Below are 461,373 nucleotides of genomic sequence, written 5' to 3'. Positions count from 1 at the left end.
CTGATTTCTGCGCAAGCGCAGCTCGTTCAAGAACAAGCCCAAGCCGATGTTGCCGAGCGCGAAGCCGCGAGTATGTCGGGTAGCCGAATTACTGATCTCTATTTAAGAAAGCCACAGTTATTAAGTGCGCAGGCAGCGGTGAAATCAGCGGAAGCCATGCTTCGCATTGCCAAACGCGATTTAGACAATTGCGAAGTGCGTGCGCCTTATGATGCGTTGGTCGTCTCTCGGGAAATTGGTACCGGCGATTTTGTTAGTACCGGCACGGTAACAGCAACGCTAAATAATGTAGAAACGGCCGAACTAAACTTTCCGGTTGCCGGTTTCGACCAGTCTTTTCTGCCAGTAACGGTTTCCGGTACTGATGCCATTATCACTATCGACAATCGTGAAATTACAGCCAGCATCGACCGAGATACCGGCGTTGTTGATCAAGCAACCCGAATGAGTCATCTCGTCGCCCGTATTGACGACCCATACGGCGTACGCTCAGGCAAGCCACTGGTGAAGTTTGGTAGCTTTGCCAATATTAGTTTTACCGGCAAAACCCTTGAAGCCGTTTACCGGGTACCTCAGGAACTGGTGAACAACAAACAGATCTGGCTGGTAAACGAGAACGGCGAACTGGTCGGTGAACGTGTTAATGTGCTGCGTGAAGAAGGGGAATATTTCTTCGTTAGTGGCGACATCGACGGCGGCATGCTGGTTGTTACCCCACCTGAATACCCAATCAACGGAATGGCCGTGAAAGTGATTGAAAGCGGCAAGAAACTCGTCGCCTCTCAACGTATCACGCAGTAAGGACACGCCATGCATAATGAACATGATACGAACCATGGCATTATCGCCTGGTTCGCCCGCAACAGCGTTGCTGCTAATCTTTTAATGATCTTCATCGTTGTTATGGGTTTGGCGGCATACACTGGTCTTCAGCGCCAGATGTTTCCCATGGCGGAATTCAATTACATCAGAATTAGTGCGTCTTATCCCGGTGCTTCGCCTCAGGAGATTGAAGAAGGGATCATCGTTAAAATTGAAGAAGCATTAAAAGATGTGCCTGAAGTGGAGCGGGTTGTTTCCCGGGCCTTTCGTGGCTCTGGCTCATTAAGGCTCACTATTGACGAAAAAGCCTCTCTGGCTAATGTACTCGACAAGGTTAACCTCCGTGTCGACGGTATTGCGTCCTTCCCTGCCGACATGGAACCCGTTACCATCGTACAGGAAGAATTTACTCAGCAGGTTATCGAGCTTCCACTGGTAGGTGACCTTCCCCTTACCGAACTAAAAGACATCGCGAAAGAAGTGGAAGACGAATTACTTCAACTGGACAACATCAGCATCGTGCAAGCCGGTTACCCGCCTGATGAAATTGCCATAGAAGTGAAACCAGACGTACTGCGTAAGTACAACCTTTCGATCAGCGACATCACCACGGCTATTCGTGCCTACTCAAGTAACATTTCCGCCGGTCAGCTTAGAACCCAATCCGGCATTATTGCGGTTAGGGTTGAAAACCAGTATTACCAGGGAGAAGAGTTTGCCAAGATCCCTGTTAAAATCGGCACAGGCGGCTCTCAGGTGTTACTCGGCGATGTAGCTGAAATCAAAGATGCTTTCACCGAAGGTGATATGTACTTCAAATATTCGGGTAAAAACGCCATTTACATGACTGTAAGGGCAACGAAAACCCAGAGTATTATTCCTGTAGCGCAAAGCATCAAAGACTACGTCGAGTTAAAAAATAAACAATTACCCGATGGTGTATCGCTAGAAGTGATGGTGGACTTCACCTATTACCTCGATGCCCGCTTGGACATGATGCTGAAAAACCTGCTTCAGGGCGCGATTCTGGTCGCTATCATGCTGTCGTTGTTCCTGCGGTTCAGACTCGCCTTTTGGGTAATGGTTGGCTTACCTATCTGCTTCCTCGGCGCAGTTATGTTAATGCCTCTGTTCGGCGTAAGTATTAACCTTATGTCTCTGTTTGCTTTCATCATGGTGCTCGGCATCGTGGTAGACGATGCCATCGTTATAGGAGAAAGCGCTTATACCGAAATAGAGAATAAAGGCGCCAGTGTAGACAGCGTAATACGCGGTGCTAAGCGGGTTGCTACGCCGGCAACATTCGGTGTACTCACCACCATTGCGGTTTTTGCACCGTTTACCGGCAGCTCCGGTATGGACGGCGCTATGTTTTATAATGTTGCCGTGGTGGCTATCTTGTGTTTGTTTTTCAGCCTGGTGGAATCAAAACTCATTCTTCCGGCACACATTGCACATATTAATTTCACTCCCATCAAACCTGATGGCTGGCGTGCTAAATTCAACGCTGGATTTAATCGCATTGTAAATGGCCCCTACCGCCGTACGGTTGTACGCGCAATCAAATGGCGCTGGGCAACATTGATGATTTTCGTTGCTTTACTGCTGCTTGCAAAAGGCCTGATGGACGGTAATCATCTGCGCTTTGTCCCTCAAGGCAAGGTTCCCCATGACTTCCCCTCTATCTCTATTGAGATGAATGAAAATGTGGCTGATGACGCGATAATTAATGCCTTACAAACCATCGAAACCATCATCAGAAAAGAAGACGAAAAGGTCATAGAGGAATTTGGTGGCGCAGGCATGGTTCGGGATATCCTGGCCTTTAACGATGACCGCACCAACGGGCAACTTTTCATGCCATTAGTTCATGAAGACGAGCGGGTAATGGACACCTTTGAGATTGCACGGCGCTGGCGCGAAGCCATGCCCGAAATAGCCGGCATGAAGGCATTCTACATTAACGACAGCCTGATGGGCGGTGGAGATGGAGACGGCGAATTCGGCTACCTGCTCTACGGCAGCGACCTAGCAACCCTGAATGCCGCTGGTAGAGAATTCATTTCAATGCTGCAAGAGCAAGATGGCCTGTTTGATGTTAGCTCGACCATCGACCCGACAAGTAAAGAGTTTCAGATGACGTTGAAGCCAGTGGCTTACGATCTCGGACTTACCTTGCAGAATGTCGCTGCTCAGGTGGGTAGCAGTTTCTACGGCGGCGAAGCGCAACGGGTAATTCGTGATGGCGAAGAAGTTCGGGTAATGGTTCGCTACCCTGCCATGTCACGCGAACGTATTGCCGACCTAAAATATTCGGTTATTACTACCCCACAAGGTCGTGAGGTCATGCTGGGAGATGTGGTATCCCTCGAAGAGAAACCAGGGATCAGCTACATCCGTCGTGAAGGTGGCTACCGCAGTGTTTATATCTGGGGCAGCATCGATGAGCAGAAAGTCGCGCCCTTTACGGTTATGGGTGAAGTGGACGAAAACATTCTTCCTGAATTGCTGAAAAAGTATCCCTCAGTGAAAACGCAGATTGGCGGCAATATTGAGGAACAGATGGCTCAGCAAGACGAACAGATGCTGTTCTTCATTGCTGGTATGCTTATGGTGTACATTCTGCTTGCTGTACCGCTAAAAAGTTATGCTCAGCCACTCATCATCATGTCAGTCATTCCCTTTAGTTTTACCGGCGCCGCGTTTGGGCATTATTTCCTTGGCTACGACCTCACCGCTATTTCTATGTTTGGTCTGATTGCCGCAGCAGGGGTGGTAATAAACGACTCGTTGGTAATGACGGACTTTGTGAATCAGCGCCGTGCTCAGGGCTATTCTATTCGTGATGCCGTGGAAGAAGCCGGGTCTGCCCGCTTTAGGGCCATCACGCTCACATCCATCACAACGTTTGCGGGTGTAACTCCAATAATGTTTGAAACCAGTATGCAAGCAGCACTGGTTATCCCCATGGCCATCGCGCTGGGCTTTGCGGTACTTTATGCCACACTGGTTACACTTATTCTGGTACCCTGCCTATATATGATTCTTGTCGATATGGGTATGGCTGGTAATGCGGTAAAAACCGTTATTAGCAAACGCCTGCCAGGCAAGCGCTCGACAGACATATCGGAAGCAAAACCCTGAAGCCGCTTTAATAAAACGCCTCACTGAGGCGTTTTTTATTTTTAATGATAAAGAGAACGTTATGAGTAAATTAGCCATTCGCCCCGCAACCATTAATGACTGCCAGCAAATTCTTGCGTTTATCACTGAACTGGCAATTTATGAAAAAGCAGAACATGAAGTTGAGTCTACTGTCAGTGACTTAGAAAAGACCTTATTTGGCGAAAGTGCCACTGCCCATTGCGTAATTTGCGAAAACGAGAACGAAGCGATTGGTTTTGCCGTGTATTTCTTTAACTATTCAACCTGGCAAGGACGCAATGGCTTGTACCTTGAAGATCTCTATGTGTCTCAGTCTGCTCGCGGCACCGGCGCGGGTAAAGCCCTGTTAAAGCATCTGGCGAAATTAGCGGTAGACAACAACTGCGGTCGTTTCGAATGGAGCGTACTAGACTGGAACACACCGGCTATTGAGTTTTACGATTCTCTTGGCGCAAAACCCAAGTCGGAATGGTTAGGTTATCGCCTGGATGGCGCAGCGCTGGCAAAGTTGGCTGCTAGCTAACACTCTGGCACATTTAACAACGCTAACCTACTGAGCCGGCATGATTGTTACCGACCCCCGACTACAGTGGAAAAATGCGATGAAATTTTTGCTTAGGTGGTTGAATTTAAATCTTATACCATCACTATAAGTAGGAACATTCACAACAACCAAGGAACTCCCCATGGCTACGGTTACACTGCAAGGCAATCCACTGGAAACAATTGGCGAACTGCCTGCTGTTGGTTCAGCCGCTCCGGCTTTTGAACTGGTAAAAACCGATCTGTCTACGGTCACGCTGGCTGATCTGGCAGGCAAGAAAATTGTACTGAATATTTTTCCATCGGTAGACACTGGCACATGCGCTATGTCGGTACGTACTTTTAACGAAAAAGCGGCGTCTTTAGATAACACGGTTGTGGTTTGCGTATCTGCTGACCTTCCTTTCGCAGCAGCTCGCTTTTGCGGTGCAGAAGGTGTAGAAAACGTAGAAACCGGTTCAACTTTCCGCTCTGATTTCGGTAAAGCCTACGGCGTTGAATTTACCACAGGCCCACTCACTGGTTTGTTGTCACGCAGCGTTGTGGTAATTGATGAAGAAGGCAAAGTGGCCTACACCCAGCAAGTCGCTGAAACGGCTGATGAGCCAGATTACGAAGCAGCCATTGCGGCGCTGTAAATCGAAAAAACACCTATGAACAAAGCAGCCAATCGGCTGCTTTTTTATGCTTGTTGGATATTTCATTGATCTCTTTGCACAAGGGCATGAGTAGAAATGGTTAACTGACGTTGCATGAAAGGCAGCTCCTCTGTGACGGCAAATAATTCAAATCGGATCACGGAGTATCACAATGAAGAAAGCTGCTATTGCCTTATCGATTGCACTTACTACTACAGCCGCATTGGCTGATGACGAGTTGACGGTTTATATGATGGACCCCTCTTCCGGCGAGGCAGCCGGTGAAGTAATGATCAGTGATAGCGAATATGGATTGGTGTTCACCCCCTCCCTGGAAGGTTTAGCGCCGGGCGGACATGGTTTCCATGTACACGAGAACGCCTCTTGTGAAAGTGCTGAAAAAGACGGTAAAACCGTACCAGCGGGTGCTGCAGGCAGTCACCTCGATCCGGAGAAGACGGGACAGCATGGCTACCCCTGGGCAGACAACAGCCATCTCGGCGACCTCCCTATCCTGCTAGTAGACAGTGACGGCATGGCAACGCATCCCGTACTCGCTCCCCGCTTAACCATGGACGACCTGAAAGACCGTGCATTGATGATTCACCAAGGCGGTGATAACTATTCTGATGCCCCTGAAAAACTTGGTGGTGGCGGTGCCAGGGCGCTGTGCGGTGTGATTAAGTCATAATCTGAGGCCTTTCACTTCTAACCATAAACAACAAAACCGCCTGTATGGCGGTTTTGTTTTATGATGCTTTAAGCATCTGGCTGAGTTCCTGAACCTGACTTTCACTCAGGTCACTCAATACAGAGGCCGATTTCTGCTCCAGTGTCGCTGACGCGTACTGATAAAGCTTCTCTCCTGCTTCCGTGAGCCTGACCAGACTTACCCTCGAATCACGCTCGTTGGTATCGCGACCAATGAATCCAATTTTTTCCATCGGCATCAGCATGCACGTAACGCCAGAGCCAGTTCTGCCCAGTGCGTCTGCGATGTCTATCCGACGCAGCGATTTATTAGGTACAGAAACCAGACAATCCAGCACCATATATTCTGCCAGTGTAGAGTTGAGCCCGAGGATAGTTTTCCAAATTAAACCGCTAAAGCGGTAATGCTCTCTCGTACTTTTTTCTCCAGAGCATAAACGAGGACGGTGTAAGCAAAATGGCTGACATAAACGCCAGAAAACCTTTTGTACCAAGGCCCCCCTTTTCAACGTCATTGAGTAAAACTTTAAAACAAACCGTACCGCCATCATTTTCTAATGGCCGATAAAAATAAATCAGTGTCTTATCAGTATTGCTCGGCATTACCCCAGAAAACTGAGGCCCGGTTGCAGCAGGATTCATGCATCCAACCAGTCCAACTAACAGTACGAGAATAAATAGTGGTTTCATAGATTTCCTGTGATCATTTCAAAGATCCCTGCCCTAATCAGCCTGTTAATGTAAAATATTGGCTGAAGCCATACTGGTCTCAATTTTTACTATCACACCAGACATATAATCCTGATTGAACCAGAGTAATTTTTCTACTGGAAAGCGGCTAAACGTTAATTCTGTATCTGACGTCCAAGTCACATGTAGATTGTCGGGCTTACCATCTAATCCAAAGAATCCGGCATACTCTTTACCTGATTCTACATCTACAATGATTATTCCCGTCTGCCAGTTGGTTGTTGCTCCACATTCTGAATAGCCAAGCTTCGCAATTTTTTTACCATTCGGTGAAATAAATTCAGCAACGTTGGTATGAGAGCACAATGACGGGCCTTCAATTCTTAAAAGATCCATTCCATAGCCCAGGCACTTGAATCCAAACCATATAAAGAAAAAAGTTGCACCGAGATTCCAAACTGATTTTCTTACTTTTCTGATAATGCTCATTGAGTTCCTTTTGCTTGTCTGGCAGAACATTAAAGAGGACTAGAAATGTCACGCTTTTTTGCTGACACTGTAAAGACTAGTTTTTGCAGGCATCAGCTAGTCTGACTCAGCTTCCTACTTTGATCAATTGTGCCTCAGTCGCAAAGTATCAATCATAAATGTTGCTTGGAAACCAGGCACAGATGGCGCTGATCTCAGGATTTCTTGCACACGTAGAGGGTAGAAGTGATTTTCCAAGTCCTAAAAACAACAAAGCCCCGCGAACCGCGAGGCCTTGAGGTAATCTGGCGGAGAGAGAGGGATTCGAACCCTCGATACGCTATTAACGTATACACACTTTCCAGGCGTGCGCCTTCAGCCACTCAGCCATCTCTCCAAATTGTGTGTCGACGGTTTATCGTCGAGCGCGCGTATAGTAGGGAAACTCCGTCGCTGAATCAAGCAAAAGTCAGTAAAAATTCGCCGACTGCTTTATAATTAAGCACTTACGGCTTGTTTACGTTTTAATTCTGCAGAGAAGTTCAACATGCGATCCAGTGGAATGAGCGCTTTTTCACGTAGTGCCGGGTCCACATGAATTTCGTGATCGTTTACGCCTTCCGTCAGGCTGTTGTAGATGGCCTGTAAGCCGTTCATTGCCATCCACGGGCAGTGAGCACAACTTTTACAGGTTGCGCCGTTACCGGCCGTCGGGGCTTCTATAAACGTCTTTTGTGGCATCAGTTGTTGCATCTTATAAAAAATGCCTTTGTCTGTGGCCACAATGAAGGTTTGATTCGGCATATCTTCAGCAGCTTTGATAAGCTGGCTGGTTGAGCCAACAGCATCTGCCAGGTCTACCACACTTGCCGGAGACTCAGGATGCACCAGAATTGCCGCATCAGGATACAAAGCTTTCATATCATTGAGCTTCTGTGCCGAAAACTCATCGTGCACGATACATTCGCCCTGCCACATCAACATCTCAGCGCCAGTCTTGTTAGCAATGTATGAACCTAAGTGACGGTCTGGCCCCCAGATAATGGGTTTGCCCTGCTCGTCCAGGTGCTCAACAATTTCAAGCGCAATACTGGAAGTCACAACCCAGTCTGCGCGCGCTTTTACTGCCGCCGAGGTATTTGCATACACCACCACGGTGTGATCAGGATGGGCATCACAAAATGCGCTGAATTCTTCAATTGGACAACCTAAATCCAAAGAGCAAGTAGCTTCCAGATTGGGCATTAGCACGGTTTTCTCAGGGCTGAGAATTTTTGAGGTTTCGCCCATAAAGCGCACGCCGGCAACAATGAGGGTGTCGGCTTCGGCATCTCGACCAAAGCGCGCCATTTCCAGCGAGTCAGCCACACAACCACCGGTTTCTTCTGCCAGTGCCTGAATTTCGGGATCAGTATAGTAATGTGCCACCAGAACAGCGTTGCGATCTTTGAGCAGTTGTTTGATCTGTTCTTTAAGTTCAGCTTTGCGTTCTGCGCTTAACGGCGCAGGCTTTGCTGGGAACGGATAATCAACTTGATCGACTCTGAAAGCAATAGACATAACAAGTAGCCTGAATTATGGACAATAGGGCGACGGATTATACCCGACTGTCATAAAAATTACATACTGTTAAGCTACGAATATAAGGTTATCGCGGATTATCAGACGAAAGAATAACGTGGCTTGAAAGTAAAGTAATGACTATTCAGCTTGGAATGATAGATAGCGTGTGATTACTAGGATATTTCTGAGTGAGTGTGCAATCAAGAAGAGATGGTGGGTCGTGCTGGATTCGAACCAGCGACCAATTGATTAAAAGTCAACTGCTCTACCAACTGAGCTAACGACCCATCATTTGATTGCAATTTAAAAGATGTCTTTCCGACTGGAAAAGATGGTGGGTCGTGCTGGATTCGAACCAGCGACCAATTGATTAAAAGTCAACTGCTCTACCAACTGAGCTAACGACCCATCTTTTGATTGCGCGAAAGGCGAATTATTCATTTTAGAGAATGGTGGGTCGTGCTGGATTCGAACCAGCGACCAATTGATTAAAAGTCAACTGCTCTACCAACTGAGCTAACGACCCATTCGCTTTTCTTCGTCACCACTCTGTGGCAACGGCGGCATATAATACTCATATTCTGAGGCAGCGCAACCCAAAATACGCATTTATTTGTGTTTTTCTGTCCTTATCCGTTCAAACGCTCAAAATGAAATCAAATCGTTCAGTAAACCTGCTAATTCCGGCAAGTTATTATGAATAGAGGATATTTCCACTGGTTACAATTGGTACGAAGGAAGTGTGAAAAAGACAACCTTTATCGGTAAAAAACGATAAGGTACAAATTAATCATGGGAATTGCAGAGACACGAAATTAAAAAAACCTCCCGAAGGAGGTTTTTAAAAACGTTAAACGCCTGACATACGTGATTGAGCAAGTTTCGTTGCGGCTGAATCAGGATACTCCTTGATCACCTGTTCGAATAACGAACGGGCTTTATTCGCATTCCCCTGCCTTTCCGCAATCATACCCAGCTTAAAAATCGCATCTGGACGCTTGGCTGAGTCGCTGTACTGATTAACGACAGTATCAAACTGCTCATAAGCGGCATCCCATTGCTGTTCACGGAACAAAATCTGCCCGAGCCAGTAATGGGCATTAGGGACGTATGAGCTATCAGGATAATCGCTCAGGAACGACTGTAACGAGGCGATTGCCCTGTCATACTCACCCGATTTGAGAATAAGATTCACAGCGGCCTCGTAAGCGTCACTGTCGCTTTGATCGTTCCTCGCAGCAGAACTTGTGCTTGCCGCGGGCTGACTCTGCGTAGGACGTGAAGCGGCTGGTGTCGCTGGCGGCGTGTAAGCAGCCTGAGGATCTGCTGACGACGCTGCGCCAATTCCCGCTTGCTTCAATGCTTCAACTCGCTTATCAATCTCTAGATATAACTCACGCTGGCGCTCGAGTACTTTTTCTAGCTGATTAGTGTGTACTTCAACCGTACCACGGAGCTCATCAATTTCACCTTGCATGGTATCGATTTGCTGCTGTAAGCGATGTTGCATTTGCGTACGGCTGTCGACCATCCGCTCAAGAACAGAAATACGCTGTTCCAGTGTGCTAGACGGCGCGCCAGAAGACGCTGAGGATGCCTGAGGCGAATTGCCAAGGTCGTAGACCGGAGCTTGCGCCTGTGCCACTGCTGAAATACAAAGGGCGGCACACAAGGTGACGCCCTGAATCATTGGTTTAACCAAAGCTTAAGCCCTTATTGGTAAACAACGATACCACGACGATTTTGTGCCATCGCGTATTCGGTAGAACCCATAACTGCTGGCTTCTCTTCACCGTAAGAAACGGTTGAGATCTGGCTGCTGCTTACACCAGCATTCATCAGATAGGTTTCAACTGCCTGTGCACGACGCTCGCCCAGTGCAATGTTGTATTCTGGTGTACCACGTTGGTCAGTGTGACCTTCGATAACCACGTTTTGATCTGGATTTTGTACCAGGAACTCAGCGTGCTTATCTAACAGAGTTTGGAATTCCGCTTTAATCGTTGAACGGTCGAAATCGAAGTAAACCGTTTGCTCTTGTTTCAGTGCAGCCTTCTGCTCTTCAACAATTTCTTTCATACGTTGAACGCGCTGAGCAGCTTCAGCCTGTACGCGTGCAGCTTCTGCTTCACGAGCCTGGCGCTCTGCTTCTGCTTGTTCTTGCGCAACACGGTTACGCTCTGCGGCTAACTCTTCCTCAGAAGGGCCTGAAGAACAAGCCATCATAGTCACCACCGGTAAGGCAATAATGAAGCTTTTCATTACTTTGTTCATTTGCATCCTCTTAATCCTTATATTTTATTTATGTTTATCTGTTTTATAACAAAAATGGTGACCAACTCGGCGACTTCACTTGTCCATTTGTGGCTGGTAACCTGGCTTTAAAGCGCCCATCCAGTGACACTAAAGATAGTACCTGAGTGCCCTCATGAAGGGTACTGTAAATAATCATGCTTCCATTCGGGGCAATACTCGGAGACTCATCCAAAAAGGTTTTCGTCAGTACCTGTATGCCGCCATTTTCCAATCCAAGTTTAGCGATATGGTAATCACCACGGGTGCGATTCACCAAAACCATCTGCCTGCCATCAGGTGTGATGGTACCGCCAAGATTCTGCTCGCCTTCAAATGTAAGGCGTCTTACCTTCCGGGAAGATAAATTTACGCTATAAATCTGAGGTTTACCACCCCGTTCCGAGCTAAAAATTAACCCACTACCGTCTGGTAACCAACCTGGCTCAGTATCAATAGCGCGGTTACGGGTGATTCTGCGCAGATTTTTTGTTGCAATATCCATAACATAGATTTCAGGATTTCCGTCTTTCGACAACACCATGGCCAGACTCTTTCCATCAGGTGAAAATACCGGACTACCGTTGATGCCGGGGAAATCCGTCATCGTCTGCCGTTTCATGGTGTAAATATCCTGAATGATAATCTGCGGACGTTTGTTCTCGAAGCTCACATATGCCAGCTTTTCTCCATCTGGAGACCATGCCGGTGACATCAATGGCTCTGGTGACGACAACAAGCGGGTTTCGTTCTCACCATCGTAGTCTGAAATAACCAACTGGTAGGGTAATTTATTGGTTTTGCGATCACGCACAACAACATAAGCCAAGCGAGTCAGGAAGGCACCACGTTCACCGGTGAGTTTCTCATACACCACATCGCTGATGCGGTGAGCGTATTGGCGAAAATCTGCAGAACTGATTACAGCCTGACGACTATCGATAACATGGTCGGCACTGTTTGCTAGTTTACCATTGCTCATGCCCTGGGATTTACCACCTGTTACCTGGCCTCGTAACACGTCGATCAGTTCGTAAGACACACGATACTTGTCTGTGCCTTCCGGGGTAATGGTACCCACTAAAATAGTATCGACGCCCGCTTTGGCCCAGGCATTGTAATTAACCTGTTTGTCGGTCGTAGGCTGCTGAGGCATTTTTGCCCGAGCAATAGGATTAAATTTACCACTGCGGGTTAAATCCGCGGTAACCACATCCGAAATGTTCTCCGGCATCTGACCGGGACCACCCCACTTGAACGGCACTACGCCAATAGGACGCGCACTGTCTACCCCTTCGGTGATCACAATTTCTAATGAAGCGTTGGCCAGGCCACTGATGCTCAGTAGAACCAGACCTAATAACATCCTGATATTTCTCATCGTCACTACAGTCTCACCGTTATGTTTATATCTCTTATTTGTTCGTATACAGCCGGATCATCAGATACAGGCAATTTATCCGGCCGACGAACGGCTGTTTCTGCTGCACGGCAAAGTGCGTCATTACCGCCCCGACGAGTGACCTGGGTAACATAACCCGAAGTTGCGAGGCGAATATTTAATTTACACTCTTTTCCTTTAAAGCTGTCATCCGCAATCAGGAATCGTTGTACGGTTGCAGTAATTAGCGCGCGATAACGATCGACCTCACTCATCACCTGCTTCCTACGACGCTGAGCCTGCGCAGCTTGTTCCGCTTTAAGCTGCTCTTGCAAGATCCTGTCCTGTTCTGCTTTTTCAGCCGCTTCTTTTGCTTTTCGCTCGGCTTCAGCCTTTTCACGGGCTTCCCTGGCCTTACGATCTTTCTCTTTTTGTGCGGCTAGCTGTTTCAGTTCTTGCTGCTTTTTACGTTCAGCTTCTTCCCGGCGTTTTTTGTCGGCCGCCTTTTTCTCTGCTGCCTGTCGAGCGGCCGCGTCAGCCTTACGCTTCTTCTCCGCCGCAGCGGCTTCACGTGCCTTGCGCTGACGCTCGTTTGCTTCAGCCTGGGCTTTCGCTGCAGCAGCTTCCTCGGCTTTCTTCTTGTCGGCGATTGCTTGAGCATCAATGAAAGTCGCCTGTATAACAGGCGCATCACTGTTGCTCACCGGCTCGAAAGGCTCAGGAGAAAAACTGACGCTAATTAGCAACACTACAGCAATCGCCACATGAACGCCAATGGCTTTAGCTAATGCTTGCTGATTAGAATTTAATTTACGCATACTTTATGACTATTCGTCTACAGGATCGGTCATCAGGCCAACTGACGGCACGCCCGCCTGCTGTAGCAACACCATCAACTGAATGACTTCGTTATACGCTACCTGACCGTCGCCTTTCACCACAACGGGCGTTTGCGGCTCGGCTTTTAACTTCTCAGCGACAAGGGCGGTAAGCTCTTGCGTACCTAAAGCAGTTTCCTGATCGTTACCAATATTTAGATAGTAATTGCCTTGCACATCTACTGACGCAATGAGCGGCGGCGTATCTTCCTGTTCAATTGGCTGGGCACTGGCTTTTGGCAGTTCGACTTTCACGCCCTGTGAGATAAGTGGCGCGGTGACCATAAAGATGATTAACAGCACCAACATAACGTCGATGTAAGGCACCACATTGATTTCGGATACCGGACGACGTCGTTTACGGGTATACATACTCGTTCTCCAGTGCGAAAGTTATTGTGGTTGCGCTGCTGAGGCCTGGCGCTGCAGAATCGCAGAAAATTCTTCCATAAAATTGCCATAGCTATTTTCAAGCTTTTCAACTTTGTGGCTGAAGCGGTTGTAGGCAATAACAGCTGGAATAGCAGCAAACAAACCGATTGCAGTAGCAATCAGCGCTTCTGCAATGCCCGGCGCAACCATCGCCAGAGTGGCTTGTTGCACTTCGCCTAAGGCAATGAAGGCATTCATGATACCCCACACCGTGCCAAACAGGCCGATGTAAGGGCTAATGGAACCCGCGGTGGCGAGGAACGGTAAACGGCTTTCCAATTCTTCTACTTGGCGTGACATGGATACACGCATGGCACGATATGTACCGTCGACAATGCCGTTTACAGGCGTGCTTCCTTTGCGTAAACGCACAAACTCTTTAAATCCTGCACAGAAAATATTGGCCATGCCTTTTACATCTGAGCGGGCAGACAATTCCTGATAAAGGCGGTTAAGGTCGGCACCGGACCAGAATTTGTCTTCAAACTGGCGCATCTCTTTGTCTGCGGCATTTAGCGCTTTAGTGCGCTGGAAGATAAATGTCCAGGAAGCAATGGAAACACCCAACAGCAATAACATGATGAGCTGTACTACAAAGCTGGCCTGTAAAAAAAGTCCGATAAACGTTAAATCAGATTCCACTGGATAAATCCCCTAATAAAGTGGCTGGTACTTTCCGTGGCTTCATTGCCACAGGGTCGACACATGCAATTTTTATGTCCGCCGAAACAATCAATTTGTCATGCGGATCTTTTATTAGTTGCCTGAACGTCAGGCTTGCGCCCTTCAATTCTACAATTTGCGATTCAATACTCAACAATTGATTAAATCTTGCTGGCGCATGGTTATGCATTTCAACCCGTTTGACGACAAAGGCTATGGATTGTTCCATTAACTTGTCTTGTTCATAGCCAAGCTCCCGCAACCACTCTGTGCGCGCACGCTCCATGAACTTTAAATAATTGGCATAATAGACGATGCCTCCGGCATCGGTGTCTTCATAGTAAACCCTGACTTTCAGGGTATGGGTAGCCATGCAATACTCCACTATAAAAATGTAATGAAACTGTCACAGTATAATTCAACGTTCAGCACCCACCAAATGGTCTGTTTTTGGCGATAGATCGCCGATAAATCAAGGTTAACAGCGAATAGCAACCATATTGATAACACTGAATTAACACATTAGTTTTTCTAATTAAAAAATATAATTTTACTCAATTGCCAGGGTAAAAATACGCTTTATAATGCGCGTCATCTGTCGAACAGAGTGAAACAGTTGAAAGACGTTTCACACGAGTTTTCTCCTGATTGACATGAGTTCCCTGGATTTATTTCCTTCAACACTTGTTGTTTTAGCCCGTTCATTTTGAGCGGGCTTTTTTTATGCCTGTTGAAAACTGCCTGAAAGATACATGAATAGAAAGAAAAAGGAAAAAACGGCTGTTCTTTCCTGTATATATAGGGGAGATATCAGGATTCAGGTTCAAATCCGAAATGTAAATAGGCCCGTTGAGAAACAATGCGTCCCCGCGGCGTGCGCTGTAAGAACCCTTGCTGAATAAGGAAAGGCTCAATCACATCCTCGATGGTTTCTTTCTCTTCACCAATAGCAGCAGCCAGGTTATCCAGACCTACCGGACCACCATCAAACTTGTCAATAATGGCAGTGAGCAGCTTTCTATCCATATAGTCGAAGCCTTCTTTGTCTACATCGAGCATATCCAGGGCTTTCGCCGCGACATCGGCGTGTACCTGTCCATCGGCTTTTATTTCGGCATAGTCTCGTACACGACGTAACAAGCGGTTAGCAATACGTGGCGTGCCGCGGGAGCGACGGGCCACTTCTTGAGCCCCCTCTTCGTCCATGTCTAAATTCAAGTAGCTAGCGCTACGCTGAATAATGGTGGTGAGATCTTTAACGTTGTAAAACTCAAGACGCTGAACAATACCAAAGCGGTCTCGCAGTGGTGATGTCAACGAACCGGCCCGGGTAGTCGCTCCCACCAGCGTAAACGGCGGTAAATCGAGCTTGATAGAACGGGCCGCAGGCCCCTCGCCAATCATGATATCTAACTGATAGTCTTCCATGGCTGGATAAAGGATTTCTTCTACCACCGGACTCAAGCGATGTATTTCATCGATAAACAACACATCGTTCTTTTCGAGGTTAGTCAGCAGTGCCGCTAAATCGCCCGCTTTTTCTAGTACCGGGCCGGAGGTAGTTTTGATGTTCACACCCATCTCATTAGCCACGATGTTTGCCAGGGTGGTTTTACCCAGCCCTGGCGGACCAAAAATCAACAGATGATCCAGCGCATCTTCGCGGTTGCGGGCAGCCTGAATAAAAATTTCCATCTGCTCACACACGTGAGGCTGACCGGTGTAGTCAGACAGCATTTTTGGCCGAATGGCGCGGTCAATGACTTCGTCTTCCGTAGTAGCAGAAGGGGCAATCAGTCTATCAGCTTCAATCATCAAAAATTTCCGTTAAAGTGCCGCTTTTAAAGCTTCGCGAATGAGACTTTCGCTACCCATACCGTCCTGATAAACAGATTCAACCAGCTTACTGGCCTGAGCAGGTTTATACCCTAAGGCAATCAGTGCACTTTGCGCTTCTTCTCTGGCATCGTTTACCGGCACGATAGTATTCATGAATTTGGCGTCGACGTCTACAGGCATTGGAACAGCTTGTTGCTTACCGAACTTCGCCAGTCGGTCTTTCAGTTCAACCACCAGCCTTTCGGCAGTTTTCTTGCCAATACCCGGTAGACTTACCAGCGCACTCACATCTTCGTTCTGTACGCTAATTAGGAATTGTCCTGCAGACATGCCAGACAGAATGGTAAGGCCCAACTTCGGCCCCACACCATTGGCTTTAATCAGTTCGCGGAACAGCTCCCGTTCCATTTTATCGGCAAAACCAAACAGTAACTGGGCGTCTTCGCGCACCACAAAGTGTGTATAAACTGCCACACTCTCACCCACTGCTGGTAATTGATAAAAACTGGTCATCGGCATTTGAATTTCATAGCCAATGCCATTCACATCGATTAATACTTCCGGGGGCTGTTTTTCTAATAATCGCCCTTCAATTCTTCCAATCATTTATTTGATAACCAAATTAGGTGCCGGACTAGATGCCCGCTTAAATTTTGCAGGCAATTCGTGCGCAACTGCAAAAATAGCCATGCTTACCTTTTCAGGTGCGAAAGGCTTGCAGAGACACTTGTCGGGGACGTTTAAAACCTTCTGCAGCATGGATGCTGCAGCAGAGCCCCCAGGGATGGGTTCACGGCGTGTTTTAAACGGCACCGACACGTGGCTCCCAAAGAGCCTACTAGCACCGATTCAGCGCAAGCGGCGACGGACGGTTTTGCTGGCCTGTCCCGCCATGTTAATTAGACTTTGTTCCGTGTGGGCGTGACACAGTGCCACAGCCAGGGCATCGGCCGCATCAGCTTGAGGTGTGCCTGGCAGATTCAGCAAATGTTTCACCATGTGCTGCACCTGGGTTTTCTCGGCGCTGCCTTTTCCTACCACCGCTTGCTTAATTTGCCTAGCGGAATATTCAGCCACCGGCAGTTCAGCCTGCGTTGCGGCAACAATTGCGGCCCCTCTGGCCTGCCCCAACTTTAATGCCGAGTCAGGATTTTTAGCCATAAACACTTGTTCGATGGCGAACTGTTGCGGGCTAAATTGGCGAATCACTTCACCTACACCAGCAAAAATTTGCGCCAGTCGATCGGCCATCACATCACTTTTCACACGGATACAACCACTTCCCAGGTACACTAATTTTCCCTGCTTTCTGGCGATGACACCATAGCCGGTAATTCGCGACCCTGGATCTATACCCAGTATAATCATGTTAGTGGTCCAGGTACAAATGCTTCTGCTGCATCGCGGTTAGATGGCGACCATAAACGCATTAACGCAAGGGGTTTGCTTAGCCACTCGTGGGCTAAATGTTCGGTAAGAATGATGTTCGCTGTAGAGGGAACCTGGGCAGTAAACACATGTTCGGTATTGTATTGGGTGCCTGGGGGATAACGATGGAGCCATCGTTTACGAATGAGATAGCGGTTAATTTGAAAGCAGTTCTTCAGCTGTGCGGAAACCAGCACAATACCCGTTTCCTCTGCTACCTCGCGCAGGGCTGTTTCGACAGGCTTTTCACCCTGCTCGACGGTACCCGTTACCGATTGCCAGAACTCCGGGTCGTCATCGCGCTGAAGCACTAAAATTCGGTGGTGCTCGTCATAGAGCACCACCAGCACCGATTCCGGTCGCTTAAACGCCATTAGGGTTTATTCAGTGTCTTTTTTTACTGTGGCTATCGCCAGTTCTGCCAACGCAGCCGGGTTAGCCGGGCTTGGTGCGTCAGTCAGCGGGCACGCCGCAGTGGTGGTTTTCGGGAACGCCATGACGTCACGAATAGACGTTGCACCGGTCATCAACATGACCAGACGATCCAGACCAAATGCCAAACCTGCATGCGGTGGCGCACCAAACTGCAGCGCTTCTAACAGGAAGCCAAACTTGTTTTGTGCTTCTTCTTCATCGATACCCAGAATACTGAATACCGCTGACTGCATGTCTTGATTGTGAATACGCACAGAACCACCGCCCAGCTCTACACCGTTCAGTACCATGTCGTAGGCATCAGAAATGGCTTCTGCCGGGTTGGCTTTCAGCTCATCTGCCGTTAGGCCGCGAGGTGCTGTAAACGGGTGGTGACACGCAAACAATGCACCGTCGGCTTCTTCAAACATCGGGAAGTCTACTACCCACAGCGGTTTCCAGTCGCCTTCCAGCAACTCGAAATCTTCACCTAACTTCAGGCGTAATGCGCCCATGGCTTCGGTAACAACGTTTTTGTTATCTGCGCCAAACAGCAGAATGTCGCCAGCTTGCGCACCAGTGCGCTGCAGCAGCGCATCGGTAATATCTTCTGACAGGAACTTCAAAATAGGCGACTGCAGACCTTCCTGACCAGGCTTGTCTTCGTTAACCTTCATCCATGCCAAGCCCTTGGCGCCGTAAATACCAACAAACTTGGTGTACTCGTCAATCTGTTTACGTGACAGACTTGCACCGCCCGGAACACGGATAACCGCAACACGCCCTTTCGGGTCGGTAGCAGGGCCAGAGAATACTTTAAACTCTACGTTTTCAAGCAAGTCAGCCACGTCCACCAGCTCAAGCGGGTTACGTAGGTCTGGTTTGTCGCTACCGAAACGCTTCATCGCTTCTGCGTAGGTCATGCGCGGGAATTCGCCCAGATCGACATTCAGCATTTTCTGGAACAGGTCGCGGATCATGCCTTCAGTGATAGACATCACGCCATCGGCATCAAGGAAGGTGGTTTCTAAATCGATTTGGGTAAATTCCGGCTGACGGTCAGCACGTAAGTCTTCGTCACGGAAACATTTTACGATTTGGTAGTAGCGGTCCATGCCCGACATCATCAGCAGTTGTTTAAACAGCTGCGGAGACTGCGGCAGCGCAAAGAATTCGCCCTTATGAGTACGGCTTGGCACCAAATAGTCGCGGGCACCTTCTGGCGTTGCTTTGGTCAGGATTGGCGTTTCGATATCGAGGAAACCTTCCTCTTCCAGATAACGGCGTACTGCGCCGGTTACCTTGGCACGGAACTTCAGGCGGTCGCTCATTACCGGGCGACGCAGGTCGAGGTAACGGTAACGCAGGCGCTGCTCTTCTGAGTTTTCCTGATTCCAGTCCAGAGGTAGTACTGCCGACTTATTGATGATTTCCAGGCCCGTGCCGAGAATTTCAATTTCACCAGTGCGCATAGCTTTGTTGATTTGTCCTTCAGGACGAGGACGTACTTTACCGGTGAGTTTTACGCAGAATTCGTTACGCAGCTTGTTCGCCACTTCCAACACTTCCGGTAAATCCGGATCGAAGACCACCTGCACAATACCTTCGCGGTCACGAAGATCAATGAAGATAACGCCACCTAAGTCACGACGCTTGTTAACCCAACCACAAAGTGTGACTTCCTGGCCGACATATGATGAATCAATATTCCCACAGTAATCTGTGCGCATGGTCCCTGAACCTCTGGTAATGTGTTGTCTGCCTGGCGATGCTGACTTGCATGGCGATGCTGTCAGTGCTTCAATGCTGCCGAATATTCGCGTTCTTCTAAATGAACAATCCGGATAAGCCTCAGACTTTAGATAAAAATAAGGTCGCATAGTATAAACAAATGCATCGTAAAGCCCAATGACAAAAAACGAAATCCCTGGCCAACTGAACAATTCTCTGCCACCTGTGTACATTGGCGTACCGCAGTGGCAACACCAACGCTGGCCCACAGATTGGTTTAACGACACCAGTGCCAGAAAAAACATGCTTGAGTACTATGCAAAACAAATGAATTCGGTAGAAGGGAATACCACTTTTTATTCTCTGCCGTCACAGGAAACCGTGCAGCGCTGGATTGAACTGACACCGGCTAATTTTCGCTTTAATTTTAAGGTACATCAGACCGTCACTCACGGCGGTGCGCTTGATCCTTTTCATCCGGATATCAAAAAACAGCTTGCCCTGCTCGCCCCGCTGAAAGAGAAACTGGGCATGCTGATGCTGCAGTTTCCTGCCAGGGTCGGCCCGCAATCTCTGCCTGCCATTGCAGAAATGCTGTCGCAGTTTCCTCAGGACTTAGCGATGGGTGTAGAAGTGCGCCATCCGGCGTTTTTCGAAAAGGGACAGGCAGAGCAGCAGTTTAACCGCCTGCTTATGGAAAGAAACGCAAACCGAGTAATCATGGATACCCGGGGATTATTTGCTAATCCGCCTCTTGATGAACTCACCGCAGAAGTGCAAAGAAAAAAACCGAAGTTACCGGTTAACGTGATTGCCACCGGCATGCAGCCTGTGGTCCGGTACGTTGGCGGAACGGATGATGAGGCGAACACATGTTGCATGCAGCCATGGATTGGCAAATGTCATCAGTGGAGACAGGAAGGCCGGACGCCCTATATGTTCTTTCACAGACCGGAAAACGGCGATGCGCCGTGGCTGGCGGCGGAATTTATTGATGCCTACAACGCCCGCTACCCTGAAAATGCCTTACCGACGCTGACGTTTCCGCCACCCGCTGCCGAGCAAACCTCGCTGTTCTGACGCGGCGCTTCTTGAGTTCAGAAAGGTAATTTAAACAGAAATAAGACACTCTGACGGGTTTCAGAGTGTCTTAGCAAGGGAGTATTTAGCGGAAATCTCCGGCGTCAAGTTCATGTTTTTTCATCAACTTGTGCATATCGGTGCGGTTGCGACCAGCCAGCTCAGCCGCGCGAGTCACATTACCGTCGGTCATTTTAAGCAGTTTGTGCAGATACTTCTGCTCAAATGCATCCCGCGCTTCGGTAAGGGTTGGCCAGCTCTGACGGGTCGCCGACAGTGCTTGCTGAACAAGGTGTAACGGAATAACCGGCGTCTGGGTTAACGCCACACACTGTTCAACCACGTTAACCAGTTGACGCACGTTACCCGGCCATTCAGATTTCACCATTAACTGCATGGCGTCGTCGGAAAACTGCGTCACGTTAACGCCATGACGCTGCCCACTTTGTTGCAACAAGGTGCGCGCCAACAGCGGAATATCTTCGCTACGTTCTTTCAACGATGGCAGCTTCAGATTCACAACATTCAGGCGATAGTACAAATCTTCCCGGAAGGTGCCCTCTTCCATCTCTTTGTGCAAATCTTTATGGGTGGCCGAGATAATACGTACATCAATATCCACATGCTTAGCGCTACCCACTGGGCGAATTTGACGTTCCTGCAGAGCACGCAATAATTTAACTTGCAGTGTCATCGGCATGTCACCAATTTCATCGAGGAACAGTGTGCCGCCATCCGCTTCGCGGAACAGACCCGGATTCGCATGTACGGCGCCGGTGAAAGCCCCTTTCGCATGGCCAAACAATTCCGACTCCAGCAGGTTTTCCGGCAGTGCGCCACAGTTAATCGCAATAAACGGTTTGTCGCGACGATTGCTGGCGCGGTGAATCGCATTTGCTAACAATTCTTTACCGGTACCGCTAGCACCACTGATCAGCACGCTCACTTCACGCTGTGCGATGCGGAATGCCTGATCCATCACGCTGGTCATTTCCGGCGCGCGGGTAATGATGGCTTTACACCAATCTTCAGGTTGTACTGAAAGCGATTGGCTCAGCGCCTTTTGCAGTAGTTTTCTTAATTCATCATGGTCAACAGGCTTTGGTAAGAAACCAAACACACCCCGTTGCGTGGCCGCAACCGCATCTGAGATGGTGCCGTGGGCCGTCATTAAAATCACTGGAATATCTTTTCGTACGCCCATTATTTCCTCGAACAGACTTAATCCATCGAGTCCGGGCATGCGCAGATCGGATAACACCACATCAAAATCTTCGCTGCGGATTTTACGCAAAGCGGCTTGGCCGTCTTCGACCGCAGTGACTTGATAGCCTTCACCTTCAAGTCGGATGGTTAGCAGGCGTAACAGACTCTTATCGTCATCAACGAGTAGCAATCGGGCATTGCGTTCTCCGGATTTATTCATCGTTGGGTACTCCTGTTTTTATCCATCAGCGTTGCTTCTACTTTGAGCAACTCATCCATCTTCTTTGTTTGCACTTCTAAATCTTCTTCAAGCATCTTTATTTGTTTTTCTTTGTCGGTATTCACTCTGTTTAGAATGACCAGTGCCGATTCCAACTCCAGCATTTCGCTGTTTGGCGCGTCGACAATGGTTTTCACCACAGCTTGCATTTCTGGCGTAAGTTGACTGACGACTTCCTCTAACCAGTGTTGAGCCCGCAGTCGAGACTGATACGGCGTGTCCGTGGGTAACGATAAAATGACTTTTTTAATTTTATCGTCAATGCCCTCGCCCAAATCAGCGATAGCTTGTTTACGTACAGGCCAGCGGGTGTTGTCAGCCTGAACCCATAAATTGACCCAATATAATAAGTCGCACTGATGTTCAAAATTGGCTGCGTCTTCGTCAACAAGACACAAGGAGTCGCTTTCCACGAGTTGTGGCGTTTGACTGTTGTCTTCAACCGGGATAACCGGCGCTGACTGATTCCCTTCTATTGCTGCGCACCCGCCTAACAAGACGACGATGGGCAACAATAATTTAATTCTCATTTACGTTTTTCCTTCTGCGGGATACTGACTCTGAAACACACATCAGCATAATCAACTTCAACAACAGCGACATCACCGTACATCAAGCGCGCGCAATCTGAGACGATAGACAGGCCGAGACCTGTTCCAATAACATTGTCATTTCTCGGATCGTCACCGCGGGTAAAGGGTTCAAATAATTTACCCACTTTTTCCTGCGGTATTTTTTTACCGCGGTTCGCCACGTCGAGCACGGCTACACAGTCCTGTTCATAAATATTGACTGAAATCGGCCTGCCAATAGCACCGTGGGCAACGGCGTTTGACACGAGGTTGTCGAGGATACGGCGGTAGAGTTCCTCGTCGACACTGACCGATTCAACACGTACATCCACCGTCACTTCTCTGTCTTGAAGCGCCAGTGCATAATCTTCTACACAATCACGTACGAGTTCGGCAGGATCGATACTGGTGAATTTAGGCTCGGCCTGTTGTAGCAAGAGGTTATAGTCAAGTAACTTTTCCACCAACGTATTCAAGCGCTGGGTACTGGAACTCAAAAGCGATAAAACTTCTGCCTGTTGGGGATTCAACTCCCCGACTACATTCTCAGATAGCAAGCTACAGCCTTCTTTAATACTTGCCAACGGGGTTTTTAACTCATGGGCCGCATGACGTAACAGCGCAGTGCGGATATGCTCAAGTTGTTGTAAACGTTCAGAAAGCCAGTGTAGATCTTTTTCCACACCAATAAGTTCAAACGGGGCTTTGGTTGAAAGAGGCGGCAACTCCCCCCGTTGGTGAGCGAGAATTTGAATGATCTGTTTCAGTTTGTTGACCGGCTTAACAATCAATTGGCTTCCTAACAGAATTAACAGTAATGACACCGATACCAACATGGCTGTAGACCAAGCTTGTTTGGCCTGCATGTTGGTCATGTCTTCACGTTGAATAGCCAGTCGAGCCTGAATGGATGCATCGACGTCTTTGCGCATAGCAATAACGCCATTACTTAACGATGCAAGATAGGCATTAAGTAATAGTTGATCGTTAATCGTGCGGAAATTTCGAAGTTGTTCGATTTGCTTAACTAATTGCTGACAGTTTTCGGAATTGTCGATGATGTCACACAAATCCTGCTGCGCTGAGGCAAACTGCGCAATGGCATTATCTGTCAAATCAGCCACGGTGGTGTTTTGTATGATGGCATATTGTCGAAGTGTACGCTCCAGGTCTGTCGCCGCACCTTCTAATTGCTGCATGAATCCCACTGCGGTAACCACGAACCGGGTTTCCGCCGTTGTCATACGGCTTACTTTTGCAAGGTCGCTTTGACTTTGCCACAACAGTGCAATGAGGGGAACCAAAGCCAGTATGAAACTGCCTAGGGTTAGTTGTCTGAGGGAACCAACTCGCAAAATTCGATCACTAAGTAAAATCCGGTTTTTCAGGATCGCACACCCCTATGATTGCCGCAATAGATGGCAACGCCAAAAACAGCGTAGCCATCGTAATTAAAACTTAGTTTGGCGTTTGCAAACTCACCAAAATCACTTCTTTACTACTTTCCAGTTCTTCCATGCTCAACAAACCATCACCGTTCTTGTCGATGCGACTGAACAAGCGCAATAATCGGGTGTCCGCTACGGCCTCTTTCAAGGAAATAGCGCCATCTTGGTCGTCATCTAAATCTGACAACATTGTTTCAACAGCATGGGCATCTGCCACGGCGACTGCCTGGATAGTGACGATGGTAAGTAGCAGCAAAAATAGTTTTTCAATACGTTTCATATCAGACCTCCTGTGCTCAAATATGCGTGAGCGGATGTATGGAAACGTAATCACTGCGTCAATACAGAAGCTCACCTAGCCATAAGTAAGCAGGAGTAATGCCAAACATTAAAATCAATTAAACATCAGAGACTTACAATAAGACCAATAAATAACAACATGTAGAGTGTTGCTAAATATCTACACACTGAAGATGGGATTTACTCAACGGAAGTTGTGTCATCCAAAAAATGGGAAAAGTTTTTCGGCAGTTCTATTAGTTTAGAAAGTGGAACAGGTTTGCTGAACAAAAAGCCCTGCACATGATCACAACCATGTTCATTGAGATAGCGCCACTGGCTTGGTTGCTCAATGCCCTCAGCACAGACGGTAAGCGCAAGGCGTTTTGCTAAATCAATGATCGACCCGGTTACCATTCGCGACCGATCTGAAGATTCTAATTCACAGATAAATTGTCTATCAATCTTTAATGTATCGATAGTGATTTGCGTGAGATAACTTAACGATGAATACCCGGTTCCGAAGTCGTCTAATGCAATGGCGCAGCCCATGTTACTCAAGCGTTTAAAAAACTTGTCAGCAGTATCAAAGTTTTCCAGGTAAGAGGATTCTGTCACCTCAAACTCGAAATATTCAGGGTGCACCTTATAGCGCTCGAACAATTCATAAATATCGTTGAATAGGTCGGTATGACGCAAATCGTGACCAGAAAGATTAATGGCAACTCTAAACTTATTGTCAACCAGCATCTGCAAATCAGGCAACTCCATGCAGACCCGCTCTATCATCCATTGCGTAATGGAAGAAATTCGTCCGCCCTGCTCTGCAATAGGAATAAATTCGCCAGGCATCACCATACCGTACTCTGGGTGCTCCCAGCGGATTAACGCTTCAAGACCTATGACCGCGCCATGCTTAGAGATTTTCGGCTGATAGTAAACGCGGAATTCATCATGACGAATCGCACTGTCGATACTGTTTGCCAGAGACATCTTGCGCTTATACGATTCCACCATATCAACGGTAAAGAGGGTATGGGTTCCCCGGCCTTTCGCTTTTGAGCGATACATGGCGAGATCGGCATTACTCATCAGTTGGCTAAGCTCGTAGCCTGCATCCGTGGCTCTGGCAATACCGACACTCACCCCCACAGACAACGCCAGTCCCCGCAGCATAAAGGGCTCTTCAAAGGCACTTACTAATTTTGTCGCCAGATTATTCAGACTTACATCGGACACATCGCGGTCGGGAACGATGATAAATTCATCGCCGCCGAGACGGGCCACTAAATCCCCTTCCCGCAATAAATTTTGCACCCTGTCGGCCACTTCAATCAGGATTAAATCCCCGGTTTCATGACCCAGTGAATCATTAATACTTTTAAAACCGTCAAGGTCAAAAAAGATGAGTGCTAAATCTTCTCGTAGACGTCTCACTCTCGCCAGTTCTAACCTGAGGTTATCCATGACAAACTGGCGGTTAGGAAGCGCTGTCAGGCTGTCGTAATTCGCAAGTCGCATCATGGTTTGCTGCTGCTCTACGAGTGTCGCGTTTTGCTCTTTATTGATGGTGAGTTCAACTTCTATCGTGTCTAGAAAGCTATTAATATTGCCAACGAGACTGCTGATTTCGCGACTTTTTCCAGGCAGGAAACGGGCTGTGTAATCTTTGCTAAGCGATATTTTTCGGGTGAAGTCGATGAGGTCTTTGAGTGGCTTCAAGAGCACTTGAATAATCGAAAAAGCGACAACAACAGCAATAATAATAACCGCAATGAGTTCAGGCAAAGTCTGAAACGCCAGGACCTGCTGACCTTGCTTTTTAACATCAGATAAATCACTGATAACGACCACTGTGCCCTCTACGGCATAATCACTTCCAATTTCCGACACGCTAAGAATGAGATCGTCGTCAGCAAGGACACCGTAGGGATGCTTTAAGGCCAGTTGTTTCATTTCCTCTGAACGACCGCTCCCGGAAGCACCAAGCAAACGTTTTTGTTCGTCGAAAATGTATGCAGCAATGATGGCCTGACTGTTTTCGAGCAGTGCCAACTCTCTATCGATGATGACGTTTTGTCGGCTAGCATCACTCTCGCTAGCTATTCGCATGGCGATATTGTCAGATAGGTTCGATACTTTTTGCTTTTCCAGCATCTCTATCCGTTCGTCCTGACTGCGCGCAGACAAATAGAACGTCGCCACTACGGAGACAGAGACTACCGCTGTTACCAACAGTGTAAGAGGCAATTTTATCGACCGGAACAAGGCGTCTTTCCTTAACTATCCTGCACACGCAAAAAGGCGCAGGCTACTCAGCATGATTTTCAGTTACCGAGAGCTTAGATTTTATAAACTGGCTGTGAGGTATATGCAGTAAATCGGCGATTCGCCGTATAATATGCTCCTCAATTGGCGCTATATTTTCGTCAGCATAGGCAACTTTCCACAGGTCGGTAAGAATATCCTGCTTTTCACCATTATTACACTTTTGATTAATAACTTGCGTGAATTGCACCAAATCCACCGCCTCTTCTGCCGATGATTGTCCCTCTTGCATTAATGTACTTAGCTCATCATCTGACAAGGAGAATTGCTCATTGAGCAGCGTTTTATAAGCTTCTAACTCGCGTGGATCGGCCTGCCTATCTGCACGAATGATCTCGCTTAGCAGTGCTGCGGTAGCCAATTTGACCGTGTGTTGTTGTGGTTTATCGTCGTGATTGTTGCGAAAAAGCTCAAGTACCGCTTTTAACATAGCTTTATGTCCGTTTGAGAAAAATTACCTTTATATACGCGCAAATTAACAAAATGTATTTTCTACTGAGGCAGGCTTCAAATTTAAGCCGATTAATCACGTGCCGTTTATTTCGCCATGGACAACCGCACACTTAACGTTGAACCATTATCACTGAATCTGACACTCTCGCAGAGTTCCCGTAAAAAACAGATCCCGCGGCCATAGCAGGCCGTTAGGCAATCTTCATCGAGCGCACTGACATCGAACCCGTCTCCCGAATCGGAGATGGTAATATCAAGGGCCGATTCTGAGGGTTTGAATAGAATTTTGAAGGCAATCTCACCTTCGGTCAGGTTTGCCAGAAGCGTGTCTCGACGCTGGTAATATTGATGAAAACCGTCAGGTGTCGATTTCAAATCAGAACTGAGTTTTAACACGCCATGTTCCAACGCATTATTAAACATCTCAGATAGAATGGTATACAAATCAGAGCGCACGAGCGTCATGCCGGGCTGGGAATTAATCATCTCCATCAAAGAAGTAATAATATGCGGGTTATTTAACTCTCTGCCTTGCAATGTCAGGTGTATTGAGTATGGCAGCTCATTTGTTGCGAAATCCTCTTTAAGTACTTCTAACGACTGACAGCTAAATATAACAATGGTGGTGTCATCGGCCTGAATGGTATCGGCACGGTATTCAGCCGCGCGTTCAAATAAGAACGCCGCAGTAATGGTTTCTGGACTGGAAAACCACGACATCACCCCCTCTTCGTCGGCCATTTTTCCGTGCTCATCCATGACTTCCATCAAACCATCGGTATACACCAGTAATTGGTCTCCCGGCTCTCCCTCAATAATTTCACATTCTGTGTCGAACTCGTCGGACTCCAGAATGCCTAATGCCATGTGTCTCGACACCACTTTATACATCGATAGATTGGTCGATGATTTAAGTAACAGAGACGGCAGTCCGCCATTCCATATGTTAAATCGGCACCCGCTTGCATCGACTTCGATAACCGCGGCGGCACAGAACATATCAGGCGGTAACAGTGACCCGAGGGTCGTATTCAGTTGCGCAGCAATTTCGCCAGCAGAGTAGCCTTTTCGCGCCAGAAACCGAAACGTACGACTTACCGGTAGCACACCAATGGCAGAAGCCAAACCATGACCGGTAAAATCTCCCACCAGAAAATATAGCCCGCCTGCAGGACTCGATTCACAAAGGAATACGTCACCATTGAACACCGCCGCAGGTGAAAGACTGAAATCAAAGAAGTCAGTAACCAGCTCTTTATTCACAATGGCGTTATTGAATATGTGTTCGACGATAGCGTGCTCACGATCGACACTTTGTTGAAAATAGCGTAGCGACTGGTTTTGTTGTTCAATTTTGCTGGTTAGTTGGCGAATTCGGTCATGGGCGCGAATTTTTGCCGCGAGAATAAGCTTGTCGAAAGGCTTGGCAACAAAGTCATCGCCCCCAACTTCTAAACATCGCGCCAGACTTTCTTTGTCATCAAGAGAAGTAATGAAGATAACAGGCAGGTAATTGTCCCCAGCCATTTCTTTAAGTACAGGCGCAACTGCGAAGCCATCCATGCCCGGCATCATTACATCGAGTAACACCAGATCAGGTTGCACCTCTTGGGCTAATTGAATGCCCTGCTGCCCGTCTTTTGCTTCGTAGCAATCGGTGTACCCCTGTTCTTCGAGCATATGCAAAAGAAGAAAGCGATTCAGCGACTCGTCATCGATAATCAGAATTTTCAAACGCCATCCCCATCAAACATAGCAGGAAGATAATCACTGACCATTAACTTATGTCGAATTTCTTATCAAAACGCGAAATTGTTAATATGCGCGCCACTTGCGGGCGACAATGCGTTATTTTATAAGCGAGGGATCTTTCACCTAGCGATTTCTGCATGTTTAACAGCATGCCTAACGCTGAGCTATCCATATATTCGGTTTGCCCCAAATCAACCTCTACGATTGTAATGTCTTCAGGTAAAGACTGATAGGCATCTCTGAACTCCTGTACTTTGCCAAAATCGAATTTATCATCCAACTTGATCACCCAAGTTGCATTATCATCAGCCAAATTTGCTGTAATCGTCATCCATTCTTCCTTTAAAGTAACCTTGATTAAGCGTAGTCCCATATTATTACTTTATGAAAGTAAAAATGGCGATAAAGTATAATTCTATTGGGTTTTACTCTGTATTTTCCTTATTATAACAACCATGTGAGCGATTCGCGCTCGACGGATGCACGATAAAACGTTGGAGTAGCAAAGCGTTACCTCAGCGGGATATACGATAGTAAACAGAGATATACATATGCACGACTCAAAATTGGTTTACAGTACAGACGGTGGCAAAATTCAGGAGAAGCGACCTGAAATGAGCCGCTCTGTTTCCAAAGACGGTATTGTTAGAATTCACCGTGAAACGAAGGGGCGCAAAGGAAAAGGCGTTTCTATCATTCAGGGGCTGGACTTAGATGAGAAAAGCCTGAAGAGCCTGTGTACAGAATTAAAAAAGAAGTGTGGTTGTGGCGGCGCAGTCAAAGACGGTGCCATTGAAGTGCAAACCGACGACCGGGAAAAATTACGCAGTTTGCTTGAGCAAAAGCAATTTACTGTAAAACTGGCCGGTGGATAGAGCAAATCCCAACTACAATTAGATATACACGTGTTTAGACGTTTAGCTGAGTATTAGAAGAATGGAAAAACTATCAATCTCTGACCTGCACATTGTGTTGGTTGAGCCTTCAGACACACAAAGAAAAATCATTACCAGCCTGCTGATGCAGGAGAATGTTCGCGAGATTGACGCGGTAAGTTCCATAGAAGAAGCGCGTAAAGCGATTGAAAGTCACAGTGCTGATCTTGTAGTGAGTGCCATGTATTTTGAAGATGGTACGGCGATTGAGTTACTTAAATTTATTAAGGACAGCACCGAGTACGCGTCTATTCCTTTCATGCTGGTTTCCAGTGAAAGTCGTACTGTAAAGTTAGAAGAGTTTAAGCAAGCCGGTGTTGCGGCTATTTTGCCAAAACCGTTTGAGCCATTACACCTGTCGCGAGCGCTGAATGCCAGCCTCGATTTGATCAACCACGATGAGCTGGATCTTGACCTGTTTGATGTACAAGAAGTGCGGGTACTGCTGGTTGACGATAGCCGTCTGGCCCGCAATCATATTCGTCGTGTACTGCAAGGTATGGGGCTGAAAAAAATTACTGAAGCAGAGAATGGCGCGATGGCGCTAACGCATATTAAGGATGCGGAGTTTGATTTAGTGGTGACAGACTACAACATGCCTGAAATGGACGGTCGCGAGTTGTCCGAGTTTATTCGCTACAACCCGGAAACAGCGCACATTCCAATCATCATGGTCACCTCAGAATCACAAGACAGCGTGCACATGGCGAACATTCAGCAAACTGGGGTTAACGCTTTGTGCGATAAGCCTTTCGAGCCAACGGAAGTGCGCGCAATGCTAGCGGCATTGCTCGGAGAATAACGTAAAAGTCTACGCGTAAAGCAAAGTGGCATAGCACAGCGTATACGAAAGGAGAAGCCCCTCCCCACTGATGATATGCTGCAGGCGTATAAAACTATTGACACTTAGGCAACATCGCCTTAAAGTCGAGCTATGAAAACGAATATCAAACACACTAACGCATTCTTTTTTGGTTTTATCACCTTCAAATGAGGGAGGATGCGCCGTGTGTATGAACCTCCCACCGGGAGGTTTTTTTTTGCCAAGAAAACGGGTTTTAAAAAATGTCAGATACGGCTTTGGACGCAGTAAGAAAACGCATTACAGAATTAGACAGTCAATTGCTGACTATGTTGGCTGAACGCCGCCAGCTTACCAATGAAGTAGCAGAAACAAAAATTCGCCACGATATCCCCGTGCGCGATGTAAAGCGAGAAGAACAATTGCTTTTTCGCCTAATTAAAGAAGGCAAGAATGTGGGACTCGACCCCCATTATGTTACTCAGGTTTTCCACGTTATTATTGAAGATAGCGTGCTGAATCAGCAAGCCATGTTGGCAGAACACGCCAACCCGGGCAGCACCCTGCCGCTTAATCGTGTGGCGTTTTTGGGCGATAAAGGCTCTTACAGCTACCTGGCCACGCAGAAGTACTTTTCCCGTCGTCCCGGTGAACTGGTTGAAATGGGATGTCAGAGCTTTGCCGAGATTGTTCAGAAAGTTGAAAAGAACGAAGCTGACTATGCGGTACTGCCGATTGAGAATACGACTTCAGGCAGTATCAATGAAGTGTACGACCAATTACAACACACTCAACTCAGCATTATTGGTGAACTGACTCACCCTATTCGTCACAGCCTTTTGGTGTCTCAAGACACTGCCATCGCAAACATTAAAACGCTCTATGCGCATCCGCAGGTATTTGCACAATGCAGTCACTTCCTCGCCGAACTGGGCAATGTCGAAGTGAAAACCATGGAAAGTACAGCGCACGCAATGATGGCAGTCAGTGAACTTCAACGTGATGACGTTGCCGCCATTGGTAGCGAAGCGGGTGGTAACTTGTATGGTTTAATGGCAATTAAATCGAACCTGGCTAACCAGAAAGAAAACCACAGCCGCTTCTTTGTTGTTTCTCGCGACCCCGTGAATGTGCCGTTGCAAGTGCCAGCCAAAACTACGGTAATTATGTCTACAGTGCAAAAACCAGGTGCACTGGTGGAGGCCCTCACGGTACTGAAAGATAACAACCTGAATATGACAAAACTAGAGTCACGCCCAATCACTGGAAACCCGTGGGAAGAGATGTTCTACATTGATTTTGAGGGCAACCTGGAAGATGGTCCTGTCCAAACCGCAGTGGAAAGTTTGAAAAAGCTCACTCGCTACCTGAAGGTACTGGGTTGTTACCCAAGTGAAGAAGTCAGTCCGACAAAAGTGGCAGCCGCAAAAGCGCTGACCCAGGTTTAAACGAATTCATCAGATAAAAAAGCACCAACCGGTGCTTTTTTTATGACTTTCTTAACATCTCGTCGTCATCAGCTTTGAGTAACAATTGCTTGCTGTCGACAAGGCACTTGCGGGCGTAGTCGCCGAACCATTCACCAATACGATTAAACTCGTTGATGAATTCTTGCTTATCGCCTTTGTCCAATAACGCCAGTGCATTGCCAAAACGCTCGTGGAAACGTCGCAATAACGCAAAGTTATTTGGATTGTTATAGATAATGTCAGCATACAACTGCGGTGACTGCGCGAAAAGACGGCCCACCATGGCAAGTTCAAGACGGTAAATGGGAGAACTAAATACGGTCAAGGTCTCTAAATCCGGACCTTCGCCTTGCAAATGCGCACCATAAACAAAGGTGTTGAAGTGACGCATCACCTGAATGAACGCCATTGCCTGATCGTGTTCCTGTGCGGTGCTTCGATGAATGGTTGCACCCCAGGTTTTCATTTGTTCAACTAACCATTGGTATTTGCCTTCACCACGGCCGTCACAAACCACCACCACTTGTTTAATCATGCCGGGGGCATCAGGGCCAAACATGGGATGCAAACCGACCACAGGCCCGTTATGGGCAGCCAACATGGCGTTAAGCGGCTTTTCTTTAACACTGGTGATATCGGCTAGCACACAATGCGCAGGTAGATTATTCAGCCGGGCAATAACCCCTTCAGTAATGGTGATAGGCACTGCAACTAAGACCAAATCGGCACGAGCAAATGCTGCTTTAGCAAGTTCAGAATCCCAGTCGTCTTTTTCAACAACCGCTACCTGATAGCCTGACTTCTCAAACAGACTGACAAAGACTTTACCCAACGCACCAGCGCCCCCTACCACAACAATCTGTTCTACCGCAGGATTAATACAGCGATAGCGATTGTTCTGGGTGTGATAAGACTCGCGCATAATGCGACGCAGTAAATCTTCAGTGAGATCCGGTGAAACCCCCGCTTGTTCCGCTTCTGCGCGTCGTGAAGCAATTAGCTCCTTTTCACGCTCGGGAACGTACACTGGCATTCCGGTTTCAGCCTTTATCTGACCAACTCGTGTCGTCAGTTCAGCCCGGCGGGCGAGTAATGAAACGAGCTCGGAATCGAGCTCGTCAATGCCTGACCGCAGGGCGGCCAGTTGTTTGGAATGATCCGTCATATTGCGACTCAAAAAGCGCTGCAACCTTAGGCTACAGCAGAACGTTTATTCTGACGCAATGGTAACACAGTTATCAGTTTATCTCTGGTTTGTGTGATCAGATTGTCCGTGGTTTCCCAGTCAATACAGCCATCGGTTATAGATACGCCGTAGTCCAGTTCATCAACGGGTACGCCGTCACCTTTCTGGTTACCTGCATTGATATGGCTTTCCAACATAATGCCAATGATCGACTGGTTACCTTCTAGGATTTGATTTACAACATTTTGCGCCACCAGTGGCTGACGACGATAATCTTTGCTTGAGTTAGCATGACTACAATCCACCATCAGACCTGCTGTTAAACCGGCTTTTTCTAAATCAACTTCACAGTCAGAAACACAAACCGAATCGTAGTTTGGTTGCTTACCACCGCGCAGGATGATGTGACCGTCAGGGTTACCGCTCGTTGAAATAACGGCGACTTGCCCTTGTTTATTGATACCCATGAAGTTGTGGCCAGAGGCTGCAGATTTCAGCGCATTCACCGCGATATCGAGGCTTCCGTCGGTACCGTTTTTGAAGCCAACAGGCATAGACAGGCCAGACGCCATTTCGCGGTGCGTCTGAGACTCTGAAGTCCGTGCTCCAATGGCACTCCAACTGAATAACTCGGCCAAGTATTGCGGGCTAATTGGATCTAGCGCTTCTGTTGCCACAGGGATTTCCAATTCAGCTAACCAGATCAATAATTCGCGGGCTTTACGCAGGCCGGTTTCAATATCGAAGGTGCCATCGAGGTGCGGATCGTTGATTAGCCCTTTCCAGCCTGTTGTCGTACGCGGCTTTTCGAAATACACACGCATAACAATAAACAGTGTATCTTTACAGGATTCATGAAGCTCTTTAAGACGCAGAGCATAATCTTTCGCGGCATCGATATCATGAATAGAGCAAGGGCCACAAATCACCAGTAAACGGTGGTCGCGACCATGAATGATGTCAGAAATTATTTTTCTGGATTCAGAGATAGCCGACAGGGCGGTTTCTGAAACCGGCAGTTCTTTGGCTAAATCATCAGGCGTAATTAGCACTTGTTCTGCGCTAACGTGAACGTTATTTACGTTGTCCTTTATCATGAGACTCTCTTTACTTGGATAGGTTACTGACCAAATTGCTAATTGGCCCTTTGTGGTTGCACACGTGCAACTCATATTTTTATTATGTTAGCTCAGGTGTAAACTTAAGATTACAACAAGACTTGGTATTTATTGCCTAGGCTCGTTGACTTTTTATCAATTTTTGATAAAGGCCGCAACCATGATGATAGACTTTTTTGACTAAAGTCTGAGGGATTGGTTCATCATGGTCTGTTAATGCCTACCAACTATTTCACCGTCTGCGATGACGGCATCGTCCGCAATAACGGCTCCTGGTAAAATAGTCACTCCATTCCCTATAGTTACGCGCTTACCAATGATAACCGGCCTTGCCTTTTGCCAACCCTGCAAGCGCGCTTGCGGCGATTTATGATGTTCGACACTCGTAATGACAACCCCATCGCCTATTATAGTCTCTGCGCCAATTTTTACTGATGCACCATCCAGAATGGTTAAAAACTCACCAGCGGTAAAGATGCCATCACTGTTAATTTGAAAACCGTAGTCACAGGCAAAGTGGTTTCCAATTACCGCCTCAACATTGGGAAGCAATGCGCGCTGCAACAGCTTACGCCGTTCGCCTTGAGCCTGATTAAATTGTTGGCACTGTCGTTTTATCTCCCTCCGAAAGTTCGCCAAGGCTTTACTGTTGGTTTGATACCATTGCCCGGTTGTCATCAGCTGCCAATTTTCGTCGTCAAAAAGTGCGTTGCCTGACATAACTATCCTCCTGCACCAGATAAACATAATTGTATCACTCCCCTTAACGAGAACCTGACAAATGTCACCTTCAGGATGTGATGGTTGTGACTAAACAAGGCTAGACCTCATCCGCGCAAAAAAAATGCCCGCTGTAAAAGCGGGCATTTATAAGAGGTTCAGAACAAATTAATAGTCCCAGCTTACCGTCAAGCTGTAGTTAGTCGGTGAACCGTAGAACGCCTGTTCTGTGCGCACTGAGCTTAAGTATTTTTCATCCGTAATGTTATCCATATTCAGACTGAACGATAAGTTATCATTGAAGCTGTAGGTAACATAACCGCCGAGAACAGCATAAGCATCCTGCGTAATTCGGCCATAGCTTGATGTGAAGTAAGTTTCACTCTGATAACGGGCAGAAAGGCCCATGTTCAGTTTCTCGTTCCACGCTGGCGCATAGTCGGCCAGCAGTTTAAACGTGCGGCGAGGAATGAAGGTGCGGGCTTCATCGCCGTTTTCTTCATCCATACTCAGTACGGTCAAACCACCCTGAACAGATAATTCATCGGTGATGGCACCGGACAATTCAATTTCAAAACCGTTAGAATCGACAGACACACCACGATAGAGGGCATAATTAAAGTCATCAGAATAATCGTCATCATCAACGCCGTCGCCATCGTCGTATCCGAGGAACTCATACAGGTTTTCTTGTTCCGTTCTGAACAACGCAACAGTCAGCAGGAAGTTGTTGGCAAACTCTTTCTTAACGCCCATTTCATAACTGCGACCCTCTGCAGAACCCAGTGGTTGCAAGTCTTCGTTCAGGTAATACTGTGGCTGATAGATATCGCTGTAACTACCGTAAACATTCAAGCCTTCCAATACTTCCCAGGTAAAGCCAATGTATGGGCTGCTGCCGTCCTCGGTTGTCGAGGTTGATGCACCCCAGGACTCACCTTCGTTTTCATAGTCAACAAAACTCACGCCAAGTACCAAATCAAGCGCATCGGTAACCGCGAGCTGTACTGAACCGTAAAAACGGTTTAATGAAATGTCGGTATAACCCGCTTGGTAAGGCGCCGCCCATTCAGGTAAAGCGACTTCACTGCCAGTCCAACCAGGTAACGCTGGCATAACATCAAAACCGCTCAGTGCACCGTAATCCATATCACTGGTTTCTGCGTCGGCCACGCTAATACCCACATTGAAGGTATGTTCCCGGCCCCAGGCTTCAAACGCACCTTGCAGGTTGTTGTCCCAGATTAACGTTTTGTCTTCAGCATCATATTTACCCGGATAACCCAGCATGCCTAAACCTGTTTCAGCGTCTAAGCCGGTGTTGGAATAGGTGTAAAATAACGCAGAGTGATCTTCATAGCGGATGTGATTCAGCTTAGACGTGTATTGCAGATTGTCGTTGATAAACCAGTTTAGCTCGGCAAACGCGGTTTTATTCAATGTATCCCAATAGGTCCAGTCCATCGCCGTTGTGGTAGAACGGTCGAAATCAACCTGGGTGCCATCGGAATAGATTAAAGGCACTGCACCCCATGTTACACCGTCACTGTTGTTATCCTGGTGCGAGTAGCCGAACATAATCGTAACGTCATCACTTAGCTGCCCGTCAACGATACCGTAAAATACGCTGCGTTCATTTTCGTACAGGTTCAGCCAGCTTTCTTTATCTTGATGCGCAACAACGACACGGGCCGCCCAGCTACCAGAATCTGTCAATGGTGTGGAAATATCGGCGACAGTTCGCATGTTTGCCCAACGTCCCAGTGTAAAATCAACACTGGCTTCGGTTTCGTTACCAGGGCGTTTGCGCACATAATTAACAGTACCGGATGGATTTCCCAGACCGGTGATGAGGCCATTTGAACCGCGGATAAATTCCACTTTTTCATAAATCGCAGTGTCTAAATCGCCGACAAAAATATCACCAAAGGGAATACCTGAACCGTCGATATGCATACTGGTGATGTCAAAACCGCGAGCATTGAAGTAAGTACGGTCGGTTTCTGACTGGTCTACGTTAATACCGGTCACCTGCTTGAACAGACTATTGATATCACTTAAACGGTAATCTTCAATCAGCTCGGATTCTAGGATCGACAATGACTGAGGAGTATCAAAACTATCCAGGCCCAGCCCTGTTGCACCTGAACTGATACGCTGGACGCGACTTTCAACGATTCGGATAACTTCAATATTATCTTCATCCGCTGCTACTTCGCTGTTATCTACCGCTGCATTTTTCGCCTGTACTGCCATCGCCAACATAATAGGTGAAAGCGCAAATACTTGCTTTTTAGTCATTGTGAAACCTGCTCTTAACCAATTTTAAAATTCGAACGGCATTATAGAGAGGTTAGAAGGAATTTCAAATGATAATTATTATCATTAGTATTAGATAATCATTATTTATTAGAAAATACAAAAAAGCCCGCTTAAAGCGGGCTTTTTCATAGTTAACAGTAACGCAAGGATTAGTAATCTTAGTTAAGCTTCTCTTTGATACGTGCAGATTTACCTGAACGCTCACGCAGATAGTAAAGCTTAGCACGACGAACTGCACCACGACGTTTAACTTCAATAGAAGAAACCGCCGGGCTGTGTGTTTGGAACACACGCTCTACGCCTTCGCCGCTTGAAATTTTACGTACGGTAAAAGACGAGTGAAGACCACGGTTACGCTTAGCGATAACAACACCTTCGTACGCCTGAAGACGCTCTTTGTCACCTTCAGTAACGCGAACTTTTACAATTACTGTGTCACCTGGACCAAACGCAGGAACATCAGTTTTGAGCTGTGCTTGCTCAATTTTCTTGATGATATCTTGACTGACTTTGCTCATCATATCCTCTCGTCCTAGTTAACTGTCATCTTGCTGCAACTGCGACTTGAATACTTCAAGAAGACGCTGCTGCTCCTCAGTCAGAGCTAGGTTGTTTAATAACTCAGGGCGACGCTGCCAGGTTCTACCTAACGATTGCATTTGTCGCCACTGTCTGATTTTTTCGTGATCACCACTTAACAACACAGGAGGAACCGCTTTCCCGTCGAGCACTTCAGGCCGCGTATAATGCGGACAATCCAATAACCCGTCGGTGAAGGAATCTTCAATGGCAGACGCCTGATGACCGAGTACACCCGGCACCATTCTGGCTACCGCATCCATGAGCACAAGCGCTGGCAGTTCGCCGCCGCTTAACACGTAATCCCCTACTGACCATTCTTCGTCAACATGGGCCTCAATGACGCGCTCATCGATTCCTTCATAACGCCCGCAGATAAAAATCATGCGGTCGTTGGTGGCAAGGCGTTTAACCCCTGCCTGATCCAGCTTTTTACCCTGTGGTGATAAGTAAATCACCTTTGCATGTTCACCGCCGGCCTGTTTAGCCGCGGCTATGGCGTCAGTTAAAGGCTTCACCATCATCAACATACCAGGACCACCGCCATAAGGGCGATCATCTACCGTACGATGACGATCGTGGGTGAAATCACGTGGGTTAAACATCTCGACATCCAGAATGCCTGATTTAACAGCTCGCCCTACCACGCCTTGTTGCATGAAGGGAGCGAACATATCAGGAAACAAACTGATAACGCCGAACCATTTCTCCGCAGTCACTAGAACCCCGGATCCCAGTCTACCGTAATCACACTCTCAGCCTTATTGACCGATTTGATGACGGAATCCATCACAAACGGCAATAATCTTTCTTTTTGACCAAATGCGTCGTTCACCTTAGCGCGGACCTGCAAAACGTCATTTGCGCCGGTGTTAAACACATCTTTCACCACACCCAGATTGTAACCTTGCGTAGTTACCACCTGCATGCCGGTGAGCTCCCGCCAGTAAAATTCACCTTCATCTAATTCAGGTAACTGGTTTTCGTTAATCGCGATGTCGAGATTCTTGATACGCTCAGCGTCGTCACGACTCTCTACACCCACAATTTTCGCCACCAGACTTTTACCGTGAGGTCGCCACTGGTCAATTTGATATTCTTTACCATCACTGAGTTGCCACGGTGAGTAGTCAAAAATACCCTCTGGCACATCAGTAAAGCTGTTGATCTTGACCCAACCTTTCACACCGTACGGCGCACCGATTTTGCCAACAATCACTTTGTCAGACGCTTGACTCATCTCTACCTACCAGAATTAAGCGCAGCTTACGCTGCTGCTTTTTTAGCTTCTTTTACCAAGCTGTTAACGCGCTCAGATAAGCTAGCGCCAACACCAACCCAGTACTCTACACGTTCCAGATCTAAACGCAGACGTTCTGCTTGACCTTGTGCAGTTGGGTTAAAGAAACCGATGTTTTCGATGAAACGACCGTTTCTTGCGCGGCTGCTGTCAGCCACAACTACTTGATAAAATGGACGCTTTTTCGCGCCACCACGCTGTAAACGAATAGTAACCATAGTTGCCTCAAACTCGTTGTAGCGTTACCGTTAACTTACCCCTTGAAAAACACAGAAAAATCCAGTGCCAGCAAGAAGGCCGCGGAATTATACGGATATGGAAGGGAAATGCAAGTTTAGTGAAGAAAAAAGCGCCGTTATCTGACCCTTTAAATACGGGTTATCCTGCGGTTCAAAGTGTTTTATGAATAACCGAGTACGGCAGACTCCAAACGTGCAGCATATAAAGCAGCATTGTATCCACAGAGATATGTTCAGTGGCGGTAAGTTTATCACGTAATAACGGCTTCAAAAGGTTTATCAGCAGTGCCATGCCGTCGGTATTGTCGCGTTCGGCAAACTGCTCACCATGCAGTGTAACCTGTGTTTTCAGTTCTTCATTTTGGATGAGCTCAGGCGCCCGCAGATACATTTCAGTGAGCAGCAGCAGGGGAAAACGGGTTTGAGTGAGATGAGCAAGTGATGCCTCATCTTTTATTTTATCAGTATCGATATCGTTAAATAGGGATTCAGCCACGTGGAACAGCGCCTGTTTCTGGTCATCGGTGAATTTACTGATGTCAGCATTACCGAGTGCGCAAACCTGTCCATTTACACACTGCATGTGTTGCTTCAACAGTGAGAGCGGTGCAAATAAAGGAGAAGCTGTGGCCTGTGCGGCCACATCCGGCGCTTCCACGGGCAACATGGCGGCAATGGATGATATTATTTCTAATTGTTCATTCAATAAGGTGTGAGAGCACGGTTTCGTATACCAGCCATGGACAACTTGACTGCCTTGTAACACCAAGTTTTCATCAGCTTGACCAGACAATATAAACCGCGCAATACAGGGCGATATTTCACTAATCTGCTGTAAAAACTGAACGCCATTCATCCCTGGCATAATAGCGTCTGAGAAAATCACATCCGGTTGAATGTCCTGCAGTGAATCGAGGGCTTTTTGTGGTCCGTCTGCAATGCTTATTTTCCAACCTGAACGGTAGAGGGCGCGCCGAATACCATTTAGGATCATGGGTTCATCATCAACAAATAAGATCTTCACGGCTTTCCTCATTTTCGCTGTGGAAATTCCCCTGCTCTACCGGCAGTACAATATTAAATGTCGTGCCCTGCCCCGGCTCACTGTTTACCGTGATACTACCATGATGCTTTTCGATAATAATGGCATACGCTAAAGACAATCCTTGCCCAGTGCCTTTGCCTGGCGGCTTAGTGGTAAAGAATGGTTCAAAAATGCGATTGCTGATTTCCCGACTCATTCCTACGCCATTGTCGGCAATGGTGATAGTGACTTCGTTTTCGCGGCAGAACACGTTGACAGTAATGTGCCCTTTTGCAGCGGAATCGCGGCCATACCTTTCTTCCACCGCGTGTGCTGCGTTAACAATAAAATTCAGTACAACCTGATTCACTTCATCACGACTACACGTAATCAAAGGTAGATCTTCGTCAAACTCCGCGCTCAGGTCTGCCACATACCGCCATTCACTGCGTGCCACAGTGATAGTGGCATTGATGGCTTCCTTGAGGTCGACTTTGGTCATAGAGTCGTCGCCACTGTGGGAAAAGGACTTCATTGCACTAACGATTTTCGCAATGCGTTTTAGGCCCTCGGAAGATTGCTCAACTGCAACTGGAATTTCTTCGATAAAGAAGTCGATGTCTTCATCTTCGACAAGTATGGCAAGTTCGCTTTTCAACAGCGCCTCTTGTTCACTGTTGGCGGCCTGTAAAAACTCGCGGGTTTTACTCACAACAGCAAGGCAAGATGCTGTCGCGCCTTGTAAAAATGACATGTTGTCAGAGACATACTGGGTTGGCGTGTTAATTTCGTGGGCAATGCCTGCAGCGAGTTGGCCAATGGATTCCATTTTTTGCGCCTGGCGAAGCTGATCTTCCAACGCGAGACGCTGACTCACATCCCGAATTACTACATTATAGAGTTGAGCATTTTCCGTCACCGCTGTCATCGGGGAATAATTCACCTCACAAGACAACACGCTGTCGTCCGCACACCGCCCTTCTAGCTGGGTGACTTTGTCTTCGCTTTCAACATCCTCAATTAGCCACGCTAATTTAAAGCCAGGTAAAATTTTATTAATGTCTGCATGCCTAAGCTCATTCTGTTTTGTGTATCCAAACATTGTCAGGCCAGCATGATTGACCATACTAATACGGCCATTTTTGTTAATTATCATTAACCCATCAGCGAGATGTTCAACAATGTCTTTTTCCCGAGCAGCGCTGACCCTTGCAACAAGTTCAGCCGCCTGCAAACGTTTATCAACAATAGAACCTAGCAAGGTAGTAGCAAAAATCACGAACACTAAGCCCGTGATGGTAAGTGCGAGTATTGCCGAACCGCTGTGTTCTTCGTGATGCAACACGTCAACACCGGTAGCAACATAAAAATGAACCGCAGACATGGCGACATAATGCATACCGGCTATTGCCATACCCATCACCACAGCACAGGCAATCAATCCAGGTTGGCCGATGACATTATTTTTTTGCACGTATACCAACATAAAAATAGCGATTAAGGCTAACAGGTACGCACAACCAATCGAGGTGATAAACAGCCAGGGGTTATACACCATATATGCCTGGGTTTTCATCGCTTCCATGCCAATATAATGCATCGCGCCAATACCTAGTGCTAGGGCAAGAGCACTAACATGAATATCCAACGAAGAAAAACGCTGCGACGCCAAAATTCTTGCGGCGATATAAGCTCCGCACATTGGCGGAACTATCGACAAAACAGTAAGTACCACATTAAAAGACATACTAATCGGCAGCATGAACGCCAGCATGCCGGTAAAATGCATGGCCCATACACCTAACCCAAAGGCAACGCTTCCAAACCATTTCCACAACCTGTTGGCTTCAGCCTGACGAGTCTGCCATACACGTTTAAACACTACGATTAATGAGTAAGCGGCTAAGGTAGATACAAGTAAAGAAAGGAATAATATGAAAGGATTGTAGCTCGCCGTTACTTCAGTAAAGTAAGCAGAATCAGGTACGGTAAAACGCCATAAATCCATTAACTCGCTTCCTTATCGAATGTCTGATCATCGTCATCAAAATAGACTTTTATATGCGTACTCGCGTTCAACAGTCCGTTGGCAACGCACCGTGATAACAATTGACGAAACGACGCTGTGATAACTTGGCCCGATGGCGCAAGCCGCCTACCAGAAGCTGTCATGAGGGGTTCTGCGACCACCATGCCAACATCAATTTCTTCCAGCGATACCTGGAGTACATCGTGCTGCTGAAAAAGTAGCGCATTAAAGGCTTCAAGAATTCTCTTATCGTATTTTGACTGCACACCATGCATGTGTTTTATTGCATCGGAAAACGACATTTCTGCATCGCGAAGATCTAGAAAATCATTCACCACTTTCAGCATGCGGGCTCCCAAAGGAATGTCTTCTCCTTTTACGACGTCTTTGGGAAAGCCCTGCCCATCGAAACATTTATCCTGATAAAGAATACTTCGCGAAATGGACTCAAACCGGGGAATTTGCGCGAGCAGGTCGTGGGCTAATCCTGCGTGCTGCTCCATTAACTCCGCTTCGGCATGAGACATTGCCGACGTGCTATCCCGATCAGCTTCGATGCTGGGAGTGAGAATGGCGCCCAGCCTGGAGAGTTCTATCATGGGTTCAAATGTCCAACTGGGTTTAAGCCCCATCTGTCGAACGAGTTGCATCATGTAATTTTTTACCTGCACATTCCTCGTCACAGTACCGGGATTAACCAGCCCAATCACCTCTGACAGAACGTTTACAACGCCGCTGACGGTATCGTTTAGCAGTACTTTCTCGCTCATCAATAATTGATGCTGACGAAAACCGGCAGTAATGACGGAACGAAGAGCGTCGACAGAGCAAGGCTTGGTCACGAAACGAAACACGTCTCCTTCGTTGACAGCATCAACGGCTGTTTGCAAATCGCCGTTTCCGGTAAGCATGATTCTAACCACATTCGGAAAGCGCTTTTTCACCACTTTAAGCAGTGCTAAACCGTCCATTTCAGGCATTTGCATGTCGGTAACCAATACCGCGTATTCTGTTTCAGACAACATTTTCAGCGCCGCCATACCACTATCTGCGACGTCAAATGCAAATTGCCCTCTAAGGTTACGCTTAAACGAAGCTAGCACGTTGGCTACATCATCAACTAACAGCGCTCTTTCTGACATTAAAATTCCTGACTCATTTTGCAGTTCGCTTGCGACAACGTTGAGAGATTCACGGACAAGGGTTATGCATTAACTATGGTCAAAGACGCCAGAATTTCAAATCTACAGGCATAAAATTTGTTAGGTATTTAGTCGTGCTGAATACCGTAATGGTCGGATCTCGCAGACCGAACTCTCACCACTAACGTAAACTCGGTTATTAAGATGCTAAGCTATTCAGGAAAGGTATGTCCGACTCGCCAACTCACTCCACTGTCACCACCACACAGGTACTCGCCTGGATTTCCTCGTTGCTGGCACATTACCGGCTGAAAGTGGCGGGAGCGATAGTCGCGCTTCTTGTTGCCGCGGGCGCGTGGCTACTTTTGGGGCAAGGCATTAAGTTAGCTGTCGACCAGGGCTTTCTAAACGATAATGCCGATATGCTGAACAAAGCAGTTTTGGGCGTGCTGGTAATAACAGCCGTGGCTAGTCTCGCCACCTATGTGCGATTTTACCTCATGACCTGGCTAGGCGAGCGCATCAGTGCAGACATCCGCATGTCGGTATTTTCGCATTTACTCACACTTCCCCCTTCTTTCTTTGCACAACTTCGTACTGGAGAGGTGATTTCACGCTTCACCAGCGATACCACTATTGTGCAAACGGTGGTGGGTATGAGTTTGTCTATGGCTATTCGCTCTACCATCACCTTTATCGGTTCGCTGGTGTTAATGACTATCACCAGCCCTATCCTTACGCTTTGTGTGCTGTTAGCCGTGCCTGCGGTGTTGGTCCCTATTCGCCTACTTGCGCCACAGGTAAGAAAATACGCAAGATTGAGTCAAGACCGTGTTGCCGATTTAGGGGCACATATCGACCAAAGCCTGCACGAAATTATGACCGTTCAGGCTTTCAACGCTGAGCGCCTCGAAGCCCGCCAGTTTAACGCCAGTGTGGATGCCGTTATGACAACGGCCCAACGCCGTATTCATTACCGTTCACTGCTCATTGGTCTTATTATGCTGCTGAGCTTAAGCGCCATTGTGTTGATTGCCTGGTTCGGTGCCCGACAAGTTTTTTCTGGCGACATGTCTGCCGGCGAACTGTCTGCATTTTTATTTTATGCGGTCATGGCAGGAGGCAGTGTAGCCACAGTGAGTGAGGTGATTGGTGAAGTGCAGCGCGGTGTTGGTGCAAGCGAACGCTTGCTGGAACTATTGGCCACAGAGCCCGCCATTCATTCCGGTGAAACGGATTTTAACAACGGCAACACCACGCCTCCGGCCATTAGCTTCAACAATGTCACATTCCAATATCCCGGCAGCTCGTGCCTGTTCAACAAACTGAACCTGGATGTAAACCCTGGTGAAAAAGTGGCCTTGGTCGGGGCAAGCGGTGCAGGTAAAACAACGCTGTTTCAATTGCTACTGCGTTTTTACGATGTTAAAGCCGGCTGCATTTGTCTTGACGCTGAGCCGGTAACCTCTTTGTCATTATCTTCACTGCGTAGTCAAATTGCCATGGTAAGCCAGGAACCGGTGGTGTTTGCTACTTCTGTCATTGAAAATATTCGCTATGGCAACCCGCTTGCCAGCGATGAACAAGTGAAAAAAGCGGCAAAAGCAGCATTTGCTCATGAGTTTATCGAAGAACTTGAAAATGGCTACCAAACCCAATTAGGCGAACGAGGCGTGCGCTTATCCGGTGGGCAGAAACAACGCATAGCTATCGCCCGCGCCTTACTAGCAGATCGTCCGGTGTTGCTGCTGGACGAGGCCACCAGCGCATTAGATGCCCGCAGTGAAAAAATGGTGCAAGAAGCTTTAAATAAGCTCATGGAAGGTCGTACCACTATCATCATCGCCCACCGTCTTGCCACCGTAAAACATGTGGATCGCATCATTGTGATGGACAAGGGACACGTTGTAAGCACGGGAAAACACGATGAACTGTTAGAAAACGATACGCTGTATCGAGAGTACGCTGAACTGCAATTGCTTAGCTAATGAGGGTGTGGTGCTATACGCCACTTAAAACCACAAAAAATTAACAATAGAAAGGTTTTGCCGTTGGGCCTGCCCGTTCGCCAGTGCTTTTCGGCTAAGCAAAGATTTTAATCACGGAACTATTAATGATCTCTCATTTACGAACAATGCTGTTTTTCGGCTTATCTCTTACACTGCTCGCCTTAAGCACCAGTGCAAAAGCGCAGTTCTTTGGCGACAGCCAGGCAAAACTGGTGGTGCTCGAAGAAATTAAATTTCAATATGCAAAACGCGATGTAGAAGCGGTGGGTACCGCAGAAGCTGTCCGTTCAGTTGTGTTATACCCTGCTGTAGCCGATGAAGTGACAGAAGTGAATTTTGTCCCTGGCCAATACGTAGAGGCAGGCCGGGTACTTGTTCGTTTAGATGACCGTCGTCAACGGGTGGCCGTGCGCCGCGCAGAATTGCAACTCCTAGATGCAGAACGTTCATTTCAACGCTTAAAGGAAAGCCGCGCGAAAGGCGCCATTCCGCAAAGTGAACTGGATCTGGCTGAAACCACTCGCGATCTTGCCAAAGTCACCCTTGATGAGGCCAAAGCGGATTTAGAAGACCGCGCCGTTGCTGCACCGTTCAGCGGTATTGTTGGTTTAACCGATGTTGAAGTTGGTGACCGTATTACCGCCACCACCGCTATCACCACTCTCGATGACAGAAGCAAATTATTTATCGATTTTCGTGCCCCTGAAGCGGCATTAACAGTGCTACTGAACGACCCGCAAGTTACTCTGCAACCGTGGTCAAGCCGTGATAAACAGTTGCCCGCTGAGATTGCCGAAGTGGATTCACGCATCAGCGAAACCGACCGCACACTGCGTGCAAAAGCCATGTTAGACAATAATGCAGATAACTTTCGCCCGGGAATGAGCTTCCGGGTAAATCTTGAAATTAATGGCAATGAATACGCAGCCGTACCCGAAGCGTCTCTACTGTGGGGCGCAACCGGAGCTTACGTATGGATTGCAGAAAATGGTAAAGCTAAGCGCATTGATGTCACTGTGCATCAACGCTTACGTGGCACCATTTTAGTGTCCGGCAACCTGTCTCCCGGTGACAAGCTGATTTCAGAAGGCATACAACGTCTTCGCGAAGGTCAGGAAATCACCACTGAACTGGCGCGCCGGAGCACCGACAATGGTTAAGCATTCCCTGCAAACCGGAGATTTACCCTCCGTATCCATTCGACGCCCGGTACTTATTGTTGTACTTAACTTACTCATCGTTATTGCGGGTTTCGCCGCGATAAATGGTCTTGAAGTTCGTGAACTTCCCGACGTTGATACCCCTCAGGTTACGGTTACCGCCGAATTTCCCGGAGCATCACCGGAAACGGTTGATGCCGAAGTAACAAGCCGACTGGAAGGCGCTGTTGCCCGGGTGAGTGGGGTAAAAAATATTTCCGCACAAAGTGAAGAAGGATCGGCTCGGGTAAGGGTTGAGTTTCGTCCTGGTGTTAATCTCGAAGATGCCGCCAACGAAACCCGGGAATCGGTTAGCCGCGTGCAGCGTCAACTTCCTGAAGACGTTGAACAAGTTTCAATTATTCGCGCCGACAGTGATGCCCAGGCGGTAGTTAGCTTGGCCATATCCAGCGAAACATTGGATATGGAAACGCTAACCGAGCGTGTAGACACAGACCTCGCGCCACTATTTCTAAGCATTCCTGGCGTAGCCGATGTGCAAATGAGCGGCGATCGTGAACGGGTGTTACGCGTGTCGGTGGACCCGCTACGTTTAACCAGTTTTAACTTGTCCATGACTGACGTAGCGAACGTACTGGCCCAAGCCCCATTTGACGTTCCCGCGGGCAGTATCCAATCGCAGGACCAATCATTAATCGTGCGCGCCGATGCCACCTCAATCAGTGCTGAAGATGTGTCTGATATCGTGATAAGCGGCGACATTCGCGTAGGTGATGTTGCAAACGTCTTTTTTGGCCCCGCTGACAGTACATCTATGGTACGACTAGACGGACGCCCGGTGATTGGCCTCGGTGTTATTCGTCAGGCGAGTTCTAATACCATCGAGATTTCCGATGAAGTCATGGCAATGGTTGAAGGCCTGAACAAGCGCTTCCCTGACATGGACATTGTAGTGACCAGTGATGACGCTGAGTTTATTCGTGATTCAGTAGGCGAAGTTATCGGCTCTTTAAGCGCCACTATCGTACTGGTTGTGGTGACCCTTCTTGTATTTATTGGCTCATGGCGAGCGACGATTGTTCCCGCTCTTTCCATTCCTGTATCGCTAGCAGGTGCACTGGGTGTGATTTGGATGTTGGGATTCTCTATCAACATTCTTACCCTGTTAGCGCTGGTATTAGCCACAGGGATGATTGTTGATGATGCGATCGTGGTATCGGAAAACATCCAACGACGTCGTGGCATGGGTCTGGGTGCTCGCGCGGCTGCGGTGATTGGTACCCGCGAGGTATTCTTTGCCGTTGTGGCGACAACCGCCGTACTTGCTTCCGTATTTATTCCTATTGCCTTTTTGCCCTCCACCGCCGGGCGCTTGTTCCGTGAGTTTGGTGGTGTATTGGCAGGTGCGGTGATCATTTCTTCGTTCGTTGCCCTGTCACTGGTTCCCGCATTAACTGCCCGTCTGCCAGTGAAAGCAGCAAAAGAGAAAAGCTTGTTCTCTTCAACCTTGGGCCGTTTTGGTAATGTCTGTTTACGTGGCTATCAGCGGTCCCTGGTGTGGTCGCTGAAATATGCCTGGCTGATTGTGGTACTCAGTATCGTTGCCGCTGCTGGGGCTTGGTTTACGGCCAAGAATATCAACAATGAGTTATTACCCAGTGAAGACCGCGGTACTATTCGTATTTTCGCCCGTGGACCTGACGGCGCTGGCATGAACTTCATGGATCGCCAGGCGTATAAAATGGAAGAAATGCTGATGCCCTACGTGGAAAACGGCACCGTTGATTCTGTTTATACCGTTGTCGGTTCCTGGGACCCAAACATCGTATTTATTACCGTGCCGCTAAAACACTGGGACGAGCGTGATAAATCGCTGCAAGACATCGTCGAAGAAATTCGTCCGGGCCTGCAAGCTATTCCGGGTGCACCAGGTAATGCGTTTGGTGGTAACAGCTTGAATCTTCGCGGCCAGAGTGGCGGCATGGAACTGGCGCTAACCGGCAATAGCTACGAAGGCATCTACGATGCAGCGGTAGACTTTGCCGCAGCTATCGAAGAAAACATTCCACAGCTTGGTTCGCCTCGCGTCAGCTATGAACCTACACAGCCACAATTACGTGTGAATATCGACCGTCGCCGTGCCGAGGAATTGGGTGTGCCGCTAAGCGATATTGCTGCCACCTTACGTGCGGCAGTAAATGGTGATGACATTGCCGATTTGAACGTGGGCGATCAGGCCATTCCCATTATGCTCGAATCCAGTAAGCGCAATACTACCAACCCGTCTGATTTGACCAACCTGTACGTGAAATCCACAACCGGTTCGTTGATCCCGCTGTCTAGCGTGGCTTACATTACAGAAGAAGGTGTAGCCGCTGAGTTGGAACGCCAGGCCCAGCGCAGAGCCATCAACTTATCGATGGATTTACCGGATGATTTCACCATTAACGAAGCTGTAGAACGTTTACGTGCATTGGGTAACGACACCTTGCCCGATGGTATCGGCCTGGTATTCTTAGGTGAGGCACAAACATTTGAAGAAACCTCACAGCAGGTCGCGCTTACCTACATTCTCGCCTTTATCATTGTATTGCTGGTCCTTGCGGCTCAGTTTGAAAGTGTTAACAGCGCCATCGTGGTGATGCTTACAGTACCGTTTGGTATTGCGGCTGCAATTTATGCCCTGTACCTCACCAATACGTCCATTAATGTGTACTCGCAAATCGGGCTGGTGATGCTAATCGGTCTGTTAGCGAAGAACGCTATTTTGCTGATCGAATTTGCCGACCAGCTTCGCGATCAAGGACACTCTGTTTATGATGCCATTGTAGAAGCCGGTAAAGTGCGTCTGCGCCCTATCATGATGACGCTGGTATCTACCATCCTCGGTGGTCTGCCGCTCATCCTGTCGTCGGGTGCTGGTGCGGAATCCCGCAACGCCATTGGCTGGGTTGTGTTTGGTGGCTTGGGTATTGCGGTTGTGTTTACCCTGTATCTCACGCCGGTGCTGTATCTTGCCCTCGCCCGCTTCACCAAGCCTCGGGCTGATGAAACACAGCGACTTGAGAAAGAGTTGACCGATGCCGATGAGCAGCAAATTGCTTAAGCGTCAGCAAAGTTAAAAACACAAACGGGACCTGCATGGTCCCGTTTTCATATGCAGTGTATTCATCCTTTTCGATAAGAAGTGGGCACAAAAAAACCGTCGGCAGACGGTTTTTCTAAGCCTGATTTACAGCATGCTAATTCAGTGGCGTTGCCGTGTTTGGCTGACTGCCATTCACCAATGCTTTAGCAAGCACTTTATGGGTAAGCAAAGAAAGTAACTCGGTTTCTTCTTCACTACGCTCACCGTCGATACCAGTGATGGCCATGGCTACTTCCAGCGCCTTGTCAGCATCGAAAATCAAATCATTCTGCAACGTTCGTAGATACCGTAGTTGCTCTCCGGCATCGATAACCTGACGTGTTTGATAGATTGCATCGGTGAAAAAAGCTTCCCGACAGATAGGACTCTGCCAATCGAGTTTGTCGATAACATCTTCCAGATAATCCTGTTCCGAAAGCGTTACTTTACCGTCAACCTGATACAACAGAACTGATAAACGGATTAAAGCCTGGTTAAAGGCCTGTTCATGGGACAACTGCATATTACTCTCCGTTGTGTGCCATATATTCTAATTCGATGGAACTGCCATCGGTCGGCGGATCACTTTGCTTCCTCAAAGTGACAAGCATATTACGCACTGACATAGAACAAAGTTCATAATGTTACACAATTGTTAATTATATTTACTTTGCAGCAAATTGCACCCTTTGTTTAGATCAGTTTTGATCTGAATCATGGGGGTTTGTGCCAATATGGAATATCAGCGCAAACCCAGTGTGACGTCGTTAATATAGAAATTGCCGGTAAAAGTTTTATCAGGCTGCCCAGCGGCATCTAAGGCGAAAAATTGTTTGTCATTTTCGTCAAGGGACTGGTAACCACCAATCACTTGATAAATCCACACCTCTTGATCGAAGTCCAGTGCATGTTCGGCAAAGTATTCCAGCGCCGACTTAGGTTGCCCTGAATCGATGACATCACAAAAATAGTCATCAACAGCCTGGTGAATGGGATCTTTCTCTAACGATACACTGCCCTGTTCCGCTACCTCAATTTCTTGCGCGGCTTTGTGGCTTTCCTCATCAGGCTTGCGACGATGAATATCAGTCAAATTACTGACAATCATCTGATAATCAGCCTCATGTTCAACCTGATTCACGTCGGCTGCCGCCGGTGCCAGCAGACTGGCAGACTGATTAAACAATACCGGCACCTGACTCAGCGCCGGGTAATTTCCCGGTGTAAAATCAGGTTGTTGTTCCATATGCAGCAGGAAGCCTTTAAGAAGGCGGGTACGCCCCTGAAATTCACGAAAGCGTCCGAGTAAATCAAGCAAACGCGCCTGTACTACCGACAGCTCCTGCGCTGCCTTAGAGAAGCTTTGCTGTAGCGCTACCACCAACAAATGGCGCAATTCACGGTTGCTGCCTGCCAGCTCGCTGAGCTCGTCAAAATGGAAGCTTTCAAGCTGTTGCAGCAAGTCACTTACCTGGCCCTGGGCCAATTCGTTTTCACGGATCTTGGCTTCCACCGAACTCACATAACCGAATTCGTTATTAATGCGACCAAACAGCACGCGCACGCTGTTCGTAAGCGATTCCGTCAGCTGGTAAACATGCTCAGTAAGATCGCCCATGTGCGCATGGGCTTCATTAAAGCGATTATGGTGAAGTGACTCTTTGTAATGCTCGGCCAGCGTGCGCAGGCTCGCCAATGACGCCGTGATATTGGTGTTTATGGTACGGCTGCGATCATCCTGCAAACTGCCTTCTAACAGTGCGCGCACCGCATTTTTCAAACGCAATGGGCTTTGCGGATCGGGGCGCCAAAGCACGCCGAGTTGCACCAATTGCTCCAACACCTTACGGCTGTGGTCAGCCTCTTTTACCGAGCCATTTACATAAGCTTGCATTATAAGCTCGCTATGACGGCCAAGCGCATTTAACAGGCGGTTACCCGCCTGAATTAACACCTGACTCATAACAGACTACCCTGCTGTACCGCCGCTTCGGCCTGTGCCGATAACGACAAGCTTTCTGTCTCGTCGATGAATTTAATCATCTCGTATAAGTGTTCTACCTTTCCGGTCACCAGATAAATCTGTTTCTCAGAGTTTGGTTTGACGAGATAGCCCATGTCGGTAAGACGTTTGAAAACCTGCTTCAACTGACCATCTAAATTCATGCTGGTAGAGTTGAAAATACGATAGCGGGAAATTTTCTCCAGCTGCTCAGCGTAGGCTGGCGTATCTTCAATCACGCTTTGCAACTCGTTTAAGCGCAAGGCGTTACCCATGGTTACCGGCATATCCGATTCACTCGCCTGTTGCACCAATAACAGCCACTCTACCAGAGGCACCAAGCTAGATGCTGTTTCCTGAAACTGTTGCGTTAGGACTTTGCGCTCGTCGTCCCCCAGTGTAAGGTATGCGGCAAAAAACACATCCCCTTCAGCGGTAGACGCCAGCGTACGATTGAGCACGTTCAGGTGCGGCTCCAGCTTTGCGGCATTGTCTCGGCTTTTCAGAAACCGCCAACCTTCTTCGTCACTAACCTGACAAACAAACTGACCACTTAACAGCAGACTTAAAATACGACCTTGTTCTGACATCATGCTGAAGCCTCCTGTTCACGACGGGCTTTGATTCGTTCGGCAATGGCGCTGGCTTTAGGCTCTACCACCTGCAATTGACGGCTCACCTTATCGATAAGATAACGGTTGTCGAACAGCGTCAGCACGTCTGATTCCGGGTTAGGGAAAGCCCCTACCACACAGATATTATTGTTCTGACAGGCATCAAAAATTTTCTTCACGTTACTCTGGTGAAGCGTACCTAATTCATCAATAGGCCAATGGATGGTGGCATCAGCTTCACCACGAAGCAGTCGGGTGAATGCCAGCAAGAATTTACACAGAATAAGGTATGCCATACCGTGACTCGACGACTCGTTAAGCTGTCTGTCAGTGCGTATTACCAGGTCGCTGTTGCCTTCCCGCAAATGCAATTCAATATCCAGCAATTTGCTGATACCGCCAGTGAGTGCGGCGCGCCCAAGAATATCCAACACCCGGCGCATGCTTTGGCCGTATTCTTCATCCGGCAGCTGATTAGCGCCCTCCGCCATCCACGCATCGTAAAGACTGCGGAACTGTTCCAACTCAGGCCAAAATTCCAGCTCGCTGATCCGCGAACGGATTTTCACTGCGGAATCTGACACGCCATCAAGGAAGAGTTCACCGTCTACCTCTTTAGTAATGCGGCGGCTCTGACTGACAATACGTTTGTCGATATCGGCCAATACGAAGTAGTACTGGCTCAGGTCGGCCCCAAAGATCCTGCCTTGCTCTTTCAGGCCCTGCAGTTTCTGCGGCACAATCACATTTAAGAGCTGGGCAAGGTGGGTAACCATACGACGATGATCAATACTCTTCACACCTTGCGCGTTCATCACCGCGCATTCTTCACGAGCACGTTCCCAGGTATCAGACAGACCCGTACCGGCCTGGGCAGCAATCAGCTGATCGAACCGTTCAACATACGCCTTTACATCAGACAGTAAGGTTTCACGCTCCTGCAACGCGCTTTGTACCAGCGACAGGCGTTGGTTAATGGAGAGCTCGTCCTGACGCTGTTCATCGTCGCTTTGAACACTAGGTAGGGCGATTTTTGCCAGCGAACGAGAGAAGTTCACCACTTGCTCATGCTGCTCTGATACTGTTTTAACAGAAGTTTCCAACTGAGCATGTTGGTCTTTCAGCTGCTCGCGAGTTTCACGATACACGGTTTGCTTCTGCGCCAGTTCACGTTCAGATTCCGCCAGCGATTTACGGGCTTTCGCCAGGCTGTTCTGCCACGCCACTTTATGACCGTTGAATACGGTCTGATACCAGCGCTCGTAATCTGCCACCTTATGGCGGTGGGTTTCCGTTCTATAAATGTCTTCTTTGAGTTTCTTCGTGCGCTTCTTCAGTTCGCCGATTTCATCCACATCAACGCCGCGATTATTCAATTCGTTCTCAAGCCACTGCTCGGTGTCACGCTTATCTTTTGCGGCGTTATCCCGGGCCTTGCGCATGTCGCTGTCGAGTTGACTAATTCGGGCGTCGGTATCAGCAATCAGTTGTTGCCAGTGGAAGCTATGCTCGGTTTCCGTTTCCCGCTGTTGATCTTTAATTTCATCGCGGTCGAGCTCGAACTGTGCCACTAGATGCTTTCTGGCTTGTACATTCTCTTCCAGCTTGCTGCGGGCTTTTTGTTTACGTACCGACAATGCCTGCTGGTATTCACTCAGCACCGAATCACGATCTTGCTGTGCCCGTTTACGGGTTGCTTCTGCACTGCGAACCGCATTATCACGTTGGGTCATGGCAAGCTCGGCGTTTCGCACTGCTTCATTGGCTTGTGCTAATGCCGACTCGCATTCATTTTGTGATGCCAGCGCCAGTTCAAGGGCTTCTTCTGCCGCGTTCAAACGGGCTTTGAGTTCTTGTTCGGTATTGGCGTATTCGGGTGTATCTAAGGTTTCCAGTGCCAACTTGATGCCGAAAAGGCTATCGCCTTCGGCTAATTGCGGTGCCAGATCTTTGCGCTCTAGCAATTCCGGGCGAATGATTTTGCCCAGGGAATGTTCCCAGTCATCCAGGTTGCCTCGAAGGAATTCCAGTAGCGAACCTTCGCCGGGGTAAAGCAAATGATTGATGCTTTCAACCAGCTTTTCTTGCTTCTGATGATGCTGACGAGCTTTATCCAGTGCCGCAGACGCCGTTTGACGGTGCTGAATCGCCTTACTGTGTGTTTGCTGAGCCTGACGATATTCACTGCGGGCAGCATCTTCGTTCACACTGGCTTCTTTAATTGCCGCATCGAGCAGATCTAACTGTGACTGTTCGAACTCGTTATAACCGGCGTTATTTAGCCCCGCTTTTAATTCCGCTTCGCTGACTTTTAAATCGCTCAACGCATTTTGATGTGCATGGTCCAGCGTTTGTAATTGCTGAGCAAAATCGTCACGGATAACCTGTAACGCATCCCGTTCTTTTTGCTGCAACTCACTGCGCTTATCAGCCGATTCCTGACGACTGGCAGACAGCTGTTCCAGGTTCATACTGAGCTTTTCACCCAGCTCAGCTATCCGGCGGTTAAACGTGGATTCAATATCCTGGTGCTTTTCGGTCAGCAGTGTGTAGCGGCTACTGGCCAGTTCAAGTTCGTTCTGCCACTGGCCAAGGTTGGCTACATCTTCCTTGAGCTGTTCGATATTTTGTTCTTGCCAGCTTTGGAATTCATCTTCCACCGCGTCGAGTTCTGCGGTGTACTTCTCCACGTCAGCACGGGCCGACGATACTGTCTGATTCAAAGAATCGCGGGTTTCTGCCCACTGATTATCATTCTGCTTACGCTGAAACTGATTCTCTTCCAGCTGACTTTTCGAGGTTTCCAGCGCCGCCGCCAGGTGACTCTTGTCGTTTTCGAAAACTTTTTTCAATCCGGCTAATTGTTTTTCGGTGGAGCCCAGCGCCATATCGGCCTGCTCCAATTTGGCAAACTCTGGACGAATGCGATCGAATTGCTTTATTAACTGACACTCACGCAACCAGTCATCCACACGATTGCGACTGAGGTTGGATGTGGGCGGTTGTACGCCGTCTTCTTCCAGAATGGCGGCAATCATGGCTTTGATGGTTTCCATCTTGCCTTCTTTGGAATGAACCGCTTTGGCCAGCTTTTCAATATGGCGAACATGAAGATTCGGCTGACACAAACTGAATATGCGGGCGTAACCGAGTAGTTCACGGGCGTTACTGCTCTGGTTAAGCACACCGTGATCGTTTTGCAGAATGGCACGGAAATCTTTGGTGGTAAGCAGGCTGGTTACCAGCACATTGTTTCGCTTTAAAGCACGGGCCAACTCGGCACTGCTGACGCTTGCCCGTTTGCCGTTTTTCTGTTCAATCAAATAATCATTGATATCGAAAGGCTTGCCGATGAACCGATAATTCACACCAGTGCCATTTGAACTCAACACAGCCTGACACAGATCGCCTTCTGCGCGGGTGTATTCGTAAATGATAAAACTGGAAGTGCGCGGTAAATACCAGCGCTCGAAACTGTCGCGGGTAGCAGGTACCACCCGGCTTGGATATTCACCGTAAAATACGGGGATCAGACGTTGTAAGGTGGTTTTACCCGAGGCATTGGTACCACAAATATTTGTGTGTCCGTCCGTTTTCAGTTCAACCACACCGGGTAAGTGTGTGTCGATGAGAATGATGCGTTTTAAACCGGCCATAAATTTCCTGTCTTGAACTCGGCATGAGAATTATTGTGCGTTGTAATGCCGAAAAAAGCTGCCTGAACAATTACATCCAAGGCAGCTTCTTCTGGTGTTGCGTAGCTAAAAAGGGTTACCGTGGCGGGAACATACCGCCACCACCGCCCATTCCACCTGGCGGCATCATACCTTTCATCTGGCGCATCATTTTCTTCATGCCGCCACCAGACATTTTCTTCATCATTTTCTGCATTTGCGTAAATTGCTTCAGCAGACGGTTCACATCCTGGATTTGGGTACCGGAACCGGCAGCAATACGGCGCTTACGCGAACCTTTAATCACATCAGGGCGGGCACGTTCAGCAGGTGTCATCGAATTAATGATGGCTTCCATTTGATTAAACTGCTTTTCATTTGCCTGATCTTTGATTTTGTCAGCCATGCCGCCCATGCCAGGCAGCTTGTCCATTAATCCCATCATGCCGCCCATGTTACGCATTTGCTCGAGCTGCTCTTTGAAGTCTTGCAAGTCGAAGCCCTTGCCTTTCTGAACTTTCTTCGCCAGTTTAGCGGCTTTGTCTTTATCGACTTTGCGCTCGACTTCTTCAATAAGGCTGAGTACGTCACCCATGCCCAGAATACGAGACGCAATACGCTCAGGGTGGAATGGCTCAAGGGCATCCACTTTTTCGCCCATACCAATAAACTTAATGGGTTTACCGGTAATTTGACGCACGGACAGTGCAGCACCACCACGGGCGTCACCATCCGCTTTGGTCAGAATGACACCCGTTAATGGCAGTGCATCATTGAATGCCTTTGCCGTGTTCGCCGCATCCTGACCCGTCATGGCATCAACCACGAACAGGGTTTCAACCGGCTTCACAGCCGCATGCAGCGCTTTAATTTCGTCCATCATGTCGGCATCGACGTGCAAACGACCGGCGGTATCCACTAACAGAACATCATAGAACTGCTTCTTGGCGGCGTCGATAGCTCCATTAACGATGTCGATAGGTTTTTGATCGGCCGTTGAAGGATGAAAACCCACACCCACATCGTCGGCCAGGGTTTCAAGCTGCTTAATCGCGGCGGGGCGATATACGTCGGCACTCACCACCAGCACTTTTTTCTTTTCGCGTTCAGTGAGGTATTTGGCTAACTTACCCACGCTGGTTGTTTTACCCGCACCTTGAAGGCCGGCCATCAGTACCACAGCAGGAGGTTGAGCAGAAAGGTTTAGCTTTTCATTTGCTTCACCCATTACCGCTTCAAGTTCAGACTGAACAATTTTAATAAATACCTGACCAGGCTTCAGCGCCTTGGTCACTTCCGTGCCAACCGCACGGGCTTTCACCTGAGCAACAAAGTCTTTAACGACAGGCAGCGCAACGTCTGCTTCCAGAAGTGCCATACGCACTTCCCTTAGCGTCTCTTTAATGTTGTCTTCGGTGAGTCTGCCGCGACCAGAAACGTTGCGTAACGTCTGGCCAAGGCGTTCAGATAAATTCTCAAACATAAGGCAGCTTCTTTAAATCGGATTATTCATTTTCACGGCATTATAGCGAAAAAGGCGTTCACAACGAACCATGAATACACTTTCTCTCTTTATATTGCCCTAAACTGTGTAAAAACAATGGTTCTGGTTGAATTCTCTGTGCAGTTGCAGTATCAATACAGGCAAAGATTCATGGACCGGTTATTTTTTATTTTCCGGAGAATAACGCCCTTCCTCCCAACACCGGTCATGCTAAAATAAAAAACGTTTCGCACAGTAGCGAACCGACAGCCAAAGGATATCGCGTCAGATTATTGCACGGCGAATCTTGCACAGGAATTGGGATGATCACCGTATTTGCCGTTACAGGCATTATTTTTTATCTTGCCGCAGCGTATCTGCTGATGGGAAAAATTGTTAATCAACAGTCGCCAAACAAAAAACTGGCGATTATTTTGTCGCTTGTCGGGGCTGCCGCACATATCGGTTATTTGTCTCAGGCCATCGTGATTGCGCCAGGGCAAAACATGAGTATTACCAACGTCCTCTCGTTGGTGTCCTGGTTAATTACCGCCTCCATGCTCATCAGCGCATCGGTGATGCCGAATATTATCCTGTTACCGGTTGTCTTCGGATTTTCAGCTCTTACTATTGCCGCAGCGGTTTTTGTGCCTGTTACACACATCATGCATATTCAGATGCAACCCGGCCTGGTTATTCATATTACGCTGTCGCTTTTCGCTTATGGCACGCTGGTTATCGCTTTTCTTTATGCGCTGCAAATGTCGTTTATTACCCACAAGCTAAAACAAAAAGGCGCGTCACTGCTTAACTCTCCATTACCGCCGTTAATGCTTGTCGAAGGCATGTTATTTAAACTGTTGCTCGTCGGCACGTTTTTGTTGGTACTGTCGCTCATTAGCGGATTCGTATTTCTCGATAACATGTTCAGTACGATGTACGCCCATAAAACCTTGCTGTCGCTCGTTGCCCTGGTGGTATATGCCTTTTTGCTCACCGGGCAGCGCATTTGGGGATGGCGAGGCAAACAGGTAATTGTACTTACCGTCGTTGGTTTGCTGTTGCTTACCCTCGCCTATTTCGGTAGTCGCTTCGTTCGGGAAGTACTACTTTAGACTAAAAATATCACTAATCAGTGGGCTGCTTCCGCCAAAATAGGTGAAAAGCGGCTACTGTATGCGTAGTTTCACAAACTTACACTTGAAACCCGTTGGCTGAATAACTAAATTGGACAGTCCACACAGGTAAAGGAACCCTTTTTTTTGGACGACATATCAACAAGCACGCTATTTATTGCACTTGGCGTACTGATACTTTTATCCGCCTATTTCTCTAGTTCTGAAACAGGCATGATGTCGATTAACCGCTATCGACTTAAACACCTACAAAATGAAGGTAACCGCGCCGCATTGCGTGTGCAGAAGTTACTCGAACGTCCTGATCGCCTAATAGGTCTTATCCTTATAGGCAACAACATGGTAAACATTGCTGCATCTGCCATTGCTACCATTTTATGTACGAGGTTGTTCGGCGATTATTGGGGCTTCATCGCTACCACATTTGGTCTTACCTTGGTGCTGCTTATATTTGCAGAAGTCACACCGAAAACACTGGCCGCGCTGTATCCGGAAAAAGTGGCGTTTCCTAGCTCGCTCATCTTATTACCACTGCTGTTTGTACTCTATCCGTTCGTGGCGATGATTAACTCCATCACCAACGGCATTTTGTTTTTATTACGCATCGACTCTAAGAACGGTAATGATGACTCGCTCAGCCGGGAAGAGTTGAGAACCGTAGTCTATGAAGCCGGGACGATGATCCCGAAAAAACACCAAGATATGCTGGTCGGCATTCTTGATCTGGAAAACGTGACCGCTGAAGACATCATGGTGCCGCGGGCTGAAATCGTCGCCATTGATATCAATGAAGACTGGAAGAAAATTCAGAAGCAACTTACCCACGCCCAGCACACGCGCGTTTTACTTTACCGTGACAGTATTGATGATGCGGTGGGCTTTGTTCACGCCCGTGACGCATTGCGTCTGTTATCGAAAGACCAGTTCACCAAATCCAGTCTGCTTCGTGCAGTACGGGAAATTTACTACACGCCTGAATCTACTCCACTGCATACTCTGATGTATAAGTTCCAGGCTGAAAAAGAGCGCATCGCTCTGGTGGTGGATGAATACGGTGACATCATGGGCCTGGTAACACTGGAAGATATTCTGGAAGAAATTGTCGGTGACTTCACCACTTCAATGGTGCCGGACCACAGCAAAGAAGCCAACGTTCAGCAAGATGGCAGTGTACTGGTTGATGGCAGTGCCAACGTCAGAGATCTAAACAAAGAAATGGACTGGAACTTACCGCTAGATGGGCCTAAAACCTTGAACGGTTTGATTCTGGAATATCTTGAGGAAATTCCTGAGCATCAAGTAAGTGTTCGCCTTGCGGGCTATCCAATGGAAATTGTCGATATAAAAGACAACATGATTAAAACAGTACGGGTATTACCGGAATACTTTGAAACACCCCGGGAAACGTCTTCAGAGAACTAAGACTCTTCACTGGCCCGCGCACGTCGGGCCAATACTTGCGCCTTAGCCGCAGCCACCTTTTCCGACAATGAACTCAACTTACCGAGAATATCCTTCAGTTCTTCATCGTTTTTAAGATCGGCCTCAGCCATATGACTCTCTAACGAACGCCTGAGCAAATCAGGGATGGATTTAGTTGTCATTCGAATTACTGCCCTGCGCAGTTGGTTACACTCTCACTACATAGTTTATCGGTTGAGAAATTAACTTCTTAAGAGGTTTTTCAATTTTTGCGGATAAAGATGGAGCAGGACAGACTACTAGCCTTGAAAATGCGCGACGAGTTCGCCTTTCTGTTTATGAATATTGTAGCGAACCACCGCGACAGATGCCGTTGCAAACAGGCTATGCGTTGGGATAGTACACACTTCATCCAGAAAATAACTCACAAACGGCATGTGGCTAACCAGTAACATACGGTTAATTTGATGACCACGGCCGGAATGCGCGTTGAGCAGCGTATCAACATAATCGTGGGCCATTGCTGGATTACCTTCAGGCACAATATCGTCGCAACTTTCCGACTTGCCGGCACTTAAATCAAGACTGAGCATGTCAAAAGTCTGACGGGCTCGACGATAAGGGCTAACCAATGCAAGATCTACCTGCCTGTCTTCACAGTATTTATCTATAAGCCAGTTAGCCGTTACAGAGACTTGTGCACGACCAAACTCGGTTAGCTGACGACTTTTGTCATCAACCCGCAATGATTCTGCCTCACCGTGGCGCATAATAAACAATAATGTGTCAGCGTTGGAATTTTGACGTGGCATAGTTTAATGAATATGATGAAGGACTACACTGTTACCATAGCAGACCCATATAGAGTAGCCTAGTATTAATAGTTACGACTTTAGGTGATATAAATATTTAAATCGTTCTGGAACCCAATTCCGACCTAAAGTTTCTTCAAAAAAATGCAGTAATAACAAACAATATTGAGAGCATTTTGACAACTACTTTAAATCTGGAAAACGCCTGTTTCCATACGCTTCCCAACGGGTTGCGCGTCATGATTTACCAACATGACCTTTCTCCTGCAACCTCTGTGTCGATGAGTGTACGAGCTGGACATTTTTATGACCCTCAAGAATGCGAAGGTTTATCACATCTACTAGAACATATGATGTTTCTGGGTAGTCGGCATTTACCAAAGGCAAACAGCATTAACGATATGGTTGAAAGTGCAGGCGGTGCCATTAATGCCTGGACGGGTACTGAGTTTGCTAACTATCACTTCCACTGTCGCAGTACAGAAATAAAGCGTATTCTTCCCGCATTCGGCGATATGATGCGCTTGCCCCTGCTCGATCCGGATACATTGAATAAAGAAATCAATGCCATTGAAGCCGAATTTCAATTTAAGATTAAAGACGACTTACGACGCCTTTATCAAATCCATAAAGAAACCGCGAATCCGTTACACCCGTTTAGTAAGTTCTCGGTTGGTAATGCAGACATTTTTCGCTCGCTACCTGAGTGCGAGCTGCACGCCGCTTTGCAGCAATATCACGCGAAGTATTATGTAGGCGCAAACATGTGCCTTGCTATTTTTACCAGTGAAAATGTTGACGACGTACTAGAGTTGGTTTCACAAAGCTTTGGCGCATTGAAGGCAGGCGAAGAAGCCAATACGGAATGGCCCGCCTTGTACACGCCTGAACAACTGGCGGTAGAAATCAATATTGTCCCGTTGCAAACGGCTCGCCGAATGATAGTCACCTTTGCTCTGCCCGGCCTGCATCAGGACTTTCGTACCAAACCATTAAATTACCTGAGCCACCTTATTGGAGATGAAGGCGAAGGCAGTTTGCTGGCTTACCTGAAAAATAAAAACTGGGTGACCAACCTTATTGCCGGCAGCGGTATTGAAGGTGAAGACTTTAAAGACTTCAATGTCAGCTTTCAGCTTACAGAGCAAGGTTTAGCCAACCGCGATCACATCCTTCAGGCGCTCTTCTCTTTTATTGCACTCATCAGCAACGCAATGGATGAAAAATGGCGCTACCAGGAAAAAGCACACTTGGGTGCGTTAGCTTATCAGTATGAAGACAATCCTAAACTACAGAATATCGTGTGTGATTATTCGCAACATTTATTCTCGTTTACCAGCGACGACATCAAACTTTTCAGAATTGTTATCGATAGCTTCGATAAAGACGTGCTTGAAAACGCATTAAGCTATTTCAGGCCCGATAACATTCGCGTAAAAATGATTGCACCAGAACTGGCCACAGATACTGTGTGCCGTTTTTATAACGCAAAGTATCAAATGCGCCCGCTTTCGCAAAGCTTGCTGTCTCAACTCTGCCAGCCTGAAATTATCCCTGAGCTTCAGCTTCCTCCTCCCAATCCGTATTTAGGTGACGATTACCACCTCACGATTCCTCAGGCTGAAAATCTCACGCCTCGGCTTATACTGGATAACGATTACACCAAACTTTGGTTTGCTCAGGACGACACCTTCCATAGCCCAAAAGGCGACTTGTATGTCTCCTTCGATACCCCGGCGTTTTCGGACGATTTACTGGCCGTTGCGGCAAAACGCATTTGGTTGGCCGCGCTCAACGACTTTTTACAAGCCAAGTATTATCGCGCTGAAATTGCGGGCCTTCATTATCGTATTTATGGGCATCAGGCTGGGTTCAGCTTACATACACGGGGTTTTTCTAATCATCAGCCCAAACTCGCGGGTCAGTTGCTGGAAACCATTTACGCATTTATCCCTGACCAACAGCATTTCGATCGTTTAAAAGCGATGCAAATACAGTCCCTCGAAAATGCGTTGATGAATAAGCCTACAAACAGGTTGTTTTCCCGCTTAAGTGTCATTGTGCAGAAAAACACACAAGCACCGGTAGACCTGCTCAAAGCGGTAAAAGAATGTACTTATCAACACATGCGTGAATGTTTAGATAACGCCCTTAAAGGCTATTACGTTGAATGTTTCATGCATGGCAATTGGTCTGAAGATGAAGCACAGAACTTTGCCGAGAAGTTACAACAACAATGTACAGATGCCAATGCCGGCCCCATGTCTAGAGCAGTAACCGCATTACCTGTAGGCGATGCGCTTTATCATGAAGTGACTTGTGAACATGAAGATGCGGCAGTTGTGTTGTATTTGCAGGCGCCTAGCAATAGCCTGATAGATACCGCCATGTGCATGGTGCTTGAACAGATGTTGGCCGCCCCCTTCTTTAATGTGCTTCGCACTGAAAAACAACTCGGTTATGTTGTGGGTACCGGCTATGTACCCCACAATCAGCATCCTGGAATGGCTTTTTACATTCAAAGCCCTTCCCATGCCCCCGAAGCGCTTTTAAAAGAAATGACTTCATTTCTGTTTGAACAGCTTAATGAAATCGATTTTTATCGTTTCTACTGGTCCACGATTCAAAAAAACCTGCTGAAGCAACTTGAGGAACGAGACCTGTCGTTGTCGATGAAGTCCCAGCGACTTTGGGTTTGTTTAGGCACGCAGGATTTAGCCTTCGACCGAAATGCAAAATTAGCCGACCTGATAAGCCGAACGTCTTTTCAGGACATTCAGGCTTATGCGAACAAAATAGCTGAGCGAAATGTATTCGGCGAACTGGTCTTGTTTGCTTCAGGTAAGTTTCCATCGATGGACGTATCTGACGACAAAAAATTGAAAGACCTGGCATCGTTCAAAAAAACAACACAGTATTTTCAATAAGTAAGGTAGAAAAACGCAATAAAGTATAATGTGAGCATTATTTAACCTCTACACCCGCCTAATCTGAAAAAAACTTGTAGATAATGGCGTATTTCGGCATATTGAACCTTCGGTTTGTAGGGAAGCTGCCGATATAAAACTTAATTAGAACGATAGTATAATATCGCCAAAGGTGTATTGGTGCGCTCAACCTTAAACTGGATTTTTGTTAGCTTTTTTCTGCTACTGGGGACACTTCTCTCTCCGGACAGCCAAGCTGTATCCATAACAGACATCTACTTCCAGTCCATCACTCAGAAGGATGGCATTTCCGATCACACCGTACTGGATATCGTTGAAGACAAAAACGGTATTTTGTGGATTGGAACAGTTACAGGCCTTCATCGTTACACAGGCTATGACTCCGGTTCTAAGCAGTATCATCCTCAGCCTCAAAATCCTAACTCATTGCCGTCAGCATGGGTGAATGTATTATACATCGATGAAAAAGATACGTTGTGGGCTGGTACAGACCAAGGCTTAGCTAAATATAATGCCAGTTCAGACGATTTTAGTGTCATTCCTTTCGAAATAGTTAATAGCAATAGTTCAACTTACATTGTCAACATTACATCGGACGAAAACGGTAGGCTAATTGTCACGACAAAGAATCAAATATATCGCCTTTCCCCAGATATGAAGTCTCTCGAACCCGCATTTCGAGGCACTAATTTCCCAGATGATATGAGAACAATTTATAATGAACAGCATCGTCTTTGGATTGGAACAAGAGATCACGGAGTTTTCATTTTCAATAAAAACTCTGATCAAATATTTCCGCTATCAAAAGTAAATCCCTACGGCTATTCAACAAAAGATTCTCGCATCAGTGATATTGAGGTTATTAATGGCGAGTACTGGTTGGCAACCGAGAATGGTATTTTGATAATCGATAACGATGGGAACTCTAAATATCTCCAAGGAAGTTCTGGAGTTGGAGAAATGCAACTCTCTGCAATATCAGTTATCAAGCAAGTTAATGATTTAATTTTTATAGGATCTTACAAAGGCCTCAGTATATATGATATTAAAAAACAAAGATTTATTGTAAACGGCTCGAAAGACAATAAATTAATTGGAGTTACTCAAAATATTATCTTCTCAATTGCTTCCGATAGTACCGGTAGCACTTGGGTCGGAACATATTCAGGCTTGTTTAGATATCAGCCAGAATTGAGTTCTGTTCGTACATTCAGAAATAAAAAAGAGTTTCAAGAGGCCTCAATTTCATCAACGATATGGGCTATCGATGAAGATACAACTGGTAACCTCTGGTTTGTTACTCAAAATGAAGGACTAGGTAAATTCAATCCTGAGTTAGGCACTATAGACTATTACTTGGAAAATAGTGAAGACTTGTTCTGGGATTTTGCAATTGACCAAAATGGAAGATTTTGGATTGCCTCTTCGTCTGGACTAAAGATCTATCATTATGACGACACAACTCTTAGCCTCGAGCGAACAATGCTTGACGGTGAAATTGTTGAACGACTACATTTCGATGGTCAAAAAATATGGGTAAATAGTAGTAATGGGAACTTATTATCGATACCAACCTCAGCGCCAGAAGAGGAAATTGAATTAACTATTTCTCGATATCCCGTAACAGGAATAGATACATCGTTTTATCCAATGTTTACGGACTTCGAGGACCGTGTCTGGCTATCCACTGAGTATGGCATTGCTATTTACGACACTTACTCCAAAGAAATTGTAAAAGAAATTGGCGGCAAATCATCGAATGCATTTTATCCTGTAAACGTATATTCCTGGAGAAATTTTTATTGGATATCTACTCGTTATAACGGGATTATTAAGGTAAATGCAGCAACTCTAGATATTGAAGAAAAGCAAAATAAAACATCAAATGATGGCATTACCTTTTCATCGATAGGAATTGATAGCTCAATTTGGTATACAAATCGACAGGGAATTAGCAGAGTTGATCTTTTCACTCTCGAAGATAAAGAAAGTATCTCCAGCGAAGCTTTAGGCAATAACGAATTTAGTGAAGGCGCATCAATTCTCACAGCCCAAAACGCATTAGTCTTTGCAGGCGTGAAAGGTCTGAATATTATAAAAAAATCATACATTGATAGTAATATTGAAAATATAAAAGCTACCCGTATTCCCCTTCTCTTTGATATTAAGATTTTTGGATCTGCGCACGTTTCTGGATTCGACACAGAAGCTTCAAACGCAAAAAGTGCTAGCTTATTAGAACATGATTCATACTTCCTGGGATACGAACAATCAAGATTTAGCATAAATTTCGGTCTTGTTAATCCAATCTCGTCTAGCGATGTGCTCTACCGCTATCGAATGACTGGAAATGTTGATGAGTGGTTCCCGGCAGGAAATAGTCAAAATGCGCAATTCAACAACGTTCCGTTTGGTAATTACACCTTTGAAGTGCAGGCAAAAGAAGGTGATAAAGATTGGTCGGACAGTCGTACTCTCGACGTCACTATCGGTCGTCCTTTCTGGCTACACACTGCAGCGCTTGTGTTCTATGCCTTCGTTGCGCTGACTATTTTATTTTATATTCTACGTCAATATCAACTACGTAAACAAAGCCAGCGCGCAATACAGGAATCTGAAGAGCGGCTAAAACTCACCCTTTGGAGTTCTGGCGACGAACTGTGGGACTGGGACGTATACCGAGGACAAGTTTACCGCGCTAACACCTGGGGCACGCTGGACTTTCCGCAGGATAACATTCGTACAACCAGTGCGTACGATGCCAATATTCACCCTAACGACATTCTGCGTGTGCAGGAAGCGCTTAAGTCGCACTTGGAAGGTAAAACCGAGTTTTACGAATTAGCCTACCGAGCCAAAACCTTTTCTAATGCGTGGATATGGGTGCTTGATCGCGGCAAAGTTGTTCAGCGAGACCACAATCAGCAACCTATGCGGATGACAGGTACACTTAAAAATATTCACCATCTGAAAGAGGCGGAAGAGCAACTTAATTTATTTAAACGCTCAATCGAAAACATTTCGGAAGGGGTATTCATTACCGACACAAACTTCCGTTATATTTCGATTAACAATGCGTATTGTGGCTATACCGGCGAAAGTCGCGACCAGGCACTGGCCTCTTATATGTACTTTAATCAATATCCTGACGCGTTTACCGAAGAGATCAAAAAGACACTGCGCACAAAAGGTAACTGGTTCGGTGAAGTCGAGTCTGTGCGGGTGAATGGTGAGCGCTATGAAATGGAGCTCAATATCGATGCCGTTCACGATGATGATGGCCGCATTAGCCACTTCGTAGGCGTATTCTCTGACATTACCTCGCGTAAGAATACTGAAAAAGAACTGCTAAAACTGGCAAATACAGATCCCCTGACAGAATTGCCGAATCGATCATTCTTCCAAGCCAGCCACCAGAACCTGGTGCGTAAGGCAGCGTCTCATTCCCTACTCTGCCTGGACATGGACAACTTTAAGAAAATTAACGACTCGCTGGGTCATCAAACCGGTGATGTGCTGATAAAACAAATTGCACGACGTTTGCAACGCATTACTGGTAGCGCCGCCACCTGTTATCGCCTGGGCGGTGATGAGTTTAGTATTCTGATGGAAGATCAGGCTGACATTCATACCATTACCCATTATGCGCAGAACATCCTGGATAACTTGTCCCGGCCTTTCATTATTAACAAGCAGGAATTCGTGCTCGGCGCCAGTATTGGTATTGCCTTCTATCCTGATGACGGTAAAACGCCTCAAGAGATGTTAAAAAATGCAGATACGGCCATGTATTTCGCCAAGAATAATGGCGGTAATACGTACAAGTTCTTTAGTGGCGAAATGAACCAGAATGCTGTTCGTCAACTGCAAATTGAAAACCTGATCCGTCAGGGTATCAAAGAAGATTTGTTTACTGTTTACTACCAGCCGAAAGTAGATATTGCCTCGGGTAAATTAGTCAGCATGGAAGCCTTGGTACGTTTTGAACACCCACAAAAAGGGATTGTTAGCCCAGGCCAGTTTATTCCCCTTGCAGAGCAAACAGGCCAAATTGTTGAGATTGGTGAGCAGGTGTTGAGAAAAGCTTGTGCTGATACTAAACGTTGGGTGAGTGCCGGCTTGTTCTCTGGGCGGGTTGCTGTGAACATTTCAGCGAAACAATTCGAACTTCTCGATCTTGACGACCGCATAGAAAGAATTTTAAAAGAAGTGGGCCTGTCCCCTCTTCACCTCGAGTGCGAGATCACCGAAGGCACACTGATGGAAAACCCAGAGCAAGGTTTAGAACTGATGAAGCGGCTACGTGACCGTGGCATTCATTTGGCACTGGATGATTTCGGAACCGGTTACTCCTCTCTTGCCTACTTGAAACGCTTCCCGCTGAATACCCTAAAGATTGATAAAGCCTTCATTGATGACATTGCCGTGAGCAACACAGACCGGCATATGGCTGCCGCTATCATCAATATTGCCCATAACCTGGGGCTAAAAGTGGTCGCTGAAGGTGTGGAGCAAGAAGACCAACTTGCTATTTTACGCCGCTACGAATGTGAGATGCTGCAAGGCTACCTGTATTCGAAACCATTAAACGCAGAGCGGTTTGAAAAATTACTTCAAGAAAATCAAAAACTTTATAATCTTATTGGTAATAATTCGTTTAATTAAGCAACGTCAAAAAAAAGTCGTAGCCTATTTAAACGAGTAGTCAAAAAATTTTCTTTATTTCTTATTCCAAATTCTCAATAAAAATAATCCATTGAATTTATTGAAAAAAAATAAAAAATCATACTAAAGGTTTAGTCTGGCACGCATCTAGCAATATCTCTGATGCACCGAACATAACGGTGTTGTTTGTTCAAATAAAAAATCAGAGGATATATAACATGTTAAAAGCAGCCGCTGTAGCACTCGCACTTTCAACAACTGCACCTGTAACTACTGTAGAAGAAGGCGCGAAGCCGGTTCAGAAGCAACAGGAAGCGACCACTCAGTTTAAAAAGGTTTTACCTTGCAAAAACTTTGGCGCATGTGACCTGAAATAAGTGTCAGATTACATAAAAAAGCCAGAATCTTCTGGCTTTTTTTGTATCTGAAATGAGTAGATAGTTCGCTTAGAATGCCCACGAAGTATGGGTTCTCAGCCATATAGATGGCCTCAAGCGCGAAATAACAATTACGCTGGCATGACTGGATTCCGGAAGCCAACAATCTGACGCCACAATAAGTAACGTTTCATATTAAACAGTGGAAACAGTGCGGGACCAAGTATTAAACCGGCTACCGCCCATTGCTTCGCATTCATACCCGCTTCAAACGCTGCCACATAAAAAGCCACTGCACTTAGCATTAATACACCCACAGCCAGAATTAATAATCCCATGACAGTAACCTCTTGATTCGTAGTGTCAATTAATTGACTACAAAATAAACAAAGCGAGCGAATTTTACTCAAATCAGTGAGAAAAGCCAGTTAAATAACCTTTTAGCATAAAAAAACCGGGCTAAGCCCGGTTTTTTACATTATTTAAACATTAGTAAAACGTTTTTTGATCACTTGCCATGTTAACCAAGATCTCTGCTGGTGCAAATTTCTGATCGACAGTTTCACTGAGTTGTGTCAGCTTATTGACGACATTCTGTACACCCAGGCTATCCATGTATCTGAAAGGGCCACCCAGGAATGGCGGGAAGCCAATACCAAATATGGCACCAATATCGCCATCTCTGGCGCTGCGGATTACGCCCTCATCCAGGCAGCGAGCCGCCTCGTTCAGCATCATAAGTACACAGCGCTCTGCAATCGCTTTTTCACTGAGCCTTTTCGACGGTGACACACCCAGTACAGAGTAAATGCTCTCGTCTACTTCTTTACCTGGCTTTTTACCGCTGTATGCATAGAAGCCTTTGCCGTTCTTCTTACCTTTGCGATCGTCTGCCAAAACTTTATCAAATGCGCTCGGCGCTTCGAATCGCGAGCCAAACTGCTCAACCAGGAAAGGAATGATCTTAGTGCCTACATCGATGCCCACTTCATCCAGCAACTTCACCGGCCCTACCGGAAAACCAAACTTCACTAGAGACTTGTCGATATGGTCCACAGGCTCGCCTGCCAGCAGCAAACATGCCGCTTCGTTCATGTAAGGGGCCAGAATACGGTTTACATAAAAGCCGGCGCCGTCTTTCACCACAACAGGCGTTTTCCCCTGTTTACGGGCAAATTCCACCGTAGTCGATATGGTTTCATCCGATGTCTGCTCGTGCGCAATAACTTCAGCTAAGGGCATTTTGTCCACAGGCGAGAAATAGTGAAGGCCAATCACATTTTCTGGGCGAGCGGCCTTAGCGGCGATATCGGTGATCGGAATCGATGAAGTGTTCGATGCAAAGATGGTTTCAGGTTTACAGTGACTCTCAACGTCTGACACCATCTGCTGCTTAAGTGATAAATCTTCGAACACGGCCTCAATCACCATATCTGCATCCTGAAACCCGTTATAGTTCAAGCTACCGGTGAGTAGAGACAATTGTTTTTGCATTTCACTGTTTAGCATGAAGCGTTTTTTCACTTTCTTATTTAGAATGTCATAACTGTACTTCATGGCATTGGCGATACCGTCTTCGCGAACATCTTTGATGCGCACAGGCACATTGGCTTTTGTCGCAGTGACGTAAGCAATACCGCCGCCCATTAAACCGCCACCAAGAACACCAATTTTTCCGACTTTAGCTGGCTTAACGCCCTCTACACCATGTTCCTTTTTCATGTCGGTGGTAGCAAAGAAAATTTGACGCAGTTGAAACGACTCTGGCGTCATCACCAGTTTGCCAAACGCATCAGCCTCGGCCTGAAGCCCTGCTCGCATGCCCTCATTTAATCCTGTTTCGATAACGTCGATAATCATGCCTGGTGCAGGGTAATTACCTTTGGTTTTCGAAAATGTTTGCTCACGGGCTTTTTTAAATAAGATGTTACGACCAAAGCTGTTCTGCTCCAGCGCTTTGTTAACCAGGCCTTTTTGCGGCGCTTCACGCTTAGGCTTGCCTTTTAAGGCAAACTTCTGGGCCACTTCTAACAGTACGCTTTGTGGCACCATGTCATCCACAATGCCATACTTCTTGGCCTGCTTAGCCCGGGCTGCTGAGCCCGTCAGCATCATTTTCATGGCTTGCTGTACGCCAATAAGACGAGGTAAACGCTGTGTCCCGCCACTGCCCGGTAACAAACCTAGTTGAACTTCAGGCAAACCAAGCTGGGTTTTCGGCGAATCAGAACAAATGCGGTAATGGCAAGCCAGTGCCAATTCCAAACCGCCACCTAATGCTGGGCCATGAATGGCGGCAACAAAGGTCGCGCGCATCTTTTCGATTCTATCGAATACCGCCTGACCTCCCGCAGCCAATGCACGAGCATCTTCCTCGGTTTCGCAGGCCGCCAACATTGTGATATCTGCGCCTGCAACAAACGATGAAGGCTTGCCGCTGGTTAATACCACGCCTTTTATACTGCTATCGGCATCAATTTCATCCAGCATGGCGGAGATTTCATCGCCAAACGCCGCCTTTAATGTGTTCATGGATTCGCCCGGTACATCCATGGTTAGTAAGGCAACGCCGTTATCCTGCTTTGTCAACGTGAAGGCGTTTGTCTGCTCAGCAACGGTGTTTTTTTGCATGTCCTGTTCACTCATTATTCTGTCTCCACAATCATTGCTGCACCTAAGCCGCCCGCCGCACAAGCCGTTAACAGACCGCTACCGCCGCCACGACGTTGTAATTCATTCAGCATTTGCGTGATCATTCGGGTACCTGTAGCTGCAAACGGGTGCCCGTAAGCGATAGAGCTCCCCATGACATTAAATTTGTCCATATCGATTTCGCCGGTAGCTTTATCTCGGCCCAGCTTTTCCCGTGCAAACTTATCGCTTGCAAACATCTTAACGTTGGCCAACGTCTGAGCCGCAAAAGCCTCATGCATTTCAATCAAAGTAAGGTCGTTTAGGGTCATACCAGCACGGTCTAAAGCCATGGGCGTGGCGTAAGATGGCCCCATGAGCATGTCTTCCCACACGTCAATTGCCGCAAACGCATAACTACGAATGTAGCCTAAAGGCGTGTACCCCAGTGCTTTTGCTTTACTCTCTGTCATCATTAATACGGCAGAAGCACCATCGGTAAGTGGCGTGGCGTTTGCCGCAGTAACAGAACCGTACTTTTTATCAAATACCGGACGCAGTTTGGCATAGCCTTCCAGCTTAGAATCAAAGCGTACGTTGTTATCTTTTCCAAGGAAGCCTTTAAAGGGTTCTGCGTAAGCCGTCATCACTTCGCTATCCAGCTTACCTTCGTTCCAACTCTCGGCTGCCAGAGAGTGAGAGCGATGTGCTAATTCATCCTGCGCCTGACGGCTAATACCGTGTGATTTTGCCATTTGTTCGGCAGTCTGCCCCATGGATAACCCCGTGGAGTACTCGGCTACGGCAGGCGGTACGGGTAATAAGTCTTTTAACCCAAGGCGTTTAACAATGGCCCATTTTTGGCCCATGGTTTTAGCTTTCTGTAAATCCACCAGCGCCCGCGCTAATTTCTTGGACACGCCAATAGGAGACACTGACGTTGAGTCGGCACCGCCCGCTACACCCACTTCAATATTTCCGGCCATCATACTTTCTGCAATATTCACCGTGCTTTGAAAACTGGTAGCACACGCGCGGGAGACACTGTAAGCATCGGTATGCACATTCATGCCGGTACCCAACACAATTTCGCGGGCGATGTTCGGCGCTTCCGGCATCTGCACAACCTGACCATAAACCACCTGCTCTACCAATGAAGCTTCAACGTTGTTTCTAATAAGCAGTTCATTCACGACCATCTTGCCGAGGTCGACGGCAGGCACGCCGTGGAAGTAGGTTGCCATTTTGGCAAAAGGGGTCCGTAATCCCGCGACAATCGCGATCCTGTCACCGTTTCGTGTCGTGACTGATTGTTTAACTGTCATAAAGCACCTGATATGTGTGACCTAAGTGGTCTGACCTGTAAAGATATTGATTTTTACAAACTATGAACAAAATAGCAAATATCCCGTGCCTGCTGTTTGTCCTGAAAAATAGTTACCTTATCCAACAGATTGAAACCAATACGGTTTCACAACATCACAACACGCAATTAAGGTTTAGGATATTTTTCTGATAACGACTTGAAGCAAAGGAATGGAACCTTATTATGTATAAGTACTATTTCGTCGGTGTAAAAGGTTAGCCTAACCCGTTAAATATTTAATCGTTCGTTTGCACGGTCGCACAGAGCGCCACGGCGGTAACTTGTATTTCACCGTTGTGAATAAATTCGAAAAATAAAAAGTGGATTGGATCACTATGTCTGCAGAGCAGTTTCAACAGCTACATCGCTATCTGGATACTCAGATCATCGGTCAGTCAGAGCTTACAAAAAGCTTGCTTATCGCCTTACTGGCAGATGGTCATATGCTGGTTGAGGGCCCTCCCGGCTTGGCAAAAACCCGTGCGATTAATGCCCTTGCCAATGGTATCGATGGCAATTTCCACCGTGTGCAGTTTACCCCTGATCTACTACCCGCAGACTTGACCGGTACAGATATTTACCGTCCTGAAACCGGCGAATTCGTGTTTCAGCAAGGCCCCCTTTTTCACAACCTGGTTCTGGCTGATGAAATTAACCGGGCGCCAGCAAAAGTGCAGTCTGCGTTGCTTGAGGCCATGGCAGAGCGACAAATTACCGTAGGCAATAAAACTTATAAACTGTCGCCGTTATTTTTGGTGATGGCTACGCAAAACCCGCTTGAGCAAGAAGGTACGTATCCGCTGCCAGAGGCCCAACTTGACCGCTTCCTGATGCACGTGACGATTGACTATCCCGGCGCAGAAACAGAATTATCGATACTCCGCCTTACTCGCAACGAAGATTTAAAAAAGGCACCGGTACAGGCCCCTTCACTCAGTCAGGATGATATTTTCAAAGCACGTAATGATGCCTTGTCACTGCACATGGCGCCTGAGCTCGAAGCGTATTTGGTTCAAATCATTATGGCCACCCGAACGCCCGCGGCCTTCGACCCGAAAATGGCGGATTGGATTGAAATGGGCGTGAGTCCCCGCGCAACCATCGCACTTGATCGCTGTGCGCGAGCCCATGCTTGGTTGGCAGGTCGTGACTTTGTAGGTCCGGACGATATCCAAGCCGTTGCTCACAATGTGTTGCGTCATCGTATGATTTTATCCTACGAAGCGGAAGCCGAGGGCGTTACGGTTGATCAGGTACTCGATAACATTCTGCGTTTGGTAGCAGTGCCTTAAGATCATGACAGCAGCACAACAGGCACTGGCATCGTTAAAAACCGATGGGGTACATCTGTCTCTTCCGGAATTGATACGATATCAACAACTTACCCGTCTTCTGAATCAGAAGCCTATGTCCCCGCCCAGGGCAATGATGTCTGGCGGCTATCTCAGTCGTCAAAAAGGCCGCGGCATGGAGTTTGACGAAGCGCGTCATTACCTGCCTGGCGACGACATTCGTGCCATTGACTGGCGGGTGACAGCACGTACCGGTAAAACGCATACCAAAATTTATCGTGAAGAACGAGAGCGCCCTGTATTCATATTGTGTGACCTAACCGCCAGTATGCAATTTGGTAGTCAGTTGTTGCTGAAATCCGTACAGGCAGCGCATATTGCAGCCCTACTGAGCTGGGCCGCCGCAGCCCGTGGCGATAAAGTTGGCGCGCTCATCTTCAACGATGGCATGCACCGGGAGTGCAAACCGCTATCTCGTCAACGTGCCGTATTATCCATGTGCCACGAGCTTATCCGCGTACAAAGTACCCCTGCAGCAAACCACAATTCCGGCGCATTTACCGATGCCTGCATGCGACTGCGTCGTTTGGCGAAGCCTGGCAGCCTGGTGTATTTGATTTCCGACTTCGAAAGTTTACAGCAAAGTGCCGAGCAACCGCTTAGCCACATAGCTCGACACTGCGATGTGCAAGCAATTCGGGTTGACGACCCCATGGATTTCTCACTGCCAGATGTGGCAATAGCACAACAGGTCAGTGTGACCGATGGGTTTACCGATCAAAGTTGGTTGCTGGGTGATAAATCACTGAACAAGCGATACAGTCAATGGCGTGACAGCGTTAGCGTGAACATAGAAAAAACCTTCAAGTCCAAACTGGTAAAGTACAGCCGAATTTCTGCCGGACTCCCCCTCGATCAGCAAATGGAAGCATTAGGAGGGCGCAGGTAATGCCACAAACCGCAGCACCGAACCCGCTTGATCAGTTAAAAGCCATCCACACGCCGACGGATGTCAGCGCCTGGCCTCTGGCCTGGGGTTGGTGGGTTATTATCATTGCGGTCATACTGTTGATTGTAAGCAGCATTTTGCTTTGGAAACGTTACCGTCAATTTAACCTGGCAAAGCGTCAGGCGTTAAGGTTGGTTGAACAAATAAATCCCGAATCGCCAGACGCCATTGCCACGTTGAATCAAATATTAAAACGCGTCAGTCGCCACTACGATAGTGCCTCCAATGTGGCATCAATGTATGGTGACCAGTGGACAATCTATCTCATGAAGCGGTTGCCGGAAAAACATCAAGCCGCTACACAGCAACCTTTCACCGACATGAATACGTTGCTCTATCAGAAATCAGCGGCCACCTCGCAGCAAACATCGAAAATTAAAATCGCGGTATCTCACTGGATTCGCCACGCCAATATTTACTCATTCTCCTTACGTCGTTCAGTCAGGGAGCCTGCTACTCATGTTTGAATTTGCCTGGTGGTGGGTGTGGTTTGCCCTGCCTTTACCACTCCTGTTTTTATTACTTCCTGCGGTTCCGCGCTCGGAAGGCGCATCGTTGCGAGTACCCGCATTACTTCCAGGTGAAACTGCCAGCGGCCGTAAACCGGCTCGTTCCAAATGGATGTTAATCATCGCCCTGCTAGCGTGGTTGTGCCTGGTTTTCGCAGCAGCACGTCCACAGTGGTTAGGAGAGCCGGTAAGCATTCCCGATGAAGGCCGCGAGCTTATGCTGGCCGTAGATTTGTCCGGCAGTATGAAAATAGACGACATGGAAGTAAATGGTCGACAGGTTAACCGGTTGACCATGATTAAATCTGTGTTGCACGACTTTATCAAACGCCGGGTTGGCGATCGCCTCGGTTTAATTCTTTTTGCCGACACGGCTTATTTGCAAGCTCCACTAACGTACGACCGTCAAACTGTCGCTGACTTGCTCGACGAATCGGTCATCGGGTTGGTGGGTGAACAAACGGCTATTGGTGATGCCATCGGCCTAGCTGTAAAACGTTTTAAGCAACGTGACGAATCTAATAATGTGGTGATTCTGCTCACAGACGGACAAAACACCGCGGGTAACATTACCCCGGCACAGGCAAAAGAACTCGCAGTGGAAAGTGGTGCTACGTTATACACCATCGGTGTAGGCGCCGACGAAATGCTTATACGCAGCTTTTTCGGCAGCCGTCAGGTAAATCCTTCTCAGGAACTTGATGAAGCCATGCTGACTGATATAGCCGAGTCTACCGGTGGGAAGTATTTCAGAGCGCGCAATGCCGAAGAGCTGGAAAATATTTATCAGACGTTGGACCAACTTGAACCCATAAAAGGCGAAGCGAGGAAATTGCGGCCTCGCACAGCATTATTCTTCTATCCCCTTGCGTTGGGGCTGTGGTTATCTGCCCTGCCCGCACTGATTTATTGCTTGAGAAATGTGGGCTACCGTTTACGTGGTCAGGCTAGCTCAGGAGGTGGGGCATGAATTTTCCACTACAAGATTTCCATTTCTTGAGGCCCGAATGGTTTATTGCACTTATCCCCCTGCTGGTGATGCTACTGCTGATTAGGCGCTACCGCAAAAGTCAGTCTGGTTGGCAAAGTGTCATTCCGCCACATCTCTACGACCATCTGATTTCAGGAAAGGCTATTGCGAAAAAACAAGCTTCATTAAGCCTGCTCGGCTGGGGCTGGTTGCTGGCAGTACTTGCCCTTGCAGGACCCACTTGGGAACGTTTGCCGCAACCGGTTTTTCAGGTGCAGCAAGGTAATGTGGTGTTAATTGACATGTCATTGTCTATGCGTGCTACCGATGTTACTCCCGACCGATTAACCCGGGCAAAATATAAAGCAATTGACCTTATCAACACCATTGATGAAGGCGAAATGGGCCTGGTTGCATACGCGGGCGATGCATTCACCATTAGCCCGTTAACCTCTGACGCGACCAATATTACTGCGCTGTTGCCAAGCTTGAGCCCGGAAATCATGCCGGTACCAGGAAGCGATCCGTACTCTGGTATTCAGGCGGCAGCAGAATTGCTATCCAATGCGGGCTATCAAAGTGGCAACATTTACTGGGTCACCGATGGTGTTACTCTGTCTCAGACCCAGGACTTACAAGACCTCATCAGTGATCTTCCGTTTACGGTGAACGTCTTAGGAATCGGTACCGAAGAAGGCGCGCCGATTCGTCAGTTAGATGGGCAACTGGTGAAAGACCAGCGTGGCCAGATTGTTATTCCGAAATTACGTGGCCAACAGTTAAAGGCTATCGCCAATACAAGTGGCGGTACTTATCGTAAATTCACCGCTGATGAATCTGACATTCGTGCGCTTACCCAACAGCAGGTATTGCGTGCAGATGCAGAGGAAACCGATGAACAAACCAGTCAAGATGGCGACCAATGGGCGGAACTTGGCCCCTGGTTACTGATTGTATTGCTGCCCTTTGCTGCTTACGCTTTCCGTCGCGGGGTTTTGATTGCACTGCTTTTGACGCCAATGTTCTTGTTTGCCCCCCAACCTGCATCTGCACAGTCGATGCCGGCGGTAGTAAAGCAAGACCAGCAAGCCGCTTCAGAACCGGAAGTTCCCGCCACCTTATGGTATGAGAAGCCGTTTCTTAATCGCGACCAGCAGGGCTTAAAGGAATATTCCGCCGAGAATTATCAAACGGCTGAGGACACATTCCAATCCGCGCTATGGAAAGGCTCCGCTGCATACAATGCCGGCAATTTTGAGGAAGCGCTGAAGCAATTCTCGCATTCTGACAGTACAGAGGCACTTTACAATCAAGGCAATGCGCTGGCTCAACTTGGTGAGCTTGATGATGCTATTCAGCGATACGATAAAGTACTGGCCCGTGATCCAGATCATGCCGATGCGAAAGCCAATAAGGCGTTGCTGGAAGAAATGAAAAAACAGCAAGAGCAACAGGAACAGCAAGAGCGTCAAGATCAGCAACAGCAGGATGATCAGGAAAAGAATCAAAATCAGCAAAATCAAGACGGTGAGGACCAACAGCAAAACCAAGATCAGCAGCAAAGCGACAATCAGCAGCAAGACCAACAGCAACAACAAAATAGTCAACAGGATTCGTCGCAACAAGAGCAACAGAACGGTCAGAAGGATGAATCTGAACAAGATAATCACCAGCAGCAAGATCAGCAATCCAACGAGTCTGAACAGGGTGAACCGGAGCAAGAGCAACAACAAGGTGAAAAACCTGGTGACGAGCAGGAACAGGAAGGTGAGCAGCAGGCTCAACAAGCTCAGGCACAACCCGCTGAACTGACTGATGAAGAGAAAGAAAAAATGCAAAGACTGGATAATTTGATGAAGCGAATTCCCGATGACCCGGCATTTTTGCTGAAACGTAAAATGCAATTGGAAGCGCAGCAGCGCCGTCGTCAGGGACCGCCGTCAAACCGGAGTGAGTGGTAGCAAATGAAAAAACTGATTGGATTAGGTTTAACGCTTTTTCTGGTGATGCAGTCGGCAGTTGCAGACGTCACCCGCGTTGAAGCAACAATAGACAAGAACCCGGTGATGGTGGATGAAGCTATTCAACTGACGGTAGTGGCAGAAGGCGATCCGGCACGGGAAGCATTCGATAGCTCAGCACTGCTGGGAGACTTCGTGGTCGGCCGTACATCGGTAAGTTCCAATACACGGATTATCAATTTTGATAAACAGGAAACCGTAACCTGGACCACCACCCTATTTCCTCGTGGCGAAGGAAATTTCACGATTCCCGCCATCGACATTGAAGGCAAAAAAACCAAACCGATTACCGTTCGAGTCATTCCCGTGCGGTCTGGTAGCGATGAACCTGCCCGCGACTATTATCTCACCACTAATGTAAAATCCAGTGATGTGTATTTGCAGCAACAAATTCTGTACACCACGAAACTTTACCTGGCTTCAAACATTGAGCGCGGTAGCCTGCAAGCACCAGAACTTGAAAATGCACAAATCCAGCAATTAGGTGAAGACAAACAATATACTGATATTGTGAATGGCAAACGCTATCAAGTCATTGAACGAAACTTTGCTGTGGTGCCTCAATCATCAGGGACTTTTACCATCCGTGGGCCTGTTTTTAGTGGTGAAGTGTTGGCAGAAGACCCCAACGCCCGCTTTGGTTTTTTTAATCGTACGAAACGCATTAATCGCCGGGGTCCGGATATCTCAATTAACGTAAAACCTATCCCATCCGATATCGATTATTATTGGTTACCCAGTGAATATGTGGCGATTAACGAAGAATGGCCGGAACAGGAAGCGTTTACTGTTGGCGAGCCGGTTACCCGCACAATTACGCTAACGGCGGATGGTGTGGTAGAAGAACAACTGCCTGAACTGCCGCAAATGTATCCGCCTGACTTTAAGTTGTATCCTGATCAGGCCAACACAGCGACAATTAACCGTGGCAATCACCTGATTGCGAACCGCGTAGAAACCCTGGCGATGATTCCCACAAAGGCCGGAAAATTCGTGTTGCCTGAAGTGAAAGTGCCTTGGTTTAACGTGAAAACGGGCAGTACCGAATACGCAACTTTACCTGCTCGTTCCATAGAAGTTGCCCCTGCTGCAGCCAGCGCAACACCTGCCGTTCCAGCGATACAGCAGCCCGCGGCTACGCCCCAACCGGCCTCCAAAGAGCCTACAGCACAAACGCCCCCTTCAATGGTGAGCGGTGAATCGCAAAGCGGCGTTTCTATGCTCTGGATTTATGTCTTTGCATCCTTGTGGCTACTTACCATTGTTGGATGGGTAATGACTGTTCTGTACTTCAAACGTAATCAGGCAGAACGCCCTCAAATTACGAGCCCGTCCGCAAGCACCTTTAATAGTAGTGAAAAGGAAGCGTTCAACACACTTTCTAAAACTATCGAAACGGGAACACCCGGGCAAATTCAGCAGGCGTTACACCGTTGGGTTATTTGTCACCTGAAAACTCTCAACTCGTCACAGTCGGTAGACAGTTGGCTAGCTCAATCTGGACTTCAGCCGCAGATTAACGCCATGCTGTCGTGTCAATATGGCGAAAACAGGCAGCAATGGGATAGAAAGGCACTGTTAAAGCGTATTAGTAGCGTTCGCGGGCAACCAAAAAGCGCGTCAACAGCTTCTCTTTCGCCGCTTTATCCGGAAGGCCGTTCATCGTAAATGCAGTGTCTTCCGTAATCATAATAATACGACTATGGGAGACACCTTTTTGAGCACAAATCGAAACCTAAAACTTACCCCGCTGGCGCTGCTGGTTGCAGCGCTTTCAGCTTGTTCACCTGCACCGGAAAACCCCGCTGACAACAGAGTTGAAGCCCCTACCGAAACCATCGCAAATCAGAGCGAATCTGAACGCCTGGAAGCCTTTTTTGCCCGTACATTTGAAGAAGATCTTAAACGTTCCCCACAATTTCAAAGTTACCTGGGCAAAAAATGGAATTATGGTGAGTGGGATGACATCAGCGATGAATATAAAGACCAAACCGCAGCACTGAAGCGAAACCGTCTTGAAGAGCTCGACAGTTTCAATACAGAAGCCCTGAGCGAACAGGAAAAGCTCAGTGTTGAACTCTATCGTTATGGTCTTAGCCGCGAACTGGCAAACGATGCGTTCCGACATCACACCTACATTGTTCAACAGTTCCGGGCGGCGCACACCCAGGTTCCGAGCTTTTTGGCGAATATTCACCAGGTTAAAGATGTATCCGATGCGAAAGCCTATATCTCCCGCCTCGACAAAGTGGATGAATACTTTGCGCAAGTTATCGAACAAATGAAAGTGCGGGAAGAAGCTGGCGTGTTTCCGCCTAAATGGTCTTATGACCAAATGGTGAAAGCGGCGCAAAACGTGATTAGCGGCGCACCTTTCGATGCATCGGAAGCACCGTCTGTGATCTGGGGCGATTTCCAGAACAAAGTGAACAAACTGGATATAGATGACGTTGAGAAACAAACCTTGTTAGGTGAGGCAAAAGCCGCCCTCGTTACGTCGGTTAAACCTGCCTATGAAGACCTCATTGCAGCATATATCCAGCAGCGCCAGTTATCACCTGAAGGCGATGGCGTTTGGCGCTTACCCAATGCAGATCAGTGGTACGCCAATCGTCTTGCTTGGTACACCACCACCGACCTAAGCGCCGACGAGATCCATCAAATAGGCTTGGAGAATGTTGAGCGCATTCACAACGCCATGGAAACCATTAAACAACAAGTTGGTTTTGACGGCACGCTGACTGAATTTTTCGAGTTCATGCGTACCGATCCCCAATTCTATTATGAAAACACCGATAAAGGGCGAGAGCAGTATCTCGCAGATGCAAAATCTGCGGTTGATAAGATGCGCGATGCGCTGCCAGACTATTTCGGTTTGCTGCCAAAAGCAGAAATGGTGGTAAAACGGGTAGAACCTTTCCGTGAACAATCGGCTGGGAAAGCTTTCTATCAAAGCCCGTCTCAGGATGGCAGCCGCCCGGGCACCTATTACGCCAACCTGTTCACCATGGAAGCCATGCCCAGTTATCAATTAGAAGCATTGGCCTTTCACGAAGGCATTCCTGGCCATCACATGCAAAGGGCTATTGCTCAGGAGTTGGAGGGAATTCCTCAGTTTCAGAAGTTTCTGAGTGCAACCGCCTACACCGAGGGCTGGGGGTTGTATTCTGAAGAGCTGGCAAAGGATATGGGTTTCTATGAAGATCCCTATTCCGATTTTGGCCGTCTTGCCATGGAGCTCTGGCGCGCTTGTCGTCTGGTGGTCGACACCGGCATCCACGACAGACAATGGTCGCGAGAAGAAGCGATTCAGTATTTGCTAGATAACACGCCAAACCCGAAGCACGATGTGGTAAAAGCCATTGAACGTTATATTGCTCTGCCAGGCCAGGCAACCGCATACATGATTGGTAAGCTGAAAATCATGGAATTGCGTGAAAAAGCCAAAAACGCATTAGGAGATAAATTCTCCCTCTCAGGCTTCCACGATGAAGTGCTAAAAGATGGTCCGGTTCCCCTGTCTGTATTGGAACAAAAAATAGATAAATGGGTTAAACAACAGCAGTCAATGTAAGCTTCTTCCTTCAAAGGCAATCAGATTTCTGATTGCCTTCTTACCTTCACCCCTCTAGGCTAGAAATAATTTAAAAAACACGAAAGTTTTTGCGGGTACTGCAGGTCTACTCTTGCATGAAAGAAAAACAGCAAAGATACGAAACACTGGTGCATGCCTTTCATGGCGATATTTATCGCTATGCCTATTGGCTCACCCGTGACCCAACCATCGCCGAAGACGTGGTCCAGGAAACGTTCCTGCGGGCGTGGCGTTCTCTCGACGCGTTAAAAGATGAGAAGTCAGCAAAATCCTGGCTTATCACTATTGTGCGACGGGAAAATGCACGGCGGTTTGAACGCAAACAATTAGATTTAGTCGATATAGATGATGTGAGTGTGTCTGATGATGCCTTCCATGCTGTGCCGCAAGATGAATCTGATGAGCTGCGCGTGCTAATTGCCCGCCTCCCCATGGACTATCGAGAGCCACTTCTTTTACAACTTTTATTTGGCTATTCCGGGGAAGAAATTGCTGAACAACTATCACTGAACAAGAACACGGTGATGACGCGGTTATTTCGTGCCCGGAATCAACTCAAAGACATGTTAGCGCAGGAATCTTCACAACAAAGAGGTCGTCAAAATGGATGATTTAGAATTTCGGCGTCGTGTTTTCGCCAATCCAAACACGACTGACAAAGAGGTAGCGGATATTGCTGCCAAAAATCCTGACAAAGCACAGTTAAAAAACAGCCTGCAACAATTAGACGATGATCTGATGAAGGCTTTAAAAGTGCAGGTCCCAGACAATTTAGCCCACAAACTTATTTGGGAGCAAAAGTCTGAAGAACTAAAGCGACACAAACGTCGGACACCCTGGTACATCGGTCTAGCTGCATCGGTTGCTCTGACAATAGGTGTAACAGGCACTGTGGTTATGCAAGGCGCTAATGTAAACATAGGCGATGAAGCCCTTGCTCACATGCGCTATGCAGAAACCGAGCAATCTCATTCAGCGGTTGCGGTAAACATGGATCTTATCAACGCTAAGCTTGCCGGTTTTGGCGGCACATTGGTGTCATCCATTGGTAACGTGCGGGTAGCGAATTATTGTCATTTGAATACAACGCAGAGCCTACATTTAATCCTCGACACAGATCAGGGCCCCATGTCGGTGTTTATTATGCCGCAGAAACGCGACCAGAATGTCCCCGACGCGTTTGCTGATAACCAGTACCACGGTGAAAGCTGGGCGCTACAAAAAGCCAGTATTATGGTTGTGGGTGAAAAAGGCGCTGACTTAGCCCCGCTCATGCAAAAAGTAAAACGCAGTATCACCTTCTCAGCCTAAGCCCCTCTTCGTGTTGCCGTAAAAGACTCTTTGCGGCGGCATTCACCTTGACTCACCTTTAAACGCGTCTATAACTTAAAGAAGTTCAATTCTTTCTGATCCATCGTTTGCGTGAGAAGTTAATGCGTTTATCAATTAAGTCGTTAGCCATTTTCCTAATTTTACTGGCCCTGCCGTTTACACAGGCTCAGGCATTGACCGTAAAGCTTAAAAAGATTGAAGAAGAGAAAGAGCAACTGCTTCTCGATATCCTTACATTGGCACTGTCTAAAAGCGACGAAGATATCAATTTTACATTTGATACCGTTACAAAAAATGAAGCACAAATGATGGCGGATATCGAAACCGGTGAAATGGATATCATGTGGGCTGGCGCGTCCCAGGATAAAGACGAAAACATGCTGGCTGTGCGAATTCCGGCGTTAAAAGGGCTGCTCGGGCACAGAATATTCATCATTCGGGAACAAGATAAAGACACGTTCAAAAACATCAAAACACTGAACGATTTAAAACAACTAAGGGCTGGACAGGGTCGCTTTTGGGGCGATAGCGAGGTACTGAAAAGTGCGCAAATCCCCCTTGTTACTACAACCAAATTTAACAACTTATTTTCTATGCTGGAAGGCGGCAGGTTCGACTATTTTCCGCGGGCTGTCCACGAGCCTTGGGTGGAAGTAAATCGGTTTCCTGAGCTAAACCTTGTAGTCGACGAAAACGTCATGCTCATTTATCCCTTCGCGATGTACTTCTATGTGAAGAAAGATAACCAATTGCTACACGACCTGATTTACAACGGTTTTAATGCCGCAATCGATGATGGCAGCTTTGATGACTTATTTTTTAGCAACCCTATGATTCAGGATGTGCTGACAAAGGCCAATTTGAAGCAACGCACCATTTTGAGAATTGATAATCCCGCCCTTCATGCCGACACACCGCTCGACAAAAAAGCATATTGGTTGGATGTATCTGCACATTAATTTTGGAACAGGCAACAAATGACGTCGATTAAACAACGAAGTATGATTTTACTGGCAGGCGTATCTGCCGCCGTAATGGTGATTGCTTTTGTGGTGGCCTACATGTTCACCTCGATGTATTTCAATCATCAGCGGGATGAACAGATTGAAGATACCACCACCATGTTGGCAGTGGTGCTTCAGGAACCGGTGTTTTCATATGATCAGGAATTAACAAGCAATATCCTGACGTCTTTCGTTAAATTGCCCTATGTGCAAACGGTAAAAGCTTACGACCACCGCGGCAGAGCCATTGGTGAGGCCAACGCAAACGAGACCGCCCCGTCACCCGATCAAGTATTGAACAAAAAAATCGATGTGATCTGGAATGGTCAACAAAAGGTGGGCGTGCTTGACATCACATTCAGGCTGGACAGCAATGAGGGCTTGCTCAACGCGACTAAAGTGATGTTTATCATTCTCGCGATCATTATTCTTCTTACTTTGCAGATAGTGAACTGGTTTGTCCTTGGACGCTATGTAATTAAGCCGGTTAATCAGGTTGTAGAAGCGTTACGTGGCATCGCCAAAGGTGACGGCGATTTAACCATGCGATTAAAAATTAAAACGGAAGATGAAATTGGTCAGTTGGCCCAGGCGTTCAACCAGTTTATTGGTAATTTGCAAACGCTCATTGCGGAAATCATTCAGCACACGAATGATTTAAAACAATGCGCCACTGGCATCCACAACAGCGCCGGCAGTAACCACTCATCAACCACCACACAAAAAACTGAGACGGCGCAGGTTGCAGCGGCGCTTACCGAACTGACTAAAGCAGTAGAAGAAGTGGCGTCTAATGCCAGCATCACCTCTGAAAAAACCAATCTATGTAACGAGTTGGCCATTAACGGCAATAGTATTGTTCAGAAAACCATTGGAGAAATTAAACACCTTGGGAAAGAAATTGGTGAAACATCGCTAGAAATCAATGAATTAAAAAATAGAAGCGACCAAATCAACACCATCTTGGTGGTGATTAAGGGAATTGCCGAACAAACTAACCTGCTGGCCTTAAACGCGGCCATCGAAGCTGCCCGGGCGGGAGAAATGGGCCGGGGTTTTGCGGTAGTGGCCGACGAAGTTCGCGCACTGGCTCAACGAACGCAGGCATCGACGGCTGAAATTGAAGAAGTCATTAAGGAGCTTCAATCTTCTTCGGATAACTCCAGTCGCATGATGGAAACCACCAGAGCAACCCTTTCCGATACCATTGATGAATCATCAGCAGCCATAGATGCGCTGGATAAGATCATTACCAATGTTAAAACCATCAACGACATGAATGCCCAGGTGGCAAATTCCGCCGTAGAGCAAAATCAAGTCGCAACACGGTTAAATGCGAAGGTGGAAGCCATTAATTCCCTGGCAGGATCTGTGTCTGAAAATGCAGACAAGGTCGGGTTACTTAGTGAGCAATTGAACGATATTAGCGGTAATATTGAAAGTAAAGTCCGTCGATTCAGAGTTTAATAGAATTCAGTAACCCTTTGTTTTTAAAATCATTGCAAAGAAAAGCGAACCGAATTTTCCGATAGATAAACCAGACTGCCATAGAGACTGTATCTACTTCCTGTTAGCATGAAAGAAAAAAACAGGAAGGAATACGATGGAAATAAGTACGATAATCTCCCTGGGCATCTATTTTGCGGTCATGCTCGGTATAGGGTTATTCTCATACCGACAAACAGATACCAGCGTTGAAGGTTACATGCTCGGGGGTCGCCAATTAGGCCCTGCAGTTACCGCGTTATCTGCCGGTGCGTCAGACATGAGTGGCTGGATGCTCATGGGTCTGCCCGGTGCGATGTATGTATCTGGGATATCCTCTGGCTGGATAGCCGTTGGCTTAGTGGCTGGCGCATTCGCCAACTATATTTTGGTGGCTCCTCGCCTGCGTATCTACACAGAAGTTGCTAACAACGCAGTCACACTTCCCGATTATTTTGAGAACCGCTTTGCCGATAACAGTCGCTTATTGCGGGTTATTGCCTCTGTGGTCATTGTTATCTTTTTTACCCTGTACACCTCCTCGGGCGTTGTAGCTGGCGGTAAATTGTTTGAAAGCTCATTTGGCCTCAGTTATGAAACCGGTTTGTATGTTACGACCGGCGTGGTGGTTGCCTACACCCTCTTCGGTGGCTTTATGGCGGTAAGTATTACCGATTTCGTGCAAGGCTGTATCATGTTCGTGTCACTGGTTATGGTACCCGTTGTGGTGATCATGGAGCTAGGCGGATTTGGCCAAGCCGTTGACGCTGTTTCGACCATCAACCCACAACTGTTTGACCCCTTCACCGATGCTGATACCGGAGAAGCACTGTCGCTTATTGGTATCGTGTCTTTACTCGCTTGGGGTCTAGGTTACTTTGGTCAACCGCACATTATTGTGCGTTTTATGGCCATTCGTTCGGTGGGCGATGTGCCAACCGCGCGTCGTATCGGTATGAGCTGGATGATTGTGTCTATCATTGGTGCGCTGATGACAGGCCTGTTCGGACTGGCCTACGTTACCGCAAATAGCAATACCATTGATCCCGAAACCATTTTTATCCACCTGTCTCAATTGCTGTTCCACCCGTTTATCGGCGGATTCCTACTGGCAGCGATTCTGGCCGCCATCATGAGTACCATTTCCTCGCAACTGTTGGTGACCTCAAGTTCATTAACCAGTGACTTCTATCAAGCATTCCTGCGTCGTGATGCGTCAGACAAAGAGTTAGTTTTGGCTGGACGAGGTTCGGTTATCCTTGTTGCTCTGGTTTCAATTTATCTGGCTTACGACAGAGACAGTACAATTCTGTCACTGGTAAGTAATGCCTGGGCTGGGTTTGGTGCAGCGTTTGGCCCACTCGTCCTGTTTAGCTTGTTTAAACGTGATATGACCCGCAGAGCAGCGCTAGGCGGTATGATTGTGGGTGCGGTTACGGTGCTGCTTTGGATTTATCTGCCATTCACTATTGGCGGTGAAAGCTTGAGTAGCTGGATGTACGAAATTGTCCCAGGATTTATTCTATCGAGTTTGACCATCATCATTCTGAGTAAGAGTGGAACGCCTAGAGAGGGTGTAGTCGATGTGTTTGATGCATTTAGTGCAAAGCTGACTGAATTTAAGAAGTAGATGAACTTATAGGATGGGCCGGCGTATTCATTGAAAGATTGCATCGCTTTAGAACCTGACATAACGCTGCGAAACATGGCAGCTAAATCAGACATGATGTGCATTGACAGATTACTGCCCTCTCTTTGAGAAACAGCCATCCTTAAAGCATATCCTGACCAAAGCCGCTCTCCTGAGCGGCTTTTTAGTATGACGATTTCGTTTCAATGTAATAAAACGGCTATTTTGTATAGCAAATTGGCATTACTACTTTCTGATCTAAATATGTTAGGGTTCTATACATATAATTGTTTAGCATATAACCCCAACAATCGGACTCGAAAATGACACTTGATATACCGTCTATTACCCATCTGAAACAACTCGAAGCCGAGAGCATCCACATTTTCCGTGAAGTTGCTGCCGAATTTGATAATCCGGTCATGTTATATTCCGTCGGAAAGGATTCCTCTGTTCTTTTACACTTGGCTCGTAAGGCCTTTGCCCCAGGCAAAATTCCCTTCCCACTGCTGCACGTTGACACCACGTGGAAATTCCACGAAATGATAGAGTTCCGTGATCAACAAGCTGAGAAACATGGTTTCGATCTGCTGGTACACATCAACCAAGAAGGTGTTGATGCCGGTGTTGGTCCATTCAGCCACGGTAGTGCAAAGCACACAGACATCATGAAAACTGCTTCTTTGAAGCAGGCACTGAACAAGTATAAGTTCGATGCCGCATTCGGTGGTGCCCGCCGAGACGAAGAAAAATCACGTGCGAAAGAGCGTGTTTACTCATTCCGTGACAGTAACCACCGCTGGGACCCGAAAAACCAGCGCCCTGAGCTTTGGAACATCTACAACTCATCAGTAAACAAAGGCGAAAGCATCCGTGTATTCCCTATGTCTAACTGGACTGAGCTGGATATCTGGCAATACATCTACCTGGAAAACATCGATATTCCTTCTCTTTACCTGGCAAAACCACGTCCGGTTGTAGAGCGCGATGGCGTATTGATTATGGTTGATGACGACCGTATGCCATTGGAAGAAGGTGAAGCCCCTGAAATGCGTTCAGTACGCTTCCGTACCTTAGGTTGTTACCCGCTGACCGGTGCGGTTGAGTCTGAAGCTGCGACGCTGCCTGAGGTTATTCAAGAAATGCTGCTGACCAAGACTTCTGAGCGTCAGGGCCGTGTTATCGACCACGATAGCTCCGGTTCTATGGAGAAGAAGAAAATGGAAGGGTACTTCTAATGTCGACGGATATCGTATGGCACAAGTACGAGGTCAATAAAAAGACCCGTGCCGAAAGCCTTGGCCAAACGCCACGCGTACTGTGGCTGACAGGCTTCAGCGGTTCCGGTAAATCCACCATTTCGAACCTGCTGGAACAGAAATTCCAGGAACAGGGTAAACACACTTATCTGCTCGACGGCGATAACGTTCGTCACGGTTTATGTGGCGACCTGGGCTTCAGCGATGAAGACCGCGTTGAAAATATTCGTCGCGTGAGTGAAGTGGCCAAACTGTTTGTCGATTCTGGTGTAATTGTACTGACTGCATTTATCTCTCCGTTTCAGGCTGACCGCGACTACTGCCGCAATCTGCTTGAAGAAGGTGAGTTTGTGGAAGTGTTCATTGATACCCCGCTGGACGTGTGTGAATCCCGCGATCCCAAAGGGCTTTATAAGAAAGCCCGAGCAGGTGAAATCAAGCATTTCACCGGTATCTCCTCCACTTATGAAGCACCGGTTAACCCGGAGATCCATCTGGAGTACAAAGACGAGCCTGCAGAACAAACTGCAGAACGTCTGTACGCCATGCTTGAAGAAAAAGGACTTGTGTAATGGCATTACCTGATCCATTAGCAGAAAAGATTCTTGCCATCAGCAAAGAAGCTGGTGACAAAATTATGGGAATCTACGAGAAAGATTTCGCCATTTACGAAAAAGAAGATACCAGCCCACTGACGGAAGCTGACCTTGCCGCACACAACGTTATTGTTGCCGGTTTGGAAGCGGTATCTCACCTGCCTATCCTGTCAGAAGAATCTGCCGATATCCCCTGGGACGAACGTCGTGGCTGGGATAAATACTGGCTGGTTGATCCGCTGGATGGCACCAAGGAATTCATCAAGAAGAACGGTGAATTTACCGTCAATATCGCCCTTATCGAAAACGGTAAGCCTGTGATGGGTGTGGTTTACGCCCCGGCCCTGAAACGTTCGTACATCGGTATCGACGGGCAAGGCGCGTGGATTGAAGACGAAGGCGGTTTTGCTCCGATTTCTGCGAAGAAACACACAGACGGTGAAGTATGGAAAGTGGTAGGCAGTCGCTCTCATCAGAGTCCTGAAATCCAGAAGTTACTGGAAGATTTGGGCGGTGAAGCGGAACTGGTTGCTATGGGCAGTTCGTTAAAACTGTGTCTGGTAGCCTCTGGTGAAGCCCACTTGTATCCGCGTTTAGGCCCAACTTCTGAATGGGATACCGGCGCAGCCCATGCGGTTGCCACAGCAGCAGGCGCGAAAGTGACCGTGCTGGATGGCTCAAACCCGCTGGCAGAAGACGCCCCTGACCTGACTTATAACCAGAAAGAATCTGTGTTGAACCCTTATTTCTTAGTGAGCGCATAAGCAATGAATGTAGATAACGAATTATTGAAAGAAGACGTCCTGGGCTACCTTGAACAGCACGAACAGAAAGACCTGCTGCGCTTTCTTACCTGCGGTAGCGTAGACGACGGTAAAAGTACCCTGATCGGCCGCCTGCTGCATGACTCAAAAATGATTTATGAAGATCAGCTGGCAGCAATTACTAAAGACAGTAAGAAAAGCGGTACCACCGGTGACAAGGTTGACCTGGCACTGCTGGTAGACGGTCTGCAGTCTGAGCGTGAGCAAGGTATCACCATCGACGTAGCCTACCGCTACTTCTCCACCGACAAGCGTAAGTTCATCATCGCGGATACGCCGGGACACGAACAGTACACCCGTAACATGGTAACGGGTGCGTCTACCTGTGATCTGGCCATCCTGATGGTTGACGCCCGCGCCGGGGTAAAAACCCAGACCCGTCGTCACTCGTTCCTGGCCAGCCTGTTAGGTATCAAGCACGTTATCGTTGCTGTGAACAAAATGGACCTGATGGACTTTAGTGAAAAAGTATTTGAAGACATCAAAGCTGACTTCCTGAAGTTCTCTGAAAATCTGAATATCCCTGATATCCAGTTTATTCCGCTGTCAGCCCTTGAGGGTGACAATGTGGTAAACCGCAGCGAACAGTCGCCCTGGTATACTGGCAAACCTCTCATGGAAATGCTGGAAACCATTGAAATCGGTAACGATGACAACAAAGACGACTTCCGCTTCCCGGTTCAGTATGTAAACCGTCCTAACCTGGACTTTCGTGGCTTCGCGGGTACCGTGGTATCTGGTCAGGTTGCGCCTGGCGATGAAATCACTGCACTGCCTTCAATGAAAACGTCTAAGGTTAAGTCAGTAGTGACTTTCGAGGGCGATCAGGAACGTGCTTACGTACCGCAGGCGGTTACCCTGACACTGGAAGATGAGATCGATATTTCACGCGGCGATATGATTGTTAAGTCTGACAACCTGCCACTGCTGTCGAGCCAGTTTAAATCTCACCTGGTATGGATGGCTGAAGAGCCGATGATGCCGCATAAGCAGTATCTGTTTAAGTTTGCGACCAAGTCGACTTCAGGTTCTGTGTCAGAAGTAGAATACCAGATTGATGTAAACACCATGGAACACAAGCCTGGTGCCCATCTCAATCTGAACGAAATTGGCGTTGTTGATCTGAAATTCACTCAGCCAGTGGCCTGTGACAATTACGATCGCAACCGTGCAACCGGTGCATTCATCGTTATTGACCGGCTGACCAATGGCACCGTGGGTGCAGGTATGATCATCGACCAGTTGGCCGAAGACAAGCAACACAAAGCGCCTGAGTTCTCAGCATTCGAGCTGGAATTCAACGAATTGGTTCGCAAGCACTTCCCACACTGGAACGCGATCGACATCAGCAAACTGTAACAAACCGGAATGGTTTAAATGGATGTCAACCAAATCATGGTGCTGGGGGTTTTCTTCAGCACCATTTTTGCGCTAGTCGCCACCAACAAGCGGCCTTCGACTATTTTCGCGGTCGCCATGTTGCTTTTGCTGGTTACTCAGCAAATTACCTTTGATGAAATACTGCAGAACCTGACTAACAAAGGGCTTATCACCCTTATTCTCCTATTGCTGGTAAGCAGTGCCATCGACAAAACGGCATTGATAAAGCAAATTGGTCGCAAACTTATTGCTCCAAGTTTTGCCCTTTCCTACTGGCGTTTATTCGGCTTAACCTTCTTCTCTTCTGCCCTACTTAACAACACGGCAGTGGTAGCAAGCTTGATAGGCCCGGTAAAACAGAATCAGTATCACCCGTCATCCCGCTTACTTATTCCACTTTCCTATGCCGCTATTCTCGGTGGAACGGTCACGTTAATTGGTACTTCTACCAATCTGATTGTAGATTCGTTTCTGCAGGAACACGGTCATCCGGGTTTTGCCTTCTGGGATTTCACCCTTTATGGCCTTACTGCGGGTTTAAGTTGTGGTTTGTTAATGTTCGTACTGGCAAGCCTGCTCCCGGATATCGCCAACAAGAAAACCGATTACCGGTCGTACATTGTTGAAGCCGAAGTAGAAGCCGGTTCTGAACTGATTGGTAAATCGGTGGAAGAGAACCACCTACGAAATCTGCCTGAGTTGTTCCTGGTGGAAATCGTTCGTGACCGTCAGCTGATCACGCCGGTGTCTCCTGATTTCATTATTGAACAGGGCGACAAGTTGATATTCTCTGGTAACGTGCAAAAGCTGGACAATTTAAGCCACATTAAAGGCTTAACCATGTTCGCTGAAGCCGACGGCATTCTTCGCGAAAACCTTACCGAAGTGATTATATCTAACCGCGCGCAAATCATCGGCCAAACCATCAAAGCCCTCGGTTTCCGCGCATTATTTGATGCTGCGGTGGTAGCGATTCGCCGGGATGGTGAGCAGCTATCAGGCAAACTTGGTGAAATAAAATTGCAGGCGGGTGACTTTTTGCTGTTAGCCACCGGTCCGGATTTCCAGACTCGCCAGAATTTGTCGAAAAACTTCTTTATCCTCTCGGAGCAGAAGATCACCCGACCACTGACGAACTGGCAGGAATGGATCACCATGGGTGGTTTCTTACTGGTAGTTGCCCTATCAGCAACAGATATACTTAGCCTCGGCATCGGGCTGCTGTTCTTCGCTGCAGTGCTTATCGCGGCCAAGGTAACCAGCAATGGTGAAATCAAACGCAACCTGCCACTGAACCTCATAGTGGTGATTGTAGGCGCGCTAAGCCTAGCCAGTGCGCTGGAAAATGTAGGTGTGATAAGCATGAGCACCGAAATGCTGATGCCGTACTTGTCTGACACCAACTGGTTTGTTGCTCTTATCGTGGTGTATGTCGCTACCTTGCTGCTTACCGAGTTTGTCACCAATAACGCAGCGGCGGCATTAATGTTCCCGTTTGCGTATGGCGTGGCGGGCCTGATTGGTGCGCCTCTGATGCCATTCGCACTGGCTGTCGCATTTGCCGCCAGCGCCAGTTTTATTTCGCCCTACGGCTATCAGACCAACTTGCTGGTATATAACGCGGCGAATTATCGGTTTTCCCATTTTATTAAAATTGGATTACCCATATCGCTAACCTATAGCAGCATTGTACTCATATTATTGAATATGACGTATTTCTAAGATGGCTAAGCGCAAATAAAACAAACCACTGACAAAACAAAGCCCCGCACTGCGGGGCTTTTTTTGGATTTTAAAACGCTACCCTAATATTTATGGTAACAAAGTCTTCAGCTCTGCTGCGATTTTATCTATCGAAACCGGTTTCGATAAAAAGCCATCAAACCCTAATGCTTTACACTTTTCTACATTTTCAGGCATGGCATGAGCGGTGAGTGCAATGACGGTTTTGTTGTATCCCATCTCTCGCAGTTTGGCATGAACCTCATAACCGTCCATTTCTGGCATCTGGATATCCAGTAAAATGAAATCATATTGGTTTTCAGCGACTAACCTTAACCCTTCCGGGCCAGATTCGGCCGTGTGAAGGTCGATACCAATGTGTGAAAGCAACGCCTCAGTAACAAAACGATTTTCTTCTAAATCGTCTACGTACAGTGCTCGTAGTGCGGCTCCTCTGATATCAGCCAGTAGATCGCTTTTACTCTGCTTACTTTTTTCCGGAACCACCTGCTCTGCTACCGGTGCATGAAAACTTGCAGCAAAGAGGCTACCCTCTGACGGTGAGGATTTTTCCAGCACCAATGAGCCACCCAATTCTTCACAAATGTCTTTTGACAGCGCGAGTCCTAATCCGGTGCCTCCAAAGCGCCCCATAATTGCCTTATTCGCCTGTTTGAAGGGCTGGAAAAGGGCTTTTTGTTGAAACTCATTGATGCCAATACCGGTATCCTGAGTTTTACAGGTGAGGATCTCGTCTTCATAGTAAACCGATAAGGTAACGACACCAGACTCGGTGAACTTAACCGCGTTACTTATCATGTTGTTCAGTACTTGCTTCATTCGCAAGGGGTCGCAAACAACTTTAACGGGAAGCGGATCTTGTATAGCCAAAATAAATCGCAGACCTTTGGCCTGTGCCGCTTGCAATGCTTGCTCGTCTATCTCTCTCAATAGTTCCCGTGGAGAGAACGTTGTTCTATCGATGGAAATACGGCCCGCCTCCATCCGGGAAAGGTCAAGTACATCATCAATAATGTTTTTCAGTTCGCGACTGTTTTTGAGTACTTTTTCCGCTAAATAGCGATGCTCATCGCTTAAGGATTCTGACATAGTGAGCAATTCACCAAACCCGGTAATATTACCCAGTGGCGTCCGCAGTTCATGAGAAACATTCGCAAGCATCAACGCGATGGATTTATTCGCAGCTTCCACTTTTTGGCGCAATGCTTCTTCTTTTTCCAGTTTTGCCACCAGATCTTGCTTGCGCTGATGCATCTGTAAAAAAGCTTTCACCTTGCTTTGAATAACCGGTCGAGACACAGGCTTAAAAAGAATATCCACGCCACCGGCTTCGTAGCTATCTAACTCAAACTGTTCTGACTGACTGTGCGCAGTAAGAAACACAATAGGCAGCTCGCGAAATTTTTTTACACCGCGGATTAAACGCGCTAATTCAAAGCCTGAAACGGGCGTCATTTCTATGTCGATAATGGCAAGACAAAAGTTCGTCTCAGTGAGTAGAGCAAGCGCTTCATCTGCACTTTGGGCAGTAATAATCTCTGCCTGCTCGAGAGTTTCCAGTTGGGCCTCAATGGCCATTAGATTTCTGTTATTGTCGTCTACGACTAGAATTTTATTAGACATACTACACGTGCTCTGTATTTCGCTGATATATACGCTTTGGGCTATTGAAGGCTCGAAGCCCGAATTCACTCTCTCGTTTGAACAGCGATTCGGATTGGCCTAAAACAAGAAAACCGGATTGGTGAAGAGACGATACCAGCAACGACAACGCCTTGTTTTGCGCGTCTTCGTTCAGGTAAATCAATACATTACGACACAGTATGAGATCCATGTCATCAAGAGGTTCATCTTTAATAAGATCGTGCTGAATAAAAGTAACCTGGTCTAATAACGCTTGATCAAAGAAGCCAAGATTGTAGCGAAAAAAGTAATAATCGCTGGCATGTTTCTGCGCCGACACCTGGGTGTAGTGACGGATGAATTGCCTGATCTCATCTTGGGAAAATGCACCGCGCTGGGCTTTTTCTAGCGCCGCAGTACTCACATCTGTGGCATAAACGCTGGTGCGGGATAACAAGCCCTGTTCCGATAGCAGCACTAACAAACTGTAGAGCTCTTTACCGCTGCTGCAACCTGCAGACCAAATCTTAATATGTGCACGGGTTTCAAAGTAGGGAAATAACTGCTCGTTGATTAACTGGAACGTATCCGGATCACGAAAAAACTCGGTGGTCCCCACCGTTAGAATATCAATTATCCACGCGAGAGACTCTTTTCCTTTGAGCAATTCATCCAGAAGCGCAAGTAACGAGCGACCGCCACTTTGTCCGCGCAGGCTATCTAGTCTGCGGGCAATATAATCGTCAGCATAGTGCTGAAAATCATAATTGAAACAAATTTTTAGCCCATGCAGAAAAAGCGCATTTTCCTGCTGTAGAAACTGACTCACACCATGAGCCCTTGTTCTGGCAGCCATACTCGTAATACAGACATTAATGCGGTCAGGTTTAACGGCTTTGCAAGATAATCATTGGCGCCACATTCAATTATTTGCTCGTGATCTTCTTTTCCAGCTTTTGCCGTTAACGCTATTATTGGCACCCGGGCGTATTTTTTTACTTTACCGTCCCGGATGGCTTTTATGAGTTCGTAGCCATTCATGTTAGGCATCATGATATCGGTTAACACCAAATCCAAATGACTTTCAGAAGCAAGCAGATTCATCGCTTCCACACCATCTTTGGCAATAACGACATCTGCACCCCGTTGCTCAAGCGCGCTGGTTAAGGCAAATATATTGCGCATATCGTCGTCCACCAGCATGATTTTGTACCCTGACAGCTCTGAATCAGCGAGCGTATTTTTTTCTAACACTTTACGTTGCTCTATGGATAATTCTGCTTCATCGCGATGTAAGAACAGATTGATTTGTTCAAGCAATTTTTCTGGCGAGCGAGCACCTTTCAGAATAATACTTTCCGCCAGGCCGGATAGCGTGTTTTCTTCTTCTAGGTCCAACTCTTTTGCAGTGTAAATAACCACAGGGGGAAGCGAAATATCCATATATTTTATGGTTTCAAGGAAAGCTAAACCCGTTGTATCTGGTAAACTTAAATCCAGCACAATAGCATCGTAATTAGACGATTTGAGCGCCGCAATAGCATCCTCACCGTAACCACACACCACAACTTCTGTGGTTTTAGAACCCAGCAACGCTGAAATTGCCTGCTGCTGTCCTGCATTGTCTTCAATCAAGAGCAGACGACGATGAGGCGTAGTAATAATTCGTTTAACCCGTTCCAATGCGGCTGAAACTTTATCAATCGTCATGGGTTTAGTCAGATACCCCATTGCCCCAAGACGCAGGGCATTATTTTGATAGTCCATACCCGATATCATATGAACGGGAATATGCCGCGTTTTAACGTTGGATTTTAAAGATTCAAGAATGGCCATACCGCTAAGATTAGGCAGTTTGATATCCAACAGCACGGCATCAGGCGTAAAACTATCTAACAATGCCATGGCCAGCTCACCACTGGCCACACACACGGCCTGCATATCCAGTCTTTTAGCCGCAGCTCCAACCGCCATTGCAAACGCTTTATCGTCTTCAACAATCAACAAACAGAGCTTAGTTCCGTCCAATTCTTCGACTTGCCTTTTCAGCTCAATAAGCTCATCCGCGTTAGCGTCTTTTTCAATGAATTCGCTGCTTAAGGTTTGGGCCTTTTGCTGACTCCCTTTCTCAAGCATTGTAAACGTCGCAGGTAACTTAGTGGCTTCAGGAGCATCGAGTTTGGTTGTAATAGTTAGCTCAAACTTACTGCCTTTACCCTTCTCAGATTCAAGTGTGATGCACCCTTTCAGCAAACTCGCCAGCTCTTTTGAAATTGAGAGGCCCAGGCCGGTGCCGCCATAGGCGCGATCGACAGAAGAATCTTCCTGTTCAAAGGCTTCAAATATCCGCTGCTGTTTAGAGGCATCTATACCCACCCCCGTATCTGAAACGGAAAGAGAAATCGTGTCAGCGCTGCGCTGATGAAGATATAACTCGACTTTCCCTTCGCTGGTAAATTTAAGCGCGTTTGAAATCAGGTTACGCAGTATTTGCTTTAATCGGCTGCGATCAGTTGTCAGTGTGCTAGTTTGAACAGAATCTTCAATGCGAATATTCCAGTTGACCTTCGTTTGTTTAAAAAGAGGGTTGAAAGACACATCGAGCTCATCAATAAAGTCGCGCAGAGAAAAGGTTTCGATATTGAGGGTGATTTTCCTGGCTTCAATTTTGGTTAAATCGAGAATGTCTTCAATCAGCATAAGAAGATCATTACCCGATTGATGAATGGACTTCAGATATTCCAGATTTTTACCTGTGAGTGACGTTTCCTTTTCTAGCAGTAACGAAGAGAGCACCATCAAACTATTGAGCGGTGTTCTGAATTCATGAGACATGTTTGCAAGAAATTCAGATTTGTAGCTGTTTATTTTAATCAGTTCTGCCGCTTTCGCTTCGAGATCCGTTTTAGCCTGGCTTAATTCGCTGTTAGAGCTATCCAAAGAGACGGTTTTTATCTCCAATTCCCTGGACTGTTTTTGGAGCTCTTCATTTGAAACCCGTAATTCTTCTTGTTGCAACTCCAGCTCAGCCGTTTGCCTCTGACTCGCTTGTAACAAGTCTTGATTTTCTTCACGTATATGTAGGCTGTGTAGACCCTGACTAATTACTTTACAGTATTTGTCAGCTGCAGCTCTGTTGGTAAACTCACTATTGTCTGATAAAGCAATCTCAATAATACCTAATTGCTCAGATTCAAAGACGAGTGGCAAATAAAGCAATTTATTTGGCACCATGCTGCCCATCATGGATTTCAAACGCCAGAATTTATCGGGTACTTGCTCAATAGTAGTTACCTCACCGGCATCCAGCATTTGTTTTAAAAAATCTTTGTGGGGGATTGGTTTATCAGCGTCCAGAGAGGTTAGCCCCCACTGGGCTACAAGGGAAAGAAATTTACCATCAGCGACATATAAGCAAATACTGGCTGCGCTCATGTAATCGGCAAGTTTATTGATAATGGCGTTATAAACGTCTTGCTTACTACTCTGCCCGGTAAATGCCATCGACATGTGCTGGAGCAGATTATCCAGAGCAGATTTTTGCTGAATTTCATCTAGCAAATCTCGGTGCTTTTTGCCCATCTCGCACAGATCGCCGGCGAGCTTGTTCATCTCGCTGTTGCCATAGTCAGTGTTGTCAACGAGAGAAAAGTCCATTTTACCGTCTGATATGTTGCGGGACAGCCTGGTTACGCTTTTCACCGACAGCAGCATTTTAGTAACGTGACGCTGCGCAACAACCCATGATAACAGCGCAGTAAGTAGCAGTACGACAAAGATAAAACTGATTGTTCTGAAGGTTGAAGATTCCAACGTTTCACCAACCAGTCTGTTCTCCGCATCGAGCAGGTTGTCGAGCCTGGCGATAGCAGAAATGGCTGGCTCATCATTCACCTTTACTTGTGCATCAAGTTCTTCGACGGACAAGCTAGCCAATTGCTCAGAGCGCAATAATCTTATCTTTTCAAGGTACTGATTAATAACAAGCTCTATGTCAGTGATCTGCGCCAACTCTACATTACTTACTTTAGGCAAGGCTTTGTAATTACCAGAAGCACGCAGCGCTTCATTAAGCTTTTCTTCAGCTGTTACTTTGTACTGAAGATCACGTCGAATAATATAATTCTTGAACGAATGTATGCCACCGCCATAACCAAGGTTGGTGTAAAGCTGTTCTAGATACTGTTTCTTCTGCATAAATATATCAGTCGATTTTTGCATCTGATTCTGACTGTTATAAATCAGCAAGGCGCAAATCACCGCACCAACAGCAGTAAGAACGAGAGGGGTAAATAGAACTTTGTAGATTTGCTTACTCAGCGACATGGCCATTCCGGAAAAGAGTCTAAACAGACTGTGCCAACAGGAAGAAAAAGGGGGGGTGGCACCATCAATACTGCAAAGAAATGATTACATGAAATGGCTTAAAGGTTACTTATACTTTTGGCTAAAGTTAGCGTGTAGATGGCAATATAAGACAATAAACTAGCTCATCATATTGAGAGTGGGAAATTTTTAAGCAGTTTATGATATTACTCAGGAGAGCCGGAGCTTGCGGGGATGCATTTTGAAGACAGACAGCCTACGATAAGGCTGCCCGGATTAGATGACTAATATTATGAGTGTTTCTTGCGACGCGAAATCCCAAAGCCCAGCAAGCCAAGTGAAATTATTCCAAATGTCGAAGGCTCAGCAACATTTACAGCGTTACCTATTGTGACATCGAGAGCAATCTGCGACCCCGCAAAAGTGGAAAAGTCGGTGATAGAAAAACCGCTAACCAAAAAATCAGAAATTGAGATGGAATCAACTGTAATCGTTCCCATCCAGCTGATCATATCGCCATCACTAAAAGCAAATTCACCACCTGATACATCAATGCCAAACTCGTCACCAACCACACCATCATCGTCAATGTAAACATACTCTATATCACGAGTTTCACCAGCGATAGTCAGCCAAGCAGCTCCTGAAGATACAGTAGCATTGAGATCGCTCATCACTGTAAGGTCAAACTGCAGGTTACTCCAAGCTTCTCCCGCATCCACAAAATCGTCATGACTAAATGTGTCAGAACCAATTGCCAAAGTAGACCCGCTGAATTCCCAGATAGTGCCACCGCCGATATTATCTTCGGTTATATTCAACATGAGACTAGCGTTTGCAACGGTTGGCGCTGTTAAAAGTAGGCTCGCTACACATAACTTTTTAAACATTACAAAAATCCTTTGATGAAATGAAAATTAGCGTTGAAGGTTATGCAGATTACGAACCACTAATTTTTGGTTGTTTTTTCAACAGCTTAACCAGAGACATTTTGAAGATTGTAAAAATAGCTGACAAGTACAAATTTCTATACCGTCAGCTACAATTAAATTGATCAGCACTTAACGGAAAAGCACATTTTCCTGATTAAACCAGTACACACTAAAGGCAATAAGGGCGCCAGCAATCAAAGCGGTCGAGCCAAATATGGCAATTAACTGTACGTAGTCCATGGTACCTTTGATCAGCTCTTTCATGGCGAGCGCTACGTTAGTCAGTGGCACCCAGGCCCAGCCACCTTTCAACTCAACGCCAGGTAGCATTGCCATAATTACCGGTACGATAGTGAACATCACCAGCGGGGTCATATAACCCTGTGCTTCTTTGAAGCTTCGAGCGTAGATAGACAGACTCAGTAATACCGACGCGAAAATAGCCACAACCGGAATCAGCATGAAGAAAATAAGCAGGAAATCCATGCCGCTAATTGAGCCCATAAAGTCGGCAACTAACTCAATGGCCATGCCCTGACTCAGTACGATGCCCCAGATTGCCATACTGCCTACGGTCACCATTGCAGAAGTCACTCCAGCCAGCGCAATGGCCAGAAACTTCCCTAACACCAGTTTATGACGAGCAATAGGAGAAATAAGCAAAGTTTCCAACGTGCCACGTTCCTTTTCACCTGCGCCCAAATCGGTGGCGGGGATCATCGCGCCTTGCAAGCAAAGCATGAACACCAGGTAGGGAATAAATCCACCGATTTTCTCCCCCCAGTTTTCCCGCTGATCGGCCACATTCACTTTCTCAACCACTACAGGGTCAATAAGCGCTAATTGCTGGGTTTCATTCAGACCCAACGTAGCGAACGCGCCTTGCTGGTTTTCTTCTTCAATGGCGTCGACAATTTCATTGAGTCGGCGCTGTACCAAATTTAACCCTGAGTCATTGAGATATAACGTGAGCGAAATCTGACCATTGGCTAATACGTCATTACTGAAGTTTTCTGGGATTACCAGCACAAAATCCGCATTTTCTTCTTTTACCCACTGTTTGATGTCGGTATTTTGCGGTGCGGCAACGAGATTAAATTCTTCCGACTCAGCTATTCGCGCGACCAGGTCGGGCGCGTATTCAGCACCAACAATGGCGTAATCGAGAATTTCACTTTCCGCTTTCTGAATCGCTTTTGATGACACGTAAGTGACTACGCCGAAAATGGCGGGAAACACTAAGATTGGCAATGCAATCATGAAAAACAGGGTTTTTCTATCTCTTAGCAGTTCTTTAATTTCCTTTAGAAATACCAGCCACATATCAAACTCCTTGTTCCAGTGCTGCCAGAAATGCGCTGTTCAAAGAGCCAGGTACTAGCGCTCTGAATGCGGCAATCTCGTCGTTAAATTGGGTGCGTCCGTGGTTGATTACGGTGACCCGGTCACACAACTCGGCCACTTCATCAAGATGATGGGTTGAAAAAATAACCGGCACGCCCTGGGTTTTGAGGCCCCGAATAAAGTTAAGTACCGTTTGCGACGCCATGATATCAAGGCCGGTAGTCGGCTCATCGAGAATAACAACTTCGGGTTTGTGAACCACTGCTCGGGCAATGGCGGTTTTCTGTTTCATTCCCGTGGAGAAATTTTCACAGCGGCGATCCAGAAAACTGTGCAAATCGAGTAAGTCGGCAAGTTCAGCGATCCTGTCATCGATTTGTGTTTTTGTCATTTGATGAAGCTGTCCGAAGTAGGCGATATTTTCTCTACCGGTTAACCGACCGTATAATCCGGTAGCACCTGAGAGAAAACCAATTTTTTGACGGGCCACCACGGGGTTCTTCAGCACGTCGACACCATTGATGGTTATACTGCCCGCCTCCGGCTTCAGAGCGGTTGAGAGCATACGCAGTGTTGTGGTTTTCCCTGCCCCATTTGGGCCGAGTAACCCTAAAACCTCTCCAGCAGCACAAGACAACGAAACATCTTCCACTGATTTAAAAAACTTTCCGGATAAGCGAGGGTCTTGCTTTTCTTGCTCACTCAGCTTTTTCGGATTTTCAACTTTAAACTTCTTAGCTAATCGATTGATTTCTATCATTTATATAGCTTCCTGACGTAAATAGCGTCCATATTGTTGTTTGCAAAAGCAGCTAATGTAGAACCACTTTCTAAACTGCTCACGTTGCTACCAGTCAAGATTAGGAAAAAAATATTACGAAGCACAGGAAAAAAATGCGACAGAATATTTCCTTACAAATACGCCGTGTACAGTTGCCCACATTTTTCATACCGTATAGCACTAAGATCAGCGTTATTACGCATTATGGAAAACACAAAATAAGACAGGAAAAGAACATGTCAGAGGTTAGCAATCCGTTTCAGGCAGTAAACGAAACCTTTATCCGGCCTAACAAAGTATTTGCCAAATTAGCAAACACAGACAACTGGTCATGGGTGCCGTTTTTTATCGTGATGACATTGGCCTTATTGCCGCTTTATCTTTTTTTTCAAACTATCGACTTTGCCTGGTACAGCAATTACCTTGCAGATGTTCAACTGGGTGATGTGAGTCCGGCTGAAAAACAAGCTTACAAAGATCAACTCACGTTAGGAATGATAAAGTGGAGCACGCTGATTGGATCCTTCCTGGGCTTTTTAATCATTAATGCCCTGGTAGCCGGTTACCTGACATTCATGACCCGCAACGATGAAAAAAGTATTCAGGGCTTCACCGACTGGTATGGCATGACCTGGTGGACGGCTTTGCCTTCCATTATTCCAAGCCTGCTCGCGCTAGTGTTACTGGTAATGGCAGATTCACATCAGATTGACCCAATTTCCCTGTCGCCGCTGTCGCTCGCCTACATTTTTGGTCTTGAGCCCACCTCCGCCTTTTTTAACCTGGGCCAGTCAATTCGTCTCGATATGTTCTGGAGTTATTACCTTACCGCTGTCGCACTAGGTCAGTGGACGTCGTTCTCTACCAAAAAATCGTGGATTGTTGCTCTGGCACCGGGGGCGGTGATATACGGCATTTGGCTGATTTTCGCCATTGTGTAAACGCTAATTACAAGTAAGCGCGAACTCGACGAGTACCAACCAATCAACCCAGCGGTCAGGGAAGTAATTCCCCGACCGTTTTTTGTTTATTAAGAGGCCTAAAATAATCGGTATTTTGATAAAACGTTAGGTTCTGCGGCGAGTACCAGCCCGGCACACCTAATAACGGTAATGGGTGTAAGTGCCCTTTCGCAGAAAAAATATCTGCGTGAGTGAATCGTTGAAACAGCGCCGTGTCCACGGCGTGACATTGCTGTTGAAAAGACATCTGATTGAAATCATCAGGTACAGTCACCGCCAGCCATTTCCCCGTAAGTCCGATAAAGGGTTCAAGTAACATTTCTAAATTCGCGTGGCCGAAAATAAATGGGTAAAACACGTCGCCCCAGCTTGCCTGTTTCTCCAGCATAACTTCAATCCAGTTATGATGAGCAAGCGCATACACCAGTTCACGCCCTTGTGCTTGCAAACGTTCTGGTACCGCAAGCACTACTCCACATTCATCAAAATGGGTAATACGATTGCGCGATGGTGTGCGAGGATGAACCCCATGCGCAGCAATGTCTTCCACATGCATTCGATTCAACAATCCTTTAGTACGCGGAAATTGTATCCAAATTAATGCATTAAAAAAGTCATGCCAGTTAGACTCCCGGGTTGGCACCACGTTATCCTGAAAGATAATTTCCTCGTAGTAACGACCATCATCATCACTAAACGTCGATTGGCCCTTAAACTCCGGCCCCGACCAATTGCCGTTATGCCAGTGGTTTGTTACTGCCATCAGTGTATCTGGCTGAGGGAAAACGGCAATTTCTGTTAGACCTGTTTCACAAAGCAATTGCTTAATAGGGCTGACAAGCTCGGGATGATTTATGGCAGATGACCATGAGACTGCGGTGGAATTCATAAATGATGTATTGGTTAGCCTGGCGGGTTTCTCTATACTGGATGGTTATTGTAGAGCAAACAGAGACTAACAATGAAAAAAATTCTTTTGCCGTTCATGGTTCCAACGATGGTGGGCTTGTCAACAGTGGGCCTCACGGCTTGTAGCAGTGATCAACCGCCGGTTACAGAAGCGAAAGCAGAAGCCACATCAACCTTCGAGCAGGTTTACGCCGGCATTACTGCCGATGAAATTGTCGGCCCGCTGAAAACCCTTTCTTCCGACGAGTTTGAAGGTCGCTTACCTACGACCCCAGGAGAAAAGAAAACCCTGGATTACTTAGTTGGCCAATTTAAAGAAGCTGGCTTCCAGCCTGGTAACGGTAACAGCTATCTACAGCCCGTTGACCTGATGGAAATTACTGCTGATGCAGACATGACTATGACCATCGGCGACAATGCCTTTGCGTATAAACAAGACATGGTGGCTGGCTCTAAACGCGAACAATCGCTGGTAGAGCTGAAAGATTCTGAACTGGTTTTCGTGGGTTACGGTGTAAATGCACCAGAATACGACTGGAACGACTACGAAGGCCTTGATGTAAAAGGCAAAACCGTGGTGATTCTGGTAAATGATCCGGGTTTTGAAAATCCTGATTCCGGCAAATTCCAGGGCACCACCATGACCTATTACGGTCGTTGGAGCTACAAATTCGAAGAAGCCAGTCGCCAGGGTGCGGCGGGTGCCATTATTGTTCACGAGACTGCCCCCGCCTCTTATGGCTGGTCTGTGGTAGCAAACAGTTGGAGCGGCCCGCAGTATGGCCTGGTTACCAAAGACGGTGGCGCAAGCCGTGTGGCTGTTGAAGGCTGGCTGACATTGGACGCAGCAAAGAAAGTCTTTGCTGATGCGGGACTCGATTTTGACGAACAGAAAAAAGCCGCACTGAGCGGGCCTTATCATCAAGACCTTGGCTTAACGGCGTCAGTAACGGTGAAAAATACCTTCCAGAAATCGGTAAGTAATAATGTGATTGCTACCCTGCCCGGCACTGAAAAGCCCGACGAGCACGTGATTTATACGGCACATTGGGATCACCTGGGTAAAGATGAAAGCCTGAAAGGCGACCAAATTTACAACGGTGCTCATGACAATGCCACCGGTTCAGCCGCTGCTGTTGCCATGGCACATGCGTTCAGCAAGCTGTCTCCGCGTCCAGCGCGTTCCGTGACGTTCCTCATTGTCACTGCGGAAGAGCAAGGACTTCTGGGCTCAAAATATTATGCTGACCACCCAATTATTCCCCTCGATAAAACCGTTGCGAATATCAACATGGATGCCATGAACGTATTGGGTAAAACCAAAAACGTGAGCGTGGTGGGTATGGGCAAATCTGAAATGGAAAGCTATCTGGAAAAAGCAGCAGTGCGCCAGGGCCGATACCTTACCCAGGAAGAACACCCTGCTGGCGGTTACTACTACCGCTCAGATCACTTTAGCTTCGCGAAGAAAGGCGTACCGGCACTTTACGCTAAAGGCGGTAGCGAACCCTGGGATGCGGCCACTGCCGATTACAAAAAGCGCATGAATGTCATTGTTAAAGGTTGCTACCATCAGGTTTGTGACGAGTTTCGTAAAGAATGGGATTTATCCGGCATTGCCCAGGACACCCAGTTGCTGTTTGAAGTGGGCTATGACGTTGCCAACGCTGACAGTTGGCCGCAGTGGAATGCCACTAGCGAATTTCAACGTCCTTAAACCGCATTAAGGTTTAACGAAAACGGGTCATCGTGAAGGTGGCCCGTTTTTGCATTCTGCCTCATGATTCCCCTGTTTCCCCCGCCCTATATGGCAAAATCGTCACTTTATTTGCGATTCCGTTAAGTTAATCCTTGCTTTTTTTTCTCATACTGGCACATTCAACAAACGCGGAGTTTGCACCCTTCAAAAACAATAAAGTCTCACCCGCGGCCGCGATTAAGCGACCCGACAGAAAAAACAATCCTATTTTCAACAAGTGACAAGAGAGAACCCGTTTTATGTGTGGTATTTTCGGTATCCTTGATATCAAGACCGACGTGTCTGAACTCAGAACCCAAGCGCTAGATTATACAAAGTTGCTGCGTCATCGCGGCCCTGACTGGTCGGGTATCTGGAATAATGACAATACCATCCTGTGCCATGAACGGTTGGCCATCGTCGATGTAGACACTGGTGCTCAGCCGCTCATCAGCCAGGATAATAATAAGATCCTGGCCGTTAACGGTGAGATCTATAACCACAAACAGCTTGCCCAGAATTTGGCAACACCTTACGACTTCAAGACCCGTTCGGACTGTGAAGTTATTCTTCCTCTTTATGAGCAAAAAGGTGTTGAGTTCATTGATGAACTGGAAGGTATGTTTGCTTTTATCCTCTACGATGAAGCACAGGATGCTTACCTGATTGCCCGTGACCACATCGGTATTATTCCGCTGTACACCGGTTACGATGAACATGGCAACTTCTATGTTGCCTCAGAAATGAAGGCACTGGCGCCAATTTGTAAAACTATCAGTGAATTCCCTCCGGGCCACTACCTGTGGAGCAAAACCGGCGAGCTGACTAAGTACTACAAGCGCGACTGGATGAGCTACGACGCCGTTAAAGACAACGAGACTAACCTGGACGACCTGAAAGTGGCTTTCGAGAAAGCCGTTAAGTCGCACATGATGTCTGACGTACCTTACGCAGTACTGCTGTCTGGTGGTCTGGATTCCTCTCTGGTTTCTGCCGTTGCCGCCCAATACGTTGCTAAGCGTGTTGAAGACGAAGACAAGTCTGATGCCTGGTGGCCTCGTCTGCACAGCTTTGCCGTTGGCCTTGAAGGTGCACCAGACTTAAAAGCAGCGAAACAAGTAGCTGACATGATTGGTACTGTTCACCACGAAATCCACTTCACTATTCAGGAAGGTTTGGATGCCATTCGTGACGTTATTTATCATCTGGAAACTTACGATACCACGACTATTCGTGCCGCGACGCCAATGTACCTGATGACCCGTAAGATCAAGGCCATGGGTATCAAAATGGTTCTGTCTGGTGAAGGTTCTGACGAAATATTCGGTGGCTACCTGTATTTCCACAAAGCGCCAAACGCCAAAGAACTGCACGAAGAAACAGTGCGTAAACTGGATCGCCTGCACATGTTCGACTGTGCCCGTGCGAACAAAGCCACCAGCGCCTGGGGTGTGGAAGCCCGCGTACCGTTCCTCGACAAGAACTTCATGGACGTAGCAATGCGCCTGAACCCACAAGATAAAATGTGTGTGGATGGCCGCATGGAAAAATGGATCCTGCGTAAAGCCTTCGACGATGGCAAAACGCTGCCAGCTGAAGTGCTGTGGCGTCAAAAAGAGCAGTTCGGTGACGGTGTAGGTTATTCCTGGATCGACTCTATCCGTGACTTCGTAGAAACCGAAGTGTCTGATCAGCAACTGGCTACGTCAGAATTCCGCTTCCCGGTGAACACGCCTGATACGAAAGAAGGGTATTACTACCGCACTATCTTTGAAGGCTACTTCCCGCAAGAAAGTGCTGCGCGTTGTGTACCTGGCGGTAAATCCATTGCCTGCTCAACGGCTGAAGCCCTTGAGTGGGATGAAAGCTTCAAGAACAACGCTGACCCATCAGGTCGCTCTATGAAAGACGTGCACTCTGGCAAAAGTCACTAAGTTGCACAACTAGAAATACAAAGCCCGGTCATTGACCGGGCTTTTTCGTATTAGCAATATACCAATTAAAAGAATAAGTGACCGAGCTCTCAGGGATTCTCCTGGTTTTCGAGAGACGCCTTGTACCAAAGCGAAGCGTCCTGCAGCGGGGTTTGTTCAGGTAACAAGGTGTTGTCGAGCACGATGGTGTTGCGATTCGACAAATCCAGTTGCTTTAACGCATCTTCATACGTCGACATAAACAAGGCATCAAAGGAACCATCTTCAATGGCCATTTTAAGGCCTGTCTCAATTAGCCTCGCCAGTGTTGTATTACCTTTATTAACGAAAAAATACAGCGCCGTGGGGTAATACATCGCGACGTTTTTCTCTAACATGATATCCGAGGGCATGGTATCGGCATTCAGCTCATTAAGCACTTCCATTACCGATCGAGGAAAAAAATCAGCCTTGTGGGTTTCGAGCACTTCAGCCGCATTACCATAAGACGGAACGGTAAAAACATTAAAGCCGTTTGCCTGCAAAATTTTGGTATCTGGCCATTCTTCACCTGAAATAGGTACCAGTTTGAGCAAATCATTTTTGCTCATCTCTTTGGTAAATCGTGCCTCGCTCATGTCGTTGATGAGGAATACACGCCAGCCAATTAACCCTTTGGCCAATGGAATACGAATTGGGAGAAGATCTTTTTCTCGCTGACTGTCAGTCATGCTCCAAACCACATTCACTTCGCGATTTTCACGCAACTGGCGAAGCGCCTTCCCCTGCAGCATGATACGGTCGGAGGGCAACAAACTGTACTTCACACCGGTCTTTTCCAGCGCCAGGGTTAACAACGCCAGTGGATATTCGGTACGTAAATCTTTGTCGTCTATAGGTCGAGGATAGGTAATAGACCATAACGCGGCCTGCGCATTAATGCTTAATAACAGCAGTGAGACTGCGAACCACTTGCGCATAAGCGACATCCTTCCCTTTACTCGATACCGATGTATTTGTGTGTTTGTAACGATAAACGCCAGTTTCTAGCAATACAAGTCGCAATCGCCAAATCGGTTGCACGTTGCTGCTGACTAATGGGTTGCAAACAAACGTGCGCCGGTTGCGCGTCACCTAAACGCGCCAACAGTGCATCTAACTCATCCACATGCTTTTGCATGGCCACCGGATGTTTAATTTCGTTAGCCCGTTGCAATGCGCTAGTCAGAATCTTCATGCCGCCTTTCATATCGACTTTGGGCGACACCGTTACCCAGGTATCCTCATGGCAAAGCACCTCGAAGGTACCGCTTGTTTCAATTTGCGTGGTGAAGCCGCGCGCATGCAGCAGTGATGTCACCGAGGTTAAGTCGTACATACAGGGCTCACCGCCAGTGATCACAACATGGCGTGCGTTATAGCCGCGCTGCGCAAATATTTCCAATAGCGCGTCGTCAGTGCAGGCGAAGAACGCTTCACTTTCCTGTGTTTTGTCTAACACCGCATCGGCAGAAGTTAGAAATGCGTCGTCCAGGGTCCAGGTGTGTTTAGTGTCACACCATGGGCATCCCACAGGGCATCCCTGAAGGCGGACAAAGATAGACGGCACACCGGTTTGCACCCCTTCGCCTTGGATGGTTTCAAACATTTCATTAATTTTTAGCTGAGTTTGCGGCAATGTGGTGGTCCTGTGGTGTATTCAGGTTGGGATTTTACCAAGAATCAAATAGAATTCAGGCATCTTTTCGCGAAAAAAACGAAACTTATGTCTGAAAAAGTCATTGTTATCTATTCCGGCGGCATGGATTCATTTACCGTGCTGCATAAAGCCCTTGCCGATGGGAAAAAACCGTATGCGCTGTCATTCAATTACGGACAACGTCATAAAAAGGAGCTTGATTATGCAGCCCGTGTTTGTGACGAATTAAACGTGCCACACAAAATCGTTGATATTTCAGCGATTAACGCTTTGGTCGGTGGCTCTGCATTAACCGACGACATTGATGTACCAGAAGGTCATTATGAAGAGCCATCAATGAAGACCACCGTAGTGCCCAATCGTAATATGATCCTGCTTTCACTGGCTGTAGGCTACGCAGTAAGTGAAGAAGCTACCAAGGTATATTACGGTGCCCACTCAGGCGATCATGCCATTTATCCGGACTGTCGTCCCGAATTCGTTGAAAAAATGAATGATGTATGCGCTATTGCTAACTACGAGGCCGTTGAAATTGTGACGCCTTACCTCAAGGTAAGCAAAACCGCTATTCTTACGGCGGGTTTGCAGATGGGACTGGATTACGGAAAAACCTGGACTTGCTATAACGGCAGGGAAAAAGCCTGCGGAAAATGTGGTGCTTGTCAGGAGCGTCTTGAAGCATTCCGTGAAAATCAGGCTACTGACCCGCTGGCATACGAAGCCTAATCATTAACAGGAGTAATGTATGAAAGCATTATCAATCGCCGCTATTACCGTATCACTGGTGATGTCATCGCACGCCTATGCGGGTGTGAATCAACAAACATTGTCCGGTTTACTGAATAGTAAGAAACCCGCCGAATCCACTGCGACCACGTCTGCGCTAATGGATTTACAAGGTACAGATATTATGGGGCTGGTTAGCAGCGTTTCAGAAAACCTGGGCGTTACGGAAGCACAGTCGCAAGGTGGTATTGCGTCTGTGTTTAACTATGTTAAGGGAAATTTATCTTCCGGTGATTTCTCGTCATTGTCTGACAGCTTACCGGGCCTGGACAGCTTAATGAGCATGGTACCTGAGACAACCACTGAAGGCTCAACGTCTGGTAAATCTTCTTCTTTGTCCGGATTGTTAAATAAAGCTTCCGAATACAGTGGTTCGATGAAGTCGATTAACGATCTTAAAAATCAATTTGAAGCACTGGGGCTGACGCCAGAAATGATCAGCAGTTTTGTCAGTCAAATAAGCACATATTTACAATCAGAAGAAGGCCAACAGACCCAAACTTTATTCCGCAGTGGTCTGGATAAATTAGTTAGCAATCTTTAACGCATTCTGCGGGGCTGCCTATGAGTCCCGCAATCTCCTTAACCTGGCAATCTCGTTATCATGGCTCTGAAAAATCTGACTACCGCATTTTCCCGCTTTCCTCGTTGGCTTCGGTTTAGCACTTATCTGATACTCGCCTACCTGCTTTATGCACTGTTGGTGGGGGCTATCACACCACTCGTCTTACAATCTCAACTGCCGTCGTCGTTATCTGAAACATTGGGAAGGCAGGTCAGTATCGATAAAATTGGCATTAATCCCTTTTTATTACGGGCCCGAGTGTCGGGCTTTGTTATTGCCGAAGACAGGAGCGATGATACCTTTGTTAAGTTCGACCTATTAGAAGCAGATATTGGGTTTTGGCGTACCCTCACGTCGTTTACGCCAACCGTTGAACATGTTTTCCTGATAGCGCCCTATTCAAAAGTTGAACGCTTGGATGAGGGAGAAGATACTCGCTTTAATTTCTCTGACATCCTCGACCACCTGGCAAAAAACCGCGAGCCAGAGCAGCAAGCATCCCAGCAAACCGCTGTTCCACATATTCGATTGGACGCGTTTCATCTTCAAAAGGGACATATTGAATTAGCCGATAAGGTTACCGGTGCAACCTTGTCGTATCCTGATTTAAATCTGGACCTCGCTAACCTCGATACGCACTCCACCATTTCGTTGCAACCTGAGAAAGTTGAACAAAACGCACTGAAAAATCGTTACCGGTTAGATATTGAATCCGACGATGGGGGTAAGTTTCATTTCGATGGTTTGTTCCAGTTGGCACCACTCGAAGTTGCCGGACAAATCAGGCTAAACAATATCAACCTGCCGCCTTTGTGGCCGCTATCTGAAGACATTATTGAGGCCAGACTCAGCAGTGGACGATTAAATTTCAATGTACAGTACCGTCTTGCCGAAACAGCCGATGGCATCAATTTGAAAGCAGGAAATGGTAACCTGACCTTATCTCAACTGGCACTATCAGACAGTGAAAAAGAAAGAGTCACCGTCGATGAAATTGCTTTGAAAGGGCTGGCCATGGACACGGCCAGTACTCGGGTCGATATTGAATCATTAACAGTCGCGCGCCCTACAGTAAACGGGGTTTATAACGAAGGTAATGTAGATTTAGTTGCTATATTTACGCCTCGCTTAAAAAACGCCACATCGCCTAGCGCAACATCACAAAGTTCCTCTACCTCAGCGCCTGATACTTCCGCCAATGATTGGCTCGTTACACTGAACGCTTTTTCTCTCCGCGACGGTAATATTCAACTTGCAGAAAAACACATTGCGGAGTCAGTAAATTGGCGAGTCAGTCAGCTCGATGTGATGACGGGGGCAATACAGTCTGATTTCAGTCAACCCATAAAGTACGAAATTGGGTTTGGTATTGCCGGTGATCCAGATGGCGTGCCGCAAGACCATGCCGGTACCCTTTCAACATCGGGCGAGGCAGATATCAATACCCTCAGCTTCAACGGTGATTTTTCACTTGAAAACCTTAACCTGAGTCAATTTCAGCCTTACATCGCACCATACGCCAATGTGTCTTTAACGGAAGGTGCTGCAACGGCTCAGGGGCATTTTAAAGCGAGTAAGGAAGGCAGTATTCTGTTTGACGGTAGTGCGGGCATTACGTCACTGGACATTCTGGACGGCCTGCATTTTGAACCCTTACTTAAATGGCAGGACATGCAAGTATCTGGCATTCGTTATAGCAGCGACGATAACGAACTGCTTGTGGATAATATCGCGCTCACAGCGCCCTACGGTAAACTGCTAATTGATGAACAGCGCCGCACTAATATAGGGGCAATTATCAAAAGTGACAGTACCGACACGAACGCAGCAGAGTCCGCGACCAGTGAGCAAGTAGAACAAGCGCAAAGTGAAGCCGTCGTAGATAAAACCACGCCGCTGCTAGTAAAAATAAACAGTATCGACATCCAAAATGGCAGTGCCTATTTTGCAGATAACTCTCTCACTCCCCGCTTTGCTTCTGGTATTGAATCTTTAAATGGATCGATTTCCGACTTATATTCCCGCTCTGGCACCGCGGCCAAAGTCGATATTGAAGGCAAGATCGATAATTACGCCCCGGTATCGTTGAAAGGCGCACTGAACCCGCTGTTGGAAGATATCTTCCTTGATCTTAATTTCTCTGTAAGTGGTGCTGAACTGACCTCAGTAAACCCTTACGCCGGTACCTACATGGGTTACTACATTGATGCCGGTCTGTTGTCGCTGGATGTTGAATACAAGCTTCTAAATAACCAGCTAGAGGGCGATAACCATCTGGTTATTGATCAGCTCACGTTAGGTCGAAAAAGTGATTCCGAGCAGGCGTTGAGTCTTCCCCTTGGCCTTGCCGTCGCGCTACTTCAAGATAGCGATGGTGTGATTGATTTGGGCCTGGAAGTCTCTGGTGATTTGGATAACCCCGCGTTTAGCTTCGGTTCGATCATTTTCAATGCACTGGGGAACATCATCAAAAAAGCGGTAACCGCCCCCTTTTCATTCCTGGCTAACCTTGTCGGAAGTGATGAAGATGAACTCAACGAAGTCGACTTCTCTGCCGGTAGCGTCACCGTAAATACCGCCGCAACTGAGAAACTAAAAACCCTGGCAGATGCTCTGAGACAGCGACCCGGACTTCGCTTAAGCATTGAAGGCACGGTGAACGAAGTGAATGATACCAGGCAGATGAAAATCGATCGTCTGAACAGTGATTTGATGAAAACAGCAGGCCTAGAAAGCTTGCCTGACAACTTTTCTGCCAGCGAAATACCTCTTGAAGGACCACTGGCGCAAGCGGTAGCGCAATTGTTTAGTGAACGCACTGGGCATACAGTGGAAACCGAGCGTGAAACCCTTCGCGCACAACTCCAGCAAGAGAAAGACACCCCGCCCGAAGAAAATGAAGTGACCCGCGCTTTGCACATCGCCATGTACAATCAACTGAGAAACCAGGTAGTAATAACTGACGGAGATTTATTTGCGTTGGCGGCAGAACGGGCGAAAGCCGTGAAGGTGTTTCTTGCAAATGAAGCTGATATCAAAGCCAGCAGGCTTTTCCTGCTAAACAGCAGTCAGCACCTAAAAGCAAAAACCAGCAGCGCATTGTTAACCTTGAAAGCAGACTAGGCGCTGCGCGGGCTTTAGCGCATCCCATCGGATAAGCTAGCTTGTCCTAACAACAAAAAAAAGCGGGAAGTGATAACACTTCCCGCTTTTTTATTAATTTGCGATTTTTACTTCTGACTTTCAGAAATAAAATAACCGAGCTCTTTAATACAATGACGCAGAACCGGATTGAGACGAGTGTTTTTGCCGTTCATTACGAACAGTTCGTGTTCGAAATTGAACAAGCTACCCTTCGCAATTGGCACAAGACCTAAACTAGCGCCCTGCTCTTTGGCAATATAATCTGGCAGCAAACCAATGTACTCGCCGGTCATAATGGCTGACAACGCCGCTTCAAATGAATCAGAAAAAGTCTGAATCGCCAAACGTTGATCATCTTCGATATAGTTCGCCGAAGACAAACCAGAAATACCTATCGCAGGATAATCGCTAATCTTGATATCTTCCGGTAACGAAACATCGCGGTATTTTGCCAGCGAATGCGTTGGTGAGCAGTACAAACGTCCAGTACAGTTAACGCCCACAGGATGGAAGGTAACAGACTCAGGTTTCACCATATCGTAAGTAGAAATAACCAGGTGGCATTCACCAGACAGCGCAACATGCTCTACCTCGTTGTAAAGACGGGTCTGAATGTTTACGTGAATGTCGTCGAACTTCTTCATCGTACTTTTCACTGCTTTACTGACAGCCAGGTGCATAGAGAGTGGCAGACCCGCCATCATAACCAGTGTGACATGACCAGAATAGTCGTCGTGAAGGGATTTAAGGTTAAAGACGAAGTTATCGAAAGCATTAAAGATGCGCTTTGTTTCCTGGAAAACCACCTCACCTTCTTTGGTCATCTGAAAACCACCACGGCCGCGATGACACAGTACCAAATCTAAACGTTCTTCGAGCTTTTTGATTGCAGCACTAATATTCGGACGCTGCATTCTTAATACAGGTTCTGCAGCAGTAAATCCGTTACAACTGGCTACCGCATAAAAAACCCTTAGCAATTTAATGTCTGATTCTTGTAAACGATTCAACATGGCGCAATCCCTGAACTTATAGGTATAGTTATGAATACTTTAGAATCATAATATGTAACTGTCACGGGGATTACAACGCTATTTTGCAAGTTTCTTAGCGATAAACCGCTTTTTAATCAAACTGAAACATAAAAAGCGGTTTATAAGGGCGTGTAGGAAGGATAAAACCCTTAAGAAATGGCGACGACTTGTTTACGCAAGGTCTCAATTTCATCCCGGGTCGACGCGGCTTTTTCGAACTCAAGCTCTCGCGCATATTCGAACATTTTCTTCTCCAAATCTGCAATTTGAGACATCAAGTCGGTGGCACTGGCAGCCTGCAGCTCTTTCTTCTTCTCTGCAACTTTGCGCAGTTTAACTTTACCAGAAGCAGGATGGGCACCGTCACCACCGAGATCCATAATATCAGTGATGGGTTTGTTCAGCCGCTGAGGCGTTAACCCATGAGCTTTGTTGTGTGCTTGTTGCTTTGCACGGCGACGATCGGTTTCGTCGATGGCTTTTTTCATCGACTTGGTGATCACGTCCGCGTACATGATAGCCTTACCATTAACGTGTCGAGCTGCGCGACCGATAGTCTGGATCAGCGAGCGCTCTGCACGCAGGAAACCTTCTTTGTCGGCATCTAAAATAGCCACCAGAGAAACCTCTGGCATATCCAAACCTTCCCGTAACAGGTTGATACCAACCAGTACGTCGAATTTCCCTAAACGCAAATCGCGGATGATCTCGATACGTTCAACGGTGTCGATATCTGAATGCAGATATCGTACTTTAACGCCGTGTTCATTCAGGTATTCACTCAAATCTTCCGCCATCCGTTTCGTCAACGTGGTGATCAACACGCGTTCGTCTAGCGCCACACGTTTATGGATTTCAGATAAAACGTCGTCTACCTGTGTCGCTACAGGGCGCACCTCAATGATTGGGTCTAGCAAACCGGTAGGACGTACTACCTGCTCGACAATCTCGCCGTCGGATTTTTTCAGTTCATAATCACCCGGGGTGGCAGACACGTAAATCGTTTGCGGGGAGATCTGTTCAAATTCTTCGAACTTCAGTGGCCGGTTATCCAGGGCCGAAGGCAAACGAAAGCCGAATTCAACCAGCGTTTCTTTTCGCGAGCGGTCGCCTTTATACATAGCGCCAATCTGCGATACGGTTACGTGTGACTCGTCGATAAACATCAAACCATCGGCAGGAAAATAATCCAACAAGGTAGGAGGCGGCTCGCCCGGCGCACGACCCGAGAGGTAACGTGAGTAGTTTTCAATACCCGAGCAATAACCCAATTCCATCATCATTTCTACATCGAACTGAGTACGTTGAGAAATCCGTTGTTCCTCTAGTAACTTATTACTCTCCAGTAACTGCGCTTTGCGCCCTTTCAGTTCTTCTTTGATATCTTCAATGGCATTGAGGATTTTTTCTCTGGGTGTCACATAATGGGTTTTCGGAAATACCGTTGCCCGTACCACGGATTTATCCACCGCGCCGGTGAGCGGATCAAACAAGCTGATTTTCTCGATTTCGCTATCAAACAACTCAACCCGCACCGCCTGCTTCTCAGAATCTGCCGGGAAGATATCAATCACATCACCGCGCACGCGGAATGTACCTCGTTCAAACGCCAAATCATTGCGCTTATATTGCAACTCTGCCAAACGACGCAGAATGTCACGCTGATCCATGGTGTCACCCTGGCGCAGGTGCAACAACATTTTCATATAGGATTCGGGGTCGCCCAAGCCATAAATGGCCGACACACTGGCCACAATAACTACGTCTCGACGCTCCATTAGCGCCTTAGTAGCAGATAGCCGCATTTGCTCAATGTGATCATTTATCGAAGCATCTTTCTCAATGAAAGTATCGGTACTCGGCACATAAGCTTCTGGCTGATAATAATCGTAATACGAAACAAAATATTCCACCGCGTTATTGGGGAAAAACTCTTTCATTTCGCCATATAACTGTGCTGCCAGCGTTTTGTTGTGAGCAAGAATGAGCGTAGGACGCTGCACATCCTGAATGACGTTGGCCATGGTGAAGGTTTTACCGGAGCCAGTCACCCCCAATAATGTCTGACTCGCCAGGCCGCTTTCAAGCCCATCAACCAGCGCTTCTATCGCTTTTGGCTGGTCGCCCGCTGGCTGATATTTGGATTGCAGTTCAAAGCCTCTACTCATTATGCTGTTTGCTCTCCTGGTTCCTGACGATGTTCAGACAACGCCCGGTTGAAATAAATATAGGACACCGTTGCCATACACAGATTGGCAACCACTACGCCCCAGAATAGGCCATTGAGTCCGAAGAACAGGCTGGCCGCATAGGATACTGGTACGTAGAAGATAAATAATCGGATGAAACTGAGCACCAACGCCGCCATCGGGCGGTGCATCGCGTTTAATGATGAATTCGTTAATATAATGATGCCTTGAAAGCCATATCCCAACGGTACAATCATTAAAAATAAGTGAATTAAAGATGCCACTTCTGCTTCTTCGGCAAACGAGGTAGCGATCCAGTCCGATAAAAGCCACAGAATAGCGAACACCAGCAATTGCCAGAAAACGACAAATTTCAGTGTCAGGCGATAAGACGCTTCCACCCTGTCATATAAACTGGCTCCCACGTTTTGGCTGATAATGGGCGGCAGCGTCATTGATAATGCCAAAATGACAATAGAGGCTATCGATTCGAGCCGATTACCTACTCCCCATGCAGCCACTGCCTCAGCACCATAATTTGCCACCACCGCCGTCATTACACCACCGGCAATGGGGGTTAACATGTTAGCCCCGGCAGCAGGCAAACCTATACGTAAAACCGGCAGCGCGCTTTTCTTTAATTCACTGAACGTAAGCAAGCGCGGCACCATTAACTGTTTTCTTACCGCCAAATACCAAATAATCCATACTGCTCCCACAATCCAGGCGAGTAAGGTTGCCAAAGCAGCTCCCTCTATTCCCATGGCCGGAATGGGGCCAACCCCAAAGATAAAGATAGGATCAAGTGCAGCGTTAAGTCCGCCTCCTACAGCCATTAGAATACTCGGCGTACGGGTATCGCCACTGGCGCGTAATACACTGTTACCCACCATCGGCAAAGCCAGAAACACGCTGGAGAGATACCATAATGTCATATAGTCGTGAATGAGTGGCATTAACGACGCATCGGCATTAAGTAAGGCAAAGATAGGATCGATGGTAAGATAACCGATAAGGGCTAACCCGCCGACCAATGAAAATGACAACATCAGTGAGCTAGTCGCATATTCCCTAGATTCTTCCAGGTTGCCGCTGCCCTGAAGCTTACCGATTATGGCGGAGGTTCCAATGCCTAAGCCAATATTCAAACTAATCACGGTAAACGTTACCGGAAAAGTAAAACTAATTGCTGCCAGGGGCTCCGTTCCCAGCAAACTGACAAAGAAGGTATCCACCAAGCCGAAGCTCATCATCATGATCATTCCCAGAATCATCGGAATGGTCATGCGCTTCAAAATGGTGCCAACATCACCTTCTGTTAAACTTGTAGCACGCACATTTTTTTTCGAATCTGTCACATCAGTCTCAATAAAAATCAATCCAGAAGGATTAATGGTGTTAGAGCAGTTAGCCATTCAGTTTACTTGACTGCCTCCCCGCTTGCACGACTATATGGGATTTAATCAGTCACTGTTTATATACGCCATCGTGATGTCTCTAAATGCCAGGTTTCGTATGGGTGATACAATCGGCATAGAGGTTTAATCTTCTCAGAGCATCGTATCTTCCCAGCGGCGGGGTTAAGCGGCAAAAGTTACCTTTATTACTACAACAATCGTATGAGATCTCGGTTTGTAATTCTGTGACACTCAGATGACAGCATTTTGACAGTGCTAGTCAGGCTTTTGACCCGATTATCCCGATAAACCGTAAACGGTTGAATCGTACAAAATGTTAAATTAGCGTTAAGTTTATGCTCAGGTGTCAAAATACTGATGGCTTATTAAGCGCGACTAGCGAATTAACACACAAGTTTGTCAATGTCTGTACAAATCAGATCAAATAGTCTACGCACTTAGATCTTTTAAAGTAAGCCATTGATAATAAATAAAATACCAAGATATCCGCGTAAGACACCAGGCTTAATTAAGCACAACAATCGCTGAATAATTAAACTAAAAGCACACCTATCAACATAGTTATCCACAGATTTAGTGGATAACTGGCTAAAGGCCAGTATTCTCGGGTATTTGTGCCGATCCCGCATCATTTTATGTAAGTGAAGACTAACCTTAGAATTGCCTGAACAACGTTACACTTCTATTAATAACTGTACTTTAATACAGTAGTCAAAGTCTTTTTCATATTCATTTCATACTTATGACTAAAAAATAGTTATAAGCATTTAATCCAATATTTTTAGACTTTGCCTTGTCAAAATTCTGACTTTATTTTCAACAACCTACCTTAACTGGGTTTCTTCAAGTGCGTTTTTTAATCGCTTTGATGCTTTTTTGACTGAAAAGCATTAAAAAAGTTATTTTTTGAGCGAACAGTAAAAAATCTTCAAAACGTTTGTTGACAGTAACCGATTACGTCATTAATATTCCGCCCCGTTGAAAGGCAGGTCCCCCTTAGCTCAGTTGGTTAGAGCGACGGACTGTTAATCCGCAGGTCCCCCGTTCGAGTCGGGGAGGGGGAGCCAACTTTTCAATGTCAATTTCGGTTCCCCCTTAGCTCAGTTGGTTAGAGCGACGGACTGTTAATCCGCAGGTCCCCCGTTCGAGTCGGGGAGGGGGAGCCAAATTTCTCTTAATTCGATTTATAATTCCCTCCCCTCTTTAAATTCTCTCAAATTATTCATTTTAAGATTACCATTATTCTTTTGTATTAAGTTGTTAATCACGCGACAAAAAGCGATAATACGCCACCTGACAGGCAGTAGCCTGAGTGTTTTATTTCAAACCATAGATTCGCGTCCGCAACTTTACTATGACAGATTTCTTGTTGCTCTTAGTGGGCACAGTACTTGTAAACAATTTCGTTCTGGTTAAATTCCTGGGTCTCTGCCCGTTCATGGGTGTGTCTGGCAAGCTAGAAACCGCTATTGGTATGGCGATGGCCACCTCCTTTGTTCTTACGCTTGCCTCCGTAACCAGTTACCTCGTAGAAACTTACCTGCTAGCACCATTAGGAATTGGCTATCTTCGCACCCTTGCCTTTATTTTGGTAATTGCTGTAGTGGTGCAGTTCACAGAAATGGTGGTGCACAAAACCAGCCCCACCTTGTATCGCCTGCTCGGTATTTTTCTCCCGCTTATCACTACCAATTGTGCAGTATTAGGTGTCGCTTTGTTAAACCTCACCGAACAACATAACTTTGTAGAAAGCTTAATATATGGCTTCGGCGCATCCGTTGGCTTTTCGCTGGTACTTATTTTATTCGCAGCCATGCGTGAACGCCTCGCCGCTGCAGATGTACCGGTAGCGTTCAAAGGTGCGTCAATAGCGATGGTTACCGCTGGGTTAATGTCGTTAGCATTCATGGGCTTTACCGGTCTGGTGAAACTATAATGACAGTATCTATTGCCCTTATCGCCATAGGCGTCTTAGCCGCTGCATTTGGCTTGTTACTTGGCTATGCAAGCATTCGATTCAAAGTAGAAGCCGATCCGCTAGTAGAACAAATCGATGAAGTACTCCCGCAGACGCAATGCGGCCAATGTGGTTATCCCGGCTGCCGCCCGTATGCCGAAGCGATTGCCAATGGTGATGACATCAATAAATGTCCACCAGGTGGTGAATCAACCATCAAAAAACTTGCCGATTTAACGGGTAAAGAAGCGAAGCCACTGGATGCTGCTCATGGCGAGGAAGACGTTAAAAAAGTCGCCTTTATTCGCGAAGACGAATGCATTGGCTGCACGAAATGTATTCAAGCCTGCCCCGTTGATGCCATCCTGGGTGCTGCGAAGCAAATGCATACCGTATTAACCCAAGAATGTACAGGCTGTGACTTATGCGTTGATCCCTGTCCGGTAGACTGTATTGATATGTTACCTGTGGAGGTAACACCAGCGTCCTGGAAATGGGATTTTGATAAAACGCCTAAGGGCGATATTCCGATAAAGATGGTGTCTTAAGCGTGATGTTCCCGGAATTTGAAGACGTCGTTTCACGACTGGATAAAGGCCAACTTGCCACTTTTCCAGGGGGTGTTCATCCTCAGGACCACAAAGCGCTGTCGAATCAGACACAGATTGCCGATCTGCCGCTAGCAAACGAATTTGTTATTCCCGTACGACAGCATATTGGGACAGACGGTACCCTGCTTGTGCGTGCGGGCGATAAGGTCATGAAAGGCCAACCCCTTACGCAAAGTAATCAGCCTTTTTCCGTACCGGTACACGCACCGACTTCCGGTGTTGTTACCGACATTACGCAGCATGTTACCGCGCACCCCAGTGGTCTAAACGAACTTTGCATGGTGCTGAAAGCCGATGGCCAGGACATCTGGGCACCACTTTCCCCATGCGACGATTACACCGCGCTTGATAAAACAGCCCTGATTGAAAAGCTTTGCGACGCAGGAATTTCAGGTATGGGCGGTGCAGGTTTCCCCACTCATATCAAAGCATCAGCGAATAACGAGGTTGAATTCCTCATTATCAACGGTGCGGAGTGTGAGCCCTACATCACCTCTGATGATCGCCTAATGCGAGAGCATGCAGAAAGTATTCTCTCTGGCATCGATATCCTCAGCTATTTGCTAAAACCTAAATGTGTGGTTTTTGCTATTGAAGATAACAAGCCAGAAGCACTGGACGCCATTCGAAAACAGGTGGTTTCACGCCCTCATGTCCGAGTAGTGAGCATCGAGACAAAGTATCCGGCTGGCGGCGAGAAGCAACTTATTCAAGTGGTGACAGGCCGTGAAGTACCACGAAAAGGCCTGCCGCTGGATATTGGCGTTACCATGTTCAACGTAGGTACTTGTCATGCAATCAATGATGCCATTTCATTTGGCAAGCCACTCATTGAACGGATTGTCACGGTAACGGGTAAAGCAGTAAAACGCCCTGGCAACTACCGTACCCGCCTTGGTACGCCAGTGAATCATTTATTGTCTCTGGCGGGGTATTTAGCGGATAAACAAAAAACACCGCAAGTGATTATGGGCGGGCCAATGATGGGCTTTACCCTAAATGACGCAGCAGTGCCAGTGGTTAAAATCACCAATTGCCTACTGGTTCCTGAAACCCATGAACTGACGCAAGGCGAAGACGAACGGGCATGTATTCGCTGTAGCGCTTGTGCCGATGCCTGCCCTGCAACCTTATTGCCCCAGCAATTATATTGGCACAGTAAGGCCCGCGAATACGACAAAACTCAGGAATACAATCTTTTCGACTGTATTGAATGTGGTGCCTGCGCCTATGTGTGTCCCAGTGAAATTCCACTGGTGCATTATTACCGTAAAGCAAAGGCCGATATTCGCCTCGAACTCGACGAAAAAGCAAAATCGGAAAAAGCCAAAGAGCGTTTTGAAGCCCGTAAAGCCCGGCTTGAACAAGAAAAAGCAGAGCGAGAAGAGAAGCATCGCAAAGCTAAAGAAGCCAGATTAGCCGCGGCTGAAAAGCCAGCGAGAAAAGCGGCCGATGCAACAGCCGATCCGGCGAAAGATAAAGTCGCCGCTGCACTGGCTCGGGCAAAAGCGAGAAAGGCCGCACAGGCTGCTCAAGCGACAGGCGAAAAAGCTTCCGTAGAAAAAGCGGAAGCAACAACAGCGGACGCGACCCAGGCCAGTGAGAAGCCCGCTGGTGATAAGAAAGCAGCCGTTGCCGCCGCTATTGCAAGGGCAAAAGCGAAAAAGGCTGCGCAGAATGCTGAAACAGCAGAGACCCCTTCTGACCAAGTTGTGACTCCCGCAGATTCACCAGCGCCAGCACCAGCGAACGATCGTAAAGCGGCCGTGGCTGCCGCCGTCGCACGCGCCAAAGCCAAAAAGGCCGCGCGGGAGGCTGGCTCGCCCGCAGCTGAAGCTGTTCAACAGCAGAAAGATTCCACGCCGCAGCCAGAAGCCAGCCCTGCGCCTAATAATGAAGTTAGCGATAAAAAGGCCGCGGTGGCCGCCGCTGTTGCCCGTGCCAAGGCGAAGAAAGCGGCGAGAGAGGCCGAACAGCAATCCGCACCTCAGTCAGACACTTCAGCACCAGCAACGAAACCGGTAGAAGAAAGTGAGCAGGCTCCTGTGCCACATAATCCTGATGTAAGTGCTGAAGACAGCGCCGCAGAGGCAAAGAAAAAGCGTATCGCCGCCGCAGTCGCCAAGGCAAAGGCCAAGAAGGCACAGAAAGAAAACGAGAATAAAGCCTAATGAAATTAACCTTATCTAGCTCCCCTCACCTACGCGCCAAACGGGATACCGGACAGGTGATGCGTCTGGTGCTCTATGCCATGCTGCCAGGCTTTGCCTGTCAACTGTACTTTTTTGGCTGGGGTGTAATGATTCAGGCTGCTATTGCCCTTATTACCGCGATTGTAACCGAGGCCGCTATTCTCGCGTTGCGGAATAAATCCGTTATACGCAACCTCAGCGATTACAGCGCTGTACTCACAGCCTGTTTACTGGCAGTGAGTATTCCTCCCACCTTACCTTGGTGGATGACAGTGATTGGCACCTTCTTTGCCATTGCCATCGTGAAGCAACTTTATGGTGGACTGGGTTACAACCTCTTTAACCCGGCAATGATTGCATACGTTGTGTTGCTGGTGTCTTTCCCGGCGGCAATGACGCAGTGGCTTCCCCCGGTCTCGTTACAGGCAACACAACTGAATTTTGCTGACACGTTAAGTTTGATTTTTACCGGCTTCTCCGTGGATGGAATGGATATTACGCAGGTAAAAACAACGATAGACGGCATCACGTCGGCCACCCCTCTCGATTACGTTAAAACGGGTTTAACGCAGTCACAAACCTATTCTGAATTACTAAATTCGGGGTTGTTCAATAGCGGTGTTGCAGACAGTGCCGCCGCGGGTTGGTCATGGGTTGGCCTCGCGTACGCGCTAGGCGGCTTGCTGTTATTGCGGCTGAAAGTGATCAGTTGGCATATTCCCGGTAGCATGATGCTAAGCGTCATCATTTGTGCACTGCTCATGCACCTCATTAATCCAGACATTTACGCATCGCCGTTGTTTCATTTACTCAACGGTAGCTTGTTATTCGGTGCATTTTTTATCGCCACCGACCCGGTATCAGCGTCTACAACACAAAAAGGTCGTCTGGTTTTCGGCGCTATGATTGGTTTCTGGATAGTAATAATCCGTACTTTCGGAGGTTACCCGGATGCCGTGGCTTTTGCCGTGATCATCATGAACATGGCAGTACCGCTCATCGATTACTATACCCGTCCGCGCACTTATGGCTATTCGCGGGGTAAGCAATAATGAACACCATACTTAAAAATGGGGTAATGCTTGGCGCGTTTGCGCTGGTAACAACAGGTCTCATCGGTGTCACGTTTTACGGCACTGAAACGCGCATTGAACAGCAAAGACAACAGCGTTTGCTGTCTATCCTTAATGAAGTTGTGCCTCCGGCCACCCATGACAATGAACTGTATGCCGACTGTACAATTGTGTCAGATCCCATGCTGGGTAACGCTGATAGTCAGCACCGCGTGTATCGTGGCCGACTAAATGGCGTTCCCTCAGCTCTTGTTATTGAAGCCACCGCACCAGACGGATATAGCGGTGACATCGATTTGGTAATTGGTGTGAATACTGAACTCACTGTACTCGGTGTGCGTGCGGTGGAACATCAGGAAACACCCGGGTTAGGCGACAAAATTGAACTGGCGGTAAGCAATTGGATCACCAGCTTCAATGGTGAACATTTTGAGGCTGATAATCTTGGAAAATGGCGAGTGAAAAAAGACGGTGGCGAATTCGATCAATTCACCGGTGCTACCATTACGCCCCGGGCCGTTGTTGGCGCCGTGAAAGCCTCATTATTGTACGTGAAAGCCAATCAAGAAATGCTATTTTCGGCCCCATCTAATTGTGCCGTACCGACAGGAGACGCAAAATGAGCGAATTAAAAGAGCTCACCGTTGAAGGTCTGTGGAAAAATAATCCAGCGCTAGTGCAGCTACTGGGCTTATGCCCTTTATTGGCGGTGACCGCTACCGTTATTAATGGCCTGGGGCTTGGTCTTGCCACCATGCTGGTGCTCATTGGTTCAAATGTTACCGTGAGCCTGGTACGCAACATCGTGCGTAACGAAATCCGTATCCCGGTATTTGTCATGGTCATTGCCGCATTTGTGACCATTGTTCAGTTATTAATGAATGCGTTTACCTACGAGCTTTATCTCACACTGGGTATCTTTATTCCGCTCATCGTAACCAACTGCGCCATCATCGGCCGTGCCGAAGCCTATGCGTCGAAAAATGCGGTTCTGCCTGCAGCGGTAGATGGGCTGATGATGGGCGCCGGTTTTACTGCCGTGCTAATGGTTTTAGGCGGCATGCGAGAGGCGTTGGGCTCAGGCACGCTGCTTGCCGGTGCAGATCGGCTTTTTGGCAGTATTGCGACTAACTGGACCATCACGTTGTTTGATACAGAGCAGCCATTTTTATTGGCTATACTGCCGCCAGGTGCCTTTCTTGGCATGGGATTACTGATTGCCGTGAAGAATGTTATCGATGCTCGCCTGGCCGCGAGACAACAGCCTGAAACGAAAACCGTTACCCGTATCAGGGTAACCGCTGAAAGTTAATGTTGCGCTATGAATAATACAAAAAGACGGGAAATACTCACCCGCCTGCGGGATGCGAATCCCCACCCGACCACCGAACTCAATTTTACTACGCCATTTGAATTGCTGGTTGCGGTAACCCTGTCTGCACAGGCTACAGACGTGGGCGTGAATAAGGCCACAGCTAAGCTATTCCCCGTCGCCAATACGCCACAAGCCATTGCTGATTTAGGTGTAGATGGCTTAAAGGAATACATTAAAACCATCGGCCTGTACAATGCGAAAGCCGAGAACGTACACAAGCTCAGTAAAATTATCGTTGAGAAACACAACGGTGAAGTGCCAGAAAGCCGCGAAGCGCTAGAGGCATTACCTGGCGTTGGTAGAAAAACCGCTAATGTGGTGCTCAATACCGCCTTCGGCTGGCCCACGATTGCTGTCGACACCCACATTTTCCGGGTATCCAATCGCACCAAATTCGCCATGGGCAAGAATGTAGACCGAGTGGAAGAAAAGCTGCTTAAAGTGGTCCCAAAAGAATTTAAGGTCGACGTTCACCACTGGCTGATCCTGCACGGCCGTTATACCTGTATCGCCCGCAAACCCCGCTGCGGTTCCTGTATTATTGAAGACTTGTGTGAGTTTAAGGATAAAACCGGGTAGTTTTATCCAAATTGGGTGTAGAAGCTTTCCAAAATTGTCATTAACGCTTTATTCTTCTCTGAATTTGCAGCATCAACGTGAGGCACTGAAAACGTTTTAGAATCGTTATCGAAATACCGGCCGGAGCTTTCTGCAAACTTATCAGAGAGCGATGCTTTAACTAATATTTCAGCACCGATCCCGATATCGTTTCCTGCCAAACCAAAACCTTCTTTAACCATTTTACTAGCCAATAATGAACCGGGGTTAACCGCTAATACAACCTGGTCTGACTTTAGTTCATGGGCTAACTCTTGTGACCATATAGTAATGGCCAATTTACTTTGAGCATAAGCCTGAAAGTCATCTGTAATCGTCAAACTCCCTCGCATAGCTTCGAGGTTGACCGGCGCTTGTGCAGCAGATGACAAATTAATAATTCTCCCATTATCTTTTAGCACTGGCAGTAACCCTTTGGTGATGATGAAAGGGCTAATCGTATTAACGACAAACCTTACATCCACCCCGACACCGCTAACAGGCTTATCCGTCTTGAATACGCCTGCATTGTTGATAATAATATCTAGCGATTGATGACATTTTTTTATATTGTCCACTAACTGCGCCACTTGATAAAAGTCTGAGAGGTCAGCCTTATAAGTGTCTATTTCAATATTTGGAGCAATCTCTAATAGCAATTTGTGAGTCTTTTTCAGCTTGTCTGCATTTCGTCCGTGAATAACCAGGTTGTGTCCTAAACCAGCCAATATCTGCGCGGTTTCTAGACCAATGCCATCTGTCGCACCTGTGATTAATATGGTTTTCATTTCATCCCTCTTCACACGCTGATCACAACTTTGCCCATGGCTTTTCCACTAGATAATCGTTCATGTGCTTTTCCCGCTTCATTTAGTGAAAATGATTGACTGTCCAGAACAACTTCAAGCTCTCCCGCTTCAACAATTCGGGCTAGCTCCTTAAGTATGTCAGAGTGATCTTCCCGATTTACATTGTGGAGCATAGGTATCAGCATAAATACCACATGCAAAGACAAACCTTTGAAATGAGCTAACGATAAATCTAAGTCAAGCATTGCAACAGTTGTGGCAATGTGTCCGTTTAAAGCAGTCGCCTCAAACGAGTTCAGCATGTTTTCACCACCAACCGAGTCGAATACAACATCATAGCCAATTCCTTTAGTATATTTTTCTACATATTCGGCTACGTCTTCTGTTTTATAATTTATAGCGGTGGCTCCTAACTTACTGATAAGAGCTAGCTGCGCATCTCCCCCTCCTGTTGAATAAACCTCAGCGCCAAAATATTTTGCAAGTTGAAGCGCTACGTGACCAACACCTCCTGAGCCACCATGCACCAGCACTTTTTGGCCTTGTTTAACACCCGCACGGGTTAGCCCTTCATAAGCAGTAATACCCACTAATGGCAGTGCGGCAGCTTGTTCCATGGATAAATTCCCTGGCTTTTTAGCTATAAGTCGAAAATCCGCAGCGATATATTCTGCTAATGTCCCGGGCAGATCAGCAAGCCCACCAGCACACCCATACACTTCATCTCCTATTTTGAAATCTGTCACGCCATCGCCCACTTCTTCTACTATTCCGGCGAAATCCATTCCCAAAATAGCAGGCGCTGAAGGGGACAAAGGTAACTCGCTGCCCATTTGACGGATCATTGTGTCCACGGTATTCACACTTGTGGCTTTTATATTCACCAACACATGCATCGGTTTCACTTCTGGTTTGCCGACATGTTTAAGTTCAAATACCTCTGGTCCACCAAATTTGTTAACTACCATTGCTCTCATTTTGACTCTCCGGTTACGCTCTGTTCATGTTTAAGCTAAAACGAGTATAATCTTCAAAGGGGATGTTGATAATTGCCCAAAATAAATAATCACTTTCAACAAAAAGTTTATAATGAATATTGAGTATCTAAAGCTATTTGTTAGAGTAGCCACTACAAACAACATAAGCTCTGCAGGCGCTGAACTTGGCTTATCTGCCGCTGTGGCGAGTAGCCATATTAGAAAGCTGGAAGAAAGTTTGGGCGTAAGGCTTTTTCATAGAACAACAAGAAAGATATCTTTAACTGAAGATGGCGTCGCATTTCTTCATCATGCTGAAGACGTAATTGCTAGCGTGGAAGCGGCTGAAGCATCGGTGGGAGTTGGGAACTTAAAGCCAAGTGGAACGTTGCGTGTTGCTGCTCCAGCCTCATTTGGTCGCATGCATATATTGCCTGCGATGAAAGGCTTTATGAATGAATACCCTAATCTAAAAATAGATTTAAAACTGTCCGATACCATAGTTGATTTAGTAGAAGGCGGTTTTGATATTGCCATCCGAAATTCGCAATTAAAAGACTCAACACTAATAGCCAAAAAACTAGTAAACGATAGACGGATTTTATGTGCGTCCCCTGAGTACATATCTAAATATGGTTCTCCTGCCTCACCCATGGAACTGAGAGATCATAACTGTATAACCCTCTTAAATTTAGATCATTGGGCATTTAAGGGTGGCAATGAAACGCTAAATATTAAAGTCACCGGCAACTTTAGTACCGACAACGGGGAAGCAATACGTGACGCTTGCTCATATGGCATAGGTATAACTGTCAATTCAACCTGGAGTGCCTATCAACAATTAATTAATGGTGAGTTAGTAGAAGTATTATCCGAATACCCATTGATTTCTGAAACCGCTATTTGGGCGGTTTACCCAAGCTCCAGACAATTAGCACCTAAAGTCAGAGCGTTTATTGATTACTTTTCGAGTTACTTTAATAGTGAACCGTATTGGGATGAAAAGCTTAAACAGCACCTCCAGCCACACTCTGTTTAATCAATAGCTACTTTAATTATCCTTTAGCTGGCCCACGATTGCTGTCGACACCCACATTTTCCGGGTATCAAATCGCACCAAATTCGCCATGGGCAAGAATGTAGACCGAGTGGAAGAAAAGCTGCTTAAAGTGGTCCCCAAAGAATTTAAAGTCGATGTACACCACTGGCTTATTCTTCATGGCCGGTACACCTGTATCGCTCGCAAACCCCGTTGCGGCTCCTGCATTATTGAAGATTTGTGTGAGTTTAAAGAAAAAACTGAGATTTAGTGGCGCGTCAGCACGGGGAATCGCCACATTCACCAAACCATTTCAATCACCTGATTGACGGTATCAAAACGTGCTGGTAGCAATCTGTTTCTTTTTGTAATTCGATAGAGCTCTTCGATTACAGGCCGTACCGGCGGCACGATCTGCAACTGCGCGTTTAATGGAAATGCTGAGACCGCACTTTTCGGAAGCACCGTAAACCCGATGCCCTGTGCAATGGGATGCAAGATCTGGCCAATTTGGTTAACCGCACCGACTACCGGTATATTGCTGATATTGATTTTCGACAGCGATGGTTCCTGGCATTGACTAAAATAAAGCGACAAATAATGTATTGCATCGGGGTGTGATATCAGGCCGGCTTGCATCAGTAAGTCAGCTTTATTCACGTTTAAATCGGTTTCTTTGTGGACCACCAAACAAAGCTCTTCCTCACCCAGTTTATGAGAATCGAATAATTGTGAATTTTTAATATCTGTTACAATTCCCATATCCACGCGACTATCCTGCACATCTTGCAGTATTTGATGATTTGGCGCGGCAACAAACCGAATAGACAATTGTCGGTACCGGCTTTGCAAATCAACCAACTGAGGATAAAGCAATAGCGCCACTGAGCCAGAGCTAGCAATGGTGATGTCTCCCACGTGAGGATCATCATAAGCAAGTTGCTCGAACAGACTATGTTCCCGCGCGGCCAACCCCTTTGCATAGCGATAAACCAGTTTGCCCTGCTCAGTCACATCAAAAGATTTATTCTCGCGCTTGATCAACACATGGCCGCATGCCTGCTCAAGCTTGTTAATATGCTGACTCACACCCGGCTGCGTCATAAACAGCTTTTCTGCCGTGTGGGTAAAATGCCCTGTATCCACCAGCGTGATAAAGGTGTGTAACCAAATCGGATTCAACATAGAAAGACCATAACATATAATTATCAATTTAATTATTAATGATAATTTCACGTAATCAAGTAATTTCCTTACGCTTGCTCATGTTGTTTTAGTTGAGGAGAACATTATGAAAATGAATCACGTGGGCATTATGGTTGGCGACATGGATAAGGCCGTTGAGTTCTACACCAACGCGTTAAGCTTTAGAATTGTGATGAACAACACCAAGGTTGTCGAAGAGCGAGAATCAGCCATTGGCCGGATGTGCACCGCGGTATTCGGCGAAGGTTTTAAGGGTTTCAATATTGCTCACCTAGTTACATCCGACGGGATCGGAGTCGAGTTGTTCGAAATGGTAGACCGTGAAGAACGCCACCAGGTAGACTTCTCACGCCTTGGTATCTTCCACTTCTGCGTACAGTTACCCAAGGAACAGTTCAATACGGCGATTCAGCGTGTTGAAGCGTATGGCGGCAAAGTGCGTATGGATATCCACCGCTATCATCCTGATGATGAGCTTAAACAAGCACAAATGGTGTATCTTGAAGACCCATTCGGCAACTTGTTCGAGTTTTACTCCCATTCCTATGAAGATACTTACGCATCGGACTACGAGTGAAATGATTAAGGGGAGGAAGGTAATCTCCCCTTCTGCTATTGCAATTTTACCAGCTCACTGGTTCTAACGGGTTTACTCAAATACAGAAACTGCTGCTCATCATTCGACGTATTGATCAGCATGTCGCCGGTTTCCATTCCCTGATGAATAATTTCGCTCGCACCGCTTTGCACGTCGACAGAGAGAAGGATAAATCCGTCTTCGCTATCCAGTTTCATTGAAAGCGCATCGTTAGCAATGTGAATACCACTGATCGTTCGTTCTTTTGCTATCCAAACGCTCTCAGTTTGACCCTGAGGGCTGATACGAAACACTTGTTTACTATTGGCAAAATACACTTGACCCTGCGGCCCCAGCGCGGCTGAATAACATACCAGCCGCTCACCTTCGGTTTCGTATGTTGTAAGTGTTAAACTGTCCAGATCCAACTTTGCTACGTAGAATGTTAATCCATCATCCGCTCTGTACGTTACCAATACCGCGTTTTCATTTCTAAAATGCTCGCGTAATCCGAATGGTGCGTGGCCGTGGGCTATTTCAGTGTAATTACCAGTTGCTACATCAACATAAAACAGCTTTTCACTACTGGCTGCAACAACCCGTTCACCATCGGGCGTCCACACTACTCCGAAGAGTTCTTCGTTGTCAGGATTGGAGAAAATCATTCGCTGCATTCCCTGTTCATAAACAAATAACTGTTTAAGCCCTGCGCGGTGAGATTCAAACACGAAGCGGCTGTCATCCGGTGAGAATACCGGTAGGAAATCCAGTGAAGATGTATCAACCAGGGTTTCAAAAGTATCCGGAGAGAGTTTTGTTTTTCGCAAGATATCGACATCTACGTTACGCAACTCCATGACAATTTCCTGTCCTGTCGGATCGAACTGCGCATTCTGAATAAATTTGTAATTGTTAAACGCGACTTCCGACAATTCACCCTCCATATCAACGATCTGAAGCTTTGTGCGGTTGCTGATAAGTGCTGACTTTCCGGAGGGATGCCAGCTAAGCCCATAAAGGCTGTCTTCTATTTCAATAAGTACATCAGCTTGAAATTTTTCGGTATCGAGTACATCGATGCGGTAACGATTTTGCCCCATTTCATAACCCAGCAAGATACTTTGTTCATCAGGGGAGAGGGCCAGCGTTTTTAGCCAATCCTGCCCTGTCGCTTTCAGCAACTGTTGTTTATTTTCGCTAGATACATCAATGTACGATAGCCATGTGTCGTTATTGCGCATATCCATTTCGACGAAATAAACGCGGTTTTCGCTATGCCACTCAAGTTTATCGCTGCTTACGTAAAATACCGGAAAGCTTGCAATCTCGTTTTTGCTAATTACCTTGTGTGTTGACGTGTCGAAGGCAAAATAGGACATGGTTGATAAGCCCCCAGTTTTTTCCATAAAGGCCAGCGCTGAACCATCGGGCTTCCAGCCCAAGCTAGAATAGTGGGAATCATAGTTTGTTAGCTTTTGCTCTTTACCCGTATTTAATTCTTTAAGCCAAATATTTCCTTGTGTCTCATTTTTCCTTTCAACTTCACCTTCGCGAACAAAGGCTAGAAATTGCCCATCAGGAGAGAGAGCATGGAATGACTCGCTGGCACCGCTAGAACTCAATGGCAATAATCTGGCGTAATCCATTTTTACTTGTGCAGGTGCAATTGCGAGCCACAAACCGACACCGAGAGCCAACAGACCGATGAATGCCAACGAATAGGCGTAATGATAATTTCTGCGTTTTTTGGGTAATTGTTGGGGAAGCTCGAGCGAATATCCTCGCTTAGGATGGGTCACAACAATCGCGGCATTTCTGGAATCTTCATTGAGCGCTTTGCGTAGTAACGCAATGCAACGCTGCACTGAACTGGTGTTGAATATCGACCCGGGCCAAACCGCATTAAACAGCTGTTCATGACTCACTACCTCGCCAGCATTGCGATACAGATATTGAAGCACTTCCATCACTTTGGGTTCAACGACAGCAACATGATCTGCCGATGAAATCCGACAACGCTTCACATCAACATCAAACTTCCCTATTTGAAACTTGTCCATCTACATCTCATAAATACATTAAAAACAGATACTAAGCTTTTCTTAAGGAAAAAATAAGCCTGACTACATTGCTGCTAAATGACATACCAGAGAGGCTTCACGCAACATAATTTCAATAACGTTGCTAACCGTGAAACGACTTCTTTTTATACTACCTATTTTGTGCAGTGCGTTCCTGCTGTTTCAGATCCAACCCATTATTTCGAAGGGCCTATTGCCTGAATTCGGCGGCAGTTCTTCAGTATGGTCTGCGAGTATGCTGTTCTACCAATGCGTGTTACTTCTTGGATATCTTTACGCACACGGCCTGAGTAAACTTAAACTCCACTCACAGTTTATCATCCATGCTTTATTGCTTCTTCTTTCCACCTTTATCACGCTTAGTGGTGAATCTGTCCAGAACAGTAACAATGACTATCCGGCATTAGCCGTAATAGGGAAACTCACTTCAGAAATTGGCCTCGCATTTTTTCTGCTGGCAGCCACCAGTGTGCTACTGCAACAATGGCATTTTCGTACCGGCCATTCTGAGGTGCCTTACCACTGGTATTCGTTCTCCAATCTAGCCTCTCTGATTGCGTTAGTAAGCTACCCTTTCTTCTTTGAGGCTTATTTGCCAACGTCTGAACAGAAGCATTATTGGTTCGGATTATATGTGATTACAGTGATACTAAAACTGGTTCTTATGGCAAGCCTGTATGCCGTTGAACCAACAAAGCCAGTAAAGAATAAAACTCAACAGCCAGATGGCGTTCGCCGCAAGCAGGTTCTGTTATGGATTACGCTGTCTGCCACCAGCTCCATCATGCTTATTGCTACTACACAGTTAATGAGTATCAATATTCCACCAATGCCACTGGTGTGGTTGCTACCTTTGTTAATCTATCTAGCCAGTTACACGTTCTGCTTCTCTTCCAGAAAAACGTACAAACGCAAAAAGATGTTGCCGCTGTTGTTCGCTGCCATTTTCTTTGGTTTGATTATGTACTTTTTGGGCAGCCAGTTTAATACCCTTTCTCAGCTTATCATTTACAATTTGATATTATTGGTTTGCTGCATTATTTGCCATGGAGAACTTCGTTCCCGTGCACCAACCAGTGATAGCATGACAACATTTTACGTGGCTATTGCAATGGGCGGCGCGTTAGGCAGCTTGTTCTCGTCAATCATTGCCACATTGATCTTTGAGCGAATCACCGAATACGTTTTGGGGTTATTTTTGGTGGTAATTGTCTATATCTGTAACGCCCCGAGAGCGGCTAGTCAGAAAACCAGAATGATTACGAACTTTGGTGGCATATGTGTTCTGACAACGCTCCTTGTTTGCTACCTGTATATTGAAAACCGTTTTGACCAGTATGATGTTGCCACTGTACGTAATTTTTATGGATACGTGACGGTTAAAGATGTAACGGCAGGCAATATATCAGAGCGGAGACTCGTAGATGGCACCACAGTTCACGGCTCCGAACCTCTAAAATTAAGAAGCGCGAGTGAAAGCTCCTATTACCAGCAAACCAGCGGCGTTGCTGTCGCTGTAAATTATTTACAGCAAAGGGAATCAATTAATCTTGGCGTTATCGGCTTGGGCGCTGGCGTACTGGCGAGTTACATTCGCCCGAACGACAGCATTACCTTCTTCGAATTAAATCCAGCCGTTTACGAAATGGCAAACAAATATTTTTCCTACCTCAAGAATGCTCGAGGCTCTGTAACGGTGAATGTTGACGATGGGAGAATTGCGATTGCCAGACAACTGAATGCCTCAAAACAGAAGTTTAACGCAATCATCGTTGACGCGTTTTCCAGTGACGCCATTCCTGCTCATCTCCTTACCAGAGAGGCTTTTGATATTTATTGGCAACGACTAGAGGAAGATGGACTATTAATTATTCATATATCCAACAATCACATTGATCTTATGCCCGTGCTGCTAAGCCATTCGGCTTACTTTGATAAGGCTATTTTTCAATGGAGAAGCACTTTGCAATTACAAAATAATTTTAGTTCAGACTGGGTTGTACTCACGAATGATCATGACTTTACTGCTGAGCATTTTCCTTTCCAAGCCAATAGTACCCGTTCAAACTCGGATCTCGCTGTTGAATGGACCGACGAGAAATATAGTCTCTTGCCGTTAATAAGGCTCTAACCGCAATCTTTCTTAAATGTACTCCAAAACTGCTACCAGTGTTTACTCTTGTAAGCATCCTGACAGTGTTATTTGTTCCGCTGTCAGGGTTAGCGGTGCCGCTTTCAGTAGTGCGTTCACACCAAGAATATTACTGCCTCTTGGCAGTACAGAGACATCCACCGGCCCAACTTCGCAATGCCCACCAATACGTACTGAATCGAGACGATATTGAGACACCGTGACAATTTTACCGTTGGCCATTCGCGCGGCGGCTTTACTGGTTGCAGTCAGCTTTTTGCTTCGATTTAACGCTTTGAAGGTTTGCTCATTGAGTGTCAATAAACTGGAACCCGTATCGAGCAGGAATGATGCTTTAACCGCCGAGTCGAGCGTGGCATCCAGATACAATGTACCGCCCGCATGTTGTTGTAGACTGATGGTTTGCTCACTGGCTAGCGCATGCATCGACAGCAATGTTAGCGCGAATATCAGTACGCTTTTTAATGGGCTCTTTAATAGATTAAACGACTGTGCACGGTTACTCAGGGGTTTCATGATCATTGTCCTGTTTATTAACCCTAATTACACAGCAACTATATGGCCAGTATGTAAGTGCCTGATCTCACAGACATCAAAGTCTTCAGCAAATTGGCTATCGCCCCACTAACGAGCACCGCACAACGAGATTGCACCACCAAAAAGCAAATTTCATGAAAATGCGCCTATAATGGCCTAATCAGATAGCAATCATTACCAGAATAAATAATCATTGATAGAATAAAGCTATCACCAGATAGGATTGTTTGTTAATTATTTGTTTATCACAATAACTAAGCACCATATTGATGCAAAAACAGATAAGGACACCATGATGAAATTTGCGCTAAGATTAGCCACATTCGCTTTTGCCTCTTCAATGAGCAGCTTAGTAATGGCAAGTAACGATCAAGACACCATCGACATTCAAGTTGTAGATTACTCTGGCAAGCCGCCGTTCAAGCGTGTAGTTAAAACGGTACCGGTTTCCGACGTTGCTCAACTCGAAGCACTCGGAGAAGCCGCCACAGAGTACGTGGAAGTAAAAGAAGTCATTAAACGCGGCAAGCCTCCCTATCGACGGGTTACCACTCGCATGCCAGTTTACGATGTAGCGCAGTTAGAATTACTTGAAGATGAGGACAAACCCAAATTAAAAGGTAATCGTCCTCCTTTTAAGCGTCATAAGTAACGAATTGAACGGGTTTGTTTGCCTGCAAACCCATTCTTTGCCTCTCGTCGTTATTGATAGCATTTCAACCTAGCGCTTAAAATAGCGAATACTCCCCCTCTTAAGCTTTTCACTCAGTCACTTTTGCCGAACCCATTCAGCGCTCTATCTAACCGTTTCTTCTTGAGATAGTGCCACTGCCACATTACTGTCTATAACGCGTGTTAACATTTAAAGCATCGTCATGATCATTCGGCGAGCATCACAAAAAAGGATTACTCGTGTTTACCAGCAAACTAAAAGCCATTGCGTTATCCACAGCGCTGATCACCAGCCAAGCCAGCGCCTTCGATATCATTGCCCACCGCGGCGCATCTGGCTATTTGCCTGAACATACCCTGGAAGCTGCTTCTCTGGCGTTTGCTCAGCAACCCGATTTCATCGAACAAGATGTGGTGGCGACGAAAGACGGCGAATTGGTTGTGCTTCACGATATTCATCTGGAAACCGTAACCGATGTGGCTTCGAAGTTTCCCGAACGCTCTCGTGACGATGGCCGTTGGTACGCACTGGATTTTACGCTAGCGGAATTACGTACATTGCAAGTAAAAGAACGGTCGGATACCGATGGAAAACAAGTGTTTGCCAATCGCTATCATGGCAGCAAAGCCCTGTTTACCGTTGCTACATTGGATGAACACATTGAACTTATCAGTGAACTTAACCGCGAGTTCAAAAGCAATATTGGCTTTTATACTGAAATCAAATCCCCTGCCTGGCATAAAAAAGAAGGCGTAGATATCAGTCAACAACTACTGGACACATTGGCGCGCTACAATCTCAATGGCAAAAATGCGAACATTTATGTGCAGTGTTTTGATTTTGCTGAAGTGAAGCGCTTACGCAACGAGCTTGGTTTTAAAGGCAAGATTGTCTTACTGCTGGCCGACAACAGTTGGGGCGAGTCTGCGACCGATTATCAGGCGCTGCTAACCCGACAAGGCATGCAGGATATAGCAAAATACGCCGACGGCATTGGCCCCTGGTTCCCACAGCTATTAGACATGAAAGCGCTGCAGCAAGGTAAGGTTGTTCCGAGTCCCTGGCTGGCAACGGCAAAAAAAGAAGGCCTGGTTATCCACCCTTATACATTTCGGATTGATGCACTCCCCACGGGAATGACTGCAGAGCAGATCCTTGGATTATTAACGGGACCACTGGCAGTAGATGGCGTATTTACCGATCAAATTCCCCCCGTGAAGAATTTTCTGCGACAAAGTGGTAAATAGCAAAACGCCGGCAGTCTTGCCGGCGTTTTAGTTTCTCACTGTGGCGTGTCTATCCTTTGGACAAGCGCACTACAACCCTACGGTTCATTGCCCGTGAATCGGCATTGGTGTTTGGTGAAATGTGGCGTTTCTCACCATGCCCGGTAACTTCAATTCTCTCAGCATCCACCCCCATAGAGGTGAAGAACGACTTTACCTGCTCCGCACGACGAATAGAAAGCTGCTCGTTGCTATAGCGACTTCCATAGCTATCGGTGTAGCCATCGAGAAGTACTAACTCCAATTCTTTATCTTCTTTTAAGTACTCGCCAATCATACTCAATCGCTTTTGCGAGTATTTTGTGAGGTCAACACTGCTTTTCTCGTAGGACAACACGGTATATGCAATATCGTCGAAATTGTAAGGCAGGAGCTGCGAAACGCATTTCACAAAATTTCGATATACAGGTGTAAAGTTACTGGCATTCAGTGCCACGGCAACTTTATCGTACTCGTTATACCAATCTTTGTAATAAATCGTGGGCCAGTAACCCTTTTCAAGCTCGCTTAGCATGGTCCATGCAGCTTGCTCAGGTAAGTCGCCGTTGTATTGGGTTCGCAGCGTCATGTCGGCAATATTCTTGGGCATTGCTCCTGGCATCCAGGTAGGCGGCACGGAATACACCGCAGCGACATCGAATTTTTTTGGCAACAAATCCATGTCCAGTTCAAATTCCATGTTTAACTGTTTGGAAGCCACACTTGAAAATAGCGCATCGCCATAGCCCGGCACGGTGTGAGCAAGAGTGCACTGAAGGCGCGTTTGCTCTTTCAGCATCCAGTCAGATGCTTCTACGGGAGCGGCATACTGCCGCATTGCGCCCATTGCTGGCGCACTGATCAATAAGATGCCGATTAATACCTGTCGAAACATATTCCGCCCTGCTACAAAAGATGATCTGCACTTTCTTTATCGCCACGATGAGAAAAAAGTTTAGCACAGCACAACAACAATTCGCGTATTCGCAGCATTGCTTAGTTTTCAAAGGTAGATACCCAAAGCAGTTCTTGCGATAATCACGCCTTTCGCCATGATATTCCTGAACGCCCAGGCTGGTTTTTCAGCGACTATCTGTAAAATGCACGCCTTTATTATCAAGGATTTCTGCTGTTTATGTCTGAAAATGCCAATGTACTGAAGCATCGCTTTCGCGGTTATTTCCCCGTCATTATTGATGTGGAGACTGCCGGTTTCAATGCCGCCACCGACGCCCTGCTTGAAATTGCTGCGGTGACACTTCAGATGGATGAAAACGGCGATCTACACCCTCATAAAACCGTACACTTTCATGTTAACCCGTTTGAAGGGGCGAACCTCGAACAGGCTGCGCTGGATTTCAACGGTATTGATCCTCATTGTCCATTACGCGGCGCCCTTGATGAAACCGAAGTCATGAAGGAAGTGTGCAAGCAAATCAGAAAACTGCAAAAAGATGCTGACTGTCAACGCTCGGTCATTGTTGCCCACAATGCGACCTTTGATCAGAGTTTTGTGAATGCTGCTATTGCGCGAAGCAATATCAAACGCACGCCATTCCACCCTTTCGTCTCGTTTGATACCACTACCTTAGCAGGCCTTGCTGTAGGGCAAACCGTACTGGTAAAAGCCTGCCGTGAAGCCGGCATCCCGTTTGATCAGAGTGAAGCACATAGCGCGCTCTATGATGCCGAAAGAACCGCTGAGTTGTTCTGCTACATCGTTAATCGTTACAAATCACTAGGTGGATGGCCTGTAGCCGAGAACGCTTAAGCCGTTGACCAACTGACAAACACTGGAACATTTGGGTAATAGTTTGTCTTCCGAGAAGCGCTAGAAACAAAAACGCCGCGATGATTTTCATCAGCGCGGCGTAGAGGTATCACACCGTCGATTAAAGCTTGTCAGCTTCTTCTGACAGGTATTTAGCAACACCTGCTGGGGATGCGTCCATGCCAGACTTACCTTCAGTCCAACCTGCTGGACATACTTCACCATGCTCTTCATGGAAGCTCAGTGCGTCAACCATACGCAGCATCTCGTCGATGTTCCGACCCAGAGGCAGATCGTTAACCACCTGGTGACGTACATTGCCTTCACCGTCGATCAGGAAAGAACCACGGAACGCTACACCTGCTTCTGGGTGCTCAACGTCATATGCCTGGCAGATTTCATGCTTAACGTCAGCAACCAGTGTGTACTTAACCGGACCAATACCGCCTTCATTTACTGGCGTGTTTCTCCACGCATTGTGAGAGAACTGAGAATCGATAGATACACCAATCACTTCTACACCGCGCTTCTGGAACTCTTCGTAACGCTTGTCAAAAGCAATCAGTTCAGAAGGACATACAAAAGTGAAGTCCAGCGGGTAAAAGAAGATAACCGCTTTTTTACCTTTAATCGCTTCGCTTAAAGTGAAAGTATCAACGATTTCACCACTGCCTAAAACAGCTGCTGCAGTAAAGTCAGGGGCCGGACGGCCTACCAGTACGCTCATTGTTTGCTCCAAATTTTTTCAGATTGTTATAGTTTTGCCATTGCGGCACTTTCAATATAGGTGCGGATAAATGAAAGCCAAGTATTCTGTTGTCAAAATCTATCGATGTTATTAATCGCCACTGTATTTAGTCTAAAGTTTAATCATAAAAATGATCTTTCCACCTTGCCAAACATACAAATAGCAATTATTATCATTAACGATTTAATTTAACGGGTTGGTAGTATGTTTGTTTGCATGTGTTATGGCGTAACAGATAAAGACATCAAAAATGCAGTAGAACAAGATGGCGTAGGTAACATCCGTGAACTTCGTCAGCAACTCGATCTGGGTAATCAATGCGGAAAGTGCATTCAGATGGCTCAGCAAATTATCGATTCAACAATTATCGATGAAACGTTATTCAAAGAGGTTTGCTAACTAACCTTCCCCTTTATTTCAGTTTTATTTTACGCCTTCCAGGGTTCAGCGCCCTAGCACGTTTAACGCCCTCAAGCTTCTTTCGAACACGAACCTGCACACGTTCTTAAAAATCATATCGCGACTGCAAGTACCAGAATCCGCCGTTCATGCCTGAAGGTGATGTAGGTGGATACAGCGCCCCGACTACATCTGCATAGGGATTAATTTGCGGCGTTGTATTAAATACATTCGAAGCCCCTAACGCCACCGTCAAGTTTTCAGAGTAATGCCAGCTTAATTCCGCATCCAGGGTAATCATGCTGCTACCGTCGATATCCATTCCCGCAGCCGCATCAACATGGTCTTCATAAAACGCGCCATAGTACTTAAGCCGCCAAAGCATAGACCAGGCCTGCCAGTGTTGCTTTAAGGTAGTGGTTATCCGCACGGCGGGAAGGTTGTCTTCCAGCATGCGCACCCGCTGCGGTGTCAGACTAGGCACCAGTAACACTTTACCATCAGGCTGAGTTTGCGGAAAAGCCGAAAGCCGCTTAACCCGCGTATCTGTCCAGTTAAATGATGTCGTTAGCGCATTGGTCACATCCGCCAAATCAAACCGGTAATTCAATACAATATCGACACCCTGTGTCGCAGTATCAAAATCATTGGCAAAATATTTAATCGCGCGATAGTTGTCGGCTTCGGGATTACCTTGTGCGATAAGTTGTTCCACGTCGTCTGCAGTAAGAGGAATGGCGGATGTGGTACTGATACGGTCATACAGACGAATATTGAAATAATCGACGGTGAGATAAAAATCCTCGTCCCAAAAGGCGACCAGTCCAATGCTGCTGTTAATCGATTCTTCTGGGGTTAGCGGTTCGGCACCCAGCATTTGCGAGATAGGATGCGTAGGAGGCAGCGTTGCTTGATCTTCCAGACCCGTTGACGCATAGGCTGTAGTAATGTTGATGACATTGCTCTGCCCCACCGTGGGCGCCTTAAAGCCCGAGCTGAGAGAGCTTCGAAAAGAAACGATATCGTTTAACTGGTATCGCAGATTGACCTTACCATCTAGGGTAGAGCCAAAATCAGAGAAGTGCTCTGAGCGCAATGCGGTGGCAAGTTGCAGATCTTCGCTCAGGAACATTTCCACATCGGCATATAAGGCCCAGTTGTGGCGGCTCCAGTCCCCTGCAGTTACTGGCTGATAACCCGGAAAGCCATTAGAACCAATACCAAAGCCAGGAGAAGTCGCAACTTCTGCATTGTTCGCAAACGGCCCTTCAATCCACGACGCGTCATCCCCTGCCTGCTGGCTATAGCGCTCACGTCGCCACTCCATACCCGTGGCGAAACTGATAGGTTTAGATGTCCAACTGTCTAAGAAGCGAGAAAAATCCAGGTTGATGGTACGCTCTAACTGACTAACTGCACCGGGCGTAAAACTGGTTGGGGTTGCTTCGCCTAGTGAGGGGTTAATGGTGTTATGCAAGCGGTAGCTCACATTCGAATAACCGACACTGGCACTAAGATCAAAAAGCCAATCATCATTGAGCTCACCACGAATGCCCGCAAATGCAGAACCGTCTTTTATCACTCCGCCAAAACGTGGCGTGAAACCACCGGGAAACCACTCATTAAATGCAAAACAGTTCTGGCCCAGCGGAGTAGAATTATCCGCGATTTGCAAATAGGCGGGGTCGTCCAACACGTTGTTGTCGGTGATAAAAATATCGGGACACGTTATCCCCTGCCCTAAGCCATCTTTGTCTGCGACGAGAAGTTTGGCTGTATCACTGTTTGGATCAGCAAAAATCCCCAGTCTGGTATGAGGGTGACGATAGTAAAATCCGCCCTCAATTTCACGACGTGCAGCGGTACCAAACCAATAGACATCGACTTTCTCGGTTAGCGGAACTGCCGCATTAAAAGCCAGTTTGGCGTCGCTATTTACATCCAGCGCTCCCCATACCTGGGAGGGGGATGAAACAAACGTATTACCGGCGTCGATAAGCGCTTGTGCGTCGGCACGCTGCACAGAACGACTCGTGCCATTTCGTTGTTGGTACTCTGCCGTGATATTAAAAAAGCCACTTCCCAATGACGTGCCAAGGTTCCCTTGTAGATGAACCAGTTCACCATCACCTTCATAATACTCACCGGTTTTCGCGCTGAGGTATCCCCCCTCTCGACGATCGTCGAGCACAAAGTTGATAACCCCAGCAATCGCGTCCGAACCGTACTGTGCTGCGGCGCCGTCGCGAAGCACTTCCACCTGTCTCATGGCACCGGCGGGCAAGACTGAAATATCAGGCCCCTGTGCACCATCTGATAAACCGCCGCCCAGGAACGTAATCACAGAAGAGCGATGACGTCGCTTGCCATTAAGTAACACCAGCGTGTGGTCGGCAGCCATCCCTCGCAGATTGGCCGGGCGTACTAAGCTAGCGGCATCGTTAATGGGCTGATCGTTTACATTCAGTGACGGTACAACACCGGCCAACATGCTTAACACATCAGAACTGCCCTGGGCTTGGAGTGTATCACCGGCAATAATGTCTAGTGGCACCGGCGACTCAACCACTGAACGTGGTGCACTGCGGGTGCCTACGATAGCGATGCGTTCAATAGAAAAACCGATGTCATCATTAATGCGGGATTTAGGTGGACGCGGTGGTGGCTGGCGTAACTCAACAATAGGCTTTACGGTTAGCATGCCGGTAGCATCAATCTGCACGGCGAGCTCGGTTCCCTTCAAAAGATGAAGTAACCCCTCCTGCAGGGTAAAAGTACCCGACAAGCCATTAGCTTGCACTTTCTCGGCGAGTTCATAAGGAAACAGTAAAGTGGTATTCGCTTGTTTAGCGAATTCTGTTAACGCAACATCCGCCCGCTGCGCAGGAATGTCGAATTCAATTTTCTGTTGAGCCATTGCAACAGATGCAGCGAAGTAGCTGGCTGCAACTAATCCGGTGATGCGAAGCTGTCGTCTAAGGCGTTGGCTTACTAATGGAAAGCGCATGAACAGGCTAGGTGTCAAAAGTATTAAAAATTAACATTGTCGAATTTTCACTATTACGTGGTTTCGTTATTATTATTCAGCGCTGATTCGCTTACAGGCTATACATATAGTGAGTTACAAAGTATTGATGTTGCTGTTAATGCAGTATAACGACTTTTCTGACTTCCACAACGCTACCTACATACTACGACCGGCACAGTATACCAATGGTCGGAATAATAAAAATTAATACTAAGATAATTTGAGAATTGCCACATCCACTGTGAACGAGGCTAATAAAAATTGATATAAGGCAAAAAAATAGCCGCCCGCTATGAAGCGGGCTACTCTTGAATTAGCTTTCTTGCTCTGACAATTGAATCGTCATAGCATCCACTCGCTTGTGCTCGATATGGAAGCTGTTTTTAAGTGCAGATAGCAGGCCACTGATATCACCTACCTTGAAATATCCAGCCACGCGCTTTTTACGCAGTTCTACGCCATCTATTTCGAAGCTGACAGCGGTGTAACGTTCAATTTCACGTAAAGCATCTTCTAACGCTTCACCTTTGAATACAATCATGCCCTGTTGCCAAGCGAGATCTTGCTCCATGGCATCATCGTCGAGATTTTTCAGATCGCTGAGGATACCGTCGACATTGGCTTTTTCACCAGCGGCCAGTAACTTAAGGTCAGCGCGAGTTGTTCCAGACTTTATTACATCTGCAATTTCCTCCCGGGAAATCGAAGACACTTTATCTTGCACCAGAACTCGCCCTTCAGTGACGACCAATTCAAATGCCTCGTCGTTGGTATACTGCATGTTAAACGCCGTACCGATGGCGGTGACGGTGTTAATACCAGCAGTCACGGTGAAAGGTCTGCTTGCATCGTGGGCAACGGTGAAGTGGGCTTCACCCTTGATTAAATCAATGATCCGCTCGTCTTCATCAAACTTAATGTGAATCGCGGAGTTAGTATTCATGTGCACCACTGAACCGTCGTTCAGGGTCAGGGTTTTCTGCTCACCAATGGCCGTTCCTACTCGCTGGACCAACTGATAGCCGGAATCGCTCTGATTAAGCCAATAGGAATCCACCATCATGGCAGCAGCGGCAACCATCAAAATAAAACCCGCGGCAACGCTCCAGCGTGCCTGGCGCAAAATGCTCTTAGCTTTGCGGGCTTCGCCGTTATATTGATTACGATCTGGGAACAGCCCTTTTAATTCATTAAGTACGCTCAAGTCGTCCCACAATTGAGCCACTTCGAAAAGGATCCTGCGATGACTGGAACTTGCGCCCAACCATGCATGCAGTGATTCGGTCTCTTCACTACTCAAACCGCGATCAATCCGGCTTATCCACAAACACGCTTCTTCGTGGATATCGTCCTTGCTGGTAAATTTACTGACATTACTCATGGCTTAACTACTATGATTGTCCTGATGATGTTTAGGCTTAACGGGTTTGTCTCTGGATGTGTCACCGGATGACGCCAGAAATTTAGAGCACTGTAACAGGCCTTTCGCCACATGTTTCTCTACAGTACTTTCACTTAGCCCCACAAGCTCAGCAATGTCGCGCTGGCTCATGCCATAAACTTTCTTTAATAAAAATACTCGCTTCACTTCTGGCGACAAAGATTCAGTCGCACGACAGAAATGAATAAATCGCTCTTTACTTTCGACATGCTTTTCAAGGTTATATCCAATGAGATCATTAGATAGCATGTCCATATCGTCTACCGCCTGATTTAACTGGCTGGCAGCACTGTTCACATGATTAAGCGCAAGGTTTCTTGCTGTTTTGAGCATGTAAGTGCGTTCGTAGCGGATCTCTTGTGTAAGTTCTGCTTCGTAACTTTTTATGAACGCTTCCTGCACGATGTCTTCGATATCATCCGAACTGACAATAGCGCCCACAGCCCGCATCATTTTTGTGCGGTATTTTATAAATGTGGCAGCAATAGTCGACTTTCTGGTCATATTCTCTTCGCAGTATATGTAGCAAAACCGTTACAACACAGGCTATATTGCCAGTTTATTACTACATAAGTCATGCATTTTTTGTACTTTTTACAGCCAATAAAGGGGGCAAAGCCCCCTTTTAATTGACAGTTCTAGTTATTAGAAGGTGTAAATACCACGAACGTAGTAGAAACCACCATTGATACCCAGTGGTGAAGTTACCGGATACATCGCACCAGCAATCTCATTATCGTACTGCGTATTGCGGTCTGGGTACTCATCCAGCGCATTCTTCGCACCTACAACAACCTGCAGGTCGTCGGTAAAGTGATAACCCACTTCAACGTCTAGGCTCAGCTCGGAACCAATATTGTCGATAGGCAGACCTGAATCCAGGTGATCTTCAAAGATGCTACCGAAATAGTTCAGACGACCCAGTACGCGCCAGTCACCATTGGTGTGGTTGGCAGTAAAGCTCCAACGGGTTGCTGGCAGGTTGTCTTCCAGCATACGTACACGCTCTGGTGTGATGTTGTCTGAAGCTTGGTCAACCGTTGTTGAGGTCCAGTTGTATGCCAGTGAGTACTTGGTTTCACCGCCAAACATGTCCTGGCTGTAGTTAGCAACAACATCAAGACCTTCAGTTGTGGTATCGAAATCGTTAGTGAAGAACTTAACCGCAGAGAAGCTAGACGCATCGCTCACACCTTGTGCCAGCAGTGCTGCAATGTCTTCTTCAGTTAACGCGATTGCTGAAGTTGTACTGATACGGTCAGTCACTTCAATGTGGTAGTAGTCGGCAGTCAAGAACAGACCGTTGTCGAACTCAGCAACAACACCGAAGCTCATAGACTCAGATTCTTCTGGTGTTAATGGCGTACCGCCTTTCTGTACAGAGATAGGATCTGTTGGTGGCAATGTTGCCTGATCTTCCAGCTGACCACTCGCACCAAATGCAGTAGTTACGTTACGCACGGTGCTCTGACCGATTGTAGGCGCTTTAAAGCCAGTAGAGTACGCACCACGCAGTGCAATGTTATCGGTTAACTGGTAACGCGCAGACACTTTACCTTTCGTGGTGTTACCGAAGTCAGAGTAGTCTTCGTAACGTACCGCAGCGGCAACCAGGAAATCATCCGTCAGGTACAATTCAGCATCTAAATAGAATGCAATGTTGTGACGTGATGCTTCGCCTTGGCTCTTGTTAGACAGACCCGGGAAACCGTTTGAACCGATACCGAAGCCTTGTGAAGCCAATGGACCAATTTCATAAGAGGCAATATCACCCGCTTTCGCTTCGTAGCTCTCGTGGCGATACTGGAAACCACCAGCCAGATACAGAGGCTCATTCAGACCCACTTCAATTGGCTTGGTCAGGTCAAGGTCGAAAGTCTGTTCAGACTGAACGTAAGTACCAGGCTTAAACGACGTTGGCGTGTCTGGACCTAAAGAGGGGTTGATGGTGTTTGAAATCGCGAAATCGATTTCGTTCTGACCCAGGTTTAAGCTGATGTCGTAACCAATTTCGTTTGGCAGCTCACCACGGGTACCGAATACCAATGACATATCTTGAACCGTACCACCGAAGCGAGGCGTGAAACCACCTGGGAACATTTCGTTAAATGCGAAACAGTTCGGGTTGTTAGCAACTTCGTTGATGTAACGTGGATTTTCAAGCACGTTGTCGCCTACTTGAATGTCAGTTGGGCAGTTACCAGACATATCGCCTGTCAGGTCGCCAACCAGCAGTAACTGGTTACCGTCGGCATCAGTACCACCGTCATTCACACCGCCACGGTTGTGCGGGTTACGGTAGTAGAAACCACCTTCCACTTCACGCTCTGCGTAGTTACCGAACATGTAGGCTTCGGCGTTATCATTCAGTTCCAGACCTAAGTTCGCGAAGAACTTGATGTCGTCTTTAATTTCAGGCGAACCCCATACTTGGGCAGGATCGGCAACAGCAGTGTTGCCCGCAGCAATCAGGGCCGCTGCGTCGTCACGCTGTACGCTGCGCGATGTTGGATCAGCAGTGCGGTATTCAGCAGACAGGTTAATAAAACCGTTCTCGCTTAACGGAAGGCCGATGTTACCTGAGATTTGCATCAGGTCGCCGTCGCCTTCGTAGTAAGAACCATAACGGGCTTCAACCATACCGCCTTCATCGGCGTCGTTGAGTACGAAGTTAACCACACCCGCGATAGCGTCAGAACCGTACTGAGCAGCTGCACCGTCACGCAGTACTTCCACCTGCTTCAGTGCAGATGAAGGAATAACAGAAATATCTGGTCCTTGTGCACCGTCAGAAAGACCGCCCCCCAGGAAAGTGATTACCGCAGAGCGGTGACGACGCTTACCATTTACCAGCACCAAGGTGTGGTCTGATGCCATACCACGCAGGTTAGCCGGACGTACCAGTGTTGATGCATCGTTGATTGGCTGGTCGTTCACGTTAAACGAAGGAACAACGGTCTGCATCATGGAGACCATGTCAGTTGCGCCCTGGTTTTGGAATTCGTCGCTGGAAATGATATCTACCGGTACTGGAGACTCGCCAACAGAACGAGGCGCAGCGCGAGTACCTACAACGGCGATTTGTTCAAAATCTTTCGCTTCGGCTTCGTCAGCTTCCTGCGCATAGGTATTTGCAGATGCGAGCATGCCCACAGCAGCAGATGCTGCCAGTGCAATTCGCACATTTCTGGTCACTTGTGACAGTGAAGTTTTCATAGTGGTTTCCTGGATTTTCGTCATCTGTCCACTGGGTGTTTCTTCGATGTAAAAAAACGTCCCTCAGTGGGTGATAATTTCTGTTTTTAATGTTTAATAATTTTGCAAACTGGCCGTTTGCTGAGGGAACTTATAAATCGCAAATCACTCAAAAACAAACGATTTTAAAGAAATTAAAAATATTTTTTAAAGTGATAGAGGATTTGGTTTTGTGGTTTGTCTATTACTATATTGGCGGCGTTTATACGTCTTAAAAAATGCTATTTTCAGGCTATTTTTTGTACTTTTTTTGGTTATCTCCCTTCGACCAGTTTGTGTCAGATTGACACAAAAAAACCCGGCGATGCCGGGTTTATTTTTTTGTGCTTTTTGCCGCCAAACTGCATTGGCCAGAAAGTCGATTACTCTTCTTCTGTTTTGTACTTTTCTGCAGTTTCTTTGATCAGCGGTTGCAACTCTTGTTGCTGGAACATTTCGATGATGATGTCACAGCCACCTACCAGCTCGCCGTCAACCCACAGTTGCGGAAATGTTGGCCAGTTTGCATATTTTGGCAATTCCGCACGGATATCCGGGTTTTGCAGAATATCAACATAGGCAAAAGGTTCGCCACATGACATCAGCGCCTGTACCGCCTGTGCAGAAAAACCACAGCTTGGCAGTTTTGGGGAGCCTTTCATATATAACAGGATCGGGTTTTCAGCAATTTGCTCTTTGATTCTGTCTACAGTTGATTCGGTCGTATTTTCCATCCAATCCTCTTTAGGTGGTCGGTTTAACTAGTCATTGCATTATGGGTATCCTGACAACGGATTCAAGGGTCAGCCAGAATAAATCCCGTAAAAAGGAAATTTCGTCGCTAGATGAGTGATCTTTATTGCCAGATTGCTATAACACTATTACACAGGCTTTTCTGATATAGGCTAAAGACAATTTTTTGCATTCTCAGAATAAAAATGCATAAATCTGTCATTGAGTTATCAAATTCAACCCTTATATCTGATCCACAGTAATTGACCGTTGTCGTTTTCGCTTTCAGCTTTCTGTTCTGGCCGCGAAATCCGACTTTACTTCCTAGAGAAAAATGGAGAATTCAAATGGCGTTTGAACTACCACCACTGCCGTACGAAAAAAATGCACTTGAGCCGCACATTTCTGCTGAAACGCTGGAATATCACTACGGTAAGCACCACGCTACTTACGTAACTAAGTTAAATGGTCTGGTAGAAGGTACTGATCTGGAGAGCAAATCTCTGGAAGAGATTATCAAAACTTCTGAAGGCGGCGTATTTAATAACGCGGCGCAAATCTGGAACCACACGTTCTACTGGCACTGCCTGAGCCCGAATGGCGGCGGTGAAGCAACTGGCGCAGTGGCCGATGCCATCAAAGCAAAATGGGGTTCTTTCGAAGACTTCCAGGCTGCATTCGACGATAAAGCAGTAAACAACTTTGGCTCTAGCTGGACTTGGTTAGTGAAAACTGCTGACGGTTCTCTGGACATCGTTAACACCAGCAACGCAGGCACGCCTATCACTGAAGAAGGTGTTACACCTCTGCTGACTGTTGACCTGTGGGAACATGCTTACTACATCGACTACCGCAATGCACGTCCTAAGTATCTGGAAAACTTCTGGAAACTGGTTAACTGGGAATTTGCGAACGAAAACTTTGCATAATTAAATGCACCGTTTTTAGTTAAGAATTCTAAAAGCCCGCTGACCAGCGGGCTTTTTGTTACATAAATTTAACCTTTAACTCACTGGCTTTAAAGACAATTCCTTTTTGAAAAGGTTCATTCTTTTATTAGATGAATATTCCGGTTTTTATTACCAAATATCCTGAGAAAACACTTCCAACTTGCTCAAACAGGTCTAAGCTGTAAATACGGGAATCCGTTTTTTGGGGAAATCTATGGGTATTTTCGAGCATTACCAGCAACGTTACGAAGAGCGCCAACAAGAAGAATTCACCATCCAGGAATTTCTGGATATCTGTAAAGACGACCCAACCGCTTATGCAAACTCAGCAGAACGGTTGCTTCAGGCCATTGGTGAGCCTGAAATGGTCGACACTTCCACTGACCCGGCGCTTAGTCGAATATTTTCAAATAGGGTCATTGCAAGGTATCCGGCATTCCATGAGTTTTACGGCATGGAAGAAGCCATTGAGCAGATAGTGTCTTATTTAAGGCATGCCGCTCAGGGCCTCGAAGAGAAAAAACAAATTCTCTACCTGCTTGGTCCGGTAGGCGGCGGTAAATCCTCCCTTGCCGAACGACTGAAAGAACTCATGCAACGGGTTCCCATATACATGTTGAAAGGGTCACCCACCAACGACCATCCATTCTCACTTTTTGATTTACACGAAGATGGCAATATTCTCGAGAAAGAATATGGCATCCCAAAACGCTATCTAAAAACCATTATGTCACCCTGGGCCCGTAAACGTCTGCACGAGTTTGGTGGCGATATCACTAAATTTAAGGTGGTTCGGGTTTATCCTTCTATTCTCGATCAAACCGGTATCGCTAAAACCGAGCCAGGTGACGAAAACAACCAGGATATTTCATCGTTAGTCGGTAAAGTAGACATACGCCGTCTGGAGCAGTTTGCTCAGAACGACCCGGATGCTTACAGCTATTCCGGCTCCCTGTGTAAAGCCAACCAGGGCCTGATGGAATTCGTAGAGATGTTCAAAGCACCGATTAAAGTGCTACATCCGCTGCTTACGGCTACGCAGGAAGGCAACTATAACCCTACAGAGGGTTTCTCTGCCCTGCCCTTCGACGGCTTGATTCTGGCTCACTCTAATGAGTCTGAATGGCAATCTTTCCGTAACAACAAGAACAATGAGGCCTTCCTCGACCGTGTTTACATCGTAAAAGTGCCTTATTGTCTGCGGGTATCGGAAGAGCTGCATATTTACCGCAAGTTGCTTGATAACAGTGAACTCAACGGCGCACCTTGTGCACCAGATACCCTGGAATGCCTGGCCCAGTTTACTGTGTTATCGCGCTTAAAAGAGCCGGAAAACTCCAGCATCTATTCAAAAATGCGGGTCTACGATGGCGAAAGCCTGAAAGACACCGACCCGAAAGCCAAATCCTATCAGGAATACCGCGATTACGCCGGTGTCGATGAAGGCATGGAAGGGTTATCTACCCGATTCGCGTTCAAAATTTTGTCGCGGGTGTTCAACTTCGATCATCAGGAAGTGGCCGCGAACCCGGTTCACCTGTTCTACGTTCTGGAGCGCCAGATTGAGCGTGAACAGTTCCCGCAGGATACCGCTGACCGCTATCGCGAGTTCCTTAAAGGTTACCTCATTCCCCGTTACGTGGAATTTATCGGTAAGGAAATCCAAACCGCGTATCTCGAATCCTATTCAGAGTACGGTCAGAACCTATTCGACCGTTACGTCACCTATGCTGACTTCTGGATTCAGGACCAGGAATACCGCGATCCAGAAACCGGTCAGCTGTTCGACCGCGAATCGTTGAATGCGGAACTGGAAAAAACCGAGAAGCCTGCCGGAATCAGTAATCCGAAAGACTTCCGAAATGAAATCGTTAATTTCGTGCTGCGCGCCCGGGCTAACAACGGTGGTAAAAACCCGGCCTGGACCAGTTACGAAAAACTGCGCACTGTGATCGAGAAGAAAATGTTCTCCAACACAGAAGACTTATTACCTGTCATTTCTTTCAATACTAAAGGTTCGACAGAAGATAAGAAAAAACACGACGACTTTGTTAATCGCATGGTGGAGAAAGGCTATACCTCCAAGCAAGTCAGACTGTTATGTGAATGGTATCTGCGGGTACGCAAAGCGTCCTAGTCTGCTTACGTGGTAGCGGAACAAGACGCATTGTTGTTGAAACCAAATAGTAGGTATCTATGGCGCATTTTATTGACCGAAGATTAAACAGTAAGGGAAAAAGCACGGTAAACCGTCAACGCTTTCTGCGTCGCTACAAGCAGCAGATCAAGCGTGCGGTTTCCGACGCTGTTGGCCAACGTTCAGTGACGGATCTGGAAACCGGCGAACAAATCAGTATTCCGTCAAGAGACATTAAAGAGCCGGTATTCCATACCGGCAAAGGTGGACAGCGTACCGTTGTCCATCCCGGCAACGATCAGTTCACGGCTGGCGACAAAATTGAGCGTCCGCCTTCCGGTGGTGGTCAGGGCCAGGGTGAAGGTGAAGCCAGTGACAGTGGCGAAGGTCAGGACGAGTTTTCATTCTCTATTTCCAAAGATGAATACCTCGACCTGCTGTTCGACGATCTGGCGTTACCCAACCTGAAAAAAAACCAGTTCGACAAGGTCGTGCAGTACGAAACGTATCGCGCGGGTTATCAGACCGACGGTGTGCCCAGTAACCTCGACATTGTTCGCTCACTAAAAGGCTCGGTTGCTCGTCGTATCGCATTAAGCGGCAGCGACAAACGGGCATTGCGGGAGAAAGAGGAGCAGCTTGAAGCACTTAAAGCCGACAAACACGATAACAGCCTTGCCATTCTCGAACTGGAGAAAGAGATAGCTGAGTTAAAAGCGAAAATCGCCCGGGTGCCGTTTATCGACACCTTCGATTTACGCTTCAAAAATTACGACAAGAAAGCCATTCCCACCAGTAAAGCGGTGATGTTTTGTCTTATGGACGTGTCCGGTTCGATGGATCAGGCGACCAAAGACATGGCCAAGCGCTTTTACATCCTGCTTTATCTGTTCCTTACCCGCACTTATGAGAATGTGGAGGTGGTCTACATTCGCCATCATACGCAGGCCAAGGAAGTGGACGAACAGGAGTTTTTCTATTCGCAAGAAACGGGTGGCACCATTGTATCCAGCGCACTCAAATTGATGGATGAAATCATCAAAGAGCGCTATGTGGATACTGACTGGAACATCTATGCCGCTCAGGCATCGGACGGTGACAACTGGGCGGATGATTCGCCCCAGTGTAAACAGATCCTAATGAAAGAGCTGTTACCGGTTACCCGATATTTCGCCTACATCGAAATTACCGAGCGTCAGCACCAAAGTCTCTGGCGCGAGTATCAGCAGGTGGAAAACAGCTGCGAGAATTTCGTTTGTAAGCACATTCAGAGCGTCAGCGACATCTTCCCTGTATTCAGGGAACTGTTTAAGAAATCTGAACAGAGCGCTGCCGCAGGAGGATGATATGTCAAAAACGCAGAAACGTGCGGAAACGCCTTTAAGCGATGGTCCAGACTGGACTTTCGACATGCTGGAAGAGTATGAAACCCATATCGACCGCATTGCGAAAAATTTCAAACTCGACACCTATCCGAATCAGATAGAAGTCATCACCGCTGAACAGATGATGGATGCCTATGCCAGTATTGGTATGCCCATCAACTACACCCACTGGTCCTTTGGCAAAAAATTTATTCAGACTGAACAAAACTACCGCCGCGGCCAGATGGGCCTGGCCTACGAGATCGTCATTAACTCCGATCCCTGTATCGCCTACCTGATGGAAGAGAATACCATTACCATGCAGGCGCTGGTGATGGCTCACGCCTGCTATGGTCACAACTCATTCTTTAAAGGTAACTACCTGTTCCAGACCTGGACAGACGCCAGTTCCATTATCGATTATCTGGTATTTGCCAAAAACTACATCGCCAAATGCGAGGAGCGCTACGGTACCGATGAAGTGGAGAGCATTCTTGATTCCTGCCATGCGTTAATGAACTATGGTGTTGACCGTTACAAGCGGCCGCAGAAAATCTCTCTGCAGGAAGAACAGGCTCGTCAGGAACAACGGGAGAAATACCTGCAATCTCAGGTGAATGAACTTTGGCGCACCGTGCCCGACTCACATGCCGATACCAAACCCAGACAAGCCCGCTTCCCATCGGAGCCACAAGAAAACTTACTGTATTTTATCGAGAAAAATGCGCCTCTGTTGGAGCCCTGGCAGCGTGAACTGGTGCGCATTGTTCGCAAAGTCTCACAGTACTTCTATCCACAGAAGCAAACTCAGGTGATGAACGAAGGCTGGGCCTGTTTCTGGCACTACCATATTCTCAATCAAATGTACGATGAAGGTTTGGTAACCGACCGCTTTATGATGGAGTTTTTGCACAGCCATAGCGGTGTAGTGATGCAGCCTGAGTACAACAGCCCGTATTATTCTGGTATTAACCCCTACGCCTTGGGCTTTAATATGTTCATGGATATCAAGCGCATGTGCCAAAATCCTACGGAGGAAGATAGATATTATCTGCCAGATGTAGCAGGTAAAGACTGGCTTGAAACCGTGCACTTCGCTATGCATAATTTTAAAGATGAAAGCTTCATTAGTCAGTTCCTATCACCCAAGCTGATCCGTGATTTCAAACTGTTCTCCATTGAGGATAACGAAGACGATCCGTACATTAGCGTGAGTGCCATTCATGATGAACAAGGCTATCTGAAAATTCGCGAAAAACTGTCTGCTCAATACAATCTCAGTAATCTGGAGCCGAATATTCAGGTTTATAATGTGAATGTTCGCGGTGACCGCTCACTCACCCTTCGTTATGTGCCACAGCGGGGAATTCCGTTGGCAGACTCGAAAGACGAAGTCATGCGACACCTGTTCCGATTATGGAAGTTTGATGTATATCTTGAGCAAGATACTGGCAACGGCGCAGAGGTAATAGCCAGCTGTATGCGCACGGCCAACGCCGCCTGATAAGCGCAAATAATAAGGAAATTGTTTTATCATGCAGTACGACACTATCGTGCTTGGTGCGGGAGTTGTTGGTGTGTGCACAGCGCTACACCTTCAATCCCGGGGTCATCAGGTTGTTTTACTCGACCGTGACCAGCCCGGTGAAGGTACCAGTTTTGGCAATGCTGGTCTAATAGAACGCTCAAGCGTTATTCCCTACGCATTCCCTCGGGAGTTTGCTGCTCTGCTCCGCTATAGTTTAAATCGGGAAACCGCTGTGCGGTTTAATCCCGGTTACCTGCCGGAAATCGCCCCTTGGTTGTTCCAGTACTGGAAGCAATCCGCGCCCTCACCGCTTAATGCATCAACATTGGCCATGCTTCCGCTTATTGAACGGTGCATTGACGAGCATGACACCCTTGTGCAAAAAGCCGGGCTGTCAGAATTGATTCGCTGTGAAGGTTGGATTGAAATATTTAAGCACGAGCAAGCTTTTAGCCGCGCTCGTTCAGAGGCCCAGGGTCTCGTCTCCTATGGCATAAACTATGATGTGCTCGACCAATCGGCATTACAACAGCGTGACCCACACCTCTCTGACAAGGTCATTGGGGGCATTCACTGGCTTGATCCGAAAACAGTGACCAATCCCGGAGCGCTGGTAAAAGGCTATGCAGCACTCTTTCGCCAACAGGGAGGGATTATTTTGCAGGGTGATGCACGCTCTTTGGCCCAGGGTGAAAATGGATGGCAAGTTGATACCTTAGAAGGGCCGGTTACCAGCCAAAATGTAGTAGTGGCACTCGGGCCACAGTCTGCAGACATTTTTAAGTTATTTGGCTATGCTATTCCGCTTGCCGTGAAGCGGGGCTACCATCGTCATTATTGTATGCAAGAAGGCAAACAATTACATCATTCGGTATGCGACAGTGAAAGTGGCTTTGTGCTCGCGCCTATGGAACAAGGCATTAGGCTAAGCACGGGAATTGAGTTTGACCGCCCCGCCGCGCCAAAAAATGACAGCCAGCTGCGCCGCTGTGAAGCCATTGCCAGAACCTTACTGCCCCTTGGTGAACCAATAGAAGATGAGCCGTGGATGGGTCTTCGCCCTTGCCTGCCGGATATGCGACCGGTAATCGGCGCAGCGCCGCGACATAAGGGCTTATGGTTTAATTTCGGCCATGCCCACCATGGCCTGACGTTAGGACCAGTGACGGGTCGATTGCTGGCAGAAATCATGACCGGTGAAACGCCCTTTACCGACCCTGAGCCCTACAGCGCGACCCGTTTTAGTAAGTCCAAAGCAGCTTCCAGTCAAACAGAAACCACTTTATTGAGTTAACCCTTCGGGTTAACGCCTTTAGGCAGGGCGCGTGGTATTGATTGTTGCCCGGTCGCAGAAAATAAGACAAAACGCCCCAATAAACGCAGCGCCAGCAGCAAAGGCAAACGTCTCGTAGGCATGAACGCCCTGATCCCACAGCTGCCCTGCTACATAATTACCCAACGCGCCGCCGATACCAAAAGCGATACTCACATACAGTGCTTGTCCGCGGCTCTGAAACCGGGCCGGGAAAAAGTGAGTGATAAAATGCATAGCAGTTACGTGCGCAAGGCCAAAACTCAGTGCATGAATGAGCTGACTGATCACTACAACCACACCAAACTGGGCCCAGGCTGCCAGCGCGTACCAACGCATTGCGGTAAGGACCAAACAAGCCAACAACAATTGCCATACGCCAAAACGTGAGATGAGCCGACGGGCAATAAGGAATATACCGATTTCAGCCACAACGCCGATAGCGATGAGTAATCCCGTTTGCTGACCCGAGTAATCCAAATCCCGCATGTACAATGCAAAGAAACCGTAATACGCGCCAAAGCTCACTTGCAATAAAGCGGCCGCGGCCAGAAATAGCAAAAATGTGCGATTTTTGGCTATCTGCCATAAGGTACCGGTTTCCTCTTCTTTTGACGGCACTTTCTCTGGCTGACGAATAAACAGCGAAGCGATGAACAAACCCGTGAGCACAAATAAACTGGCGTATACCGGGGCTTCAGAAGAGAAAATATCCAGCGCTTTACCCACGGAAACGGTAAGTACGATAAAACCGATACTGCCCCACAAACGGATCTGACCGTAGCTGATTTTTGTCGGTTTCACTGACTGAATGGTGATAACTTCCAGTTGCGGCAGCACTGCCGTCCAGAACATCATCATTAACCCGAACACCAATGTTAATCCCCAAAAACTGTGAACCCAAAACACCGAACTGAAACACAGTACCGACAATAAGCAGCCTAACCGGACAACGTTAACCGCTTTGCCGGTTTTATCGGCCACACTGGCCCACAGAGATGGTCCGACGATGCGAGATAAGGTAATAACGGCCCAGAGTTCACCAATGTCGGCGGAAGAGAAGCCACGTCCATCGAGAAAAATGCCCAGATAAGGAGTAAGAACGCCTAGCTGCCCGAAATAGAGCCAGTAGGTGATAGCGAGAAGAATAAGATTGGTGCGTGAATGAGCTACCATTTCACGCACACTTTAAGAGAGATATTCAAGAATTATTTGTCAGCGTTGCCAGGGATAACCGGCGTAGACGTGGAAACACCCGCATTTTGAGCACGGTGCCGCAGACAATGATCCATCAATACAATGGCCAGCATCGCTTCGGCAATAGGCACGGCACGAATTCCCACACAAGGGTCGTGACGACCTTTGGTGACGATATCAATCTCATTACCGTCAACATCAATGGTTTTACCTGGCACAGAAATGCTCGATGTAGGCTTGAGCGCCATGTGTACAACGAGATCCTGGCCTGAGGAAATGCCACCCAGCACACCACCAGCGTGATTACTGGTGAAACCATCTGGTGTTAACGTATCGCGGTGTTCACTGCCTTTTTGCTCAATGACGTCGAAACCATCACCAATTTCCACGCCCTTCACGGCGTTGATGCCCATCATGGCACTGGCGATGTCGGCATCGAGGCGGTCAAACACCGGTTCGCCTAAACCCACAGGAACCCCCGTGGCAACCACGGACACTTTCGCGCCAATTGAATCGCCGGATTTTTTCAGGTCGCGCATATATTCATCCAGCGCTTCCAGTTTACTTTCATCGGGGCAGAAAAACGGATTGGTGTTAGTAATGCTGTGGTCAACCGTGTCCACTTTAATCGGACCCAGTTGAGACAGGTATCCGTGAATTTCAATACCGTAAACCGCTTTTAAGAATTTCTTGGCGATTCCCCCCGCTGCAACACGAATAGCCGTTTCCCGCGCAGAAGAACGACCACCACCACGATAATCCCGAGTGCCATACTTCTGATGATAGGTGTAGTCTGCATGACCAGGGCGGAAACGATCTTTAATATTGGAATAGTCACCACTACGTTGGTCGGTATTCTGGATCAGAAGACCAATGCTGGTACCGGTCGTTTTGCCTTCAAACACACCAGACAGAATTTGAACCTCATCGCCTTCCCGACGTGCTGTGGTATAACGTGACGTGCCAGGCTTTCTACGATCTAAATCAATCTGCAGATCCGCCTCAGTGATTTCCAGTCCAGGAGGACAACCATCAACCACACCACCGATAGCAATACCGTGACTTTCACCAAAGGTGGTCACAGTAAACATTTTTCCGAAGCTATTGCCAGACATCTGTATTAATTTTCCTTACCGTTTAAATAAGTCACCAGTGACGATTTAGACACCGCAAAAATCCCGTGACCGCCCTGCTGCAATTCAACCCAATCTACATGCAACCCCGGGAAACGTGTTGCCATATGCACTTCACTGTTGCCCACTTCCACCAGCATCCAACCACCGTCTTTCAGGTAGTGTGGTGCTTGTTTTAGCATTTGTTCCACCAGATCTAAGCCGTCTTCACCGGCAGCTAGAGCCAACTCAGGCTCATGCTGATATTCATCAGGCAGATCGTTCATGTCTTCTTCATCAACATAAGGCGGGTTAGACACGATTAAATCGTACTGCTGGCCTTCCAGACTGGTGAACAAATCAGAGTGGATGGGGAAAACCCGATCGCCCAGATTATGTTCCTGAATATTAAAGTCAGCCACTTCAAGGGCGTCGAATGAAATATCCACGGCATCAACCTGCGCCAGTGGGAAGGTGTGCGCCAGAGCGATAGCGATACAACCGCCGCCCGTACACATATCCAGAATACTGGTTGGCTCAACCGCTTCTTCAAGGTACGGGGCAAAGCGGGTTTTAATCAGTTCAGCAAATGGCGAACGAGGAATGAGCACGCGCTCGTCCACGTAAAACGGCATATCGCAGAACCAGGCTTCATGAGTGATATATGGCAGCGGCATGCGGGTTTGCACGCGCTTAAGTACCAAATCGGTTACTTTCTCTTTTTCTGACTGGGTTAGTCGCGCAGAAAATAAACCATCGCCGGTACGGGCAGTAATATCTTGTGGCAGATGTAGCGCGTGCATAACCAGGCAAACCGCTTCATCCCAACTGTTATCGGTACCGTGACCGTAGTAAAGTTGAGCGTAGTTGAAACGGCTGACAGTCCATCGCACCATATCTAGTACAGTGTGCAAATCGCGGATGGCTTCGTCTAAATAAATCTTATCGGTCATGGAGTGAGGTACATCGCCAGAAATAAAGCTGGTATCATACCGAAACTCAGGGCGACTCCCAACACAAAATGCGTGCACCACGCCGCATTTGCCCTATTCAATGCGTGTATAAGTGATAACCGGAGAAGATTGTTGGCGGATAAAAGCGGGCCTGAAAATAAGGATGACGATTTCGCGGCCTTTATGGATGAAATGAACGGCATTAAGCCGTTAACGCAGGATAAAGTGGTGCATAAGCGCCGCCATGTGCCAACCAAGCGTTTACATTCAGCCACACAGCCTGACAGCCGTCAGCAGCGTTTGCTCGATGCCAGCTTTGCTTTTTCTGATGTGTATCAAGCAAGTCTTCCCGCCCAAGGCCCCATGCGTTATTGCCGTGAAGACGAACCAACCCATAGCCTTAAACGTCTTCGTCGGGGTGATTTTTACCCGGAGCTGGTATTGGATCTCCACGGCCTAAATCGTGAGAATGTAAAGCTGGAACTCTCCGCATTAATTTATACCGCCCGCAAAGAACTGATTGACTGCGTTGGCATTGTGCATGGTATCGGCGCTGGAATTTTAAAAAACGCCTTGCCCCATTACCTGGTTCAACACCCCCATGTCAAAGCGTTTCACCAGGCTCCCCTGGAGTACGGTGGGCAAGGCGCGTTACTCGTTTTAATTGATACCCCAGACAGAAATGCAAAAAAGGGCTAAGCCTGCTTTGTTATTTATCCTGCTCGGCACTGTTGTGCATAAACAGCCAGGTGTAATACCCCATCATCACAATCACGACGAAAATTAATAGCAGCGAACCCCACACTACCGGATCTTTAATCATGGACATGAACATCGTTCTGCTCCTTAACATTGGTTGACGAGTTAAGTGTGCAACGGTGTCGGAGAAATTTCTGTGATCTGCATCAAGGGGTTTTTTCTGACGCTCGCGGGGGCATGACCTAGATCAACAGGCCATAAAACAATCTGAAAAGTTTTTACTTATTGCTATTGCAAATCATTATCATTTGCAATATATTGAAACTGCCTGTTCGACGTTGGGTGATTAACGGTCTTGGCTTAGCGTCGATTGTAGGCAGGTGTGTGGTGCGCCTGCCTACCTCTTTTTCTCCGCATTCCATCAATCAGGAAAATAATTTCCAGAACCAACTCTTACTTAAGTCTTCTTCGCAGGTTTTAAGTTGCGTTGCATAACGTAATGATCGCGCTTTAACGGTGCTAGCCACTTTTTTCAACCAGGGCTTGCTATTATAACTACGGCGTTTGTAGCCGCCCCAACCTTCATGATAATTCAGGTACTGGGCATAACCGTCCCATTTCGAGACCCCGTTTATTTTATACGACTTAGAAATAAACCAGCCCATGAAGTCCATGGCATCTTCGAAGTCGTCCCGGTCGGCCCAACTGTTACCCGTTTCCCGCACGTAGTCTGACCAGGTGATGGTTTTAGCCTGAGAATATCCATAAGCAGAACTCACCCTGCCCCATGGAATAAGACCGAAGAAAACATAATCTTTGGGTGGCAGTGCATCATGACGGAAAGAACTTTCCTGATACATGATTGCCATTGGAATATGAATAGGCACGCCCCACTTATCCCGGGCATCAGCCGCAGCGTCATACCAATCTTCTTTCTCATAGAAGATTTCACAGATATTACTGGTGTCCTGAGGTGGGGAGGTAGCGCAACCGCTCAGCAGGCTTGCCGAAAAAAAAGTGGCGCCAGCTAGAAAAAACTTGAAACGAATGTTGAACTTTCTCACTGGACGTTGTCTGAATAAGTGTTCTAGCAAAATGTGTGTGTTTCCCTGGAACATTATTTATGCCTGGCCCTCTTGCCAGGCATTTTTTTGTCTGTCGTTCAGGTATAGCCCTGCATTGATGCAGCATAAACGACGGTTCTGACTTCAGTTTACTTAACTTTACGTCAACTTGCTCGCGTTGCCATAGGTTCGGCAAAATAATCGTGAATGAAATCAGCAAATGATTTGTCATCTGCCGCCTCTACCGCTTTCTGAGCAGCGATGGATTCAGATGCCATTCTCTCAAAATCTTCGCGGCTATATTGTTTGTAATCGTAACCGTTTATTTCAGACGCATATTTCTGCGCCAGTTCCAGACCAAACACCACGTTATCTTTATTTTCTGCAAGCAACGCATCGAGAATGCGTCCTGATGGCGTTAGCGCCGGATCGCACACCTTTTCCCATTCGGTGTTTACCGCGATGGAATAATCAGAACGCTGGTTAGCTTTATCAAGCAATTCGGCAGTTTTTCTGAACTGAGCAAACAGCTTTTCAGTCCACGCACTAAAAGCGATGTCGCTGCCATTGGTGTGTAACTTAAGTTCAGGATTACGGCCTTCCAGCACGACTTTGTCCATGTTCTCGCGACACACCACTAACTCTTCTGGCGTCATGTCTGGTGATTCCATCATCAGACAACTCACCATAAACACATCAAGGAAATCCATTTGCGACTTGGTAATGCCCACCGGCGAGAAGGGGTTTACATCCAATACGCGCACTTCCACATAACTCACCCCACGACGTACCAAAGCATCGGTGGGCTTTTCCATCGATGCCGTTGGTTGCTTAGGACGTATGGGTGAATAGAGCTCATTTTCAATCTGCAGAATATTTTTCGATAACTGCTGATAATGACCGCCTTCGCCAGCAGCATACTGGCCAAAACGTTCAGATGGCGTGTACATGGCGCTGCGGAGTTTTTCCGTGTAGGTGGCTATTTGGTTGTAGCAAATTTGCAGCGCCGACTGCTCTGAGTTGGTATAGCCCAAGTCACTCATTCGCAGTGAAGTGGCGTAAGGCATATATAAAGTGCCCTTGCCCACTTTCTTGAACGGTAGAGTAGTCGGTTTTCCTTTCATGAAGGAATGACACAATGCCGGCGAAGCGCCATACAGGTAAGGCAACAACCAGCAAAGGCGACGATAGTTACGCACCATCGCCAGGTAGTCGGCAGACACCTGATCTTGTGAATAGGTCTGCCCTGTGTAGTCTGCCCACACTTTCCAGAAACTGTCTGGCAAAGAAAAGTTAAAGTGCACGCCGGAAATCGCCTGCATCATGCTGCCGTATCGATTTTTAAGGCCCATACGATACACACGCTTCATTTGCGCCACGTTTGATTCACCATAATAGGCCAGTGGAATACGGGATTCGTCATCGATGAAACACGGCATACTTAATGGCCAAAGCAATTCACCGCCCATATTCTCAAGGGCAAATTTGTGAATGTCTTTCAGTTGCGTTTCTGTGATTTCGCTACTGGCTACCGGCGGGGTAATGAATTCGAGCAGCGACTCAGAGAAATCAGTGGTAATACAATCGTGCGTCAGAGCGGCACCCAGTGCTTCAGGATGTTGCGTTACGGCCAGTGCACCAGCGGGCTCAATTCTCAAGCCTTCACGCTCTACACCGTGTTTGATATCTTTTAGCGCATCTAGAAACGCAGGCGATTCCATCGCTTCAACGCGACGGGTAAAAATTTGCTCTGATGAGGTCAATGTGTTCATCCATCAAGGAGTGTTGGCCCACAAATGTGGGGCGCAACACCAGAATTTCAATAAAAACCTTTCACTAATTCAGTGATAACGTCTCGACCGGCAAGCCCAGGGCTTTTAACGGTTCCTTAAGGCTCGCGGCATCACCGACTACAATAATTTGCATGTCGTCGATATTCAATTGTGATTTCGCTAACTCACTCAGTTCCTTCGTGCTTACATTTTTGATCATCATGGTTTGTTGATCGCGGTAATCATCAGGTAAATCATAAGCGAGTAACTGACGCAGGAATGCCACCTTGCTGGCCGGTGTTTCGTACTCCAGCGCATCACTTAGCGTAAACGCATTTTGCATGAACTGTAATTCGGCGTCTGTTATACCGTTTTCACGGTAATTCTTAATCTCTTTCATCATTTCTTTTATGGCATCCACCGTATTTACCGCGGTTACGTTGGCATGGGCCTCGAACCAGCCCAGAGTTTTGCCACCAATGAACGAAGTAGACGCCCCGTAGGTGTAACCTTTGTCTTCGCGAAGATTCAGATTAATCCGGCTGTTAAAGGCACCACCAAGCGGGAAATTCATCAGTCTCGATAAGAAGTACTCGCCTGTGGCATCAAAGGTCATTGCGCGTTTTACCATGTAAACCACAGACTGCACGGCATTCGGGTTATCTACCAGGAATACATGTGGCTGTTCGTACTGAGGGAATTCAGAAAAAGTCGGAATTTCGTAGTCTCTGACCTGCCATTCAGACAAAAAAGACAACGCAGAGGCCACTTCAACCTGCGTGAGATCGCTTACCACCACAATACTGGCGTGAGACGGCGTGTAGAAGGTATCGTAAAATGCTCTCACGTCGTCCAGCGTAATATTGGCAATGGTTTCCAGACTACCGGAAGATGGCAGGCTCACGCGAGTTTCATCGCCATATAATACAAGCTCTTTTGCCCGGTTAGCCATATAGTCTGGATTCCGCATGCTTTGCTGAAGGCTCTGCACCATACGCGCTTTAAGGCGATCAAAGTCGCTTTGCAAAAACGCCGGGCTAAACAGTTTTTCATTCAACAACGCCAGGGTTTTATCCAGGTTTTTGGTAAGGGTAGAAACAGAAACCTGCGTGTAACGGCCTGAGGCACTAAAACGAATTGAACTTCCCAGCTTAGCCAGTTCATTAGAAAGGGCCTCGTTAGAATAATTCTGTGTCGATTCATTCATCATTGCCGCGGTAACGTAAGCTAAGCCTGCTTTATCCATGGGGTCGAGTAACATTCCCCCTTCCAGGTTCAGCGTGAGTGTTACCGTAGGTGTTTCCTCACTGGTCACACCCAGCATATCGATAGCTGGAGCTAGTTTGGTTTTCCAGAATTCAGGCACTTCCACCGTGGGAGCTGGCCCTGCCGCAGGCTCTACATTACGGTCAAAATCATCTTCGATACTGACGGTTTCCACGGTTTCGGCAGGTTGTGCCTGCTGCGGAATTTGACGTGGCGGCATTTCAAAATTCTGTGGGGCGGCGGCCATGTCGGCCTGGCCCTGAGGAACCACAGAAACAGTGACGCTGTGTTTACCCTTCACATATTGCTTGAACACACGCATAACGTCTGCAGCGGTCACATTGCGGTAGCGTTCAAGATCTTCTTGCACTAAATCAGGTTTGCCGTAGAACGTTTCCCCGGCGGCTAATGCACTCACCTTACCTGATACGCTCTGCAAGCCGAAAATGGTGGATGCTTCAATGCCCCCTTTCGTGCGCTGCAAATCGTCGGCATTCACACCTCGGGTTTCAAACTCTGCCAGTGTGCTATCGATGACTGATTCCAACGCACCTAAATCCATACCGTTTTGTGGATTCGCTAACGCGATCAACTGAAATTCGCATGCCAGTTCGCGGCAAGGGTGAGAAGCGCCCGCCTGTACGGCTATCCCTTCTTTCACTAGATTTTTGTACATTAACGAGGTTTTACCCCCACCCAGAATATCGGCTAACACATCCAGAGGCGCTTCATCAGGGTGACGGGCATAAACCGTGGGATAGGTGATTTGCAGCAGTGGCAAATGAACTTTATCTTCGAGTGTTACATAGCGGTCTTCAGCTAATGTTACTGGCTGAGGTTCTGGCTCCGCCACTTCCGGGCCCCGGGGAATTGAGCCAAAATATTGTTCAACCCATTCTTTGGTTTCATCAGCATTAATATCGCCACCGATGGTCAGTACCGCGTTATTCGGCCCGTACCAACGTTTAAAGAACGCTTTTAGATCGTTTACATTCACCCGGTCGAGATCTTCCACATAGCCAATTGTCAGCCACGAATAAGGATGACCCGCAGGATAAAGCGCTTCCCCGTTTTTTTCTGACCGCAAACCATAAGGTTGATTATCAACACGCTGTCCACGCTCGTTTTTTACGGTTTCGCGCTGGTTCTCAAACTTTGTTTGGTTAACCGCAGGCAATAAGAACCCCATGCGATCGGCTTCCAGCCAAAGTACTTTTTCAAGTTGGTTTGCCGGCACAGTTTCAAAATAATTCGTACGATCGTTGCTAGTGGTGCCATTCAGCGTGCCACCCGCTTCAGTGATAATCTTGAAATGTTCCTCGTCGGCAACATGTTCAGAGCCCTGAAACATCATGTGCTCAAAGAAGTGGGCGAAACCACTCTTGCCAACTTCTTCCCTGGCGCTGCCCACGTGATAGGTAACATCTACATGTACCAGCGGATCAGAGTGGTCTTCGTGAAGAATGACGGTCAGGCCGTTATCCAGCGTGTATTTCTCAAAGGGTATATGAACTTGCTGTTCTTGCAGTGTGTCGTTTGTCGGCTCAACAGGCTTTTGAGACTGACATCCTAATAATGACACTGCAACACTGCCACAGAGTAAGGCTTTCGCGGCGAGAGATAACGTCATCAGGCTTCCTTTTCTTTGTATTTCATGTCGGATTGCGTCAGCAACCACTACTGCTAACCTATGATAAAGCGCACTAGCGAGAATAAGTTGTTACTGCGTTTGATAAAGATTGTTACTGAGACTACCAGAAATTAGCTCAGAAAACCCTGTTCTCCGTAGCCCATGTATCAATTTATTCAACAATGAAATACACTGGCCGAAATTGATGAGGAGATGCTATGAGTTCTGCCGAACAGACAATTAATCTTGAATTTGGCCTGTCTCAATTAAGTGGGAATAAAACCCTCTTTCTGCGTTTATTGCAAAAATTCGCCGACGAGTACCAGCAAGCATCAGATAAGCTTCAGACTATGGTGGATGATCAGCAATGGCAGGAGGCCAGACTCTATACGCATACCATTAAAGGGGTTGCCAGCAACCTGGGATTTACCCGCCTACATCTTGCCAGCAAAGAAACTGAAGCTGAACTCAAAACCGATGCTGCTGTACCAGCCTCTTTGCCGGAACTGAAAACCGCGATGGATGAAACCTTGTTGCTGTTAGCGAAGCTACAGGCCAACCCAGCGTTGTTAGATAATCCACAATCGGCCTTGCTGCCATCATCCGATATTTCTGTTGATCAAGACATGACGCCATCGGCGACTACCGCTGAAGGCGCAGGCAACACCGCCGCCCCGGATGCTTTTATCCGAGCGCTAGAACAAAGTGAATTTATTGCCCAGGACCAATTGGATAGCTGGCTTGAGCAAACCACATCCGATGCAGGGCTGCAGCAAACGCTACGCGATGCTATCGATGAGTTAGATTATGATAGCGCCTTGGCACTTTTGCGAGCGTCTTAACGGTTTGACCATACAAATTATTGCTGAACACGCCGACTTTATCGTTATCAACAAGCCTGTGGGCGTAGCGATGCACGATAGTGAGCAAGGCGTTATTGCGCAAACAAAAAAAATCACCGGTGATAGCGCGCTCTATCTTTGTCATCGACTAGACACAGTTACCTCGGGCTGTTTATTGCTGGCACGGCATAAAAACGCCGCGGCGGTACTTAGCGAACTTTTTGCTACCCGCAATATTCAAAAATACTATCTTGCCGCCTTGTCCGCAAAACCGTCGAAAAAACAAGGCACGATTGCCGGTGACATGAAGAACCGGCGACGAGGTCAACATGTTCTCACCAAAACCCGCGAGAACCCTGCGGTTACCCAGTTATTCAGTCATCATATCGACCATTTGGGGCGAATTGCACAGGTTAAACCGCTGACTGGTAAAACCCACCAAATCAGGGTTGCAATGAAAAGCCTAGGCGCTCCCATTCTCGGTGACACCCATTACGGCGCCCCGCAAGCCGATAGAGTTAGCTTGCATGCCTGGCAATTGCATTTCGACTATGAAGGGCAAAAATTTACCATTCATTGTCTGCCGCAAGACGGTGAATTCTTTACTTCCCCGCTTTTCACCACATGGCTTGAAAAACAGCCCTGCGTGACTTCACTCCCCTGGCCCGCTTTTACTTTGCCAACCAGACGGGACGATGAATGACGCAAAATAACGTGTGTATTATTGGTGATGGTGCCATCGGTTCGCTGTTTGCCGCTTTTGCGTCAGCAAATGATGTCATGGTGCACCGGGGAATGCGTGAACATAAAACCGGTGTGAAAAGCGTTGCCTTATTCGATGGCAAACAAATATCGAGTTACGCGGAAGATATTTCGCCCACCGGTACACCCCTTACCTATGATCTTGTTGTATTGCCATTGAAGGTTTATCAACTTGAAGCAGCATTGCTTCAGTGGCAAGCAGTGATAAGCGACAGCCCCATTCTGCTATTGCAAAACGGCATGGGGGGCGAAGAAATAGCGCGCAAGATTTTGCCTTTGCAACGTATCTATCAAGCCACCACCAGTCACGGTGCTTTGAAAACCAATCACGAATCAGTGCGGCATACAGGAATGGGGACTACATTGGCAGGCCGCTCGTTGTCCACACCGGCCGACCCAGCCACCGATGACAAGATGAGAACGATTGTTGAAACTGCCTTTCCGCCCGTTACATGGTGTGAAGATATTTATCTGTCACTCTGGCAAAAGTTGTCGGTAAACCTGGCGATTAATCCGCTCACCGCCATCCACAATATTCGAAATGGTCAGATATTGGCACCTCGCTTTGTCGCAGTTCTTGACGCACTAAGTCGTGAGATTGCTGAAGTTATGCAGGTTTGTGGGCTGAATGAAAACGCTGAAACCATACTGGCTCGCATAAAAACGGTGGCCCAGGCCACCGCAGATAACTTTTCCAGTATGCATCAGGATATCGCTCATCAGCGACAAACAGAGATAGACGCTATCACTGGCTATCTGTTGTCGAAAGCCGCGGGTGAGCGCATTGCCGTTCCCACCAACGCGCGGCTTTACCAACAGATAAACCAACTTTCCGTTTAATCAGGCTCAATCTCCTGCGCCACCTGACCGTGGGCCAGCAAAGCAAACAGGCAGGTTCCACCGGCGATATTCCCTAATAACGTGCCGCAAATTAATGTAACGGTTTGCAACGCAGACACTTCCCCCTGCAAAGCCAGTAAAAACAGTTCAGTTGAGCCCGCAATCACGTGGGTGAAATTACCGATTGCGATAAGGTAAGTAAACATCACAATAACGAAAAACGCAGCAGACTGCACCGACGGCTTCATCCACACAATAGCAGCAATGATAAATCCGGAAATCACGCCATAAGAAAACACTTCCGAGAAATCCAGTTCAACATAGTGTTTTGAAATTGCGTTCATCCCTTCAATGTATTCTGTCGGCACGGTATGTAGGCCATACATTAAGTAGGCCGCGAGAAATGTGCCCACCATATTGGCTATGAAGACAATCCCCCACAAACGACCGAGACATCCCAGCATTTTCCAAGAGCGGTCGGTGAGCAAAGGCAGGATTACAGTCAGCGTATTTTCAGTGAATAACTGCAAGCGCCCCATAATGACTAACACAAAACCCACGGTATAACCGAAGTTCTCCAGCGCAAACTGATTATCTGAGCCTTCGAACATGGTATGTAGGATCCCCTCTGCCAGCACAGAGGTTGAAATGCCGATCCCCGCGGCGACACCGGACCACCACAACGACATAAAAGGGCGTTTTAATTCTTCCAGCCCTTCCCGGTGAATAACCGCATACAGTGAGACCGAATTGAGGCTCCCATGCTCTTTGACATCCTGCTCTTCTTCTTCGGTAAGCGGAGACTGATGATCTTCATGATCCTGGTGCTTGTGATGTTTGTCGCCTGTCATTGGCAGCCCTTCTGAAATGATTTAAACAACAGATTTACAATACTGCTGATACGACAAGGGCATGAAATTCGATTGATTTTATATAGAACGCGCATAAAAAAACGGCAGCGTTTTAACGCTGCCGTTTGGTATTTCGTAAGTAACGCTAGCGTTACTCCTGAACTTCCGGTTTCATGTGCGGGAACAGAATAACGTCTTTAATGGTCGGGCTGTCGGTGAACAGCATCGCCAGTCGGTCGATACCGATACCCTGACCCGCTGTTGGCGGTAAACCGTACTCCAGCGCGCGGATGTAGTCTTCGTCGAAGTGCATTGCTTCGTCGTCACCGGCATCTTTTTCTTCAACTTGCTTACGGAAACGGGCTTCTTGATCTTCCGGATCGTTAAGCTCGCTGAAGCCGTTCGCCAATTCACGGCCGCCTACGAAGAATTCGAAACGGTCGGTGATGAACGGGTTGTTGTCGTTACGACGAGCCAGCGGCGATACTTCCCACGGATACTCAGTGATGAAGGTAGGCTGAATGAGTTTCTCTTCTGCCGTCGCTTCAAAGATTTCACACAGGTATTTACCCGCACCCCAAATGCCATCAACTTCAGGCTCTTTGATATGCAACTGTTTCGCCATGACTTTTAGTTCATCAAGGTGTGCTTCCGGATCACGGATTGCTGCCTCGTTGGCTTGTGGCCAATATTTCAGAATAGCTTCACCCATGCTTAAACGGTCGAACGGCTTACCGAAATCGTAATGCGTTTCAGACGTGACTTCGCCTTCGCTGTCACGAGTGGTGTTCACCAGTTCCGTGGTACCCAGAATGTCCTGAGCCAGCTTGCGCAGCATGTCTTCAGTGAGGTTCATCAGGTCGTTGTAATCAGAGTACGCCATGTAGAATTCCAGCATGGTGAACTCAGGATTGTGACGGGTAGACAAACCTTCGTTACGGAAGTTACGGTTGATTTCGAACACGCGCTCGAAGCCACCTACAACTAAACGCTTCAGGTACAGCTCAGGCGCGATACGCAGGTACATGTCAATGTCCAGCGCATTGTGATGCGTTACAAAAGGCTTGGCCGTCGCACCGCCCGGAATCACCTGCAACATTGGTGTTTCCACTTCCATAAAATCACGCTCAGTCAGGTACTGACGAATACCGTTGATCAAGGCGCTGCGGATTTTGAAGTTTTTGCGCGTGTGTTCACTGGTGATCAGATCCACATAACGCTGACGATACTTGGTTTCCTGATCGCTCAGACCATGAAATTTTTCTGGTAACGGACGCAGTGACTTGGTCAGCAACTGCCAGTTTTCCATGTTCACGTACAGGTCGCCTTTTCCTGACTTGTGCAGATCGCCGGCTACACCAATGATGTCGCCGATATCCAGGCTACCAAACTTCGCTTTGATTTCTTTTTGGGTTTCTTTGTCGGCATAGGCTTGAATACGACCCGTCATATCCTGCAGCAACAGGAAAGGGCCACGTTTGGCCATAATACGTCCGGCCACAGAAACCTTATTGCCCTGCTCTGCCAGCGCCTCTTTTTCCACTTCGCCAAACTGCGCCTGCAGTTCTTCAGCGTAGTTTTCGCGACGGAATTCGTTGGGGAAACCGTTCGCGCGGCAGTTTTCACGGATAGACGTGAGCTTAGCGCGGCGCTCGGCAATTAATTTGTTTTCATCGTGTTGCTGGTCGGTCATAACCTTTCCACTTTTTACGTATTACAGGCCGGATTTAAGGCTGGCCTGGAGAAATTTGTCTAAATCGCCGTCGAGAACGGCCTGGGTGTTCCGGGTTTCGACACCGGTACGCAAATCCTTGATACGGGAATCGTCCAGAACGTAAGAACGGATCTGGCTGCCCCAGCCAATATTGGATTTGTTGTCTTCCATCGCTTGCTTTTCGGCATTCTGCTTCTGCAACTCAAACTCATAAAGTTTGGCTTTCAGCTGCTTCATCGCCTGATCTTTATTCTTGTGCTGCGAACGGTCGTTCTGACACTGCACCACAATACCTGTGGGTTCGTGCGTAATACGTACCGCCGAGTCAGTTCTGTTAACGTGCTGACCACCGGCACCGGATGCACGGTAGGTATCAATACGTAAATCAGACGGGTCAATATCGATCTCGATATTGTCATCAATTTCAGGATAGACGAAGGCCGATGAGAATGACGTATGACGACGGTTGCCCGAGTCAAACGGCGACTTACGCACCAGGCGGTGAACACCAGTTTCCGTTCTCAGCCAGCCAAAGGCGTACTCGCCCTCAAAGCGAATCGTTGCACTCTTGATACCCGCGACTTCACCTTCAGATAATTCGATGATCTCGGTCTTGAAGCCCTGTGCCTCGCCCCAGCGCAGATACATACGCAGCAGCATGTTCGCCCAGTCCTGGGCTTCCGTGCCACCGGAACCGGCCTGCAGGTCGATATACGCATCACAGGCATCATTGGGGCCTGCAAACATACGGCGGAATTCCAGCACTTCCAGATCTTTAACCAAAGATTCCAGTTCGGATTTGGCTTCTTCGAAGGTTTCCTCATCCTCAGCTTCAATAGCGAGTTCCAGTAAACCTTCCACATCTTCCGTTCCCTGATCGAGACGCTGAATGGTTTCTACCACCTGCTCCAGCGCAACTTTCTCTTTACCCAGCGCCTGAGCACGTTCCGGCTCATTCCACACATCCGGGTTTTCCAGTTCACGGTTAACTTCTTCTAAACGTTCTGACTTCGTATCGAAGTCAAAGATACCCCCGGAGCGCCGCAGCACGCTCACGAATATCTTCGATAGCATTTCTTACAGGATTAACTTCAAACATAGTTTGTCATTTCACTCATAAATCAAGACCGCGCAGTCTACCGAATTCAGGGGAATTTTGATAGTGGAACGGGCTGAGATTTTGCCCGCTCTCCCAGCTTTCCGCAGAATGGCTGGAACTATCCGGCAGTTTTATCACTAAATAAGGCTTCGATTTCGGCTTTGCATTGCAACAGCGCCCCTTTCAGGCTATCCCTGTCGCGTTCAAACCGCGCTGTGGGAGCCGCCAGCGCCATGCCGTAGCGCTCGTTGACCGGAAGCGAAAGCGCAACACCGATGCCGCATACCCCTTCGCCATGCTCCTGATAATCTATCGCATACTGCTGCTGTCTGATTTCAGCCATTGCCCGGAGAATCCTGGGCAACGACGTCAGTGTGTTTACGGTGCGCAGCTCCGGCGTCTCGCCAAGGATATCAGCAATGCTCTCATCGCTAAGCGTAGCCAGTACGGCTTTTCCGTGGGCACACGTATGCGCCGGAAACGCCGTGCCCAGCGGAGAAGCCACCCTGAGTTCGTGCTGTGACAACTGCTGCTTTACAGACACCATATGTGCTGAGCGCAGTACACAAAAGTCCACGGTTTCGCCGGTGCGTTTTGCCAGTTTTTCAAGCAGCGGCTCAACACGGCTTGTTACATCGTGATGCGCGGTGGCAGCTAACCGCGTGATTGCAGGCCCCGGCTTAAAGCGCTTGTCCTGCGCACTAAGCAATTCATGCTGAACCATAGATTGCACCAGGCGGTTTACCGTGGTTCGCGGCAGCCCGCTAGCCTGGACAAGCTCGTTCAGCGTCAGACCGACAGCAGCATGCTCTAGCGCACTAAGCAAACTTGCTGCTCTGGCAATCACCTGAGAACCGGATGATTCTTTTTTTGACATAGGTTTCACTTACTTCTGCTTATGACTTTGTTCGCGGAATAGACCACCGAAAGCGGTCCATCATAGTCAACTTCTTGTTCATGTTGAATCAGTAATCTCCGGATTAACACGGCCTGGATATTGATTCCGTCCAGAATTGGTCTCTCAGTGGCGTGGTTATATCGCATACTCTATTCCCTTTAAAAACCACATATCGGACAATGCAAACCATATAACGGTTATTGGAGCATTACTTTTGACACAACTCTCTCCTATCGGCACATTTACCCTCATGGCAATCGCCAGTTTAACCATCATGGTTGGCTGTGTGCTGGTTCCGGGTCTCTCTCTGATTGCCCCGGCCCTCGGAATGGAAAGCTACGCCAGCTGGCTAATCACGGTCCCCGCCCTGGGCGTTGTACTATTTGGGGTGATTGCAGGTAAATTCATTCACAAAAGTGGCGCCTATAAAGCGCTGGCCGTTGGTCTTTTTTTATACGGGGCGACAGGCTTTGCAGGCATGTTTTTGCATGGCCTGATTCCTGAGCTGCTCGATCGCTTATTGCTTGGTGGTGCCACTGCTGTGGTCATGGCATCCGGTACCTCTCTGCTATCCCATTTCTTTAGCGGCGAAAAACGTCTGAAAATGATGGCAGTACAAGGAATGTCCATTGAATTAGGCGGTGTCATATTTCTTTTTATCGGCGGTCTGCTGGCTTCGGTCGGCTGGCAATATCCCTTTGTGCTTTATCTCGTTGCATGGGTTTTGTTGGTGATGCAACTATGCTTCATTCCTGTTCCTGAGAAAACGACAAAACACCATACCACTTCTGACGAGAACCTCGCCGCTTCCCGAAGTCTGCAACCGATATTATTTGCCGCGCTGATTTCGATGATATGTTTTTTCACTGCCATTATTAATCTCCCCATCCAGCTCAGTGCTGCGGGTTTTACACCTGCACAGACCGGCTACTACCTTTCTTTCGTATCACTGATTGCGATGCTGGCAGCATTGATGATGCCCCGCGTAGTTCAGGGCATCAGTCAAACCGCCACGCTTAGCTTGTCATTTGTTCTTTATGCCTTTGCACACCTGATGTTTTTCGCCGATGCGGGCATGCCGGGATACCTTGTCGGGGCCGTTATGATGGGTGCTGGATTCGGTTTTTCGGTGCCATTGGTTAACCATATGACGGTGGAATTCAGTGCTCCTGCCATGCGGGGCAAAAACCTTGCAATATTATCAGTGGCGCTTTTCTCCGGGCAGTTTTTGTCGTCATTCATGTCCTGGCTGCCCGGCGGTATGGCGGTTACCTTTGCCGGCGCCGTCGCATTATCTCTTCTCGCAGCTGCTGCCCTGTACCTGGCGTTGAGGATGCCCCGGCCCGACAACCAGCATGAGTAAAATTACAGAAACATGCATTAGGATGCTTGAAAGCAAACTTCCTGCTGCTGCAGGAAGTTTATTCAATTGGCATAAATCTTTTCGCATCAGCCATCTTTGTAATGATAGCTATAGCCGTTAAGCGCAGGCGCGCCGCCAAGGTGGGCGTACAGAACTTTTGAACCTTCCGGGAAAAAGCCTTTCTTAGTCAGGTCGATAAGGCCCTGCATGGATTTTCCTTCGTACACTGGGTCGGTGATCATGGCCTCGGTTTTGGCCGCCAGACGAATCGCCTCGTTGGTCTCTTCCGAGGGCACGCCATAAGCCGGGTAAGCGTAATCCGGATTGATGACAATTTCTTCTTCGCGAATTTCGCGCCCCAGACCTACAAGCTCTGCGGTCTTGTTAACGATTTCGGTAACCTGTTCACGGGTTTGCTCTACGGTACCAGATGCATCGATTCCGATTACCGTATCGGCACGATCATGATTAGCAAAGCCGACAATCATACCGCCCTGGGTTGAGCCGGTGACGACGCACACAACAATGTAGTCAAATTTAAAGCCGAGCTCTTTCTCCTGAGCTATCACTTCTTCGGCAAAGCCAATATAACCGAGCGCGCCGTACTTATGTACTGAAGCGCCTGCTGGGATAGCATAAGGTTTACCACCAGCGTCTTTTACCGACTCTATGGCTTTCTGCCAGCTATCGCGAATACCGATGTCAAAGCCGTCATCCACTAAGCGGCTGTCTGCACCCATCAGACGCGTTAACTGAATATTACCCACACGATCGTAAACCGCGTCATAGTGTGGCACCCACTTTTCCTGTACCACAACGCACTTCATACCAATTTTCGCAGCCGTCGCTGCTACCATGCGGGTATGGTTTGATTGCACACCGCCGATAGAAACCAACGTATCTGCGCCACTGGCAATTGCGTCAGGGACGATGTATTCCAGCTTTCTTAACTTATTGCCGCCAAGGGCCAGACCAGAGTTACAATCTTCACGCTTAGCATAAATTTCCACTTTGCCACCCAGCGCTTCGGTCAATCGTGGCAGGTATTCAATCGGCGTAACCCCAAAGGTTAACGGATAACGTTCAAAATTTTCTATGAGTGATGTCATACATTTGCTTCCCAAAATCTCACTGCTGTTTTATTACTACCCTGGCTTTTGAAGAGCTAAATCCAGGACAGACTTCTGGTTAGCTGTGCGTTATACTGCACAAACAATTCAACCATAGCATCGTGCGCTATAACGCACAACACTCTTTTACGATGGCAGAACAAGAATTTAAACAACACATCGCACAACATTTAAAACAACTGCGTAAAACTCAGGGCTTAAGCCTCGATGCCGTAGCGAAACTCACGGGCGTTTCTAAAGCCATGCTTGGTCAGATTGAGCGGCAGGAATCCAGCCCGACGATTTCCACCTTGTGGAAAATTGCCAGTGGTCTGGATGCATCATTCTCAGCGTTTTTTGCTACCACGGCCCAGGAAAAAAACGATTTTGATAACTTTCCTCAAGATCCCAACATGAAAGTTAAAGCGATTTTTCCCTATGAAAGCGATACCCGTATCGAAGTGATGGAAGTGTTATTGACGAATCATCATGAGCAACATTCTGAACCTCACGCCACCCGCGTCATAGAGCATGTGCAGGTGCTCAGTGGTGAATTGTCGGTATTTTTTGACAAATCATGGCACGACCTAAAAACTGGCCAAAGCCTGCGTTTTCATGCTGATCAACCTCACGGCTATAAAGCACTTACCGAATCCACCTCGTTTCAGAACATCATTTGTTATTGAATGGATAAGTGAGTTTCAGAGGCTTGAGAAGAGCATAGGCTATGCCGGACGCAAACCCACTCAGGTGTGCAACATGACTTGTGTTAACTGATAACAGCAAAAGTGAAATTTCACTTATCGTCATGACCGCAAGAAGCGTCACTGCAGTACTTTTGGATCTCAGTTGCAGATGCACAGCAATAGAGTAGCCTAAAAGAAAAAATGTGCCGCCAGATATACCCAGTAGACAGTCAAACGCAGAAGCACTATATGCATTTACGATAAATGTCGTGCAATGAGAAATTGCTGCGCCAGTAATTAGAAAGATTATTGTTTTAGTTGGCTTAATATTTGGAATTGTTGAGGCAAACAGTATTGTCAATATGGAATTTAATAACCAGTGTTGAAAATCGCCATGAATCAGAGAACCTGTTACAAAGCGCCAGTAAGAAGAAATCTGGATGACGGGATAGTAATTCCCTGCTAATTTAACTAAAGGTTCTAAGCCTCCTAGATTCAACTCCATTATCCACTGCGTTAAAAAAATACCGCACATAAACATAGCTAATGGAAAAACCGTTAGTTCAAAAGCGCCTTTAAAATTATATAAAAACTCAACTTTCTGACGACAGCTATTGATGCTCCTGACGCATAGAATGTTATCGACTATGGCAAAAGCTAAAATAAGAGTTAATATAACAAGGTGATTCTGATAGTTATCCACTGGCTTTAAAATTAATACCGCTATTAAGAAAAATCCGCATAGTAATATTGCCAACAGGTTCGATTTTACTTTTTTGCAATAAGCGTAGTAAAAAGCATTCCCGAATTCAGAATGATGTGTCGGAAGCACATAAAGTTTTTTGTCAGCAATCAACCACCCATCAACGGGACGCCAACGATTTATAAATTCTTCTGGATTGTTGACTTTTTTGGGGGTTGATCCCGTTTTCATGACTATCATAGCTGACCACTTTCCTTGGTGAGTATAAATACTACGGAAAAACTCCCGTAGTATTTATTTGAACGATTAGTCATCCATTAAATATACGCAAGCAAGAACCGCACCAGTCGCAATTAATCCAACTCCGGTCATACCAACAGCGAATGCTGATCCAGCGATAGCTGCTTCAGCAATCGCACCGCGTTCAGCGCTCAATGCACCACTTACTTGCTCTAATTCATTACTATTCAATTCATACATTGCTAGTTCCTTTAGATTATTGATTGATATAAAATTTTTTTTCAGTTATTTCTGAAAAGCTGAATTATTTGAAACCCATCATCAAAGTAAAACATATTTCGATATGACTAGAGTTTTCTTAGTCAATAAGCAAACTCCGAATTTCATGCTATAGATTGAGACTGATTCCGGAAACAGGACAAAAAGCCTGATGTGGCGTGACAGATGTGCTTAGGTTCAGTTATGCGGCGTAATCGATAAGCGTACGAAGTGATTTCAATCTGAAACCGTCTGCCGCAGGGAAGCTAATGCGAATAGAGCACAGTTGCTATCGCTGAGCCCGCAGGGGGTAAGGTGTTGGGGAGCGAGGACCGTCAGCCGCAAGGATGCGGCTGCCGAGCCCTCAGGGATGAGTTCACGGCGTGTCATCGCTCATCAACACCGTCCCTCCGATAGGCCGAAGCGCAGCGCGCTACATTTTCTCGAGGGTTTCGATGCCTAGCAGCGATAGGCCCTGTTCCAGGGTTTTCGCAACCAATGCAGCCAACTCGAGTCTGCTATTACGAACGTCTTCTTCAATGCCGTCTTTGAGAATTGGGCAGGCTTCGTAGAAGCTCATAAACGCACTTGCTACGTCGTACAGGTAAGTACACAGCACGTGCGGAGTTGCTTCACGAGAAACTACGCCAATCACTTCTTCAAATTGCAGCAGCAAGACCGCCAAGGCGTGCTCCTGTTTCTCGGTGAAGCGCATCGCGCCGGTTAAATCCTGTGGAGAAATACCTGACTTACGGAAGATACTCTGCACACGGGTGTAAGCGTATTGCAGATACGGCGCCGTGTTACCTTCAAAGCTCAGCATGGTGTCCCAGTTGAACACGTAGTCGGTCGTCCGGTTTTTGCTCAGATCAGCGTATTTAACTGCGCCAATACCGACTTTGTCCGCCACTTCTTTCAGTTCCGCTTCAGACAAATCAGTATCGCGCTCAGAAATCAGCTTACCGGCACGCTCAACCGCTTCATCCAGCAATTCCACCAGCTTCACTGTGCCGCCGGTCCGGGTCTTGAACGGCTTGCCGTCGCTGCCCAGCATCATACCGAATGGGCAATGCTCGTAGGTTTGCTCGTCACTGATGAAGCCTGCTTTGCGGGCCACAATTTCAGTTTGTTTAAAGTGCAGTGCCTGACGGGCATCAGTCAGAATAAGCGTGCGGTCTGCCTGTAGCTTGCCACAACGATAGCGGATAGCTGCCAGGTCAGTTGTGGAATAAAGATAACCACCACCGGATTTTTGCACAATGTATACCGCTGGCTTACCTTCTTTATCGGCCAGTTCAGACAGGAACGCTACCTGCGCGCCCTGATCTTCTACCACGATACCTTTTTCTTTAAGGTCAGCAACCACGTTTGCCAGATCGTCGTTATAAGCCGACTCACCCATGATGTCTTCACGGGTCAGGCTCACATTCAACTTGTCGTACACTTCTTCGCTGTGCTTAATCGAAATATCGATAAACTGATCCCACAGCTTGAGACATTGCTCATCACCGCCCTGCAAGCGCACCACGTATTCACGGGCACGGTCAGCAAAACCTTCTTCTTCGTCAAAGCGCACTTTTGCTTCACGGTAAAAGTCTTCCAAATCAGACAGCGCGGTTTCCGCCATCTGGTTTTCCAGTTTGTCAGACAGGTGCGCCAGCAACATACCGAACTGCGTGCCCCAGTCGCCCATGTGGTTCTGACGAATCACTTTGTGGCCCAGGAATTCCAGTACTTTCACCACGGCATCGCCAATGATGGTGGTGCGCAGGTGACCCACGTGCATTTCTTTGGCGAGGTTTGGCGAAGAGTAATCCACTACGATGGTCTGTTCAGCATCTTTCGCTACGCCGATGCGCGGATCGTGAAGCGCCAGTTCGCACTGATTAGCCAGCCAGGTGTCGCTCAGGTGAACGTTGATGAAACCCGGACCAGCCACTTCCAGCTTGCTGGCAACATCATCAAGATTCACAAGCTCAACAATTTTCTCTGCGATATCGCGGGGCTTCTGACGTAACTGTTTAGCCAGCGCCATGGCACCGTTGAACTGATACTCACCGAACTCAGGACGTGAACTGCGTGCCACTGGCACGGGTGCGTTTTCTGCACCTAATTTATCTAACGCTTCGGAGAAACGGCTGACAAGTAAAGCATGTATATTCATAGTTCTCGATCTTTTGTCCGGTCTTAATGTTCGCGGGTTTCTTTAAATTCAATATCAGGATAACGCTCTTTCGCGAGCTGCAGATTCACCATAGTCGGCGCGATATAAGTGAGGTTGTCACCACCATCCAGCGCCAGATTCTGCTCAGCTTTACGGCGGAACTCGTCAAGTTTTTTGTCACTGTCGCTGTAAACCCAGCGCGCAGTATTCACACTGATATGCTCGTAAATAGCATCAACGTTGTACTCAGCTTTAAGACGGGCTACAACCACGTCAAACTGTAGCACACCTACCGCGCCCACAATCAGGTCGTTGTTGATCAGCGGACGGAACACCTGCACAGCCCCTTCTTCGGAAAGCTGGATCAGGCCTTTTAGCAGTTGCTTCTGTTTCAGCGGATCTTTCAGGCGAATACGCTTGAACAGTTCCGGCGCAAAATTAGGAATACCGGTGAAGCGGAACTTCTCACCTGAAGTGAACGTGTCACCGATCCGGATTGTGCCATGGTTGTGTAAACCAATAATGTCACCGGCGTAAGCTTCTTCCAGCAATTCGCGGTCACCGGCAAGGAATGTCAGCGCGTCTGAAATACGGATATCTTTGTTAATACGGGAATGATGCATTTTCATGCCTTTCTCATATTTACCCGATACGATTCGACAAAACGCCACACGGTCACGGTGCTTCGGATCCATATTGGCCTGAATTTTAAACACAAAGCCGGTGAAAGCCTGGTTATCTGCTTCAATCTTGCCTTCCTCGGTTTCCCGGCCCTGCGGGGTTGGCGCCCACTCAACCAATCCGTCGAGCATGTGATCTACGCCGAAGTTACCTAAAGCAGTACCGAAGAAAACCGGCGTCAGTTCGCCTTCAAGAAACAGTTCCTGATCGAACTCGTTAGACGCGCCCTGAACCAGTTCCAGCTCGTCTTTCAGGGTCTCTAGCAGGCCACCGCCGATAGCCGCTTCCAGTTCCGGATTATCCAGTCCTTTAATGATGCGAACATCCTGAATCATGTGGCCAAGACCGGATTTATACAAAATGACTTCATCACGGTGCAGGTGATAAACACCTTTGAATTCCTTACCACAGCCAATAGGCCAGGTTACTGGCGCGCACAGAATTTTAAGCTCAGTTTCAACTTCATCCAACAATTCAAGCGGGTCGCGAATATCACGGTCGAGCTTGTTCATGAAGGTGATAATGGGCGTGTCACGCAGACGGGTAACTTCCATCAGCTTGCGGGTACGATCCTCAACACCTTTCGCCGCGTCGATGACCATCAGGCAGGAATCCACGGCAGTGAGCGTTCGATAAGTGTCTTCAGAGAAATCTTCGTGTCCCGGGGTATCCAGCAGGTTTACCAGGTTTTCGCGATACGGAAACTGCATTACCGAGGTGGTAACCGAGATCCCCCGCTCCTTCTCCATTTCCATCCAGTCTGACTTGGCGTGCTGACCGGATTTTTTACCTTTTACGGTACCGGCTTTCTGTAGTGCCTGTCCGAACAGAAGCACTTTTTCGGTGATGGTGGTTTTACCCGCATCCGGGTGACTGATAATCGCAAACGTACGGCGTTTGCTGATTTCGCTGGTTAGATTACTCATGAATATTCTGATCTGTCACTGTGTGAGGGTGGACGCGGGCTCAGAGCTTAGAAAAAGCGTCACCTGTAATTTCAAAAATTGGCGCGCATGATACCAGAAATGAGAGAAATTGCCGCCCTTTTTCCCACTTAACACAGTCGTAGCGCACCTGTCGCGATGGGGCAGACAAGCGAATTTTCTGGCAACAGAGGAATAATCCGAAACCAAGACCGCGTTCGGGCTGATTTATTTTACTCTGACTTACGTTGCGACCCGGGCAACTTGTCATTTTCCACCAGCGCTTCAAGCCCCGCGCCAGGGTCTTCTTCACCGGCTACGGAATCAAACTCTTTGTCATCGTGCCGGAAATCATCATCCTGAAGGGCTATGTCTCTTTCGTGCTTCTCAGTTTTATTCGTTTCAGACATCACGTTCACCTGTTCACATTTCAAAACGGGAATATGTTAATTATACGTGAAAAAATGAGATTGGGTTTTAAGGCATCCGGTCCGGATATGAAAATGGCATAACGAGGGATGATTAAAAGACTAAACCGGCATCCTGCGCATAATCCGCGCGTCTTCCTTGCCGTCGTCAGAGGGGTAATAATTTTTGCGGACTTCGATATCTTCAAATCCGGGGGTTTCGTAAAGCGAAATGGCAGTGGTGTTTCCGGCTCTTATCTCAAGCCAGAGAGACTCAGCGTTCTGCTACTGACACCATACAACAAAGTCGTGAAGTAACTGCTTGCCAAGCCTTTTTCCGCGGACTGATTGCACCAGGGCGATATCTATAGGCGTGGCGGCACCAGCTATCAACAGAATTATGCCCCAATGAATGACGGGATTATTCTTCTCAACAAGCCCGATATCGGATGAAGTCAGATGAGCGCCACCATAAGGGTGCGACTCCCCCTATCAGAAACTTTACCACTTTTTTAATGTGTCTCTAGAGCCTTCCCTTAGCATTTTTTAAGCCTCAAATTCGTGCAAACATCGAATTACAAATACAAATAAAAATCGTTTGCATTTACATAATCAAAAAGTTAACTTGTTCCCGCTTTTCAGCACACTCTTTTAAAAAAAACTTAAGAAATGTTTTTAGATTCTCAAACTACCTGGAAATATTGATATGACTCAAGGAACAACTGCGAAAAAATTTAAAAAGGACGCACTGACTCTGACAATTCTGGCTGCACTCCCCATGAGCAGTTTAGCTGCTGTATCACCGCAGGAAGCGCAGAATGCTGAGAGCAAGGGTGAGCTCGAACTGACCAAGGCAGAGACAGATAAAGACGAAACTTTCAAAGTTGATGAGACCGGCTCGGTAAAACTCACTCAACCCGTGGCAGACACGCCCCGAAGTATCAACGTCATTTCTTCGGGCATGCTGGAGCAACAGGGTGTTACTAGTTTAAATGATGCCTTACGAAACGTTGCGGGTGTATCCACATTCGGTGGTGGTGAAGGGGGCGGTGGCGTGATCTCTGCCAGTGACAAAGTCACCATTCGTGGTTTCGATGCCCGCTCCAGTATTTACGTGGACGGAATCCGTGATATCGCCGGCTATAGCCGTGATATGTTCAACTATGAACAGGTGGATGTGATTAAAGGTGCCAGCAGCACCATCGACGGACGTTCTAATGGTGGTGGTAGCCTTAACTTAAATACGAAACGTGCCCGACTGGGCGATTTCAGTAACGTCACAGCCCGTTACGATACCTTTGAAACGGCCCGGGTGACCGCTGACGTGAATAAAGAGCTGTCTGATAACACCGCAGGCCGGATTAACCTGCTCTATTCCGATGGCGGTGACACCTTCGATAACGGTGAAGAAAACTACGAGACAACCGGTATTGCCGCTTCCCTGCTTCACAACTTTTCTGATAAAACGAACGCCAACCTCGACGTATTTATCATGGAACAGGACAACACGCCGGTGCTGGGGTTACCGTTTATTACCGAAAGCGCCGCCGCAGCAACAGGCCGAGCGGAAGGTCCTCTGGATGCAGACCTGTGGGATGGTTATTACGGCATTAAAGGGCGAGATTATGAGGATGTCAGCACCCGCATGTACACGCTGACGGTAAATCACGAACTGAATAACGACTTTACTCTGCGCAGCCAGACCCGTTATGGCACCAATGAAAAGGAATCGGTACTTGGGCGTCCCTGGTGGGGACGTGACGATCAGGCCAGTCTGCTCATCGGCTCAAGAACTCAGGGGCTGGATAATGAAAACGAATTATTCGTGACTCAACTGGACGTTATAGGGGAGCTCGATGCAGCAGGAATGATCCATAACCTTGTTGTGGGCGCTGAGTATGCAAAAGAAGAACAAACCAATTTCGGCGTGTCGTCTGATTTTATTTATTACGATGGCAGCGGCACTATCGTTGAAGAAGCCTATATCGATCCCTTTGCCGGAGCCAATAACTTTACTGCCACTGGCGGGCTGGTGCGCAATGGCTCAGACACCAAAGGTGAATCTGATACGTTGGCGATTTACGCCTTCGACACCATTAAACTAAATGAGCAGTTCACTCTGGATGTTAATGCCCGATTCGACGATTTCGACATTGAAGGCTCAGCCTGCGGTCGTCGTTCGGGATGCGCAACAGGCCTTGATGCAGAAGACACCTTCTTATCTTACGGTGCTGCACTGAGCTATAGCCCGACCAAAAATGGTAATATTTACGTAAGTTACGGTAATTCAGAACAACCTCCGGGCACGAATCTGGCGCTGTCTACCAACGATGAACAAAACAGTCTCGACCCACAAAGCTCCAAATCATTTGAGCTTGGTACTAAATGGGAATTGTTTGAAGATCAGCTGATGGTGACTGCAGCGGTATTTAAAACCACTAAAGACGTGGTAGATTCAGAACGTCTTACCGATGCTGAGGGCAACAGTGTAACCAACTATTATCTTACCGGTGAGCAGGAAGCCAAAGGTTTTGAAATTGGTGTGGTGGGTAAACTTACAGACTCACTGTCAGTGTCAGCGAATTATTCTAAACTCGACACTGAAATCACGCAGGATTTAAACGCCGATACCGTAGGCAACGGGTTACAAGGTTCGCCTGATGATACTGCCAGCGTATGGCTTTCCTGGATGGGTATGAACAACAAGCTGAATATTGGTGGTGGCCTTTATTACAACTCCGGCGAGACATTCTGGCGCAGGAATATGGCCTACTTTACTGTTGATGCCTATACCACCGCGTATATGATGGCAAGCTATCAGGTAACGGAAGATCTGAAAGTGCAGTTGAATATTGATAACCTGTTCGACGAAGAATACGTTACCGATTACAGCGCTAAAGGGCATTTCCGTCCGGGTAACCCAAGAAGCGCGGCGCTGTTTGTCAGCTATCAGTTTTAACCCGCACAATGTGAACGCTGTGCCGGGCTGCTAAACCGGGAATCAGCAATACATTTAAGTATGCCGCAACCTCATCATCGGGGCTGCGGCTTTTCAGCAGATGACGCTATGTTACTTAGAATTGAAAACTTTTTTACACCCTCTCAGGTGCAGGAAGCCAGACAAATGCTTGAGGCGGCAGACTGGGTTGATGGCGCGGTTACCGCAGGTCACCTCGCTAAGCAGGCAAAAAGAAACTTGCAGCTACCGGAAGACTCACCGGTTGCTCATCAGTTAGGCGACTTCATTCTTGCCAGAATGGCAGAGTCACAGGAGGTGATGGCAGCTGGGCTTCCAAACAAAATTTACCCGCCAATGTTTAACTGCTATCAGGGCTGCGGAGAATTTGGCGATCATATTGATAATACGATCCGCAGAGTAGCGGGCACGCCAGTTAAAATTCGCACCGATATATCAATGACGTTATTCTTTTCAGAGCCTGACGAATACGACGGCGGCGAGTTGGTTATTCAGGACACTTACGGCGAACAGAGAGTAAAGTTTAATGCCGGCGATATGGTACTATACCCTTCCACCAGCCTGCATCGGGTTACTCCGGTTACCCGTGGCCGTCGTCTGGCTTCCTTTTTCTGGATGCAGAGCCTTATCCGAAGCGGCGAGCAACGCAGAATTCTTTATGATTTAGATAAAAGCATTCAGGCACTCACTCAGGAAAACCCTGAACACCCAGAGTTAGTCAGACTTGCCGGGGTGTATCATAATCTGCTTCGTCAGTGGTCAGAAACCTGATGGGGCATTAGCTATGCCCTACCCTTTCCAAAGACAAGTGCGGTCAATCTGATCTACCGAGCTAAAACCGGTAAGTGCCATGGCCAGTTCAAGCTCGTCGCGCAGAAGCCGGATAGTGTGTGCAACCCCCATTGCACCGGCACTGGCAAGCCCATACATGATAGGGCGACCAATCATCACAGCGTTAGCACCCAGTGCAATGGCTTTTACGATGTCCGTGCCACGACGCACACCACTATCGAGGATAATGGGAAACATCTCGCCCACCGCTTCCCGGATTAACGGCAATACTTCGGCGGTGGCAGGTAAAGTATCCAGGGTTCTGCCGCCATGATTTGATACCACAATACCATTTGCTCCACACTCCAATGCCCGTCTGGCATCTGCCGGATGCATAATACCTTTAATAACCACCGGCAGTGACGTTTGCTGCCTGAGCCACTTCATATCCTGCCAGGTTGGTGCAACAGACATCAGCCCCTGAAAAACGCCACTCTCACCTGACGCCACCTGCATATTCTGCTGCTGACAATTAACCGCACGGATGTTTGCAGGCAAAGCGAAACCAGCACGCTGTTCGCGATTGCGCAATCCGTTTACGGGTGCATCTACCGTTACCATAATTGCGGTAAAGCCATGCTCTTCAGCCTTTCTTACCAACGCCAAGGTTTGCTCCCGGGAGTGCTGAAAATATAACTGAAACCAGCGTTTACCATCACTGTTTGCGGCAATATCTTCAATAGAGGTGCTGGCTAGCGTGCTAAGAACAAACAGGCCATCCTGCGCCGCAGCCGCCATGGCCGTACCAAGTTCTCCATCTTCATGGGCAAGCTTCTGATACGCCACCGGAGCGGTAATAATGGGGTGAGCCAGCGCTTCTCCAAGCAGGTTGATTGCAGTACTTCCATGACTTACCTCAGCAAGCACGCGGTTAAGCAGCTTAATTTCAGAAAAAACCTGAGTATTCCTTGATGCCGTTATTTCATCGGCTGATGCACCATACACATACGCCCATGTTTTTTCGTCCATCTCAGAATGGGCGTAGCGTTCGTAATCACTCAGGCAGGCAACACCGGGGGGCAGCGAGAATTGAGACATAGCGGCGACTTAGATAGGAATAATTCTCAGTATCATATAATAACGGAAATAGCAGGAAAAGGACTTCAGGCAGGTAAACAGATTTCTGCTGACTAAACCGGCATCCTGCGCATAATCCGCGCGTCTTCCTTGCCATCGTCAGAAGGGTAATAATTCTTGCGGATTTCGATGTCTTCAAATCCGGCTTTTTCGTAAAGCGAAATGGCAGTGGTGTTTCCGGCTCTCACCTCAAGCCAGAGAGATTCAGCATTGTGCTGCTGACACCAGGCAACCACACCACTCAGTAACTGCATGCCAAGCCCCTGTCCGCGGACTGATTGGGCTACCGCGATATCCATCAGCGTGGCTTCACCGGCTACCAACAGGATCACAGCATAGCCACCAACGAGATTGTTTTCATCAACAGCCACCAGCCCGGCATAGGGCGGCGTCAGACAATCAGCAAAGGTGGACTGCGACCAGGGATTGTACGTCGCCTGTTGATGTATGGCATGGGCATCAGCAACAAAGTGTTTGGTGAGCGGTTTTAAAACAAAGGTCTTCATAATTTTTTAAAAAGCGCAGGTTGCAGCGCTTGTGTTGATAAATGAACTCTCGGGAAAGTATTGTAAAAAGGCACTTTCCGAGAGCTTATCTGCCAGAAATCACTTCCCACAAATGGCGTTTGTCATCAGCACGGGTCGGCGCGGTTTTGTAAGGCAGCGAGAGCACATTGTCCTTCAGTGACAGTTCATCCGCATATTGCCAGCGAATGGCTTTCACATCATGAAATAACGACAGCGCCAGCATTATATCCCGTCCCATCTGACCAAAGCTACGCGGATCAATAGGTTCTGAAGCGGGCTTTTGATGTTCTGAAGACTTCGCCACTGTCTGGCTTTTCTGCTGCCGGAGGTCTGCTACCGGTGTGTCAGGTTCTGCCTGCGGTGCACTGTCCGCCGTTTTCTCATCCTTGGTGCCCAGCATCGAACGCAGTTGCGCAATTCTGTCACGGCTGTTTGCCGCCGTGGGCGCGACACCGACAGACTCACTCACCGCTTCCCGGGACTGATTAGCAGGCGATGCTTCAGCGTCTTCAGGCTTTACCACCTGATTAAGTACAGACTGAGATTGCCAGACACAAATGCCCATTTCCTGGAGGATTGCCGTCTGATAAGGATTTAAATATGAAGACATAATATTTTGAGTGGAGGAAAGTGAGGACACTATAACTTACTCAGAGGAAAAGTGGCAGGGGTGGAGGGACTCGAACCCCCAACCATCGGTTTTGGAGACCGCTGTTCTACCAATTCGAACTACACCCCTAGCGCGCTGTGCATTATACGTATGCATCTTCAAAGGTAAAGCCTTTTTATCAGCAAAATCGTGCGTTTGACTACCATTCAACCAATGCGCACAAAAACCATCCGCTGATGCCTATGATTTAACTGATTCAGCAGGCAAAGCGGCAGTCCACAGAGAGGCTGTCAGGGCGACAACCGCTTCCTGCTGCAAACATTTTTCAATCACCTGCTGCTGGTCCAACCCACAATACAGCGCATAAGCCTGATAAAGCGCCAGCTTATGTGCAGCGCCAAGCTGATTAATCTGCGCACAGGACGCCACATCAAAATAGCGGTTGCCCATTGCCGCATATTCCCAGTCGACGATAACCGGCGTGATCGTTTCAACGATATGCGGCAATGACAAATCGTTGTGGCAAAGCACTGGCTGGTCATCAACACCGACACGGGCCAGCCCCTTCGCGGTAAGCTCTGCGGCCAGCGTAACCAGTTCATTGTCACCGGATAAAGACGCCAGTTCGATGTAATGCTGCCAGCGGGCAGTTAAATCCAGCTCCGGCGCAATAGCCGTAAGCTGGTGAACAGAAGCAAGACTCGATGCCAGCAACAGGATTTGTTTGGTCGAAATACCAGGCTCCGCGTCTACCGGCACATTTTCAGGCTGCCAGACTTCCACCCATAAGCGGCGATCAGTACTCAGCCAGCAAGGTTCCGGGGCCATGCCGGCTTGCGCGACCTGCTTTTGCAGTGCAAACACCGCGGTTTTGTCGATACCACTGAAGTCATCGTCGCCAGTCCATTTAACGGCAAACTGCCGGTCGCCATCGGTAAGCCGGAACACCTGATTCACATCTCCCCCCCCCCACGCTTCGCAAGTTACGTTGCTTGAAAGGCCGAGAGGTGCAGACACCAACTCAACGATACGCGTGGGCGTCATGCTGTTGCAGCTTCCATTGTTGGGACCATTGTAAATAGCCAAAAATAGAGAAACCTACATAGCCAAAAAACAGACAGGCAGATAAAGCTAGGCCGCTTTGTGCGTACAAATAGGCAGATGCCAGATTAATCACGAACCAGTATAACCAGTTCTGCAATACTTTATGCGCAACCATCACGGTGGTCACCACACTCACCACCTGAATGCTGGCATCGAGCAGCAAATGGTCGCTATTGAACTGGCCTTGTGCCCATAACGACAATCCCCAGGCAATAAACAGTAACCCCGGAATCATCATAGCATGCCAGTACCAGGGCCATGAACGCACGATATCTTCCCCGCCAGATTGGCGGTTCCATTGATAATAACCGTAGCCCGCCATTATCATGTAATACAAATTCAGTACTGCCTGAAACGGCAACGTTACCTGCCAAAACAACCAGGTATAGATAGCAGTGCTAATGAACGCACATAACCAACACCAGCGGTTCTGATTTGCCGCCAGCCACACATACGCAAGTGCCAGCACTACAGCCACCCACTCCGCAGGAGAGGTGGCTGTAAGCTGACCGATAAATGCCGAAAAAAAATCAGTCATTATTTTTCTTGCGTGCTTGCATGGCATCAAAGTTAAGGAACTTGGCCACAAAAATAGCCTGCCCGACTTCTTCATGGGTACGCTGCATTTCCTTACCCAGAACATCCATTACCAGACCGTACTCCCCGCTCACCTGGGTACTGGTGGAACAGGTAGTAACCACCAACCCCTGATGGCTATTGAGACGATCGATAAAATTCTGAATCGGCGGAATGTACTCGTTGACTAACGGATACAGAGATAACTCAACCATTACTTGCATAACTATTCCTTAAAACTGAACGCGTAGGGTAACACCGAATTGTCTGCCATCACCCAACTGATAATACGGTTCGGCAAAGGCATACTCGTCTCGCGGATCATTACTGAAACCACCAAACCCACGAGTGTAGTAGGTTTTATCGGTTAGATTTCTCACCCACAAGGTAGTGCGCCAATCGCCACGAACCCAGGTGATATCGGTATTAAATAATGTGGCAGCGGGAGCGGTTTCGTCATGACTGTCTGAGAAACGGTATTCGTCTTTAAAGTCCATGTCTGCCCGCCATACCCACTCATCGGTTAGCCAGAACTCACTGAACAGGTTAGCAGTAAATTTAGGCGACTGCGCCTGACGCTGTTCGTCAACATAGGCACCGTCAGCCGTTTCATAACCTTCAAAGGTTGCACTTAAATAGCCCACAGAACCCTGCAGAGTCCACGCGTCAGTTACCTGCCAGCTCAGTTCAGCCTCAGCACCTTTATTGGTGCCTACATCGGCATTGGCGGTCAGGTCGATAAAGGCTGCCGAGCCATCTTCACGGGTTTGAACGTCGTAATCATTCACCTGAGTATCTTGTCTGTCCATATAGAACACAGCGAAACGTGCGGTGATCGCGGGGTCAAACAGTTGCCCTTTATAACCCACTTCGTAATTCCAGTTATATTCAGTATCATAGAATCGACGCGCTTCACTCACCTGCTCGTCGAAGTTGACACCTGCTGCTTTGTAACCACGAGAGACACTGGCATAAACAAAATCACCGTCCCAGTCATAGGTTAGAGCCACTTTTCCGCCCACCATGCTGGAGTCGTCTTCTGAGTCCAAACCGGCATTATCATTATACTTTTGAGAATACTCTTCAACACGCAGCGCCGTGGTTAACAACCACGAGTCATTCAACTGTGTATCAAGCTGACCATAAACTGCCGTGGTGGTTGGTTCAAATTGGCTAATGAAGTCACCGTCGGCGTAGGTGTATTCACGTAACAAGTTTTGTTCGCTGTGATTGATGCGCGCGCCAACAACCCATGTCGTGGTATCACTGAACAGTTTCTTGTCATTTGCCGAGGTAAAGCGCACTTCTGCTGAGCGTTGTTGAACGTCACGGAAGTAGGCATCGAACGACGTGTATCCCCATGGATGGAAACCATCGTAAGTCCAATCTTCGTCGTAGCCATAGGCGATATCATGGTTCGCAGCGGTTGCAATCACTTCCAGTAAACCGGCATCCAGCTGATGATTCAAATGCAGGCTGACCCCCTTAGTGAGTTGATCATCAAATCCAGGTTCATCAGAAAGTGTGTGGCGGTTATTGTCCAGCGAAAAGGCATCATAACCATTGTTTACGTCGTACCAACGCAGGTCGGCATTCAGGCTAGTCTTACTGCTAATATTCCATTGTGCAGCGAGTCTTACCGCACTTTCATCAATATTATTGGTATCGTCACGCTCAAGAAAGTCGTTCTCAACAAAGCCGTCACTACTGTTATGCACCCCGGCCAGACGAATAGCGAAGTCTTCTGACACTTGTACACTGTGTGCACCTTCAATACGCATTAACGACGTGTTGCCCAAACCGAATTCAAAGTGACTGTCGTCTGCATCTGCGGCATGACTCACAATTTTCACTGCACCAGCAAGGGACCCAGCACCGAATACGGTAGCCTGCGGGCCGCGATACACTTCCAACTGACGGGTATCGAATAATACGCCAGCGGCAGCAAGACCTGAAAAATCAAAGTCATCAACCATAAAGCTGACAGAAGGATTAATGGGCTCAGCAAACTGACTACGCTCGCCGATACCACGAATTTGAATAAAACGGCCACGGGAAGCACCACTGGCAAAATTCACATTGGGCGCTACATTCAGCATATTTTCAACGTGAGAGGCCTGACGGCTATCTAAGCGATCTTCGCCGAAAACCGATGCGCTGGCGCTGAGTTGTTCTAAGGTAGATGCTCTGAAATCGCCGGTAACCGTGATTTTTTCTATGTCGGTGTCGTTATCAGCAAATGCCGGTGTTGCCAGAATGGCGAGGAGTAATGTGCTTTTTTTCATTAAGGATCTCTTCAGTCATCAAAAAGATCCGGTTTTACAGGCAGGTATTGAGGTAGCTAAATCAAATTTTTCACCATCCCTACGCCGGTATTATCCGGATCAGGTTTAAGGGTTCCCACACAATGGATCTCAGCCGCTAACCGGCACCCCTTGGCCTAATGCATTTTTATCGTTGTAGCAAAAATGCGCCTGCAGTCTAACAACTTCATAACCTGAGTCAAGCTGCAGAACACTGATCCGCAAACACAAAAAAGCCCGCCATGTGACGTTGGCGGGCTGAGGAAGTCTGACGACTTGTTATTTCTGGCGTCTTGCGCGCCATCCCATCAATCCCATACCTAAAAGGATGAGTGACATGGCGCCAGGTTCACTGACTTCAGTGATAGAGGCGTTACGGAAACGAGTTTTCATGTCGCCACAACCAGCATTTAAATCACAGTCGTTTATGAATACGATATCCGTGATAACACCCGAGAAGTAATCGTCTAGATTAATGCTAAACGTTTCCCAGCGAGGCGCATTGGTGTACACCAAGTCCTGAATACCGAAGTTCTGTGTACCTGCTAGATTGAACGTGCGACTTGCATCGTGGTTCTGCTCACCGCTAGTAAAATCGGCAAACCACACCCCAGCGATTTCAGTAAAAGGGTTAGGATTCGGATTTCTCGCACCAGGCAGCACTCTGATGTCGAAAGTGAAATTATATGATGTCGCACCATTATCGAGATCCAGTTCTGAAATACCAAAGGTATCGAACAGGTTCAGCGTTACCCACGCATTTTCTCGTAAATTAAGTACGCCATTCGTGTAAACATCGTAAGTACTACTACTATTCTGCTGATGCGCTTCTAAATCAGCGGTGGCGAAATCAATATCGTAAGTTGAAATTACGTCAGCGTTTGAAGAAAAGGCTGCGAAAAACGTGGTTACCAGTGCTGCAGCTTTGATGCTAAATTTCATTTTTTGAGTCCTTGAGCAGTGTGTGCCTGAAAGTAATTAATCAACTTCACTGCAGCCCGGCTGTCTTACTGGCGGTTGGTCAGTAAGACCCGTGGCTTTCCGTCCCTGCCTCACGGCAGGTTTGGCATGTTGTTGGGGGAAGTGACGTTTCCCTTATTCAATCAACGGTTGTAATAATACGAGGGCGGCGTAAAGCAAAACAGGACAGATCCGTTCGATCTTTGGGACACATTTGTACCAGGGAATAAATAGTGCCCTCCTCTGTCATGCAACCTGCATTTGCTATATTCTAACATGCAGCTTAAAACATGGGAGCACACGTGCATTACCAAGGACTTTTCTGGTCAGCAATTATTCGGGCTTTACTCAGTTTCAGACGGGATTCTGGTCTTAACAATGAGCGAGATAATCTTGCACTGGAATGTATTGCCAGCGTTGAAAGCGGCAGACTTGATGATGAGACCTTAGCAAACCTCTTCCACGATCTTTGTCCTCCGAGTCAGTTTCAACAGACCGGCCGTTCACTTATTGGTTATCTCGATTTCAATAAAATGAGTAACCTGGTGGTGTATTTGACTGCCAGCAAACATATCGACGACGCCATGCATGTATTGGGCAAGCATTACCGTCATTTAATGGGTGAGCAAGCCAATCTCACGGTGAAATCAGACGGTACCATTACCACGGTAGAATTTGCTTCATCGCCACACATAATACTAACGGAACTTCGGTGCTATTTTCTGCTGGCGCTTTTTCGTCATCTTGCCGGTCGTAAGTTTGACTTTTCCCGGGTCACCATGCCGCCTATGAACGCTCAGCCTGAAGCGCTTTTGGCGCCACTGAGCCGCAGTGATATCAATTATGAGTCTGGCAAAGTACGCCTTTGTTTTGCCAACGCCTGGTGTGAAGTCGCGTCTTTTTACTATTCGCAATCGATTAAAAAGATGCTTTCTGCTGGACTGGAAGAAACCCATGACATTCCACTTAAGCAACAGGTGCGTGACGTTTTTCAAAAAGCAGCGAGTCCTGCACGTATCCGCTCAGAGTGGGTAGCAACTCAACTAGGGCAAACTGAATCCGCTTTTCGTCGTCAGCTTAGACAAGATTCCATTTCATTCAGTGCTTTGCTGAAAGAGTTCATCCATGATCAATCCTGTCATCGATTATTGAGTGGCCAGAAAACAGAAGATGCTGCTGAAGCCTTAGGTTTTTCTGACCGGCGTTCATTCGAGCGGAGCTTTAAAGAGCATAGCGGTATAAGTGCCGGTCAGCTTCGTCAGTTGGGCAACCGACTTCGATTTCAGACGGGCAACAGTAATTTGCTGGAGGTGGTAGAAAATCTGCCTCCACTGCCCCACTCAATTCGTTCGTTGCTGAAAATGGATGCAGAAGCCATGACATTGCCTGGCGTTGTGTCTCTCATTGAAAAAGATCCGATATTTCAAGCTCACGTGATGAGTAAAGCAAGCCGCGCGGTGTACGGAACAACGCCCAAAAGTCTGGAACAAGCCATTGGCCGCAATCTCGGGTTGGGCAATATCCGAGATCTCGCTGTCATTTTTGCAGCGCAACAATTACTGACCGCACAGTGTCGATTTTCCAATATTGAAATTCTCACCGATGCGATGCTGCTCAGTTATACCGTGTTCCTACGGCTTTTTGGTTTTTCACAATACGATGAAGCGCAGACAGAAAAAATTAAACAGTTGTTATTGTTCGGTACGCTATCGGTATTTTTAATTTTCCACGATGAATGTTTGTTTGCGGACGGTGCGTTATCCGGGTGGGAGGAAAGCGAAAGCTTTAGCGATTTTGTCGATAAAGTGAATCAGGATTATGGCATTTGTCTGTATGGCGCAACGTCGTTAATGTTACTCCGCTGGGGGTTTGCCAGCGACCTGAACCAGCAACTCTGGAAACTTTGTAATATAGAAGAACGTGGAAGTGCCAGCTCAGTAGCAGGGCAAATTTTGCTGTGTCATGACATTGCATTCACCTCACTGGCAAAATTAGGTGAACCGCAAACCTATACGGCGGGAGACGGTCTAACAGAGGCGCAAATCAACACTCTCACCGACGTACTCGCAAATTGGAAATCTTCGGCAGCCTGACACAGGCTGCCTCACATGTGTGGGGGCTAATCAACCTGCAAGTTGAGGTTTCTAATTTCCTGCTCCGTTTGCGCTTCCAGCGCAGCCATGGTTTTTCCATGGGGTGTTGGCATTCGGGTTTCTGGATCGAGTGTTACAAACACAATATCGTCTGCCAGACAGATGGTTTTTTTAGTGGCTTTATTTCGTACCAAACAACTGACGGTAATCGATGTTCTACCCACCTTTTTCGTTTCCAAACCAAATTCAACAATATCACCCTGAAGCGCTGGCGACTCAAAAGTAATTTCGCCAATATGTTTGGTCACCAGACAATTAGTTTCTAACTGACAAGTTGCAAAAATGGCTGCTTCCTCGTCAATCCACTCCATCGCTCTGCCTCCGAATAATGCATTGGCATAATTTAAATCATTCGGCATTACCAGTCGGCGGGACAAAAAGCGCATTCGAATTCCTCTTAAACAATCGATAAACTAAGCGCAGGATTATACGTGAAAAAATGGCACATGGCCCAGACAGACCCAACTGAGTGGATTTCTCACCCATTATTATCGACGAATGGTTGCTATCAGCGACAACTGCTGCTGATCGCGGGTGAAACCACCTGGTGTATAGACAAGGCTAGTTCTATCGTCTCGGGCTTGGCTGGCCAGTTAGATTGCTGCTGGATAGGCGATTTTGCTCCTGCAATGACTTTGAAGCACCGCTCCTACGCGCACTTTAAAGATTTACTGGGCAAAGAATTCGATGTTGCGGTTGTAGATGCCGGAGAAACGTTTCGCCCGTCTGTGTTAGCTGCCATAGCTGGAACTGTTCGACAAGGCGGTACAACCATTCTACTTTGTCCGCCACTTGAAACCTGGGCACAGCATAAAAGTGTGCTAAACCCGCACTTTCTGAGTCACGGGTCCGAAATACACAAGAGCCAATACATTAGCTATTTGGCCGACTTGTTAGTACACGCAGATTTCGCAGGCAGGATTACGTCAACAACCGAAATACTGCCGTTACCGCAAGAGGTAAAAAATAAAGGATTAACCGACGGTTTATCGTTAACGCCCGACCAGCAAAAAATATTTACCGCCATCACCGCAGAAAACGTAAACAAACAAAGTTGTAGATGCATTATTGCAGCAAGAGGAAGAGGTAAATCCACACTGGCGGGCCACATCGGCGCTCATTTCATCAATACCGGGCGAAGTGTCATGCTGTCGGCTCCATCCCTCTTATCGGTTAAAACATTGGAGCGCGTGGCTGAAAGCCTGATAGAAGACCCCGCTCTATCCCTTGAATGGATGGCACTCGATAATCCGAAGTTACGCGAAGCTATCTATGATGTGTTGATCATTGATGAAGCTGCATCAGTGCCGCTACCGGTGCTAAATGAATTGACTGATAGGCCTGGATTAACACTTCTTAGTACCACTACAGATGGATACGAGGGCAGCGGACAGGGCTTTCGTACCAAGTTTTTAAAACACAGGAATATACCTGTTTTTACACTTCGCCCCCCATTAAGGTGGTCTGAAAATGACCCTCTGGAAAAACTCGTTAATGCATTAATATTTGCCAGTCCTGAGCAGAGAACCATACCAGCCGCAGTCGGCACTGCTCACTTCACTACAGACAAGTCAGAAGAATTCGCCAATGGCAATGGTTCAACCGCATACAAAATCTACAAAGTATCGGAAATGGATCTCTGCTTGGTAAAAGAAGTTATGCAGCTTCTTTCTACCGCGCACTATCAAAGTAGCCCTGACGATTTAGCGAGAATGATGGACTCACCTAACCTTCAGTTTCATTTACTCTTCACAAAAGGCAACCTGATGGCTGCCTGTGCCGTTGAAGCAGAAGGTGACGAACACTTAGCAGATGTGGCCAGTGGCATTGCCAGCGGCACCCGACGGGTTAAAGGACACCTTACCGCGCAGAGTCTCGCGCTACAGTCTGCGCAAGCCAATGTAGCGACTTTGCGCTACAGAAGAATAAATCGAATCGCCGTGCAGCCACAATGGCAGGGCAACGGGTTGGGAAGCGAACTGCTGGCAAACTTAAAACACTACTACCAACACGTCGAGAAAATAGATTTACTCACAACATCTTTCGGGGCAGATGAGCCTCTGCTGAAATTTTGGACTTCAGCAGATTTTCTACTTATTAAGCGAGGACGGAAACCAGATAAAGCTTCAGGATTTACTAGCGCCTTAATGGCACTGCCAATCAGTGATACCGCTGATAACGTCATTTCCCAACTGATAGATTGTGAACGTACTCCTGAGAATCCTATCGCAAGGCCACTACATCAGCGTAGGCTGGAACAATTTGCTAGCGGCAGTCGCAGCGTTGATCATTTGTACTCCTCATCGAGTTGGCTATTGTCACGCTGTGATGATGCAATACTTTGTCTTTGTCTATCGCTGCTGGAACAGAAAATAAACCCTGCAAAAGTGGCGCAAGACACGGGTTACAATGGCAAGAAAACCATGATTGCAGATTGCCGAAGGCGCGTATCTGAATGGCTTGAATCTATTGAATCGCACTAAAACAAAAAACCCTGCCGAAGCAGGGTTTTTTAATGAATGCAGAATTAAATCTTAATGCCGCGGTTTTTAGCCTTATCTTTAATATAAGGTTCCCACGCTAACGCGTTACGACGCAGAGATTTGTCTTCTTTCGCTTTCTGATTATGTTCGTAAGCAGCTTTGAAGTTGCCAGCGTAGAAGTTCGCTTCCATCAAAGAGAAGTGAATCTTCGCAGGATCTTCAGCACCACGCTCCAGTGCGTTTGTCAGTGCCTTAATCGCACCTTTGTAATCTTCAGCTACGAGTAACAATGTACCCTGCTTACGATAATACTCAGGATCTGAATCGGCAGCAGCAGCTTTACCATAGAACGAAGCCGCATCTTTATAATCTTTTGCTTGGTGGAAAGAGTTGGCAATGTTCGCAAACATTTCCGCGTCTTTCTTAAGCAGACCAGAATCTACATATTTTGCCAGCAATGAAGCGGCAGCATGTGGATTACCAGCGTTAGAATAAAGAGATGCTAACTGTTTGATTTGCGAGTCTTTCTCTAGGAAGCCTGCAGTGTATGCAACATCCAGAGTTTGAACCGCTTTATCAAAACGCTCAACCATCATGTAGAAACTGCTTAACTGAATCCAGTAGGTACCGTTATCTGGGAACTTGTTCACCAGTGTTTCGGCAACGCTTACTGTTTCAGGATATTTCTTCGATTCGAAGAACGCAGATAATTTTAACAAGTACGGGTTTTTATCCAACTTGTCAGCTTCTTCGTTTAAACGAATCGCATTATCTGCAGCAGAGGCTACTTGGTCGAATTTCTTCTGTTCGTACAAAGCTTGCGCTTTACGGGTATAAACTTGAGCGTCTTCTTTACAGGTAAAGTCCATCCACTGATCGTAGTAACTTACAGCGTCAGAATACTTTTGTTCCTGCATGCTCAGGTCGCCCAGAAGCTTCAGTGTTCCAGCATGCTCAAGATCGTTTAGAACCTTGGGTTCAACAGAACTTTTCAGGTAACCGAATGCTTCCATTCCCTTACCTTCTTGAGAAGCAATCAGGTTACCCAGGAAGCGATTCACATATGCACGGTCAAAATCGTCGCTAGGATCAACTTCCTTCAGGATGTCGATAGCTTCTTGCACACGATCTTCGTTATATGCTTCAAATGCTGCCTGAACCTTTTTACCGGTACGTTCACCAACCAGTGTGGTTTTGCCCTTAACATAACCAGGACAAACCACAGGGCCCGATGGCTTCTTAGGCGCAGCGGCTGCAGGCGCAGATTCTTGCGCTGCGGCCATTGGCGCTGCAATAGCAGCCCCAACGCCTAATACTAAAGCAACGGCGGACATTTTAAATGTACGTAGTTTCATGATCATTGCTCCAGTTTAAAGTCCAGCTGAACGAACATGCCTTCTTGTCTAACCGCTTTACCGTCAACAATTTTAGGCTTGTATTTCCACTTGCTCAGTGCACGACGCGCTTCACGGTCGAAAATACGTTTAGGATCTGCGTCGATAACTGAAATGTCATCTACGCCACCTTGTTCATTAATAGTGAACTGCAGTTTTACCCAACCTTCACGGCCATCACGGGCAGCATCAGGTGGATATTTAGGGTCGATACGTACGATAGGTGTTGCGTCACCGTCACGTTGCATCGCACCTACACCACCGATATCTACACCAACACCACCGGTATCAACTGACGGAATTGCCAGACTGAAACCGTCTGTGTTTGGCTCAGCAGCTTCTGGTTCAACAGGTTGAACCTTAGGCGGTTGCTGAGGTGGCGGCGGAGGCGGAGGCGGCTTACGAGAACGCGTCTGCGTGTCGTCTTCCGGCGGTCGCATCACAATATCAATTATCGGAGCAGGTGCTACTTCATCTGCTGGTCTGCCTGAATTCTCAATGAGCTTTGCCATGATAATAAACAGACCAAACGCAACTACTGCACCTAACAAAATAGAAACAATTATCCTTACCATCTTAACCCCTCGCCGCTACCGATACGCGATCGATGCCTGCAGCTTTAACTTGGTCCATAACTTTCACTACGACACCATGTTTGGCTTTGACGTCAGCCTGGATAAATACATAATCCGTTGGCTGTTCAGTAAGCAATCGTTCTAAAGTAGCTCTGACCGAGTCCACAGCGACTTCACTTTTATTCATCCAAACAGTTCCATCTTCTGTTACAGCGATGAAAATGTTGGCATTTTTGTGAAGAAACGCTTGGCTCGCCTCAGGCTTATTTACTTCTATGCCTGCTTCTTTAACGAAAACAGTAGTAACAATGAAGAAGATAAGCATGATGAATACGATATCCAGCATGGGCGTCATATCGATCGCTGCTTCTTCCTCTTCTGTTCTAACTTTTCGAGCCATAATCGTTCTCTCTAGTGATGTGGAAGGCTATCTACTAAGCCTTCTTTAGCCATCTTCGCTTTAGCTTCGAGACGAGAACTAATGAATAGTCCGGACAGTGCCGCAACCATACCCGCCATTGTCGGGATTGTTGCCATTGAGATACCAGATGCCATCAGACGGGCGTTACTGGTGCCTTGCGTTGCCATTGTTTCGAAAACCGAGATCATACCGGTAACAGTACCGAGCAGACCAATTAGCGGACAAATTGCCACTAACGTGCGAATGATTAGCATCCTGGCGTTCAGATCATCTGACGCCTGAGAAATCCATGCGTCACGGATTCTATGCGCATACCAAGAGGTAGTATCACTTCGAGCGTCCCATTTGGCGATGATATCTTTCTTCACCTTTGGGAACACTGAAGTCATGTACCAGTAGCGCTCAATCATAAGTACCCACATGAGAAAGAGCGCGAGGGCGACGAAATAAAGGACGTCACCACCGGTAGCGATAAAATCCCTGACAGATTCCCATAATCCGATCAGGTATAACATATTACGCTTTCTCCGACTCTGAGTGAGCTGCGATGATACCCGCAGTCTGCTCGTCAAGAACGTGTACGATAGACTTGCTGCGCGATGCAACGATGCTGTGAGTAAGGATCAGAGGCAGAGCCGCGATGATACCTTGAGCAGTAGTTACAAGTGCCATTGAGATACTACCAGCCATCATTTTCGGGTCGCCCGTACCAAACAGAGTAATTGTTTGGAAGGTTTCGATCATACCGATAACCGTACCTAATAGACCCAGCAGAGGGGCAATAGCAGCGAAGATTTTGATTACGTTGATACCGCTCTCGATAGAAGGCAATTCTTTCAGAATGGCTTCATCAAGTTTCAGTTCAAGGCTTTCAGCGTCAGCACCTTTGTTGTCTTTGTAAACCATCAGGATGCGACCCAGTGGGTTGCTGGTAGACGGGTTACCTGGGTTTTTCTGTTGCGATTTGATTTTCGCACCAACTGCACCCAGTTGAATCATCTTGAATACGCCGATCAGCAGACCGATGATAAGCATACCAGTAATAACGTAACCTACTACGCCACCTGCATGGTAACGCTCAGCCATAGTGGCTTTTTGCTTCAACAGGCCAAGGATAGCGCCTTGTGAAGGGTCAGCGTAGAAACCTACCAGACCAGAGTTAGCAGCAACCAGGTCCTTAGCAGAAGATACCAGGTAACCGTCTGGTTGACGGCCCAGAGGCTGAACTACATCGTTCATGTCGTCGTAAGTCAGGTAACCTTCTTCACCGATAAGGTTGAAAGAACCAACACGTACAACTTCCTGCTCAGAAGAACCACCGTCCAGATTAACTACTTCAGTAGTGAATCGAACAACTTCACCGCCCTGAGTCATTTCAGTCTGCAGTGCGAACCACAGGTCTTCCAGCTCAGAGATGTTAGGCAGACCTTTAGACTCTTCAGACATTTCTGCCAGGAAGTCGTCACGGCCAGGATACTGTGCACTTACGATAGAAGTAGAGATACGACCGAATGCTTCAGAAGAAGCTTGACGTACCACACCGAACATTTCACCCAGAGTACCCGTTGCCTGGTCCAGCTCTGCAGCTTTTTCGTTCAGTGTTGTTTCGTTGTTAGAAAATTGCTGTTGCAGACGATCGCCACGGTTTTCTTCCGCTTGAAGGTCTGATTGTGCTTTTTTCAACAGAGCTTGCTTGTCAGCACGTGCAGATTGGAATTCTGCTTCACGCTGCTGGTTAATTTTCGCTTCTGAAACGCGGTTTTGTTTAACCTGTTCCAGCAGGTCCTGCAGGCTCACTGCTTCTTGTGCTTGAGCACCAGAAGCCACCACTGCCATTGTTGCAGCGGCTACAAGAGATTTGAATACTGGTTTCATTAACACTTACTCCGCTGCTGCTTCAATTGGTAACTTAAGAAGATCTGGTGGAATAGTACCCTGAGCCATTTTCACTGCAATAACAGTAGAGGCCAGGTATTCGTCACCCAGTTTTTCCCATGTACGAGCTTCGTTGTTCCATACCCACGCGTGAGTTTGGTCAAGAGACAAAGCCAGCAGAGCAGTACGGCCCAGGTTAAAGAAGTCAACAGTCTGTTCAGCACCGTCAACGTCAATTGTACCCTGGTAAGAAGACATCTTCGTGCCATACTCAACTTCAACCAGATACGCTTCGATTACCTGACGGAATTGCTCAGAAACCGTAACGTTAGAATTAGCCATCAAGTCACGCAGACGCTGTACGCGCTCGCGACGTTCTTCAAGGTGGATTGGAGAATCCAGCTCGATGAATTTTTCTAGGCTATCGATCATGCGGAACATAAGCGGAACGATGCCCTGCTTAGTTGCTTCGATGCTATCGATTTGACGTTGCAGTGAATCGATACCACGTTGCTGGTCAGCAACCAGGCTAGCGATATAATCGTTATAAATCTTCAGATTTTCTGTCTGATCCACAACTGAACGGTATTCAACAAGCAGTTCTTGAGACTGTTCGAACAGCGTGTTGATTTTTTCTTGAGATTTCGCTGCAGCAGCATGAATCTTCGCGTCTTCTTTTTGAAGATCGGATAGCTCCACTGCAGAGACAGCTGCACTACCAGTAAGTGCGAATGCACCGATCACAGTAGAAGCAATAAGAGTTCTCTTGCTCATCTTGGACATAGTTCCCAACCAAATTTCTTATTTGAATCCTCGCGCGATACATTAAGTAAATGTTCGAGCCAGGGGCGTAAAAACTTTATCAATGTTTTTAAGGAAGGTAGTGTTTAGCGCCAAAACGCCAACACTACGAACTCCAATACTCACACGGATCAATGGAATGAGTCAAGTAACACTGTCTTAACACGGCTGTTAATCTTGTCTGAACGATTAGACTTTAACCAATCTGGATATGGTCGTACCAGAAAAGTGTGCTGAAAAGGCTGTAAGTTAGCCTTTCTTAGCGGAATTTCACCGCGTAATCAGTGCATTCTCTTCATACTTTGGGTTAATAACTGTTTTTCGGAAATCTCATTCTTCCCTGACTAGTTCTACGTTAAGACGCCTATTAGTTAACAGAACGTTAGAGAGTTTTTGTATGTTTGATTCTTTAATTACTTTTTTTGCCCAAACATTCTATTTCGCCAAGATTTCGATGTGAATATTCGTCTTTTCCTACGTCAAATGACGTAGTTATAAAACAACGCTTTTTGTTTTTAGTGTTTGTTTTGCGACCAATCTATTGCCTTCCGCGATTGTTAGCAGAGCCGCGTTAGAAAGCAGCGAAAGTGTCAGCTTTATAAATGTTGTTTTTGTCTGGGTTTTATTTTCACAATCTGCCGTTCAGGCTATGATGGATATTTTTGCGGAGTATCTCAGTGCAGCCTAATGATGTGGCATTGCTAAAGGAAGCGTTTGGATTAGTGAATCGCGGGCAAGTTGCAGAAGCCCTCAACAAGGCAGATGCTATAAAGAATCCTGCAGCGAACGCGGTGGCTCAAGGCTATGCCCTGTTTCGTTCTGGCGACATCATCAAGGGTACATTCATGCTCCGTTCAGCGGTGCAAGCAGGGCCTGAAGGTGAGTTAGTCGATATATTGATGAAGTTACTCATTCAATTTGAACTGCACTACCCGCTCTTCAAATTACTTTGCGCTGTCTCACATCAGCACCCCCACTTAACCAATGAACAACTGTATCATTTGGTATTAAGTGGCCAGGCTACGGGTAATATGGCTGACTCCGCACATTGGCTAAAGAGACTTCGACATCAGGCCACACAAGCGAAGGGCTTGGACCTGCTTGAAGGTCACTATGCCAAGTCTTTTGCTCAAATTGATTCTGCAGCTAATGCCTATCGACGATTCATTAATGAGTGTCCCCACGCTTCAGGTACCGGGCTATGGTCCCTTTGCGATTTAAAAGGCTTTCGATTTTCTGACACCGACGCTTCACTCGCCGAGTCGGCATTAGCGCAACTCACAGATCCTTTGCAGTCTGGCTTGGTCAATTTAGCGTTATCAAAAGTTCAGGCTGATAAAGGGGAAACTGCAGCGGCTACTACATTATTACAAACAGGAAATAGTTTACTGTGTCGTGTCCGCCCTTTTCAGCGAGAAGCGTTTGTCTCTTTGATTCAGGCACTACTTTCCCAACCGTACAATGCTGATAAAAAGCATCCCCAAGGAGGTAATTTACTGTTCGTTTGTGGCCTTCCCCGTTCAGGCACAACACTCATTGAACAAATTCTTGCAAGTGCTGAGCAAGTGGAAACAACCAATGAATTGCCATTCATGGAAAGAATAGCGTTGCATCTACAGATGACTGGCAGAAATCCAGCTTCTCCGGTATCTGAAAACGACAAAGCCGCGCTGAGAGAATTCTATTTGCAGCAAGCCCGCGACTTCGTCACTTTACCCGATGGTATGTTGATTGATAAAAACCCGAATAATTTTATCCATCACCAATTGATCACGCAGCTTTTCCCCACCGCCAAGGTGATTAATATTCTGCGTCCTGTCACGGATAACATTATCGCGCTGTATCGCCAGTATTTCATGAGTGGGAATGAATATGCCTACAACATTGAACATATTCTGACTTACATAGAAGGGTATTACGCTCTATTACAGCATGCACAACAGCAACAGTGTTCACCATATATTATCGACTATGAAGCACTGGTACACGAGCCACAGCAAGAAGTGAAGAAACTATTCACTTATTGTGGTTTGCCCTACTCAGATTCAAACCTGAACTTCTATCAGCAGTCCACGCCTGTCCTTACACCGAGTGCAAGTCAGGTAAGACAACCCATATCGGCATCATCCTTAGGCTCAGGCGACAAATTCAGCGAATTACTCGCACCTTATCAAGCGCGAGTAAATAAGCTAGTTGAACAACGAGCAGAAATATTAGCCAATGCTAAAGTGTGATATTTCCGCTGTCGTCGGTATTCATAGCTGCGAGATAGTCGTTTTTAACTTCAACATTAAGGGCGGGATCTATCATGCAAAATAAGAACATCCGCGGCGCCTGAGTTCCGTTCGCAAGCTTTAATCGAGTATCAAATTTACGGACTGATTCGAAAGCGCGGTTACGACAATTATGGTAGTGAGGCCACCCAGCCTCCGTTAAGCCAAACTGCGTCCAAAGCACGCGCCAATCTTGGCAGAAGCCTCTGACTATTTTTCGAAACTCGGCTGCATCCTCGGCTGAATTATTAGGGCTGCGGTCTAATTCATCGAACAATTCATACGCTAAGCCTTCCATTTCTCCCGGTGACATCACCAAGGGCGCATTATACTTCTCGGTATAAATTGGCGGTTGAGTTGACGTTTCAAAAGGAATATTTGTAAACGCAGAGCGTGGTGTTTTCTCTGCTTCGCCGGGGCAATTGCCCTTTTCAGATAACGCCCAAAAGCGACTAGAACCACAAATGTCGATAACCAGGTGAACGCGAAACACGTCTGACGCATTGCACACTCTATGGTATTTCCAAGAGTCAAAAATCCAAGCTTCCCCTGCTTTCATGTTTATTTCTTTATCGGCGCAGTAAAATGTCACCGACGGTTCTGTGACAATAGGTACATGAATGCGAACACGTCGAAACCAGTGGTAATTAATATCAGAATGCAGCGGTACTTCAGCGCCCGGAGATAGTCCCATTAATCTTGAGCGACCTATGACTTCACCAAAGCTACTAATAACCTGGCGTAGATATGGCGACGATTGAAGATACGACGTTTCTTTCATCTCTCCTTTGAAGTCGTTATTGTTTTTGCCACCCACTGAAATAAGCGGAATAGAAAAGTTGCCATTGAAGCCTTCGTGGTGGGGTTTCCAGTCAGCTTGAGTAAATTTAGCCACTTCTTTTTTGAGTTGCTCTACATCAAACAATAAGGGCAATTGAATAAATTCGTTTGTAAGCTTCATTGTGTTTTCTTTTACTTTTGCAGCTTAAGCTGAAATGACCATTAAGATACTTGTGTTACATGCAACGAAGGCAGTGCTTGTTCAGCTAACGCTAGATTAATTTTCTCAACCGTTGGTGATAGCGTCGATTGAACTGCACTTAACGCTTGCTGATGACGCAACCACTTATCTGCGCTTGGTGGCGTCAAAGTGAACTGTGAATAAGGCAGTGCTTCGTCACTAGTAACGAACTGGTGAGGTGCGAGTTTGTGAAAATCACAGATCCGTGCCAATACCTTTTGTGGTTCAGCAACCAAGTCTTCGTAGCGAACCAATACCGTATCGCCATTTTCCGAATAGTCCAGGTTGGTTAGAATTGATTGGTTGGCCACTTTCCACTGGTATGCAGCAACTTCAGCAAGGGATTGTCCTTTTAAAGTACGCCAGCCCGGCGGCAGAAATAATGACCAATGCGCGTCCCAACCGGGTAAAAACGGGTAAGTGACAAAGCGACCAGACTGCCAGGCATCCATGATACTGGCGATATTTTTAATTGGGTCCCTTACCAAGTGAACAAACCGCGCATCAGGAAATAGCTTCTTGAGAAACGGGATCCGCACTGCGTTTTTTGGTGTCTTTTCGAGTAGCCTTACGGATGCGTCTGAAGATGGACGCTCTTTGCTATAACTTACTATAGAAGATGCGAATGCGTTTCTTATCCGCTCAGTAATCTCTGGTGTCGCATGACCCTCTGTCAGTGCATTGCTGTCGAAATTATTAAATGGCGGCGAAAGTGATGGATTACTTTCGATTAACCCATGACTTTCTGTGCCTAATGAATAAAGCTCAGGGTGACGACTCAACGTTTCAAAAAGCAGCGTACTCCCACTGCGCGGCGCCGACAAGATAATAATAGGACGAACTATTGATACACTAGCTGGCATTAGCGTCTACCTTTATACCCAGTACATCTCCGTTGTCATCAACAAATGGGTCGATTTTAATGTCGTTAAATCCACTGTGAGTAAGTATGTTGACTAAGGCATTTTGCGCGTTTTCATCGAGAGCGGCTTGCGTTAAGTCAGATAAGCGTTCAATTTGCCCAGTGAGTTCATCCTCAAACATTTTAAGAATGATCTGTCTGTTATTGTAGTCGCGTTGAGGGTCGAAAAGCACCTGGCAGAATTGGGGAAAGTTTGTTGCATCCAGGGCATTGCGGTTGTCTGCTGACGCCTGACTAAACGCGTTTTGAAAACGCATTCTGTGCACCTCTACATCGGTATTATCGCGCAAGGCCAACACATAACGATTAAGTAATGCGAACAGTCCACACTCGGGTTTAGCAAGTCGCTCGGCCATTGCGAGGATACTGGCATTCGGCGCGACAATAGAAGATGTATCGCAGTGCATGATGCACAAAAGCTTACCATCTGTCTTCAATACTCTGGCTAACTCTTCAATTGATTGAGAGAAATTGGAATATTCGAGACCGAATTGAGAAATCACCATGTCGATAGTATTAGCTTCCAAAGGGAGTGCTTCAGCACAGGTTTGTTGAAGAAAGCTAACGTTAGGTTTCAAGAACTTTTTTGGAATAGTCAGTGAGGCAGCGTCAACGCCAATCATATTTACTTGCTCAGCAACCGGTGTACTCAGCAAAATGTCAAACATTGCGCCATTACCGCAACCGATATCGACTAGGGTTTGGCCAGCACGCAAACGCTTTGTGAAAGTATTTTCCCAGTGCGCGGCTAGCGCCCCCTGATACCCTGCGCCTTGACTATCACCAAAAGAAGTCAGATGTCCTTGTCGCCAATAATCCGTCCAGAAATCACTCATTATTATTATAAACCCTCAGACACAAACGGATGTGTATCTTTTAACTATTGAGGAGTCAGTTTATCGGGAAAAGGCAGGTATATAAAGATTGGAAAGAGGAATTACCCAACGAAAAAAGCCGCTTTGAAAAGCGGCTTTTGATAATTACACTACATTTAGCAAGCTAAACTTAGAAGCTGATGCGGTATCCAGCTTGAACGTTACGACCGATGTGGCCCTGTTGATACAGAGTATCGTCTACCCACAGGCCTGCGTCGTCATATACAACACCTTTGTCAAACAGGTTACGAGCGCCCAGAGAGAAGGTACCGTAATCAGTGAAGTACTTAACGTTAATATTGTGAACAACGTAAGTTGGGTTGTGGTTTTCAGATACATAACGGAAGTTTTGCGGGTTACCGTCAGCAACATCCAGGTAATCATCTTCTGCAGTATCGCTGATCACGTCAGTTGTCCACGCAACAGTCAGGTCAGCAACTGAGTAGTTAACACCGAATTGGCTTCTGTACTCAGGTTGGCCGGCGAAACCAGCGTAATCCTGAGAAGGACCACCGAAGTATACGTCGCTCTCAGAGCTCAGCATGTAAGTGGTGTTGTTAGTCAGACGGAAATCACCGAATTCAGTTTCCAGTGAGTACTCGATGCTGAAATCAAGACCAGTACGCTTCATTACCGCACCGTTTTCTGAACGAGTTACAACGTCTTCAAGAACAGAACCGTCTTCAGCACGTACCAGAGAAACGCCTGGATATGCAGCCATAAAGTCGTCCAGGAAACCACCGTATTCAGCATTGATCAGCGTCTGTACTGTGATGCTGTCAATCACGTTTTCAACGTCCAGGTTAAAGTAATCAAGAGACACAGACAGGTTTTCAACACCAGAGTACACGAAACCTACGTTGATATACGTTGATTCTTCTGGACCCAGGTTTTCATTAGATTCAATCAGGTTATCAAACTGACGGCTACGGCAATCAGTTACAGGGATACCTGCGTCACGACATGCTACGTAGTCAGTTGCAGAGGTCGCACTGAATGAAGTTGCTGCAAGCAGTTCGCTCAGAGACGGTGCACGGAAACCTTTAGAGTATGAACCACGTAGCAACAGGTCTTCCATTGGACGGTATTCAACTTTTACACTTGGTGTACCTTTCGTACCGAAGTCGCTGTAATCGTCGTGACGGTATGCAGCAGAAACTAAAATTTCGTCAGTAACTGGAGCAGAAATCTCATAGAAGAAAGCAGTAGTATCACGCTGACCTTCAGCAGTGTTACCCGCAGAACCACCGATCAGACCCGCTTCAGATTGTGCATCGTACTTAGAAGCAAAGTTTTGGTCGAAGTATTCACCACCAACATAGTGAATGATTTCACCACCAGGCAGTTCACCCAGAGAGAACTGAATACCACCGAAGATGTGGTCCATTTCGTTCTGGTCTTCTTGATAGATGGTAGAACGCATGTTGTTCACACCAGTTTCTGAACCCAGATCGATATCGTTCGCTTGGTTGTATGCAAGACCCGCATAGCTCAGGTAGTAGCGACCAACTTGACGGTAGTCCAGTTTAGCTTTGTGGTAAGCAATTTCCCACTCAACGCTGTCGCCGAAGAAACCAGAGAAACCAGCCATGTAATCTTGCTGATAGTCAGTTACCAGACCGTCGCGGTTACCGATCTGGTACCAACGCCAGTAACCTTGAACTGGTTCATCGTATGGGTTGTTTGTGCTGTTTGCAGGAACGCCGTTCCAAGGAGCAGCAGGAGGCGCATAACGACCGAAAGAATCGTTACGAGACAGCATTGCACGACCGAAGAACTCGATGTTGTCAGTCAGCGAGTAGTTTACGCTAGACATGATAGAGTCACGGTTAGTTGATGCCATGTTCGCAGATACGTTAGCATATGCGTAACCACACACTGAACCGTTACCGATACCAGAACCAACTAATTGAGTACCTTGGTCCAGTACGCCTACGAAACCAGGAACGTTAGCAGCCAGGTTGTCACAATCTGGAGAAGCTTCCAGACCATTTGGACCATAAAGCGTTGCACCGTAGTAGCTCACACCAACGGTTTCGTCGTAAATAGAGATCAGGCCGTCACCGTTTAAGTCTTCCCAAGAAGCCGCAGTGTACTCACGGTCAGAATCGAAGATCGCACCTTGTTCTTGGTGGTCATAAACGAACGTGATGTTACCTTTGTCGTTAGATACACCCGTTGCAATAGAGAATTGACGAGTATCCGCACCTTCGTTAGAAGGACGACCAACTTGAACATCGAAAGTTACACCTTCGTAGTTCTTTTTCAGGATTACGTTGATTACACCCGCGATAGCGTCAGAACCGTAGATAGCAGAAGCACCATCTTTCAGGATTTCGATACGCTCTACAGCAGCCATTGGAATGGAGCTTAAGTTAACTGATGAACCACCTAAAGAAGGTGAACCCGCCATACGACGGCCGTCGATCAATACCAGAGTACGGTCAGAACCGGCACCCAGCAAGCTAACAGTAGCTTGTGACTGAGCAGATGAACCTGAAGAAGGTACGAAAGAACCGAAGCTGTTAGCCGTTACGTTTTGCAGCGCGTCAGCAACAGATACACGACCCTGCTCAACGAATTGCTCAGTTGAGATGATTTGAACAGGACTTGCAGTTTCCATATCAGTTCTCTTGATACGAGAACCAGTGATAGCAATTTTTTCAACGTTGTCGTCAGCTGCTTCTTCTTGTGCAAATACACTTGAAGAACCAAATGTAGCAGCAGAAAGCGCACCGAAAGCGCAAGCCAGTTTCACAGACTTGGCCAGCTTAGAATTATTAAACATGTATTGTCTCCCTGGACCACTAAAATCGTTTAGTGTGTGTTATTAAATCGTTTATCTACGACTTATTATTAAAAGGTATAACACCTCACCGACGATAATAACCACAGAGTCAACAGAGGGTCAACTTACTTTGCGGAGCGAAGTTGCAAAAGTTCAAATTTTTTTTAAATTTTTACGTTATTAGGAAAACGATCATCTTCTAGTATGATTTTAAACACACTTTTAAGATAAGATTTATCATTTTTTTCTATTATTAGAATTTTCATCTCGATAAACCACAAAATTGCGGATAAAAGAGCTTCTTGCCATATCACATTGCAACATTACAAGAACAAATATATAACAACGATTATCATTAATCATAGGGTTGTAAATATAAATATACAAAAAACGTTATTTAACGCGGGAGCATCCCCAGATTAATTTTTCCACAATCATTAAAATTTAATCTTTAACCGCTATCGCCATTTGAATAGGTTAAGACGACGAAACAAGGAATATCGCATATTTTCTTTATTGTTATGCTTTTAGCCATCTCTTCTCGACATTTGCGTTAAAACGACTATACAAGTAAAAGCAATAATGCCGATTATCAGGTCGCGTTAGACAAAACATGATTTTGAGTAACCAACCTGTTAGGGCATGGAAGGGCCATTCTAAGCAAAGGATACAAACATGAAATTAGATGATGACATCCATAACTATTATGAACATCTGGTGTTGCAGCGTTTGAGTGAATTGGAATTGGACAAAACCAAATCAGCTGACTATCTAGCTGACGTCTGTTGCCTGGCACTTAACCAGGTACCACCGCGTTACATCCGCTTTGAAGTCGACATGGCTTTTTATTTGCCACAGAGCGAGCGTCAGCAAATGGAAATGAATGTAGAAAGTGCCGTTGAAAAGGCGATGCGCTATTTAGATCAAGCTAAAACGAAACGGACAACTGAAGAATAAACTTTGGGGAATTGGGTGGCGGGCCCCAGCCACATCCCGGCACATGAGTCGTCTGCTGCGGCTGCTCCCTTCCGGGCCTGACCGGGTTCACAGAGTATCATTGCGAGAGGACCAAGGCCCACCATTGAAACTTGCGGCTCCTGAAGATGCAAATTATGTTTGGCTGTCTTCAGGAGCGGCTCGCATTATGACGACTTGAGACCGAAGTTTCAAGCTTTGTGATTAAATCGTTCTTCTGCAATGACATTTGCCACGATATTGGTGGCTTTTTCATCACTTTCCGCGCGCTGATAAATTTCTTTCAGCGTATCGCCAATCTGTTCAATATGGGTGCGTAATGCTTCACTCGAAGATGTCATACGTTGATGATAGATATCAATAACGCCACCTGCGTTAATCACATAATCCGGCGCGTACAAGATACCGCGCTGGCGTAAGGCTTCCCCCATTGTCTCTTTTGCCAGCTGATTGTTCGCCGCACCCGCAATCACTTTGGCTTTGATTTCAGGCAGCGTTTCATCATTAATAGACGCGCCTAAGGCACATGGTGCAATTACATCCACGTCTAACGAATACAGTTTCTCAGGGGCAACGGCCTGGGCACCAAATTCCTGTACCGCGCGTTCAACGCCCTCCGGAAAAATGTCAGTAACGAAAAGTTCAGCGCCATGCTCATGCAGATGTTTAGCCAGACGATAACCCACATGTCCTACGCCTTGAATTGCCACACGTACACCCTTCAGATCAGTTTTAAGTGCATATTCTACTGACGCTTTAAGGCCGGTGAACACGCCGTAGGCAGTAGACGGCGCTGGATTACCATCAGGCGTTTCATTGTTGTAGTGATATTGTGCACTCACACCGGTGATGTAGTCAGACTGGGTGGCCATGGTTTTCAAATCACCTACTGCAATACCCGAATCTTCGGCAGTAAAATACTTACCGCCCAGTGAATCCACGAATCGGCCCATGGCCAGCATCATGTCTTCAGACTTTTGTTTGCGAGGATCACCGATAATGACCGACTTCCCGCCACCCAACTTCAGGTTCGCCATCGCCGATTTGTAGGTCATGCCTTTCGACAGTCTCAACACGTCTGTTAGTGCTTCCTGGCTATCGATGTAAGGCCACATTCTACATCCACCCAGTGCTGGCCCAAGATTGGTATTGTGCACAGCTATAATCGCTTTCAAGCCTGACGGCTTGTCATGATAAAAGGCAACGTGTTCGTGACTATCGAACTCAGGATGTTCAAAAACTGACATGAAAATGGTTCTTCTCTAAGCGGGTTAAATTGCGGCTATATTAGCCGAACATGACGAGGACAGATTTTGCATTGTTGGTCACGGAAGTTTACAAGCGGAAATATGGTTATTCAGAAGAACTATAGACTAGGATATATATCCTAGTATTATGGAAGTGTTATAATAATTATCATAGACCTAACGAGAAGCCTGATTCATGAAATTAGATAAATTTGACCGCGAAATTCTTCGCGTGCTTCAACAGGACGCAACCGTATCGATGGCCGACCTGAGCCAGAAGGTCGGATTGTCACATACGCCTTGCTGGCGTCGCGTCAAACGCATGGAATCCGAGGGGATCATCCTGCGTAAAGTTACCCTTTTAAATAGCAAAAAACTCAATCTGGGTGTTTCCGTTTTTATCTTTGTCACCCTCAAAAACCATGACGGCGACTCCCTCAACGATTTTGAAAATGCGGTGCAATCGATTGACGAAGTGGTTGAATGTCATACAACCAGTGGGGAGAAGGATTATCTTCTTAAAGTGGTCGTAGAGAGCATAGAAGAGTATGAATATCTTCTTAAGACAAAGCTAACCCATTTACCTCTGGTTGATCACCTCAGTTCTACGTTTGCACTGAAGCAAGTGAAGAACACCACAGAGTTACCCATTAAGAGTCAGTAACAGAAAAAAGCCCGTGAAAACGGGCTTTTTTGTACCTTTAGTCGTGGTGTCTGCCAAATGGCATCGCCGAATTATTCCGGACAGTCCGGCTGATTTTCAGGCCGGGCTTTCTCAAAGGCTTCCAGCGCCTGACAATTCGCAACAATTTTTTCGATCAGTGGATAAGGCGTCATATCCAGGTTAAATCGTTTGGCAATATAAACCTGCGGTACCAGGCAAACATCAGCCATGGTTACATCGAAATCAAAACAGAACTTCCCAGCCTGTGTCTGCAAGCGACTTTCAATGGCTTCAAAACCCAGTTTCGACCACTTGCGTACCCAGGCGCCAACTACTTCGTCGTCGGCATCGAAATCATCACGAAGCGCATTCAGCACACGCAGGTTTCCTAACGGCTGCATTTCCATTGCGATGTCGTGAGAGAGACCACGAACCCGTGCCCTTTCCAGCGCGTGTTGTGGTAACAACCGCGGCGTTTCCGGGTAACGCTCATCAAGATATTCAATAATGCTCAGAGACTGATTCAGTACAAAATCTTCATCGTCATCCACCAGCGCTGGCACTAACTGGGCCGGATTTAAGCGGGTGAAAAGTTCGTGGGTTTGTTCACCGCCCTCTTTCACCAGATGAACCGGCACATATTCGTAATCCAGTCCTTTCAGATTCAGCGCAATGCGCACCCGGTAAGTTGCAGAAGAACGCCAGTAACCGTAAAGTTTCAGACTCATGTTTCACCCTTCTTTCATTCACCGCACTCTCATTATGTTAGCGTTATTTTAGTTGTGCGGTTTTATTTGCTGATCAATAGCGCCAAAAATGCTGTGCCCCTGTCCATCCAGCATCTCAATGCGAATACGATCGCCGAACTGCATAAACGGCGTGGACGGTTTGCCATCGCGTATGGTTTCAATCATCCGAATTTCGGCAATACAGGAGTAACCAACACCACCATCTTTTACAGCACTACCATGTTCAGTACCTTGTTTATTGGATACTGTTCCAGAGCCGATAATAGCCCCTGCTCTCAGATTACGCGATTTAGCCGCGTGCGCAATAAGTTGTGCAAAGTTAAATGTCATATCGATGCCAGCATGGGGCACGCCAAATAATTCGCCGTTGTAAGTCGAACGTAACGGAAGGTGCACTTTTGTCAGATTCCAGGTATCTCCCAACTCGTCCGGCGTTACCGCCACCGGTGAAAAGCTGCTGGCTGGTTTAGACTGAAAAAAACCAAACCCTTTGGCGAGTTCACCGGGGATTAACCCACGCAAAGACACATCGTTTACTAGCATCAGCAATCGTATTCGTTCAACCGCCACCGTTTCACAACATCCCATAGGCACATCATCGGTTATTACCGCCACTTCACCTTCAAAATCAATGCCCCAGTCGTCACTGGGTAAAATCACATCATCCCGAGGACCGATGAAATCATCGGAGCCGCCTTGATACATTAACGGGTCTTGCCAGAAACTTTCGGGCATTTCAGCACCCCGTGCTTTTCTAACCAACTCGACATGATTTACATAGGCACTGCCGTCAGCCCACTGATAGGCCCGTGGAAGCGGAGATTCACAACGCTCTTCTCTGAACGGATCGCTTTTTAGCATGCCATCGTTAAGCTGTTGATAACGTGATTGCAGCTGAGCAGCGAGCTCGGACCAATTATCCAGCGCGTACTGCAGTGTGTTAGCAATATCTGGCACGGCTATGGTTTGTGTCAAATCTCTGGAGACCAGCATCAATACGCCGTCTCGCTGGCCATTTTTATAGGTTGCAAATTTCATTCTTCGCCCTCCTTTGTTGAGGTCTTCCAGCTGTACACATATTCCGGATTTTCCACCCGCAAGGCAGCATCACTGGCGATTAAGGCATCTCTGGTATCCACCATTACCGCTACCTCATCGGTGAAGGTTTTCTTATGCGCCCTGCCTGCGGCGAATGCTTTGGGATGAGGCCCATGGGTAAATCCTGCCGGATGAAATGTCACCATGCCTTTTTCAATATTATCGCGACTGAAGAAATCCCCTTCGTGATAAAACAGCACTTCGTCATAGTCGTCGTTGTTGTGGTAAAAAGGCACTTTCAGTGCACCGGGGTCGCTTTCGATTGGCCGCGGAACAAATGTACACACCACAAAGCGCGGCGCCACAAATGTGGTATGAGCTGAAGGCGGCAGATGATAGCGGTGACTCATCAACGGGCGGATATCCCGCCAGTTCAATTTCACCACACACACCTCACCGTGCCATCCAATCGCATCTAGCGGATTAAACGGATAGGTGATTACCGACGTTTTACCGCCACGCTTCACCTCAACTTTCCAGCTTTTTTCATCTTGCTGAGCCAAGAAGCGCGGATTGATCTGCGGTACTTCCAATACCGCAGGGTCAAATACCGCTTGGCCCCCTAACATGCCTTTGTCTGGCAGCTGATAGGCTTCGTTTGTGGCTTCAATCATCAGTAACGTGAAGGGCTCGCGGGGCTCAAGCCGCCACATGGTTGAACGAGGAAGTAATACATAGTCACCGGCGGTAATTTCCAGGTGACCAAAATCACAGAACAAATCCCCCTCACCTTCATGCACAAACAACAAGTCATCACCATCGGCGTTGCGGGCTAAATGCTTCATCGGCTGAGCGCATTTCCACAACCTATATTTACAATGGGCATTCGACAGGATATCCGGGGCAGAAAACGGGCTGTTTTCGCCGCTCAGTTTAAGCGTATTTAAGTCAAACGCACGAGGACGCAAATCGCCTTCCCACTCCGTCCAACCGGTGGGCGCATGCTTGTGATGCAAATGCGTAGCGGGTCCGAAAAAGCCACTGCGACCAATTTCCCGTTCATAAATGCCTTGTTCAGGAAAGTCCGCGTGAGCTTGTTTCGAATGCACGCCCTGAGTGACGGGAAACCGGATCCAGTTACGCATTTTCTTTCTCGTTGCTATTTTCCAACACGCCCCGGCGAATCTGATCAAGCTCGATAGACTCGAATAAGGCTTTAAAGTTACCTTCACCGAATCCTTCATTGCCCTTACGCTGAATAATTTCGAAGAACACTGGGCCAATAACGGTATCAGTGAAAATCTGCAATAGAATGCCGTCTTTCATCGGTGCGCCATCAATCAGCACTTTCAGTTCTTTCAATTCTGCCAGCGATTCGCCATGACCGGGAACCCGCTTCTCCACACCTTCGTAGTAGGTGTCCGGCGTGTCCATAAAGCGCATTCCGCGGGCTTTTAAATCGCGTACGGTTTGATAAATATCGTCGGTAGACATAGCAATATGCTGAATACCTTCGCCGTTGTATTCGCGAATAAATTCCTCGATTTGAGATTTATCATCGGAAGATTCATTAATAGGAATGCGGATTTTTCCGCAGGGTGAGGTCATCGCTTTACTCACTAAACCGGTAAGCTTCCCTTCAATATCGAAATAGCGGATCTCGCGGAAGTTACCAATGCTTTCGTAGAAATTCGCCCATACCGCCATGTTGCCGCGTCGGACGTTGTGAGTGAGATGGTCGACAAAAGTCAGGCCTGCATTGGCATCGCTCATGCGCGCCTGCCAGTCATCGTAAAAGCGGAAATCGACTTCGTAGATACTGTCATCGCCGTAGCGGTCGACAAAATAGAGTGTGCTTTCTCCTATTCCGTAAACCGCTGGAATGTTTAGCTCCATCGGCCCAAGATTACCGTGAAAGGCTTTCGCCCCGTTTGTCACCGCATGTTCAAAAGCAACGCCGGCATCGTTAACTCTGAATGCCATGCCGCAAACGCTCGGCCCTCGCATACGCGCAAACTCTTCAGCTTGAGAAGCGGGTTCAGCGTTAACGATAAAGTTGATGTCACCCTGACGATACAACCAAACCCGTTTGGAGCGATGACGAGCAACTTCAGCAAACCCCAACGACGAGAACAACGCTTTGAGATCGCCGATGCCCTTATCATCAGCAGCTGTATATTCAACAAATTCGAAGCCATCTGAGCCCAACGGGTTATAAGAGTAATCGATATCTGACATGGTGCATTCCTCACACTTGTTAATGTTATGTGAACAATAAACACCAAATTTATAGGGAAGGACAGTGGGGGGCTAACAGTGTATTTTGATGGTATCGAAGTGCAAAAGCGTACAGATTTGTGGACAATCGGCGGGAAACCACGTTCTTCCCCGCCGAATAACGTCAAATCGTGCTTAATTCGTAAAGCCAACGCAACAAGCTGTCATCAAAGCTTTACAGTGCTTTTATTGATGCCATATTCACGTAACTTGTTCGCGATGGCGGTATGACTCAGCCCCAACTTTTTCGCAAGCTGTCGAGTGCTCGGGTATGAAGGATAAAGACGTTTTAGCAAGTCACGCTCGAACTTCTTCACTTCCTCATCGAGGGTTCCGTCAAAGTTCTCATCGATATACGTGACACTTGGGGCACAACTAGGCAGTTGAATATCTTCTTTGGTAATTTCATTACCATCTAGTAACGACAACGCGCGGAACAAAGCGTTTTGTAGTTGCCGAACATTCCCCGGCCACGGATACTGCTGCAGAAAGTCGACGCAGGATTTACTGAGTTTGGCCGGTCGACGCCCGAGTTTTCCGCTGTGTTGTAGAATGAAAGATTCGGCCAGTGGCAGAATATCCTGGCGACGTTCTTTTAAAGACGGCATGACTAAACTCAGTACGTTCAGGCGATAATACAAATCTTTTCTGAACACGCCTTCTTCTACCAGTTGGCCAAGGTCACGACTGGTCGTACAGATAAAGCGCACATTCACTTCAACAGGTTTATCACCGCCCACCCGGCGAAATTCGTTATTCTCCAAAACTCGCAGCAGCTTTGCCTGTAACTGCGGCGACATATCGGCAATTTCGTCGAGCAATAGTGTACCGCCTTCTGCCAGCTCTAATAGTCCAACTTTGCCATCAGGCTGATTGTACGCGCCGGCAGCATAGCCAAATAACTCCGATTCAGCGACGCTGTCTGGCAAAGAAGCACAATTCAGAACCAGAAACTCGCTTTTATGTCTGCGGCTGGCTTGATGGCACGCTTTGGCAATCATTTCCTTGCCGGTACCGGTTTCACCGAATATCAACACAGGCGCATCCAGATCAGCAATCTGTTTGGCCTCATTGACCACTTTCGCCATAGCCGCGGAACGTGTAATGAAATGGTCGAAAGAATCCGTCTCAACCTGATGAAAAGCACTAAACTGCTGCCCGAGGCGAATTTCAGATTTCAAGATGACGACGGCGCCGGCAAGAATAGGCTGATTGTGACCATCTGGAACGGTTACCGGCAATACATCGGCAAGGTAGTCCTGCTGGATGAATTTAACTTTAACCGACGTCGCGGCCCCTTCTTCATTTTCCATCCAACGGGTGAAATTGAAATTTTTAACCAACTCCCCCACGTCCATTGATTTGATTTCCGAGAACGGCATTTCCATCCCACTCATCACTGCTTCGTTACACATTAAAATGCGGCAACGGTTATCGATGGAGAAAACCGGGTCTGGTAATGTACGAAGGATGGCTGAAAGCTGGTGACGCTCCCTTTCCCCCGGCATAAACGGGGTGGTTTTCACATCGTCGATGCCATTAATCCGCCGGATCTTTGGCATCAAGTGCTGAAAATCTTCAAATTCAATGTTAGGAAAATTCAGAAATATTTTTCCCGCGACGTCAATTTCGATGCCACGTAAGTCGATTTCATGTTCAACGAGGATATCCAATATATCCTGCGTAATACCAAGGCGATCCTGGCAACTGATTTCTAAGCGCATAGGGTTTCTGTCATTGTTTTTGTGGCTACATTAGTATGAATATAGCATTGTAAATATATATTTACAGGATATCACAAAATCATAACATTACTATGCTTAAATAATTTTCAGCTCGCTTGTTTAGGCGCTATCTCGAAAAGCGGTGCATGCAACCCCAGCTTCATTGCCTGCCGGACGAGTTTCATAATGTCGCTTTCTGCCAGCGTAAATAAATCGTCGAATGAGGCTAATTCGTAATAAAGCGGCTGCATAATATCGATGCGGTATGGCGTTCGTAGTACATCCAGAGGATTCATTGGTACCTTCAACGGTGCATTACTTTCCAGCGCGTAACAGGTTTCGCCTGGAGAAGATAAAATGCCGCCGCCATAAATACGCTGCCCCTCGGCGCAACTAACCAAACCAAACTCCACGGTAAACCAATAAAGCCGCGCAAGATAAATTCGCTCTTCTTTAGACGCTGCCAAGCCGAGTTTGCCGTAGGTATGCGTAAAGTGTGCAAATGCAGGATTGGTTAGCAATGGGCAATGCCCGAATACCTCGTGAAAAATATCCGGCTCTTGCAAATAATCAAATTCTTCCCGGCTACGGATGAAAGTGGCCACAGGAAACTGTCTATCCGCCAGCAAGGCAAAAAATGAGGAAAAGTTTATCAATGCGGGGACCGGCGCGGTTCGCCAGCCTGTTGTCGATTCCAATACACTATCAATTTCGCTCAGCTGAGGAATACGATTTTCTGGCAGGTCTAGCAACGTTAAGCCATCCAGGTATTGTTGGCAGGCTCTGCCCGGCAACAGTGAAATCTGACGATGATACAGTTCTGACCAAATAGCATTTTCCTGTTGAGACCAGTGGATGTTGCCATTTTCATCGGGCTGTTTTGACTGATATGCGGACGACTTTGCCATGGGTACCTTCGTGAATTGAGAAACTCATTTCAGTCTAAGGACTTTACCGGCGGAAGGAAGAGAGAGGCACATTGAGGTTGCCCCGAACACCGTAACATAAATTTTACAAACGGAGTTAAACATTTGATTTGCAGGCTTTAAAAACAAAAAAGTCGATGGCATCACTGCCATCGACAAGAGGATCGAATTAAAGTCTGCTAATTTCGCGGTCTAGTTGAAATTCGCGGGAGGTAACGTACTTTTCCATTTTACGCAGGCGTAATTCTGCGTCTTTAAAACGCGCGGCGATATCATGAACAGCCTGTTTAGGCGGTTCGCCAGCCTGCCAGACTTTGGTTTTCACCGCCACTTTGGCAGATTGCTCTGGCTGCACAGCGTGGGTGTTCGTCCAACCTTTGCCTTCGCCAGACTTAAATTGGCTCACCGGGTCGTCTTTAAAAATTTGCGCATTAGCTTGCTTCGGCTCAAGAATAAACCAGCATGCTACGTATGCAATAAAGATAAACGGACCACCAAGTAGAAAGAAAGCTGATACCACCAGAATGCGGACTAGCCAGCGTTCAAGACCAAAATATTCCGCTATTCCACTACAAACACCTGCTATACGCTTGTGCTGGGTGTCGCGACATAACTGACCTTTCATGCTCTGTCCCTCCACTGTGGCGCTTCATGATCTAGAATCGACTCAAGGGTTTTAATCCGGTCTGACATTTTTTCCGCTTTTTCAGCCAGGGTTTTTAATTCTGCATATTCTTCTGCACTCAAGCCCTGGCTCACCTGCTTTTTGCTGCGGTAGTGTAAAATTAACCAGATAGGTGCAACAAAAATTAAAAACAGAACTAAAGGGGCTGTTATTAATGCCATTATTCCCGCGTCCATATTCTCTCTCCTCCAGCAAATACTCTGATTTTTTCCATAATATCAGGAGTAAAATTAATCGTGTTTCTTTTTCCGGCAACCGTTTGGTTGCCGGTTTGACGCGCTTTTTATTCTGCGCTCTTATTCTGATTCATTTTGGCTTTTAATGCGGCTAACTCTTCATCGATTTTGTCACCGGCTTCCAGCTCAGCAAACTCATCGTTAAGGGTTTTCTTACCCAAATCATAAGCTTCAACCTGAGATTCCAAATCGTCAATCTTACGCTCATATTGCTCAAAGCGCCCCATTGCCGCATCCACTTTACTGCTATCCAGCGTACGCTTCACTTCTAAGCGAGAGCTGGCTGTTTTCTGACGCATAATAATCGCTTTCTGACGGGCTTTTGCGTCTGCCAGTTTATCCTGCAACTGACCCACTTCGTCCTGAAGTTTAGAAATCTGCTCTTCAACAATAGCCAGTTCCTGACCCAGTGCAACAGCAGCTTCCGATGCTTTTTTGCGTTCTTGCAGGGCAGCACGCGCTAAATCTTCGCGGTCTTTGCTCAGCGCCAGTTCCGCTTTCGCTCCCCAATCTTCAGCATCACGCTCGTATTTACTGATTTGCGCTACAATTTCCTTTTTACTGGCAATGGTCTTCGCTGACGCAGAACGCACCTCTACCAGTGTGTCTTCCATCTCCTGGATGATAAGACGAACCATTTTTTCCGGATCTTCAGCTTTATCCAGTAAAGCGTTGATGTTTGAATTCACTATATCGGTGAAACGCGAGAAGATACCCATATTCATTACCTCTATCTCGTGAAATAATCATGCAAAAGTGCATGGTTTCGAAAATTCGCAATCTGCGACTGGGTTATATCTATACAATATACTTGCCAACTTCATCGTATTTGCATACCACTGAATTGAAAGCTTTTTTTCGTGAAAAAGAATAGTTCGATTCTCACCACTTTTTCATCTACACTAAGAATTGGTCTAATTGACTAACACTTGAGGGAATAAATGAGTAGATTTCGCCAACAAGATAACTTGCTTGGGCAGGCCAATAGCTTTCTGGAAACACTGGAACAGATTTCACAGATCGCGCCATTGAACAAACCGGTGCTGGTAATCGGTGAACGGGGAACCGGTAAAGAACTTATCGCTGCTCGTTTGCACTTTCTGTCACAGCGCTGGGATCAAAACTACGTCAAACTCAATTGTGCCGCACTGAATGAAAACCTGCTTGAAAGTGAGCTGTTCGGTTATGAAGCTGGTGCATTTACCGGTGCAGCTAAACGACGGGAAGGTCGTTTTGAGGTCGCTAACAACGGCACCCTGTTCCTCGACGAGCTGGCAAACACCTCAGGACTTATTCAGGAAAAGCTGCTCAGAGTGATTGAATATGGTGAATTCGAACGTGTGGGCGGCAGTAAAACACTGAAAACTGATGTGCGTATTATTGCGGCGACAAACGAAGACCTACCGGCTTTAGCAGAGAGCGGAGAATTCCGCGCTGACTTGCTGGATCGCTTAGCATTCGATGTTATTACTATTCCGCCATTACGGGAACGAAAAGAAGACATATTGCTTCTGGCAGAAAACTTCGCCATTAATATGGCCCGTGAACTGGAAATGGAACTCTTTAGCGGTTTTACCGAAAAGGCACGCCGAACGCTGTTGGAATACTCCTGGCCGGGCAACATCCGTGAGCTGAAAAACGTGGTTGAACGGGCGGTTTATCGCACCAACAACCCTCACCTACCTGTGCATGAAATTATTCTCGATCCGTTTGAGTCTCCGTTCAGACCCAAGGGCAGAATTAAAACCCAGGACAGAATGGCAAGCTCTGGTACAGTGTCAGACGTTGTGGAAGTACCGCCTGAATTACCCGATGTCGCGGCAAACGCGCCTGCTGCACCGGCGACGGCGTCGTTTAACTTCCCCATTGATCTAAAAGAACGCTCTCAGCAATATGAAATCGATATGATTCGCCAGGCCCTTGAAGACAGTCAGTTTAATCAGAAAAAGACTGCAGAAAAGTTGAGTCTGACTTATCATCAGCTTCGTGGATATCTGAAAAAATATAACTTACTGGATTCTTCGGCAGAATCTGTGGAGGCGTGACGGTGCGAGGCGGTTTTCGGTGGGCGGCATTTCTGGTTGCTTTAACGGGTTTGCAGGCCTGCGACAAATCAGAACAGATTGCCTTTTACCAATCAGGGATCATCTACTGCTCCGAAAGTAATCCGGTGAACTTTAATCCGCAAACTGACACGTCCAGCACCACTGCAGATGCTACGGCACATCAACTTTACGATCGCCTTCTCAATTTCGATGCCGAAAGCGGGCAAATTGTGCCTAACGTTGCTGAAAGTTGGATGGTGTCTGATGACGGACTAACTTACACCTTCCAGCTTCATAAAAACGTTACTTTTCACACCACGACTTATTTTACGCCAACCCGCTCGTTGAATGCTGACGATGTGATCTTCAGTATTAACCGCTGGCGTTTGCCTTCTAATCCTTTTCATGCCGTTTCCGGCGGCCGCTACCCCTATTTCGAAAGTCTTGGATTAGCAGACAACATCGTAAATGTTGAGCGTATAAATGGCTACCGGGTGCAAATTACCCTCAAAGAGCCTGATAGCTCATTTTTGGCAAACCTGGCTACGGATTTTTCAGTCATACTCTCAGCGGAGTATGCCGACCATTTGCTGAGTCGCGGTACGCCAGAACGCATTGATTACTTCCCTATAGGAACCGGCCCGTTTAAGTTTGAAAGCTATCGTAAAGATCATTACATCCGCTTCCTTCGAAATGAGAATTACTGGGGTGTTGATGAATTACCTGATGGACAATCTAATACCGAGCATCTTATTTACGATATCACCACCAAGAGTTCGATAAGACTGGCGAAACTTATCACTGGTGAATGCGATGCTATTGCCTTCCCTGCGCAAACTGAGCTTGAGATCATTCGTAACCGGGAAGAACTCGAGCTTTCTGAAAAGCCAGGGCTGAATATTGGTTTTTGGGCCTTCAACACGGAACGCCCACCCTTTGATGATCCTAAAGTCAGAAAAGCGCTGGCACTGGCCATCGACAAAAACACCCTGCTGGAAGCCGTTTATTTTGAAAGCGCCACGCGGGCGAAAACCTTGCTTCCTACAGCCAGTTGGGCGTTTCAAAGTGATGCGGAAGACACCGCGTATAACCCGGTTTTGGCGAAAAAATTACTTAAAGAAGCGGGCATTGAGCCAGGCTTCACCATGACCATTTGGGCAATGCCTGTTGAACGCGCGTATAATCCAAACGCAAGTAAAATGGCTGAGCTGATTCAACGTTATTTGTCCGCCGTTGATATTCAGGTGAATATTGTGACTTATGACTGGACCACCTTCCGGCGACATTTACGGGAAGGTTTGCATGACAGTGTGTTGATTGGTTGGTCTGCTGATAATGGTGATCCGGATAATTTCTACCGCCCTCTTCTCAGCTGTGGCGCTATTCCATCGGGTACTAATCGCGCCATGTGGTGCAATGAAAAGTATGATGCTCTGATCAACGAGGCGCTGGAAACACAGGATCTCGAGCGTCGAAAAGCTATATATGAAGAAGTAAACCGTCTGTTGTATGATGAACTTCCCTTGGTACCTATTGCACATGCTTATCGCTACCAGGCCTATCGAAAAAATTTAAAAGGTATGAGTATAAACCCGTACGGCGGCGTGCGATTTGCCGGAGTGACTAAGTCCCTGTGATACAAATTCTAATTCGTTATGCCACCCTGTTTATCACCACCATGCTGGTGCTGGCGGCGCTGTCTTTTTCACTGGCATACCTGTTTCCCGGTGACGTACTGGTGAACCTCACCGGCATTACCCCGCAAAATGAAACCGAACGCGCCGCTTTGCTACGTCAATTCCAGTTGGATAAACCCTACCTGTTTCAATTCATTCATTACGTACAGCAGCTACTGCAAGGGAACTGGGGATATAGTTTTGTATCCGGATTGCCCTTACGGGAAGAAATTGGCATCGCCATGCCCGCCACCATTGAACTCAGTGCATATGCGCTTTTCGTGGCGATTTTCGTGGGTGTACCGCTGGGGTGTTATGCAGGCATGCGCAGCTACACGAAACGGGACTATCTGATTAATTCTGCCAGTATGGTGAGCTACTCGTTTCCGGTTTTCTGGCTGGCGTTGGTGTTTATTATGGTGTTCAGTCTGAACCTTGGGATTGTACCACTGTCTGGTCGTGTCAGCTTGTTGTTTGATGTTCCGCCCACCACGGGCTTTATTCTGATTGATATTATTATTGCTGAGAACACCGATACGTCACTGGCATTGAATGACGCACTTTATCATTTGTTACTGCCAACAATTTCCATTGCGCTGGTGTCTACAGCTTCAGTGGTAAGACTCACACGACGATCTGTTATTGATGTGTTGAAAAGCCCTTATATTGCGGCGGCAGAGTCACGGGGGCTATCCCGCGTACAAATATTCCGTCGGCATATCCTGCGTAACGCCTTACTTCCCATTCTGCCTTTGATGGCTATTCAGATAACCACGCTGATCACCAACGCGATGATTGTGGAAACGCTCTTTTCATGGCCGGGCATTGGCAATTGGTTAATTCAGGCTATTTACCAGCGTGACTATCCGGCATTACGGGTAGGCATGCTTGCAGTGGCAACTTTAGTGGTTAGTTTTACTATTTTGATTGATTTGTTTAATCGGATCATCGATCCAAGCCGGGAAAAATACGAACGTGGCACGGTTTAGTCTTTATCAGGAAGAATCACAGCCTTCCCCGTGGCAACGCACCTGGGAAGAATTTCGCAGTAGCCATGTCGCCTTTGCGGGCTTCATTGTACTTGGTCTGTTTCTTTTTGTTTCTTTGTTTGCGCCGCTCGTTGCCCCTTACGACCCGCTACAACAAAACATCGATGCGTTACTCGTACCTCCAAGCTGGGAACCTAACGGCACAATCAGCCACCTGTTTGGCACTGATGCGCTTGGACGAGATGTGTTTTCTCGTATCATGTATGGATGCCGGGTAACCTTCGGCTCCAGCGTACTTCTGGTGTTAATCGCCATGCTGGTAGGTGTCACTATCGGCACCATCGCCGGGATGACGAGTGGGGTACGTTCAAGCGTCATTAATCATACCCTGGATGCACTCATGGCCATTCCTACTCTGTTAATCGCCATCATTATCGTCGCGATTTTGGGCACAGGCCTGGTGAACAGTATGTGGGCCATAACACTGGCATTGATCCCACAGTTCATACATCACACCCGCTCGTTTGTGCGCAGCGAAATGAAAAAAGAATACATCCTAGCGTCTCGTCTGGACGGCGCCAAGCCTTTGCAGCTTTTCTTTCACTCGGTACTGCCCAACATGATTGAGATGCTGGTTGTACAAGGCTCTCTGGCGCTTTCCGTAGCTGTTATCGACATTTCGGCACTGGGTTTTCTGAATTTGGGTGCACAGCCGCCACTGCCGGAACTGGGCGTTATTCTTGCTGACGGCCTCGATGTTGCCTATGTGGCACCATGGAATGTGGGACTACCGGGTCTGACCATCTTTCTTATGGTTCTGGCAATTAACATTGTCGGCGACGGTTTACGCTCTGCACTAAGACGGAGGCTGACACACTAATGCCAATGCTGGACATCAAAAACCTGACCCTGGAAATTGATAACGGTAGTACGCGGGTAAAAGCCCTCGATAAAGTGAACCTCACCGTTAACAGTGGCGAAATTCGCGCACTGGTGGGTGAATCTGGCTCGGGTAAAAGTTTAATGGTACAGGCCATTTCCGGTGCGTTACCGCCCCAATGGAAAGTTACAGCAGACCGGATGAGCTGGCATGGCAAGAACATGTTATCGATGACGGCGAAAGAACGCCGGGAACTGATGCGCCGTGATATTGGTGTTGTGTTTCAGGATTCTATTACGTCCATGGACCCATCGATGACATTAGGACAACAGCTCGAAGAAGCGATCCCCGACGAGTTAGTCAACGGTAAATGGTTCTGGCAACGAAATCTGGATCGCCGAAAAACGGCTATCAATACCGTACATAAGGTGGGCATTAAGAATCACAAACATTACCTGAACGCGTATCCGCATCAGGTACCCACTGACATTGGTCAGAAGTTTATGATTGCCATGGCGTTAATCTCACAACCCAAATTACTCATCGCCGACGACCCGACCCGAGGGATGGAAACCACCACCAAAACCAAAGTATTGAAACTCTTCACGCGGCTGAATCAAACAAAATCACTCTCGATTTTGTTTGTCAGTCACGATTTGCTGGCCATTGCCAGCATGTCCCATACCATGACCGTGCTGTACTGCGGTCAGACGGTGGAATCGGGCAAGATGAAACATATTCGTAAGCGCCCACTGCATCCGTACACCAAAGCACTTATCGACAGTGCACCAAGTTTCCGGGCGGACTTGCCGCCGAAATCGGTACTGCCCTCTCTCGACGGCACTATCCCCTCGTTACAGCATGTGCCAATTGGATGCCGTTTAGGACCTCGCTGTCCTCGCGCGCAGCGGGCCTGCGTGAGCACACCGGGCGTAAGACGTATTCATGATCACACTTACAGCTGCCACTTTCCGCTGCATATGGAGAAACTATGAGTGAGCTTATGCATGTCAGTGGCCTGACATTTCGTCACAGCGATCAGAAGCGCTGGTTGAAAAAGCCAGAAGTGTTTGCCTTGGGACCCATCGAGCTGACGGTGAAACGAGGTGAAACCATTGCGATAATTGGTGAGAACCGAGCGGGTAAATCGTTGTTGGCGAAGCTGCTGGTTGGTGCAATACCCGCCGACGAAGGGGAGATATTCTTGAGCAACGTGATGTACAACGCGGCTAAAAAGAAGTCTACTAAAAGCTACAACAGCAGTAACGATATCCGAATGATCTTCCAGCACAGCAGTGAGGCGATGAATCCGGGCATTCCTGTAGGCCGCATTCTCGATGAACCATTAAAGCTTAATACCGAACTGTCTGAATCAGAACGCAAAACCCTGATTGAAGATATATTGGTTAAAGTAGGTTTGCTGCGTGATCACTACTACTTTTATCGCCATATGTTGTCAGATGGTCAGCAACAGCGTGTGGCAATTGCGCGGGCCATGGTGTTGCAACCGAAAATCCTGGTTGCCGACGAACCTTTCGCAGCACTCGATCCCTCAGTGCGTTCACAAACGGTAAACCTGATCCTGAAACTGCAAAAGGAACTGGGCCTGTCATTCATATTTATCTCTCACAACTTAGGGATTGTGCGTCATATCGCCGACAGGATCATTGTCATGGACGGTGGCCAGATTGTCGAAACAGGTAAAACCGAAACCATTTTTCGTTGGCCTCAGCACGAGATGACTAAAAAGCTCATTCTCGCTTATCAGTCACTCGTACCTCAGCAAACGCTGGCCACATCAGAGTAGAACTCGCTTAACCCACCAGCGCCAACAGGATACCCGCTGCTACGGCAGAGCCCAGTACGCCTGCCACATTTGGCCCCATGGCGTGCATGAGCAAAAAGTTATGCGGATTGCTTTGCAAACCGACTTTATTAACCACACGGGCCGCCATAGGCACAGCACTCACACCCGCAGCACCAATCAATGGGTTAATTCCGCCGCCGCTCACTTTATTCATAACCTTTGCCATAAGTACGCCCGCAGCAGTGCCTATTGCGAAGGCGATCGCGCCCAGGCCCAGGATCCCTAAGGTTTCTATGGTAAGGAATTTGTCAGCAGAAAGCTTGGAACCCACTGCCAGCCCGAGGAAGATAGTGACTATGTTGATGAGCTCATTTTGGGCAGTCTTGGACAGGCGATCCACTACGCCACATTCACGCATCAGGTTACCGAAGCAGAACATGCCCACCAGCGGCGTCGCCGAGGGCAAAAACAAAATGGTTAAGATCAGAACGGCCAGAGGGAAAATGATTTTCTCTTTACGGCTCACTTCCCGAAGCTGTGCCATTTCAATTTTGCGCTCATCTTCAGTCGTCAGCGCCTTCATAATGGGTGGCTGAATTATTGGCACTAACGCCATGTAAGAATAAGCGGCGACAGCGATAGCGCCAAGCAAGTCTGGCGACAAACGTGAAGCGAGGAAAATGGCAGTTGGTCCATCGGCACCACCAATAATGGCTATGGCACTCGCGTCTTTCAGGCTAAAATCAAAGCCGGGAATAAAATTCAGCGCTATCGCACCAAACAATGTGGCAAAGATACCAAATTGGGCAGCAGCGCCGAGTAGAAGCATGCGAGGATTCGCAATCAAGGCACCAAAGTCTGTCATGGCTCCCACCCCCATGAATATGAGTAACGGGAAAACGCCAGAGTGAATACCCACTTCGTAGATATAATAGAGCAAGCCACCGGGGTCAGAAAAACCTGCCAGCGGAATGTTGGTCAGCAAAGCTCCGAAGCCGATAGGAAACAGCAGCAAGGGCTCGAATTTTTTTACGATGGCGAGCCACAGTAATAACAGCCCAACGGCCATCATTATTAGCTCACCACTCTGAAAATGAGCCAGCGCAGTGCTGTCCCAGAGTATGTATAGTTTTTCCATGGCTTATAACTCTATCAGTGCCTGACCGCTAGCGACGCTGTCACCTTCTTTAGCGAGAATAGTGTTTACCGTTCCGTCGAAGGCAGAGCGTATTTCCGTTTCCATTTTCATCGCTTCCAGAATAATCACCACATCACCATTGGCAACAACGTCACCCGGACTTACCAGAACTTTAAATACGTTACCGGAAAGCGGCGCGTTGATGGTCTGACCGCTGGCTGATGGTGCTGGCTCCGCAGACGAGGCAGGCGCAGACGCTGCAGCCGGTGTCACGCTGGTTAGCGTGCCGGAATCAGCCACTTCCACGTGATACACCTTGCCATCCACTTTAACATCGTAACTGGAAGGCTGACCCGCAGTTTTTGGAGCAGCAGCAGGCGCTGTAGCCACTTCCGGTTCTTTGCCTGGCGATGGTTCAAAGGCATCTGGGTTGCCGCGGTTTTGCAGGAACTTCAGACCGATTTGCGGGAACAAGGCGTAAGTGAGTACATCGTCGACCTGTTCATCCGCCAACAGTAAGCCTTTGTCTTTAGCCAATGATGTCAGGTCGTCTGTCAGGCTTTCCATTTCTGGTTTGATCAAATCAGCTGGGCGACAGGTAACCGGCTCACCGCCGTCAAGTACCCGGGCCTGCAGTTCAGCATTCACCGGCGCAGCAGTTGCGCCGTATTCGCCTTTTAGTACACCCGCGGTTTCTTTGGAAATGCTTTTATAACGTTCGCCGGTCAGTACGTTCAAAACAGCCTGAGTCCCGACGATTTGTGAGGTAGGTGTTACCAATGGAATAAAGCCGAGATCTTCACGCACCCGCGGAATTTCTTTTAATACTTCATCAAACTTGTCTTCAGCGCCCTGCTCTTTCAGCTGGCTTTCCATATTGGTGAGCATGCCGCCTGGCACCTGCGCCAACAATATACGGGCATCGACACCTTTGAGGCTGCCTTCAAACTTGGCGTATTTCTTTCGAACGTCGCGGAAATAAGCGGCAATGTCTTCCAGCCCCTCTAGCGACAAGCCCGTATCTCTTTCGGTGCCCTCAAGGGCCGACACAATTGTCTCAGTGGCGCTGTGACCATAGGTCATACTCATTGAAGAAATCGCGGTGTCCAGCATGTCGATGCCGGCATCAATGGCTTTCTGATAGGTTGCCGTACTCAGGCCCGTGGTCGCATGACACTGCATGGCGATAGGCACCTGAACGGTTTCTTTCAGGCGGGTGACCAGTGTTTCACATTCATAAGGTTTCAGCAGACCCGCCATATCTTTAATACAGATGGAATGCACGCCCATATCTTCAAGCTGCTTAGCCATATCAACCCAGCCATCGATGGTGTGCATGGGGCTGATGGTATACGACATGGTGCCTTGCGCGTGGGCGCCACAGTCAATGGCGGCTTTCACGGCGGTTTGCAGATTACGGACATCGTTCATGGCATCAAAAATACGGAACACGTCCACGCCATTATCATGGGCTCGTTCAACAAAGCGCGTTACGACATCATCTGCATAGTGACGGTAGCCTAGCAAATTCTGACCACGCAACAGCATCTGCTGCTTCGTTTTCGGCATCGCCTTTTTCAATGCGCGAATACGTTCCCAGGGATCTTCCCCAAGATAACGGATACAGGCGTCGAAGGTTGCACCGCCCCAGGATTCAACAGACCAGAAACCGGCATCATCAAGTTTACTGGCAATAGGCAGCATATCTTCCAGGCGCATGCGGGTTGCGAGTAAAGACTGGTGTGCGTCGCGGAGAACTAATTCGGTCAGTGCCAATGGCTTAGACATAGTGATTCCTCTTAAAAACCTATTTCTGATTATTTCGGTGCTGATGAACGGCAGCCGTTATCGCTGCAATCGTTCCGGCGCTAACTGTTGCGTCTTTTGCTGTCGGCATAGCCCGGGTACGCACCGGCGCGGCGGCGGGTTCCTCGCCTGGAAACTTTTCGCAATACCAGGCAATGCAGCGCACGCCAGCAATCAGCAAAGCAAGAAAGGCGAACACGAATGCCATGCCTGTAAACATTAGCGTAGCGGCCTCGCCCAGTAGGCTGCTCATGGATTCAGGGGCCATATAAATTACCTCTAATTTGGGTGAAGCGAATAATTATCATGTTAAAAATGCAAAAACAATGGGACTTCAGACCTATAAAACCAATAAATATGCAAAAATAAAGCATAAACTCACACTTAGTTCGCTTTTTTGGTCCATTTATTAAGAATGTAAAGACCTATGGTCAGCATTTATTCCTTAGTACAAATTATCACCATTGTGGGCCATTTCTCATTATTAGCAAGGGGCAAACGATGACAGTGCAATGCTATGTACTGCACGAGGCCCTTGAACGAAAGCAGCGAAACTGGCGACATGAAGGAATGAGTGAAACGTCGATGTTTGAGAAAAGAAGTAGCAGCAGAAAGCAGAAATGAAAAAGCCCACCAGATGGTGGGCTTTTCAATGTGGCGCGTGTGGAAGGATTCGAACCTCCGACCGCCTGGTTCGTAGCCAGGTACTCTATCCAGCTGAGCTACACACGCTTTAAGTATACTTTTACGTTTTACCGTAAAAGGTGGTGCTTTTGTAAGTTGGCGCGTGTGGAAGGATTCGAACCTCCGACCGCCTGGTTCGTAGCCAGGTACTCTATCCAGCTGAGCTACACACGCGCATTAAAACTTATTGTTGGCCACCACTTCCAACCTTAATAGTGGCGGAGAGGGAGGGATTCGAACCCTCGATACCAGTAATAGGTATGGTTCCTTAGCAGGGAACTGGTTTCAGCCACTCACCCACCTCTCCGTAACAGTGGTGCGCATTTTACTGATACTCGTGAGGGAGTCAAACCCTTTTTTCAATAAAATGAATCGTATGCTGCCATTTTAAACAAATCGGATAAAAAGCCAACTTTTTCAGTCCGTAGACACAAAAAAGGCCGGTTAAACCGACCTTTCTATAAGTGATTATTCAGCAGTGTTGCCGGGCTGACCACCTTTTTCAGCCTGAATGCGCATGTAAATTTCTTCACGATGCACTGATACTTCTTTTGGTGCATTTACACCAATACGTACCTGATTACCCTTAACCCCTAAAACAGTCACGGTAACATCATCACCTACCATCAGGGTTTCACCTACACGACGAGTCAATATAAGCATTCGCTTGCTCCTGTCCTTTAAAAATGAACTTTCCCTTAACTTTCGTCACTCGTCGGCACGACCCGACGGTAACAGCAGTGATTCCCTGTTTCCATGTCACTTAAGAAACTCACTGTATACCTTACACACTGGATTATAGCTTATCTGACAGATATGCGTTAACTGACGCCAATGCACCTTTCAGATTCTCTGGCTGACTACCACCGGCTTGCGCCATGTCTGGTCTGCCACCGCCCTTTCCACCAACCTGTGAGGCAATAAAGTTAACCAGTTCTCCTGCTTTAACTTTGCCGGTTAGCTGTTTGGTGACGCCTACAATTAAACTGACTTTAGCACCATCAGCCATACCTAGTACTACGATGCCTTCGCCGATTCGGTTTTTAAGATCGTCCATCATTCCACGTAATGCTTTCGACTCTACGCCTTCAAGCTCGGAAATCAGCACTTTCACACCATTGATATCCTGAGCCTCGCCTAAGAGATCAGCGCCCTGTTGCGCAGCCAATTTTTGCTTCGCTGCGGTCAGTGCTTTTTCCAGATCTTTAGTTTGCGCCTGCAATGCACCGATACGGTCAATCAAGCCCGCGCTATCTGTTTTTAATAATCCAGCAGCGGTTTGTAACTGAATCTGTTGTTGTTGCACATATTCAACTGCCGCTGCGCCAGTTATCGCTTCTATGCGACGAACGCCCGAGGCAATGCCACTTTCTGAGGTGATTTTGAATAAACCAATATCACCGGTGCGCTGAACGTGAGTACCGCCACAAAGCTCTACCGAGAATGGACCCATGGTTACTACGCGCACTTTCTCGTCATACTTCTCGCCGAACAACGCCATGGCACCGGAAGCCTTCGCTTCATCCAGTTCCATCAGTTCTGTCTTCAACGAATGGTTCGCGCGAATTTCCTCGTTCACGCGGTTTTCAACCTGCAGAAGCTGTTCTGGCGTGACCGCTTCAAAATGAGAGAAGTCAAAACGCATACGAGCCGCTTCAACCAGTGAGCCTTTCTGGGTTACGTGCTCACCGAGGATTTCACGTAATGCGGCGTGCAGTAAGTGAGTAGCACTGTGGTTTTTCTTCACTGCTTCGCGTTTGGCGTTGTCAATTGCTGCCGTGACTTTTTCACCTTTCTTAATTTCACCAACCACTTTACCTTTGTGGGCAAAAGCGTTACCCATTTTCTGGGTATCAGAAACAATAAACTCGCCGCCCGCGACTTTAAGCACGCCGCTGTCGCCGGCCTGACCACCCGATTCTGCGTAAAACGGGGTTTGATCCAGTACCACAACCCCTTCCTGTCCATCGGTCAACGTGTCGGTAAACTGGTTGTCGAAGATTAGCTCAACGATGTTCGCTTCACCGTCAACATCGTTATAGCCGGTGAACGATGTTGTATGATCGATTTTCAACAAGTCGTTATAGTTCGCGCCAAAATTGCTGGCTTCTTTAGCACGGTTGCGCTGGGCTTCCATGGCTTTTTCGAAACCGGCTTCATCAATTTTAACGTCGTGTTCACGAGCCACATCGTTAGTCAGGTCTACCGGGAAACCGTAAGTATCATAAAGCTTGAATACCACTTCACCCGGAATCGTGTCACCTTCTAGTGCAGACAGCGCGTCATTCAGCATATTCATACCGCGCTCAAGGGTTTTACTGAACTGCTCTTCTTCTACCCGCAGTACTTTCTCAATAACCGGTTGTTGATCAGCCAGTTCAGGATAAAACTCGCCCATTTCCTTCACCAGTGCCGCTACCAGCTTATAGAAGAAAATGTCTTTGGCGCCCAACTGATAGCCATGACGAACCGCACGACGAATAATACGACGCAGTACATAACCACGACCTTCGTTGCTTGGCATAACGCCATCACACACTAAGAAGCCGCATGAACGAATGTGGTCCGCTACCACGCGCAAAGATTTGTTTTCCAGATCAGTTGCGCCAGTGATGTCAGCTGTCGCTTTAATGAGGTTCTGGAACAAGTCGATTTCATAGTTGCTGTGCACATTTTGAAGAATGGCAGAAATACGCTCAAGGCCCATACCGGTATCAATAGAAGGCTTCGGCAGCGGCTCCATGGTGCCATCTGCTTGCTTATTGAACTGCATGAAAACCAGGTTCCAGATTTCAATGAAGCGGTCGCCGTCTTCTTCAGGCGTGCCCGGAGGACCACCCCAAATGTGCTCGCCGTGATCGTAGAAAATCTCGGAACACGGACCACACGGGCCGGTATCACCCATGGACCAGAAGTTATCGGAGGTATTGATGCGGATAATTTTTTCTGCAGGCACACCGATCTCGTTTTCCCAGATAGCGAACGCTTCGTCATCTTCGGAATACACGGTTACCAATAGCTTTTCTTTTGGCAGACCCAGTTCAACGGTAAGAAAATTCCACGCAAAGCTGATTGCTTCTTTTTTAAAGTAATCACCAAAGCTGAAGTTACCTAACATCTCAAAGAAGGTGTGGTGGCGAGCGGTGTAGCCCACGTTTTCTAAATCGTTATGTTTACCACCTGCACGAACGCAGCGCTGAGAAGAAACTGCGCGGCTATAGCTGCGCTTTTCTGCCCCTAAGAACACGTCTTTGAACTGGTTCATACCCGCATTGGTGAACAGGAGTGTAGGATCATCTGCCGGCACCAGAGAAGAACTTGCCACTGCCTGGTGGCCGTGACTCTTAAAGTAATCGATAAACTTTTGGCGTATGTCAGCAGTTGATAATGTCATTGAAATCCAAACTTCCTACTTTTATTAACAGTGCACATCCCATCGGTGCTAGGGAAAATATCCGCGATGTACCGAAGATGCATGAAAATGGTGGGGAAAATGGCACCCGAACAGGTGCGCCGCCCGCAGGGCGCAAACATATCATGGAAAGCGCGTGGTTGTTAAGGATTCGCTGCTAATTTAGTCGGGTTTTAGTCGCCATTGACGGCATATTGGATTTGATCACGGGTAAAGCCGCGATAATTCATAAACTGCATTTGTTTTTGACGGGCTTTAAAGTCAGTTTCCCGGCCCTCTCCAAATTTCTTTATTTTTACGTTTAGCGCCAACTCAAACCAATCTACATCGGCTTCTTTCATGGCTTCCTGCACCACATAATGATCAATCTGATGTTGCGACAATTCTCGTTGTATTCTTTCAGGCCCAATCCCTTTTGACGCGCAGGCGCGAACACGCATTTCAGCATAACGACTATCGCTTTGAATATCAGCCTCGGTGAACTCCTGCAGAACCGGCAAATATGCCTCTGGGTCAAACCCCTTTTGGCTTAGCTTTGTGCGGGCTTCTACCCTACTGTGCTCTCGTCGTGCCAGCATGCGGGTAATCGCGTCAATAATGATTTTGCGGTTGGGGTCTGTCATGGTGTCGGATTATCAGATTTCTAACTAACATTGGCTTTATATTGACAGCGTGTTCTGGTGAACAGCTAACTTCGTGTCTGAGATGAAATATACCACATCCTTTGTCACATCTATTAATGCGATACCAGCACCCGCCTGGCAAGCCCTTGCATCGTCTGCCGGGCCGTTTTTGCAATATCCGTTTCTGTCAGCCATGGAAAATACGGATTGTGTGGGTGAAGGGACAGGCTGGCATCCGTATTTTTTGCTGGTACATAACGAGTCAAAACTGATTGCCGCCATGCCTGGCTATCTGAAAGCCGACAGCTACGGCGAATACGTGTTCGACCACGGTTGGGCGCATGCCTACGAGCAACATGGTTTGGATTATTATCCAAAATGGATTAGCGCTATCCCGTTTACTCCCGTTACCGGCCCAAGGTTATTGGTTGCAGACGGATACAACGCTGATGACGTGCTTCCCACTATCCACGCTTCGCTCAATACCTTGCTAAACGATGGCGTGTCATCGCTGCATATTCTGTTCAGCCCTCAGGCTGATTCTCTATCCTGGCAACAGAATGGTTTTGCCCGTCGCTATTCCGTACAGTTTCAGTGGTACAACTATGGGTACGAAACTGAAGATGATTTCACTGCTGCACTAACATCAAGAAAACGCCGTTCACTGCGAAAATCACGTCAAAAACTGGATGCAGCTGGGGTTACCATCCAGCGTATTAAAGGTGCCGAACTGACTGACGACGATATTCAGTTTTTTATTCTCTGTTACCAGCAAACTTATCTAAAGCGGTCGGGGCACAGCGGGTATCTCACCCCTGAGTTCTTCGAAGCTATTTTCCGTACTATGGCTGACCACATTCTGTTAGTGAAGGCCTCCAGGAACGGGGAGCCGGTTGCCAGCGCACTGTTTTTTTACGATGAACAGGGCCTTTATGGTCGCTATTGGGGGAGCCTGCAGGACAACGATGGGCTGCATTTCGAATCTTGTTACAATCAAGGCATTGCATTCGCCATTGAGCATGGATTACCTTTATTTAACCCGGGGACACAAGGTGAACATAAAATTTTACGCGGCTTCGAGCCAACCTTTTGTGTATCTCTTCACCATTTATTTGATAACCGTTTCCATAGTGCTGTAGAAGAATTTTTACATCAGGAAACGCCCCAAATTTCCCATTACTTCCAACAGGCGGCAACTGTGTTACCGTTTAACGAAGCAATGACAAATAAACTGAAAACAACAAGTACAGCAGCTGTCACACCCGACACTGCCATAACGACAAAGAGAAACGACAATGAAGTATAAGTTACTTGCTGCCACTATTGCTGCAGCACTCAGCCTTTCTGGTTGTAGTAAACCAGAACAGTCGACGTCTTCCGCGCCGGCAAAAGAAGCACAAACTACAGCAGAAGCCGGCAAGCCTGAATTGGGCAGTTTTGGTGTGGATTTAACCGCCATGGATACGTCAGTTAAACCCGGAGATGACTTCTTTGGATATGCCAGCGGCACTTGGTATAAAAATTACGAATTGCCGGCTGACAAAACTCGCTTTGGTGCGTTTAACGCATTACGAGACCGCAGTGAAGAACAGGTAAAAGCTATCGTTGACGACCTGATGACGAAGCAGGATCTCAATACCGAAGAGAAAATGGTTCACGACTTCTATTCTGCTTACATGGATACCGACACCATCAATGCCAAAGGGATCGAACCCATCTCTGACATTCTTGGCATGATCAGCAAAATTGGTAACCGCGATGACCTTACTCGTGTCTTTGGTCAGTCATGGTTATACGGCAGTGCCACGCCAATCTATTCTTACCTGGGTTATAACCGCCTCGATCCTAATGAGTATCAGGTGACAGTAGGTGTAGGTGGTTTGGGTCTGCCTGATCGCGATTACTACCTCAGTGATGAAGAGCGTTTCGTAAAAATTCGCGAAGCCTATGTTGCTCACGTAGAGAAGATGCTGGCCTTTGCAGGTGCTGAGAGCCCAGCAGAAGGTGCGCAGCAAATTCTTGAATTGGAAACCCGCATTGCCGATGCGCAGTGGCCCCGTGCGAAACGCCGTAACCGCGACCTCACGTTGAACCAAATTGAGCGCGCCTCACTCAGCGATGCCTATCCGGGCTTCAACTGGAATACTTTCCTGGCCCAGTCTGATCTGAAAGCACCAGAACTGAACATCAGTACCCCAGAACCGCTGAAAGATGTGATCAACATCATCAACGAAACCGACCTGGGTATTTGGAAAACCTATCTAACCTTCCATACCATTAGCAACAACTCGTCATTGCTAAGCGAAGAAATCAATAACGAATCTTTTGATTTTTACAGCCGTACGTTGAATGGTCAGCAAGAGCCTCGCCCACGTTGGAAGCGCGCTGTTGGACAACTCTCAGGAACCGAATCACTCGGCTTTGTACTGGGTAAAATATACGTTGACCGCTATTTCCCACAAAGCTCAAAAGCACAAATGTCGGAGCTAGTTGAAAACCTGCGTACCGCACTGGGCAAGCGTATCGATGGCCTGGAGTGGATGGGCGACGAAACCAAGAAAGAAGCACGCGCTAAACTGGCGGCATTCCGTCCTAAAATCGGTTACCCAGATGAGTGGGTTGACCTGAGTGGTCTTGAAATCAGTAGCGACACACTGGTACAGAATATTCGTAACTTACGTAAATTCTTCCACGAAAAAGACGTTGAGAACGAACTGAAGCCAACCGATCGTGAGCGCTGGGGCATGACGCCACAAACCGTGAATGCGTATTACAATCCTTCGTTTAACGAAATTGTATTCCCTGCAGCGATTCTGCAGCCACCGTTTTTCGACCCGAACGCTGACCCAGCGGTAAACTATGGCGCAATCGGCGGCGTTATTGGTCATGAAATGGGCCACGGTTTCGATGATCAAGGCTCAAAATCTGATGCCAACGGTATTCAGCGTAACTGGTGGACTGATGAAGATTTAACAGCGTTCACGGCAAAAGTTGAACAGCTGGGTGCCCAGTATGATGCATACGAGCCGGTAGAAGGCCAGCACGTAAATGGTCAGTTGACCATGGGTGAAAACATCGGTGACGTGGGTGGTCTGGCAATGGCTTATGAAGCTTATAAGTTAAGCCTTGATGGTAAAGAAGCCCCTGTGATCGACGGTCTGACTGGCGATCAGCGCTTCTTCCTGGCGTGGGCGCAAGTTTGGCGTGAGAAGCGGACAGAGCAAAGCTTGATTAATCAGCTGCGCACTGACCCGCATTCACCAGCTCGTTACCGTACACTGACACCACGTAACATGGATGCATGGTACGAAGCCTTCGACGTGAAACCTGGCGATGCACTGTATCTTGCACCGGAAGATCGGGTACAAATCTGGTAAAAAGAACAAATAAAAAGGGCTTCCGTTTGGAAGCCCTTTTTTTATGATTATTCGTTATTTAGCTGGGATGAAATTTGCGGCAGCACCCGGACTGCCGTTATCCTTTCCCGGCTCATTCACCAATGCCATCGCCTTAGCTAGCGCCGCTTTGCGGTCTGGCGTTACAACCACACCACTCTGGTGCGCGTTGATGTTTTCAAGCACGGTCTGTACCGCCGCTGCTGCGCCACACATAATCACGTGACGGCCTGCAGCCTTCGCATCAGATGTGATAGTTTCCACCGCCATTGCAGCAGAGACATCCATGGAAGGCACACGGCTGAAGTCCAGAATAAGCGCCCGTGAACCATTTTTTACTTTCTCACGAACGTGATGGCCTAAGTCAGCGGCAGCACCAAAGCTCAACGGACCACCAAAGCTGAAAATACGTACCTTGTTACCTGCCTGTTTAAGCAGCGCGTCTTCTTCAGGATCGGTTGATGTTTCTGGCAGATTATTCACCTCATCAAGCTGAAGTTGCGCAATTTGCTTAACATAGGCTAATGCAGCTAATACTACACCTACGCCCACAGCAGTAATCAGGTCTACAAATACCGTCAGCCCCAGTACCAGCAACATAAGTACGAAGTCCCAACGCGGCCCAGTGTGCGCGCGCTTCAGGTAACTCCAGTCAATGATATCCAGGCCAACTTTCACCAGAATACCGGCCAATACGGCATGAGGAATTTGCGCGGCTAATGGGCCAAGGCCCAATACTATCGCTAACAGTACCAGTGCATGAACCATACCCGACAAGCGCTCTTTACCGCCGCTTCGGATATTCACCACCGTACGCATTGTCGCGCCAGCACCCGCAATTCCACCAATCAGACCAGCAATCGTGTTACCAACACCCTGGCCGATAAGTTCTTTGTTGCTGTCGTGACGAGTACGGGTCATGTTATCCGCCACAAGAGACGTTAATAGCGAATCAATTGCGCCCAGAATAGCGAGAATGAAGGCAGCTTCCAGCACCAGAAGTAATTTTGACTGGTCGAATACCGGCATGTGCAGCTCTGGTAGACCTGTTGGAATATCGCCAAGAATTGGCGTTTCAAGACCTAAGCTCACCAGTGTACCAATGATCAGTGCTGCGAGCGCACCCGGTACCACTTTGCCCAATTTGGGCGGCCACTTATAGGCAATAATCAATGTTCCTAACCCAAGACCAAGGGTGACGAAATCGATGTCAGAAAGCGCCGTAGGAAGGTATTTAAGCGCACCAATAGTGCCTCCCGGCGGCTCATGCCCCATCAATCTGCCAAGTTGCAGAATAATGATGATGGCACCAATACCAGACATAAAACCGGAGATTACTGGATAAGGCACCAGTCGGATATACTGACCGACACCGGTAAAGCCCATAATAATCTGTAGCAGACCGGCGAGCATCACCACCGTAAAAATCAAGCCTAGGTCACCCGAAAGCGTGGCAAACAAGCCTGCAAGAACGACCACCATAGGACCTGTTGGTCCTGAAATCTGCGACGGCGTACCACCTAATAATGCAGCAAAAAAACCAACCGCAATAGCGCCGTAAAGTCCTGCCATTGGGCCGACACCTGATGCCACACCAAGTGCGAGAGCTAGCGGCAGCGCAACAATACCGGCTGTGAGACCGCCGGTTAAATCGCCTTTTACATTAGAAAGTAAGTTTTTCATCTGACTCGCCTCCTACTTTTTCTCGCCAAAGGGTTTTCCACCATATACATCCTGAAGCAGTTTGAATGCTTCCGCTTTCTCGTCGTAGCAAAGCACGTCACCAGACTCGATGTCGTAAACCCAACCATGCAATTGAACTTGCTTAGTGGCAAGTTTCGCTGCAACGGCAGGATGGGTGCGAATATGCTGCATTTGCTGCAATACATTCTCTTTGGTGACTTCATCGAGATAATCAGTTGATAAATTGCCGTGCTTTTCCTTCACCACTTCGGTGGCGCAACGGCAGTGACCAAGCCATTCTTTGACGTGAGGTAATGCATCGAGTGAATCAGGGGCAAGTGCACCTTTCATCGCGCCGCAGTCAGAGTGACCACAAATGATGATGTGGCTTACACCTAAAGCCGCAACGGCAAATTCAATAGAAGCGGTCATACCGCCGGTATGGGTGGTATGCGGAGGAACAATATTGCCAGCATTACGGCAGATGAAGAGATCACCCGGGCCGGTCTGAGTCACGAGGTTGGGATCGATTCTCGAATCAGCGCAGGTGATAAAAAGGACTTCGGGATTTTGGCCATTAGCCAATTTTTCGAAGGTTGCTTTATTTTTGGGGAATACCTCTTTCTGAAACTTTGCGACACCAGAGATCACGTGGTCCATAAAATTTACCTCAAATTAACATGGTATTATCATTATTCTATTAAAAGAATTTTTAACTGATAGCTTTATAGAAAAACACTACTACTCGCGATAGTTTTTTTCTATCAAAGGTACTCATTTAAACGAGGTGATGAGTGACTACACTGTCAGTAAAACAATAAACCAATTTTTTGAGATAAACAAAAAGGGCCTAAATCGGCCCTTTAACTGTAGGACTAAATAACAGAAAGCGTCTTACAACATTCCATTATTGCTGAAACTGTATAGTTTCAACTTTAATGTTTTTACTACCGGCTTGGTCGAGGTAATCTTTAACCAATTCCTTTACATCGAAAGCCACTGACTTACTCTTTGAGAAATCCAGAACGACTTTGGAATCTTTGGGAATAGAGTTTAGTTTCTTCAAAATGCTAGGTTTGTTAAAGAAAGAAACTTCCTCAGCCATAACAATGTGATGCGTTCTCGCACCGCCTTCTTCGTTCACGGTTTCAGTGAACTGGTATGAATTGCGGTAGCTGTGTTTCAGTGTGAAGAAAACGCTCATTGCAAGGCCTGTTACCACACCTGTTAGAAGGTCAGTAAATACCATTACCAGGATAGTGGTAACGAAGGGTAAGAACTGTTCCCAACCCGTTTTGTACATCACTTTAAACATGGCAGGCTTAGCCAGCTTGTAACCAACAGTAATAAGAATGGCAGCTAACGATGCCAACGGGATCTGGTTCAGCATAGTGGCTGCTGCAAATACCGCGATTAACAGAAAAACACCGTGCAGAATGGCTGACATTTTGGTTTTACCACCAAAGGCAATATTCGCAGAACTACGAACAATTACCTGAGTAATAGGTAATCCGCCTACCAGACCAGAAACGATGTTACCAATACCTTGCGCTTTCAGCTCACGGTTGGTTGGTGTTGTATTCTTCTGCGGATCAAGTTTATCGGTAGCTTCAACACAAAGCAGTGTTTCAATACTGGCAACCGCTGCCATCACGAGTGCGATGGTAAACACATCAATGTTCAGCATTTCCGAAAATGCAGGGAATGCCATCTCATTTTTAAATGCCTCGAAGCTGTCGATAACCGGCAGACTTACCAGCTGATCGGCCTGTAACGGCATACCGGCTTGCGCAAGCACGATTGACGCAACAATACCCAGCAGAACCACCACAATGGGGCCCTGAATGAGCTGGAAAATTTTGTGCGCTTTGGTGAGGTACTTGTCCCAAATAACCAGCAAGGCTAGAGAAACCACCGAAATCGCAACCGCAGCTGGTGACATAAGAGACACCGCGTGCTCGATTGCAGAGAAGGTATTTTCTCCATTTACCTGGTTAAAAGCTTCTTCTCCCAGAAAATCGGAATGCCATCCAAATAGGTAAGGTAACTGTTTCAGAATGATCAGAATACCGATACCTGCCAGCATGCCGGTTATGACCGACGTGGGGAAGAAGTAGGCAACAAAACCAGCGCGCATAAATCCAAGAATTAACTGGAATACACCGGCAAGTACCACGGCAACCAGAAATAATTCCCAGCTCCCAAGTGTACCAATGGCATCAAAAACGATTACCGCTAATCCTGCTGCTGGTCCGCTTACACCAAGGCGAGAACCACTCATCAGGCCAACAATAACACCACCGATGATGCCGGCGATAACGCCGGAAAACAACGGTGCGCCAGAAGCCAGAGCGATACCCAAACAAAGTGGTAACGCGACAAAAAATACAACGATACTGGCAGGTAAATCGTTCTTTATTTCACTAAACGATAAATCAAGTTTCATAGGCTATTTCCTTACGCGCCTACCACTAAAGTGCGCTCAGCATAGGCCTGTTCCATTTCTTTGAAACTCTCTGTTTCAGGGTCGTAGCAATGGACCATGCCGGTTTCAATGTCATATACCCAACCGTGTAGCTGAACGGCTTTGGTCGCCAGTTTAGCGGCTACTGCTGGGTGGGTTTTTAGGTGTTGCATTTGCTGCAATACGTTCTCTTTAGTCACTTCAGCTAAGCTATCAGCATTAAGTTCACCACCATGCTTTTCCTTAACGACTTCAGTGGCGCAACGGCAGTGACCTAACCACTCTTTAACATGTGGCAAGCTATCCAATTTTTCAGGATTTAGTGCACCTTTCATTGCACCACAATCGGTATGGCCACATACTACGATGTGGGTAACGCCTAGTGCTGCAACGGCAAACTCGATTGACGCAGTCATACCACCGGTTTGGTTACTGTGAGGAGGTACAATGTTGCCAGCGTTGCGACAGATGAAAAGCTCGCCTGGATCTGTTTGCGTTACCAGATTCGGGTCGATGCGGGAGTCTGCACAAGTAATGAACAATACTTCAGGATTCTGGCCGGTTGCCAGCTTTTTGAAGGTTTCTTTCTTTTCAGGATAAACGTCGCGCTGAAACTTAGCTACGCCAGAAATTACGTGATCCATTTATTACTCCTAGGTACACGGATAAACTTTAGTTTAAATCTATACTGACAAGATTGACTGATAGCTTTATAGATGTATAGAGTATATCGCGATAGCAAAAAGCTATCACACAACAAAATAATACGTTTAACAGACAGATGGTCCCTATGTTTTTTAACGGTAAAGCGCCTTCGCTTAATCAAATTCGCTACTTTGTTACCGTAGCTAAACACCTTAACTTTCGCCGTGCTGCGCAAATTTTAGGTATCAGTCAACCTACCCTTACCAGCCAGATAAGCACACTGGAAACGAACTTGGGTTTGGTGCTGTTCGAACGTTCTCGCTCAGGCACTTTGCTTTCCGCTCAGGGCAAGGCCTTACTTGAATATGCCGATGCGGTTTTACAATCGACTATGCAGTTTGGTGAAATGGCACAGTCGCTATCGCAAGGTGACTCAACCACATACCGTTTAGGCATTCCGCCCACGCTGGGGCCGTATCTGCTACCACACATATTGCCAGATATTCACCGCTTACGACCGGGACTTAAGTTCTATGTACGCGAAGCTGCGCCGAAACAACTGTTACAAGGCCTACTGGCGGGTGAATTCGACATCACGCTTTCGCCGATGTCGAACCGCGATTCACAAATTCAAACACAACCGCTGTTCATTGAGCCTCTGAAATTCGTTCTACCCGCCGACCATCCTATGTCGGGACGGGACTTCATCGAGCCGGAAGAGATACGAGGACAGAAAATCCTGGCGCTGGAAGACCGCCATCACTTTCACTATCAGGTACAGGAAATTTGTGCTCAGTTGGGAGCTAACGTTGATCGCGATTACGAAGGTACGAGTCTGGATACGTTGCGGCAAATGGTAGTAATGGGCATGGGCATGGCGTTTTTGCCTGGTCTTTATGTTCATTCAGAGCTGCACAACCCAGAAGCGTTGCATGTATGCGAACTGGCTGACATGCCGATTGTACGGCAACACATGTTAGCTTGGCGAAACACCTCACCAGCACGTGCTACCTTTCGCGACCTGGCAAGTTTAATGCGCAATGTGATCAGTGACCGCTTGCAAACTGCGGTTTCGGTGTCGGAATTGACACCTTAACGCATCTAGCCGTTTCTTCAACTGAATCGATACTGTGTAGACAGATAAACCATGAGTAGAAATGCTATATTTCGAGTAAATCATGAACTCTGCTCACGGAACAACCATGCTTGATCGCCAGCATTTGAAAATTATTGCCGCCATTAATGAATTTGGCACTCTCACTGAAGCGGCAGACAACATGCATTTGACCCAGTCCGCACTGAGTCACAGCATGAAGAAGCTAGAGCAGCAAGCTGGCATCGCGTTTTGGGAAAAAGATGGCCGACGTTTACGGCTTACCGATGCAGGCAATGCCGTGCTGAATCTTGCGCAGCGATTACTCCCTCAATTTGCTCATACCGAAGAACAACTCGCCCAGATAGCTCAGGGTAAACAGGGCATTTTGCGTATTGGTATGGAGTGTCACCCTTGTTATCAATGGTTGTTAAAAGTGGTGAAGCCGTTTTTATCAGACTACCCAGACGTAGATGTAGACGTGCGTCAAAAATTTACCTTCGGCGGGCTACAGGCACTGCATGGTTACGATATCGATCTGTTGTTGACGCCAGATCCGCTGCACCTCCCCTCTATTCAATACGAAGCGGTTTTTGATTACGAGCAGGTACTCGTTGTATCTCGCGAACACCCGCTGGCAGAGGAATCGATGGTTGAAGCACAAGCATTGGCCGACGAGACGCTACTGACTTACCCGGTTGAACCTTCCAGACTGGATGTGTTCTCTCACTTCCTCACGCCAGCTAGCTGTACAGTTAAAAAACATAAAACTATCGAAACCACTGAAATCATGCTGCAAATGATCAGTGCTGGCCGTGGTGTGGGCGCATTACCCAAATGGCTTGCTGAGGAGCAAGCGGAAGCGCTGCAACTGACCACAGTGCGTTTAGGTAAAAACGGCATACAAAAATCGTTGAACCTGGGCTATCGAAAGTCGGATGCCAACGCACCATTCATCAAAGCGTTTATCGCGTTGGCCAGATCCATCGGCCAGCCCTAACCTCAATAGCGATACGCTTTCAGCACAAGTACCACGCACAAGACAAATTTTGTTTAACGCTAAAGACGCTAGCTTAAAGCAGGTAACCGGCTGTTCTTGCAAAGAATAAGCTGGCAATTTCGCTGTTTCAGTGATTCAGCGAATCTTTGTTGGTAAACAGCAAAGTCTGCGCCACAGGCACAAAACACCGCTTTCACCTGATGTTTCTCTACCAGTGAAAGCAATTCGCTGGAATAACGCAATTCGGTTTCTAGAATAAAGGTGCGGTGATGCCAGGGTTCTTCGTTCATAAAGAATGACAGGTGTAACGAGGATTCAGCCTGAATACAGCTGCCGAGCTGATACGATGGGTAATCGGTACCTACAACGATAACGTTTGCAGGTGCGGGGCGGAACTTTTGAAAAAAGCGTTTTATCAACCTGCTCACCACTTCATTGTGATAACTGTCAGTCTACCGTTTTTTCCATTGCAACAGTAAGTTGTTAGCGGGCATGGTGTAAACTTCTACCAATGTGAGCGCCGGCGCCCAGGCTTCGAGTTCTTGAATGTCCCGGTAGCCTCCGCAGCCTCTTTCTATCAGGCTTAGGTGGAACTCACGGTTGCTGTGGCTGCTAAACTCGCCGTCATCGGTAAACGGGCCATACTGGCAAAATACACCACCCTGAGGCAATTTTTCCGACAGCGTCTGCATCATTTCAGCAATTTCCGCCTTCTGCATGATATGCGCAGTATTGGCAGAATAAACCGCATCATACTCAGCAAATGGTAGCTCGCCCTGTCCTACCGTGAGAGACAACGGCGATAGCAGATTTTCTGACGGATAAGCAGACAACCATAATTTAATGCCTTCGTGATAAGCCGGCCGATCGCTGGTTTGCCATATCAGATGTGGAAGATTCGGTGCAAAGTGCACCGCATGCTGTCCAGTGCCGCTGCCAATTTCCAGCACGCGTTTACGGTCTGCAAACGCGTCTTTTAGTATTGCTAAAATTGGCCCTTTGTTGTTTTCACAGGCCTGGGAAAATGGCAGTTGGCCGGTCATCTGTTTAGCATCCGTTTATCATCAAGCGATCAGTCATCAAGGTTAGGAGCCAGCCATTTCTCGGCTTCTTCCATTGTCCAGCCTTTGCGGGCGGCATAATCTTCCAGCTGGTCGCGTTGGATTTTTGCCACTGCAAAATAGCGGGATTCAGGATGAGAGAAATACCACCCTGATACTGCCGCCCCCGGCCACATGGCGTAGCTTTCAGTGAGGCGCATGGTGGTATGTTTCTCGGCGTCCAGCAGATCCCAGATTAGTTGCTTTTCAGTGTGTTCAGGACACGCCGCATAACCCGGTGCAGGGCGAATACCTTGGTATTTCTCGCGAATAAGGGCGTCGTTATCCAAGTTTTCATCTGGCACAAAGCCCCAGTATTCTTTTCGAACCTGTTCATGCAGATATTCAGCGAAGGCTTCTGCCAGACGATCGGCAACGGCTTTCACCATAATTGCGTTATAGTCGTCACCGGCTTGGTTATACGATTCGGCCAGTTCGTCTTCACCGATACCACCGGTCACCGCAAAGGCGCCCATGTAATCGGCAATACCGCTGTCTTTTGCTGCAACGAAATCTGACAAACAATAGTTCGCAAATTTGTCTTTCAGGGTTTGCTGGCGCAGATGGTGGGACACACCCAGCACGCTTTCACGGCTTTCATCGGTATAAATTTCAACGTCGTCACCTACCCGGTTTGCCGGGAACAGACCCAGCACACCTTTGGCCTGCAAACTGCCATCAGCAATGATCTTATCTAGCATCTTGTTGGCGTCGGCATACAGTTCTTTTGCCTGTTCGCCCACCACTTCATCATCAAGAATGCGGGGAAACTTGCCGGCCAGTGACCACGTCAGGAAAAACGGTGTCCAGTCGATATAGTCACGCAAGGTTTCAAGCTTAACAGTAACCGGCGTAACACCGAGCTTGTTGGGCTTCACAGGCTGCGCAGAGAAATCTGGCTGATATGCATTTGCACGCGCTTCTTCTAACGTTACCGGACGGCTGCGGGGCTGTTTACGGGCATGCTGTGCACGTACCTTGTCGTATTCGTCAGTCAATTCCTGCTCGAACTTTTTACGAGACTCTGGATTAATCAGTTTCTGACACACACCCACTGCCCGACTGGCGTTCGGTACATAAGCAACCGGGCCATGATAGTTTTGTTCAATCTTCACCGCGGTATGTGCTTTAGAGGTGGTAGCACCACCAATTAGTAGCGGTAAATCCAGGCCCAGGCGCTCCATTTCCTTCGCCACATAGACCATTTCATCCAGTGACGGCGTGATAAGACCCGACAGACCAATCATGTCTACCTTTTCGTCTTTCGCCACCTGCAAAATGGTAGCGCAAGGCACCATCACGCCCAAGTCTACGACTTCAAAGTTATTACACTGCAGCACCACGCCAACGATATTTTTACCAATATCGTGCACGTCGCCCTTCACGGTAGCCATGAGGATCTTACCGTTACTCTTCGATTCGCCGTCTTTCTCGGCTTCGATGTATGGCTGCAAATGTGCGACGGCTTTTTTCATTACCCGGGCAGATTTCACCACCTGAGGCAGGAACATTTTACCTTCACCGAACAAGTCACCTACCACGTTCATGCCGTCCATCAACGGCCCTTCAATAACGTGCAGCGGACGTTCAGCGGCCAGGCGGGCTTCTTCGGTATCTTCAATAATGTAATCGGTGATGCCTTTTACCAGCGCGTGTTCAAGACGCTTATTCACCGACTGCTCACGCCAGGTGAGATCTTCCACCGCCGCCGCTCTACCATCGCCCTGATATTTCGGCGCAATGTCCAGCAGACGCTCGGTGCCGTCTTCACGACGGTTCAGAATCACATCTTCTACAGCTTCGCGAAGCTCGTCAGGTATCTGGTCGTACACTTCCAGCTGACCGGCATTGACAATGCCCATGTCCATACCCGCGCGAATCGCGTGATACAGAAATACCGAGTGCATGGCTTCACGCACCGGATTGTTACCCCGGAAAGAGAACGAGATATTCGACAGGCCACCGCTGATGTGGGCATGCGGACAGGTCTCGCGGATGATGCGGGTTGCTTCGATGAAGTCCACCGCGTAGTTATTGTGTTCTTCAATACCGGTAGCAACTGCAAAAATATTCGGATCGAAAATGATATCTTCCGGCGGGAAGCCCACCTCTTCCGTAAGGATTTTGTAGCTGCGCTGACAGATTTCCACTTTACGCTGCTTGGTATCCGCCTGACCGGTTTCGTCAAAGGCCATAACCACGGTAGCGGCACCGTATCTTTTAATCAGTTTCGCATGATGCAGAAACTGCTCCTTTCCTTCTTTCAGGCTGATGGAGTTAACGATGGCTTTACCCTGTACACATTTCAGGCCTGTTTCGATGACTTCCCACTTGGAAGAGTCGATCATGATAGGCACTTTGCAGATATCCGGCTCAGACGCAATCAGATTCAGGAAGGTACGCATGGCCTCCACCGAATCCAACATGGCTTCGTCCATGTTGATATCGATGATTTGTGCGCCGTTCTCCACCTGCTGGCGGGCAACATCCAGCGCTTTTTCATACTCTGCATTCAGAATAAGGCGCTTGAAAATAGCGGAACCGGTGACGTTGGTCCGTTCACCAACGTTGATAAATGTTGAAAACTCTGCTGTCACAATAACACCTTAGTGAACAAAAGGTTCGAGGCCGGAAAGGCGCATTTTAGGTTCGAAGTGCGGCACTTTTCGTGGTGCAACGCCTTCAACGGCTTCCGCCATGGCGCGAATATGCTCCGGGGTGCTGCCACAGCAGCCACCGACAATATTCACCAGGCCAGACTGCGCCCATTCTTCAATGTGCTTCGCCATTTCCTCAGCGCCGAGATCGTATTCACCAAACTCGTTAGGCAGACCGGCGTTCGGGTGCGCTGATACTAAACACTCTGCAATATTGCTGATTTCATCCACATACTGACGTAGCAAATCAGGGCCAAGGGCACAATTGAGCCCCATGGACAGCGGCGTTACATGACGCATGGAATAATAAAACGCTTCAGCCGTCTGGCCAGACAGGGTACGACCCGAGGCATCGGTAATAGTACCAGACACCATTACCGGTACGCGGCTGCCGCGCTTATCGAAAACAGATTCAACGGCAAATACGGCGGCCTTGGCATTCAAGGTATCGAAGATGGTTTCAATCAAGATGATATCCGCACCGCCATCCAGCAACGCTTCTGTCGATTCAATGTAGGCTTCCACCAGCTCATCAAAGGTTACGTTGCGTTTGCCCGGATCGTTTACGTCAGGCGAAATCGAGGCTGTGCGGTTTGTGGGCCCTAACACACCGGCCACATAACGCGGCTTGTCTGGGGTTTTCGCGGTAAATTCATCGCAGGCTTTGCGGGCCAGTTTCGCCGCGGCAATATTGATGTCTTTTGACTGCGCTTCCATGTCGTAATCGGCCATGGCGATGGTGGTGGCGTTAAAGGTATTGGTTTCAATGATATCCGCCCCTGCCTCAAGATAAGCACAGTGAATATCGTAAATGATCTTGGGCTGTGTAATGGCCAGCAAGTCATTATTGCCCTTCACATCGCAGTGCCAGTCGGCGAATTCCTTGCCGCGATAATCTTCTTCTTCCAGCTTGTGTTCCTGGATCATGGTGCCCATGGCGCCATCCAGGATAAGAATGCGTTTTGCTGCCGCGTCCAGCAGAGCGTGTTGTTTGTCTGAACTCACGGGTTACCTCTTCGGCTGGGCTTTTTCTGCCAGCTGGTTCAAATCGTACGGGGTAGTCTGGTAAACATAATAGTTCAGCCAGTTATTAAACATGAGACTACCATGAGACCGCCAACGGACTAAAGGCGCTTTTGTCGGATCGTCGTCGGTAAAATAATTTGCCGGAATGGCAGGATGCAAATCTGCCTGTAAGTCGCGATAGTATTCATCGTGCAGCGTTTCCGGATCGTATTCCGGGTGGCCTGTTACGAACACCATCCGCTTATCATCAGACACCACGGTGTAGGCACCTGCTTCAGGGGATTCGGTGATTACGTGCAAACCTTTCACGCTATTGTAGACATCTGAATCGATATAGCCAAACCGGGAATGTGGCGCATAAAAGTACGGGTCGAAACCGCGCAGCAATTCATTGTACGGGTCTAGTACCTTATGCTCGAATACACCAGATAACTTATTATCACGAAGCGCTCGCTGTACACCATAAAAGTGGTACATAGCCGCATGTGCTGCCCAGCAAAGATACATGGTGGACTGCACGTTGCGTTGTGCCCACTCCAGAATATCTTTCATGTTGTCCCAGTATTTCACATCTTCGTAGGGCAAATGCGCCAACGGTGCGCCAGTCACGATCAGACCATCGTACTTCTTACTTTCGATTTCTGAGAAGTCGTGATAAAAGGCGTCCATGTGCGCCTGGGGTGTATGTTTGGGTGCCAGATTATCGACACGAATAAGGTTAACGTTCACCTGCAGTGGCGTGTTAGAAAGCAACCTGAGGATTTGAACTTCTGTCTCAATTTTATTCGGCATCAGGTTCAGGATCCCTACTTCCATAGGGCGAATATCCTGAGTGGCGGCTCGGTTGCTGTCCATAGTGAAAATATTTTCACCGGATAACACGTCCTGCGCGGGAAGTTGACCTGGGATACAGATAGGCATGGATGCTCCAATGATTGACAGAATATGCCGCTATTGTGGCTGAATCACTTGCGATGTCAACATCTTTACGGCTGGACGTCTAAACGGCTTAAGTTTTACCTTAGGAGTTGAAGCACATATCGCTTGGTAAAGCATAGCACCCTTGATAATTGCCTGCGTGGCTGTTAGCGAAAGTATCGGGGAAAGGTATTGCAGATTAATTAGAGATGCACACCAGCATGATTAACTTCGCTGGCTGTGCATACTCATCAGCAGTTCAGCTTCTGCTCTGGGCAAGTCACAAGCTTGCATCACCTCTTCCACTGAAGCGCCCGACTTTACCAGTTCGGCGGCACGGGTGTATAAGCGCATTGAAGGGTCCTGTTGCTTCACTTCCCGCAACTGGTTTTCAAACTGGTCACATTGGTCGGCCAATTCACGCATGTGCTTTCCCTGCACCATGGAGCGGGTTTGCATTTCGGCAATTTGGTTTTCAAGATTTTTCACATCGTCACTGAGCATGTCGGCGCGGGATTCGCTCTCAAGATGCGTTTGTATAAGGTGAGTCAAACGCTTATTAAAATGAAAATACAGCCAGATAACGGCAACAACAGCCAGAAGCCCTGTAGCAATGGCAAGTAAGGACAAGGCCGATACATCCATATAAACGTTAATTCTCCAAAAATTGGGAAAGGAAAGAAGCTCAGGCACTGCCCGCCGGGTAACGGGCAGTGATATTGCTTAGAAGCCGCTCAGTTCGTCCCATTCGTCATCACTGAGTAACTTGTTCAGGTCGACAAGAATCAACAATTCGCCATCGCGGTTGCTCACGCCCTGAATAAACTTGGCACTCTCTTCTGTGCCTACGTTTGGCGCGCTGTCAATTTCTGAAGACTTCAAATAAACCACTTCAGCAACGCTATCAACCAGAATACCCACTACCTGTTCATCCGACTCGATAATTACGATACGGGTATTGTCTGTGGTATCAGCAGGCATCAAGCCAAAGCGGGCACGGGTATCGATAACGGTAACAACATTACCACGCAAATTAATGATACCTAGTACATAGTCTGGCGCGCCAGGTACTGGGGCAATTTCTGTATAGCGCAGTACTTCCTGTACTTGCATAACGTTGATGCCGTATGTTTCTTCACCTAAACGGTAGGTGACCCATTGAAGCACCTGATCTTTCTCAGGTGAATTATTACTTGTGGTCTTGTCATTCATTAACCTGGCTCCCCGCTAAGGCGTTTGGTCATTACTGCCTAAGCCGTTATTTAGCATTGCAATTAACTGATATACGTCGATTAACGCACACATTCTTTCTTTTACCATGCCCGCTAACCATGGACGTTTGCCACCGGCCTCACGCCATTTCACTTCGTCCTTGGTAAGAGTAACGGTATTGACCAGTTTGTCGCTGGCTAGGCCCCACAAACTGTCCCCTAACATAATAAGATACTGATAGTTTAGCGTTTCTGCGAGATTTTGATCGTATTTTTCTGGCATAACCCACATTGCAGTATCAACAACGTTTATTTTTTGTTCACGATGCAGCATCACCCCTTTAAACCACTTAGGCTTACCGATGAGCCCACCGACTTTTTCCATGCGGTGGATACCGCCTAGTGTCACTAAAGGCACCGCCAGTGTGAGACCAGCTACCTCAAAAAACAGTGCCTGGAAACGATTCTCAAGCAAATCCTGAATGGGCCGGTGAGTCACCGGCTCTTGAGGTACCACAATGGCTTCTGCAGAAGCAATGCTTTCCTCAATTTCTTCCACCACAGGCGCAGCCACGTCAACCTCTTCAACGGGCGTTGCTACCGGTTCCCGGGCCACGATGTCAGCAGTCGCCTGCTCAAGTAACCGAGCGGTGTTTGCCGTGACATCTGCCGGGTCTTCCGGACTCTGTAGTAAGCTGTCCAGATACGCCTGCATCACATCTTCACGGGCGAACGGCGTACTCTTGCTCATAGTCGACTCATAGTTCCAATTCATCTAACAGTTTAGTATAGGCGAAGACCCCTCGCGATCTCGGATAAACCACAGAGGCAGGTGTCTGTGCCTGACTCGCATCTCTGAACCGAGTATCGACGGGAATGACATCACTCCACACTTTACTGCCGTAATCGTCTTGCAATTTTTGATGTGCCTGGATGGCCGCATTTGTCCTGCGATCAAACATAGTTGGCACAATCAATGTGTCAAATTCCTTACGTAACGAACGCCCCATAATCTCTAGGGTGTGCACCATTCTGTCGAGACCTTTAAGTGCCAAAAATTCGGTTTGCACCGGCACCACCACTTTATGGCAGGCTGCCAGCGCATTCACCATCAATACACCCAATACAGGTGGGCAGTCGATCAGTACGTAATCGAACTCCTTTTCCACAGTCTGCAAGGCTTTTTTAAGAATAAGTCCCATACCATTTTGCATACCCATTTGTCGGTCCAGCGTGGCTAATGCCATAGATGCCGGAAGAATAAACAAGCTGTCTAATTTGGTGGGGCACAAACTGTCCAGTACCCTATCGGCAGATATCTCCTGATGATTAATAAAAATATCGTAAACAGAGGCACTTAGTTCTTCTGCATCGGTACCAAAGTAATAACTGAGCGACGCGTGAGGATCGGTGTCGATTAATAACACCCGTTTACCCTGTTGCGCTAGAATGCCTCCCAGCGTAACGGTGGTCGTGGTTTTTCCCACTCCTCCCTTCTGGTTGGCAATCGTCCATATTTTCAACCTTCAACTCCTGCTGATTGAATTCGCTCTACATCATCTCAGAGCGGATACACGATGCAATATGTTCAATATTGATGCTCTTTTCCGCAATACCGGCTTTTGCCACAGCCTGCGGCATGCCATAAACCACGCAAGAATCTTCATCCTGAGCCCACACCTTTGCGCCTTTTTTATGCAACGCGTCACAGCCTTCGCGCCCGTCTGCTCCCATACCGGTAAGGATCACACACAGTACGTCGCCGCCGTAAATATCAACCAAACTGTTAAAGGTAATATCCACGCTGGGCTTGTAGGTATCTTTCTCGTGAGCATGCGCATCACGCAATGCAATATTTGGCAAAGAGCGGGAATCTACCACCATCTGCTTGCCCCCTGGCGCCAAATACGCACAACCAGGCCGCAGGATGTCACCTTGCTCCGCTTCTTTCACAGAGATATCACAGTTGTTGTGTAAACGCTGAGCAAACGCATTGGTAAACGTTCCGGGCATATGCTGAACCAGAACAATAGGATGAGGAAAGTTAGCAGGTAAACCTGAAAGCACTTTTTGTAATGCCACAGGCCCGCCGGTTGATGCACCAATGGCAAGGCACTTATAACGCTTGCCTGAGGCTTTAACTTGAGACACCACTGGTGCGGCACTGGCACTTTCTGCCCGCCCTGTAAGCACAGACGAGCTTTTAAAAAACGTGGCTTTGGGTGCATTGGCAGGCATCGGAGGCGCAGGCTTAGGTGCTGGAGCTGCACGGGCCATTGGCGGTCGGCGTATACCCACACCGCGTCGCGCAAGTAACCTGACTTTGGTTCTCAGCAGGCTCGCAGCGTCTTTGCGATTTTTAGAGATCTCTTCAAATTTCTTCGGAAGAAAATCCAACGCACCAGCTTCCAGTGCGTCCAGGGTAGCCTGAGCACCTTCGTGAGTCAGCGATGAAAACATCAAAATTGGAATTGGACGTTTAGCCATAATCTTTTTGACCGCCGTGATGCCGTCCATTACCGGCATCTCGACGTCCATGGTCACTACATCCGGCGATAGCTTGACAAGCATATCCAGCGCTTCTTCGCCGTTACAGGCTTCACCTACAACCTGAAGTTCTCTGTCTTCATCCAGAATTTCACGGACACGGCGACGATAAAACGTTGAGTCGTCCACAACAAGGACTTTAAACGCCATAACAAGAAGTTCCTTTACTAGCAGCTATGACCGACGGGCATAGCGCTTAAGAAGACTTGGGATATCCAGAATGAGTGCAATACCACCATCAGATGTAATGGTTGCACCGGCCATGCCTGGAGTTCCTTGCAACAACGCATCCAGCGGTTTAATCACCACTTCTTCCTGACCAATTAGCGCGTCGACAACAAAACCGACCTGTTGGGTACCAATTTGTACCACAACCACATGTCCTTTTTCTTTGCTAATGTCTTTTGGTCCGCGAATTAACCATTCGCCGAGGAAGAACAATGGAATCGCTTTTGAACGAACTATCATGGTCAGTTGACCATCTACCGTATTAGTCTTTTTGATATCCATGTTGATGATTTCATTCACAGCACCCAACGGCAATGCGAAGGTTTGTTTGCCAACAACAATCATCAGGGTAGGCAGAATTGCCAACGTCAGTGGGACTTTGATTTCAAGACGGGTTCCTTTACCCATCTGAGAATCAATATTTACGGTACCATTGAGTTGGTTAATCTTGGTTTTCACCACGTCCATGCCCACACCACGACCCGAAATATCACTGATTTCGGTTTTGGTGGAGAAGCCCGGGGCAAAAATCAGGTTGAATGCTTCAACATCGGACATTCTGGCTGCCGCATCGGCATCGAGAACACCGCGACTGATTGCAATTTCTTTCAGTTTTTCAGGGTCCATGCCCTTACCATCATCATCGATAGTAAGCAGAATGTGATCACCCTCTTGCGACGCTGATAGCTTAACCGTACCCATGCGCGGTTTTCCGGCATTTGCCCTGTCATCTGGCATTTCAATACCGTGGTCCACGGAATTTCTAACTAAGTGAACCAACGGATCGGCCAGTGCCTCAACCAGGTTTTTATCCAGGTCGGTATCTTCACCCTCAAGCTCAAGGGTAATTTCCTTTTTCAAGCTGCGGGCGAGGTCACGTACAACCCGAGGGAAACGACCGAAAACCTTCTTGATGGGCTGCATGCGGGTTTTCATTACCGCGCCTTGTAAGTCACCCGTTACAACGTCGAGGTTGGCAATGGCCTTCGACATGTCTTCATCGTTTGTGGTGATGCCAAGGCTAAGTAAGCGGTTTCGCACCAACACCAACTCGCCCACCATATTCATTATCTGATCGAGGCGTTTGGTATCAACCCGTACAGTGGTTTCAGCTTGCGGTGCCTTCTCTTCTTTCTTGGCTGGCGCGGCTTTAGCAGCAGGCGCAGGTTTACTGGCCGCTGCCGGTTTAGCAGGTGTCGCAGGCTTCGCCGGTTCCGCCGGTTTGGCGGCCGGAGGCGGTGTAGCTGCCTTAGGCGGCTCTGCTGCCTTAGGCGGCTCTGCTGCCTTACTCTGTTCTGCTTTCGCGGCCTGAACTGCTTTGGTCGCAGTATTGTCTACTTCGACGCCACCTGCAGGCCCTTGACCTTTACCATGCAATTGATCAAGTAAGGCTTCAAATTCGTCATCAGTGATTTCGTCGTCACCGCTATCTGCGGCCGGCTCAACGGGTGCGACTGCCGGTGCTGGCGCAGCATCTGATGGCCCTTTAAACTGCCCTTTGCCGTGAAGCTCATCAAGTAGAGCTTCAAATTCATCATCGGTGATATCTTCACCATCGCCACCCGCTGCAGGTGCCGCTGGCGCTGCCGGGGCCGGTGATGCTGCAGATTCAGCAGGACGACCAGGCGCACCTGAACCATGTAATTGGTCCAGCAAGGCTTCAAACTCATCTTCTGAGATATCTTCAATACCACTGTCGCCAGATGCCACAGCAGTAGCTTCGGGTGCAACAGGCGTTTCTTCAACAATGAGTTCTGGTTCTTCTTCGACAGGCGCCTCAACTACCGGCGCTGCGGCTGAAACATCGCCGAAAATATTTTCGTCTGCGGATTCAGGCTTACTGAGTTTATGGAGGGTATCGACCAGTGCTGTGTCTGCGGCCTCTAATGGTTCGCGGGCTTTAACACGTTCAAACATCTCAACAACCACATCCGTGGCTTGGAGAATAACATCCATAAGTTCAGGTGTTAGCGTGCGCTGACCGTTGCGCATCACGTCAAAGACGTTTTCTGCACCGTGACAAATCTCTACCAGTTCGGTTAGAGAAAGAAAACCAGCACCACCTTTTACAGTGTGATACCCACGGAAGATAGCGTTGAGGAGGTCAGCATCTTCCGGGTTGTTTTCCAGGTCGACCAGCTGTTCCTGTAATTGTTCAAGGATCTCACCAGCCTCAACCAGAAAGTCCTGTAGTATATCCTCATCAACTTCAAACGACATTCATTCGCTCCCCTAAAAACCAAGGCTTGATAGAAGGTCATCCACATCGTCTTGACCCTGTACTACATCGTCACGTTTTTCAGCATCAAGAATTGGGCCTTCTGCCTCAATCGCATCTGGCTTCTTGGTGGGTGTTTTATCTTTAGGCTGACCAGCTTCACCAAACACAGTCAACATATTCACCAAGCTATCTTCTACTTCTTTCACAAGATCGATTACACGTCGAATAACCTGCCCCGTGAGATCCTGATAACCTTGTGCCATCAACACTTCGGTTAACAGACTATTAAGTTTAGTCGAATCCTGAGATGCGTCTTTAAACAGGGAGTCAATTTCCAAACACAACGACTTAAACTCACCTAGCTCGATTTGACGGGTCATGAGTTTCTGCCATTCAGGCTCAATTGCGCCGATACGCTCTGCCAGAGATTCCGCAATAGGCATGCATGACTCGACAGCATCCATTGTGGTGTTGGCGGCTTTCTCTGTTTCTTCGATGACGTAATTCAGACGAGTCTGCGCATCGGGAATATCATCGTTGGCTAAGCCTGCGATGCGCTCGTCTAATTGAAATGTGTTTAATGCATCATGGAGCTGACGGGTAAGCTTGCCAACCTCGGCAAAGAGCTCCACAGATTCCTTGGCTGATACTGCCTCCAACAGAGCATTGGCGGATTCATCATCCCCTTGCTCTAGATAACTAACCAGTTGCTTCGCCTCTTCTAGCGAAATAGGGACTTTTTTAATGGGTGACATCCAGTAATCCTCTTCTCTGGCAGGTGCTGCTAAGTTAGCCTAAACGCTGAAAGATTTTGTCTAATTTCTCTTTTAGTGTAGCTGCTGTAAATGGTTTCACCACGTATCCATTTACGCCAGCTTGTGCAGCAGCAACAATTTGCTCTTTCTTCGCTTCTGCAGTCACCATGAGCACTGGTAAGTGTTTAAGTTTGTCGTCAGCACGGATAGCTCTAAGCAGATCGATCCCTTGCATTCCCGGCATGTTCCAGTCAGTCACGACAAAGTCGAAGTCGCCTTGCTGGAGCATAGGCAAAGCTGTACTACCATCGTCAGCTTCCTGAATATTGGAAAATCCAAGATCTTTAAGCAGGTTTTTTATGATTCGTCTCATCGTAGAAAAATCGTCTACCACGAGAATTTTCATGCTCTTGTCCAAAATAGCCTCCGGTGAAGGATAGTAAATCGTTATTAATATTGGTGTGCGCTATTCTTCAGCCTGCCAGGATTGCATTCGTGCTTTTAGTTTTAACATGGCTTGGCTGTGAATTTGACTGACTCTGGACTCACTCACGTCGAGCACTTCACCTATTTCACGTAGGTTCAGTTCCTCGTCATAGTACAGAGACAATACAATCGCTTCCCGCTCGGGTAATGTTGTTATAGCGTATGCCAGCGCTTTCTGAAAGGCGCCTTGCATAAGATCTTCTAACGGTGAGTCATTACCCTTACTTTGTTCTGTTGTGATCACATCTTCAGATACACCGAGATCTTCGATACCGATTAATTTTCCGGCATTGACCTCGTTAAGCATTTGATGATAATCATTAATGCTGACATTTAGCTTAGCAGCTATTTCAACATCGCGCGCATCTCTTCCTGTTTCTCTTTCAACTAAAGAGATAGCTTCTGTGATTGCGCGGCTATTCTTGTGCACTGAACGGGGAGTCCAGTCACCTTTTCGAATTTCATCCAGCATGGCACCGCGAATACGAATACCCGCAAACGTCTCAAAACTGGCGCCCTTCGAACCGTCAAAATTTTTCGCAGCTTCCAGCAATCCGATCATGCCAGACTGTATCAGGTCGTCCACAAGCACACTGGCAGGTAAACGGGCCATCAAATGATGGGCTATGCGTTTAACCAATGGTGCATGTCGCTCTACCAACTGTGCAGTGTCATTCTGTTGTCGGTAAGCTGCTGCTTTACTGTTCAACGTTGGTTTCCTACCGCTTGTTTAGCTACCAGTTGTTCGATGAAAAATTCGAGATGTCCGCCTGGCTGGGCAGGAACCGGCCAATTAGCCGCTTTGGTCGCCAATTGACTAATGGCTACGGCGGCAGGCGAGCCTGGGAAAGCATCAACGATGGCGGTCTGCTTTCTTACCGCTCGACGAATATTCTCGTCGAAGGGGACGGTAGCCACCAGTTCAAGCGCCACATCAAGGAAACGCCCAGTGACTTTTGATAATTTACTGAAAAGCTCCTGTCCTTCACGTATGTCCCGCACCATGTTGGCAACAATTTTAAACCGAAAAACACCGTGTTCCCGATTTAGAATTTTAATTAACGCATAGGCATCAGTGAGCGAGGTGGGTTCGTCGCACACCACGACCATAATATCCTGAGACGCCCGGGAGAAACTCAGCACCATATCGGAAATACCCGCTGCAGTATCGACAATGAGCACGTCGATTTGCGAGCGCAATTCACTGAACGCACGAATTAGACCTGCATGCTCGGTAGGCGACAATTCTGTCATTGCCTGCGTACCCGACGTTGCCGGTGCGATTTTGATGCCATGGGGGCCGGTTACCAGCACATCGTCGAGGGTGCATTCGCCAGACAGCACATGAGAAAGGTTCTTCTCTACTCGCAGTCCGAGCATAACATCGACGTTAGCCAGGCCAAGGTCGGCGTCGAGCACCATCACCCGTTTGCCTTGCTTTGCCATGGCGATGGCCGTATTCAGTGTGATGTTGGTTTTACCCACACCACCCTTACCGCCGGTGACGGCTATAACCTTAATGAGGCGTGATTGATTCATCTTTCGTAAGCTACTCGCTTGATCTTCGATCATACTGCCTTAACTGAATTAACTTCATGATTATGCTTAGTATGATTCAAACCGTACTTTTTATAAAGCTTTGCCGCTGCAGATACGAGAGATTTCGCATCAGCAACTTTAATATCTTCAGGCACCTGCTGGCCATCGGTCACATAACTCACCGGTAGCTGCTGCTCAACAGCAACGCTTAATACCTCACCCAAACTGTAGCACTCATCAATTTTAGTGAAGATACAGCCGTCGAGTTTAACCGAATTATACGCTGCAATAATGCGCTGCAGAGCAGGATATTGGGTATTAGCTTGCGCAACCAGGTATTTACGTACAGGTTGCATTTGACCGTTGCTAAACTGACCAAGTTGTTGAATTAATCGGCTATCTCGCTGACTAAAACCTGCTGTATCTATTAATATTAGACGTTTATGACGTAACTGAAAGAGTTGTTCAGCTAATTCTTCGCTACTTTGTGCTTTTCGGGTAGTACAGCCAATAATTTTGCCGTAAGTCGCCAGCTGTTCATAAGCTGCAATCCGATAGGTATCGATGGTGATCATCGCTACCTGCTCTGCCCCGTACTTTTGTGCATAACGTGCAGCAAGCTTTGCAACGGTAGTGGTTTTGCCCGTGCCAGTTGGACCGACCAGTGCAACAACACCGGTTTGCGTAAGAATATCGTTACCCGAAACGTTCAGACGGTTAGCCAACAGGTTCAACAAATAAATCCACGCTTCACGCTCGGTGTACTGTGAAGGCGTGTAATGTACTAACTGTTCAGCCAGCGCAACGCTTAATCCCATGCCAGTGAGGCATTGCATCAGGTAGCTGTGAACGGGTCGCTGACGCTTTTTCTTCGCTTCCATCAGGTCGGCCACCTGATATTGCAGCACATTACGTAAAGACGCCAATTCCTCTTTGATGGCATCCAGTTCACTATTGCCCTGCGCGTTACTCGAAGGTGCCTGCTGAGAAGGCGCAGCTTCGAAGTCAGGGCTCATTTGTGAAGCTGGTGCAGTGTTGTTGCGCCCGTGATTAAATACATCAGCAAAAGAAAATACATCATTGTCTTGCTGTGCAGTTTGCTGCTGTGGGCGCTGGGAATGTGGCTGAGCTTGTGCCTTAGGCTGTGATTGATATTGAGGCTGAGCAAGGTCGCGCTGGGAATGAGGCTGAACCTGGCGCGGTGCGTTTTGCTGCGTAGCAGCGTCAGCCGCTGCGTTTCGCTCGGCAGCCTGCTTTTCTAATAATGCACGGAGGTTGTCAGGACCATCATCACCAATAATTTCGCTCAGGCTCGGCGTGGCCTTTTGCTGGCCCGCGGATGCTTTGTTGTCATGGCGCGTGTTCAGGTTAAGTTTTGCCTCAGGTTCTTTATCGTAAGCAGCCACCAGCTCAATACCATCGGCCACTTTACGGTTCGACATAATGACGGCATCACTGCCCAATTCGGCTTTTACCTGGCTTAACGCTTCCCGCATATCTTTGCCAAAAAAACGTCTGATTTTCATCTCAACCTCTTCACTCACCCAGTGTCAGATTATTGACCGACAGAGCTGACAATTTTAATTTGCTTGTCGTCAGGTATTTCCTGGTACGACAACACATGCAAGCCAGCTACCGAATATTTAAGGAAGCGTGACAGCACAGGTCGCAACATACCTGACGTCAGGAGTACTGCAGGCTCGCCTTCTAGCTCTTGTTGTTGTGCGGCCTGTTGCAAGGATTGTTGGAGACGATCTGCGAGTCCTGGTTCGATACCGGCGCCATCTTCTCCCCCTGCCTGAAGAGACTGGTGCAACATCTGTTCCAACTCTGGTGCCAGAGTTATGACGGGCACTTCTTTGGCGCCTTGGCTGATTTCCTGAACGATGAGACGTTTTAGCGCAATACGCACCGCAGACACCAGTACATCTGGGTCCTGACTACGCGGGCCGTACTCAGTCAACGTCTGAACAATGGTACGCATATCTCGAATAGGCACACCTTCAAATAACAGTGTCTGCAGCACTTTCACCACGGTACTGAGTTGTAGAATGTCAGGCACCAGCCCTTCGACCAGTTTCGGACTAGACTTAGCCAGCATATCCAGTAGTTGCTGAGTTTCTTCATGGCCGAGAAGTTGATAAGCATTGTTACTCAGCAGCTGGCTTAGATGCGTTGCCACTACGGTAGCAGCGTCAACAACGGTATAACCGAGTGTTTGTGCATGTTCACGCTGATTTGGTCTAATCCACACTGCGTCTAAACCGAAGGCAGGATCTTTGGTTGCGCGCCCTTCGAGTTTACCGAATACCTGGCCAGGATTAATGGCGAGTTCTTCATCGTGACTGATTTGCGCATCGCCAATGGTGACACCCAACATCGCAATGGTATAAGCATTGGGGTCGAGATCCAGGTTATCGCGAATGTGTACCGGCGGTACCAGAAAGCCAAGTTCCTGAGAGAGCTTTTTACGTACGCCCTTGATTCGGGTGAGCAGTTCGCCGCCCTGGGATTTATCGACTAACGGAATAAGCCGGTAGCCCACTTCCAGTCCGATAGTATCGACCTGCTGTACGTCGTCCCAACCGAGTTCTTTAGCCTCTGGAACCGGATGATCGACACCCGCCTCTGTCTTCGCTGGAACTTTTGGTTTTTCGGCTTCTTTCTTCGCCTGCACACCTTGCCAGTAGGCATAGCCACCCGCTATGGCAGAAAAGCCCAGAAATGCGATATGCGGCATACCTGGCACAATGCCCATGACAAACAGCACCGCAGAGGCAATATACAGCGCCTGGGGGTTGCCCAATTGGGTACGGATTTCTTTACCCATCTCCTGGGTTTCGTTTTCACGAGTCACAATAATGGCGGTGGCCACTGAAAGCAGCAGAGAAGGTATTTGTGCTACCAGGCCATCACCGATAGTCAAAATGGTATACACCTCCATGGCATCGCCAAACGCGAGGTCGTGCTGAATCATGCCGATAAATAATCCACCTACGATGTTAATCAGCATGATGAATAAGCCAGCAACCGCATCACCTTTTACAAATTTAGACGCACCGTCCATAGAACCATAAAAGTCGGCCTCGGCGGTGATTTCCTCACGACGTTTACGGGCCTGATCCTGGTCGATATAGCCAGCATTCAAATCGGCGTCAATGGCCATTTGTTTACCGGGCATGGCATCAAGGGTAAAGCGGGCGCTCACTTCTGAGATTCGACCTGCACCCGCGGTAACCACTTTGAAGTTAATGATCAGAAGAATAGCGAATACGACAACCCCCACTGCATAGTTACCGCCAATAACCACCGCACCAAACGCTTCGATCACTTTTCCCGCAGCATCGCCACCTTCATGGCCGTACAGCAGAACAACCCGTGTAGATGCCACATTAAGCGCAAGCCTTAATACCGTAGCAATAAGCAAAACCAGCGGAAAAATACCAAAATCCACCGGCTTTTGGGTGAACACGGCAACGAGGATGATCACCAGACTCAACGCAATATTAAAGCTGAACAGCACATCGAGTAGAAATGGCGGCATGGGAAGAATAACCATGCCCATAATCGCCAGTAATACGACAGGCGCACCCAGACCACTGGTGATATTTTGAAACTGGTTCTTGTCGAACCGCTGCAGGTAGGCGGATAACTGCATAATAATTGCTCTCGCTAACAGAAAATTGACACTTCAATTGCGTCTGTAGTGAGTATTTCAACTACTGTGCCAGTTTGAAAATGTTTACTAATGCGCGCCTGTTTCGAGTTTTTGAACTATAGTTAATGTGGATAAGATTTGTTCAGGACATTGTGTGCCGGAATACCAGTTAAAACAGCGACGTATTGCATCTATTGGCACTTTTCTTCATGTTGTCACGGCAATCAGTCTGATATTGATGTCTTATTCTACTCATGCTGCATCGGCACAAGTTTCTGCTCCCAATGATGAGGTTATCCGCGTCATAAAATCTTTTCATCAGAATCCGAAGGAGACCGTTTTAGGCCTCGAAGAGATGCTTGATGATGTGCAACCTGAATATACGCCAGCCACCATTCAATATCTGCTGTCATACTTTTATATGAAGCTGGGGGATTTTGAGCGCTCAGAGTCGCTGTTGGAGCTGGGACTTACCAATGTAAATCAAATCAATGAGCCACTGCTCTATCACCGTTTGTTGCTGCAAAAATCGTTACTTTATGAAAAAACAGCACGTCAGGTACTGGCATTGCAGTATGTTGCTATCGTTAACGAGTGGGCGCAAGAGAATAACATCATCCAGTTACATATTGGTGCATTGATGACGGAGGGATTGATTCAGCAATCATTGCAAAATCGCGAGTCGGCACTGACCAAGCTCATTGTTGCGCACAGGATTGCCTCGGAAAATGTCACGCAAATTCCGCCTGCTCACATAGCAGGCCTTATCGCAACGGTGTTTCAGGAAGCTGAGCAGTACGACAATGCTGTCCCCTATTTGAAGGAGGCGCTTGATTTTGCCATCACGAAAAACAACCGGATCAATCAGCTAAACCTTTTACATAAACTGGCTTTATCTCACTTCGCAACGAACAACGAGACCGCTGGACGGCAATACTTTGATAAAGCAATGACAATTGCTCAGGAATTGCCAGATAAAAATGCGCAAGTGAAATTACAACTGCTCGATGCTGATAGATTAATGAAAAAGAAAGCCTTTGCAGAAGCCTTGGACGTATACCAAAATTTGGTGTTGATCCAGGGCACTCTGCCCCATGAACAGTATCGCGGTGACATTTTAAGGGGCTTATCAAAAGCCCATTATCACACCGGTAACTTCGAGGCTGCGCTTGACACTCTTACCGGTGCAGAGCCTCTTTTCGCCTCAACCACACCGAAAGAAATGATTGAATTTCGATTGCTGGAATCGAGAATTCAGGCGGCATTAGGCAATTACAGCCAGGCTTATCAATTACTTGATGACGCACGCAGAAAACAGATAAAACGCTTGAACGAAATCAGTGCAGACAAGCTGTTTAAACTGCAAACTCTCTTCGACGTCAATAAGAAAAATCAGGAAAATGCTGCTCTCAGATCAGTAACGAAAGCGCAGGAGTTGCGGATAAAAACAGAGCGTCAGCGAGGATTTTTTATGATTTCAGCGCTGATTTTACTCTCAATCCTTTGCGTAGTACTTGTTATTTTGCAGAAAAAGCGCGCCAGGTATCAGTATAAGTTGGAACAAATTGCGATGACTGACAGCCTCACTTCTCTGCTTAACCGTCAGCATACCTTAAAACTATTGGAGGAACAGGCAGGTATTGCAGAGGTTACCGGAAAAAAACTTACTGTCGCTTTACTCGATATTGATTTATTTAAACAGGTGAACGACAACTTTGGTCACGCCGCAGGTGATGAGGTTTTACGCAAGTTTGGTGCTCTGGTTAGAGACAATTTCAGAAAAAGTGATATTGCGGGCAGGATCGGCGGTGAGGAATTTTTGCTGATTTTCCCTGATACCAATGTGACGGAGGCTCGCATTGCTACAGATAAGTTTAGAGCGGCCTTGAAAGCCGCTGGTGAAAAACTTCCCTACGCATTAGACCCTCTCACCGTTTCCGGTGGGATTGGGTACATTACAGGGCCAGGAACGATGGCAGAAGAATTAGAGGCTATCGATAGAGCTCTATATCAGGCTAAGGATAAAAGCCGCGACGCTATTAATCTCGTCGATAACAACATTGCCGGATAAAAACTTTGTCTGATAATTTTCCTCGCTATTCGCTACCATACTCCAGCTTTAGCGCCGGAGTTCCGGTGGTATAGGCAGGTCTTTCTTCAGCGGTTTCGGGCGCTTACCTTTACCCGCTTTGAATGCCCGCAGTTGATAAACGTACGCCAGTACCTGAGCAACCGCCATAAACAGTTTGTGAGGGATTTCGTGATCGACTTCGGTTGAGTAGTAAATCGCCCGGGTTAGCATGGGCGAAGGCACAATGGGAACGTCGTGAGCGTCACCAATTTTTCGAATATGCATGGCTAATTCTTCGATACCTTTGGCCACTACCACTGGCGCACGGCCGCCGTTGTCATCGTATTTCAGCGCAACAGAATAGTGGGTCGGGTTGGTTACGATGACATCGGCTTCCGGTACCTGCTGCATCATTCTTCGGGCTGCGGCCTGGTATTGCAGGCGACGAATACGCCCTTTCACCATGGGATCGCCTTCAGCGTTTTTACGCTCATCCTTCACTTCCTGCTTCGACATTTTCATTTCTTTGTTGTGCTTGTACATTTGATAAGGCACATCAAGGGCGGCGATAGGGATCATGCCCAGAGTAAGAAACAAAAACGCCCATTCCAGCATATCCAGAGCGTGGAACAAGTTGTTGGGGTAAAGCTCAACGTCGAGATGAAGCGCCTCATCTTCATAATACATCAGCGTTAATAAGGCGATGGTAGCGATGACAAAAAACTTGGCGATGGCCTTGAGCAATTCAACCAAGCCGTTCATACCAAACATGCGCTTGAAACCATTCAAGGGGTTAAGTTTATTTAGCTTTGGTGCCGCCGACTGCCAGGTAAAGTTATAACCACCTAGTGCGATTGAACCGTATATTCCCGCAGCCATGGCTACAATCATGTACAGCAACACCGGCCCAGCCACTGCAGAAAACCCCTGTGCCCAGGCATTAAACATGTGAGTCATGTCGTAGGTTTCATCGCGGGACAGCGTAAACATATCTTCCATCATGCCGAAGATTGCTTTCGCAATGGTGCCGCCAAGCAATAAAAACATGATCCCACTGGCCACCAGCACCAATGCCGTAGAGAGTTCCCGCGATCGGGCGAGCTGACCTTTTTTTCGCGCGTCTTCGAGGCGTTTGCTCGTGGGGTCTTCTGTTTTATCCTGTTGATCAGCCATGACTTACCTCATCAAGTGGGACAAATCAGCAGCAACTCACACATAAACTGCTGTGCTCGCTGCCATTGTGTGGCGAAATGGGAAACAAAGTTTTCTAACGTAACCCAGATAATAATTAACCCGGTTATCTGAGCAATAGAGAAACCAATACTAAAAATATTCAGCTGTGGCGCAGCTTTGGTCATAACCCCAAAGGCCAAGTTCACAATCAGTAGCGACACGATGGGAGCTAAGGAAAGGGTTACCGCGGAAACAAACATCCAACTCGCCCACTCGGCGATGTCCCGGAACTGGGCAGCGGTCCACCAGGCTTCATCGATGGGAAAAGCATCGAAGCTGGTTGTAATCATTTGAATCATTGCCAGGTGACCATCTAAGGTCCAGAACAGCAAGGTTGCAAGAATAAGATAAAACTGACCCACGGCCGGAACATTAATACCGTTCACCGGGTCGACTATCGATGCAAAACCAAGCCCGGTCTGCATTGCCACTATCTGACCTGCCAGTACGAAGGTATTTAATACCATCATGGAAATGAAGCCGATGGCGACACCAATAATAATTTGCTGGATAACTTCAACAATAGCGCCCACCCCAACTAAGTTGTCGAATGGAACAGGTTTTATAACTGGCATAATCACTAAGGTAAGAAACAGCGCGAGCAATGTTCTCACCGTTACCGGGATCGACTGAGCACTTAGACCAATCATCGCAGCAAACAGACCACTGATGCGCATAAAAGGCAGCATCAGATCGGCCAAAAACTGATTGATGGTATTGAGATCGACGTTCACTAACGGAGCCTGCTTATCCCACAACCTGCGGGATTTGCTCAACCATATGGAAAGTAAAATCCATCAGTTGCTCCACTAACCAATTCCCACCCCAGGCCAGCGCCAACAAAGTAACGATAAGACGAGGCAAGAAACTCATGGTTTGTTCGTTGATAGAGGTTGCTGCCTGGAAAACGGCAACAATCAAACCCACAATCATGCTGGGTACGATAACCGCGGAAACCAGCAGAATTACCATAAACATCGATTCCCGCAATATTTGTACAAACACCTCTGGTGACATATTGCTCTCCTAGACGCCCATACCAAAACTGGTGGCTAGCGTACCGAAAATCAGGTTCCAGCCGTCTACCAATACAAACAACATCAACTTGAAGGGCAATGAAACGATCATCGGCGATAGCATCATCATACCCATTGCCATCAATATTGAGGCGACAACCAAATCGATGATCAAAAACGGAATGAACAACATGAAACCAATCTGAAAGGCGGTTTTTAACTCACTGGTGATAAAAGAAGGGATGAGGATAGTAAGCGGCACATCTGCAGGCTCATCATACTTCCCTTCGTCACCAGCAATGCGAACAAACGTTTCTAAGTCTTTAACTCGGGTCTGCGATAACATAAACGCCCGCATAGGCTCGGCGGCTTCTTCCAGCGCCTGACGGGAAGTCATTGCTTCGTTTAAATAGGGTTGAAGTGCGCGTTCGTTCACTTCTTCGAATACCGGCGTCATGATGAACATAGATAAAAACAAGCTCACGCCAATCAGGATTTGGTTGGAAGGCGCCTGTTGTAAGCCGATAGCCTGACGCAAGATAGACAACACCACAATGATGCGGGTAAATGAGGTCATCATCATGATGAACGCAGGGATCAGGCTTAGCGCAGACATGATAAACAATGCCTGCAGCGTCATTGAATAATCTTGCGAACCATCCGGGTTACTGGTAACGGTAACGGCGGAAATGCCCTGTTGCGCCATTACCGGTAGGCTAAACAACAGAATAGCGGGAAGCATCAGCATCAATAAGCGGCGTTTATTGTTTTTCATTGTCCGCTCCTTTTACGGCGGGGTTAATGGTGCCCGCCATGGCTTTGATCAGTTTTTGCTTAAAATCGGCACCACCGGTTTCACTGGTGTTATTGGTTTCCAGAGGCGTTTCAAGTTTGCTCAAATGGTTAATGTTGGTGGCTGTCACCCCAATGAGATGCTGCTCTTCCCCAACCTGAATTACAATAATACGCTCTCGCGTACCTGCTACCATGCTGGCAACCACTTTCATCTGACCACTACTGGCATGAGTGACATTAAACCGGCGCATCAGCCAGGCTAAAGAAAAAATAATGCCGACCACCACGAGAAGTGATCCGAAAATTGACAGTACAGAAACAGGATTGGAAAAAGATTGGGTGCCTTCGGCACGGGTTGTGAAGCTAAATAACAGGGGCAGCAGAAAGCAACCCCCTGTTTTAGAAAGCGTTTTAGCGAAGCTTTTTGATTCTCTCGATCTGACTGATAACATCCGTTAACCGAATACCAAATTTGTCGTTGACTACTACTACTTCACCATGAGCAATCAACGTGCCATTTACCAGAACATCCAGTGGTTCCCCGGCAACCCGGTCTAATTCCACCACTGACCCCTGGTTCAATTGTAGCAGGTTCCGGATACTGATTTGGCTGCGCCCCACTTCCATGGAAATGGTCACAGGAATATCCAGAATGGTATCTAGTTTCTTTTTCTCTTCCTGCGTGATGGGGGCGTCGTCGGTTAGTTCATCTAATTCGGCAACCTGAACGTCCTCGCCACCTTCACCTTCGGCCGCTTCCGCATCGGCCTGCTCGGCCATAGCCGCAGCCCAGTCGTCCATTCCGTCATTATCACTCATGACAATACCCCTTTAACTAAGATCATGACTACAGATCTTCTTCAAGTACTTGTAGCTCAGCGTCGTTATCGATAACGCGCCCACCACGGGTTAATAATTGCAGTTCCGATTTCACCGACGTAGGCCGGGCGATTTTATCGGAAATTTTCAGTGCCAACGCATCACGGGAGCGACCTAGCTTCGCGCGAAACGTCGGTAAATCTTCAATCAGCACAGTAATGTGCTCCGGCATTTCTACCGGAATAATATCACCGGGCTTAAATTCCATTATCTGTCGAAGCGGTACATCCACGTCTAGCATGTGCGTGGTAAGCGCGACCTTCACATCCAGAATTTCATCCCTAAGTGCCTTACTCCAACGTAAATCGGTATCTTCCTTATCGCTTTGAACACCGGCGTCTAACAATTCCCGAATCGGCTCTAACATAGAATACGGGAGTGAAACGTGGAAATCGCCACCGCCACCATCGAGCTCAATGTGGAAAGAACTGATCACCACCACTTCGGTTGGACTTACAATGTTAGCCATGGCCGGGTTCACTTCTGAATCGAGGTATTCAAAAGAAACATCCATAACGGGCGCCCAGGCTTCTTTGTAATCTTCGAAGATGATTTTCAGTAGCATCTGAATAATACGACGCTCTGTCGGCGTAAACTCACGGCCCTCAATTTTGGCGTGATAACGACCATCACCACCGAAAAAGTTATCTACCAGAATAAAAACCAGACGTGCTTCCATGGTGATGAGTCCGGTTCCCTTAAGTGGGCGGAATCGCACCATATTCAAACTGGTGGGTACAAACAGCGTGTGAATGTACTCACCAAATTTAATCATTTGAATACCGTTGATGGAAACTTCAGCAGACCGGCGCATCATGTTAAACAAGCTCACCCGCAAGTGCCTTGCAAAGCGCTCGTTCACAATTTCCAGCGTCGGCATCCGTCCCCGTACAATGCGATCCTGCGAGGAAAAGTCATATTCCAGCGCAGATCTGTCGGAGGGAGCGTCCGAAACTTCTTCTTCTTCGACATCATCGACGCCATGTAACAGCGCGTCGATTTCGTCTTGTGATAATAAATCGCTCACTGAGATTACCCGTTATTGCATCACGAAACCTGTGAACAATACCTGTTCGACCACTTCTGTTCCGGTATATTCCTTCATCGCGGACTGTACTTCTTCCAACGCTTTCTCGCGAAGTTCAATTTTCCCTGCTTCGGTGACCAGATCATCGGCATTGCTGCTACTGAATACCTGCAACAGACGGCCCTGAATGAGCGGCATATTCACTTTTGCCGTTTCTTCGTTGTCAGACCCACGTACCAAAAGCTGAATCTTTATCTGCACGGTGCGCTCGCGTCCACTGCCGGGAATATGAAACAGCAGAGGTTGTGGCATGGCAACATAAAGCGCAGTGCCGATTTCGGCGCCAGCACTGCCTGCACCCGCATCGGCGGCTTCAGCTTCAGCCTCTTCGCCACCTTCCGCGGCCGCTTCGCCTTCAACGCCTTCTTCCGCCACGGGTTCATCACCTGCAAACAAAAAGAAATACGCGCCTGCGCCGCCACCAAGCAACACCACTACGATGATGATAATGAGCATTAACTTACTCTTTTTACCACCACCCTCTTCTTCAATTTGTAACTCTTCATCAGCCATTGAAACAACCTCATCAATCAGAATGGCAAGTATTATGGGACTTTAACTGTAATTGGCAAGACGCTTCACGTATGCGCAATCACGGTTAAGCATAGTCGTCTATTCCACCTTGCGCCTGTCGGGTCAAAGATTGTTCAACCACTTGAGTTTCTTCTTCGCCACCGCCAGCAAACTGACCATTGCCACCATTGCCTGAGCCTTCACTGCCCTGTTTGTTGGCTTCACCCTGTTGCTGTTGGTTAACGAATGACTCTCCCAGACTGATGCCCTGCTCGGCCAGCATTTCGCGTAAGCGCGGTTCCGCTTGTGCCAATGCGTCTCGGGCCTGTGGAGATTGCACAACAAAATTGACTGATGCCGTATCACCGCTCACATTAACCCTCACCTGCATACTGCCGAGTTCAGGCGGATCTAAGCGAATTTCTGCCATTGAATTTCTGGCATTCACCATCCAACGTACTTTTTCAGCCAGTTGTTGCTGACCTTCAGGTTGATGAATGTTCACCGCTTTGTCGGCATCTGCGGGCTGTTGAAGCACACGCTCTGCTTTCACTTGCTGGATATCGGCAAGGGTATTTTCAGCCCGGGACTGCACGCCCGCCATGATAGTGGGGTTCCCCGCACCTGCCACTTGCGTGGCCGCATTCACCAACAATGATAATTGCTGCATTTCGCCGGCTATGCGTTGTTCCATGTTGTCATCGGGTAGAATATCCGCCCCATCAATCACCTCAGCAATCATGGCCTCTAGCGTTTGTGCGGGCTCCACACCAGCATCAAGTTTGGTTTGATACTGCTTAACAGCATCCATCACGCCCTGTTTTACCTCAGCCTTTTGCGTTTCATTGCTACTGTCAGGCAAAAGCGCGACGACTTTATCTGCCAACGATTCCGCTACCAGTGTTTTAGTGGTGTCTTCGGTTACCGCCAGATTTTTCATCAAATCGTTTGCCGGCACCAGGGGTAATGCCGCGCTGCCGCCATCAGTTGCGTTTTTATCTGCTTCTTTGCCGCTCGGCTGCTCTTCTGTGTTTTCGCCAAGTTCACTTTTTATCAGTGATACCAGTAACTCTGCGTCGGTGACGATGATGTCTGCTTCAGCAGAAGTCTCGCCGTCAGCAAGACTTTCAGCAATCCGGTTTAGATCTTTGCTGCCATTTTTTGACAGGCTTGCAAGCAGTGAGGCCGCCATTTTCATTACGTCGTCAGTCACAACGTCGTCGGCCTTGCCCGGCTGCTCGCCGTTTTCTTCACTGGCCATGAGCTTTTTCACGGCTTCATTCAACGCTTCGACCAAGGCGGCTAATTCGGCGTTTTTATCTGTACTTGCAGTATTTTCGACGTCAGTTTGAACTGTGCCTTTTAAACTCGCGATGAGTGCTTCAAGGTCGGTATCCGGCGAGACAACATCGGTGGACAAGGCTGGGTCATCAACAATAACGTCGCCCCCGCCAGAAGCATCTATTACAATGTCTTGCTCAGCCGCGGTTTCGTCACCACTGTTAAGCTTGCGGATGGCATCGACAAAAGCCAACCAGTCAGGCTGTATGTCGATATCAGGTTGGATGTCTTCCGTGCTCTCCTCAATTGCCTCTTCACCCTGAGCCAACAAGGCGTCATCGTGTTCGGTGTCGACATCCGCTGCATTTTCGCCATTATTTCCATTGCCACTACTTTGGGTTTTCCTGGTAGTGACCTCATTGGCTGACTGTTCAGACTGCGACTGCGCTTCATTGCTATCACCACGGCGAGATTGCTCTTCCACCTTTTTCTCAACCGGTGTGTCACGTTTAACCGAACGATTAACCGTAATGTCATCTGCGTTCTTTTCCCGTGGCTTGTTCTCACGCACAGGCGGGGATTGAGTCGCTTGCGTAAATACCTCTTCAAAAGCCTGATTTTGGCTTGAAGAATCCGCACTTACTGTCGATGATTCTATATCGACTGGCAGAGCGGCAATATCTGAACGTTGCGTGGCAACTTGTTGCATCATAATCTCAATCCTCTTCCCGCAGACTGTGTGTTTTCGTCAAAAAACAGTAAATTGGGTGGGTTATTTTTCGTCACGGAAAAGACTATTCAAATCCTGTTCCAATTGTTTAATTACTATGAAATTTACTTGAAAAATTGTTAGTAACCTGACTTGGACAACTGATTTCTATAGAATTTTTGTGAAGCGAACTCATCACTCATGATTTGTTCCAGGCGAGATTCTTTTTGACGGGCTTCAAGGGCTTTTTTATCGATTAACATATCCACGGCTTTCCGACGCTTTTGCTGTTCCAGCCAGGCACGTTTACGCTGATCGGCCACCACGGTAGCCTGAGAGATAAGGTTCATTTGCTGTTGGCAGGCTTTATCCAGTTTACCCACAAACGAAAGATGTTGATGATACGCTTTCGCGCCCACACCACTCTTGCCAGTGGCCTGAATTTGACGCAAATAATCCAACCGATATTGCTGCAGGCTACTTAACTTTTGACGTTGCTGGGTAACATGCTGCTGCGCGAGCTGAAATTGCTGCGCCGCCTTCTGTTCCTTTTCCAGTTCAAACTTAGCGACTAAATCAAGTTGACTCATGGCTGTTACCCTTTACCTAACCCACCCGCCAAGGCAGTCATGCCTTGAAGGCACTCACTGTAAGGCAGAATATTCTTCATACCTTGCTGCAGGAAAGCGTTAATTGCAGGTTCGGCACGAATGGCCAAATCGATACGCGGGTCTGAACCTTTGGCATACGCACCAATGGAAATGAGATCACGGTTTTGTTTGTACATTGAGTAGACCTGACGAATACGTCTGGCTTGTTCTAAATGTTCGTCGCTGGTTACCATCGGCATTACCCGGCTGATAGAGGCTTCAATATCGATTGCAGGATAGTGACCACTATCGGCTAACGAACGGGACAACACAACATGACCGTCCAGTATTGCCCTCGCCGCATCGGCAATGGGATCTTGAAGATCGTCGCCTTCCGTCAGTACCGTATAAAATGCGGTGATCGAGCCTTGATTTTCGCTGCCATTACCCGCCCGTTCTACCAAAGCAGGCAGCCTTGCGAACACCGAGGGTGGATACCCCTTCGTTGCCGGTGGCTCACCCACCGCCAACGCAATCTCGCGCTGTGCCATGGCATAACGTGTAAGAGAATCGATTAATAGCAGCACATTCATGCCCTGATCGCGAAAATACTCCGCAATGGTCACGGCTGTTTCGCACCCTTTTAACCGCATAAGTGGTGAGGTATCAGCTGGCGCTGCTACAACGACCGCACGTTGACGCTCTTCTTCGGTGAGAATGTCGTGAATAAATTCTTTTACTTCTCGTCCCCGCTCGCCGACCAGTCCCACTACTACAACATCGGCCTGACAGCCCCGTGTCATCATACCTAGCAGCACGGACTTTCCGACACCGGAGCCAGCGAATAGCCCCATACGCTGACCGACACCCACCGTATTCAGGGCATTAATAGCACGAACACCCACATCCATGGGTTCAGATATTGGTCGACGACTTAACGGATTTATCGGGGGCTTGTTCGTGGATACGCGGGTATCGGCTTTTACTGGTCCCAAACCGTCTAGCGGCTGGCCATTACCGTCGACCACGCGACCCAGTAATCCCATGCCCACTGCCAAACCACTTTGGCGGTTTAACGGAAGTACCCGAGATCCCGGCACAATGCCACGTACCGCCTCAGTTGGCATGAGATAAGTAATGTTTTCACCAAAACCCACTACTTCCGCTTCTATCTCTCCTTCAACAGTCTGGACCATGCACTGACTGCCCACAGGAAGTTGGCACCCCACAGCTTCAAGCGTAAGACCGATACCCCGGACCAGTTTTCCCGCTGCCACAATAGGAGGCTGAGGAATATCGCCACACAGTTTTTCGAAATAATTACCCCAGGGGCTAGTCATCGGACAATCCCTGGTCGAGCAGAAAGCGATTCAATACATCACGGCAGCGACGTTCAACAGACACATCGACAGCATTTTGTTGGGTGGTGATATCGCAACCACCACGAGACATTGCCGGGGCTTCAATGAAATGCCAGCCCTTCGCGGCAATCGTTTCATCGCCATAGTGATTTTTAACAATTTGAATGTCGTCGGGATGCATGGATATATGGAACTGTGATTCAGCCACTGGCAGCGCTTTTAAACCTTCAGCCAACGCCTGCATGACCACATCTTCACTGGTCTGCACTTCTGTTCTGATAACTGCACGGGCGAGAGACACCGCTAATTTCACGAGTTGCTTACGGGTGTCTTCGTTAACCTGAGATAACGGTGCCACTAGATTATCTGCCAGTGAAGACCAATGCCCGGCCAAAGCGGCCATCTCTTCGGCAGCGGCATTTAAGCCTTCTTCTTTACCGGCCTGCAGTCCGGCTTCATAACCTTCCGGTTTGCCTTCTTCAAAGCCAGCAGCTTTGCCTTCGTCAAATCCGGTTTGCTTACCTTCATTATACCCTTCGTCATAAGCAGACTGACGAATGGCTTCGATTTCTTCCGCCGTTGGCGGCAAAATTTCTTCCTCCTCAGCTTCGGGAGGCTCGTATTTCCAGTCGCTACGACGATTCAGCGCATTGGTGCGGGTGAGCTCTTCTGTGGTCTGCGCTTCATCAAGAAATGGCAAATCCCAGGACTTCGCATCTGAAAATTCATCATTCTTCGGCAATTTATCATTCATGGCAGATTAGTCCGTTACAGGAACTCTTCGCCGCCACCGCCGCCCAGCATAATTTCACCGGAATCAGCAAGACGTCTGGCCACCGACAGAATTTCTTTCTGTGCAGTTTCCACTTCAGATAAACGTACCGGACCGAGCGCTTCAAGATCATCCAGTAACATTTCTGCCGCCCGGGCCGACATGTTGCCAGTGATTTTATTTTTAAGCTCTTCATCAGCGCCTTTAATGGCTTTCAGCAGTGAGTCCTGATTCACTTCGCGCAGGATTGCCTGTATGCCGCGATCATCCACGTCTATCAGGTTATCGAATACGAACATCAGATCCTGAATTTGCTGGCTCATTTCTTCATCTTGTTCACGGATAGCATCCATCAACTGACCTTCAATGGAGGTATCGAGGTAGTTCATGATGTCGGCAGCAGACTTCAGGCCGCCCATTTTGGCCGCTTGTGCACCTGCCTGACCGGCAAACTGCTTCTCCATGATTTCGTTCAGCTCCTGCAAGGCTGCGGGCTGAACTTCTTCTAAATTGGCGATACGCATTAGCAAGTCCAGACGCACTTTTTCAGCGAACTGCGACAAAATCTCCGCACTTTGCTCAGGCTCAAGATAAGACAATACGATGGTTTGAATTTGCGGGTGTTCGTTTCGAATAATACCGGCCACCTGCTTGGAATCCATCCACTTGAGAGAATCAAGCCCTTTGGCGCCGCTGCCCATCAAGATTTGATCGATCAGATTCGCCGCTTTATCTTCACCCAGTGCGGCAGTAAGTGCGCGCTTCACGAAATCCTGACTCTGGAAGCCGATGGTGCTGTAATTTTGAATCTCTTCAATGAAATGCTTATGCACGGCAGTAATCTTCGGTTGAGTCATATCGTCAACCTTCGCCATTTCACCGCCCAATTTTTGCACCTGCTTCGGTTCCAAGTGCTTGAGGATCTGGGCTGCATCTTCTTCTGACAAACTCAGCAACAAGATAGCGGCCTTTTCTACCCCTTCCAGTTTACTAATGTCATAAGTTTGTTGGTTATTATCTTCAGGCATTTTGTTGAACCTTAGTCATCCAGCGTCAACCAGCCCTTAACAACCTGTGCGGACAACTCAGGTTCATTCGCAACCAGCGCACGCACAGCTTTAAGAACATCTTCATCTTTGTGTAAATCTGGCAACATGAGCGAGCCATCAGGTGCAAAGCCAACCTGACCTTCATCAAAATCCTGACTCAGCATGCTAATGGTATCGTCACCCAGATCTAAGCCCTCATCCGCATCGAAGTCGTCAGAGTCTTTGGTCTCATCAGGATTGATCAGACGACGCAACATTGGGCGAATCACGAAAATGATCAGCACAATAATGATGAGTCCGCCCACAACCAGTTTAAGTATAGGTAAGATTTCCGGACGTTCCCAGAAAGGTAAATCTTCGACGCCTTCCTCATCCATACGGGTGAAAGGCACACTGACTACTTCCAGAGAATCTCCGCGAGCCACATCAAAACCAATTCCACCTTGCAGTAATCGACGGATATTCAGAAGTTGCTCCTGGGACTTCGGCGCGGTGGTGACACTGCCATCTTCAGCGGTTGTACGGTCATGATCAACAGCCACCGACACGCTCAGACGACGAATAACACCAGTCTGTTTTTTGGTGTGACTGATAGTGGTATCCAGCTCGTAATTTTTTGTCGATTCGCGGTTGCTACGACCAGGCACAGGCGCTGATTGCCCGTCTGCGCCAATGGCGTTTTCTGGAATGTTAGAATCAAGCGGAGGCTGATTGGTGAGTGCGCCCGGAATACCGCCGTTAAGCCCACCCACACTGTTCGACTCGATAGTCATTTCGCTGCGCACAGCGGGTAAGTCTGGGTTGTAAGTACGCTGAGTTTGTTCCATGGCAGTAAAGTCCATAGACACATCAGCTTGTGCTGTGTAGTTTCCTAAACCAAGTACCGGGATCAGAATAGCATCAATTTTTTCCAAATATTCCTGTTCGCGCTGACGCTCAATTTCATATTCTTTACGTGCCCGGGCACTCATAGAATCCTGAGAACCGGAATTCAGTAATCGACCATTGCTGTCTGTCACCGTTACCCGCGCAGGTTCCATGCCTTGTACCGCAGAGGCCACGATATCTACCACGGCATCCACTTCTTCACCCGCAATCACCTTTCCGCGTTTCGCGGTTAGCACCACAGTCGCACTGGCTTTTTTCTCACGGCGGGCAAACACATTTTCTTTCGGCATCGCCAACAGGACTCTGGCTTTCTGAATGCTTGCCATGTCTTCAATGGTCGCCGCGATCTGCTGCTCACGGGCATGTTTCAATCGCTCCATTTCCACGCGTTGCGATACACCAAAGCCCATGTCTTGCATGATAATTTCAGTGCCATCATCACCAGCACGGGTCAACCCCTGGCGGGTCATGCCAAGGCGAATGGTTTGGAATTCATCGGTAGGCACTAGAACTGTGTTACCTTCCAATTTATATTCAATTTGATTGGCATCAAGGTAGTCTAAGGTCTCGATGAGCTCTTCAGTTTCCAGCTTTGCCAACGGGCGATAATCAGGCTCTTGCGCCCACAACAAAATAAAGATGGCAATGGCAACACAAATTACCAGCACCACAGCAAGCGCCATTTGACGAACCATGTCGGCACTACCAAGGGTGTCCATGAACCCGGATTTATTTTCTGCACCGGAATTGACGCTATCGTCGACTCCGTCGCTTACGGTTAAGTTAGTACCTGTTGCTTCAGCCAAGACGTACTACCCCACTACACCGACATGTTCATAATTGTTTTATAGGCTTCCAGCACTTTGTTTCTCACCTGTACTGTTGCTTCAAAGGCAATACCTGCTTTTTCTTTCGCAACCATAACCTGGGCCAGGCTGAGAGAGGGATCGCCCATTTCAAACCGCTGTTGTAAATCTTTTGATTCCAACTGCATATTGTTTACCCCTTCCACTGCCTGCTTAAGCATGGCTGAAAACTCACTGCCAGATGCATTTTTTACTTCTAATGCCTGTTCCGGCATTTCTGTGGCCTGCAGACGGGTCTGGCCGATCATAGATTGCATTTCCTGATACAAACTGTTGGCTTTAATGTCCATCGCTGACTCCTGAAAATTTACGGTTCGTCAGAATACTGTCTGACTTAGTTTCTTAAATAGACAACAGCAAAAGCAATACCAACTTTTTTAAGTTATATAATTCAGAAGCTTAGAGGCGATGCCAAATAACTGACACAGAATTGACAAAAAAAAGCCACGGTTGAATACCGTGGCAAGAGGCTTGTGTGTGAAACACGCACACATTGCAATGAATCGATTTTTTTTACGCAGGTACGTCGATGCCTTCATCACGCATGCGTGCCAATTTATAGCGTAACGTTCGTGGACTTATACCCAGCTTCTCTGCGACATCTTTTCGTTTCCCTTTGCATAGCTGAAGGGTATCAAGAATGATCTGGTGCTCTTGATGTCGTAATTCAGAGCCGAGTTTACTGTCGTCAATTACGGGGTCGTCGATACTTGCGGTATGGCTGACCAGTGTGGCGGTCATGTCGATCATCAGATCTGAAGATTCGATAACCTCACCGTCGCAAAGTATTAACGCCCGTTGCATTACATTCTCAAGCTCTCGCACATTGCCCGGCCAGTCATACTGCACAAGCTTATTGCGGGCAGCAGCAGAAAGCCGTATATCGCGATGTTGCTTGCTGTCTGCATGGCGGGACATTAGATGTTCCGCTAATGGCACGATATCACCAGGGCGCTGTGCCAACGGCAACCAGATAATGGGGAACACATTCAGACGATAATATAAATCTTCGCGGAATTCGCCCGCCTCTACGGCTTGCTTGAGATCGCGGTTACTGGTTGCAATAACACGCACATCCAGCTCGATGGTTTTTCGGCCACCAAGCCGTTCGACTTCTTTCTCCTGCAAAACGCGAAGCAATTTAGCCTGCAATGCCAAATCCATTTCCGTAATTTCGTCGAGGAGGATGGTGCCACTCTGCGCTTGTTCAAACTTACCCGGACACGCCTGAACGGCGCCCGTAAACGCGCCTTTCTCATAACCGAACAACGTCGCTTCGAGCATATTTTCAGGAATGGCGGCACAGTTGATAGCAATAAAGGCTTCGCCTGCCCGGGCTGACTGGTCGTGAATGTATCGAGACAGCACTTCCTTCCCTGAACCGCTGGGGCCGAGTACCATGACGGTTGCTTCAGAGCCCGCCACTTTGCGAGATAACTCCAATAACTTTAAACTTGAGGGATCGGCAGCAATGGGCGTTCGAGATTCAATTTTATGCGATGGCGCATAGCGGCTAACCAGATTCAACAACACTTCTGGAGCAAAAGGCTTGGAAAGGTAATCAGTGGCGCCATCACGCATTGCTTGTACCGCATCGTCGATAGTTGCGTAAGCCGTCATCAGCAATACCGGTAATTGTGGATAGCGCAGTCTGATATTTTTAAGTAGTGTCAGCCCGTTCATTTCGCCCATTTGTATATCGCTGACCACCAAATCGATATTCTCTGACGCCAACTTGACCAGCGCGTCTTCAGCGGATGCTGCTGCCACAACACGATAATCTGCAAGCAGTAGCGTGTCATTCAGTGCTTCGCGCAAACCGGCGTCGTCTTCGACAATTAAAATAGTAGAATGACTCATGACTTGGCTCCTGTGATCGCAGCGGAAAATGAAGATGATGGTTTTACGGTTACCGGTAAGGTCATTGTGAAACAGGCGCCCCGCCCGTCCAGGTTGGTGACACCCAACTGGCCCTTATGGGCATTCACAACAGATTTCACCACGGCTAAGCCCAATCCGGTTCCATGGGTTTTAGTGGTAAAAAACGGTTCGAAAATTTTCTGACGCATGGAAAGCGGTACGCCAGGCCCCTGATCAATCACTGAAATAGCAATATGCTCACCACTGCGGACCACCGACAGATTAATCACGGCACCTTGTGGACTGATCTGGGAACCGTTATGAATAAGATTTAAAATAGCACCTTGCAACGCTGTGAGATTTCCCGTTAGTGTGGATTCTCCATCGAAACCTTGAATGCTAAGGGTTTGCTCGGCTTGCTGAACAATGGTGCGGGCATTAGGTTCAATAGCGTCAAGGAGATGGGTCAAAGAAATCTCGGACACAACCTGATCTTCACCGGACTTAGCAAACAACAGCATGTCGTTTACCTGACTTTCTAATTCTTTGAGGCGATCAGTGAGTTTACCCGCGAAATCCCGGGTTGCATGCTCACCTAAACCTTTGCGTTTTAAATTAGCGGCATACAGCATTGCTGCAGACAATGGTGTACGGATTTGATGTGCCAACGAGGCCACCATTTTACCGAGCGCAGATAAACGCTGCATATGACTCACCCGGGCTTGTAACTCACGGGTTTCAGTTAAATCGGTGAGTACAATTAGCTGGCCTGGTTCGTTTTCGAGGGGCGTAATGGATAATTTAACCCGACGGCCATCGATAAGCGATACTTCATGGCCATCGTCTGCCCGAGGTTTAAAGGAGCGAGCAATAATGGTTCGCCATAACTCGCCTTCTAGGGGCTCGCCCAGTAACTCACTGGCCTGACTGTTAACCTGCCGAACAACACCCTGACCGTCCAGAACGATAACGCCAGCAGGCATCACTTGCAGAAGATGCGACAGGCGACTTGCTTGCTTTTTGAGGCTATCAATATCGTCACCGACACCGGCATCATCAGATGCAGTGTTGTAACGGTATTCAGAAATTTGTACTGATGTGTCGCTATACAGTGAAGAATAGCTTTGTCCATCGTATGCCATAAACCCTCGTCAAAAAGCAGACATTGTGCCTTATGAAGATTAATGCATTTGATGTGCCAAAAATAAAAATCAATAAATACAAAAGCTTATTAGCATTTACTGGGCGACTTTACAGTCAATTATCTGACGGGACGGACTCTTCTCGCTGAATTTCGTACTTGCGCATTTTTTCAACCAAGGTGGTTCTACGCATGCCCAGTTTATCGGCAGCACGGGCAACTACCCACTCTTGCTGATCCAGCGCCTGAATGATGAGATTAATTTCCAGTTCTGAAAGGTATTCTTTGAGGTTCACACCGCCTTCTGGTAACTGAGAGTTATCAGACGAGGCTTCCGGTGCTGCAGGTTGAGGCGTACTTTCTGCGTCGCGATCTGCTTCGCTGGCCGCAGCCTCAGCAAACAACTCGTTAAAGGCATCACGCTCTAACAGTTCCTCTGGATAATCAGGCTCATAAATCTGAATTTCGCCATATTGATACTTCACTGGCAAATCCTGAATATCCACAATCTGATTCGGATAGAGAATGCTTAAGCGTTCTACCAAGTTGGAGAGTTCACGAACGTTACCCGCCCAATCATGTTCCATCAGCGACGATATCGCCATTTCTGTGAATTTAACTACTGAAACGCCATCGCCCTGAATACGACTAATCAGTTCTTGTAACAGCAGCGGAATGTCTTCGCGACGTTCACGCAGCGCAGGGCTGTCGATGGGGAAAACATTCAGACGATAGTACAAATCCTCACGGAATTTATCGTCTTTAATCATGGTTTCCAAATTACGGTGCGTTGCCGCGATGATACGCACGTTTGCGCGGATCGGCGTGTGTCCACCCACCCGCTCGAAGGTTCTTTCTTGTAGAACGCGCAGCAGTTTTACCTGCATCTGCAATGGCATGTCGCCAATTTCATCAAGGAATAATGTACCGCCTTCAGCCAATTCAAAACGCCCTTTACGTGCACTGATTGCGCCGGTAAAGGCCCCTTTTTCATGACCAAACAACTCACTTTCCAGCAGTTCACCAGGAATAGCACCGCAGTTTACTGGAATAAACGGGCCATCTTTACGCTCTGAAAGGAAGTGCACGTTACGTGCAATCACTTCTTTACCGGTACCCGATTCACCAAGGATAAGCACGGTTGCATCAGTAGGTGCCACCTGCTCTACCAGCTTACGAACGATTTGAATTTGCTGACTTCGACCAACAAGACTACGGAACAAGCGGGTTTTGAGCCCGGCGGTTTTTACAGGGCCTGGACGATGTCGGGAATATTCCTGACAGCGATGAATAGCCTGAGTGAGTACCGGATAAGTAATAGGAAGTGTTGCAGTGCTGACCAGATTACAATTAGGCGTTACCTGGCCGTCTGCAGACTGTATCGCGACAAAAGGGATGTGAGGAAACTGCGCGACCAGATTTTGAACCTGGTCGGGTCTGGCGTAATCAACCATCACTGCTTCCACTGAATGGATATTTAAATAGCCAAGGCTATCTGCGAAAGATTGCCCAAAGCAAGCTTCCCCCATGAAAGTAATGACTGTCTCCAACTTTTGAATAAGTTCGCCGTTATCACTAACGAGCAAAATTTCCTTCATCGATTCCTCGAGAACGCGTTTTTATTATTTACAGTCTAGCGCATCTGTCTGATTGTAGCGGTAAAAAATCAGTTCGGAAACACTGATTCTCGTTTTGTAATAAAAAAAAGCAGTCCACACTGCTTCTTTTTGTTTAAAACATAACCATTTAGGATTTATTAACTGAGTAGCGCGAGCACCTGACCCTGTTGCTGGTTGGCTTGTGCCTGGACCGTCGTTGCCGCTTGCCCACGTACATCATTCGCAACACTTTCAGAAACGGCCTGAGCATAATCCAGATCTTGAATACGGCCTCTTGCCTCGGTGGTGTTTACATCAGCCTGGGTCAAATTACGGGCAGTACTCGCCAGCGCGTTCTGTGTTGCGCCCAGGTCGGCACGGAAGCCACCGACGGTTTCCAACGCCGCATCGGCAGCATCTAACGCATCGGTTAAATTATCGGAAGTGACGTCAATATTGAGTAAGCCCGATAAATTGCCTGCCACATCGCTGGTGTTCACTCCCACCTTCTGGTCTGGATTTGCACCCACTTGAAAACTGATTTCGCCATCGGCATTCAGTAACGGCTTACCGGCAAAGGTGGTTTGCTCTATGGTTTGCGTGATGTTTTCCTGAAGCTGCGTGATTTCAGATTGAATGGCCTGACGGTCGGCGTCGGACAAAATACCGCTACCCGACTGCAACGTGAGTTCACGAATACGATTGGCGTCGTTATTAATGCCTTCAAGGCCACCCTCGGCGACCTGCGCCAATGAGATGCCATCGTAGACATTGTTCACAGCCTGGCGATTACCTTCGACCTGAGAAGTCAGGCGATCGATAATTTGCTGAGCAGCAGCCCCATCGGCAGCGCTGTTAACTTTTTTACCAGAGGCGAGCTTCTCCATCAGGCTGGTTTGTTTTTCCTGAACCTGTTGAAGTAGTGAAGTATTAGATGATGCATCACTATTAAAGTTGATCATTTGAGAAGTCTCCTCAGCACAACGCTAACTAGAACCACGGTAAGTGAATCGTAACGATTTTACTCAGGTTCAAATTCTGACTCAGGTTTAAATATAGCACAAACCCGTCATATTGTTTGATAGTATCAAAGCCAGTACAACGAATCACTTTTTGTTCAGTTCAAAAGGTCTCAGAATTGACACGTGAGTGTTAAAAACTATAACTGAAATTTCAGGTACAGGTAGCCGGGCTTTGGCCGATATAACAAGGACTGAACGAGAAAAGCATGATGAAAATGACCACTATTGTCACCTATGGCACTTTCGACCTTTTTCACATAGGACACGTTAAATTGCTAAAGCGCTTACGAGCCCTTGGCGATCGTCTGATTGTCGGTTTGTCTTCTGATGAGTTTAATCAGCAAAAAGGGAAAACCACGGTCATCCCCTATCATGATCGTCGCGAAATTCTGCTGGCGTGTCGCTATGTCGATGACGTATTTCAGGAAAACTGCTGGGAGCAGAAGCGGGAGGATCTCATTCGTTTGGATGCAGACATATTCGCCATGGGCGATGATTGGGTAGGTCAGTTCGATGATTTACAAGATATTGTGAAAGTGATTTATCTGCCACGAACGAAAGATGTGTCGACCACTGAATTGAAAACGGTGATCCACGAAATACAAGATGAAAAAATCAGAGAAATTCAGAAAGTGACAAGGCACCTTCATGGGCTTATTGAAAATATCTGATGATTTTAACCTCTGAAATGCACCGTCGAGGTATAAGAATCAAACAGACAAAACACTGATAGTGTTAAGGTTTGTGGCAAAGCTACCGACACATGATATATTTAACTTAACAATCAAAAAAATAGCGGGCGTGATATGTTCGATGGAAAGTCTATATTAATCACCGGTGGCACCGGGTCTTTTGGTCATAAATATACCGAAACGCTCCTTTCTCGCTATAAACCTAAGCGCCTGATTATCTACTCACGCGATGAACTCAAACAGTTTGAGATGCAGCAGCGGTTTAATGCCCCCTGCATGCGTTACTTTATCGGTGATGTACGTGACAAAGACAGACTGACCCGCGCGATGCAGGGCGTAGATTTTGTTATTCACGCTGCGGCGATGAAACAAGTGCCCGCAGCAGAATATAACCCCACTGAATGTATTCGCACCAATATCGACGGAGCCGAAAGCGTCATAAACGCCGCTATCGATAACGGTGTAAGTAAAGTTATTGCCCTTTCGACAGATAAAGCCGCCAACCCTGTAAATCTTTACGGTGCCACCAAGTTAGCTTCGGATAAATTATTCGTTGCAGCTAATAATATGGTGGGTGGACGAAAGCCGCGTTTTTCAGTGGTTCGCTACGGCAATGTGGTAGGTTCAAGAGGCTCGGTTGTGCCTTTCTTTGAAAAGTTAATTGATGAGGGCACAGACCATATTCCGGTTACCCATCAGAATATGACCCGCTTCTGGATTACTCTGCAGCAAGGCGTAGACTTCGTGCTCAAGAATTTTGAGCGGATGTTAGGGGGAGAAATCTTCGTACCGAAAATCCCTTCTATCCGAATCACTGATCTTGCCCAGGCGATGGCCCCTGAACTGCCAATCAAAATTGTAGGCATTCGCCCCGGGGAAAAACTTCACGAAATGATGTGCCCTGGCGACATGGCTTTCCATACATTCGAGTTTGACGATCACTTCGTTATCGCCCCTGCTATTAAATTTTTCCATCGGAGTAATAACTTCACCAGTAATGCGCTTGATGAAAAAGGAAAACCTGTCGACGAAGGGTTTGAATACGTGTCAGACACTAACCCGCACTTTTTATCAGTACAGGAAATCTGTGCTTTTAACGAGGAAGCGAAAAAGTGATTCCGTACGGTCGACAACATATTGATGAAGACGATATCAAGGCCGTTGTCGAAACACTAAAATCAGATTGGTTAACGCAAGGCCCTGCCGTACCTCAGTTCGAACAAGCCTTAGCAGACTACTGCCAGGTTCAATTTGGTGTCGCGGTAAATAGCGCCACCTCAGCGCTTCATGTCGCTTGTCTGTCGCTAGGCGTGGGAGAAGGCGACCGTGTTTGGACCTCGCCGAACTCTTTCGTAGCCTCAGCCAACTGCGCATTATATTGTGGTGCTGAGGTCGACTTTGTCGACATAGACATTACCTCTGGTAACCTGTGTGCAGTGGCTTTGGCCGACAAACTGGAACAAGCAGCACGCACCGATACATTACCCAAAGTGGTGATTCCTGTTCACTTCGCCGGACAATCCTGTGACATGGAAGCCATCGCGAAGCTGGCAAAAAAGTACGGTTTTAAGGTTATCGAAGACGCATCGCATGCAGTGGGTGCGAGTTATCAGAATAGCCGTGTGGGCTGCTGCCAATTCTCTGATATCTGTATTTTTAGTTTTCATCCGGTCAAGATTATTACCACCCTGGAAGGGGGAATGGCGATGACCAACAATGCTGAACTGGCAACTACCATGCGATTGCTTCGAAGCCATGGCGTTACCAACCATCCGGATAGCATGAAAAAATCATCCGACGGCCCTTGGTACTATGAACAAATAGCACTTGGCTATAATTATCGCATGAACGACGTTGAGGCCGCCCTGGGTGCCAGTCAGGTAAACAAGCTCAGCGAATTTGTCACGCAACGAAATCGTGTCGCAGCCCTCTACTACCAACGATTCAGCGACGAAGAAACCATAATTCCGCTTGTTGTTTCACCATCATGCGTGAGTAGTTTTCACTTGTATGTCGTGAGGATTAACGCCATCACGCCAGAACAGCAGTCTTGGTTAGTGTCTTCGCTGCGAGAAGCCGGCATTTTTGCTCATTTGCACTACATTCCTATTCATACGCAACCCTTCTATCAAGAGAAAGGATTCAACTGGGGAGACTTTCCCGCAGCGGAAAACTACTACCGTCAGGCAGTCACTTTACCCGTGTTTCCAGATTTAACACCTTCACAAGTTGATTTTATTGCCGATACATTACTATCGCTCGTTAATTCTTTAACCAGGTAGCGGTGCGTTTACTTTGGTAAACGCGGTTTAGCTTAACGGTAAAACATCGAACATTATGAATATTGCTATTATTCCAGCCAGAGGCGGCAGTAAACGGATACCCGGAAAAAACATTAAACACTTTTGCGGTAAGCCCATAATTGCTTATTCCATTGAAGCGACCCTGGGTTGTGCGAATATCGACAAAGTCATCGTGTCTACTGACGATCAATCTATTGCTGAAATCGCTGAATTTTATGGCGCGGAAGTGCCTTTTCTCAGAGACAAGACATTAGCAGACGACCACACCGGCACCACTCCGGTGATACGGCACACGTTGTCAACGCTGATGGCCCAAGGCATGGCTGTGGAAGTTTGTGCTTGCATCTATGCCACTGCCCCCTTCCTTGCTAGCACTACCATTGACAATGCGATCAGCAAATTAGTCACTCTCAATGCAGACTTTGTGTTTACCGCCAATCAGTTTTCCTTTCCCATTCAACGGGCCTTAATAGAAGACTCAGACGGCGGCGTGCTCCCCTTCTCTGCACAAGATATTGGCAAGCGTTCTCAAGATTTAGCGGACACTTTTCACGATGCTGGACAATTGTACGTGGCTAAATCAGAAACGTGGCTGAACAAGAACAAACGGGTATTTTCACCAGGTTCCAGAATGCTCACACTCCCGAGCCACAAGGTGCAGGACATCGATACACCCGAGGATTGGAAGCGTGCTGAAATTCTTTATAAGGTGCTGCATGAGATGGGGGAAATATAGTTGCTGATCGCTTTTCGCGTTGATGCCAGTCATCATATCGGCGCCGGTCACGGCATGCGCTGCCTTACCTTAGCGAAGTCGCTAAAAACCATGTTGCAGAACTGGGTACCCGATATTCAAATTACTTTTGTAGCAACAAAAGGGGCAGATATGTTGCTCGGACTCATTCGCGAACAGGGTTTTGGCTATATTGAAGTTGACGCCATAGCGAGTTCGGTGGCACATATCCCTGCTGACTTATGGATAATCGATCATTATCAGTTAGATCAACGCTTTGAAAGTGATTTGGTCAATGCTGGCAAAAAAGTGATGGTTATCGATGATTTGGCAAACCGCGACCATCATTGCGACTTATTATTGGATTGCAATCTTACGGATAACTTTACGCAACGGTATCAGCACCTTATTCCAGAAAAATGCGAAGTGCTTTTAGGTCCACAATATGCACTTTTAAGAGAAGAGTTTTATCTCGACGGTTCGAGCCACCAGCAAACTCACAGTGCAGTACCAAGGGTGCTGATATGCTTTGGCGGTAGCGACCCGGTTAATATGACGACAACAGCGTTAGATGCCCTGGAATTATGTAAAGAAAGCCGCCTTTCTGCCGATGTGGTAATAGGTTCGTCGCATCGAAATAAACAAGATATCCTCGAGCGCGTTAGCCATTGTCAGCATATTGACGTTCACATCGACTGTACCTATATGGCCGCGCTAATGCGTAAAGCCGATGTGATGATAGGTGCGGGCGGTAGTATGCACTGGGAACGATGTATATCTCAACTTCCCGGGTTAGTGGTGACCATTGCCGAGAATCAAATAGAAAGTACGGTTTGTGTGTCTAAACAGGAAGCATGCGTGTACGCCGGCCATTACAACGAGGTGAGTGCAAAATGCATTGCCAGTTTACTCACTGCCATGCTATCAGATACTAATAAACTGACCGCAATGGCACAGCAGGCCGGTGCTATCTTGCCTGCTAAAGCGGGAACACCAGAGGTGTGTCGTCAAATTATTCGTCATCTTCTGCCGGAAGTAAATCTGGTGATACAGCAACGACAGCAACATCAACAACAGCAGCAATAACAAGCGAGAAGCAAAACGTGAAAACCATAGACATTGGCCCTTTTTCGATTGGCAGCAACCAGCCCCCGTTTATTATTGCGGAATTGTCCGGCAATCATAATCAGGATCTGGACTTGGCTTTGCGTATGGTTGATGCTGCCGCAGATGCTGGCGTTCATGCATTGAAGTTACAAACTTACACCGCAGATACCATGACCATTGACGTCAAGCATGGCGAGTTTTTCATCGATGATAAAAACAGTTTGTGGCAAGGGTCATCGCTATACGACCTCTATCAGAAAGCGCATACGCCCTGGGAATGGCACAGTGCGATATTTGAAAGAGCAAAGTCCAGAGGCATGGTGGCATTCAGTACCCCCTTTGATGCCAGTGCCGTTGATTTCTTAGAATCACTCGGCGTGCCTTGCTATAAAATCGCCTCTTTTGAAAACACCGATCACGCGCTTTTGGCCAAGGTTGCCCAAACCGGTAAACCCGTCATTGTGTCTACCGGTATGGCAAGCCTGACTGAAATAGCAGAAATTGTAGAAGTGCTTCAGAGCAACGGCTGTGACCAATACGTGTTGCTGAAATGCACAAGTCAGTACCCAGCAGATCCCATTAATGCAAACCTTGCCACCATTCCTCATTTGAAACAGATGTTCCAATGCCACGTGGGCTTATCAGACCACACGTCAGGCTTAGGTGTGGCAATTGCTGCAACAGCAATGGGCGCCAGCGTGATTGAAAAACATTTTGTTATTGATCGCAGTGCCGGTGGCGTCGATGCCGCTTTCTCACTGGAACCGGATGAATTTGCAATGCTGGTGAAAGAAACTGAGCGCGCAGCCATTGCCATTGGTACGGTGAGTTACGGCTGTACCTCAGCGGAAGTGAATTCGCGTATACACCGTCGTTCTTTGTACATCTGTGAAGATTTATCCGCAGGAGAAGTGCTCACTGAAAAGAACCTAAGAGCAATTCGTCCCGGTCTTGGTTTACCGGTTAAGTATTTAGCCCGACTGCTTGGCAAACAAGTAAAACACGATGTGGCAAAAGGCACCCCCATGTCTTGGGACCTAGTGTAAATGGAAAGAAAATACCCATCTAGCCACTTTTCGCTGCTTAACCATGGGCAGTTGGAGCGTGTATTAGCATGGCGAAACAAGCCGCATATACGCCAAAATATGCATCAGCAAGATACTATCTCGCTGCAGCAGCACCTTGCCTGGTTTGAGAACTTAGCAAACGATCCAACCCGGGTTTTCTTTGTGATGGAACAAAACGAGCGCCCTATCGGTGTACTCAACTTTACATTAAAAAGTGAAAACCCGCTGACGCTGGAATGGGGCTGTTACCTGGGTGAAGATGATGTGTGGCCGGGTTCAGGATTGCTCCTTGAAATTGCCGCGCTGGAGTTTGCCTTTACACAAACCAGCGCTGAGCGACTGTATGCCGAAGTATTATCGTTTAACACTTCAGTATTGAAGCTCCATAAATTGTTTAATTACACACCATTGAAAGACGGAGACACCATTTCCCGCAGCGGGATAAACCATACCGTCAAACGCTTTGAGTATACGAGAATGCAATGGCTCACATCGAAAGACGAATTATTGGCCCGTATTCCAAAACAAATAGCCCTGGCAGCACACAATATCTCATTTGAAAATGAGATAGAATTCTTCAAGCGCCATGCCCCTTCGCCTACAGCAAAAAGAGATAATGAGCAGGATGACTGACTTACGAGACACCATATTAGACAGCATGCGTCAGGTAGCACTAATTTCTGACTGCACCCTTGTTGACAATATCGACGATGACACCGTACTACTTCAGAGCGGCCTGGACTCCCTTGGCTTTGCAATGCTCGTGGCTCAACTCGAAGAAGAATTTAATGTCGATCCCTTCAGTGAAATGGAACTCGCTGTTTACCCAAGAACGCTGGGAGATTTCGTTAGCGTTTATCAGAGCGTACTTCAACCCAGTGAATAGTCTGCTAGCGCGCATTCAAACTTATTCAGGCCCGGCCGTTATCACACATGATGGTCGGACAATTAGCTATGAAACGCTCAAAGCTAATGCCACCTCTTTGCGTGAAACTTACTGCAACGCCGCTATGGATTCAGGTGACGGCCTTTCTGGTAGCGAAGCGATTACCGATCTCGCCCACTTCGTCACAACATTGTTGGCGCTAGAAAGCGTTGCAGAGCATATCACCTTTACGCCGGAAGCACTCCGTTACAAACTGGCGACAAGCGTCTCTCATTTGACAATAGCAACAACCTGGTTCATTCAAACATCGGGGACTACCGGCAATCCTAAAAGAATCGCACATACCACATCGAGCATTTGCTCAGCGATACAGATAAAACCACACTTATCCGAATTGCGCTGGGCACTCACGTATCAGCCTTACCGATTTGCCGGTTTGCAGGTTGTTTTACAGGGCATACTGAGTGGTGCGTGTACCATCGACTGCCTTCGCGGAGACATTGCAGATAAATCCAGGCAGATGCTCAACGGGCAAGTAAATGCGCTTTCTGCAACGCCTTCCTTTTGGCGACAATTCTTACTCACCGAACCCAGCCACCAATTGGCGTTTTCACGGGTTTCGCTGGGTGGTGAAATTGCTGATCAGCCGCTTCTCGATGCCCTTGTATCAAGATATCCGAAAGCGAAAATATTCCATATCTATGCATCCACCGAGGCCGGAGTGGGATTTGCCGTTAGCGATGGAAAAGCAGGTTTTCCCGAACAATGGCTAGAAACTGGTGTTAACGGTATTAGACTACGGGTAAAAGAGAATATTCTTTGGCTAAAACCAGCGATCATCGCCAACACAGTGAATCGGAAAAATAGCAATGAAGCGGTGGTTCACACTGATGAAAATGGCTATATCAATACGCAGGACGCCGTGAGCATATCGCATCACCGCGTGTTCTTTAAAGGCAGGGATAATGGTGTCATTAATGTTGGCGGACACAAAGTATTCCCAGAACAGGTTGAATCCGTACTGCTTTCTGCCGAACAAGTTGCACTGGCCCGCGTGTACAGCAAGCCACATAAAATTTTAGGTCAGATTGTGATTGCAGACGTGGTGTTGCAGGCACCAGAACTCGATGAACCCGTTGGTGGAGCGACGAGCACGACATTAAGCGCGAAGCAGTTACAAATGGCGTTGATGCTCCATTGCAAAACACATTTGAATAGAGCCGACATGCCGACGAAAATCAATATTGTTCCTACGCTCCCTTTGTCTGACAGCGGCAAAGTGTCGCGTCAGTGAACACTATTGTGACAACAAAACAGATAAACCAGACTTAAAAATCAAAAAACACGGAAACAACATGGATAAATCAGAACAAGCAAAACCCCTGGTGGTTGTTACCGGAGCAGGACGAGGTTTAGGACTGGCCATTTGCAAACAATGTCTTGAGCAGGGTTATCGCGTGGTGGCCATTTCCAGAACCCTGTCAGCAGAATTAAAGGGGTTGCAAGGAAGTAATTTAGACGACCTGCATTTTGAACCCTTTGATCTGATTGAGCTGGATGACATTCATCACCTTTGCAAAACGATTATTGCTAAATACGGTAGACCCTACGGGCTGATAAATAATGCTGCCGTGGGTTTTGATGGCGTGCTTGCCACCATGCACAACAGTGAAATTAGCAGTTTACTGAATATCAATGTGCAAGCCCCTATCCTGCTGGCGAAATACCTATCAAGAAGCATGATGCTCAATCGTGGTGGTCGCATCATTAATGTTTCGTCCATTATTGCCAGCACAGGATTCAATGGACTAAGTGTTTATGCAGCGAGCAAAGCCGCGCTTGAAGGCTTTACCCGGTCGCTTGCCAGAGAAGTGGGCAAAGCGAATATTACCGTAAATTGTGTGGCACCAGGCTACATGCAAACAGACATGACTGAGTCATTACAAGGAGAGAAACTGGAGAGCGTGAAACGTCGAAGTCCGCTAGGAAAACTGGCTACGCCCGAGGATGCAGCAGCGGCAGTATTATACTTGTTAAGTCAGCACGCTAAATCAGTAACCGGCACCGTGTTGACAGTAGACGCGGGCTCTACGGCATAACGCATCATGGTATCGATTTCTAAACAAACGCCCCTACTTGTTGCGCCAGCAAATCCTGCAGGACGCGAACTCGCCAAGCAACTCTCTGCTCAGGGTTATCAGGTAGTCGGCTTTGTGGATAATCTGAAGCAGGCGGAGGATATCGTAAACGCGGAAAACGATCTTCCGACGGGCTCTCAAATCGTTTTGCATCAGGCGTCGTATACCTCAGCGGTTGCCGCGGGGCTACTGGATAAAGGTTTTGCAAAGTCTTCTTTAGTGATCATTGAAAACCAGAACGGCAATGAAGATGTTGTGTTTTCGCGCTATCAGGTTCCCCTCACCCACTACGTTAAGCGATTTAAATTTACGTTACTGCTCACCCTCTTTACGTTTGTAAGATGCTTCACACCCAAAAAACACTATCTGTATTACGCTGAAGGTTTTTTCGACACCAACATGCTACTTGCCTACCGAGAGCATAAAAGAAGCCACTCAGGTGAAGCATTTTTAGTGGGCAGAAACCTTAAGCAACAGATTGATGCCTTAGATTATGACACTGATCTGTACAAGCGGTTGAGCATAGCGGCCTTACTTCGATTGTGCTGTACCCGGCGCATTGTCGTTGATCATGAGTTTACCGGCCAGACATTCTCTTTGTTACGCAAAGCCATCCCCGTCATTCAGTTGTGGCATGGACTGCCATACAAAGCGTTGAGTGGAAACATACATTACCCGCATATCTGTGATGAGGCATTTATCTCCAGTTCCCGCTGGTTCAATTTGCATATCTTCCCAACTATATTCCGCGCAAAACAATATCTGGATCTGGGTTACCCGAGAAATGACGTGTTCTGTCAAACCCCGGAACAACGAGACTGGATAAATGCAGAGCCGCTGAACACACTCAACCAAGTGCGAGCCAACCATGGCGATATTGTGGTTTATGCGCCAACATACAGAGACTGGGGGGACAATGAATATCCTCTCGATCTGGATAAAATCAATCACTGGTGCGAGCAAAACAAAGCTGCTTTTATCCTCAAGTTCCACCCGTTTATTTCACGTCTATTTGGCGAAGCCATGGGACTATCAGAGCAGAATTGTCTGCAAGCTCTCCCGGACCATCCGAATATCTATATCTATCCGAGCGGAAAAAATGTGTACCCCTGGCTGGCAGATGCTGCCGCACTGGTTACCGACTACTCCTCCATTGCCTACGACTTTCTGCTGGCGGACAAACCCATTGTTTATTTCCAGTACGATAAGCAGCAATACCTACAACTTCGAGGCAACACGCTGGTGAGTGATGATGATTTTGTGGCCGGTGAGACCGTGACAACCGTAGATTTACTTTTGGCGGCGTTACGCAGCGAAAAAGAACTGTATGCTGCTCTGCGCGAAAAGCTACGCACTAAATTTGAAACCTTGCCACAACTCGCCTCTCCGCAAATTGTCTCGCTGGTCAGAGAATAACCTGAACTTCACGGGCAAGAGAGACTGGTGAGAAGCCGCGCTTCTCCAACCACTTACTTTAAATAGTAACGACCAAAGATAGACATGATGGTTTCAACGGCTTCGGGGGTGATGTGTCTATTGTCTTCCTTCCACGGCTTTTCAACGTAGTGATTAATTAGCTCGTAAGACGGAAAATAAAACAAGTTGTCATCGTCTTTTTGCGTCATGAATTCGTGCAGTACGGCTCGCAACGTTGCTTTAGAAGACGTATTGGCACAAATAACAGATTTCTTCTGATATGAACCTAGTAACGGTATAGGAGACAAGGTAAACAGAATTTTTGCATCCGGTTTGTGACGCTTAATCAACGAATAGATTTTATTCAGGTTGTCGAGATTCTCAGCAAAGGAAACAAACCTGTTTTCGAATCTTTGCGCATCCAGCTTCTTATTCGGCACGAATTTCCAAAGATACTGCTGATTTTCTTTGTCGAACCATGCCTCTGTTAAACCTAAGGTGATGATGAAAAAGTCTGTCTGCCTGATGATGTCTTTACAGATTTCAAGGCTGTGGTAAGTTTGCGCTTTCTCTTCGTTGGTGCCAATGAAAATCGTATCCAGTGACTTGTCTTCAAACGCCCACTCAAATTGTGCCAATAAAGCGGGTGTGTGAACCATAATTTCATCGATACGAATGAGGTCGGAAAGATTATGGTCCCAGCTATGGGCATTCACTTTGTAGCCATGTTTCAACAGAAAGCGAGACACATTTCCCGCAAAACACGAACCGAACGCCGTAATGTTTGTCTCTTTGTCGATTATCGATTGAGTCGGCAGATAACCGTGCATAAAGTAATCGAGAACAGCATCTTCTTGCACGAGTTGCTCGTTGCCAGGCCAACGGTTTAAGCCAGCAAAGCCGTGTTTTTCAAGTACACTCATTTTTCTCATGCGCTATCTCTCCGGTTACCATTCGGCAACCACTGTATCGGCAATCTGTTGAAACACATTAGTAGAACGTCGGGTTAGCTTGCATCAACGCTCATCTGGCTCAACTGAACTTCTGCGCACTGAAAATCATCTATAGTATCAATATCAAGGGATGACGCTTCCGTCATAACATACGGACAAGTATTGGGTTGATATTGTGCTGAAAGTGCCTGAGTCTGATAAATGAAAATCGCCCCGTTTGGCATATATACAGGAGAATTAGACTTACGATTAAATCCCCCTCCCTGGTTAAGTTTGTCATCAACAAACCGCAGTTGTGATTCGTCATTGATGCTTAACAGCCATCGGTATTTTGCATTGACTTCATAAACTGAAGCGAGAGACTTAGGTGACTGCGGCTTAGCACGAAAAAGAGTCAGGGCTTCGCGAATGTGATTTGCCGTTCTTAATGGCGAGGTAGGTTGTAGCACTACAACCACATCATATGCTTTGCCTTCTTTTGCTAGCCTGTCTAGCGTATGCTGTATTGACGACATGAGAGAGGCATCGTCTGTAGCGAACTTTGCTTCTCTCAGAAAGGGCACCCAAGCGCCATACTCCCTGCCAATTTGCGCATAGTGTTCGCTGTCTGTAGACAACACCACATCTTGTATATCATCGACTGTTAATGCCGCTTCAATGGTCCACGCCAGTAACGGTTTACCATGCAGCATCCTAATATTTTTATCGACAACGCCTTTTGAATCTGCTCTAGCGGGCACAATGGCCAGTACTTTTTGCTGCTTATCCATCTGCCAATCCAGGTTGAAGTAACGCCAACGTGGCATTCAAACTCGTTTGGATTGAACCGTCATAAACCTCAAGGGTTATAGTTTTATTCGCTAGATCTACTGCGCGCAATAAATTGAATAACGCTGTTCCCTCACGCACGCCATGATTTGTGTCTGCAGTCCCATCGTTGTCGCTAAAATGGAGGTAGTCAGACAGGTGGGCTAATTGCGCTAACTCTTTTTCAAACGAAAGCCCCAAGCTGTTGCAGCTCACTTTCAAGTGTGCGACATCTAACAACAACGAAGCCTGACAGGCATCCTGAAAACGGGTTATCGATGCAAAATCTGTGGCTAAAAAAGGATTATCACTGCCAAAGGTTGTCCGGTTTGCTTTCGAAAGCACATTATTTTCTACGTATAAGCTCACGCCATGATCCTTGGCCTGTTTATTAAGCGCTTCCCAGGCTAACGCGAAAAGTGCGATAGCCTCTTCTTCACTTTGAAGCTGAGCGCAATCAAAAGCCTGCCCAAGCTTTTTGTGGTCAGGCATAAATCGAAAGCCCGCATGCACACCATACTCCTTTGCCCCTAACTCAGCAGACAACGTAATGGCTTGCTGAACATGGGCAATGGAACGCGCCCGAACATCATTATCACTGGCTGACAGGTTAAGTACAAAGTGTTCCTCTGGCGGCGGAAAATAGTTGTGGCAACGATATTGAATACCAAACTCTGATTGTAAATTCAGAAGATCCTGTTTCCAATTTGGATAAAGGTTGGTTCCGCCAGATAATTCGATATTGGTATAGCCTTGCTCGGCGAGTTGCCGCACGCTGTCGGCGATTTTACGGTTGTTGACACAACTGCTGGAAATGTAAATCTGCCCATTCATCGGTTGAGTTTCCTTGCGGGACTGCCGACGTAAACACCCGGTTCAACAATAAACTTATTAACGAAACTATTAGCGCCCACCGTCACCCCATCACAAATTGATATTCCGTCTTTTATTACTGCGCCGGCACCAATAAAACAAGACTCACCAATTCGCGTTCTACCAAGCAACTTGGCACCCACAGCCACGTGAGAAAAAGCCCCTACACTGGCTTCGTGTTCTATCACGGCATGGGTATTTATTATGGCAAATTGCCCCACTTCAGCAAGCGGGCCAACATAGGCGCCCGCAAAAATTTGACTGGCACAGCCTAATACCGCAGATTCATCGATAAAAGAAGAAGGATGGGTTAGCGGCAACGTGTAACACTGAGCTTTTAAATCATTAGCTTTCGTTTTACGCAAGGCATTATCGCCAATGGCCAAGATGGTGGTTATCTCACCGTCCAGATTGAGATGGTCGATACTCGTTACTACCGCAATGCCCATGATCACCTCACCTGGCGCGGCATGCACGTCTATAATGGCTTGGGGCTCAAGCTTATTGGCGCGCAACAAAGACACCAGGGAGCGAGCGTGCCCCCCCGCCCCCGCTATCACCAGATGTGCTTCAGACATCGATGATATCACCAAGGGCCAGGTCGCAATGCATTTGCTTGCCAATCACATCGTTAATGTATTTCGCCGGAATGCCATGGCCACCGGTTCTTCTGGCAACTACATTGCGTGCAGTTAGATATTCTCCCTTCGCAATGGGCTCAGCAGCCACCAAACATTTTTGCAGAGATAACCGGTTTTCTCGTTCACATAATTCCACACGCTTCACGCTGCGCCCCATCATGGTTTCTACCTTACGAATTTCTTTTACCAAAGACGCCAATTCCTCAGGAGACAACGACGCTTGGTGATCCGGGCCTGGCAGACTTTTATCCAGCGTAAAGTGTTTTTCAATTACACTGGCCCCTGCCGCCACGGCATAAGGCGAAGCACCAATGCCAGCAGTATGATCAGAGTAACCAACAACGACGTCATAGTCGGACTGGTATTTATTCATCACACGCAGGTTGAGCTCTGTATCGGGCGCCGGATAACTTGACGTACATTGCAATAAAATTAAATCGTTACACTTACCCCGAAGCATTGCCATCGCTTCATCAACCTCAGACTGCTCACTCATGCCCGTGGACAATATGAGTGGCACCAGCGCTTGAGCAGCCCGCTCAATAAAAGCAATATTGGTCAGATCGGTGGACGAAATTTTTAATGCCGATAGCGGCAAAGACAGTAAAAACGTCAGGCTGGGTTCATCGAAGGGCGTAACGATAAAATCAATACCGCTGCTACGAGCGTATTCCGCCAGTGCTTCACATTGCTGAGGTGAAATTTCCAGCGCTTTTAGCATGTCATATTGGCTTTGCTGGTCGCTCGTATCCTGAACCTGGTAACTGGCCTTTTTTACATCGTTGCGGATTAGGGCGACGGTGTCGAACAATTGAAATTTTACTGCGTTTGCGCCGGCTTTCACGGCAACGTCGATCAGTTTGTACGCTAGATTGATGTCACCATTATGGTTAACGCCAGCTTCTGCGATGATGTAAACCGGTTGCTCAGGCCCAATTACCGTGTCAGCGATGTTTATCTGTTGGGAAAATGTCGTCATGCTTTATGCTTCCTGACCCATATATCTTTTAATCAGAGCGCAAATGCGCGTTATCTGTTCGTTACTAAGGCCAATAAATGTGGGTAGAGATAATCCGCTATCCGAAAGTTTCTTCGTCGCTTTCAGCGCCGAACGTTCATCACGGTATGGGGGTTGCTCGTGAAGCGGAAAGAAAAATGGCCGGGAATCCACTTGATGTTCAGCAAGCCAGGCTCGTAAGCCCTCGGCACTTTTGTTTTCGGCATTGACTCTAATAGACATCAGCCAGTTAACCGACGTCGCGCCGTTCAGCACCGATTTAAAAACAACGCCAGATATTCCTTCCAGATGCTGCCGATAAAGCCTCTCCTGTTCCCCACGCAAGCGGGTGAACTCATCAAGCAACGCTAACTGGGACACGCCGATTGCCGCCTGAATATTGGTCATCCGATAATTCAATCCGGCAAGGTCGTGCCAGTATTTTTTGTCTGGCGCCATGCCGTGATCCCGTAAAATACGCAGTTTCTTAGCCAATTCAGCGTCGTTGGTGGTAACCATGCCGCCTTCACCGGTAGACAGCAATTTGTTAGCAAAAAAGCTAAAGCAGCCCATTTCCCCCATCGTGCCTGTGTACTGATTATCCACCGATGCGCCTAGGGATTCTGCGCAGTCTTCGATGACAGTAATACCATGTTCGCCAGCCAAATGGGTAATCGCTTGCATATCAGCAGGGTTACCATATAAATGCACAGGAATAATGGCTTTGGTGTTACAGGTGACTAACTGCTGACAATCCTGCACATCGAGGGTCCAGGTCTCCTCATCGATAGCGCACAGCACTGGCTTGGCGCCACACAGCAGCACAGCATTCGCGGTAGCCGCAAACGTAAGATCCGGTACGATAACTTCATCGCCCGGGCCGATGCCTATGGCAAGAAGCGCTAAGTGTAGTGCTGCGGTTCCACTGGTGACACTAATAGCAAATTCTGCACCTATGTAAGCAGCAAAATCATTCTCGAACTGAGTAACATACGCGCCCTGAGATGAAATCCAGCCGGACTCCAAACAATCCATGACCAGCGCCTTTGCGCTGTCATCGATAAAAGGTTGAGATACAGGTATGAAGTCGGTGTTAGTCATGTCTATGCTTATTCAAAATAGCTTCATCCCGAGATAACGCCAGATCATGGGTAACCATTTCGCTCACCATTTCCTGCAAGCCAATAACAGGTTTCCACCCCAATACGCGCTCAGCCTTGCTCGCATCGCCCCACAATACATCCACTTCATTTGGACGGAAATAATAAGGGTCGATACGAACCACAGTGTCGTCAATGCGAAGGGCCGGTGGAAAGCCTTTGGTCGCTTCTTCCAACACACTTGCATCAATTTTTTCAACAACGCCGATCTCATCAACGCCACTGCCCTGCCATCGCAAGGTGATACCGAGCAGTTTGAAGCTCATTTCCACAAATTCGCGCACGGAGGTTTTTCTTCCCGACGCAATAACGAAATCATCAGGTTCTGGTTGTTGTAGCATCAGCCATTGCGCTTCTACGTAATCTTTTGCATGACCCCAGTCACGCTGCGCGTCAATGTTCCCCAAATACAAACAATCTTGAAGCCCGTAAGCAATACGAGAGATTGTTGAAGTCACTTTTCGGGTGACAAAGGTTTTACCTCTGAACTTAGACTCATGATTAAACAGTACGCCGTTACACGCGAACATGCCGTAAGACTCACGATAATTTACAACAGACCAGTAAGCGTAGAGTTTCGCTGTGGCGTAGGGAGAGCGCGGATAAAACGGTGTGCTTTCATCTTGTCGTGGAGATTGTATTTTTCCGTAAAGTTCGCTGGTAGACGCCTGATAAAACCTCACCGAATCTTCCATTTTCAGCGTTCTTAGCGCATCCAGTAACCTTAGTGTACCCAGCGCATTGACGTCTGCGGTGTTCTCCGGCGCATTAAAAGAAACGTGAACGTGACTCTGTGCGGCCAGGTTGTAAACTTCAGTGGGTTGGATTTCGTTGATCAATCTGACCAGCGACAATGCATCGCTCATGTCACCGTAGTGCAGGTAAAAATCGTTTTTAACCTGTTGTGGCGGCTCCACGAGATCATGCACTCTATCCAGATTTGGCAATGACGCACGGCGACGCAGGCCATGTACCTCGTAACCTTTATCGAGTAGAAACCGCGATAAATATGCACCGTCCTGACCGGTAACGCCGGTTATTAATGCAACTTTCCTGGTCATTGTGTCCTCACTTAGTTCGCCAGCCTGGGTTCGATATTAAATTCATCGAGGCGACGATAGATCGATTCTATGTGATCTCTTAACGTAAACTTATCGCTCCCCCAATGTTGCGTAGCAAATTGGGCAAGCCGCGTTTCATTCATCAGGTAGCAAGAGGCAGAAATCTGCTCTGCAAACAGAATTTTCATATTAAATAAGCTAGTTGAATGCATACCCGCTATTTCTGCCGGCACCCTTCCCGCACTGGCGCACAGTAATTCGTAAGGTTCATCGTGTAACTCTACGGAAAACCCTAATGCTTCCAGCTTTTGTTTTTTACTCTCGAGTGCTTCCGCTCTGTGCGCGAAATAAACTGGCTTCATGTCTGCACGGCTATTTCTCAACGCATCTTCAATCATTTTGTAATAGTCGTCATCCGCGAGAATGCCTTTTTCCACCACAGGCGAACCAATAAAGTGAAATTCATCGTTTTTCTCAGTGTGCGTAAAACGCGCACGTAATGCCGATAATTGATTTAACCGCGTATGGTTATCATGGGGAAACGTAAAAATGGAAAAAAGCGTCATCGACTTTTCCACCACGTTTAGCCCCAATGCTTGCTTTATGTTTGCCGCTTCTTGTTTTCGTTCGGGGCGCTGCGAGTGCATAGAAACAGGCAACTTAAAGTTTGCCGGTGCAATCAGTTTTTCCACAAACACATTGGTTGCGGCGCCATCGTCCACCAGAACGATATTTTCGCAATCGAGACTACAGGCAATATCTTGCATCCAAATTTGCCGAAGATCACCCACTAAAATAAGGTCAAATTTTATGTGCTGAAGTTGCTTTGCTAAATCAGCATAAGGGACAATCCGTGACGTCAACGATCCGGCTTTAGGAATAGTCAGCATGACCTCTTTCACTCGTGTGCAGTTTTCATGCAGCCGTTTTATTTGAACCATGGAGTGACGGCAGAAGGTGGCCGCGTTGATAACCGTAATATCACAGTGAAGCAGCGAAGCCTGGTACAGGTACTCTTGTGCACACCAATATTGAAAAGGTGATGAGAGCAAAATGAGAACCTGTTTTCTATTATCAGTATCAGTCATAAATCTGAAGATCGCGCTGGAAAAGATAATCCATGCCGGTTTAGTTAAGTATTTAGAAGGTTATCGGCACTAATAGAAAAACCATGAAATGATAACTTGATCAGGCTGTCAATGCTCACTGAAAAGCGCTGGCCCACATAGCATATCAAGCTCGCCTTCTACAAATGCCATGCGTTCAACCAATGCCTGATATTCGTTTATACACAGCATTTTCCGCTCGCCGGTTTTAAACAAATCCAGTAAAAAACGAATCTTTTCTTCCGTGCCTTCGCGGCATAGTTCAAAACTGAAGTGCACCATTGGCTCAGTACCCGCCACAGGACACATTAACTTGTAATAACAATAATGATTGTGCAGAGATTCTACCAAAAACTGGCTTCGGTGACGGAATTTGTGTTGCACATTATTAGCAAATGCATTGGTAAAACAAGACTTTAATTTACCAATGATATCTTTATCCATGGGTTGGAAGCCGTGACTAATGTGAATAAATTGCTCGGTATCCGCTTCCACCATTCTGGCTGCATTGATCATTCCCTGCTGAAATAATGTGGTCTTATTGGCTGGTAACACAGGCTGCCAGTCCCCCCAAATAACCGGTTTATCTTCTTTGAAAAAAAAGTCTGGGTTAACTGAGCTACCAAACATAAAGTCATCGTTGCCGTAAATGAACTGCGCTGACAAACCTTCAATTTGATCAAGCTGAGTGACTATTGCCCGGGTGTTGAACGTGGGGAGTGCATCAGGGTGGTGCTTAAAAAGTAACGTGTGGTCTACGACACATATTCTGTCTTCGACTAACTTATCACTATCTAAAAATTCGGGGATTTGGTTGTCTGTCACCAACCAGATTTTTCTGTACCACGGCGCATGGTGCTTAATAGACCGAAGACAATAAATGAGCTCACGGTGCTGCACGAACCGTTTATCACTAACAGACTGCTCTTCGTCTTTCGACTCACCTTGCCACACTCTGGACTGCCAGCGTTTGCGTTTGGCTTTGTGGACAGGATCGTTGCCATCGACCCAAGTGATAACAAAGTCTATCTCGCTTTGCATTTCAATACTGGCCCCTGTGCAGCGTTTTCGAACAAGCGCTTATTCAATGCCTCTGGCGACCATATCGAGCAACCGCGATTCATAAATATCCGCAGACAATTTCCGCCCCATAAGATCCAGTACTTTTAATTCCGGCAAATAACACAGCCTGTCTCCACTATTAAGTAGTAACTGCGTTTCGCTAAGTGGCTTTTGACTCACAATGAGGAAATCCGCGCCTCCGTAGCAATGGTAATCAGAAAGCGCTTGGAGCAAATATGCCACGCCAGCAGGCTCATAGTCTTCGCAGTAAATCAGTTTTGGCACGATGATGACACCCGTCAAGCCGCTGGCCATTCCAAGTACCGCAAAGTTCACGCAGGTTTCTTCGTTACATGACGACGAAGCAAACGGGGTTTTATAGCTCCCTGGCAGGTAAACAGTATTACCGTTGTTCAGGAACAATGCATCAACCTGCTCAACTTCCCTACGTTGAATAAGGTGCTGATGCGGATACTCTGCTTTCTGTTCAGTTATGTCGGTGGCCACGTAAACCAACGGGGCCTTTTCTTTCGAATGCTTGTTCGCGATCTGAAGATAAACACTGTACGAACAAAGGGCTTCACCGTCGCGAGTTGTCACCCTCACCGGATTATTTTCGAACCATTGATTTAGCAGCAGCGCTCTACGCTTACCCATAAAACTGGTAATGTTATCGAATTCAAACTGCTGATTTTCAAAGCTTTGACGAATATAAGAAAGGTAACGTTTCCAAACGCCTGCGAGTTGCTCACCTAATTCGACGGCGCGAGTCTCACTTTGCAAATTGACCACTTTAGTCAGAGAACTATTTATATAGTTAAGTGTGCCGTTCAAATAAAAGAAAAGTAGAGAGCGCTTTCTAAGCAGTGAGGCCACGAGAATATTTCTCTGCTCTTCTATGCATTCGGCAACGTCACTGCGCTGGGCAAAGTGCGCTGGTAATGCACTTATCAATTCATCAATTTCAGTAAGTAATTGCGCATGATTGAATCTTGCCGAAAAGTCGTTATCAAATTCAGTAAAATTCAATACTGCAAAACCATTTTCCTTCAAGGCGTTAAGGGCTTGCTGCTTTATCTCAGGATTACTGATAACAATGGCATCTTCTGAATGCAAAGGCCGGGTACCATTTATTTTTGCACCGTCATTCAGGTTGTACACATCTAGCCGCTTCCCTTGCAGCGTATTTTCAAGCACGGATTTAGAGACTTTAAACTCATATTTGGTATTAACAAATGGCCTGAAATTACCCGGAATAACCAAGCTGGTATTGTTTTCCGTTGTGTAGTCGTAGAGATCCTGACCCTTCTCGTCGTAATACCCTGAGGTTTTGCTGTGATGGTGATTTTCATCAACAAAGCCTAAATCGGTACCGAAAAGATAAAACTGCGAAAAGCCAATTTCTGTGAAAAAATTAACCGCAAAATTGGTAACGGTTGGATAAGCATTGTCGAGCGCAGCGAAGATTTTCTGCCCCAAAACTTCCTGTATCGATACCGTCGAAGCCTCACCTTGTTTAAAGGCAAGGAACACATCTCGGTACAGATTGCAGGTGTCAGGGTGTATACCATTACAACTGATCAGTGAAATTGATTTTAAATAGTCGGGGTCGTTAACCCGCACAGCCCAATCGTAAGTAGAACGATTGGCCTCGATTTCAGCATGAAAATCCGGGGTGATCCCGTGTTTATGAAGCGTTTGCAAGGCCGTACCGCAGGAGACAACAATGGCTTTATTTGCTTCCTCTTTTAACAGTGGTAATAATTGATCCAGTGATGGGCCGTTGCCCACAATCAATACAGGCACATCTTTGTCAGCGGTACTGAGCTTTTTGCTTACGCCTTTTCTCAGAAACGGCGTACCTTTTTTAATTGCTGCATAGGTATGAGATGTACCGTACCGGGCATTATCAAAGTAATCACCCATCGCAATCATCACTTGAAGCTGTTCGCGCAGTTGCGATACAGCCTTCACCAAGTGCTCGTTGTAATAGCTCTGATAAAAATAGGTATTCGCCAGAACGTACGGCCCAATAGACTGGAACTGTACCAGTAAGTCGTTCGTCAGATTGGTACCGTCATCACCAATATTTAAATATAGGCGACGTTTTTTCTGTGAGAAATAGGTGAGGATCGCTTCCCAGTCGAGTGCATACAAGGAAGCGTAGAAAAAGTCTTTGTTAGGCTCGCAGATGAACAGCTTTTCAACATCGTAGTGGTGAATTAAATGCTCAAGTTCAAAGCCTGCAGCCATGCCAAAGAAGATGATTGATTTTATTTGCTCCGGCAGATTTCCGGTTTCATCTTCAACGCCCTTGAGTACCTTTTCGCACTCCATTACCATTTGATAATGCAGATAGTTTCGTAGCTTCTTCCCTTTATACCCCAGCACTATGCCATCTTTGTGCGGATGCTTTTCAAAGCACTGAAAGCTATCGGTCGATGCCGTTTCAGCATCGTAATGGTACAGCCAAGATTGGGTTTTGCGATGAACAATATTCAGCTTATCTCGACTGTCATATCCCGCACACCAGATATCAGGCTTGTAATCAGCAAACTCTTTATAAATATCTGGAAAATACTTTTTAAATGCCTGAAGGTTAGTGTCTCGTTTGGCAGTATCTAACGCAAAATCATCCGCAGGCTTACATTGCCTGAATGTCCACTGAGGAACATAGTTCACAATGGGATTACGTTGGCTTACTGACGCGTTCCACTTTGTAAACGCAGTCCAACTATCTGTTCTTAATCGGTATTCAATTTCGTCGAATACCGGATTGTTAAGGTGTTTGTAGAAATAGAAACCGGTGCAGCCTAAATGGGTCTGCAGCTCTTCGATATTCTCAGCAAGCTTTTTTCCATTTTCCCCAATTTGCAGGAAGAGGCCAATGCCGTTCCTTTTTGCCAGCGACAAAATCTCCCGCCATTCAATGGCGGAGAGAGAGCACACAAAATGATCTTCATTGGGCTCATAAATTACAATATTCTTGAATTTATTCTCTTCAATAATTTTCGGCAAATAATAGCCGAGTCCTAATCCCAGAATAACTAATACATCGGGCTCTCGAAGACTATCTTCAACTAAATGAACCGGCTCAGCGTGCACCATAGCCTGCCTGAAATGCTCGCAGACCTCCTCAACCGGATGCAACCCGTAAAGTACTTGCCCACTAGTAACATTAACGATATTTATCTCACCAAACTTATTGCACAGAATGGTAGAGTTTGTGGTGGCTTCATTACTGATACACGACAATAACGACGGAATGTTTCGGCGAAAGGCGTCAATGCCTTCACGGTGTCGACGTCTGATCTCCACCGCCGCCTCGACTTCCACCTTTTGTTGTTCTACTTCGTCGCTATGAATATGTAATTGAATTTGGTTCAGCATGTTTACTTGTACTTGTTAACGGCAGCCCGACCCCGGGAATATTTAACCACTTCATCTTTTGCATTACCTAGCAACCCTTGCGCCAGCTCTTCAAGCTTACGATTAATTTCTAGTTCTTGTTTAGCAAAGTCAGTGCGTTGTTCTGGCGCCATTCGGCTTAACGCACGGAGAATAACTTTATGGCGTATTTGGGATAAGTATCGAAATTGCTCAGAGGAAAAGTCGTCGCTGGAAAGCGTTAGGCAAGCAGTCAACCGGGCGTTGACTGCTTTTAAGAATAGTGGAGTATCGCTATGATTTAGAATCGAATTTTTCAAATAGCTTGTCGGTTAAGACGTTGGGCCTCGTAAGCTTCCTGCTTAGCAGCTTCCGGAATTTGTACCCACGCATCGCGGATTGGTGTTAACAGGCTAGACACTTCACCTAACATATTCAAGTCATTATTGATATGGGCGTCGTTAAGAAGCTGAACCATGTAATTGTAAAGTGCGAACATATTGTTTGCGACTTCACCACCAATTTCCAAATCAAGGGTATCGCGCAAGTGCATGATTATCGCGCTGGCTTTAGAAATATAATCAGCCTTACTGACCAGATCTTTACGCTCCATCGCACCTTTTGCATAGGCAACGCGATCCAGTGCGCCTTGCAACAGCATCAGTGTCAATTTATGTGGATCGGCATTGGCAACATCTTGTTTCAGGTTGCCTTTGCGATATGCGTTTATACCTTTAAGTGACATAGTAACTCCAACTCAATTTTACTTATAATGACGCGAGCAATGCAGAACCGGTTTGATTCAGTTGCGCCACTGTCTGGTCAAGGTTTAAATATTTATCTCGCAGCATACTTTCATAGCTGGCCATACGAAGTTCAAGGGTTTCCCGTTCATCGTACAATTCGTCGCGATCATCTTTCACGGCTCTTTCACGTAAGCTAATCAATCCGCTGTAAGAGGTATATTCTTTGGCAAAGTCGTAAAGACGTGTGGCAATACCTTCATCGGAATCGGTAAACAAAGACGCGATTTCATCGAAGTTATCTTCCATCGCATCTTCCAAACGATCTTCACCGGTACCTAAGCCATAATCGGTAGTACCAATTTCCAGCTTTCCGTCGTCGTTAAATTCAATACCTATCTGGAACAAACCGCCTAAGGCCGACGCACTTACACTATCGCCCACGATGGAGGCTAATCCAGTTTGGATACTTCGAATTAACGAGTCACCTGCCAGTGCGCCGTCTTCTTCCAGCTCAGACTCACCGTAACGGGTAAGTGTGCCGATTTCATCAATGAGCGCATTGTAGTTATCGACAAAGTCACGGATTTTTTTATCCAAACCTTCTTTGTCATAACCAATATTTAATTTGGTGGCGAGGAAATCGCCAGCCGCGTCTTTAGGAGAAACTTCGTTAACCTCAAACGACACGTTCTGAATGGTGTTTTCGAACTCGTTTGAACTACTTTGCACTTCAATGCCATCAATGGTCGCGATAGCATTTCGGGCACTCTCAATATTTGCGGCGCTGATGTTATTGGTACCGCCGGTGGTAGACAGTCTGTCCAGCTCTGCGGCACCGGTATCGTTGGTAATAACCAAATCGTTACCGTCACCGGTTTCGCTTGAGGAAAAGACCAGACGAGGACCTGCACTGGTACCCGTGTCGATGATATTGGCCGTTACGCCAAAATTATCTTCCGCCTTATTAATTTTTTCACGAAGTTGGGTAAGTGTCATACCCGCCGTGATATCAACGGTAAAACTCTCGCTACCGCCCACATCAAACGTGAGTGAACCGGTACCTGAAGACAGTACCGAATCACTGCTAGAGGTAAAAGCGCCATCGTCAGTGGTAATGCGACTTCCCGCTGCAAGCTGGGAAACGACAACTTCATACGTACCACGTAAAGCTGAGTTTGACGCATCTGCAGACAACACATCGTTGTCTTCCGACGGATTGGTGATGGTAGGTTCCCGCCCGTTAATGGCGTTATCACTACGCAATTCATCTACGGCGTCTTTGAAGTCGGAAAGTTTAGACTTAATTTGACCAAGTCCTGAGATTTCAGCCTCTATCCGCTCTTCTTTTGCATTCAAGCGCTCCTCTTTCGGCGTGCGCTCTGCAGCTAATAACTGTTGTACAAGATCGTCGAGTGCTAACCCTGATCCCACACCTAGAGACTGAATTGTCATAACCTACCCCATCTAAACCTGGTTGTTGATAAACACTCCTACGCTGTCACCAACATCCTGCTGTAAATCCTGAATTCGTTCAGCAAGCTTTAACACTTCTTCCGAAGGTATTTGCCTGATGACTTCTCCAGATGTCGAATCTTTTACGGTCACTACCGAGCGGCTGGTATTTTCATCTACAGAAAATGCCAAATCCCGATTCTGTACTTTCAGGAAAGATTCAACCTTAGCTACCGCTTCCTGTAGCTCAACATCATTTTCCTCTCCTGACACTGTATCGGCTTGCGCTGAAGAAGCTTGAGATAAATTCTTAGAATTTTCTGTCGCCTTCTGCAATTCCGAAGAAGCTGGGAGAGTAGTCCGTTGTTTGTCGCTGGTTTGTGACGAACCGTCAGACGATGCCTCGGCAGCAGGTAGCGGACTCGCCTGAACGGGCGCAGCCTGAGTCTTCAAAGCAAATGTCTGGCCAATTTGAGTATTTTGAATTTCCACCTAATACCTCCTTACTGAAACGTCTTAACGGGTACTTGCTTATGTGCGAGTAACCCGTTTATCTCAATTAAGGTAACAACTATATTATAGCTTATCCGAGCAGAGATAGCGCAGTTTGCGGACGCTGGTTTGCCTGACTCAGCACAGAAACCGATGCTTGCTGAATAATTTGGTTACGGGTTAATTCAGCGGTCTCGGTTGCAAAATCTGTATCGCGAATTTGCGAACGAGCAGAAGACAAATTCTCACTGATGTTACTCAGGTTACGAATAGTCGATTGGAAACGGTTTTGCAATGCACCTAAGTCGGCGCGTACCGCCCCGATACCAGAAATAGCGGCATCAACATCGGACATCAGCGCTGACGCACCGTCTGCAGTTGATACGTTATTAGTGGTGATATTCAGGCCAGTCGCACTGAAACCACTGATTGAACCCAAATTGGTAGAAGACAAGTTCACAGAGATAGTCTGACCGGCGTTGGCACCAACCAGAAATTTTGCTGAAAAATTACCATCAAGAATTTTCACGTTACCAAACTGTGTGGTGGTGGCGATACGTGAAATTTCAGTACGTAAAGCAGACACTTCTTTTTGCAGCGCCTGACGGTCAGACGACGAGTTGATGCCGTTCTGCGATTGAACAGCCAGCTGGCGAATACGCTGCAAGCTGGTTGTAACCTCAGATAATGCACCTTCTGCTGTTTGAGAAAGCGAAATCGCGTCATTCGCATTACGTACAGCCATGTTCAAACCCTGAACCTGAGATGTCAGACGATCTGAAATTTGCAGGCCAGCAGCATCGTCGGCTGCACTGTTAATACGAAACCCTGATGATAGTCTTTCAAAAGACGTGTTCAGACGATCATTCACGTCAAAAAGCTGACGCTGCGCATTGATCGATGAAACATTAGTATTTACAAACAAAGACATAAATAACCTCCTAGGGATTCAATGGCCTATGTGGTATCATCAAACCCTTCCAGTTCAAATTAGACAGGTCACTACTCCCGTCTAACCCCTCTCTTAAAAGTAAAGTAAATTACCCCTCAACAATAGGTATCGGCAAAGTCTTTAGGATCTTTAGCTTTTTTTTGAATTTTTTTTCGCACCACAAAAGAACAGACTTAAACCATTGTTTTAAAAGAATTTTAAATTCATCTTTTTTGAGTTCTGCTAAAGGAAAGGCAGGAAAAGTCTGAAACTGGAGGTTGTTTGTTGAACGACTCTGGCATATAACAAAAAGCATTCAACCACCAAAACGCGGCGTTTTAAAAAGTGGGCAGTAAATTGAAAACTGGCACGCGAAGTGCTTTGGTTTAGGTGAACGTCAGATTTGCTCAATCTGTAGATTCAATTGGCAAGGTTTTCGGCAAGAATTAAAAAAAGGCCGAGACATAAAATCCCGGCCAATTTGCTCACGTTAGGAGATTGAGCAAATTCAGTTACTGTCGGCTGGCAGGTGTTTAGTAGGATAAACTGGCCTCTCAACCAACTCTTCTACACTCTTAGTCCTGTTAGTCGGCACTTTCTTCAAGGAGCGGCCTCTCGGCCGCTAACCTTCTTATCGGGGAATGGCCTCTCAACTCCGTCCCGAGAAAATACCTCTTTCAGATTATCCTAACAGTGATAAAGCTGCTTGTGGACGCTGGTTTGCCTGCGCAAGAATAGTGGTACTTGCTTGTTGCAGGATTTGGTTGCGGCTCAGTTCTGCCGTCTCGGTGGCAAAGTCTGCATCTTTGATACGTGATCTTGCCGCTGATACGTTTTCAGAAATGTTGCTCAGGTTTCTAATCGTTGATTGGAAACGGTTCTGAAGCGCACCTAAGTCTGCGCGTAATCCACCAATTGCCGATACGGCTTTATCTACAGCGGTGAGTAATCGCGATGCACCCTGCTCTGTTAATACGTCATCACTCACGATGCCCAAGCCAGTTGCGCTAAAACCATTTACGCCAGCTCGTCCAAGCGCATTAGTAGATAAATTCACTGAGATAGTTTGACCCGCGTTTGCGCCGACCAAAAACTTAGCAGAGAAGTCACCTTTCAGAATATCCACACCAGCAAATTGCGTGGTCGTAGAAATTCGTGAGATTTCTGTACGCAGTGCAGACACTTCTTTTTGCAGTGCAAGGCGGTCTGCAGAACTATTGATACCGTTTTGAGACTGAATCGCCAGTGTACGAATACGTTGCAGCGCGGTGGTGGTTTCTGCCATTGCGCCTTCTGCTGTCTGAGCAAGAGAGATGCCGTCGTTGGCGTTGCGAACAGCCTGGTTCAGACCCTGAATCTGAGAAGTCATACGGTCGGTAATCTGAAGGCCAGCGGCATCATCTGCTGCCGAATTGATTCTAAAGCCTGAAGACAGGCGTTCGAATGCAGTACTCAGATTGTTACCAGTGGTAAATAATTGACGTTGTGCATTTATAGATGACACGTTGGTATTAACAAATAGACTCATGGGGTCTCTCCTAACAGTTCAAAGTGTTTGCGCTATTATTTTTATAGGTTGCGCGATGTAAATTTGTTGGCACGGTTAGTGCTACCTTCAATGTGTCAGAGTTTCTCTGACGTTTTTCCGGCACACTACCGGTAAAACTTGCTAAGTAGAGAAGTGACTTCTCTATGCTGGCTGGCGGGTTTGTCGTTCCAGACCTCAAACCTCTCACTACCTCCTGGCTTCATTCTCGCCTGTCAGCAGCTCCTTCTTTGATAACCGCTAATACCTTCTATTGTTACCGTTTCAACTTCAAACCAGTCACAAACACAACAATCGTTAACTAAATACCTGAAAGTAAATAACTAAATTACTATCAATATAAAATTAACCAGGCATTTAAGCTTAAAAAAACTTCCACCAGCATTACTTTTTAAGCTTTTACTAAATGAATAAACATCATTCATTCCCTTTGTAATAGTTATCGTCATAATCGGGAAAATCCTTTAGCTTTTTTTTAAATTTTTAAAGGAATATTGGAGGATATATATTTACTAAAAAATTCAACAACTTAAAACTTGAACAAGAAACGAAGAGAAGCGCTTGGCTGACATTTTTTGCAATTTAGTCGGACTCTATTTACTGTAACTCCTACTAAAACGCCCATTAAATATCGTTTTCCCGGTGAATGACTGCGCAGAAAGCATTACGGATATTGCTTCTAGCAAAGCATTCTCGCGTGTTGATGAGACTGCGTGCACGTAGAGCTCGTTATAAATTAGCTAAGTCGATTTCGTATACACACAGCGCGCACGCAGCATTCTGCAATTGTGAGTTGTGAGTTGTGAGTTGTGAGTTGTGAGTTGTGAGTTGTGATGAGCGTAAAACCGCTTGTCGCATAATAAAAAAGCCCGATGAGAACCATCAGGCATTTTTGACGCCGATATATACCGACTCTTTCTTGCTAAGGAATGCAGCTAGAGCACTACCTCCTGGCTTTTCCCGTTAACGCTTAACCCAGAAGCTGCAACGCGGCCTGAGGACGCTGGTTAGCCTGAGACAGTACGGTTGTACTTGCCTGCTGAAGGATCTGGTTACGGGTCAGGTTTGCTGTTTCAGTAGCAAAGTCAGTATCTTTAATCTGAGAACGTGCAGCAGAAACGTTTTCTGAAATGTTGCTCAGGTTACGAATGGTTGACTGGAAACGGTTTTGCAGTGCACCTAAATCGGCACGCAGACCACCGATAGCAGAAATAGCGGTATCGATTTTTGCCATCATGCCGGATGCGTTACTGGTTGTTAGAACATCCACATCAGAGCCGGTAATGCCCAGACCCGTTGCGCTGAAACCTTGCACACCTGCACGCGTTAGCGAAGGCGACGACAGGTTTACAGAAATAGTCTGACCAGCGTTTGCGCCCACCAGGAACTTAGCAGAAAAGTCACCACTAAGAATGTTTACACCGGCAAACTGCGTTGTGGTCGAAATACGTGAGATTTCTGTACGTAACGCAGATACTTCTTTTTGCAGTGCAACACGGTCAGCTGAGCTGTTAATACCGTTTTGTGACTGTACTGCCAGCGTACGAATACGTTGAAGTGCGGTGGTGGTTTCTGATAATGCCCCTTCAGCAGTTTGCGATAATGAAATTGCATCATTGGCATTTCGTACGGCCTGGTTAAGACCTTGTACTTGTGAAGTCATTCGATCGGTTATCTGAAGACCTGCGGCATCATCAGCAGCGCTGTTAATGCGGAAGCCCGAGGATAAACGTTCGAAAGACGTGCTCAGAGAATTACTAACATCAAAAAGCTGACGTTGCGCATTCAGTGAGGATACATTGGTATTCACGAACATAGACATAAAGTCTCTCCTACACTCTCAGTCCAGCAGAGCTGGCTGCCGGAACTACCGGCGATTACAAATAGTAGTCACCAAAACCTGAGGGGTAATTGATGAACTGGCTCTCTCAGTAGTGTTATCGACTTAGACTTTAATCCCTTTAATATAAATCACTAAAAATTGCCGTGGAGCGGCAGACTATTGCCGCCTATACTTGGTTAACATATTGGTTTTATGAAAATTTTAATATGAGAAATATTTTACAACTCCATCAACTTCAGCGCGTTTCATCTCTGGCTGCTCACTGTGCTTTTACCGATTTAATCGCACTGGATGATGGTTTTTTATGCTGTTACCGTCGTGCAGCCAATCACGTGAGTGGCGACGGCAGCATTGATGTAGTGAAGCTATGTAAAAACGGCAAACGCCTTTTCCGGCAAACACTCAGTTTTCCGCAGACAGACTTGCGCGATCCAAAACTGTCTGTCGACGATAATGGCAAGATTTGGCTGATAGCCTACTGTCGCCAAGTAAAGAGTGACGGCTCGACGGTAAAAACGTCTATGTTGAGTTGGTTTTCAGACAATGGCAGATATTGGTCATCACCGAACCGGTTTGGCGAACATGGTTGGTGGCTGTGGCGTATTGCCTGGCACAACAATACGGCGCTAGGGCTGGCTTATAATCGTAAAGCCAATCGACTGGACTTATTTCAGGGCCATCCGCAACGCCGATTTTACCGGCATCCAGTTGCCGCTCTTAGTTTGGAAAGAGACGGATTGGGCTATCCAAATGAAAGTGATTTGGTTATTGATAATCGCGGCGTAATTAACGCCATTGTTCGTCGCGATGCCGATTCATTCAGTGCCCAATTTGGCATAAGTAAACCGCCCTATCATCGATGGCAGTGGCAGGATCTTGATGAGTACATTGGTGGCCCTGCCATGTTGCCGCTCGGCAAAGAACACTTTTTGGTGGCAGGCAGGAAATGGAATGGTGACACTTTTGTCACCCAAATATGGTTATTGAATAAGTCTTCAGCGCAATTAAGCGAGTGTTTCACATTGCCCAGCGCCGGCGACAATAGCTACCCCGGACTGGTATTACAGGGAGATAACCTGTTTATCAGCTATTATTCAAGCCATCAGGACAACCAAACACGGGTCTACTTCGCTCACATCACCGGAGTAGAGGCATTAGCCAATATAATCAAACAGTGAAAGGCCGGATACTCTTGGGAAAGTGGCCAGAGCGGCGCTTAATGCCGCTTCTTGCTTAGCAAATTCCGTTGAGGCTTCAGCATAATCGGTCTCAACAATGTTCGCTTTTGCATCTTTGGCAGTAAGTTCTAAATCGAGATTGGTTTCGTAAATAGACTCAGCAATATTTAGCCTGCCCCCGAGAGAAGAGCGCTCCAGATTGATGGTTTCCATGCCATTATCCAATCCAACCAAAGCATCGGCCAGCGCACTTTCCAATGCATCACCGTTTAACGAATCGTCCATGAGTTGGTTGGCAATGTCATTTAAGGTTTCAGCAACGTTCTTCTTTTCTGGGGTGTTCAGTGAAAAGTCTACGGTTTCCCCTACCGTAGCATTAACCGTAAAAGTCATTCCCTTGATGGTAAATGGCTCGCCAGAAGTGAAATCAACTGCGCCAACAACGGCAGATGTTCCTAAATTAGTGAGCTGCACCTGGCCTGAGCCCAACACCTCTAACTGATAATTATTGTTAGCCGGTGTAACGGCATCATAGTTGTTATCGAAGAACTGATCGAAGGTCCCTTGCTCCGCCACTTTGGCCGTAGTTACGTTTGCCCCCGCACTTGAACCGGTCACAGAGAAGTTATGACGAGCAAAAACGTTCTCGAACACTTCCAGTCCCGACGAACTGCGCTGAACAGTAACGCTGTCAGATAGCTTCACGGATGTGGTACCTGAATCACCTGAGAATGTAATGGCGTTACCGGATGCAGCCGGGTTAAATGTAAACGCTTGCTGCTGTGATTGATAACCGGCAAAGATAAAATTGCCCGAGGCATCCTGGGTGTTCATCAAATCCAGCACTTCGTTGCGGATTTGCTCCAACTCTTTGCCGATAGCCCCTTGGTCTTCCTCAGATAATATACCGTTGCCCGCCTGTACCACTAGCGTTCGGGCGCGACGAAGCGACTCCGACATATTGTTGAGTACGGCTTCCTGCTCTTCTAATGCGTTGGTAAGTAAATCGTTGTTACGTTGATACTGCGTGATTTTATCGAGTTGCTCAGTAAGTCGCACCACACTGGCTGCGCCAACGGGGTCATCACTGGGTCGATTTAATTTATTGCCCGTGGACAGCGATTCCTGGGTTGCCGTGAGTTGCTTTTGATTTTCCATGATCGCACGGATGTTTTGATCATAAATCTGATTGGTAGAAATACGCATTTTTACACTACCTCACTACCGACAAAATCGTATCGAATAAATCTTGTGCCGTTGTCAGGATCCTTGCCGCTGCAGCGTAAGATTGCTGATAACGCACCAGGTTTGCCGCTTCTTCATCGAGACTGACGCCGGAAACGGAATCAAACCAGGTTTCAGACTGCACTTTCATAGCTTCGGCAGCTTCCAAAGAAATTTCTGCCGTGGCGGTTTTTTCCCCCACCCGGCCAATCAAAGACGAATAAGCATCATGGAATGTACGAGTTTTGTTACTGCTGTCGGCACTTAGTTGTACCAAGCCTTCCCGTTGCAATCCAGCCAGTACTTCCGCATTGGTGTTGTCTGCCACACCATCTGTATTATAGGTGAGGTTGAAGCTATCGCCAGGTACCGGTACGCCTGACAAACTCACGTCATAACCAGGGTAATCATCAAGTGCACTGAACGCAGCCGGCCATGCTGGACCACTACCCGTGGCTTCCGCCTGAGCTAAAAGGTTGTCGTAGTCTGTTACCCCTGACACGTTGGTGATAACCGCGCCAGCGGCATCAAGAACCTGAAAATCCGTTGCCGACGTGAATACAATTTGCGCAGGTGCACCAACTGTGCCGCCTGGCGCGTTGGCTGCATTATGAATACCACCCGCACCATCGAATGCTGAGGCTTCGCTACCAAGCGCGGCGTCCACCACCGTATTAGACACGGTGACTTGCTTAACCTGCGCATCACCTAAGTTGGATAAACTGGCTTCAGCACGTATAGGGGCTGCAAACGCCAGATCTTCCGGGCGTTCGGTGGCAAGCGCAATATCAGAAGCCACATACTTGGTGGGCTGGATCAGAAATTCATTCCCAACGCTGTGTCCGGACGCAGATTGAAACTCAATTTGAATCCCACCAGGCAAGTCGTTATAGCCGGCATTAATGGCTATAGACGGGAAGATGGCGTCACTGCCGTCGGCCAGCTTTTTCGGCGTACCGTCGCTGTTGATCATGGTGAGGGTGACAGAAGTGGGGTAACCACTACCATTTACCGCATCAACGGTAATTTTATAGTCGGCATCAGTAATGTCGCTGCCCTGCCCCGGAATGATTCGGCCACTAACGGGCAAATTATCGGGCGTACCGGTGTAGTTCAGTCCGGTAAACTCGGGAATAGCAAAAATATCGCCACCAAGCTGAAGATCTAAATCCATTCCCAATTTATTTTGAGAGTTAACAGCATCAGCCATCGCCAGGGCTATTTGCCCTACGTCCCGCTGGGCTGGACCCAAAATTTCATCACGAAAACGAAAGAGCCCGCCCAACGAACCACCCACAGAGGCTTCGTTGATATTTATTGCCGTTTCGGATTTGGTTTGAGAATTGAAATGGGTAGCCAACTGCAACTCTTTGAAATTGAGATCGGCGTCGTTCCCCAGTTCAAATACGTTGAAGTCGCCATTCTCAAGAACCAATGATTCGCCGGAAGATAAGTTAATTACCGAAGCGCCATATTGATTTTCTCGCACCTCGATAGACATGAGTTCCGCGAGTTCGTTTATGGCCTTGTCACGTTCGTTGAGCAGTGCACTTGGCTCAGAGTTACTGCCACCTTTCGCAGTGACAATGGCAACATTCAATTCACCGATATTTGTGATCAAGCTATTGGCGCGCTCAACCTGACTGGTAAATTCCAGATTCAGCTCTTCTTCTTTCGCTTCCATAAAGTCTGAAATGGAATTAAGCCGCGCCACCATGCTTGTTGCTTTACCTAGCACGGCCTCTCTGGACGCCAGATTTGTTGGGTCATCGGAAGCAGTTTGTATGGCGGCAAAAAACTCGCTGAGCCCATTGGCAATAGAATTGGCTTCGCCGGCGAGCAAATTATCCAACGACGCGGTTTTTTCAACGAAGGTTTCCAGCTCTCCCACCGAGGTAGTGTCGCGACGCAGCTGATTTTGCGCAAAGATGCTGATAACCCGCTCAGTCGTTCCCCGACCAACGCCGCCAAGTGTTGTGCTTTCAAATACCGTTCTTTCTCGCACGTAGCCTTCGGTATTCACGTTGGCAATATTGTTCGAGGTAGAGTTCAGTAGCTGACTGCTGGCATTTACGCCGCTGGTAGCAATGTTGAAAAGATCAGCGCGAATCATTTATCTGCACTCCGGTAATTAAGGCTGGAAGCCCTGGACAATATCACTGCGATACACCGCCATGACTTTTTCGGCATAGTTGGGGTCGGTGGCATACCCGGCCTGCTGCAATTCAGAGAAATACTGCGACGTGTCAGCGCCCTTTTCTACGGCTTGCTGATAGCGAGGCTGAGAACGAATGAAGTTCACGTAGTCGGCAAGGCCGGCTTCCAGACTGTCATACTGCCTGAATGCGGCCTTGCGACGCTCGGGCACACCATTGCTAAATTCAAGGGTATCTACCACCGCTTGCTCACCTTGCCATTGACGGTTCGCTTTAATGCCGAAAAGGTTGTGGGTGCTATTTCCTTCCTGATCGTGAATAACAAACTGTCCCCAACCAGTTTCCACCGCGGCTTGCGCGATAATGGCCTTAGCATCTGTGCCAAGCATCTCAGCCGCCTTTTCTGCATGGGGATACAAGGCTTCAACAAAACTTTCCTGGTTTTCAAACATGGCCGCCTTGTAGGCAGACTTGGTACCCTTCGACGCAGATTCCAACACCGTATCCTGTGCCTTGGTAACAGACTCGGCGCGAGCCTGGTTTAAAGATTCAATGTTGCCATCAGCCCTAATGGTGCTGGCTGGGCGATAATTCGGATCTAATTGACCGAGCTGCTTAACGATGAGATCCGCCAGACCAAGGCCGCCGTTGCTGGACAAATCGACGGCAAGCTGCTGATCATGCATATCACGGTAAAACTTTACTTGTTCCGAATTAAATGGGCTGTCTTCATCGGCAAGTGCATCTTGCGCTTTACGCATGGACTTCAGCATCATCTGCACAAATATCGCTTCAAACTGCTGGGCAGCTTCTTGCAACACTTCACCGTTGCCACTTGCCATGGCTTCACGCAGGTTGTTCAACCCACCAATGTCGTTCGCATTGCGGGCCATTTCCAATTGGCTACGTGAAGTGTTTTGCATGTCCATCAGATAATGACCAGTTCGCCACGCAGGGCACCGGCCTGCCTGAGTGCCTCAAGAATAGCCATCAAATCACCGGGGGCTGCGCCTACTTCATTTACCGCGCGGACTAATTGATCCAGGGTAACGCCAGGCTGGAACTTGAACATTCTGCTGTCGGCCAGATCGACATCCACGATAGACTGTGTGGTGACGACCGTGTTGCCATCGGCCAGCGCATTCGGTTGAGACACTTGTTGATTTTCAGCAATCGTGACCGTTAAACCACCATGGGTAATAGCAGCGGGCAGTAAGCGAACGTCCTGACCAATAACAATGGTGCCAGTACGACTATTAATCACCACGCGAGCCGGTGCATCTGCAGGCTCGAAATCAAAATTCTCAAGTACCGCCAGAAAACCCACTCGTTGACCTACGTCACGGGGCGCCGACACACGCACTGATGCAGCATCGATAGGTGTAGCGATGGCATAGCCTTGTTCAGGCTGCGCGCCAAGGCGTTCGTTGATGGTATCAGCTAATCGCTTGGCCGTTGAAAAGTCGGGATAATGCAAATTGAGTGTTAGCGTGTCGCCGTTTGCGAAGCCGGACGGCACGGTTTGCTCAACCAGCGCGCCATTAGGAATTCTGCCAACAGTAGGCGTGTTTACCACAATCCGTGAACCGTCACCGCCCTGGGCACCAAAACCGCTTACCACTAAGCTTCCCTGGGCCACCGCATACACTTTGCCGTCAACCCCTTTAAGGAACGTCTGTAGTAAGGTGCCGCCCTGCAGGCTACTTGCTTCACCCACAGACGAAACGGTAACGTCAATCTTTTGTCCTGGTTTAATGAAAGCGGGTAGGTCGGCATGTACCGCCACGGCTGCCACGTTCTTAATTTTAGGCTTGGTGTTCGGGTCGAGACTAATACCAAAATTGCTCAGCATGGTACGGAAACTTTGCTCTGTAAACGGGCTTTGCTCACCAGTACCCGGTAGACCCACAACCAATCCGTAGCCGATTAACTGGTTGCTACGCACCCCTTGGATGCTGGCTACGTCTTTAATACGTTGAGCACTGGCGATAACCGGCATGGCAGCCAGCAAAAAGGCTGTGAGGTAAGTCAAAAAACGCATACCGGATACTCCTAGAAAGGCCAGATTTCAGATGAGAAGAAACGGGTAAGCCAGCCCTTCTCCTGCGCTCGAGCAAAACTGCCCGTGCCACTGTATTGAATGCGGGCGTTAGCAATACGGGTAGAAACAATCTCATTTTCCGGGCTAATGTCTGAAGGACGAATGATGCCGGTAAGGCGGATGTATTCATCCCCTTGATTCAGGGTTAACCACTTTTCACCGCGGATAACCAGGTTTTGATTCGGCATAATGTCGACAACGGTGACAGAAATGGCGCCTTGCAAACTGTTACTCTGGTTCGCCTGGGCATTACCAGTGAAATCATTCGAGGCATTCAAACCAAGCTGAATAGATTCATTCCCGATATTGATGGGATTACCCCCGAGACCAGTGATGGGCTGCACGTTCACACCCGTATTTTTCGCAGTTGTGGTGTCCGCAGTCTTTGATGCCGCCGTATTCTCACTTAGTGTTACCGTAATAATGTCGCCAACACGACGGGCGGTAACGTCAGAATACAGACTGTTCGCCATATAAGGTCTGAACAGCGCGCCATCCTCAGTAATGTGCTCCTGAGGGATATCCGGGATCACCGGCGCAAAGGCCGGATCATTCGCCTGTACCGGCGGCTGCGGCGAACTGTTGCAACCGGCCAGCATCATACTAAGTGCGATAAAACCAAGGATCCGCATAATGTCACCTGTTAAAGCTGCTGAATCACCTGACCAAGCATCTGGTCAACAGAAGAAATGACTTTCGAGTTCATCTCGTACAAACGCTGACTTTCAATCAGGTTCACTAATTCTTCCGTGACGTTAACGTTGGAGGTTTCCAGCGTGCCTTGCGAGATGGTGCCTAGCCCCTGCAATCCGGGAACACCTTGAATAGGTGCGCCACTGGAAGCGGTTTCCACAAACAAGTTTTGCCCGGTGGGTTGCAGGCCTGTGGGGTTAACAAAGTCTGAAATATTCAGCTGACCTAAGACCTGAGCATCGGCCTGGCCACGAATAGTGGCCGACACCTCACCGTCCTGTGAAATGGTGATTTGCTGCGCATCTTCAGGCACCGCAATTTCTGGCTGCAACAAAAAGCCTGCGCCAGAGGTAACAATTTGCCCCTGATCGTTAAGCGTAAATTGACCATTACGGGTATAAGCAATGGTGCCGTCAGGTTGCAGGATTTCAAAATATCCACGCCCCTGAATGGACATATCGAGGGCATTTTCTGTGGTTAGCATGTTCCCTTGGGTGTGCGCTTTCTGCGTGGCAACCACCTTAGAACCCGACCCCAACATGAGACCTGAAGGCATTTCCGTATCTGCAGACGAACGTCCGCCAGGTTGGTTTATATTTTGGTAAAGCAAATCTTCAAAAATCGCACGATCTTTTTTGAAGCCTACTGTCGAGGCGTTTGCCAGGTTATTGGATACCGTAGCAACGTCGGTTTGTGCGGCGTCTAGCCCAGTTTTACTTATCCATAACGCAGGGTGCATATCGACCTCCTGACCACTCGCATGTGCATGTGATCGTTAGTTAAAAATTAAATAATACGAAGCAACTGATTGCCACGCGTTGAGAGTTCATCAGCTTGCTTCATCATCTTTACCTGCATCTCATAGTGACGCTGTAAGCTGATCATATTGACCATCTCATCCACCGCATTCACATTTGAGCCTTCCAGCATGCCTGTGCGCACCATGACATTCGGGTCCGCGTCTGCGGGAACGCCATCTTTGGTTCGGAACAATCCGTCATACCCTTTTTCCATATTGTCTAAATCCGGGTTTACCAGTTTCAGACGACCCACTTCTTCAGATACGTTTTCTGGCGCGCCAACGGGGCGGGTAGAAATGGTTCCATCCATGGCAATATTCAGGTTATCTAACGGCACCGGCAAAAAGATCGGGCCGTTATCGCCCATCACGATATTCCCATGCATATCTGTCAACATGCCGTCGGGGCCCAGCTGAAAACTACCGTCACGGCTATACGCTTCCTGACCATCGGCAGCCTGAACAGAGAACCAGCCGTCGCCTTGGATGGCTGCGTCAAGGTCACGGTTGGTCTGCACCATGGCGCCGGACTCATAGTTATGAGAAGGGCTTTCGGTCATGGAAAACACCCGAGTCGGCAAACCTTCGCCGTAGGCCGGCATTGCTCTTGCCTGTTCAAGCTGAGTCCGAAAACCCGTGGTCTGTGCATTCGCCAGATTATTGGCACGTACACCCGTGGCCAACAGGTCTTGTTTGGCGCCGCTTGCAGCGATATAGAGTAATTTATCCATGACTGACTTTTGACGTTCTGATTAACAATACCAAGGTGATTGCAATTCAGATGCCAAAAGTAAATTGGCGTAAAGAGGTGAGAATAGATAGAAAAAAAGGCCGGCGATGCCGGCCTTCTAAGAGGTGCAAATTATCGGATATTCAGAATGGTCTGGTTAAGCTGATTGTTCACTTCCAATGCACGGGAGTTAGCCTGGAAGTTACGCTGAGCGATGATCAAGTCAATCAACTCTGTTGTCAGGTTAACGTTCGCCTGTTCCAGTGCTGACGAATTGATTTCACCGTAGGTGCCTGTGGTTGCTTCCCCGGCGAGAGCTTCACCCGACGCAATCGACTCTTTCCATTGCGTGCTACTTTGCTGCGTTAAGCCCTGCTCGTTAGAAAAGCGAACCAATGCCACGCGAACAATTGGCTCTGACGTACCGTTTGAGAAAGTCGCTCTTACCAGGCCGTCAGGGCCGATATCGATACCCGTCAAACGTCCGACTGGCAGGCCATCCTGCTCTAACGATGTTACTTCAAAGGCTGACGCAAACTGCGTGGGTTCAAGGGTAGTCGCGCCAGCAGGATCGAGGTTGAAGTCGATACTGATTTGCTGCGTAGGATCAGAACCGTTAGAGAGAATGGTTCCCCCTAATGCTTCTGTCTGAATTTTAAAATCGGAACTCGATACACCATCTGCAGCTTGAATAGAAACAAAGTCACCGCCCTGGCTGAATGACATTTTTGCCGCCGTTACAGGAAAACCTGAAGCCGTACCCACGGTGTTAGTCGCAGTGGCAACGTCAGAATCGGTACCGTCGGAATTGACCATATCAATCAGATTGTCATCGATCGCCGTGGCTACATACCAGTCATTCGTTGTCGCCGAAGCCGGATCTTTAATGAAATAGTAGGTCATTACATGACTGTCACCCAGCGAATCGTAAACAGTAACGGAAGTCGCTGCGTTGTAAGTCAGTGGATCATCTGGATTAAACTGAGTTGGATCTAATGCAGGATCACCCGCAGGCAGGTTCATGCGAATATCCACTTCACTGGTTTGCTGAGGCGAACCTGATGAATCTGGAATGCGTACCGGAACCGTTGTACTTAAAGCGACTGAAGAACTGGTACCATCGGTATTGACCGGGAAGCCAAGTAAGTTGTCGCCGTTACTGTTAACCACGAAGTTATCTTCATCCAGCTTAAACTGGCCAGCACGGGTAAATGAGAAATCCCGGGAAGTGATCTCTGGTACTGTGGCGAAAAAACCATTACCGGTAATCGCTAAGTCCAATGCGGTATTGGTAAACTGCAAACTACCCTGAGAAAACTGCTGCGCCACTTCTTGCGTCAGTACACCATCACCCACTTTGGTTTTTGCTCCCGCCAGGAGTGACGATGCATAGACATCACCAAACTCTGCACGCGACTCTTTAAAACCAACGGTGTTGACGTTCGCAATGTTGTTGGCGGTGACGTCGAGATCTTTCTGTGCGGCAGAAACGCCACTAAGTGCAATATTAAAAGACATAACTCTTTCTCCTACTAACTGCCTATTTGGATGACGTCGCCAAGACTTATGCTCACATCACCCGCCAAATTCAAAATAATGCCCTGACTGCTGCCAGTCATACTTACGCTGCCTACCTGGCGGTTTACTGCGATAGGCACCGAGGTACCCTCGCCGTCAACACTCCCGTTGGCACTGATCACATACTCACCTGCCGGCATGGCATTGCCGCTATTGTCAGTACCATCCCAGGCAAACTGAATGTTGCCTGCAGCCTGCGTCCCCACATTCATGGTTTTTACAATTTCACCGTACTGATTCTCAATATTGATTTTGAGATCCTGTACCGTTTGCTCATTTACCAGCACACCGCTGAATCCAGCACCTTCTTCTGACATGTAACCCACGTTACCTTCAACCAGTACTTGTTGTCCGATAAGACTGGACGCCTGCAGAGCCTGATTCGAGGTCATAGACGCGGCGAAAGACTCAAACTTCTCATTCAGTGAAGAAATACCGTCGGCCATAGTAAATGACGTCATTTGCGCCACCATCTGGTCGTTATCAACGGGCTTGGTTGGATCCTGGTTGGCAAGCTGCTCTGTCAGTAGCGAGAAGAAATCTTCCTGAGAAAGTCGCTGTTCGCTACCGTCAGAAACAGCGACGCCTTCTTCTTGCCAGTAGAGGTCAGTGTTCAGCCCTGGGGTATTAGTAATCGTACTCACGATAAAATCCTCTGCTTAACCGACTTACTGGCCACTGCCTAATTGCAGTACCTGACGAAATAATCTTTTCGTTGTGTCTGCTACCTGCACGTTGGTTTCATAACCCTTTGAGGCAGACATCATATTTGCCATTTCTTCAACAATGTTGACATTAGGCTTGTAGATATAGCCGTTTTCGTCTGCCATAGGGTTGTGCGGTGCGTATTCTATTTGCAGAGGCGCATCACTCTCGACGATGCCTTTCACCTGAACACCAACCCCTTTGGTCTGATCTTCTGATGCACGAGCCAGCTCAGCGGCAAAAACCGGGTGTCGGGCTTTGTACGTTTCTTCGTAACTGCTACTCACACTGTTCGCGTTAGCAATATTACTGGCGGTGGTATTCAGGCGGACACTTTCTGCCTCCATGCCTGTACCCGAGATCGACATTACATTAAACAGGCTCATTAACTTTGCCCTCCACTCAAGGCTTTCTTCATACCCTTCAGCTTTCCTTCCAGAAATTTCAGGCTGGCCTGATATCTCATTCCATTGTCAAGAAAGGCATTTCGCTCAGACTGTACCTCAACGGTGTTGCCGTCACCGGTATCTGGCTGATTTGGAATTCGGTAGTCGATGTCGAAACTGCTTGTACTCAGCGAGCCACCAATATGGTTATCGTGGGTGCGAGTAAGATTACCTTGCTGCTGAACATGGCGTGCGCTTTCCATTGCCTGTTTAAAATCAATATCACGGGCTTTGTAGCCAGGCGTGTTGGCATTTGCCAGATTTCCGGCAATGACTTCCATTTTTTCTTCACGGATGTTGATTGCTTTTTGATGAAAGCCAACGAGATTATCGAGGTTGATGGCCATTCAAAGACTCCGGTTGCACGTATTTCGACATTCCCGAAATCAACTGCAAATGAAGTGCCAAGTATTTTTTGACGCTGAATGAGTATGAGGACAGATTATTTCTTGCGTTGGTAATAAAGGCCTGGACGGCATTTAACCATAGTAAACAAGGAAGCCGCTTCACCAATGGATTCTGAAGCACCGAGGAAAAGAACGCCTTCTGGCTGCAACTGGGCGGCAATTTGTTGCAGTATGCGTTGCTTGACGTCCGCCGGGAAGTAAATGAGCACATTGCGGCAGAATACAATATCGAATCGACCTAGGCCGGTATAGCTATGCAGTAAGTTGAGGCTTTTAAACGTCACCATATCCCTGACTTCACGATTCACCTGCATCATGCCTTCGTCATTAGGGGAGAAATAGCGCTGACGACGCTCAGAGGATAAGCCGCGGCCTAAAGACAATTCGTCGTAAACGCCTTTATTGCATTTATCCAGCATAGAAGACGATAGGTCAGTTGCGGTGATGTCGACGCCCCCACGCAATGTGCCAGGGTTCTGTCGTTGATACTCCAGAACAGACATGGCGATAGAGTACGGCTCTTGTCCTGATGAACAAGCCGCACTCCATACACGAAGACGTCGATTTTCTGATGCAAATTTGGGAAGAATAGTATTGATAAGTAACTCGTAAGGATAGCCATCTCGGAACCACAGGGTTTCGTTGGTGGTCATGGCATCAAGTACAGCTTGCAGTAGACTGCGGTTTGCACCGCGAATAACAGCAGCAATTAATTCGTCAATACTGTCAAAATTAAATTCGTACATTAACGAAGACAGCCGACTTCTTACCAGATATTGCTTGTTATCGCCCAGTGAAATGCCACACTGCTGCTGCAAAAACGCACCAAACTGACGATAACTATCGGCTGAAACTTCTTTGTTTTTCAAACTTCCCTGCCCTCGTACTTATTTTTTTAACCATTTGCCCACGGCTGTGGCCAATTCGTCAGGATGGAATTTCGCAATGAAATCGTCGGCGCCAACCTTTTGCACCATGGCCTGGTTAAATACGCCACTGAGTGATGTGTGCAAAACCACCTTGAGTTTTTGCAACTCAGGGGTGTTTTTAATTTCGGCCGTTAAGGTATAGCCATCCATTTCTGGCATTTCAATATCTGAAACCAACACGCCAACTTTGTCAGTGACATCTCCGGTTTCAGCGGCAATTTCTTTTAAACGATTGAGCGCTTCAAGACCGTTCTTAGCCAGCTCCATCTTCAGGCCCAGTGCAGTAAGTGACTTCTTAACCTGGCTGCGAGCAACAGAAGAGTCATCAGCAATAAAGATAATTTTATCTTCACTGCCGGTAGTATCGAGATTTTCAGCAATGGAGTCGCTAACATCGGCTTTAAGCGGAGAAATCTCATGCAGAATTTTTTCTACATCGAGTATTTCTACTAACTCTTTGTCCACCTCAGTCACCGCGGTGAGATAACTGGCACGGCCGGTTCCTTGCGGCGGCGGCATGATTGCGTCCCAGTTTGTATTAATTATGCGTTCCACCGCCCCCACCAGAAAGCCTTGAACGGAGCGGTTGTATTCAGCAATCACGATAAAGGCAGTATCGAGGTTTTCAATACGACGCCCACCGGTTGCCATACTGAGATCGATAACGGAAATGGTCTGGCCGCGAATATGCGCGACACCACGAACCAAGGAATTCAGCTTTGGAATTGCGGTAAGAGGCGGACATTGCAATACCTCTCGCACTTTGAATACGTTAATGCCAAAGCGCTGACGGCCATTGAGTCTGAACAACAGAAGTTCAAGCCTGTTCTGCCCCACTAACTGCGTGCGCTGGTTAACGGAATCAAGAATGCCTGACATACATCACCTCTAATTTAAAATTGGGCACGAACATTGCGTTTCACCTTATCACTCTTTGTTTAAAAGCAGAATCGCCAAAAAAGTGACGATAGTGACTTTTCGTACCATTCGATCCTGCTCTTAATCATAGTCAAAATAAAGTGAAGTGAACACGAAAAAAGTCATCATGCATAAATTGTTATCGAAAAAAATGGTCATTACTTTAAGTAAGTTTCGTCTTCTTGCTTTCGTTTTGCTGCTTAACATAGTCTCAAACCCTGTGTTTGCGCAGTCGGGCAGCCAGTTGCGAGAAAAAATTGAACAGGGTGCAGAGCGTTATTTATTAAACGCAATCGGCAACGACTCAGAACAAGAAAATATATCGATAAATATGGTAGCCATTGATGATCGCATTCAAATTCCGGTATGCCATACGCCTTTTAATTATCATGCAGAGCCTGCTTCTCTGCGCCAAAGTTACATTTCTGTGCGTGTGAGCTGTGGCAATAATGACTGGTATCTATTTACCAATGCCCGGGTCTCACGAACACGAACCGTCGTGGTAACCGCAGGGCTCATCAGCCCCGGCAGCTTGCTTACATCAGAAAATCTCCGGTTAGCCGAAGTCGATGTTAACCAGTTACGTCATACCAGTTATTCGTCGGCAGATGAACTACTCGGCGCCAGAATGAAAAGACGAGTGCGCAATGGACAACCTATTCAGGCAAATATGCTATGCTTTGTCTGTAAAGGTGATCGAATAACCATCAGTGCACAAGGTGGCGGCATGCAGGTAAAAACCGCCGGTATCGCTAGACAGGACGGGGTCATCGGCGATAATATTCAGGTTATAAATGCGTCTTCAAACAAAGCAATTATTGCCGAAGTGGCCAGCACGCAAACCGTCGTTGTAAACCTGTAATTCAGCCTTAGAAAATATTTTAAGAAATACGCCAAAAAGGTTAAAGAAGCGACAGGTTCAGCCGATAACGTGTATGAGGTGTTATTGGTAGTGGAAAAATTTATGGCAATTAATAATGTAAACAATGGGGCCCCTAAGGCACCCATCGACAATGCGAAGCTGAATAATCAGCAAGCACAGACCCAGTCTGCAGTGCAGCAAGAAGCTGCCGCCAAAACGGCGCAAACTGTTGCACCACGTCAGGATTCTGTTTCTTTGACTCAGTCAGCTCAGCAGTTGAGTCAGGTGCAGAAAAAAGGCACTGAGGCGCCAGTTAATCAGGAAAAGGTCGACAAGTTGAAGAAAGCCATTCAAAGTGGTGAGTATAAAATCGATGCTGATTCGCTTGCGCACAAAATCGCGCGATTAGAAGCGCAGGTGTTTGGCATCAAATCTTAATAGGTAAATTATGTCGCAAAACTTGCTTTCAGGCTTACAACAACAGATTGCTAATTTAGAGCATCTGGCGTTGTTACTTGAGCAGGAGTTGCACCTTATCAGCAGCCGTGACGCTGAAGCTTTGATGAACTTGCTCAAGGAGAAAGAGCAGACCCTCGACACCATACAGCAGAGTGATATTAGCATTAGTAAGCAATATCAGTCGCTGGTTAATGAATCGTCGGTGCCAGACGACGTTTCAGAACTCATCGCTACAGCTAAAAAGCTGCTGGAAGAATGTAAGTACCGCACTTCAGTGAATCAGAAAGCCGTTGAGCAGGGTCAATTAAGACTCACGCATCTGCGCAATTTGATGTTGGAGGTACGCGCGAAAGAATCACTGACCTATGATAAAAGCGGAAAACCGAAAGGTTCAGGTTTGGGTCGTGGCGTAAGTGCCTAAGAACATACAAAAAAACAAGACAATTATTTACAATAAAGCCCGTGTAAACGGGCTTTGTTATATCTAAAGGGGAATAAACCTCATCAGGCTTTATTTCCGAAATCAAACTAGTAGTAGGTTACGTCTTTTATCCGTTTAGGCTTCGCCGTGGTCAGATAGATGTCGTATACCTTGCGCATATCTAACTCCAGCTCAGTCGCGTAGGTGTCTTCCCCTACCGGATAACTCTTCACTACTCGCGCGCCACGGATCACACCCTCGACAGACGCTTTTAATTGGGAATTCTGCATGATCATATTCGCGACAGACTGCTCACCATCGAGGCGTTGACCATAAACCTGCTCGGCTAGCTCGCGATAAGCATCAAGCTTTGACGCTTTCATGGCCATCAAAGAACGATCGTTGTCTGTCTGCCCCATTTGTTGAGCGATTGGCGCGTAGCCGATAGCCGATAATACCGGATAGCTTTCCGGTTCAACCACTTCCCACTCGACATGTTTATCAATAAGGCCAGAGCAACCGGTAAGCGACAATGCCAAGCCCGCGCCAAAAGCCGTTCCCCATTTTTTGATTAATGTCCGCATAATTCACCTAACGTTACTCTGGGTTTCTATTTTTGAGTGTCGATACTTTACGTTTCGAATGTTGGATAGGCAGGCAATAACTGTGCCTTGTTAGTGAGCGTCAGATTTCAGACAGTATTTCAGGAACGTTTTTTGCTGAGTTTTGCTAAGAGATCATTATAACGCAGACAATTGGTTTGCAGTTAACTGTTCGCACCCATCAGGTGTTTGTAAAGGTAATGCCAATATGAATCAATCATTGTTCCGCTTTGTTAAAACTGTGGCACTGACGGGCACCTTGGCCGTGCTGTCGTGGCAAAGTTCTGCCGCTTGGTACGAGGCAAGAGGACAGGCATTGATTCAACAAGGCAACCGCATCGCAGCTAAAGAAAAAGCCACCGAAGAGGCCATTCGACAGGCATTGATGTTTGCCGGCGCGTCGGTACAAAGCGTACAAATGCTGACTAACGGTTTATTGCAAGAAGATCGACTTCAAATCAATGCCAGCGGTGAGGTGAATAACTTAGAGCTGATTGATGAGAAATGGCATAGCGACTACGTTACGGTAACGATTCGAGCTGATATTTTTCCTAAGGCGGTAACCTGTAAAGCAGCCGGCTTTCAAAAAACGTTAGTCACCACCTGGTTTCCCATTGAACATCGGCAGCAAGCTGGAGACGGGCAAATCCATGCGCTGTCTGAACAAGCACCCCGCTCTCTTCAGCAGCAGTTTGTCGCCAACTCTGATAATACCTCACTGCAGCAAATCGTTCCTAATACGGTGCGCTGGCGTCGCTCTAGCGTTCTCGCTCAGGCACCATCGCTGGCACGACAAAGTCGGGCACAATATGTGTTGGCAGTCACGATCACAGATTTAAGCATTGTACGCCCCCAACATTCCTCGTTGGCATTTTGGCAGAGCGATGATGCACTGCGTCAGTTTTCACTGGACCTGGCATTGGTTGACGGTATGAATGGTGCCACGCTCATGCAAAAGAATTACAGCACCGAGGCTTTATGGGAGTTTGATCGCTTTGAGCAAATTGATGTCAGCAGCTCCCGATTCTGGCAGAGTGAATACGGCCAAGCCATTAACCGTCTTTTCAGTAACATCGTTGAAGACGTTGAGCACGAACTGACGTGTCAACCCGCCACAGGCCGTGTTCTGGCGGTTAACAGTGACCAACTTCAGGTATCGATTGGACGTGCTCATGGCATCCAACCGGGTGATGAGCTGACGCTTTATAAAACCAATGAAGTCATAGACCCCCAAGGCATGCACTTCTTGCAGTACAACCTTTATCCTACAAAAGTGAAAGTCGTCAGCGCCTCTGTAGACAGTGCCACCGTGGTGCCGGTAGACAATGGCATCATTGGCAATATCCAGCCCAATGACTTTGTGACTAAACGGTAAAGCAGACTAACCTGTGCCGGTCTCAGTAAATCTGCGAGTCAGCCTTGCTGGCTGACAGCACCATGATATTTTACTATACTGGCGCGAACGCTTGATATTAAAGACAAAAGCAATTCTGGTCCCTGTAGTTAAATGGATATAACGAGACCCTCCTAAGGTTTAGTTGCAGGTTCGATTCCTGCCGGGGACGCCATGAGTATTTCTGACATCCGCAGAAGTATCGGGGTTACTTGTGCAGAACCGCCGCTTCCTTTTTGCGTTGCTCACAGACTTTCTTACGAATATTGCCGATAATCTCCACTACGATATTCGTTGTCGGAAGTGCCTTACAAGCCAGCAAATACCCTTCTGCCTGCTCTTCAGGCGTCACATGACAGGCGCTCATTTTTGTGGTCTTGCACAGGCCGGAAATCACTCTGACCTTACACACCCCGCAGCCACCGCCGCGACATCCCACAGGAATGCATTTCCCGGAACGTAGCATCATTCCAGCGAGCAGGTTTTCATCTGCTCGGCAGTTGAAGGTTTCATCGCTGTTAGTAACATCGACGTTAAAAGGCATAGTCTTTCTCCCGCTGCCGGCAAAGCCGGCAGGTCTATTACTGGATTGAGGTAGTGGTCAATCAATGCTTAGTGCGTACCTGCGCGACTGGCTATCTCACCTTGTCGGACGGCGGAAGCGGGCTTACCAGCTATGCTCCAGTTGTCCGGTTCAACCTCATTACACACACCGCGAATAATGCTGGCATCACAACCCAGCGTCAGCGATAACATTTCCGTAAAACCCGCAGAAACACGATGGCGCTGTTCAAGTGAGCGTCCTTTCAGGACGAAAAACTCAAAGAACGGTGCTGGTGGTGCGCCGGCATTCAGCGTTTTGCCACCCACAGTGACACAGTAGTCAGGCAGAATATGCGTATAAACACGAATGCGTTCTACCGGACTATCCAGCACCTCTGCATAAATTGCCGTGGCTTTAGCGGCAACGGCCTCGACCTGTTCCCGTCCGGCCAGACGCTCTGGTAAATGAAAGTGAACGATTGGCATAAAACATCTCCTATGACGATATTCGTCACGTTAATAAGAGCAGCCTAGGGCAGCCCTTTACGACGACCGGAATCCAGCATGATAGTAGAGCCTGTCATGGCGATGGCTCGGGGATCGAGCAGATTACACACCGCCCAGGCAACCTGATCGGCGGTGGTAAACTGACGTACCGATGAATCTGCTTTGAGTTCATCAAGCACGTCTTCCACATCAATACCCCGCTGTTCTGCCCGCGCCGATGCTACCCGACGAAGCCGCTCACTATCTGCAGGGCCCGGCGCTATGGTGTGAGCAGTAATACCCTTCTCGCCATATGCCAGCGACAGCTGACGCATCACGTTGACCAGAGCAGCATTGGCTACACCGGCTGATGCGGCATACTCCGTTGGCTCCAGTCCGTAGTGACCACCGATGGCCACCAGACGACTGCCAGCCTCGAGGTGGTCATGGACTGCGCGGGTTACCCGCAGCATGCCGCCTACTTTGATATTCACTGCATCCACCATTGTCTCGGTGGGTGCTGTCATTATTCCACCGGCTACGCCGACACCCGGTCCGTGAACGACCATGGCTACCGTGCCGGATACGGCATTGCCGATAGCCGCAATCGCACTGTCGTTACTGATATCGGCCTGGCAGGTCTGAACGTAGTCATACTGATTGGCAAGGCTCGACAACGCATCTGCGTCCCGACCGACTGCAAGCACATTCAGCCCGGCATCACCAAGCTGACGCACAATTTCAACACCAAAAGTTCCCGTGGCTCCCACGACAACAGCAAGTTTTTTTTCGGACATATAAACCTCCTACATACTTCGTGGTAGCGCGACTTTCTGGAGAGACGAGAGTTCTGCTTTTAAAACTCGCGATGAATCCATCCATGGACGCTCCGCCGCAACATCCATGTTGCGGAGGGTTTTAAAAGCAGAACTCCCCCTCAACAGGTCGCGCTTCAGACTAGCTCGCTTCTTTTAGCAGGCCTTTTTCTTTGGCCAGCGTCATGGCGGTGTCCTGAATCATGTCTTCCTGTCCGCCGATCATTTTCTTACGGCCCAGTTCGACCAGAATATCCCGGGCGGTAATGCCATATTTCTCTGCGGCCTTTTTCGCATGCAGTAGGAACGTGGAGTACACGCCAGCGTACCCCAGAGTCAGGGAATCGCGGTCAACGCGAACCATGTGATCCATCATAGGAACAATGATGTCTTCCGCTACGTCCATCAGCTTAAACAGGTCGCAGCCGGTAGGAATACCCATACGTTCACACACAGCAGCCAGCACTTCCAGTGGCGTGTTACCGGCACCTGCACCAAGACCTGCAACCGACGCATCTATGCGGGTGGCACCAGCCTGAATAGCCGCAATGGAATTGGCGACGCCCATCCCCAGGTTATGATGGCCGTGGAAGCCAATCTCGGTTTCCGGTTTCAGTTCACCGCGGAGGCGGGAGATGATTTCAGTCACATCCGCAGGCAGCATGTAACCGGCAGAATCCGTGATATACACAGTCTGCGCACCGTAAGATTCCATTAGCTTGCCCTGTTCTGTCAGGCCCTGAGGCGTGTTCAGGTGAGACATCATCAGAAAGCCTGACGTGTCCATTCCCAATTCTCTGGCGCAGGCAATGTGTTGTGGTGAGGTATCGGCTTCCGTACAGTGAGTGGCAACGTGAATACTTCTTGCTCCGGCTTCATAGGCTGAGCGCAGCTCTTTCATCGTGCCGAGCCCTGGTATAAGCAGTACCGAGATGATGGTCTCTTTCACCGCTGCAGCTACAGCACTGATATATTCCTCATTGCTGGCCATAGCAAAACCATGTTGCAATGAGTTACCGCCCAGACCTGCGCCATGGGTAACCTGAATGAGCGGTACACCGGCGTTATCCATAGCCGTGGCGACTTTCACCATCTGCTCAACACTGATCTGTTCTTTTTTTGCATGCATGCCGTCGCGCAGACACATGTCATGCAGCATTACTTTTCTCTGCTCACTCATTACGCAGCCTCCACAGGTTTCAGCAACAGGGTGCCGTTAAGTATTTCTTCGGCAAACATCTCTGCTGTGCGGGTAGCAGAGGCAGTCATGATGTCGAGGTTGCCGGCATATTTCGGCAGGTAGTCGCCAAGCCCTGCCACTTCCATAAACACAGCTACTTTATTGCCATCGAAAACCGGACCATTAACCAGGCGATAGCCTGGCACATACTTCTGTACCTGCTCAATCATGGAGAGAATAGAGTTGCGCACTTTGGCTTCGTCCGGCGCATCCTCCGTCAGGCAGTAGATGGTGTTACGCATGATGATAGGGGGCTCTGCGGGATTGATAATCGCCAGCGCTTTCCCTTTCTTCGCCCCACCCACTTTCTCGATAGCATTTGAAGTGGTGTAGGTGAACTCATCAAGGTTTGCCCGGGTACCCGCCCCGATAGACTTAGAAGACAGGCTGGCAATAATTTCCGCGTACTCTACGGTCTGCACCTGAGACACCGCATTAACAATAGGAATAGTGGCCTGGCCAGCACAGGAAATCATATTAACGTTCATTTCCTGTTTAGCGGCATGCTCCTTAAGATTTACCGGCGGTACGCAAAGCGGCCCGATGGCAGCAGGCGTCAGGTCAATCATCATGACGCCCAGCTCGTTGAGTTTACGACTGTTTTCCGCATGGACATAAGCACTGGTAGCATCGAAAGCGATCTGAATTTCATCCGCCTCAACATGAGGTAACAGACCATCAACGCCATCTGCGGTTACTTTCAGGCCCATCTTCTTCGCTCTCGCCAGGCCTTCAGATTCCGGGTCGATACCTACCATCCATACCGGCTCCAGCACGTCACTGCGCATGACTTTATACATAAGGTCGGTACCGATGTTTCCCGAACCTATCAGGGCACATTTGATTTTTTTCATCATAAATTTCCTTCCAGTTTTAATTCGCGCTGGTGATTTCGCTCCGCCATCGTCAGACCCGATACGAAGAAGTCGCAGTCACCATGTTCAGTAATAAGAATGCGAACAGACTCTTTCTTCACACCGAGAGATTCTACGATGGCGTCCGTCACTGCTTTGGCTGCACACCGTTTTTGCTCATCGGTACGACCTTTCATCATATGCATTTCAATTATTGGCATGAGTCACTCCTGCTCAAGTGAAGCGTACGCTGACGCTGCCAAGTTCCTGGTAACGGGCTACCACAGAGTCGCCGGGCTTAACAGCCACTGCCGCTGTAATGCCACCGCTCATCACAAAACTGCCGGCAGGCAACACTTCGCCCATATCCGCGAGAATATTGACCAGCATGGCCATCGCTTCTGCCGGATGGCCAAGTACCGCCGCAGAAGAGCCGGTTTCAACGATTTCACCGTTGATTTCCAGCACGACGCCAAGACGATCCAGTTCCACATCTTCGGCATAACGAGGGCGTCCACCGGCGACAAATTTCGCAGAGGACGAGTTGTCCGCCACTACGCTGGGCAAATCAAACTTGAAGTTTTCGTAGCGTGAATCGATTACCTCGATAGCAGGCAGAATGAAATCTGTTGCCGCCAGAACATCAGATGCGGTACATCCGGGGCCAGACAACTCGGCCTTAGTCACAAACGCCACTTCCAGCTCTACCCGGGGGTGAACCATTTCTGCGGTATCGACCGCGGTATTTTCCGGTACACTCATAGCGTCAGTCAGAAAGCCGATAGTCGGCACCGATACGCCCATCTGCTGCATTTTGGCTTTTGAGGTCAAACCGGCCTTCCAGCCCACCAGGCGCTGGCCCTGCTCCAGGAAGCGTTTACGCAGCGCATTCTGCACAAAATAACCATCCTCAACGGTCATCTCCGCAAATTCATTGGTCAGTTTCGGAATGGCATAGGCACGGTTCTGTGCGCCTTCCACACGCTCACAGAACCGGGTAATTTGATCCTGGGTCAATTGTGTTTTCATCGTGCTGTTCTCCCTTCAAATCGCACTGAGCATTCACCGATACCGCCAAGAGTACAGGTCAGTTCGTCGCCGTCAGTCACCGGCACCAGCGCGGACTGAGAACCGGACAGAATGACTTCTCCGGCCTTAAACGGAATGCCAAGTTCGCCGAGGGTATTAGCGAGCCAGGCGACAGCATTGAAGGGCGAACCCTGAACTGCTGCGCCGACTCCGGTTGAGAACAGTTCACCGTTTTTATAAAGGGTCATACCGGACATGGTGATATCCACCTTGCGCGGGTCTAGTTTCTGATCGGACAATACATAAACACCGCATGAGGCATTGTCTGCCACCGTATCCTGAATTTTGATTTTCCAGTCAGTGATGCGGGAATCGACGATTTCAAAACAGGGGCTGACGTAGTCAGTGGCACGCATCACGTCTACCGGCGTGATTCCGGGGCCGATAAGATCTTCTTTCAGCACCAGTGCCAGTTCAGCCTCTGCTTTTGGCTGAATAAGACCGTTGAGATCGATGACTTCGCCCTGGCGATACACCATCTTGCTGGTCAGGATGCCGAAATCCGGCTGAAACACGCCGAGCATTTTCTGCACTGCGGCACTGGTAACACCGATTTTCTTTCCGGTCACCGTTTCACCGCTGTTTAGCCGACGTTGAATAAAGCGCTCCTGAATGCGGTAGGCGTGCTCCAACGTGATATCCGGATATTGCTCGGTGAAAGGCGTCAGGGTATTTCTGGAAACGAAAGCTTCGTACAGTTCGTCGCCGAGTTTATTAATTAACTGATTATCCATGTCAGTCTCCTTACATCTTGATGCAGACGTTGCGCAGCTCGGTATAGAACTCCAGCGAATGCACACCGCCCTCACGGCCAATACCGGATTGCTTAGTGCCACCAAAGGCGGTACGCAGGTCACGGAGGAACCAGGAATTCACCCAGCAGATCCCTACATCAACGTTTTCTGCCATGCGATGGGCCACACCCAGGTTCTGAGTCCAGATGGTGGTAGACAGGCCATATTCCGTATCGTTAGCCAGCTTCACCACTTCCTCTTCACTGTCGAACGGGCGGATATGGCAGCAAGGACCGAATATTTCCTCGCGAATGACGGTGGCATCATCAGACAGGCCGGTCCAGATAGTGGGCTGGATCCAGTTGCCGCCTTTTACGCCGTCGGGCATTTCCGGAATACCACCACCGGTAACCACGGTTGCCCCCTCTTCCACCGCCTTGTTGTAATAAGACAGCACCTTGTCCTGATGCTCCTTACTGATAAGTGGGCCGTAGTTCACACCGGCATCGGTAGGACGGCCAAGGGAAACGGCCTCTGCTTTTTCTTTCAGCGCCTGAACAAATTTTTCGAATATTGGGCGTTCCACATACACACGCTCTGTACCCAGACAAACCTGACCGGTATTGAGGAATGCTGAACGGAAGATACCCTCAACGGCCTTATCAAAATCACAGTCGGCGAAAACGATACCGGCATTCTTACCGCCCATCTCGAAAGACACATCACGGGTACCTTCTGCCGCCGCTTTCATGATGGCAGTACCGGTTCGGGTTTCACCGGTAAAGGTGATGCCGTCGACTTTAGGATGCTGAGTAACAAATTCGCCAGCGGAATCCGGACCAAAACCGTTAACCACGTTATACACGCCGGCCGGTACACCCACTTTATTCATCACCTCACCCAGCAGGGTTGCGGTAAGCGGGGTTTCTTCAGAAGGCTTGACCACAACCGTGTTACCACATGCCAGCGCAGGACCCACTTTCCAGGTCATCAGCATGAATGGCGCGTTCCACGGGCTGATAACACCAATAACCCCTTTGGGTTTGCGTACCCCATAGTTCAGTGCGCCAGCACCATCCGGCGTGTCCAGACGAAAGCTTTCCGTCGCCACGTTTTTGATGGTATCTGCGAAGATTTTGAAGTTTGCGGCACCGCGAGGAATGAAGACATGGCGCATCACATGCTGAGGCTGACCGGTATCGGCCATTTCGGCTTCCACGAAATCCTCAAAACGGCGGGTAATTTCATCAGCCACCTCATAGAGCATGGCAACACGCTCGTCAGTGGTCATGGCGCCCCACTCCCCATTAAGCGCCTCTTTCGCCGCAAGCACTGCCTCGTTGACGTCTGACTTTCCGGCCTCGGCAACGCTGGCAATGATTTCGCCGGTAACGGGCGATACTTTATCGAAGCGTTTTCCTGAAGCCGCTTCGACAAATTCTCCTCTGATAAAATTCTGAATCTGGCGCATTGTTCTACTCGCTTATTTCACGTTCTTGACGATGATTTTGATAAAATAAATTTACAACTTACTAACACTTGAACCGAGTGTAATCCTGACGCTCTATACCGTCTAATACCATTTAAACCGACTCTTGATACTCTAAAAGTATTAATATTTACTTCAGATATTTTTAAATAGCGGGCTCCTTACCTGTTGGGCATCTGCGGCAGAGATAAATTTCTCGGTGTAGATGTCCCGCTCGAATAACCTTCCCTGCATCAGGGTATTTATACAGGCGTCAATCATCAGCGGCGGTCCGCATAAATAAGCTTTATGTCCTGAGAAATTGCCTTCAAAGGCTCGCTGAGCGGCTTCATGAACGAAGCCAGTTTCGCCTTCCCAGTTTCCACTTTTGTTGTCTGACAATGCGGGCACATAGGTAAAGTTCGGATACTTCACTGCCAGCTCAAGAAACTCTTTGTGGTAGTAAAGCTCTTCTTTACTGCGCTGGCCGTAAATCAGGGTGATAGGCAGCTCGCAGCCTTCTTCCAGCAACTCCAGGATCATAGAGCGTGGGCTGGAAAGTCCTGAGCCACCAGCCATAAAAATCATGGGCATTTCAGCTGATTTCTTCACAAAAAACCGGCCATAAGGCCCGGTGAAAGAAATCTCATCTCCCACCTGCAGTTTTTCATGGATATAGGTAGTGGCAGCGCCGCCGGGAACCTGCCGGATATTAAGTTCAATCTCGCCATCCAGTGACGGACTGTTAGCAATGGAAAACGCTCTGCTGCCAATGCCGTCCGGCACATTAAGCTGAATGTACTGACCAGCCTGAAACTCAATGGCATCTGGGTTATTCAGCCTGAGCCATATCCCTTTTATGGTAGGCGTGAGATCCTCAATACGGCTCACTACACACTCGTAATCTGCGATAGGCAGGTTGCGGGAATCTTCGTCTTCCTCAATTTCCGCTTCAATGACCAGATCGCTTTCCGGGTGCGCACAGCAAGCCAGACATTTGTTCTCCTCACGCTCAAAATCCATCAGCGCAAAGCCGGATGCCTCCCCGTGGTCAACCTCACCGTCCAGCACATCAATTTTACAGGTGGCACACAGCCCGTGCCCGCAGGCATGAGGCAGGTAAATCCCTGCCCGCAGCGCTGCGTCCAGAATGGTCTGTTCTTCCTCAACCTCGATAGTCTGCCCCAGTGGTTCGATAGTGACTTCATAAGTCATATCAGCTCTCCCCTAAAATCAGCGTCGCCAGTCCGGGGGTGGTAAAACGCATCTGATCTTTATGCCCCAGACCATTCTCTTCCACGGTTCTGTTCATGTCCGGGGTCCAGGGCTTGTTGTCTTTCAGCCATTTAATGGTATTCCAGTCAATTTTTTCGAAGTCCGGGTCCGGTGACATCAATGGTTTAAGCTGAGCGTCGATAATGTCCCCTAGTTTGTCTTTAGGTGACGCAAACAGCATAAACGGGGCAGCCATCAGCATGTGCTGATCCCAGCAGGCAAACAGCAGATAGTTACCCTGAAAATTTTCCACCGCATCGCGGGGAGCAAATTTGTATTCACCATTAGCTACTACAGACATAATTGTTCTCCTTATTTTCCTGCAATAGGTTTCAGCTGTTTGACGTGGCCTGACGGCGCCACTTGTCAAAGTTCTGCTGATCTTCAGAACCCTGATAGTCACCAGTATCGGTTTCAGGATTCAGCGACACCCACTCCATCCAGGCAGCCAGATCACCGTTCAGCGGCGCCTGCATCAGGCCAGGCATAGGCAGCCAAGACTGAACAAATTTCTCGGGTTCCTGCTCAAACACGTGCTGACAGCCGTCAGAGCAGAAATGATATTTCTCCCCTTCATAAACGGTCTCGCGATGGGCGAGCTGCGTCGGATCATCCGGTTCTGTGTAAAGGCAGGGCAGCTGGCAGGTCTGACAGAGTTTCGGTAAACCGAAGTTGTTGTATTCGTTGCCGGTCTCCTTCTGCTTGATGATGTACTCCCAGCGCGGCATATAATATTTCTCGAAGGTGTCCGGGTATTTTTTCTTCAGCCACTCGAAGTCTTCTGCGGTCGGGATCCAACTGTGGAAAGCAGTACCGAATTTCCACTGATAGAGACCCAGCATCAACTGGTGAGAGGTATGGTCGATGGATTTCTCCACGTCGTCCCAGTGCATGGGCTTGCGTATGCCGTAGCGTGCCAAATCTTTAAACAGCGCTTCACCGTTCTCTACGCCATAAATATTCCACGCCTCACGCCAGGACATCACGCGCTTGGGCAGCATATAGTCCATCATGGTGGCAACCAGGGTCAGCAAACGGCAGCCGCGCCAGAACCACTTATCAATCCACTTCTGCACGATAGGGATATTGTCCGGATCCTGTTCAAGAATGAACTTGATACATTCCAGTCCAAGAGTCATATGACGGGCTTCATCGGACTGAGCAGAGAAACCAAACGTCACCGTTGCCATATCGCCGTTATAGGCGGCACCGGACATGAAAGGTACGAACAGCAGGTTGGTCAGCACGTATTCAAATGAGAAGCCGATTGCCACCAGAAACTCAAAGGGGCCGGAAGACATGGCATCATCGAAGAAGCTGCGCGGTACAGAGGTATACCAGATACGGTCACGTTGTTCAGCGAAGGAGGCAAAGCCGTTGTAGAACTTGTTGTAGTTCGACATGGCGTGAACCTGAGTCTGGGCGTGACGAATCTCGTCAATGGCCTGCATCTGACAGGCTACCTGCGGACCAACTCCGGCAAACTCTCGCCCCACACGGGCAAAACCACGATGCGCCGCATACTCACCCGGACTGATGCCCTGCAGAAACAGTTTCAGCGCGGTCAGATAACGGGCATCCGTAATATTGAGGTGGCCATTATTTTGCGCGTGAGCGTCAATAATCGCGTAGTATTTCCGCTCTTTTTCTGCCTGATATTTCCAGTAGGAATCCATGGTCATGCGGAACGGATCTTCCCACTTCGACCAGTCATGGATCTTAATGCCCTCATAATCCACATAAGGGAAAATTTCTTTTTTGGTGCGATAGCTCGGTTCCCAGGCCAGATCCCGGGTCATCATGCGATACTTTTCTTTGATGCTGAGTTTTTTAGGTTTCTTCTGAATATCCATTACTCTCTCCAAAATTTTGCAGCCGAAGCGGGCGGAACGCGAGGCCGCTTGGAGAAGGTCTGGTCACCTCAGAAACACGCCGTGAACCCATCCCTGGGGGCTCTCTGACAGCATCCATGCTGTCAGAAGGTTTCTGCTGCGACCAGACCCCCACCAAGAGGCCTCGCTGTTCACCGACAGCGACTTGAATTTATCTAGCTATTCCAGGTTAAGGTCAGGCTGTCTTCGTCTTCATCAACGTTGCCACTTAGCGTGACGAGGTTGATGCCGATTTCCTGCATATCGAATTCGCGGCCTACCTGTTCTTCGATGGTTTCCCGTTTGATCACTAACTGATTAGGGCGAACCACTTTTACCATCGCGGGCTCCTGCACCACTTCGACGTCAGGATTATCAATTTCGATGGCTTCGACGATGGGACGGGTGTCCTCGTTGGCCTGTAAAATGATGAACACGTTAGACATCAGGCTTTCTCCTGCTTGAACAGGCCAAGCTTGCGGGCGCGGGCCATCATGGCTCCGTGTACAGTGGCGACTTCCTGATCCGCTTCACTGCCTTCCAGAACAAGACCAGCCACAGGGATCAGCACAGAAGAAACATGAGAAGAATAGGAATCGATCCAGTTTTCGAGGTGAGCACGATTGGCATCAGATTCCGCTGCCATGGTTTTAACCATGGCATCGACCCAGCGGGCAGATTCGGAATACCAGCTGCTCATGAACTGAGTCAGAATAGAGAGCCCTGAGCCGCCTTCTTCAACCATCAATTCATCAACAAGGCGAAGGTACACCAGCGGGTACAGCAAACCATCAAGGACAAAATTCTGTTTAACAAACAGCTCTACCGGATCACGCACCACCAGCAGGTCTTCCATAGTGCGGCGAAGTGGCTGCCAGGCATCCGCTTCCATCCAGTCTATTTTTGCCCCTTCCAGGGCCACCACATCATCCAGCATCAGACCAATACGCGAGAGGTACTGGGCGATACCAAGGTTATCCATAGCATGGTACATACACGCCTGAGTAAAAATGGCACCGTAACCATAGCCGCAAACAAAGGTATTGTTCTGGTTTGCTCCCCAGGCCACATGCCGCAGTGGAAGTAGCACTTTCTGGGCATCATCCCGTACATTGTCCGGGAGGTTCTCAATCAGTTTCAGGGTTTCTACTGTGGAGAAGTTAGACTCCATGGTTTCCTGCTTTTTTGCCCGGTTTAGCGTATAAGTGCTGTAATAGAACTGACGGGGATCTTTTAAATCGTACCAGTCGTTCATCCGAATTTTGCTGAGATCCGGATCGTACAACTGCTGTTCCGGTGCCCAGGTTGGGCGGTAATGCAGGTTCTCACATGCCTGCAAATCGTAACTGGCTTCCTGATAACGGGACGGGATTTTATTGCCGAACCGCTTCTGTAAATGAGTAAAGGTATTATTCTTCGGTGTAATGCTTACCGTTTGTACATCTATCTGCATTTCGGTTTACTCCGTTTATAGTGATTTAGGGTGACAGACGCCGGCTCGCGCCACTTGCCACCTCTCCCTTTGCGATAATTTTTCTGTGTCAGGCGTCTCTGAAATGATGGGTGGCATCATGCAGACGCCAGTCCCAGGGTGACGCTTCAGCATCACCGGGTTCATTGTCAGCCTTCAGAAATGCGACCTGCCGCTGTTGGCAGAATGCTTTGAAGTCGTCTTCCTTCAGGACCATTTCCAGAAACACTTCCGGTTCGCCCATGCTGAAATCAAACTCGATAAAGCCATCCTCCCGTTTGCCTGTTACCCGCACCCACTGGCGCGTGATATCAAACTGTTCAGGACTTGCCGCAATACTCTCGTTCATAACTGACTCCTGTACTGGCGCTTAGCTGACAACAGTGAGGAAGCTTTCGTGCAGCTTGCGCTGGGGGTAATCCAGGCCCTGGGCAAAGTTATCCCAGGTCCAGGTGAGGGTTTCGTAGTCAGGATAAGGATGATAGCCGCCCATGAAGGTCTCGAAGCGGTTACCCGAAGGGTCAAAGGCATAGATGGTACAACCGCGGGTGATACCGTGTCGGGTCGGGCCGATATCTACCGCGACATCGTTCATGGACATGATGTCGCCAGCTCTCAGTACCCGCTCCCAACTTTCCATTAAGAATGAACAGTGGTGTAATTTGCCCGGTTCAGGGTATTCCACGAAAGCAATATCATGGACTTTATGAGAACAAGACAGCCAGATACCCGCCTCTGTTTTGCCGTCTTCACCGATCACGCGCTCAACAAGATAGAAGCCGAGCACATCGCAGAAAATCTTTTTCACCTCGGCAATGTTAGGGCCGTACAGCAGCGCATGGTCAAGGCGAACCGGTGCGATACCCCGCTCGCTGTCTTCATACCAGGGAGCAGGGTTCTCCATAGACATCCCGTTCCCCACAGAGGTTTTCTCTGCGTAGAGTTCAAACTCATGACCAGATGGCAGCGTGAAGCGAACACGCTCACCGGTTTCCATCAGGTCGCCGGCCTCAATGCGGCGGGTCTCCACGCCGTAATCGTTTAAATCTTTTTCCAGCTTATCCAGTGTGTCGTTATCCAGTACCTTGAAGCCGATAAAATCGACACCGGCTTGTTCTGCTTCACGGATAATGTAACTGCTATGATCACGCTCATCCCAGCATTTGAAATAGACCCGCCCCATATCGTCACGACCGGTTTCAACCAGGCCCATAACATCACGATAAAACTTAATCGACTCTTCCAGATCCAGTACCCGTACCACTGCGTGTCCCGGACGTAATACCCCTGTCATCGCCATAATTATTCTCCGTTATTGATAAAACAGTACTTACAAATGCAACAATTTATTAACCAACATCAGGATGCGTGCCACGTTTTCATGACATTGTTTTTATTGAATTAATTAAATTAAGACAATTAGAATAAACAGAAATCTTTAACTTTTTCTTTACGTAAATGTCAGGCTGTCAGCGTGCCTGACAAAATTGTAAAGCCAGGGGCGTTTTATTCAGTAGTCAGAAATACGATGAGGCAAGAATGGTATTGGGTTGGCTTGCACACTGGCTGAAGTTGGTAAGAAGTCGAAATGGACGGAGGCACTTGAAGTAGAAGAGATAAAAGTGGAGTGAGTGATGCATCCCGGGCAGGAAAACGAGTAGCCTGTGGTCTGTCGGCATTTTTCCGACAGACACACATTAACCTTAGTTACATGATGAAATCGACGATTCCACCATCAACGCGCAAGGCGCTGCCTGTGGTAGCTGAGGCCTGCTCTGAACAGGTATATACAATCATATTCGCTACTTCCTCGGTACTGGCAAAGCGACGCGTGATCGAAGAGGGGCGATTTTCCGTTACGAACTGCTTGCCTGCCTCATCCACGCTGATATCACGTTCGCTGGCAATATCCTGCAGAATACTTTCAGCGCCTTCACTAAGCGTTGGTCCGGGCAATACGGCATTCACTGTAACACCTGTTTCAGCCATACGTTTAGCAAGTCCACGGGATAAGCCAAGAATTGCAGATTTCGACGTGCCATACTGAATCATTTCCACCGGAATATTAATCGCCGACTCTGAGGCAACAAATAAAATCCGCCCCCATTTCTGCTCAGCCATGGCAGGGGCATAGTGGCGGGAAAGGCGCACTGCAGACATTACATTCACATCATAATACTGCTGCCATTCCTCATCGCTGATTTCAAAAAAATCCGTGGCACCATAAATGCCCACATTGTTAATCAGAATATCGCAGGAAGGAACTTTATCGGTAAGCACTTTGCAGCCTTCAGCCGTGCCCAAATCCGCCGCCACTCCGGTGATATCTGCTTTTTGAAATCTTGATTTAAGGTTTTCTACGGCCTCATTGACGCTTTGTTCTGTTCGTCCTGTGAGGAAGACTTTTGCTCCGGCATTTGCCAGCATTGATGCTGTTGCCAGACCAATCCCTTTCGTAGAACCTGTGACGATAGCGGTTTTTCCTGAAAATTCGATTTGCATAATAGTCTCCTGTATCTGCAACAATGAATCAGGTCTGACTCAGTGTTTTCGGTTAAATCTTTACCGACCTGAAGCCAGACGTTCTTGTGATACAAAGTATCGCTATTTTCTATGCCTCTTTGCTTGTACTTAATACGGATATAACAATCGAAAAATTAGACAATGAGCAAATGGCCTCACTGACAGGTGTCAAAACCATTGCGGTACTGGGTTGTGGTGCTATTGGCCTGACTACCGCTATTCAGGTTCAGCGTAGAGGAATGAAAGTGACCATTTATGCTAAAGAACGGCCGCCTTACGTGCGCTCCTCTTTTGCCACTGGCATCTGGTCACCAGATTCCCGCATCATTTCTGCTGCCTACGCGCAGCCTTTTGCCAGCATCTGGGAGCAGATGGCGCGAACATCCTTCAGAAAATATCAGACCCTGCTTGGCCTACACGGCAACCCGGTAGAATTGGCAAGAATGTTTCAGCTCTCCGATACTCCTTTCGAAACTAAAGGTCATCACGGGGCTCACGGAGGTGTTTCTCTCCGGAGGCGGTGATATCGTGTATCGGGAGCTGAAGGAGAAGCAGGACTTCAGTAACTTTGAAGAAAACACCATCATCAACTGCACCGGTTACGGTGCCAGGGCGCTTCTGGCTGATGACAGTATCCTGCCAGTGCGCGGACAGACGTGTAAGTTAATTCCTCAGCCCGAGGTCACTTACGGCGTACAATACTTTTCCAAGAAAGTGTCCTTCTATCCGCGCAGAGATGGGTTGCTGGTGCAGACCGGTGCAGAGAATGATTTCGGAAATCCTCATGCCGTCATCGACCCGGGTGAATCCATTGGTGCGGTAGAACGTCTGGCGGAAGTTATGGCAGGTATGAAACATCGCCGTGCAAGAGGTTAGCTGGCGAAAACTTTAACAATGAACAGGCCAGAAAGTTTATGCTTTCCGGCCACTTTTTTAGCGACTTTTCTCATTAATCCGATAGGCAAGTTGTCGCCGGGTCACACCCAGATACTGGGCGGCGTGAGTCAGGTTGCCATCGGCTTTGCGAACCGCCGCCTCAAACAGCTGCTGTTCGTGCTGGGCCATGTCGAACTGTCCGTCTTCCAGCAGACGGTCATAGAAACCTTCATTAAACTCCGGCGATTTATCTACCGCTGTGATATTGCCGCTCTGTGAAACCGTATCAGGCCCGTCGAGCTTTTCCTGCACCGCGTCCGGTACCGCGACGAACAGAGACTCCACCTCAATCTGTTCCCCCTCCCCCGTCAGCAGCACGCCTCGCTCGATGACGTTTTCCAGTTCTCGCACATTACCCGGCCAGTCGTGCGCGGATAAAGCCTGCACAGCCCGCTCTGAAAATCCATTGAGCGTTTTCTGATAAATTCCTGAGAATTTATCTACCATAAATGCGGCCAGCATTATGATATCTGCCAGGCGCTCACGGAGAGGCGGTATACTCACCGGATAAGTGGCAATACGGTAATAAAGATCGGCCCTGAAGCGACTTTCTTTGATGGCATTCTGCAAGTCCACATTAGTGGCAGCTACAAGCCTCACGTTGACTCTGCGAACCACATCATCACCGAGTCGCTCCACTTCACCGGTTTGAAGTACCCGCAGGAGTTTAACCTGCGCTGATAACGGCAAATCACCAAGTTCATCGAGAAATAATGTACCACCGTCAGCCCGTTCAAACCGACCTGGCCGGGAATCCTGTGCCCCCGTATACGCGCCCTTTTTTACACCAAACAGTTCTGACTCAATCAGTTCATCAGGAATTGCCCCGCAGTTAACCGCAATGAAGGGGGCATCTTTTCTGGGACTGTGCTCGTGCAACCAGCGGGCAAACACCTCTTTACCCACTCCGGTCTCACCCAGCAACAGCACATTGATGGGGGTATCAGCAGCACGCTTCAGCAAATTCAGGGCATTGGTAAACTGAGGCGACGCGCCAACCAGGCCGTCAGTATCGTGACGGACCTTACGTTTTCCCCTCAGCTGGTTCAGTTCATCTTCGATAGCACGGAACGACGGTTCAAGTGGTGCATCACGAAATAAGTCTACGTAGGCCTCGGCATCCCAGCAGTCAGCAGGTTTACCGATAAACTTGCAGTGAGCCTCGCCCTTACACATGCATTCTGTTTCTTTGAATACAATAAAACGACGAAAGAAGCGGCTGGTATACCCTGATGCATAACCGATAATTGTCCAGCAACTTGCTTCGCTACTCAGCCCCATAGATTGCAAGTGCGCTTCTGCTTCCCAGGAGTTTTCTACCATGACCTCTCCGAAGAAACGGCCGTCTTTCCAGTCAATATCATAGTCGGTAATGTGAGAACGTACCTGCCCCTCAAAAGCATGCATTTCGGGACCCAGACTGAACACATCATAGTCTGGCTTTTCATTGGCCATTTTATGCGCCAGATCTGCATCCTGCTCGCCGGCCACATAGCCCATACGAATAAGAATGCGTTTAGCAGAATCACTGTCGAGGGTATCGAAAAGCTTTGCCCGCATCTCCATCATGGCTTTGGCATGAAAAAGCAGGAGACGGTTTTCACCAAGCCAGATCTTACCCGTCTCCTGATTGAACCGGAGTTTCGAGCGCAAATCGAACTTATCTACTAACGCCTTTTCTTTCTCAATATGATGTTCTGCTATCATGATTCTGGTCCACTCAGTAAAAATCGTGAAACATGCATGGAGGTCTTTCGACCTCCATCATAAGGTGAATCCTCACCCTTGTGTTACTATTTTGTTAAATTTTATTTTCTTATATCGATTATGCCTTTTGTTCTTTTAGAAAAAAGTGACCCAGCGCTGGCAGCAGAATTAGTGCTCCCAGCATGTTCCAGATGAACATGAAGGCCAGCAGAATTCCCATATCGGCCTGGAACTTAATGGGTGAAAGCACCCAGGTAGCAACCGCAATACCCAGCGTGATACCGGTAAGTACCACCACCTTGCCGGTAAACAACAATGCATCGTAATAGGCATTAGACAGGTTAGCCCCTTCGCTAAGACGGGTTTTAACTACCGTCAGTATATAAAGCGCATAATCCACCCCGATCCCCACGCCCAGGGCAATTACCGGCAGTGTCGCCACTTTAACGCCGATATTGAGCCATACCATCAGAGCCTGACAGAGCACAGACGTCAGCATCAGGGGTAATACAGCACACAGCACTGCACGCCACGAGCGGAAGGTTAGGAATGCCAGCAGAATGACAGCGGCATAAACATACAGCAGCATCTGGGTATTGGCTTTTTCCACCACAATATTGGTGGCGGCTTCTATGCCCGCATTGCCTGCCGCATTCAGGAAGGTGATATCCTCGCTGTTATGCTCTGAAGCAAAGCTCTCAACGGTATTCACTACATCATCTAGGGTGTCGGATTTGTGGTCCTGCAAATAGGCGAAAATGGTCAGCAAGTCGCAGTTCTGATTAAACATTTCCCGGGGAGCCCGGGTAATGATGGCATTGAGCATGCCCTGTGAAGGCGGGATGCCGTACCATTTCAGATTCCCCTCGTTCATACCGGCATTCGCTACTTTGGCAAGACCTGCCAGGGATGATGTGGTCACTACTCCCGGAAGCTGACGCAGCGATTGTTCCAAAGCATCCACATCCATCAGGGTGCTATAGTGGGCACAGGCGTACTGACCGGTTTTCACCATCACCACATATACATCACTGCTGGTGGCGTAGTGGGACGTGATATAGGCATTATCGAGGTTGTAACGGGAATCCGGGCGAAGCTCTGGCGCGCCCTGATCGGTATCACCGATTTTTACCTGCGAACCGATGATGACACCACCTATCCCCAGTACCAGTGCAGCGATAACCGTAACCGTTGCGACACCACGGCGGGTGAATAAATCCAGGAAAGCCCACAACGGATGTTTGGTATGGTTGATGTCTTTCGCATCACGCTGTTCCGCTTTCACACTGCGGGCAGCGGCACTGGCAGACCCCCCGGTATAGGAAAGCAATACCGGTAACAGAATGAGATTGGTAAATATGAGTACTGCCACGCCGATACTGGCGGTGACGGCCAGATCCTGAATCACCGGGATATCAATCACCATCAAAACGGCAAATCCTACAGCGTCAGAAACCAGCGCCGTAATACCAGCCACAAATAGCCGACGGAAGGTATAGCGTGCTGCCAGCAGCTTATGAATTCCGCGACCAATGTCCTGCATGATGCCATTCATTTTCTGGGCACCGTGGCTCATACCGATAGCGAACACCAGAAACGGAACCAGAATAGAGTATGGATCCAGCTCGTAGCCAAGCGTTGGCAACAGGCCAAGCAACCAGACTACCGCCACCAGAGAACACACCACCACCAGCAGCGTACTTCGGATACAGCGGGTATAGATAAAGAGCACTATTGTGCAGATGCCAATTGTAATCGCGAAGAACACCAGCACCTGCTGCAGGCCGTCGATGAGGTCTCCCACCACCTTGGCAAAACCGGTAATGTGGATCTTAATGCCGTTTTGCTGATACTTGTCACGTACCGATTCGAGATAGCCGGAAAGCTCATGATAATCAATCTGCTCGCCGTCCTGATTGGTTTCCCTGAGCGGAAGCAGAATAATGCTGGATGTGTAATCAGACGCCACCAGCTGACCTACCTCGCCGGAACGCTCCACGTTGAGGCGCACCTGATCCAGGCTGGTTACCGAGCCATCGTAATTGTCAGGAATGACCGGCCCACCATCCAGCCCCTCCTCGGTAACACCCGTCCAGCGGACTGACGGTGCCCAGAGAGATTTCATAAACGGCCGCTCAACACCGGGCATCAGGAATAATTCGTCATTGAGCTGTCGCAGAGTTTCCAGATATTCAGCATCAAAAATAGTGCCGTTCTCATTTTCTACCGCAATTCTAAGGGCGTTACTGGTGTCGGCAAGCTGTTTGCGGTTTTCCAGAAAGTTCACGATATAAGGATGATTGCCGGGGATCATTTTCTGAAAACCGGCGCTTAATTCAAGGCGGCCTGACTGATAAGCCAATACCGCAGTAACCACCAGACACAACAGGATAATCAGCGGCCGGAAATTAAAGATAGCTCTTTCCAGCAGACGACCGGATCCGGTGTCAAAATCTTCCAGGTGTCGGATCAGGGTTTCCTCTCTGGTGTGTTGTGCACTCATTAACGACTACCTCCCTGCACAAGGTTTTCCAGTTTCAGCACGTGTGTGCCACGGGATGTACTCACGGCAAAGCCGCTGTCTGTTGCAATGAAATCTGTGATGCCACCAAATGGTGTTTGCCCGAGCAGGTCAAAGTGCGCACCGTTATCTGCCGAGCGATAAATCTGCCCGCTTTGATCAGCCAGTAAGATAGTATCGTCAGGCGAAACAACTCCGCTGGTCAGCGTCACTTCCATGCCGGTATCGATATGTTGCCACGCACTGCCGTCGGCGGATTGCAGCCAGATATTGCCGCGCAGCCCGTACAGCAGCGTTGCGCCGTTTTCCAATAACAGGCCATCAAAATAACTGCCGATGTAGGGCGTAGTAACCCGCTTAAAAGCTTTACCACTGTCATCAGATGCAGACACGGCTGCCCGCTCACCGATAATCAGCAGTTCATTGCCCTTCTCCAGCACCTGATAAAGATGGCTCCCCATGTCGTTAGGCAATCGTCCGATAATGGAATACCAGTGTTGTCCGCCATCATCCGTCGCCAGCGCAAGACCATACGCGCCCACAGCCCAGCCGCGTTTATCGTTGGCAAAATGAATAGCAAGCAGAGGCTTGTCTGCCCCTTCCTTGACCAGGTAACCAGCATTTCTTTTGGCTTCTTCACCGGCTTCAATGCCGTTTTCTATCATTTCCAGCGCCTCAGCCATGGCAAGTTCCGCAGCTTCTGCACCGTTAAGCTGGGCTTCCCAGGTCTCACCACCATCCCGGGTATGGATGATTACGCCACTGTGCCCGGCAGCCCAGCCATTAATCTCATCGGCAAAGCTCACCGACGTTAGGGTGACGGAAACCGGTACTTTTTCAGCCTGACGCCAGCTTTCGCCGTTATCATCTGACAGCAGAACCACGCCCCGCTCACCCACTGACACCAGTCTTGAGCCTGCGTTGTCCAGTGCAAGTTGCAGGCTCTGCAGGCCGTTTTTGTTGCGCTTGGCATCCGACGTCAGCACCTGCTTTAAAGTATCGCTCATTGGCTTTTCTGCAGCGCTGGCAGCAGTCAACGCCAGACCGGAAACAAAAAATCCAAGACCGCATACAAGAGATTTCATTACTCGTTTCATGTGAGGCAATTTCCGTAAAGTCTCAAACCGATAAAAGAGGAGCTCACGCCCCTCCTCCGCACGACTATCTCACCGCATCTGCAGCTACCGCGTCACCAGTGAAGTAAGTTTCAGGCTTGGCATCTACCACGTGAAAACTTTCACCGTTCAGTGACTGAATCACACTCATGGTTTTTGCCTGCAGGTTGAATACGGTGGCAGTTTTAATCAATACCGCCGGTACGGCAGGCACCACAAAGGGAGTCAGCTGAGAGGTTCTCCACAAGTTGCCCTCGGCGTCGTAACCGTCTATCAGCAGAATCACCCAGGAGTCCTCGTCGATGTAATAGGTGCGCTTGGGTACGGCGTGACGACTACCTTCAGCGACATTTGCCTCTACCACCCACACGCGGTGCTTCTCCCAGCGTACGTGCTCCGGGTTGAGGTGGTACTCACTGATGGCTTCGTCTGCCGAAGGCTTGATAAATCCGTTGTCGTTGTACGGTACCAGCATTTCCTGCTTGCCCTTCAGCGTCCAGGTAAAGCGGTCAATGTGTCCTAACAGGCCCTGTACCTCATCGAAGTAGTTCGCGCCGGAGGCCACGAAGTCAGGCGTATCGTAAGCAACGGTAGGAGCACGACGAACACGTCGCTGTCCGAGCAGGTATTGCCAGGCTTTACGGGGGTTGTCAGCGTCGATGCTGTCGCGGATCACCAGAGATTCACCGGCTTTAAATGGTGGCTCCATGGTGTTGAAACGGAACATGGAATATTCCCCGTTCCAGTCATCCGGATCCGCATCTCTGTAATAAGGCGGGTACTGGAAGGCAATTTCGTTACGGGTAGCAAGAGTATGGGAGCCGTCAGCATTCCCAACCACATTCTTAAACGTGTATTCGATGGAAGGGGCTTCTACCCGTAGCAGAAAATTCCACATTACCTCGTTGCCATTTTCCGGAATGGGGAATGGGATACCGCCGATACAGCCATCGATGCTGTAGCCGTTTTCGGTGAGCTCGCACTGGGTGGCATTACGTTTGGTGCCCTCAATAACATACTCGGGCGCCGTTGCCGTGCGGTGGGTTGGATAGACATTCACATAAAATGTATCCGGGTACTTTTTCATCAGGGCTATCGTGCCCTCGCTGAGCTGGTCTTTGTATTGCTCATAGTTGTTAATGTCTACCTTATAAAGCGGTTTCTCGTCAGCAAACAAATCCAGCGGGATGTCACCGGCATGGTCGCCCGCCACGTTATCTTTGATACCGCCTGTCCAGGCAGGGATTGAGCCATCGGCGTTGGCGGCCATTTCTCCACCCAATGGCGTTAAGGTGTCACCCAGTTTTGCCGCGTCGGCGTCACTGGCTTTTGCCAGTGCCAGCGGAGATAAACTCAGCGCCAGCGCGGCAGCAATTCCGGTTTTGATCATAGCTTTCATATGGTTATTCCTTTAGAAAGTGCGTTGAATCGAAAATGAGATGAAGTCACGGTCGCCGTGGAAATTCTTGTAGGACAGCATAGGAACTTCAGTGTCGTACTGGATTACAGAGCCGGCGTCACCGATATATTTGGTAAAGCTCACACCAAAGCGCCAGATACGGTTGTAGTCCCCTTTCACCCCAAGGCTCACGTTACCGCCGTGCTCAGCCGGAAAAAGTACGCCATTAACAGACGAACGACCGGACAGGCCATATCCCATAGCGATGGGCACCTGAAGATCGAGCCCCGGCATAACCTGAAAGTATTCCGGCGAGAACACGAACTGCACGGAGCTGGCATCACGGGTTGCCAGTGGATCCAGCTGATCGGCATTTTCAGAAATGTTAAGTCGACGGTTAAAAGCAAACTCACCCACAAAACTCGCGGCATCCCAAACGCTGCTTTCATTTAAAATGGTGATAGCCGAGGCGTTAAAATGGAAAGTATCGCCACGGGGGAAAGCGGAATTATTACCACCATCGGAGACAGTATCTCCGGGAAGGATGACGGTATTACCGATGGCTACCAGTGGCATGTCGGTGCGCAGTGACATCTCTGCTGCTACGTTGGTTTCCCCCACCAGGGTACTGACACTCATGCCGTAAAGTTTGATATCTTCACCGAACACCTGCACGTAGTCGCCGATGCCACCTTCAGTGACATTTACACCCGGACGGACATAGAACTGAGGCAGTTTTTCATGGAAGTTCGCGTGGTAGAAACCCACTTCGTAATCATTAATTTTGTAGCGGATCTGCAGACCGTACTGGCCGCTTTCCTCAGGCGTGATGTCATCGCCGCGAAAGGCAACCACGCCGGGGCCGAGGATCAGCGACTCACCACCTTTATCTACGAAATCTGCAAAGCTGAAATAGCTCCCGGCTGCCGGCAGGCGGCTTCGACGCCATTCCACCTGATAGTAAGCCGCCAGTGTCAGCTTAGAGTTCCACTGTAACTGGCCGGCCAGCTGCGCTGTGGGGCGTGCCACTTCTTTAAATTCAGAATTTGGAACGGAAAGCGCCCGGGCCAGATCCAGAGAGGTCATGGCACCGGCCATAGCATTCGAGCCGAAGAAAAGCGATTCACCATACAATTGAGTAAAGCGACCGGCCTTCAGGTTCAGTGCTTTTTTCCCCGGAGTGAAACTGCCGTATACAAAGGCATCCAGCAGTTCGGCGTACTGCCCGTGCAAACCTTCCGTTTCTGCCGTAAATTCATTCGGGCCGACCGATACAGAGTTAACCAATGCGCCACCGAGTTCAGCGGTGTTGTCATTGGAATCGTGATAGACAGAGTCGTACCAGGCAGCACCACTAAAACGCACGCCGTAATTACGTTTGTACCTGAGGTCGAATTCAGACAGTAAATCTACCCGGTTCGACACCAGACCTTTATCAAAATTAAGGTCGCCATCATTAGTATTAGCCTGAGGGCCAATTGAACTATCGGCCACTTTTGCGTCAGGGTCGGTAACCCGGAAAGACGCACTGTACTTAACCGTGTTGTCCCAGCGGATACGCAGATTCGGATTGCTGGTATCGATGGTTGTGGCGTTGGCGACATGACTGACGCCAAGACCTAAGAGAACGGCAACTGACAGGGTTTTTAATGCAGATTTTTTATTATTTTCTTTCATCCATTTCTCCTCCATAGTGTGTTTCCTCGCTGTTTGCACTATGCCCGGACCAATCACGACAGATTGCTCTGCCATGTGTTGTGAATGAAATGTATAATCGCTGTTAATTACCTTCCAATACTATTGACAGCCCGCTTTGATACCTTCAGGGTATTAAGAAAGTGTTAACAGGAGTGTTTATGGACGTGCGCCAGTTGCGGTACTTTGTGGCAGTTGCCGAGGAAAAAAACATCGGGAGGGCTGCAAAGAGGCTGTTTATTTCTCAACCTCCGCTGACCCGTCAAATCCAGCAACTGGAGCAGGATCTAGGTGTTCAACTCTTTGATCGTACGTCAAAAGGGGTGGAACTGACTCAGGCAGGCAAACTGTTCCTTACTGAAAGTAAGAATATACTTAGTCTGATGGAGTTGGCTCAGGAGCGAACCCGCAGAGCAGGTCAGGGATTAATGGGCCGACTGGATGTAGCGGTATTCGGTTCAGGTATTCTTAAAACCATTCCTGAAATATTGCAACAATTCAAACAACAATACCCGGAAGTACATGTTGTATTGCACTCAATGAACAAGGGAGAACAAATCGAAGCACTTCGACAAAAGCGAATATCTCTGGGTTTTAATCGTATGCTACCGCCGCTCAGCGATATAGACTCAATACAGATCCTGCGGGAAAACCTTATGGTAGCGCTTCACCAGCGCCACCCTCTTGCCGCGCATTCCAGCATCGACCTGGCCTCATTGGCAGGGGAACCTTTAATCGTTTTTCCTAACAGTTCTCGTCCAAACTTTGTTGATTTAGTCGTACGTATTTTTCAGGAAGGCGGTGTGAATATGAATATCGCACAGGTTATGAACGATGCTGTAGCCGGCGTTGCACTTGTATCCGGCGGCTTCGGTGTATGCCTTGTTCCCACTTCCACTACCTGCATGTCTATGCCTGGGGTGGTCTACAGGCCGTTAAATCATTTGCCGGAAAATGCCACACTGGATTTAAGTTGCGTTTACCTTAAAGACAACCATTCCCCGCTGTTAAGTTCTTTTCTTTCCGTTGTGCATGATTACAAGAGTCACATCGCAGAGTAAACAGACTGCCCGGGTCAGACCAGACATTTTTGTCGGGCAGATAAATTGCCTGACAAAAATGACAAGCTATCGGGTTACTCACACTTTTCAGCGGCTTTCTGCCCCAGCAGGCCAATGGAATATGTGTATAGCCCTTTATGAACCGAACAAAGATCACTGCAAAACGTGATCAGTTATTCCACCAGCCCATCGCGCAATTTAACAAAATTGGACATTGCCGAAATTCAAACGGTCGTTTAAATTATACATATCATTCACATTTCAGATATGTCGGATACATTTATGTGGTTCATACTCATTGTCGCTATTATTGCTGGTGCAATTGTTTTCGGCGTAAGTTCGATTCGCCGTTCACTGGTCACCGGACCAATCTTTGATCTTTTCAAACGCATACTTCCCCCGCTCAGTCAGACCGAGCGTGAAGCTATGGAAGCAGGCAGTACCTGGTGGGAAGCCGATCTCTTTCAGGGCCGCCCTGACTGGGAGAAACTGCAAGCATTCCCAAAGCCAGAATTAACGGATGAAGAACAAGCGTTTATTGACGTTCACGTGCCTAAATTGATGAGTCTGATTGACGATTTCGACGCCATTCATGAACGAAAAGACTTCTCGCCTGAAGCATGGGATTACATGCGCCGACACGGTTTTTTCTCGCTGATCATTCCGAAGACTTATGGTGGTAAAGAGTTCTCAGCCTTCGCTAACTCAACCATTGTCTCGCAAATTTCCAGCCGCTCGCTGAGTGCCGGTGTCACCGTGATGGTGCCTAATTCTCTTGGCCCCGGAGAGCTATTAAGCCACTACGGCACCGAAGAGCAGAAAAACTACTGGCTTCCCCGTTTAGCCAGTGGCGAAGATATCCCCTGCTTTGCCCTTACTGCCCCTGAAGCCGGTTCAGATGCCGGTGCCATCCCCGATACTGGCGTGATTTGTATGGGCGAGCACGAAGGCCAGGAAACCTTAGGAATTCGACTCAATTGGGACAAGCGCTATATTACTCTAGCTCCCGTGGCCACGGTTTTGGGTCTGGCATTCAAACTTTCCGACCCAGATAAGCTATTGGGCGACAAAGTGGACATCGGCATTACCTGTGCGCTGATCCCTACGTCACACCCTGGTGTTGAAACCGGCGATCGTCATTTGCCTTTGGAACAGGCATTTATGAACGGCACTACACGAGGCAAGGATGTATTCATCCCGGTAGACTGGATCATTGGTGGGCCAGATTATGCAGGTAAAGGCTGGAAAATGCTGATTGAGTGCTTATCTGCCGGACGAGGCATATCGCTGCCAGCACTTTCAACCGGTAACTGCCAACTCAGCGCTCGTACCACAGCGATTTATGCCATGGTGCGCCAGCAATTCAATAGTCCATTGTATAAATTTGAAGGTGTGGCTGAGGGCCTGGCGACATTAGGTGCCAATACCTATATGACAGAAGCCGTGCGGCAGATGACCGCCATGGCCATTGATCAGGGCAACAAACCCTCGGTGGTAACAGCAATTGCAAAATACCACATGACCGAAGCCGCCCGCAGCAGCGTTAATATCGCCATGGACATTCATGGTGGTAAGGGCATTCAAATGGGGCCGAATAATTATCTCGCATCACTTTACATGGCCATGCCGGTTTCCATTACCGTGGAAGGTGCCAATATTCTTACCCGAAACCTGATGATCTTCGGTCAGGGTGCTACCCGCTGTCACCCATATGTCTTCGATGAATTGATTGCTGCCGCCAATCCCGACCAGGAACAGGCACTGTCTGACTTCGAAACATTACTTGGTAAACATGTGAAATTTGCTGTGGGTAATGGTTTGTTCTCATTTTTCCATGGCCTCACTGGCGGGCGGTTGATTAGTGCGCCAGAAACAGCCAATAAAAAGCACTACCGTCAACTCGAACGAATGAGTAAGGCATTGGCCCTTTACAGCGACATTGCTATGTTGGTTTTAGGCGGTGAACTAAAACGTCGCGAGTTGTTGTCTGCCCGTCTTGGTGATGTACTCAGTCAACTCTATCTCACGTCTGCCGTACTGTATCATCACCACAAGCGAGGCTACCGTAGAGATGAGCAGGTTTATGTAGACTATCTCGTAGCCCGAGCACTCAAACAATGCGAAGACGCCATGTACGGATTCACCCGCCATATTTCGAATCCGGTTACCGGTTGGCTACTGCGACGCATTGTGTTTCCGTTTGGCCGTAGTTATGCGCCACCAGCCGATAAACTCACGCTGGCAATAAGCGACTCGCTGTGTGAGAACAGTGAACTCCGTACCCGCCTCACGCCGCAAGTTTATACCGACAATGCCAACGATCCCATCGCCGTATTACAACAGGCGTATGATGCAATCCTTGCCCTCGAACCGCTCAACCGAAAATTAAGGAAGGCCCGTAAAAATGGTTCGGTAAAAGATAAAGGTTCACTCTTTCAGTTGTGCGATAAGCTACTTGAAGACGGCATCATCACCGAAGATGAAGCCTGTAAAATCAGGAATGCCGATAAACTCCGTTTGCAGGTAGTAAACGTCGATAGTTTTGACCGACATCTGAACGCACATGATTCTGCCTCTAATGTGACATCGCTAAAGACGGGATAAGTCCACGTTAAACCAAAAAATCAAAGCCGTGAAGCGAGTCTGTTCACGGCTTTTTTAGTGACATTCCGGTAAGAGATGCTCAGTAAACCGGCAGTCGATAACCCCACATATTGCAGTTGCCGCTAAAATGCGGGCACAATGCTGTCAGTGAACAACGACGCCGTTTTCACGTATAAGTAAGAAGAGTTGATTAGGAGGTGAACTATGGACCATCACTTTGAAGATGACGATCTGCGTTCCTTTATGGAAGAAATGGGCGATGTAAAACCCATCACCTCTGATGACAAAGTTTTTAATCACGACAGTCATGACAGCCTGGCAAAGAAGGCACGACGCGCAGCTCTGGCACAAGAGTCCCCTGAAATATTCAACCCACTGAGTATGGAGAATGTGAAGCCGGTTAAACCTGATGATTTTATTGCTTATCAACAGCCTGGTATTCAGGATGGCGTATTTAAGAATCTGCGGTTAGGGAAATACGATATCGAACAGCGTGTTTCACTAAAAAATCTTACTTTGAAAGAATGTCGCGACCTGCTTTATCAGAAGCTGAAAAAAGCCCATGAACGCGGCTCCCGCGCACTGCTTATTCAACATGGCAAAGGTGAAAACAGTCAACCCATTCCAGCGTTAAAAAAGAGCTACGTGAATCACTGGCTACGGGAATTAGACTGGGTAATCGCCTGGCATACTGCCCAACCGATGCACGGTGGTTTTGGGGCAACCTATGTTCTGCTTAAGAAGCATCCACAGCAGAAGCTAATTAATCGCGAAAAAAATAGAAAAAAATAAAAAGTGGTCTATGCTTGAGATCCCGGCGTATGAATGTCGTACTAAAAAAGAATGATATTCGTGGCCGGTAGACAGTGTGATGATGATTTTTCAGCAGACATGACTTTACCCGCCTGCTTTGCAGATGTGTTGATTAAGTTGCACTATACGATTAAATCAAGTGCACTTATTAGATGTCTTGTGAGCTTTGCTCAGCGACAGTTAATTCTGTAGATTTTGCGGAAGAACTGAATACTGCGGTCAGAATCATAAACAATACTGCTACAGCGACACCGGTTAAACCGAAACCTTTACCAGAACGATACATATTCGTCTCTTATTATCTGCGTTAACTACGGATCGTTAACGATCCTAACCAATATTTTGCATCCGATGCTGTTTTGTATTCGTCTTCCTGACGCACACTAATGTAAAACAGAGATTTACAGATCACAAGCGATCGATTCAAAATTTTGACGCTTTGATCACTGTTTTTTGGCACTCCTTAAGCTGACAACGCATTTCTCTTTAAGTTTCAATAACGCGTAAAAATAATACATTTTATGTAAACACCCGTCATTGTTTTCTAAAGTCGTGTGTAACGGGTATGGCTTGTAAACGTGAAAAAGCTAAACGATGCCAGCATTCGCATACCGGCAGTGCGGAAGCGACTAAAGTGCTGAACAGGTGACTAACCAGCGCTCGCACAAGAAAAGAGGGACTGCGTTTTAAAAAACGTCTGCGGCAAGGACGCCGCAACCGAGCTTAAATTGAGAGCCAGAGAAGGCTGGAGATGTGAGCTTCCGCAAACAGCGAGTGCGGCCGGGGTTCAGAAACCGTCTGTGGCAGAACTTGAAACCTGAAAAGGCTGGAGATCGAAGATTTCGCAAAACGGATTCCGTTCGTCTGCGAAATCGGAACGGTTGACTAACCAGCGCTCGCACAAAAAAAGAGGGGCTGCGTTTTAAAAACCGTTTGCGGCAGGGACGCCGCAACCGAGCCACCATGGATGGTTTTTCGGCGTGTTTTTAAAACGCAGCCCCTCTTCGTGCGAGAAGCGGTATTACAACCTCAACCTAGCCGACAAAGACGCGGGCGTTGCGGAAGATGCGCATCCACGCACCGTCTTCTTGCCAGTCGTCTGGGCGCCAGGAGTTGGCTACAGTACGGAATACACGTTCTGGGTGAGGCATCATAATCGTTGCTCGACCATCAGCAGATGTCAGACCCGTGATACCCGCTGGTGAACCGTTCGGGTTCGCAGGATAAGTATCTGCTACCTGACCGTAGTTGTTCACGTAACGCAGGGCGACCTGATTCACACTCTGGACCGCACTCAATGCATCAGCAGAGGCAAACTCAGCCTGACCTTCACCGTGAGATACCGCGATAGGCATCATCGAGCCTTTCATGCCCTGCAGCAGCACAGAGTTTGACTCCGTTACTTCTACCATGGCAACACGGGCTTCGAAGCGCTCAGACACGTTAGTCACAAAGTGTGGCCAGTTTTCTGTGCCAGGGATCAAGGATTTCAGGTTAGACAGCATCTGACAACCGTTACATACACCCAAGCTGAACGTATCATTGCGGTTAAAGAAAGCTGCAAATTGGTCACGGGCTTGGGCATTGAACAGAATTGACTTCGCCCAACCTTCACCGGCACCCAGTACGTCACCGTAAGAGAAACCACCACAAGCCGCCAGACCTTTGAAGTTGTCCAGAGACACACGGCCGCTCAGTACGTCACTCATGTGCACGTCGATAGCGGTAAAGCCAGCACGGGTAAATGCCGCTGCCATTTCCAGATGAGAGTTAACGCCCTGCTCACGCAGAATCGCTACTTCAGGCTTAACACCCTTAGCAATATAAGGCGCAGCAACGTCTTCAGTAACATCATAGCTCAGCTTCGCGCTCAAACCCGGATCTGCCGCATCCTGCTTGGCAGCATGCTCTTCGTCAGCACATTTAGGGTTATCACGCAGGCTTTGCATATTGTGCGTGGTTTCTGCCCACATGGTACGCAGATTCACGCGAGTGTCGGTCAGTACAGCAACGTCACCACGGTTGAACTCAATCATGTCTGTCGCATTCAGCGTACCAATATCGTGTAACAGCGCGCCCAGACCGTGAGCTTCAGCAATCGCTGTCACCGCTTCAACGTCGCTTTCTGCTACCTGAATAACCGCACCTAATTCTTCGTTAAACAGTACTGCTAAGTCATCGTCAGCCAGAGTATCAAGAGAAACCGTTACGCCTGTCTTACCGGCAAAAGCCATTTCCGCTAAGGTTGTGAACAGACCACCGTCTGAACGGTCGTGATAAGCGATAACCAGCTCTTTTTCTACCATCGCCTGCACAGCGTTGTAGAAGCCCAGCAGAGTTTCTGCGCTATCAACATCAGCCGGTTTGTCAGCCAGTTGCTGATACACCTGCGCCAGACAGCTTGCACCCAGACGGTTCTGACCCGCGCCTAAGTCAATCAGCATCAGGCGGGTTGAGCCTCTATCTGTACGCAGTTGTGGCGTCAGTGTTTTACGAATGTCTTTTACTGCACCGAATGCAGTGATCACCAGTGACAGTGGAGACGTTACAGATTTCCCCGTACCATCTTCTTCCTGCCAAGCGGTTTTCATCGACATGGAGTCTTTACCCACCGGAATCGTCAGACCCAGCGCTGGACACAGTTCTTCACCTACCGCTTTTACGGCTTCGTAAAGACCGGCGTCTTCACCCGGGTGACCGGCAGCAGCCATCCAGTTTGCAGACAACTTAATGCGCTTGATGTCACCAATGTTCGACGCCGCAATGTTGGTCAGTGCTTCACCCACTGCCAGACGGGCTGATGCGCCGTGAGACAACAAGGCTACAGGCGTCCGTTCACCCATAGACATGGCTTCACCATGATAGGTGTCAAACGCACTGGCGGTAACCGCAACGTCAGCCACCGGCACCTGCCACGGACCCACCATCTGGTCGCGTGAAACGAGACCGGTAACCGAGCGGTCGCCTATGGTAATAAGGAAGGTTTTCTCAGCGACCGTCGGCAGGCGCAGCATTCGCTGAGCCGCATCAGCCAGCGTGATGTCTTCACGTTTCAGTGCTTCTGGTGCAACTGTTTCTGATTTCACGTCACGATGCATTTTAGGCGGCTTGCCTAACAGTACATCCAGAGGCATATCGATAGGCTGGTTCTCGAAATCAGCATCGTGCAGTGAAAGGTGCTGCTCTTCAGTGGCTTCTCCCACTACCGCAAACGGGGCACGTTCACGGGCACAGATAGCCGCAAATTTTTCCAGATTTTCAGGGGCAACAGACAGTACATAACGTTCCTGCGATTCGTTACACCACAGTTCCAGTGGCGTCATGCCCGCTTCGTCGGCCAGCACGTCACGCAATTCGAATTTACCGCCACGACCACCGTCGTTAACCAGTTCAGGCAGTGCGTTAGACAGACCGCCTGCGCCCACATCGTGGATAAACTGAATCGGGTTGTTATCACCTAACTGCCAGCAGGCATCGATAACTTCCTGACAGCGACGCTCCATTTCAGGGTTGTCTCGCTGTACAGAAGCAAAATCCAGATCTTCGTTAGACTGACCAGACGACATGGAAGACGCCGCACCACCACCCAGACCGATATTCATTGCCGGACCACCCAGCACAATCAGTTTCGCGCCAACGGTGATTTCGCCTTTTTCGATATGGGACTTACGGATGTTACCCAAACCACCCGCCAGCATGATTGGCTTATGGTAACCACGTACTTCCACGCCGTTGAAGCTGGAGACTTCCTGCTCGTAGGTACGGAAATAACCCAACAGGTTTGGACGACCGAATTCGTTGTTGAATGCCGCGCCACCCAGCGGGCCTTCAATCATAATATCCAATGCACTGACAATACGCTGTGGTTTGCCATAGTTGGCTTCCCACGGTTGCTCAGCACCCGGAATGCGCAGGTTAGAAACGGTAAAGCCCACCAAACCGGCTTTAGGTTTAGAACCACGGCCTGTTGCACCTTCGTCACGAATTTCACCACCGGAACCGGTAGCAGCACCCGGGAACGGCGAAATAGCCGTTGGGTGGTTGTGGGTTTCCACCTTCATCAGAATGTCGATATCTTCTTGATGATATTCGTACTGATGCGACTGCGGGTTCGGGAAGAAACGCCCCGCCTGCCAGCCTTCCATCACAGCCGCGTTATCTTTATACGCAGAGTGAACAAATTCAGGGTGGGTTTCAAAAGTGTTTTTTATCATTTTGAACAGGGATTTATCCTGCTCTACGCCATCAATAGTCCAGCTGGCGTTAAAAATCTTGTGTCGGCAGTGCTCAGAGTTAGCCTGCGCGAACATGTAAAGCTCAACATCGTTAGGGTTACGACCTAAACGGGTGAAACTGTCAAACAGGTAGTCAATTTCATCGTCAGCGAGAGCCAGACCCAGACTGATATTCGCATCAACCAGTGCCTGCTTGCCGCTTCCTAATACATCCACCGAGGTAAAGCTCTGTCCCTGCGCCTGCTCGAACAGCACCGCCGCACTTTCTGGCGCAGCAAATACCGACTCAGTCATGCGGTCGTGCAGTTCTGCCGCCACCAGCGCTTTATCTGCATCAGATAATTCGCCGTTTACGTCAACATAATATGCACAACCACGCTCAATGCGGTCGATGGCGGTAAGGCCACAGTTCTGTGCAATATTAGTGGCTTTGGAAGACCAGGGAGAGATGGTGCCCGGACGCGGCGTAACGAAGAAACATTCGCCAGTCGGTGCTTTGGTCTGCGCTTTCGGACCATAAGTGAGGAGTTTATCTAAGACCTGACGAGCGTCGTCGGTCAGTGCTTGCGTTGTGTTCACCAGATGAACAAACTCTGCATAAATGCCATTCACGGTGATACCGGATTGACCCAGCCTTTCAATAAGTTTAGTTTGTCTGAATTCAGACAGGGCGGGTGCGCCTCTAAGGACCAACATATCGCTTTACCTGATTGTTTGGAAATAACGTCTGACAGCTCAAAACGCTATCTCTTGGATGGACGAGGATTTCGGCGCGGATTATAGAGGAATTCCGGCCTTTTGATAACCTAACATTCCAGACAAGTTTAATTTTTTTTCAAATTTCTACCAAAGGTTAAGATAAATACGTGCTGTACACAAAGCCTTCCGGTTTACTGCCCAGCGCCTCGCCGGTAAAGAAACTGCTCGTCGCAGTCTTTGTACTAACGGGTCTGAGCGGATGTATTCCCCCTTCCCTGCCCGATATTCGCAGTGATATCGACAACCGGGAGCAGTTAAAAGTGGGCATTCAGTTCGCGCCCGCGCGGTTTGAAATCGGACCACAGGGAAAGCAAGGATTTGATTACGAGTTAGTCGCCGGATTTGCTGAGCATCTGAATGTAGAATTGGCGCTAATTCCTTATTTCGACACCGTGGATATGGAAAAAGCCCTCGTTGACAACCGCATTGATCTCGTCGTACCGGGCGGTGCTTATCAGGCATTTAATACCGAGCACAATAAGCAAGGCCCCCGCTATCTTGAAACCGCCTGGCAGTTAAATGCCACTCAGGACGACTCCTTACAGGCAGCGGTATTTGATTATTTCAACGACTCCCACCAGCAGGGTATATTTGACGAACTTCACGCCCGCTATATGACTGCCAAACCACCTTTAACTGAGCCTGATATTACGGCGATAGTCAATCAAGCAATCGAAGCCGAAGATGAACTGTACGCTCACTTCGATTCAGTTGCCGGAAGCGTCTTTAGTCAAATTTCTGAGCAAACGTCACGCACGTTATTAGCAGCACTGACTTTCCAGTTAAACCGCTGGCAGAATAAGACCAGTAACCTCGCAGATGCGCAACGTTTCGCTACGATTATGGTATTGATACCGAATATTGTTCCCCCCGAGGAAAGGGTATCGATGGCATTGGCCGCCTTTTATTCGGGCATTCCCCACTTGCTGGACGCTCGTCGGCTTACCCGGGAACAGGGTGGCGATGAAAATAGCTGGATTGATGTCCAGCTGCGCTATCCGGCACTTGAAGATCCCGATATTTATCGGCATCTTAATGCTGGCTATGTTAACGGAACTAACACAATAAAGTTTGTGTCCAATGTTCATGATTACCAACGCGCCCTGGTTGCGCTGGAGGCACAATAACGATTCCTGGCTTTTATTTGGGAATCACCTACTGGTAAGTGAAAATTGTAATAAAGTTTTCATCTTTGTCCGGTAAAACTAAATGCATACTTACAGCGTATTGGTGACTGCCCTACGCGTTATTGCCGCTGTAATGATGGATTTAGTGACAGGTAAGCACTGTGCCTGTTACATCAGCGCCCTGACTGTGATAAGAATAGGAGGGTGAATGAGAAGACTAAAAGCAAAAAAGAGAAAAATTGTTTTGAAAAATACGAACAGAAGAAAATTAATGTTAAAACGCGCCCATCAACGGGTATTACAACGCCGCCGTCATTTCAATACTGAGGAAATGTTCGGCAAACCTGAAAGCAATAATTAATCCTACGGGCATTCGCCCTCGCTAATATCTCCCCCAGGTCGCTCGGCCTACTCTGAAAGCCTTTTCGCCTCCGCCTTTGCGGCTTTAATCTCAGCCCGGCGACGGCGAAAGAAGGCAGACAGTTTTTCACCGCACTCTTGTGCTAACACACCAGACGTTATCTCGCATTGATGATTTAACTGCGGATGCTGAAGCAACTGCATGACTGAGCCTGCCGAACCGGTTTTAAGATCGAACGCACCAAACACCACTCTGGCAATTCGAGCGTGAACCAACATGCCCGCGCACATTGCACAAGGTTCAAGCGTGACATAGAGCGTAGCGTCTATCACCCGATAATTTTCAACCTGCTTTGCCGCCATTCGCACAGCCTGCATTTCTGCATGCGCGGAGGGATCGTGGTCGGAAATGGGCGTATTCCAACCCTCACCAATAATTTCTCCATTCGCGACAACAATGGCACCCACGGGGATTTCATTTACCGCTTCAGCACGATTAGCCCGCTTAAGCGCTTCCCGCATCCAGTATTCATCAGGCTGACTAACAACTTCACTCATTAGCTAATTTGACCAAATTTTATTTAACTTTCACATTTTGTTGGTTTTCCACAAAACAAGAAAAACCTAACCAACTGATATTTAATAGTATTCCACATTGGCAACGGACTTGCTTCTATAAAATTAAGATTAAGAGCAAAACCAAGGCGCTGCACACTATATCGTTGGCAAATTTGTGGACACATAAAACAATGACACAGTTTGTGACGATTATATCGCCAATCGCTAACGACAAAACGTCGTTAGGGCGTTACACTTTAATTTTACTTTGTTGAGGGAACAAAATGAATATGACCGCCATTGCAATTGTTGCTATCTGTGCCTGGGCACTGGTTTCTGTCGTAAATGCTGCAAAGGATAAAAGTAAATCAAAGAAGAATTCCAAAGTTGATGAAGCCATGCAGGCTGAAATGGCTGCGCTACGTGAGCGCATTGAAGTGCTGGAAAAAATCGTGACCGACGAAAACTACGATCTCAAAAGACAGTTCAAAGATCTGGAAAAAGACAAAGTCGCCTAATCGAGCACGCTCTGAAAAGCCGTTTGTTAGGCCAAGAGGCTTTTACCTATAAACGGCAATGACTTTCCCGTGCCAGCGTAGGGGGCAAATTTACGCCCCTTCAAGCAAACGTCTTTCGGCTCTTTCTACCCGTCGCGGTTTACCCGCAATAACTAACACATCACCGGCTTGCAGCACATCGCCCGGATTGGGCTCGTTGATTTCCTGGCCGTCCCGGCGTAATCCCTGCAAACGCACCCGCATGCGCTGAAAATCAATATCACTCAATTGCCGTCCAAGACAGGCCGCGTTGTTATTCAAAACAACCGCATGCACAAACTCCAGTTTATCTTCTGTGCCATAGCTTATTTCAGTGGTTTCACCGGGATAGAAACCATGGAGATGATCATAGCGCCCCTGACGCTCCTCACGTACACGTCGTAGTATTCTCGACATCGGCACGCCTGCATAGTGCAACACTTGTGAGATTAACATCAGGCTGCCCTCTTGAATCTCCGGTACTACCTGACTCGCGCCCGCTTTATACAAGGCGTCTAGCTGATAGTCCCTTTTTGTCCTCACCATCAGGTTAATTTCACCGGCTATCTGCCGGGCAGCATTGATAACCTGCTTTGCCTTTTCGGGCTCGTCAAACGTCACGAGGATTAGGCTAGCACGAGCCGCTCCCGCATTTTCCAGAATATCTTTCTGACTGGCATCACCAAATAATATCGGTTCGCCAGCATTACGACTCTCGTAAACCCGCACGGGGTCGGCATCGATAGTAATAAATGCGATTCCTTCCAGTTTTAGCAGTCGGGCCACAGACTGCCCCACCCTGCCAAATCCAGCAATGATGATGTGATTGTTATATTCAGAGGCTTCAGGAATGGTGCTTTCGGGCTCAACATGGCGCATTTGCTTAGGCGAAAGCCGTTGTGCCCATGCAACGCTGCGATCCACCAACATGGGAGTGAGTGCCATACTGATAACCCCCATACTGATGATGATCGATGAGGTGCGCGCATCAATCACCCCTTCAGTGGTAGCCAGTGCCGCAATAACAAAACTAAATTCGCCAATCTGACACAACTTGATGCCGGTAGCCCAGGAATCAACTGAATCCCGCTTAAGTATTTTGGCGACCAACTGGAGCACTAACACTTTAAGCACCATTAACACCAATACCCCAGTGAAGATGAATAAGCCATCGGAAAACAGCACATCGAGTTTTAACTGCATGCCCACTGTGACAAAAAACAATCCCATGAGAATATCGCGGAACGGACGGATATCGGCTTCTAACTGATACTTGTACTGGCTCTCACCGAGCATCATACCCGCAAGAAATGCCCCCAACGCCATGGACAAGCCAAACACATAGGTGAGGCCGCCAGCAAGAATGGCAACTAAAATGGTAGTGAGAACGAACAGCTCATCGGTGCGGGTTTTGGCGACTTCTCGAAATATCCAGGGTAAAATCCACTTCCCTGCCGACAGGAGCATAATGACAACCACCACGCCCTTCACGAGCGCCATGATCAATGCGCTGGCCAGGCTGACATCCTGTTGCGATGCCATTAGTGGAATAACAATCAAAAATGGCACGACTGCCAAATCCTGAAACAGCAGAATACTGATCGCCATTTCAGTACGCCGATGATTAAGGGCACCGGCTTCGGTAAGTTGTTTAATCACAATGGCCGTTGAGCTTAATGCCAGCATGCCACCGATAATGACTGCGGGCCCCCATTCAAAGCCAAAGAAATGGACGATAACCGAGAATGTCCCAGTGGTAAAGACCATTTGTCCTAGCCCCACACCGAACACCAGGCTGCGCATCGACATCAATTTCGGCAAAGAAAACTCAAGACCAAGGGAGAACAATAAAAATACAATGCCGATTTCTGCCAGTAGATGCATGTCTTCAGGATGCAGAAATAGCTTGAGTACCTCCGGGCCCGCGAGTAGACCAGCGAACAGATAGGCGAGAATGGGGGGTAAATGCAGCTTGCGAAAAACTGCGACGCTGATAACAGCAAGAGCCATCAAGAAAACAATTTGTCCAAATCCACTCTCTACCACAACGACTCCTTGGTTTTTGCTGGCAAATACAGTTCAGGCCAAATCGCTCAATCTACCGACAAGTCAATTTTAGCGATGGCACAGCGTTTGCAGAATCCTCTGCATCAACGATGAGGCGGCAACTTTTTGACTAAAATGATTACTTTCATGTTGCCGCTGGTAAGTATAACGCATGGTTCCTGAGGAGCACGGTTTTGGAATTTTCAACATCCGCTTTTGAGCACGCTTTACCAGACAGCTTTTATCCTTTGGCGTCGACAGGACCGCGACTGAGTGCAGAACAAAAGAACGCGTTTCTTGGTCGAATTTTGTCTACCATAGACATTTCTGCCCTGGCGTCTTTGTACTTTCATCAGCTAAGACAACATGTTGCACTGGTTCATCTTAACCTGAGCGAAGCCGCTCGTCACCTGACGTATGGCCGTGCACCGGTTAAAAATCTGCCGGGCACTACCCTATCGCTGCCGCTTAGCAATCGCTCGGCTCAAGGCCCGGCACCTTATGTTCACTATATGTTCGCATCAGAGCCGAGCCGTGAAGAGCGACAATGCCTTGGTGAACTACACGTATTGTTCAGTCATCAGTTCAGCAACGCACTGGAGTTTGATCGCCTGAAAAAAATGGCGACAAAAGATGCGTTAACGAAACTAGGTAACCGCAATGCCTTTGATGAATCCTGCGACAGACTTACCAGTCGCGCGCTTCGCCACAGTGAAACCTTCGGGCTATTGATACTGGATCTGGACAACTTCAAGCATGTGAACGATAGCTTTGGTCATCAGGAAGGTGACAAAGTGTTGCTTACAGTGGCAACTGAGATCGCCGCAGTATTACGTGCTGAGGATGAAGCGTTTCGTATTGGCGGCGACGAGTTTTGTTGTCTACTGGATTGCTCAAAGAAAACATCGCTTAAACGCATCGCCGATCGAATTAGTTTGAAGATTGCTAACAATACCTTCCTGCATGATCACGGTATTTCCTGTAGCATCGGCGGTGCAGTTTTCCGCCAGGAAGACAGTATTTCTGACCTTATAGACAGAGCAGATAAAGCACTTTATCAGGTAAAAGGCGCAGGTAAAAACGCCTATCTAGCGGCATAGCTTGTCAGCCATTAAACCCGCTAAGAGGCAAATTGTTGCCTCTGGCTTTCATTCTGGCAGCGCGGTATCCACCAGGCGAATATCGAACTGCGCTTTCGCAGCTGCCGATAAATAAATGATTTTGTCGGTGAGAACCACTGCCACCGGGTGTTCATTGTCGATGATCACCGGTACCTGATTTCGTAGCCAGGTTGGCACCTTCCACTCTTTGAACCACTTCCCAGGCGTTTTTGCTAACGGGTTATTCAGTACCTGAAGTCGTTTTATTTCATGTGCCGCTACCACAGAAAAATCCCCCTGGCCGTCAATTTCGAAGGCGATTGGCCACCACGGTAACTGGATAATGGTACCGGGTGTCACTTTTTGCTGTTCAGGACGACTGAGTGACTCGGTAAGAAACAAGCTCTGATTGTAACGCCGAATATCGTACCCACTCATAGAAACCACTGGATTTGCATCACCCCTGGCCCCCATCGCTTGCAGTACTTCCTCGAGTTGAATTCGACTTGGCATTGGTTTGCGGTGAAGCCGAATCCAATAACGAATAACAGCACGCTGCCAGGGTAAAGACAAAGCTTGAATACGCGCCACTGACAAGGTGTTGTCAGCGTTCCTTGAAGATAAAAAACGTTCTTTTGTCACTTCATCGAGCAGCGCATTCTGCTCTTGAAGTAACTCCGCGGATTTGCTGACACTGCCGCCAAACTGCTCCCAACGCGCTGTTATCATGGGCAATATGGTTTGGCGAAGATAATTGCGGTCAAACCGAAGATCGGTATTTGATTCGTCTTCTACCCAATCAAGCGAAAGTGCCTTTGCCGCCTCTTCTAGGCTTGACCTTGATACATTCAACATAGGCCGAAGTAAAGCCACATCACACTTTGTCGACACCGCAGGCATCGCAGCAAGTCCGGCAGGTCCGCTCCCCCGCTTTAGTGCTAGCAATAAGGTTTCCACTTGATCATCTTGATGCTGACCCAACACCAGCGCCCCCTGCTCACGTTTACAGATATCCAGAAGTGCATCATACCGAGCATCACGTGCTGTCGCCTCAAGGCTGGTACGGGGTAAATCAGGCACCTGTACTTTCACCGCTGAGAAGCGAATATTTCGCTGTTCACAGAATTCCTGGCAATGCAGTTGCCATTGGTCGGCCTGGTCACTTAAACCATGGTGAATATATACGGCATGCAGAGGAGGTAATGATGTAGATGAAACGAGGGAGGAACAGGCTAGTGCATGGAGAAGAAAGGAAGAATCTACACCACCGCTGAACCCAACAATGAGTGTGGTAGGCGGTGATGTTAGCGAGGACAACAGTCGTTGAAGCGATTCGGTGATCTGCAGCATCAATGATGTTGCATCGACCTTTAAAGACATAGCTGTTGTCCCAGATTGTACTGCGGGTTTAGCAGTAACCGAAAGACATCAGTCTTTGGTAACGCTCTTCCATCAGATTTTCAACGTCTAACGATTTAAGCTGACTTAACTGCTGTTTGATGGTGGCTTTCAAATTTGCCGCCATACTGTCGTGATCGCGATGGGCACCACCAAGCGGTTCCTCAACAATACTGTTGATCAAACCAAGCTCTTTAATTTGCGGCGCACTCACGCCCATTGCTTCAGCAGCCAGAGGGGCTTTCTCTGCACTCTTCCACAGAATAGACGCACAGCCTTCTGGTGAAATAACCGAATAGGTAGAGTACTGGAGCATATTCACGCGGTCACCCACACCAATGGCCAGTGCGCCACCGGAACCACCTTCACCGATAACAGTACAGATGATGGGTACACGAAGCTGTGCCATTTCGAAAAGATTGCGGGCAATCGCTTCACTTTGGCCACGTTCTTCCGCTCCCACACCCGGATAGGCTCCCGGCGTGTCGATTAACGTAACGATTGGCAGATTAAAACGCTCCGCCATCTTCATCAGACGCAGGGCTTTGCGGTAACCTTCCGGCTTTGGCATACCGAAGTTACGTTTAATTTTTTCATGGGTGTCGCGACCTTTCTGATGACCAATCAGCATAATTGGCTGGTCATCAATTTTTGCCAGACCACCAACAATGGCTTTGTCGTCGGCATAAGCGCGGTCACCGGCCAGTTCATCGAACTCGGTAAAAATGCGGCCAACGTAATCCAGCGTATAAGGACGCATTGGATGACGGGCCAACTGAGAGATCTGCCATGCACCTAAGTCAGAGAAGATCTTTTTTGTCTGCTCTGCACTTTTCGTGCGTAATTTGGTGATCTCTTCTTCGATACCCACATCGAATTCACCACCCTGATTAACCAGCCGAAGCTCTTCGATTTTTGCTTCTAGTTCAGCAATCGGCTGCTCAAATTCCAAAAACTGTATACTCATTCTGTGTCCTATCTATACTACTTTTTACGCCTGTCAGTGATAACACATGGCGACTGACTGCTCACCCAGACACTGCTTTAATTCGTGCAACAATTGATCTTCCGGTGTCACGTACCACTGTGCACCGCAGGCCAGTACTGCCTCCGCATCCGGATGGACCACACGCATCTGTACCGGGCAACTGCCGCCGCGGTACGTCTGAAGAATTGCCTGTAGTGATGAAATTCGGTTTTCATCAATTTGCACTGTGTCTAATTCCAACATCAGTGCTCTTGCGTTCTGTTCTCTGGCCTGAACAATGTCCATTGCATCACGGGCAGAGATTGTATTGCCACCAGAGAAATCATCAAAGCTGACCTGTCCCTTTATTAGCAGGATACGGTCAGTTTCGAGAATACTCTCATATTTTTCGTACATATCCGGGAAGAAACGTACATCCATCCTTGCACTTTTATCATCCAGGGTAACAATGGCCCAGCGACGCCCTTTTTTATTGGTCATCACCCGTACGCCTAAGACTAAACCTACCGCAGAAGACATCTGGTCTTTTCCGGTAGGTTTAAGATCAACCAACCTGCCATCTGAGTAATGTTTAATCTCGTCAGCATATTGGTTAATCGGGTGGCCAGTGAGATACAATCCAAGGGTATCTTTCTCGCCATCCAGCCAAACCTTTTCCGGCCATTGTGGCACATCAGCAAAGGCTTGTTTAACGTCGTCGGGTTCTGTGGTCAACAAGCCGAACATATCTGACTGTCCAAACGACTCGGCTTTTGCATGCTGTCCGGCTGCGGCAATAGCTTCAGGCAACGATGCCATAATGGCGGCTCGATGCGGCCCCAGGTTATCCATCGCCCCGGCAAGCACCAATTTTTCTAGTACGCGCTTGTTAACCCGCTTAATGTCCACTTTAGCACAGAAATCAAACAAATCAGTAAAACTACCGTGTTGTTCCCGGGCTTCAATAATCGCTTCGATGGGGCCTTCGCCCACACCTTTGATTGCGCCAATGCCGTAAACAATACGACCCTGATCGTCCACGGTGAATTTGTATTTACCCACGTTGAGATCGGGTGGCAACATGGTCAGGCCCATACGATCAACTTCATCAACCAGGGTAACGATTTTGTCGGTATTATCCATATCTGCCGACATAACCGCAGCCATGAACTCAGCAGGATAATGCACCTTCAGCCATAGCGTTTGATATGACACCAGGGCATATGCCGCAGAGTGTGATTTGTTAAACCCGTATCCGGCGAACTTTTCCACCAGATCGAAAATTTTCATTGCCAGATCGGGATCGATGTTATTACCGGCGGCACCATCCTGGAAGGTTGACCGCTGCTTTGCCATTTCTTCGGGTTTTTTCTTACCCATTGCACGGCGGAGCAAGTCAGCGCCACCCAGGCTGTATCCGGACATTTCCTGGGCAATCTGCATAACCTGTTCCTGATACAGGATGATGCCGTAGGTGGGCTCAAGAATTTCTTTCAGACACTCATGCTGGTACTCCGCATCCGGAAATGAGATTTCTTCCCTACCGTGTTTACGGTCGATAAAGTTATCTACCATGCCTGATTGCAGCGGCCCCGGTCGAAACAGGGCCACCAGTGCGATAATATCTTCGAAGCAGTCTGGCTTCAGGCGCTTGATCAGCTCTTTCATCCCGCGAGATTCAAGCTGGAATACCGCTGTGGTTTCTGCAGCTTGTAGCGAGCGGAAACTCTTTTTATCTTCAAGGGGAATGGCGCTAATGTCTACATCCTCGCCTCGCCCTTCCTTAATCATATCCAGCGCCCACTGGATGATGGTTAAGGTACGCAGACCCAGGAAGTCGAACTTAACCAGACCGGCCGTTTCCACGTCATTCTTGTCGAACTGGGTTACCGGGTTTTTCCCTTCGTCATCGCAATACAGCGGCGCGAAGTCGGTAATGGTAGTGGGGGCAATAACCACGCCACCGGCGTGTTTACCGGCGTTACGGGTAACCCCTTCCAGAATGCGGGCCATATCGATGAGGTCTTTCACTTCCTCATCGTCGTTATATAGCTCTGGTAACCGTGGCTCCACTTCGAAGGCTTTACCCAACGTCATGCCAGGGTCTGACGGGATCAGTTTGGAAATACGGTCGACAAAACCGTAGGGATGACCAAGAACACGGCCCACGTCCCGCACCACGGCTTTTGCTGCCATGGTACCAAAGGTAATGATTTGAGAAACCGCCTGACGGCCGTATAGCTCTGCCACGTGGTCGATAACTTCGTCGCGACGATCCATACAGAAGTCAACGTCGAAGTCGGGCATGGATACCCGCTCTGGGTTAAGAAAACGTTCGAATAGCAGGTCGAATTCAAGCGGATCCAAGTCGGTAATTTTGAGCGCATAAGCCACTAATGAGCCGGCACCGGAACCCCGGCCTGGCCCTACAGGGATGCCGTTGTCTTTACTCCACTGGATAAATTCCATAACGATAAGGAAGTAACCGGGAAATCCCATTTGGTTGATAACGCCCAGTTCGATGGCCAAACGCTTATCGTATTCAGGTCGCTTTTCTGCCCGCTCAGCTTCATCCGGAAACAGAAACTCAAGCCGCTCTTCCAAACCTTCTTCTGACACTTTCACCAGAAAGTCTTCTGTAGTCATGCCGCCGGTTGGAAACTGCGGCAGGAAATACTCACCAAGGCGTACGGTAACATTACAGCGTTTAGCAATCTCCACCGTATTTTCGATGGCTTCCGGTATATCGCTGAACAATTCAACCATTTCTTCGGCAGAACGAAGATACTGTTGATCACTGTAACGCTTCGGACGGCGGGGATCGTCGAGGGTGTAGCCATCGTGAATGGCAACACGAATTTCATGGGCCTCGAAGCCTACCTTTTCGATAAAACACACTTCGTTAGTGGCGACCACCGGCAAACCAGCCTGTTCAGCCAGGTCTACGGCTCTATGCAAATAGTCCTCTTCCCCCGGGCGACCAGTGCGAATGAGTTCCAGGTAAAAACGATCGGCAAAATGCTGCTGATAAAAGGCCAGTGAGGCGTCTAGAATTTTCTGGTTATTCTTGGTGAGTGCAATGCCAATATCGCCGTGCATAGCACCGGACAGAATAATCACCCCTTCTGCATGCTCAGCCAGCCACGCCTGATCGATAACGGCCCGATGGTGCACTTCACCACGGAGGTAGGCTTTGGAGATCAGCAAGGTGATGTTTTTATAGCCCTCATTGTTCATTGCCAATAAGGTTAAACGGAAAGGCTCCTCGTCGAGCATTTCACTTTGCACCCAGAAATCGGTGCCAATAATAGGTTTGATACCGCGATTGTGGGCGTCGGAATAGTATTTCACCAGACCACACATGTTCATTTGGTCGGTGATCGCCACCGCGGGCATGTTGAAGGCTTCAACCTGCGCAAGGATGGGCTTAACTTTATTCAACCCATCCATCATCGAAAAGTCGCTGTGAACGCGAAGATGGATAAACGGCGTAGACATGCTTTGTTCTCTTATTTCTGGACAGCCAAACGCGCCTGAACAGGCTTAAAGGACATACGATAACACGGTAATACGCCGTACGCTTCTAAAGCTTCAAAATGTGCTTTAGTGGGATAGCCTTTGTGCCCGGCGAAATTATATTGGGGATACTGAGCATGTAACTCTATCATGTCGTTATCACGCTCAACCTTCGCCAAAATTGATGCTGCAGAAATCTCGGCATGCAATCCGTCGCCTTTGACAATCGCTTCTGCTGCATACGACCAGTCTGGCAGTCGGTTACCGTCTACTCGCACAAATTCGGGCTGTAAAGCCAGCCCTTCAACGGCACGTTTCATCGCCAGCATAGTTGCGTGGAGGATGTTGAGATGGTCGATTTCCTGCGGCGTAGCGCGGCCGATTGCCCAACTCAGGGCTTTTTGTTTAATTTCTTCAGCCAGCGCCGTGCGCTTCTTTTCAGACAGTTTTTTCGAGTCGTTGAGTCCTTCGATGGGATTAGCAGGGTCTAAAATCACCGCTGCAGTTACCACGTCACCCACCAGTGGTCCTCGACCTACTTCATCAACGCCGGCAATCAGTTTATTCATTAATAACCTCTGAAATGGCCTGGGCAGCCATTTTATCTGCATCCAGTTTCAAGCTTTTGTGTAACGCAGTGAAGCGCTGAATGAGCGCGGAATTATCTTTAGAAAACATAGGCACTAAGTATTCACACAGCGTATCTGGATTTACATCATCTTGAAGCAGTTCAGGGATCAGTGCTTCGCCAGCAAGCAAATTCGGTAAGGCAAAAAATGGCGCTCTGTACAGGCGCTGCATGATTTTGTAAGTGATCGGCGCAAGTTTATAACAGGTCACCATGGGGCGTTTGCACAGCATAGCTTCCAGCGTCGCCGTGCCTGATGCCAGTAAAATGGTATCGCTGGCAATCATCGCTTCTCTGGCATTCCCTTTGGTGAGTAATAACTCGCCATCGCTAAACCAGTCTTTGCAGTTTTCCTGTAAATAAGCCTGAATACCATCGAGACGATATCGATTCGCAGCGGGTAAAACAAAGCGAATACCGGGAACCAGGGTTTTGATTTTACGCATGGTTTCAGTAAACACGGGTAGCAACGCTTTTAACTCCCCACCACGGCTTCCAGGTAAAACGGCAAGCACTGGCGCGTTCGCGTCTAGCCCCAGAGAAGCGCGTGCTGCTTGCTGGTCAGGCTCAAGGGGTACGGCATCAGCCAGCGTGTGGCCGACAAAGGTGTAAGGTACCTGGTACTTGTCGTAAACCTGCTTCTCAAAAGGAAACAAGCCAAGTACGTGGTTGGTTGCTGCCTTTATTTTATGTATGCGTTTTTCTCGCCAAGCCCACACGGTTGGACTGACATAGTGCACCGTTTTAATACCCCGCGCTTTTAACGCCTTTTCTACACGCAGATTAAAATCTGGTGCATCAACGCCAATAAACACATCAGGGGGGTGAGCTTCGAAATGAGCAAGTAATTGCTTTTTTAATTTCAAAATGGCAGGTAAATGAGACAATACTTCAACCAACCCCATAACGGAGAGGGTTTCCATATCAAACAACGAGTGAAAACCCGCCGCTTTCATATTGTCACCACCGATGCCTTCGATAATGGCATCGGGGTATCGCTTTTTCAGTTCAGCAACCATACCGGCGGCGAGCACATCTCCAGATGGCTCACCTGCCACGATGCCGATTCGCAACGTTGAAGCGGGCATTTAGCGTAATATGCCCCGATGCGCGTTTTCCAGGAATGTGACCAATGCCTGGATATTTTCATCCTTCGCGGCAACATCCGCTAACTTAGCGATAGCTTCTTCAATGGTATTGTTATCGCGATACAGTGTGCGATATGCACGCTTCACTGCCATAATTTGCTCTGAGCTAAATCCGCGACGACGTAAGCCTTCAGAGTTAATCCCTGCCGTTACGTTCTTTTGACCATTAACCATAACGTAAGGAGGAACATCTTTCACCAGAATGGCACCGGCTCCGACGAATGCATGGCTTCCCACTTTACCGAATTGATGAATAGCGGCGCCGCCACCAAAGATAACAAAGTTACCCATGTGGACGTGTCCAGCCAACGACACATTGTTCGCCAGGATACAATCGTCACCCATTACCACATCGTGTGCTACATGGGCATTGATCATAAGCAGATTGCGGGAGCCAACACGTGTTATTGCATTATCCTGTATGGTACCCCGATGAACGCTACTGGACTCGCGGAATACGTTGTCGTCACCAATTTCCAGATACGTACGCTCGCCCGCGTACTTCTTATCCTGACAATCTTCACCGATTGAACAGAACTGGAAAAAGCGGTTACGTTTACCAATGGTTGTCGGACCCTTAATCACAACATGAGACTCAAGTACGCAATCGTCTCCGATTACCACTTCATCGCCCACATAACAAAATGGTCCAACCGTGACGTTTTTCCCAAGGGTAGCCTTGTCGGAAATCACGGCAGTAGAATGAATCACGTTATACCATCTCTCTTATTGCACACATGAATTCAGCACTACAAGCTTCTTCACCGTCGACGCTTGCGGTACCTCTGAATTTCCAAATCCCTCTGCGTTCTTTAATCAGGCTGACATCGAATTCCAGACGATCGCCAGGTGTCACAGGACGTTTGAACCGTGCACTGTCAATACCTGCATACAAGTATAGCTTATCGGATTTACCCATGGTTTTAAAACCAAGTACGCCAGCTGCCTGTGCCATTGCTTCCAGAATAAGCACGCCAGGGAAAATAGGGCGTCCCGGGAAATGACCGGTGAAGCAAGGTTCATTCATGGTGATGTTCTTGTACGCCTTTATGGACTCGCCTTCGACAAAGTCGGTAACGCGATCAACCAGCAGAAACGGGTAACGGTGTGGAAGTAGATCCAGAATTTCCTGGATATCAATTGTGTTGAGTGAGTTGGCCAAAAAAGCTCTCCTAATGCCAAAACAAGTCTGCATTTCACTTGCTGCAGACCGATTGCCGTATTTTATTTTTAAATGGCGGCAACCATACGCTTATATGCGCTAAAAACAAATCAGACCAACATCTCTCGACGTTAGTCTGTTTGCCGGGCAGATTAACTGCTCTGTGAAGTAAGCCGCCGTTAACCGGCGAAGGCATTACTTAATTTTCTTTACCTGCTCGAGCACTTGCTCAGAGATATCATGCTCATCAGCGGTATAAGCAACTGCACCAGCATTTAATACCAGGTCGTATTTACCTTTAGCAGCAACAGAATCAATCGCTTGTTTGATTAAACCTAACAGCTTATTACGCTCTTCGTTGCTACGACGTTGAATGTTTTGCTGTAACGGCTGACCTTTTTCTGCCAGTTGCTCACGAACGGCAAGGATTTTATCTTGCAGTTCTTTCTTCTCAGATTCGCTCATTGTAGCAGCATCGCGCTGAAGACGCTCTGCATAAAACTGGCCGTCTTTCTGAAGTTGATTCACTTCATCGATCTGGTCTTTAAATTCTACCTGGATGTTATTAGAGATCTCAGCGGCCTGCGGCATCGCCTGGAATACACCTTGCACATCTACTACGCCGATTTTCTGCTCAGCCATTGCAGATGCACTTACCAGTGCACTTCCTAACATCAGGGTTGCTACGAATTGTCTTGCCAACTGTTTCAAAAGGAACTCCTTTTTAAATTTTTAAAGCCCGGTTCACTTCCGGATTAGAATTAGAATGTTTGACCGATATTAAAGGTAAAGAATTTAGCGTCATCGCCTTCACGTTCTTGAATAGCGCGAGAGAAGCTAAAGACCATCGGCCCCATCGGTGAAATCCATTGTACAGAAATACCGGCGGAACTACGATACTGTGTCCAGTCGGAATAGTCTATCAATCCGCCAGAATTTGTACTGTACTGGGTTAAATCCTTGTACTTATCATAATCAAATTCAGTATCCCAAACGTTACCTACATCAATAAACATACTGGTACGTACTGAATTATCATATTCTGCATCGACAAATGGTGTGGGAACAATAAGCTCCACGCCACCAAGGGCCATGGCATTACCACCAAGGCTTCGTCTTGAAATGCTGATACCGTCGGTGGCGGAACCACCAGGATAAACCTGCCCATCCGGTCCAACAATACTGTTGGTGTTCCCGCGGATAATCCCACGAGGACCTACCGTGTTGTTCTCAAATCCACGCAGGGTGTCAGCACCACCGGCAGTGAAGTTTTCGGTAAATGGGAGGATTTGCTCGTTACCGTTCGTTTCGCCGTAACCATTACCGTAACCTAAACGAAGACGGGCCAATACGGTCCAGCGCGTGTCACGAGACAGTGGGAAATAAAACTTGGTATCGAGTACCGCTTTGAAGTAGTTAACGTCTGAATTTGGTGTCGTAACCGACAAACTGGCGCGCTGTGACGAACCGGCAGTTGGGAACAAACCTCTGTTCAGCGTGCTACGGCTCCACGCCACACTCGCCTGGTAGCTGTCGTAATTGATTGGCGCTTCTGGATCGGTCGCATCACGGAACTGGTTATAGAACTGTTCTGTCTGTTCGTAGTAACCGGTGTTATACAGTTCCACACTGGAATACGTCAGGCCAAAGTTAATCCGGTTTACTTCGTTGATCGGATAACCAATGTTTGCCCCAACAGACCAGCGTTTGGAGTTATATTGAATAACATTAAAGTCAGAACCATCGAATTCACTGTAACCGATAGTACCACCAAGGCTGATTCCATCTATGGTGAAGTACGGGTCGTTATAGGTAATTTGCGCAGAACGTTGATACGAAACAGTACTGACATTCAGGCCAACCTGTTTACCTGTACCAAGGAAGTTATTCTGCTGAATACCCGCCTGTAAGCTCAGTTTCGTCCGGTCACCATAACCAATACCGGCATTAAATGAACCTGAAGGCTGTTCTTTAACATTGAAGTCAACATCGACCTGGTCATCAAGTCCTGGCAATCGCGTGGTTTCGAATTCCACTTCTTCCATATAAGTCAGACGAGACAGGGATGCTTTCGACGTTTCAAGCGAGGTATTGGATAGCCAGGTCCCTTCCATCTGATTTACGTTCTGACGTAAAACGGAATCCGAAGTGACAGTGTTACCTTCAAAGTTGATCCGGCGCACATAAATACGTTTACCCGGGTCGACAGAAAGCGTCAGTTTAACGGTTTTATCTTCATCGTTAATTTCTGGCACCGTGGTCACTGTAGGATAAGCATAGCCAAAGCGGCCCAGATACTTACTAATAAACTCTTCGGTGTAGGTCACTTCCGCTTGGTTGTACAGCTCACCAACGTTAATCGGTAACACTAAACGGATGTATTCTTCGTTACCTAATAAGTCACCAACCAGTTCAACATCAGAAACGGTATATTGCTCACCTTCGTTTACATTCAGCGCAATATAAATGCCGTCTTTCTCTGGCGTCATTGAGACTTGCGTTGAATCGATGTTAAAGCGCAGGTAACCGCGGTCCATATAGTGACTGCGTAAGGTTTCCATATCGCCCTGCAGCGTTTGCTGCTGATAACGGGTTTCGGATAAGAAATCCCACCACGGCGTATCAAACTGAAGTTCGAGGTCTTTCATCAACTCTTCATCAGAGAACACCGAGTTACCCACGATGTTAATCTGTTGAATTTCGGCGGCATCGCCTTCTTCGAAGAGTAGCTTGAGATCGACCCGGTTACGAGGCAGCGGGGTAACAATCGCAGACACGTCAGCGTTGTATTTACCGATGCTGTAAAAGAAATCTTTCAGGCCATTTTCAATTGATGTTAGAACAGTTTTGTCCAACGGCTCGCCAATTCGAACGCCATTACCATCCAAACTTTCCTGCAATTGTTCATCTTTGATATCGTCATTTCCTTCAAAGATGATGTTACTGATAGTAGGACGCTCTGCGACCTTAACCACCAATGTATTACCATCGCGAAGGATCTCAACACGCTCAAAATGCGTAGAAGAGTATAGTGAACGGATTGCCTGGGTGATTCGGAAACTGTTGAGTCGATCACCTACCTGTACCGGCAGATACGTCAGCGCTGCACCTAATGCAACACGTTGCAAACCGATGACTTTGATATCTTCAACAACGAATTCACTGTCAGACACTGCAGCATTGGCGAAGCTAGCACTGGACGCCATGAGTCCGGCTGCTACTAACTGATTTAACTTCATCTATTCTTTTGTTCCTGGCCGCGTTTTGCTGTTCTAATTTAAAATGGTCGTCTACATTTATCTGTATCTGTTTATCACACCAACAGACAAGCTAAGATGTAAAGCGACTTATATCGTTAAAAATGGCAATGCTCATCATCATAAAGAGCAATGCGCCGCCAATTTTAAATCCGGTTTCCTGAATCCTTTCAGGTACTGGCTTTCCGGTGACCCACTCGATGACATAAAACAGCAAGTGACCACCATCCAGCATAGGAATTGGCAACAAGTTGATAATGCCAAGACTGACACTGATCAACGCTAAAAAACTCAAAAAGTAAGTCAGGCCATACCCTGCACTCACCCCTGCACCCTGTGCAATGGAAATCGGGCCGCTAAGATTGTTCAGCGACACATCGCCGGTTACTAGCTTACCTAGCATTTCAACACTGACAGCCGTTAAGCGCCAGGTTTTATCCGCCGCCTTTACAATGGCGTCGAACGGACCATACTGATGCACAAACACATAGCCCTCGGGCCAGGGTTCAGCCAGCGGACTAACGCCCAAAAAGCCAGTTTGGCCATTTGGCGTGTCGCGGCGGGCGATAGTGGCATTAATTACACGCGTCTGTCCATCGCGTTTTATGGTTAAGGCTACGTCTTCACCAGGTAACGCTTTCACCTGCTCTACCAGCGACTCCCAGCTTGCAATCTTAACATTGTTAAGCGCAACCAGAGAATCACCGACTAACAATCCGGCTTGCTCTGCTGGGCTATCTGCAGAGACAAGACCGATATTCAGCGTTATGGCAGGCCTGAATGGCACGATACCCAAACTGTTTAATGCAGACTGCTTTTCTGGATCAAAGTTCCAGTTACTGATGTTTAATTCAACCTGACTGGTTATTCCTTGCGCATTCTTTACAGTAATTGGCACAAAATCGCCACCGATAGCCGAAACCAGTTCCAGATTGACCGACTCCCAGTCCAACGTGTCGTGCCCGTCTACGCCAACAATTTCATCGCCACTATGCAGCTGTGTTTGCGCGGCAATACTTTGAGGTAACACTTCCCCCACTACGGGTTTAACTTTGTTTTGACCGATCAGAAACATGGCGGTAAGGGCAATAACCGCAAAAATAAAGTTAACCCCGGGCCCTGCGGCAATAATCGCCATGCGCTGTAAGACCGGCTTGTTGTTGAAGGCCAGGTGACGTTTTTCTTCCGGTACGGTATCCACGCGCTCATCAAGCATTCGTACATAGCCACCCAGAGGGATAGCGGCGACGGCGAACTCGGTACCTTTTTTGTCTACCCGTGTCCAGAATGGCTTACCAAAACCAATGGAGAAGCGTTCAACATGCACCCCGCATAACCGGGCAACGTAAAAATGCCCCCATTCATGTACGGCCACCAGAATACCCAGCGCCACAACAAATGAACCTAAACTCCATAAAAACGACAACACTACGCGATACCCCTTACCAATTCCCTTGCCACATCACGGGCTTTGCGATCTTCTTCAAGGATTTGTTGGAGAGACGAAACGCTCACAGGTTCCAATTTATTCAGTGTTTCTTCGTTAATTCGCGCAATATCAGTAAAACCCACCTCGCCGTCGAGGAACGCCGCAACGGCAATTTCATTCGCCGCATTCAAACGGGTGGTCGCGGCTTGCCCCGCGTTACAGGCATCGATGGCAAGTTTAAGGTTGGGATAACGCTCATAACAAGGCGAGGAAAATGACATGTCTGCCATTTTTGCAAAGTCGAGGGCTTCTACACCCGCGTCAATTCTTTCTGGCCACGCAAGCCCATAAGCGATAGGCGTACGCATATCAGGATTGCCAAGCTGAGCAATCACTGAACCGTCGTTATACTGCACCATAGAATGAATCACACTCTGAGGATGCAGCACAACGGTGATGTCATCTGATGTGGCGCCAAACAACCAGCAGGCTTCGATAAATTCTAGACCCTTGTTCATCATGGTGGCGGAATCAACGGTAATTTTACGCCCCATCGACCAGTTCGGATGATGACAAGCCTCTTCCACGGAAATCTCGGAAAAAGTGGCTAGCGCGCGCTCGCGAAACGGACCACCAGAACCGGTAAGTAGAATTTGCTTGATACCGGAAGCCGCGAGCTCGCCGTATTCAAAATTATCGGGCAAACACTGAAAAATAGCATTGTGTTCGCTATCGATAGGCAGGATTTCTGCGCCGGATTGACGTGCGGCATCAATAAATAATGCGCCAGACATCACCAGGGCTTCTTTGTTAGCTAACAACACCCGTTTACCCGCCTTCACCGCAGCAAGAGTTGGTAACAGGCCTGCAGCACCGACAATCGCTGCCATTACTGACGTAACTTCAGGGGCACTCGCCACTTCTTCAAGGGCTTTATGGCCACAGAGAATTTCAGATTCAACCTGCATATGGGCCGCCATTTCACGGGCTTTGTCGTACAGGTTGTCATCGGCAAGCACCACATAGCGTGCTGCGCTGTCTTTCGCCTGTTGTAACAGCTTTTCAATTTGCTGATTACCCGTGATGGCAAAAACCCGGTACTTGTCCGGGTGGCGATTTATGACATCGAGTGTACTGCAACCGATGGAGCCGGTTGCACCAAGAATAGTAACGGTTTGCATCATGCCATCCAGGTTACATAACAGAAGGCAAATACTGGGAATGCCGCAGTCAGGCTGTCGATCCGATCGAGAATACCACCATGACCAGGCAACAATTTACCGCTATCTTTAATACCGGCACAGCGCTTGAGCATACTTTCATTCAAATCGCCCAATGCTGAAACAGCAACGGTAATACCGCCAATGAGAAGGTGTAGCCAAATGCGATCGGTAGCGACCTGGTAATGCAAAGCGGCAAACGCAATAATCGCAAAAGAGGCGCCAATACCGCCAATGAGCCCCTCTAGGGTTTTACCCGGAGACACATTCGGACGCAGCTTATGACGACCGAATTTAACACCACTGAAGAAAGCACCGATATCCGCCGCCCACACAATACCCAGCACATAAAAAATAAGCGATGAGCCATACAGGGTGTCTACATCATGCAAGCTGGTACGTAAGCTGATAACGGCCACCCATGTAGGAATGAGCGTTAACAGACCAAAGCCCAATCGAATAAGGTTGTTATTGCGCCAGAACGTGGAATAGCGTGGATAGAAGATGATCATCCAAAGCGAGAATAACCACCAGATAACAGAGATACCAAGAATGAAGTGATAGAGACCATGTAGCTGGCCCTGATACCAGATGTCTGATGCGTTCACTAAAGACGACAACACCAGACAGAGTGCAAAGACAAACGCCGCAAACATGGCCTTACGAGGACGGGCCTTAATGCCAGACATATTTGCCCACTCATAGCCACCCAGACCGATGACACCGGCAATGGCTACCTCAAACCACCAGACAGGCAGAAAAAGGATCGCGATAAGCGCCAGTGGCGCCAGAATTAATGCTGTTATTATCCGTTGTTTTAGCATAATTGGCGTTGTGCTCCTGATGACGGAGAGCGCTCCGTCTTAATGGCGCAGGCTCAGCTTAAGGAACGCTGACCTGCTCGCCTGTAAGACCGAACCGACGCTGACGCTGCTTGAAGTCATTGACAGCTTGCTGAAATACGTCCTCGGAAAAATCCGGCCACAGTACGTCGGTAAAATAAAGTTCCGCATAAGCACATTGCCACAGCAAGAAATTACTGATGCGATGTTCGCCCCCAGTACGGATAAGTAAATCCAGTTCCGGTAAACCCGCGGTAGAGATGTGAGAGTCGAACGTAGCTTCTGTGATTTCTGAAGACGACATTTTGCCTTCGCTCACGGCCTCACTGAGTTGACGGGCGGCATTGACAATATCCCAGCGACCACCGTAATTAGCGGCAATATTTAGCACTAATTCCTGGTTATCTGCTGTCATCGCTTCGGCTTTCCGAATCTTTTCAGTAAGCTTGTCATCGAAAGCTGACACATCACCAATCACCTTGAGACGTACGCCATTTTTGTGCAAGCGTTTTGCCTCGTTGTTCAAAACCAAATTGAACAACTCCATAAGCACCGACACTTCTTCTTCGGGACGTTTCCAATTTTCACTGGAAAAAGCGAAAAGAGTCAGTGATTGAATATTATTCTGACGAGCAAAACGTACCACTGCACGAACAGATTCCACGCCGGCTTTGTGTCCGAACGTTCTGATTTTGCCCTTTTTTTGCGCCCATCGACCATTTCCGTCCATGATGATCGCAACGTGCTGAGGTCCTGGCACGGAGGCCAGGACATCAGTTTTTTCAGGCGCTGTGTTAGACCGCATTCCTAACATAGTAACTATTTAAATTTCCATTAGTTCTTTTTCTTTGTCTGCCAGCATGGCATCCACTTTTTTGATGAAATCGTTAGTCAGCGACTGAATATTTTCTTCCGCTGCACGACTTTCATCTTCGCTGATTTCTTTTTCTTTCAGCAGGTCTTTTACGTCACCGTTCGCATCACGACGGATGTTACGGATAGCAACACGTCCACCTTCTGCTTCGTTACGTACAACGCGGATTAAATCTTTACGACGCTCTTCAGTAAGCGGTGGTAAAGGAATGCGGATTGAACCGCCCGCGCTCATTGGGTTAAGACCCAGGTCAGACTGCATAATCGCTTTTTCAACGGCCTGAATCGCGCTCTTATCGAATACGCTCAGTGCCAGTGTGCGGCTGTCTTCTGCAACCACGTTAGCAACCTGCTTAAGGGGTGTGTCTACGCCGTAATATGGCACCATGATGCCGTCGAGCAGACTAGGGTGTGCTCGACCTGTGCGAATTTTGCTTAGCTGACTTTTCAGTGCGCTGATGCTTTTTTCCATGCGCTCTTGCGCATCCATTTCTATCTCATCAATCACAGTTGTTTCCTATTTCTTACTTTAAATTTTCAGGATGGTCGATCAGTGTGCCTTCCTGCTCACCCATTACGACGCGCTTAAGGCATCCGGGTTTATTCATGTTGAATACGCGAATAGGCATACGATGATCACGGGCCAGGGTGAAAGCAGATAAATCCATTACTTTCAGCTCTTTCTCGAGCACTTCCTGATAGGACAGTGTCGGGTAAAGGGTCGCATCTGGGTTTTTCACCGGATCGTCGCTGTACACGCCATCAACTTTCGTCGCTTTAAGCACAGCTTCAGCTTCAATTTCGATACCACGTAAGCACGCAGCAGAATCGGTGGTGAAGAAAGGATTACCGGTACCCGCAGAAAAAATAACTACACGGCCGGATTTTAGCAGACTAATGGCTTCAGCCCAGTTGTAGGCGTCACAAACGCCATTCAGAGGAATGGCTGACATCAGGCGGGCGTTTACGAAGGCACGGTGCAAGGCATCACGCATAGCCAGACCGTTCATAACGGTGGCCAGCATACCCATGTGGTCACCAACAACGCGGTTCATGCCCGCTTTGGCCAGACCTTCACCACGGAACAGGTTACCGCCACCGATAACCAAACCCACCTGCACACCTAATTCAACCAGCTCTTTAATTTCCTGAGCCATTCTATCAAGAACTTTGGGATCGATACCGAACCCTTCTGAACCCATCAGCGCTTCACCGCTGAGTTTTAACAAAATACGTCGATAGGCTGATTTTGGTGTGATACTCATTATTTGAATAGTCCTTATGAATTCGGCTTGTCTCATGCCTCGTTGTGCTCAACAAGAAATGACGCAAGCCGACTCGTTACAAGCGATATTTTTTATGATGGTTCGGGCTGTCTGCCCTACTCATAAAAAAGCACCCCCGAAGAGGTGCTCTGTAGTGTATCCGACATTGGCCGAATGAAAAAGCGAAACGCAGAATTATTTCTTCGCTGCTTCCATTTGCGCCGCAACTTCTGCTGCGAAGTCTTCAGATTTCTTCTCGATACCTTCACCCACTTCAAAACGGATGAAGTTAACAACGTCAGCGCCTTTGCTCTTCAGCAGTTCGCCAACAGAAACTGAAGGATCTTTAACGAAAGGCTGACCTGTCAGGCTGATTTCGCCGGTGAATTTCTTCATACGGCCAGCAACCATTTTCTCAGCGATATCAGCAGGCTTACCAGACTGGATAGCCAGCTCTACCTGGATTTCTTTCTCTTTTTCTACAACTTCAGCTGGAACGTCGTCAGGCTTAACGAACTGAGGGCTTGCCGCTGCAACGTGCATTGCTACGTCTTTAGCCAGTTCTTCGTCGCCACCGTTTAAGATAGCGATTACGCCGATACGACCGCCGTGCACGTAGGCACCTAAGTTGTCGCCTTCAACGTTGATAACGCGACGAGGAGAGATGTTTTCACCGATTTTAGCAACTAGTGCGTCACGTACTTCGATTACTTTCGCGCCGTCTAGTTCAGCTTCGTTCAGCTCTTCTACAGAGTTGATGTTGCCAGCGTGTGCAACGGCCAGAATTTTGTTACCGAAGCCCAGGAAACCTTCGTCACGAGCAACGAAGTCAGTTTCACAGTTAACTTCCATCATGGTTGCGCGGTTGCCTTCAACCTGAGTCAGGATTACACCTTCAGCGGCGATACGGCCAGCTTTCTTAGCGGCTTTAGCCTGACCAGACTTACGCATGTTTTCGATGGCCAGTTCGATGTCACCATCGGTCTCAACCAGCGCTTTTTTACAATCCATCATACCTGCGCCGGTACGCTCACGCAGTTCTTTAACAAGTGCTGCAGTCACTGCCATTTTTCAATTCCTCAGCATTAAACATTAATAAGGTAAAAGGGGCGATGTATGCCCCTCTTCAGATATTCGTTATTTTTGATGACAGTGGCATGTCAGTGCCATAACCACTGTCACCCATCAGATCTGATTACTCAGCCGCTTCTACGAAGTCGTCTTGTTCAGCCTGAACTTCAAGGTTGCTTTCGCGACCTTTGTTTACTGCGTCAGCAGCTGCATCAAGATACAGCTGAACCGCACGGATCGCGTCATCGTTACCAGGGATGATGAAATCAACACCGTCAGGGTTAGAGTTAGTATCTACAACACCAACTACAGGGATACCCAGGTTACGTGCTTCAGTAATTGCGATGTGCTCGTGATCGGCGTCGATTACAAAGATCACGTCAGGCAGACCGCCCATGTCTTTGATACCGCCCAGGCTGCTTTCCAGCTTGTCCATTTCACGTTGCAACATCAGTGCTTCTTTCTTGGTCAGCTTCTCGAAAGTACCGTCTTGAGACTGTTGCTCAAGATCTTTCAGACGCTTGATTGACTGACGAACTGTTTTCCAGTTAGTCAGCATACCGCCCAACCAACGCTTGTTCACATAGAACTGGTCGCACTTAGCAGCAGCATCTTTAACTGCTTCGCCAGCTGCGCGCTTAGTACCTACGAAAAGGATTTTACCTTTCTTAGAAGCAACACCTGACAGGTAGTTCATAGCTTCGTTAAACAGAGGTACTGTTTTTTCCAGGTTGATGATGTGAACTTTGTTACGAGCACCGAAGATGAAAGGCTTCATCTTTGGGTTCCAATAGCGAGTTTGGTGACCGAAATGCACACCGGCTTTCAGCATGTCACGCATTGATACGTTTGCCATGATATTTTCCTCTTGGGGTTAGGCCTCCATATACCCCTTCCATCGATCCGCATTTAAGCCATTAAGACTTAGCAGACACCCCGATGTCAGTGTCGGTATATGTGTGTTATTTAAAAAGTTTATTTACGTTTACGGTGGCTTAAAAAATGGCTAAATTTAATGAGTCTTTCGAAACGCGGGCGCTTTATACCACAAAGCACCGGCGCACTCAAGTTTTCGCGCACTCGCCTCACCTGACTATACAGCCGTGGCTACAGCGGTTACCATTGTTGTAATCATGCATCTTTATCATTCATTACTGCGTATTATCGCAGGAAAATCGATGCATCAGTTTATTTATTAAAACCAGTTATCGAGGGTACAGTGGCAGCTATCATCAAAACCGCTGAAGAAATTGAAAAAATGCGCGTCGCCGGAAAACTCGCCGCCGACGTTTTGACTATGATTACGCCGCATGTGAAAAAAGGTGTAACCACTGACGAGCTTAATACGCTTTGTCATGACTATATCGTTAATGAACAAAACGCGATTCCAGCACCGCTGAATTATGGTCATCCACCGTTTCCAAAGTCGATTTGTACGTCGGTTAATCACTGTATCTGTCATGGCATTCCGTCAGACAAGAAACTCAAAGACGGCGATATTGTCAATATCGACGTGACGGTAATTAAAGATGGGTACCACGGCGACACCTCGAAAATGTTTATCGTGGGTAAGCCAAGCATACTCGCTGAACGTCTGGTGCGAGTAACGCAAGAATGTTTATATGAAGCCATTAAAGCTGTTAAGCCAGGTATGCGTTTAGGCGACATCGGCCATATTTGTCAGACGCATGCCGAATCACACAACTATTCCATCGTTCGCGAATATTGTGGGCATGGCATTGGTGCGGGCTTCCATGAAGAACCGCAAATCGTGCACTATGGCAAGCCTGGCACAGGCGACGAATTGCTGCCTGGCATGTGTTTTACCATTGAGCCCATGGTGAATGCCGGTAAGCGCTACTCCAAAGTACTGCCAGACCAATGGACTGTGGTCACCAAAGACCGCAGCCTCAGTGCCCAATGGGAGCACACGTTACTGATGACAGAAGACGGTGTTGAAATCCTCACTCTGCGTGATGAAGAAACGCTGCCTCGCGTGATCAGCCATAGTTAAGTAGTTAACTAATAGATTAGGACGGACACCCTCTTTGTCCGTCCATCTTCCTGCCTTTTATAACTTTTTCGTCTACTTATTCGCTAATTAGCGCGTTTTCATCACTTTTGCATACTGCGCAAAGCCACTGATTCGTGTTATTGTTCGCCAGATTTTTTCCTTCCAGAAGTAGGTAAAGGCATATTTTGAGCTTACAGACACTGATCGATCAGGCAGAAAACATCACCTCAGCCGATGATATCGCGGGAATAAAGGCTAGCATTACTGCCTCCGGCGAATGGCTGGAAAGCGCATTTGATAACACGCCGGTAGACGAGCTTGTCACAGGGCGCGCAAAATTTATCGATGCGCTGTTGGCGCGTATCTGGCAACTCATGGGACTGGATGCCGTGAGTGGGTTAGCGCTGTGTGCAGTGGGTGGCTACGGTCGCGGTCACTTACAGCCATACTCAGACATTGACTTACTCATTGTCAGCCACAAATCGCTGAAGCAGCCAGCACAAGAAAAAATAAGCCAGTTCATTACCCTGCTGTGGGACATCAAACTGGATGTAGGACAGTCTGTTCGCACCGTCAAAGACACGCTTTCGCTGGCGAAAGAAGACATTACCATTGCAACCAATCTGGTTGAAAGTCGTTTACTGACGGGTGATGCCAGTGTATTCGAAACGTTGTGGGAAAAGCTTAATGGCCGTCGTGCCCTCTCCTCAAAAGAATTCTTTAAGGCGAAGTACGAAGAACAGTTAACCCGTCACGCCAAGTTCAATGGCACCTCTTACAACCTTGAGCCGAACATTAAAGAAAATCCGGGGTGTTTGCGTGATATCCAGTCTATTGGCTGGGTGGCGAAGAAACACTTCAAAGTCTCTGATGGCTTCGACCTGGTGGGTCACGGTTATTTTGCCCCAGAAGAGCATAGTGAACTCATTAGTTGCCGAATGCATTTGTGGCGCATGCGGTTTGCCCTGCATTTAATTGCTGGTCGCAGTGAAAACCGTTTATTGTTTGATTACCAGCCTGACGTTGCCGAGAAACTCGGTTATGGTCGCGATGGAAAAGCGTCAGTTGAGAAAATGATGCGCGACTTCTTCCGCGTGATTCGTCGGGTCAGTGAACTGAATAAAATGCTGCTGCAGCGCTTCCGCTACGATATGCTGAATCAAAGCGTACAAAACGACGTGCCAGTTAATGCCGACTTCCACCTGCTTGATGGCATGATTTCCCCCACCCGCAGCAACGTTTTCGATAGTCCGGAAGCGGTACTCGATTTCCTGAAGGTTATTGCTGATACCCCAGATGTTAAAGGGCTCGACACGGATACCATTCGTCAGTTACGTAACGCCCGCCGTAAGTTTGAAAATCAATATTACGTTGAACGGGAAGCCTGTCGTGGCAAATTGATGGATTTGTTCCGTCATCCCCATTTCTTTGATTTCGGCTGGGATATTATGCACGAGTACGGCATTCTTGAGTCGTACCTGCCAGAGTGGGACAAAATTGTCGGCATGATGCAGTTCGATTTGTTCCATGCTTACACTGTGGACGAACATACCCACCGTGTAGTGAAAAACGTGAATCGCTATTTCCAACCACAGAATATCGAGTTTCCTCGCTGTGGTCGCATCGTACGAAATTTAGATCATCCTGAGATCATCTATCTGGCGGCAGTGTTCCATGATATTGCTAAAGGTCGTGGTGGTGATCACTCTGAACTGGGTGCCGAAGACGTTGCTACGTTTGCCTTGCTTCATGGTATTGATGCTCGAGATGCGGACCTGGTGGCATGGTTGGTGGAAAACCACTTGCTCATGTCGGTGGTAGCCCAACGCCGGGACATTTATGATCCTGAAGTGATCAGCGAATTTGCTACTGCTGTGCGAAGTCATACGCACCTAAATCTGTTGTATGTGCTGACCCTCGCCGATATTCGCGCCACTAACGATAACTTGTGGAATGACTGGAAGTCGTCGCTCCTGCGGGAACTCTACCTGATGACCCAAAAAGCCTTAGACAATGGCTTGCAGTGTCAGGTTACCCTTGATGATCGGGTAAAAGAGCATAAGCATACTGCGCGGATTATCCTGGAATCTCAGGGTATCGCTGAACAAGACATTGAGAGTCTGTGGAGCCGGATGGATGATGATTATTTCGTTCGTTTCAAACCCGCGCAAATAGCCTGGCACTCCCAGGTGATCCTCACCGCAGAGAAATCAGAACTGCGGGATGATGCCAATGCCCTGGTGGTGAAGGCGAATGACAACAGCGCCAAAGGCGGCACCGAAATCCTGATTTATGGCCGTGACCGTAAAGCGCTATTTGCCCAGGTAGCATCGGTGCTCGACAGCCGCAACTGCTCCATACACGATGCACACATCACCATTACCCGTGACGGCTACGTATTCGACAGCATTCTGGTATTGGAAAACGACGGTTCCCGATTGAGTGGCGAAAACCGTACGCTCAGTCTGGAAAAGGCTATCCTCGACCAGTTGGAAAAGCCAGGCAGAGCACACGACAACAAGCGTAAGCTATCCCGTCAGTTACGCCAGTTGGACGTGCCGACCAAAATTCGCTTCTTCACCCTTAATGAAGAAAGCACATTGATTGAACTGGAAGCACTGGACGCGCCGGGTATTCTGGCTAAAATTGGCCATGCCTTCGTTGACAGGAATGTCGTACTTAAATTGGCAAAGATTGCCACCATCGGTGAACGCGCCGAGGATATATTTATTGTCAGCAACGATGCTGGCAAATCGTTAACCCCTGAGCAACAGACTGCCCTCAAAAAGCAGATCCTGTTTAAACTCGATCAACTTGAAGACATCAACATATCATGACTGAATTGAAAACTATCATTGAAGAAGCCTTTGAAAATCGCGACAGCCTGTCACCTTCTTCAGCGCCAGACGAAGTACGCCAGGCCGTAGCCGACGCCATTGCTTTACTGAATAGCGGCAAAGCGCGTGTGGCTGAGAAAATCGCCGGAGAGTGGGTAGTTCATCAGTGGCTGAAAAAGGCGGTACTGTTGTACTTCCGTCTTCACAACAATGACATCATCGATGGTGCTGAATCTAAGTTCTTCGATAAAGTCCCTCTGAAATACACAGATTACACTGCTGAGCAATTCGCAGCTGAAGGCGTGCGTATCGTTCCACCAGCGGCTGTTCGTACGGGTTCTTTCGTTGGTAAGAATGTGGTAGTTATGCCATCTTACGTAAACATTGGCGCATTCGTAGACGAAGGCACCATGGTTGATACCTGGGCGACGGTTGGCTCATGTGCGCAAATTGGTAAAAACGTTCACCTGTCTGGTGGCGTGGGCATCGGTGGTGTATTGGAGCCACTGCAGGCCAATCCAACCATCATCGAAGACAACTGCTTCATCGGCGCACGCTCTGAAATCGTGGAAGGTGTAATTGTTGAAGAAGGCGCGGTAATTTCAATGGGCGTTTACATTTCTCAAAGCACCCGTATTTATGACCGTGAAACCGGCGAAATCACTTACGGCCGTGTACCTGCAGGCTCCGTGGTTGTTTCTGGCTCATTGCCAAGCAAAGACGCCTCTCATAGCCTGTACGCTGCTATCATCGTGAAGAAAGTAGATGCAAAAACCCGTGCAAAAGTGGGTATTAACGCTCTGCTGCGCGGCGTAGAATAAGTTTTTCATAAATAAAAAGGCGCTACCCGCAAGGGTCAGCGCCTTTTTTGTATTAAACGAAAAAGGAGTTCGATACTTTATGCAGAAATAAGATCGTTTTTGATCGACTCTACGAACTCAACCACAGGCTTTTCCGGTTCAAAATGCTCGATAGCATCCACTTCCAACATATCCGCTACCGGCTTACCCTGCAGTTCAGTTAGCAATTCAAACCACTGCTTTCCACCCGCACAATATGAATCGACATAGCTGCTATCACCTAAGCCAATCACAGCGAAAGGTTTTCTGTTTAATTGCGGGAACTGATCTTTCAAATCGGAAAACAGAAATTCCAAGTTTGGCGGCACATCCCCCTGCCCGGTCGTCGACGTTATTACCAGTAACGCTTGTGCATCGGTCACATCAGATACCTGAGGATCGCTGTTCACATCGCATTCTATACCTTCAGCGCTAAGTTTTTCCGCTACCGTTTCTGCTGCGTGTTGTGAATTACCGTACACGCTGCCGACTAAAATAGTTAATGCTGTCATAGTTAACTTTTACTCTTCACTTTAATTGATGTGATCATCCAGCCGGTACTGTTCAATATTTTCGAGTAGTGCCGCAAACGCCTTATGCGGAGTTGTCTCAATTGACACCGATTCACCGGTAATCGGATGGATAAATTGCATTAATGTACAGGTGAGGGCTAATTGGTTAAAACCAAACCTGTCTCGGATAAATTTATTCTGCGTACCATCACCGTGGGTGGTATCGCCAAGGATCGGATTTCTTAGGTGTACCAGGTGACGACGTAATTGATGCTTACGGCCTGTAAAAGGTCGCAGGGAAACTAGCGAATATCGTGCACTTTCATATCGCCCCACGGCAAACGGCAGACTGTATTTTTTCATTACGCTGTATTCTGTCACCGCATGTTGAGGGGCTACTTCCTGCACGCGATGGGCATCAGCAAACTTGTCTCGCTTAAAGGTCAGCGCGTAATCAATTAATCCACTCCCCTGCACCCAGCCGCGAGTAAGTGCCTGATAACCTTTAACAAACCTTTTTCCCATCATCGCTTGTCCAAGCTGACTCGCAGTTTGTCCATCAAAGGCGAATAGGAGTACGCCAGAGGTGGGACGATCTAATCGATGTACAGGAAATACATGTTTGCCCACTGCATCACGCAGCTTTTGCACCGCAAATTCGGTTTCTCTTTTATCGATAGGGCTACGATGCACCAACAACCCTGGCGGTTTATCCATAGCAACAATGTAGTCATCCTGATACAAAACCGACACATCATCGTTGCGGATTAATTCATTTTCCACTGACTACCTCATCCAGTTGCTGCAAAACCAGGTGTATCGGCATTTCGCCGGGTAAACTCATTTGTGCCATGGGCAGAATCGCCATACTCTCAGGTAACGGCTTTTGCTGCTCAATGATCAATTGAAACTGTGGAATAAAGATAAACTGAAGCCATTGTTCAAAATCGAGTGTATCCCGGGCGAAGGGTTGGGTGCTTTTTAGCTTGTCAGGATGAGGCGATACCTGCGACCAGAGTTCGGCAGCTTTAAGCCCCAACTCCAGTTCATTTAGCAGTACCGCAACCTGCTCGTACTTTATCGACATTAACCATTGCTCTGTATGCTGTCTGCAAGCGTGTATTTTTAGCGCCTGCTGTGCAAAAGGCGACAGTATACACGACCATAATTGCGGTAGTAAAAGGCCGTGTGCATCGCTATCATAGCGGCTTTATTTATTCTGGCGGAGAGAAGTACCATGGCAAACCCATCAGCACAGTCAATTCAGACACTCAGTGAGTTTTTGCTGCATGCTGGCACAAACTTTCAATTGTTTGATTTGGGTCGAGGTGTGCATGCTATGGATACCCAAATGTTTCTCGACCTGGAAAACGGCATGCTCCCCTGCCCCCGCCCACGACAGCAACATGCTTGGTTCGCGATTGTTTTCTGGTCTGGTAAGCCGGTAAAACAGCATTATGTTTGGTTTGTAAAGTTTCCAGTGGATGAGCGAGGCTTGCTTGTAGTCACGGCTCGTAACCATTTTTTGCAAATCATTGTCGACGCTCTGGGTAACAGCCTGAGCGAAGATGGCCAGGACGAACTGCCTGACAACCCATACTCTTTTGTACCACCCCAGTCTCAAATGGCAATCTTCAATGCGCTAACTCGTCGTTTGCTTCATCTGCCAGACAGCGTCGGTACCGATAAGGTTGAGCAATACGTAAAAGCACCGGTTATCAGTGACTGGCGCGAATTATCTGTGCAGGCTGTGGCAGATTTTGCAGTAAAGCTTGAAGCGCCAGCGCTCGCTAAAACTGTTGCAGACAACTTGAAGTTATATCAACAGGATTTTCTCAAAACCCTGTTTGAATCCGCTGAACCGGTAGCGTTATATAATGCGCTGAAAAATGCCATTGCAAACTTATGTCAGGAACGCATAGACAGCGAACCCGCAGTCGGTTTAGCGGCACTACGCGCTTTATCAAGCGAAACGCCAGAACCTCAGACAAAAGCACTACTTGCAAACCTATTAGCAAAGGACTCGGCTGATATGCATTTGCTCAGCGTTATTGCAGGCAGACTCTACAGCCAACTGGACGAATCCTTGCTGGTCGCGTTTTTTGAACGTGCCGCATTTATTGATGATAAAGAGGCGATGCAAGGTCAACTGTTTGCCGGGTTCTTCTCTGACTTGGTACAACTGCCCGTTCTCAGATTACAGGTGCTGAGTATGTTGCGTTCACCGGATCGCAGCGAGATTTTGGCCGTCGCGTTTGGTCGCCTGTTTAATCAGACTCAGAAGCAATAGTTATGACACTTGCCGAACTTTGTTTATTTTTACTTATAGGTTTCGCCGGATTTCAGTTCTGGCGTATTCGAAGCATTTCTGAAGCGGCATTTGAACATGCCAATAGATATTGCGATAGCCATCAACTCCAACTGCTAACCCTTGCTCGCACTTCGACGCGTATCACCTTCAAATATGCGAAGCCGGATTGGCATTCTCGTTTTCTGTTCGAGTTTTCAGGCAACGGGGAAGACAGATATACCGGAGAAATAGAATTAGTTGGTAAGCGAATACTCCGCACGCAACTGCCGCCTTATCGGGTTTAATACAAAAAAAGCGATAGCCTCGGGGCTATCGCTTTTTCTGAATTTTGAGCGTCCATCTCTGCTATCCGTAGCAATTTTCACCGTCCAGATAAAAATCCGTTTCCGCCCCTTTCCATTTTTTCCTGCAAATCCTGTGCAGGCCACCCAATCCTTGAGCGGGTCCCTTTTCCTTTGATCCTTTAACCACTACACATCCACTATGTAGCACTACCCGTCCTTGAGTTTTTCCCTCGCAACGCTCCGGCTGCTATTCCTTTCCATCTTTCCTTTTTTACCACTCATCCTTGCAGTGGTATTCTCCATTCCGTGGAGTTGTCCTTTATGTGCAAGCCTTGCACAGTCCTTTTCCTTAGAACCACGATCCTGTGGTATTCTTCATTCCTTGAAGTTGTCCCTGCGGCCACCCTGGCCGTAATCCCTTTTCCTTTGTCCCTGAAACCAACACATCCTATGTTGGTATTCCGTTCCATCGGTTGTCAAAAGTTCATCCGTGAGAATCTTCCTGACTCGTCGTGTTTCCCTGTGACGTGATTAATACTACTGATCCTAAAGATCTGTGCTACATGCTTTTTTCAAAAAAATACGTCGTCACCGAACTGTAATAATCAGTATTAGCAAAAAGTCTAACAAAAACATAGACTTTATACTTTGGTCTAATAAAAACGTCATAAAAATACTTTCAAAATCTTACACGTTTGTAAGACATGTCTTACAAACTTTTGGGTGATGTTTACACGACGAATAGCGAGAGAAAAAGGATGAGTGTTCACATTTTCGGGCAACTTTACGCAGAACTGCTTGTCGTAGCGTATTAAATATGTGAACAGTGTATGTATTTAGACTTAAATTCCTAATCGATGATAGAATCCACCGGATTCATTTATAGCGGTCGGTACCTTTCATGAGCTTTTCTTCCCTTGGACTCAATCCCACCTTATTAGCAACGTTACATTCCCTCGGTTATGCCAATCCGACGCCTATTCAAGCTGCATCGATCCCAGAGATCCTCGCGAATCAGGATGTGATGGCAGGCGCCCAAACCGGCACAGGGAAGACCGCCGCTTTCGCCCTACCATTGATTCAACGTGTTATAGAAACAGCCGACATCACAGCATCTTCTGAAAAACCCATTCGCGTACTGGTGCTCACGCCAACGAGGGAACTCGCCCAACAGGTTTATCAGAGCTTTGTGAAGTACAGTGAAGGGTTATCAGTAAACACGGTGGTTGCTTACGGCGGTGCCAGCATCAACCCACAACTTCAGGCGCTAGAGCAAGGGTGTGATGTTCTGGTGGCAACGCCCGGGCGATTTCTGGAACTAGCCATCAAAGAACTTATCGATCCGACAACTATCGATACGCTGGTGCTTGATGAAGCTGATCGCATGCTGGATATGGGGTTTATTACTGATATTAATCGGATCCTCAAACGCCTACCGGCTCACCATCAGACGCTTTTCTTTTCCGCTACATTTAACGATGACGTTTTTACATTAAGCAAAACACTGCTGAACAATCCTAAACTTATTGAAGTGACAGCGCGCAATACAACGGTGGAAAAGGTCGAACAGCGCATTTACGAAGTGGATGCTAAGCGCAAAGCGGCATTAACGGCTTATCTGATTGGCTCGGGAAATTGGCAACAAGTACTGATTTTCACTCGTACAAAACAAGGTGCCGATGAACTGGCTAAAGAACTGGTAAAAGATGGCATCAGTGCGGTGGCTGTGCACGGAGACAAATCCCAGGGAGCCCGTGAAAGAGGCCTTGAAGAATTTAAGCTGGGTGATGTGCGCACTCTGGTGGCCACTGATGTGGCAGCGCGCGGGCTCGACATTCAGCAATTGGGGCACGTGATCAATTTCGAATTGCCCTACAACGCTGAAGACTATGTACATCGTATTGGTAGAACCGGGCGCGCAGGTAAGGAAGGGGTGGCGATTTCGTTGGTATCAACGAAAGAAAAGTACTTGCTCAAAGAGGTAGAAAAGCTCACGAAGCAACATTTTTCATCTCAGTGGGTACCGGGCTTCGAACCAGATATGAACGCCACTGAGGAAAGTCACTCATCTCGTAAACCTTCAAAGAAAGCACTACGGGCGCAAGCGCTAGGAAAAAGTGACAGCGGCAAAGCACGAAACAATAAACGTCGCCGCCGTTAATGATTCACGCCAGCGGTTTCGGCTTAAACAATATCTCTCCGGTTACCTCTGAAACGGTAATGGTTGAGATTTGCTGATAGAAACCGCTACGAAAAAAAGCCAAGTATTTCGGCACACTCACAAAAACGCCGACGCCTTCGCTTTCTCTGTCTTCGTTTACGATACTGTCGATGGCACTCATTAAAATATGCCCTAACCCAAGGTGTTGGTGGTCGGGATGGACGGCAATAAAAGAAACCATATGGTAGTGCTGGGCAGGCATGGCACTGCGAATTTTTTCCTCTTTTTCTACCATGGCTTTAGTACTGAAATATCCGGCAGTCAGCAGCATCTTCAGACGCCAATGCCAGAATCGCCCACTGGAAAAATCACGGTTAGGCTTTGTCAAACAGGCTACCGCTAACAGGCGACTGCCATCGAACAGCCCAATCATGGGTTGCTCCGCATCCCAAAACGCTTCCAACTCCTCTCTGATAGCCGCTCTTAATCGTCCCTCAAAGCCTTCTTTCTCAGCCTGGAAAATATCCATGAATAAGGGATCGTCGAAATATGCGTTATATAGAATGGAAGCCGCCACTTTAAGGTTGTCGGCAGTAAGAAAAATGGCGCGGACATTTTCTGCCCGCACGTCTTGATCAAGTACAGTGTTCATAAAGCGATCCCCTGACAATGAGATCAGGCGGTATGGACTGCTGACGCCTGAAAAACTAATAGCTATTAGTTTAGTCACTGTACAGAAAATAGCCCTAAATGTTAAACTAAAGTTAACGAGAATTAATTGGGTAGGGTGAAATTTTATATCTGCTGATAAGCCGCGTCACCCCATCCAGATAACACACCATCTCTGAATACCAACGGTGTGCACTCGTCTTTGGTAGTTACGCCATCATCCATTGTTCGTTGCGTGCGGTAAAAGAGCACGCGATAAGCATGATCATTTTGTTCATGCATTTCACTGAAATCTGCAACGCCCATCTTGCGCACCACAGATTCGTAGGTCATGCCTTTTTCCAACTGCGCCACGTGTTTCCGGTTATTGTATTCACGGTCTTCCCAATCTGAAGAGTAATGACCGTCATCCCCCCCTACAGAAATAACACAACCAGAAAGGGCAAACGGGGAAATCAATGCTATAGCCAGAACGAAACTTTTCATCATAATCCTTTTATTTTTGATGGTTTAACGACTTCATAATCAACTATTGGGCCAACCAGTAACACCATGATAATTAAGTACTTGTTAAATTAAGCTTTAAAAAATCGTATCAACATTTAGCGCATTCCACTATTATTTCGTCGTTTGAGCTACGTGGACATGAGTGATGTCTACGGCTCGCATTTTCAAACATCGCTTTGCTATGGAATTCAAATTATGTCGACGGCCGATCAGTCTCAGCAGCTCGTCCTGCTTTGCCATCAGATGCAGAAATCAGGTTTACAACCCAGTGTGGGCTTACTACGCAGTAAAGCGCCGTTTAAAGTATCGGTCACCGATGCCATCAACGCCATCAGGCTTTTTAACGCCAGTAGTCAACAAACCGAGCACCCCGCAGAGCCTAATGCCGACGATCGTGTCATCAAACTGGAAAAACGTGTTGCCGAGCTGGAAGCCGCGATGGTCATCCTTGAACAGCGGCTGGCAAATCTCGACGTGTGATTAAGCTTGCCGGGGAGAAAGCTGCTCGATGAACGCTGCCAGAGAAGGCGCAAGCACTTCCTGCGGCTCTTTCCCGACTCGCTCCAGAACCACTTCTCCGGTGTCGTTATCCACAGAAAGCAGGTAATCATCGTCATCCGTCAGGGCAAAAAACAAGGTGATTTTCTGCCCTAAACGCTGTTTCATCATTATGTGGCCAATTAAGTTCTCTTGCAGTCGCTTAAAGTCCTCTTCACTGCACACCTGCAGTAGTTCGCAGTCTCCTCGCGCAGTTGTCGCTGGCAAGTGAAAACTGTAATAGCGGGTGAAAAACAAACAGAACTCTTCATTCAGAGTAATTTCAAGCGCTGACTCCACCCCTTTGAAGGTGTTTTCATCTTGCTGCCTTACGGGTTGCCAGGACACGAACTGCCCGTCTTTAGCCGTTTGCTGGTAGCACGGTGATGGCCAATCTTGCTCGTACGCAATGGAAAAATAGCTGTCTACGTTGCTCTGATGATCGCAGCTTTCAAAAAAAGAATCTAAAGATTGTGCTAATTCAGCGGGCATTTACTTGGCCTTTTCGTTAAACTTTGTGTCTGAGTAGCACCAGGAAATATCCCGGTCGACAGGTTTTATGGTCTCATTACGTCTGAGATTTTAAGGTTGATGTACACATTATGACAAATCCAATTAGTTTTCAGGTGCCTTCTGATCTGACACTTGGTAAAACGGTTGAATATGAAAGCCAGTATAACCCGGCGTTACTTCAAGGGGTTCCTCGATCGCTGAGTCGCGACACTATCAGCTTGAATGCTGATGGCCTGCCTTTTCATGGCTGTGATATCTGGACGGGGTACGAGTTGTCATGGCTTAATGCGAAAGGTAAGCCACAGGTGGCGATTATGGAATGTCGCGTTCCAATTACCTCCTGCAATCTCATCGAATCAAAATCATTCAAGCTTTATCTGAACAGTTTCAATCAAACTGCCTTCGATAGTACAGAACAAGTGAAAGAACGTCTGGAAGTTGATTTGAGCAATTGTGCAGGTGAGGCAGTGTCGGTGACGCTTTATCTACCTAATGCATTCTCTAGTTTATCGATGGCGGAGTTTGACGGTGACGTTATTGACGATTTAGATGTGACCATCGGCAGCTATTCACCGAATGCCACTTTACTGCAAACGTCAGCGAACAATGTCTCGGAGAAGCTGGTAAGCCATCTGCTAAAATCCAACTGTCTGATAACCAGTCAACCTGACTGGGCAAGCATTCAAATTGCTTATCAAGGCGAGCAAATCGACCGGGAAAGCTTGCTGAAATACTTGATTGGTTTTCGTCAGCATAACGAATTTCACGAACAGTGTGTCGAACGTATTTTCAATGACATCATGACCCACTGTAAACCCGAAAAATTAACCGTTTATGCGCGTTACACCCGCCGGGGCGGATTAGACATCAACCCATATCGTTCTAACTTCGAGCAGCCGGGCAAGAATGTACGCTCGGCGCGTCAGTAGTTGTAATGCGAAGAATTTAAGGTTCAACATGGATTCTAAACAGTTAACAGCCCTCAAGACGCATAACGAAACGTTAGCCCAGTTCATTGTCAGGCTAAGTAGTTTCTATGAGGGATTGTCTGCAGAGACAGATAACGAGCTCAAAGTCTTGCGAGGGCATTTATCCACCAAACCTGATTACACCTTAGCCACAGCGAGTATTAACAAGCTGAATAAACATATTCAGCATGCACAAAGCTCAGTTAAGCAACACACTCAAATCACCATCCGAGAATTAGAAAAATCGATTAAGCAATTTCAGCAAAACTTTGCACAGGACCAAGGGTTAATGCAGCAATGTGCGCTGGTACTTAGTGCTGCTCAGATGCCTGTAAATAACTTGTTTGAGCTTCAATCGTTGTGTTTGCGTGCCATCAGATTATTTTCGAATGTTTCGCAATCTGTAGCAGCTGATAACAGTAAAACTACTCAACAAAGCACCGAAAAGCGTCAAAGTGGGACCTTATTTGAAGAAATTCAAAACGAGCTTAGCCAGTTAATTAACAGCTACGCGAAGAAACAACCTGACGAGCCGCGAGTACAAGATCTTAAAAAGCGCCTTGATAGCCCGCTTAGTGAAGACGATTTATTGCAAACCTGTTTGACGGTTATTCGACTGGTAGTCACTGAAACAATGCATGAAGCCACCCTTTCCGGACGCATGATTTACCGGATTTACACTGCGTTAGGTGGTATTCAGGAGAAAGTCGAGTCAAGTATTGAGACGTCCTCACAGTCTTTTGAAAAACGTCAAAAGAGTTCAGCGGATATCACTTCGCAGCTAAATCAAATGGATCAGACTGTTCAGGAATCAGACTCTCTAGAATTGTTGAAACAACAGGCTAAGACACACATCGCATCAATTTCTTCAGCAGTAGCAGATCGAAAAGCGGCTGACAATGAAGAGCAGCAAGCATTGATGAGTCTGTTTAATTCCATGCAAACGCAAATGGAAAATTTGCAGCGCCAAGCACAGCTCTACCGACGTAAATTAGCAGAACAGACGGCCTTTAGTCATACCGATCCCCTCACACGCTTACCGAATCGCCTGGCTTATAATGAACGTTTCAATCGCGAATATGAAGAAGCCAAATTAGATAATCGCGCACTTTCGCTGGCAGTTATCGATATCGACTTTTTCAAGTCAATCAACGACCGTTTTGGCCATCAGGCTGGTGACAAAACATTGCAGGTAGTGGGTCATCATCTGAAAAAACACCTGCACGGTGATGAATTTATCTCGCGTTGGGGTGGCGAGGAGTTTGTTATGCTCCTACCCTTTATAGAAGTATCGGCACTAGAGAAAAAGCTCGACGACATGAGACAATCTCTCGCTCGCTTACCGTTTAAATTTAAACAAGAAAAAGTCAGTATCACCGCCTCCTTTGGGGGAACATGCCTGCGAATGGACGACTTACCGGAGTCAATGTTTGCCCGTGCTGACGAGTTACTTTATCAAGCCAAAAAAGGTGGCAGAAATCGCGTTGTAGTCGAATAGGACTGTGATATGAATAAAGTACAGTTAAACCCTGTGGGATGGATAAGCCAACTCTCACAGGTTGAAGTAAGTAAGCTTCAGGACATTACCAATAGCGAACTATTTGGTGTATTCAAGCGCTGTTGCCTGGCAGTATTAAATAGCGGTGTCGACGAAGACGACGCCGAACTACTTTTCGCCCCCTTCGATGATTTTGACATCCGCCTCATACGTCGCGAACGCGGCGTGAAGATCGAATTGATCAACCCGCCAGAAGTGGCCTTTGTTGATGGGCAGTTGATGCGCGGCGTGCACGAACACATCTTTGCCGTTCTTCGCGATATCTTGTTCATGGGTAATAAATATGCCTTCGTGAACCAGAAAGCCCCATCGGAAAGTGCAGCTATCACCGATATGGTATTCGATATGCTGCGTCATGCCCAGGCACTGGAAGGCAACGACGATGTAAATACAATTGTGTGTTGGGGTGGTCATTCCATCAAACACCACGAATATAAATACACCAAGGAAGTTGGCTATCAACTTGGGCTTCGGGAAATGAACATTTGCACGGGTTGTGGGCCTGGTGCAATGAAGGGGCCAATGAAAGGCGCTGCCATTGGCCACGCCAAACAGCGATATAAAAAAGGCCGTTATATTGGTATTTCCGAGCCCAGTATTATTGCAGCCGAGCCACCGAATGCTATCGTCAATGAACTCATTATTATGCCGGACATTGAAAAGCGCCTCGAAGCCTTTGTTCGTTTTGCACATGGCATTGTGATTTTTCCCGGTGGCGTAGGTACGGCTGAAGAATTACTTTATCTGCTTGGCATTTTGATGAACGAAAGAAATGCGATGCATCCGTTTCCCGTCGTATTAACCGGGCCAGAAGAGTCTCGTCCTTATTTTGAGGCCATTGATGAATTTGTTGGTGCAACCCTAGGAAAAGAAGCCCGGGACAAATATCAAATTGTGATTGATGACCCACAAGAAGTGGCGCGAATTCTGAAAACCGGTTTAGCAAAAGTCGAAAGTTTCCGTCGGGCTATGGGCGACTCATTCAGCTTTAACTGGTCGCTACGCATTGACGAAGCTTTCCAGACACCGTTTGAACCCACCCACGAAAAAATGGCGGCACTGGCATTACACAATGATCAACCTGTCGGTGATATTGCTATGACGCTAAGAAAGGCGTTCTCAGGTATTGTAGCCGGTAACGTAAAGGCAGAAGGCGTCGCGCAAATCAAGGAAAAAGGGCCGTTTCGCCTTAATGGCGACCCGGAACTGATGACGCGTATAGACAATTTGCTGCGTTCATTTGTGCAACAACAGCGCATGAAATTGCCCGGAAGTGAATATATTCCCTGCTATGTCATTGAAAAATAGTGCAGTCAATCCTTGTTACGATTTTATCGTTCCTTCAGGCGCCACTTTTAATGTACACTTATCGCAATTCGCAGTAAAAAGTGAAAAGGGATGAATAGCAAGGTTTTTAAACTGATTTTGCTCGGCATTGGTGCCTATGCATTGTTTGTATTTATGGTTATGTCTTTTTATCCAGACAAACCTGAAGATATGGACTGGCAGGATCGGGAAGAATACAACAAAGTACAGATCACCAAGCTGAAACTCGGTAGTACGAAGCAAGAAGTGTGGGCTATGCTTGGCTCTCCAGATATTACCGAAGCAAAAATGGAATCCGGTACCCCTATTCAGGTCATGTTTTACCGCACACAACATGTTCGTGCAGATGGCCTGACTACACAGGATGAATGCACACCCTTGTTATTTGAAAATGATCAATTGATTGCCTGGGGCGAAGGGGCCTATCAAAGTTACCTGAAATCCTGATTGCAAAACCATGCTTCCTGCCACAAAAAAGATTCTTGCTTCAGATCTTCAACTTACCAAACTGTTTAATGCTTCAGATGACGATCTTTCTCTGACACAACAGTCATTGAAACAAGCCACCAACCTTCTTCAGTCGGGGAAGCATTCACCCGATGGCTTACTCGCCATCGCTTTTCTTATCGATGACAAATCACACGCCCCCAGCTTGGCATTGCGATGCAGTTCATTGCTGACTTTCGTGGGGTTGCGCCTTCAGTTTAATGAACATTATTTACAGCATTTTGTTGCTGGCGCCTATGCGGCCATGAGCTTTGCGAATGCCGAGCGAAATCGGCTAGCGGCTTTTCATCAGTTTTGTCAAAAGCGTCAACTTGATATTATTCAGTCATTACTGAAAGTAGCCAAAGTGGCAAGCAGTGCCACGCCAGAAAGGTACCTTCAAGAAAATAAACTCACGCGCGAGCAAATATGGTTGATTATCATGTTTTGTGCGCTCAACAGTAAGGCGTCTGCATTTACCGAAAAAATACAGCCCGCCGTCAGCAAGCTGAGCAGCGCTTTCCATGCCGACTTAGGGACGCTTGTCAGTTATCCCGGTAGAATTCTTCCTGGCACAGCCGTTAATGTGCCTGCCGGGGATGGCTACTATCTTTATCGCCTGTCTCTTAATACCTCGGCCGTGTGGCTGACAGACACCAATCAAGTCGTGGAAACGCCCTGTCAAAAACTCGTCAAAGCCGATACGCCGACTTTAACGTTAAATCGCTGGCAAACGCTGGCTGCGAGATACAATGAAGAATTTAAGCCGACAACCAGGCAGCTATTTCCTCTTCAGTATCCGATAAGTCGTTTACCCGCCGATCTGCGGAGCATCATTACTGGGTTACAGGACAGCAATGCAGACATTAGCGTTCTTGCCCGTCGCATCGAGAATATTCCCGTATTTGCAGCCTATTTAAAAGAAACGGCCAGTACCGATAACCGCTTGCAACTTGCGGTCAAAGACGTTAAGCAAGCTATGTTAACCTATGGAATGACGCGGGTAGCCGATATGCTCATCCTGCGTGCGCTATCTCAACGATTACATCAACGTTTTTTCCCTCTCATGCCTGTTTTTGTCAGATTAAGTGAAGTGACCGCTGCGGTGGCTTCAGAGCTCACTGCCCATACCAAAAGTAAACAAACACCTCAAACTATGGCGCTCATCGCAACGTTTTCGACGGCCCCACTATTCACTGTGGCCGGATTTAAAACCTTGAAGCGTTGGCCGAAGGTTGAACGTCAGCTTTATAATTTAAATTCGCTATGGAAAAGTGAACCGCAATCGTTTTCAGAAATGTCTACAGCGTTGGCCAGGCAGTGGCAGCAATCGCCTTTCTATCAAGGGATCATTAATCACTGTGGGCGCGAATTACGTGATATCCCTGGCGCACTCAAAGTCGACACGGCAATCATTAGTCTCGCTACAATGCTTGCCAGGCTCTGGTTATTTGGCGTAACGCCTGATAGTGCCTCATCTAAATTTCAACAGCAAAGCTATGCATTGCTGGGGCTAAACGATAAGTTAATCGGTGATATTCAAGGCCAGTTATCCCCGCTACTTTGGTTACCATACACTCAACGGCCATAACCAACATTCACCAAACTTATGATGAGTGAGTTTGACTTTCCTGTTACACATCGCGTTCTTCATATAAAATACTACAGTAAATCTTAGGCTGGTTTCGAAAAAATCAGCCTGGCGCATTTCTGGCAAAAACAGCAACGGCCTTTATCGCTGCCGTAAGTCGCTGTTTAAATCACGCCTGGCAACCTAACGAATTAATAAACAAGAATTACCAAAGGATTCCACAACATGACTCAGCAACGCATTACAGTCATTCGCGGCGACGGCATTGGTCCTGACATCATTGACGCCACTATCAAAATTCTCGATAAAGTGGGATGCAACTTCGCTTATGATTACGCAGATGCAGGTCTGGTAGCCCTTGAAAACCATGGCGAGCTGCTGCCACAGGAAACACTGGACTTAATCGCGAAAAACAAAGTTGCGCTTAAAGGCCCATTGACTACGCCTGTGGGCGAAGGCTTTACTTCTATTAACGTGAGCCTGCGTAAACAATTTCAATTGTATGCGAACGTTCGTCCAGTACTGTCGTTCAAAGGCACCAAAGCCCGATACGAAGATATCGACATTATCACTGTTCGTGAAAATACGCAGGGGATGTATTCTGGTCTGGGACAGGTAGTTTCTGACGACGGTCAGGAAGCCGAAGCGAAGAGTAAAATCACCCGCGAAGGTGCCGAGCAAATCGTAGAATTCGCCTACGAGCTTGCCCGTCGTGAAGGCCGCAAAAAAGTAACGGCTGTGCACAAAGCGAACATTCTGAAATCGACCTCTGGTTTGTTCCTCAAAGTAGCCCGTGAAGTTGGTGAGCGCTATCCTGACATCGAGTCTACCGAGATGATCGTTGATAACACGTGTATGCAACTGGTAATGAACCCACACCAGTTTGATGTGATTGTTACGACCAACCTGTTCGGTGACATTCTTTCAGATTTGTGTGCCGGCTTAGTAGGCGGCCTTGGTATGGCCCCTGGAGCGAATATCGGTAAGGAATGTGCTATTTTCGAAGCGGTTCACGGCTCTGCACCAGATATCGCCGGTAAGAACCTGGCAAACCCCACCTCAGTGATTCTGGCCGCGATTCAGATGCTTGAATACTTGAACATGGGTGATAAAGCGGAGAAAATTCGTAGCGCATTAAAAGAGGTTATTGAAACCGGTGACCGCACCACCCGCGATCTCGGTGGTCAGGCTGGCACTACTGAGTTTACTGATGCGGTACTTGAACGTTTGTAATACACAGTGATATTAAGAAAGGCGGGTTTAATATCCCGCCTTTTTTGTGCCTGCTAACTCACTGCTTCCACGATATTCCTTCCCCAATACAGCCCTCCTACAATACTGTCCTGAAACTGGACTACCCAAGCCATAGCCTTATGCGTAATCTACATCCGTACACGATGTACAACCCACTTAAAAGGATGAAGAATTATGTATAAACGTAAACTCGCAACAGCGGTAGCGTTAGCTACTCTGATATTTGGAAGTTCAATGGCGGCAGCTGAAGTGATTGAATCCAGCGCCAGTGAGATGGCAGGCATCACAGCGGCTGACGCCATGGATCTCAATATGGTAACTGTTGAAGAACTCATGACATTGCCCGGTATTGGCAAGAGTAAAGCTCAGGCGATTATTGCTTACCGTACAGAAAAAGGCTATTTCCACGAAGTCGATCAACTTACAGAGGTTCGCGGAATTGGTGAGAAGTTACTTGAAAAGATGCGTCACAAGGTAAAGGTTGTACCTAAATAAGTGGCAAATAAAACAAAGCCCGCATGCGCGGGCTTTGTTTTTTCTCTATTACTGCTGACAATTATTAGCCATTCAGTGAAGCAAGGTATTCCTTGAATTCGTCACCTAAAGCTGGGTGACGTAGTGCGTATTCTACGTTTGCTTTCATATAGCCCAATTTGCTTCCGCAGTCGTGACTCTTACCTTTCATGTAGTATGCATCTACCTGTTCAATTTTCATCAATGAATCGATAGCATCGGTAAGTTGAACTTCACCGCCTGCACCAGGAGGCGTAAACTCAAGCAAATCCCAGATTTTTTCAGACAGCACGTAACGACCTACAACAGCCAGATCAGAAGGCGCTTCTTCAAGCTCTGGTTTTTCTACCATTTGGTGAATCTTAGCCGACTCACCCGGTTTGATATCCACACCCCCAAGATCTGCAATACCAAATTTGGTGATGTCTTCCTGCGGTACTTTTTCAACCATTACCTGGCTCACACGACTGGTGTTAAATTTAGCCACCATATCAGCAAGGTTATCTTTCTTCGGATTACTTGCTACGTCGTCGATAACTACGTCAGGCAGTACTACCGCAAACGGCGCGTCACCCACTAACGGATGAGCACAAAGAACAGCGTGACCCAGACCAGCTGCGTGGCCTTGACGTACGTGCATGATGGTTACGTCTTTCGGGCAAATAGACTGTACTTCTTCAAGCAGCTGACGCTTTACACGTTTCTCAAGCGTTGCTTCAAGTTCAAAAGAAGTATCGAAGTGGTTTTCAATACTATTTTTACTCGCGTGCGTTACCAGAATGATTTCTTTAACACCGGCTGCTACACACTCATTCACAACATATTGAATAAGCGGCTTGTCAACCAACGGCAACATTTCCTTAGGAATTGCCTTGGTAGCTGGTAGCATTCTTGTACCCAAACCTGCAACAGGGATAACCGCTTTTTTCACTTGACTCATATTAAGTGTCCTTTTACTAAATTCCTCGACCCATGGCGTAATGCAATCCTTATTCCGCCATGCAGTTCGACATAAAATAATTTTGCTTTCATAAGCAATTTGATTGACGGTTTATGCCGTAACAACCAATCAATAAATCAGCCAATATCTTTTGGCTGAAGATAACCGGGCAAACTGCTAAAGACTCTCTCCCTAACAATGTCCCAAAAACGGGCATATTCCCAAATACAGGGCGTGCGACGCACCAAATCAAAGCAAAATCACTATATTGGTGCGCTAACAATGATGTTCTATATGTAACCGAGTTCTGTTGGCAATCGATAAAACATCAACGCATTTCAAATGTGATTACAGAAACTGTCGTGTCTGTAAAGACTATCGTATTGACAATACACTATCTTGTTCACAGAGATTAATTACGCGCTTTCGGCTTAGTAAGTTCAGCAATTATGCTGAAGATAGCATCTTAATCTTTTAGAGCGCTAAATTGTCTTTCTAAACATTTATTTATCACCCGGCGGCCTTTAGTATACCGAGTGCATCATGACGATTGTATGACTAATCTAACGCACCTGTTTTGCCTTTGACACCATCTTTTAGCCCCTTGAGGAAGAAACGGCCTCGTACTCTCCCTTGTTCAAATACCCAACGATTGATTAGCCAACGCACTGGCAATCCCATAAGGTTGCGACATTTCCAATAAAGTGGAACGTAATTTCTTCGGCTTAGTATTAGAATATTCCTGGCTTGATAGTACAAGCGAATGGGTGCGCCACGTTTGAACGTCAAACCGAGAATTCTCCTTCGACCATCTCCCTGTCGATGTAGCATTTTTACATTCAGGAGCTTCACAATCTGATACCCCTTATCTCTAGCACGCCAACACCACTCATGATCCACGCCGTCGATAAAAAGTGACTCTTCTTTTTCACCAACCTTTTTAAAAATGTCGGCATTTAGCAACATGCCTGATGCTATAATCTGCTTAACAGAAGCAAAATCTCCGCTGATTTTCCGCTCACGCTGAATGGCAGGGCTAACAGCTTCACCATTAAACTCACAAACGATTTGTGGCCCCACCGCGGCAATGTTCTCCATACTCTTTTGCGCTTTGGAAAACCCGTCGCAAAGACCCATTAGTAGTGCTGAGGTTATGTCGCTATCTTGGTCGAATAGCGCGATGTGACTACAGCCATACTCAATAAGCACTTTAATCCCAGCGTTCTGAGCGGCGGCGATACCTATATTTGACGGAAAGTGAAGATAAGTAATTTCAGTAGAAAATGTCTCGACTAAGGGTTCTGGTGAATTGTCTACCAGAATGACAGGTAAATTCTCAGCTTCAATACCCGACAGCACCTTGTTGAGATGAGTTAAGTCGGGGTGAAAAAGTATAATAACGATGCCGGGTTTCACGATTTATTCCGCTTTTCCAGCATTTTACGATCCATTCGGTAAGCCATTTTCACTATTCTGGCCGGCATTAGCCGCATGGTTAGAACACCACACGCATAAATCAGATTCCAGGGAGTTAATCGCCGTAACGCGCGCATAGCAAATAAACGCGCTCGGAATTCATTGAGCGACTTTGTGAGTCCGCGGCGTTTGTAGAAATTGTTTACCCGACGAAACTCCAGCAGTCGATCTTTGAGATTGCAAAAAACGATGCCTTCACTGGCGAGTTGAATCCACAAAAAGTAATCCTGTGTATTCTTCAATTCGGCATCGTAGCGAAATCCCTGACGAAAAACGTCATAGCGGAATGCAACGGTTGGGTGATTCATTGAACAACGTCGGGGTAATACACGCACGATCTGCGCGTGAGAGGCTGGCATAATACGAGCGCCAACCTTTTCACCTGACTCGTTAATTTCCGTTAATGCAGCGCCTAATACGCCGACTTTCTCGTGATTATTCAGAAAGGAGACTTGCTTTTCGAAGCGCTCCGGCAGGGATATGTCATCGGCGTCCATGCGAAAAAAATAGTTCAGGCTTAACGCCATCCCCCACTCTATCGCAAAGTTCATGCTCGCAGCTAAACCGACGTTCTCGGCGTTTTTGGCCAGTACAATGCGACTGTCGTTTGTTGCGGTGTCGTTTAGGAAAGCGGTAATCTCGTCAGAGACGGGGCCATCGATCACAATGAGATAAATAAACGACTGATAAGACTGGCAAAGCACACTATCAACTGCTTGCTGTAACCATGCTAAACAGTCATTGTGATAAACGGCCATTGCAACGAGCGACTCTACATTTGATGCGATCGCTCCTTGATGGATAATTGTTGTATTGGCTTTGGACAAAGCAACCGCCGATATCGAAAGCAAAGCTGAAAATAAGAAGCAAACATAGCAAATTTATAACGCTGAGTCTGCACTAAATATGGGCAATCAGTTTTTCGCGGATGCTCTCATCGACTTCTTAATTGTTCTGATCATTCGCCAAACATTCTGGATCACGTAGCTGTAAATCATCAGCAACCCGATGAACGACCAAAACATGACGTATTCAGGAATGGCAAGAAATTCCCCCATTATGCCTACGCCGGCGTAACACAGACCAAGGAATAAGATTGCGGCCAGGGCCTGTCTGCTTGTCAAACCCGCTCGCATAAAGATGTTATGCAAGTGCTTTCGGTCTGGACGAAGCATGGATTGCCCTTTTCTAGCGCGACGATACATAATTGCCGCCATATCCATAAGCGGGAGCCCTATCAACCAAACCGCTGTGATGGGCCTGAAAGCAGCCGCGGGGCCTTGAGTGTGATCAACGAGCAACCAAACGATAGTGAGCCCGACGAACATGCTGCCTGCGTCGCCCATAAATATTTTGTTACCCTTAAAGCCTTTCCAACTCAGGTTAAAAGCCAAAAATGGTACGATAGCCGCCACAATTATAAGCGGCTCCATGATGGCACTACCATTGCCAGTGAACAGCAATATGCCGACCACAGTAAGCAAAACAATCAGGCTCATGCCACCGGCAAGTCCGTCGATGCCGTCGATCATGTTGAACGCATTGATAACACCAACGACACAAACAATAGTAAAGAAGTAGCCAACGATACCTAGATAGGCTTCTCCGAAACCGAAAATGTTACCCAATGAGGTAATATAATTTTGCGCACTCCACGCCATAATGGCCGCCACACCGAACTGGCACAGTAAGCGCCCTTTAGCACTTAACTGAAAACGGTCGTCAAGCATACCTAACAGGACAATAAACGCAGAAGCAGTGAAGAATAGCGGGTTATTTCGCATCCACACATCAGTTGCAACACTGGCCACAAGCACGGCCATAAAAATAGCAACGCCGCCAGTGAGAGGAACCATACCGGCATGACGTTTACGATAGGTAGGATGATCCACCAAGCCAAATTGATGTGCCAAAGGCGTCATCACGATCAATAGGATCAACGCGACAAAGAAAGCCGTAAACAGTGGAACAATTTGCAGATAATCAAACATACAAAAAATTATATCCGTTCAGAAATCTGAGTTTGCATTTTCGATTGCTTGAAAAGTGTTGAGAATTGATAGTCGTGATCCATGCTCTGGGTTACATCCTGAAAAGAATTGACAGTTATTTCGTCAATGCCGTCATATGATAATAGACTAAAGGCGAAAAGACTACTGTCTGTTTTATTTCTTCTAAGAAAAACAACTTTAGCCTTTGACCCAACTAGTCACATTCGTTCTATTTGTTGTCGTGTGGCAAGCAGGATTTGAGCCATTCCCTTCAAAATTGTGTAATATTGCTAGCTGAATTTTTTAATCCCGCAAGTGTCGGATAACTGCAAATGTGTTGATTTGTGTTATGCTACGGCCCCAGTTTTGACAAGGAATTATTTAAGACATGTTTAGTATCAGAGGTTTGAGTACTGGTCTGGTAGGTCTGACGTTACTCCTCAGTGGATGTGCCTCCGCCCCCGAGCCGGTGAATGCAAACATTCCTTTAGTGTCTACTAAAAGTATTGAGTTAGTCAGTACTGAAGTCGTATCCGTGCCACAAGGCAAAATTGCCTCTGGTAGCCAGGTCCAGATTAATGGTTCACTGTACCTTGTTGGGAACAGTTATCTCTCTGCTTCTGGTATGAGTTGCAGAACATTGAAAGCAATGGCCATGACAGCGGCTCCGCGCTCCATGTGCCAGCGCGACGGGCAATGGCAAGTTCTTTCGCCACTCATCACTCATACTAACGTTCAATAAAATGGCAACATCTATGTCTGTATTTCGCTCACTCCTCACTTTAACCTCTGCATTAGCAACCACAGCGTTTCTTTCTTCTGTTGTTAATGCTCAGTCCATTGCTGATTTACAACAATTAAGAGAACAAGCACAGCAACAAGGTAACAATTCGTCTTCTACAGACAGCACCACCTCAAATGTATCGGTTTCTCCAATGAACATTCCAACCAGCCGCACTTTGCCTGGTGCCAGAGCGGAGAGCATGTCGACAAACGGACAATATAATCGTTCTTCCAGAGAAGGCATGGTACTGCCTGGTGAACCGACTATTGAAGATGTTTACCCTTATAGCGAGCCACTGAAAAGCCCACCGTTTGCAGCCAATTTATTTATCGGCGGGTTCGAATCTGAACGCGCTAACGGTTTAAATGAAAATTATCTGATTGCGCCTGGCGACAAAATTTCAATTTGGATGTGGGGAGCCGTTAACTTTTCTAATGTGGTGACCGTTGATAACCAAGGCAATATCTTCATTCCGAATATAGGCCCGGTTCAATTAGCAAACACGCCAGCGGGTTCAGTAAATAGTAAGGTTACATCGGCAATCAAACAAATTTACACCAACGATGTAAATGTCTACGTTAACCTACTCACTTCTACACCTGTGGCAGTGTATATCACGGGCCCGGTAATCCGTCCTGGTCAATATGCGGGTTTGGCATCTGACAGTATTCTGTACTACTTGAAGCGTGCCGGCGGCGTAGATTTCGCTCGTGGTAGTTTTCGTAATATCGACATCAGACGCAATGGAGAAATTGTCGCAACAGCTGATCTCTATGATTTCGTCCGGCTTGGCAAACTCCCCGGCATTTCATTTCAAGACGGCGACACCATTGTCGTTCGTCCCGTAGGAGACCGTATCACGGTTGCCGATGGCGCGAATAATAGCTTTACCTTCGAATTCAAAAAGGAAGAGCTCATTGGCCGCACACTACTTGACTATGCCCATCCTCGCGACTTTATCAGCCATGTGTCAGTAGCAGGCTTACGCAATGATAGTCAGTTTGCTCAGTACCTTAATCTCAATGAGTTTGCGGAGATTACTCTCAACGCAGGTGATGAAGTTAACTTTATCAACGATCACGAAGCGAAGGTATACCAAATCAACATTGAAGGCGGTCATTCTGGCCCCTCAAAAATCATGGTCGACAGAGGAACTAGGCTTAAAGACGTGCTGAATTACGTGCAGGTTGTGCCCTCATTATCTAACCCCGAGAATGTTTATCTGTTAAGAGAAACCGTCGCGGAAAAACAAAAAGAACTAATCGAGCAATCCCTACAAAGACTTGAAAGAAGTATTTATACCGCCCCTATCAGTTCCACGGGTGAAGGTTCTATCAGAGTGCAGGAAGCACAATTAGTTAGCGACTTCATTGCCAGAGCGAGAGATATCGAACCCGAGGGCCGCGTTATTGTTTCTGAAAATGGGGAAGTCGCAAATGTTTTGCTCGAACCCAACGATACAATTGTCATTCCAGAAGCCACTGATCTGATTCAGGTAGGCGGTGAAGTAATGATGCCGCAAGCCATTGTCTTTAATGATGATGCCACCACGGCTGACTATATAGCTTGGGCAGGAGGATTCACTCAGCGCGCGGACGACGAGAGAATTTTGATTATTAGACAAAACGGTATCGTGGAATTCGACAGTATTCACCACAGCTTGTGGTCTGAAGGTGAAGGCAAACTGGATATCAGACCTGGTGACCAGGTGATGGTATTACCGTCTATAGATGTCAAATCCCTACAGGCAATCAAAGATATTACCCAAATTATTTATCAGATTGCTGTAGCAGCTAACGTTGCCGTTAACTAATGGAGCTTTCTTTCAAAACGCAACTACGAGGATGGCGAACCGTCATCTTCGCACTATTTTTGCGTGAGCTTCAAAGCAAATTTAATGACAAGCTTGGCTTGGGATGGGCTTTTATTGAGCCCTTCATCTTCATTTTCGCAATGTCATTCGCCAGAAGTCTTATCAGTGGCAATGATGTACACTCGGTGCCCGTATTTGCCTTCATGATGATAGGACTTATAGGGGTAAGAACGTTTCTTGGCTGTATTGGAAGTGTGCCGAATTCATTAAAAGCAAATAAGCCTTTATACGCTTTTCGTCAAGTACAACCCATCGCCTCAGTGCTCACTGCCGCATTCACCGAGTTTGTCGTGAAGTTTGGTGTAATAGTGCTGATTGCCATAGCTATATATGTGTTGAACCTAGATTTTGAACTTAAAGACCCAATGCTGTTAATAGTACTTTATTTTCTTCTATGGACTTTGGCACTAGCAATAAGTTTAATTTTCGCAGTGCTGATCGCTTTTGTACCTGAGGTAAATAAAATCAAAACTATGCTCAGCAGGCCTTTGTTTTTTATTTCGTGCACATTCTTTAGCTTGCAAGATATCCCAGAAAAATTTTGGCCCTGGCTGGTCTGGAACCCCCTTGTCCACATTATAGAATTAGCTCGATACGCCTGTTATCCGAGTTACGGTAGTAAAGGTGTATCACTAGAATTCATTTTTGAAGTAACCGGTGTGTGTTTGTTTTTGGCGTTATCGCTTTACCATATCAGTTGGAAGAAGATCCTTTCACGATGATTAAGTTAGAAAACCTTACAAAAAGCTACCCCAGCAAGCTCGGGCCTCAATATATATTCAGAAATTTAAATTTTGAATTTCCGACAGAAAGTAGCGTGGCTATCTTAGGGAAAAACGGTTCAGGTAAATCGACTTTATTTCGAATGCTGGCGAAAAGTGAATATCCTGACCGCGGGCGCGTACTCACTAACAAAGCAATGTCGTGGCCTGTAGCTCTGCAGACGGGCATTCATCCACAAATGAGTGGTAGAGAAAATACCCGTTTTATAGGTCGTATAAATCAGGTTGCCTCGTTGACTGATTACGAAAAAAGAGTTCAGGATTTCGCAGAAATAGGTGCAAAGTTTGATTTGCCAGTAAAAACCTACTCTTCTGGTATGCGCGCAAAATTAGTGTTTGCCTGCTGCATCAACATTGATTTTGATATTTATTTGATCGATGAAGCCACCTCAGTTGGCGACCCCACATTTCGCCGTAAAGCTCGCAGGGCATTACAGGAAAAAAACAAAACCGCAGGTATGATCATGGTTAGCCACGAACTCGACCAGATTCGGGAATTCTGTACATCGGCGGTGGTAATCGAAGATGGAGCGCTGAAATATTTCCATGATCTCGAAGAGGGGATCAGTGCTTACATGGAAGAGAAATAATTTTTAAGTGACTATAACGTATGAATATTAAAGAGATCCTCAACACTCTGAAGAAGAATAAACTGATATTTATTATTCTTCCCTGGTTTATTTACGCGCTGTATCTCGTGTTGATCGCTGCTCCACAGTATGAGAGTACAAGTAAGCTGATTGTTAAATCAACAGACGGTGGCAGCACATTTGATCCTACCTCCCTTCTTGGCGGCGCTGTCGCCGGCGTCACCGGGTCGAATGATAGCCAGATTATTGAAAGCTACATTAATTCCAACGATATGATGTGGTATCTGGAAGATACACTTAATATTAGCGAACATTACAGTTCTGATCTCGGCGATATGTTTAGCCGCTTGTCAGACAATAAGACAAAGCTCGAGTTTTATGATTACTACCTAGACCACGTCACAGTGGAAATAGATTCAGCCTCGCAGGTGATTAGTCTGAGTGTTCGTGCGTTCAGCCCTGAATTTGCCCAGAAAGTGAACAATGCAATCATCGAACGTGCGGAAAACTTTCTGAATGAAATAAATAATAATCTGGCGAAATCGAAGATGACTTTCGCCCAAGGCGAGCATCAGATCGTTGAAGATAAACTTCAAAAGGCCAAACAAGATATTCTGGCGTTTCAGTCTGAATACAACGTTCTCGATCCTACCGCTGAGGGCGCGGTGAGTCAGCAGATTGCATTTTCCATGCAATCAACTTTGGCGCAAAAGCGTGCCGAATTGAACACATTAGAAACCATGATGTCGCCGAATGCATCCGAGGTTATTAGCCTCAAGCGTCAAATCTCAGCCATCGAAGAGCAGATGAACGAACAACGTGAAAATCTGAGCAAGCAAACCGGGCAGCAATCGCTCTCGGTAACCCAGCAGATGGCGCAGTACAGCAACCTGCAAATTCAGCTGCAACTGGCTATTCAGGCATTTTCATCATCCCTGGTATCGCTAGAGAACGCTCGTGTTGAAGCGTATCAGCAATTGCAACACCTTGTGACCATTGAATCCCCTACACTGCCAGATGACAATGCCTATCCTAAAATTGTCTATAATCTGGTGCTTTTCGGCGTCATTCTGCTTATCGTTTACGGTACTGTGCGTATCGTTATCGCGACCATCAAAGAGCTATAATCGGCCAAACGGGCTAGAACCACCCTGCGTTTCAGCCCGTTTATAGACTAATTATTTTCCCAATCCATTCTGTTGTGTATAGTGAATGGATTGGGTGCTAAAACCCATCACGCGTAGCGCTTTAACCAGGCTTAAACATGTTTATGGAGACAAGGCAGGCTGCGCGATAACTATAACAATCAGTAAAAATGGAACGATATTGTGACAATAAAAACATCTAACGATTCCAGTTTCTTCGGCCATCCAGGGGGCTTGCAGACACTGTTCTTCACAGAAATGTGGGAGCGCATGAGTTACTACGGTATGCGTGCTCTTCTTGTTCTTTTCATGACAGCCAGTGTTCAAAAAGAAGGTCTTGAGTTCACTGTGGCAACCGCCGGCGCTATTTACGGCCTCTATACCGGTGCGGTTTATTTTCTTGGCTTGCCGGGCGGCTGGTTGGCCGACCGTCTTTTAGGCGGTAAACGCGCAGTTTGGTACGGTGGTTTAATTATCTTCGCAGGACACGTTGTTCTGGCCATCGATTTACAAAACCTGTTCTTTGTTGGTCTCATTTTGGTTGCAAGCGGAACGGGTCTGCTTAAACCCAATATTTCAGCCATGGTAGGTCAGCAGTATGGCGACAACGATGCCCGTCGAGACAGTGGCTACGCCCTGTATTATATGGGCATTAACTTAGGCTCATTGATCGCTTATCTGGTCACCGGTTATCTGCAGGAAGGTTGGGGCTGGGACTACGCTTTCGGCGCTGCCGCTGTCGGTATGGCCCTGGGTCTGATTCAGTATCATTTCACTAATGGCTCTCTGGCTGGAGCATCGGTAGAGCCCGCAAACCCGTTTATCGGCGAAGCAAAGCGCAAAGCGTGGATGGCAGTAGCCGCTGTTATTGCTATATGTGCAGTGGTTATCGTGCTTGCTCACACAGGTACCATCGTTATTGAGCCGGTATCATTGGCACAGAAAGTTGCTATCTTCTTTACTCTGGTATTCTTCCTGTATTTTGGTTACATCTACTTTAAGGGTAATCTTAATGAGGATGAAAAGCGCAGAATGTGGGCGTTGTTACTGGTGTGTATTGCATCGGCCTGCTTCTGGTCTGGCTTTGAACAAGCTGGCTCATCATTGAACTTGTTTGCGCAGAATTACACAGACCGTGCACTTTCATCGAGCTGGTTTGGCATGGATAGCATCCCTACCGTTTGGTTCCAACTGTCTAATGCATTATTCATTATTGTTCTTTCCCCGTTTTTCGCAGCGCTCTGGATTAACCTCTCTAAGCGCATGATCGACCCTTCCTACACCATCAAAACAGCCATAGGTATTGTTTTCATGGCGTCAGGTTTCCTGGTTATGTTCCTAGCATCACAGTATGCTGCGCAGGGCTTGAAAGTTGCTCCTATGTGGTTGGTGACGACTTACTTCCTTCACACTGTAGGTGAGCTTTGCTTAAGCCCGGTTGCCTTGAGCGCTGTTAGTAAGCTTTCTCCAAAACGTTTTGCGGGTCAGATGATGGGTGTATTTGTACTGACGTACTCTATCGGTAACATTATTGCCGGCCTGCTTTCGGGGAATTTCGATCCTGAAAATGTTGAAACGCTGCCTGCACTTTACATGCAAATTGCACTGTTCAGCATCGGTATTGCCATCGTTATTGCACTGCTCAGCCTTAAATCACGCCACTGGGAAAAATCAGGTTTGTCAGAAAAGGCATAATCGGGTTTTCACCTGCTAAGCAATCCCATACAATAACCGCCATAACTCATTTGTTAAGGCGGTTTTTTTGTAGCTGCTATGAAAATATTCTTTTCCACTCGCAGTATCCCCGCATTGGCTACCCGCTCGCTTTCAGAGCGAGTCCGGATTATGGAGAATGCAGCCAAATGTCTCACCACGCCTGAGAAAACACTTCTCAATTTATTAAAATTGCTCGTTATTGTGCCTGTATTCGTATTGATCATCAGAACAGCAAATGACTGGCATTCCCTGCTTTGGGCGTTAGTGGTATTTCTGTTGTACCCACTTATTGTGAAACCCATTCAATATTCGTTGTGTGCCAAGTATGTGCCACAAGTTTTATCAAAGGAGCGACAATGAAAACTATCCTGGTTACTGGCGGTGCGGGATACATAGGAAGTCATACCGTATTGCAGTTGTTAGAGCAAAGCTATGACGTGGTTGTGCTGGATAATCTGGCAAACTCGAGTGCAGAATCTTTAAGACGTGTGGAGTCTATCACTGGAAAGTCCGTAACATTCGTGCAGGGCGATATTCGTGATACTACCGTGTTGGACAGTATATTCAGTGAACACAAGATTGATTCCGTTATCCACTTTGCTGGCCTTAAAGCTGTCGGCGAGTCGGTGCAAAAGCCACTGGAATACTACGAAAACAACATGTACGGCACGCTGACACTGTGCAAAGCGATGCGCCAACACAATGTGAAGAATATCGTATTCAGTTCATCTGCAACGGTCTACGGCGACCCTGTCGCCCTACCTTTGCACGAGAAAATGGCTACCGGTCATCCCACAAATCCTTACGGCATGTCGAAACTCATGGTCGAGCACATGCTTACCGATCTCTATGCCTCTGATGAAGAGTGGAACATCGTTTTGCTTCGCTACTTTAATCCGGTTGGCGCCCATGAATCAGGTTTAATTGGCGAAGATCCTAACGGTATCCCAAATAACTTGATGCCTTATATTTCTCAGGTAGCTACCGGTAAATTAGAGCAGCTAAGTGTATTTGGCGACGATTACGACACTGAAGATGGTACGGGCGTTCGTGATTACATTCATGTTGTCGATTTAGCAGCCGGTCACCTAAAAGCGCTAGACCGACTCGAGCTCAACATGGGGCTCGACGTTTACAATCTTGGAACCGGGCAAGGTTATTCTGTGTTGGAAATGATTAAAGCGTTTGAAAAGGCGTCTGGCCAAACAGTAAACTATAAGATTGCACCGCGTCGTGGCGGCGATGTGGCAGCCTGCTACGCCGACCCGACATTAGCCGCCCAAGAGTTAAACTGGAACGCTGGAAAAACCCTGGAAGATATGTGTCAGGACGTATGGCACTGGCAATCTAAGAACCCGAAGGGCTACAACGCTTAACGTTCAATGCGCGTTTGGAGCTGTTCGGCTCACATACCTCTCGAACAATAAAAAAGGCGAAGCTTGTTCAGCTTCGCCTTTTTCGTATATAAATTTAAGCAGCTTTATTCATTACTGCTGTCGGTTTCATCTTCCTGAACGTCACTTTCGTCAAGCATCATCTGGAATTGTTCGAACTCATCGAGCTCTTCTTGCTCAATGACCTTTTCGCCACTCTTGCCATCAGTCACCCGATATTCCAGATTCTGGAAGTAGGCATTTTTAACGAAGGAATACGGGTCTAGCGATTGCTCCAACTGCCCTTCCTGATCGATCAGCGCTGCCCGTCCTTCCAATGCTGTAACCGCAAAGCGCACTACATTGTAAGTACCGGTGAGTACCGTCATCGGATAATAAACGTTATCAACCACCCGTCCCGTAAGAGTGCGGGGATCGTTTGGTCCCAGCACCGGCACCATCATGTAAGGGCCTGTATCGACGCCCCAACGGCCGAGCACTTCACCAAAATTTTCACGCTGGCGTGCAATCCCCATCTTTTCAGCCACATCAATGGTGCCGAGAAGGCCGACTGTTGAGTTAATAATAAAGCGAGCCAGGCTATCCAAGCCTTCGTCGACTTTACCCTGGAAAAAGTTATTGAACATGTTACCCGGCTCTTCCAGGTTATTGGAGGCATTTAATAAACCGGTTCTGGCGAATTGTGGCATAACCGTGACGTAGCTGATTGTTACAGGCCGTAGGATATACTGGTCAAGCACTTCCCAGTTAAAGTTCCAGGCAACGCGGTTTAGCGGCTCCAGAGGGTCTTTCGGATCACCGTCAGGGATTTGCTGCTGTTCAGCCTGTTCGTTTGCAGCTTGTTTACTGGCACAACCAGACAATAGAGAAACGCCCACCATAAAACCGGCAAGCAGGATTTTCGACATATTTGTCACTTCAGTTCCTTGTTGATTTGTATTGCAATGGGGAGCACTTCGCCCGGTTTTACCGGTGCCGATAATACCCCCTGAAGATCTCCTGCTGCAGGCATGACATCATCATCGGAAGAAATTCGCGCTGTAAGTTTCGCCTGAGTTAATGATGCAACTGTATAGGCAGGCATCATGGCATTATCAGTCGTTAACGACAAAGATACAGGAAAATTTTGTAACGGCATTTTTACCACCGCCGCAGGCATACGATTTTCGCTTAAATTATCCTGGGCGTAAACAATCAGATATCCCGTTTCAGGCAGCATCGACCGCATTTCATCACTCACGGTAATTGCTATATCAAAACCGGTTCGGGCTGCGCTTTCAGACGGCGCAGGGACATCCTGCTGCTGTGCCTCTAGCTCGGCGATACGCTGTGCGATTCCGATGCGGGTTTCATTTTGCGGTGGCAGTTTATTTTCAATCTTAGCGAAATAAAGACGGGTATTCGGCAGGTCACCCAACCGCGCAGACACCACTGCCATCATCAGTGCCAGGTTATCATTAGCCGGATTTTCATTGTTCAGCACACCCAGTACTGACTGTGCCAGCGCCAGCCGCTGAGCATTCTCAGTTACCATAAGCGCCTGAGCGTAGGTAATACGAATGGTGGTGTCTTCGGGCTTTATCGACAGCGCTTTTTCGATGGCTTGAATTGCCTGATCATCTTCACCCACAGACATCCACAAGCGCCCGAGATACATCCAGCCTGTGGCATCTTCGGGTTCATCACGTAAACGCTGACGAATGGCATAGGCAAGGCTAGTGATATCCTGGGCAGTAAAACCTTGCCCATTTCCAGACGCCAATTTTTCACTCAGTTCTGGTAAAGATTCAATGGCAGTGGTGGCCTGCTCCACCTGCTGGAGATGATTCACTGATGAATACACTACCCCAGCGACAACAAACGCGATAACGGCTCCCAAGGCAAGTGGCAGTGCGGCGTTACGATGGCTTACCTGCTTATCTGCCACGGCCTCATCCACCAACGCGAGTTTTAATTCATCACTGGCTTTTTGTTTATCAGATTCAGAAATTAATCCTTCTCGGGCTTCTCTGTCGAGTTCAGTGAGACGCTGTTTAACAATCGAAATATTTGATGCTACATCTCGTTGAGTAACTTGTCTGCGACGAAGCCAAGGCGTTGCCACTAGAACAATAACTAACGTTATGAGGCCCGACGCTATCAGCCAAAATTCCGCCCAAGTCATGATTTATCCTGCTTTAACATTGCTTCAGCCTGTTTCAACTTCGCATCCTGGTCGGACAAGGGCGCTTTGGAAGGTCTGCGCATTACCAGAAATAGCACCATAAAGATGAAAACCAATGGCAAAGCCCAAAGCCATATAGTCGCGACTGTGACGGGAGGCTTGTAATACACAAAATCGCCGTAGCGATCCTTCATGTAAGTAATGATTTCTTCTTCAGACTTGCCTTGTTTCAGTAGGGTATAGACTTTTCGACGCATATCATGGGCAATCATGGCATCGGAATCAGCAATGTTCTGATTCTGGCACATGGGACAACGAAGCTCTCCCGTCAGTTTTAAGAACAATACGCGCTGTTCCGGGTCATCAAACCCGTAGTTGTCCTCGACTGCGAGAACACTCACTGAAACGAGGGCTAATAAGATGAATATCCAATTACGCATCAACGGCTCCCAGCTACGTTTGTCTGTTGCTCAGCCACGAGCACGTCATACAGCGGCCCAATTTTGTTCTCCCACACCCTGGGATTAATGTCGCCGATATGATGCATACGCACTACACCACGGCTATCAATAAGGAAATGTTCCGGCGCACCAGTGACCCCAAGATCTAATGAAGTATCGCGATATACGTCAAAAATATTATATTGGTAAGGGTTACCGTAACGGCTAAGCATGCTGGTCACTTCTTCCTGCACCCGGGTCAGGGTTTTGGTGCCGAAATCCGGGTCAAGATCCTGATCGAAATACAGACCAACAAAGTTAACTTTCTGCTCTTCTTTCAATTTAGTTAGATAGGGCATCTCAACCGCGCAAGTTACGCACCAAACGCCCCATACATTTAGAATGGTCACTTCGCCTTTAAACACATCCTGCGTGTAAGTTACATCAGGCTGCATTAAATCTGGTAGCGAGAATGCCGGTACTTGCTTGTCCTTAACTTGAGAATCTAACTCTCGGGGATCAGAAAACAATCCTTGGAATAAAAACACCACAAGCACTAAAAAAATACCCAGTGGTATTAAGAAAAAACCGATTTTTTTCATCCCTGTTCTCCAACAACGTCAGTGGATGTGCGAGCCAGAATACGTTTCGCTGACGCAATCTTCGCCATGCGATAGCGACGGTCAGACACTGAACAGATGCCGCCCAAGGCCATGATAACCGCGCCTGCCCAAATCCAGGTCACAAAGGGCTTAATATAAATACGCACAGCCCAGGCTCCATCGTCTAGTGGTTCGCCCATTGCAATGAACAAATCCCGGAACACCGTTGAGTGTATGCCGGCTTCCGTCATCGGCATCCGCTGCACGGTATACATGCGCTTTTCAGGTTCAAGATGTACCAGCTTTTCTCCGTCGACATACACATCAAACACGCCAACATCAGCCGTGTAGTTCGGCCCCTGGAAGTCCTTCAGTTCATTAAACTTAAAGGTGTAGCCACCCAGATTCGCTGTTTCACCCGGTGCCATTCTCACATCCCGCTCCAGTGCGTAATTGGATACTAACGTGATCCCAATAATCGTAACGGCAAAGCCCAGGTGCCCCAACACCATTCCCCAGTGGCTTGGTGTTAGCTTTCGTAAACGAGTTAATAGCGATGCATCAGGCATTGAATCGATACGCTGCAATACTTCCCATATTGAAGAGATTAAGATCCACGCCGCTAATACTAATCCCAACGCCGCCAGATACGTTGGCGTATTGTAGGTAAAATTGATTAACACTCCGGCGCTGATACTTAACCCCAGCGCAATAAGCAATTGCTTCTGCAGTGCACTGGCAGACTGTTGTTTCCAGCGAGTAACGGGGCCTAGCCCTAGAATAAGCACAAAAGGGACAATCAAGATGGTGAACATTTGATTAAAGAACGGCGCACCAATGGAAATAGAGCCGAGGCCCAATTCTTTATGTACCAATGGCAGAATAGTACCGAGAAATACCACCAGTGTGGCGGCACATAAAAATACATTATTTCCCATCAGTAAAACTTCGCGGGAAAACATGCTATATCGACCAGGCGAGTTTAGTTGCGATGCCCGCAATGCATACAGCAACAACCCGGAACCTGATAACACCACCAGGATGCCAAGAATAAACAGGCCCCGCGATGGGTCACTGGCAAACGAATGCACGGAAACAATCACCCCAGAGCGAACTAAGAAGGTACCCAGCAAGCTAAGTGAGAATGCGGCAATCGCCAATAACACCGTCCAGGATTTAAATACTTTACGTTTTTCAGTCACTGCCAGTGAATGCATCAGTGCAGTACCTACCAACCACGGCATGAAAGAGGCATTTTCTACCGGGTCCCAAAACCACCAGCCCCCCCAACCTAATTCGTAGTACGCCCACCAACTTCCCAGCGCAATACCAACGGTGAGGAATCCCCAGGCAGCAATGACCCAGGGTCGAGACCAGCGAGCCCAGGTTGAATCCATTTGTCCGGATATAAGTGCTGAAATAGCAAATGCAAAAGAAACCGAAAACCCCACGTACCCCATGTACAGCATAGGTGGGTGGATAATCATGCCAAAATCTTGCAACAGCGGGTTCAAGTCACGGCCATCAACAGGAAAGAAAGGCAACATGCTGTCGAAAGGGTTAGAAGTAAGCAGCATGAACAGATAGAAACCGATGCCAACTAAACCGAGCACTGACAGTACCCGGGACACCATTTCATCGGGTATACCGCGACTAAACAATGCAACTGCAACGGTCCAGATAGATAGCATTAACACCCAAAGCAGAAACGAGCCTTCATGCCCTCCCCACACGGCAGTGACTTTGTAGTAAACAGGAAGCTGACTATTTGAATGTTGCGCGACGTAGGCCACACTGAAATCATCAGTAACAAATGCATAGATAAGTGCAATGAATGCCATAGCGGTAAACAGGAACATGCCCAATGCCAACGGCTTTGCGGTTCCCATTAAAAAAGAATGATTAGTTTGCGCACCCCATAGCGGATACACCGCCAACAGAATCGCACTGACCAGGGCCAGAGTTAGTGCAATATTACCCAGCTCAGGAACCATAATTAGCCTCCGTTATTCGCAGGCTTCACGTGTTTGATGCCTTTCATCTGCTCGGCCAGTTCCGGCGGCATATATTCTTCGTCATGTTTAGCAAGAACTTCGTGAGCTTCAATCACATTTCCCGCCAATAGCGTGCCCGAGGCGACAATCCCCTGCCCTTCACGGAACAGATCAGGCAAAATTCCCTGATAGCGCACAGTCACAGTCGGGCCGGTATCAACCAGGTCAAAGCTTACTGCGAGACTTTCAGAATCACGGTTAACAGACCCCGGTACAACCATACCACCGATCCGCAGACGTTGGCCGACTTGAGGTTTAACCCCTTCGCGACCATCCACAATTTGTGTTGGTGTATAAAACAAGTCGATGCTGTCTGTCAGAGCGAACAACATCAAGCCTACTGCGCCCATGACAAGCGCACCAACAAGAGAGACAACCAATAATCGCTGCTTTCTGCGGGGATTCATCTTAATTACTCCTGTCAGGTTCAGTGGTGTCGTTACGCGCTTGCTGCTGAGCTCGTTGAATGCGTAGCTTTCGTTGCTGCTCAGTAACTACCTGCTTTATTAGTCGCTTATGCTCAATTGCACTGAAAATGGTAATAAGGGCCATGGATCCCAATGCGATACCAAAAGAGAGCCAAACATAAAAGGCGTATCCGCCCATGGCCCAGAAGTCAGCCCAAGACTCAAATTGCATCATCAGCCCCCTTCTCTTTTACCAGCAATTGCACCCAAGGTCTGTGCATTTCCCGCCGGATGATTTCATTTTTAAGACGCATGGTGGTGACCAACGCAATAAATAGCGCAAAGCCAAATATATTGAGTAACAATGGCCATAACATTTCGGTAGCGATAGACGGCTTATCGAATTTGGTGATTGTTGAGCCCTGATGCAGGGTGTTCCACCATTCCACCGAGTAGTGGATGATGGGGATATTCACTACACCAACCAGTGCCATGACGCCCGCCGCCTTGCCTGCCTGCTGTTTGTCTTCAAATGCAGAATACAAAGCGATAACGCCGAAATAGAGAAACAATAAAATGAGCTCGGAAGTGAGTCTTGCATCCCACACCCACCACGCACCCCACATGGGTTTACCCCAGGCTGCCCCAGTAAGCAGTGCAATGAAAGTCATCACCGCGCCAACAGGGGCCATGGCAATCATAGCCATATAGGCTGTGCGCCATTGCCACACCATACCCACTAGCGCGGCTATTGCCATTGCCACATAAGTACTCATGGACAACATGGCGCTTGGTACATGAATATAAATGATGCGAAAGGAATCACCTTGCTGATAATCCTGAGGTGCATATGCCAACCCCCAAATTGTACCTACCACTAGGCATACCACAGCAGGCAGAGCAAACCACGGCAACAGAGTATTACAAAGCTGATAAGCCCGTTCAGGCTTTGCATAGGGATGTAACCACTTCCACATCAGTTCTGACTCACTTTAAGAGAATATGCGATGGCGGCAGGTGCCAGTGCCATTGCAATCAACAACATAGCGCCAATAATAGCAATTTGCGCACGGTATGGTAGCTGTAGCGCCGCAGCATCCACTGCTGAGGTAGCAAAAATTAATAGAGGAATAAATACCGGAATAAGCAACAGAGCCAGCAGCACACCGCCCCGTTGAATGCCTACAGTCAACCCAACGGCGATGGCGCCAACCAAAGATAAAAGCGGTGTTCCTAACAAAAGTGTAATCACTAATGCGATATACATATCCATTGTGAGGTTGAGGAACATGGCCAATAGCGGCGATAAAACAAGCAGTGGAATAAACGTAACCAGCCAGTGACAGAGCACTTTCATTGCCGCAACAGCATAGAGAGGCAGCCCAGACAGTTGTAATTGTTCTAGGGAACCATCGGCAAAATCGTCTCGGAATAATCTCTCCATTCCCATTAAGGAGGAAAGAATAGCTGCAATCCAAATAACACCCGGGCCAATTAGCTGTAAGGTATCAGGCCCGGGGCCAACCCCAAGGGGGAAGAGTGTCACCACCATCAGTAAAAACATAAGGGGCTGCACTAGCTCGGCCTTCTGCCTGAAAGCCAACGCTAAATCTCGCTTAAATACACCACCCATCAAGCTATTCAAAACCGGTACTCCAAATCAAAGGAACGCACTGAGCCCGCTCGCTCACTGAGTGCCTGATGGGATGTGGTAAGTACTGCGCCACCGGCGTCTACATGTGATTTCATTTTATCTTCGAGTTGCGCGACGCCTTTCACATCTAAGGCAGTAAAGGGTTCGTCGAGGATCCAGACTTTCCCAGGCTTGAGCCATAAGCGGGACAATGCCACTCGTCGCTGTTGCCCTGCTGATAATGTTCTACACGGCACATCTTCCATGCCTACCAGCCCCAGTTCGCCTAACACATGGTAAAGGTGGTCAAGAGAAGCAGGAACATGATGCTGACGACACCAGAAAGCGAGATTTTCTATCGCGGAGAGTGCACCATTCACGCCAGGCTTGTGGCCAACATAGATTAAATCCTTGAACCAAAGCTCACCTAACGGCTGCGACTGCCAAGTAATAGTGCCACTTTCAGGTTGACTTAACCCGCAGAGAATTCGTAATAGACTGGTTTTACCGGTGCCGTTGGGCCCACGAAGATACACCAGTTGACCAGACTGCAATGAGAACGACAATCTATCAAACAACACTCTATCGCGTTTAATGCAACTTAGTTCACTGGCCACTAACCCTGACAACCAACACCTCTTTTAAATAATTCGCTGTTTATTTTTGATGTTTGCGACCCAGCATTCTAGCATAGGCAAAAAGGATCACATCCCAACCATTGGCGTATTAAACCTTTTTATGACTTAGTTCAACCTGAAGGAGCATTGACATCGGTGAAAATCACAAAATGCTTGAATTTTTCAAATAGTTGCCGATAAATCTGTCATGAACTTGCAGATAGCTCAACTTTTTTCCGCTGCCAATGCATCGCTCTCTGCCGATGTAGTAAAATCACAACCTGAAATTCTGTCTCAACTCAGTTCAGCTTCGTTGCAACGCACATCGCAGACACAAATGCAGATATCTGCGCCCCAGTTACTTGCTTCAACGCTTTTAACATCAACACCAACCAGCAGCGTCACTGTTGATTCCGCCGCTACCGTTGTAAGTGGTGAGAAGCAGATTACGTTATTCGACATGTTGCCGATTAAGCAAGTTACTCGCCTTACCCAAGCTGATATGCAACGTTTGGTAACAGCTTTAGCTGACGGCATGACATTGGCAGCACTGTCGCAATCGAAGTCTGGTTTCTCACTGACAGGCACAGTTGAAAATATAGCAAATCGTACAGTGAGTCTGAATTTGCAGATGCCAGGCAATCCTGGCATAAAACTCGTTGTGCCAGACAGTATTGCCAGCCAATTAAAGTCAGGCGATAAAGTGACGTTGAAACTGCAACCAGAGTCGGCACCCAGCTCTTTGGCAAACCAAGTTAAGAATAGCAGCGGGCAGCAATGGAAAGCGACATTAAGCTCCACTGCGTTACCAGAAAAAGAAGCATCATTTACGGTCCCGTCATCCTCACCAAGCGTTAAACTTGCCGTTGCAAAAGTGATCGCAAGCGCGGGGATAACACTTGAACAACCGCTTTCTACTGCATTGCAGAAAAACCTCAACATTTCCCCATCACCATCAAATGGGAAATTGAACACGCCGGTATCTATGCACATTGTAAATGTACAAGTTCGTGGTAACCAACTTGAGGTCCGCGGCACTGAGCTAAAACCCATGTTAAACATTACCTTGCCGAAAAACAGTCCTAAACTTCAGCCTGTAGGTAATGACAGATTAGTCGAGCTTGCAAACCAAAATTCAATACCACGACAAACAGGAAAGCTCTCTTCCATACAAAATAATGTGACAACGCAAAACGTTGCGACACACCCATCACCTTTGTTATCAGCAAAATCAGATACGCTGTCGCCTTCTGTGAAGTTGGCGGATAAGTTATCACCTGTTTTGGGTATATCCGCAGAGGATGTGCCTGTTGTATTGGATAAAGTTCGACAACTTTCACGTCAACTCCTGGCGCAAACCGGTTCAACCAATGAAGCGTTAACAAAGCTTGTTAATGTGCTGCGTAATCCGGGTTTTGATATGCATGCTGAAAGTAAAGCGGTGTCGAAGCATCTGCTAAATCAACTTCTCGCGCTACAACCAGAAACGAAATCAACTGCCACGGCTGGCTTACCACAAATGAATGTTGAACAGACCAACAGCGATAGTGGAAAAACCGTCGAGAGTCAGGTTCGGCAATTGATTCAGTCTCCGGCTCTGACTAGCACCCCTTCAGCGCTACTTAGTCAACCTGCAGCATCGGGTTTTATCAATGCACTGGTCAGCCTGCTGCAAATCAGCCTCGCTGGTAGGGCCGCCCGCGCCCAACCAGATCTAGCACGCATCATCGACAAAGCTGACTCGGTTTCAGGAAAAACCGTCAGTGCATCAGGAGGCTCAACGTCTACGCCGCAAGCTGGGCGAGTGGCAAATGATTTTGCCCAACTTGATAGTCGGTCAAACCTGCTCGAACAGGTGCGGGCGTTGCTTGCCAACCACCAGCAGCATAAAATGCAGAATGCTGAGTCGCGGCTTCAGGGGCAGGATAGCCTGTTTTATATTTTACCTGTTGCGAATGAAGACCAGCCACCGCCTGAGCTGCATATTCGAGCCGAAGAAAGAGACAGCAGAGACAACACAGCAGAACGAGGAAAACAACGTATTTGGCATCTAACCATGAAACTCAGTGTGGGTGACGCCGGTGAGTTACTAGCCAAAACCAAGATCAATAATGACACCATCGAATTGCGCATTTACACCTCTTCCGATGCTTTACTCACCTCGGTTATCGATACCTTGCCCTACCTGTTACGTAGACTTGAGAGTCAAGGCCTTACCGTTGAACATCACAGTTGCCAAAGAGGGAAAATACCTAAAACAATGAAAGATATGCCCTATCAGTTGTTTGAGGCACTGGCATGAAGGAGCCCTTTTGTGAGCGATAAAACCCGAAAGGCTATCGGCATTAAATATAATAGCGGTGAAGCGGGCGCTAAACCTAAAGTGGTTTCAAAAGGGTTTGGCGATTTGGCGCAGGCGATTATTCAGCAAGCCGAAGAGGCGGGTGTGCTTATTCATGAAGATCCTTATTTAACCGACATGCTATCAACACTGGATTTAGGGCAAGAGATACCAGAGTCACTGTACTACGTCATTGCCGAGCTAATTGCATTTTCTTACGTATTACAGGGCAAGATCCCGGCAGGTTGGGAGGACAGCGGTCATCTGCCACAACGTGTTTAAAGCGCGTATTCACGCAGTGTAAGTGCTCTGCGCTTAACCACGATCAGAAACCTTATTACCCTCACTTACCAGAAAAAAGACCGACATCATCGTCGGTCTTTGTCGGTCTTTTTCCCTGCGCATAATCTGCATGGATAGCTTGGCTCAATAATGACCAAACGTTAATTTTTATAGCGTATCTTCTGACTCGCCTTCAGCTTCTTCTGGCTTAACGCTCTTCGTTGCCAGTAATTCAGCACGGATTTTCGCTTCGATCTCGTTGGCGATATCCGGATTCTCTTTCAGGAAATTCATTACGTTCGCTTTACCCTGACCGATACGATCGCCATTGTAGCTGTACCAGGCTCCGGCTTTGTCTACAAACTTCTGCTTCACGCCCAGATCGATAAGCTCAGCTTCTTTACTGATCCCTTCGCCGTAGCGGATCATGAACTCAGCCTGTTTGAACGGCGGTGCGACCTTGTTCTTCACAACCTTCACCCGGGTTTCGTTACCCACAACCTCGTCGCCTTCTTTCACCGCACCGATACGACGGATATCCAGACGAACTGATGCATAAAATTTCAGTGCGTTACCACCGGTAGTGGTTTCAGGGTTACCGAACATCACACCAATCTTCATACGGATCTGGTTGATGAAGATACAAAGCGTGTTGGATTTCTTAATATTGGCAGTCAGTTTACGCAGTGCCTGAGACATCAGACGCGCCTGCAGACCAACGTGAGAGTCACCCATCTCACCTTCGATTTCCGCTTTCGGCGTTAGTGCGGCTACTGAGTCAACAATCACCACATCTACTGCGCCAGAGCGTACCAGCATGTCACAAATTTCAAGCGCCTGTTCACCGGTATCAGGCTGAGATACCAGCAGATCATCAATGTTTACGCCAAGCTTACCGGCATAGATAGGGTCTAATGCGTGCTCAGCATCAACGAAGGCACAGGTTTTACCTTTTTTCTGCGCTTCTGCAATAACCTGCAGGGTCAGTGTGGTTTTACCTGATGATTCCGGCCCGTAGATTTCAACAACACGGCCACAAGGCAGACCGCCTATACCGAGCGCAATATCAATGCTCAGCGATCCGGTAGAAATGGCTTCAATATCGTGTGCCTGGTTATCGCCCAGACGCATGATCGCGCCTTTACCGAATTGCTTTTCAATCTGGCCTAAGGCGGCGGAAAGAGCTTTTGATTTGTTGTCGTCCACGTTATTATCCCCAAGATAATGGATGCCCGTGATGCAGTGTTACTGCCAGCGGCGCGGTAATCATTTTTGATTCCGATGTCTTTATACTGACCTGCCTGCACATTTCAGTGCTTACATTCACGGATCGTTATTTCGAATGTTGATTGCATTCTATACTGTATAAGCATACAGTCAAGTGCAATTTGATGTTTAGTCTGGCAGAGACAGGATTATTCAGCAACCAGTCGTTGGTACAGAGTTGTAATCGCAAAGCGAATCGCTTTTTCGCGTACCGAAGTTCTGTCGCCAGAAAACAGCTGCTTTTCAGTAAACACAGTACCGTTCACCAAAAAGCCAAACCATACCGTTCCCACTGGCTTTTCAGCAGAACCACCGCCAGGACCGGCAATACCACTGACAGAAATCCCTGTTTCGGCACCGCTGTTCGCAACCACGCCTTGCACCATTTCAGACACTGTTGGCTCTGAAACAGCGCCAAACTGTTCAAGGGTGTCAGCTTTCACGCTCAACAGTGATTGCTTCGCTTCATTGGAATAGGTCACCCAGGACTGATGAAACCAGTCAGAACTGCCAGACACGGAAGTGAACGCATAAGCGATACCACCACCTGTGCAGGATTCTGCACAAGAAACCGTCAGGCCCCGCTCGCGCAACAGGTTGCCCAGTGCAGAAACGCATTCTTCAAGTGGACTGTTCGCACAAACAGTTGAAAAATCCGTACTCATACTAATAATACTCACCAATGAATTAATTCCGTTGTACCATTTTACACATTTAGCCGCTGGTAAAGACAGAAAGTTGGCTAAATAGAGAAGGAGAAGGCGCTTCTGGACGGACGACGGAACTGCATTTGAAACACGGCGTAAACCCATCCCTGGGGCCTCGGCTGCCGCATCCCTGCGGCAGACGGTTTCAAATGCAGTCCTCGTAATCCGTCCGCGCGCCTTCCCAGTCAACTGGGTCCGTACTCCGGCCATAGCGCCTTCTCACTCAAGCAATATCAAAATAACAAAGAGGTTTTCTTGGAATCACATACGCCGATGATGCGCCAGTATCTGGCCATAAAAGCACAACATCCAAATATTCTACTGTTCTACCGGATGGGGGACTTTTATGAACTCTTCTATGACGATGCCAAGAAGGCGGCGCATTTGCTGGATATTTCGCTGACCGCGAGAGGCAAATCCGGTGGCGAACCCATTCCTATGGCGGGTGTGCCTTATCATGCGGTTGAAGCTTATCTTGCTCGACTGGTAAAAATGGGCGAGTCGGTGGCTATTTGTGAACAGATAGGCGATCCCGCTACCAGCAAAGGGCCGGTTGAGCGGGCGGTGCAGCGTATCGTTACACCTGGTACCGTTACCGACGAAGCATTGCTGGAAGAGCGTCGTGACAACCTGCTGGCAGCGGTTTGTGGTCATTCAATGCAATACGGTATTGCTACGCTTGATATCAGCAGCGGTCGTTTTCTGGTGATTGAATGCGAAAGCGACGAGCAACTTCTCGCTGAGCTTCAGCGCCTTAACCCTGCCGAGCTGCTTTATCCTGAGGGCTTCGAAAGCCTGCCGCTGATCGAGCGACGCAAAGGGTTACGCCGTCGACCGGAATGGGAATTTGATGCGCAGACTGGCAATGAGCAGCTGAATCAGCAATTCGGCACCCAGTCACTGGACGGCTTCGGCGTGAAAGGGTTAGATAAAGCCATTGGTGCGGCGGGATGTGTACTGCAATATGTAAAAGACACCCAGCGCACTGCACTCCCTCACATTCGCAGTATTCACCGAGAACAGCAGGAAACCCGCATTCAGCTGGATGCCGCTACTCGCCGTAACTTGGAGCTTACCCAGAATTTAGCCGGTGGCCAGGAAAATACGCTTTTTAGTGTGCTTGATGCCACCGCAACCCCAATGGGAAGCCGTTTGCTGCAGCGCTATCTGCACGCGCCAATCACTGATCACTATGAACTTACCCATCGTCAGAAGGCCATTGCTTCGCTGATCGAAAACGGTAACGAAGAGGTTGCAGACACACTCAAGCGCATCGGTGATATTGAACGCATCATGGCCAGGCTCGCACTGCGTTCTGCACGTCCCCGGGATTTTTCCCGCTTGCGAAACGCCTTCAATGAGTTTCCTGATTTACTTGCGCAGCTCGAAACGTTCAGTAATCCACTGCTCTCAAGTCTGGGTAAGGCCATTGGCACCTATCCTGAACTTCAGGAATTACTAAATAAAGCTATTGTCGATAACCCACCGGTGGTGATCCGCGACGGCGGCGTTATTGCGGAAGGCTTCAACGAAGAACTCGACGAACTACGTAAGCTCTCTCAGGGGGCTACCGACTATCTTGATGCGCTGGAACAACGGGAACGTGAGCGCACTGGTGTATCTACGTTGAAAGTAGGCTATAACCGCGTTCACGGTTTCTTTATTGAATTAAGCCGTGCCAATAGCGGTGCTGCGCCAGCAGAGTATATTCGTCGTCAAACGTTAAAAAATACTGAGCGCTATATCACGCCAGAATTAAAAGAACACGAAGACAAAGTGCTTACCAGTCAGGGCCGCGCAATGGCACTGGAAAAGCAACTGTATGAGAATTTATTCGATAATTTCCAGCCACATTTAACCGCGCTTATAAATACCGCAGAAGCGCTGGCCAAGCTGGACGTTATTCAGAGTTTCGCAGAGCGTGCCATTGCACTGGATTTACATTGCCCTGCACTCACCGACGAGCAGGAAATCACCTACGAAGCCGGTCGCCATCCAGTGGTTGAGCAGGTCATGGAAGACCCGTTTATTGCCAACCCGGTAACACTCAATGATGAGCAACGCATGTTAATTATTACCGGCCCGAACATGGGCGGTAAATCAACCTACATGCGTCAGACCGCGCTTATTGTGCTGATGGCATACCTGGGCAGCTATGTACCAGCAACCAATGCCCGTATTGGTCGTGTGGATCGTATATTTACCCGAATAGGTGCATCGGACGATCTGGCTTCTGGCCGATCTACCTTTATGGTGGAAATGACCGAAACCGCCAACATCCTGCACAATGCCACAGAACACTCACTGGTATTAATGGACGAAATCGGTCGCGGAACCAGCACCTATGATGGTCTTTCACTGGCTTGGTCCTGTGCTAGTTTCTTAGCGCGGGAAATTAATGCCTACACCCTGTTCGCCACCCATTACTTTGAGCTTACTCAGATGGCCGAATCTGAACAAGGCGTGGTGAATGTGCACTTAGATGCCGTGGAGCATGAAGATACTATCCGGTTTATGCACACGGTAGAAACCGGCGCAGCCAGCAAAAGTTATGGTTTACAGGTAGCACAACTGGCCGGGGTACCCCGTCCGGTAATTACTGCGGCACGGGCAAAACTGCACGAACTGGAGAACCGGGAACCAGGCGAAGCGGTTTCTATGCAGGTTCAGGAAACGCCGAATGCCAGCAAAGGCCAGTCGGAAATGCATTTTTCTGACATGCCGGATCCGCTGCGTGATGCACTTAAGCAGTTGTCACCAGACGAATTATCACCACGGGAAGCCCTGGACCTTATCTATACCCTCAAGCGGTTAAGTCAGGCTTAAACAGCCATCACAAAAATAACCCGCTCGACCTGCAGGCAAACAGATTGTTTGCCTGCTACTCTTTCGCTATAATATTGCGCCGTCCAAGTGCTGAATCCCGTTTTGCCAACTCTCAGCACATTAGCCATACAATCCAAAGCCTTAGGTTTCGCATGACAAATTATATTTTCGTCACCGGTGGTGTCGTATCATCGCTTGGTAAAGGTATTGCTGCCGCTTCGTTAGCAGCCATTCTTGAAGCGCGTGGTCTCACCGTTACGATGTTAAAACTGGATCCATATATCAACGTTGATCCAGGCACAATGAGCCCAATTCAACACGGGGAAGTGTTTGTCACGGATGATGGCGCAGAAACCGACTTAGACTTAGGTCACTACGAGCGCTTTATCCGCACCCGTATGACCAAGCGCAATAACTTCACCACAGGTCGTGTGTATGAAGAAGTATTGCGTCGTGAAAGACGTGGCGACTACCTGGGTGCCACTATTCAGGTTATTCCGCACATCACTAATGAGATCAAACGTCGTGTCATCGACGGTGCAGAAGGTCACGATGTGGCTATCGTGGAAGTGGGCGGTACCGTAGGTGACATCGAGTCACAACCGTTCCTCGAAGCAATCCGTCAATTAGGTACTGAAGTGGGTCGCGATCGCGCGATGTTTATGCACCTGACATTAGTACCTTACATGCCAGCATCTGGTGAGGTGAAAACCAAGCCTACTCAGCATTCTGTAAAAGAGCTGCGTTCTATCGGTATTCAGCCTGACATTCTGGTGTGCCGCTCTGTTGGCGCACTGCCAGCCACTGAACGCTCTAAAATCGCTCTGTTCACTAACGTAGCAGACAAAGCGGTTATCTCACTGAAAGACGTAGACAGCATTTACCGCATTCCGGCTGCATTGAAAGCACAGGGTATGGACCAACTGGTTGTAGATCGCTTCCGTCTGGACTGCAAAGAAGCTGACTTAACCGAGTGGGAACAAGTTCTATACGCAGAATCAAACCCAACGGCTGAAGTGAACATTGGTATGGTAGGTAAATATGTTGAACTGCCTGATGCCTACAAGTCGGTAAACGAAGCGCTAAAACACGCCGGCCTGAAAAACCGTCTTACCGTGAATATTCATTATATCGATTCTCAGGATATTGAAAGCAAAGGCACTATGATGCTTGAGCAGCTCGACGCTATCCTGGTTCCGGGCGGCTTCGGCGAGCGCGGTATTGAAGGTAAAATTGCCGCTGCTCGTTATGCCCGTGAAAATAAAGTGCCTTATTTAGGCATTTGTTTGGGTATGCAGGTTGCTTTAATTGAATTTGCCCGCAATGTTGCTGGTATGGAAAACGCAAACAGCACCGAATTCGATCCGAAGACACCTTACCCGGTAGTTGGTTTGATCACAGAATGGCTGGATGCAGATGGCTCTACAGAACAGCGTGATGCAACCTCAGATTTAGGTGGCACCATGCGTTTAGGTAGCCAGCTTTGCCACCTGATCCCAGGCAGCAAAGTATGTGAGACCTATGGCAGTGAAGAAATTTATGAACGTCACCGCCACCGTTACGAAGTGAATAATAATCTTCGTGACCAAATCGAAGCAGCAGGTTTAAAAGTAAGTGGATTGTCCACAGATAAACGCCTGGTGGAAGTAATTGAAATCCCGGACCACCCGTGGTTCGTGGCAGGCCAGTTCCACCCGGAGTTCACTTCTACGCCCCGCGACGGACACCCGTTATTTAAGGGCTTTGTAGAAGCTGCTGGTCAATACCAGAAAGCTAATCACTGATTCTAAAAAAGTAAAAGGCCGCATTTTGTGGCCTTTTGCACAATCGTTGAGGAAAAAAAATGGCGAAGATTGCTCGCATTGTTGGACGCGAAATCCTGGATTCACGTGGTAACCCCACTGTTGAAGCGGATGTTTATCTTGATTCTGGCGCAATGGGTCGTGCAGCAGCACCCTCTGGCGCATCTACTGGTTCACGTGAAGCACTGGAACTGCGTGACGGCGATAAAAGCCGCTACCTGGGCAAAGGTGTAGAAAAAGCCGTTGCAGCAGTAAACGACGTAATTGCGCCTGCTTTGGCGGGCATGGACCCTCTGGCGCAAACAGACGTTGATAACAAAATGCTTGAGCTGGATGGCACGGAGAACAAAGAAAAACTTGGCGCAAACGCAATCCTTGCTGTTTCTCTGGCAGTGGCAAAAGCTGCAGCTATTGAGAAAGGCGTTGCACTATACGAGCACATCGCTGATCTGAACGGTACACCAGGCGTTTACTCTATGCCTGTACCAATGATGAACATCATCAACGGTGGTGAGCACGCTGACAACAACGTAGATATTCAGGAATTCATGGTTCAGCCTGTTGGCGCGAAAAGCTTCAAAGAAGCGCTGCGTATGGGTGCAGAAATCTTCCATAACCTGAAGAAAGTACTGTCTGCTAAAGGTCTGAACACCGCGGTGGGTGACGAAGGTGGTTTTGCGCCTAACCTGAGCTCTAACGCTGAAGCATTAGCAGTTATCGTTGAAGCCGTTGAAAATGCTGGCTACAAAATGAATGAAGACATCACGCTGGCTCTGGACTGCGCGGCATCTGAATTCTATAAAGAAGGCAAATACGTACTGTCTGGCGAAGACAAGTCTTTCGACTCTGAAACCTTCGGTGATTACCTGGCTGATCTGGCCGAACAGTACCCAATCGTATCTATCGAAGACGGTCTGGACGAGAGCGACTGGGACGGTTGGGCGAGCCTGACTAACAAGATTGGTAATAAAGTACAGCTGGTTGGTGACGACCTGTTCGTAACCAACACCAAAATCCTGTCTCGCGGTATCGAAAACGGTATCGGTAACTCTATCCTTATCAAGTTTAACCAAATTGGTTCACTGACTGAAACTCTGAACGCGATCAAGATGGCGAAAGACGCAGGTTTCACTGCCGTTATCTCTCACCGTTCAGGTGAAACTGAAGATGCCACTATCGCTGACTTAGCGGTAGGTACAGCGGCAGGTCAAATCAAAACGGGTTCTCTGTGCCGTTCCGACCGTGTTGCTAAGTACAACCAGTTACTGCGTATTGAGCAGGCGCTGGGCGACAAAGCGGTTTACCCGGGTCGCAGTGCAATCAAAGGTCAGTAATGACCAACAAACGGGTAGCACTGGCTACCCGTTCTTTTTAATGCTACTTTATTGATATATTTCATAAACCTTTGTAGCCATGTCGTCAGGTTCTCATTCGTCGTCTAATCAGTCCGATTTCTTCTCGGCCACTGGCGCTACTGACGGAAAACCCGTTTTTACCGAAATCTGTAACGCCCTCTACGAGCGCGAGTTACTGGTCCTTTCTCAGACCACCGGAAATCAGGTAAAGCTACTACAGAGTCGGTTAGCCGCCCTTCCCCATCGAATTCAGCGTGCCGCCCATTATCTTTCTCTGCATAAAACCCCGCTCACTGTTGATAGCCATAACGGTACCTGGCAATACAAGCAAGCAGGAAGCTGTCCAGCCAATAAAGTTGAATCGGAAATGAATCGCGTATGGTATAGCGAACATGCTGCCTATGGCCTGGCGGTACCGGTTCGTTTGCAACGGTTTGATGAAGAACATATTGAACTGGACTCCATCGACCGGGTGCAGTTTGACAATGAGATGCTGCACACCAATAAATACGGCTGGTTTACCTTCGATGGCATCAGTCAATCAAGCAACACTGAAACAGACTTTAAACTGATTAAGCCTACCAAAGCGATTATGGCAGCAGCGTGTTGTGGGCACCGTTGGAACCACAAAGGCAAACTCGCCCCCCGCACGGTGTCATTAAGAGAGTTATTGCTTTCTACCACCATAAAATGGAAGAAATTCACCCTTCTGGCCTGACCATTGAACGCAAATAGGATGAATATAACCATTATTTATAACCCAGAAGACAATCAAGGGTTGACCTGAAGGCGCTACATGGTTACATTGTCGGCTATCAACTGGGCAGGCAAATAAACGCTATTATTATGCAATCTGTTTTTCTATCTCTTCTACTCCTCATGGCAGCAAGACTGCACGGGTAGATTGCATCCAGTTATAGGAATCTCCATAAACCCGTGCATCGCACGGGTTTTTTTTTAATTGTTTTAACCATGAGTATTAAGCCATGACGAATCAGGTAAAGATCTTTGATACCACCTTGCGCGACGGCGAGCAGGCACTGCTGGCCAGTTTAAGTGCCAAAGAGAAATTACAGATCGCCCTGGCACTCGAACGCCTGGGCGTAGACATCATGGAAGCGGGTTTCCCGGTTTCTTCTCCAGGTGACTTCAATTCCGTTCAGATGATTGCCCGTGAAGTAAAAAACAGCATTGTTTGTGGCTTAGCCCGTGCTGTTGAGGCCGACATTGATGCCTGTGGTAACGCGTTGAAAGTAGCCGATCAGTTCCGAATCCACACTTTCCTGGCCACCTCTGATATTCACATTGAGCACAAACTGCGTAAAACCCGTGATCAGGTTATCGACATGGCCGTTAGTGCAATTAAGCATGCCCGCCGGTACACTGATGATGTTGAATTCAGCTGTGAAGATGCAGGCCGTACCGATATCGATTACCTGTGCCGGGTGGTAGAAGCGGCAATTAACGCCGGGGCGAACACCATCAATATTCCTGACACTGTGGGTTACACCATTCCTACTGAATTTGGCAATATTGTTACCAACCTGATGAATCGCGTGCCGAATATCGACAAAGCGACGATCTCTGTGCACTGTCACAACGACTTAGGCTTGGCGGTTGCCAACTCACTGGCTGCGATTGAGCAAGGTGCACGTCAGGTGGAATGTACCATGAACGGTATTGGCGAACGGGCCGGTAACACCTCGTTGGAAGAAATCGCTATGATTTTGCAAACCCGCGAATCGTTGCTTGGTCTTAAGTCCAACATCAACTCTACCGAAATTCACCGCACATCCAAGCTGGTAAGCCAGCTGTGTAACATGCCGGTACAATCTAACAAAGCCATCGTCGGTACTAATGCATTCAGCCATTCCTCCGGTATTCACCAAGACGGCGTATTGAAGGCGCAGAACACTTACGAAATCATGACCCCAGAGAGCGTGGGTATCAACAAAAACAACCTGAACATGACATCACGTTCGGGTCGCCACGTAATTAAACACCGCCTGGAAGAGCTAGGTTACAAACCGGAAGATTACGATCTGGAAGCTGTTTACGCTGCATTCTTGGAACTGGCTGATAAGAAAGGCCAGGTGTACGACTATGATTTAGAAGCCTTATTATTCTTCGATCAACAAAAACACGATTCAGCCCACTACCAGCTGAAATATCTGCATGCGACTTCTGGTCGTGAAATTGTGCCAAGTGCAACAGTAACCCTGCAGGTTGGCGAAGAAGAAGTGACCAAAACCGCCATAGGAAATGGTCCGGTAGATGCCGCATTTAATGCTATTATGGAAGTGCTCGGTCACCAGGATCTGGTGGTTGTAGACTTCAAACTCGACTCCAAAGGAGAAGGGGCTGATGCCCTGGCCCAGGTTGGTGTCATCGCAGAATATAAAGGTCGCCGTTTCCACGGCATCGGTCTGGCTACCGACATTGTCGAAGCCGGCGTAAAAGGCCTGATTTTCGTATTAAATAATACCTATATCGCTGATCAAATCGATCAGCAAAAGAATCAACAAGAACGCGTTGCAGGAGTATAAAGTGAGCGAATTTAACATTGCCGTCCTCGCCGGTGACGGCATCGGCCCGGAAGTCATGCAAGAAGCCAACAAGGTATTGGATGCCATTGAAACCAAATTTGGTGTGACTTTTAACCGTACCGCTTACCCTGTGGGTGGCTACGCCATTGATACCGAAGGCGAAGCATTGCCGCCAAAGACTTTGCAAGGCTGTGAAACTGCCGATGCCATTCTTTTCGGCTCAATTGGCGGTCCTAAATGGGATTCCCTGCCACTGGAACAACGCCCTGAACGCGCCGCTCTGCTTACCCTTCGCAGCCACTTCGATTTATTCAGTAACCTGCGCCCAGCCAAAATCTATCCTGGTCTGGAAGGTCTTTCACCCTTGCGTGCTGACATTGCAGCCAGTGGCGTTGATGTATTGGTTGTGCGCGAACTAACCAGCGGTATCTATTTTGGTCAGCCAAAAGGCCGCGACGGTGAAGGCGAAGAAGAATACGCTTTCGATACCATGCGCTATTCCAAGCGTGAAATTCGCCGCATTGCCATTTCTGCCTTTGAAGCAGCGCAGAAGCGTCGCGGTAAAGTTACCTCGGTAGACAAAGCCAACGTACTGGTGTGCAGTCGTCTATGGCGTGAAGTAACAGAAGAAGTTGCCAAAGACTACCCAGACGTTGAACTGGAACACATTTATATTGATAACGCGACAATGCAGGTAATGAAAAATCCTGCTCAGTTCGACGTCATGCTGTGCTCCAACCTGTTCGGCGATATCATCTCGGATGAGTGCGCCATGATGACGGGTTCCATGGGCCTGCTTGCATCTGCAAGCATGAATGAAGACGGTTTCGGTCTTTACGAGCCTGCCGGTGGTTCTGCGCCGGATATTGCTGGTCAGGGCATTGCTAACCCAATTGCACAAATCCTTTCCGCCGCAATGATGCTCCGCTTCTCGTTAAACCAGCAAGAAGCCGCCGATGCCATCGAAAAAGCGGTTGTTGCTACCTTAGAATCCGGTGTACTTACCGGCGAGCTGCTGCCTGCTGAAAAGCGTGATCAGGCATCCACCACAGCACAGGTTGGCGACGAAGTTGTTAAACAAATTCTGAGTCAGGAGTAAGCTACACCATGGCCAAGACCTTATACGATAAAGTTTGGGAAGCGCACGTCGTTGACCAATTAGGCGAAGACAGCTTGCTGTATATCGATCGCCACCTAATCCATGAAGTAACCTCACCACAAGCCTTTGCTGGTTTGAACGAAAAAGGCCGTAAGGTCCGTCGTCCAGACCGCACTTTCGGTACCATGGACCACAGTATTTCTACCCGTTCACTGGCTATTGATGCCTGTGGCCCGCAGAATGCGCTGCAGCTGAAAACGCTGGCGACAAACTGTGAAGAGCACGGTGTTAAACTGTTCCCAGTAGGTCACCAGAAACAGGGCATCGTGCACGTAATGGGTCCGGAACTGGGCCTGATTCTGCCTGGTATGACCGTAGTGTGCGGTGACTCTCACACGGCAACCCACGGTGCATTCGGCGCATTGGCGTTCGGTATCGGTACCTCTCAAGTTGAACACGTTCTCGCCACCCAGACCCTGAAGCAAAGCAAAGCGAAAAGCATGCTGATCAATGTGAACGGCAAGCTGGCTGTTGGCATTACCGCAAAAGATATCATTCTTGCCATCATTGGTAAAATTGGTCACGCCGGAGCCACTGGCCACGTGATTGAATACGCGGGTGAAGCGATTCGTTCTTTGACTATGGAAGAACGTATGACAATTTGTAATATGAGTATCGAAGCGGGTGCCAAGGCGGGTATGGTTGCACCTGACGATACTACGTTCGAATACGTAAAAGGTCGCGAATACGCCCCAACAGGAAGTGATTGGGATGAAGCGGTTGCCTACTGGAAATCATTACACAGCGAAGACGGTGCCACATTCGACACCGTGGTAGAACTGGATGCTGCTGACATTGCACCGCAAATCACCTGGGGCACGAACCCGGGTCAGGTAATTGGTGTGGATGCGCCGGTACCGGCTCCTGAAGATTTCTCTGATGCGGTTGAAAAAGAAAGTGCCAGAAAAGCGCTGGCTTATATGGGGCTGTCTGCGGGTGACAAACTTGATGCAGTGTCAGTAAGTCACGTGTTCATCGGTTCCTGTACCAATGGTCGTATTGAAGATATGCGTGCAGCCGCATTCATCGCCAAGCAAGGTAAAGTGGCTGACACCGTAACCGCCATTGTGGTGCCAGGCTCTGGTGCGGTGAAGCGTCAGGCAGAGGAAGAAGGCCTGGATAAGATTTTCACCGATGCTGGCTTTGAATGGCGCCTGCCAGGCTGCTCTATGTGTCTGGGTATGAACGACGATATCCTGCAGTCAGGAGACCGTTGCGCCTCTACCAGTAACCGTAACTTCGAAGGCCGTCAGGGCCGTGGTGCGCGCACCCACCTGGTTAGCCCGGCAATGGCTGCGGCCGCCGCGCTGAAAGGCCGTTTTGCTGACGTTCGCGAATTTCAGGAGTAAGTCATGAGTCAGGGTTTTACAGTACACACCGGCCGCGCTTGTCCTCTGGATCAGGCCAATGTCGACACCGATCAAATCATTCCAAAGCAGTTTCTGACTGGCGTTACCCGCACCGGTTACGGCAAGCACCTGTTTCACGACTGGCGCTACCTTGACCTTCACGAGCAAGAGCCAAACCCCGAATTTGTGGTAAATAAGCCGGAATACGCTGGCGCCAGCATTCTGCTGTCACGGGAAAACTTCGGTTGTGGTTCAAGTCGTGAACACGCACCGTGGGCACTGGCAGATTTTGGTTTTGATGTTGTTATTGCAACGTCATTCGCTGATATTTTCTACGGCAACTGCATCAATAACCAGTTGCTGCCTATCGCGCTGTCATCAGCGCAGATGGATGCACTGTTTGGTGCAGTAAAAGCTAACGCAGACCTTGAAATCGTGGTTGATTTACCCGCGCAAACCGTTACTGCTGGCGAGCTTACTTTCAGCTTCGACATTCTGGCCCACCATAAAAACAACCTGATTAAAGGGTTGGATGCCATCGGCCAAACCCTCGAACTGACCAGTACCATTGAAGAATTTGAAGCAAAGCAGCCAGCCTGGCTTTAATTTCTGAGATTTGTTCTATACTAAAAAAAGGCGATGTTTATACATCGCCTTTTTTATATTTAGCGGTTGATAGTTAGGAGCAAACCGGGCTGGCTAAACGGGTTTTAAACCCGGCACTACTTCCGGTTTAGGGCATTTATTTCAAAGCATCGAGGCATTATGCTTAAACACGTGTCAATAAACGACCTCATACCCGGAATGTTTGTGAGCCAAGTCGTGGAACAAACGGGCAATACCCGGGTAAGAACCAGCGGCGTTGTTAAAAGCACCTTATCGGTTGAGAAACTTCGGGAGATGGGCATAACACTGGTCGAAGTGGATTACTCTCGCAGCCAGGTAACAGAGCCCCAGCAAGAACCAACCAAAGCTTCTGAAGATTCCCCAAAACCTAAAAGTAACAGCGACATCCTGACTTCTGCCAACCAGCTTTACGACGAAGCCCTTACGCTACAGAAATCATTTATCAGCGCGCTGCAACGCGGTGCCCCTAATGATTTAACGAAAGCCTCTGAACTCTCCTCTAGCATCATCGAAGGCGTATTTGATAATAAGGATGCGATGTCGTGTCTGACAATGATCAAAAACTCAGACCAATATTTGCTTGAGCACTCTATAAATTGCGCCATTCTGATGGCAATGTTTGCTGATCATCTTGGCTACGACAGAGACACCATTGATGAAGCCTGCATGGGTTCTTTGTTGATGGATGTGGGTATGTCTCAGGTACCTGAAGAAATTCGTCATAAAACAGATAAACTCTCGCCAGCAGACTGGTCAGTGCTGCGCCAACACGTAGCGATCAGTCTGGAACTGGTAGAGCAAGGTGAACAAATATCTGACCTTGCTTTATCGATTATTTCACAACACCACGAGCGTGAAGATGGCTCCGGCTACCCAAATTCATTGGGCAGTACTGAAATTGCCCCTTTATCGAAAATGGCCGCAATTATCGACAGCTACGATGCAATGACATCGAACCGGAAGCATAAGGACAGTATTACCCCCACACTGGCGTTAAAACGTTTGGCGAAAGACCCCAGCCTCGACAATCATTTAGTCAAACAATTCGTTCAGTGTGTAGGGGTTCACCCTGTCGGCTCGCTGGTTAAGTTGAAAAGTGGCCGTTTAGGCATTATAGCCAAGCCCCACCCGGAAGATTTACTGGCACCGGTGGTGATGACGTTCTATAGCATCTCCGGCGGCCATTTCAGTGAAATTAAACGGGTGGACCTTTCTCAGGTAGATGATGAAATTGAATCCGGCGTGCGCCCCGACGATTTCGGCATCAACCTGCCGAAATTTTTCAAAGATGTGTTTATTAACCAGGTACCGGATTAATAAATCCTGTCTACTGCAAGTTTCGAATAATCATGCACCTGCCAGCCCGGCTTATAACGCGGAACGGACGGTATGTGGGCGGTGGGTGTACAAGCATTCGAAACCGTCTGCCGCAGGGAAGCGGCAGTCGAGGCCCCAGGGATGGGTGCACGCCGTGTTTCGAATGATTGTGCACCTACCAGCCCGACATCTACCGCATGTTGCACGCGCTACCAGTCGGTAAGCGCTGCCATGGAAAATTCTTTGCCTTCAAAGCTGAGAATTACCCGTTGCGCCTCAATTTTAACGATTTGTACTTGGTCTTCAATCCAGTCACCCTCGCCTAACTGTGTGCCATTCACTCTTACCCAGCGGTCAGACGGACGGCTCGCATACATGTGGGCGTTGAATGCCATGCTTGGTAAGCGGGTGAGCATACGCACCGGTAGTTGGTCAACGCGAGGCATGTCATCGCGCACCGTGACTTTGGTTTCAGCTCTTGGTTCAGTGGCACGGTTGTCCAGTTCGTCGATAGCTCTATTAAAACGTGCCATCAATTCCGGGGAGACTTCCACGTCACTTTCCTGTGGCGCATTGATCACTTCACCGCCTAAATCCACCTGAGCCTGAACCGAGTTTTCTGCGTAGCGCTGGGCAGTCTCTGCCTGAGTTGCACTTTGCTGGACTGGTGTTTGAGCGGGTGCCTGTTCAGGTGAAACAGCACCAGGTTGCAACTCTGACGGCACCGCGTTGGCAACGTTTGTACTTTGCGCCACCTCAGTTTCTGTATCCAATGCTGCTAGGTCATCGGAATTGTTGGCATCTGTAACCACATCTACTTCAGCGGGGCGATTCTCTTTTTCAGGTTCATTAACCACGCCCGGTTTTGTCTCATCGATCACATCATCTGAATCCGTTGCCACCACATTTTCAGTCTGCGGCCACCAGGCAGGATAGCTCCCCGCAGCACCGCCAATTGCAAGTCCAACGATTATCACGCCCGCAAAAGACATCACCTGACGAGAATACACCTTCCACATCGACGGTAGCCCCTGCACAGTAGGCAGAAACAAACTACGGTTAAACTGTTCCGAAATAGCGTTATCCAGCTTATTCACGCTGGTATCGTGGTCACCTCGAATCAATTTTTGGGTTTGTGTTCGATGATGTACAGGCTTTTCAATTTCGACGGTTTGCGCGGGATCAACCTCCACTTCCAGCACGCCCATTTCTGCAAGCCCTGTTACCATAGCATCACTGGTTACCAACCCTGACTTTCGAATTTTTACCGGGCCGTTCTGTTCGGTAATGCGAACAATCACCATACCCGGTTTAAGTTCAGCAATTTTCATCAGTTCAGACATACAACCTCCCGATGCCAAAGCCCACCAGCAATGCTAATACAAAGGCCGTACCTAACATCCATTTGCGCTGACTTTGAATACGCTGACTAACCACATCATCACCGAGAATTTGTTCTGCTGCCGCCAGAAAAATAGGCTTTTTCACCACCGCATGTTGTTTCGTAAAAGACAGGGTCAGCGCGCGGTCGCATAAAAGATTAATGACCCGGGGAATACCACCGGTAATTTGATGAATCGCTTTTAACGCCTGTGGGCTGAAAATACTGATATCGCCATTCGCGACGCTAAGACGGTGGGCCACGTAAGACGACACTTCCGGTGCTGTTAATGGCAATAAATGATATCGCGCGGTGATCCGCTGTGCGAGCTGACGCAGTTCATTCCGCTTCAGTAATTGTTGAAGCTCAGGCTGCCCGATGAGGACAACCTTCAACAGTTTTTCGCGATTCGTTTCCAGGTTAGTGAGCAATCGTAGTTGCTCTAACACTTCAGGCATTAAATGCTGCGCTTCATCAATCATCAACACTGTGTTCATGCCTGCCTGATGATTGTCAGCCAGCTTCGCCAATATGCGGTCAGTAAAATACTTCAAACTGGCCTTATCAGCGTCGTAAGCGATACCCAGTTCATCACACACCGTGGCCAGCAATTCAAGGGCCGACAGCGTTGGGTTCAAAATCATCGCAACCTGCGTATTGTCAGGCAGTTGCTGCAGTAATTTTCGTGATACCGTTGTTTTACCTGTGCCCACTTCGCCGGTAAGCATGACAAATCCACCGCTTTCCCTCAGGCCGAATGTCAAATGCGCCAACGCTTCTTTATGGCGTGGACTCATGTACAGGTAATCAGGGTTTGGAGCAATTGAAAATGGGTTGTCCGTTAGCCCAAAATAATTCAGATACATATGCTTGTCAGAGTTAGCAATTCACCGCGACTAAACTACCTAGCCACTTGCAATAAGTCAAAATCAAAGCGATTCGAACACCAATTTAATGAATGGTTCAGGCATAATAACGAAAAACACAAAATGCGATGGTTTTATGGATGTTTATTTAGTGGGTGGCGCGGTGCGCGACGAATTACTCAATCGGCGGGTTACCGAACGTGATTGGGTGGTAGTTGGTGCGACTCCAGAAGAGATGCTCGCCAAAGGCTTCGAGCAAGTCGGCAAGGATTTCCCGGTATTTCTGCACCCGAAAACCAAAGAGGAATACGCTCTCGCCCGCACCGAGCGAAAGTCTGGCAGTGGTTACACCGGTTTTGTTTGTTACGCTGCACCAGATGTCACCTTAGAACAAGATTTAATCCGTCGCGATCTCACCGTGAATGCTATTGCCAAAGACAATGATGGCAACCTTATTGACCCTTATCACGGTGTGAGAGACCTAGATTCCCGAATTTTACGGCATGTGTCAGAGGCTTTCAGTGAAGATCCGCTTAGGGTATTTCGTGTAGCGCGTTTTGCTGCTCGCTACGCGCACCTTGGGTTCAAAGTTGCTGAAGAAACGCTTTCGCTGATGCGCAATATGGCTGACAGCGGTGAATTGGCACACCTCACTGCCGAGCGAGTATGGAAAGAAACGATTCGCGCGTTGGGTGAAAATAACCCGGAAGTATATTTTCAGGTGCTAGCACGTGCTGAGGCACTGAATGACTGGTTTCCCGAGCTGATTACATCGCTTAAAAACACTGATTCGCGGCTTGAGCGCGCGGTATCAGCCAAGTCTAGCGACGATATTCGCTGGGCGCTGCTTTTCGCGAATACTTCAGCAGAAGGTACAGAAACCTTGTGCAAAAGAGTAAAAGCGCCAAACAAATACGCTGAACTCGCTATGCTGGTCAGCCGTTTCAGCAAGGCATTCACTCCCTCAAACACCGCTGATGACTGGTTGACGCTCTGCAATCAGTGCGATGCCTGGCGCAAGCCAGAACGCTTCACAGACTTTATCACTGCATGTACGTTGATAAATGACAATGCCGATATCAGCAGCGCTTTGGCAACGTCATTACATGAAACCGTAAAAGAGGCCAGCAAACTCAGCGCAAAAGCGTTTGTCGAGCAAGGATTGCGCGGTCCGCAAATTGGCGAGGCGATGAACCTGGCCCGAAGGGATATTTTTGAAAAGCGTTTCCGTTTAGATCTGTTCTCCTAGCCAGGAGGAAAGTATCTGGTTAACGAGTAACCTAAATTAAAACATATTACTGAATTTTTCGATGCAAAATCTAACACAACAACTTCAGCAGCTTTTCGGCTTTGACGATTTTCGTGAAGGTCAGCAGCAGACCATTGAGCAGCTTTTAGCGGGGCATTCATCGCTGGCGGTATTTCCAACCGGCTCTGGTAAGTCGTTATGTTATCAGTTTACGGCTACTCAATTGCCTCACCTCACACTGGTGATTTCACCGCTGATCGCCCTAATGCACGATCAGTTGGCATTTTTGCGCAGTAAGGGAATTGCCGCGGCCAGCCTGGATTCCACCCTCAGCAAAGATGAAAGTCAGCAAGTGATGCAACAAGCCCGGGATGGCGAGCTCAAAATACTGATGATTTCCGTGGAGCGATTCAAGAATGAACGCTTCCGCCGTTTTATAGAAAATATCCCTATATCCATGCTGGTTGTCGATGAAGCCCATTGTATTTCAGAATGGGGTCACAATTTTCGCCCTGATTACCTTAAACTCCCGCAATATCAGCAAGCACTGAATATTCCCCTCGTACTGTTACTTACCGCCACAGCGATGCGCCGTGTGCAGAAAGACATGGCACAAAAATTCAACATTGGCTTTCAGCATATTGTACAAACAGGATTCTATCGCGCGAATCTCGATATAGACCTGATCCCCGCCCACCACACGAATAAATTAGTTTTACTAACGCAGGTGCTGAATGAAACGGCCGGTGCTGGTATTGTTTACGTTACTCAGCAAAAAACGGCTGATGAACTCGCGGCTCAACTTCAGGAAGCAGGCTATTCGGCAGCTTCCTATCACGCGGGGTTAGGTAACGACGCGCGAGCAAGTATTCAGAACCGTTTTATGGCAGGTAAAACCCGTATCATCGTGGCAACAATTGCATTTGGCATGGGGATAGATAAATCAGATATCCGCTTTGTGGTGCATTACGACTTGCCCAAATCCATCGAGAACTACAGTCAGGAAATAGGCCGTGCCGGCCGAGATGGTCAACCTAGCCGCTGCGTACTGTTGGCAAGTTTAGATGGGATAAATGTGCTGGAAAACTTTGTCTATGGCGATACCCCTGAAGCGTATGGTATCGATAAGCTTTTAACAGAAATTACCAGCAGCGCTGAAATTAATGAATGGGAAACGCAATCTTATTCACTGTCACAAGCCACCAATATTCGTGCTTTGCCACTAAAAACGTTGCTGGTGCAGATGGAGCTGGCTGGCGCTATTGAGCCTAAATACAGTTACTATGAAGATGTAAAAGTGAAATGGCTGGTCGCCCCGGAACAGATTGAAAAAGTGTTGCCCGCAGAGCAGCAACCGCTTTTCAACGCCATTGTCGGCCAGACTAAATTCAAAAAGATTTGGGGCGTGCCGAATTTCGACGGGCTTCACCAACAAGGTTTTGCACGCGGCACTGTGTTGAGCCTGTTAGAGCAACTTGCAGAACACGATTACGCCGAGTTAGAAACGAAAAAGCCCACCGACGTTTATCGCATCGCGCCGGACTTACTAACACCAGAACTAGCGCAAAATCTGCATCAGTATGCCGCCCGTAACGAACAATCTGAAATAGCCCGCATTGCCACCATGCTGCGATTTTTCAATCTCGACCGTTGTCTGAATCACAATCTCGCGTTGTACTTTGGCGACCAACACGCCCCAGAGCGCTGCGGTCACTGCTCAGTTTGCCGCGGGCATTCACTCAGTCTCAGTCGCGAGAACGACAGCGACGACACCAGCGCGATTAAAAACAATATGCAACAAGCACTTGCGTGGTTGCACGAAAAACTCCCAGAAGCACAAGTTTCTCCTATTTTGCTCACCCGCTTTATGGCAGGACTAACTCAACCGGTGTTTACAAAAATAAAAGCCCGTCAGCAAGCGCTGTTCGGAAAATATGAAGAGACCGCCTATCACGTGTTGCTGCAGTGTTCTCATTCCATAATGGATGAACCAACAAGCACACAATCGGGATAATTGTTATCAAAAAGCGGCAGTGAGGTGCTACAATACGCCTTTACTTTCGCGACATAAAAACACCGCATGACCTTTGAAGAATTAGAGCTTGATGACAGCCTCTGTCAGGCTGTCACGGAGATGGGTTTTAAAAACCCAACTTCGATTCAGTCTCTCGTGATCCCGCCGGCAATGGACGGCAAAGATATCCTCGCATCCGCCCCTACCGGGACCGGTAAAACGGCCGCATTTTTGCTGCCAGCTTGTCAGTACCTGCTTGATTTCCCACGTCGGGAACCAGGTTCATGCCGAATACTCATTCTCACGCCAACCCGTGAGTTGGCTATTCAGGTTTACGAACAGGCCAAGGCTATTACTCGATACACCGAACTGGTTTGCGGTGTCATAACCGGGGGTATTAATTACGGTACTGACCGAGAAATTCTAAGTCAAAACCTGGATATTCTGGTCGCTACCCCGGGCCGTCTTTTCGAACATATCGAGAAAGAATCAGCTGACTGCCGCAATATTGAATGTCTGATCCTGGATGAAGCCGACCGCATGCTTGATATGGGCTTTGGTGCTATTGTGGGGCAAATCGCTTCTGAAGCGCGCTGGCGGAAACAGAACATGTTGTTCTCTGCTACCCTTGAAGGCCCGGGCGTTAAGTTCTTCTCAAGAGATATTTTGAATGATCCGGTAGAAGTAGAAGCCAATCCTTCTCGCAAAGAAAAAGCCAAAACCCATCAGTGGTATCACCTTGCAGACGATATGGCCCACAAACAGGCCATGCTGGTGCATATTCTGAAAAACGATATCACTAACGCCGTGGTGTTTGTTAAAACCCGAGAGCGCTTACAGGCACTGAAAGATTTCCTCATGTCGGAAAAAATTGAAGTGTGCTGGCTTCAGGGTGAAATGCCACAGGATAAACGCATCGCCGCACTGCAACGGTTTAAATCCGGCGCTGTGCCTGTACTGCTGGCCACGGACGTTGCCGCCCGCGGAATCGATGTACCAAATGTTAGTCACGTCATCAACTTCGATATGCCCCGCAAGGCAGACATTTATGTTCACCGTATTGGTCGGACTGGTCGCGCCGGTGCGAAAGGCACAGCGATTTCACTTATCGAAGCCCACGATTTCGAAATGGTTGGAAAGGTTGAGCGTTATACCGAAGAACCGTTGAAAGCCCGGTTCATCAAAGATTTGCGACCTAAACATAAAGCACCGAAAATTACCGCAAAGAAAAAGGCTAAGAAGAAAAAAGCCGCCACAGCGAAAAAGAAAAAGTAAGGACATTTTGTTATGGCATTTCCAGAAAAAATCGTACTGGCTTCAGGCAATGCCGGTAAGGTAAAAGAGTTCGCCCGACTGTTTGCACCGCTCAATGTAACTGTAGTGCCACAAAAAGAATTAGGCGTTAAAGACGTACCAGAAACCGGCACCACGTTTGTCGAAAACGCGATTATTAAAGCCCGCCACGCTGCAAAATGTACAGGCTTACCCGCTATTGCCGATGATTCGGGTTTGGTGGTGAATGCCCTTGATGGTGCGCCAGGTATATATTCAGCCCGGTACGCCGGTGAAGGTGCTGCCGACAGCGATAATATTGAAAAATTGCTTCATGCCTTAGATGGCAACCCAAACCGCCGAGCGCATTTCTTTTGTATGTTAGTTTTTATGCGACATGCAGACGACCCTGTGCCATTGATCAGTGAAGGCTACTGGCACGGCACCATTACCACCGACCAGGCTGGTCATGGTGGGTTTGGTTACGATCCGGTGTTCTATGTGCCATCACACGAATGTACCGCTGCTGAACTCGACAGACAGGTGAAGAATCAAATCAGTCATCGTGGTCAGGCAATGGCGTTCCTATTGGAACAAATGAGACAAACTTTTGCGTAATCCCCCATTAGGCTTGTACATCCACATTCCCTGGTGTGTGCAAAAATGTCCTTATTGTGACTTCAACTCTCACGGGTTGAAGTCTGATCTCCCCCAACAAGAATATGTCAGCCATTTACTCGATGATTTAGCCGTTGATGCCACCCGCGTTGCTGGCCGGGAAGTGACCAGCATATTCATCGGTGGCGGTACACCCAGCCTTTTTGAGCCTACTTTCATTGGCAATTTGCTTGCAGGGGTAAAACAACGTATCGCGCTTTCAGATAACGCTGAAATCACCCTGGAAGCCAACCCTGGCACCGTAGAAGCAGCAAGATTCGACGGCTATGCTCAGGCGGGTGTCAATCGTATTTCTATGGGCATTCAGAGCTTTGAAGATAAACATTTAAAAGCCCTCGGAAGAATTCATGATACGACGCAGGCACGCAAGGCCATCGACTTCGCCCGCTCAGCACCGCTGAATAGTTTCAATGTTGATTTAATGCATGGCCTACCTGATCAGAGCATTGAAAACGCATTAAGTGATCTAGCAACCGCTATCGCGCTGTCGCCTGCGCATTTGTCCTGGTATCAGCTTACCATCGAGCCCAACACCCCCTTTTATTCTAAACCTCCAGCACTGCCCGACGACGACATCCTGTGGGAAATACAAGATCAAGGCCATGCAATGCTGGCTCAAGCGGGCTATCAGCAATATGAAATTTCGGGATACAGCCAACCCGGTTTTCAATGTCAGCACAATTTGAATTACTGGCGCTATGGTGATTACTTGGGGATCGGCTGTGGCGCACACGGCAAAATTACCGATATCCGCACCGGCAACATTCACCGTACCGTGAAAGTCAAGCATCCAAGGGGTTATATGGATATTGCGCGCCCCTATCTCGACACAGAGTCAACGGTTGAAAAAGACGATCTCGCTTTCGAGTTTTTTATGAATCGTTTTCGCTTAGTCGAACCTTGCCCAAAACAGGATTTTATTGATTTTACCGGCCAGGTATTGTCTGCGTTTGAGCGACAGGAGTTAGATAAGGCCATTACGCAAGGCCTGCTGACCGAAACAACGAGTCATTGGCAGGTTACGCCTAAAGGTAGGCGCTATCTAAATTCACTGCTTTCTGCGTTTGTTTGAAGAGGTGTAAATAAAACAGCCCGCTAATGCGGGCTGTTTTATTAACTGTAGATTTTAGCCAGACACGATTACGTCGAAAGGCTTTAATGCAACAACGTGCTTGCGAAGTTTATCTTCCAACACGTTTAGTCGTTGGAGCTTGTCACAGAACCATTGCGCTTTGTTGTTAAGCGACGCAGGGCTGGCTTCCAGGTCGAGATGCTCCCCTACCGCTTCGAGCTGTCGGGTAATCGCCTCTACCCGCTCATCACTCAGCTCTACTCGAGATTCGTCCATGCCCGCAATTGCAGACAAGATACCGCCAATTGACATTGAAATGGCTTCTTCCAGCTCCGCCTCTATTCCGCTATCGACAAAATTGTCCACACTCTCTAATGATCCCGGCCCGATAAAATAGTGGTCGCTGGCATGGCGAAATTTATCCTTCACACGATTACGTACTCGCTTCATGGCACTTTGCAGCTTGTCGTAGCTGTCATGGTCTGCGCCCACCAGCCCTTGATACACGTTGTCAACGGTATCCGCGGCCAGATCAACGCCTTCGGTGGCCAGAATAATCATTTTCGGCACAACATAATGCAGGCCACGGGAATATTCTCGTAACCAACGACGCTGTTGCACAGAAAGATCCTGCCAGCGCCCTTTAACGAATAGCTGCTCCTGATCGTTGATCTGAATGACAGTTCGGTTATTGTCGAGGATTCGGAGTTGATGTTCATTCACCACCAAACCATACGCAAAGTCGATATCGCACGAATTTCCCGCAGATGCGAAAAATGGGATCGTCGCTAAAAAGACAAGCGTATTTCTGACTACATTGATGAGATTTCGCATTTTCATGCGTTGCATTGTGGACGGCTTAGGGGCAAATAAAAAGTCGCGACAAGCTCAACAGACTAAAATTCAGGTTGAATATATCGCGACTTGAAAGAAGCAGATAGACGCTAATCGACACTCGTTCGCACAAGTCTTACGTAAATAAATCGATCTTTTTCTTTGATTGAATGACTCGCATTGAAAAACGCCACAACCCAGGAGCGAAGTGGGTCTTGCAAAGACGGCGTTGAAGTCCAGAAATCATCTGGTGGCGTGTTGGGAAACACCGTTTCGTTGATAGCAGGACGTACACACTCACGTTCAGTGATAGTAGTCAGCTCTTTGATATTGGGTAAACGCCACCCCGCTAGCAAAGTAGCATCGGCCTCTTGCGCAGCGATAAGTGCTTCCTGCCAATTGTATTTTACCGCCGTGCCAGTGCACGTTGTGCCATTCCAGGTTTGACCAAGTGCACAACGCTGCCAAATTAGGTTACTTGGCGTGTGAAGTACCTCGCCGTCACCCAAATCTTCAAATTCATCGTCACCTGCCGTTTTAATGCCTGAACCCAGACAAGTTTGCGCCGCCACGGATGCGGTTAAAAACCACAAAAAGAAAACGACCAATACTTTCATCTTTTACCTCCCCGCTCTGACCAAGCGCACGCTGCCTGGCGTGGCTTTGTTCAAAAAGTTATCCAGGCCAGAAGCAAAATCCAGCGCCCATGCATTCTGAGCCGCATCTTCGGCAACACCATCAGCACTAGGGATTCGAGTCCAGTACCAAAGCCGACCATCACCGTCTACCGTACCCGAGTTAGGGAAATAGTCATCATCAATCCTTACACCGCTGGCAAGACCAAAATGTATCAGCGACATCATTTCTTCGTAAGTCGGCATTCGCCAGTCATAAAATCCGCACAATCCCACCGCGTTGACGGCACTCACATACGCAGTGGTGTTACAGCTTGTGAGAGTGCAGCTTGCATCAGTACCTGACTGAACGCCCTGATATCCGCCGTTTTCATCGAAGAAGAACCAGGTGTAGGTATGGTTGGCATCGCGCACGCCTCCGTCTGTGGTTTTCTTTTCCCATACCAGCCCAGTAACATTATCACGCACGCAGTCCCAAGCTTGAGCGGTATCGTCTTCTTCGTCACCGTTGGCATTTAATTTGGTAAAGTCAAAGCCAGCCTTACCACGGCCTGCTTTTTCCAATAAATTGGCAGCATGAATCACATCACTGCCTCGTTGACCATCTTGCCCTGGAAATGCGTTTTGTTGTGTATTCGCATAGGCTGTATTGTTGGCCTGTACCGTAACTCCAGTATCGTTGATCAGCGGTACCGGATAAGGACGCACCGTAATGTCTACCTCATCGGTAACAACATGCCCGTAGGCATCGGTTACGCTGAGCATATAAGTAAACACGGTTTCGTTTTGTACCTGAGGTGCAACGGCATAGGTAGAGAGTGAAGATGGGCTTACCACACCATCCAACGTGCCATCCCACTCGCTAATGAGCGGTAGCCCGGAAGCGACCGTGGTGGTGGCAGTGCCATTCAACACCACGCGTTCACCGCTAAACACGGCTTGATCAGCCCCCGCTTCTACCAGAGGTAAGGTCTGACTTTCTGACAACGTATTTAACGAAAGTGTAGCGGTATCAGTGGTACCTTCCGCATCGGTTACGGTGAGGGTGAATGTGAGCGTTTGTGCTTCAGCTTCAACCGGCATGGTAATAGTGAGTGTTGAAGCATCTGTGGTGACATCGTTCAACACACTGTTGCCGGCGGTCTGTTGCCACTCCCAGGCAGCAATGGGGTTGTCGGGATCGGGGGCATCGTCGTCAATACTGGCTCTACCATTCAGCGTCACACTGCGCCCCGCAGAATAAGTATTGGCAGGCTGCCCCTCTTCCTGCTCAGCTTCAATAACGGCAACAGGTGCAATGTTCTGTGGCCGCACGAGAATATTGAGGGTATCAGTATCACTATTTCCGCTGGAATTGGTGACCACCACAGTGATGACAAATGCCGTATCTGTGGTCACTGCAGGCGCGGTGAACTCGGCTTCTGAGGTAGAATTGTCTGCCTGGGTTATAGTGGCAGCAGGCGATGCACTCCAACGCCAGGTTGCACCGTCAGTATTGCCTGTAACACTGCCTGAAAGCGTAGACGTAGCACCTTCAAGCATTTCAATATCTGCACCGGCATTAACATACAAGGCATTAGGGGACGCATTGCCGCCAGTGTCACCATCATCGCCGCCTCCTCCGCCACCGCAGCCGAACAGCAGAAATGATGCACTTAACATCAGAAGAACTTTTACCGCAAAAAACTGAATTCTCACCATTACATGCTCCAAACGAAGGCATTCAAATTCGCCAACTTTATAACGACG

Annotated in this window: 409 protein-coding genes, 11 tRNA genes, 1 other RNA gene, 1 pseudogene and 2 riboswitches (1 of these 424 only partly in view); of the genes and pseudogenes, 151 read left to right on the top strand and 271 right to left on the bottom strand. The window is 47.7% G+C overall.

Going from position 1 to position 461,373, the window contains the following annotated elements; genetic code table 11:
• The 5 genes from ACXAFQ_RS02765 to sodC all read left to right on the top strand — a co-directional run.
• Nucleotides 1–801: the 3' portion of an efflux RND transporter periplasmic adaptor subunit gene (locus ACXAFQ_RS02765; protein WP_474818044.1), read on the top strand. 345 nt of this gene lie to the left of the window's left edge; 801 of the gene's 1,146 nt are visible here — the last part of the coding sequence; its start codon lies off the left edge, out of view; the stop codon is at nt 799–801.
• Between the two features lie 9 nt (nt 802–810).
• A complete protein-coding gene (locus ACXAFQ_RS02760; RefSeq protein WP_474818043.1) occupies nt 811–3,966 on the top strand; it encodes an efflux RND transporter permease subunit in 3,156 nt (1,051 codons plus the stop codon).
• 61 nt (nt 3,967–4,027) lie between these two features.
• Nucleotides 4,028–4,510, top strand: coding sequence for an N-acetyltransferase family protein (locus ACXAFQ_RS02755; protein WP_474818042.1), 483 nt, complete (start codon nt 4,028–4,030; stop codon nt 4,508–4,510).
• A gap of 163 nt (nt 4,511–4,673) precedes the next feature.
• Nucleotides 4,674–5,168, top strand: a complete 495-nt coding sequence (tpx, locus tag ACXAFQ_RS02750) for a thiol peroxidase (RefSeq protein WP_070126859.1) — start codon at nt 4,674–4,676, stop codon at nt 5,166–5,168.
• A gap of 172 nt (nt 5,169–5,340) precedes the next feature.
• A complete protein-coding gene (gene sodC / locus ACXAFQ_RS02745; RefSeq protein ID WP_474818041.1) occupies nt 5,341–5,859 on the top strand; it encodes a superoxide dismutase [Cu-Zn] SodC in 519 nt (172 codons plus the stop codon).
• Between the two features lie 58 nt (nt 5,860–5,917).
• On the opposite strand, the gene ACXAFQ_RS02740 is transcribed toward sodC, so the two are convergent.
• From ACXAFQ_RS02740 to aspS, 20 genes are all read right to left on the bottom strand, one after another.
• A complete protein-coding gene (locus ACXAFQ_RS02740) occupies nt 5,918–6,220 on the bottom strand; it encodes a MarR family winged helix-turn-helix transcriptional regulator (protein ID WP_474818040.1) in 303 nt (100 codons plus the stop codon).
• A gap of 52 nt (nt 6,221–6,272) precedes the next feature.
• Nucleotides 6,273–6,569: a hypothetical protein gene (locus ACXAFQ_RS02735; protein ID WP_474818039.1), complete on the bottom strand. Its 297-nt coding sequence runs from the start codon at nt 6,567–6,569 to the stop codon at nt 6,273–6,275.
• A 45-nt stretch (nt 6,570–6,614) separates the two neighbouring features.
• Complete coding sequence (locus tag ACXAFQ_RS02730; RefSeq protein WP_474818038.1) at nt 6,615–7,058, bottom strand: hypothetical protein; 444 nt, start codon at nt 7,056–7,058, stop codon at nt 6,615–6,617.
• A 285-nt stretch (nt 7,059–7,343) separates the two neighbouring features.
• Nucleotides 7,344–7,434 (bottom strand) — tRNA-Ser (locus ACXAFQ_RS02725).
• A gap of 101 nt (nt 7,435–7,535) precedes the next feature.
• A complete protein-coding gene (gene nadA / locus ACXAFQ_RS02720; RefSeq protein WP_070126870.1) occupies nt 7,536–8,597 on the bottom strand; it encodes a quinolinate synthase NadA in 1,062 nt (353 codons plus the stop codon).
• A 214-nt stretch (nt 8,598–8,811) separates the two neighbouring features.
• Nucleotides 8,812–8,887, bottom strand: a tRNA-Lys gene (locus ACXAFQ_RS02715).
• Between the two features lie 45 nt (nt 8,888–8,932).
• Nucleotides 8,933–9,008: transfer RNA gene (locus ACXAFQ_RS02710), tRNA-Lys, on the bottom strand.
• A 42-nt stretch (nt 9,009–9,050) separates the two neighbouring features.
• Nucleotides 9,051–9,126 (bottom strand) — tRNA-Lys (locus ACXAFQ_RS02705).
• Between the two features lie 324 nt (nt 9,127–9,450).
• Nucleotides 9,451–10,290 carry a tol-pal system protein YbgF gene (ybgF, locus tag ACXAFQ_RS02700; RefSeq protein WP_474818403.1) on the bottom strand — a complete coding sequence of 280 codons (840 nt, stop codon included), beginning with the start codon at nt 10,288–10,290 and terminating at the stop codon, nt 9,451–9,453.
• Nucleotides 10,291–10,313: 23 nt separating this feature from the next.
• The gene (gene pal / locus ACXAFQ_RS02695; protein WP_474818037.1) at nt 10,314–10,880 is read right to left on the bottom strand and encodes a peptidoglycan-associated lipoprotein Pal; all 567 of its coding nucleotides are present in this window, start codon (nt 10,878–10,880) and stop codon (nt 10,314–10,316) included.
• Nucleotides 10,881–10,917: 37 nt separating this feature from the next.
• The gene (gene tolB / locus ACXAFQ_RS02690; protein ID WP_474818035.1) at nt 10,918–12,273 is read right to left on the bottom strand and encodes a Tol-Pal system beta propeller repeat protein TolB; all 1,356 of its coding nucleotides are present in this window, start codon (nt 12,271–12,273) and stop codon (nt 10,918–10,920) included.
• Between the two features lie 5 nt (nt 12,274–12,278).
• A complete protein-coding gene (tolA, locus tag ACXAFQ_RS02685) occupies nt 12,279–13,091 on the bottom strand; it encodes a cell envelope integrity protein TolA (RefSeq protein ID WP_070126874.1) in 813 nt (270 codons plus the stop codon).
• Nucleotides 13,092–13,100: 9 nt separating this feature from the next.
• Nucleotides 13,101–13,523 carry a protein TolR gene (tolR, locus tag ACXAFQ_RS02680; protein ID WP_070126875.1) on the bottom strand — a complete coding sequence of 141 codons (423 nt, stop codon included), beginning with the start codon at nt 13,521–13,523 and terminating at the stop codon, nt 13,101–13,103.
• Nucleotides 13,524–13,544: 21 nt separating this feature from the next.
• On the bottom strand, nt 13,545–14,225 hold the full coding sequence (gene tolQ, locus ACXAFQ_RS02675) for a protein TolQ (RefSeq protein WP_474818034.1): 681 nt from the start codon (nt 14,223–14,225) through the stop codon (nt 13,545–13,547).
• Complete coding sequence (ybgC, locus tag ACXAFQ_RS02670) at nt 14,215–14,619, bottom strand: tol-pal system-associated acyl-CoA thioesterase (protein WP_070126877.1); 405 nt, start codon at nt 14,617–14,619, stop codon at nt 14,215–14,217. The genes tolQ and ybgC overlap by 11 nt, the downstream gene beginning before the upstream one ends.
• A 437-nt stretch (nt 14,620–15,056) precedes the next feature.
• Nucleotides 15,057–16,061 (bottom strand): Holliday junction branch migration DNA helicase RuvB, encoded by a 1,005-nt coding sequence (gene ruvB, locus ACXAFQ_RS02665; protein ID WP_070126878.1) that lies wholly within the window; start codon nt 16,059–16,061, stop codon nt 15,057–15,059.
• Between the two features lie 12 nt (nt 16,062–16,073).
• Nucleotides 16,074–16,691: a Holliday junction branch migration protein RuvA gene (gene ruvA / locus ACXAFQ_RS02660; protein ID WP_474818033.1), complete on the bottom strand. Its 618-nt coding sequence runs from the start codon at nt 16,689–16,691 to the stop codon at nt 16,074–16,076.
• Nucleotides 16,692–16,934: 243 nt separating this feature from the next.
• Nucleotides 16,935–17,453, bottom strand: coding sequence for a crossover junction endodeoxyribonuclease RuvC (gene ruvC, locus ACXAFQ_RS02655; RefSeq protein ID WP_070126880.1), 519 nt, complete (start codon nt 17,451–17,453; stop codon nt 16,935–16,937).
• Complete coding sequence (gene nudB / locus ACXAFQ_RS02650) at nt 17,450–17,887, bottom strand: dihydroneopterin triphosphate diphosphatase (RefSeq protein ID WP_474818031.1); 438 nt, start codon at nt 17,885–17,887, stop codon at nt 17,450–17,452. The genes ruvC and nudB overlap by 4 nt, the downstream gene beginning before the upstream one ends.
• A 6-nt stretch (nt 17,888–17,893) precedes the next feature.
• On the bottom strand, nt 17,894–19,657 hold the full coding sequence (aspS, locus tag ACXAFQ_RS02645) for an aspartate--tRNA ligase (RefSeq protein ID WP_474818030.1): 1,764 nt from the start codon (nt 19,655–19,657) through the stop codon (nt 17,894–17,896).
• A 178-nt stretch (nt 19,658–19,835) separates the two neighbouring features.
• Here aspS and ACXAFQ_RS02640 point away from each other — a divergent pair, with 178 nt between their 5' ends.
• Nucleotides 19,836–20,738 carry a DUF72 domain-containing protein gene (locus ACXAFQ_RS02640; protein ID WP_474818029.1) on the top strand — a complete coding sequence of 301 codons (903 nt, stop codon included), beginning with the start codon at nt 19,836–19,838 and terminating at the stop codon, nt 20,736–20,738.
• An 85-nt stretch (nt 20,739–20,823) separates the two neighbouring features.
• On the opposite strand, the gene ACXAFQ_RS02635 is transcribed toward ACXAFQ_RS02640, so the two are convergent.
• The 8 genes from ACXAFQ_RS02635 to ACXAFQ_RS02600 form a co-directional block, all read right to left on the bottom strand.
• Nucleotides 20,824–22,164: a sigma 54-interacting transcriptional regulator gene (locus ACXAFQ_RS02635; RefSeq protein ID WP_474818028.1), complete on the bottom strand. Its 1,341-nt coding sequence runs from the start codon at nt 22,162–22,164 to the stop codon at nt 20,824–20,826.
• Nucleotides 22,161–22,754, bottom strand: a complete 594-nt coding sequence (locus ACXAFQ_RS02630; RefSeq protein WP_474818026.1) for a hypothetical protein — start codon at nt 22,752–22,754, stop codon at nt 22,161–22,163. Before ACXAFQ_RS02630 ends, ACXAFQ_RS02635 begins: the two co-directional genes overlap by 4 nt.
• The gene (locus tag ACXAFQ_RS02625) at nt 22,751–24,154 is read right to left on the bottom strand and encodes a sensor histidine kinase (protein WP_474818401.1); all 1,404 of its coding nucleotides are present in this window, start codon (nt 24,152–24,154) and stop codon (nt 22,751–22,753) included. The genes ACXAFQ_RS02630 and ACXAFQ_RS02625 overlap by 4 nt, the downstream gene beginning before the upstream one ends.
• Nucleotides 24,155–24,254: 100 nt before the next feature.
• A complete protein-coding gene (locus tag ACXAFQ_RS02620; protein ID WP_474818025.1) occupies nt 24,255–24,524 on the bottom strand; it encodes an EF-hand domain-containing protein in 270 nt (89 codons plus the stop codon).
• Nucleotides 24,525–24,724: 200 nt separating this feature from the next.
• Nucleotides 24,725–26,773 carry a putative bifunctional diguanylate cyclase/phosphodiesterase gene (locus ACXAFQ_RS02615; protein WP_474818024.1) on the bottom strand — a complete coding sequence of 683 codons (2,049 nt, stop codon included), beginning with the start codon at nt 26,771–26,773 and terminating at the stop codon, nt 24,725–24,727.
• 61 nt (nt 26,774–26,834) lie between these two features.
• Entirely contained in the window at nt 26,835–27,281 is a 447-nt protein-coding gene (locus tag ACXAFQ_RS02610; RefSeq protein ID WP_474818022.1) for a tellurite resistance TerB family protein, read from the bottom strand.
• A 107-nt stretch (nt 27,282–27,388) separates the two neighbouring features.
• Entirely contained in the window at nt 27,389–29,038 is a 1,650-nt protein-coding gene (locus tag ACXAFQ_RS02605; RefSeq protein ID WP_474818021.1) for a SpoIIE family protein phosphatase, read from the bottom strand.
• A 43-nt stretch (nt 29,039–29,081) separates the two neighbouring features.
• On the bottom strand, nt 29,082–29,387 hold the full coding sequence (locus ACXAFQ_RS02600) for an STAS domain-containing protein (protein ID WP_474818020.1): 306 nt from the start codon (nt 29,385–29,387) through the stop codon (nt 29,082–29,084).
• A gap of 220 nt (nt 29,388–29,607) precedes the next feature.
• Between ACXAFQ_RS02600 and yciH the strand changes: the two genes are divergently transcribed.
• The 3 genes from yciH to pheA all read left to right on the top strand — a co-directional run bounded on the left by yciH (nt 29,608) and on the right by pheA (nt 32,241).
• The gene (gene yciH / locus ACXAFQ_RS02595; protein ID WP_474818019.1) at nt 29,608–29,931 is read left to right on the top strand and encodes a stress response translation initiation inhibitor YciH; all 324 of its coding nucleotides are present in this window, start codon (nt 29,608–29,610) and stop codon (nt 29,929–29,931) included.
• Between the two features lie 61 nt (nt 29,932–29,992).
• Entirely contained in the window at nt 29,993–30,793 is an 801-nt protein-coding gene (locus ACXAFQ_RS02590; protein WP_474818018.1) for a response regulator, read from the top strand.
• Between the two features lie 263 nt (nt 30,794–31,056).
• A complete protein-coding gene (pheA, locus tag ACXAFQ_RS02585; protein WP_474818017.1) occupies nt 31,057–32,241 on the top strand; it encodes a prephenate dehydratase in 1,185 nt (394 codons plus the stop codon).
• Nucleotides 32,242–32,281: 40 nt separating this feature from the next.
• On the opposite strand, the gene tyrA is transcribed toward pheA, so the two are convergent.
• From tyrA to ACXAFQ_RS02530, 11 genes are all read right to left on the bottom strand, one after another.
• Nucleotides 32,282–33,427 carry a bifunctional chorismate mutase/prephenate dehydrogenase gene (gene tyrA, locus ACXAFQ_RS02580; protein ID WP_474818016.1) on the bottom strand — a complete coding sequence of 382 codons (1,146 nt, stop codon included), beginning with the start codon at nt 33,425–33,427 and terminating at the stop codon, nt 32,282–32,284.
• Between the two features lie 26 nt (nt 33,428–33,453).
• Nucleotides 33,454–34,545, bottom strand: coding sequence for a 3-deoxy-7-phosphoheptulonate synthase (locus ACXAFQ_RS02575; protein ID WP_070126896.1), 1,092 nt, complete (start codon nt 34,543–34,545; stop codon nt 33,454–33,456).
• A 234-nt stretch (nt 34,546–34,779) separates the two neighbouring features.
• The gene (locus ACXAFQ_RS02570; RefSeq protein WP_474818014.1) at nt 34,780–35,286 is read right to left on the bottom strand and encodes a maltose acetyltransferase domain-containing protein; all 507 of its coding nucleotides are present in this window, start codon (nt 35,284–35,286) and stop codon (nt 34,780–34,782) included.
• Between the two features lie 168 nt (nt 35,287–35,454).
• Nucleotides 35,455–37,587, bottom strand: coding sequence for a TonB-dependent siderophore receptor (locus ACXAFQ_RS02565; RefSeq protein WP_474818013.1), 2,133 nt, complete (start codon nt 37,585–37,587; stop codon nt 35,455–35,457).
• Nucleotides 37,588–37,766: 179 nt separating this feature from the next.
• Nucleotides 37,767–38,126 carry a 50S ribosomal protein L19 gene (gene rplS / locus ACXAFQ_RS02560; RefSeq protein ID WP_105936106.1) on the bottom strand — a complete coding sequence of 120 codons (360 nt, stop codon included), beginning with the start codon at nt 38,124–38,126 and terminating at the stop codon, nt 37,767–37,769.
• 18 nt (nt 38,127–38,144) lie between these two features.
• A complete protein-coding gene (gene trmD / locus ACXAFQ_RS02555) occupies nt 38,145–38,906 on the bottom strand; it encodes a tRNA (guanosine(37)-N1)-methyltransferase TrmD (protein ID WP_474818012.1) in 762 nt (253 codons plus the stop codon).
• Nucleotides 38,906–39,427 (bottom strand): ribosome maturation factor RimM, encoded by a 522-nt coding sequence (rimM, locus tag ACXAFQ_RS02550; RefSeq protein WP_474818011.1) that lies wholly within the window; start codon nt 39,425–39,427, stop codon nt 38,906–38,908. Before rimM ends, trmD begins: the two co-directional genes overlap by 1 nt.
• A gap of 26 nt (nt 39,428–39,453) precedes the next feature.
• Entirely contained in the window at nt 39,454–39,705 is a 252-nt protein-coding gene (gene rpsP / locus ACXAFQ_RS02545) for a 30S ribosomal protein S16 (RefSeq protein ID WP_070126901.1), read from the bottom strand.
• 172 nt (nt 39,706–39,877) lie between these two features.
• On the bottom strand, nt 39,878–40,750 hold the full coding sequence (locus ACXAFQ_RS02540; RefSeq protein ID WP_474818010.1) for a response regulator: 873 nt from the start codon (nt 40,748–40,750) through the stop codon (nt 39,878–39,880).
• A complete protein-coding gene (locus tag ACXAFQ_RS02535; RefSeq protein ID WP_474818009.1) occupies nt 40,731–42,758 on the bottom strand; it encodes an MHYT domain-containing protein in 2,028 nt (675 codons plus the stop codon). The genes ACXAFQ_RS02540 and ACXAFQ_RS02535 overlap by 20 nt, the downstream gene beginning before the upstream one ends.
• Nucleotides 42,758–43,921 carry an HD domain-containing phosphohydrolase gene (locus ACXAFQ_RS02530; protein WP_474818008.1) on the bottom strand — a complete coding sequence of 388 codons (1,164 nt, stop codon included), beginning with the start codon at nt 43,919–43,921 and terminating at the stop codon, nt 42,758–42,760. Before ACXAFQ_RS02530 ends, ACXAFQ_RS02535 begins: the two co-directional genes overlap by 1 nt.
• Before the next feature lie 227 nt (nt 43,922–44,148).
• On the opposite strand from ACXAFQ_RS02530, the gene ACXAFQ_RS02525 reads away from it, so the two are divergent.
• From ACXAFQ_RS02525 to ACXAFQ_RS02515, 3 genes are all read left to right on the top strand, one after another.
• The gene (locus tag ACXAFQ_RS02525; RefSeq protein ID WP_474818007.1) at nt 44,149–45,909 is read left to right on the top strand and encodes an ABC transporter transmembrane domain-containing protein; all 1,761 of its coding nucleotides are present in this window, start codon (nt 44,149–44,151) and stop codon (nt 45,907–45,909) included.
• A 125-nt stretch (nt 45,910–46,034) separates the two neighbouring features.
• Entirely contained in the window at nt 46,035–47,090 is a 1,056-nt protein-coding gene (locus ACXAFQ_RS02520) for an efflux RND transporter periplasmic adaptor subunit (protein WP_474818006.1), read from the top strand.
• On the top strand, nt 47,083–50,196 hold the full coding sequence (locus ACXAFQ_RS02515) for an efflux RND transporter permease subunit (RefSeq protein WP_474818005.1): 3,114 nt from the start codon (nt 47,083–47,085) through the stop codon (nt 50,194–50,196). Before ACXAFQ_RS02520 ends, ACXAFQ_RS02515 begins: the two co-directional genes overlap by 8 nt.
• A 136-nt stretch (nt 50,197–50,332) precedes the next feature.
• Here the strand turns inward: ACXAFQ_RS02515 and ACXAFQ_RS02510 are convergent, their stop codons facing one another.
• The 5 genes from ACXAFQ_RS02510 to ffh all read right to left on the bottom strand — a co-directional run bounded on the left by ACXAFQ_RS02510 (nt 50,333) and on the right by ffh (nt 57,990).
• Entirely contained in the window at nt 50,333–50,740 is a 408-nt protein-coding gene (locus tag ACXAFQ_RS02510; RefSeq protein WP_070126908.1) for a hypothetical protein, read from the bottom strand.
• Between the two features lie 219 nt (nt 50,741–50,959).
• Nucleotides 50,960–52,180 (bottom strand): phosphoenolpyruvate carboxylase, encoded by a 1,221-nt coding sequence (locus tag ACXAFQ_RS02505; RefSeq protein WP_070126909.1) that lies wholly within the window; start codon nt 52,178–52,180, stop codon nt 50,960–50,962.
• The gene (locus ACXAFQ_RS02500) at nt 52,177–52,812 is read right to left on the bottom strand and encodes a condensin complex protein MksE (RefSeq protein ID WP_474818004.1); all 636 of its coding nucleotides are present in this window, start codon (nt 52,810–52,812) and stop codon (nt 52,177–52,179) included. The genes ACXAFQ_RS02505 and ACXAFQ_RS02500 overlap by 4 nt, the downstream gene beginning before the upstream one ends.
• Nucleotides 52,809–56,489 carry an ATP-binding protein gene (locus ACXAFQ_RS02495; protein WP_474818003.1) on the bottom strand — a complete coding sequence of 1,227 codons (3,681 nt, stop codon included), beginning with the start codon at nt 56,487–56,489 and terminating at the stop codon, nt 52,809–52,811. The genes ACXAFQ_RS02500 and ACXAFQ_RS02495 overlap by 4 nt, the downstream gene beginning before the upstream one ends.
• 115 nt (nt 56,490–56,604) lie before the next feature.
• Nucleotides 56,605–57,990 carry a signal recognition particle protein gene (gene ffh / locus ACXAFQ_RS02490; protein WP_070126912.1) on the bottom strand — a complete coding sequence of 462 codons (1,386 nt, stop codon included), beginning with the start codon at nt 57,988–57,990 and terminating at the stop codon, nt 56,605–56,607.
• Nucleotides 57,991–58,313: 323 nt separating this feature from the next.
• Between ffh and ACXAFQ_RS02485 the strand changes: the two genes are divergently transcribed.
• Nucleotides 58,314–59,105 carry a cytochrome C assembly family protein gene (locus ACXAFQ_RS02485; protein WP_474818002.1) on the top strand — a complete coding sequence of 264 codons (792 nt, stop codon included), beginning with the start codon at nt 58,314–58,316 and terminating at the stop codon, nt 59,103–59,105.
• A gap of 147 nt (nt 59,106–59,252) precedes the next feature.
• Nucleotides 59,253–60,548 (top strand): HlyC/CorC family transporter, encoded by a 1,296-nt coding sequence (locus ACXAFQ_RS02480; protein WP_474818001.1) that lies wholly within the window; start codon nt 59,253–59,255, stop codon nt 60,546–60,548.
• On the opposite strand, the gene ACXAFQ_RS02475 is transcribed toward ACXAFQ_RS02480, so the two are convergent.
• Nucleotides 60,545–60,730, bottom strand: a complete 186-nt coding sequence (locus ACXAFQ_RS02475; protein WP_474818000.1) for a hypothetical protein — start codon at nt 60,728–60,730, stop codon at nt 60,545–60,547. The genes ACXAFQ_RS02480 and ACXAFQ_RS02475 overlap by 4 nt on opposite strands.
• A gap of 117 nt (nt 60,731–60,847) precedes the next feature.
• Nucleotides 60,848–61,360 (bottom strand): phosphohistidine phosphatase SixA, encoded by a 513-nt coding sequence (gene sixA / locus ACXAFQ_RS02470; protein ID WP_474817999.1) that lies wholly within the window; start codon nt 61,358–61,360, stop codon nt 60,848–60,850.
• A gap of 239 nt (nt 61,361–61,599) precedes the next feature.
• Between sixA and ACXAFQ_RS02465 the strand changes: the two genes are divergently transcribed.
• From ACXAFQ_RS02465 to ACXAFQ_RS02455, 3 genes are all read left to right on the top strand, one after another.
• On the top strand, nt 61,600–64,287 hold the full coding sequence (locus tag ACXAFQ_RS02465) for an insulinase family protein (protein ID WP_474817998.1): 2,688 nt from the start codon (nt 61,600–61,602) through the stop codon (nt 64,285–64,287).
• Between the two features lie 180 nt (nt 64,288–64,467).
• Nucleotides 64,468–68,973 (top strand): EAL domain-containing protein, encoded by a 4,506-nt coding sequence (locus tag ACXAFQ_RS02460; RefSeq protein WP_474817997.1) that lies wholly within the window; start codon nt 64,468–64,470, stop codon nt 68,971–68,973.
• A 218-nt stretch (nt 68,974–69,191) separates the two neighbouring features.
• The gene (locus ACXAFQ_RS02455; RefSeq protein WP_474817996.1) at nt 69,192–69,350 is read left to right on the top strand and encodes a hypothetical protein; all 159 of its coding nucleotides are present in this window, start codon (nt 69,192–69,194) and stop codon (nt 69,348–69,350) included.
• Nucleotides 69,351–69,481: 131 nt separating this feature from the next.
• Here the strand turns inward: ACXAFQ_RS02455 and ACXAFQ_RS02450 are convergent, their stop codons facing one another.
• From ACXAFQ_RS02450 to fadI, 3 genes are all read right to left on the bottom strand, one after another.
• Nucleotides 69,482–69,688: a hypothetical protein gene (locus ACXAFQ_RS02450; protein WP_474817995.1), complete on the bottom strand. Its 207-nt coding sequence runs from the start codon at nt 69,686–69,688 to the stop codon at nt 69,482–69,484.
• A 151-nt stretch (nt 69,689–69,839) separates the two neighbouring features.
• A complete protein-coding gene (gene fadJ / locus ACXAFQ_RS02445) occupies nt 69,840–71,996 on the bottom strand; it encodes a fatty acid oxidation complex subunit alpha FadJ (protein WP_474817994.1) in 2,157 nt (718 codons plus the stop codon).
• Entirely contained in the window at nt 71,996–73,306 is a 1,311-nt protein-coding gene (gene fadI / locus ACXAFQ_RS02440; RefSeq protein WP_474817993.1) for an acetyl-CoA C-acyltransferase FadI, read from the bottom strand. Before fadI ends, fadJ begins: the two co-directional genes overlap by 1 nt.
• Before the next feature lie 376 nt (nt 73,307–73,682).
• Here fadI and ACXAFQ_RS02435 point away from each other — a divergent pair, with 376 nt between their 5' ends.
• The 17 genes from ACXAFQ_RS02435 (at nt 73,683) to ACXAFQ_RS02355 (ending at nt 93,975) form a co-directional block, all read left to right on the top strand.
• Complete coding sequence (locus tag ACXAFQ_RS02435) at nt 73,683–74,639, top strand: AAA family ATPase (protein ID WP_474817992.1); 957 nt, start codon at nt 73,683–73,685, stop codon at nt 74,637–74,639.
• Nucleotides 74,640–74,643: 4 nt separating this feature from the next.
• A complete protein-coding gene (locus tag ACXAFQ_RS02430; RefSeq protein ID WP_474817991.1) occupies nt 74,644–75,588 on the top strand; it encodes a DUF58 domain-containing protein in 945 nt (314 codons plus the stop codon).
• Nucleotides 75,588–76,115, top strand: a complete 528-nt coding sequence (locus ACXAFQ_RS02425) for a DUF4381 domain-containing protein (protein ID WP_474817990.1) — start codon at nt 75,588–75,590, stop codon at nt 76,113–76,115. The genes ACXAFQ_RS02430 and ACXAFQ_RS02425 overlap by 1 nt, the downstream gene beginning before the upstream one ends.
• The gene (locus tag ACXAFQ_RS02420; protein ID WP_474817989.1) at nt 76,108–77,127 is read left to right on the top strand and encodes a vWA domain-containing protein; all 1,020 of its coding nucleotides are present in this window, start codon (nt 76,108–76,110) and stop codon (nt 77,125–77,127) included. Before ACXAFQ_RS02425 ends, ACXAFQ_RS02420 begins: the two co-directional genes overlap by 8 nt.
• Entirely contained in the window at nt 77,124–79,088 is a 1,965-nt protein-coding gene (locus ACXAFQ_RS02415) for a vWA domain-containing protein (RefSeq protein WP_474817988.1), read from the top strand. The genes ACXAFQ_RS02420 and ACXAFQ_RS02415 overlap by 4 nt, the downstream gene beginning before the upstream one ends.
• Before the next feature lie 3 nt (nt 79,089–79,091).
• Nucleotides 79,092–80,816: a BatD family protein gene (locus tag ACXAFQ_RS02410; RefSeq protein ID WP_474817987.1), complete on the top strand. Its 1,725-nt coding sequence runs from the start codon at nt 79,092–79,094 to the stop codon at nt 80,814–80,816.
• Between the two features lie 49 nt (nt 80,817–80,865).
• The gene (locus tag ACXAFQ_RS02405) at nt 80,866–82,722 is read left to right on the top strand and encodes a DUF885 domain-containing protein (RefSeq protein WP_474817986.1); all 1,857 of its coding nucleotides are present in this window, start codon (nt 80,866–80,868) and stop codon (nt 82,720–82,722) included.
• A 116-nt stretch (nt 82,723–82,838) separates the two neighbouring features.
• Nucleotides 82,839–83,354 carry a sigma-70 family RNA polymerase sigma factor gene (locus ACXAFQ_RS02400; protein WP_474817985.1) on the top strand — a complete coding sequence of 172 codons (516 nt, stop codon included), beginning with the start codon at nt 82,839–82,841 and terminating at the stop codon, nt 83,352–83,354.
• Complete coding sequence (locus ACXAFQ_RS02395; RefSeq protein WP_474817984.1) at nt 83,347–84,054, top strand: DUF3379 family protein; 708 nt, start codon at nt 83,347–83,349, stop codon at nt 84,052–84,054. Before ACXAFQ_RS02400 ends, ACXAFQ_RS02395 begins: the two co-directional genes overlap by 8 nt.
• A 122-nt stretch (nt 84,055–84,176) precedes the next feature.
• The gene (locus tag ACXAFQ_RS02390; RefSeq protein ID WP_474817983.1) at nt 84,177–85,034 is read left to right on the top strand and encodes a diguanylate cyclase; all 858 of its coding nucleotides are present in this window, start codon (nt 84,177–84,179) and stop codon (nt 85,032–85,034) included.
• Between the two features lie 18 nt (nt 85,035–85,052).
• Nucleotides 85,053–86,546, top strand: coding sequence for a methyl-accepting chemotaxis protein (locus tag ACXAFQ_RS02385; RefSeq protein ID WP_474817982.1), 1,494 nt, complete (start codon nt 85,053–85,055; stop codon nt 86,544–86,546).
• Nucleotides 86,547–86,682: 136 nt separating this feature from the next.
• Nucleotides 86,683–88,194, top strand: a complete 1,512-nt coding sequence (putP, locus tag ACXAFQ_RS02380) for a sodium/proline symporter PutP (RefSeq protein WP_474817981.1) — start codon at nt 86,683–86,685, stop codon at nt 88,192–88,194.
• Between the two features lie 323 nt (nt 88,195–88,517).
• The gene (gene cysD / locus ACXAFQ_RS02375) at nt 88,518–89,432 is read left to right on the top strand and encodes a sulfate adenylyltransferase subunit CysD (RefSeq protein ID WP_474817980.1); all 915 of its coding nucleotides are present in this window, start codon (nt 88,518–88,520) and stop codon (nt 89,430–89,432) included.
• Complete coding sequence (gene cysC / locus ACXAFQ_RS02370; protein WP_474817979.1) at nt 89,432–90,025, top strand: adenylyl-sulfate kinase; 594 nt, start codon at nt 89,432–89,434, stop codon at nt 90,023–90,025. The genes cysD and cysC overlap by 1 nt, the downstream gene beginning before the upstream one ends.
• Complete coding sequence (gene cysQ, locus ACXAFQ_RS02365; RefSeq protein WP_474817978.1) at nt 90,025–90,813, top strand: 3'(2'),5'-bisphosphate nucleotidase CysQ; 789 nt, start codon at nt 90,025–90,027, stop codon at nt 90,811–90,813. The genes cysC and cysQ overlap by 1 nt, the downstream gene beginning before the upstream one ends.
• A gap of 3 nt (nt 90,814–90,816) precedes the next feature.
• Nucleotides 90,817–92,232 carry a sulfate adenylyltransferase subunit CysN gene (gene cysN, locus ACXAFQ_RS02360; protein ID WP_474817977.1) on the top strand — a complete coding sequence of 472 codons (1,416 nt, stop codon included), beginning with the start codon at nt 90,817–90,819 and terminating at the stop codon, nt 92,230–92,232.
• A gap of 18 nt (nt 92,233–92,250) precedes the next feature.
• Nucleotides 92,251–93,975 carry an SLC13 family permease gene (locus tag ACXAFQ_RS02355; protein ID WP_474817976.1) on the top strand — a complete coding sequence of 575 codons (1,725 nt, stop codon included), beginning with the start codon at nt 92,251–92,253 and terminating at the stop codon, nt 93,973–93,975.
• A 90-nt stretch (nt 93,976–94,065) separates the two neighbouring features.
• Here the strand turns inward: ACXAFQ_RS02355 and ACXAFQ_RS02350 are convergent, their stop codons facing one another.
• The 6 genes from ACXAFQ_RS02350 to ACXAFQ_RS02325 all read right to left on the bottom strand — a co-directional run bounded on the left by ACXAFQ_RS02350 (nt 94,066) and on the right by ACXAFQ_RS02325 (nt 102,981).
• Entirely contained in the window at nt 94,066–95,619 is a 1,554-nt protein-coding gene (locus ACXAFQ_RS02350) for a response regulator (RefSeq protein ID WP_474817975.1), read from the bottom strand.
• A gap of 1 nt (nt 95,620) precedes the next feature.
• Nucleotides 95,621–96,448, bottom strand: a complete 828-nt coding sequence (locus ACXAFQ_RS02345; protein WP_474817973.1) for a CheR family methyltransferase — start codon at nt 96,446–96,448, stop codon at nt 95,621–95,623.
• Nucleotides 96,445–99,945, bottom strand: coding sequence for a GAF domain-containing hybrid sensor histidine kinase/response regulator (locus ACXAFQ_RS02340; protein ID WP_474817972.1), 3,501 nt, complete (start codon nt 99,943–99,945; stop codon nt 96,445–96,447). Before ACXAFQ_RS02340 ends, ACXAFQ_RS02345 begins: the two co-directional genes overlap by 4 nt.
• 290 nt (nt 99,946–100,235) lie before the next feature.
• Nucleotides 100,236–100,835, bottom strand: coding sequence for a PEP-CTERM sorting domain-containing protein (locus tag ACXAFQ_RS02335; RefSeq protein WP_474817971.1), 600 nt, complete (start codon nt 100,833–100,835; stop codon nt 100,236–100,238).
• A gap of 171 nt (nt 100,836–101,006) precedes the next feature.
• Nucleotides 101,007–102,200 (bottom strand): ABC transporter permease, encoded by a 1,194-nt coding sequence (locus ACXAFQ_RS02330; RefSeq protein WP_474817969.1) that lies wholly within the window; start codon nt 102,198–102,200, stop codon nt 101,007–101,009.
• 1 nt (nt 102,201) lies between these two features.
• Nucleotides 102,202–102,981, bottom strand: a complete 780-nt coding sequence (locus ACXAFQ_RS02325; protein ID WP_474817968.1) for an ABC transporter ATP-binding protein — start codon at nt 102,979–102,981, stop codon at nt 102,202–102,204.
• Between the two features lie 257 nt (nt 102,982–103,238).
• On the opposite strand from ACXAFQ_RS02325, the gene ACXAFQ_RS02320 reads away from it, so the two are divergent.
• Nucleotides 103,239–103,943, top strand: coding sequence for a Yip1 family protein (locus ACXAFQ_RS02320; RefSeq protein WP_474817967.1), 705 nt, complete (start codon nt 103,239–103,241; stop codon nt 103,941–103,943).
• 55 nt (nt 103,944–103,998) lie between these two features.
• On the opposite strand, the gene ACXAFQ_RS02315 is transcribed toward ACXAFQ_RS02320, so the two are convergent.
• A complete protein-coding gene (locus ACXAFQ_RS02315) occupies nt 103,999–104,727 on the bottom strand; it encodes a DUF3025 domain-containing protein (protein WP_474817966.1) in 729 nt (242 codons plus the stop codon).
• A gap of 198 nt (nt 104,728–104,925) precedes the next feature.
• On the opposite strand from ACXAFQ_RS02315, the gene ACXAFQ_RS02310 reads away from it, so the two are divergent.
• Complete coding sequence (locus ACXAFQ_RS02310) at nt 104,926–106,590, top strand: M28 family metallopeptidase (RefSeq protein WP_474817965.1); 1,665 nt, start codon at nt 104,926–104,928, stop codon at nt 106,588–106,590.
• 281 nt (nt 106,591–106,871) lie between these two features.
• Nucleotides 106,872–108,545, top strand: a complete 1,674-nt coding sequence (gene asnB, locus ACXAFQ_RS02305; protein WP_474817964.1) for an asparagine synthase B — start codon at nt 106,872–106,874, stop codon at nt 108,543–108,545.
• Nucleotides 108,546–108,634: 89 nt separating this feature from the next.
• Here asnB and ACXAFQ_RS02300 read toward each other — a convergent pair whose 3' ends face one another.
• Nucleotides 108,635–109,504, bottom strand: a complete 870-nt coding sequence (locus ACXAFQ_RS02300) for a type 2 periplasmic-binding domain-containing protein (protein WP_474817963.1) — start codon at nt 109,502–109,504, stop codon at nt 108,635–108,637.
• A gap of 17 nt (nt 109,505–109,521) precedes the next feature.
• Complete coding sequence (gene queE / locus ACXAFQ_RS02295) at nt 109,522–110,172, bottom strand: 7-carboxy-7-deazaguanine synthase QueE (RefSeq protein WP_474817962.1); 651 nt, start codon at nt 110,170–110,172, stop codon at nt 109,522–109,524.
• A gap of 117 nt (nt 110,173–110,289) precedes the next feature.
• Between queE and queC the strand changes: the two genes are divergently transcribed.
• Genes queC through ACXAFQ_RS02280 form a run of 3 tightly spaced genes read left to right on the top strand, consistent with a single transcriptional unit; the run spans nt 110,290 to nt 114,697 of the window.
• Nucleotides 110,290–110,949: a 7-cyano-7-deazaguanine synthase QueC gene (gene queC, locus ACXAFQ_RS02290; protein ID WP_474817961.1), complete on the top strand. Its 660-nt coding sequence runs from the start codon at nt 110,290–110,292 to the stop codon at nt 110,947–110,949.
• 19 nt (nt 110,950–110,968) lie between these two features.
• Entirely contained in the window at nt 110,969–111,553 is a 585-nt protein-coding gene (locus tag ACXAFQ_RS02285; protein WP_474817960.1) for a DUF2780 domain-containing protein, read from the top strand.
• Between the two features lie 60 nt (nt 111,554–111,613).
• Entirely contained in the window at nt 111,614–114,697 is a 3,084-nt protein-coding gene (locus tag ACXAFQ_RS02280) for a DUF748 domain-containing protein (RefSeq protein WP_474817959.1), read from the top strand.
• A 107-nt stretch (nt 114,698–114,804) separates the two neighbouring features.
• Here the strand turns inward: ACXAFQ_RS02280 and ACXAFQ_RS02275 are convergent, their stop codons facing one another.
• From ACXAFQ_RS02275 to ACXAFQ_RS02265, 3 genes are all read right to left on the bottom strand, one after another.
• Nucleotides 114,805–115,731, bottom strand: coding sequence for a LysR family transcriptional regulator (locus ACXAFQ_RS02275; RefSeq protein ID WP_474817958.1), 927 nt, complete (start codon nt 115,729–115,731; stop codon nt 114,805–114,807).
• A 170-nt stretch (nt 115,732–115,901) separates the two neighbouring features.
• A complete protein-coding gene (uvrB, locus tag ACXAFQ_RS02270) occupies nt 115,902–117,920 on the bottom strand; it encodes an excinuclease ABC subunit UvrB (RefSeq protein WP_474817957.1) in 2,019 nt (672 codons plus the stop codon).
• On the bottom strand, nt 117,920–119,227 hold the full coding sequence (locus ACXAFQ_RS02265; protein ID WP_474818400.1) for an MATE family efflux transporter: 1,308 nt from the start codon (nt 119,225–119,227) through the stop codon (nt 117,920–117,922). The genes uvrB and ACXAFQ_RS02265 overlap by 1 nt, the downstream gene beginning before the upstream one ends.
• Nucleotides 119,228–120,349: 1,122 nt before the next feature.
• Here ACXAFQ_RS02265 and ACXAFQ_RS02260 point away from each other — a divergent pair.
• The 9 genes from ACXAFQ_RS02260 to nth all read left to right on the top strand — a co-directional run bounded on the left by ACXAFQ_RS02260 (nt 120,350) and on the right by nth (nt 127,146).
• Nucleotides 120,350–120,426 (top strand) — tRNA-Asn (locus ACXAFQ_RS02260).
• 22 nt (nt 120,427–120,448) lie between these two features.
• Nucleotides 120,449–120,525: transfer RNA gene (locus tag ACXAFQ_RS02255), tRNA-Asn, on the top strand.
• A 188-nt stretch (nt 120,526–120,713) separates the two neighbouring features.
• Complete coding sequence (gene rsxA, locus ACXAFQ_RS02250; RefSeq protein WP_070123658.1) at nt 120,714–121,295, top strand: electron transport complex subunit RsxA; 582 nt, start codon at nt 120,714–120,716, stop codon at nt 121,293–121,295.
• The gene (gene rsxB / locus ACXAFQ_RS02245; RefSeq protein ID WP_474817956.1) at nt 121,295–121,864 is read left to right on the top strand and encodes an electron transport complex subunit RsxB; all 570 of its coding nucleotides are present in this window, start codon (nt 121,295–121,297) and stop codon (nt 121,862–121,864) included. Before rsxA ends, rsxB begins: the two co-directional genes overlap by 1 nt.
• Before the next feature lie 5 nt (nt 121,865–121,869).
• Nucleotides 121,870–124,098, top strand: a complete 2,229-nt coding sequence (gene rsxC, locus ACXAFQ_RS02240; protein WP_474818398.1) for an electron transport complex subunit RsxC — start codon at nt 121,870–121,872, stop codon at nt 124,096–124,098.
• A complete protein-coding gene (gene rsxD, locus ACXAFQ_RS02235) occupies nt 124,098–125,171 on the top strand; it encodes an electron transport complex subunit RsxD (protein WP_474817955.1) in 1,074 nt (357 codons plus the stop codon). Before rsxC ends, rsxD begins: the two co-directional genes overlap by 1 nt.
• The gene (gene rsxG / locus ACXAFQ_RS02230; RefSeq protein WP_474817954.1) at nt 125,171–125,815 is read left to right on the top strand and encodes an electron transport complex subunit RsxG; all 645 of its coding nucleotides are present in this window, start codon (nt 125,171–125,173) and stop codon (nt 125,813–125,815) included. Before rsxD ends, rsxG begins: the two co-directional genes overlap by 1 nt.
• Complete coding sequence (locus ACXAFQ_RS02225; protein WP_070123653.1) at nt 125,812–126,504, top strand: electron transport complex subunit E; 693 nt, start codon at nt 125,812–125,814, stop codon at nt 126,502–126,504. Before rsxG ends, ACXAFQ_RS02225 begins: the two co-directional genes overlap by 4 nt.
• Nucleotides 126,505–126,513: 9 nt before the next feature.
• Complete coding sequence (gene nth, locus ACXAFQ_RS02220; protein WP_474817953.1) at nt 126,514–127,146, top strand: endonuclease III; 633 nt, start codon at nt 126,514–126,516, stop codon at nt 127,144–127,146.
• A gap of 2 nt (nt 127,147–127,148) precedes the next feature.
• Here nth and ACXAFQ_RS02215 read toward each other — a convergent pair whose 3' ends face one another.
• Nucleotides 127,149–127,952, bottom strand: a complete 804-nt coding sequence (locus tag ACXAFQ_RS02215; protein ID WP_474817952.1) for an SDR family NAD(P)-dependent oxidoreductase — start codon at nt 127,950–127,952, stop codon at nt 127,149–127,151.
• Between the two features lie 11 nt (nt 127,953–127,963).
• Entirely contained in the window at nt 127,964–128,950 is a 987-nt protein-coding gene (locus ACXAFQ_RS02210; protein ID WP_474817951.1) for a zinc-dependent alcohol dehydrogenase family protein, read from the bottom strand.
• 112 nt (nt 128,951–129,062) lie between these two features.
• Here ACXAFQ_RS02210 and ACXAFQ_RS02205 point away from each other — a divergent pair, with 112 nt between their 5' ends.
• Both ACXAFQ_RS02205 and ACXAFQ_RS02200 read left to right on the top strand, forming a co-directional pair.
• The gene (locus ACXAFQ_RS02205) at nt 129,063–129,989 is read left to right on the top strand and encodes a LysR family transcriptional regulator (RefSeq protein WP_474817950.1); all 927 of its coding nucleotides are present in this window, start codon (nt 129,063–129,065) and stop codon (nt 129,987–129,989) included.
• A gap of 19 nt (nt 129,990–130,008) precedes the next feature.
• Nucleotides 130,009–130,260 (top strand): annotated as a pseudogene (locus ACXAFQ_RS02200) (endonuclease III); the annotation flags it as partial.
• Nucleotides 130,261–130,289: 29 nt separating this feature from the next.
• Here ACXAFQ_RS02200 and ACXAFQ_RS02195 read toward each other — a convergent pair.
• Nucleotides 130,290–131,174 carry a LysR family transcriptional regulator gene (locus ACXAFQ_RS02195; RefSeq protein ID WP_474817949.1) on the bottom strand — a complete coding sequence of 295 codons (885 nt, stop codon included), beginning with the start codon at nt 131,172–131,174 and terminating at the stop codon, nt 130,290–130,292.
• Nucleotides 131,175–131,280: 106 nt separating this feature from the next.
• Between ACXAFQ_RS02195 and ACXAFQ_RS02190 the strand changes: the two genes are divergently transcribed.
• Complete coding sequence (locus ACXAFQ_RS02190) at nt 131,281–131,772, top strand: VOC family protein (RefSeq protein ID WP_474817947.1); 492 nt, start codon at nt 131,281–131,283, stop codon at nt 131,770–131,772.
• Between the two features lie 35 nt (nt 131,773–131,807).
• On the opposite strand, the gene ACXAFQ_RS02185 is transcribed toward ACXAFQ_RS02190, so the two are convergent.
• Nucleotides 131,808–133,832 (bottom strand): winged helix-turn-helix domain-containing protein, encoded by a 2,025-nt coding sequence (locus ACXAFQ_RS02185; RefSeq protein ID WP_474817946.1) that lies wholly within the window; start codon nt 133,830–133,832, stop codon nt 131,808–131,810.
• A gap of 214 nt (nt 133,833–134,046) precedes the next feature.
• On the opposite strand from ACXAFQ_RS02185, the gene ACXAFQ_RS02180 reads away from it, so the two are divergent.
• Nucleotides 134,047–135,984, top strand: a complete 1,938-nt coding sequence (locus ACXAFQ_RS02180) for a fused MFS/spermidine synthase (protein ID WP_474817944.1) — start codon at nt 134,047–134,049, stop codon at nt 135,982–135,984.
• 42 nt (nt 135,985–136,026) lie between these two features.
• On the opposite strand, the gene ACXAFQ_RS02175 is transcribed toward ACXAFQ_RS02180, so the two are convergent.
• Nucleotides 136,027–136,521, bottom strand: coding sequence for a retropepsin-like aspartic protease family protein (locus tag ACXAFQ_RS02175; RefSeq protein ID WP_474817943.1), 495 nt, complete (start codon nt 136,519–136,521; stop codon nt 136,027–136,029).
• Nucleotides 136,522–136,897: 376 nt separating this feature from the next.
• Here ACXAFQ_RS02175 and ACXAFQ_RS02170 point away from each other — a divergent pair, with 376 nt between their 5' ends.
• Nucleotides 136,898–137,194, top strand: coding sequence for a hypothetical protein (locus tag ACXAFQ_RS02170; RefSeq protein WP_139138932.1), 297 nt, complete (start codon nt 136,898–136,900; stop codon nt 137,192–137,194).
• A gap of 260 nt (nt 137,195–137,454) precedes the next feature.
• Nucleotides 137,455–138,462, top strand: a complete 1,008-nt coding sequence (glpQ, locus tag ACXAFQ_RS02165; RefSeq protein WP_474817941.1) for a glycerophosphodiester phosphodiesterase — start codon at nt 137,455–137,457, stop codon at nt 138,460–138,462.
• Nucleotides 138,463–138,511: 49 nt separating this feature from the next.
• Here glpQ and ACXAFQ_RS02160 read toward each other — a convergent pair whose 3' ends face one another.
• Nucleotides 138,512–139,375, bottom strand: coding sequence for a flagellar protein MotY (locus tag ACXAFQ_RS02160; RefSeq protein WP_474817940.1), 864 nt, complete (start codon nt 139,373–139,375; stop codon nt 138,512–138,514).
• A 240-nt stretch (nt 139,376–139,615) separates the two neighbouring features.
• On the opposite strand from ACXAFQ_RS02160, the gene rnt reads away from it, so the two are divergent.
• A complete protein-coding gene (rnt, locus tag ACXAFQ_RS02155) occupies nt 139,616–140,251 on the top strand; it encodes a ribonuclease T (RefSeq protein WP_070123645.1) in 636 nt (211 codons plus the stop codon).
• A gap of 121 nt (nt 140,252–140,372) precedes the next feature.
• On the opposite strand, the gene ACXAFQ_RS02150 is transcribed toward rnt, so the two are convergent.
• Nucleotides 140,373–140,978 carry a peroxiredoxin gene (locus tag ACXAFQ_RS02150; protein ID WP_070123643.1) on the bottom strand — a complete coding sequence of 202 codons (606 nt, stop codon included), beginning with the start codon at nt 140,976–140,978 and terminating at the stop codon, nt 140,373–140,375.
• 225 nt (nt 140,979–141,203) lie between these two features.
• Between ACXAFQ_RS02150 and ACXAFQ_RS02145 the strand changes: the two genes are divergently transcribed.
• Nucleotides 141,204–141,398: a bacterioferritin-associated ferredoxin gene (locus tag ACXAFQ_RS02145; protein ID WP_070123642.1), complete on the top strand. Its 195-nt coding sequence runs from the start codon at nt 141,204–141,206 to the stop codon at nt 141,396–141,398.
• Between the two features lie 106 nt (nt 141,399–141,504).
• Here ACXAFQ_RS02145 and ACXAFQ_RS02140 read toward each other — a convergent pair whose 3' ends face one another.
• The 5 genes from ACXAFQ_RS02140 to ACXAFQ_RS02120 all read right to left on the bottom strand — a co-directional run bounded on the left by ACXAFQ_RS02140 (nt 141,505) and on the right by ACXAFQ_RS02120 (nt 149,835).
• Nucleotides 141,505–144,315, bottom strand: coding sequence for a TonB-dependent receptor plug domain-containing protein (locus ACXAFQ_RS02140; RefSeq protein WP_474818397.1), 2,811 nt, complete (start codon nt 144,313–144,315; stop codon nt 141,505–141,507).
• 424 nt (nt 144,316–144,739) lie between these two features.
• On the bottom strand, nt 144,740–145,807 hold the full coding sequence (locus tag ACXAFQ_RS02135) for a FecR family protein (RefSeq protein WP_474817939.1): 1,068 nt from the start codon (nt 145,805–145,807) through the stop codon (nt 144,740–144,742).
• A gap of 3 nt (nt 145,808–145,810) precedes the next feature.
• Entirely contained in the window at nt 145,811–146,371 is a 561-nt protein-coding gene (locus ACXAFQ_RS02130) for an RNA polymerase sigma factor (protein ID WP_070123639.1), read from the bottom strand.
• A 141-nt stretch (nt 146,372–146,512) separates the two neighbouring features.
• On the bottom strand, nt 146,513–149,083 hold the full coding sequence (locus ACXAFQ_RS02125; RefSeq protein WP_474817938.1) for a TonB-dependent receptor plug domain-containing protein: 2,571 nt from the start codon (nt 149,081–149,083) through the stop codon (nt 146,513–146,515).
• Between the two features lie 401 nt (nt 149,084–149,484).
• Complete coding sequence (locus tag ACXAFQ_RS02120) at nt 149,485–149,835, bottom strand: Grx4 family monothiol glutaredoxin (RefSeq protein ID WP_070126931.1); 351 nt, start codon at nt 149,833–149,835, stop codon at nt 149,485–149,487.
• Nucleotides 149,836–150,180: 345 nt separating this feature from the next.
• Between ACXAFQ_RS02120 and sodB the strand changes: the two genes are divergently transcribed.
• The 5 genes from sodB (at nt 150,181) to ACXAFQ_RS02095 (ending at nt 157,106) form a co-directional block, all read left to right on the top strand.
• Nucleotides 150,181–150,762: a superoxide dismutase [Fe] gene (gene sodB, locus ACXAFQ_RS02115; protein ID WP_474817937.1), complete on the top strand. Its 582-nt coding sequence runs from the start codon at nt 150,181–150,183 to the stop codon at nt 150,760–150,762.
• Nucleotides 150,763–150,997: 235 nt separating this feature from the next.
• The gene (locus ACXAFQ_RS02110; RefSeq protein WP_474817936.1) at nt 150,998–152,920 is read left to right on the top strand and encodes a PrkA family serine protein kinase; all 1,923 of its coding nucleotides are present in this window, start codon (nt 150,998–151,000) and stop codon (nt 152,918–152,920) included.
• A gap of 59 nt (nt 152,921–152,979) precedes the next feature.
• Nucleotides 152,980–154,266 carry a YeaH/YhbH family protein gene (locus tag ACXAFQ_RS02105; RefSeq protein ID WP_070126934.1) on the top strand — a complete coding sequence of 429 codons (1,287 nt, stop codon included), beginning with the start codon at nt 152,980–152,982 and terminating at the stop codon, nt 154,264–154,266.
• A 1-nt stretch (nt 154,267) separates the two neighbouring features.
• Nucleotides 154,268–155,788, top strand: a complete 1,521-nt coding sequence (locus tag ACXAFQ_RS02100) for a SpoVR family protein (protein ID WP_474817935.1) — start codon at nt 154,268–154,270, stop codon at nt 155,786–155,788.
• A 31-nt stretch (nt 155,789–155,819) separates the two neighbouring features.
• Nucleotides 155,820–157,106: an NAD(P)/FAD-dependent oxidoreductase gene (locus ACXAFQ_RS02095; RefSeq protein WP_474817934.1), complete on the top strand. Its 1,287-nt coding sequence runs from the start codon at nt 155,820–155,822 to the stop codon at nt 157,104–157,106.
• Nucleotides 157,107–157,124: 18 nt separating this feature from the next.
• Here the strand turns inward: ACXAFQ_RS02095 and ACXAFQ_RS02090 are convergent, their stop codons facing one another.
• Genes ACXAFQ_RS02090 through prmB form a run of 3 tightly spaced genes read right to left on the bottom strand, consistent with a single transcriptional unit; the run spans nt 157,125 to nt 160,386 of the window.
• The gene (locus ACXAFQ_RS02090) at nt 157,125–158,300 is read right to left on the bottom strand and encodes an MFS transporter (RefSeq protein WP_474817933.1); all 1,176 of its coding nucleotides are present in this window, start codon (nt 158,298–158,300) and stop codon (nt 157,125–157,127) included.
• 32 nt (nt 158,301–158,332) lie between these two features.
• Nucleotides 158,333–159,436: a chorismate synthase gene (aroC, locus tag ACXAFQ_RS02085; RefSeq protein ID WP_474817932.1), complete on the bottom strand. Its 1,104-nt coding sequence runs from the start codon at nt 159,434–159,436 to the stop codon at nt 158,333–158,335.
• A 5-nt stretch (nt 159,437–159,441) separates the two neighbouring features.
• Nucleotides 159,442–160,386: a 50S ribosomal protein L3 N(5)-glutamine methyltransferase gene (gene prmB, locus ACXAFQ_RS02080; protein WP_474817931.1), complete on the bottom strand. Its 945-nt coding sequence runs from the start codon at nt 160,384–160,386 to the stop codon at nt 159,442–159,444.
• 132 nt (nt 160,387–160,518) lie between these two features.
• On the opposite strand from prmB, the gene smrB reads away from it, so the two are divergent.
• Nucleotides 160,519–161,085: an endonuclease SmrB gene (smrB, locus tag ACXAFQ_RS02075; protein ID WP_474817930.1), complete on the top strand. Its 567-nt coding sequence runs from the start codon at nt 160,519–160,521 to the stop codon at nt 161,083–161,085.
• Between the two features lie 10 nt (nt 161,086–161,095).
• Here the strand turns inward: smrB and ACXAFQ_RS02070 are convergent, their stop codons facing one another.
• The 4 genes from ACXAFQ_RS02070 to ACXAFQ_RS02055 form a co-directional block, all read right to left on the bottom strand.
• Nucleotides 161,096–161,215 (bottom strand): DUF3149 domain-containing protein, encoded by a 120-nt coding sequence (locus ACXAFQ_RS02070; RefSeq protein WP_474817929.1) that lies wholly within the window; start codon nt 161,213–161,215, stop codon nt 161,096–161,098.
• Between the two features lie 295 nt (nt 161,216–161,510).
• Nucleotides 161,511–162,203 carry a transglycosylase SLT domain-containing protein gene (locus ACXAFQ_RS02065; protein ID WP_474817928.1) on the bottom strand — a complete coding sequence of 231 codons (693 nt, stop codon included), beginning with the start codon at nt 162,201–162,203 and terminating at the stop codon, nt 161,511–161,513.
• A gap of 110 nt (nt 162,204–162,313) precedes the next feature.
• Complete coding sequence (gene gshA, locus ACXAFQ_RS02060; RefSeq protein WP_474817927.1) at nt 162,314–163,912, bottom strand: glutamate--cysteine ligase; 1,599 nt, start codon at nt 163,910–163,912, stop codon at nt 162,314–162,316.
• Nucleotides 163,913–163,985: 73 nt separating this feature from the next.
• On the bottom strand, nt 163,986–166,817 hold the full coding sequence (locus tag ACXAFQ_RS02055; RefSeq protein ID WP_474817926.1) for a M16 family metallopeptidase: 2,832 nt from the start codon (nt 166,815–166,817) through the stop codon (nt 163,986–163,988).
• 218 nt (nt 166,818–167,035) lie between these two features.
• Here ACXAFQ_RS02055 and ACXAFQ_RS02050 point away from each other — a divergent pair, with 218 nt between their 5' ends.
• The 3 genes from ACXAFQ_RS02050 to ACXAFQ_RS02040 are packed head-to-tail and all read left to right on the top strand — an operon-like array spanning nt 167,036 to nt 169,261.
• Nucleotides 167,036–167,659: an Hpt domain-containing protein gene (locus tag ACXAFQ_RS02050; protein ID WP_474817925.1), complete on the top strand. Its 624-nt coding sequence runs from the start codon at nt 167,036–167,038 to the stop codon at nt 167,657–167,659.
• The gene (locus tag ACXAFQ_RS02045; protein WP_474817924.1) at nt 167,625–168,362 is read left to right on the top strand and encodes a TIGR01621 family pseudouridine synthase; all 738 of its coding nucleotides are present in this window, start codon (nt 167,625–167,627) and stop codon (nt 168,360–168,362) included. Before ACXAFQ_RS02050 ends, ACXAFQ_RS02045 begins: the two co-directional genes overlap by 35 nt.
• A complete protein-coding gene (locus tag ACXAFQ_RS02040) occupies nt 168,359–169,261 on the top strand; it encodes a ketopantoate reductase family protein (protein WP_474817923.1) in 903 nt (300 codons plus the stop codon). The genes ACXAFQ_RS02045 and ACXAFQ_RS02040 overlap by 4 nt, the downstream gene beginning before the upstream one ends.
• Here ACXAFQ_RS02040 and ACXAFQ_RS02035 read toward each other — a convergent pair.
• The 4 genes from ACXAFQ_RS02035 to ACXAFQ_RS02020 form a co-directional block, all read right to left on the bottom strand.
• The gene (locus tag ACXAFQ_RS02035; RefSeq protein ID WP_474817922.1) at nt 169,258–170,112 is read right to left on the bottom strand and encodes a formate/nitrite transporter family protein; all 855 of its coding nucleotides are present in this window, start codon (nt 170,110–170,112) and stop codon (nt 169,258–169,260) included. The two genes, ACXAFQ_RS02040 and ACXAFQ_RS02035, sit on opposite strands and share 4 nt — an antisense overlap.
• Before the next feature lie 151 nt (nt 170,113–170,263).
• Nucleotides 170,264–171,805 carry a lysine--tRNA ligase gene (gene lysS / locus ACXAFQ_RS02030; RefSeq protein ID WP_474817921.1) on the bottom strand — a complete coding sequence of 514 codons (1,542 nt, stop codon included), beginning with the start codon at nt 171,803–171,805 and terminating at the stop codon, nt 170,264–170,266.
• Between the two features lie 21 nt (nt 171,806–171,826).
• A protein-coding gene (prfB, locus tag ACXAFQ_RS02025) for a peptide chain release factor 2 (RefSeq protein ID WP_474817920.1) occupies nt 171,827–172,925 on the bottom strand; the annotation gives its coding sequence in 2 pieces (ribosomal slippage) (nt 171,827–172,849 and nt 172,851–172,925; 1,098 coding nt in all).
• 118 nt (nt 172,926–173,043) lie between these two features.
• The gene (locus tag ACXAFQ_RS02020) at nt 173,044–173,802 is read right to left on the bottom strand and encodes an IclR family transcriptional regulator (RefSeq protein ID WP_474817919.1); all 759 of its coding nucleotides are present in this window, start codon (nt 173,800–173,802) and stop codon (nt 173,044–173,046) included.
• 271 nt (nt 173,803–174,073) lie between these two features.
• Between ACXAFQ_RS02020 and ACXAFQ_RS02015 the strand changes: the two genes are divergently transcribed.
• Nucleotides 174,074–175,186, top strand: a complete 1,113-nt coding sequence (locus tag ACXAFQ_RS02015) for an MFS transporter (protein ID WP_474817918.1) — start codon at nt 174,074–174,076, stop codon at nt 175,184–175,186.
• Nucleotides 175,187–175,272: 86 nt separating this feature from the next.
• On the opposite strand, the gene ACXAFQ_RS02010 is transcribed toward ACXAFQ_RS02015, so the two are convergent.
• On the bottom strand, nt 175,273–176,295 hold the full coding sequence (locus tag ACXAFQ_RS02010; RefSeq protein WP_474817917.1) for a 1-aminocyclopropane-1-carboxylate deaminase: 1,023 nt from the start codon (nt 176,293–176,295) through the stop codon (nt 175,273–175,275).
• Between the two features lie 152 nt (nt 176,296–176,447).
• Here ACXAFQ_RS02010 and ACXAFQ_RS02005 point away from each other — a divergent pair, with 152 nt between their 5' ends.
• Nucleotides 176,448–176,981: a helix-turn-helix domain-containing protein gene (locus ACXAFQ_RS02005; protein WP_474817916.1), complete on the top strand. Its 534-nt coding sequence runs from the start codon at nt 176,448–176,450 to the stop codon at nt 176,979–176,981.
• Here the strand turns inward: ACXAFQ_RS02005 and ACXAFQ_RS02000 are convergent.
• The 5 genes from ACXAFQ_RS02000 to ACXAFQ_RS01980 all read right to left on the bottom strand — a co-directional run bounded on the left by ACXAFQ_RS02000 (nt 176,968) and on the right by ACXAFQ_RS01980 (nt 182,360).
• On the bottom strand, nt 176,968–177,924 hold the full coding sequence (locus ACXAFQ_RS02000; RefSeq protein ID WP_474817915.1) for a rhomboid family intramembrane serine protease: 957 nt from the start codon (nt 177,922–177,924) through the stop codon (nt 176,968–176,970). The genes ACXAFQ_RS02005 and ACXAFQ_RS02000 overlap by 14 nt on opposite strands.
• A gap of 66 nt (nt 177,925–177,990) precedes the next feature.
• A complete protein-coding gene (locus ACXAFQ_RS01995; protein ID WP_474817914.1) occupies nt 177,991–178,164 on the bottom strand; it encodes a hypothetical protein in 174 nt (57 codons plus the stop codon).
• A 451-nt stretch (nt 178,165–178,615) separates the two neighbouring features.
• Nucleotides 178,616–180,346: an arginine--tRNA ligase gene (argS, locus tag ACXAFQ_RS01990; RefSeq protein WP_474817913.1), complete on the bottom strand. Its 1,731-nt coding sequence runs from the start codon at nt 180,344–180,346 to the stop codon at nt 178,616–178,618.
• 23 nt (nt 180,347–180,369) lie between these two features.
• Nucleotides 180,370–181,953, bottom strand: a complete 1,584-nt coding sequence (gene prfC, locus ACXAFQ_RS01985) for a peptide chain release factor 3 (protein ID WP_474817912.1) — start codon at nt 181,951–181,953, stop codon at nt 180,370–180,372.
• 230 nt (nt 181,954–182,183) lie between these two features.
• Nucleotides 182,184–182,360 (bottom strand): hypothetical protein, encoded by a 177-nt coding sequence (locus tag ACXAFQ_RS01980; protein WP_474817910.1) that lies wholly within the window; start codon nt 182,358–182,360, stop codon nt 182,184–182,186.
• Between the two features lie 703 nt (nt 182,361–183,063).
• Between ACXAFQ_RS01980 and ACXAFQ_RS01975 the strand changes: the two genes are divergently transcribed.
• Nucleotides 183,064–185,316, top strand: a complete 2,253-nt coding sequence (locus ACXAFQ_RS01975) for a TonB-dependent receptor (protein ID WP_474817909.1) — start codon at nt 183,064–183,066, stop codon at nt 185,314–185,316.
• 108 nt (nt 185,317–185,424) lie between these two features.
• Entirely contained in the window at nt 185,425–186,105 is a 681-nt protein-coding gene (locus tag ACXAFQ_RS01970) for a Fe2+-dependent dioxygenase (protein WP_474817908.1), read from the top strand.
• Nucleotides 186,106–186,123: 18 nt separating this feature from the next.
• Here the strand turns inward: ACXAFQ_RS01970 and ACXAFQ_RS01965 are convergent, their stop codons facing one another.
• The 9 genes from ACXAFQ_RS01965 to ACXAFQ_RS01925 all read right to left on the bottom strand — a co-directional run bounded on the left by ACXAFQ_RS01965 (nt 186,124) and on the right by ACXAFQ_RS01925 (nt 193,304).
• The gene (locus ACXAFQ_RS01965) at nt 186,124–187,203 is read right to left on the bottom strand and encodes an alpha-hydroxy acid oxidase (RefSeq protein ID WP_474817907.1); all 1,080 of its coding nucleotides are present in this window, start codon (nt 187,201–187,203) and stop codon (nt 186,124–186,126) included.
• 92 nt (nt 187,204–187,295) lie between these two features.
• Nucleotides 187,296–187,748, bottom strand: coding sequence for a ribosomal protein S18-alanine N-acetyltransferase (gene rimI, locus ACXAFQ_RS01960; RefSeq protein ID WP_474817905.1), 453 nt, complete (start codon nt 187,746–187,748; stop codon nt 187,296–187,298).
• 85 nt (nt 187,749–187,833) lie between these two features.
• Nucleotides 187,834–188,379, bottom strand: coding sequence for a hypothetical protein (locus ACXAFQ_RS01955; protein WP_474817904.1), 546 nt, complete (start codon nt 188,377–188,379; stop codon nt 187,834–187,836).
• 52 nt (nt 188,380–188,431) lie between these two features.
• Nucleotides 188,432–188,508: transfer RNA gene (locus ACXAFQ_RS01950), tRNA-Trp, on the bottom strand.
• Nucleotides 188,509–188,619: 111 nt separating this feature from the next.
• Nucleotides 188,620–189,423: a phosphotransferase gene (locus tag ACXAFQ_RS01945; RefSeq protein ID WP_474817903.1), complete on the bottom strand. Its 804-nt coding sequence runs from the start codon at nt 189,421–189,423 to the stop codon at nt 188,620–188,622.
• On the bottom strand, nt 189,401–190,021 hold the full coding sequence (pnuC, locus tag ACXAFQ_RS01940; protein ID WP_474817902.1) for a nicotinamide riboside transporter PnuC: 621 nt from the start codon (nt 190,019–190,021) through the stop codon (nt 189,401–189,403). Before pnuC ends, ACXAFQ_RS01945 begins: the two co-directional genes overlap by 23 nt.
• Nucleotides 190,014–190,283, bottom strand: coding sequence for a YkoF family thiamine/hydroxymethylpyrimidine-binding protein (locus ACXAFQ_RS01935; protein ID WP_474817901.1), 270 nt, complete (start codon nt 190,281–190,283; stop codon nt 190,014–190,016). The genes pnuC and ACXAFQ_RS01935 overlap by 8 nt, the downstream gene beginning before the upstream one ends.
• A 9-nt stretch (nt 190,284–190,292) precedes the next feature.
• Nucleotides 190,293–192,344: a TonB-dependent receptor gene (locus tag ACXAFQ_RS01930; RefSeq protein WP_474817900.1), complete on the bottom strand. Its 2,052-nt coding sequence runs from the start codon at nt 192,342–192,344 to the stop codon at nt 190,293–190,295.
• A 59-nt stretch (nt 192,345–192,403) separates the two neighbouring features.
• Nucleotides 192,404–192,505: riboswitch (TPP riboswitch) on the bottom strand.
• A 136-nt stretch (nt 192,506–192,641) separates the two neighbouring features.
• Nucleotides 192,642–193,304, bottom strand: coding sequence for a PEP-CTERM sorting domain-containing protein (locus ACXAFQ_RS01925; protein ID WP_474817899.1), 663 nt, complete (start codon nt 193,302–193,304; stop codon nt 192,642–192,644).
• A 47-nt stretch (nt 193,305–193,351) separates the two neighbouring features.
• A riboswitch (cyclic di-GMP riboswitch) is annotated at nt 193,352–193,440 on the bottom strand.
• Between the two features lie 184 nt (nt 193,441–193,624).
• Here ACXAFQ_RS01925 and ACXAFQ_RS01920 point away from each other — a divergent pair.
• Nucleotides 193,625–195,415 carry a helix-turn-helix domain-containing protein gene (locus ACXAFQ_RS01920; RefSeq protein ID WP_474817898.1) on the top strand — a complete coding sequence of 597 codons (1,791 nt, stop codon included), beginning with the start codon at nt 193,625–193,627 and terminating at the stop codon, nt 195,413–195,415.
• Between the two features lie 26 nt (nt 195,416–195,441).
• Here the strand turns inward: ACXAFQ_RS01920 and ACXAFQ_RS01915 are convergent, their stop codons facing one another.
• Nucleotides 195,442–195,861: an acyl-CoA thioesterase gene (locus tag ACXAFQ_RS01915; RefSeq protein WP_070126966.1), complete on the bottom strand. Its 420-nt coding sequence runs from the start codon at nt 195,859–195,861 to the stop codon at nt 195,442–195,444.
• Between the two features lie 45 nt (nt 195,862–195,906).
• On the opposite strand from ACXAFQ_RS01915, the gene ACXAFQ_RS01910 reads away from it, so the two are divergent.
• A complete protein-coding gene (locus tag ACXAFQ_RS01910) occupies nt 195,907–197,958 on the top strand; it encodes a GNAT family N-acetyltransferase (protein ID WP_474817897.1) in 2,052 nt (683 codons plus the stop codon).
• Nucleotides 197,959–198,002: 44 nt separating this feature from the next.
• Here the strand turns inward: ACXAFQ_RS01910 and ACXAFQ_RS01905 are convergent, their stop codons facing one another.
• Genes ACXAFQ_RS01905 through ACXAFQ_RS01880 form a run of 6 tightly spaced genes read right to left on the bottom strand, consistent with a single transcriptional unit; the run spans nt 198,003 to nt 202,997 of the window.
• Nucleotides 198,003–199,313: a tetratricopeptide repeat protein gene (locus tag ACXAFQ_RS01905; protein WP_474817896.1), complete on the bottom strand. Its 1,311-nt coding sequence runs from the start codon at nt 199,311–199,313 to the stop codon at nt 198,003–198,005.
• Between the two features lie 2 nt (nt 199,314–199,315).
• On the bottom strand, nt 199,316–199,927 hold the full coding sequence (locus tag ACXAFQ_RS01900) for an energy transducer TonB (RefSeq protein ID WP_070126968.1): 612 nt from the start codon (nt 199,925–199,927) through the stop codon (nt 199,316–199,318).
• 1 nt (nt 199,928) lies between these two features.
• On the bottom strand, nt 199,929–200,327 hold the full coding sequence (locus ACXAFQ_RS01895) for an ExbD/TolR family protein (protein WP_070126969.1): 399 nt from the start codon (nt 200,325–200,327) through the stop codon (nt 199,929–199,931).
• Between the two features lie 11 nt (nt 200,328–200,338).
• On the bottom strand, nt 200,339–200,863 hold the full coding sequence (locus ACXAFQ_RS01890) for a MotA/TolQ/ExbB proton channel family protein (protein WP_070126970.1): 525 nt from the start codon (nt 200,861–200,863) through the stop codon (nt 200,339–200,341).
• A 1-nt stretch (nt 200,864) separates the two neighbouring features.
• Nucleotides 200,865–202,223 (bottom strand): MotA/TolQ/ExbB proton channel family protein, encoded by a 1,359-nt coding sequence (locus ACXAFQ_RS01885; protein ID WP_474817895.1) that lies wholly within the window; start codon nt 202,221–202,223, stop codon nt 200,865–200,867.
• 6 nt (nt 202,224–202,229) lie between these two features.
• Nucleotides 202,230–202,997, bottom strand: coding sequence for a DUF3450 domain-containing protein (locus ACXAFQ_RS01880; protein WP_474817894.1), 768 nt, complete (start codon nt 202,995–202,997; stop codon nt 202,230–202,232).
• A gap of 704 nt (nt 202,998–203,701) precedes the next feature.
• On the opposite strand from ACXAFQ_RS01880, the gene ACXAFQ_RS01875 reads away from it, so the two are divergent.
• Entirely contained in the window at nt 203,702–205,258 is a 1,557-nt protein-coding gene (locus ACXAFQ_RS01875; RefSeq protein WP_474817893.1) for a sulfotransferase family protein, read from the top strand.
• Here ACXAFQ_RS01875 and ACXAFQ_RS01870 read toward each other — a convergent pair.
• From ACXAFQ_RS01870 to ACXAFQ_RS01855, 4 genes are all read right to left on the bottom strand, one after another.
• Nucleotides 205,248–206,258: an aspartyl/asparaginyl beta-hydroxylase domain-containing protein gene (locus tag ACXAFQ_RS01870; RefSeq protein WP_474817892.1), complete on the bottom strand. Its 1,011-nt coding sequence runs from the start codon at nt 206,256–206,258 to the stop codon at nt 205,248–205,250. The genes ACXAFQ_RS01875 and ACXAFQ_RS01870 overlap by 11 nt on opposite strands.
• Before the next feature lie 41 nt (nt 206,259–206,299).
• Entirely contained in the window at nt 206,300–207,181 is an 882-nt protein-coding gene (locus ACXAFQ_RS01865) for a sulfotransferase family protein (protein WP_474817891.1), read from the bottom strand.
• Complete coding sequence (locus ACXAFQ_RS01860) at nt 207,171–208,076, bottom strand: class I SAM-dependent methyltransferase (protein ID WP_474817890.1); 906 nt, start codon at nt 208,074–208,076, stop codon at nt 207,171–207,173. Before ACXAFQ_RS01860 ends, ACXAFQ_RS01865 begins: the two co-directional genes overlap by 11 nt.
• Before the next feature lie 169 nt (nt 208,077–208,245).
• The gene (locus tag ACXAFQ_RS01855; protein WP_474817889.1) at nt 208,246–210,903 is read right to left on the bottom strand and encodes a TonB-dependent receptor plug domain-containing protein; all 2,658 of its coding nucleotides are present in this window, start codon (nt 210,901–210,903) and stop codon (nt 208,246–208,248) included.
• Between the two features lie 675 nt (nt 210,904–211,578).
• Between ACXAFQ_RS01855 and ACXAFQ_RS01850 the strand changes: the two genes are divergently transcribed.
• Nucleotides 211,579–211,860: a late competence development ComFB family protein gene (locus ACXAFQ_RS01850; protein WP_070126978.1), complete on the top strand. Its 282-nt coding sequence runs from the start codon at nt 211,579–211,581 to the stop codon at nt 211,858–211,860.
• Between the two features lie 20 nt (nt 211,861–211,880).
• Here ACXAFQ_RS01850 and ffs read toward each other — a convergent pair.
• An RNA gene (ffs, locus tag ACXAFQ_RS01845) (signal recognition particle sRNA small type) lies at nt 211,881–211,977 on the bottom strand.
• Between the two features lie 92 nt (nt 211,978–212,069).
• A complete protein-coding gene (locus ACXAFQ_RS01840; RefSeq protein WP_474817887.1) occupies nt 212,070–213,125 on the bottom strand; it encodes a Glu/Leu/Phe/Val dehydrogenase dimerization domain-containing protein in 1,056 nt (351 codons plus the stop codon).
• A 196-nt stretch (nt 213,126–213,321) separates the two neighbouring features.
• Between ACXAFQ_RS01840 and ACXAFQ_RS01835 the strand changes: the two genes are divergently transcribed.
• The gene (locus ACXAFQ_RS01835) at nt 213,322–213,789 is read left to right on the top strand and encodes an Lrp/AsnC family transcriptional regulator (protein ID WP_070126980.1); all 468 of its coding nucleotides are present in this window, start codon (nt 213,322–213,324) and stop codon (nt 213,787–213,789) included.
• A 71-nt stretch (nt 213,790–213,860) separates the two neighbouring features.
• Here ACXAFQ_RS01835 and maiA read toward each other — a convergent pair whose 3' ends face one another.
• From maiA to pspA, 9 genes are all read right to left on the bottom strand, one after another.
• On the bottom strand, nt 213,861–214,517 hold the full coding sequence (gene maiA / locus ACXAFQ_RS01830; RefSeq protein WP_474817886.1) for a maleylacetoacetate isomerase: 657 nt from the start codon (nt 214,515–214,517) through the stop codon (nt 213,861–213,863).
• Between the two features lie 48 nt (nt 214,518–214,565).
• Complete coding sequence (locus ACXAFQ_RS01825; protein WP_474817885.1) at nt 214,566–215,576, bottom strand: fumarylacetoacetate hydrolase family protein; 1,011 nt, start codon at nt 215,574–215,576, stop codon at nt 214,566–214,568.
• On the bottom strand, nt 215,573–216,721 hold the full coding sequence (locus ACXAFQ_RS01820; RefSeq protein ID WP_474817884.1) for a homogentisate 1,2-dioxygenase: 1,149 nt from the start codon (nt 216,719–216,721) through the stop codon (nt 215,573–215,575). The genes ACXAFQ_RS01825 and ACXAFQ_RS01820 overlap by 4 nt, the downstream gene beginning before the upstream one ends.
• Nucleotides 216,714–217,814, bottom strand: a complete 1,101-nt coding sequence (gene hppD, locus ACXAFQ_RS01815) for a 4-hydroxyphenylpyruvate dioxygenase (RefSeq protein WP_474817883.1) — start codon at nt 217,812–217,814, stop codon at nt 216,714–216,716. Before hppD ends, ACXAFQ_RS01820 begins: the two co-directional genes overlap by 8 nt.
• Nucleotides 217,815–218,020: 206 nt before the next feature.
• Complete coding sequence (gene tyrR / locus ACXAFQ_RS01810) at nt 218,021–219,577, bottom strand: transcriptional regulator TyrR (RefSeq protein WP_474817882.1); 1,557 nt, start codon at nt 219,575–219,577, stop codon at nt 218,021–218,023.
• 107 nt (nt 219,578–219,684) lie between these two features.
• On the bottom strand, nt 219,685–220,485 hold the full coding sequence (gene phhA / locus ACXAFQ_RS01805; RefSeq protein ID WP_474817881.1) for a phenylalanine 4-monooxygenase: 801 nt from the start codon (nt 220,483–220,485) through the stop codon (nt 219,685–219,687).
• Between the two features lie 187 nt (nt 220,486–220,672).
• Complete coding sequence (gene pspC, locus ACXAFQ_RS01800) at nt 220,673–221,128, bottom strand: envelope stress response membrane protein PspC (RefSeq protein ID WP_474817880.1); 456 nt, start codon at nt 221,126–221,128, stop codon at nt 220,673–220,675.
• A complete protein-coding gene (gene pspB / locus ACXAFQ_RS01795; protein ID WP_474817879.1) occupies nt 221,125–221,364 on the bottom strand; it encodes an envelope stress response membrane protein PspB in 240 nt (79 codons plus the stop codon). Before pspB ends, pspC begins: the two co-directional genes overlap by 4 nt.
• Before the next feature lie 107 nt (nt 221,365–221,471).
• Nucleotides 221,472–222,143 carry a phage shock protein PspA gene (pspA, locus tag ACXAFQ_RS01790; protein ID WP_474817878.1) on the bottom strand — a complete coding sequence of 224 codons (672 nt, stop codon included), beginning with the start codon at nt 222,141–222,143 and terminating at the stop codon, nt 221,472–221,474.
• A 222-nt stretch (nt 222,144–222,365) separates the two neighbouring features.
• Here pspA and pspF point away from each other — a divergent pair, with 222 nt between their 5' ends.
• The 6 genes from pspF to ACXAFQ_RS01760 are packed head-to-tail and all read left to right on the top strand — an operon-like array spanning nt 222,366 to nt 228,821.
• Nucleotides 222,366–223,469: a phage shock protein operon transcriptional activator gene (gene pspF, locus ACXAFQ_RS01785; protein WP_474817877.1), complete on the top strand. Its 1,104-nt coding sequence runs from the start codon at nt 222,366–222,368 to the stop codon at nt 223,467–223,469.
• A 2-nt stretch (nt 223,470–223,471) separates the two neighbouring features.
• Complete coding sequence (locus ACXAFQ_RS01780; protein WP_474817876.1) at nt 223,472–225,106, top strand: ABC transporter substrate-binding protein; 1,635 nt, start codon at nt 223,472–223,474, stop codon at nt 225,104–225,106.
• A complete protein-coding gene (locus ACXAFQ_RS01775; RefSeq protein WP_070126991.1) occupies nt 225,103–226,134 on the top strand; it encodes an ABC transporter permease in 1,032 nt (343 codons plus the stop codon). Before ACXAFQ_RS01780 ends, ACXAFQ_RS01775 begins: the two co-directional genes overlap by 4 nt.
• The gene (locus ACXAFQ_RS01770; RefSeq protein WP_474817875.1) at nt 226,121–227,014 is read left to right on the top strand and encodes an ABC transporter permease subunit; all 894 of its coding nucleotides are present in this window, start codon (nt 226,121–226,123) and stop codon (nt 227,012–227,014) included. The genes ACXAFQ_RS01775 and ACXAFQ_RS01770 overlap by 14 nt, the downstream gene beginning before the upstream one ends.
• On the top strand, nt 227,014–228,009 hold the full coding sequence (locus tag ACXAFQ_RS01765) for an oligopeptide/dipeptide ABC transporter ATP-binding protein (protein ID WP_474817874.1): 996 nt from the start codon (nt 227,014–227,016) through the stop codon (nt 228,007–228,009). The genes ACXAFQ_RS01770 and ACXAFQ_RS01765 overlap by 1 nt, the downstream gene beginning before the upstream one ends.
• Nucleotides 228,006–228,821, top strand: a complete 816-nt coding sequence (locus tag ACXAFQ_RS01760) for an ATP-binding cassette domain-containing protein (RefSeq protein WP_070126994.1) — start codon at nt 228,006–228,008, stop codon at nt 228,819–228,821. Before ACXAFQ_RS01765 ends, ACXAFQ_RS01760 begins: the two co-directional genes overlap by 4 nt.
• A gap of 7 nt (nt 228,822–228,828) precedes the next feature.
• Here ACXAFQ_RS01760 and ACXAFQ_RS01755 read toward each other — a convergent pair whose 3' ends face one another.
• From ACXAFQ_RS01755 to alaS, 8 genes are all read right to left on the bottom strand, one after another.
• Nucleotides 228,829–229,959 carry a sodium ion-translocating decarboxylase subunit beta gene (locus ACXAFQ_RS01755; protein WP_474817873.1) on the bottom strand — a complete coding sequence of 377 codons (1,131 nt, stop codon included), beginning with the start codon at nt 229,957–229,959 and terminating at the stop codon, nt 228,829–228,831.
• A 3-nt stretch (nt 229,960–229,962) separates the two neighbouring features.
• On the bottom strand, nt 229,963–231,747 hold the full coding sequence (oadA, locus tag ACXAFQ_RS01750; RefSeq protein WP_474817872.1) for a sodium-extruding oxaloacetate decarboxylase subunit alpha: 1,785 nt from the start codon (nt 231,745–231,747) through the stop codon (nt 229,963–229,965).
• Between the two features lie 19 nt (nt 231,748–231,766).
• Nucleotides 231,767–232,033: an OadG family protein gene (locus ACXAFQ_RS01745; protein WP_474817871.1), complete on the bottom strand. Its 267-nt coding sequence runs from the start codon at nt 232,031–232,033 to the stop codon at nt 231,767–231,769.
• Between the two features lie 387 nt (nt 232,034–232,420).
• Nucleotides 232,421–232,497, bottom strand: a tRNA-Arg gene (locus tag ACXAFQ_RS01740).
• Between the two features lie 49 nt (nt 232,498–232,546).
• Nucleotides 232,547–232,623, bottom strand: a tRNA-Arg gene (locus ACXAFQ_RS01735).
• Nucleotides 232,624–232,665: 42 nt separating this feature from the next.
• Nucleotides 232,666–232,756: transfer RNA gene (locus tag ACXAFQ_RS01730), tRNA-Ser, on the bottom strand.
• A gap of 161 nt (nt 232,757–232,917) precedes the next feature.
• Nucleotides 232,918–233,112 carry a carbon storage regulator CsrA gene (gene csrA / locus ACXAFQ_RS01725; protein ID WP_070126998.1) on the bottom strand — a complete coding sequence of 65 codons (195 nt, stop codon included), beginning with the start codon at nt 233,110–233,112 and terminating at the stop codon, nt 232,918–232,920.
• A 133-nt stretch (nt 233,113–233,245) separates the two neighbouring features.
• Entirely contained in the window at nt 233,246–235,843 is a 2,598-nt protein-coding gene (gene alaS / locus ACXAFQ_RS01720; protein WP_474817870.1) for an alanine--tRNA ligase, read from the bottom strand.
• Here alaS and ACXAFQ_RS01715 point away from each other — a divergent pair.
• Complete coding sequence (locus ACXAFQ_RS01715) at nt 235,837–236,022, top strand: hypothetical protein (protein WP_474817869.1); 186 nt, start codon at nt 235,837–235,839, stop codon at nt 236,020–236,022. The two genes, alaS and ACXAFQ_RS01715, sit on opposite strands and share 7 nt — an antisense overlap.
• A 12-nt stretch (nt 236,023–236,034) precedes the next feature.
• On the opposite strand, the gene ACXAFQ_RS01710 is transcribed toward ACXAFQ_RS01715, so the two are convergent.
• On the bottom strand, nt 236,035–236,484 hold the full coding sequence (locus ACXAFQ_RS01710) for a regulatory protein RecX (RefSeq protein ID WP_474817868.1): 450 nt from the start codon (nt 236,482–236,484) through the stop codon (nt 236,035–236,037).
• Between the two features lie 82 nt (nt 236,485–236,566).
• Between ACXAFQ_RS01710 and ACXAFQ_RS01705 the strand changes: the two genes are divergently transcribed.
• Both ACXAFQ_RS01705 and ACXAFQ_RS01700 read left to right on the top strand, forming a co-directional pair.
• Nucleotides 236,567–237,790 (top strand): GNAT family N-acetyltransferase, encoded by a 1,224-nt coding sequence (locus ACXAFQ_RS01705; protein ID WP_474818396.1) that lies wholly within the window; start codon nt 236,567–236,569, stop codon nt 237,788–237,790.
• Nucleotides 237,780–239,861 carry a M13 family metallopeptidase gene (locus ACXAFQ_RS01700; protein WP_474817867.1) on the top strand — a complete coding sequence of 694 codons (2,082 nt, stop codon included), beginning with the start codon at nt 237,780–237,782 and terminating at the stop codon, nt 239,859–239,861. Before ACXAFQ_RS01705 ends, ACXAFQ_RS01700 begins: the two co-directional genes overlap by 11 nt.
• 54 nt (nt 239,862–239,915) lie before the next feature.
• Here the strand turns inward: ACXAFQ_RS01700 and ACXAFQ_RS01695 are convergent, their stop codons facing one another.
• From ACXAFQ_RS01695 to ACXAFQ_RS01680, 4 genes are all read right to left on the bottom strand, one after another.
• Entirely contained in the window at nt 239,916–241,562 is a 1,647-nt protein-coding gene (locus ACXAFQ_RS01695) for a SulP family inorganic anion transporter (RefSeq protein WP_474817865.1), read from the bottom strand.
• A gap of 12 nt (nt 241,563–241,574) precedes the next feature.
• Nucleotides 241,575–242,222 (bottom strand): carbonic anhydrase, encoded by a 648-nt coding sequence (locus tag ACXAFQ_RS01690; RefSeq protein WP_474817864.1) that lies wholly within the window; start codon nt 242,220–242,222, stop codon nt 241,575–241,577.
• Nucleotides 242,223–242,469: 247 nt separating this feature from the next.
• A complete protein-coding gene (locus ACXAFQ_RS01685; protein WP_474817863.1) occupies nt 242,470–244,008 on the bottom strand; it encodes a SulP family inorganic anion transporter in 1,539 nt (512 codons plus the stop codon).
• 11 nt (nt 244,009–244,019) lie between these two features.
• Nucleotides 244,020–244,670: a carbonic anhydrase gene (locus ACXAFQ_RS01680; RefSeq protein WP_474817862.1), complete on the bottom strand. Its 651-nt coding sequence runs from the start codon at nt 244,668–244,670 to the stop codon at nt 244,020–244,022.
• Between the two features lie 146 nt (nt 244,671–244,816).
• Here ACXAFQ_RS01680 and ACXAFQ_RS01675 point away from each other — a divergent pair, with 146 nt between their 5' ends.
• Both ACXAFQ_RS01675 and ACXAFQ_RS01670 read left to right on the top strand, forming a co-directional pair.
• Nucleotides 244,817–245,767: a hydrogen peroxide-inducible genes activator gene (locus tag ACXAFQ_RS01675; protein ID WP_474817860.1), complete on the top strand. Its 951-nt coding sequence runs from the start codon at nt 244,817–244,819 to the stop codon at nt 245,765–245,767.
• 106 nt (nt 245,768–245,873) lie between these two features.
• Nucleotides 245,874–246,764 carry a LysR family transcriptional regulator gene (locus tag ACXAFQ_RS01670; protein WP_474817858.1) on the top strand — a complete coding sequence of 297 codons (891 nt, stop codon included), beginning with the start codon at nt 245,874–245,876 and terminating at the stop codon, nt 246,762–246,764.
• Between the two features lie 68 nt (nt 246,765–246,832).
• Here ACXAFQ_RS01670 and ACXAFQ_RS01665 read toward each other — a convergent pair whose 3' ends face one another.
• The 17 genes from ACXAFQ_RS01665 to flhA all read right to left on the bottom strand — a co-directional run bounded on the left by ACXAFQ_RS01665 (nt 246,833) and on the right by flhA (nt 265,110).
• Complete coding sequence (locus ACXAFQ_RS01665; protein WP_474817857.1) at nt 246,833–247,183, bottom strand: hypothetical protein; 351 nt, start codon at nt 247,181–247,183, stop codon at nt 246,833–246,835.
• Between the two features lie 33 nt (nt 247,184–247,216).
• The gene (locus tag ACXAFQ_RS01660; protein ID WP_474817856.1) at nt 247,217–247,807 is read right to left on the bottom strand and encodes a DUF938 domain-containing protein; all 591 of its coding nucleotides are present in this window, start codon (nt 247,805–247,807) and stop codon (nt 247,217–247,219) included.
• Nucleotides 247,808–247,836: 29 nt separating this feature from the next.
• Nucleotides 247,837–250,461 carry a methionine synthase gene (metH, locus tag ACXAFQ_RS01655; RefSeq protein ID WP_474817855.1) on the bottom strand — a complete coding sequence of 875 codons (2,625 nt, stop codon included), beginning with the start codon at nt 250,459–250,461 and terminating at the stop codon, nt 247,837–247,839.
• 9 nt (nt 250,462–250,470) lie between these two features.
• Entirely contained in the window at nt 250,471–251,526 is a 1,056-nt protein-coding gene (locus ACXAFQ_RS01650) for a homocysteine S-methyltransferase family protein (RefSeq protein WP_474817854.1), read from the bottom strand.
• A 3-nt stretch (nt 251,527–251,529) separates the two neighbouring features.
• A complete protein-coding gene (metA, locus tag ACXAFQ_RS01645) occupies nt 251,530–252,468 on the bottom strand; it encodes a homoserine O-succinyltransferase MetA (RefSeq protein WP_474817853.1) in 939 nt (312 codons plus the stop codon).
• 222 nt (nt 252,469–252,690) lie between these two features.
• A complete protein-coding gene (locus ACXAFQ_RS01640; RefSeq protein WP_474817852.1) occupies nt 252,691–253,110 on the bottom strand; it encodes a DUF2802 domain-containing protein in 420 nt (139 codons plus the stop codon).
• Nucleotides 253,111–253,188: 78 nt separating this feature from the next.
• Nucleotides 253,189–253,677: a chemotaxis protein CheW gene (locus tag ACXAFQ_RS01635; protein WP_474817851.1), complete on the bottom strand. Its 489-nt coding sequence runs from the start codon at nt 253,675–253,677 to the stop codon at nt 253,189–253,191.
• A 15-nt stretch (nt 253,678–253,692) separates the two neighbouring features.
• The gene (locus tag ACXAFQ_RS01630) at nt 253,693–254,427 is read right to left on the bottom strand and encodes a chemotaxis protein CheW (protein WP_474817850.1); all 735 of its coding nucleotides are present in this window, start codon (nt 254,425–254,427) and stop codon (nt 253,693–253,695) included.
• A 7-nt stretch (nt 254,428–254,434) separates the two neighbouring features.
• Nucleotides 254,435–255,199, bottom strand: coding sequence for a ParA family protein (locus ACXAFQ_RS01625; RefSeq protein ID WP_474817849.1), 765 nt, complete (start codon nt 255,197–255,199; stop codon nt 254,435–254,437).
• A gap of 28 nt (nt 255,200–255,227) precedes the next feature.
• Entirely contained in the window at nt 255,228–256,373 is a 1,146-nt protein-coding gene (locus ACXAFQ_RS01620; RefSeq protein ID WP_474817848.1) for a protein-glutamate methylesterase/protein-glutamine glutaminase, read from the bottom strand.
• Between the two features lie 24 nt (nt 256,374–256,397).
• Nucleotides 256,398–258,671, bottom strand: a complete 2,274-nt coding sequence (locus ACXAFQ_RS01615) for a chemotaxis protein CheA (protein WP_474817847.1) — start codon at nt 258,669–258,671, stop codon at nt 256,398–256,400.
• Nucleotides 258,672–258,683: 12 nt separating this feature from the next.
• Nucleotides 258,684–259,427 (bottom strand): protein phosphatase CheZ, encoded by a 744-nt coding sequence (locus tag ACXAFQ_RS01610; protein ID WP_474817846.1) that lies wholly within the window; start codon nt 259,425–259,427, stop codon nt 258,684–258,686.
• 34 nt (nt 259,428–259,461) lie between these two features.
• Nucleotides 259,462–259,845 (bottom strand): chemotaxis response regulator CheY, encoded by a 384-nt coding sequence (cheY, locus tag ACXAFQ_RS01605; RefSeq protein WP_070127020.1) that lies wholly within the window; start codon nt 259,843–259,845, stop codon nt 259,462–259,464.
• Nucleotides 259,846–259,893: 48 nt separating this feature from the next.
• Nucleotides 259,894–260,622: an RNA polymerase sigma factor FliA gene (locus tag ACXAFQ_RS01600; protein ID WP_070127021.1), complete on the bottom strand. Its 729-nt coding sequence runs from the start codon at nt 260,620–260,622 to the stop codon at nt 259,894–259,896.
• The gene (locus ACXAFQ_RS01595; RefSeq protein ID WP_070127022.1) at nt 260,619–261,485 is read right to left on the bottom strand and encodes a MinD/ParA family protein; all 867 of its coding nucleotides are present in this window, start codon (nt 261,483–261,485) and stop codon (nt 260,619–260,621) included. The genes ACXAFQ_RS01600 and ACXAFQ_RS01595 overlap by 4 nt, the downstream gene beginning before the upstream one ends.
• Complete coding sequence (gene flhF, locus ACXAFQ_RS01590) at nt 261,482–262,978, bottom strand: flagellar biosynthesis protein FlhF (RefSeq protein ID WP_474817845.1); 1,497 nt, start codon at nt 262,976–262,978, stop codon at nt 261,482–261,484. Before flhF ends, ACXAFQ_RS01595 begins: the two co-directional genes overlap by 4 nt.
• 29 nt (nt 262,979–263,007) lie before the next feature.
• Nucleotides 263,008–265,110, bottom strand: coding sequence for a flagellar biosynthesis protein FlhA (gene flhA / locus ACXAFQ_RS01585; RefSeq protein WP_474817844.1), 2,103 nt, complete (start codon nt 265,108–265,110; stop codon nt 263,008–263,010).
• A gap of 154 nt (nt 265,111–265,264) precedes the next feature.
• On the opposite strand from flhA, the gene ACXAFQ_RS01580 reads away from it, so the two are divergent.
• Nucleotides 265,265–267,181 carry a diguanylate cyclase gene (locus tag ACXAFQ_RS01580; protein WP_474817843.1) on the top strand — a complete coding sequence of 639 codons (1,917 nt, stop codon included), beginning with the start codon at nt 265,265–265,267 and terminating at the stop codon, nt 267,179–267,181.
• Nucleotides 267,182–267,229: 48 nt separating this feature from the next.
• Here the strand turns inward: ACXAFQ_RS01580 and flhB are convergent, their stop codons facing one another.
• The 19 genes from flhB to ACXAFQ_RS01485 form a co-directional block, all read right to left on the bottom strand.
• Entirely contained in the window at nt 267,230–268,354 is a 1,125-nt protein-coding gene (gene flhB / locus ACXAFQ_RS01575) for a flagellar biosynthesis protein FlhB (RefSeq protein WP_474817842.1), read from the bottom strand.
• Between the two features lie 11 nt (nt 268,355–268,365).
• Entirely contained in the window at nt 268,366–269,148 is a 783-nt protein-coding gene (gene fliR, locus ACXAFQ_RS01570) for a flagellar biosynthetic protein FliR (protein ID WP_474817841.1), read from the bottom strand.
• Nucleotides 269,149–269,161: 13 nt separating this feature from the next.
• Nucleotides 269,162–269,431, bottom strand: a complete 270-nt coding sequence (gene fliQ / locus ACXAFQ_RS01565; RefSeq protein WP_070127026.1) for a flagellar biosynthesis protein FliQ — start codon at nt 269,429–269,431, stop codon at nt 269,162–269,164.
• Nucleotides 269,432–269,440: 9 nt separating this feature from the next.
• Nucleotides 269,441–270,178 carry a flagellar type III secretion system pore protein FliP gene (gene fliP, locus ACXAFQ_RS01560; RefSeq protein WP_474818395.1) on the bottom strand — a complete coding sequence of 246 codons (738 nt, stop codon included), beginning with the start codon at nt 270,176–270,178 and terminating at the stop codon, nt 269,441–269,443.
• 13 nt (nt 270,179–270,191) lie between these two features.
• Nucleotides 270,192–270,512: a flagellar biosynthetic protein FliO gene (fliO, locus tag ACXAFQ_RS01555; RefSeq protein ID WP_474817840.1), complete on the bottom strand. Its 321-nt coding sequence runs from the start codon at nt 270,510–270,512 to the stop codon at nt 270,192–270,194.
• Between the two features lie 124 nt (nt 270,513–270,636).
• Nucleotides 270,637–271,044 (bottom strand): flagellar motor switch protein FliN, encoded by a 408-nt coding sequence (fliN, locus tag ACXAFQ_RS01550; protein ID WP_070127028.1) that lies wholly within the window; start codon nt 271,042–271,044, stop codon nt 270,637–270,639.
• Nucleotides 271,045–271,072: 28 nt separating this feature from the next.
• Entirely contained in the window at nt 271,073–272,131 is a 1,059-nt protein-coding gene (fliM, locus tag ACXAFQ_RS01545; protein ID WP_070127029.1) for a flagellar motor switch protein FliM, read from the bottom strand.
• Between the two features lie 12 nt (nt 272,132–272,143).
• Nucleotides 272,144–272,704: a flagellar basal body-associated protein FliL gene (gene fliL, locus ACXAFQ_RS01540; RefSeq protein WP_474817839.1), complete on the bottom strand. Its 561-nt coding sequence runs from the start codon at nt 272,702–272,704 to the stop codon at nt 272,144–272,146.
• A gap of 85 nt (nt 272,705–272,789) precedes the next feature.
• Nucleotides 272,790–274,697, bottom strand: coding sequence for a flagellar hook-length control protein FliK (locus tag ACXAFQ_RS01535; protein WP_474817838.1), 1,908 nt, complete (start codon nt 274,695–274,697; stop codon nt 272,790–272,792).
• A 137-nt stretch (nt 274,698–274,834) separates the two neighbouring features.
• On the bottom strand, nt 274,835–275,284 hold the full coding sequence (gene fliJ / locus ACXAFQ_RS01530) for a flagellar export protein FliJ (RefSeq protein WP_070127032.1): 450 nt from the start codon (nt 275,282–275,284) through the stop codon (nt 274,835–274,837).
• Nucleotides 275,285–275,289: 5 nt separating this feature from the next.
• Nucleotides 275,290–276,624 (bottom strand): flagellar protein export ATPase FliI, encoded by a 1,335-nt coding sequence (gene fliI, locus ACXAFQ_RS01525; RefSeq protein ID WP_474817837.1) that lies wholly within the window; start codon nt 276,622–276,624, stop codon nt 275,290–275,292.
• A complete protein-coding gene (gene fliH / locus ACXAFQ_RS01520; protein ID WP_474817836.1) occupies nt 276,617–277,399 on the bottom strand; it encodes a flagellar assembly protein FliH in 783 nt (260 codons plus the stop codon). Before fliH ends, fliI begins: the two co-directional genes overlap by 8 nt.
• Nucleotides 277,400–277,413: 14 nt before the next feature.
• Nucleotides 277,414–278,445, bottom strand: a complete 1,032-nt coding sequence (gene fliG / locus ACXAFQ_RS01515; RefSeq protein WP_070127035.1) for a flagellar motor switch protein FliG — start codon at nt 278,443–278,445, stop codon at nt 277,414–277,416.
• An 11-nt stretch (nt 278,446–278,456) separates the two neighbouring features.
• Nucleotides 278,457–280,160 carry a flagellar basal-body MS-ring/collar protein FliF gene (fliF, locus tag ACXAFQ_RS01510; RefSeq protein ID WP_474817835.1) on the bottom strand — a complete coding sequence of 568 codons (1,704 nt, stop codon included), beginning with the start codon at nt 280,158–280,160 and terminating at the stop codon, nt 278,457–278,459.
• A 14-nt stretch (nt 280,161–280,174) separates the two neighbouring features.
• Nucleotides 280,175–280,510, bottom strand: coding sequence for a flagellar hook-basal body complex protein FliE (fliE, locus tag ACXAFQ_RS01505; RefSeq protein ID WP_070127037.1), 336 nt, complete (start codon nt 280,508–280,510; stop codon nt 280,175–280,177).
• 223 nt (nt 280,511–280,733) lie between these two features.
• On the bottom strand, nt 280,734–282,080 hold the full coding sequence (locus ACXAFQ_RS01500; protein ID WP_070127038.1) for a sigma-54-dependent transcriptional regulator: 1,347 nt from the start codon (nt 282,078–282,080) through the stop codon (nt 280,734–280,736).
• Nucleotides 282,077–283,222: a sensor histidine kinase gene (locus ACXAFQ_RS01495; protein ID WP_474817834.1), complete on the bottom strand. Its 1,146-nt coding sequence runs from the start codon at nt 283,220–283,222 to the stop codon at nt 282,077–282,079. Before ACXAFQ_RS01495 ends, ACXAFQ_RS01500 begins: the two co-directional genes overlap by 4 nt.
• A 115-nt stretch (nt 283,223–283,337) precedes the next feature.
• Complete coding sequence (locus ACXAFQ_RS01490; protein ID WP_474817833.1) at nt 283,338–284,819, bottom strand: sigma-54 dependent transcriptional regulator; 1,482 nt, start codon at nt 284,817–284,819, stop codon at nt 283,338–283,340.
• A 158-nt stretch (nt 284,820–284,977) separates the two neighbouring features.
• Nucleotides 284,978–285,781, bottom strand: coding sequence for a flagellin (locus ACXAFQ_RS01485; protein ID WP_070127041.1), 804 nt, complete (start codon nt 285,779–285,781; stop codon nt 284,978–284,980).
• Nucleotides 285,782–286,056: 275 nt separating this feature from the next.
• Here ACXAFQ_RS01485 and ACXAFQ_RS01480 point away from each other — a divergent pair, with 275 nt between their 5' ends.
• The 11 genes from ACXAFQ_RS01480 to ACXAFQ_RS01430 all read left to right on the top strand — a co-directional run bounded on the left by ACXAFQ_RS01480 (nt 286,057) and on the right by ACXAFQ_RS01430 (nt 296,183).
• Nucleotides 286,057–286,512 carry an adenylyltransferase/cytidyltransferase family protein gene (locus tag ACXAFQ_RS01480; RefSeq protein WP_474818392.1) on the top strand — a complete coding sequence of 152 codons (456 nt, stop codon included), beginning with the start codon at nt 286,057–286,059 and terminating at the stop codon, nt 286,510–286,512.
• Between the two features lie 135 nt (nt 286,513–286,647).
• Nucleotides 286,648–287,649 (top strand): UDP-N-acetylglucosamine 4,6-dehydratase (inverting), encoded by a 1,002-nt coding sequence (gene pseB / locus ACXAFQ_RS01475; RefSeq protein ID WP_070127043.1) that lies wholly within the window; start codon nt 286,648–286,650, stop codon nt 287,647–287,649.
• Nucleotides 287,646–288,815: a UDP-4-amino-4,6-dideoxy-N-acetyl-beta-L-altrosamine transaminase gene (gene pseC, locus ACXAFQ_RS01470; protein ID WP_474817832.1), complete on the top strand. Its 1,170-nt coding sequence runs from the start codon at nt 287,646–287,648 to the stop codon at nt 288,813–288,815. The genes pseB and pseC overlap by 4 nt, the downstream gene beginning before the upstream one ends.
• A gap of 55 nt (nt 288,816–288,870) precedes the next feature.
• Nucleotides 288,871–289,572, top strand: a complete 702-nt coding sequence (pseF, locus tag ACXAFQ_RS01465; protein ID WP_474817831.1) for a pseudaminic acid cytidylyltransferase — start codon at nt 288,871–288,873, stop codon at nt 289,570–289,572.
• Nucleotides 289,573–290,655, top strand: a complete 1,083-nt coding sequence (pseG, locus tag ACXAFQ_RS01460; RefSeq protein ID WP_474817830.1) for a UDP-2,4-diacetamido-2,4,6-trideoxy-beta-L-altropyranose hydrolase — start codon at nt 289,573–289,575, stop codon at nt 290,653–290,655.
• Nucleotides 290,656–290,672: 17 nt separating this feature from the next.
• Nucleotides 290,673–291,722 (top strand): pseudaminic acid synthase, encoded by a 1,050-nt coding sequence (gene pseI / locus ACXAFQ_RS01455; protein ID WP_474817829.1) that lies wholly within the window; start codon nt 290,673–290,675, stop codon nt 291,720–291,722.
• The gene (pseH, locus tag ACXAFQ_RS01450; protein WP_474817828.1) at nt 291,723–292,376 is read left to right on the top strand and encodes a UDP-4-amino-4,6-dideoxy-N-acetyl-beta-L-altrosamine N-acetyltransferase; all 654 of its coding nucleotides are present in this window, start codon (nt 291,723–291,725) and stop codon (nt 292,374–292,376) included. It begins immediately after the preceding gene.
• A complete protein-coding gene (locus tag ACXAFQ_RS01445; protein ID WP_474817827.1) occupies nt 292,369–292,629 on the top strand; it encodes an acyl carrier protein in 261 nt (86 codons plus the stop codon). The genes pseH and ACXAFQ_RS01445 overlap by 8 nt, the downstream gene beginning before the upstream one ends.
• Nucleotides 292,532–293,923, top strand: a complete 1,392-nt coding sequence (locus ACXAFQ_RS01440) for an AMP-binding protein (RefSeq protein WP_474817826.1) — start codon at nt 292,532–292,534, stop codon at nt 293,921–293,923. The genes ACXAFQ_RS01445 and ACXAFQ_RS01440 overlap by 98 nt, the downstream gene beginning before the upstream one ends.
• 61 nt (nt 293,924–293,984) lie before the next feature.
• A complete protein-coding gene (locus ACXAFQ_RS01435) occupies nt 293,985–294,728 on the top strand; it encodes an SDR family NAD(P)-dependent oxidoreductase (protein ID WP_474817825.1) in 744 nt (247 codons plus the stop codon).
• A 6-nt stretch (nt 294,729–294,734) separates the two neighbouring features.
• Complete coding sequence (locus ACXAFQ_RS01430; RefSeq protein ID WP_474817824.1) at nt 294,735–296,183, top strand: CDP-glycerol glycerophosphotransferase family protein; 1,449 nt, start codon at nt 294,735–294,737, stop codon at nt 296,181–296,183.
• A 53-nt stretch (nt 296,184–296,236) separates the two neighbouring features.
• Here the strand turns inward: ACXAFQ_RS01430 and ACXAFQ_RS01425 are convergent, their stop codons facing one another.
• From ACXAFQ_RS01425 to ACXAFQ_RS01345, 17 genes are all read right to left on the bottom strand, one after another.
• On the bottom strand, nt 296,237–297,115 hold the full coding sequence (locus ACXAFQ_RS01425) for a GSCFA domain-containing protein (RefSeq protein ID WP_474817822.1): 879 nt from the start codon (nt 297,113–297,115) through the stop codon (nt 296,237–296,239).
• A 74-nt stretch (nt 297,116–297,189) separates the two neighbouring features.
• Complete coding sequence (locus ACXAFQ_RS01420; RefSeq protein WP_474817821.1) at nt 297,190–297,942, bottom strand: acylneuraminate cytidylyltransferase family protein; 753 nt, start codon at nt 297,940–297,942, stop codon at nt 297,190–297,192.
• Nucleotides 297,899–298,777 carry a sugar phosphate isomerase/epimerase family protein gene (locus tag ACXAFQ_RS01415; RefSeq protein ID WP_474817820.1) on the bottom strand — a complete coding sequence of 293 codons (879 nt, stop codon included), beginning with the start codon at nt 298,775–298,777 and terminating at the stop codon, nt 297,899–297,901. Before ACXAFQ_RS01415 ends, ACXAFQ_RS01420 begins: the two co-directional genes overlap by 44 nt.
• Nucleotides 298,774–299,394 (bottom strand): NeuD/PglB/VioB family sugar acetyltransferase, encoded by a 621-nt coding sequence (locus ACXAFQ_RS01410; RefSeq protein WP_474817819.1) that lies wholly within the window; start codon nt 299,392–299,394, stop codon nt 298,774–298,776. The genes ACXAFQ_RS01415 and ACXAFQ_RS01410 overlap by 4 nt, the downstream gene beginning before the upstream one ends.
• Nucleotides 299,387–300,436: an N-acetylneuraminate synthase family protein gene (locus tag ACXAFQ_RS01405; RefSeq protein ID WP_474817818.1), complete on the bottom strand. Its 1,050-nt coding sequence runs from the start codon at nt 300,434–300,436 to the stop codon at nt 299,387–299,389. The genes ACXAFQ_RS01410 and ACXAFQ_RS01405 overlap by 8 nt, the downstream gene beginning before the upstream one ends.
• Nucleotides 300,437–300,439: 3 nt before the next feature.
• Nucleotides 300,440–301,555 (bottom strand): DegT/DnrJ/EryC1/StrS family aminotransferase, encoded by a 1,116-nt coding sequence (locus ACXAFQ_RS01400; RefSeq protein WP_474817817.1) that lies wholly within the window; start codon nt 301,553–301,555, stop codon nt 300,440–300,442.
• Nucleotides 301,548–302,675 carry a GDP-mannose 4,6-dehydratase gene (gene gmd / locus ACXAFQ_RS01395; protein WP_474817816.1) on the bottom strand — a complete coding sequence of 376 codons (1,128 nt, stop codon included), beginning with the start codon at nt 302,673–302,675 and terminating at the stop codon, nt 301,548–301,550. Before gmd ends, ACXAFQ_RS01400 begins: the two co-directional genes overlap by 8 nt.
• A gap of 11 nt (nt 302,676–302,686) precedes the next feature.
• The gene (locus ACXAFQ_RS01390; RefSeq protein ID WP_474817815.1) at nt 302,687–303,727 is read right to left on the bottom strand and encodes a hypothetical protein; all 1,041 of its coding nucleotides are present in this window, start codon (nt 303,725–303,727) and stop codon (nt 302,687–302,689) included.
• 144 nt (nt 303,728–303,871) lie between these two features.
• The gene (locus tag ACXAFQ_RS01385; RefSeq protein ID WP_474817814.1) at nt 303,872–304,822 is read right to left on the bottom strand and encodes a stealth family protein; all 951 of its coding nucleotides are present in this window, start codon (nt 304,820–304,822) and stop codon (nt 303,872–303,874) included.
• Between the two features lie 39 nt (nt 304,823–304,861).
• Nucleotides 304,862–308,233 (bottom strand): motility associated factor glycosyltransferase family protein, encoded by a 3,372-nt coding sequence (locus tag ACXAFQ_RS01380; RefSeq protein ID WP_474817813.1) that lies wholly within the window; start codon nt 308,231–308,233, stop codon nt 304,862–304,864.
• 2 nt (nt 308,234–308,235) lie between these two features.
• On the bottom strand, nt 308,236–308,385 hold the full coding sequence (locus tag ACXAFQ_RS01375; RefSeq protein ID WP_474817812.1) for a hypothetical protein: 150 nt from the start codon (nt 308,383–308,385) through the stop codon (nt 308,236–308,238).
• Nucleotides 308,386–308,546: 161 nt separating this feature from the next.
• Complete coding sequence (fliS, locus tag ACXAFQ_RS01370) at nt 308,547–308,975, bottom strand: flagellar export chaperone FliS (protein WP_070127064.1); 429 nt, start codon at nt 308,973–308,975, stop codon at nt 308,547–308,549.
• A 22-nt stretch (nt 308,976–308,997) separates the two neighbouring features.
• Nucleotides 308,998–310,428, bottom strand: a complete 1,431-nt coding sequence (gene fliD / locus ACXAFQ_RS01365) for a flagellar filament capping protein FliD (RefSeq protein ID WP_474817811.1) — start codon at nt 310,426–310,428, stop codon at nt 308,998–309,000.
• Nucleotides 310,429–310,440: 12 nt separating this feature from the next.
• Nucleotides 310,441–310,920, bottom strand: coding sequence for a flagellar protein FlaG (locus ACXAFQ_RS01360; RefSeq protein WP_474817810.1), 480 nt, complete (start codon nt 310,918–310,920; stop codon nt 310,441–310,443).
• 91 nt (nt 310,921–311,011) lie between these two features.
• The gene (locus ACXAFQ_RS01355) at nt 311,012–311,851 is read right to left on the bottom strand and encodes a flagellin N-terminal helical domain-containing protein (RefSeq protein ID WP_474817809.1); all 840 of its coding nucleotides are present in this window, start codon (nt 311,849–311,851) and stop codon (nt 311,012–311,014) included.
• Nucleotides 311,852–312,533: 682 nt separating this feature from the next.
• Nucleotides 312,534–313,379: a flagellin N-terminal helical domain-containing protein gene (locus ACXAFQ_RS01350; RefSeq protein ID WP_474817808.1), complete on the bottom strand. Its 846-nt coding sequence runs from the start codon at nt 313,377–313,379 to the stop codon at nt 312,534–312,536.
• A 988-nt stretch (nt 313,380–314,367) separates the two neighbouring features.
• Nucleotides 314,368–315,219, bottom strand: coding sequence for a flagellin N-terminal helical domain-containing protein (locus tag ACXAFQ_RS01345; RefSeq protein WP_474817807.1), 852 nt, complete (start codon nt 315,217–315,219; stop codon nt 314,368–314,370).
• A 227-nt stretch (nt 315,220–315,446) separates the two neighbouring features.
• On the opposite strand from ACXAFQ_RS01345, the gene ACXAFQ_RS01340 reads away from it, so the two are divergent.
• Nucleotides 315,447–316,418, top strand: coding sequence for a hypothetical protein (locus ACXAFQ_RS01340; RefSeq protein ID WP_474817806.1), 972 nt, complete (start codon nt 315,447–315,449; stop codon nt 316,416–316,418).
• Here ACXAFQ_RS01340 and flgL read toward each other — a convergent pair.
• From flgL to ACXAFQ_RS01275, 13 genes are all read right to left on the bottom strand, one after another.
• Nucleotides 316,395–317,624: a flagellar hook-associated protein FlgL gene (gene flgL, locus ACXAFQ_RS01335; protein WP_474817805.1), complete on the bottom strand. Its 1,230-nt coding sequence runs from the start codon at nt 317,622–317,624 to the stop codon at nt 316,395–316,397. The two genes, ACXAFQ_RS01340 and flgL, sit on opposite strands and share 24 nt — an antisense overlap.
• 7 nt (nt 317,625–317,631) lie before the next feature.
• Nucleotides 317,632–319,755, bottom strand: coding sequence for a flagellar hook-associated protein FlgK (gene flgK / locus ACXAFQ_RS01330; protein ID WP_474817803.1), 2,124 nt, complete (start codon nt 319,753–319,755; stop codon nt 317,632–317,634).
• 18 nt (nt 319,756–319,773) lie between these two features.
• Nucleotides 319,774–320,727 (bottom strand): flagellar assembly peptidoglycan hydrolase FlgJ, encoded by a 954-nt coding sequence (flgJ, locus tag ACXAFQ_RS01325; protein ID WP_474817802.1) that lies wholly within the window; start codon nt 320,725–320,727, stop codon nt 319,774–319,776.
• Nucleotides 320,727–321,839: a flagellar basal body P-ring protein FlgI gene (locus tag ACXAFQ_RS01320; RefSeq protein ID WP_474817801.1), complete on the bottom strand. Its 1,113-nt coding sequence runs from the start codon at nt 321,837–321,839 to the stop codon at nt 320,727–320,729. Before ACXAFQ_RS01320 ends, flgJ begins: the two co-directional genes overlap by 1 nt.
• A gap of 11 nt (nt 321,840–321,850) precedes the next feature.
• Entirely contained in the window at nt 321,851–322,531 is a 681-nt protein-coding gene (flgH, locus tag ACXAFQ_RS01315; RefSeq protein WP_474817800.1) for a flagellar basal body L-ring protein FlgH, read from the bottom strand.
• A gap of 11 nt (nt 322,532–322,542) precedes the next feature.
• Nucleotides 322,543–323,331 (bottom strand): flagellar basal-body rod protein FlgG, encoded by a 789-nt coding sequence (flgG, locus tag ACXAFQ_RS01310; RefSeq protein ID WP_070127076.1) that lies wholly within the window; start codon nt 323,329–323,331, stop codon nt 322,543–322,545.
• Between the two features lie 47 nt (nt 323,332–323,378).
• Nucleotides 323,379–324,122 (bottom strand): flagellar basal body rod protein FlgF, encoded by a 744-nt coding sequence (locus tag ACXAFQ_RS01305; protein ID WP_474817799.1) that lies wholly within the window; start codon nt 324,120–324,122, stop codon nt 323,379–323,381.
• 131 nt (nt 324,123–324,253) lie between these two features.
• Nucleotides 324,254–325,639 (bottom strand): flagellar hook protein FlgE, encoded by a 1,386-nt coding sequence (flgE, locus tag ACXAFQ_RS01300; RefSeq protein WP_474817798.1) that lies wholly within the window; start codon nt 325,637–325,639, stop codon nt 324,254–324,256.
• A 14-nt stretch (nt 325,640–325,653) separates the two neighbouring features.
• Nucleotides 325,654–326,343, bottom strand: coding sequence for a flagellar hook assembly protein FlgD (locus tag ACXAFQ_RS01295; RefSeq protein ID WP_070127079.1), 690 nt, complete (start codon nt 326,341–326,343; stop codon nt 325,654–325,656).
• Nucleotides 326,344–326,367: 24 nt separating this feature from the next.
• Nucleotides 326,368–326,790, bottom strand: coding sequence for a flagellar basal body rod protein FlgC (gene flgC / locus ACXAFQ_RS01290; RefSeq protein WP_070127081.1), 423 nt, complete (start codon nt 326,788–326,790; stop codon nt 326,368–326,370).
• Nucleotides 326,790–327,197, bottom strand: coding sequence for a flagellar basal body rod protein FlgB (gene flgB / locus ACXAFQ_RS01285; RefSeq protein ID WP_070127082.1), 408 nt, complete (start codon nt 327,195–327,197; stop codon nt 326,790–326,792). The genes flgC and flgB overlap by 1 nt, the downstream gene beginning before the upstream one ends.
• Nucleotides 327,198–327,292: 95 nt before the next feature.
• On the bottom strand, nt 327,293–328,126 hold the full coding sequence (locus tag ACXAFQ_RS01280; protein WP_474817797.1) for a CheR family methyltransferase: 834 nt from the start codon (nt 328,124–328,126) through the stop codon (nt 327,293–327,295).
• Between the two features lie 18 nt (nt 328,127–328,144).
• Complete coding sequence (locus tag ACXAFQ_RS01275; RefSeq protein WP_474817796.1) at nt 328,145–329,065, bottom strand: chemotaxis protein CheV; 921 nt, start codon at nt 329,063–329,065, stop codon at nt 328,145–328,147.
• Nucleotides 329,066–329,231: 166 nt separating this feature from the next.
• On the opposite strand from ACXAFQ_RS01275, the gene flgA reads away from it, so the two are divergent.
• From flgA to flgN, 3 genes are all read left to right on the top strand, one after another.
• Nucleotides 329,232–329,966: a flagellar basal body P-ring formation chaperone FlgA gene (gene flgA, locus ACXAFQ_RS01270; RefSeq protein ID WP_474817795.1), complete on the top strand. Its 735-nt coding sequence runs from the start codon at nt 329,232–329,234 to the stop codon at nt 329,964–329,966.
• A 102-nt stretch (nt 329,967–330,068) separates the two neighbouring features.
• Entirely contained in the window at nt 330,069–330,404 is a 336-nt protein-coding gene (flgM, locus tag ACXAFQ_RS01265) for a flagellar biosynthesis anti-sigma factor FlgM (protein ID WP_070127087.1), read from the top strand.
• A gap of 10 nt (nt 330,405–330,414) precedes the next feature.
• Nucleotides 330,415–330,846, top strand: coding sequence for a flagellar export chaperone FlgN (gene flgN, locus ACXAFQ_RS01260; protein WP_474817793.1), 432 nt, complete (start codon nt 330,415–330,417; stop codon nt 330,844–330,846).
• A 107-nt stretch (nt 330,847–330,953) separates the two neighbouring features.
• Here flgN and ACXAFQ_RS01255 read toward each other — a convergent pair whose 3' ends face one another.
• Complete coding sequence (locus tag ACXAFQ_RS01255; protein ID WP_070127091.1) at nt 330,954–331,430, bottom strand: LPP20 family lipoprotein; 477 nt, start codon at nt 331,428–331,430, stop codon at nt 330,954–330,956.
• Nucleotides 331,431–331,656: 226 nt separating this feature from the next.
• Between ACXAFQ_RS01255 and ACXAFQ_RS01250 the strand changes: the two genes are divergently transcribed.
• Entirely contained in the window at nt 331,657–332,823 is a 1,167-nt protein-coding gene (locus ACXAFQ_RS01250; RefSeq protein WP_474817792.1) for a flagellar assembly protein T N-terminal domain-containing protein, read from the top strand.
• 118 nt (nt 332,824–332,941) lie between these two features.
• Nucleotides 332,942–333,016, top strand: a tRNA-Arg gene (locus ACXAFQ_RS01245).
• Between the two features lie 33 nt (nt 333,017–333,049).
• Here the strand turns inward: ACXAFQ_RS01245 and ACXAFQ_RS01240 are convergent.
• The 17 genes from ACXAFQ_RS01240 to ACXAFQ_RS01160 all read right to left on the bottom strand — a co-directional run bounded on the left by ACXAFQ_RS01240 (nt 333,050) and on the right by ACXAFQ_RS01160 (nt 347,189).
• A complete protein-coding gene (locus ACXAFQ_RS01240; RefSeq protein ID WP_474817791.1) occupies nt 333,050–333,385 on the bottom strand; it encodes a 2Fe-2S iron-sulfur cluster-binding protein in 336 nt (111 codons plus the stop codon).
• A 68-nt stretch (nt 333,386–333,453) separates the two neighbouring features.
• A complete protein-coding gene (locus ACXAFQ_RS01235) occupies nt 333,454–333,870 on the bottom strand; it encodes a tautomerase family protein (RefSeq protein WP_474817790.1) in 417 nt (138 codons plus the stop codon).
• 44 nt (nt 333,871–333,914) lie between these two features.
• Complete coding sequence (locus ACXAFQ_RS01230; RefSeq protein WP_474817789.1) at nt 333,915–334,667, bottom strand: SDR family oxidoreductase; 753 nt, start codon at nt 334,665–334,667, stop codon at nt 333,915–333,917.
• A 160-nt stretch (nt 334,668–334,827) separates the two neighbouring features.
• Nucleotides 334,828–335,865 carry a 4-hydroxy-2-oxovalerate aldolase gene (dmpG, locus tag ACXAFQ_RS01225; RefSeq protein ID WP_474817788.1) on the bottom strand — a complete coding sequence of 346 codons (1,038 nt, stop codon included), beginning with the start codon at nt 335,863–335,865 and terminating at the stop codon, nt 334,828–334,830.
• Nucleotides 335,865–336,782, bottom strand: a complete 918-nt coding sequence (locus ACXAFQ_RS01220; protein WP_474817787.1) for an acetaldehyde dehydrogenase (acetylating) — start codon at nt 336,780–336,782, stop codon at nt 335,865–335,867. Before ACXAFQ_RS01220 ends, dmpG begins: the two co-directional genes overlap by 1 nt.
• Nucleotides 336,779–337,000: a tautomerase family protein gene (locus tag ACXAFQ_RS01215; protein ID WP_474817786.1), complete on the bottom strand. Its 222-nt coding sequence runs from the start codon at nt 336,998–337,000 to the stop codon at nt 336,779–336,781. Before ACXAFQ_RS01215 ends, ACXAFQ_RS01220 begins: the two co-directional genes overlap by 4 nt.
• A gap of 13 nt (nt 337,001–337,013) precedes the next feature.
• A complete protein-coding gene (dmpH, locus tag ACXAFQ_RS01210) occupies nt 337,014–337,808 on the bottom strand; it encodes a 2-oxo-3-hexenedioate decarboxylase (RefSeq protein ID WP_474817785.1) in 795 nt (264 codons plus the stop codon).
• Nucleotides 337,805–338,602, bottom strand: coding sequence for a 2-oxopent-4-enoate hydratase (gene dmpE / locus ACXAFQ_RS01205; protein WP_474817784.1), 798 nt, complete (start codon nt 338,600–338,602; stop codon nt 337,805–337,807). The genes dmpH and dmpE overlap by 4 nt, the downstream gene beginning before the upstream one ends.
• A gap of 10 nt (nt 338,603–338,612) precedes the next feature.
• Complete coding sequence (locus ACXAFQ_RS01200) at nt 338,613–340,073, bottom strand: 2-hydroxymuconic semialdehyde dehydrogenase (RefSeq protein WP_474817783.1); 1,461 nt, start codon at nt 340,071–340,073, stop codon at nt 338,613–338,615.
• 153 nt (nt 340,074–340,226) lie between these two features.
• Nucleotides 340,227–341,285, bottom strand: coding sequence for a 2Fe-2S iron-sulfur cluster-binding protein (locus tag ACXAFQ_RS01195; protein WP_474817782.1), 1,059 nt, complete (start codon nt 341,283–341,285; stop codon nt 340,227–340,229).
• Nucleotide 341,286: 1 nt separating this feature from the next.
• Nucleotides 341,287–341,646 carry a phenol hydroxylase subunit P4 gene (locus tag ACXAFQ_RS01190; RefSeq protein WP_474817781.1) on the bottom strand — a complete coding sequence of 120 codons (360 nt, stop codon included), beginning with the start codon at nt 341,644–341,646 and terminating at the stop codon, nt 341,287–341,289.
• A 31-nt stretch (nt 341,647–341,677) separates the two neighbouring features.
• Complete coding sequence (locus tag ACXAFQ_RS01185) at nt 341,678–343,198, bottom strand: YHS domain-containing protein (RefSeq protein ID WP_474817780.1); 1,521 nt, start codon at nt 343,196–343,198, stop codon at nt 341,678–341,680.
• Between the two features lie 194 nt (nt 343,199–343,392).
• The gene (locus tag ACXAFQ_RS01180; RefSeq protein ID WP_474817779.1) at nt 343,393–343,662 is read right to left on the bottom strand and encodes an MmoB/DmpM family protein; all 270 of its coding nucleotides are present in this window, start codon (nt 343,660–343,662) and stop codon (nt 343,393–343,395) included.
• Complete coding sequence (locus tag ACXAFQ_RS01175; RefSeq protein ID WP_474817778.1) at nt 343,662–344,669, bottom strand: ferritin family protein; 1,008 nt, start codon at nt 344,667–344,669, stop codon at nt 343,662–343,664. The genes ACXAFQ_RS01180 and ACXAFQ_RS01175 overlap by 1 nt, the downstream gene beginning before the upstream one ends.
• Nucleotides 344,670–344,757: 88 nt before the next feature.
• Entirely contained in the window at nt 344,758–345,036 is a 279-nt protein-coding gene (locus ACXAFQ_RS01170; RefSeq protein ID WP_474817777.1) for a phenol hydroxylase subunit, read from the bottom strand.
• 21 nt (nt 345,037–345,057) lie between these two features.
• Nucleotides 345,058–345,981, bottom strand: coding sequence for a catechol 2,3-dioxygenase (locus ACXAFQ_RS01165; RefSeq protein WP_474817776.1), 924 nt, complete (start codon nt 345,979–345,981; stop codon nt 345,058–345,060).
• A 413-nt stretch (nt 345,982–346,394) separates the two neighbouring features.
• The gene (locus ACXAFQ_RS01160; protein ID WP_474817775.1) at nt 346,395–347,189 is read right to left on the bottom strand and encodes an SDR family NAD(P)-dependent oxidoreductase; all 795 of its coding nucleotides are present in this window, start codon (nt 347,187–347,189) and stop codon (nt 346,395–346,397) included.
• 86 nt (nt 347,190–347,275) lie between these two features.
• Here ACXAFQ_RS01160 and ACXAFQ_RS01155 point away from each other — a divergent pair, with 86 nt between their 5' ends.
• Together ACXAFQ_RS01155 and ACXAFQ_RS01150 are read left to right on the top strand one after the other, a co-directional pair.
• Nucleotides 347,276–347,734, top strand: a complete 459-nt coding sequence (locus tag ACXAFQ_RS01155) for an FAD-dependent oxidoreductase (protein WP_474817774.1) — start codon at nt 347,276–347,278, stop codon at nt 347,732–347,734.
• Nucleotides 347,712–348,086: a hypothetical protein gene (locus tag ACXAFQ_RS01150; RefSeq protein ID WP_474817773.1), complete on the top strand. Its 375-nt coding sequence runs from the start codon at nt 347,712–347,714 to the stop codon at nt 348,084–348,086. The genes ACXAFQ_RS01155 and ACXAFQ_RS01150 overlap by 23 nt, the downstream gene beginning before the upstream one ends.
• A gap of 57 nt (nt 348,087–348,143) precedes the next feature.
• Here the strand turns inward: ACXAFQ_RS01150 and ACXAFQ_RS01145 are convergent, their stop codons facing one another.
• The 5 genes from ACXAFQ_RS01145 to ACXAFQ_RS01125 form a co-directional block, all read right to left on the bottom strand.
• Nucleotides 348,144–349,853 (bottom strand): sigma 54-interacting transcriptional regulator, encoded by a 1,710-nt coding sequence (locus ACXAFQ_RS01145; protein WP_474817772.1) that lies wholly within the window; start codon nt 349,851–349,853, stop codon nt 348,144–348,146.
• Nucleotides 349,854–349,971: 118 nt separating this feature from the next.
• The gene (locus ACXAFQ_RS01140) at nt 349,972–352,356 is read right to left on the bottom strand and encodes an efflux RND transporter permease subunit (RefSeq protein WP_474817771.1); all 2,385 of its coding nucleotides are present in this window, start codon (nt 352,354–352,356) and stop codon (nt 349,972–349,974) included.
• Complete coding sequence (locus ACXAFQ_RS01135; RefSeq protein WP_474817770.1) at nt 352,356–353,459, bottom strand: WD40/YVTN/BNR-like repeat-containing protein; 1,104 nt, start codon at nt 353,457–353,459, stop codon at nt 352,356–352,358. The genes ACXAFQ_RS01140 and ACXAFQ_RS01135 overlap by 1 nt, the downstream gene beginning before the upstream one ends.
• Nucleotides 353,460–353,535: 76 nt before the next feature.
• Entirely contained in the window at nt 353,536–354,888 is a 1,353-nt protein-coding gene (locus tag ACXAFQ_RS01130) for a DUF1329 domain-containing protein (RefSeq protein WP_474817769.1), read from the bottom strand.
• Nucleotides 354,889–354,900: 12 nt separating this feature from the next.
• On the bottom strand, nt 354,901–356,565 hold the full coding sequence (locus ACXAFQ_RS01125; protein ID WP_474817768.1) for a DUF1302 domain-containing protein: 1,665 nt from the start codon (nt 356,563–356,565) through the stop codon (nt 354,901–354,903).
• A gap of 179 nt (nt 356,566–356,744) precedes the next feature.
• On the opposite strand from ACXAFQ_RS01125, the gene ACXAFQ_RS01120 reads away from it, so the two are divergent.
• The 3 genes from ACXAFQ_RS01120 (at nt 356,745) to smrA (ending at nt 361,040) form a co-directional block, all read left to right on the top strand.
• Nucleotides 356,745–357,644 (top strand): LysR family transcriptional regulator, encoded by a 900-nt coding sequence (locus tag ACXAFQ_RS01120; protein WP_474817767.1) that lies wholly within the window; start codon nt 356,745–356,747, stop codon nt 357,642–357,644.
• 282 nt (nt 357,645–357,926) lie between these two features.
• Nucleotides 357,927–360,248, top strand: a complete 2,322-nt coding sequence (locus ACXAFQ_RS01115) for an acyl-CoA dehydrogenase (protein WP_474817766.1) — start codon at nt 357,927–357,929, stop codon at nt 360,246–360,248.
• Between the two features lie 204 nt (nt 360,249–360,452).
• Nucleotides 360,453–361,040: a DNA endonuclease SmrA gene (gene smrA / locus ACXAFQ_RS01110; protein ID WP_474817765.1), complete on the top strand. Its 588-nt coding sequence runs from the start codon at nt 360,453–360,455 to the stop codon at nt 361,038–361,040.
• A 169-nt stretch (nt 361,041–361,209) separates the two neighbouring features.
• On the opposite strand, the gene ACXAFQ_RS01105 is transcribed toward smrA, so the two are convergent.
• A complete protein-coding gene (locus ACXAFQ_RS01105) occupies nt 361,210–361,347 on the bottom strand; it encodes a hypothetical protein (protein ID WP_170826628.1) in 138 nt (45 codons plus the stop codon).
• A gap of 748 nt (nt 361,348–362,095) precedes the next feature.
• Nucleotides 362,096–365,992 (bottom strand): phosphoribosylformylglycinamidine synthase, encoded by a 3,897-nt coding sequence (gene purL / locus ACXAFQ_RS01100; RefSeq protein WP_474817764.1) that lies wholly within the window; start codon nt 365,990–365,992, stop codon nt 362,096–362,098.
• A gap of 170 nt (nt 365,993–366,162) precedes the next feature.
• Between purL and ACXAFQ_RS01095 the strand changes: the two genes are divergently transcribed.
• A complete protein-coding gene (locus ACXAFQ_RS01095) occupies nt 366,163–367,182 on the top strand; it encodes a membrane-bound lytic murein transglycosylase MltF (protein WP_474817763.1) in 1,020 nt (339 codons plus the stop codon).
• A 208-nt stretch (nt 367,183–367,390) separates the two neighbouring features.
• On the top strand, nt 367,391–367,543 hold the full coding sequence (locus tag ACXAFQ_RS01090) for a hypothetical protein (RefSeq protein ID WP_170826629.1): 153 nt from the start codon (nt 367,391–367,393) through the stop codon (nt 367,541–367,543).
• Nucleotides 367,544–367,590: 47 nt separating this feature from the next.
• Here the strand turns inward: ACXAFQ_RS01090 and tadA are convergent, their stop codons facing one another.
• A complete protein-coding gene (gene tadA / locus ACXAFQ_RS01085) occupies nt 367,591–368,100 on the bottom strand; it encodes a tRNA adenosine(34) deaminase TadA (RefSeq protein WP_474817762.1) in 510 nt (169 codons plus the stop codon).
• Between the two features lie 290 nt (nt 368,101–368,390).
• Between tadA and ACXAFQ_RS01080 the strand changes: the two genes are divergently transcribed.
• Nucleotides 368,391–368,618, top strand: a complete 228-nt coding sequence (locus ACXAFQ_RS01080) for a hypothetical protein (RefSeq protein WP_474817761.1) — start codon at nt 368,391–368,393, stop codon at nt 368,616–368,618.
• Between the two features lie 90 nt (nt 368,619–368,708).
• Here ACXAFQ_RS01080 and ACXAFQ_RS01075 read toward each other — a convergent pair whose 3' ends face one another.
• On the bottom strand, nt 368,709–370,646 hold the full coding sequence (locus ACXAFQ_RS01075) for a cation:proton antiporter domain-containing protein (RefSeq protein WP_474818391.1): 1,938 nt from the start codon (nt 370,644–370,646) through the stop codon (nt 368,709–368,711).
• Nucleotides 370,647–370,876: 230 nt separating this feature from the next.
• Here ACXAFQ_RS01075 and ACXAFQ_RS01070 point away from each other — a divergent pair, with 230 nt between their 5' ends.
• A complete protein-coding gene (locus ACXAFQ_RS01070) occupies nt 370,877–371,782 on the top strand; it encodes a GGDEF domain-containing protein (protein WP_474817760.1) in 906 nt (301 codons plus the stop codon).
• A gap of 48 nt (nt 371,783–371,830) precedes the next feature.
• Here the strand turns inward: ACXAFQ_RS01070 and tilS are convergent, their stop codons facing one another.
• The 17 genes from tilS to rpsB all read right to left on the bottom strand — a co-directional run bounded on the left by tilS (nt 371,831) and on the right by rpsB (nt 391,414).
• Nucleotides 371,831–373,162, bottom strand: coding sequence for a tRNA lysidine(34) synthetase TilS (gene tilS / locus ACXAFQ_RS01065; protein WP_474817759.1), 1,332 nt, complete (start codon nt 373,160–373,162; stop codon nt 371,831–371,833).
• A gap of 28 nt (nt 373,163–373,190) precedes the next feature.
• Nucleotides 373,191–374,147, bottom strand: a complete 957-nt coding sequence (accA, locus tag ACXAFQ_RS01060; RefSeq protein WP_070127105.1) for an acetyl-CoA carboxylase carboxyl transferase subunit alpha — start codon at nt 374,145–374,147, stop codon at nt 373,191–373,193.
• Nucleotides 374,148–374,180: 33 nt separating this feature from the next.
• Nucleotides 374,181–377,645 (bottom strand): DNA polymerase III subunit alpha, encoded by a 3,465-nt coding sequence (gene dnaE / locus ACXAFQ_RS01055; RefSeq protein ID WP_474817758.1) that lies wholly within the window; start codon nt 377,643–377,645, stop codon nt 374,181–374,183.
• Between the two features lie 11 nt (nt 377,646–377,656).
• Nucleotides 377,657–378,232 carry a ribonuclease HII gene (gene rnhB, locus ACXAFQ_RS01050; RefSeq protein ID WP_070127108.1) on the bottom strand — a complete coding sequence of 192 codons (576 nt, stop codon included), beginning with the start codon at nt 378,230–378,232 and terminating at the stop codon, nt 377,657–377,659.
• Nucleotides 378,225–379,379: a lipid-A-disaccharide synthase gene (gene lpxB, locus ACXAFQ_RS01045; RefSeq protein WP_474817757.1), complete on the bottom strand. Its 1,155-nt coding sequence runs from the start codon at nt 379,377–379,379 to the stop codon at nt 378,225–378,227. Before lpxB ends, rnhB begins: the two co-directional genes overlap by 8 nt.
• Entirely contained in the window at nt 379,380–380,150 is a 771-nt protein-coding gene (gene lpxA, locus ACXAFQ_RS01040) for an acyl-ACP--UDP-N-acetylglucosamine O-acyltransferase (RefSeq protein ID WP_474817756.1), read from the bottom strand.
• A gap of 1 nt (nt 380,151) precedes the next feature.
• Nucleotides 380,152–380,601, bottom strand: coding sequence for a 3-hydroxyacyl-ACP dehydratase FabZ (fabZ, locus tag ACXAFQ_RS01035; RefSeq protein ID WP_474817755.1), 450 nt, complete (start codon nt 380,599–380,601; stop codon nt 380,152–380,154).
• Nucleotides 380,602–380,796: 195 nt separating this feature from the next.
• Nucleotides 380,797–381,312, bottom strand: coding sequence for an OmpH family outer membrane protein (locus ACXAFQ_RS01030; protein ID WP_083273186.1), 516 nt, complete (start codon nt 381,310–381,312; stop codon nt 380,797–380,799).
• Between the two features lie 50 nt (nt 381,313–381,362).
• Nucleotides 381,363–383,840 (bottom strand): outer membrane protein assembly factor BamA, encoded by a 2,478-nt coding sequence (gene bamA, locus ACXAFQ_RS01025; RefSeq protein WP_474817754.1) that lies wholly within the window; start codon nt 383,838–383,840, stop codon nt 381,363–381,365.
• 91 nt (nt 383,841–383,931) lie between these two features.
• Nucleotides 383,932–385,287: a sigma E protease regulator RseP gene (rseP, locus tag ACXAFQ_RS01020; protein WP_474817753.1), complete on the bottom strand. Its 1,356-nt coding sequence runs from the start codon at nt 385,285–385,287 to the stop codon at nt 383,932–383,934.
• Nucleotides 385,287–386,468: a 1-deoxy-D-xylulose-5-phosphate reductoisomerase gene (gene ispC / locus ACXAFQ_RS01015; RefSeq protein ID WP_474818390.1), complete on the bottom strand. Its 1,182-nt coding sequence runs from the start codon at nt 386,466–386,468 to the stop codon at nt 385,287–385,289. The genes rseP and ispC overlap by 1 nt, the downstream gene beginning before the upstream one ends.
• The gene (locus ACXAFQ_RS01010) at nt 386,468–387,331 is read right to left on the bottom strand and encodes a phosphatidate cytidylyltransferase (RefSeq protein WP_070127117.1); all 864 of its coding nucleotides are present in this window, start codon (nt 387,329–387,331) and stop codon (nt 386,468–386,470) included. Before ACXAFQ_RS01010 ends, ispC begins: the two co-directional genes overlap by 1 nt.
• Before the next feature lie 58 nt (nt 387,332–387,389).
• Complete coding sequence (gene uppS / locus ACXAFQ_RS01005; RefSeq protein ID WP_474817752.1) at nt 387,390–388,154, bottom strand: polyprenyl diphosphate synthase; 765 nt, start codon at nt 388,152–388,154, stop codon at nt 387,390–387,392.
• An 18-nt stretch (nt 388,155–388,172) separates the two neighbouring features.
• On the bottom strand, nt 388,173–388,730 hold the full coding sequence (gene frr / locus ACXAFQ_RS01000) for a ribosome recycling factor (RefSeq protein ID WP_070127119.1): 558 nt from the start codon (nt 388,728–388,730) through the stop codon (nt 388,173–388,175).
• Between the two features lie 16 nt (nt 388,731–388,746).
• Nucleotides 388,747–389,487: a UMP kinase gene (pyrH, locus tag ACXAFQ_RS00995; RefSeq protein ID WP_070127121.1), complete on the bottom strand. Its 741-nt coding sequence runs from the start codon at nt 389,485–389,487 to the stop codon at nt 388,747–388,749.
• 195 nt (nt 389,488–389,682) lie between these two features.
• On the bottom strand, nt 389,683–390,555 hold the full coding sequence (tsf, locus tag ACXAFQ_RS00990; protein ID WP_474817750.1) for a translation elongation factor Ts: 873 nt from the start codon (nt 390,553–390,555) through the stop codon (nt 389,683–389,685).
• 127 nt (nt 390,556–390,682) lie between these two features.
• Complete coding sequence (rpsB, locus tag ACXAFQ_RS00985; RefSeq protein WP_070127124.1) at nt 390,683–391,414, bottom strand: 30S ribosomal protein S2; 732 nt, start codon at nt 391,412–391,414, stop codon at nt 390,683–390,685.
• A 294-nt stretch (nt 391,415–391,708) separates the two neighbouring features.
• Between rpsB and map the strand changes: the two genes are divergently transcribed.
• From map to dapD, 3 genes are all read left to right on the top strand, one after another.
• Entirely contained in the window at nt 391,709–392,572 is an 864-nt protein-coding gene (gene map / locus ACXAFQ_RS00980; RefSeq protein WP_474818388.1) for a type I methionyl aminopeptidase, read from the top strand.
• Nucleotides 392,573–392,757: 185 nt separating this feature from the next.
• Complete coding sequence (gene glnD, locus ACXAFQ_RS00975; protein ID WP_474817749.1) at nt 392,758–395,409, top strand: [protein-PII] uridylyltransferase; 2,652 nt, start codon at nt 392,758–392,760, stop codon at nt 395,407–395,409.
• A complete protein-coding gene (dapD, locus tag ACXAFQ_RS00970) occupies nt 395,406–396,230 on the top strand; it encodes a 2,3,4,5-tetrahydropyridine-2,6-dicarboxylate N-succinyltransferase (protein ID WP_474817748.1) in 825 nt (274 codons plus the stop codon). Before glnD ends, dapD begins: the two co-directional genes overlap by 4 nt.
• Nucleotides 396,231–396,307: 77 nt before the next feature.
• Here the strand turns inward: dapD and ACXAFQ_RS00965 are convergent, their stop codons facing one another.
• Genes ACXAFQ_RS00965 through ACXAFQ_RS00955 form a run of 3 tightly spaced genes read right to left on the bottom strand, consistent with a single transcriptional unit; the run spans nt 396,308 to nt 397,847 of the window.
• Nucleotides 396,308–396,760 carry a flavodoxin domain-containing protein gene (locus tag ACXAFQ_RS00965; RefSeq protein WP_070127129.1) on the bottom strand — a complete coding sequence of 151 codons (453 nt, stop codon included), beginning with the start codon at nt 396,758–396,760 and terminating at the stop codon, nt 396,308–396,310.
• Between the two features lie 21 nt (nt 396,761–396,781).
• Nucleotides 396,782–397,543, bottom strand: a complete 762-nt coding sequence (locus ACXAFQ_RS00960) for a pseudouridine synthase (RefSeq protein ID WP_474817747.1) — start codon at nt 397,541–397,543, stop codon at nt 396,782–396,784.
• Nucleotides 397,533–397,847 carry a YqcC family protein gene (locus tag ACXAFQ_RS00955; RefSeq protein WP_474817746.1) on the bottom strand — a complete coding sequence of 105 codons (315 nt, stop codon included), beginning with the start codon at nt 397,845–397,847 and terminating at the stop codon, nt 397,533–397,535. The genes ACXAFQ_RS00960 and ACXAFQ_RS00955 overlap by 11 nt, the downstream gene beginning before the upstream one ends.
• Nucleotides 397,848–397,997: 150 nt before the next feature.
• On the opposite strand from ACXAFQ_RS00955, the gene ACXAFQ_RS00950 reads away from it, so the two are divergent.
• The 3 genes from ACXAFQ_RS00950 (at nt 397,998) to ACXAFQ_RS00940 (ending at nt 401,516) form a co-directional block, all read left to right on the top strand.
• Nucleotides 397,998–399,050 carry a DUF3549 family protein gene (locus ACXAFQ_RS00950; RefSeq protein ID WP_474817745.1) on the top strand — a complete coding sequence of 351 codons (1,053 nt, stop codon included), beginning with the start codon at nt 397,998–398,000 and terminating at the stop codon, nt 399,048–399,050.
• A 2-nt stretch (nt 399,051–399,052) separates the two neighbouring features.
• Nucleotides 399,053–399,355 carry a DUF3301 domain-containing protein gene (locus tag ACXAFQ_RS00945; RefSeq protein WP_474817744.1) on the top strand — a complete coding sequence of 101 codons (303 nt, stop codon included), beginning with the start codon at nt 399,053–399,055 and terminating at the stop codon, nt 399,353–399,355.
• 901 nt (nt 399,356–400,256) lie between these two features.
• On the top strand, nt 400,257–401,516 hold the full coding sequence (locus ACXAFQ_RS00940) for a DEAD/DEAH box helicase (protein WP_474817743.1): 1,260 nt from the start codon (nt 400,257–400,259) through the stop codon (nt 401,514–401,516).
• A gap of 4 nt (nt 401,517–401,520) precedes the next feature.
• Here ACXAFQ_RS00940 and ACXAFQ_RS00935 read toward each other — a convergent pair whose 3' ends face one another.
• A complete protein-coding gene (locus ACXAFQ_RS00935; protein WP_474817742.1) occupies nt 401,521–402,168 on the bottom strand; it encodes a GNAT family N-acetyltransferase in 648 nt (215 codons plus the stop codon).
• A gap of 143 nt (nt 402,169–402,311) precedes the next feature.
• Entirely contained in the window at nt 402,312–402,671 is a 360-nt protein-coding gene (locus ACXAFQ_RS00930; RefSeq protein ID WP_474817741.1) for a DUF3192 domain-containing protein, read from the bottom strand.
• 216 nt (nt 402,672–402,887) lie between these two features.
• Between ACXAFQ_RS00930 and ACXAFQ_RS00925 the strand changes: the two genes are divergently transcribed.
• On the top strand, nt 402,888–403,172 hold the full coding sequence (locus ACXAFQ_RS00925; protein ID WP_474817740.1) for a hypothetical protein: 285 nt from the start codon (nt 402,888–402,890) through the stop codon (nt 403,170–403,172).
• Here ACXAFQ_RS00925 and syd read toward each other — a convergent pair whose 3' ends face one another.
• Nucleotides 403,173–403,721 carry a SecY-interacting protein gene (syd, locus tag ACXAFQ_RS00920; protein WP_474817739.1) on the bottom strand — a complete coding sequence of 183 codons (549 nt, stop codon included), beginning with the start codon at nt 403,719–403,721 and terminating at the stop codon, nt 403,173–403,175.
• A 110-nt stretch (nt 403,722–403,831) separates the two neighbouring features.
• Here syd and queF point away from each other — a divergent pair, with 110 nt between their 5' ends.
• The 7 genes from queF (at nt 403,832) to ACXAFQ_RS00885 (ending at nt 411,420) form a co-directional block, all read left to right on the top strand.
• Complete coding sequence (gene queF, locus ACXAFQ_RS00915) at nt 403,832–404,671, top strand: NADPH-dependent 7-cyano-7-deazaguanine reductase QueF (RefSeq protein ID WP_474817738.1); 840 nt, start codon at nt 403,832–403,834, stop codon at nt 404,669–404,671.
• A gap of 28 nt (nt 404,672–404,699) precedes the next feature.
• On the top strand, nt 404,700–406,208 hold the full coding sequence (locus ACXAFQ_RS00910) for a GGDEF domain-containing protein (RefSeq protein WP_474817737.1): 1,509 nt from the start codon (nt 404,700–404,702) through the stop codon (nt 406,206–406,208).
• 9 nt (nt 406,209–406,217) lie between these two features.
• Nucleotides 406,218–407,576 (top strand): nucleotide 5'-monophosphate nucleosidase PpnN, encoded by a 1,359-nt coding sequence (gene ppnN, locus ACXAFQ_RS00905; RefSeq protein ID WP_474817736.1) that lies wholly within the window; start codon nt 406,218–406,220, stop codon nt 407,574–407,576.
• A 90-nt stretch (nt 407,577–407,666) separates the two neighbouring features.
• Complete coding sequence (locus ACXAFQ_RS00900; protein WP_070127153.1) at nt 407,667–408,041, top strand: DUF3192 domain-containing protein; 375 nt, start codon at nt 407,667–407,669, stop codon at nt 408,039–408,041.
• Nucleotides 408,042–408,051: 10 nt separating this feature from the next.
• Nucleotides 408,052–409,671, top strand: coding sequence for an HDOD domain-containing protein (locus tag ACXAFQ_RS00895; RefSeq protein ID WP_474817735.1), 1,620 nt, complete (start codon nt 408,052–408,054; stop codon nt 409,669–409,671).
• A 225-nt stretch (nt 409,672–409,896) separates the two neighbouring features.
• Nucleotides 409,897–410,904 carry an isocitrate dehydrogenase gene (locus ACXAFQ_RS00890; RefSeq protein WP_070127157.1) on the top strand — a complete coding sequence of 336 codons (1,008 nt, stop codon included), beginning with the start codon at nt 409,897–409,899 and terminating at the stop codon, nt 410,902–410,904.
• Nucleotides 410,905–411,099: 195 nt separating this feature from the next.
• Nucleotides 411,100–411,420: a ComEA family DNA-binding protein gene (locus ACXAFQ_RS00885; protein WP_474817734.1), complete on the top strand. Its 321-nt coding sequence runs from the start codon at nt 411,100–411,102 to the stop codon at nt 411,418–411,420.
• A gap of 64 nt (nt 411,421–411,484) precedes the next feature.
• On the opposite strand, the gene galU is transcribed toward ACXAFQ_RS00885, so the two are convergent.
• From galU to wecA, 4 genes are all read right to left on the bottom strand, one after another.
• Complete coding sequence (gene galU / locus ACXAFQ_RS00880) at nt 411,485–412,378, bottom strand: UTP--glucose-1-phosphate uridylyltransferase GalU (protein WP_474817733.1); 894 nt, start codon at nt 412,376–412,378, stop codon at nt 411,485–411,487.
• Between the two features lie 558 nt (nt 412,379–412,936).
• A complete protein-coding gene (locus tag ACXAFQ_RS00875; RefSeq protein ID WP_474817732.1) occupies nt 412,937–413,794 on the bottom strand; it encodes a glycosyltransferase family 2 protein in 858 nt (285 codons plus the stop codon).
• Nucleotides 413,791–414,612: a glycosyltransferase gene (locus ACXAFQ_RS00870; protein ID WP_474817730.1), complete on the bottom strand. Its 822-nt coding sequence runs from the start codon at nt 414,610–414,612 to the stop codon at nt 413,791–413,793. The genes ACXAFQ_RS00875 and ACXAFQ_RS00870 overlap by 4 nt, the downstream gene beginning before the upstream one ends.
• A 156-nt stretch (nt 414,613–414,768) precedes the next feature.
• Nucleotides 414,769–415,845 (bottom strand): UDP-N-acetylglucosamine--undecaprenyl-phosphate N-acetylglucosaminephosphotransferase, encoded by a 1,077-nt coding sequence (wecA, locus tag ACXAFQ_RS00865; RefSeq protein WP_474817729.1) that lies wholly within the window; start codon nt 415,843–415,845, stop codon nt 414,769–414,771.
• Between the two features lie 388 nt (nt 415,846–416,233).
• Between wecA and ACXAFQ_RS00860 the strand changes: the two genes are divergently transcribed.
• From ACXAFQ_RS00860 to galE, 8 genes are all read left to right on the top strand, one after another.
• On the top strand, nt 416,234–416,587 hold the full coding sequence (locus ACXAFQ_RS00860) for a hypothetical protein (RefSeq protein ID WP_474817728.1): 354 nt from the start codon (nt 416,234–416,236) through the stop codon (nt 416,585–416,587).
• 13 nt (nt 416,588–416,600) lie between these two features.
• Nucleotides 416,601–418,442, top strand: a complete 1,842-nt coding sequence (locus tag ACXAFQ_RS00855) for a polysaccharide biosynthesis/export family protein (protein WP_474817727.1) — start codon at nt 416,601–416,603, stop codon at nt 418,440–418,442.
• Nucleotides 418,442–419,224: an ABC transporter permease gene (locus ACXAFQ_RS00850; RefSeq protein WP_474817726.1), complete on the top strand. Its 783-nt coding sequence runs from the start codon at nt 418,442–418,444 to the stop codon at nt 419,222–419,224. Before ACXAFQ_RS00855 ends, ACXAFQ_RS00850 begins: the two co-directional genes overlap by 1 nt.
• Nucleotides 419,221–419,874, top strand: coding sequence for an ABC transporter ATP-binding protein (locus tag ACXAFQ_RS00845; RefSeq protein WP_474817725.1), 654 nt, complete (start codon nt 419,221–419,223; stop codon nt 419,872–419,874). Before ACXAFQ_RS00850 ends, ACXAFQ_RS00845 begins: the two co-directional genes overlap by 4 nt.
• Nucleotides 419,875–419,894: 20 nt before the next feature.
• Nucleotides 419,895–421,001 carry a KpsE/RkpR family capsule polysaccharide export protein gene (locus tag ACXAFQ_RS00840; protein WP_474817724.1) on the top strand — a complete coding sequence of 369 codons (1,107 nt, stop codon included), beginning with the start codon at nt 419,895–419,897 and terminating at the stop codon, nt 420,999–421,001.
• A 207-nt stretch (nt 421,002–421,208) separates the two neighbouring features.
• Nucleotides 421,209–422,714, top strand: a complete 1,506-nt coding sequence (locus ACXAFQ_RS00835; RefSeq protein WP_474818386.1) for a peptide MFS transporter — start codon at nt 421,209–421,211, stop codon at nt 422,712–422,714.
• A gap of 78 nt (nt 422,715–422,792) precedes the next feature.
• Complete coding sequence (locus tag ACXAFQ_RS00830; RefSeq protein WP_070127173.1) at nt 422,793–423,095, top strand: DUF6170 family protein; 303 nt, start codon at nt 422,793–422,795, stop codon at nt 423,093–423,095.
• Complete coding sequence (gene galE, locus ACXAFQ_RS00825; RefSeq protein WP_474817723.1) at nt 423,092–424,111, top strand: UDP-glucose 4-epimerase GalE; 1,020 nt, start codon at nt 423,092–423,094, stop codon at nt 424,109–424,111. The genes ACXAFQ_RS00830 and galE overlap by 4 nt, the downstream gene beginning before the upstream one ends.
• A gap of 104 nt (nt 424,112–424,215) precedes the next feature.
• Here the strand turns inward: galE and ACXAFQ_RS00820 are convergent, their stop codons facing one another.
• The 10 genes from ACXAFQ_RS00820 to ccmA are packed head-to-tail and all read right to left on the bottom strand — an operon-like array spanning nt 424,216 to nt 432,058.
• On the bottom strand, nt 424,216–425,037 hold the full coding sequence (locus tag ACXAFQ_RS00820) for an MlaA family lipoprotein (protein ID WP_474818385.1): 822 nt from the start codon (nt 425,035–425,037) through the stop codon (nt 424,216–424,218).
• Between the two features lie 5 nt (nt 425,038–425,042).
• Nucleotides 425,043–426,293: a c-type cytochrome biogenesis protein CcmI gene (ccmI, locus tag ACXAFQ_RS00815; protein WP_474817722.1), complete on the bottom strand. Its 1,251-nt coding sequence runs from the start codon at nt 426,291–426,293 to the stop codon at nt 425,043–425,045.
• The gene (locus ACXAFQ_RS00810; protein ID WP_474817721.1) at nt 426,290–426,733 is read right to left on the bottom strand and encodes a cytochrome c-type biogenesis protein; all 444 of its coding nucleotides are present in this window, start codon (nt 426,731–426,733) and stop codon (nt 426,290–426,292) included. The genes ccmI and ACXAFQ_RS00810 overlap by 4 nt, the downstream gene beginning before the upstream one ends.
• Nucleotides 426,733–427,335, bottom strand: a complete 603-nt coding sequence (locus ACXAFQ_RS00805) for a redoxin family protein (RefSeq protein ID WP_474817720.1) — start codon at nt 427,333–427,335, stop codon at nt 426,733–426,735. The genes ACXAFQ_RS00810 and ACXAFQ_RS00805 overlap by 1 nt, the downstream gene beginning before the upstream one ends.
• The gene (locus tag ACXAFQ_RS00800; protein WP_474817718.1) at nt 427,332–429,329 is read right to left on the bottom strand and encodes a heme lyase CcmF/NrfE family subunit; all 1,998 of its coding nucleotides are present in this window, start codon (nt 429,327–429,329) and stop codon (nt 427,332–427,334) included. Before ACXAFQ_RS00800 ends, ACXAFQ_RS00805 begins: the two co-directional genes overlap by 4 nt.
• Nucleotides 429,330–429,331: 2 nt before the next feature.
• Complete coding sequence (gene ccmE, locus ACXAFQ_RS00795) at nt 429,332–429,796, bottom strand: cytochrome c maturation protein CcmE (RefSeq protein WP_474817717.1); 465 nt, start codon at nt 429,794–429,796, stop codon at nt 429,332–429,334.
• A 1-nt stretch (nt 429,797) separates the two neighbouring features.
• Entirely contained in the window at nt 429,798–430,028 is a 231-nt protein-coding gene (ccmD, locus tag ACXAFQ_RS00790) for a heme exporter protein CcmD (protein WP_474817716.1), read from the bottom strand.
• On the bottom strand, nt 430,018–430,773 hold the full coding sequence (locus tag ACXAFQ_RS00785) for a heme ABC transporter permease (RefSeq protein WP_474817715.1): 756 nt from the start codon (nt 430,771–430,773) through the stop codon (nt 430,018–430,020). Before ACXAFQ_RS00785 ends, ccmD begins: the two co-directional genes overlap by 11 nt.
• Nucleotides 430,773–431,429: a heme exporter protein CcmB gene (gene ccmB, locus ACXAFQ_RS00780; protein WP_474818384.1), complete on the bottom strand. Its 657-nt coding sequence runs from the start codon at nt 431,427–431,429 to the stop codon at nt 430,773–430,775. The genes ACXAFQ_RS00785 and ccmB overlap by 1 nt, the downstream gene beginning before the upstream one ends.
• Nucleotides 431,430–431,437: 8 nt before the next feature.
• Nucleotides 431,438–432,058, bottom strand: a complete 621-nt coding sequence (gene ccmA / locus ACXAFQ_RS00775; RefSeq protein WP_474817714.1) for a cytochrome c biogenesis heme-transporting ATPase CcmA — start codon at nt 432,056–432,058, stop codon at nt 431,438–431,440.
• A 196-nt stretch (nt 432,059–432,254) separates the two neighbouring features.
• Between ccmA and fliK the strand changes: the two genes are divergently transcribed.
• Together fliK and ACXAFQ_RS00765 are read left to right on the top strand one after the other, a co-directional pair.
• The gene (gene fliK / locus ACXAFQ_RS00770) at nt 432,255–434,348 is read left to right on the top strand and encodes a flagellar hook-length control protein FliK (protein WP_474817713.1); all 2,094 of its coding nucleotides are present in this window, start codon (nt 432,255–432,257) and stop codon (nt 434,346–434,348) included.
• A gap of 12 nt (nt 434,349–434,360) precedes the next feature.
• Entirely contained in the window at nt 434,361–434,669 is a 309-nt protein-coding gene (locus tag ACXAFQ_RS00765; protein WP_474817712.1) for an EscU/YscU/HrcU family type III secretion system export apparatus switch protein, read from the top strand.
• A gap of 168 nt (nt 434,670–434,837) precedes the next feature.
• Here the strand turns inward: ACXAFQ_RS00765 and recA are convergent, their stop codons facing one another.
• Both recA and ACXAFQ_RS00755 read right to left on the bottom strand, forming a co-directional pair.
• The gene (gene recA, locus ACXAFQ_RS00760) at nt 434,838–435,875 is read right to left on the bottom strand and encodes a recombinase RecA (RefSeq protein WP_474817710.1); all 1,038 of its coding nucleotides are present in this window, start codon (nt 435,873–435,875) and stop codon (nt 434,838–434,840) included.
• Between the two features lie 209 nt (nt 435,876–436,084).
• Nucleotides 436,085–436,600: a CinA family protein gene (locus ACXAFQ_RS00755; RefSeq protein WP_474817709.1), complete on the bottom strand. Its 516-nt coding sequence runs from the start codon at nt 436,598–436,600 to the stop codon at nt 436,085–436,087.
• Between the two features lie 315 nt (nt 436,601–436,915).
• Here ACXAFQ_RS00755 and mutS point away from each other — a divergent pair, with 315 nt between their 5' ends.
• From mutS to ACXAFQ_RS00710, 9 genes are all read left to right on the top strand, one after another.
• Entirely contained in the window at nt 436,916–439,468 is a 2,553-nt protein-coding gene (gene mutS / locus ACXAFQ_RS00750; RefSeq protein WP_474818383.1) for a DNA mismatch repair protein MutS, read from the top strand.
• A gap of 152 nt (nt 439,469–439,620) precedes the next feature.
• Complete coding sequence (locus ACXAFQ_RS00745; protein ID WP_474817708.1) at nt 439,621–441,252, top strand: CTP synthase; 1,632 nt, start codon at nt 439,621–439,623, stop codon at nt 441,250–441,252.
• Between the two features lie 59 nt (nt 441,253–441,311).
• Nucleotides 441,312–442,604 carry a phosphopyruvate hydratase gene (gene eno / locus ACXAFQ_RS00740; RefSeq protein WP_070127199.1) on the top strand — a complete coding sequence of 431 codons (1,293 nt, stop codon included), beginning with the start codon at nt 441,312–441,314 and terminating at the stop codon, nt 442,602–442,604.
• A 79-nt stretch (nt 442,605–442,683) separates the two neighbouring features.
• Nucleotides 442,684–443,343 (top strand): hypothetical protein, encoded by a 660-nt coding sequence (locus ACXAFQ_RS00735; protein ID WP_474817707.1) that lies wholly within the window; start codon nt 442,684–442,686, stop codon nt 443,341–443,343.
• 268 nt (nt 443,344–443,611) lie between these two features.
• Entirely contained in the window at nt 443,612–445,171 is a 1,560-nt protein-coding gene (gene leuA / locus ACXAFQ_RS00730) for a 2-isopropylmalate synthase (RefSeq protein ID WP_474817706.1), read from the top strand.
• A 1-nt stretch (nt 445,172) separates the two neighbouring features.
• Nucleotides 445,173–446,270: a 3-isopropylmalate dehydrogenase gene (leuB, locus tag ACXAFQ_RS00725; protein ID WP_474817705.1), complete on the top strand. Its 1,098-nt coding sequence runs from the start codon at nt 445,173–445,175 to the stop codon at nt 446,268–446,270.
• Between the two features lie 8 nt (nt 446,271–446,278).
• On the top strand, nt 446,279–447,679 hold the full coding sequence (gene leuC, locus ACXAFQ_RS00720; RefSeq protein WP_474817704.1) for a 3-isopropylmalate dehydratase large subunit: 1,401 nt from the start codon (nt 446,279–446,281) through the stop codon (nt 447,677–447,679).
• Between the two features lie 3 nt (nt 447,680–447,682).
• Nucleotides 447,683–448,285: a 3-isopropylmalate dehydratase small subunit gene (gene leuD, locus ACXAFQ_RS00715; RefSeq protein ID WP_474817703.1), complete on the top strand. Its 603-nt coding sequence runs from the start codon at nt 447,683–447,685 to the stop codon at nt 448,283–448,285.
• Nucleotides 448,286–448,444: 159 nt separating this feature from the next.
• Nucleotides 448,445–449,623: an HD-GYP domain-containing protein gene (locus ACXAFQ_RS00710; protein ID WP_474817702.1), complete on the top strand. Its 1,179-nt coding sequence runs from the start codon at nt 448,445–448,447 to the stop codon at nt 449,621–449,623.
• Nucleotides 449,624–449,832: 209 nt separating this feature from the next.
• Here ACXAFQ_RS00710 and ACXAFQ_RS00705 read toward each other — a convergent pair whose 3' ends face one another.
• Nucleotides 449,833–450,966 carry a general secretion pathway protein GspB gene (locus ACXAFQ_RS00705; RefSeq protein WP_474817701.1) on the bottom strand — a complete coding sequence of 378 codons (1,134 nt, stop codon included), beginning with the start codon at nt 450,964–450,966 and terminating at the stop codon, nt 449,833–449,835.
• Complete coding sequence (locus tag ACXAFQ_RS00700) at nt 450,959–451,870, bottom strand: ExeA family protein (RefSeq protein WP_474817700.1); 912 nt, start codon at nt 451,868–451,870, stop codon at nt 450,959–450,961. Before ACXAFQ_RS00700 ends, ACXAFQ_RS00705 begins: the two co-directional genes overlap by 8 nt.
• A 136-nt stretch (nt 451,871–452,006) precedes the next feature.
• On the opposite strand from ACXAFQ_RS00700, the gene ACXAFQ_RS00695 reads away from it, so the two are divergent.
• From ACXAFQ_RS00695 to hemW, 5 genes are all read left to right on the top strand, one after another.
• Nucleotides 452,007–453,119: a tRNA nucleotidyltransferase/poly(A) polymerase-related protein gene (locus ACXAFQ_RS00695; RefSeq protein ID WP_474817699.1), complete on the top strand. Its 1,113-nt coding sequence runs from the start codon at nt 452,007–452,009 to the stop codon at nt 453,117–453,119.
• A gap of 61 nt (nt 453,120–453,180) precedes the next feature.
• A complete protein-coding gene (locus tag ACXAFQ_RS00690; protein ID WP_474817698.1) occupies nt 453,181–455,133 on the top strand; it encodes a RecQ family ATP-dependent DNA helicase in 1,953 nt (650 codons plus the stop codon).
• Between the two features lie 66 nt (nt 455,134–455,199).
• Complete coding sequence (srmB, locus tag ACXAFQ_RS00685) at nt 455,200–456,408, top strand: ATP-dependent RNA helicase SrmB (RefSeq protein ID WP_474817697.1); 1,209 nt, start codon at nt 455,200–455,202, stop codon at nt 456,406–456,408.
• Between the two features lie 12 nt (nt 456,409–456,420).
• A complete protein-coding gene (gene rdgB / locus ACXAFQ_RS00680) occupies nt 456,421–457,023 on the top strand; it encodes an RdgB/HAM1 family non-canonical purine NTP pyrophosphatase (protein WP_474817696.1) in 603 nt (200 codons plus the stop codon).
• Nucleotides 457,016–458,155 (top strand): radical SAM family heme chaperone HemW, encoded by a 1,140-nt coding sequence (hemW, locus tag ACXAFQ_RS00675; protein WP_474817695.1) that lies wholly within the window; start codon nt 457,016–457,018, stop codon nt 458,153–458,155. The genes rdgB and hemW overlap by 8 nt, the downstream gene beginning before the upstream one ends.
• Before the next feature lie 54 nt (nt 458,156–458,209).
• Here hemW and ACXAFQ_RS00670 read toward each other — a convergent pair whose 3' ends face one another.
• The 3 genes from ACXAFQ_RS00670 to ACXAFQ_RS00660 form a co-directional block, all read right to left on the bottom strand.
• On the bottom strand, nt 458,210–459,004 hold the full coding sequence (locus ACXAFQ_RS00670; protein ID WP_474817694.1) for a DUF2884 family protein: 795 nt from the start codon (nt 459,002–459,004) through the stop codon (nt 458,210–458,212).
• A 95-nt stretch (nt 459,005–459,099) separates the two neighbouring features.
• Nucleotides 459,100–459,606: an Lcl C-terminal domain-containing protein gene (locus ACXAFQ_RS00665; protein ID WP_474817693.1), complete on the bottom strand. Its 507-nt coding sequence runs from the start codon at nt 459,604–459,606 to the stop codon at nt 459,100–459,102.
• A 3-nt stretch (nt 459,607–459,609) separates the two neighbouring features.
• Nucleotides 459,610–461,325, bottom strand: a complete 1,716-nt coding sequence (locus tag ACXAFQ_RS00660) for an Lcl C-terminal domain-containing protein (protein ID WP_474817692.1) — start codon at nt 461,323–461,325, stop codon at nt 459,610–459,612.
• Nucleotides 461,326–461,373: the final 48 nt, after the last annotated feature.

It is taken from the genome of Alteromonas sp. ABH2_165 (assembly GCF_056159945.1).
The sequence above is the reverse complement of the archived record's forward strand: the minus strand, read 5'-3'. Positions and strand labels throughout refer to the sequence as shown.

Coding starts and splice junctions, on each gene's coding strand:
- ACXAFQ_RS02760 (WP_474818043.1), top strand. CDS start 811: ATGCATAATGAACATGATACGAACCATGGCATTATCGCCTGGTTCGCC.
- ACXAFQ_RS02755 (WP_474818042.1), top strand. CDS start 4,028: ATGAGTAAATTAGCCATTCGCCCCGCAACCATTAATGACTGCCAGCAA.
- tpx (WP_070126859.1), top strand. CDS start 4,674: ATGGCTACGGTTACACTGCAAGGCAATCCACTGGAAACAATTGGCGAA.
- sodC (WP_474818041.1), top strand. CDS start 5,341: ATGAAGAAAGCTGCTATTGCCTTATCGATTGCACTTACTACTACAGCC.
- ACXAFQ_RS02740 (WP_474818040.1), bottom strand. CDS start 6,220: ATGGTGCTGGATTGTCTGGTTTCTGTACCTAATAAATCGCTGCGTCGG.
- ACXAFQ_RS02735 (WP_474818039.1), bottom strand. CDS start 6,569: ATGAAACCACTATTTATTCTCGTACTGTTAGTTGGACTGGTTGGATGC.
- ACXAFQ_RS02730 (WP_474818038.1), bottom strand. CDS start 7,058: ATGAGCATTATCAGAAAAGTAAGAAAATCAGTTTGGAATCTCGGTGCA.
- nadA (WP_070126870.1), bottom strand. CDS start 8,597: ATGTCTATTGCTTTCAGAGTCGATCAAGTTGATTATCCGTTCCCAGCA.
- ybgF (WP_474818403.1), bottom strand. CDS start 10,290: ATGATTCAGGGCGTCACCTTGTGTGCCGCCCTTTGTATTTCAGCAGTG.
- pal (WP_474818037.1), bottom strand. CDS start 10,880: ATGCAAATGAACAAAGTAATGAAAAGCTTCATTATTGCCTTACCGGTG.
- tolB (WP_474818035.1), bottom strand. CDS start 12,273: ATGAGAAATATCAGGATGTTATTAGGTCTGGTTCTACTGAGCATCAGT.
- tolA (WP_070126874.1), bottom strand. CDS start 13,091: ATGCGTAAATTAAATTCTAATCAGCAAGCATTAGCTAAAGCCATTGGC.
- tolR (WP_070126875.1), bottom strand. CDS start 13,523: ATGTATACCCGTAAACGACGTCGTCCGGTATCCGAAATCAATGTGGTG.
- ybgC (WP_070126877.1), bottom strand. CDS start 14,619: ATGGCTACCCATACCCTGAAAGTCAGGGTTTACTATGAAGACACCGAT.
- ruvB (WP_070126878.1), bottom strand. CDS start 16,061: ATGATTGAAGCTGATAGACTGATTGCCCCTTCTGCTACTACGGAAGAC.
- ruvA (WP_474818033.1), bottom strand. CDS start 16,691: ATGATTGGAAGAATTGAAGGGCGATTATTAGAAAAACAGCCCCCGGAA.
- ruvC (WP_070126880.1), bottom strand. CDS start 17,453: ATGATTATACTGGGTATAGATCCAGGGTCGCGAATTACCGGCTATGGT.
- nudB (WP_474818031.1), bottom strand. CDS start 17,887: ATGGCGTTTAAGCGACCGGAATCGGTGCTGGTGGTGCTCTATGACGAG.
- aspS (WP_474818030.1), bottom strand. CDS start 19,657: ATGCGCACAGATTACTGTGGGAATATTGATTCATCATATGTCGGCCAG.
- ACXAFQ_RS02640 (WP_474818029.1), top strand. CDS start 19,836: ATGACAAAAAACGAAATCCCTGGCCAACTGAACAATTCTCTGCCACCT.
- ACXAFQ_RS02635 (WP_474818028.1), bottom strand. CDS start 22,164: ATGAATAAATCCGGAGAACGCAATGCCCGATTGCTACTCGTTGATGAC.
- ACXAFQ_RS02630 (WP_474818026.1), bottom strand. CDS start 22,754: ATGAGAATTAAATTATTGTTGCCCATCGTCGTCTTGTTAGGCGGGTGC.
- ACXAFQ_RS02620 (WP_474818025.1), bottom strand. CDS start 24,524: ATGAAACGTATTGAAAAACTATTTTTGCTGCTACTTACCATCGTCACT.
- ACXAFQ_RS02610 (WP_474818022.1), bottom strand. CDS start 27,281: ATGTTAAAAGCGGTACTTGAGCTTTTTCGCAACAATCACGACGATAAA.
- ACXAFQ_RS02600 (WP_474818020.1), bottom strand. CDS start 29,387: ATGACGATTACAGCAAATTTGGCTGATGATAATGCAACTTGGGTGATC.
- yciH (WP_474818019.1), top strand. CDS start 29,608: ATGCACGACTCAAAATTGGTTTACAGTACAGACGGTGGCAAAATTCAG.
- ACXAFQ_RS02590 (WP_474818018.1), top strand. CDS start 29,993: ATGGAAAAACTATCAATCTCTGACCTGCACATTGTGTTGGTTGAGCCT.
- pheA (WP_474818017.1), top strand. CDS start 31,057: ATGTCAGATACGGCTTTGGACGCAGTAAGAAAACGCATTACAGAATTA.
- tyrA (WP_474818016.1), bottom strand. CDS start 33,427: ATGACGGATCATTCCAAACAACTGGCCGCCCTGCGGTCAGGCATTGAC.
- ACXAFQ_RS02575 (WP_070126896.1), bottom strand. CDS start 34,545: ATGATAAAGGACAACGTAAATAACGTTCACGTTAGCGCAGAACAAGTG.
- ACXAFQ_RS02570 (WP_474818014.1), bottom strand. CDS start 35,286: ATGTCAGGCAACGCACTTTTTGACGACGAAAATTGGCAGCTGATGACA.
- ACXAFQ_RS02565 (WP_474818013.1), bottom strand. CDS start 37,587: ATGACTAAAAAGCAAGTATTTGCGCTTTCACCTATTATGTTGGCGATG.
- rplS (WP_105936106.1), bottom strand. CDS start 38,126: ATGAGCAAAGTCAGTCAAGATATCATCAAGAAAATTGAGCAAGCACAG.
- rimM (WP_474818011.1), bottom strand. CDS start 39,427: ATGAGTCAAGCGTCTGACAAAGTGATTGTTGGCAAAATCGGTGCGCCG.
- rpsP (WP_070126901.1), bottom strand. CDS start 39,705: ATGGTTACTATTCGTTTACAGCGTGGTGGCGCGAAAAAGCGTCCATTT.
- ACXAFQ_RS02535 (WP_474818009.1), bottom strand. CDS start 42,758: ATGGATTTATGGCGTTTTACCGTACCTGATTCTGCTTACTTTACTGAA.
- ACXAFQ_RS02530 (WP_474818008.1), bottom strand. CDS start 43,921: ATGTCAGAAAGAGCGCTGTTAGTTGATGATGTAGCCAACGTGCTAGCT.
- ACXAFQ_RS02525 (WP_474818007.1), top strand. CDS start 44,149: ATGTCCGACTCGCCAACTCACTCCACTGTCACCACCACACAGGTACTC.
- ACXAFQ_RS02520 (WP_474818006.1), top strand. CDS start 46,035: ATGATCTCTCATTTACGAACAATGCTGTTTTTCGGCTTATCTCTTACA.
- ACXAFQ_RS02515 (WP_474818005.1), top strand. CDS start 47,083: ATGGTTAAGCATTCCCTGCAAACCGGAGATTTACCCTCCGTATCCATT.
- ACXAFQ_RS02510 (WP_070126908.1), bottom strand. CDS start 50,740: ATGCAGTTGTCCCATGAACAGGCCTTTAACCAGGCTTTAATCCGTTTA.
- ACXAFQ_RS02505 (WP_070126909.1), bottom strand. CDS start 52,180: ATGAGTCAGGTGTTAATTCAGGCGGGTAACCGCCTGTTAAATGCGCTT.
- ACXAFQ_RS02500 (WP_474818004.1), bottom strand. CDS start 52,812: ATGATGTCAGAACAAGGTCGTATTTTAAGTCTGCTGTTAAGTGGTCAG.
- ACXAFQ_RS02495 (WP_474818003.1), bottom strand. CDS start 56,489: ATGGCCGGTTTAAAACGCATCATTCTCATCGACACACACTTACCCGGT.
- ffh (WP_070126912.1), bottom strand. CDS start 57,990: ATGTTTGAGAATTTATCTGAACGCCTTGGCCAGACGTTACGCAACGTT.
- ACXAFQ_RS02485 (WP_474818002.1), top strand. CDS start 58,314: ATGATCACCGTATTTGCCGTTACAGGCATTATTTTTTATCTTGCCGCA.
- ACXAFQ_RS02475 (WP_474818000.1), bottom strand. CDS start 60,730: ATGACAACTAAATCCATCCCTGATTTGCTCAGGCGTTCGTTAGAGAGT.
- sixA (WP_474817999.1), bottom strand. CDS start 61,360: ATGCCACGTCAAAATTCCAACGCTGACACATTATTGTTTATTATGCGC.
- ACXAFQ_RS02465 (WP_474817998.1), top strand. CDS start 61,600: ATGATTTACCAACATGACCTTTCTCCTGCAACCTCTGTGTCGATGAGT.
- ACXAFQ_RS02455 (WP_474817996.1), top strand. CDS start 69,192: ATGTTAAAAGCAGCCGCTGTAGCACTCGCACTTTCAACAACTGCACCT.
- ACXAFQ_RS02450 (WP_474817995.1), bottom strand. CDS start 69,688: ATGGGATTATTAATTCTGGCTGTGGGTGTATTAATGCTAAGTGCAGTG.
- fadJ (WP_474817994.1), bottom strand. CDS start 71,996: ATGAGTGAACAGGACATGCAAAAAAACACCGTTGCTGAGCAGACAAAC.
- fadI (WP_474817993.1), bottom strand. CDS start 73,306: ATGACAGTTAAACAATCAGTCACGACACGAAACGGTGACAGGATCGCG.
- ACXAFQ_RS02435 (WP_474817992.1), top strand. CDS start 73,683: ATGTCTGCAGAGCAGTTTCAACAGCTACATCGCTATCTGGATACTCAG.
- ACXAFQ_RS02430 (WP_474817991.1), top strand. CDS start 74,644: ATGACAGCAGCACAACAGGCACTGGCATCGTTAAAAACCGATGGGGTA.
- ACXAFQ_RS02425 (WP_474817990.1), top strand. CDS start 75,588: ATGCCACAAACCGCAGCACCGAACCCGCTTGATCAGTTAAAAGCCATC.
- ACXAFQ_RS02420 (WP_474817989.1), top strand. CDS start 76,108: ATGTTTGAATTTGCCTGGTGGTGGGTGTGGTTTGCCCTGCCTTTACCA.
- ACXAFQ_RS02415 (WP_474817988.1), top strand. CDS start 77,124: ATGAATTTTCCACTACAAGATTTCCATTTCTTGAGGCCCGAATGGTTT.
- ACXAFQ_RS02410 (WP_474817987.1), top strand. CDS start 79,092: ATGAAAAAACTGATTGGATTAGGTTTAACGCTTTTTCTGGTGATGCAG.
- ACXAFQ_RS02400 (WP_474817985.1), top strand. CDS start 82,839: ATGAAAGAAAAACAGCAAAGATACGAAACACTGGTGCATGCCTTTCAT.
- ACXAFQ_RS02395 (WP_474817984.1), top strand. CDS start 83,347: ATGGATGATTTAGAATTTCGGCGTCGTGTTTTCGCCAATCCAAACACG.
- ACXAFQ_RS02390 (WP_474817983.1), top strand. CDS start 84,177: ATGCGTTTATCAATTAAGTCGTTAGCCATTTTCCTAATTTTACTGGCC.
- ACXAFQ_RS02385 (WP_474817982.1), top strand. CDS start 85,053: ATGACGTCGATTAAACAACGAAGTATGATTTTACTGGCAGGCGTATCT.
- putP (WP_474817981.1), top strand. CDS start 86,683: ATGGAAATAAGTACGATAATCTCCCTGGGCATCTATTTTGCGGTCATG.
- cysD (WP_474817980.1), top strand. CDS start 88,518: ATGACACTTGATATACCGTCTATTACCCATCTGAAACAACTCGAAGCC.
- cysC (WP_474817979.1), top strand. CDS start 89,432: ATGTCGACGGATATCGTATGGCACAAGTACGAGGTCAATAAAAAGACC.
- cysQ (WP_474817978.1), top strand. CDS start 90,025: ATGGCATTACCTGATCCATTAGCAGAAAAGATTCTTGCCATCAGCAAA.
- cysN (WP_474817977.1), top strand. CDS start 90,817: ATGAATGTAGATAACGAATTATTGAAAGAAGACGTCCTGGGCTACCTT.
- ACXAFQ_RS02355 (WP_474817976.1), top strand. CDS start 92,251: ATGGATGTCAACCAAATCATGGTGCTGGGGGTTTTCTTCAGCACCATT.
- ACXAFQ_RS02350 (WP_474817975.1), bottom strand. CDS start 95,619: ATGTCTAATAAAATTCTAGTCGTAGACGACAATAACAGAAATCTAATG.
- ACXAFQ_RS02340 (WP_474817972.1), bottom strand. CDS start 99,945: ATGTCGCTGAGTAAGCAAATCTACAAAGTTCTATTTACCCCTCTCGTT.
- ACXAFQ_RS02335 (WP_474817971.1), bottom strand. CDS start 100,835: ATGTTTAAAAAGTTATGTGTAGCGAGCCTACTTTTAACAGCGCCAACC.
- ACXAFQ_RS02330 (WP_474817969.1), bottom strand. CDS start 102,200: ATGTGGCTGGTATTTCTAAAGGAAATTAAAGAACTGCTAAGAGATAGA.
- ACXAFQ_RS02325 (WP_474817968.1), bottom strand. CDS start 102,981: ATGATAGAAATCAATCGATTAGCTAAGAAGTTTAAAGTTGAAAATCCG.
- ACXAFQ_RS02320 (WP_474817967.1), top strand. CDS start 103,239: ATGTCAGAGGTTAGCAATCCGTTTCAGGCAGTAAACGAAACCTTTATC.
- ACXAFQ_RS02315 (WP_474817966.1), bottom strand. CDS start 104,727: ATGGCAGTAACAAACCACTGGCATAACGGCAATTGGTCGGGGCCGGAG.
- ACXAFQ_RS02310 (WP_474817965.1), top strand. CDS start 104,926: ATGAAAAAAATTCTTTTGCCGTTCATGGTTCCAACGATGGTGGGCTTG.
- asnB (WP_474817964.1), top strand. CDS start 106,872: ATGTGTGGTATTTTCGGTATCCTTGATATCAAGACCGACGTGTCTGAA.
- ACXAFQ_RS02300 (WP_474817963.1), bottom strand. CDS start 109,504: ATGCGCAAGTGGTTCGCAGTCTCACTGCTGTTATTAAGCATTAATGCG.
- queE (WP_474817962.1), bottom strand. CDS start 110,172: ATGTTTGAAACCATCCAAGGCGAAGGGGTGCAAACCGGTGTGCCGTCT.
- queC (WP_474817961.1), top strand. CDS start 110,290: ATGTCTGAAAAAGTCATTGTTATCTATTCCGGCGGCATGGATTCATTT.
- ACXAFQ_RS02285 (WP_474817960.1), top strand. CDS start 110,969: ATGAAAGCATTATCAATCGCCGCTATTACCGTATCACTGGTGATGTCA.
- ACXAFQ_RS02280 (WP_474817959.1), top strand. CDS start 111,614: ATGGCTCTGAAAAATCTGACTACCGCATTTTCCCGCTTTCCTCGTTGG.
- ACXAFQ_RS02275 (WP_474817958.1), bottom strand. CDS start 115,731: ATGTTGAATCGTTTACAAGAATCAGACATTAAATTGCTAAGGGTTTTT.
- uvrB (WP_474817957.1), bottom strand. CDS start 117,920: ATGAGTAGAGGCTTTGAACTGCAATCCAAATATCAGCCAGCGGGCGAC.
- ACXAFQ_RS02265 (WP_474818400.1), bottom strand. CDS start 119,227: ATGACCATTCCGATGATTCTGGGAATGATCATGATGATGAGCTTCGGC.
- rsxA (WP_070123658.1), top strand. CDS start 120,714: ATGACAGATTTCTTGTTGCTCTTAGTGGGCACAGTACTTGTAAACAAT.
- rsxB (WP_474817956.1), top strand. CDS start 121,295: ATGACAGTATCTATTGCCCTTATCGCCATAGGCGTCTTAGCCGCTGCA.
- rsxC (WP_474818398.1), top strand. CDS start 121,870: ATGTTCCCGGAATTTGAAGACGTCGTTTCACGACTGGATAAAGGCCAA.
- rsxD (WP_474817955.1), top strand. CDS start 124,098: ATGAAATTAACCTTATCTAGCTCCCCTCACCTACGCGCCAAACGGGAT.
- rsxG (WP_474817954.1), top strand. CDS start 125,171: ATGAACACCATACTTAAAAATGGGGTAATGCTTGGCGCGTTTGCGCTG.
- ACXAFQ_RS02225 (WP_070123653.1), top strand. CDS start 125,812: ATGAGCGAATTAAAAGAGCTCACCGTTGAAGGTCTGTGGAAAAATAAT.
- nth (WP_474817953.1), top strand. CDS start 126,514: ATGAATAATACAAAAAGACGGGAAATACTCACCCGCCTGCGGGATGCG.
- ACXAFQ_RS02215 (WP_474817952.1), bottom strand. CDS start 127,952: ATGAAAACCATATTAATCACAGGTGCGACAGATGGCATTGGTCTAGAA.
- ACXAFQ_RS02210 (WP_474817951.1), bottom strand. CDS start 128,950: ATGAGAGCAATGGTAGTTAACAAATTTGGTGGACCAGAGGTATTTGAA.
- ACXAFQ_RS02205 (WP_474817950.1), top strand. CDS start 129,063: ATGAATATTGAGTATCTAAAGCTATTTGTTAGAGTAGCCACTACAAAC.
- ACXAFQ_RS02195 (WP_474817949.1), bottom strand. CDS start 131,174: ATGTTGAATCCGATTTGGTTACACACCTTTATCACGCTGGTGGATACA.
- ACXAFQ_RS02190 (WP_474817947.1), top strand. CDS start 131,281: ATGAAAATGAATCACGTGGGCATTATGGTTGGCGACATGGATAAGGCC.
- ACXAFQ_RS02185 (WP_474817946.1), bottom strand. CDS start 133,832: ATGGACAAGTTTCAAATAGGGAAGTTTGATGTTGATGTGAAGCGTTGT.
- ACXAFQ_RS02175 (WP_474817943.1), bottom strand. CDS start 136,521: ATGAAACCCCTGAGTAACCGTGCACAGTCGTTTAATCTATTAAAGAGC.
- ACXAFQ_RS02170 (WP_139138932.1), top strand. CDS start 136,898: ATGGCAAGTAACGATCAAGACACCATCGACATTCAAGTTGTAGATTAC.
- ACXAFQ_RS02160 (WP_474817940.1), bottom strand. CDS start 139,375: ATGTTTCGACAGGTATTAATCGGCATCTTATTGATCAGTGCGCCAGCA.
- rnt (WP_070123645.1), top strand. CDS start 139,616: ATGTCTGAAAATGCCAATGTACTGAAGCATCGCTTTCGCGGTTATTTC.
- ACXAFQ_RS02150 (WP_070123643.1), bottom strand. CDS start 140,978: ATGAGCGTACTGGTAGGCCGTCCGGCCCCTGACTTTACTGCAGCAGCT.
- ACXAFQ_RS02145 (WP_070123642.1), top strand. CDS start 141,204: ATGTTTGTTTGCATGTGTTATGGCGTAACAGATAAAGACATCAAAAAT.
- ACXAFQ_RS02140 (WP_474818397.1), bottom strand. CDS start 144,315: ATGGCTCAACAGAAAATTGAATTCGACATTCCTGCGCAGCGGGCGGAT.
- ACXAFQ_RS02135 (WP_474817939.1), bottom strand. CDS start 145,807: ATGAGTAATGTCAGTAAATTTACCAGCAAGGACGATATCCACGAAGAA.
- ACXAFQ_RS02130 (WP_070123639.1), bottom strand. CDS start 146,371: ATGACCAGAAAGTCGACTATTGCTGCCACATTTATAAAATACCGCACA.
- ACXAFQ_RS02125 (WP_474817938.1), bottom strand. CDS start 149,083: ATGAAAACTTCACTGTCACAAGTGACCAGAAATGTGCGAATTGCACTG.
- ACXAFQ_RS02120 (WP_070126931.1), bottom strand. CDS start 149,835: ATGGAAAATACGACCGAATCAACTGTAGACAGAATCAAAGAGCAAATT.
- sodB (WP_474817937.1), top strand. CDS start 150,181: ATGGCGTTTGAACTACCACCACTGCCGTACGAAAAAAATGCACTTGAG.
- ACXAFQ_RS02110 (WP_474817936.1), top strand. CDS start 150,998: ATGGGTATTTTCGAGCATTACCAGCAACGTTACGAAGAGCGCCAACAA.
- ACXAFQ_RS02105 (WP_070126934.1), top strand. CDS start 152,980: ATGGCGCATTTTATTGACCGAAGATTAAACAGTAAGGGAAAAAGCACG.
- ACXAFQ_RS02100 (WP_474817935.1), top strand. CDS start 154,268: ATGTCAAAAACGCAGAAACGTGCGGAAACGCCTTTAAGCGATGGTCCA.
- ACXAFQ_RS02095 (WP_474817934.1), top strand. CDS start 155,820: ATGCAGTACGACACTATCGTGCTTGGTGCGGGAGTTGTTGGTGTGTGC.
- ACXAFQ_RS02090 (WP_474817933.1), bottom strand. CDS start 158,300: ATGGTAGCTCATTCACGCACCAATCTTATTCTTCTCGCTATCACCTAC.
- aroC (WP_474817932.1), bottom strand. CDS start 159,436: ATGTCTGGCAATAGCTTCGGAAAAATGTTTACTGTGACCACCTTTGGT.
- prmB (WP_474817931.1), bottom strand. CDS start 160,386: ATGACCGATAAGATTTATTTAGACGAAGCCATCCGCGATTTGCACACT.
- ACXAFQ_RS02070 (WP_474817929.1), bottom strand. CDS start 161,215: ATGTCCATGATTAAAGATCCGGTAGTGTGGGGTTCGCTGCTATTAATT.
- ACXAFQ_RS02065 (WP_474817928.1), bottom strand. CDS start 162,203: ATGTTCCAGGGAAACACACACATTTTGCTAGAACACTTATTCAGACAA.
- ACXAFQ_RS02055 (WP_474817926.1), bottom strand. CDS start 166,817: ATGACGTTATCTCTCGCCGCGAAAGCCTTACTCTGTGGCAGTGTTGCA.
- ACXAFQ_RS02050 (WP_474817925.1), top strand. CDS start 167,036: ATGAGTTCTGCCGAACAGACAATTAATCTTGAATTTGGCCTGTCTCAA.
- ACXAFQ_RS02045 (WP_474817924.1), top strand. CDS start 167,625: ATGATAGCGCCTTGGCACTTTTGCGAGCGTCTTAACGGTTTGACCATA.
- ACXAFQ_RS02040 (WP_474817923.1), top strand. CDS start 168,359: ATGACGCAAAATAACGTGTGTATTATTGGTGATGGTGCCATCGGTTCG.
- ACXAFQ_RS02035 (WP_474817922.1), bottom strand. CDS start 170,112: ATGACAGGCGACAAACATCACAAGCACCAGGATCATGAAGATCATCAG.
- lysS (WP_474817921.1), bottom strand. CDS start 171,805: ATGACCGACCAGCAACACGATGAAAACAAATTAATTGCCGAGCGCCGC.
- ACXAFQ_RS02020 (WP_474817919.1), bottom strand. CDS start 173,802: ATGTCAAAAAAAGAATCATCCGGTTCTCAGGTGATTGCCAGAGCAGCA.
- ACXAFQ_RS02015 (WP_474817918.1), top strand. CDS start 174,074: ATGGCAATCGCCAGTTTAACCATCATGGTTGGCTGTGTGCTGGTTCCG.
- ACXAFQ_RS02010 (WP_474817917.1), bottom strand. CDS start 176,295: ATGACATCACTCATAGAAAATTTTGAACGTTATCCGTTAACCTTTGGG.
- ACXAFQ_RS02005 (WP_474817916.1), top strand. CDS start 176,448: ATGGCAGAACAAGAATTTAAACAACACATCGCACAACATTTAAAACAA.
- ACXAFQ_RS02000 (WP_474817915.1), bottom strand. CDS start 177,924: ATGATAGTCATGAAAACGGGATCAACCCCCAAAAAAGTCAACAATCCA.
- ACXAFQ_RS01995 (WP_474817914.1), bottom strand. CDS start 178,164: ATGTATGAATTGAATAGTAATGAATTAGAGCAAGTAAGTGGTGCATTG.
- argS (WP_474817913.1), bottom strand. CDS start 180,346: ATGAATATACATGCTTTACTTGTCAGCCGTTTCTCCGAAGCGTTAGAT.
- prfC (WP_474817912.1), bottom strand. CDS start 181,953: ATGAGTAATCTAACCAGCGAAATCAGCAAACGCCGTACGTTTGCGATT.
- ACXAFQ_RS01980 (WP_474817910.1), bottom strand. CDS start 182,360: ATGTCTGAAACGAATAAAACTGAGAAGCACGAAAGAGACATAGCCCTT.
- ACXAFQ_RS01975 (WP_474817909.1), top strand. CDS start 183,064: ATGACTCAAGGAACAACTGCGAAAAAATTTAAAAAGGACGCACTGACT.
- ACXAFQ_RS01970 (WP_474817908.1), top strand. CDS start 185,425: ATGTTACTTAGAATTGAAAACTTTTTTACACCCTCTCAGGTGCAGGAA.
- ACXAFQ_RS01965 (WP_474817907.1), bottom strand. CDS start 187,203: ATGTCTCAATTCTCGCTGCCCCCCGGTGTTGCCTGCCTGAGTGATTAC.
- rimI (WP_474817905.1), bottom strand. CDS start 187,748: ATGAAGACCTTTGTTTTAAAACCGCTCACCAAACACTTTGTTGCTGAT.
- ACXAFQ_RS01955 (WP_474817904.1), bottom strand. CDS start 188,379: ATGTCTTCATATTTAAATCCTTATCAGACGGCAATCCTCCAGGAAATG.
- ACXAFQ_RS01945 (WP_474817903.1), bottom strand. CDS start 189,423: ATGACGCCCACGCGTATCGTTGAGTTGGTGTCTGCACCTCTCGGCCTT.
- pnuC (WP_474817902.1), bottom strand. CDS start 190,021: ATGACTGATTTTTTTTCGGCATTTATCGGTCAGCTTACAGCCACCTCT.
- ACXAFQ_RS01935 (WP_474817901.1), bottom strand. CDS start 190,283: ATGCAAGTAATGGTTGAGTTATCTCTGTATCCGTTAGTCAACGAGTAC.
- ACXAFQ_RS01930 (WP_474817900.1), bottom strand. CDS start 192,344: ATGAAAAAAAGCACATTACTCCTCGCCATTCTGGCAACACCGGCATTT.
- ACXAFQ_RS01925 (WP_474817899.1), bottom strand. CDS start 193,304: ATGAAATTTAGCATCAAAGCTGCAGCACTGGTAACCACGTTTTTCGCA.
- ACXAFQ_RS01915 (WP_070126966.1), bottom strand. CDS start 195,861: ATGCGCTTTTTGTCCCGCCGACTGGTAATGCCGAATGATTTAAATTAT.
- ACXAFQ_RS01905 (WP_474817896.1), bottom strand. CDS start 199,313: ATGAAACTACGTACATTTAAAATGTCCGCCGTTGCTTTAGTATTAGGC.
- ACXAFQ_RS01900 (WP_070126968.1), bottom strand. CDS start 199,927: ATGGTAAGGATAATTGTTTCTATTTTGTTAGGTGCAGTAGTTGCGTTT.
- ACXAFQ_RS01895 (WP_070126969.1), bottom strand. CDS start 200,327: ATGGCTCGAAAAGTTAGAACAGAAGAGGAAGAAGCAGCGATCGATATG.
- ACXAFQ_RS01890 (WP_070126970.1), bottom strand. CDS start 200,863: ATGTTATACCTGATCGGATTATGGGAATCTGTCAGGGATTTTATCGCT.
- ACXAFQ_RS01885 (WP_474817895.1), bottom strand. CDS start 202,223: ATGAAACCAGTATTCAAATCTCTTGTAGCCGCTGCAACAATGGCAGTG.
- ACXAFQ_RS01880 (WP_474817894.1), bottom strand. CDS start 202,997: ATGAGCAAGAGAACTCTTATTGCTTCTACTGTGATCGGTGCATTCGCA.
- ACXAFQ_RS01870 (WP_474817892.1), bottom strand. CDS start 206,258: ATGAAGCTTACAAACGAATTTATTCAATTGCCCTTATTGTTTGATGTA.
- ACXAFQ_RS01865 (WP_474817891.1), bottom strand. CDS start 207,181: ATGCCAGCTAGTGTATCAATAGTTCGTCCTATTATTATCTTGTCGGCG.
- ACXAFQ_RS01860 (WP_474817890.1), bottom strand. CDS start 208,076: ATGAGTGATTTCTGGACGGATTATTGGCGACAAGGACATCTGACTTCT.
- ACXAFQ_RS01855 (WP_474817889.1), bottom strand. CDS start 210,903: ATGTTTAATAATTCTAAGCTGGCCAAGTCTGTGAAACTGGCTTGCGCT.
- ACXAFQ_RS01850 (WP_070126978.1), top strand. CDS start 211,579: ATGAAATTAGATGATGACATCCATAACTATTATGAACATCTGGTGTTG.
- ACXAFQ_RS01840 (WP_474817887.1), bottom strand. CDS start 213,125: ATGTCAGTTTTTGAACATCCTGAGTTCGATAGTCACGAACACGTTGCC.
- ACXAFQ_RS01835 (WP_070126980.1), top strand. CDS start 213,322: ATGAAATTAGATAAATTTGACCGCGAAATTCTTCGCGTGCTTCAACAG.
- maiA (WP_474817886.1), bottom strand. CDS start 214,517: ATGAGTCTGAAACTTTACGGTTACTGGCGTTCTTCTGCAACTTACCGG.
- ACXAFQ_RS01825 (WP_474817885.1), bottom strand. CDS start 215,576: ATGAAATTTGCAACCTATAAAAATGGCCAGCGAGACGGCGTATTGATG.
- ACXAFQ_RS01820 (WP_474817884.1), bottom strand. CDS start 216,721: ATGCGTAACTGGATCCGGTTTCCCGTCACTCAGGGCGTGCATTCGAAA.
- hppD (WP_474817883.1), bottom strand. CDS start 217,814: ATGTCAGATATCGATTACTCTTATAACCCGTTGGGCTCAGATGGCTTC.
- tyrR (WP_474817882.1), bottom strand. CDS start 219,577: ATGCGCTTAGAAATCAGTTGCCAGGATCGCCTTGGTATTACGCAGGAT.
- phhA (WP_474817881.1), bottom strand. CDS start 220,485: ATGGCAAAGTCGTCCGCATATCAGTCAAAACAGCCCGATGAAAATGGC.
- pspC (WP_474817880.1), bottom strand. CDS start 221,128: ATGAAAGGTCAGTTATGTCGCGACACCCAGCACAAGCGTATAGCAGGT.
- pspB (WP_474817879.1), bottom strand. CDS start 221,364: ATGGACGCGGGAATAATGGCATTAATAACAGCCCCTTTAGTTCTGTTT.
- pspA (WP_474817878.1), bottom strand. CDS start 222,143: ATGGGTATCTTCTCGCGTTTCACCGATATAGTGAATTCAAACATCAAC.
- pspF (WP_474817877.1), top strand. CDS start 222,366: ATGAGTAGATTTCGCCAACAAGATAACTTGCTTGGGCAGGCCAATAGC.
- ACXAFQ_RS01765 (WP_474817874.1), top strand. CDS start 227,014: ATGCCAATGCTGGACATCAAAAACCTGACCCTGGAAATTGATAACGGT.
- ACXAFQ_RS01760 (WP_070126994.1), top strand. CDS start 228,006: ATGAGTGAGCTTATGCATGTCAGTGGCCTGACATTTCGTCACAGCGAT.
- ACXAFQ_RS01755 (WP_474817873.1), bottom strand. CDS start 229,959: ATGGAAAAACTATACATACTCTGGGACAGCACTGCGCTGGCTCATTTT.
- oadA (WP_474817872.1), bottom strand. CDS start 231,747: ATGTCTAAGCCATTGGCACTGACCGAATTAGTTCTCCGCGACGCACAC.
- ACXAFQ_RS01745 (WP_474817871.1), bottom strand. CDS start 232,033: ATGGCCCCTGAATCCATGAGCAGCCTACTGGGCGAGGCCGCTACGCTA.
- csrA (WP_070126998.1), bottom strand. CDS start 233,112: ATGCTTATATTGACTCGTCGTGTAGGTGAAACCCTGATGGTAGGTGAT.
- ACXAFQ_RS01715 (WP_474817869.1), top strand. CDS start 235,837: ATGTCATTGAAATCCAAACTTCCTACTTTTATTAACAGTGCACATCCC.
- alaS (WP_474817870.1), bottom strand. CDS start 235,843: ATGACATTATCAACTGCTGACATACGCCAAAAGTTTATCGATTACTTT.
- ACXAFQ_RS01710 (WP_474817868.1), bottom strand. CDS start 236,484: ATGACAGACCCCAACCGCAAAATCATTATTGACGCGATTACCCGCATG.
- ACXAFQ_RS01705 (WP_474818396.1), top strand. CDS start 236,567: ATGAAATATACCACATCCTTTGTCACATCTATTAATGCGATACCAGCA.
- ACXAFQ_RS01700 (WP_474817867.1), top strand. CDS start 237,780: ATGAAGTATAAGTTACTTGCTGCCACTATTGCTGCAGCACTCAGCCTT.
- ACXAFQ_RS01695 (WP_474817865.1), bottom strand. CDS start 241,562: ATGAAAAACTTACTTTCTAATGTAAAAGGCGATTTAACCGGCGGTCTC.
- ACXAFQ_RS01690 (WP_474817864.1), bottom strand. CDS start 242,222: ATGGACCACGTGATCTCTGGTGTCGCAAAGTTTCAGAAAGAGGTATTC.
- ACXAFQ_RS01685 (WP_474817863.1), bottom strand. CDS start 244,008: ATGAAACTTGATTTATCGTTTAGTGAAATAAAGAACGATTTACCTGCC.
- ACXAFQ_RS01680 (WP_474817862.1), bottom strand. CDS start 244,670: ATGGATCACGTAATTTCTGGCGTAGCTAAGTTTCAGCGCGACGTTTAT.
- ACXAFQ_RS01675 (WP_474817860.1), top strand. CDS start 244,817: ATGTTTTTTAACGGTAAAGCGCCTTCGCTTAATCAAATTCGCTACTTT.
- ACXAFQ_RS01670 (WP_474817858.1), top strand. CDS start 245,874: ATGCTTGATCGCCAGCATTTGAAAATTATTGCCGCCATTAATGAATTT.
- ACXAFQ_RS01660 (WP_474817856.1), bottom strand. CDS start 247,807: ATGACCGGCCAACTGCCATTTTCCCAGGCCTGTGAAAACAACAAAGGG.
- metA (WP_474817853.1), bottom strand. CDS start 252,468: ATGCCTATCTGTATCCCAGGTCAACTTCCCGCGCAGGACGTGTTATCC.
- ACXAFQ_RS01640 (WP_474817852.1), bottom strand. CDS start 253,110: ATGGATGTATCGGCCTTGTCCTTACTTGCCATTGCTACAGGGCTTCTG.
- ACXAFQ_RS01635 (WP_474817851.1), bottom strand. CDS start 253,677: ATGAATGACAAGACCACAAGTAATAATTCACCTGAGAAAGATCAGGTG.
- ACXAFQ_RS01630 (WP_474817850.1), bottom strand. CDS start 254,427: ATGAGCAAGAGTACGCCGTTCGCCCGTGAAGATGTGATGCAGGCGTAT.
- ACXAFQ_RS01620 (WP_474817848.1), bottom strand. CDS start 256,373: ATGGCGTTTAAAGTCCTTGTTGTGGACGACTCAACGTTTTATCGTCGC.
- ACXAFQ_RS01615 (WP_474817847.1), bottom strand. CDS start 258,671: ATGTCGTTTGAAGTTGATGAGGATATACTACAGGACTTTCTGGTTGAG.
- ACXAFQ_RS01610 (WP_474817846.1), bottom strand. CDS start 259,427: ATGTCACCCATTAAAAAAGTCCCTATTTCGCTAGAAGAGGCGAAGCAA.
- ACXAFQ_RS01595 (WP_070127022.1), bottom strand. CDS start 261,485: ATGATCGAAGATCAAGCGAGTAGCTTACGAAAGATGAATCAATCACGC.
- flhF (WP_474817845.1), bottom strand. CDS start 262,978: ATGAAAATCAGACGTTTTTTTGGCAAAGATATGCGGGAAGCGTTAAGC.
- flhA (WP_474817844.1), bottom strand. CDS start 265,110: ATGCAGTTATCCGCCTACCTGCAGCGGTTCGACAAGAACCAGTTTCAA.
- flhB (WP_474817842.1), bottom strand. CDS start 268,354: ATGGCTGATCAACAGGATAAAACAGAAGACCCCACGAGCAAACGCCTC.
- fliQ (WP_070127026.1), bottom strand. CDS start 269,431: ATGTCACCAGAGGTGTTTGTACAAATATTGCGGGAATCGATGTTTATG.
- fliP (WP_474818395.1), bottom strand. CDS start 270,178: ATGCTGATGCTTCCCGCTATTCTGTTGTTTAGCCTACCGGTAATGGCG.
- fliN (WP_070127028.1), bottom strand. CDS start 271,044: ATGAGTGATAATGACGGAATGGACGACTGGGCTGCGGCTATGGCCGAG.
- fliL (WP_474817839.1), bottom strand. CDS start 272,704: ATGGCTGATGAAGAGTTACAAATTGAAGAAGAGGGTGGTGGTAAAAAG.
- ACXAFQ_RS01535 (WP_474817838.1), bottom strand. CDS start 274,697: ATGATGCAACAAGTTGCCACGCAACGTTCAGATATTGCCGCTCTGCCA.
- fliJ (WP_070127032.1), bottom strand. CDS start 275,284: ATGAGTCAACTTGATTTAGTCGCTAAGTTTGAACTGGAAAAGGAACAG.
- fliI (WP_474817837.1), bottom strand. CDS start 276,624: ATGACTAGCCCCTGGGGTAATTATTTCGAAAAACTGTGTGGCGATATT.
- fliH (WP_474817836.1), bottom strand. CDS start 277,399: ATGAATGATAAATTGCCGAAGAATGATGAATTTTCAGATGCGAAGTCC.
- fliG (WP_070127035.1), bottom strand. CDS start 278,445: ATGCCTGAAGATAATAACCAACAAACTTATGACATTAGTAAACTGGAA.
- fliE (WP_070127037.1), bottom strand. CDS start 280,510: ATGGACATTAAAGCCAACAGTTTGTATCAGGAAATGCAATCTATGATC.
- ACXAFQ_RS01500 (WP_070127038.1), bottom strand. CDS start 282,080: ATGAGTCATTCTACTATTTTAATTGTCGAAGACGACGCCGGTTTGCGC.
- ACXAFQ_RS01495 (WP_474817834.1), bottom strand. CDS start 283,222: ATGGCATACGATGGACAAAGCTATTCTTCACTGTATAGCGACACATCA.
- ACXAFQ_RS01490 (WP_474817833.1), bottom strand. CDS start 284,819: ATGAAGGAAATTTTGCTCGTTAGTGATAACGGCGAACTTATTCAAAAG.
- ACXAFQ_RS01485 (WP_070127041.1), bottom strand. CDS start 285,781: ATGATCAACTTTAATAGTGATGCATCATCTAATACTTCACTACTTCAA.
- ACXAFQ_RS01480 (WP_474818392.1), top strand. CDS start 286,057: ATGACCACTATTGTCACCTATGGCACTTTCGACCTTTTTCACATAGGA.
- pseB (WP_070127043.1), top strand. CDS start 286,648: ATGTTCGATGGAAAGTCTATATTAATCACCGGTGGCACCGGGTCTTTT.
- pseF (WP_474817831.1), top strand. CDS start 288,871: ATGAATATTGCTATTATTCCAGCCAGAGGCGGCAGTAAACGGATACCC.
- pseH (WP_474817828.1), top strand. CDS start 291,723: ATGGAAAGAAAATACCCATCTAGCCACTTTTCGCTGCTTAACCATGGG.
- ACXAFQ_RS01445 (WP_474817827.1), top strand. CDS start 292,369: ATGACTGACTTACGAGACACCATATTAGACAGCATGCGTCAGGTAGCA.
- ACXAFQ_RS01440 (WP_474817826.1), top strand. CDS start 292,532: ATGTCGATCCCTTCAGTGAAATGGAACTCGCTGTTTACCCAAGAACGC.
- ACXAFQ_RS01435 (WP_474817825.1), top strand. CDS start 293,985: ATGGATAAATCAGAACAAGCAAAACCCCTGGTGGTTGTTACCGGAGCA.
- ACXAFQ_RS01430 (WP_474817824.1), top strand. CDS start 294,735: ATGGTATCGATTTCTAAACAAACGCCCCTACTTGTTGCGCCAGCAAAT.
- ACXAFQ_RS01425 (WP_474817822.1), bottom strand. CDS start 297,115: ATGAGAAAAATGAGTGTACTTGAAAAACACGGCTTTGCTGGCTTAAAC.
- ACXAFQ_RS01420 (WP_474817821.1), bottom strand. CDS start 297,942: ATGCCACGTTGGCGTTACTTCAACCTGGATTGGCAGATGGATAAGCAG.
- ACXAFQ_RS01415 (WP_474817820.1), bottom strand. CDS start 298,777: ATGAATGGGCAGATTTACATTTCCAGCAGTTGTGTCAACAACCGTAAA.
- ACXAFQ_RS01410 (WP_474817819.1), bottom strand. CDS start 299,394: ATGTCTGAAGCACATCTGGTGATAGCGGGGGCGGGGGGGCACGCTCGC.
- ACXAFQ_RS01405 (WP_474817818.1), bottom strand. CDS start 300,436: ATGACGACATTTTCCCAACAGATAAACATCGCTGACACGGTAATTGGG.
- ACXAFQ_RS01400 (WP_474817817.1), bottom strand. CDS start 301,555: ATGACTAACACCGACTTCATACCTGTATCTCAACCTTTTATCGATGAC.
- gmd (WP_474817816.1), bottom strand. CDS start 302,675: ATGACCAGGAAAGTTGCATTAATAACCGGCGTTACCGGTCAGGACGGT.
- ACXAFQ_RS01385 (WP_474817814.1), bottom strand. CDS start 304,822: ATGCAAAGCGAGATAGACTTTGTTATCACTTGGGTCGATGGCAACGAT.
- ACXAFQ_RS01380 (WP_474817813.1), bottom strand. CDS start 308,233: ATGCTGAACCAAATTCAATTACATATTCATAGCGACGAAGTAGAACAA.
- ACXAFQ_RS01375 (WP_474817812.1), bottom strand. CDS start 308,385: ATGGCGCCAGAACAACGCACTGACTTTGCTAAACAAGAACTAGAAATT.
- fliS (WP_070127064.1), bottom strand. CDS start 308,975: ATGTCACTTAAAGGTATAAACGCATATCGCAAAGGCAACCTGAAACAA.
- fliD (WP_474817811.1), bottom strand. CDS start 310,428: ATGACAATTCAGTCTCTAGGTGTGGGATCAGGGTTAGCACTCGACGAT.
- ACXAFQ_RS01355 (WP_474817809.1), bottom strand. CDS start 311,851: ATGTCTTTGTTTGTAAATACTAATGTTTCATCGATCAATGCGCAGCGT.
- ACXAFQ_RS01350 (WP_474817808.1), bottom strand. CDS start 313,379: ATGAGTCTATTTGTTAATACCAACGTGTCATCTATAAATGCACAACGT.
- ACXAFQ_RS01345 (WP_474817807.1), bottom strand. CDS start 315,219: ATGTCTATGTTCGTGAATACCAATGTATCCTCACTGAATGCGCAACGT.
- ACXAFQ_RS01340 (WP_474817806.1), top strand. CDS start 315,447: ATGAGAAATATTTTACAACTCCATCAACTTCAGCGCGTTTCATCTCTG.
- flgL (WP_474817805.1), bottom strand. CDS start 317,624: ATGCGTATTTCTACCAATCAGATTTATGATCAAAACATCCGTGCGATC.
- flgK (WP_474817803.1), bottom strand. CDS start 319,755: ATGATTCGCGCTGATCTTTTCAACATTGCTACCAGCGGCGTAAATGCC.
- flgJ (WP_474817802.1), bottom strand. CDS start 320,727: ATGGACATGCAAAACACTTCACGTAGCCAATTGGAAATGGCCCGCAAT.
- ACXAFQ_RS01320 (WP_474817801.1), bottom strand. CDS start 321,839: ATGCGTTTTTTGACTTACCTCACAGCCTTTTTGCTGGCTGCCATGCCG.
- flgH (WP_474817800.1), bottom strand. CDS start 322,531: ATGCGGATCCTTGGTTTTATCGCACTTAGTATGATGCTGGCCGGTTGC.
- flgG (WP_070127076.1), bottom strand. CDS start 323,331: ATGCACCCTGCGTTATGGATAAGTAAAACTGGGCTAGACGCCGCACAA.
- ACXAFQ_RS01305 (WP_474817799.1), bottom strand. CDS start 324,122: ATGGATAAATTACTCTATATCGCTGCAAGCGGCGCCAAACAAGACCTG.
- flgE (WP_474817798.1), bottom strand. CDS start 325,639: ATGTCTTTTAATATTGCACTTAGTGGCGTTTCTGCCGCACAGAAAGAT.
- flgC (WP_070127081.1), bottom strand. CDS start 326,790: ATGAGCCTGTTTAATGTAATGTCGATCTCGGGTACAGGCATGGAGGCA.
- flgB (WP_070127082.1), bottom strand. CDS start 327,197: ATGGCCATCAACCTCGATAATCTCGTTGGCTTTCATCAAAAAGCAATC.
- ACXAFQ_RS01275 (WP_474817796.1), bottom strand. CDS start 329,065: ATGTCAGGCATTCTTGATTCCGTTAACCAGCGCACGCAGTTAGTGGGG.
- flgA (WP_474817795.1), top strand. CDS start 329,232: ATGCATAAATTGTTATCGAAAAAAATGGTCATTACTTTAAGTAAGTTT.
- flgM (WP_070127087.1), top strand. CDS start 330,069: ATGGCAATTAATAATGTAAACAATGGGGCCCCTAAGGCACCCATCGAC.
- flgN (WP_474817793.1), top strand. CDS start 330,415: ATGTCGCAAAACTTGCTTTCAGGCTTACAACAACAGATTGCTAATTTA.
- ACXAFQ_RS01255 (WP_070127091.1), bottom strand. CDS start 331,430: ATGCGGACATTAATCAAAAAATGGGGAACGGCTTTTGGCGCGGGCTTG.
- ACXAFQ_RS01250 (WP_474817792.1), top strand. CDS start 331,657: ATGAATCAATCATTGTTCCGCTTTGTTAAAACTGTGGCACTGACGGGC.
- ACXAFQ_RS01240 (WP_474817791.1), bottom strand. CDS start 333,385: ATGCCTTTTAACGTCGATGTTACTAACAGCGATGAAACCTTCAACTGC.
- ACXAFQ_RS01235 (WP_474817790.1), bottom strand. CDS start 333,870: ATGCCAATCGTTCACTTTCATTTACCAGAGCGTCTGGCCGGACGGGAA.
- ACXAFQ_RS01230 (WP_474817789.1), bottom strand. CDS start 334,667: ATGTCCGAAAAAAAACTTGCTGTTGTCGTGGGAGCCACGGGAACTTTT.
- dmpG (WP_474817788.1), bottom strand. CDS start 335,865: ATGAGTGAGCAGAGAAAAGTAATGCTGCATGACATGTGTCTGCGCGAC.
- ACXAFQ_RS01220 (WP_474817787.1), bottom strand. CDS start 336,782: ATGATGAAAAAAATCAAATGTGCCCTGATAGGTTCGGGAAACATCGGT.
- ACXAFQ_RS01215 (WP_474817786.1), bottom strand. CDS start 337,000: ATGCCAATAATTGAAATGCATATGATGAAAGGTCGTACCGATGAGCAA.
- dmpH (WP_474817785.1), bottom strand. CDS start 337,808: ATGAAAACACAATTGACCCAGGATCAAATTACCCGGTTCTGTGAGCGT.
- dmpE (WP_474817784.1), bottom strand. CDS start 338,602: ATGGATAATCAGTTAATTAATAAACTCGGCGACGAACTGTACGAAGCT.
- ACXAFQ_RS01200 (WP_474817783.1), bottom strand. CDS start 340,073: ATGCGCCAGATTCAGAATTTTATCAGAGGAGAATTTGTCGAAGCGGCT.
- ACXAFQ_RS01195 (WP_474817782.1), bottom strand. CDS start 341,285: ATGACTTATGAAGTCACTATCGAACCACTGGGGCAGACTATCGAGGTT.
- ACXAFQ_RS01190 (WP_474817781.1), bottom strand. CDS start 341,646: ATGTCTGTAGTAGCTAATGGTGAATACAAATTTGCTCCCCGCGATGCG.
- ACXAFQ_RS01185 (WP_474817780.1), bottom strand. CDS start 343,198: ATGGATATTCAGAAGAAACCTAAAAAACTCAGCATCAAAGAAAAGTAT.
- ACXAFQ_RS01180 (WP_474817779.1), bottom strand. CDS start 343,662: ATGTCTAACGTGTTCATCATTTTACAGGCCAACGAGGACACCCGTCCC.
- ACXAFQ_RS01175 (WP_474817778.1), bottom strand. CDS start 344,669: ATGCAGATAGATGTACAAACGGTAAGCATTACACCGAAGAATAATACC.
- ACXAFQ_RS01170 (WP_474817777.1), bottom strand. CDS start 345,036: ATGAACGAGAGTATTGCGGCAAGTCCTGAACAGTTTGATATCACGCGC.
- ACXAFQ_RS01165 (WP_474817776.1), bottom strand. CDS start 345,981: ATGACAGGGGTATTACGTCCGGGACACGCAGTGGTACGGGTACTGGAT.
- ACXAFQ_RS01160 (WP_474817775.1), bottom strand. CDS start 347,189: ATGCAAATCGAATTTTCAGGAAAAACCGCTATCGTCACAGGTTCTACG.
- ACXAFQ_RS01145 (WP_474817772.1), bottom strand. CDS start 349,853: ATGATAGCAGAACATCATATTGAGAAAGAAAAGGCGTTAGTAGATAAG.
- ACXAFQ_RS01140 (WP_474817771.1), bottom strand. CDS start 352,356: ATGAGTGCACAACACACCAGAGAGGAAACCCTGATCCGACACCTGGAA.
- ACXAFQ_RS01135 (WP_474817770.1), bottom strand. CDS start 353,459: ATGAAATCTCTTGTATGCGGTCTTGGATTTTTTGTTTCCGGTCTGGCG.
- ACXAFQ_RS01130 (WP_474817769.1), bottom strand. CDS start 354,888: ATGAAAGCTATGATCAAAACCGGAATTGCTGCCGCGCTGGCGCTGAGT.
- ACXAFQ_RS01125 (WP_474817768.1), bottom strand. CDS start 356,565: ATGAAAGAAAATAATAAAAAATCTGCATTAAAAACCCTGTCAGTTGCC.
- ACXAFQ_RS01120 (WP_474817767.1), top strand. CDS start 356,745: ATGGACGTGCGCCAGTTGCGGTACTTTGTGGCAGTTGCCGAGGAAAAA.
- ACXAFQ_RS01115 (WP_474817766.1), top strand. CDS start 357,927: ATGTGGTTCATACTCATTGTCGCTATTATTGCTGGTGCAATTGTTTTC.
- smrA (WP_474817765.1), top strand. CDS start 360,453: ATGGACCATCACTTTGAAGATGACGATCTGCGTTCCTTTATGGAAGAA.
- ACXAFQ_RS01105 (WP_170826628.1), bottom strand. CDS start 361,347: ATGTATCGTTCTGGTAAAGGTTTCGGTTTAACCGGTGTCGCTGTAGCA.
- purL (WP_474817764.1), bottom strand. CDS start 365,992: ATGTTGGTCCTTAGAGGCGCACCCGCCCTGTCTGAATTCAGACAAACT.
- ACXAFQ_RS01090 (WP_170826629.1), top strand. CDS start 367,391: ATGAGAAGACTAAAAGCAAAAAAGAGAAAAATTGTTTTGAAAAATACG.
- tadA (WP_474817762.1), bottom strand. CDS start 368,100: ATGAGTGAAGTTGTTAGTCAGCCTGATGAATACTGGATGCGGGAAGCG.
- ACXAFQ_RS01080 (WP_474817761.1), top strand. CDS start 368,391: ATGACCGCCATTGCAATTGTTGCTATCTGTGCCTGGGCACTGGTTTCT.
- ACXAFQ_RS01075 (WP_474818391.1), bottom strand. CDS start 370,646: ATGGCTCTTGCTGTTATCAGCGTCGCAGTTTTTCGCAAGCTGCATTTA.
- tilS (WP_474817759.1), bottom strand. CDS start 373,162: ATGTCTTTAAAGGTCGATGCAACATCATTGATGCTGCAGATCACCGAA.
- accA (WP_070127105.1), bottom strand. CDS start 374,147: ATGAGTATACAGTTTTTGGAATTTGAGCAGCCGATTGCTGAACTAGAA.
- dnaE (WP_474817758.1), bottom strand. CDS start 377,645: ATGTCTACGCCGTTTATCCATCTTCGCGTTCACAGCGACTTTTCGATG.
- rnhB (WP_070127108.1), bottom strand. CDS start 378,232: ATGAATAAACTGATTGCCGGCGTTGATGAAGTAGGTCGAGGACCACTG.
- lpxB (WP_474817757.1), bottom strand. CDS start 379,379: ATGCCCGCTTCAACGTTGCGAATCGGCATCGTGGCAGGTGAGCCATCT.
- bamA (WP_474817754.1), bottom strand. CDS start 383,840: ATGAAGTTAAATCAGTTAGTAGCAGCCGGACTCATGGCGTCCAGTGCT.
- ispC (WP_474818390.1), bottom strand. CDS start 386,468: ATGCAAACCGTTACTATTCTTGGTGCAACCGGCTCCATCGGTTGCAGT.
- ACXAFQ_RS01010 (WP_070127117.1), bottom strand. CDS start 387,331: ATGCTAAAACAACGGATAATAACAGCATTAATTCTGGCGCCACTGGCG.
- uppS (WP_474817752.1), bottom strand. CDS start 388,154: ATGCGGTCTAACACAGCGCCTGAAAAAACTGATGTCCTGGCCTCCGTG.
- pyrH (WP_070127121.1), bottom strand. CDS start 389,487: ATGAGTATCACACCAAAATCAGCCTATCGACGTATTTTGTTAAAACTC.
- tsf (WP_474817750.1), bottom strand. CDS start 390,555: ATGGCAGTGACTGCAGCACTTGTTAAAGAACTGCGTGAGCGTACCGGC.
- rpsB (WP_070127124.1), bottom strand. CDS start 391,414: ATGGCAAACGTATCAATGCGTGACATGCTGAAAGCCGGTGTGCATTTC.
- dapD (WP_474817748.1), top strand. CDS start 395,406: ATGACTGAATTGAAAACTATCATTGAAGAAGCCTTTGAAAATCGCGAC.
- ACXAFQ_RS00965 (WP_070127129.1), bottom strand. CDS start 396,760: ATGACAGCATTAACTATTTTAGTCGGCAGCGTGTACGGTAATTCACAA.
- ACXAFQ_RS00955 (WP_474817746.1), bottom strand. CDS start 397,847: ATGTCGATAAAGTACGAGCAGGTTGCGGTACTGCTAAATGAACTGGAG.
- ACXAFQ_RS00950 (WP_474817745.1), top strand. CDS start 397,998: ATGGCAAACCCATCAGCACAGTCAATTCAGACACTCAGTGAGTTTTTG.
- ACXAFQ_RS00945 (WP_474817744.1), top strand. CDS start 399,053: ATGACACTTGCCGAACTTTGTTTATTTTTACTTATAGGTTTCGCCGGA.
- ACXAFQ_RS00940 (WP_474817743.1), top strand. CDS start 400,257: ATGAGCTTTTCTTCCCTTGGACTCAATCCCACCTTATTAGCAACGTTA.
- ACXAFQ_RS00935 (WP_474817742.1), bottom strand. CDS start 402,168: ATGAACACTGTACTTGATCAAGACGTGCGGGCAGAAAATGTCCGCGCC.
- ACXAFQ_RS00930 (WP_474817741.1), bottom strand. CDS start 402,671: ATGAAAAGTTTCGTTCTGGCTATAGCATTGATTTCCCCGTTTGCCCTT.
- ACXAFQ_RS00925 (WP_474817740.1), top strand. CDS start 402,888: ATGTCGACGGCCGATCAGTCTCAGCAGCTCGTCCTGCTTTGCCATCAG.
- syd (WP_474817739.1), bottom strand. CDS start 403,721: ATGCCCGCTGAATTAGCACAATCTTTAGATTCTTTTTTTGAAAGCTGC.
- queF (WP_474817738.1), top strand. CDS start 403,832: ATGACAAATCCAATTAGTTTTCAGGTGCCTTCTGATCTGACACTTGGT.
- ACXAFQ_RS00910 (WP_474817737.1), top strand. CDS start 404,700: ATGGATTCTAAACAGTTAACAGCCCTCAAGACGCATAACGAAACGTTA.
- ppnN (WP_474817736.1), top strand. CDS start 406,218: ATGAATAAAGTACAGTTAAACCCTGTGGGATGGATAAGCCAACTCTCA.
- ACXAFQ_RS00900 (WP_070127153.1), top strand. CDS start 407,667: ATGAATAGCAAGGTTTTTAAACTGATTTTGCTCGGCATTGGTGCCTAT.
- ACXAFQ_RS00895 (WP_474817735.1), top strand. CDS start 408,052: ATGCTTCCTGCCACAAAAAAGATTCTTGCTTCAGATCTTCAACTTACC.
- ACXAFQ_RS00890 (WP_070127157.1), top strand. CDS start 409,897: ATGACTCAGCAACGCATTACAGTCATTCGCGGCGACGGCATTGGTCCT.
- ACXAFQ_RS00885 (WP_474817734.1), top strand. CDS start 411,100: ATGTATAAACGTAAACTCGCAACAGCGGTAGCGTTAGCTACTCTGATA.
- galU (WP_474817733.1), bottom strand. CDS start 412,378: ATGAGTCAAGTGAAAAAAGCGGTTATCCCTGTTGCAGGTTTGGGTACA.
- ACXAFQ_RS00870 (WP_474817730.1), bottom strand. CDS start 414,612: ATGGCCGTTTATCACAATGACTGTTTAGCATGGTTACAGCAAGCAGTT.
- wecA (WP_474817729.1), bottom strand. CDS start 415,845: ATGTTTGATTATCTGCAAATTGTTCCACTGTTTACGGCTTTCTTTGTC.
- ACXAFQ_RS00860 (WP_474817728.1), top strand. CDS start 416,234: ATGTTTAGTATCAGAGGTTTGAGTACTGGTCTGGTAGGTCTGACGTTA.
- ACXAFQ_RS00855 (WP_474817727.1), top strand. CDS start 416,601: ATGTCTGTATTTCGCTCACTCCTCACTTTAACCTCTGCATTAGCAACC.
- ACXAFQ_RS00850 (WP_474817726.1), top strand. CDS start 418,442: ATGGAGCTTTCTTTCAAAACGCAACTACGAGGATGGCGAACCGTCATC.
- ACXAFQ_RS00845 (WP_474817725.1), top strand. CDS start 419,221: ATGATTAAGTTAGAAAACCTTACAAAAAGCTACCCCAGCAAGCTCGGG.
- ACXAFQ_RS00840 (WP_474817724.1), top strand. CDS start 419,895: ATGAATATTAAAGAGATCCTCAACACTCTGAAGAAGAATAAACTGATA.
- ACXAFQ_RS00830 (WP_070127173.1), top strand. CDS start 422,793: ATGAAAATATTCTTTTCCACTCGCAGTATCCCCGCATTGGCTACCCGC.
- galE (WP_474817723.1), top strand. CDS start 423,092: ATGAAAACTATCCTGGTTACTGGCGGTGCGGGATACATAGGAAGTCAT.
- ACXAFQ_RS00820 (WP_474818385.1), bottom strand. CDS start 425,037: ATGTCGAAAATCCTGCTTGCCGGTTTTATGGTGGGCGTTTCTCTATTG.
- ccmI (WP_474817722.1), bottom strand. CDS start 426,293: ATGACTTGGGCGGAATTTTGGCTGATAGCGTCGGGCCTCATAACGTTA.
- ACXAFQ_RS00810 (WP_474817721.1), bottom strand. CDS start 426,733: ATGCGTAATTGGATATTCATCTTATTAGCCCTCGTTTCAGTGAGTGTT.
- ACXAFQ_RS00805 (WP_474817720.1), bottom strand. CDS start 427,335: ATGAAAAAAATCGGTTTTTTCTTAATACCACTGGGTATTTTTTTAGTG.
- ACXAFQ_RS00800 (WP_474817718.1), bottom strand. CDS start 429,329: ATGGTTCCTGAGCTGGGTAATATTGCACTAACTCTGGCCCTGGTCAGT.
- ccmE (WP_474817717.1), bottom strand. CDS start 429,796: ATGAATCCCCGCAGAAAGCAGCGATTATTGGTTGTCTCTCTTGTTGGT.
- ccmD (WP_474817716.1), bottom strand. CDS start 430,028: ATGCAATTTGAGTCTTGGGCTGACTTCTGGGCCATGGGCGGATACGCC.
- ACXAFQ_RS00785 (WP_474817715.1), bottom strand. CDS start 430,773: ATGTGGAAGTGGTTACATCCCTATGCAAAGCCTGAACGGGCTTATCAG.
- ccmB (WP_474818384.1), bottom strand. CDS start 431,429: ATGGGTGGTGTATTTAAGCGAGATTTAGCGTTGGCTTTCAGGCAGAAG.
- fliK (WP_474817713.1), top strand. CDS start 432,255: ATGAACTTGCAGATAGCTCAACTTTTTTCCGCTGCCAATGCATCGCTC.
- ACXAFQ_RS00755 (WP_474817709.1), bottom strand. CDS start 436,600: ATGAGTACGGATTTTTCAACTGTTTGTGCGAACAGTCCACTTGAAGAA.
- mutS (WP_474818383.1), top strand. CDS start 436,916: ATGATGCGCCAGTATCTGGCCATAAAAGCACAACATCCAAATATTCTA.
- ACXAFQ_RS00745 (WP_474817708.1), top strand. CDS start 439,621: ATGACAAATTATATTTTCGTCACCGGTGGTGTCGTATCATCGCTTGGT.
- eno (WP_070127199.1), top strand. CDS start 441,312: ATGGCGAAGATTGCTCGCATTGTTGGACGCGAAATCCTGGATTCACGT.
- ACXAFQ_RS00735 (WP_474817707.1), top strand. CDS start 442,684: ATGTCGTCAGGTTCTCATTCGTCGTCTAATCAGTCCGATTTCTTCTCG.
- leuA (WP_474817706.1), top strand. CDS start 443,612: ATGACGAATCAGGTAAAGATCTTTGATACCACCTTGCGCGACGGCGAG.
- leuC (WP_474817704.1), top strand. CDS start 446,279: ATGGCCAAGACCTTATACGATAAAGTTTGGGAAGCGCACGTCGTTGAC.
- leuD (WP_474817703.1), top strand. CDS start 447,683: ATGAGTCAGGGTTTTACAGTACACACCGGCCGCGCTTGTCCTCTGGAT.
- ACXAFQ_RS00710 (WP_474817702.1), top strand. CDS start 448,445: ATGCTTAAACACGTGTCAATAAACGACCTCATACCCGGAATGTTTGTG.
- ACXAFQ_RS00705 (WP_474817701.1), bottom strand. CDS start 450,966: ATGTCTGAACTGATGAAAATTGCTGAACTTAAACCGGGTATGGTGATT.
- ACXAFQ_RS00700 (WP_474817700.1), bottom strand. CDS start 451,870: ATGTATCTGAATTATTTTGGGCTAACGGACAACCCATTTTCAATTGCT.
- ACXAFQ_RS00695 (WP_474817699.1), top strand. CDS start 452,007: ATGGATGTTTATTTAGTGGGTGGCGCGGTGCGCGACGAATTACTCAAT.
- ACXAFQ_RS00690 (WP_474817698.1), top strand. CDS start 453,181: ATGCAAAATCTAACACAACAACTTCAGCAGCTTTTCGGCTTTGACGAT.
- srmB (WP_474817697.1), top strand. CDS start 455,200: ATGACCTTTGAAGAATTAGAGCTTGATGACAGCCTCTGTCAGGCTGTC.
- rdgB (WP_474817696.1), top strand. CDS start 456,421: ATGGCATTTCCAGAAAAAATCGTACTGGCTTCAGGCAATGCCGGTAAG.
- ACXAFQ_RS00670 (WP_474817694.1), bottom strand. CDS start 459,004: ATGCAACGCATGAAAATGCGAAATCTCATCAATGTAGTCAGAAATACG.
- ACXAFQ_RS00665 (WP_474817693.1), bottom strand. CDS start 459,606: ATGAAAGTATTGGTCGTTTTCTTTTTGTGGTTTTTAACCGCATCCGTG.
- ACXAFQ_RS00660 (WP_474817692.1), bottom strand. CDS start 461,325: ATGGTGAGAATTCAGTTTTTTGCGGTAAAAGTTCTTCTGATGTTAAGT.